Genomic DNA, 355743 nt, shown 5'->3' on the forward strand with positions numbered 1-355743 from the left:
GGCGGCCGTTTCGGGCGTGAGAATCCAAGCTACGCCGGGCCGGCTGGCCAGGCGGCGCAGGCTCTCGGGAAAATGGCGCGTACCGGTGAGCTGCCGCCGCCATGCTGCCTGCGAGGGATGCAGCGTCAGCCAGCCAGCCACGGGCATATAGCGGGCTTCTGGCCGGGAGGTGCCGGAATAGTGGCCCGGCAGCAGCGGCCCTACTGCAAAAGGCGACTCCGATTTGCCGGTGGCCTCGAAAGCGTCGGACACGATTAGCTGCGAGGCGGCGCTGCCGCGCTGCCGCGTAAGCCAGCCCAGCTGCTGCCGGGCCAGCTGGTTGTGCTGCCGCTCCTGCCCCAGCACAGCCGCGCGGTGCGCGGTTTTGTAGGCGTAGGGCCCGGCCACCAGCGCCAGCGCCCCCAGCAGCACCCAGGGCGCCCGCCGTCCGGCCACCGGCAGCACCGCCGCCAGGTTGCCCAGCAGCCAGATATCGAGCAGCGGCAACGCGAGGCGGGGCGGCAGCTTGAGCACCGCGGCCAGCGCCAGCACCAACCCGGCAAACAGAGCCTGCACCAGCCAAAAACCACGGGGCCGCCCCGTTGCGGCAGCCAGCAGCCAGCCGCTGGCCGCCAGCAGCAGTAGCAGCGGGAAATAGTCGCGCAGGAGCTGCGGCAGCGCCAGCCGGAGCTTGGCTGGCGCTAGGGTGCGCAGGAAATAGGCCGGCGTGGGCAGGGGCGCGGCACGGTCGAAAAGTCGCTCGTTTACGAGCGTGGAATCGGCCAGCAGCCAGTGCCGGGCGGCGGCCAGCCCGAGGCTGTCGGCGGGCGAGAGGCCGATGGTGGGTTGGTAGAGCTGAAAGTCCAGCAGGTTGGACTTGCGCACATCGAGGCGGCGGAAAGTGGCCGTGGCGGGGCTCCAGGTCAGGTTCAGCCAGAGGGCCCCAGCTATGGCCACCACAGCCGCCCCACCCAGCATCGGCAGAGCCCGGCGGCCGCCCAGCCACCACGCTCCCGGCGCGGCCGCCAGCAGCCCCAGTACGGCTGCGCTGGGCCGAATCAGCCAGCCCAACCCGAAGGCCAGCAGCCCCAGTGCCAGCGCGACGCGGCTGGCGGGGCGCTGCGCGGCCGTGAGCACGCCCACGCCCGCCAGCAGCAGCGGCACCCGCACGTAGCTGAACCAGAAGCCGTGCTCCAGCCAGGCCACCAGGAAAAACAACGTCAGCAGCCCCGCAATCCAGGGGCCCGGCAGCCGGCCCAGCAGCAGCCGGTCAAGGAAGGTGAAGGCGCCGACGGTGGCGGCATAGAGCAGGCCGTAGAGCAGCAGCGCGTACCAGGGCACGGCAGGCGCCACCTGGTAGAGCCAGCTCAACGCGGCGCCCAGGCCGTGGAAATACAGGTGCAGGTCGGTGACGGGAGTTGCCGCGCTGGTGCCGCGCAGCAACTGCATGATGGCTACGTCGTCGTTGGTTTCACAGTACGCCCCCAGCCCCCACCCCACGACCAGCAGCAGCAGCGCCGGCAGCAGCACCCGTCGGATTAGTTTAGCTGGCATTTTTCTGGGTGACAGGTGATGGATTGACAGGTGACAGGTGACAAGAGAAGAACGTCATTCCGAGCGGAGCAAGGAATCTCGCGTGCTGACGCTGTGCTATAGCTGTGCTGTAAATGTACGCAGCAAAAAGGCTGTCGAACGACTGCGGGCAAGCGGCTGCCCTTGCCCCTCCACTCCTTGCCTAGACGCTACAAAATTGCCCCTGAATAACCGCAAGCCTTCCAATCCAGCGCAGAAACGTCAGCACGCGAGATTCCTCGCTCCGCTCGGAATGACGTTCTCGCATTACCCCTTATTCCTTGTCACCTGTCACGTGCCCCCTATCACCTCATAACTTCATCACCAAAAACCACCTCACCACTTAATCACCATCTTTGCCGGTGTGAATCACCGCCTGCTTTTCCGCTTTCCTACGCTGGCCCTGGTGCTGGTGCTGGTCGTGACCGTGGCCTTTTTTGGGCTGGCCCACGAGGGCCTCTACGACCTCGACGACTACCTCTACGCCCGCTACGCGCAGGCCCTGGCCAGCGGCACCTACCGCCCCCTCCCCGACCCGCAGCACCTGCTTCACGACCCGCTGCAGGAGCGCCTGCTGATTTTCGGGCCCGTGGCGGCGCTCTACCGGCTGCTGGGCGTGAACATTATCAGCACCACGCTTTGGCCGTTGCTGTGTACACTGGGCTGCGCCGGCATCATCTGGCAGCTGTACCGGCGGCGCGAGCCGCTGGTGGCAGCCGGCGCTGTGCTGCTGCTGGGGCTGCACTACTTCACCCTCAACCTGAGCATCTATCTCTACCCCGACAACGTGCTGATGTTCTGGTGCCTGGCCGGGGCGGCGGCGCTGCTGGCGGGGCGGCGTGCAGGGCAGCTTCGACCGGTGGCCTGGGGCGCGGGCTTCGCTGTGTTGAGCTTCGCGGGGCTGCTTAGTAAGGAAACCATCGTGTTTTACCTGCCCTTTTACCTGGGCCTGCTGGCGCTGGATACCTGGCGGAAGCAGCACGGCCGGTTGTGGCGCACGGCGCTGCTGACGAGCGCGGGTTTGCTGGCCGCCTACTTGCTCTACTACCAGCTGCTCACCGGCGACGTGCTCTACCGTTACCACATCATCGAGCAAACCAACGCCTACATGCGCGACGGCAACTACGTGCAGGGCCACGCCGAGGCTCTGCTGGGCCGCGTAACGTGGCAGCCGCTCGACTTTTTTGTGGCGTTGGGTATGGGCGTGATGCTAGTACTGGCCGTAGCCGCCGGCTTCGGCCGCCGCCGCCCGGGTGGCCCAGCAGATGCGGCCACGTCTGACGATGAGGCCGGGTTCTGGGTGGCGCTGGCGGCCAGCACGCTGGCGTTCTACTGGTGGGGCAGCACCTCCCTGCACGAGTACAACCCGATTTCGCTGCAGGCCCGCATGGTGACGCCGCTGCTGCCGCCGCTGGCGCTGGCGGCCGGGTTTGGGCTGCGCAACCTCTGGCAAACCGGGCGCGGAAGCTGGCTGATCGGGCTGGTGCTGCTGGGCTTTGCGGGCTGGCTGCACAACGGCGTATCGGTGCTGTACGGTGGGCTGGGCCTGCTACTACTGGCTGTAGCCGGACTGCGCTACGTACGCAGGCTGCCCGGCTGGCTCACGCCGGGCACCTCGGGTTTTGGGGCGCTGCTGCTGGGCACGCTGGCGCTACTGCTGCTGGTGCGGCCGGTGTACTACATGCGCAAGCCCAGCGTATCGGCTCACTTTGCGCAGGCGCGGCTGCTGAAAACCCACCTGCCCGCCAGCCGCCGCGGGGTGGTGTTCACCGATGATATGCTGCTGCGGCACGCCGATTTCTACTACGGCTTCCGCCCCACCCCCGGCCTGCACTACGAGCGGTTCGCACGGCGCGACTCCATAGCCCGCCGCCCCGGCGACAAATCGTGGCTGCTGCTCAACCGCGCCACCCTGCAGAACGACGAGCTCACCCGCAAGCTCATCCAATACTCCGCCGACTCCATGCTGACCTGGTTCCCCCGCCGCCAGTTAGTTGCACAGGATGGACCGGTGGAGTTGTATGAGGTGATGAGGTGACAAAATAAGAACGTCATTTCGAGCAGAGCGAGGAATCTCGCTTGCGGGCTAATTCCCTAAAACTGTATCACCTGAAAATATTCGTCTGGCTCCCCCTCTCTGCAGGAGAGGGGGCCGGGGGGTGAGGCCCACGCGAGATGCTTCGGCTGCGCCTCTGCATGACGTTCTCACCTCATCACCCCCTCACCTTCAGATACGCTCCTATTCCGTGCTCAATCAGCCCGGCGCCGCCCAGCTCGCGCAGTAGGGCGTACAGGTCGCGGGCTTCGGGGAGGTTGCCCCAGCGGGCGGCCTGGCGCAGCTCCCAGCGTACCCGCTCGGCCAGCGCTTCGCGCTCTGCGGCGGTGCGGCAGAGCGCGGCGGCTTTGTGGCAGATGCGGATGGTGGAGGCCACCAGCGGGTCGCCGGGCCGGTAGCCCTGCGCCGACATGGAGCGCGGATGCAGGCGTTTTTCGGTCAGGATTTCGTCCTGGTAGCTGAACTGCCAGTTGCGGGAGGCCCGCACCCAGAAATCGAAGTCCTCGTAGGCCAGCGTTTCGTCGTAGCCGTTGAGCTGCTCCAGCGTGGCGCGCCGCATCATCATGGACGGCGCGCTGATGAAAAACCGGCGTAGCACGTCCTCAAATACCCAGCCCGACGCGGGAGCCGGCTGCAGCGCACCCGTAGGACCGGGCGCGTGGAACAGCCGCTGAAACTCCCCGGCCTCGGTGTGCAGAGCCACGTTGCCGTAGAGCATGCCGTAGCTGGCATCCAGCTCCTGAAACCGCGCCACCTGCCGCGCCACCCGCTCGGGCAGCAGGATATCGTCGGTGGCGAAGTCGATAAGAAACTCACCTTGGCTCTGGAAGAAAGCCCGGTTGAATGCCGCACAATTGCCGATGTTTTGGGGCAGAAAAACCGTTTTCCACTCCGGATGCGCGGCAGCGTACTCGCGCAGCACCGCTATGCTGTCGTCGGTGCTGCCATCATCCACCAGAAACACCTCCAGCCGCGGGTACGTCTGGGCCAGAATGGAATCCAGCGCGGGCCGCAGGAAGCGGGCGTGGTTGTAGCAAAGCGCCACAATGGTAACCAGAGGCGTCATTTCTTCTGTGGTGATGAGGTGATGGGGTGACAGGTGACAGGTGACAGGTGACAGGTGATGGGGTGATGGGGTGACAAAGTAAGCACGTCATTCCGAGCGGAGCGAGGAATCTCGCCCGTGTAGTGAAGGATTCTACTGCGCTGGCAAGATTCCTCGCTTCGCTCGGAATGACGTTCTGTTTGCTTCTTCTTACCTACCCCATCATCACCTCATCACCCCATCACTTCATCACCTCCCCAACCCAAAACCGCCGAAAATACCAGCCGCACCAGAGCAGCAGCAGACCGTGGCGCAGCGCCGAGGCCCACACCGCTCCCACCAAACCCAGCCGCGGCAGCAGCAGCGCCAGGGCCGCGGCGTACAGCACCGCCGAGGCTGCCTGCAACGCTACGTAGCGCCCTACGCGGGCCTGGGCCGTGAGCACCATCACCAAAGGCCACGCTACAAACCGCAGCCAGTCGCCTAGCAGCTGGGGGCCCAGCAGGCTGGCGGCCGCCCCGAAACGGGCCTCAAATAGCACCGGCAGCAGCCAGTGGCGCAGCGCGTAGAGCAAACCCAGGCCGGCGGCCAGCAGCGGCACCAGCATCCGCAGCACCGTGCGTACCCAAGCCCGCTGCGCGGCTGGCTGAGGCGCCAGCGCCGCCAGCCGCGGGTAATACACGCTGCTCATCACGGCCGTCATCACCATGGTGTAGTTGTCGGAGAGCTTGGCTACGGCCTGCCAGAGGTCGGTTTCGGCGAGGCTGAACTGCCGGATCAGCAGCTCCCGCACCGCAAAGTCCACAGCCTTTCCGAACAGCAGCAGCCCCACGGCCATCAGCAGGAAGCGGCCCAGGCCCCGCAGCGCGGCTTTGCTCAGGCGGCCCGGCCACAGCGCCGGCAGCAGCCCGGCCCGGTGCGTCAGCCAAAGGGCGGGCAGCAGCGTGGCACCCTGAGCCAGCAGATACGCCAGCAGCGCCGTGGTTGCCGCGCCGCCGCCGGCCAGCACCATCGCCACCGCCGCCGGCCCCAGCAAGCTCAGCGCTACCGTCAGGCCAACGTAGGCGCGCAGCTGCCCGGCAGCCAGCAACACGGCGCCCAGCAGCGCATAGGCCGTGAGCAGCGCAATGCCCAGCCCAAACAGCGCCACCCAGCCCACCGAGGGCTGAAACACTCCCACCAGCGGCCCCGGAAACAGCAGCAGCGCCAGCAGCCCCAGGGCCAGCGCGGCCCCGTTCAGCAGCAGCGCGGCCCCCAGCCACGCCCGGTAGCGGCCGGCGCGGGCCGGCAGCGGCGCCAGATATTTCACCAGGCCCACGTGCGTGCCGTCGTTGGGCAGCGTCGTGAACAAGGCCATCAGGTTCTGGAAGTGCGCCAGCAGCGTGAGGCCGCCGGGGCCGCCGTACACGGCCAGCAGCTTGTTGAGCAGCAGTGCCCCTGCCGCACGCGCCACCACGGCCACGCCCGAGCCTACCGAGCCGCGCACAAACTGCCGGGCGGCGGGTGGCGCGGCGGGCGGCGTGGCGGCGGATGGGCGGGCAACTGACATGGGCCCCAAAAGTACGCCGGCCAACTTTCTCCCCGCCTTCCGCCGTACATTGGCCTCAATCCGCCTCCCTTCTATGGAACCCGCTTCTCCCACAGCCGCCGCCCCGCTGCTGCCGCCCCCCGATGCCTCCACCGAGCCCACGCCCGAGCGCCGGCATTCCGTGGCCGACCGCGCCGACACCCGCTTGGCCCGCGAGGCCCACGTGGGCCAGCGCCCGGGCACACTCACCATCCGCGAAGGCTCGCTCACGCCCCGGCTGTTTTTGATTTCCTACGACGAAAATTCCTGCCAGGAGCGCGAATACGACGACTATCAGGAGCTGCTGGCCTACTTCCACGGCCACCCCGAGCTGCGCCACTGGATTGATGTGCGCGGCTACAACGACCTGGAGCTGATGCAGCAGATTATGGCCGACTTCGAGCTGCACCCGCTGCAAATGGAAGACGTGCTGGGCGACTATCAGCGGGCCAAAGTGGACGTGTTCGGCGACAATCGCCTGTTTCTTGTGTCGCGCATGACGGAGTTCACGCAGCTGCTCGAAATCGACGACGACCAGCTCTCCATCTTCACCGGCCCCAACTACGTGCTCACGTTTCAGGACGACTACGTGGACTGCCTCGACACCGTGCGGCAGCGCATCCGGTCGGGTTTCAGCCAGATCAAGCGCAAGCCGCCGCTATACCTGGCCTACGCCCTCACCGACGTGGTGCTCGACCAGTACTACCCCACGATGGCCGCCATCGGCGACTATATTGAGAAGCTGGAAGACCGGATTCTGCAGGACCGCCCCGACCGGCGCGTGCTGGGCCGCATTCTGCGCATGAAAAAGGACATCATCCGGTTCCGGCGCTTCGTGTACCCGGAGCGCGAGAAAGTGGCCGAAATCCTGCGCATGCCCGACGAGATAGTGCCTGAAGAAATGAAGGTCTACTTCCGCGACTGCTACGACCACGCCATCCAGGCCCTGGACTTGGCCGAGAGCTACCGCGAATCGGTGACGAGCCTGGTGGAGCTATTCATGAGCAACCAGAGCAACCGCATGAACGAGGTGATGAAGGTGCTGACCATCATCAGCTCCATCTTCATCCCGCTGAGCTTCGTGGTGGGCCTCTACGGCATGAACTTCCAGCGCGAAAACCCCGACGGCAGCATCAACCACCTCAACATGCCCGAGCTCTACGAGCCCTGGGGCTACCCGGTGCTGCTGGTGGTGCTGGTGAGCATTGTGGCGTTCCAGCTGGTGTATTTCTACCGCAAAGGCTGGCTCACGAATAGGTGAGATACTACAGGTCCTGTCATCCTGAGCTTGCGAAGGACCTTATTTCAGCTGAACGATAATCGTAACAACGACTTGTTCAAGCGTGATAAGATCCTTCGCAAGCTCAGGATGACGATAAATCCACCAACCCACTACCGCACAAACCCACCACCTACCCCCACTTGCGCGGGTCGGTGGTGAGGGCGGAGGCCAGCACGTTCTGCGGCTCGCCGAGCACGGCGTAGACCTGCTGCAGGCGCTCCTCCACGGAGCCCGTGAGCAGCGTGTAGGGGATTTGCAGCATGTCGAGCTGCATGGCCACCATGCCGTGGTGGAAGTCGCGCAGGGCTTCCGGGTCGCGCCAGCCGTCATCTTCGTACGGAATGTCGGGGGCGCAGAGGAAGGTGTGGAAGTAACGCTGCCGGCATTCGGCGGCCAGCGCCATCAGTTCGGGCGCGCAGCGGGCATAGTAGAAGTAGGAGAACTGCGCCGTGGTGGCCGCGTTGGTGTCCACGAACAGGAAGTGGCGGGCGTGCGGCACGGCCTCGTCTTCCAGCTCGCGGTGGCGGTGCGCAATGTAGAGCAGGTCGTCGAAGTCGGTGGCGCCGTTCTTTTCCTCGTGCAGCGTGCGGCCGTACTCGTGCACCCACACGGTGCCGTAGGCCGCGGCCAGCGCCTTGCTGAGCGTGGATTTGCCAGTGCTTTCGGCCCCCATCAGCACAATCTTGCGGATAAACTGGGGCGAGTGAAAGTGCGCCTGCACCACCGGATGCAGGAAGGCATTGTGCCCGTACAGGTCTTCGCGAATCCGGGTGCCGGAAATAGGCACCGTTGTGCGGGCCGGATCTACCCCCACGTACTCAGCGCCGATGTGCGCTGCGAAGCCGGGGCCGTAGTCTTCGGAGGCAAATACCACATCGGGCCGCAGGGGCTGCTGCCGCAGCCAGCGCCGCACAAACTCGCGGTGCGAGTGGTCGTCGGCCTCGTTGGGCGGCACGGGCAGCTGGCCCACCGGCAGGGCCACCACGTGCAGCACCGTGCTACCGATGCGCGGCGGCGTGCCCGGCTCGGACCCAGCCGGCGTGTAAATCTGCCGGATCCAGCTGGCGCGGGTTTCGGCGTCCATCGTGGCCGGATCGGGGTTGGAGTACACCAGCACGTAGAGGTCCTGCACGCGGGCCGCCGCCTGCTCCAGCAGCAGCTGGTGCCCGGCATGAAACGGCAGAAATTTGCCCACCACCAGCCCGATAGGCCAGGATGCAGCGGAAGTAGAAGTTGGGTTCAAGCGCAGTGAAGTTGAGGCCGGCCTGAAAAAGCGGCTGGCTGAACAGGCAATATATTCAGTTTTGCATGGAAGCCGGCCTTGCGGCGCTTGCATGAGCGCGCCCCAACCTCTCCCAGACGGCTATTTCAGCTCCAGGCCCGTACGGCGCAGCTCCGGGCCGGCGGTGCGGTAGAGGTGGTAGGTGTTGGTGCCGGCTTCATATTCCAGCCCGATTTCCGGGGCGCTGCTCTCGAAAGGCTGCCCGCCCAGCAGGCGGCCCTGGCTGTCGTAGAGGTAGGCCTTGCCGGGGCCCGGCTCCGTGATGGCATACACGCGGCGGCCACTGCCAAAGTCGAAGAACTGCACCGGCTTGGCGCCGGAAGTGAGGAAGCGCTGGCCCAGCAGGCGCCGCCCGCCGGCTTCAAACAGATCCAGCTGGCCGCCGGCTTCGCGCACCACCACGAAAGAGCGCCGCTGCTGGTCGGGGATGAGCCGGAACACCGAGCTGCGGCTCCAGGTAGCCACCCGGCGGCGGCTCACGATGTCGCCGGCCAGCGTGAAGGTCACCTGCTCGCCGTGCTGATTGACCACGGTAAGGCGGGTGCGGCTGAGCGTGGGGCCGGCCGCTTCCACCAGCGCCTCGCTCTGCAGCCTCGCACCCATGCTGATGGGGAAGCCCGGGTAGGTGGCGCCCTGCTGATCGAAGGCGTAGACGTAGCCGTTTTCCAGCAGCACCACCAGCACGTCGCGCCCGCCTACGGTTAGGTACAGCGGCTGAGCGGCCAGGTTGAAGTCCAGGCGTTTGGGCTGCCAGTTGGGGTAGGCGTTGCCGTTGGTGTCGTACAGAAACAGGTTTCCGCCCCCCCGGCCACCAGCAGCCGCGGGGCCGCCCCCGCCCCTTCCGGCGACACACTCAGGCCCGTAGCCCGCACCGAGTCGGGCAGGTTGAGCGGAAACTGCGGCGCCGGGCGCCCCTGCTGATCCAGGAAATGCAGCTGCCCGGCCGTGGCCAGCAGGTAGCCGGCGCGGCCGGCCACCGTGCGGCGCTGCAGCCGCCCCACCAGCGGCCCCGGCAGCGAGTCAGACCAGGCCACCACGTTTTCGGGCGTCACGTAGTGCAGCACCTGGGCGGCATCCTGCACCAACACGCCGGGCCGGGTGGCGCCGGCCACCGGCACCAGCAGCGGCGCTCCGGCCAGCGGCGTTTTGAAGGCCAGTACGCTGCCCGTGCCAGTGCTGCCCTGCGGCCGCGCCACGGCCGGACCCACCAACGGATGGCGCAGCAGCAGCTGGCTGAAATACTGAGCGCCTTCTTCCTGCTCATTGGCGGCGGGCACCAGCTGCAGCGCCACCTGCGGAAACCGCTTAAACAACGACTCGTTGCGCAGCAGCCCGGCCCGGCGCTCTTCCACCAGCCCGCGCAGCAGCAGGTTCCAGGCGTTGCGGGTATCCAGCACCACGCTCAGGCGGGCCAGCGGCTGGGTTTCCTGCAGAAAAGCCACCTGCGTGGGCGAGCGGGACCATACGTTTTCGGCGGCCACGTCCTGCAGCCAGGCCCGCAGCGCAGCGGCATCGTCGCCGAACACCAGGTAGCTGCCCACCACGGCCACCACCGGCGCCCGGAAGCCGGCAAACAGCGGCCCCACCAGCCGGGCCGGCAGTTCCGGCACCCCGGTCTGGTGAATCTGGTAGGGCCCTACCCGCTCAAACGACGGGCTGGCGCCCACTACCCGGCGCAGCTGGCCCAGCAGCAGCGCCTGCTGCGCGGGCCGGGCACACCACATCAACGCCAGGCGGCCGGGCTTCACGCGGGCCGTGGGCGGGGCCAGATAGGCCAGCGCCACTTCCTGACTCAGGCCCGCCGTGAGGCTGTCGAGCAGCGGCAGCACGGCCGGGTTGAGGGTATCGGGGCGGGGTGTAGCCGGGCGCGGGCCGCGCAGAACGCCGGCCGGGCCCAGGCCCAAGTGCACCAGCAAGGCCGTGCGCAAGCTCAGCACTTCGGCCATGCGCAGGCGCTGGGCGGGCTGGCCACGCAGCCGCTCGTGCAGGCTGCCGGCCGTGGTTTCGGGGTTGACGAAGCCGTTGAACACCACTTTGTTGCCGGCCAGCTTCATTTCCAGCTGACCGTTGCGGCCCAGGCTGGTCAGGGCCCCGATGCTCGGCCCTACGTCGGCTCGAAAAAACACACCCAGCAGTTGCGGCAGCCGGCGGTAGTTGATCAGCAGCGTGGCGTCCACGTCGCGCAGGCGGAAGAAGTCGGTGCCCTGGAAGTCAGCGGCAACAGTGGGCTGCGCGGGGCCAGCCAGGCGGCGCACCACGGCTTCCACCAGCAGCGGATTAGGACTAAATATCAGGTGGTTGCGGTGGTTGAGAAACGTGAGGCCGCGTCCGGTGCCGGGCTCATTGATTTCGGTGAGCAGCGTGCCCTCGTAGTCGCGGGTGCGCACCCGAAACTGCGGGTCGCGGGCCAGGGCATCCACCAGGCTGCGCACCTGCCGGTACTCGCGCACGCTGCCGATGGGCACCTGCAGCAGCACATCGAAGCGGCCGGGCCCGGTGACGTGTACCGACGTCAGCACGTGCTTGCGGCCCAGAAAGCGCAGCACCACGTTGCGGCTGCCAGTGAGGCTGTCAATCAGCGCCACCGTGTTTTCGAGGTTCTGGAAATACCGCACGGTGGTGAGGTTGTCCCAGACCTGGGTTTCCTTGAGGTGGCGCACCAGCGTGGGCTGGTCGCGGGTGGCGGTTACCAGCACGGCATCGTCGGGCACCAGCGCCCAGGGGTCGAGGGGAACGGCGGCTACCGTGCGCCGGTAGTACACGTACGACGCCAGCGCCGCCAGCAGAAACAGACCGGTAAGAAAGACTAGTAGCTTTTTTGACATTGGAACTCCGGGAGCGGGCGGCAAAAATAGGTATTCAGCCGTAGCCAACCGCTTCGCTGCCCCTCATACGGCGCCGGCCGGCGCGAAGCCGGACCACGCGCCCCCGGCCTAGCGGTTTGGCTTCGCGCCGACGGCCATAGGATGCCGCTAGGTTGGCGCGCAGCCGGTCCGTAAATCTGCTTATCTTCAACCCATGACTTTCTGTGGCAGATTTTTCGGGGTTGGGGCCGCAGGGCTTTCGTTCAAAGCCGGGTTGCTGGCAGCACCGCTGGTGCTGCTTTCGGGCTGCTTTCAGCTGCGCGAGCCCGAGCCCGCCGGCGCGGCCAGCGACTGGCTACCGCCCACCCAGATTGATATTCTGCTGGCTAATTTCACCACGGCCGTGCAGACCCTGAACGTGGTGAACTACGAGCGCACATTTGTGGGGCCGCAGTACCGCTTCCTGCCCGACCCCACGGCGGCCGGCACCGCCACCACGCTGTTTACCAACTGGAGCGTGAACGAGGAGCGCGACTACCTCAACGGCCTGCGCCGCCGCTCCGCCGCCGGCACCGCCCAGAACCAGCTCACGTTCAGTGGCCGCCGCGACCAGTTTTTCACCGCCGACTCGGCCGAGGTTTCGGCCCTCTACCAGCTGAAAATCGTGCAGTCGGACACGGCGTTTCGCTCCACGATGCTGGAAGGCAACATCCGGTTGCTGGTGCGGCGTCGTAATAATGAATGGAAGATAGCCAGCTGGCGCGACCAGCGCACATCCAGCGCCCTGAGCTGGACCGACCTGAAAAAGTATTTTATCCGCAACTGAAGAGTAGCTGAGCAGTTGAGTAGCTGAGTACTTTAGTTTACCTGCCGCTGCCGCATATCCGCCTATGCCCCAACTTACTCAGCTACTCCGTTACTCGGTTACTTTCTGCGCCGTGGGAGCCGCAGGCTGCAACCCGTTTGCTCCTGGCCTCGACGACCAGCCCACCGACCCCAACCAGCTGCTGGGCAACCCCGTGACGGTGCGCGGCTTTTTCGAGCGGTTCCGCAGCGCCTATCAGCTGCGCGACTCCACGCTCTACGGCCAGCTGCTCGACCGGCGCTTCACGTTCACGTACCGCGACTTCGCGGCCAACGTGGACCGCACCTGGAACCGCGACGTGGAAATTGCCACCACCTACCGCCTGTTCCGGGCCTCGCGCACCGCCAACCTGCAATGGACCCAGTACCTGCCTACCACCGACACGCTGTTTTCCGACACGCTCGTGTACGTGGAGCGGGCTTTCCAGCTCAGCATCGAGCAGCGCGACAACCAGCAGTTCAGCGGGGCCGGCTCGGCGCGGCTGGTGCTGGTGCGCCGCCAGAAAGGCGACCCATGGCGCATGCGCAGCTGGTACGACCGGAGCGAGTTTTAGGGCTTCTACCCAATCTTCACGCTACGACGCCCACAGCGCATACATCCTGCCCCCCAAAACCAACGGGGCGGCCGCCAGAGATTTCCAGCGGCCGCCCCGTTCGGCAAGCAATACTACTTATTGGATGTTGGTCAGCTCCACGTCGAAGCGCAGGGGCGCGTCGGGCGGGATAACGCCGTTGGCGCCGGCTGGCCCATAGGCCAGCTCCGACGGCATCAGCAGAATGGCCTTTTCGCCTTTGCGCATCTGCGCGATGCCCAGCTCCCAGCCCGTAATGACCTGGCCGCCGCCCACGCGGTACACAAACGGCACCGGCTGGCCGTCGGCCCCAATACGCGACTTATCGAACACTTGATTGTTGCTGATCAGGCTCCCCTTGTACACCACCGAAGCCTGCTGGCCGGCGGTAGGCAAGTTGCCGGTACCGGGCGTTTTGGTGATGATGTAGAGGCCTGAAGGCTGCCGACGGGCCGTGGTGAAGCTGCTGTCGGCAATGTATTTGGTAATGGCCAGCGAATCGGCTGTGCGCACCTGCTTCTGGCGCAGCAATGCCTGAGCGTTCAGAGCGTCAATGTCGATACCGGAGTCGTTGCAGGCCGTGAGAAGCGCACCCGACGACAGCAGCAGGCTGCCAGCCAGCAAGTATCGAGCGGAAGAAACAGTGCGAAGAAAAGAAGGGAGCATAGGGAGAAAAGAGAAAAAGTCTGATCAGGAACAAGAGTACAGCTGGGGCCTATAGGTTGCAGGCCGCTGAGCGTCCACCAAAAGTAAGCACATTACCCAGCCGGCCCCTGCTTGCTGCTTAGTACAGCGCCCGTGGCCCCAATGGTTCCGGGTTGCCGGTTTCTGGAGCTGCCACGGCCCCGTATGGTATTCGATGCTCAGAATACTTCTATCTTCCCGGCCCAAATCCTGTTTTCGCTCTTTTTTATGTCTGAGAAACAAGGCCATTTTCAGCGGGCCATTACGCTGTTCGACGCCATCATGATTGTCACCGGCAGCATGATTGGCTCCGGTATTTTTATTGTCTCGGCCGGCATTGCGCGGCAGGTTGGCTCGGCGGGCTGGCTGCTGGTGGTGTGGCTGATTACGGGCTTTATCACGCTGGCCGGCGCCGTGAGCTACGGCGAGCTGGCGGCCATGTTCCCGAAGGTGGGCGGGCAGTACGTGTACCTGCGCGAGGCCTACAACAAGCTGGTGGCCTTCCTCTACGGCTGGTCGCTGTTCCTTGTGATTCAGACTGGCGTAATTGCGGCCGTGGCCGTGGCGTTTGCGCGGTTTGTGGGCGTGCTGGTGCCGTGGTTCAGCGAGCAGAACGTGCTGTTTGAGCTGGGCCCGCTGAAGTTTTCCACCGTGATGCTGCTGGCCATCTTCATGCTGGTGGGCCTCACCTGGGTGAACTCGCGCGGGGTGCGCGGCGGCAAACTCATCTCCAACATCTTCGGCAGCACCAAGCTGGTGGCGCTGGCGTTGCTCATCCTGTTCGGGCTGGCCCTGGGCATCAGCGACCAGGCCGTGAGCCTCAACTTCCACAACATGTGGGAGGCCGTGAGCTACGACGCCGCCGGCCAGGGCACGCCGCTTACCACCTGGGGCCTGGTAGGCGCCATCGGCCTGGCCATGACCGGCTCCCTGTTCAGCTCCGACGCCTGGAACAACATCGGCTTCTCCGGCGACGAAATCGTGCGGCCCGAGCGCACCATCGTACTCAGCATGGCCATCGGCACCGGCATCGTGACGGGGCTGTACCTGCTCATCAACCTGGTGTATCTGTTGGTGCTGCCGCTGCACGGCGACCCGGCCGCCGCCGCCTCCGACCTCATGAGCCGCGGCATCATGTATGCCGCCGACGAGCGGGTAGGGACGGCCGTGGCCGGCAGCATTCTGGGCAAAGTGGGCGCCGGCTTCATGGCCGTGCTCATCATGATCAGCACGTTTGGGGCCAACAACAGCATCATCCTGAGCGGCGCCCGCGCCTACTACGCCATGGCCAAAGACGGCCTGTTCTTCCCTGGCATGGCCCGCCTCAACAAGGCCGGCGTGCCCGGCGTGGCGCTGTGGGCGCAATGCATTTGGGCCTGCGGGCTGTGTTTGTCGGGTTCCTACGGGCAGTTGCTCAACTACGTGATGTTCTCGGTGATTCTGTTCTACGTCATCACCATCATCGGCATCTTCGTGTTGCGCCGCACCCGTCCCGAGGCGCCCCGCCCCTATCGCGCACTCGGCTACCCGGTGATTCCGCTGCTGTACGTGGTGCTGGCGTCGGCCTTCTGCGTCATCCTGCTGGTGTCGCCCACCACGGCCCGCGACGCGGGCCTGGGGCTGCTGCTGGTAGCGCTGGGCGTGCCGGTGTACTACCTGTTCGGCAAGCGCTTCGGCGGACAATAACGGCCCCGGCGCTCCGCCGCGGCTACTTTCAACAAGAAGGCCTCCCCGGATATCCGGGGAGGCCTTCTTATTGTTGCGGTCAGTGAGCAGGGAGTAGTTGGTAGTGAGTAGTTAGAGCGAGAAAGTCGTGTGGACGTTGAAACTCAGCTCAGCCCTCCGCTCAACGCTTATTACCAAATACTCAATACTGATTACTTGCGGCGGCGCTTGGTTCCTTCCGAGGGCAGCAGCGTCACGTTGACGGGCTGGGAGCCGCGGGTGCGGATTTCCTGGTCTTGGTAGCCGCCGTAGCCGTACACGAGGGAATTTTCGCCGGCGGGTACTTCCAGCGTGTAGTTGCCGTTGGCATCAGTGCCGGTGCCTTTGCGCGAGCCTTTCAGCAGCACCGTGGCGCCGGCCATCGGGCGGCCATCCTCGTCCAGAATGCGGCCCGAAAGCGTAACGGTGGCAGGGGCCGCGGGTGCGGCCGGAGCAGCTTCAGCAGCCGGAACGGCTTCCTCTGCCGGCGCTGCTACCGGTGCCACCGACTCTGCGGTGCGAGCGGCCAGGCCAGCCTCGGCGGCTGGGCGCACTACGGTGGGCTTCTTGGCATCGGTGGCGGCCAGCTTAGCGGCATCGGCAGCCGCTTTTTCTTCGGCGTCCGTTGCATCGGCGGTGGCAGCAGGAGCAGCTTCCCGTGCGCCCGTTACGCTGGCTTCACCCAGCATCACCGACGGAATGATGGTGGTAACCACGCGGCGGCCGCTGGAACCCGGCAAAAACATGTAGCCGATGACGGCCAGCAGCAGAATGGCACCCACAATCAGGGCCAGCCGGCCGTTGCCGGAGGAATAATCCTCTTCTTCACTTAGTAGTGCGCTGTCGTCGGTTTCAGGCTCAGGAACAGTAAATTTAGTGGGCATAGGGATGGATTGGGGAGTTGGAAAAAATCAGAGCAAAACCGGTGCGAACCTGGCTGCCAGCGCTGAAAAAACAGCGGCTGAAAAAGGGGTTCACCACGGGTTCCTAAAGATATAGGAACTGTTACATTCTATCCTAATTATTGCAACTATCCGGCCCTGGGGACGCTGCTTTTTTCATTTTAGCAATAAGACAGGCCCCATGAGTAGCGCGCACAAAAAATCCCCGCTCCTTTCGAAGCGGGGATTCTGTTGCTCGCAGCCGAAGCCGATGGCGTTAGTCGTGGGCGGGTTTGGCCGGGCCGCTGGGCTCCTTATCGCCAAAATCCTGGTCGCGCGACCGGACAGCGTTGCCCATGTCGTAGCTTCCTTCGGCCTCGAAACCAGGGCCCTGGGCCTGCTCGCCGGCGTTCTGGTGGTCGTTGCCGCCCTGGGGCTCGGTTTCGCTGCCGCCAATGTGCAGGTTTTCGAGCTGGTTTTTCTGGTCGCTGCGCTGGGTGTAGCCGTTGGCGCCGGTGTTGCGTTGCGCCGAGGGGTCGTTGGCTTCCTTGCCGTTGCTGAGCAGCGACTTAAAGTCTTTTTCCTTTTCCAGCTGCTCGTTCTGAGCCGTGTTGCTGTTGTCGGTGATGTTCTTATTTTCCTGGTCGTTTTTGTTGACATCGTCGCCGCTGCCAAACAGACTATCTAGTGCCATGTTGGGGGAATGTAATGGGTGAGGAATTATATGAGCAGGTACGCGCCTTACCCCGTGAAGTTGTGTGCAGGCCACGTCCCGGCAGTAGGCTCTCTGTAAACCCGGCAGCAGCATGTCAGGTTTTGGCATCGGCACCGTCAATCGTATCAGTAGCGGCCCGCCCACGCCAAACCGCGGCCCGGCTCCGGCCCGTATACCGGGCTGGCTCACGCAGCCAACTCCGGCCGGGTTTGCCCGACATTGACGATGTTTGCCGCCGGGCTTTTTTCATTTCCCCCCTCCCCTTCGCGCTATGCACCTGGTTATCATCGGCAACGGCATTACGGGCGTGAGCTGCGCCCTGGCAGTGCGGCGGCTCTCGCCCGAGGCCCGCATTACGCTGGTGTCGGAGGAGACGCCACACCACTTTTCCCGCACGGCCCTCATGTACGTGTACATGGGCCATATGCGCGCCCAGGACATCAAGCCCTACGAAGACTGGTTCTGGCTGGAAAACCGCCTGGAGCTGGTCCACGACACCGCCACCGCCCTCGATGCCGGCCGCAAAACCGTGCACCTGAGTTCCGGTCCGCCCCTCACCTACGACAAGCTGCTGCTGGCCACCGGCTCGGTGAGCCGGCTGGCGGGCTGGCCCGGCCAGCACCTGCCGGGCGTACAGGGCCTGTACTCGCTGCCCGACCTAGAGCAGATGCACCGCGACACGCACGGCATCCGGCAGGCCGTGGTGGTGGGCGGCGGCCTGATCGGGATTGAGCTGGCTGAGATGCTGCACTCCCGCGGCATTGCCGTGACCATGCTCGTGCGCGACAGCCGCTACTGGGGCTCGGTGCTGCCCCCCGAAGAAGCCGCCCTGATTGAGCTGCAGCTGCGCGCGCACCACATTACGGTGCATTACGGCACTGAGCTGGCCGAAATCCTGCCCGACGACACTGGCCGGGTGCGCGCCGTGCGCACCACCCAGGGCACCGAGCTGTCCTGCCAGTGGGTAGGCTTGGCTACCGGCGTGGCCCCCAACCTGGCGTTGGCCCGCACCTGCCCCAGCCTGGAAACCGACCGCGGCATCCTGGTGGACGCGCACCTGCAAACCAGCCTGCCCGACGTGTACGCCGCCGGCGACTGCGCCCAGCACCGCCAGCCCGGCGCCGCCGAGGTGCCCATCGAGCAGCTCTGGTACACCGGCCGCATGCAGGGCGAAACCGTGGCCTACACCCTCTGCGGGCAGCCGACGCCCTACCAGCGCGGGCCGTGGTTCAACTCGGCCAAGTTCTTTCAGCTCGAGTACCAGACCTACGGCCGGGTGCCGGCGGAGGCTATGGCCGACGAGCACACCTGCTACTGGCAGCACCCCAATGGCCGCCACGCCCTGCGCATCAACTACCGGCCCGGCCAGGGCAACGCCGTAACGGGCGTCAACGCCCTGGGCATCCGGCAGCGCCACGACGTGTGGGAAACATGGCTGCGGGCCGGCACGCCGGTGCAGGAAGTGCTGGCCCAGCTGCGACGCGCCAACTTCGACCCCGAATTTTTCCGCCGCCACGAGCCCGCCATCCTGCGTACGTTCAACCAGCAGCTTCTTTCAAGGAGTACCTGAGAACGTCATGCAGAGGCGCAGCCAAAGCATCTCGCGTGCTGACGTTGTGGTGCTGCTGATTACTACACGAGCGAGATGCTTCGGCTGAGCCTCTGCATGACGTTCTCACCTTACTCCGTTACTCAACCACTCAGCTACTCTTTTCCCGTGGATTTCTCCAAGCTCTACCGTCCCAGCGCCCTCAACAGCTTCCAGTTCATTGCCGTTACGGGCCTGATTATGAGCGGCGGCGCGCACCTGATTCTGCATTTCTTCGCGCACCACTCACTGCCCGGCTACAACTGGCTATATGTGTGCTGGGCGGCGCTATACGTGGTAGGCTCGCTGCTGAACCTGTTCGGCAAACCCAGCGAAGACCACCATCACCACCACTAGGCGCGGCCTGTTGCCAGCTTTCATTTCCCGCATGTTTTCCGCTGTCTGTCATGGCTTTTGACTCTAACCTGACCCTGCCCCGCCCACCGGTACCCGACACCACGGCCACCGAGAAAACCCTGCTCACGGTGGTTGGCCTGGGGCTCCTGGCGCTGCTCACCGTGGCCTTCGATGCCGATGCAGGCCGGGCGCGCCTCAGCTTCTGGGCGGGCGTGCTGCTGCTGAGCGCGGGCACGCTGGGCTGGGCCTGGTACACGTTTGGGCGCCAGCCGGCCGGGGTGCTCCAGGACAACCTCTGGCTGCGGGCCAGCAGCAGCCGCGGCGCCGTGGCCTGGCTTACGGCCGTGGTCCTGACCGGCTTCTACGTGGTACTCTACTGGTTCAGCAACGACGACGGCCAGGGCAACTTCGGGCCGCTCAATCAGCTCATTCACGCCCTCGACCCGTTCAGCCAGTGGCTGCGCCACAAGCCCAGCGACCAGTGGTTTTTATACGGCACCTTCTACACGCTGGCCGTGCTGCTGATGGGTGGCCGGGCGCTGTGGAAGTACCGCCACTCGCCCTACCAACGCATCCGAACGGCCTCGGTGATGTTCTTTCAGCTGGGGTTTGCGTTTCTGCTGCCGGGGCTGCTGCTAGCGTTTCAGCGGCCCGAGTATTACTTCTCCTACTTCTGGCCCCTGAAATACGACTATCTGTTTCCAAGCACGGTGAGTTATCTGCTCAAAGACGGCGGCCCGGCGCTGGGCGTGTTCATGGTGTTCTGGGGCGTGGTGATGTCCTTGGTGGGCACGCCCATTCTCACGTATTTCTTTGGCAAGCGCTGGTACTGCTCGTGGGTGTGCGGCTGCGGCGGGCTGGCCGAAACCGCCGGCGACCCCTACCGCCACCTCTCCGACAAAAGCCGCGCCGCCTGGCGCTGGGAAGTCCGCATCATCTACACCGTGCTGGTGCTGATTGTGGCCCTCACGGCCCTGCTGTGGCTGGGCGCCTCGGGCGCGGTGCCGGCCCTGCAAGCCGTTACGGAGCCACTGTCCAAGGCCTACGGCTTTGCCATCGGCTCGGTATTTTCGGGTGTGATTGGGGTGGGCTTCTACCCGCTGATGGGGGCGCGGGTGTGGTGCCGGTTCGGGTGCCCGATGGCAGCCTATCTGGGGCTGCTGCAAAAGCACTTTTCGCGCTTCCGCATCACCACCAACGGCGCACAGTGCATTTCGTGCGGCAACTGCTCCAACGTCTGCGAAATGGGTATCGACGTGAAGCAGTACGCCCAGCGGGGCGAGCCTATCATTCGGGCCTCGTGTGTGGGCTGCGGCATGTGCTCCACGGCCTGCCCGCGTGGCGTGCTCAACCTCGAAAACGGCCCTACCGAAGGCCGCTACCAGGGCAGCCAGCTCATCCACGCCGACTCGCTGCGGATTCTGAGCTAAGCCACTTATTGACTGCCACAACAGAAAGCGGCGGCACTTCCTGATAGGAACGTGCCGCCGCTTTTTTCTATGCTTGTTGGCCTGGGTCTGCGTTTGCGGGCTCCCGTAACCTAGCGCTTGAACTCCAGCGGCCCTTTCGGCTTCAGCCAGGCTTTGAGGTCGGCGTAAGGAAACAGGTAGTCGGTTTCGGGCTGCAGGGCCTGAATGACGTGCGGAAAGCCGAAATCGTAGTAGAGCGTGAGGCCGAAGGGCGTGAGGGCGAAGTCGTAAAACCGCGGGTCGTTGGCTTCGAGGGTGGCGGTGCGGGTGCTGTCGTTCCAGTATAGGCGTTGCCGCACGTCAGCCAGCATGGCGGTATCCAGCTCCGGGTAGCTGGTGGGCAAAGCAGCCAGGTGCGCCCCAATGCGGCGGTTGATGGACTGCTGCCAGCGCTGGCGGAGCGCCAGCGTGTCGGCCAGCAGGTCGCGCACCTGCAGCAGGCGGCCCGTGCGCAAGTCGAAGGTGGCGTGCCGAACCGACGACGACGGGTATGCGCCCATATACTCCGCCGTGAGGGCCATCGACAGCAGGTAGTCATCATTGTAGAGCACCTCGTAGCTGGTGCCCACAAAGCCGCTCTGGCCATTGATTTCGTACTCGGCCAGCGCCTGCCGGAGGCCGCTGGCGGCTGTCAGGGGCTCGGGTAGCATCTCCAGGTCTTCGCCCAACGCCGCGTCTACCAGGTATTGGTTGATGCGGCCGGCTGCCGCCGCCACGGGCAGCTGCACCTGCGGCACGACGAAGGCGCTTTTCCCGGTGTCACCGACGCTCACGACTAGGGCGCGGGGGCTGGCTGCCACTACCGCCGGGGCTTTGGCCGGCCGGCCGGCCGTAGCACTTTTTTTCTTGGGTTGAGCTGGGGTTGTCCGCTGGGCCAGCGTGGGCACCGTAGTCAGCAGCAGCGCCGGCAGCAGCCAACGCAAATAGGTCTGGGGCATAAACAGGCAGGATTCGGCTGCAACTTACAGTTGAATCCACACATCTGCCCGGAGCAGCCGGCCGGCGTCAGCGGCAAACGCCCTACGGCTTTACAAAAGCCAGCAGCGCCGCCAGAAACTGCGGGGTGGCCTCCAGATGCGGAATGTGGCCCACGCCCGCCAGCGGCACTAATTTGGCTCCTTTGATCTGGCCAGCCACGCGCTTACCCAGCACCGGATACTGGCCCATGGCGGCCAGCACCTGCGGATTGTTGATGAGGCCCTTCCCTACCACCGTGCGGTCATCCTGCCCGATGATGAGCAGCGTGGGCACCCGCACCTGGCCGAACTCGTAGCAGACCGGCTGCTGGTAGATCATGTCGAAGGTGAGGGCGTTAGCGCGGGCCACCTGCCCGAAATCCGGGCTTTTGGTTTGGGCCGCCAGCGGCAGCAGCCACTGGTCGTGGGCGGCGGGGTAGCCGTGCGGGTAGTAGGTGGCGTGGTATTTCCGGATGCTGGCCTCGGTGCTTTTGCGCTCGGTAGCCTCGGCCTGATCGACGGATTGGAACGGTACGCCCACGCGGTAGTCCTCCAGCCCGATGGGATTTTCCAGGACCAGCTTCTCAGTGGTTTCGGGGTAGAGCAAAGCGAAGCGCGTGGCCAGCATACCGCCCATGCTGTGCCCCACCACCACCGCCTTTTTCACGCCCAGCGTATCGAGCAGCTGCCGGGTGTTGCGGGCCAGTTGGTGAAAGGAATAATGAATATCGGGCTTATCGGACTTGCCGAAGCCCAGCTGATCGGGCACCACCACCCGGAAGCCGGCGGCCGTCAGCGCCCGGATGGTTTCCACCCAGTACGCGCCAAAGAAGTTTTTGCCGTGCAGCAGCACCACTGTGTGGCCGTTGGGGCGGGCAGTGGGCGGCACGTCCATGTAGGCCATGCGCAGCGGCTGCCCTTCCAGCTTCAAAGGCAGCATACCCACCGCAAACGGGTAGTCGTAGCCGGAGAGGGTAGCATCGAGCACGGCAGGCACAGGCTGGGCCGCTACGGCGCGGGCCAGCAGCAACATCAGCACCAGAAGAGAGGAACGCAGCATCAGCAAAGCAGCATAGGTGAGCTGCTGCTTACGCAGAACCGGCAGGCCGGGCTGCCGATGCTTCATGGCGCAACGCTGCCATGTGCGTTAGGGCCGCCACCATATCGGGCCATTGCCGCAAGGAGAAATAATGGTCTATTTCTTCTCCGTTGTAGGTAATGCTGATATACTGTTCGTCGGTTTCAAAGTCTTCCGCCACTTCCAGCTGCAGCACTGCAACTGGCTGATCAGCCTTCCGGCTCCCACCATCCAACAACCAGCGGCCATTGAGCATCACGGCTTCCAGCGGCGCCCGGTAGCGGTGCGGGCGCAACCAGCCCCCGGTAACCAGGCGCACTTCAGTGGGAGAAACGCTGAACCGGCCAAACAGCAGCCAGACACTGTAGAGGCTGCCGGCCAGCAGCCACGCCAGCCACACCACGGCGGATTCCCCCAAAAGCAGGTGGCCGAAATACACCACTACCAGCAGCAGGCAACTCCCTATACCGTTCAGCCCGGGCCAGCTATACAGCCGGATGCGGGGCGCGCGCACTTCGGAAAACACCGGCATCGTGCTTCTGCTTCTTGCGCTGCTAGCTGCCGGCGGCCTGGTCGCGCTGGCGCAGCAGCAGCTCGATGGTGCGCGTGTCCTCGTCGCTCCAGATTACGCTGCGCACGTCGTCGAGGCCGAGCACGGTGTGGCCGTCGGGCTCGCCGTACTGGGTGTACACTTCCAGCAGCAACTCCTCTTCCGTGAGCCGCACCACGTAGCCGTAGTAGTCGTGGTCGTTCTGGGTTTCGAGCAGCAGCAGCTGGTGCGTGTCGAGGGCGTGCTGAAGCAGCGCGGGCACGGTGTGGTAGGTGGTATCGAGGCCGTCGGGGGCGGCGGCCTGGCCGTAGGCTACTTCGGGGTTGTTTTCCTTGAACTCAATCAGGCGCACATACCGGTCATCGAAATGCACTTCCGACACCGTTTCCAGGCCGAGCGTACGCACGCCCGTGAGCAGGCCCTGCCGCGTGATGGTGCGCAGCACCAGCAGCTCGGGGTTGATGCTGAGCACGTAGCCCAGAAACAGCGTGCCACCGGTCTGCACCGACACAATGCGGCGGCTGCGCTGGGCCCGCTGCAGCATATCAATCAATAAAGCTCCCATCGTAGTAAACAGCTAAAGGCCGTAAATATAGGCCGTCGGTTGCTGCTATCGAAAGTAAGCTGCTTTTGCGGGCTGAGCGAAGAACGCTAGGCCAGCGTTTGCATGAGGTAGCGGTCGAGGAGACGGTGCAGCGCCTGCAGCCGCTGCCCTACTGCCTGCCGGTCGGCCTCGCTGGCCGACACGGTGCCGGTGCGGCTGGTGAGGTAGCGGGCCAGCGCCGAGTTGTCGTGCAGCAGTTCCTGCAGCTCGGTTTGTGCCTGCTCCCACCGCTCCGGCAGGCCGCAGTCCAGGAGCTGGCGCCGCAGCTGTATGGTGCGGCTCACTAAGTCGGCTAGCATGGTAAGCAGGGTTTCTTCGCCGGACGTAATGGCGCGGGGTTCGCGCCCAATCACGCACATCGACCCGATGTTGTCGCCGTTGGGCATGCGCAGGGCCGCGCCGGCGTAGAACCGCAGCCCGGCCGACTGCGCCGTGTACGGATTGATCAGGCGGCAGCTATTGGCCGACAAATCCTCAAACGACAGCACCTTATCCTGCAACACCGCCGCCGAACACAGGCTATCGGCCCGATCTACCCGCTCCAGCCCGGGCAGGCCGGTATTAGCCTTGAAAAACACCTGCTCCTCATCCACCAACGAAATCAGCGAGATGGGCAGGTTAAACAGTTGGGCCGCCAGCGCCACATACTCATCAAATACGGGCTCGGGCGTGGTGTTCAGAATCCGGTACTGGTGTAGGGTGCGCAAACGGTGCGCATCATGAGCTGGAATCAACTGGTCAGGCAAGGCATCCATGGCGGCAAAAATACCAGTCCCGAAGCAGAATGGCTAATATATTTTATTTAATATATTAAGCTTGATTCAGCTCGGCCAGCACTTTTTTGGCCGTTTCTACGTGGTCGGTGGCCCGGTTCATGGAGTTGAAAATGTAGCGAATCATGCCTTCCTTGTCGATGACGAACGTGACGCGGCCGGGCAGCAAACCCAGCAGGGCGCGGGGCACCTCATAGAGCTTGCGCACCTGCCCGCCGACATCGGCCAGCAGCGGGAAGGGCAGCCGGTGCTTCTGGGTGAATTTCTGGTGCGAGGCCTCCGAATCGGAGCTGACGCCCACCACTTCGGCCCCAAGGTCCTGGAAATCCTGGTACTGGTCGCGGAACGAGCAGGCTTCGGCGGTGCAGCCGGGCGTATCGTCTTTGGGGTAGAAGTACAGCACGATGGCCCGCTGCCCGCGCTGCTCGCTCAGGCGGAACGAGTCGCCGGTGGTGGTTTTGAGAGTGAAGTCGGGGGCCTGGTCGCCTATCTGAAGCATATATGAGGCGCGCAATGTGCGCGGGCTGAGGGTGTGAGAAAGCCGGCAGCTACCTATAAGGCGGGCAGCCGGCGCGCAAAAGTAGATGGAAACCCGCTGCCAGCACCGAATGTTGCGCCCGCCGCGGGGCGGCGTGGGGGGCAACCGGGTCCAAGTCTGCATCTTTGTGGTCTGTAACTTTCTCTGCCCTCCAAAAGCGGGCGGCTATGTGCTGCCCCTGCCATGCTGATTGACGTCATTATTCCTGCTTTCAACGAAGAGCAGTCCATTGCGCAGGTGCTGCGCGAGATTCCGGCCGGTCTTGTGCGGGAAGTCATTGTAGTCGACAACAACTCCTCCGACCGCACCGGCGAGGTGGCCCGCGCGGCTGGCGCCACGGTGCTGCGCGAAACCCGCCCCGGCTACGGCCACGCCTGCCTGGCCGGCATGGCCCACGCCTTCGCCCGCCCCCTGCCCGAGCAGGCCGACATCATCGTGTTTCTGGACGGCGACCATTCCGACTACCCCGAGGAAATGCCGCTGCTGGTGGCCCCCATCCTGCGTGGTGAGGCCGACATGGTCATCGGCTCGCGGGCGCTGGGCGAGCGGGAAGCCGGCTCCATGATGCCGCAGCAGATTTTCGGCAACTGGCTGGCCACTAACCTGCTCCGCCGCCTCTACGGGGCCCACTTCACCGACCTGGGCCCGTTCCGGGCAATCCGGCGGGAGGCGCTGCAACGTATTGGCATGGCCGACACCACCTACGGCTGGACGGTGGAAATGCAGCTCAAAGCCGCCAAGCTGCGCCTGCGCAACACCGAAGTGCCGGTGCGCTACCGCCGCCGCATCGGCACCAGCAAAGTATCGGGCACGGTGCGCGGCACACTGGGCGCCGGCTACAAAATCCTCTGGACCATTTTCCGGTATCTGTAAACGGCCTGATCTTGTGCAAGTAAGAACGTCATGCAGAGGCGCAGCCGAAGCATCTCGCTTGCTTACTCAGGATTAGTAACTCAACCTCAGCAAGCGAGATGCTTCGGCTCCGCCTCTGCATGACGTTCTCTTTAGTCATCTTTTGAAATGCTTTTCCTCGAAATCACGCTGCTGGTCGTTTATGGGCTGTGTCTGCTGTTTGTGTTGGGCTTCAGCCTCACGCAGTTTCAGCTGACGCGGCTGGCCCGGCGTGCCTACCGGCAGGGCCTGCTGCCGGAGCCGGCCGCGCCGGCCGTGTGGCCCCGCGTGACGGTGCAGCTGCCGCTCTACAACGAGGTGTTTGTGGCCGAGCGCCTTATTGACGCCTGCGCCGCCCTCGACTACCCCACCGACCGCCTCCACATCCAGGTCCTCGACGACTCCACCGACGAAACTGTGGCCCTGGTGGCGGCGCGCGTGGCCTACCACCAGGCCCGCGGCCTGCACATCGAGCAGGTGCGCCGGCCCGACCGCCAGGGCTACAAGGCCGGCGCCCTAGCCTACGGCCTGACCCATTCCGAAGCCGAGCTGGTGGCCATCTTCGACGCCGACTTTGTGCCGCAGCCTGATTTCCTGCGCCGCACGGTGCCGTACTTTCAGCAGGAGCCGCGCCTGGGCGTGGTCCAGACGCGCTGGGGCCACCTCAACGAGGAGTATTCGCTGCTAACCGAGCTACAGGCGTTCGGGCTGAACGCGCACTTCCATGTGGAGCAGCTGGGCCGCAACGCCGGCGGGCACTTCATCAATTTCAACGGCACAGGCGGCGTGTGGCGCCGCAGCTGCATCGAGGATGCCGGCGGCTGGCACGCCGATACGCTCACCGAAGACCTGGACCTGAGCTACCGCGCCCAGCTGCGGGGCTGGCGCTTCCACTACCTGCCCCACGTGGTGGCCCCGGCCGAGCTGCCCGCCACCCTCGACGCGCTGAAGTCGCAGCAGTTCCGCTGGACCAAGGGCGCCGCCGAAACCGCCCGCAAGCACCTGCGCAACGTGCTCCGCTCCGGGCAGCCGCTGTCCACCAAGCTGCACGCCACGTTTCATCTGCTCAACAGCTCGGTGTTTGTGGCCATTCTGGTGATGGCGCTGGTGAGTGTGCCGCTGGTGTTCGTGCGGGCCGATTTGCCGGAACTGAAGCCGGTGCTGCGGGTGGCCTCGGTGTTTCTGCTGGCCTTCGTGCCACTGGTGTACTACTATTACACGGCCTGGCGCCTCGATAAGCCCACCGCCCCGCGCTGGCGCTTCGCGGCCGACTTCCTGCTGTTTTTGTCGGTGTCGATGGGGCTGACGCTGCACAACGCGCGGGCGGTGCTGCTGGGCTACCAGGGCCGGCAGTCGGCGTTTATCCGCACGCCCAAGCTGGGGCTGGTGAAGCGCACCGGCGGCTGGCGCGGCCGCCGCTACCGCACCGGCGACCTGCTCGACGGCCTCACGTTCACGGAAGGACTGCTGACGCTGTACTTCGCCTTCGGAGTGGGCGCCGGGCTGTATTTCGGCGACTGGGGCCTATTGCCGTTCCACCTGATGCTCACGGCCGGCTACGGCATTATCTTCCTGTATTCCGTCCGGCACCGGGCCTGATACCGGTTGTCAGCTACTTCATCCAACAGATCAGCTACCCGGCATGAACAAGCTGACGGACAACAATTCACCCAAACCGCTTGCTAACGATTCGCGGCCGATAACCGGCCGGCAAGCGCTGGCATTGCTGGTTTCGGGCGGGGCGTACGCGGGGCTGGCTTACGCCACTCCGCGGGCAGAATTCGGGCTGCTGCTGGGGCTGCTGGCGGTGGCATTTGGGGCGTACGCGTGGCTGCTACACTCGCGGCTGCCGCTATGGGCGGGCCTGCTGGCGGCGCTGCTGCTACGGCTGCTGTGGCTGCCGGCCCTCCCCGCCCTCTCCGACGACTACCACCGCTTCCGCTGGGACGGCCTGCTGGTGGCCGCTGGCCTCAACCCGTACCAGTACCGCCCGGATGAACTCGTGGCTGATGATTCTGCGGCTGGGGTCCAGGCCAACCCGACCTCGCCCCAGCCGGCAACCACGCTGCTTCAGCCCGCCGCTGAGGAACTCCAGACGCTCTATCCGAGGCTGAACTCGCCGCACTACTACTCCGTGTATCCGCCGGTGTGCCAGGCGGTGTTCGGGGTAGCGTCGGGCATCTTTCCGGCCCATGAGCGGGGCGCGGTCCTGCTGATGCGGCTGGTGCTGCTGCTGGCCGAAGCCGCCACGGCCGGGCTGCTGCTGGCGCTGCTGCGGCAGCTGGGGCTGCCCCGGCAACGGGCGCTGTGGTACCTGCTCAACCCGTTGGTGCTGGTGGAGCTGACCGGCAACCTGCACTTCGAGGCCCTGGTGGTAGCACTACTGCTGCTGGCGCTGTGGCTGCTGGCGCGGGGGCACTGGGCGGTTTCGGCGGGGGCGCTGGGGCTGGCGGTGGGCACCAAGCTGCTGCCGCTGCTGCTGCTGCCACTGCTGTTGCGCCGGCTGGGCTGGTGGCGCACGGCAGCCTACGGCGCCCTCACGCTGCTGACGGTGGCGCTGCTATTCGCGCCGTTCGTGTCGGCAGAGCTGGCCCGCAACATCGGCCGCAGCCTCAACCTGTATTTCCGCAGCTTCGAGTTCAATGCCAGCGTGTATTACCTGCTGCGCGCCGGCGGCTACTACCTCACCGGCTACAACCAGATTGCCCGCATCGGGCCGGCGCTGGCCCTGGGCAGCGTGGCTTGGATTCTGCTGCTGACCTTCGGCGAAAAGCGCCCGACCTGGGCCACCCTACCGGCCACCCTGCTGCTGCTGCTCACGGGCTACTACCTGCTGGCTACCATCGTGCACCCGTGGTACCTGACGCCGCTGCTGGCCCTGAGCGTGTTTACGCGCTACCGCTACGCCTTCGTGTGGTCGGGACTGATAGTGCTGTCGTACGCGGCTTACCAAACCACGGCCTATACCGAGAATCCGTGGCTACTGGCGCTGGAATATGGCGTTCTGCTGGGCGCTATGGTTTGGGATTATCGCCAGCAGCGGCTGGTGCGGCTGGCTGCTTAAGCTGCTGGTCGGCACCTTACCCCCAGCTTCTACTCGCCGGAGGTGTCGCGCCAAGCGGCCAGGTCGGCGGCATCGTCTACGTCGCGCAGCGTGGGCAGCTGCGCGACGGTCAGGCCCATACGGTCAGCGTCGGCCAAGGTGTGGGCCAGCACGGAGTCAGTACTCCAGCTTTTTCCCAGGAAAACATCTTCGTACAACTCTTTCATTCCCAACAGATAATACCCGCCATCCTCAGCCGGCCCTACAACCAGGTCATGCGTAGCCAGCGCAGCGTATGCCTGCTCCAAAATAGCCGTGGACAAACCCGGGCAATCCGTCCCGACGATGAGGACGGCGCGGGCGCCCTGGTTGAAGGCGTGGGCAAATGCCGTCAGCATGCGCGCCCCCAGGTCGCCGGGAAACTGCAGCTGCTGCTCGTAGTCCGGCCAGGCGTCGGCGCTGGCGGGGGGGGTTGTTGGGGCTTCGGCCAGCCACACGGTTTTGTGGGCGGGCAGTGCCTGCGCCACGGCCCGGGTATGGGCCAGCAGCTCCCGGTACACGGCCAGCGCCGCTTCGTTGCCGATGCCGGCGGCCAGTCGGGTTTTCACCTTACCCAGTTCGGGGTGGCGGGCGAAAACGAGCAGGTGCTGGTGAGCAGGATTGGTACTGGTGGCAGACATAAGCGGAAGAGAATTCAAAAGCAATGATTGTGAAGCTGACGTGACGCCGCTGTGTAGCGCGAACTTTGTAGTTCGCGCCCCCGCGCCGCCCGGACGATTTCGTTTCAACGGCGCGGAGACGCGAACTACAAAGTTCGCGCTACACAGCGTCAGGACCGACGAGCCTACTCATATACCTTACGGCCTTTTTTCAGCCACGGGCTCCACAGCACCGAGTATGGGTGCACCTCGTCGGTGCGGCCCTGGGCGTTGAACACCGGGTAGCCGTCGTTCACCCACTGAAAAATGCCGCCGTAGAGGTTGCGCACGTCGCGGAAGCCGAGGGCGCGCAGCCGCTCCCCTACCCGCTCGCTCCGGTAACCTACCGAGCAGTACACCACTACCGGCCGGTCGCGGGGCACGTCGCGGAACTCAGCCTTCTCGAAGGTGCCGAAGTCCACAAACCGGGCGCCCTGCAGGTGGCTGATGCGGTACTCTTCGGGTGTGCGGGTGTCCAGCAGCACCACGCCGCCGGGCTTGGCCTGCAGGGTGGCGGCCAGCTGCGCCGGCTGCATCAGCGGCACCGTGTTGCGGTACAGCGTTTTCAGCAATTGGTCGTAGGCGGTGTTGTTGCGCGCCGGCTCGCCCTGCCGCTCCCGCCCGCAGGCCCCCAGCGCCAGCAGCCACAGCCCCGACGACACCAAACTCGTGCGGCGCAGCCAGGCCAGCTTATGTACAAGGCGATTCAGCATATTTAGTGGTGCGGTTTATGGCAGTTGCGCTGGCCGAAGTGGCTACGTGGTAGCGCCGCCGCAGCTGGAGCCCGCACCAGCCGTACAGCCGAAGCAATGCTGGTTTACCACGATGGCCCGGGCGTTCAGCGCCGCTTCGTCGAAGTCGCGGATGTGTTGGGGGGCGGTGGCGGCCACGGGCAGCTCCAGCATCTGGTTGAAGTCGCAGTCGTAAAGCAGCCCGTCCCAGCTCACGCTGAGCGTGCTGCGGCACATCACGTTTTCGGCCGCCGTGGGGTTGTAGGCGGCCACCAGCTTCTCCATGTAGCTTTCGTAGTTGCCGCTTTCCAGCAGATACTCCAGAAAACGGCTCACGGGCAGGTTGGTGATGGCCAGCAGGTTGTTGAACACGATGCCATGCTCGCGCAGCAGCCGCTGCTTAAACTCGCGTTCCAGCGACGCCTGGTTGCCGGGCAGAAACGCCCCCGACGGGTTGAACACCAGATCCAGCTGCAAACCCGAGCCTTCCACGCCGTAGCCTACCTGGTTCAGCATCTGCAAGGCCCGGATGGAACGCCCGAACACGCCTTCGCCACGCTGGGCATCGGTGCGGGCCGCCGAGAAGTGCGGCAACGACGACACCACCTGCACCCGGTGCTTGGCAAAGAACTCCGGCAAATCGTGGTACTTTTTGTTGGCCACGATGATGGTGAGGTTGCAGCGCACGATGGTCTGCCGGCCCAGGGCCGAAATCTGCTCCACCAGCCAGCGGAAGTCCGGGTTCATCTCCGGCGCTCCGCCCGTTAGGTCCACCACCTGGATGTCCGACTGCGCCAGCGCCGCTAGGCACTGCTGCATCGTTTCGCGGGTCATGATTTCGGTGCGGTCGGGCCCGGCGTCCACGTGGCAGTGCTTGCACACCTGGTTGCACATCTTACCCACGTTGATCTGCATCACGCGCAGGCTGGTCGGGCGCAGCGGCAGCAGGCCGGTTTCGCGCAGCTTGTGCGCAAAGGCCGGCAGGTGCGCCCCGGCGGCATCAGCCTGCGAAAGAACCGTCAGCTGGTAGCCAGTATCGGCCAATAGCGCGTGGCGCGCCTGGAGAGACTTCATAAATCGCTGATTTACGCTGATTGAATTGATTTCACTGATTACTGGTCACCAGAAACTGCTACTGAAAGGGCATAATATCTGACTGAAAAAATCAGCGAAATCACCTCAATCAGCGCAAATCAGCGATTCACATGGACAGCTCTTTGGCCTTGTTCATCATCTGCACGCCGTGCACCAGGGCGGCTCCGCCCTTGATGGCGGCGGCCACGTGCACTGCTTCCATCATCTGGGCTTCGTCGGCGCCTTTCTGCAGCGAGTCCGACGTGTAGGCGTCGATGCAGTACGGGCATTGCACGGCGTGGGCTACGGCCAGCGCAATCAGCGACTTTTCCCGCTCCGACAGGGCGCCGTCCTTGAACACCTCGGCATAGTAGGCAAAAAACTTGTTGCCCATCTCGGGCTGCCACTCGGTGATGTTGCCAAATTTGGCCAGGTCGGCTGGGTTGTAATAGGTTGACTTTTCCATGGAAAGAAGAAGAAACAGAGGGTGGTAGAAAGTGAATAGATGCGAGCAGGCCGTTGTCAGGCCGTTACTACGCGGCGGACCCGAATGCGAACCTGCTCGCCGTCCTCGCTGGTTTCGGGCTCCACCACGATGCGGTCGGCCTCGTCGTAGTAGGCGGCAATGCCGCGCACGATGCCCACGGCCAGCGCCCCCATCCGGCGTTTCGACACGTAGTTGATTTCCAGCTCGTCGGGCGAGAGGCGCGTGACCTGCAGCACGGGCGGGGCATTTTCGGCGTGTTCCTGCCGGACCTGCCGGTGCATGGTATTTTCGGTGTGCTCCAGCATATCCAGCGTGGTCCACTGGGGTTGCAGCAGCTTCTGGTACATGTACATCAGATCAGGCACCAGATACTCCCCGAATTTCTCGTGCAGCTCCTGCGCCGAGAGGCCGGTCATTTCGGCGGCTTGCCCGACCAATGCATACATATGCTCGTCGGGGTACACGTTCTTATGATCGAAATTGGTAGCGCTCAGGCCTGCCGCTTCCATCAGCCGCACCCACGTGCTGTGGTCGTACTGCGTTTGTACGTAGCGCTTCAGAAGCGTGAAAATGGTACCGTGCACTGCTGTAAAGTCTGGTGAAAAAAGATTTTCCAGTCTAAATAACACCAATCTGGCCAGAAACTATCTGGCAAAAAGAAGGCGTGAAGAAGTTTTCTTCCTCACGCCCTCTTATATCGTGCTGCGCAGCTTAGAGCATTTTGCCCAGCACCGTCATCGTAGAAAGGGTAGGCGAAACGCTACCACCAGCGTCTTCCACCGTCATGGCGAAGGCCTGGGCGCTGGCAATGTCCTTCATCTGCTGCAGGCTGTCGCCGGCGGCGGTGGTGGCAGCCAGCACACCGGCATCCACGGGCTTGCCGTTGTCGAGGGCCCAGAGCTGGTACTGCTTGCCAGCGGGCGGCGTGGGCAGGCTGCGCACATTCACGTACACGGCTTTAGTCGTGGGGTTGTAGAGCACCCGCGCTTTAGCGGAAGGCGCGGCCGGGGTGCCGGCCAGAATCACGCTCTGGTACTGCTCGTCGCGGAGCACGGCCAGCTCACGGTCCTGGGTGAGCAGGCGCTTTTCAGAGGCCTGCTGGGTGGCCGCGAAACGGGCCTGGTCGTTCTGGGCCGCAAACAGAGCCGTTTCCGTATTCTGCCAGCGGTTATAGAGCACGTAGTTGCCGGCCAAACTCAGGAGCAGGGCCACCGAGGCGGCCATCAGCCAGCCAAAGCCAGCGCGCGGCGCCGCCTCATACACCGGCTCGGGCGCACTCCCAATGGGCCGTACGACGGGCTCGTCCTTTCTTACAGGATCGGGCACGATGGGAGCCGTAGGCACACCCAGCGGAGCAGCCTCAGAAGTGGGAGCCGCAGCTACGGTGGGTGCGAAAGGCACCACTGGAGTTTCGTCGACAGAAGTGCTACGGATAGCTTGTTGCCAGCCTGCCAGCACCCGCTCCCGCATGGCGGGTGGCGGCGTAATGGCGTGGGCTTGCGCATACGCATCCAGGCCGCCAATAACGGCCTGCAACTCGTGTTGCACTGTCGGATGGGTGGCAGCCATCTGCTCTACCTGGGCCGCCTCGGCGGCAGAGAGTACGCCTAGCGCGTATTCTTCCAGAATGCCTGATTCGATATATTGCTGAATGTCCACGGCTATCGGATCAGTTTAGAGAGTACCTTGATAGCAGCGCGGGCGCGGGTTTTCACCGTGCCTAGCGGCAGATTCAGCTCGTCGGCTACTTCACTCTGGGTGTAGCCTCCGAAGTACAGCATATCAACGACCTGCTGTTGGTCAGGGGAGAGTTTTTTGGTCATTTCCTGCAAACCGATGTGCTCGGGCCGGAACGTGGGCGAAGCGGGCTCACGTACTGCGGCGCTGTCTTCAAGCGGCTGGGTACGAGTACCTACGCGGTACTGTCGGGAGCGGATTTTGTCGATGGCTAAATTCCGGCTCACGTTCATTACCCACGTAAACAGCCGGCCTTTGCTAGCATCGTAGGAGGAAAAAGAGTTCCAGATCTTGACCATGCTTTCCTGTAGCACGTCTTCGGCTTCTTCTTCCTTTTTAACGACGCGCATAATAACGCCGTAGAGGGCAGCCGAGTATCGGTCGTAGAATAGCGTCATGGCCGCCTCGTCCCGGTCGCGCAGACGCTGCACCAGCAGGTCTTCGCCATCGGCTATCGGGGGCATGGCTTCGGGGGGAATGACATTCACGGGCAATGGGATATAAGACGAGTGAGCAATGAAGCAAAGCTTACCGACAAGCGAAAGTACACTTCCCGGGCAATTGTTCGCGCTGGGCCGCCGGTAAATTTGCTATAGCTCCCGGCGGCGGCATGGCAACCTGCGTGCTACGGCTGCGTTTGCCTATAAGTTGTTCTGTGGCCGAGCCTTTCCGCCCGGCCGATTCTTTCTCTACCCACCTTTGTCATGCCCATTGAATCCCGTAACCCCTACACCGGCCGCGTAGAGCGCCGGTTTCGGGCGTTTTCCTGGTCGAAGACCGAGCGTATTCTCACCCAGAGCCACCGCGCCGCCGCCACGTGGCGCACTACGCCGTTTGCCGAACGCACCCGCCTCATGCACCGCGCCGCCGAACTGCTGCGCGAGCGGCAGGACGAGCTGGCCCGCCTCATGGCCGTGGAGATGGGCAAGCCGCTGGCCGACGGCCGTGCCGAAGCCCTGAAATGTGCCCTCTGCTGCGACTATTACGCCGAGCACGCCGAGCAGTTCCTGGCCGACGACATCATCAAGACCGAAGCGCAGCGCAGCTTCATCAGCCACGAGCCCATTGGGGTGGTGCTGGCCATTATGCCCTGGAACTTCCCGTTCTGGCAGGTGGTGCGTTTCGCGGCCCCGGCCCTGATGGCCGGCAACGTGGGCCTGCTCAAGCACGCCTCCAACGTGCCGCAGTGTGCGCTGGCGCTGGAAGAGATTTTCCACGATGCCGGCTTCCCGCCTGCCACGTTCCGCACGCTGCTCATCGGCTCCGACCTGATTGAGCCGCTCATTGCCGATGACCGGGTGCGGGCCGTAACGCTCACCGGCTCGGAAGCCGCCGGCGCCCAGGTGGCCGCCACGGCCGGGCGCTACATCAAAAAAACCGTGCTGGAGCTGGGCGGCTCCGACGCCTTCATTGTGCTGGCCGATGCCGACCTGGAGGTGGCCGCCAAAACAGCCGCGCAGGCCCGCATGATCAATGCCGGCCAGAGTTGCATTGCGGCCAAGCGCTTTATCGTGGAGAAGCCGGTATTGAAGGAGTTCATCTCGAAGATGAAGACCCACCTGCTGGCCTTCCGCCCCGGCGACCCGCTCTCCGAAGGCACCCAGTACGGCCCATTGGCCCGCCCCGACCTGGCCGACGAGCTGACCGAGCAGGTGAACGACTCGATTAAGCAGGGCGCCAAAGTGGAGCTGTACGGCGGCCAGAGTGAGCCCGGCACCGCCCTGTTCCGCCCCATGATTCTGAGCAACATCCGGGCCGGCCAGCGCGCCTACGACGAGGAGCTGTTTGGGCCGGTGGCGCTAGTGCTGGAAGCCAAAGACGCCGACGACGCCGTGCGCCTCGCCAACGACTCGCGCTTCGGCCTCGGCGGCTCCGTCTGGACGGCTGACGTGGCGCGCGGCGAGGCGCTGGCCCGGCGCGTGGAAGCCGGGGCCGTGTTCGTCAATAGCCTCGTGAAGTCGGCCCCGGAAATGCCGTTTGGTGGCGTGAAGAAGTCAGGCTACGGCCGTGAGCTGTCGTATCTGGGCATCCGGGAGTTCGTGAACCAGAAGTCCATCTGGATAGCCAAGGAAGAAAAGCCGGCGGCTGGTAAGAAGAAGGTGGAGTAGAAGCACGTCATGCAGAGGCGCAGCCGAAGCATCTCGCCAGTGTGGCAGAATTACTATACTGGCGAGATGCTTCGGCTGCGCCTCTGCATGACGTGCTATTCCCTCCTGCTACCTCACGCGTAGCCCAGCACCTTATACACCACGTACCCGCTGATTTCGTGCAGCAGCAGGCTCCAGCGGCTCAGAGCCTGCGGGTCGGGCATGAGCCAGTAGTCGGGGGTGGCGGCGCGGTCGGTGCTGAAGTAGCCGGCCGGGAAGGGCTGCGGGTGCAGGCCCACCTGCGCGAAGCAGCCCAGCGCCCGCCGTTGATGAAACGCCGACGTCACCAGAATGAGCGTGTCCAGCTCGGGGCGCGCCTGCGTGATGCGGCGCGTGAACAGGGCGTTTTCGCGGGTGTTGCGGCTCTGGTCTTCTTTGATAATGACCGAATCGGGCACGCCGGCCAGGTGCAGCAGCGTGATGAGGTCGGCGGCTTCGGTGTGGGCCTTGCGCAGCATGGCGCCCGAGCCGCCCGACACCAGAATGTGGCGCACACGCCCGGCCCGCCACAGCCACAGCGCGTTGGTGAGGCGGTCTGCGCCTTCGTGCAGGTACACCCGGTCGTGCGGCGACTTGTTGACGCTGGTGATGCCCGTGAGCAGCACGGCCGCGTCGGCGCGGGGCGGCAGCTGGCGCAGGCGCACCGGGGGCAGCTCCCAGGCCAGCAGCGCCTCATTGATCAGGCCGGGGTTGGTGAGCAGCAGCAGCAGCGCCAGCGTGGCCAGTAGCAGCTGGCGGCGACGGGCCGGCTGCCGCACCAGCACTGCCGCCAGCAGCAGCACTACCAGCCACACGGCCGGCGACAACAGAAAATCGAGGAGCTTGGAGAGAACGAAGAACACTGCGAAAAGCTAAAACCCGGCGCCGGAAGCTGGCCGCCAGTCCAAGCAAAGGTAGCCGCAATGCCGGAGGCACGTGTCAGTGGGCGGCACGCTCCCACTCAGCCTTCAGCACCGACATGATGATTTTGTCGTGAAACAGGCCGTTTCTCTTGCAGGCCTGGCGCATCCGGCCTTCTTCCACAAAGCCGGCTTTGGCGTAGGCTTTCCAGCCGCCGATGTTGGTTTCCGAAACCGTGAGCATGATCCGGTTTAGCTGCCGAACTGAAAAGCCCACGGCCAGCACCTGCCGAGTTACGGCAGTGCCGATGCCCCGCCCCCAGTGGTCTTTCTGCCCAATGAGGATGAAATACTCGGCCGACTGGTTGATGGCGGAGATGCCGGACAGCCCGGCATAGCCGATCAGCTCGTTGGTGTCGGGGAGGAAGATGCCCAGGTTGAGGCTTTTCTGATCCTGCAGCGTAGCCGCATACCACTCGTTGATCTGTTCGTCGGTATGCATGCGCTGGAAAGCCGACAGCGAGTACTTAATTACTTCCGGGTCGCGAATCCAGCGGTAGAAGCTGGCCACGTGTTCCTGCTGGAGGGGAGCTACTGTTATCATGCACTGCCTGCTGAGTGGGAGCCGTCGGGGCTCCGGGGGCCGCAAGTTCACAAAAAAGCCCGTTGTGCTCAGGCTAGCTGAGCACAACGGGCTTTTATTTATCTGCCGCTACGGCTACCGAAATAGCAGCAGCATGAGCAGCAGCGAAACGACCAAGGCTACAAGCGCCCACACGTCTTTGTGCAAGCGCAGCCCACTCATGAAGTCTGGGGCATGAATTCCTGCAGGCGCTGCAACATGCTCAGCACGTCAACTTCGGTGGTCAGCATGTCGCACTCCAGCAGGCGTCCCTGGCAGTACGAGACGAAGAACGGCGCTACTTTCTCCTGCATAATCTTTTTGGCGACCGGGTTTTCATCGGAATTCAGCCGCACAAACAAGATAGTCTTAAATTCCTCGTCATCCGAGAATTTTGCGAAAGGCGGAGCCAGCAGTTCACATGTATCACAGTTTTCCGATGTGAACTTGGCAAACACCTTCAGGTGTTCGTGCGTGAGCTGGCGCAGCTGCTCATCGTTTACATCATGCACCCGCTGTCGTTCAGCAACTTTCATACGGCAAAAAAGTGTGCGCTGCTCTCAGGCAGCACCAAGAATAGAAACAAGCAACTTCGAAGATACACCGCCCTGACAACATTACTGCCAACGCATACGAAAAAGCCGTCCCGGAAATTCCATTTCGAGACGGCTTTTTCATAATGAAACAGGCTGATAGTTGCTTAGGATTTCTTCAGCATCATGGCCCGGATGTAGCGCACCGGGGCGCTGCCGAAACTCAGGAATTGCTCGTGGAAGGACTTCAGGTCGAAGCCTTGGCCCTGCTCCTTCTTCAGCTCTTGGCGCAGGTCGTAGATTTCGGTGTAGCCGGTGAAGTACGAGCTGAGCTGCACCTGGCTGAGGGTGGCGCGGCGCCACTTGTTGCGGGCCTCGGCTTCTTCCTGGAACCCGTCGCGGCGGAGCATGGCCACGGTGGCGGCCTCGGAGGCGTTTTTCACGTGCACTTCGTGGTCGAGGATGGCGTTGAGCGTCACGCGCATATTCCACTTGTCCCACATCAGCCACATTTCATCGGTGTTGCCACCGTAGCCGCTTTCCAGCATCATGCGCTCGGCGTACACGGCCCACCCTTCAATCATGGCGCCATTGCCGAAGATGGACTTGATGAGCGAGGGGCTGCGGTTGGCGTACACGAGCTGCGTATAGTGGCCCGGAATGGCCTCGTGGATGTTGAGGATCTGCAGCGTGTAGGTGTTGTATTCGCGCAGGTAGCTCTGGGCCTGGGCGTCGGGCTGGCCGGTGAGAGGCTCCACGTTGTAGTAGGTGTTGGCGGCCTTGTCGTAGGGGCCGGGGGCCGAAATGCTGGCGCCCGCGCCGCTGCCGCGCATGTAGAGCGGCGTTTCGCGCACTACCAGCGGCTTGGTGGGGTCCTGGGTGAGCAGCTTGTGGTCATCTACCCACTTCACCAGCGTGGGCATCTGGTCTTTCACGGCCTGCACGAAACCGGCCGGCGTGGCGTGTTTTTCCGAAAGCTTGCCGATGACCTGCTGCACGGTAGCCAGCGAGTCGGTGGGTAGCGGCTGGCCCGGGAAGTATTTGGGGTAGAGGCGGGTGGCGCGCGTCTTCATGTCGCGCAGCAGCTCCTGCTTGTGCGTGAGGGCCTTTTCGTAGACCTGCCCGGCCGAGTAGGTGCTCTGGATGTCGTAGCTGAACTTGCGGGCGAACAGGTCCTGGCCCAGCCGGAAGCTGCGGAATTTGCCGGCCGGCAGCACCTCCGTTTTCAGAAACCGGAGGTAGTCCTCGATGCTCAGGCGCGTAGTAGCCAGCCGGTTGGCAAAGTCCTCCTTTTCGCGTGCCGACAGCCCCGAGCGGGCCACGGAATCTTCCAGGGCCTTGCCGAACACCTCCAGCCCTCCCTGGTTCTGCAGAATGGCCAGCTCGGTGTGCTCTTTGGTGGGCGTGCTGATGTTTTGCTCGGCAGCAGCGTAGTAGTCGGCGGCACGCGAGATTTTCAGGCTGATGGCCCGCAGCCGCCGATCCAGCGGCCAGTAGCGGCCGTTGAGGATTTCGCCCACCGAGGCCCCCAGGTTGTAGTTGGCCGGGTTCCACTGCCAGTCGCGCAGCGTGTCGGCGTAGAAGCCGCTGCTGCGCACGTAGTTCTGCATCAGGCGCCAGTCGGTCTGGTTGTTGACGCTCAGCTCCTCGGGCTTGAACGTGGCCAACTCGGTGGCGCGGCGCCGCAGGGCCTTGGCCTCGGTGCGGCGGCGGCCTTCGTTGGGCACCACCAGCAGCGAGTCGTAGCGGTGGTAGCCGGCGCCGCTGGCCCACTCGGGGTTGTAGTACCAGAGCGAGTCAATGAAGCGTGACTTGTAGCGCTCAAACGCCGCATCGGGCTGAGCATCGGCCTCGGCCGTTTTGCGCCCCGGCGAGTCGGAGCAGGCGGCCAGGGAAGCAGCGGCCGCCAACGTGGCAGCCAGGAGTAGCGGGTGTTTCATGTGGCAAAGAGGTTGAAGCGGCAAGGTAGCGGGCAAGGACGGGGTTTGGTGCGGGGCGTTGCGCCACCTGCCAATGTACCAGATTGCGCCCCGTGTCCTACACGCCGCGTTTCCACCCGTGCAGCTTACGCTTCCACCTGTGCGGATCGTATTTCCACCCGTGCGGATTACGTTTCTACCTATGCGGATTTCATTTCCATCCATGCAGCTTACGTTTCCACCCGTACGGACCACGTTTCCACCTACACGCAGCCTGATTTCACCCGTACTGGCAGAAGGGCACTTATACTGCCCGCTTCTGGCCCTACGTTTGCACCCGGCGGCCGGCTTCCTTTCTTATCCTTCGGTTTTCTGCTTTCCCATGCGTTTCTTCTATCTGCTGCTCCTGCCGCTGCTGCTCGCTCTCCCGGCCCGCGCCCAGTCCGTTGCCCGCCTCGATGTCGCCAACGGCTTCCGGGGGCTCACCTTTGGCTCGCCGCTCACCGAAGCGCTTCACCTGAACCTGGTGCAGGATAAAGGCGACGAGAAAATATACGAGCGGCTGGACGAGCAGCTGCGCGTGGGCAGCTTCACGGCGGCGCGCATTCACTACAAGTTTTTCCGGGGGCAGTTTGCGGCCGTCACCATCATCGTGAAGGGCGCCGCCGATGCCCAGAAGGTGCGCCCCACGTTCGAGGCCCTCTACGGGCCCGGCCGCCTGCAGGGCTTCAGCTGCAAGTGGCAGGGCGCACTGGTGGCCCTCTCCTGCGCCTCCCTCGCCGACGACCAGACCATTCTGGCCATGAGCAGCGTGCCCCTGGCCGCCCAGATGCAGCAGGCCAAAGTGCCCGTCGGCACCACCAAGCTCAAAACCAAGCAGAAGTAGAAGCCCGCCTGCCTGTGGCACGGACTTCAGTCCGTAGCCCGCACTCTACCCATGGACAGCAGGGGTCTACGGACTGAAGTCCGTGCCACGGCGAAGCTTCCTACTGCGGTGCGGCCGAGGTGGTGTAGCGGATAGTGCCGCCCAGCTGCTGCCCAATGGCTGCCAGTTCTTCCCATTCGGCATTGTCGCCGCCACGGCAGCGCGCTCGTTGGTTGATTTCAGGGTAGCCCTCGTTCTGATACACGGCATAGGCCCGCACCATCAGCGTCCGGCCTTCCACCATACCCGCTATCCGTATCCTTGAGCTGCGCACCTCCAGCGGATACGTGGCCAGCGTCAGCAGCTCCGGGCTGCTGTGCTCGATGGCGTAGCCGCGCACGGCCAGTACCTGCGCCAGCCGTCGCCAAATCACCATGGGAGCATCGGTCAGCTCTATCACCATGGTATCGTGCTCTTTGGTGGCCGTGGCTTCCAGCACGGACCCACGGGCAGGAGCAGGCACTTTCACCGGCGCAGGGCGGGTCTGGGCGTGGGCTAGTGGCGCGGCACCGGCCAGTAGCAGCAGGCAGCATAGTTTTTTCAGCATCGGAAAGGAAATAAAAGGATTCACGTAGTTTTCAGACCGATTCGCGGGACAATCGCCCTGCCCTCGTTCCCGGACCGGGCGGGTGTCAAACTTCGCGCCACTCCTCGTTTCTCTACCGCCCTATTCTGCTGCTATGCGCCTTTTTCCGCTGCTTCTGCTCCCACTATTGGCCTGCTCGCAGGCGCCCGTCGAGACGACCCGCCCGCCGCTGCCCGAGGGGCCGCCGGCCATTCCGGTGGAGTCGGGCGGCCGCTGCGTAGCCCAGGCGGGCACTGCCTTTCCCGAAACTTTCGAGGCCGGCAGCAAAGGCGCCTACACCGCCGCCACCGAGCCGCTGGGCACAGGGCTGTGGTATTTTGAAGACGCCCTGATCGGCTCGTCGGAACAGGACCACAAGCACGGCGAGCACGCCGCCCGCCTGCGCGGCAAGGGCCGGCTGCGCATGAACTTCGATGCGCCGGCCGGCGTGCGCACCATCCGGGTCAGCAGCGCGCTGTATGGGCAGGACGCCGCCGCCACCTGGGAGCTGTGGGGCAGCGTGGACGGCGGCCGCACGTTCCGGCGCATCGGGCAGCCAGTGCGCGTGCAAAGCCCGCGCCTGCTCAGCACCACCTTCCAGGCCGGCCCTACGCCCGCGCCGCTGCGCCTGGAAATCCGCAAAACCGACGGCGGCTCCGGCCGCCTCAACATCGACGACATTGCCCTGGAAGCCGCTGGCGGCGCGGCAGTGGCAGGCGGCAGCGTGGCCACCACTCCACAACCCACCACTCCGCAACCCACCAACCCAAACCAGGCCGTAGTGGTCGGCCGCGACGATAACATGGCCCTGGGCAACCCCAGCGGCGCCACCGCCGACGCCAGCAACCCCACCAATTACCTGCTCACCAAACCGCAGTTCACCATCGGCTACAACGCCCAGCGCGGCACGCCCACGTGGGTGAGCTGGCACCTCAACCGCGCCTGGATGGGCGCGGCCCCGCGCCAGGACGACTTCCGCCCCGACCCGGCTCTGCCGCGGCAGTTCTACGCCGTCACGCGCAATAGCTACTCCGGCTCCGGCTTCGACAAAGGCCACAACTGCCCCAGCGCCGACCGCACCACCGACCTCGACGACAACTCGGCCACCTTCCTGATGACCAATATGATTCCGCAGGCGGCCAACAACAACCAGCGCACCTGGGGCAACCTCGAGGAATGGACCCGCGCCCAGGTGCAGCGCGGGCAGGAAGTGTACGTGGTGATGGGCTGCTACGGCAAAGGCGGCACCGGCCTCAACGGCCTGAAAACCACCATCGACCAGGGCCGCGTGACGGTGCCGGCCCGCGTCTGGAAGCTGCTGGTGCTGCTGCCCGAAGGCACCAACGACCTGCAGCGCATTGCCGCCGGCCAGGCCCGCATCCTCGCCATCGACACCCCCAACGACCAGGCCGTAGACCCCGACTGGAGCCGCTACCGCGTGAGCGTGGACGCCCTGGAAGCCGCCACCGGCCTCGACCTGCTCAGCAAGCTCCCCCTGGAAGCCCAAACCCGCCTGCAGAAAACGGTGGATACGGGTCCGGTGCGGTAAAAAACTGTACTGCGAAAGTCCGTTTCGCGACGAGCGAAGCGAGTATCCGGCACCACGCCCTATGTGCTGGCGCGTAGGAACTCGCTTTGCTCGTCGCGAAACGGACTTTCGCGGTACGGGGCGCGCTACTGGCTCAGAAACCGCAGCACGGCCGCGGCATACAGGTCGCCGTAGTTGCCGGGTTTTGAAGTCAGGGCCATCAGGCCGCCGCCGTGGGCTCCCTCGAAGGTGAGTAGCTCGCGGCGCTGGCGGCGGCGAGCAGTCTGCACGATGCGGGTGGAGTCGGCCAGCGGCGTGTTTACGTCCTGGATGCCGGCTACCAGCAGCATCGGGCACTGTATGCGCGGCAGCAGCTGCGGATACTGCACCGCCTCGGCCGGCAAAGTCACGACTTTGTTCTTTGCCTGCTTAATGGCGGCCACCAGCTGAGTGGGGTCGGCCACGTAGCCTTCCCCGATCAGGAAATCCGGCTTGTCGGTGGCTGCCACATGGGTGGCCATGATGGTGCCCATCGAGAAGCCGAAGATGCCCGTGCGGGTGCCCGGGTACTGCTGGCGGGCGTAGCGGAATGCGGCGCGCAGGTCGGTGGCAAACTCGGCATAGTACAGCCGTTGCTGGTCGATAGCAAAGTCGGAGCTGTGGCCGAAGCCGCGGTAATCGAAGAGCAACACCCGGTAGCCCACATTGGCCAGCATCCGGGCGTGATAGAGCAGCTGGCCCATATTGCCGGCGTCGCCCTCGGCCACTACGATGGTTGTGTGCTGGTCGGTGCCGCCCTGGGGCTCGATGATCCAGCTGTTGAGTTGCGCGTGGTCGGGCGTTTCGATGCGTACCGTGCGGTACGGCAGCCTCAGCGAGTCGGGCGTGTAGGCATAGTCGCGGCTGGGGCGCAGGGCCCAGGCGGGCAAGATAGTCAGCAGGCAGAAGGCCAAGAATAGGTAGCGTTTCATAGGTAGCAGTGAGATTGATGAGATGAGTTGCAAGCTAAGGCCCGGACCGGGAACTAACAGCGCAAGAAAGTGCTTTTCAGCCATCCTCCTGCTGATAGGCGGAGGCGGGCAGCCAGCTGGCGGCACCCCGATACCGAAAGCTCGCGCAACTTCCTGATTGGGTGGTATCTTTGTGGCGGCGCCGCCCCGGCGCTGCTACTGCCCCTGCCCTGCCTCTCCCGCCCATCAACTCCTGTCCGCAGGGGTTAATGGGCTTTTTTGTGGCCGATGGGGCTGGTTTTCTTTTGATTTTTCTGCCTGTTTCTATGCTTACGCTTCGTTTGCCGCTTGCTGTTTCCCGCCCGCCCCGCCAGGTTTACCGGGTGGCCGTGGGGGTCCTGTTTTTCCTGATGGGCCTCACGTTTTCCACCTGGGCGTCGCGCATTCCCACCATTCAGCAGCAGCTGGGCATTTCGGAAGCCCGGCTGGGGCTGCTGCTGCTGGCGGCACCGGTAGGCTCCATGGCTTCGCTGCCGGTGGCGGGGTGGCTGGTGGCGCGGCTGGGCAGCCGTCGGGTGGTGCTGGGCGGCATTGTGGGCTACGCGCTGGGCTTGGTGGCGCTGGGGCTGGCGCAGTCGGTGCCGCTGCTGGTGGCGGGGCTGGTGCTGTTTGGCTTCGTGTCCAACCTGTCTAATATTGCCGTCAACACCCAGGCGGTCGGCGTAGAGCAGTTGCACCGCAAGTCCATCATGGCCTCGTTTCACGGGCTCTGGAGTTTGGCCGGTTTTGCTGGGGCGGCGCTGGGGGCTCTCATGATTGGCCAGCAGGTGGCCCCGCTGCCGCACTTCGTGCTGGTGGCTGTGCTGGTGGTGGCGGGCGTAGCAGTTTGCAGCACCTCCATCCGCCCCCGCGACGCCAGCCTCGGCGCCGACGTGAAGGTGCCCCTGTTCGCGCTGCCCGACAAGTCGCTGCTGTTGCTGGGGGTGCTGGCGTTCTGCTCCATGATTTGCGAGGGCGCCATGTTCGACTGGAGCGGGGTGTATTTCCGCAAGGTGGTGCACGCCGAGGCCGCCTGGGTGGGCGCCGGCTACACGGCCTTCATGTGCACCATGGCCGGTGGCCGCTTCATTGCCGACGGCTTCGCGCACCGCTACGGGCTGCGTCGCACGCTGCAGCTAAGCGGTTTGCTCACGGCTACCGGCCTGCTGCTGTCGGTGGCGCTGCCGGCCCTGCCCACGGCTATTCTGGGCTTTCTGCTGGTGGGGTTTGGGGTGTCGTCGGTGGTGCCGCTGGTGTATGGCGCGGCGGGCCGCTCCACCACCATGCCGGCCAGCGTGGCGCTGGCGGCCGTGTCCACGGTCGGGTTCCTGGGGTTTCTGTTCGGGCCGCCGCTGATTGGTATTGTGGCCGGCTTCACCAGCCTGCGGGTGTCGTTTTCCATCATTGCCGGCCTGGGCCTTTGCGTGGCGGCGCTGGCTAGTCGGGTGAAGGGGTGATGAAGTGATGAGGTGAACCGTGACAAGTAACAAGTGACAGGTAAACGGTGATACGTGTAGGGCGGTACACTGGGCGCGGCCGGCAGCGGACGGTCATTGGAAGGCAACGGCCTCTCAATGACCGTTTTTTTATGGTATACTGTCCTGTTCACCGCCCATTCCTGCCGCCATGTCGCACTCCATCTACACTCCCCGGCAGCAATACGTGCTGCTGATTGTCTGCCTGCTGGTGCTGGCGGGGCTGGTGCTGTTTGGGCTGGGCAGCTACATCACCGGGCTGTTCGGGGCGGGCATCCTGTACGTGGTGCTGCGGCCGTGGTGGGCGGCGCTGGTGCACCGCCGCCACTGGAACCGGCAGCTGGCCAGCGCCACGCTGCTGACGTTTGCGCTGGTAGTCATCATCCTGCCCTTCACGGCCCTGACCCTGATGCTCGTCAACCGGCTGCAGTTCTACGCCGTGCACACCGATACCACCCAGCTCATGGCCGTGCTGCACGCCTTCGAGCGCCGCATCGGCGTCAGTTTCACGGCCGACCAGAACGTGCAGACGCTGATCCGGCAGGGCCTGGGCTGGTTCAGCCAGCGGCTGCCTTCGCTGGCCAGCGGGCTGCTGCACTTCGCCATCGTCATCGGCCTGATGCTGTTCACGCTCTACTTCATGTTTGTGCAGGAAGAAGGGTTTCTGCACGGCCTGCGCCGCTACCTGCCCTTCCGCGACACAACGCTGCGCGAGCTGGGCGAGGCCCTGCGCAACAACGTGCACGCCAACGTGCTCGGCCAGGCCCTGATTTCGCTGGTGCAGGCCATCCTGACGGGTCTGCTGCTCTGGGTGTTTAAGGTGCCCGACGCCCTGTTTTGGGGCATGGTATCGTTTTTTATGGCCTTCATCCCGGTGCTGGGCACCCCGCTGGTGTGGGTGCCGGCGGCGCTGGTCAAGCTGGCGCAGGGCCACACCGGGCAGGGCGTGGGCATTCTGCTGCTGGGTCTGGTGGTGGTGATGAACATCGACAACCTGCTGCGCATCGTGCTGGCCCGCCGCATCGGCGACATCCACCCGCTCGTCACGCTGGTAGGCGTGATTCTGGGGGTGGAAATTTTCGGCATCCTCGGCCTGGTTATCGGGCCGCTGCTGCTCTCCTACTTCATGGTGCTGATGCGCGTGTTTGAGCGCGAAAACCGCCACCGGCCCGCTCCCGCCGACGCTGCGGCCCAGCCGTAGCCACTACTTCGCAAACCGCTCCCCAAAGAAATTGCCGGGGCTCCAGGTGGGCCGCTGCGGGTTGTTGGCCACCAGATAGCCCACCAGAAAATTCAGCTGGGCGTAGGTTTTGCCCGCCTCGAAGTCGAACTGACCGTTGATGTCGTCCTGGGGCTTGTGGTACGTAACGGCGCGCCACTTCTGCACTTGCTCGCTGAGGTTGTTGCGGCCATCGGCCGTTTTGTTGCCGTACTTGATGTGCAGCGCCGGAATACCCTGCGTCACGAAACTGTACTGGTCGGAGCGGATGAAGCGGTTCTGGGCTGGCTCGGGGTCGGCTTCCACCGTGAGGCCCAGCGCCCGCGCCGCCTCCGCCACCGGCGCGGCCAGCGTGGAGTTTTCGGCCCCCAGCGCCACCACCGACAGCAGCGGCGCAATGATGGTCGGCATGTCGGTATTGACGTTGGCCACCAGCTTTTCGCGGGGCACGGTGGGGTTGCGGGCAAAGTACGCCGAGCCCAGCAGGCCCATCTCCTCCCCCGTCACCACCGTCAGCAGCACCGAGCGTTTCGGCCGCTGCTTGGGCTTCAGCTGCTGATACACGCCGGCAATTTCCAGTAGCGTCGTTACGCCGGTAGCATTATCGTGGGCGCCGTTGTAAATGGAGTCGCCGGCCACGGGGGCACCCACGCCGAGGTGGTCGAGGTGGGCGGTGTGCACCACGTACTCCTGCCGCAGCTGCGGGTCGGCGCCTTCAATTTTACCGACGACATTGTAGCTGGTCACGTCCTGGTAGCGGCTGCGCTGGGTGGCGACCAGGCGCGGCAGCAGCGCCACAGAAGCAGATTTGCCGGCCCGCAACGCCGCCATGGCTTGCGTGGTATCGACAGCGGCTCCCGCAAACAGCCGCTGCAGCGTGGCCGCGCTGATGGAGCCCGCCACCTGAATCTGCGGCTGGAAGCTGCGCGACACTGCCACTTTTCCGTCGGCCCCCAGCACGCTCACGAGGCCTTTGGGCGGGTCGGGCAGCTTCGTGGTGGCTTTGGGCGCGGCCAGCAGCACGCCTACGGCCCCGTGGCGGGCGGCGGTTTGCAGCACGGTCAGCAGGTCGGTGTTGTAAAGGCGCACGGCGTCGGGGAAATGCGTGGGCTCCAGCCGCGTCACTACTACCACCTTGCCCCGGGCATCGAGGCCGGCGTAGTCGTCATACCCTAGCTCAGGCGCGCTGATGCCGAAGCCGGCGAAAACCAGCCCGGCTTCCACGGCCGTTTCCGGCTGCTCGGGGTTGGGATATAGCGTGAAGTCAGTGCCATAGGCCAGCGCGCTGGCCGGGCCGGCCGGTGTCAGTCGCAACGTGGCCCCGGCTTCCGTGATGGCGCGCCGCAGCTGCACGGTTTGCAGGAAGGTGCCGTTTTCGCCGGCTGGCTGCACGCCGCGCTGCTGCAACTGCGCTACCACGTAGTCAACGGCCATTTTGTAGCCCGGTGTGCCCGGTTGCCGTCCGCGCAGCTGGTCGTCGGCGAGGTACTGCACGTGGGCCTTGAACCCGGCCGGACTGATGCTGCTTAGGGGCTTGCGGAGGGGCTTGGGTGGTTGCTGGGCGAAAGCCGAAAAACCTGGCAGCAACATGCCAACTCCTAGTAAGATGTTCCGAGATTTCATGTCAATTGCCCTTTCTGTAACGGGGCGAAACCCACCCTTCCGGCACCCGGCGCGAGCCTTTGCTGTCAAATGATGTGAAGCTTTTGCCTTGTAGCTCCACCTTGTTTTTGATGAAGTAATGATAAACACAGGCCGTGTCCTGCGGCTGACTCAAGGTAAATTCAATGGTCCTCCCCTCCATCACCGAATCTCCATCCAGCACCGTTGGCACTTGATAATTGATGCAATCCAGCCAGCCGTTAGGAAAGTACTCGATGATATAAGGAAACCGGCGGCCCTTGGTGTAGTAGGCATCTGATTGCAGCTCACCAGCCTTAGTGAGGCGCCGCCAATGGCCGTACGGAATGTACGTATGTGTCTTGCCAGGTCCGGGTTCCACACGCAGCGGCCCTTCATCGTAGTTGGTGCGCCAAACAGTACAATAGGCCTTATGGATTTTGTCCACTGTGTCACCTTTGGCCAGCGTGGCTTTCTCCTGTTTAGTCAGGTGGCGGCGGTATCCGCCGTCCTGCCAATTCTCCGGCAATTTGATGTGCTGGAGCGTAAGGATGGTAAACGCTACTATAACGGTGGTTATAATTCCGATTTTCAGTTCTTCCATATCAACTAGTTGTGAAATACAGCTAAGTCAATTTAGCTCCTCAGAACGGCAGGCCGTAACGCGCATTGGATAGTTCGCGCTACGGCCCGACAATTCTTGAGGCAAACCGCTGCTCAACAGCAGTCAACTGCTCTAATCAATCTATTACGTTTCCGTCAGCACGGTTTTGAAGCCGGCCAGCTTGCCGCTGGCGGTGCGGCCGAGGGCATAGGCCTGCACCTGCGGGCCGGTGCCCACGCGGTACACCTTCACGTCCTGCAGCTCCTGCTTCAGGTACATCTGCAGGGCCTTGAAGCGGTTAGCCTGGGCCGGGTCGCCGAGCACGCCGTCGTCGGCGGTGTGGTTACGCAGGAACAGGGTCAGCTCTTGGGCTTCCACTTTGGTGCCAGCTTCGGCCCCTACAGCTTGCAGCAGCGCCGCATCGGTCAGCGGGCCGGCCGGCGCGTCGTAGCTCACCGGCTCCAGCGCCGCATCCGACTCACTTAGGAACAGCAGCCCTTTCGTGAGCTGCTGCAGCTGCGCCGTAGTGCCATCGGCCGGGGCGGCGTCGGTGGCGGAAGCTGCTGGCTCGTTAGCTGCGGCGGTTTCGCGGCCACCTTTGGTGTCCAAGGCATCTACGGTACGGCTACCAGCGGCGGTAGGTACCTGCGCGGCAATGGCGGCGGCCAGCTCCTGCATCCGGTCTTCGGCCACCTTGATTTTGGGGTTGGCGAAGTTCATGTCCGCCACCTTGTTCATCGGAATCAGGTGAATGTGGGCGTGCGGCACCTCCAGCCCGATAACGGCCACCCCAATCCGACGGCACGGCACGGCCGCCTGCACGCCCTTGGCCACGCGCTGCGCAAACAGGTGCAGGGCCGCCAGCTCCTCGGCCGGCATATCGAAGATGTAGTCGATTTCGCGCTTCGGAATCACCAGCGTGTGGCCTTCCACCAGCGGCGTGATGTCGAGAAACGCCAGATGCTGGTCGTCCTCGGCTACTTTATACGCGGGCAGCTCGCCCGATACAATACGCGAGAAAATGGAAGCCATTGGTGATTTTGGTGATGGGGTGATGGGGTGATGAGGTGAACCGTGACAGGTTACAAGTAACAAGGGCCTTTTGTCAGTCAGGCCAAAGTAAGGCAAAAAGCCAGACGGCGAAGCAAGATGCTTCGCCGTCTGGCTTTCTACGAGTTGATGGCGGGGCGGTTCACTTGTAACCTGTGACCTGTAACCTGTCACAGTTCACCTCATCACCCCATTACTTCATCACCTGATTACCGACTGATTTCCAGAATCTCGAACTGCAGCTTGCCGGCGGGCACGGTAATCTCAGCCTTGTCGCCGGCCGACTTGCCCAGCAGGCCTTTGCCGATGGGCGACTTCACGGAGATTTTGCCGGCGGCCAGGTTGGCTTCTTCCTCGGCCACCAGGGTGTAGTCGAGCACCGCGTTATTTTTCAGGTTCTTGAGCTTCACCTTGCTCATGATGAGCACTTTAGTGAGGTCGAGGCCGGCTTCGTCGAGGATGCGGGCGTTGCCGACCACTTCTTCGAGCTTCGAGATTTTCAGTTCCAGCAGACCCTGGGCTTCCTTGGCGGCGTCATACTCCGCGTTTTCGCTCAGGTCGCCTTTGTCGCGAGCTTCGCGCAGCGCTTCGGCAGCCTCAGAGCGGCCACGGATTTTGAGGTCCTGCAGTTCGTCCTTGAGTTTCTGAAGGCCTTCGGCGGTATAATAGTTGATGGTGGCCATGGGAGGGTGATGGTAAGCTAAAAAACAAGGAGAACGGCCGGCACTGCCGACCGTTCTCCAACACGGGTTCATGGCAAATATACGAATCTGCGGGAAAAGAAGCCACCCCTCAATGATGAGGTCGCGCCTACTGGCCGTCCGGGCCGGCGCGTCAGCGGTTGGGCCAGAGCCCGCTAGCCAGCCAGCCTAGCGACCTAAAAAGGCCGCAATTTTGCCCGCCAGCACCTCGTTGATGCGCTGGTAGCTCTGGTAGCTCCAGCCGCCCACGTGCGGCGAAAGCACGACGTTGGGCGCCGCCGCCAGGTACGCAAACCGGGCCTGCTGCCCGGCGTTCAGGGTCGTGAGCTTCTCGTTTTCCAGCACGTCGAGGCCGGCGCCGCGCACCTGGCCGGTTTGCAGGCGCTGCACCAGCGCCGCGTGGTCGAGCACCTCACCACGGGCCGTGTTGAGCAGCCAGATGGCGTTGCGGAAACCCGCCAGCAGCTCCTCGTTCACAAAGTGGTGGTTGGCCGCCGAGTACGGAATGTGCAAGCTCAGCACCTCGGCCCGGTCCTGCAGCTCGGCTAAGCTCACCAGTGTGGCGTGGGCGTCAGGCAGCACGGCCGGGTCGTGGTCGTGGGCCAGCACCGTGCAGCCAAACGCCTGCAGGCGGCGCGCAAAGGCCCGGCCCATGTGACCGTAGCCGAGCAGGCCAATGGTCTTGCCCCCAATTTCCTCGCCCCGGTTGGCCTCGCGGCGCCACTGCCCGGCCCGCACCTCGTGGTCGGCGCGGGCAATGTTGCGAAACAGCGCCAGCAGCAGCCCTACGGCATATTCGCCCACCGCGTCGCGGTTGCCTTCGGGCGCGTTGAGCAGCGTAACGCCCGTCGCCGTCAGCGCCGCCTCGTCGATGTTATCGACGCCGGCGCCGGCGCGGGCCACGTAGCGCAGCTGCGGGCCGTGGCCGAGCAGCTCGGCCGTTACGCGCAGCTTGGAGCGCACCATCATGCCCTCGTAGGGATGGGCGGCCAACGCGGCGGGCACTTCGGCCACGCTCAGGTCGGGCCGGTAGTGCAGCGTCACCCCGATTTCCTGCATCAGGTCGGGCAGGCTGGGGTGCATTTCGTCGATGACGAGGCAGAGGGACATAGTTGTAAATTCCTATCGAGCCGGCGCCGACTCTTCAAACTCACCGGCTGCCAACGACATTGCCTCCACAGATGTGGCTTCACACGTCATCGTGTACCCTTCTGTACGGCCAGCAAACACGAATTTCAGTGGCAAAGCACCGTTGCTGGCTTTCAGATACGTGTACCAGTTACCCATCTGGTGTTTGGCGTAATGTTCTGGGTCTACACGCAGTTTCGGCGAAAAGTAATAGACGATGGAATTCCCATCGGAGTCTACCTGCAACGTCTGGCACTCATATCCAGCAATTACAGCCGTTTCCTTTAGATGTTTAACTACAACATCAGAGCCGCCTTTATCTGCATTTGTTATTGTGCCCTTGCCATTTAGAAAAAAAGTAGACAGGTTGGTATCGCCTTTATACAACTGTAGCAACTGCTTTTTATCGGTATACGACTTGTAGTTATTGCCACTGATATAATACAGGTTTTCGTAACCAAGCACCGGGCCTAGCTTGTCGGTAATGTCCTGGCCTGCCAGCGTAGCAAACGAGTTGCGATACACTATTTTACCAGAAAACCAGGGCCCGATGGCCGCCATTGTAAGTATGCATAGCAAGAATGCGCCAGCTAGAAGTAGTTTTTTCATTGGAGAGCAGGGTAGATAAAAAAGGTGGTAAATGACTGAAACCAGCCGGCTGCCTCAAGCCTGTCTGACGCCGGCAAGGTATCCTTGGCTACGCCTGCCGCTCGCGCTCCACCAGCTGCGTCAGACCCACGAAATCGGCGACGCTGAGCTGCTCGGCGCGCTTGTCGAAGATGGGGTCGGTGGTGGCTTCGGCGGGCATGCCGAAGGGCTTGAGGGCGTTGCGGAGCGTTTTGCGGCGCGTAGAAAAAGCCTGTTTCACCACTTTAAAGAACAGCACCTCGTCGCAGTCCAGCTTCTCGGTGGCGTTGCGCGTGAGCCGGATAACGGCCGACTGCACCTTGGGTGGCGGGTTGAACACGTGCGGCGGCACCGTGAACAGGTACTCGATGGTGTAGAACGCCTGCAGCAGTACGCTCAGGATACCGTAGGTCTTCGAGCCCGGCCCTTCGGCCAGGCGGTCGGCCACTTCTTTCTGAATCATGCCCACGCTCTCACGCACCTGCTGGCGGTGGGCCAGAATCTGGAAGTAAATCTGGCTGCTGATGTTGTAAGGAAAGTTGCCGATGATGCTGATCGGCTGGCCCGGATAGAGCGTGGCCAGGTTCATCTTCAGGAAATCCTGGCTGTGGATGCGGCCTTCCAGCGCCGGAAAGTGCTTGCCCAGATATGCCACCGACTCCCGGTCGATTTCCACCACCGATGTGCGGTACTCCGCATGCTGCAGCAGCGTGCCGGTCAGCACGCCCATTCCCGGCCCGATTTCCAGCACTTCCTGCACGCCGTCGGGCAGGCGCAGCGCCTCCACAATCTTGCGGGCAATGTTGGCATCGGCCAGAAAGTGCTGACCCAGGTGTTTTTTGGCTTTAACGGAATCCATGCAGTCGGGAGGAATGAGGTGACAGGTGACGGAGCAATACGGTCGTGGGCAAATAGAGCGAGGAATACAGCAAAGGCCCGGGAAGCTGGCGGAATCAAAACGCCGCCGGCTGCCTGCAGCTTGTCACCGCCTCACTTCATTATCTCACTTCTACAAAAGGCCTACCTTCACGGCCGCAAAGGTACGGTCCCGCTTGCTGAATCCGGCGCTGACGTGCTTTTCTGGTTTGTTCCGCTCTAAATTCCCTGTTTCTATGTCGCTGCTCCTTCGTTACGCTGCCGATTTCTCCGCCTCGGCCGATACCGCGTTTATCCTGCCGGCCGGCACCACCGAGCTGCCCGTAGCCGCCGCTGCCGACCTCTCCGAGCCGGCCCGCCAGTACGTGGCCGACCAGCTGGCCGCCGACAACAAGCTGATCCGCATCAACCACTACGCCCACCACCACTACTACGTGGTGGCCGCCGACAAAAGGACGCCGGCCTTGGCCGCCGAAGCCCTGCGCAAAAGCGGCCACCAGCTGCACGCCCAGCTCAAGGCCGACAAAGTGCGCAACCTGTTCATTCAGGACCTGACCGACGGCGGCACGCTGCCGCTGGCCGAGGGTCTGGCCCTCACGGCCTATCAGTTTGAAGGCTACAAGACCGACGAGAAATCCCGCCAGGCGGCCCCGCTGGAAAGCGTAACGCTGGTGGGCCCAAACCTCAGCGCCGAGCGGGTGCAGGAGCTGCAGCACGTGCTGGAAGGCGTATTCCTGGCCCGCGACCTGGTAAACGCGCCCCTCAACAAGCTCAACGCCCTGCAGTTTGCCGAGCGCATGGCTGCGGCTGGCGAAGAGGCTGGCTTCCACACCGAAATCCTGGATCTGGTGCGGATTGAGGCCCTGCGCATGGGTGGCCTGCTGGCCGTCAACCAGGGCAGCCCCGAGCCGCCCACGTTCACCATCATGGAGTACAAGCCGGAAGGCGCTACTAATAAGAAGCCCTACGTGCTGGTGGGCAAAGGCGTGGTGTTCGATACCGGCGGCCTGAGCCTCAAGCCTACGCCCGCCAGCATGGACATGATGAAGTGCGACATGGCCGGCGGTGCCGCCGTGGTGGGCACGCTCTATGCCTTGGCCAAAAACCAGGTGCCGCTGCACGTTATCGGCCTCGTGCCGGCCACCGACAACCGCCCTGGCGGCCTCGCCTTCGCCCCCGGCGACGTCATCACCATGTACAGCGGCCTCACGGTGGAGGTGATGAACACCGACGCCGAAGGCCGTCTGCTGCTCGGCGACGCCCTGGCCTTCGCCAAAAAGTACGACCCCGAGCTGGTGCTCGACTTTGCCACGCTCACCGGTTCGGCCGCCCGCGCCATCGGCAAGGAAGGCATCGTGTGCATGGGCACCGCCGACGAAGACACGCTCAGCGCCCTGAAAAAGGCCGGCCACGCCACCCACGAGCGGCTGGTGGAGTTTCCGCTCTGGGATGAGTACGCCGACCACATCAAGTCCGACATTGCCGACATCAACAACATCGGCAAGGCCGAAGCCGGCGCCATTTCCGCCGGCAAGTTCCTGGAGCGCTTCACCGACGGCTACCCTTGGGTGCACTTCGACATTGCCGCCCCCGCCTTCCTCACTGCCCCCGACTCCTACCGCGGCAAAGGCGGCACCGGCACCGCCGTGCGCCTCACGTATGAGTTCCTGAAAGGCAAGGCCTAAGAACGTCCTGTAAAAGGCCGTCATGCAGAGCGGACCCGAAGGCGTAGCGAAGCATCTCGCTAGTATGGTAAGCACTACACTAGCGAGATGCTTCGGCTGCGCCTCTGCATGACGTTCAAAGCCCCCTCAATCCCCAAGCCCTAAAATCATGCTTCCACGCATTGGTATTTCCGTTGGCGACCTTGCCGGTATCGGCCCGGAAATCATCTATAAAACCTTCCTCGACCAGCGCCTGCTCAAGTTCTGCACGCCGGTCGTGTACGGCACCGCCACGGTGCTCTTCGACGACTTTCCGGTGCCCGCCGATGGCGAGCCCCTCACGTTCCGGCAGGTGCGCGAAGCCGCCGACATTGCGCCTGGCAAGCACAACGCCGTAACGTGCTGGGAAGACGACTTCCACCTCACGCCCGGCCAGCCCAGCACCGCCAGCGGCACCGCCGCCCGCCAGAGTCTGCTCGCCGCCGCCCGCGACCTGAAAGCCGGCCTGCTCGACGCCCTCGTTACGGCGCCCATCAGCAAGGAAAACACCCAGGCCGACGACTTCCGCTACCCCGGACACACCGAGTTCCTGACGGCTTTCTTCGACACCAAAGAGAGCCTGATGCTGCTGGCCGCCGACGAGCTGCGCGTGGCCACCGCCACCGGCCACATCCCGCTCAAGGACGTGCCTGGCCGCGTCACCAAGGAGCTGCTCAATACCAAACTGCGCATTCTGCTCAAGTCGCTGAAGCAGGATTTCGGCATTGAGAAGCCGCGCGTGGCCGTGCTGGGCCTCAACCCCCACGCCGGCGAAAACGGCCTGCTCGGCACCGAGGAGCGCGATGTCGTGACGCCCGTGGTGCAGCAGCTGCTCCACGACGGCCACCTCGTGTATGGCCCCTACCCTGCTGATGGCTACTTCGGCACCGGCCAGTACCGCCAGTTCGACGCCACCCTTTCCCTGTACCACGACCAGGGCCTGATTCCGTTCAAAACCCTGGCCTTCGAGCGGGGTGTAAACTTCACGGCCGGCCTGCCCGTCATCCGCACCTCTCCCGACCACGGCACCGCCTACGGCCTGGCCGGGCAGTTCAAGGCCGACGAAACGTCGTTCCGGGAGGCGCTGTACATGGCCTGCGAGCTGGTGCGCCAGCGCCAGCTGCTGGCCGGTATCAAGCCGCTGGTGCCCGGTCCGCCCCTGCGCGGCGGCCGCCACGAGTAGGCAGCTTCCTGGTTTATACCAAGTCGTTTAAAGAAGAATCAGCTTTATCATCTGGCTCTCTCCTTTCCGGAGAGGGGGCCGGAGGTGAGGCGAACCGCATAACGACATCCAAAAAGCCGCCCTGGCCCTCATTGGCCGGGCGGCTTTTTCGTTTCCTTATTGAAACATTCTTTTCAAAATCGAAATTTTGTTTGGCCTTTCGAAACACGCGCCGTAGCTTTGCAGCATCATTACCCAGATTCCGGTTCCCGTACTACTTCCTGATGCTGCTTCTCACTCCGCCTGATTACCGTACCGCCCTGCGTCGCCTCGACGCCTTGGTGGCCGCCGGCGTGGAAGGCAACGCGGCCCTGGAAGCCGAGCTACGGGAGCTGATTGCGGCCCTCGATGCCTACGAAGGCAAGCTGGGCCTGCTGCCGATTCCGAACCTGCCCACCTCGCTGGCTGAAATGATTGAGCTGAAGCGCCAGCAGATGCGGCTCAAGCAGAAGGACTTGGCGCAGCTGCTGGAAGTGCCCGCCGGGCGCCTCTCCCAGATTCTCAGCGGCAAGCGGCGCGTCACGCTCGACCTGGCCAAGCGCCTCTATGAGCGGCTCGGTATCCCGCCCGATTTCATCCTGAAATACGCCTGACCGCCCGCCAAACAGCACTATCTGCTTTTACAAAACGGGGAAAACTTGTTACTTTTGCCCCCTGCTACCTACTAAACCGTGAAGAAGGACTCGCAATACGACTTGAATATTGCCAAGCTGGCCGACAAAACGCACCATTTTGCGTTTGAGCTCGACCGTGCCTTTTTCGAGCAGTTCGACCAGCAGCTCATTCCCGACGGGACCGTGCACGCCGAAGTGACGCTGCACAAAACCGACCGCCTGCTGACCCTCGATTTCGACATCAAGGGCACCGTGCGCCAGGTCTGCGACCGGAGCCTCGACGACTACGACCAGGAAATCGACACGCAGGAGCAGCTGCTCGTGCGCTACGGCGACCGGGAAGTGGAGCTCGACGACAACGTGCTGCAGATTACGGCCGACACCCAGACGCTGCCCCTGGCCCAGCACCTGTTCGACTACATCGGGCTGGCGCTGCCCATGAAGAAGCTGCACCCGCGCTTCCAGAACGAGCCCGACGAAGACCCCGACTCTGCCACCAAACTCATCTTCACCACCCGCCAGGACGGCGACTCGGATGGGGATGACGACGGCGACGACGATATTGACCCGCGCTGGAATGCCCTGCGCAACCTCAACTAAGCCCCGGCTTAGCCCTTTTTCCTGATTTCAACTTTTCTTTTTTAACTGTACCATGGCTCATCCTAAACGCCGGACCTCCTCCGCCACCCGCGACAAGCGTCGCTCGCACGACAAACTGACCCCGAAAGCTGTAAGCCTCTGCGCCACCACCGGCGAGTTGCACCTGCGCCACAAGGCCTATGTAGTGGACGGCGACCTGTACCTGCACGGCAAAGTTGCCATCAAGGACTACGCTCCCGTAGCTGCTCCGGCTGCCGCCTCCGACAACGACGAAGAATAGTCGCGTCGCCGCTTTTCCTGCGGCTACTCCCCTATTAGTGGCCCCGCTCTGCGCTTTTTAGGCGCAGGGCGGGGCCCGGGAGTTAGCTGCGGGTTTCTCTCCCAGACTCCTCTTTGATACCCCGTACATGAAGATAGCCCTGGACGCTATGGGGGGCGATTTTGCGCCCCAGGCAGCTGTTGACGGTGCTGTGCTGGCTGCTCAACAGCTGGCTGGCAAAGCCCGGATTGTGCTAATCGGCCAGGAAGATGCTGTTCGTCCGCTGCTGGAAAAGCATGGCGCGGCAGCTGCTGAACTGGAGTTGGTGCCGGCCTCGCAGATTATTGAAATGGGCGAGCATCCGGCCAAAGCCTACCAGCAGAAGCAGGATTCCAGCATTGCCGTCGGCTACCGTATGCTGCACGAGGGCCAGATTGAGGCCTTCTGCTCGGCTGGCAACACGGGCGCTATGCTTGTGGGGGCCATGTTCAGCGTGAAGCCGGTTCCGGGCGTCATGCGCCCGGCCATTGCCAACTTCGTACCCAAGCTGCACGGCGGCCTGGGTATTCTGCTGGATGTGGGCGCCAACGCTGAGTGCAAACCCGAAATGCTGGAGCAATTCGGCGAACTGGGCTCCCTCTACGCGCAATACGTGCTGGGCATCGACAAGCCCAAGGTTGGGCTGATGAACCTGGGTGAAGAAGAAGGCAAAGGCACTTCTATCACGCAGGCCGCTCATCAGCTGCTGAAAGTGAACCCTCATATTCACTTCATCGGCAATATCGAAGGCCGCGACCTGTTCAACGATAAGGCCGACGTCATCGTCTGCGACGGCTACACCGGCAATGTGATGCTGAAGATGGCCGAGTCCATCTACGACATCATGGCCGACAAAAAGATGCAGGATCCGTTCTTCGACAAGTTCAACTACGAAGCCGTCGGTGGCTCCCCTATTTTGGGCATCAACGACAATGCCATCATCGGGCACGGGGTTAGCACGCCGCTGGCTATCTGCAACATGCTGCTGCAAGGCTACCAGATGGCACATTCCGGCATCTCCGACCAGATAAAAAACACTTTCAAGTCCTAGCGACTAAGTCCGGCCCCGGCCGGATTTTTTCTTGCCGCGCCCCCGACCTTTCTTCAATGAAAATAACCGCTGCAATTACCGGAGTGGGCTCTTACGTGCCCGATTACGTGCTTACCAACCACGAACTCGAGAAGCTGGTAGATACAACCGACGAGTGGATTACCACCCGGACGGGCATTAAGGAGCGTCGCATCCTGAAAGGCGAAAACCAGGGCACTTCGGTGATGGCCATCAAGGCAGTGCAGCAACTGCTGGAGAAAACGGGCACCAAAGCCGAGGACATTGATCTGCTGATCTGCTCGACCACCACCCCGGACCTGGTGTTTCCGGCCACGGCCAACATTATTTCGGCTGCCGTGGGTACCACCAAGGCGTTCAGCTTTGATATGCAGGCCGCCTGCTCGGGCTTCCTGTTTGCGCTGGCCACCGGCGCCCAGTACATCCAGACCGGCACCTACCAGAAGGTAGTGGTGGTGGGCGCCGACAAGATGTCGTCCATCATCGACTACACCGACCGCGCCAACTGCATCATCTTTGGGGATGGCGCCGGTGCCGTGCTGCTTGAACCCAACACCGAGGGCTTCGGCGTACTCGACCAGGTGCTTCGCTCCGACGGCAACGGCGAGCAGTACCTGCACCAGAAAGCCGGTGGCAGCCGCCGCCCGCCTTCTTCCGAAACCGTGGCCAACCGCGAGCATTTCGTGTATCAGGAAGGCGCTACGGTGTTCAAGTTCGCCGTAACGAACATGGCCAACGTAGCGGCTCAGGTGATGGAGCGCAACCACCTCACCAACGAGGAGGTGGCGTGGCTGGTACCGCACCAGGCCAACAAGCGTATCATCGATGCCACCGCCAACCGCATGGGCGTGGGGCCGGAGAAGGTGATGCTCAACATCCACCGCTACGGCAACACCACCAACGGCACGATTCCGCTGTGCCTGGCCGACTATGAGCAGCAGCTGCGCCGCGGCGACAACCTCGTGCTGGCCGCTTTCGGCGGGGGCTTCACGTGGGGCTCCATCTACCTGAAGTGGGCCTACGACCCCAAACCCGATCCAAACGCCGCCCAGGCATAGCGGCGCGAAAACGGAAAACCTCTATACTTGCACTCCCGTCGTGCCGCCCCGCCACCACTGCCGGGACGGCACTTCTTTTTTCAATTAAGACTTTAGAAGTAAAAATTAACCAGTGGCTCGTTGCTTTCAGACAGATTGCCAGCCAAAGGATAGTGCTTACTTCTTGATGCTTGATTCCTAATTCTTAATTCCCACCCATGGCAACCACTGCAGACTTTCGCAACGGGCTCGTTCTGAACTACAACGGCGAATTGCACGTCATCACCGAATTTCAGCACGTGAAGCCCGGCAAAGGCCCGGCCTTCGTGCGCACCAAGCTCCGCAACATCAAAACCGGCCGCGTCATCGACAACACGTTCAATGCTGGCGTGAAAGTGGAAACGGCCCGCGTAGAGCAGCGCCCGCACCAGTACCTCTACAAAGACGACTACGGCTACACGTTCATGGACAACGAGTCGTTTGAGCAAGTAGTGCTGCCCGAGGCCATGGTGCCCTTCGCCGACATCATGAAGGAAGGCCAGGTGGCCACCATCCTGTTCCACGCCGAAACCGAGCAGCCCCTCACGGCCGAGCTGCCGACCACCGTGGAGCTGGTAGTGACCTACACCGAGCCCGGCCTGAAAGGCGACACCGCTACCAACACGCTCAAGCCGGCCATCGTGGAAACCGGCGCCCGCATTCAGGTGCCGCTGTTCATTGATACTGACACCAAAATCCGCATCAAGACCAGCGACTACTCCTATGTCGAAAGAGTCAAGTAAGCAGCCACTCAAGCCTTCCTCCATGAAAGCCAAAGAACTCCAGGACCTCATCGACTTCATCGCCAAGTCGGGACTGAATAAAGTCAACATCGAAACCGAGGAATTTAAAATCTCGGTTCAGCGCGAGCCCAACACCCGCCAGGTGATGAGCGTAGCAGCCCCAGCGCCCCAGGCAGCTCCGGCCGCCGTAGCGGCTCCGACCCCAGCAGCCCCGGTTGCGGCGGCAGCAGCAGCTCCGGCCCCGGCCGCCGCGGCTCCGGCCGAAGCCGCCAACATGGTACCGCTGAAATCCCCGATGATTGGCACGTTCTACCGCAGCAGCAGCCCCGAGACGCCAGCCTTTATTCAGGTTGGTGACTTAGTGGAGAAAGGTCAGGTGATTTGCATCATTGAGGCCATGAAGCTCTTCAACGAAATTGAAGCCGAGCAGAGCGGCCGCGTGGTAAAAGCTCTGGTGGAAAACGCCTCGCCAGTGGAATATGACCAGCCGCTGTTCCTGATTGAGCCGATGTAATTTTTGGTATGGAGTAGTGAGTACTAAGTAGTGAGACTGGGTACCTCCAGAAATCATGAAGTGGCTATTGCTCATTACTCACTACTTAATACTCACCACTCAATACTGAACTCGTGTTCAAAAAAATACTGATTGCCAACCGGGGCGAAATTGCCTTGCGCATTATCCGCACCTGCAAGGAGATGGGCATCAAGACGGTGGCCGTGTACTCTACCGCCGACAAGGAAAGCCTGCATGTGCGCTTTGCCGATGAGGCCGTGTGCATTGGCCCACCGGCTTCGTCGCAGAGCTACCTGAGCATCCCGACGCTGATTGCCGCCGCCGAAATCACCAACGCCGACGCCATTCACCCGGGTTATGGCTTCCTGAGCGAAAACGCCGAATTCTCGCGCGTGTGCCACGAAAACGGCATCAAGTTCATCGGGGCCTCGCCCGAGATGATCAACCAGATGGGCGACAAGGCTTCGGCCAAAGCCACCATGATCAAGGCCGGCGTACCCTGCATTCCGGGTTCGGTGGGCTTGCTCGACTCGGTGGAGCAGGGCAAGAAGATTGCCGCCAAGATCAAGTATCCCGTCATTCTGAAGGCGACGGCCGGTGGCGGTGGGCGCGGCATGCGCATCATCAACTCCGAGGACGAGTTCGAGAAAGCCTGGAACGACGCCCGCACCGAGTCCAAGGCCGCCTTCGGCAACGACGGCATGTATCTGGAGAAGTTTGTGGTGGAGCCCCGCCACATCGAAATCCAGATCTGCGGCGACCAGTTCGGCCACGTGTGCCACCTGTCGGAGCGCGACTGCAGCATTCAGCGCCGCCACCAGAAGCTGGTAGAAGAAGCACCTTCACCGTTCATGACCGACGATCTGCGCGAGCGGATGGGCGCAGCCGCCATTGCCGGCGCTGCCGCTATCGGCTATGAAGGTGTGGGCACCATCGAGTTCCTGGTCGATAAGGACCGTAACTTCTACTTCATGGAGATGAACACCCGCATTCAGGTGGAGCATCCCGTGACGGAAGAGGTTATCAACTACGACCTGATCAAGGAGCAGATCAAGGTGGCGGCGGGCATCCCGATTTCGGGCAACAACTACGCCCCCAAGATGCACGCCATGGAGTGCCGCATCAACGCCGAGGACCCAAGCAAGGATTTCCGGCCGTCGCCGGGCAAAATCACGACCCTGCACATCCCCGGCGGCCACGGCGTGCGCGTAGACACGCACGTGTATGCCGGCTACCAGATTCCGTCCAACTACGACTCGATGATTGCCAAGCTCATCACCGTGGCCCAGACCCGGGAGGAGTGCATCGTAAAGATGAAGCGCGCTCTTAGCGAGTTTGTGGTGGAAGGCGTGAAAACGACGATTCCGTTCCACCTCAAGCTGATGGACAACGCCGATTTCAAGGCCGGCAACTTCACCACAAAGTTTCTGGAAACCTCTTTCGACTTCACGGAGCTGTAACCTCAACCAGCTTACGGTTTTCGTTTCAACGCCCGGTTTGCTTTGCAAGCCGGGCGTTTTCGTGTGCGGCCCATCCGAAACGGAGCAACACAGCACCAGCTTTGGTCAATATAGTATTATTACAAGCAAGCCACTCAGCGTGCATCATTTACAAAAGTGCCATCAGCGTCTAAAAACAGCATATTCAATATTTTAGCCCAAATTCTACACGCAAAATCAATGTTCCTCAATTGAATAATTCTCATAAATCAGGTAGTATTGCTTCGTTCTTTCTTGCCACAACCAACTCCCACTTTTATGAGAAAAATGAACGCGCTGGCCCTCTGGGGGCTGGCTGCCGCAGGACTGCTTGCGCAAGCCTGCAACAAAGACGCGGTGCAGCCCATGGCAGCCCCAAGCGCCGCCCCGGCCACGCAGAGTGCCGTGGTGACCAATGGCGTGATGATGCAGGCCTTCTACTAGGATGTGCCGATCAGCAGCACGCAGGGCACTTGGTGGCAGGTGCTGGGCTCCCGGGCCGCCGAGCTGAAGGCTGCCGGCATTACTGCCCTTTGGCTCCCGCCGGCCTACAAAGGCGGCAGCCAGAGCGACGTCGGCTACGGCGTGTATGACCGCTACGACCTGGGCGAGTTCAACCAGAAAGGCACCGTGGCCACGCGCTATGGCACCCTCGGGCAGCTGCAGACCGCTATTGGGGCCATGAAGGGCCAGGGCCTGCAGGTGTACGAGGACATGGTGATGAACCACATGACCTGGGCCGACGCCCAGGAAAACGTGAACGGCAACCTGGTGTACACCAAGTTCAACTTCCCCGGCCGCGGCAACACCTACAGCAGCTACAAGTGGACCTTCAACAACTTCACCGGCACGCAGCAGGCGCCTAACAACGGCTGGTACCAGTGGAAAAGCTGGGACTTCCAGCCCTACGCCAACAACGACGCCTACGACAACCTGCTGGGCTCGGAAATCCAGTACAACAACAACGCGGCCAACCAGACCGAGACCATCAACTGGGGCAACTGGATTACCACCAAGATGAGCCTCGACGGCTACCGCCTCGATGCCACCAAGCACATCTACACGCCCTACGTGAACCAGTGGCTGGACGCGGTGAAAACCAACGGCCGCTTTGCCGTTTCGGAGGCCTGGTTCCGCAACCTGCAGGACCTGAAGAACTACGCCGCCGCCACCGGGGGCCGCACCAGCCTCTTCGACGTGCCGCTGCACTACACCTTCCAGGATATGAGCAACGGCAACGGCGCCTGGGACATGCGTGGGCTGCAGTTCGCCGGTTTCACCGAGAGCAACCCCACGCTGTCGGTGAGCTTCGTGGATAACCACGATACCGACCACCCCGGCGCCCTGTACTCGCCCGTGACCAACCTGAAGATGCTGGCCTACGCCTACATCCTGACCCGCGCCAACGGCTACCCCTGCGTGTTCTACAAGGACTACTACAACTACGGCCTCGGCAACCAGATCAAGACCCTGAACGGTATCCGCCAAGCCAACGCCTACGGGGCCGCCGCCGAGTACACCAGCATCAACGACGCCGACGTGTACGTGTACTCCCGCGCCGGCGACGCCACGCACAAAGGCCTGCTGATGCTGCTCAACGACGGCAGCACGGCCCGCACCAAAACGGTGACCACGCCTTTCAAAAACGCTACCCTCACCGACAAGACCGGCAACCGCACCGGCACCGTAACCACCGATGCCAACGGCACCGGCAACTTCCCGGTGAATGCCCGCAGCTACTCGGTGTGGGTGCCCGGCGGCACCGTCACGACGCCTCCCTCCACCACTACCACGGCCGTATCGTTTAACGTGACGTACAGCGGTACCGTATCGGGGCAGGACGTGTACGTGCTGGGCAGCACCGCCCAGCTCGGCGCCTGGAACACGGCCAACGCCATCAAACTCAGCGGCGCTACCTACCCCGTGTGGAAAGGCACCATCAACCTGACCAGCGGCACCAGCGTGCAGTACAAGTACATCCGCAAGGATGCCGCCGGCAACGTGCTCTATGAAGGCGGCGCCAACCGCACCTTCACGCCCACCGGCACCAGCCAGACGCGCACCGAAACGTGGCAGTAAGCTGGTTTTAGTAACCTGAAAAGCATGTAAAAGAAAAGGCCGGCTGTATAGCCGGCCTTTTTTGCTTATTCGGCAGGGTTGCCGTGCTCGATTTCGTGCACCAGCTCGCCGTACCAGTCCTCGCCGTACTTGCGGATCAGGGGCTCTTTCAGGAACTGGTAGACGCGCACGCCCAGGTTGGCGCCGAAGCTGCAGGCAGGCGAGCAGATGCTCCATCGGTCGTAGTTGAGGGCCTCAAAGCCGTCGTACTTGGTGATGCGGATGGGATACAGGTGGCAGCTGATGGGCTTTTTGAAGCTGGTGGCGCCAGCCAGGTAGGCCTGCTCGATGCCGCACTTTAGGATGCCCCGCTCGTCGTAGAGGGCGTAGGCGCACTCCCGGTCGTTGATGGTGGTGGTGCTGTAGTCGCCTTCCCAGTCTTTGATGTAGAGGCCCTGGGCCTCGATGGCCTGCTGGCCGGCCTCGGTGAGGAAGGGCTTGATGGCGGCGTATTCCTGCTCCAGGATGGCCAGCTCGGCGTCTTCGAGCGGCGCGCCCAGGTCGCCTTCCACGCAGCAGGCACCCTTACAGGCTTCGAGGTTGCAGACGAAGAAATTGTCCCGAACGTCGTCGGAAATCAGGGTGTTCTGGATCTGAATCATGGTAGTAGGGTTCCGCAGCGCATGCCGACGGTTTTGCAGTGGGCCGGAGAACAGTCGGCGGCAAAACCGCCGGGGCCCACGGCAGGAAATCGGAAACACAAAGATAACCCTGTTTCGTGGCCCGGCTGCAATGCCGTACCTTTGCTAACAAGCCAATATGCTTAGCCAACACCGCATGGGACTCGATTATCATTCCTTACTGAACCCCTCGCAGGCCGCCGCCGTCATGCAGATTGAAGGCCCCTGCATGATTATAGCCGGCGCGGGCTCGGGCAAAACCCGGGTGCTGACCTACCGCATTGCCAACCTGCTGGAGCAGGGCGTCAATCCGTTCAACGTGCTGGCCCTCACCTTCACCAACAAGGCCGCCAAGGAAATGCGTGCCCGGATCGAGAAGGTGGTGGGCCCCGAGGCCAAAAACCTGTGGATGGGCACCTTCCACAGCATTTTCGCGCGTATTCTGCGCTCCGAGGCCGACAAGATGGGCTATCCCCGCTCCTTCACCATCTACGACACGCAGGACAGCAAAACCCTCATCGGCCAGATCCTGAAGGAAATGGAGCTCGACGACAAGCTCTACAAGCCGAACATGGTGCTGAGCCGCATTTCGTCGGCCAAGAACAAGCTGATTTCGGTGCAGCAATACGTCAACGACCCCGTGATCCGGCAGGACGACGAGGCAGCGCTGCGGCCCAAGCTGGGCGCCATCTACCAGCAATACGCCGCCCGCTGCTTCAAGGCCGGGGCCATGGACTTCGACGATCTGCTTTACCAGACCAACGTGTTGTTCAAGGACCACCCCGACGTGCTGAACAAGTACCAGAACATGTTCCGGTACGTGATGGTGGACGAGTACCAGGACACCAACTACTCCCAGTACCTGATTGCGCGCAAGCTGGCCGCCAAGGAGCGCAACATCTGCGTGGTCGGCGACGACGCGCAGAGCATCTACGCCTTCCGGGGCGCCGATATTCAGAACATTCTGAATTTCGAGAAGGATTACCCGGAGCTACAGGTATTCAAGCTGGAGCAGAACTACCGCTCCACCAAGAACATCGTGTGGGCGGCCAACTCGGTTATCAAGAACAACCAGGCCCAGCTGCGCAAGGACGTGTTTTCCGACAACGAGGAAGGCCCGCTGATTGAGGTGCTGAAGGCCGCATCCGACAACGAGGAAGGCAAGCTGGTGGCCCAGAGCATCTACGAGGACAAGATGAACCAGCACTTGTCGTACGACGACTTTGCCATCCTGTACCGCACCAACGCCCAGAGCCGGGCCATGGAGGAATCGTTGCGCAAGCTCAACATCAAGTACAAGATTGTCGGCGGCCTGAGCTTCTACCAGCGCAAGGAAATCAAGGACTTGGTGGCCTACCTGCGCCTCACGGTGAACCCCAACGACGAGCAGGCGTTGCGCCGCGTCATCAACTACCCCAAGCGCGGTATCGGCGACACCACCATTGCCAAACTCCTGAGCGCAGCCGAAGAAAGCAACCACACCATCTGGGAAGTGGTGGCCAACGCCGACCAGTTTCTGCCGGCCCGCGCCGCCAACCCGATTGTGGACTTCGCCGAGAAAATCAAAGCCTACACGGCCATTGCGGCCAAGGATGATGCCTTCGAGGCGGCCAAGTTCATTGCCAAGAACTCGGGCATGATTGAGGAGCTCTACGCCGACAAGAGCATCGAGGGCCTGAGCCGCTACGAGAACATCCAGGAACTATTGAACGGCGTGAAGGCTTTCGTGGAAGACCCCGAACGCGAGGAAAAAACGCTGGGCGCCTTCCTGCAGGACATTGCCCTGGTAACCGACGCCGACACCAAGGACGCCCAGGCCGAGGGCGAGCAGGTGACCATGATGACCATTCACTCGGCTAAGGGCCTGGAGTTCCGCAACGTCTACATCGTGGGCATGGAGGAAAACCTGTTTCCGAGCCAGATGATGATTACCTCCAAGGCCGATCTGGAGGAGGAGCGCCGCCTGTTCTACGTGGCCATCACCCGGGCCGAGAAGAAGCTGACCCTGAGCTACGCCACCTCCCGCTACCAGTGGGGCAACCTGCGCAGCTGCGAGAAAAGCCGCTTCCTCGACGAAATCGACCCGAAGTTTGTCGACTTCAAGTATTCGGCCGGCCCCGGGCCCGACCGCGCCGGTCCGGGCGAGTCGCCGTTCGGGCACGTGTTTGAGCGCCGCTCGAACCTGATTCCGCCCGCGCCGCGTAAGACAGCCGCCACCAAGTACGTGGCACCGGCCGATTTCGTACCTTCCGACACCAGCAACCTGCAAACCGGCCAGCGCGTCGAGCATCCCAAGTTCGGCTTTGGCCAGGTAACCAAGCTGGAAACCGTGCAGGGCTCCACCAAAGCCATTATCAACTTCGACGAGGTTGGCGAGAAGACGTTATTGCTGAGTTTTGCGAAATTGCGCGTGCTAGGCTAACCGTTGTTCCGGGCCGCACGCCGCCGCCAGGCGTGCCTGCCCACCGGCTAACGCTGCTTTGCTGGTACAATCCGGAACAACAGCCTCCTATTTTTGCACTGCCGCCGGCCTGCGCCGGCGCTTATTTTCTTAGAATGCCCCTTCCCATCTTACATAAACACGAGCTGCTCCAGCGTGAGTACGGCCAAACCACTTTCCAGCTCATCCAGGGCCTGCGCGAAGTGGAAGACAAGACCGAGCGTACGCGCCGCGCCACGCAGATCGTGCAGCTGATTTTCCGGCTGCAGCCCAGCCTGCGCGACCAGCCCAACTCCCAGGAGAAAGTCTGGAACCACCTCTACGAGATGGCCGACGAAGACCTGGACATTGACGCGCCCTTCCAGCTGAAAGGCCTGAAAGAGCTGCACCAGCAGCCCAAGCCCCTCGCCTACCCCGAGAAAAACCTCAAGCTGCGCGCCTACGGCCGCGGCGTGGAGCTGATGGTAGAGAAGGCCCTGACGCTGGAAGACCCCACAGAACGCGAGCAGGCCACCATCACCATCGGCCGCACGATGAAGTTTCTGTACCGCTCGCACAACAAGGAAAACGCCAAGGACGTCACGATCCTGAAGCACCTCAAGGACCTGTCCGGCGGCCAGCTCACCCTGGACCCGGCCACCGTGGAAGCGCAGAGCCTGTTTGAAATGGCGGCTGCACCGGCAGTAGCCGGCGGCCGGCCGGCTCCGTTCATTGTGCCCCAGCCTCGCCAGGAGCGCGAAGGCCGCCGCGGCGGCAACGGTGGTGGCAATGGCGGCAACCGCCGCGACAAGCAGCGCCGGGGCGGCAAAAAAGGCCGCCAAGAACCGCAGCAGCCTCCGCAGTAAGCACACCTCTGCCGCAAGCTACCCGCTTGTTTCTCTTTATTCCAACCATTTCAATCAGCTTGCGGCCTGTAGCTTACGGCTGGTAGCTCAATAACACATGGCTTCATTTGAAGTAATTGGCGGGCATCCGCTGAAGGGTGAAATCGTGCCGCAGGGCGCAAAAAACGAGGCCCTGCAAATCCTCTGCGCCGTGCTGCTCACGCCAGAGCCCGTCACGATTTCCAACATCCCCGACATCCGCGACGTCAACAAGCTGATTGAACTGCTACGCGACATGGGCGTGAAAGTGGGCAAGCTGGCCTCCGACACCTACCGTTTCCAGGCCGACGCCGTCAACCTCGACTACCTCGATACGCCCGAGTTCATTGCCCAGGCTGGCGCGCTGCGCGGCTCGGTGATGATTTTGGGCCCGATGCTGGCCCGCTTCGGCAAGTGCCAGCTGCCCAAGCCCGGCGGCGACAAAATCGGCCGGCGTCCCATGGATACGCACTTTTTGGGCCTGGAGAAACTGGGCGGCAAGCTCACGCTGGAAGGCACCGACTTCTACCGCATCAAGGCCGAAAACGGCCTGACCGGCGCCTACATGATGCTGGACGAGGCCTCCGTAACCGGCACCGCCAACATCCTGATGGCCGCCGCGCTGGCCCAGGGCACCACTACCATCTACAACGCCGCCTGCGAGCCGTATCTGCAGCAACTGTGCAAGATGCTGGTGCGCATGGGCGCGAAAATCAACGGCATCGGCTCCAACCTGCTCACCATTGAGGGCGTGCAAAGCCTCGGCGGCACCGAGCACCGCATGCTGCCCGACATGATTGAAATCGGCTCCTTCATTGGTCTGGCGGCCATGACGGGCTCGGAAATCACCATCAAGGACTGCCAGATTCCGGAGCTGGGCATCATCCCCGACACGTTCCGCAAGCTGGGCATCAAGCTGGAGTTCCGCGGCGACGACATCCACATTCCGGCCCAGGACCACTACGAAATTGCCACCTACCTCGACGGCTCCATCCTGACGGTTTCCGACCACACCTGGCCCGGCTTCACGCCCGATTTGCTCAGCATTGTGCTGGTGGTGGCCACCCAGGCCAAAGGCACGGTGCTTATTCACCAGAAGATGTTCGAGTCGCGCCTGTTCTTCGTCGACAAGCTCATCGACATGGGCGCGCAGGTGATTCTCTGCGACCCGCACCGCGCCACCGTTATCGGCCTCGACCAGCGCCAGAAGCTACGCGGCATCAGCATGACCTCCCCCGACATCCGGGCCGGCGTGGCCCTGCTGATTGCGGCCCTCTCCGCCGAAGGTCGCAGCGTGATTGAGAACGTGGAGCAGATTGACCGCGGCTACCAGTACATCGACCAGCGCCTCACGGCCCTCGGCGCCAAGATTCGCCGCCTATAGGCTGTTTGATTTTCCTGCATACAAATGCCCGGTTGCCGCTTTGGCAGCCGGGCATTTTGCGTTTCAGCTGGCTTGCTCAGGTGTATTTGAAAGCGGCTATACTGTTTCAGTTAGCGGCAGCGTTTGGCGGATGAAGGGTCGGGAGTGGCGGCGGGCAGGTTGATTGTTTCACTTATTCCATTCCGTGCTATGCGTATCAGGCCACTCGTCCAGCTGCTGTTTGTATTGCTTGCAACCTCTTGCGCCGACCACCCCGCCGAACCGGCTGGAGAAGTGGAAGCCGCCGGCGAAGCGCGGCCCGCCGTGATGATGTCTCCTTCCTCTGCTGAGTACGAGGAGTCGGTGGATAAGCTGGAAATAGCGCCCGAAGCATCCGTTCCACCACCGCCCGGCCTGGGCACCCCCGCCACCAATGAGGCCAAGCCTGCCGCTACCCGCAAGCTGGTATACCATGGCGAAGTCCAGATCAAAGTAGCCGACCTGCCAGCAGCCAACCAACAGGTGGACAGCCTTATCCGCGCGTTTGGGGCCTACGCAGAGGAAATATCAGAAACCCGCGAAGACGAACAGTGGCGGCACCACGTGAAGCTTCGGGTGGCGCTGGCCCGCTTCGAGGCCCTGCTCGGCGGCCTCAACCGCCTGGGCACCCTCCGCCACAAAGAGCTCAGCACCGACGACGTAACCACCCAGCACGCCGACATATCGGCGCGGTTGCGCTCCAAGCGGGCACTCGAGCAGCGCTACCTGGCCCTGCTGGGCCAGGCGCGCAAAGTGGCGGACATTCTGGAAATCGAGGAAAACATGGGCGAAATCCGGGAGAGCATTGAAGCCACCGAAAGCCGCCTGCGCACCCTCGACAACGAGGTGGCCTACTCCACCATCACGCTGAACTACTACCAGGAACTGGCGCGCCCCACTCCCGACCAGCCGGTACTGTCGTTTGGAAGCCGGCTGCTGGAATCCTTTTACAGCGGCTGGCAGCTGCTCACCAACTTGGTGCTGGGCGTGGTAGCCAACTGGCCGCTGGTTGCGCTGCTGGGGCTGGCCGTGGCAATGCTGCGCGTATGGCGGCAACGCCGCCGCCGGGCAGCCTGACCGTTGGGCTACCCGGCGGCGGCCCTCAGCTCGTCGTCACGGTCTGCATATAGGTCTTGATGGGCACCACCAGCAGCGGCAGGATGCTCTCAATGGCGGCGCGCTCGTCGGCAGTCCAGGGGCGGGGCTGCCCGAACAGGCAGGGCTGCAGGATGCCCCACAGTTGGCCGTGCTCGGTGATGTGGGCGTGAATGAGGGCCCGGTGGCCGAAGGTTTTGTGCTCGAAGGCGCGGTTGAGCACCGTGGGCGGCGCGGTTTCCACGTCTTCCACGAACACCGAGGCCTTGGCCGCCAGTGCCGCCCGAAACAGCGGGTCTTCCTGCGGCAGGTCGGTGGTGTCGTTCTGCCAGTCGTGGATGGGGTTGGGAATGGCGTCGTGGCGGCGCCAGCAGAGCGCAATGCGGCCGCGGCCTGCTGCCGGGTTGCGAACGTACAGAAAGCAGCGGTCGGCGGCCAGCGCCTGCCCAACGAGTTCCAGTACCTGCGTGAGGGCAGCGGCCGGCGCAGTTTCTGCTGCCAGCGTCCGGCGCACGTCGGTAAGTAAGGTAGTGGTCATGCAAATCAAGGTTATGCGTGAGGATGAGGCATAAAAAACCCCGGCTGCACAGGCAGCCGGGGTTGTCTACGCTAACAGGCGCCGGACATTAGTCTACCACCATGTCCACGATGGACGTCACGACGGACAGCACGACGCTGAAGAGTAGCGCGTACAGGAAATTATCCACCGAGAAGCCCGAGAGCATGGCGTCGGCAATCATGACGATGGCCGCGTTGATGACCAGCAGGAACAGGCCCAGCGTGAGCACCGTAATCGGGAAGCCGAGCAGCTTGAGAATAGGCTTGAGCACGGCGTTGAGCACAGCCAGCACAATCACTAGCAGAATGGCGTCGCCGAAGCCAGCAATGTGCGCACCGGGCAGGAAGTTGGCCAGCACATACGTGATAACGGCCGTGAGCAGGAATTTGAGAATGAAACCTACCATGGAAAAGTGTGGAGTTAGGGAAGTGAAGGAGAGAAAATCTGGTCGGTGTACGCACCGTCGCCAAAAAGGATAAGCCCGGCGCTATACTTCCCTTCCCTCCCACGCTCCGGCCGGCGCCGCGGCTACTTGTCGGCGCCCCGGTCCTGCAGGCGGCCCTGCGACACGCCCATCCAGTTGGCCATGCTGTAGAGCAGGCGGGCGCCCACAATAGCGTTCCACTCGGTGTCGCCAGGAGCCACCTCGTTCAGGTCGCAGCCGATGATGGTGCGGCCCGAGCGCACCACCGCCCGAATCAGGTACAGGGCTTCCTCAAACTCCAGGCCGCCGGGCACGGGCGTGCCGGTGCCGGGGCACAACTTGGGGTCGAGGCCGTCGATGTCGAAGCTCAGGTACACTTTCTGGGGCAGCTGCGCGATAATCTTGCCGCACACCTTCTTCCACGACTTCTTGGCGAACCGCTCGTCGCTCAGAAACCGGTTGTGGAACATGGTGATGCGGCCTTTGCTCTGCTCCACCATCTCGGCTTCCTGCTGGCACAGGTCGCGGATGCCTACCTGCACCAGCTTCTTCACCTGCGGCAGTTTCAGGGCATTGTACATGATGGAAGCGTGCGAAAACTCAAACCCTTCGTAGGCGGGGCGCAGGTCGCAATGCGCGTCAATCTGCAGAATGCCGAACTCCTCGTGGCGCTCGGCCAGCGCGTGCATGTAGCCCAGCGGCGTGCTGTGGTCGCCGCCGAGCAGCACCACGCCTTTGCCGGCGTCGAGGTAGGCCCCGGTTTTCTGCTTGAGATATTGCAGCAGCGCCTCGCCGCGCTGGTTGATGTGGGCCGGGGCTGTCGAGTATTTGGCGTGGTCGGCTTCGGGCTCGCCTTCCTCCAGCCAGCCGATGTAGGCTTCGGCACGGGGGCGCAGCTCCTGGCTTTCGGCCGCTACCTTCCCGTCGTTATCTTCCATGGCCAAGCCCATGCGCCAGGCCTCGGGCAGGTCCGGGTCGTAGAGGTCTACCTGCAGCGAAGCGTCACGGATAGCCTCCGGCCCCTCGGCCGTGCCGGCCCGGTATGACACGGTTACTTCCCACGGCACGGGCACTATCACCACCTGGGCTTCGTCTACGGTGAAGGGCAGGCCATACACCCCGCCCTGCGCGTCGCCGAGGGCGTTAGGGTCGAAGGCGGCAAGTTTTTTCTCTAGACTTGTTGGAGTCGGCTGGGCCATACTATCGGGGAAACAGGGAAAAGATGGGCGAAAATAAATAACCACTCCGTAAGAGCCGCGGCACGGCGCTCTACAGAGTGGTTACAAAGCGGCAGAAAAGTCGTCAGCTAAGCCGGCGTACCGCCCAGAAAATCGTAGGTGCGGATGATTTCCAAGATCTTTTCGAACGTAGGCCGGTCAAAGAATAGCATCAGTGGCAGCTCCACCGAGTTTTCCTTGTCGGAGAACTGGGTGATGACTGAGAAGATCATAGGCTGAACCAGCGGCTGCGACTCCAGTAGGTTGTGCAGGCTTTCGGCCATATCGCCACGCGGGGCCGATGGTGGCGCGCCATAGATCTGCGCCTTCAAGATGTTAGCCAGCTGCGTAACCAGCGCTCCGGTGATGATATTGCTGATTTCCAGAAGCAACGACTCCTGCATCTCGTCAATCTGGGTCGAAGCCGGGGTGTTCATCCGCAGGCACACCTTGGACAAACGCTGCACATGCTGTCCAGAGAAGAACATCAGCGTGGTGCCATTGAAGTCGCCGCGAATGTCAGACAGAATGGGCACGTTGGTTTTCTGAATCTCCCGCACCATATCCAGGATGCCGTTACCGGGCATCAGATCGAGGCTGGGAACTTCCAACAATACCTTTTCCTGAGCTATTACCGCAAACGAGTCGGCAGCGCGGGCCAGTCCTATGTTCAGAATCTCACGGACGACGTCGCGCTCCATTTCTGTCATGTGCAAGTCCATATGGTTCAATCAGTTGGCCAAAGTTTACCGCGGAGCGGCTGCTTCGGAATCAGCATTACGTATTTTCAGACTCGTCGGGCTAGAAACAGACGAGTTAAAGCCGGAACGTCCAGCACCAGACACACCTGCCCGCTTCCGAGCAGGGTGACGCCGCCAAACAATTCGATGGTATCCAAGGGTTTGCTCATGGGCTTGATGACGATATTCTGCTGACGCAGAAACCGGTCAACGATCAGGCCCAGTTTGCGGTTGTTGTAGGCAATGATGATGATGTCCTGGCGGCCTTCCAGCTCAGCGCGGTTGGCTGGCGGCAGCGGGCCGTCGCCGTTGTGCAACAGGCGGCGCAGGCTTACTACCGGCACGTTTTCGCCCTGAACCTGCGCCATCAGCACGCCGCCTACCACGTGCAGCACATCCGGCATCAATGATACCACGGAGTCGGTGTGCATAAGCGGAATGGCATAGTTGCGGCCATCCAGCTCAAAGAGCAGTGCGCCTTTCACGGCAATGGAAGTGGGCAGCACGAGCGTAAACGTAGTGCCCTGTCCTAGCACAGAATCCACGCGCAATTGTCCGCCCAGCGAGTCAATGGCCAATTTCACTACATCAAGGCCAACGCCCCGACCAGAAATTTCCGTGACTTCTTTGGCCATTGAAAAGCCGGGCTCGAAAAGGAAGGCTCGTACGGCGCCATCGTCAAGGTGGCGGGCCGCTTCTTTGCTCACCAAGCCACGCTCTACAGCCTTGCGGCGTACGCTCTCCACGTCAATTCCGCGGCCATCGTCGGCCACCTGAATCAGCACGTCGTCGCGCTCCGTCTGGGCCGAAAGCACCAGGTTGCCCTGCGCCGGCTTGCCGGCTTTCTCCCGGTCGGCGGGGGTTTCCAGGCCGTGCCCGATGGCATTGCGCACCAAGTGCAACAGTGCATCGGTGATGATCTGCAGAATGTTGCGGTCAATCTGGATATCCTGGCCGCTAAGCGTGAGTTCCACCTGCTTTTTCTCAGCCGTGGCCACGTCGCGCACCACCCGCGGAAATTTGTTCAGCAGCGAGCCTACATTAACGAGGCGGGCATCCATCACGGAATACTGCAGCTCGTCGGTGATGCGGAACAGGTGCGCGGCCGTGGTCTGCAACGCCGGATGCCCGATTTCCTGGCTCAAAGTCAGAATTCGGTCCCGGTCAATTATCAGCTCTCCCACCAGATTGAGCAGATGGTCCAGCTTCTTGATCTGGATATAAACCAGGTCAGAGAGTTCCAGCTTGCGGTTGGCGTCCTCATCGTCCTGCTCTTCTTCTTCCAGGATGGGCTCTTCGCCATTCACCAGCCGATCCAGGTTGTCCAGCAACGCTGCGCTGTCGGGCATGGTCGACTCGTCTTCCACGGCCCGGATCATGGCGCCCAGCACGTCTACGCCCATGAACAGCACCGTTGCCAGGCTACCACTGAATTCCCGGTCTTTGCTGCGAATAAGACCGAAGATGGTTTCCATGTTGTGGGCCACCTCTCCAATCTGCACAAACCCCATAGCCCGCGAGTTGGACTTGAGGTTGTGCATGAGCCGAAACAGTTCGTTCAGCGCCTGCTGGTCCTGCGGGTTACGTTCCAGCTCACTGATGTGCCGGCTCATTCCGTCGTAGGCTTCCAGCGCCTCGGCCATGTAGATTTCCCGATATTCCTGCTCGCGTGATTTCATAGCTAGAAGGCGCGGGCAGGAGTAAGACGGGGTTGCCGCGCCTGCGCGGAAACCTGCTGAAACAGGGCAACGTGCCGCCCAATGGCCTTGGGCAACTCGTGGAGGGGCAATACGGCATTGGCCCACCCCGCCTGAATCACGGATTTGGGCATGGAGAATACGGCCGAGGAAGCTTCATCCTGCACCAGCACGGTACCGCCATGCTGCCGGATGGCCTGCGCCCCCAGCGTACCGTCGCGCCCCAATCCGGTCAGGACTACACCCAGTACGTTGCGGCCTACCGTACGGGCGGCCGAACGCATCAGCACGTCCAAGGAGGGTTCGTCGCCGGAGGGGCTAGGCTCGGCCGTGAATTCCGTTTGCCAAGCCTGCCACGGACTGTTCGTAGCGGCACTAACCAGCGAGTTGCGGCCGCCAGGTGCCACTACAATCTGCCCGGGCTGCAGCACTACCCCTGCGCCTCCCGGCACTACGGGCAGAGCCGTAGCCCGCCGCAAACGGTCGACAAAGGAAGATAAAAAGGAGGCCGGCAAATGCACGGCTACCAACACCGCACAAGCTAGTGTAGTAGGCAGGGCCCGCACCAGCTGCTCAACAGCCAGCGTGCCGCCCGTAGAGCCGCCCACTATCACCAGCCCGGTAGCAATACCAGGTACGGCAGTAGCTGCCGTAGGCTGGGCCAACGGGCGTACGGGCGCCGGCATGGCCTGCCGCACCTTACGCAGTAGCTCGGCGGCCCAGAGCGGCTGCCCGGAGTCAGGCTGAAAATACCCGTAGACGCCCCAAGCAGCTACTTCGCGCAGCATTCCCGGCAGCGCCGGCGTTTCCCCAAAAAGCAGCACGGGGATACTGGCCGAACGACGCAGCTGCTCGATGTCGCGCAACTGGTCCTGCCCCACGATGATCAGGCCTGGCCGCAGCCGCCGGGCTGTTGCCAGCAGCTCTGCCCCCGTTTCGCTGCTTACCACCTGCCAGTCTGGCTGGCTCTGGAACAGGCGCACCAGCCGTAGCCGCAAAGCGGTGGGCAGGTTACCCAGCAAAATGGTAAAAGAAAGGGGACGTTCGAACACGGAGAAATAACTAAGCAGGCTGGCAGCTGGCGACGACTAACGGTTGCCAGAAACCCACCAGAAAAGGCAATGCGGTAATCAGGTTATTCGGCAGGCTGCAGGGCAGTGCTTACGATTTCCAGGACTTTCTCCTCAGAGAAAGGCTTCACGATATAGGCTGAAGCGCCGCTTTCCAGCGCTTCCGTCACGATAACCTCCTGCCCTACGGCGCTGCACATCACCACTTTCACGTCCGGGTCGTTCAGGCGGATGCCTTTGAGTACGTCCAGCCCGGTGTTGTCGGGCAGAATTACGTCCAGGGTAATCAAATCGGGTTTAGTGGCGGCCGCCATTTCAAGTGCCTGCTGGCCGTTGGCGGCTTCTCCTACTACCTCGTAGCCGGCATCGGTAAGCATGTTCTTGAGCATCGTGCGCATGTAGAAAGAGTCGTCGACGATGAGAATGCGGTTTTTCATAAGAAACAATTCAAAAAACGGGAAGAATGAGGGCCAAAAGGGGAAGCCGAGCTTTGTACGGCTAAGCGCCGGCAAAGATGTTAGCGCGTCTGAAGCTGCATAATCTCGGCGGGCGTTAGCAGCTTCATCATGTCAAGCACGATGATAATGCGGCTATCCACCTTCACGATTCCCTCAATGTATTTGTCGTTGATGTTGATGTCCTGAATGAACTCAGGGGCTTTTTCGATGCTGGAAGCCGGAATCGACAGCGGCGTGGGCACTTCGCGGACTACAATCCCGATGGTGTAGTCCTTGGCCTCAATGGCCAGCGTGTACGACAGCGCGGGCAGTTCCTCCTCGAAGCTCCGCAAGCCGAAGCGCTGCTCCAGGTCGATGATGGCAATAATGTCGCCGCGCAGGTTGGCAATGCCTTTCACGAAAGGCGGCGTTTTGGGCATGCGCGCGATTTCAGGCGTCAGCGTCACTTCCTTCACCTGCTCGATGCGCAGGCCATACTCCTCGCTTCCGAGCCGGAAAACGATGAGTTGGATGATGGGGTCGGGCTTCGACGTCTTTTTGTCGCTGGATTGTTCAGCTTCGGCCATATGGCAAAGATATTCCTGGCTGGGGCTGACTTTCAACAGGAAAATCAGCCCCTCCGGGAGTTAACAGTTCAAGTGGCTACTTCGCTTCTTTACGGCTGCGGACTCGGGCGGGCTTGGTGGCCGGCGCTTCGGCGCTGGCCTTGCCATTCGGGGCGGGCTCAGCGGGTGCGGTATCCGTTTTGCGGCGAGTGGCTTTGCGAGTACGCTGGGCCTCGGCCTGCTCAGCATTGGTTTGCTTGCGAACCGGGGCCGGAGCTGCTGCGGTGGCGCGAGCGTCGCCGCGGCGCGTGGTCGTGAGCGGGCGGTTGGCTACCACCTGGGCGTGGGCCGCGTCGGTGGCGGCGTCGGCGCGGCGGGCCGTGGCCCGGTCGCGCTCCGGCGTGGCCGAGGCCGGCTGGTGCGCCACGCGGCGGGCACGGTGCCGGATGGGCTCCGGCTCGGGCTCCGGCTCGATTTCTTCCAGCAGCTGGAAGTTGGAGAGGCCCAGCTGCAGGTCGTCGGCAATGTCGGTGAGGCGCTGGCTGGAAACGGTCAGCTCGTGCATGCTCGAGGAGAGCTGCTTGGCCGTTCCGGCTACCTGCTGCGTGCCCGAAGCCGTCTGCTCGGCAATGGCTACCACTTCTTCCACGTACTTCACCACGTCGCCGATAGACGTTTTCTGAATCTCGGTGGCCGTGAGGATGTCGCGGGAGGTGCGCAGGGTTTCGCCGGAGCTGGTGGCAATGTTCTTAAAAGCCGAGCTGGCCTCGAAGGTGGCATTCTTGCCTTTTAGTACCCGGCCTTCCATGGTGCTGATAGCCGTAGCCGCCGAGGTAGTATCCTTCTTCACATCGTCCACAAGAGTGCCGATTTCCGAAGCCGAGCGGCGGGAGCCTTCGGCCAGCTTGCGGATTTCTTCGGCTACTACCGCAAAGCCGCGGCCGGCTTCCCCGGCCCGGGCCGCCTCGATGGCGGCGTTCAGGGCCAGCAGGTTGGTTTGCGAGGCAATGTCGGTGATAACGCCCAGCGACTTGCTGATGTCCTGCGAGCGGGCCGAAAGTACTTCGATGGTTTTGGCCGTCTGGGCCGCTGCCGCCGAAATTTCTTCCATGTTCTTCACCACTTCGGCCACCGTTTTGAGGCCGAGCTGGGAGGTCTGCTCACCCAAGATAGCCGCCTTAATGCCCACATCGGCTTTCCCAGCGGTTTCCTTGGTAGCCTGCATGATTTCCTCGATCAGCTTGAAGGCCTGGTCGGTCTTGAGGGCCTGGTTCTGGGCGCCTTCGGCCATCTGCTGCATGGCCAGGGCCACGTCGACGGTCACCCGGCTCATCTCCTGCCCTTTCGCCGCCATTTCCTCCGACGACGTTCCTACTACCTGCGACGACTCGTTGATTTCAGCCAGCAGGTCATTGAGGTTGTCTACGGCAAGGTTCAGCGCGTCGGCCATTGACTTGATGTCGCCGGCGGTCTGGATTTCCACTTGCTGGGTCAGGTCACCTTCGGAAATAGCCCGCACCACGCGGCTCACTTCCAGTACTGGCGAGGCAATGGATTCGAGCAGGTCGTTGAGCGTGTCCACGATTTCCTTCCACGAGCCGCTCACGCCGCCTACCGTGGCGCGTTCGGTCAGCTTGCCTTCCACCCCGGCCACTTTGGCCACGCGGCTTACTTCCAGCGCCAGGCGGTTCAGGTCGTCCACCATGCGGTTGATGGTGTCGGCCAGCTCGGCCACTTCGCCTTTGGCTTCCAGGGTCAGCTTCTGGGTCAGGTCGCCCTGCGATACGCCGGTTACTACCTTACCGATACCCCGCACCTGCGTGGTAAGGTTGGTAGCCATGGTGTTTACGTTGTCGGTGAGGTCTTTCCACACACCGCTCACGTTCGGTACGTCGGCTTGGCCGCCGAGCTTGCCTTCGGTGCCCACTTCCTGCGCCACGCGGGTTACTTCGCCGGCAAAGATGTTGAGCGAGTCCACCATCCGGTTGATGTTGTCCTTGAGGTCGAGCAGCTCGCCTTTCACGTCTACCGACACCTTCTGGCTGAGGTCGCCGCGGGCTACGGCGGTGGTTACGTTGGCAATATCGCGCACCTGGCTGGTGAGCGAGGCGGCCATGAAGTTTACGTTATCGGTGAGGTCTTTCCAGGTACCACGCACGTTCGGCACATCGGCCTGACCGCCGAGCTTGCCCTCGGTGCCTACTTCGCGGGCCACGCGGGTTACTTCGTCGCCGAAGGTGTTGAGCGAGTCCACCATCTGGTTGAGGTTTTCCTTCAGCTGCAACAGCTCGCCGCGCACGTTTACCGTCACTTTCTGGCTCAGGTCGCCTTTGGCTACGGCCGTAGCCACATTGGCAATGTCCCGTACCTGAGAGGTCAGGTTGGAAGCCATCGTGTTTACGTTGTCGGTCAGGTCTTTCCAGGTGCCGCTCACGTTCGGCACCGACGCTTGGCCGCCCAGGATACCCTCGGTGCCTACTTCGCGGGCCACGCGGGTTACTTCGCCGGCGAAGATGTTGAGCGAGTCCACCATCTGGTTGAGGATGTTTTTTAGGTCGAGAATCTCGCCTTTCACATCCACCGTCATCTTCTGAGTCAGGTCGCCTTTAGCTACGGCGCTGGCTACGTTGGCAATGTCCCGCACCTGACTCGTCAGGTTCGAGGCCATGTAGTTCACGTTGTCGGTCAGGTCTTTCCAGGTACCTGACACGCGCGGCACGCTGGCTTGGCCGCCGAGCTTGCCCTCGGTGCCCACTTCGCGGGCCACGCGGGTTACTTCGTCGCCGAAGATGTTTAGCGAGTCCACCATCTGGTTGAGGATGTTCTTCAGCTCCAGGATTTCCCCCTTCACATCCACGGCCATTTTCTGGCTGAGGTCACCACGGGCTACAGCCGTAGCCACGTTGGCAATGTCTCGTACCTGCAGCGTCAGGTTCGAGGCCATGTAGTTTACATTGTCGGTCAGCTCCTTCCACACGCCGGCCACGTTCGGCACCAGCGCCTGGCCACCAAGCTTACCTTCGGTACCCACTTCCAGCGCCACGCGGGTTACTTCGCCGGCAAACAAGTTGAGCGAGTCCACCATCTGGTTCAGGTTCTGCTTCAATTGCAGCAGCTCGCCTTTCACATCAACCGTGATTTTCTGCGACAGGTCGCCTTTGGCTACCGCCGTGGCTACGTTGGCAATGTCCCGTACCTGCAGCGTCAGGTTCGAGGCCATGTTGTTTACGTTGTCGGTCAGCTCTTTCCAGACGCCGGCCACGTTCGGCACGTCGGCTTGGCCGCCAAGCTTGCCTTCGGTACCCACTTCCAGCGCCACACGCGTTACTTCGCCGGCAAACAGGTTGAGCGAGTCCACCATCTGGTTCAGGTTCTGCTTGAGCTGCAGCAGCTCGCCTTTCACGTCCACGGTGATTTTCTGCGACAAGTCGCCTTTGGCTACGGCTGTGGCTACGTTGGCAATGTCTCGCACCTGAAGCGTCAGGTTCGAGGCCATGTTGTTTACGTTGTCGGTGAGATCCTTCCACACGCCGCTCACGTTGGGCACCAGCGCCTGGCCGCCGAGCTTGCCCTCGGTACCTACTTCCTGCGCCACGCGGGTTACTTCGCCGGCGAACAGGTTGAGCGAGTCCACCATCTGGTTCAAGTTCTGCTTCAATTGCAGCAGCTCGCCCTTCACGTCTACCGTGATTTTCTGGGTTAGGTCGCCCTTTGCTACGGCAGTGGCTACGTTGGCAATGTCGCGCACCTGACTCGTCAGGTTGGAGGCCATGTAGTTCACGTTGTCGGTCAGGTCTTTCCAGATGCCACCCACGTTGGGTACCGACGCCTGGCCGCCGAGCTTGCCTTCAGTGCCCACTTCCTGCGCCACGCGGGTTACTTCGCCGGCAAACAGGTTGAGGTTGTCGATGGTCTTGTTGATGGTTTCGGCCATCACCTTAAAGTCGCCGGAAACCGGAATCTGGAAGGTTTCGTCGAGGTTGCCCTTGCTGATGTTTTTGAGCACCTTGCCCACCTCCAGCACCGGCACCGCAATGCTGTCGACGAGGCCGTTGATGTTGTTGATCATGTCGCGCCAGAAACCGGCGGCATTCTCGGCCGACGCGCGGGCTTTCAGGTTGCCTTCCACCCCGGCCACCTTAGAGATGCGCGACACCTCGCCCCCTACCCCGCCAATCATCTCCACCATGGAGTTGTAGGCCTCGGCTATTTCGGCGAAGATGTCGTCGTTCTGCTTGGTCAGGCGCACCGAAACGTCGCCTTTCTTGAAGGCGTCGAGGGCGTAGAGTACCCGGTTGAGCTGCTCGTTGACGTAGTCGGTGTTTTCCAGGGTCGCCGTTCCGCGCAGGTTGGACCCTTTGGCACTTCCACTGCGGCGCGCGGCGTCGCCGACGGCGGGCGCCTTGCCGTTGGCGGCCTTGGCAGGCACCTCGGTGATAACGGCCGGAGCCGGAGTGCTGTCGGCCGGGGCGGAGGCGGCAGAACGGCGGGCGGGAGAAGTAGTCTTACCTGATGCCATATAGCAAGGAGTATCGGGGGCTGCGGAAGGCGGTGAAGCAGGGCGCAATGCGCACCTTGCTGCTTTTGCCTATGTCGGCAAAGGTAGCGAATACGCCTGTTTCGCCCAGAAGGATTCTGCACCTATTCCTGCTGTTTCAGAACTTACTTCTGGTGAACCAGTTGAACTGTCCTGACTGTTGCCTGCATACGACTTCGGGTCCGCCCGCCTGGGCCTCATTCTACGGGGCAGCAACGGCGGGCCGGATTATTCCAGCATCTTTGCGGCAAAATTCAACTTCTTGCCCGCTGCCCCGTTTTCTATAGGAAAGCGCGCTAGCTTGCCTCCTTCCGTCTCCACCTTCCCCCCATGGTTAAAAATCTAGTCATCGTCGAATCCCCCGCGAAAGCCAAAACCATTGAAGGCTATCTGGGCAAGGATTTCGTCGTCAAATCGTCTTTCGGGCACGTCCGTGACCTGCCGAAGGATAACAATGCCATTGACGTAGCCAACAACTTCAAGCCCACCTACGTGGTGTCGGCCGACAAGCGGGAGATTATCAGCCAGCTCAAGAAGCTGGCTAAGGAGGCCGAAACCGTCTGGCTGGCGAGTGACGATGACCGGGAGGGCGAGGCTATTTCATGGCATCTGGCCGAAACCCTGAACCTGACCGGCAGCTCCAAGACGCGCCGCATCGTGTTCCGTGAAATCACCAAGAACGCCATCCTGCACGCCATCGACAACCCCCGGGAAATCGACCTGAACCTGGTGAATGCCCAGCAGGCCCGCCGTGTCCTCGACCGGCTGGTGGGCTTCGAGCTGAGCCCGGTGCTCTGGAAGAAAGTGAAAACGGGCCTTTCGGCCGGCCGCGTACAGAGCGTGGCGGTGCGGCTGGTAGTGGAGCGCGAGCGGGAAATCAACCAGTTCAAAGTGTCGTCGGCGTACCGGATTACGGCGCGCCTGGACGCCGGAAAAGGCGCCGTGCTGGAAGCCGACTTGCCCACGCGCTACAAAACCCGCGAAGAGGCCGAGGCTTTCCTGGCCCGCTGCGCCGGCGCCGAGTACCGCATCGAGAACCTGGAGAAAAAGCCCGGCAAGCGCAGCCCCGCGCCGCCCTTCACCACGTCTACGCTGCAGCAGGAAGCTTCGCGCAAGCTCGGCTTCTCGGTGGCCCAGACGATGAGCGTGGCCCAGAAGCTGTACGAAGCCGGTAAAATTTCCTATATGCGGACTGACTCGGTGAACCTCTCGCAGGACGCCCTGACGGCCGCGCAGGTGGAAATCAGCCGCGCATACGGGGCCGAATATGCCCAGACCCGCCTCTACAAAACCAAGTCGGCCTCGGCGCAGGAAGCTCACGAAGCCATCCGCCCCACCGACTTCGCCCTGATGAAAGCCGGCTCCGACTCGCAGGAGCAGCGCCTTTACGACCTAATCCGGAAGCGGGCCATGGCCTCGCAGATGGCCGATGCCCAGATTGAGCGCACGGTGGCCACCATCGGCATCAGCACCCAGCCCGGCGTTACGCTCACGGCTACGGGAGAGGTCATCACCTTCGAGGGTTTCCTGAAAGCCTACAGCGAAAGCAAAGACGAAGAAGAGCAGGATGAAGCCACCACGGAATCGTCGTTTTCACGGGGCCTGCCGCCCCTGACCGTGGGCCAGCTGATGCCGCTGCTGCAGCTGCGCGGCGTGGAGCGCTACGCTGCCCCGGCCGCCCGCTACACGGAAGCCTCGCTGGTGAAAAAGCTGGAGGAAATGGGCATTGGCCGGCCTTCCACCTACGCGCCTACCATCAGCACCATTCAGAAGCGCGGCTACGTGGAAAAAGACACCCGCGAAGGCAAGGAACGCAAGTTCCACGTGCTGACGCTGGAAGGCAGCGAGGTGAAAACCGAAGTCAAAACCGAAACCTACGGGGCCGACAAAGCCAAGATGTTCCCCACCGACACCGCCATGGTGGTGAACGACTTCCTGGTGGAGCACTTCCCGGTGATTGTGGACTTCCAGTTCACGGCCAAGGTGGAAGGCGAGTTTGACCGGATTGCCGACGGCGAAGAGCAGTGGACCGACATGCTGGCCGGCTTCTATGGCACTTTCCACGAAACAGTGGAGCGCGGTAAGGACATCGAGCGCAACACGCTGGGCAGCAACCGCGAAATAGGGCTGCATCCCGAAACCGGCCAGAAGCTCACCGCCCGCCTCGGCCGCTTCGGCCCCTACGTGCAGATTGAGCCCAAGGAAGGCGCGCCCGAAGACGAAAAGGCCGTGTACGCCAGCCTGCGCAAAGGGCAGTTCATTGAGAACATCACGCTGGAAGAGGCGCTGGAGCTGTTCAAGCTGCCCCGCGTGGTCGGCGAGTTTGAGGAGAAGTCGATGACGGCTGCCCTGGGCCGTTTCGGCCCCTACATCCGCCACGACAGCAAGTTCTACTCGCTCACCAAGGAGCAGGACCCGCACACCATCACGGCGCCCGAGGCCATTGAGCTGATTGAGAACAAGCGTAAGACCGACGCCGAGCGCCTCATCAAGACCTTCGAGGGCCGCGACGACGTGCAGGTGCTGAACGGTCGTTTCGGGCCGTACATCGTGGTAGGCAAGAAGAACGTGAAGATTCCGAAAGGCGAAGAGCCAGCCGACCTCACGCTGGAGCGCTGCCTGGAGCTGGGCGAGCTGACGCCCGACAAGCCCGCCAAAGGTGGCCGCTTCGCCAAGAAGGCCCCCGCCGCCGACAAGGCCGACGCCGCCGACAAGCCTGCGAAAAAACCCGCCGCCAAGAAGCCGGCTGCCAAAAAGCCCGCCGCGAAAAAGGCAGCTGGCACCACCGCCAAAAAACCGGCGGCCAAAGCCAAGTAGCTTAATCAGCTGCTGTTTATTGAAAACCCCGGCCCATTCTGGCCGGGGTTTTTTTTGTATTGTTGGGCTTGAAATACCGTTCGGCTTATATCGTTATGCGGCTATTCTATCTGGTGTTATCTGTTGCCTGACATGCTGCCTCTCCCCTTTTCAGTTCTGCTGCTTAGCTATGCCGCTTCCATAGGCGCGGCTCCCCATCCTGACAACCCGCCCACTCCTCCATCGACTTCTGCCGTTGCCGCGCCGACGGCGGCCAGCCCCTATGCGTGGCTGCCGGCCGGCGCTTACGATGCCCGCCGGAGCGTGGCCAGCCGGTTTGCGCCGCCGCGCGGCTGCGTGCGGGTGGCGGTGGCGCCGGGCTCGTTCGGGCAGTGGCTGCGCGGCCTGCCGCTGCTGCCCGCCGGCACGCCCGTGAAGCTCTATAACGGCCAGCTGAAAGACCCGCAGGACGTGCACGCCGCCGTGGTCAACATCGACGTGGGCACGCAGGATTTGCAGCAGTGCGCCGATGCCGTTATCCGGCTGCGGGCCGAGTACCTGTTTGCGCAGAACCCGGACCAGGTGCATTTCCACCTCACCAGCGGCCACGATATCCGGTTTGCCGATTGGTACGGCGGCAAGGGCTTCCGGGTGAGCGGCAACGACGTGCTGCCGGCCGCCCGACCCGTAGAAGCGCCCAGCCACGCCACCTTCCGCCGCTACCTCGACCAGATTTTCACCTACGCCGGCACCCTTTCCCTGGACCGGGAGCTGAAGCCCGTGCCGCTGGCCGCGGTGCAGCCCGGCGACGTGCTCATTCGGGGCGGCTCGCCGGGCCACGCCGTGCTGGTGCTGGACGTGGCCGAGCAGGCCGGCAGCGGCCGCCGCTACGTGCTGCTGGCCCAGAGCTACATGCCGGCCCAGCAGATTCATGTGCTGCGCAACGCCTGGGGCGACCCGGCGCTGGGCGCCTGGTTTGCCGTCGACCCCAGCCAGGCCCGGTTCAGCACCCCGGAATGGACATTTCGGCGCGAGGAGCTGAAGCGGTTCTGAAGTGAGTTTGAAGCGGCAAGTTTGGGGCTGCAAGCTTTGAACTGCAAGCCGCAAGCAGCAGGCTAGCCGTGAGTTGCAAGCTGTATCGATATGGCTATATCCTATGAGCTGTAGCTTGCCCCTTGCAGCTTGAAGCTTATAGCTTGCAGCTCTGAACCGTTGCAGCTTCTGTCATGGCACAGGCTGAAGCCTATGCTACATTTAATACTATGAAAAAGAAGAAGATTGTTGCCCTGACCGGCGCGGGCATCAGCGCGGAAAGCGGCCTGGCTACCTTCCGCGGCTCCGACGGGCTGTGGGAAGGCCACCGCATCGAGGACGTAGCCACGCCGGAGGGCTGGGCTGCCAACCCGGAGCTGGTGCTGGAGTTTTACAACCAGCGCCGGGCCGCCGCCCGGGCCGCCCAGCCCAATGCGGGCCACCTGGCGCTGGCGGCGCTGGAGCGGGAGTTTGAGGTGGTGGTCGTCACCCAGAACGTTGACGACCTGCATGAGCGGGCCGGCTCCAGCCACATTATCCATCTGCACGGCAAGCTGCTGGAGGCGCGCAGCTCCCGCTTCGAGCACCTGGTGTACCCGATGGATACTGACCGGATTGAGCTGGGCGAGCGGTGCGCCAAGGGCCACCAGCTGCGGCCCAACATCGTGTGGTTTGGCGAGGCCGTGCCGCTGATGGAGCAGGCCATGGAGGAAACCGCCACGGCCGATATTTTCCTGGTAGTAGGCACTTCATTGCAGGTGTATCCGGCGGCCGGGCTGGTCGGCTACGCCCCGGCCAGCTGCCCGGTGTACATCATCGACCCCAGCCGACCCCCCGGTTTCAGCGCGGCGCAACCTGCATTTCATCACCGAGCCAGCCAGCACCGGCGTACCCCGGCTGGCCGCCGAGCTGCTGGCCCAGCAGTAGCGCGAACTTTGCAGTTCGCGCCCCCGCGCCGCTGAAACGGAATCGTCCGAACGGCGCGGGGAAGTGAACTACAAAGTCCGCGCTACTGCGCCCGGTTTCACCTGATTCATCCTCACCAATGGCTTCCATATTCGGGCATTGCGCGTTGGGCGCCACGCTGGGCAAGCTGCTGCTGCCGGAGCGCCGGCATTGGCGCTACTGGCTGCTGGCCGCCGCCTGCGCCTTCCTGCCCGATGCCGACGTTATCGGCTTCAAGTTTCATGTGCCCTACGCCAGCCTCTGGGGGCACCGCGGGCTTACGCACTCCATTCTGGCGGCTGCGGTGATGGCCTCAGCGCTGACCGGGCTGGCGCAGGCCCGCCGCGCGCCCGGCACGCCACCGGCCGGGCGGCTGTGGCTGCTGCTGTTTCTGGCTACGGCCTCCCACGGCGTCCTCGATGCCCTGACTATCGGCGGCGAAGGCGTGGCGTTTTTCAGCCCGTTCGAGCAGCAGCGCTACTTTTTCCCGTGGCGGCCGTTGGCGGTTTCGCCGATTGGAGTGAAGAAATTTGTGGGTGAATGGGCGGCCCGGGTGCTGAAAAGCGAGCTGCTGTGGGTGGGGCTGCCCTGCCTGCTGATCTTGGCTATGCGCAAGATGTTAACTTCATCTCCGAAGACATCAGGAACCTAGGGTAGTCGCTACAATCAGAAATTAAATTTCGATTAAATCGACTTGCCGGTTTTTCCGTATGGTGGTGTCTAGCACTCTTTCTATGCACTCACTCTACCGTCGTCTGCTGCTGGCCTCTCTGGGTTTGGCTATGGCGCAGCCCCTGCTGGGCCAGACTGTCTCCTCCCCTGCCCACACAGTCTACCTGCTCGGCAACACCGCCACTGCCGACCTTCCTACGGCTCGTCTGCAGGCCCTGCGTCGCACGCTGGAGCAGCAACGCGGCGCCTTCACCGTAGTCCACCTCGGCGACATTGTGGGCCACGATGGCCTCGGCACCAAAACCGACTCCAGCCGGGCCGGCGAAACCGCCCGCGCTGATGCCCTGATTGCGCTGGTGCAGGGTTTGCCCAACGGCAAAATCTACTTCGTGCCCGGCGACCGGGACTGGGCCAACTCCGGCCCCGACGGCCTGAAGCGGGTGCGCCGCCTCGAAGACTACATTGAGAAGCGCCTGCCCGGCCAGAACGCCTTTGCGCCCACCGGCGGCTGCCCCGGCCCCGAGGTCATCGACGTGGCGCCCAACGTGCGCGTGGTGGCCATCAACTCGCCCTGGTTTACGCATCCCTTCGACCGGCCCGAAGCGCCCGACACCGACTGCAAAACCCTCACCCAGCAGGAATTTCGGGAGCAGCTGCAGGATCTGCTGGACGATACCAAAGGCAAAAATATGCTGCTGGTGGGTCACCAGCCCGTCATCAGCAACGGCGTGTACGGCGGCAAGCAGCCGCTGAGCCGCCACCTGCTGCCGCCCGTGCTGGGCTCGGTGTACGCGGCCTACCGCCAGAACGTGGGCACCCCGCGTGACTTGGCCAATCCGCAGTATCAAGGCTTCCGCAAGGAGCTGCTGGGCACGCTCAAGGACCACCCAGGCGCCGTGTACGCGGCCTCCCACGACTACAGCCTGCAGCTCACCCGCTTCGAAGACAACTACCACCTAATTTCGGGCTCCTTCGCCGAGAAGGAGCACGTTGGGGCCGCTGGCAACGCGCAGTTCAACCGTTCTGAAGAGGGCTTTTCCAAGCTGGAATATTTCGCCGACGGCACCGTGAAGGCCTATTTCTATGCCTTTGGCCTGGCGGATGCGGCGGTCAGTGAAACCTACAATGCCGTGCTGTTTCAGTCGGCGTGCCAAGAGCCGCGCCTGCCCAACGTGCCCGTAAACAGCTTCATTCCGCAGTGCCCGTCGGCGCCGAAAGGTGTGGCCGAGATGAAGCCGGACGCGCCGTTTCAGGCCACCCAGACGCTGGCGGCCGGCAAGCAGTACGCCGGCTCGGGTGCGTCGAAGTTTTTCCTGGGCGAAGGTTACCGCACGTCTTGGACCCAGCCGGTACAGGTCCGCACCCTCGACTTGGCTTCCGAGAAAGGCGGCCTGCGCGTGTTTGGGCGCGGCGGTGGGCGTCAGACCACCTCGCTCAAGCTGAGTGCGGCCGACTCGTCGGAGTACGTATTCCGGTCTGTGGACAAGGACGTCACCAAGATTCTGCCGCCGGAGCTGCGCAACTCGGTTGCGGCCGATGTGCTGCGGGGCATCACGCCCACGGCCCACCCCTACTCAGCGCTAGTCATTACCTCGCTGCTCGATAAGACCGACATCCTGCACGCCCGGCCGCGGCTGTTCGTGCTGCCCGACAACAACCAGCTGGGGCCCTACCGCCAGGAGTACGCCGGCCTGCTGGGTACCCTGGAAGACCGCCCCGGCGACCCCAAGCCCAACCTGCCCGGCTTCGGCGGCGCCGACGACGTGCGCCGCTCGTTCAGCTTTTTCCGCCAGCTCTACAAAGACCACGACAACCGCATCGATGCCCAGGCTTTTGCCCAGGCCCGCGCCTTCGATATGCTGGTGGCCGACTTCGGCAAGCACGAAGACAACTGGAAGTGGGCCGGCTTCAAACAAGGCAAAACCACCGTCTACAAGCCTATTCCGCGCGACCGGGACCAGTCGTTTACGCTCTGGAACGGCCTGCTGACTTACCTGGCCAACCGCGAATGGGCTGTAGGCAGCATCGAGGATTTCCAGGGCGAATTCCACGACCTTAAGAGCCTGAACTGGCCGGCGCGGGACCTTGACCGGTTTCTGCTGCAGAGCCTCACGCGCCAGCAGTGGCAGCAGGTGGGCCAGTACATGCAGGCCAGCATCACGCCGGCAGCCATTGACGAAGCCACGGCCCAGCTACCGCAGGAGCTGATGCCCCTCTCCGGCAACGATCTGAACCGCAAGCTCAAACAGCGCATCCAGGAGCTGCCCCAGGTGCTCGACGACTATTACCTGATGCTGGCCAAGCGCGTGGACGTGGTAGGCTCCAACAAGGCCGAAGTATTCCAGGTGGAGCGCCAGGCCGACGGCAACCTGCGCGTGCGCATGTTCGACAAAGGCAAGGACGGCGACGTGCCCGACGGTGAGCCGCTGTTTGACCGCACTTTTTCGCCCAAAGAAACCCAGGAAGTCAGCCTCTACGGCCTCGACGGCAAGGACGTATTCACGGTGACCGGCACGGCCAAAAACAGCGTGCTGCTGCGCATCATTGGCGGCGACGGCAAAGACCGGATTGCCGACGACTCGCGCGTGAGTGGCCTGCGCGCCCTCACCAAAGTCTACGACGTGCCCGATACCGACCTGAAGCTGGGCCCCGAGTCCGATAACCGCACCTCCACCGCGCCCGACGTGAATCTGTACGAGCGGGAGTCGTTCCAGTACAACGGCTACAAGCCGAGCGCCACGCTCATCTACAACAGCTCCGACGGGTTCGGGGCCGGCGTGGGCATCGACTTCCTACGGCAGGGCTTCCGCAAGCCGGGCTACAAAAACCTCTACAGCTTCGACATTCAGGGCACCGCCAACGGCAACTTCCAGGCGAGCCTGGCTTCGCGCCACCGCCACGCCATCGGCCTCTGGGATATTGGTGTGCGCACCGAGTACGGCAACTTCTTTCAGTTCTACAACTTCTTTGGCCTCGGCAACAATACCACCAAAGATGACGGCCTCTACGACAACAACTTTTACAAGGCGCGCTACAAAGGCTACACGGCCGGCCTCTTTACGGAGCGGGTGTTCTTCCAGCGCAGCCTCATCCGGCTGGGCGGCGGCTACGAGCAGTACAGCACCAACTTTGCCGGCACCAGCTACCTGGGCCGCCTGGAACAGGACCCCACCGCCGGGGATATCCGCCCCAACACCGGCTTCCAGCGGCTGGCCGCGCTGAACGCGCTGTTTGATTTGGATTTGCGCGACCGGCCGCGCTTTGCGCGCCGCGGCGTGCGGCTGCGTGCCCAGCACGACACCTACTTTCAGCTCAACCGTGACAAAAGCAACTTCGGCCTCTCGCAGGGCTTTGCTGAGTACTACGGCACCACGCGTCTGCTCATTCCCGTAACGCTGGTGCTGAAAGGCGGCGGCGCCAAAACATACGGCCCCGACGACGAAATTCCGTTCTACAAGTTTGCCAACCTGGGCCAGCGCGAAAACCTGCGCGGCTACGTGCGCAACCGCTTCACCGGCGACGCCAGCCTCTACCTCAACACCGAGCTGCGGCTAGCGCTGGGCCAGGTCAAAAACAACTTTCTGCCCTTCTCCTACGGCGCGTTCGGGTTCTTCGACCGGGGCCGGGTGTACTACAAAGGCAGCTCGCCCGGGGGCTGGCACGACGGCTACGGCGCCGGCTTCTACCTGGCCCCCGTCACCGACCAGCTAGCCCTGTCGGTTTCCTACCAGATTTCGCCCGAAGAAAGCGGCCTAATCCAGTTCGGCCTCGGCTTCCGGATCGACCAATAAACCACGGCTCCAAATGCCACTCGTCTGCCCTGCTACTTGGTTGTAGCGGGGCAGTTTTGTGTGGTGAGGCCAGCAGCTGCCGCAATGCCGCCACGTGCGAAAACAGCACCAGCGGCACAATGAAGGTGGGTAGCCACACAAAAGGCCAATGCAGCACCGCCACATTGGGCTGCGAAAATCCCAGCTGCTGCCAGGGCGTGGGCACGCTCCCGGCCGCCAGCACCACTACGTTCAGCAGCAACACCAGGCTGCCCGCGTGCCAGAGCAGCAGCAGCCGCGGCCCCATCAGCCGGCCCCGAAACCAGTAGGCGGCCAGCGGCGCCGTGAGGCCGGCGGCCAGGTCGAGGTTGCGGTCAGCAAACGTTATCAGGTCGGGCACCAGATGGTGCAGCGCCAGCCCATACAGGCACAGCTCCACCGGAATCCGCACCACGCTCAGGCGCGTGAGGCCCACCAGGTCGAAGCGGGCGAGCAGGCTGCGGCCGGATCGGGTGAGCAGCAGCCCGACCATGGCCACCAATGGCGGCCCCACGCCCAGCACCAGCAGGCGCGGCGGCACCGCGTACAGATTCCGGTAAAACCCCATGTACACCAGAATTCCCTGCAGCAGCAGCCACCACCCCAGCAGCAGCGCCGGCGGCAGCAGCCAGATATCGGCGCGGTAGCACAGGTGCAGCAGTAGCGCCACGGCCAGTAGTACGGTGCCCAGGAACACCGCCACCAGCCATAACGGCGCCGGGGCGTCCAGATAAGTCAGGTTGGAGAGCATGATGAGGGGCGTTGATGTACTATAAGTTACTATATAGTAAGCAAATGCCATGAATCTCCGCCTACCCCAGCCATTAGAAAAGGGCCTGTTTTGCCCAAACGGCTATCTTTGCCCTCACTCCTCTCGCCAACCCCACTGCCCGTGCAATATCCTCTGCTGAAGCTTGCCGCCATTGATATCGGTTCCAACGCTGTTCGCTGTCAGATTTCAGCAGTTCTGCACTACGGCGACCGGTACCGGCTCAAGCGGGTGGAGTACGTGCGCTATCCGCTGCGCCTCGGCGAAGACGTGTTTGCCACCGGCACCATTTCGGAGAAGAAGCAGGAGAAGTTCATCAAGTTTCTGCACGCGCTGAAGCTGCTGATGGAAGTGCACGACGTGGCCCCCAACCACTACCTGATCTGCGCCACCTCGGCCATGCGCACGGCCACCAACGGCGCCGAAGTAGCCGCCCGCATTCAGCAGGAGCTGGGCATGTCGGTGCAGGTGATTGACGGCCAAGCCGAGGCCGCCTACATCAACCGCGTAATCGAGCACCTGCTCGAAGACAAAAAGCACTACCTGCACATCGATGTGGGCGGCGGCAGCACCGAGTTCAACATCTACCACGACCGCCGCAAGGTGGCGTCGCAGTCGTTTGAGATTGGCTCGATCCGGCGCATGCAACAGGAAGAAAGCGGCCTCGCCAACACCGATGCCCAGGCCGGCCTGTGGCAGCGCATGGAAGAATGGGTGACGGAAAATGCCCGTCGCTACCACGTCACCCGAGCCATTGGCACGGGTGGCAACATCAACAAGCTCTACAGCCTGGCTCAACCTCAGCTCGACAAGCCTGTCACGCGCCGCCGCATCGGCACCATCCTCGACCACCTGACCAGCCTGAGCATGGACGAGCGCGTCAACGTGGCCATGCTCAACCCCGACCGCGCCGACGTCATCGTGCCGGCCGGCCACATCTACCTGTCGGCTATGGAATGGGCCAACATCAGCCAGATGATCGTGCCCGACATCGGCCTGAAAGACGGCATGCTTCAGACCCTGTTCGAGGAGCATTTCGACGAAATCCGGGCCCGCGACGACCACTCCAACCGCACGCCCATTCCAACAGTGCAAAGCCGCCCCACCGAGGTAGAGTAAACGGCCAACCAGTAGCGCGAGGCCTGTGCTTCGCGCCTGAGCCACCAGTTGTGATAGGCGTCGAAAGCGCGAAGCAAAGGCTTCGCGCTACTGCCCGCCATCAACAAAGAAAGCCCTCCGGCAGTAGTGTAGTACACTAACGCCGGAGGGCTTTCTGCTTAGGTTAGCTTAGAACACGGACAGGAAGGATTGACGCCGCTTGCTACGCGGAATGTCCTTCGTCCTCGCAATGACACGCTGCTTTTACGCGTTGGTGCGGTCGGCTTCTTCTTTTTCTTCGGCTTCGGCAGCTACCACGTACTCCACGGTTTCCGCTTCCGGCTCGTCGGCCGATGCTTCCTCTTCGGGGCTGCAGGCTTCCACGGGCGCTTCGGCGGCAGCCAGGGCGGCGGCCTCTTCCACAGCTTTAGCTGCCGTCAGCAAGGCCAGCATGCTGTCGGGCGTGGCGTTAGCCAGGCGCTCTTCATCGCGGCGGTAGAAGTCTTTGTGCACGTTCACAATCACCTCGTCGGGCTGCGGCTGGCGCCGGATGTAGGCGCCGTCCTCGCGCATGACGTAGCTGTTCTGGTTGTCGAGCAGGTTGAGCATCAGGATGCCGATGGCCTCGCGCTTGAGCTGCGGATTCACAATCAGGAACAGCGCCTCGATGCGCCGGTCGAAGGAGCGCACCATAACGTCGGCCGAGCCGGCGTAGAGGCGCGGCTGCCCGGCCTGGTGGAAATAGAACAGGCGCGAGTGCTCCAGCAAATCGCCGACCACGCTACGCACTTCAATGTTTTCGCTCAGGCTGGGGCGGCCCGGCCGCAGGCAGCAGATGCCGCGCACAATCAGGCGGATGGGCACGCCGGCCTTCGACGCCTTATACAGCTCGTCAATCACCTCCTTGTCTTCCAGGGAGTTGATTTTGATAACAATGCCGCTGGGCAGGCCTTTTTTGGCGTTGCGGGCTTCTTCCCGGATCAGGTGCACCAGCTGCTGGCGCATATCTTTGGGCGCCGTAATCAGGTACTCGTAGTCGTCGGGCTGCGAGTGGCCGGTGATGACGTTGAAGAATTCCGACACGTCGTGGCCGTACACGTCGTTGGTCGTGAGCAAACTCACGTCGGTGTAGAGCTTGCTGGTTTGCTCGTTGTAGTTGCCTGAGCCGATGTGCACGTAGCGCGTCACCTTCTCGCCTTCCTTCCGGATGACCATCAGCATCTTGGTGTGCGTCTTGTACTTGCTCACGCCGTAAATCACGAAGCAGCCGGCCTTTTCCAGCCGCGCGCCCTCCCGGATGTTGCGCTCCTCATCGAATCGGGCCTTGATTTCAAACAGCACCGACACGTGCTTGCCGTTTTCAGCCGCCTTCAGCAGCGCCGCCGTCACGCGCGAGTCGTCGGCGAGGCGGTAGATGGTTTGCTTGATGCCCAGCACCTGCGGGTCTTCGGCGGCCTGCTCCAGCAGCCGCACCATCGGCTCGATGCTGTTGTAGGGGTGGTGCAGCAGCACATCGTGGTGCTTGAGGTACTCGAACAGGTTCTCGTCGGCACCCTCGGGCAAACTCAGCGGCGCAATAGGGGCGGGCTGGCGCGAGGTTTTGCCGCGGAAGTTGGGATGCTTGAGAATCTGCAGCAGCCCCTTCAGGTCAATCAGCGAGTTGATAACGAACACGTTGCCGTTATCGATTTTCCAGCGCTCCTTGAGCACGGTCATCAGCAGCGCCGAGGCGTTGGGCTCCACTTCCAGGCGCACCACGCGGCCGCGCTTGCGCGTCTTGAGGCCCTGCTGCAGCTCCTTGATGAAATCGGTATCGATGTCCTCGGATTCTTCCAGCGTGAAGTCGCCGTTGCGGGTGATGCGGAACAGGTCGGCCGACTCGATTTCCACGTTGCGGAACAGCTTGGGCAAGTTGGCCCGCACGATTTCCTCAATCGGCACAAACAGCACCTTCTCCTTGCGCGTGAGCTCGAAGAAGCGCGTCAGGTTCTGCGGAATCTGCACGAACGTGAGGCGCTCCTGCCCTTTCTCGGTTTCCAGGTCGCCGGTACCGGTGCGCGTCACCACGCCCAGAATGAGCATCTGGTTCATCATCAGCGGAAAGCCGTGGTACGAGTCGTACACCATCGGCGTGAGCAGCGGGAAGATGGTGTTCTTGAAGTAGCCGTCGGCCTTCTTCAGTTCCAGCTCCGTCAACTCGTCCATGCGCAGGATGTTGAAGCCGTTCTTCTCGAACTGCGGCTTCAGCTCGTTCAGGTACGTCATCGACTGGTCGTTGACGAAGCGGTGGGCGAAGTCGAGCAGCTTGCGCCGGAAGGGCAGCTCGCGCAGCCCCGAGTAGTCGACCCGCTCCTTGCCGTAATCGAGGTAGTTGTAAAGCGAGCCGACGCGAATCATGAAGAACTCATCCAGATTCGACGACGTGATGGCCAGAAACCGCAGCCGGTCGAACAGCGGCCGGCCGGCGTCCTTGGCCTGGTCGAGCACGCGATAGTTGAAGCGCAGCCAGCTCAGGTCGCGGCTGATGTATTTGCTTTTGCGGATAAGGTCGGCAGACTTGAAGAGTTTCATAACGAAGGAAGGGCATCCAGAAGGCAGTACGGCAAGATACACGCTGGTACCGGACCTTCTGTTGCGCTTTTAATAAATGTAGCTGCTTCTACGGGGTTTGTTGGTTGGCAGGCATCAATAAAAAAGCCCGCTCACGGAGCGGGCTTTTTTTAGTATCAGCGCGTTACACGTCCAGCTTGGCGTACTTGGCGTTTTTCTCGATGAAGTCGCGGCGGGGGGCCACTTCGTCGCCCATCAGCATGGAGAAGAGGTGGTCGGCTTCCACGCCCGAGTCCACGTCTACACGCTTCAGGGAGCGGGTGTCGGGCTGCATGGTGGTGGTCCAGAGCTGCTCGGCGTTCATTTCGCCGAGGCCTTTGTAGCGCTGCACGTTCACCGTTTCGGGCTTGCCGCGGCCCATTTCTTCCTGGGCAGCCATGCGCTCCTCTTCGGTCCAGCAGTAGCGCTCTTCCTTGCCGCGCTTCACCAGATACAGCGGCGGCAGCGCGATGTAGATGTAGCCTTTCTCGATCAGCTCCGGCATGTAGCGGAAGAAGAACGTCAGGATCAGGGTCCGGATGTGCGAGCCGTCGATGTCAGCATCGGTCATGATGATGACCTTGTGGTAGCGCAGCTTGTCGAGGTTCAGCGAGCGGCTGGTGCTGCCGTCGTCTTCGTCGGTCTTCTTTTCGAAGCTCACGCCGAGGGCCGTAATCATGTTCCGGATTTCCTCGTTTTCGTAGATGCGGTGCTCCTGGGCCTTCTCTACGTTCAGGATCTTACCCCGCAGCGGCAGAATGGCCTGGAAGGCGCGGTTGCGGCCCTGCTTGGCGGTGCCGCCAGCCGAGTCACCTTCCACCAGGTACAGCTCGCAGATGGCGGGGTCTGACTCCGAGCAGTCGGCGAGCTTGCCGGGCAGCGAGTTGGAGCCCAGCACGGTTTTGCGCTGCACCATTTCGCGGGCCTTCTTGGCGGCTACGCGGGCTTTGGCAGCCAGAATCACCTTCTCGACGATGACGCGGGCTTCCTTGGGGTTTTCCTCCAGATACTGATTGAGGATTTCGCCTACTACCTGGTTCACGGCGCCGCTCACTTCGGAGTTGCCCAGCTTGCCTTTGGTCTGGCCCTCAAACTTGGGCTCGGCCACCTTCACCGAAATAACGGCGGTGAGGCCTTCGCGGAAGTCGTCGCCCTGAATTTCAATTTTGGCCTTGGCCACCTCGCCCGATTTCTCGGCGTAGGCTTTCAGCACCCGCGTAATGGCCGAGCGGAAGCCTGCCACGTGCGTGCCGCCCTCGTGGGTGTTGATGTTGTTGACGTAGGAGAAGATGTGCTCCTGGTACGAGTCGTTGTACTGGAACGCCACTTCCACCGGAATGCCGCGCTCCGTAGCCACGTACACGGGCTTGGTCATGAGCACTGTGCGGCTGCTGTCGAGGTACTGCACGTACTCGGCCACACCGCCTTCCGAGTAGAACTCGGTGCGCAGCGGCTGGCCTTCGGCATCGGCGGCCTGCTCGCGCAGGTCAGTGAGGATGATGCGGATGCCGCGGTTGAGGTAGGCCAGCTCGCGCAGGCGGGTGGCAATCCGCTCGTAGGAGTACTCCAGCGTTTCGTCGAAGATGGTGCCATCAGGTTGGAACCACACGTAGGTGCCGCGGCCGTCAGCAGGCCCGATTTCGCGCACGTCGTACTGGGGCACGCCAATGGTGTATTCCTGCTCGTACATGCGGCCTTCGCGCTGCACCTTCACGTGGGTGTGGGTGCTGAGGGCATTCACGCAGGACACGCCCACGCCGTGCAGGCCGCCGGAGGTCTTGTAGCTGTTCTTGTCGAACTTGCCGCCGGCGTGCAGCACGGTCAGGGCAATTTCGAGGGCTGATTTGCCGAACTTCTGGTTGATGCCGACGGGAATCCCGCGGCCGTTGTCTTGTACAGAAATGGAGTTGCCGGGGTGAATGCTCACCTCGATTCGGTCGCACTGGCCGGCCAGGGCTTCGTCAATGGAGTTATCCACTACCTCCCACACCAGGTGGTGAAGGCCTTTCGCGCCAGTGTCGCCGATGTACATGGAAGGACGCTTGCGTACCGCTTCGAGCCCTTCGAGTACCTGAATGCTATCCGCGGAGTAGTCCGAGGCACCGATTATCTCTTGTGTTTCGCTCATGTTTCGGGCGTAAGTTCAGCTAGGATGCTATCCTACAAAAGTACCGAAAATATCCCGTTTTTGCTAGCGCCAGCCCCGAATAAGCCCGCCTAACAGTGGCAAGAAAGGCCGCCGGAGCATAGGCAAAAAAAGGCCTGCTCCGGGCAGGGAACAGGCCTTCGAATAATCCGATATTCCTGACGCTTCGGCCGCTTAGCGCACCACCAGCTTCTGGCGCACGAGCCCTTCGGGGGTGCTCAACTCCAGCACATACACGCCCACCGGCTGCTGGCTCAGGTCCAGCGAAAGCGGGGCCAGCGCGGGCGAGGTCCAGGTTTCGGTCCGCACGGTGCGGCCCAGGCCATCGAGCACGCGCGCCGGGGTGGCGGCTTTCAGGCCACTGGCCCGCACCACAAAGCGGCCATCGGGCGCTGGGTTGGGGAAGGCACTGATGCCCAGGCGCGAAGCCAGGGCGGCATTGGTTGCCAGCGTAATACCGGTGTACTTGTTCATGCCGTTGCCGCCCGCTACCTCGCCATCGGCATCCACCAGCAGGCCTGCCGACCAGCCCACGCTGGGGCTGACGAAGTCCACCAACGCGTGGTTGATGGTCGATTCGAGGGTTACCCAGGTCTGGCCGTCGTCGGTGGAATACGACGAGCCGGGACCGTAGGCGCCAAACCCCGTCGACACGTAGGTGCGGGTGCCGGGCACATTGTCGAGGCCGATGCGGCGCACAGAACCGGTGGGGTTGAGGGCCGCCCAGGTGGCCCCACCGTCGGTGGTGCGCACGTAGCTGCCGTCTTCATCCAGGGCCAAGCCGTTAAGGGCGTCGCGGAAGGCCATGTTTGCTGGGTACGTCAGCCCGGTGGAGGATACAGCCCAGGTCAGGCCTCGGTCGGTGGAGCGCAGCATTCGGCCCTCGTCGGTGGCCACCCAGATGCTGTTGCCGGCTTGGGCCACCACCGGCACGCCGGTCACCAGGTCTTCCAGCCCCTGAGGCTGGGGCGCGTTGGCGGCCGGAATGGCCGTCCAGGTTTCGCCGGCATTGCTGGTAGTGTAGATTTCAAAGCGCCCATTGTTAGGGTTGCCCAGAGCCACGCCGTTCACCGCATCGAAAAAGCGTACCACGGTCGGGAAGCTGTTGTTGCCGGCAAACTGGTTGGCCGTGGTCTGGGTGACCCAGCTGGCCCCGCCGTCGGTGGTGCGCAGGATGCGGCCGGGCCCTACGAAATCGGCGGCCACCGTCACCCAGGCAGTGGTGGCGTTCCGGGCGTAGATACTGGTCACGAGGTCGTTGGGCGTTAGGCCCGGAATGGCTAGCGTGGTCCAGGTAGTGCCGCCATTGGTGGTGCGGCTGAACAGCTGGGTGAAGAAATCCTCACTGCCCACCACGGTGGTCCAGGCCACGTTGGCATCTACGGCAGAGATGAGCAGGTTGAACTGGTCAGGCGTAGGGTTGTTCACGGGCTGGTTGACCCATTGGGCCTGAACTTGGGCCGAACCAAACGCCAGCAGAAAGCCCAGCATGCATAATTGTTTGCGCATAGTAGATGGAAAAGATGGAAGTTGACAGGTAGAGTACACGAAGCCAAAAACGGTTGGCTGACGGTGGCCAAATAGTAAAAAAAGCCCCCATTCTTTTCGAACGGAGGCTTTTTCGCCAGTCGGCGTATGGAGCAGCAGCCTATTTCACCACTAGCTTCTGGTGGGCGGTGCCGGCAGCCGAACTAATTTCGAGCGTGTACACTCCGGCCTGATACTGGCTCAGGTCGAGCGTGACAGGAGCGGTGCCGTTGCCCGTCAACGGACGGCGAGCTACCTCCCGGCCCAGCGCGTCGGATACGCGCAGCATCGCGCCGGTGCGGGGTTCCTTGGCGCGTACTTCAAAGCGGCCATCGGCGCTTGGGTTAGGATACACGCTATAGCCGAGCTGTTCGGTAGTGGCCTGCTTGGCACCCAGCACGGAACTGGTGAAACGGCGCATTCCCTGGCCAGCCCCAGTCATGATGTTCAGGCCGCCCGTCCAGCCCGCGGTTGGGCTGACAAAGTCTACGTACAGGTTATTGTTGGTGCTTTCTATTGTCACCCAGCTCTGGCCGTTGTCGCGGGTGTAGGCCGTGCCCTTGATGCCGTCGCCCAGATCGAGGCCGGTGCTCACGTACTGGTTGGTACCGGGCACGTTGTCGAGGCCGAAACCGGGCATGGTGCCAGTGTAGTTTACCCGGGCCCAGGTGAGCCCGCCGTCGGTGGTGCGAGACAGTTGCCGCTCGCCGGTGTCCTCATCCAGGAATATAGCCAGGCCGTTCTGAGCATCCCGGAACGCGATATTCCGCACGGCATCCAATCCACTGGGAACCGGCGCCGTCCAGGTCAGCCCCTTGTCTGTGCTGCGCAGGATGCGTCCCTGGAAAGTGCCGCACCAGATGGTGTTGCCCACCATGGCATAGGCGTCGTCGTACGTGTCTTCGCGGGAGTCAGAAACTGGTGGAGTTGCCACGGCTGTCCAGGTAGCCCCGCCATTAGATGTGGTGTACATCTCAAAAGGGCCGCCATCCGTGGTCGGGTCCCCTATCACTACGCCATCGTTGGCATTGAAGAAGTGGATAATGGATGGGTAGCTGTTGATGCTGCCAAACTGCGCCGCCGTGGTCTGGCGCACCCAGGTCTGGCCGCCGTCGGTGGTTTTCATTACCCGGCCATCGGCCCGGTTGCCAACAACCGTCACCCACGCAGTGGTATTGCTAATAGCAGCCAGCGACGACACGAATTCTGAGGTATTATCCACGCCCGTCACCGTCGAGGTCGACCAGGAAACCCCACCGTTGGTGCTTACCGCCACGAGGTTGGAGTCTTCGTCTGTGAAATCATAGCCAATCGTCCAGACTACGGTAGGGCTGACGGCCTCAATCAGGGCCGGCGAGGCGGCCGGATTGGCAAAGCTGATCGGCTGGGTTGCCCACTGGGCCTGCGCGGTGGCACCCATGGCAAGAAATGCGGATACGAATAGTAGTGGTTTGTACATGAGGAAAGGATGAATGGAAGGAAAGATGGATGTTTTAGAGAAGTTGACAGTAAGAGCACCAGCAAATAAAAATGTTTGGCTGACAACGGCCAAATAGCAAAAAAGCCCCCATTCGGGAGGAATGGGGGCTTCAGAATGCATATACTACTGATGGCTACTATTCAACCACCAGCTTCTGCTGAGCTACCCCAGCGTCGGTGCGCAGCTCCAGCGTGTAGATACCGGCCTTTTCGCTGCTCAGGTCTACGGTGGTAGACTTGGCTGCTACAGCCGTGGCGTTCAGCGTCTGGGCAGCTACCTGGCGGCCTACTACGTCGAACACACGCACCGTGGCACCCGTTTTCAGGCCCGAAGCCAGTTGCACCGTGAATACACCGGTTGTGCTGGGGTTAGGGTAAACAGCCAGAGCTTTCTGTAGCTCAGCATTGCGGTTGGACAGGATGTTGGTGCCCGTGTACTTGCCGATGCCACCGCCGCCGGCAGGGGCCGAGAACCCACCGGCCCAGCCTACTGTGCCTGAAGCAAAGCTAACCGACAAATACTGCGCCCGGTTGTCGATAGTAGTCCAGGTGGCACCATTGTCGCGGCTGATGGAAGTTCCGATATCGGCGGCCGAAGGCGTGGCCACGCGAGCATCAAGACCAACCGCTACGTACGTGTTGCTGCCGGGAATGGCTTTCACATCCGAATCACGGAAGGGCGTGCTGTAGGTCTGGGTCGTCCAGGACGTACCACCGTTGGTGGTCACGCTCAGGTTCTCATTATTCCAGATCAGGCCGTTGTTGGCGGTGGCAAAAGTTACGCCCGATACGCGGTTGGAAATGTTGCTATTTACCGAAGTCCAGTTCAAGCCGCGGTCAGTGGACTTGAAAACACGCGAGGGCGACGTGATGGAGGTCGGGTCGTAGAGCGACGTAAACCAGATAGTGTTGCCCACCACGGTGTACTGGTTCACTACGCCGTATTCGCTGGTGTTGCTGGCCAAGCCGTTGGCGCGGGGCGTGCGCACCCAGGTGGTACCACCGTTGGTGGTGGTATAGATTTCAAAAAACTTAATGCTCGAGGTACCCTGGCGGTTGGGGTCGCCCATGCATACACCGTTGTTGGCATCGAAGAAATACACGAAGTTACCGAAGCCATCCGGAGCAGCGAACTGGCCGGCGGCAGGGTTGGTCTGGGCAACCCAAGTGGCTCCCCCATCAGATGTTTTGGCAATCAGGCCACCGCCGTTCGTCCCATCGAACATAGCAGCCCAGGCAGTGGTGCTGTTCACGGCGTAGAGGTTACCGGCGGTGTAGCCGGTGAAACCCGCCGGGGCAATCAGACCACCCTGCCAGGCAGTGCCGCCGTTGGTGGTGCGCAAATAGGTGTTGGCATCAATGCTGGTACCCGCCGGATTGAGCGTACCGGCCAGCCCCCAGGCGGTGTTGGCATCAATAGCCTGAATCCCGACAATACGGAAATCGGCTGGCAGGTTGGAGTTCTGTGCAGTGAATGAAGTGATAGCCGGAGTACCTTGGCTGTAGCCTTGTAGGCCGAGCCCTAAAAGGAAAGTAATACCGAGTAGAGTTTTTTTCATGATGCAAATGGTGATGAAGGGTGAGAAACAGGCAAAAAACTGAAATTTTCGCAGTTCAATGTATGGGTTTCCAACAAAAAAGCCAAATCAAGCCCGACTTGCTGCTATGCAGGAGCCACTGGCAGATACCTTGCACAACAGCTCAGTGAGCGAGAGCAGTAAGTAGCTGAGCGCACCGTAACCTGTGGTGTGAGCTTTTGCCCCGCGCCCCTCGGTAGTTAGACCTAAGTAGCAATCAATCAGATGCCAGTTTAGCAATCATCTGATTTATAGAAATTTGAAGATTATCTAACTATTCAATAACTCTATCCTAATTACTTCAACAGATTCATACCATGCATAAAGTTGTCACGCTTTGTTGCTTTAACAACTGGACGTGGTTCTTCTAGCATCCCACAATCAGGGTGGATTTCATAGGTGCAGGCGAGTGGCAGGAAATAAATGTCGAATAAAAAAGCCACCCAGCAATCAAGCTAAGTGGCTCATTTTTAACGTGGCCCCGATTGGATTCGAACCAATGACCGGCTGCTTAGAAGGCAGCTGCTCTATCCAGCTGAGCTACGGGGTCAAAAACAAATAGCCGCCCGCCCCAGAGGTGGGCTGACGGCTATTCGATGGTCGGGGTGGCAGGATTCGAACCTGCGGCCTCCTGCTCCCAAAGCAGGCGCGATACCGGGCTACGCTACACCCCGAAAAAAGAATGAGGAACTGAGAGTCTGAGTTACTACGCTCAGGAGCAATTGGCATTGCCGATTCTCAATTCCTCATCTTAAAGAATTGTGGAGAGGGGGGGATTCGAACCCCCGGTAACCTTTAGAGCTACGGCAGTTTAGCAAACTACTGGTTTAAGCCACTCACCCACCTCTCCGTTGGTGGTCCCTTCCGGCTGAAGAGTGTGCAAATATACTAGGAGAACCGATAAACACCCCTTTTTCAAAAAAAATATCTTGAACTTGGCTGTACCCTGGGCTGCTGCACGGGCTGCGCCAGCACCTATCTTTGCCTCGCCGCTCCCTACTTCCCGCGCTGCTTTTCACATGATTTTCATTTTGTTGCCTGCTCTTTCGCCATGCTGAACTGGGCCTATTCCGTGTCGTGGAAAGAGGTGGCGGCACTCAGCATTTTTTTTGCGCTCTACCTCGGATTTTTTTTCCGGACCCGCCGTTTGGCGGCTCCGCTCAACCAAAAAGGCTGGCGGCTGGGCTGGAAACTGACGCTGCGGTTCCTGTATATGGGGTTGCTGGGCATGGCTCTGCTGGGCCCGGCATATGGCCTCACCCGGCAGCCGGTGCGCACCACCGGCAAAGACGTGTGGCTGCTGGTGGACCTGTCGCGCTCCATGGATGCCCCGGATATTGCGCCCACCCGCCTGCAAAAGGCCAAGGCCGAGTTGGCTCAGCTGGCCTCCCGCTTTCAGGCCGACCGGATTGGACTGATTGTATTTGCGGCGGAAGCCTACGTGCAATGCCCCCTCACCTATGACCAAAGCGCCCTGCAGCTGTTTTTGAGCACGCTGCAAACCAACCTGGTGCCAGCGGGCACCACCGACCTGACGCCGCCGCTGGAGCTGGTGCTGGCACGCCTCAACAAGCTGCCGGCCACGTCGCCGCGCGCGACGGCGCTGGTGCTGGTCAGCGACGGGGAGGATTTTGGGGAAAACCTGGAGCCAACGCTGCGGCTGCTGGCGCGCTCGGGTGCCCGCCTGTTTGCGCTGGGCGTAGGCACGCTGGATGGCTCCCGCCTGCCACGCGAAAAAGGCGGCTTCGTGCGCGACGCCCGCGGCCGCGACGCGGTGAGCCGCCTCTCTCCTACTCCATTGCAGCGGCTGGCCGAACAAACCGGGGGCCGGTATTTCGAGCTGTCTGACCGCCGCGACGAGTTTCCGTTGCTGGTAAATGCACTCAACCGGCTGGAAGGCCAGACCGAGCAGGTGCGCACCGTATCCGTGGCCGACAACCGCTACCGGTATCCGCTGGCGCTGGCACTAGCGCTGATGGCGCTGGACATATTGCTCACGGTTCGCGTAATCAAGCTATGAAGCACGCAGGTATTATGTTGCTGACGCTGCTGGGGGGCCTGGGTGGGTTGCGCACTATCCACGACCGGAACGAGGCGGTGCAGCAGGCCCAGGCAGCCTACCGCCGCGCAGATTTTGTGCGGGCTACGCAACTATATAATAAGGCGGTGCAGGAGCTCGGCGCTACGGATGAGGCCATCCTGCTCAACCTGGGCCATGCCAGCACCCGGGCCGGCCAGACTGCCCTGGCCCGCAACGCCTACGGCCGGCTGTTGACCAGTCGCTCGGCGGTGGTGCGCAGCACTGCCCAGCAGCAGCTGGCCGTGCTGGCCACCCGCAAAGGCGACTACGCCCAGGCGCTGGGGCTGCTTCGGCAGGCGCTGCAAACCAATCCGGCCAATGCGCTGGCCCGCTACAACTACGAGGTAGTGAGCGAATACCTCACGCGGCGCCAGCAGGACCCGACCATTCCGCTCCCCACTCCGGCTGAGGCTCCGCCCGGCACCGATGGCCAGCCGGATAAGTCGGCGGGGCCGAGCCCGGCGCCGCAGTCCCGTGCCGGCCAGGACCGGCCGGGCCAGCTCGACGACCCCAACAGCCCGCAGGACAAGCAAAACCCGGCGCAGCCCCAGGCCAACCCAAACGGCCAGCGCGACCCCAACCAGCCAAGCAACCAACTCGGCAACAGCGCCAGCGGCAACTTTCAGCCGGGCCAGGGTGAGCAGCGCCGCGTGGCCCAGGGCAGCCAGCCCGGCAACACCCGCGGCTTCAGCAACTCGCCCGATGGCCCGGAGGGCCGCGGCGGCACCAGCAGCCAGCCCGGCACCGAAACCGCCGCCCCCGATGAGGCTCAGCTGCAAACCCAGCGGGCCCGCCTGCAGCAAATGAACCTGAGCAGCGGCCAGGCCCGGCAGATTCTGGAGGCCCTCAGCGCGGCCGAGCAGCAATACCTGCAGCAGCTGCCCCGCCCGGCTACCGCCAAGCCCGACCCCAACAAACCCGCCTGGTAAGGCAGCGGCAGCAAGCGTCCGAAACCGGGCTGCCAGCCGCCTACAGCCCATTCCCCAATCACTCGTACCTTTACCCACAGATTCCAACCACTTCCCCACCCCCTGTTTTATGCAAATCAAAGAAGTAGTAATTGTATCGGCCGTTCGCACGCCCATCGGCTCGTTTGGCGGCAGCCTAGCCTCGCTGTCGGCTACGGAGCTGGGTGCCATTGCCCTGAAGGGCGCGCTGGAAAAGGCCGGCGTTGATGCCTCCGAAGTTCAGCAGGTGATAATGGGCAACGTAATTTCGGCCAACCTGGGCCAAGCGCCTGCCCGCCAGGCCGCCAAGAAAGCCGGCCTGCCCGATACGGTGGAGTGCACCACGGTAAATAAAGTGTGTGCTTCAGGCTCGAAAGCCATTATGTACGCCGCGCAGGCCATCATGCTGGGCCAAGCCGATGTGGTGCTGGCGGGCGGCATGGAAAGCATGTCGAACGTACCGTATTACCTCGATAAAGCCCGTTTCGGCGCCAAGTACGGTCACGGCCAGATGATTGACGGCCTGATGAAGGACGGCCTCTGGGACCCGTACCACGACTTCGCCATGGGCGTAGCCGCCGACCGCACCGCCACCCACTATGGCATCACGCGCGAAGACCAGGACGCCTTTGCCCAGCAGAGCTACGAGCGGAGCGCCGCCGCCGCCCAGGCTGGCAAGAAGAAAGATGAAATCGTGCCCGTGACCATCACGGTGCGCGGCAAGGAAACCGTTATCAGCGACGACGAGGAGTACACCAAGGCTGATTTCAGCAAGTTCGCGGCCCTCAAGCCCGCGTTCGGCAAGGAAGGCTCCGTGACGGCCGCCAACGCCTCTACCCTCAACGACGGTGCTGCTGCCGTGCTACTGATGAGCCGCGAGAAAGCCGAGGCCCTGGGCGTGAAGCCGCTGGCCATCGTGCGCGGCTTTGCCGATGCCGAGCAGGCTCCGGAGTGGTTCACGACCACCCCGTCGCTGGCTATTCCGAAGGCGCTGAAGCACGCCGGTCTGGAGGCTTCGGAAGTGGATTTCTACGAAATCAACGAGGCTTTCTCGGTGGTGTCGCTGGCCAACAACAAGCTGCTGAACCTGGAAGGCAAAAACGTGAACGTGTACGGCGGTGCTGTAAGCCTGGGCCACCCGCTCGGCGCCTCCGGTGCCCGCATCGTGACGACGCTGCTGAACGTGCTGCAGAACGAAGGCGGCAAAATCGGCGTGACCGGCATCTGCAACGGTGGCGGCGGAGCCAGCAGCATCGTGCTGGAGAAGCTCTAATCACGGATTTAACCGGATTATTCGGATTTCACGGATTTTGTAGTCGATTTCTGAAATTAGATAAAGCCCTGCCGCAACGTTGCGGCAGGGCTTTTGTTTGCTGATCCATCTGGGGCCGGGGCTGCCTGCCTTCTTGCCTGCCTGCCACAAGGATCTGGCAGTTCGCAAGGTGCTTACCCTGCTACAAGCGCTGGCAGTGGCCGCGGCCTTGCCATGCGCTTCGGCGGAGCTGGCAAAGCCGGCGGTGCTACCTTTGATTTATCTGCTTTGCACCAGTAGCGGGCGCAACAGCGTTGTAGCTCACAGCCGCGAATCGTCCACAAAATCCGTGAAATCCGCTGAAATCCGTGCTAATCCGTGATCCTATGAAACGAACTGCCTTTGCCCTGCTCCTGCTCACGGCCGCTACCTCGGCCCAAGCCCAGAAGATGCGACGCTTCACCACCTACTTCGACTCGACCAACACCCGCAAGCGTGAAATCTACTCGGCCGTGGTGGCCAGCGATACGGTGATGGAAGGGCCTTACAAGCGCTTTTACCGCTCCGGCAAGCTGGAGGCCCAGACCCGCTACGCCGGCGGCAAGCGCGACTCCAGCTACGTAGAGTTTCACCCCAACGGCCAGCGCCGGCTGGAGGTAACGTACCAACAGGGCGTGCGCCAGGGGCCGTTTAAGACCTACTACGAAACCGGCAAGCCCGCCCAGGAAGGCTCCTACGACAACGACCAGCCCACCGGCACGCTGCGCTACTACCACCCCAACGGCGAGGTAAAGCTGGAAACCACGCTGGCCGCCGGCCAGCCCGCCGGGGCCGTGCGCGAGCTGTACCCTTCGGGCAAGCCCAAGGTGGAAATCACCTACCAGAATGGGCAGGCCAACGGCCCGGTGAAAACCTACTACCCCAACGGCCAGCTCCAGAGCGAAGCCACATACAGCCGCGGCCTGCTGGCCGGTCCCTACAAAACCTACTACGACAACGGCCAGACCGAAACCGAAGTGCTGGCCGATAAGTCGGGCAAGGGCAGCTACCGCAGCTACTACCGCTCCGGCAAGCTCCAGACCGAGGGCAGCTACGTGGCCAGCACCTTCGCGGGCCGCGCCGTGAAAAACCCGCTCGGCGACGACCTGACCAAGCAGGCCCGCAGCCTGGCCGGCGGCACCTCCAACCTCGAAGGCCCGGCCAAAGCCTACTACGAAAGCGGCGCCCTCAAAAGCAAGATGACCTACCGCCAGGGCGTGCTGACGGGCACGCAGGAAGATTTCTACGAGTCGGGCAAGCCGGAGCAGAAGATTGAGCACGCCAACCAGGGCCGCGACCGGAAAGTGACGGCCTATTTCGAGGACGGCACCGTGAAGGCCGAGCAGCAGTTCAAGGCCGGGCAGCCGGCCGGGCAGTGGCGCACCTTCCACCCCGGCGGCAAGCAGCCCGCCACCCAGGAAACGTATGTGAATGGGCGCCTGGCCGGCGAGAAGCTGAGCTACTCGCCCACCGGCACCGTCCTCAGCAAGCTGGTTTATGAGAACGGCAAGCCCACCGGCCTCGGCCAGGAGTTTTATGAGTCGGGCAAGCTGAAGGCGGAAACCACTTACGTGAAGGGCCTCAAGACGGGCACTTTCCGCCAGCTGCGCGAAGACGGCACCCCGGAAACCACCGGCTTCTACCGCAACGGCAAGCAGTCGGGCGTCTGGACCACCTTCGGCCCCGACGGCAAGACCGTGCAGGAAAAGGCCACTTACCGCAACGGGCAGGTAGTAGCTGATGGCCCGCCGGTCCCCACACCAAAAGTCCCAGCCACAAAGGGCCCGGTGAAGAAAAAATAGCCTTAACCGCCCCCGCCAGTAACCGCACGCGGCGCTGGCCGGAGCAGCTTACCGATAGGTAGCGCTGCTCCGGCCGGCGCCGCGTGACGCTTTGGAGCGGGTCGATTGCCGGCTACAGCCAGATGGTAAACGCCGTGCGGCCGTTGGGCTGGGGTTCGAGGCTGAAGCGGCAGTGGTGCTGCAGCAGAATGTCGCGGGTGAGGGTAAGGCCGATGCCCTGGCCGTCGCGCTTGGTGCTGAAGAAGGGCGTAAACAGGCGGCGCTGCACCTCGGGGGCCAAGCCGGGGCCGTCGTTTTCGATGATGAGCTGCGCGGGCTCCTGATGGGTGCGCACCCAGATGTTACCGTCTTCCCCGATGGCCTCCTGGGCGTTTTTGCAGATGTTGAGCAGGGCCTGTTCCAGCTGCACCGGGTCTACCTCGGCCACCAGCAGCGCGGGCGCCAACTCCCAGTGCCAGCGGATGCGGCGGCGCTCGGCCTGCACCTGCAGCAGCCGCGCCGTGGTCCGCAACAGCTCATGCACGTCGGTGGATTGGAGCCGGGGCGGCGGCAGGCGCACCAGGGTAGCAAAGTTGGCCATGAAGTTAGCCAGGTGGGTGTTGCGGCTGATGGACACATCGAGGGCTTCGGTAAAATCGGGCTGGTCCTGGGGCTGCAGCTGGGGGGCATAGTGGTGGAAACTTTGGAGGATGGAGTTGATGGCCCCGATGGAGTTGTTGATTTCGTGGGCCATCATCCGGATCAGCTTCTCATAGGCCTGCTTTTCCTGCCGGATCAAATCTTGGGTCAGCTCTTCCAGCACGATAAACCGCCGCGTGAAGCCCCGGTCGATAAACCGCGAGCTGTGCGCCCGGTAGGTCTGCAGACCCGAAAGCTGCACCACCTGCGGCTGCGTCTCGCTCAGGGCCGCCAGGGCCGGGCCCCAGTCGCCGGGCAGGTGGGCGGGCTGCTGGCCCAGCAGCTGGGCAGCGGTCTGCGCCAGCATACGCTCGGCGGCGGGGTTTACGCCTTCAATATGGCCCTCGAAGGACAGCAGCAGCACCCCGGCCGGTGACGCCCGAATCAGGCTTTCCAGCAAATGGCTTTTCTCGTGCTGCGTTACCCGCTCCTGCCGCAGCGCGTCGAGCATGTGGTTGTACACAGCAATGAGCTGGTCCATGTCGCGCTGGCCTACGGGCACGAACTTCAGGGAGAAGTCCTGGGCCCGGATGGCCTCGGTACCGGCCGCAATCAACTGAAATGGCCGCACAAACCCCCGGTACAGCCGCCACGTCAGCACCAGGCTCAGCAGCAGCAGTGCTTCCAGCCCCACAAACAACGGCGCATTCGTGGTTCGCACCTGCGCCGCCAGCACAATAAGCACGCCGTGGATGATGACGACGACGAAGATGAATTGCAGGCGCAGAGACATAGCGGGATTCGTGTGCGGAAGGGACAAAGAACGTCATGCTCCGCTCAGCATGACGTTCTTACTTGCTACTCCGCATCAAACGGAATAGCGTATTTCTCCAGCCTGCGGTAGAGCGCGCCGCGGCTCAGGCCCAGGGCTTTGGCCACGCGGCTAATGTTGCCGCCGTAGTGCTCCAGGGTGCGGCGAATCATCTGAGCTTCCAGCTCGTCGAGGGTGATGGTGCCGGGCTCGGGCAACTCGCCAGCGGCGGGCACCCGCGCGGTGGGCTGAAACTGGGCCTCAAAGTCTTCGGGGCCCAGTTCGTCCTTGCCCGAAACCAGCACGGCCCGCTCCACCAGGTTTTTCAGCTCCCGGATGTTGCCCGGTAGTGGCTGTTCCTGCAGCCAGTGGCGGGCGCGGGTGCCCACCTTTAGGGCCGGGCGGTGGTAGGTGGCGCGCAGCCCGTCCACGAAGTGCTGCACCAGCAGCGGAATATCTTCGGGCCGCTCGCGCAGGGCGGGCAGGCGCACCGTAATCAGGTTGATGCGGTAAAACAGATCTTCACGAAAGTGGCCCTGCTGCACCATGTCGGCCAGGTTACGGTTGGTGGCGCAAATCACGCGGATATCGAGGCGGCGAGGCTTGCTGTCGCCGAGCACCTCGTAGGTGCGGTCCTGGAGCACGCGCAGCAGCTTCACCTGGCTGCTCAAATCCAGCTCCCCGATTTCATCCAGGAAGATGGTGCCACCGTTGGCCAGCTCGAAGCGGCCCTGGCGGTCGGTTTTGGCATCGGTGAAGGCCCCACGCCGGTGCCCGAACATCTCACTCTCAAACAGCGAAGCCGAAATACCGCCTAGGTTCACCTTCACGAAGGGCTGCTTTTTCCGCTGGCTGTTCTGGTGCACGGCTTCGGCAATCAGCTCCTTGCCAGTGCCGCTTTCGCCCTCAATGAGCACCGACGCATCGGTGGCTGCTACCTGGCCCACGCTGCGCAGCACGTGCAGCAGGCGCGCATCCTGCCCCACAATGGCCCGGAAATCATACAGTTGATCCAGCTGGCGCCGGCTGAAACCTGCGGGGTCGGTTTCGGCATCGGGCTCGTGCAGGCGCAGGATGGTACGGATGGTTTGCAGCAGGGCGTCGTTGTTCCAGGGCTTGGTGACAAATTCGGCGGCGCCGGCCTTCATGCCTTCCACGGCCAGCGTGATGCTCCCCCAACCCGTTATCAGCACCACGGGCAGCGTGGGGTACAGGCGCTTCAGCTGGGTTAGCAGCGCCAAGCCGTCGTGGCCGCTGGTGTCGAGGGAGAAGTTCATGTCCAGGAGCAGCAGGCGGGGCAGTTCCTCCCGCACGGCGGCCAGCACCGCCTCCGGCGTGGCCACGGCGCGCGCCGTGTAGCCAGCCTGCTTCAGCAGCAGCCCCAGCGAAGTGCGCACGGCCAGGTCGTCGTCGGCAATCAGTATCATAAGGTAAGGGCGAAGGACGGAAAGTGCCGGCACTTAATCGAGGGTCGGACCCACCTAATCGGGGGTCCGACCCTCGATTAAGTGGGTCCGACCCTCTAAATCAAACTAAGTTGGCTTGATTTAGAGGGTCAGAGGGTCGATTTAGGGCCAAACTGGCTCGATTAGGTGGGTCGGGCCTACTTAAATTGAGCCAACTTAGCCCAATTAGGAGCCAATCTGGACCGATTAGGTGGGTCCGGGACCCGATATAGAGCCACTTTGGGTCGATTTAGGTCCACTTCAGACCGATTACGATGAATGAACACACGAAATCAATCTAAAGCGGGCCGATTTTGGGCTTCCGGGTACCGGTTTTCGGGTGGTAGTTGGTTGGCCTCAGCGGCTGATGCTACCTGGTTTGCCTGCGTGGCCAACTGGTTCATCTTTTCACCGAACCAGTTTCTCATTTCAACCAACCAGTTTTCCAGCAAACCGAACCAGTTCATCTTTGCAGCCAACCAGTTCGGGGCGGCACCCAACCGGTAGGCTTTTTTTGGTGAACCAGTTCGGGTCGGACCCGAACTGGTTCTTCATTTCAGCCACTCAGTTTGGGTCCGACCTGAACCGATTAACCATTTTGGCAAACCAGTTTGGGTCGGACCCGAACTGGTTCAGCTTTTTAGCTAGCTGATTCGGTACTCAGGCCTCCTACTCTTCCCGCAGCGCCACGGCCGGATGGATGCCGGCCGCCAACCGGCTGGGGTAAAACGCGCACAGCGCCGTAATGACGTACACGGCCACGCCCGCCACCGCAATACCGGCCAGGTAAAACTTCGGTTCCAGCTCAAACGCCCCCAGCAGCGGAAACTGCACTGCCAGCAAACAGCCCAGCACCACGCCCAGCGTGCTGACGACCAGCATTTCGCCAAGAAACTGCCGGCTGATAGCCGAGCCGGTAGCCCCCATGGCCCGGCGCAGCCCTATTTCGGCCCGGCGCTGGCTGATGTTGTACCAGAGCACGCCAAACAGGCCCAGGGCCACGTTCACAATCAGAAACAAGCTGATCAGGGCCAGCCCTGCCACCGGCACAATGGTGTAGCGGCGCTTGTGCAGGCGGTCCTCGTCCATCACGCGCACCATGGTGGTCCACTGGCGCGTGACGCCGGCCACAGTGCGGGCTATTTTCTCCTGCAGCTCCCCGCCCGCGCCGGGGGCCACCCGCACTACCACGTTGGCCGTTTCCCAACGCGTCGAGTCAAACGGCAGCAGGCGTTTCCACATGGAGGGCACGGGCGGCCCGAAGTCGTTTTCCATCCGCACGTTTTCCACTACGCCCATCACCTGAAACTCGTCTTCGGGCTTGATGTCGGGGCCAGGCTCGGCCCAGGAGAAGATTTTGCCCAGGGCCGGCTCGTTGCCAAACAAGGATTCGCGCAAATCCTGGCTGATGACCACCGGCCGGTGGTGGCTGCCGTCATCGGCCTTGGCAAACCAGCGGCCTTCGCGCAGCTTCGGCCTCATCACCTGGGCATACTGGTCATCGGCGTCGTACACGTTGGCCTGCCCCGACTTCCGGCCTTTGTAGCTGAACGCGGACGTATTGGTGGAGAAAATAAAGGGCATGTTGCCGCTGGTGAGGGCCACCTGCCGGACACCGGGCAGGGCCTGCACCTGGCGCAGCACCTCGTTCAGCTCGGTGCGGGGCATGGTTTCGCTCTGGCCGGCCCTGATTTCGAGCCGCCACACTTGCTGATAGTCGAAGCCGTGGGGGGCCAGAAAGTTGGTACCGAAAGTGATGAGCATGGTGCCCACGGCAAACAGCACAACGAACGAGAAGAAAATTTCCGACACCAGCAGCAAATTGTTGCGCTTGCGGTTCCAGATAAGTTTGAACAGATGACGAAGCATGAGGCCAGGTGGTGATAGGATGAACTGGTGGATTAGTGGGTGAGCTGGCGGTTGGCGCAGCTTATGCTGCAAGCGGCGTCAATTGCCCGGTACCCCAGTGTTTCGCTGCTTATTTCTGCTCGCCGCTGCCGCGCAGAGCCACTACTGGGTTGAGGCGCGACATTTTCCAGGCGGGATACACGCCGCTCATCAGCCCAAACAGCAGGGCCAGCCCCAGACCCCAGCCGAACACCCGCCAGCTCAGGCTGAACTGGGCATAGGCTACGATATGGGCGTCGTTGAGTAGCGCCAGCGCGCCGGCAGCCAGGCCCAGGCCCAGCAGGCCGCCCACCACGGCCAGCACCACGTTTTCCACCAAAAACTGCCCCACCAGGTTGCGGCCCGTAGCCCCAAAGGCCTTCCGAACGCCAATCTCGCTGGAGCGCTCCAGAATGCGCGTCACGTTCAGGTTCACCAGGTTCAGGGCTGGCAGCAGCATAAACAGTAGCCCCATGAGGGCACAAATCAGGTAGAAGGCCCCCACGTTGTCGTTGTCCAGGGTCTGGGAGTTGCCGGAGCCCACGGACCGGGTGATGTGGAGGGCGCGGGTGAAGGTGGCCAGCATGGGGTCGGCGTAGGAATAGATGGCCTTCACTTCCTTGGGATTTGGGATTTCCACGCGCTGCACCATCTGGCGGTATTCCTCACGCATGGCTGGGGCCGCCGCTGCCGTGGGTGCCAGCAGCACCACCAGAAACTCCCCCCCTATGCTACTATCACGCACCAATGACGGGCTCAGCGTGTAGGGCACCCACACATCGGCATAGGAGGCAATGTGCACGGCCGACACGTTGTGCACCACCCCAGCCACGCGGTAGCGTTTCAGGTCTATCTCGATGGTGCGCCCCACCACGTCGGCGGTGCCGAAGTAGCTGCGGGCCGTGGCTTCGTTGAGCACGCAAACGCGCTGGGCCTGCGCCACTTCGGCCCTGCTGAACGCCCGCCCGCCCACAAACTCGAAGTCCATGATCTGCCAGAAGTCCCCATCGGTGTAGCGGATATCCAGCGGGAGCAGGCCGTTGTTGGTGAAGGCCGTGGCATTGTAAATATTCGATGTCAAGGCTACTTTCTCCGGCGTCTTCATCCGGCGGATGTAGGTATCCACGAAATGCACGCTGGCGGGCCGGTTCATCCAACCGTGGCCGTCCACCATCTCCTGCCTGATGGTATTCACGAACAGCATCCTGTCAATGCGCTTTTCTGGCATATTGGGCCCCACTACGTGGTCTACCAGGGCCATCACCACTAGCAGAATCATCAGTGTAAAGCTCACGCCGAACAGGTTGATAAACGTGAAAAACCGGCGGCGCAGCAAGACTTTCCAGGCAAGCTTGAGGTAGCTGAGAAGCATATAGTTTCAGTTAAAAAGGAAGGAGCCGTCATGCTGAGCGAAGGCGCAGCCGCAGTTGAAGCATCTCTACCGCTTCGTTTTCACGATTGAGTTAGTCAGAGATAGAGATGCTTCGACAAGCGGACGCCAGATCAAGCATGACGGTCAAACAGCGACGTTCTATGAGACTTGGCTGCCGTCGAAGAAGCGGATGAGGCGCTGGGTTTTCAGGGCCTGCTGCTCGTCGTGGGTGACCATCACGATGGTGGTGCCTTCCTGGCGGTTGAGGTGCAGCAGCAGGTCCATAATCTCCTCCCCCATCACCGAGTCGAGGTTGCCGGTGGGCTCGTCGGCGAGGATGATTTCGGGGCGGCCGGCCAGGGCCCGTGCAATAGCCACGCGCTGGCGCTGCCCCCCGGAAAGCTGACTGGGGAAGTGGCTGGTGCGCGGACTCAGGCCCACTTTATCGAGGGCGGCGTAGGCCCGCTCCCGGCGTTCTTTGCCCCCCACGCCGGGCCGGTACAGCAGCGGCAGCTCCACGTTATCGAGCACCGAGAGGTCGTTGATGAGGTGGTAGCTCTGGAACACGAACCCAATTTTGTGGTTGCGCAGCGCGGCCAGTTCCCGGTCGGAGTATGATTGCACGGGGCGGCCATCCAGCTCGATTTCGCCGCTGGTGGGCTCGTCTAGCAGCCCCATAATGCTGAGCAGCGTGGATTTGCCACAGCCGCTGGGCCCCATAATCGACACGAATTCCCCCTGCCCGATGGTCAGGTTCACTTGGTGCAAAGCCACCGTTTCGATGGTTTTGGTCTGGTAGACCTTCTCGATGTTGCGCAGCTGCAGCACGGGTGGGCGGGTAGAGAGCTGAGCCGCCGAAGCAGCGGGGTGGGCATTAGCCGAAGCGAGGATATTTTCCATGGAAGCAGTCAGGAGAGGTTGCGAATGGTGTCCGGTTGCGGGCAGTCGGCGGGCCGGATTGCGGTACCTTAGCCAAGCCGAATGCCAATTGTTCAAAAATCTATTTATCAGTTATTTACAATCAATTTCACAATGCCACCCGGCGCAAAATATGTCCGATTCCGGACACGGTGTTCGGTTGCAGCCGTTTCGTGAGTCCGGTCCGGCAGGCCGGTTTAAGCAAGCTGATGTTGTTGCGCCGTCGTTCGGGCGTCAGCACGCGGCAACCGGCCCGACGGCTTGCAGCCGCCGGACCGGGACGCGGCTACTGCGCGGCCAGGGGCTGCTGCCGCTCGAAGTCGTAGAGGGTGAGGGCGCGGAGGCGGTAGTGCGCCACCCAGGCGGCGCGCAGAGCCAGAATATAGGTGCGGCGGGCCTGGTCCTTTTCGGCGGAGGCAATGGTGAGGTCGGTGAGGCTGATGCGGCCGACTTTGTAGGTGGCCTGGGCAATGGCGTAGCGCTGCCGGGCCAGCGAATCGGACCGGGCCGTGAGGGTTAGCTGCTCAGCCAGGGTGCCGAGCTGGGCGGCCTGCACCTCCACGCTGAGCGCGAAGCTGGCTTCTTCCTGAGCCACATCGGTCTGCACCTGGCGGCGGGTAAGCTCGGCGGTTTTGACGATGGATTTCTGCCGGCCCCAGTCCACGAGCGGCAGCGCGAAGGTGAGGCGCACCTGCTGCTGGTTTTGCAAAGCGGCGTAGGTGTCCCAGAGGTTACCGGCCTGGTTTACGTAGCCCAGATTGGCGGCCAGTGTGGCCTGAAAACCAGTGCTGCCCCGGGCCAGGGCCACGGCCCGCTCGGCCTCCAACAGCCGCCGTCGGAACGCCAGCCCCACGCTGCGGTACTGCTGCGCCTCGGCCAGCGCCCGGCCGGCCGGCACCACCAGCCGCGGGACGGCGGCCGGCACCGCGAGGCGCAGATGCTCGGCCGACAGGCCGGTATAGATCTGGAGCTCCACGGCCGCATTCTGAGCATCGAGCTGGCCCTGGGCTACGGCCTGGCGGGCATTCAGCAGGTTCAGCTCCAGCCGCAGTACGTCGCTCTGGGAGAGGCGACCCAGCCGGTACCGCTCCTGCCCGATGCGCAGCAGTTCCTCGTTGGCCTGCACGTTCTGGCCCGCTACCTCGGCGTTTACCTGTTGCTGCAGCACATCAAAATACAGCTCCGTGATGCGCTGGGCAATGGTTTCGCGCTCCTCCACGTACAGCCGCTGGCTTTCCTGGTAGCGCAGCGTCTCCACGCGGCGGGCCCATTTCAGGTTGTTGAACATACCCAGCGGCTGGGTGAGGCCGATGGCTACGGGCTGGTTGTTATAGCGCTTCAGGCCGCCATTGAAGTCGTCGAAGCGCTGCAGTTCGGAGGCCACGAACACCTGCCCGCCGGTGCGGCCGATGTTCTGAGTGAGCGTCAGGGCCAGGTTGGAATTGTTGATGCGCACGGCCCGGAAGTCGGTGGTGCCATCGGGCTGCACCACGGGCGTCACAGCGCGACTGAAACCGGGCAACGTGCCCTGCAGCCCCAACTGCGGCCGGTAGTTGGCCTGGTAACCGCGCCACTGCCAGTAGCTTTGGTCGCGGCTGGTGGCGGCCTGCTTGGCCACCGCCGACTGGCTGAGCGCCTGCTCAATCACCTGCTGCAGAGACACGGCCGGCGGCTGGTTCTGGGCCAGCGCGGGCATTGTCAGCAAGAGCAGCAACCCGGTGTAGAGAGGCGACACTTCGCGTCTTGGTGCGTGCTGAGGTCGTTTTGGTGAGGTAATTCTGGCAGGAGTATCACTGGCCGTTCTGACGGGAGACGCAAAATATTGCGTCTCTACAACCCAATCGGCTAAGGCGGAGAAAAGCTGTTGCATGGCCGTTAGTCGTGGAGGGTGAGTTCGGGCGTGTCGGCGTAGTCCTTCGTGTCGGACACTACTACTTCCTCGCCGGGCCGCAGGCCGCCGGTTATCTGCACGTAGTCGAAGTTGCTGTCGCCGAACTGCACGATGCGGCGCACAGCTTTGCCGTCCTGCACCACAAATACCGGCTGCTCCTTGCCGCCCTGGTAGAACGGCCCGTTTTTGAGGCGCACCACGTTGTGGTGGGCTTTCGTCACCACGAATACATCGGCCCGCAGGTTGGCACGCAAGGCCGGGTGGTGGTCCTGGGCCAGGGTGGCGTAGAAGGAAACCACGCCTTTCTCCACGGCCGGACTGATGGTGCTGATGGTGCCGCGCAAATCGGTGCCGTTGATGCGGATAACCACCGCATCCTGCAGGTGCAGGGCATCGGCGTAGGCGTCGGAAATGGTGGCGCGTACCCGGAAGCGGCTCAGGTCGGCCACGCGGGCCAGCGGGTCGCCGGCCTGCACGGTGGTGCCCAGGTCCTCGTTCACCCAGGTCAGCACGCCGGGCTGCTGGCTGCTGATGTTGGCCTGCTGCAGCTTGCCGGCCAGCTCGGTAATGCTGCGTTCCTGGATCTGGAGGGTGAAACCCAGTTCGCGCACATCGGCGGCGTTGGCGGCGCGCTGGTTGCGGATTTGCTCCGCGAGGCGCTGCTGCTCCAGCCGGGCCACGCGCAGGCTCAGCTCGGCCTGGCGCACGCTCTCGGCGGTGCCGCCCCCAATCTGCAGCAGGTATTGCTCGTCGCGCAGCGCCGACTGCAGGCTGCGCACCTTCACCTGCTGCACCTGCTCCTGGGAACGAAGGTCGTTGAGGGCTTTTTCGAGGCTGAGCTGGAGCTGGCTGTTCTTGTTGCGGTGTTGCTGCTGCTCGTCCTGGAGCTTAGCCAGGGCCGTGCTGGTCAGTTCCCGGTCCAGCTCCAGAATCGTCTGGCCCGGCTGCACCCGGCTGCCCACCGCCACCGCCACCCGCCGGATGGTGCTCTGAATGGGACTGGTAATCACCGCCTCGTGGGCCGGAATGATGACGCCGGCCGCCGTGAGAGAGGCTTCCACGTCGCCTGTTTCGGCGCGGGCCGTGAGGATGCTGGCACGGCTGAGGCCGGGCCGGAGCACCGTGCGGAAGGCCAGCAGGCCCACCGCCAGCAGCAGCAGCAGCCCCGCGCCCAGCAGCCAGCGGCGGCGCAAACGACGGTTTTGGGTGGTCTGAGGAATGGCTCTGTCCATTTTCGTACAGGTAGCAGGAAGGTACTACCTGACATAGCCAACGGCCGTGCCATTTATTCAAATCATTGCAATACAGCTTATTACATCAATTATTATCTATACTGCATTCATCAATTGTGTCCGAAACCGGACACGGTGTTCACTACCAGCCGTCTGCTGCAATGCGGCTGGGCTAGCCTACATTACTACCAGCCCCTAGCAATGAGCAAATAGCTGGCGCAGTATGAGCCTTTTCGTTAGCTAACCCAACTACTAGCAGCTTGGAAATTTTGGCCAGCTAGTCACCAACTCAGCTGACGAAATACCAAAAGGGCTGCGGTTCGAAAATAAAATATCGAGTTCAGGCTACCCTTTGGCGCTATGGCGCATCTAATAACCCAGATGCCCGTCAATATGGCTTAATAGGCTTATTTAGAGGTTTTTGGGGATATTTTCAGCCAGTATCCAGTACCCTAAGCCCCATATTCTACAACCCGATAACCGCGTAACACAAAATTAATTTCACCAGTACCTTGCGTCACATAGTACCTTTACTTACCTTTGGATCATTAAGTAGCAAATCTCTCAGCCGCTTGTGCTGCTCCTGAACCGGAGCCCACCCGCGGCCACCGCCAGACACCTCCGCGCCAATCGGGCCGGCAGTAGGCAGCTCGCTCGAAAACTTTGTTTCCGGCCGCTGTTCGCGTGTTTTGGCTTCTCTGGCACCTCAGGTATGGCCTGAGCGTCGCCCCTCCTTTTCGTGCCTTTGTCACGGGCAAACAGCCTCCCAGCGGAACCGCGGCCGCCTGGAACGGTACCCCTTTGCCTGGTTTGTTTTTCAACTCACCACTCCCCATGACTTCCTCTACGTCTTTCAGCCAGGCCCTCAAAGGCCTGGGGTTCCTCGCTATGCTCGCTCCGCTGACCGCAGCAGCCCAACAGCCAACCGGCGCGGTTTCCGGCACCCTTCTCGACCAAGCCAGCGGGCAGCCGCTGCCTTTCGCCAACGTGGTGGTGCTCCGGGCCCAGGATTCCACGTTTGTGAGCGGCGCCCAAACCGGCGAAAACGGCACCTTTGAGCTGGCTTCGCTGGGGCTGGGCTCCTATCTGCTGAAGGCTTCGGCCATTGGCTACCAGGGATTTCGCCGGAAGGTGGCGCTGAGCAGCACAGCGCCTAGCGTCCGGCTGGGGACTCTGAAACTGATTCCGACCGCCACCCAGCTCAAGGGCGTGACGGTGACCGGCGAGCGGGCCACCATCGAGAATGAGCCCGGCAAGCGGGTTATCAACGTGGAAAAAGACCTGGCCAGCGTGGGCGGCATGGCTACCGATGTGCTGCGCAATGTACCTTCAGTGGCCGTGGATGCCAACGGCGCAGTGAGCCTGCGCGGCTCGGCCAACCTGACCATCCTTATAGACGGTAAGCCCTCGGGCGGCAGCAACGGCGGTACGGGCCTGCGCCTCGACCAGATTCCGGCCTCCCGCATTTCGCGCATCGAGGTAATTACCAACCCCTCGGCCAAGTACGATGCCCAGGGCACGGCCGTGCTGAACGTGATTCTGAAAAAACAGACCAAAAACGGCGTAAACGGCCAGGCCAGCCTGCTGGGCGGCACTGGCGACAAGTACAACGCCAGCCTGAGCCTGAACCGGCACCAGGGCAAAAGCAACCTGAGCGCGAGCTACGACCGCCAGGATGAGCACTACCGCAACCGCACCGACAACCGCCAGACTTCCGGCGACGTGACCACCCGCCAGGACGGCACTGGCCGGGAGCGGAATGACTCCCACTCCCTGCGCCTGGGCCTGGACTACGAGCTGACGCCCGAGCAAAGCCTGAATCTGAGCGTGTCGCCCACCTGGCAGCACGAGCAGGACCTGGGCTTCCAGCGCCTCAGCACCGAGCGGGCCGGCCAGCCCACCACCACCCAGCTGGGCCAGCAGGAGCTGAACGTGGATGTGCGGATACTGGAAAACGTGGGCAGCTACCGCCGCACCTGGGAAGCCCACAAAGGCCGCGAGCTGACGGCCGTAGGCGGTGCGGTGCTGGTAGACGCCAAGGTGCCCGTGACCCAGACGCTGGAAGCCGGCGCCCTCAGCGGCTGGCGGCAGCAGATGGATGTGCAGGCCCGCATCTACTTTGCCCAGCTCGACTACACCCACCCGCTGGCCGGCAACAAAGGCAAGCTGGAAACCGGCCTGAAGGTGCAGCAGCAGCGCAGCAACGGCATTGCCGACCTGTTTGCCCTCCAGCCCGACGCCCCCGGCCAGTACGTCCGCGACCCGGCCCGCTCCCTGGCCTACAACTTCCGCGAAACCGTGCCGGCCGCCTACGCCAACTTCCAGCGCGGCTGGAACGGCTGGAACGCCCAGGCTGGCCTGCGCACCGAGTACACCAACACCAACGGGGACGTGAACGGCGGCCAGGGCAGGTTTAAGCTCGATTACCTGGGCCTGTTCCCCACCGCCAGCATCAGCCGGGGCATGGGCCGGGCCGATTCCACCAAAGGCGGGGCGCAGCCGCAGCAGCTTTCCTTCAGCTACGCCCGCCGCCTCAACCGGCCGAATTTCATGCAGCAGCTGGCCGTGCCGCTGTACCAGGACCCGCGCTTCTACCGCCTTGGCAACCCGTCGTTGCGCGCTGAGTTCAGCCACAACCTGGAAGTGAGCCACCAGCTGAGCCTGCCCGGCGGGGCCGAAATTACCACCACGCTGTTCGGCCGCTTCACCAGCAACGCCATCCAGCGCCTGCGCAACGTGGATACGCTGGCCACCAACCTCAACCCGGCCGCCGGGCTGGTGCTGGTGGAAACCTACCGCAACGCCGGCACCACCGCCAACGTGGGTCTGGAGATGACCTGGGCCCAGCCCCTCACGGCCTGGTGGCGCGTGCAGGCCAGCGGCTCGCTGTACCGCACCCAGTTCCAGACCAACGCCGAAAACACCGTAGACCGCCGTGCTTTGGCCGGCAACGTGCGCCTCAACCAAAACTTCACGCCCACGCCTACCCTGGATGTGCAGCTGACCGGCCAGTACAACTCGGCCATCCTCACGGCCCAGGGCCGCCGCCTGGCCTACGGGGGCATTGATGTGGCCCTGCGCCAGCGCCTGTGGCAGAACCGCGCCGCCCTCACCCTGCGCGTGTCCGACGTGCTGAACACCCAGGTGCGCAGCTCCGTGGTCGACTCGCCCGACCTCACGGCCAACCTCTACACCAAGCCCGAAACGCGGGTGGGCTGGCTGGGCTTCACCTGGTACTTAGGCGCTTCCAAAGCCAAAGCCGGCCGCATCGAAGGCGCACCCAAAGGCGGTGGCGGTGGCTTCGGCGGCTAGCATTCACTTCCCCGCTGATTTGGGTCGGCGCGCTGCTCTAGCAAATGCCTGAAAATTTCCTTCGCCGTTCAGGCATCCTTTCCCAGGCACCTGCCATCTATCACCCAGAAGGTCAGCTGCTTCGAATACAACTAACACCTACTCCCGGCCGGCTCCCTTTTTCGTTTCCTGCCGCTGTTGTCCCGCCGATTTGGGTGGCGGGGTCTGGTCCTGGCCTGCGCCTATAGCGCGCCGGGTGTTCCACCTGCTTTTCTCACTTGCTCCCGGTTTTCGCCGGCCCGTCGGGGCCGACTGACGGGCAGCGCCTTGCCTTCTCATTCCAACCTTTCTGAGCATCATGAAAACGTCCTTTTTGAATCGCACCCTCCTTGGTTTCATTTCTTCGCTGGCTGTGCTGCAGCTTTCGGCTCAGGTGCTAGGCCACGGCACCGTCAGCGGCAGCCTCCGCGACGGCGACACCCAGGAGCCCATTCCCTACACCAGCGTGGTGGTGCTGCGCGCCGACAACCACCAGCTGGCCGCCGCCGGCACCACCGATGCCAACGGCAACTTCAAGTTCCGCTACCTGCCGCTGGGCCGCTACATCGTGCAGTCGACGGCGCTTGGCTACCAGCCCCTGCAGCCTACGGTAGCGTTCCGGCCCTTGCACAACCGCCAGCAGCTGGGCACGCTCACGCTGCAGTCGTTGCCGGGGCGGCCGGTGGTAGTGGGTGCCCGCAAGGCCGTGGCCCAGCGCAGCAGCAACCAGCCTACCAATGTGCTGGCGCAACGCCTGGGCTCCTAGCTGGTAAAAAACAGCTATACTAGGCTGTGTCTGAAAAGGGGTGTTATGTATCTTAGGGTATGGCAGCACGGTATGAGTTAACAGATGCCCAATGGGCCGCGGTGGAAAGCGAATTGCCCCCACAACGTCTGGGGCGCCCCCGGCGCGATGACCGCCAGCAATGGAATGCCTTACTCTGGATCCTATGCACCGGAGCGCCCTGGCGGGATTTACCAGCACGCTACGGCCCCTGGCAAACGGCGTACGAACGATTTCGCCGGTGGGCCGCTGATGGCACCTTCGAGCGGGTGTTGCACCGCTTACGCCTGCGCCTGGATGCGGCCGGCTTGTTAGACCTGGACACGTGGCTGGTGGATTCGACCACGGTGCGGGCCACCAAAAGTGCGGCGGGCGGCACGAAAAAAAAGCCCAGTGCCTCGGGCGCAGCCGCGGCGGGCTGACCAGCAAGCTGCATGTAGTCTGTGATGGCGCGGGTACGCCGCTGGCCCTGCATCTGTCGGCCGGCCAGCGGCATGATGGGCCCCAGTTTGAACCGCTTTGTGAACAGGTGCGGGTGCGTCGACGCCCACGTCAACTCCTGGCCGACCGCGGCTACGACGCGGTCCACATTCGCCACTGGCTCCGTCGTCGTCGCATCCGGGCCGTCATTCCACGTCGGCAACCAGCCGCAGGCCGTCGCTGTCGGCGGCGAGGACGGCCACCCCGAATCGAGCCAACTCGCTATGCGCGGCGCAATGTGGTGGAACGCTTCTTTGGCTCGCTCAAAGAACATCGCCGCGTGGCCACGCGCTATGAGAAACACGACGCCCATTTCCTCAGCATGGCCTCGCTGGCCTGTATCCGCCGTATTTTGCAGCATCACTTTTCAGACACAGCCTAGTCCACGGAGACAATAATTTACGGTAATTAGCTATAGCTATAGTACCTTTTGACACGTGGCACCACGGCTTACGGAGCAGTGGTGCCACTGGTATGATGCGACGCTGGCCAGGATGGATGGCCGGTGCGTGCAGGAAGACGCTGTAAATCCCGGGCCACCGCCGAACTTGCGGGCTATGTCGGCCGCCTTTACCGCTTTTATCCTGTTGCTGATGACCGGCGCACTGCTGCCCGTCAACCGCCGGTTCCGGCAGACGCCCGACGGCGTGCCCGTGTTTGTGGTATCCAACGGCACCCACACCGACGTGGTGCTGCCGCTACGGGAGCCGCGCACCGGCATCAGCTGGCTGCCCCACCTGCCCGATTCCACGCTGCGGGCCCGGTTCGGCAGCTACCCCTACGCCGCGTTTGGTTGGGGCAGCGAAGGCTTCTATCTGGCCTCCTACGGCCGCCAGCTGCCGGGCCCCGGCGTGGTGCTGCGGGCCGTGGTACCGGGCCCCACGCTCATGCACGTGCGGTTTCTGCGCCAGGCCCCGGTGGCTGGCCCCCGCGTGGTACCGTTGCGCATTTCGGTGGCGCAATACCAAGCGCTGGCCGCTCAGGTGGCCGCCTCGTTTCAGACCGACAGCCTGCAGCACTACCAGCTGCGCAACGCCGCCGGCTACACGCCTACAGACTTTTTCTTCCGGGCCACCGGCCGCTACCACGCCCTGCGCACCTGCAACGACTGGACCGTGCGCACCCTGCGCCGGGCCGGGCTGCGGGTGCCGCTGAAGTCGCCGCTGGCGGCGCCGGTGCTGGTGCAGGCGCGGCGGGCGCGCTAAGCGGGCGCGCGTTTGCTTACCTTCGCGCCATCAATCCGCACAGTTCCTGATGAGCGTTCAAAAACCCAGCATCCCGCGCGGCACCCGCGACTTTGGCCCGGCCGTGGTGGCCCGCCGCAACTATATTTTCGGCGTTATTCGCCGCGTGTTCGAGAAGTTCGGCTACGCCCCGCTCGAAACCCCGACCCTGGAGAATCTGTCGGTGCTGACCGGCAAGTACGGCGACGAAGGCGACCAGCTGCTGTTTAAAGTCCTGAACTCCGGCGACTTCGCCAAGGACGTGACGGCCGACGACCTCGCTGCCGACAACCGCAGCAAGCGCCTGCTCCCCAAAGTGGCCGAAAAAGGCCTGCGCTACGACCTCACGGTGCCTTTCGCGCGCTACGTGGTGATGAACCGCGGCACACTCACGTTCCCGTTCAAGCGCTACCAAATTCAACCCGTATGGCGCGCCGACCGGCCCCAGCGCGGGCGCTACCGCGAGTTTTACCAGTGCGACGCCGACGTAGTGGGCACCGATTCGCTGCTCTGCGAAGCCGAAATCGTGCTGATGATGAGCGAGGTGCTGACCACGCTGGGCCTCACCGACCACACCATCAAAATCAACCACCGCCGCGTGCTGGGTGCCTTCTACCAGGCGTTGGGCGGTGAGGGCACCGAAACCGACCTGTTCGTGGCCATCGACAAACTCGACAAGATCGGGCGCGAAGGCGTGGAAAAGGAGCTGGCCGAGCGTGGCTTCTCGGCGGCGGCTATTGAGCGGCTGTTCGATTTGCTGGGCGTGGAAGGCCACTTCGAGGAGAAGCTTGAGCGCCTGCTGGCTGGCTTCGTGACGGCCGGCGTGGCCCCCGACAACGCCACCGCCGACGGCTACAAAGGCCTGCAGGACCTGAAGCGCGTGCTGGACTACCTGCGCGGCTTCGGCTTCGAGAAGTGGGACAACCTGGAGTTCGACGTGACGCTGGCCCGCGGCCTGAGCTACTACACGGGCTGCATCTTCGAAATCAAGATCAACAACGTGAACATGGGCAGCGTGAGCGGCGGCGGCCGCTACGACAACCTTACCGGGGCCTTCGGGCTGCCGGGCGTGTCGGGCGTGGGCTTCTCGTTCGGCGTCGACCGCCTCTACGACTGCCTGGAGGAGCTGCAGCTGTTTCCGGCGGCCGTAGCCACCACCACCCGCTGCCTGCTCACCAACTTCGACGCCGATAGCGAAACGGCCGTACTGCCGGTGCTGCGCGCCCTGCGCGAGGCCGGCGTGGCTTCGGAGTTGTTTCCGGAGGCCGGCAAGCTGGGCAAGCAGTTCAAGTACGCCGATGCCAAGGGCATCCCCTACGTGCTCATCCAGGGCCCCGAGGAGCGTGCCGCCGGCCTGTTCAAGCTCAAAACCCTGGCCAGCGGCGAAGAGCGCACCGTTTCGCTGGCCGACGTGCTGGCCGAGCTGGCGCGGTAGCCGGGGCGGCAGTAGCACCGTCCAACCAAGAGCCCGTCATGCCCCGCCCGGCATGGCGGGCTTTTTTGTTGCGCGGGAAAACCTCACTTTTACTTTCCACCCCAGCCCACCCGCTGCTTTTCGCCACCCATCATGCCCGAAGATTACGTTCTTTCGCCCGCCACCCACCTCGACCTCGCCACCCTCGACCAGCTGCTGTGCACCAAGGCGCGCGTTGTTTTAGGCGACGACGCCCGCCAGCGCATTGCCACCTGCCACCAGTACCTCCACGACCGGCTGGAGCGCTCCGACGCGCCGGTGTACGGCATCAATACCGGCTTCGGGGCACTCTGCAACCAAACCATTGCGGCAGGGCAGCGCCAGCAGCTGCAGCAGAACCTGATGATGTCGCACGCCTGCGGCACGGGCGAGGAGGTGCCGGCCGAGTTGGTGCGCCTGATGCTGCTGCTGAAGGTGCAGAGCCTGAGCTACGGCCACAGCGGCGTGCAGGTGGCCACTGCCCAGCGCCTGCTCGATTTCTACAACCGCGGCATGCTGCCGGTGGTGTATCAGCAGGGCTCGTTGGGTGCCAGCGGCGACCTAGCCCCGCTGGCGCACCTGTGCTTGCCGCTGCTGGGGCTGGGTGAAGTCAACTACGAAGGCTACCGCCTGGCCGCGGCTGACGCCATGAGCCTATTCAGTTGGGCACCGCTCACGCTGGAAGCCAAAGAGGGCCTAGCGCTGCTCAACGGCACCCAGTTTATGCTGGCCTACGCCGTGCACGGGCTGCTGCGGGTGCAGCGTCTGCTGGCCGCCGCCGACGTCATCGGGGCTTTGTCGCTGGAGGCGTTTGATGGGCTGGCCGAGCCATTTGATGCGCGCCTGCACCAGCTGCGGCCCCACGCCGGGCAGGTGGCGGTGGCGGGCCGCGTGCGGGCGTTGCTGGCCGGCTCCGAGCTGCAAAGCCGGCCGAAAACTGCCGTGCAGGACCCCTACTCGTTCCGGTGCATGCCCCAGGTGCACGGCGCCTCCCGCGACGCCGTGGCCTACGTACAGCAAACCGTGGAAACCGAGTGCAACGCCGTCACCGACAACCCCAACATCTTCCCCGCCGACGACGCCATCCTGAGCGGCGGCAACTTCCACGGCCAGCCGCTGGCCCTGGCCCTCGACATGCTGGCCATTGCCACCGCCGAAATCGGCAGTATCTCGCAGCAGCGCACCACCCAGCTCATTGGCGGGCAGCGGGGGCTGCCGCCGTTTCTGGTGGCCGAGCCCGGCCTGAACTCGGGCCTGATGATTCCGCAGTACACAGCCGCCGGCATCGTGAGCCAGAACAAGCAGCTCTGCACCCCGGCCTCGGTGGACAGCGTGGTGAGCAGCAACGGCCAGGAAGACCACGTGAGCATGGGCGCTAACGCCGCCACCAAGGCCTTGCGCGTGGTGCAGAACGTGGAGCAGCTGCTGGGCATCGAGCTGCTGAATGCCACCCAGGCGCTGGAATTCCGCCGACCCGCTCGCACCTCGGAGGCGCTGGAGCAGGTGGTGGCCGCGTTCCGCGAGAAAGTGTCCTTTGTGAGCCACGACCGGGTACTTTACCCCGACCTGCACGCCGCCGCCGACTTCGTGCGCAGCTACCCGTGGCAGTAGGCAGTTGCGCACTGTGCCGCAACCACTGGGCCTCGGCATGAAGCCTGGCCGCGGCGGCGTATGCCGATTGTGGGTATCTTGGCGTTACTGTCCGGCCGGGGTTTGCTCCGTTTCATCTGCTGCTATTTTATGCGTTCCGTGAAGTTTCTCTACCTCTGGTTGTTGCTGGGAATGCTGCTGTCCCCTGCTGAGCCGGCCCTGGCCCAAGCCTGCACTTCCTCGCCGAATCCGCCGGCGTGCACCTTTGTGGCGGTGGATGTGCAAACCAACCAGATAGTAGAAAAGCTGTGCGTGGGCCGTGCCGTCCGCTTTGATTTGTGTTCGGGCCGGCCGCCGCTGGTGTATTTCTACCAGGTTCTGTCCGGCACCAACGCCTACCCCAACCCCTGCGGCCCCGGCCTGCGCCCCTCTCCTTTCGTTTACACGCCCACGGCCGCCGGCCCCGTTACGGTCACCGAGAACGGCCAGGCGCAGGCGGGCGGCGGCGTTTCCACCATCTATTTCCGGGTGTTCGAGGTCTACGACAATCCCGTGCCGGCCTTCACGGTGGCGGCCTGCTCGCCGGGATTTGTGCAGGTGACGCTGCCCGGAGCGCCTTATAACAGTTACACCGTCCAGATTGGCAGCAGCACGTTTGCGGCCCAGCCCGGGCAGGTGCGCACGTTTCCGGTGCCGCCCGGCGCCACGTCCATCACGGTGGCCGGCATTTACTCCGACAGCGACCTGTGCACCCGTTCGGCCACGCAGCCGCTACCGCAACTGGCCGCGCCGGGGCCACTGGTTATCCAGCGCCTGAGTGTGCAGAGCAGTTCGGTGGTGCTGGAAACCGCGCCGCTGGTAGCCGGCTACTCCTACACGGTCGAGCAGGCCGATTTCGCTACGCCGACCACCTTCCAGGCGGTACCCGGGGCCGTGGCCAACGGCCTGAGCGGCTTCACGGTGCCGGCCGCGCGGCCCGGCTACTACCGCCTGCGCCGCACCGACATCTGCCAGCAGGCCCAGGCTATTTCTGAGCCGGTGAGCACACTCACGCTGACGGCCCAGCCTGCTGAGCGCCGCAACGAGCTGGTGTGGCAGCTTGGTCCCAACCCTGCCACCTACGAGCTGACACGCAACGGCACGCCCCTGCCCGCCCCGCCGCCCGCCGCCCGCTCCTACTCCGATACGGCTGTGGCCTGCGGCCTCCGCTACACCTACCGCCTCACGGCGCGGTATGCAGGCGGCGTTTCGTCAGTTTCAGAGGCCGTTTCGGTGCTGGCTACGGCCACCCAGGCGCCAGCCACGCCCCGGCTGCTGGCGACCTTCGATGAGCGCAACCGGGTGGTGCTGACGGCCAGCGTGGCCCGCTTCCCCAGCACCGGCCAGCTCACTTACCTGCGCGACAACACTGTGCTGGGCACCACGGCGGCCCGTACTCTTCGCGACTCACTAGCCAGCTACAGCCCGGAAACAGCGCCGTGCTACCAGGTACGGTTCGAGGACGACTGCGCCAACCGCTCGGCGGTCAGTGCGGCCTTCTGCCCGGTGGTGCTGGCCGCCGAGCTGGCCGGCACCCGCAACTCAGCCGTGCGGCTGCGATGGTCGGGACTGCGCGGTGCCCCCGCCGCCGCCACCGCTGACTCGCTGCGTTACCGCCTGTTGGTGCTCAACCCCGACAACACGGTGCGCAACAGTTACGCTGTCAGTTCCCGCGGCACCTACCTCGACCAGCTGCTCCCCACCGACCTGCAAGCCGTGCGCTACCGCCTGGAAGTGACGGGCGCGGGCCTGCCGGCTGCCAGCTACTCCAACATTGCCAGCGCAGTGCGTCCCCTCGAAGCCTACGTTCCGACGGCCTTCACCCCCAACGGCGACGGCCTCAACGATGTGCTGGAAGTGAAGGGCCGGTTTTTGCGCACCTACACCTTCACGGTAGTGGACCGCAACGGCCAGGAAGTGTTTCGGGGCACTGACCGCACCCAGGCCTGGGACGGCCGTATCCGGGGCCAGCAGCCGGTGCTGGGGGCTTACGTCTGGCGGTTTGAAGCCGTGGATGCCGCCGGCAAAACTGTGGTGCAGCACGGCACCGTCACGATAGTAAAGTAATTTTGTCTGTAGGCTGCTAGCGGCCTTTTACGGCCGGCAACCTTTGGGCCAGCATACCAGCCATCGGCCGGCTGGAAGCAGGCCGGGCATTGCTGCTCCCAACAAAGAATGTAGCTCAGCTGCTTGTTTTTGCGTAGGCAGCATTCTGTTGTACTTGTTTTCTGCCTATGCTGCTCGACGTCAAGCTTCCTGTCTACTACATCTTCAAGCGCATCCTGCCCGACATTTTGCGGGTGCTGCTTATCTCCGTCATTTTCCAACTGCTGAAATATTTCTTCGGCCGCTATCTGCCCGAAATTCCGCTGCAGCTGGCCACCATTCTGGGCAGCGCTATTTCGCTGCTGCTGGCCTTCAACGTGAGCCAGTCGTACGACCGGTGGTGGGAAGGCCGCAAGATTTGGGGGGCCGTCGTGAACGACTCCCGGACGCTGGTGCTGCAGGTGCGCAGCTTCCTACAGCCCGACGCCTTGCCCCCGCAAGAGGCGGCCGACCATCTGACCACCGTCGCCTACCGCCAGATTGCCTGGTGCTATAGCCTGGGCGAATCGTTGCGTAGCCAGGATCCGCTGCCTTCACTGGGCCGCTTCCTGTCGGAGCCTGACCTGGCCTACGCCAAAGCTCAGAACAACCGCCCCTTGGCCCTGCTAGCGCTGCACAGCATGCAGATCAGAGAGCTGTTCCAGCAGCAGGCTATTAACACGTTCCAGCAGGTGCAGCTCGATTCCACGCTGGTGCGACTATGCGAAACGATGGGCCAGGCCGAGCGCATCAAGAGCACCGTGTTTCCGGCCAACTATCGGCTGCTTGTGCATTTTCTGATTTATCTGTTCTTAGGCACGTTGTCGCTGAGCTTGGTGGAGTCGATGGGCTTTTGGGAAGTACCGGTGCTGCTGCTCATTGCCACCACCTTCTTCCTCATCGAGCGCACAGCCCGCTTCCTGCAGGATCCGTTCAACAACTCCCCGACTGATACGCCCGTCACGGCCATTGCGCGCAACGTGGAAATCAACCTCAAGCAGTTGCTGCAGGAGCCCAACGTGCCGGCTCCGCTCACTTCCGATACCTTCTATCTGATGTAAGGTTTGCAGCCGCTGATAGCCCGGAAGTTCCGGCCAATGGCGGCGGCGCTGTACCTTGCATTTGGTTTCAGCGGCCCGCTCCGGCCCGCCCAGGCCTCTTCTTTCTCTGTTTCCCCGAAGAAAATAACCACCCGAGAGCTATGTTTGACATGATGGGCATGATGGGCAAAATGAAAGAGCTGCAGGAGAAAATGCAGCAGGCCCAGCAGGAAATGCAGTTTGTGACGGCCACTGGCGAAGCCGGCGGCGGCCTGGTCCGCGCTACGGCCAACGGCCAGCGCCGGGTGATTAAGCTCGAAATCGACGACTCGCTGCTCTCCGACCGCGAAATGCTGGCCGACCTGGTGGTAGCCGCTGTGAACAAGGCCCTCGATGAAGCCGGCGACAAGGCCAAGGAAGAGCTGAAGCGCAAAACCAGCGGCCTCATCCCCAATATTCCCGGCCTCGACCTCGGCGGCTTTGGCCTCTGATACTACATCGGCGCCCTGCGCCGATGTGGCCGTAGTAATCCTGAACTGGAACGGGCGCGACTTCCTGCGCCGGTTTCTGCCGTCGGTGCTGGCGCACTCCGAAGGGGCCGCAGTTTTTGTCGCCGACAACGCCTCCACCGACGATTCGGTGGAGGTCGTGCGGCAGGAGTTTCTAGGAGTTCAGGTTGTGCAGCTTCCCGACAATCTGGGCTTCTGCCAGGGCTACAACGCGGCGCTGGACGAAGTACGCCGGTTGGGTATGCAGGCGAGCACACTAACCCCGCTTCATCCGACGCCTGAAGTCAGCCCTAGCCAGCCGAACTCGTTGGGCTTCCGATACTACGTGCTGCTCAATTCCGATGTGGAGGTAACGGCGGGCTGGCTCTCGCCCCAACGGGCGCTGCTGGAAAGCCGGCCGCAGGCCGCGGCGTGCCAGCCGAAAATCCGGCAGTACAGCCCCGACCCAGCCCAACGTGCGCTTCTGGAGTACGCCGGGGCCGGCGGCGGTTACCTCGACCGGTTCGGCTACCCCTTCTGCCGCGGCCGCCTCTTCGACACCCTCGAAACCGACCACGGCCAGTACGACGACCCACGCCCGGTGGCCTGGGCTACCGGCGCCTGCATGCTGGTACGGGCCTCGGCCTGGCACGCGCTAGGCGGGCTGGAGTCCACGTTTTTTGCCCACATGGAGGAAATCGACCTGTGCTGGCGCCTCTGGAATGCCGGCCACGAGGTGTGGTACCACGGCGGCAGCACGGTGTTTCATGTAGGCGGCGGCACGCTGCACAAGTCTAACCCACGCAAAACCTACCTCAACTTCCGCAACGGCCTGGCCCTGGTCTACAAGAACACGCACGCCGACGAGCTGACCACCACGCTGGCCGTGCGGCTACTACTCGACTGGGTGGCGGCCCTGCGCTTCCTGCTACAAGGCGCCCTCCCCGACGCCCGCGCCATCCTACGTGCCCAGCGCGACTTCTACCGCCGCCGCGCCTATTGGCAGCAGCAGCGGCAGCAGTTTCCGCCGCGCCTCACGCTGGCCGAGCGCCCCGGCGTGTTTCGGGGAAGCCTTGTGTGGGCTTACTTCGGGCAGGGCAAACGGAAGTTTTCGGAGCTGGATGCAGATCTACTGAATTGAGCAGCAGGCATACAGCATAGGCTGCTTGCGAGAACTATCGGCCAAGAAATCTGTAAAATTCCCTTATTCAATCTGCAGAATCTGCGAATAAGAAAGCCTGCCCTTTTGCAGGAGCAGGCTTTGAAATCAACTGTACGGCAGTAATTAAACCTACAAATCCCAGACGGTGCTGCGCTGCCGGCGCATGGCGCGGCGCACGTTCATCCAGAAGGCCAGCGCGAAGTACAGCACGATGGGCGAGCCGAAGGTGAAGAACGACGCGTAGACAAAGGACAGCCGGACGCTTCCCGTGGAAAAACCCAACCGGTTGCCCAGGGCGTTGCAGACACCGAAGCTCTGCTTTTCGATGTAGTCGGTGAGTCGTTTCATGACGGATGGTGGTAAGTGATGCACACTGCTAACCCTGTACAAGGTAGCACGATACGATAGCACAAGCAAGCCGAAGCAGGGTATTTTCCTTCGAAGATACGTCTCCCTTCCGCGGTTTTGCGTTTGTTGTTGGAAATTCCGCCCCGAACCTGCCTGTATGAGAAGCCCGTTGCCCCGTAATCTTTCTATTCTGCTGCTGGCGGTGGCCGGCACGCTCCCTGCTTGTACGCTGCCCCGGATGCTGAAGGTTGCGCAAAGCGGCCAGCAAGTGAGCGTGCAGCCGGCGGTGCTGGAAAGCAACGGCGAAAACGTGCTGTTTGAAGTAACGGCCCGCGTGCCGGCCAGCCACCTGAAAAAAGGCGCCGCCTACGGCCTCAACCTGCGCTACGTCTACGACAACGGCCTGCGCGAAGACACGCTGGGCCGCCTCAGCTTTCAGTCGGGCGAGTATGTCTACGATGAGGAAAAGAAAGATCAGCTGGTCATCAAAAAGCAGCTTTCCTTTCCATACGCGCCCAACAAAAACCCCGGCCAGCTGCTGGCCCTGGCCGAAGTGCGGGAGCTGAAGCCCAACGGCAAGCGCCTGAAGGGCAAGGAAACCCGGCTGGCGCGGGGCGTGGCCAGCACCGGCCGCCTGGTAGTGCGCCAGGATACGGCCATTGCCCTGCTACCCGAACTGGCCGACAACAACATGAGCGGCACCCGGGTGCTGCCGTTCTTCTTTGACGCCGGCCGCTCGGAAATCCGCAACTTCCTGGGTACTAACGTGGCGGCGCTGGAAGACTTCATCGAGGCCAACCAGCGCACTGAGAAGGTGATGATTGTGGCCGGTCACTCGCCCGACTCGCTCGATGCCCACGACCTGCGCCTGGCCGACAAGCGTGTGCAGGCCCTGCAGCGCTACTACAAAAACCGCGTCGACACCGACTCCTACCTCAACCGGGTGCGCGACATCGACTTCGAAACCGAGGCCTACCACCGCCGCTGGGACTTGTTCCTGAACAAGGTGCAGGAGTCGGCGCTGAAACCGGCGCAGGTGGATTCGGTACTGCTGCTCATCAACGATACGCCCGGCACCTACGCCCAGAAGGAGAAAAGCCTGCACAGCCTGTCGTTCTTCGACTACCTGGAGCAGTACATCTATCCGGTGATGCGCTTCGGCACGGTGGCCGTGCAGTACACCGCGCCCAAGCGCTACGACTCGGAAATCTACCTGCTGTCCAAGAAGATTGTCGACAAGCAGCTGGAAGTGGATGCCCTCACGCCGGAGGAGCTGCGTTATTCGGCCACGCTCACGCCGCTGCTGGCCGAAAAGCAGCGCATCTACGAAACCTCGGCAGCTACCACGGGCCGCTGGGAAGCCTACCACAACCTGGCCGTGGTGCTGCTGCAGCGCTCTGAAAAGGAAGTCAGCGACAAGGTGCGCAAGGCCTACTTGCGCCGCGCGGCCGTCAATTTCACGCTGGCGGCGCACCGCAACCCCACGGCCACCATGTTCTACCGCGTGGCCACCGCCTACCACCGCGCCGGCGACAAGCTGGAGGCCCTGCAGAACTACGACTACGCTATCAAGCTCGGCGGCGCCCGCCCGGTGCTCGACAAAGTATTTGCCGACAAAGCCGCGCTGGAAATCGAAATCGGGCAGCTAGATGATGCGCTGGGCAGCCTCAGCTACAGCGCCAAAAGCTACCAAAACACCATGAACCGCGCCCTGATCTACCTGCTCAAGGGCAACTACGACGGGGCCGCCGGCATCTACCAGGAGGCCCTCACGCTGCAGCCCAACGACCCGCTGGCCTACTACTGCCTGGCCGTAGTGGCCGCCCGCCAGAAGGACGAGGCCAAGCTGGGTGAGAACCTGCGCCGCGCCGTGCAGCTGGACCGCAAATACGCCAACCGCGCCGTCGAGGACCTGGAGTTCATGGACTACGCCAGCGGCAAGGTGTTTCTGGAGACGCTGCGGTAGAATGGCGTTTGCAGTGCTGTGAAGTGCTTATTCATCGACCCACTTTACTGAGTAGATTATCTTTCGAAATAGCTCACGCTTCTTTTGATTGTCTTTTGTCAATCCTCGTTGTGCCATACATACTATCGATACAAGGTTTCCTTTCCTGTGATAGCATCCATAAGTACACACTTGACTAAGATTCTGAGAAAAAACTCTATTATCATAGTCGATAAACACAAGTTCCCTATTTGCGAAAACGGAATCCTGAAAGGAAAGCATCTTCACTTGGTTCTTTCCTTCTACCTCCATGTTTTCTACAAAGTGCTTCTGATAGCTCTGTAAGTCGGGGTCACCTTCTATCTTCTTAATGATTACCATCACTGCATCACCGAGTAGGCTATCCTGCCGTTGAGCAGGATTTGTAAAAACGTGTGGCTCCGCCGTATCCTCGGAAGCAGGGTCACAATCCCTCTTCCGCCATGAAAAAGGAACATCGATAGTGACAGGACCAAGAGTGTAAGGATATAAATTCTCTTCTCGTGTAATGACACGCTGGTTCTCCTGGGCACCCTGATTCTCCTGGGTACAATTGCTGCATAAGAGACCCAGAACAAAGATCACAGGATAAGCTTTTTTAGGGGATGAGTTCATTGGGCAATGATAGCTCCTTCTATGCATACACAATTCCGTAAAACGGCGATTTAAACAGTCTTTTTCCAAGAGGCATATAAGTCTAGCCAGACAAATAACATCTTCATTTAGGTCGACAGGTAATGTCGGTTTGCCCGTCCCGGCTACTCGTCGTAGCTTTACGCGCCGGCTGAGGCCGGCATTTTCATTCTGACTTTCGAACTGCCACAGACTATGCGGACCATCCAATTCCGGGAAGCCCTGCGTGAAGCCCTGTCCGAAGAAATGCGCCGCGACCCGCGCGTGTTCCTGATGGGCGAAGAAGTAGCCGAATACAACGGCGCCTACAAAGTAAGCCAGGGCATGCTGGACGAGTTTGGCCCGGAGCGCGTGATTGATACGCCGATTGCCGAGCTGGGCTTTGCCGGCATCGGCGTGGGCGCGGCCATCAACGGCCTGATTCCGGTCATCGAGTTCATGACCTTCAACTTCTCGCTGGTGGCCATCGACCAGGTGATTAACTCGGCCGCCAAAATCTATTCGATGTCGGGCGGACAGTACTCCTGCCCCATCGTGTTCCGCGGGCCTACGGGCAGTGCCGGCATGCTCAGCAGCCAGCACTCGCAGAACTTCGAAAACTGGTACGCCAACACGCCTGGCCTGAAAGTGGTGGTTCCTTCCAATCCCTACGATGCCAAAGGCCTGCTGAAAGCCGCCATCCGCGACCCGGATCCAGTGATTTTCATGGAGTCGGAGCAGATGTACGGCGACAAAGGCGAGGTGCCGGAGGAAGAGTATATCCTCGAAATCGGTAAGGCCAACGTGGTACGCGAAGGCAAATCGGTGACGCTGGTGAGCTTCGGCAAGATGATGAAGATTGCCCTGGCCGCCGCCGACGAGCTGGCCAAAGAAGGCATCGAAGCCGAAGTAATCGACCTGCGCTCCGTACGTCCGATTGACTACGACACGCTGGTGAACTCGGTGAAGAAAACCAACCGCATGGTGGTGGTAGAGGAAGCCTGGCCGCTGGCCAGCATCAGCTCGGAGCTGGCCTACACCGTGCAGCGCCGCGCTTTCGACTACCTCGATGCCCCGGTAGTGCGCGTAACCTGCATGGACGTGCCCCTGCCCTACGCCCCTACCCTCATCGAAGCCTCGTTGCCCAACGTGGGCCGCACCGTGAATGCCGTGCGTGAGGTGATGTACGTGAAGAAATAAGGAAGCTCCGGCTTCCACGAAAAAGCCCCGCAACCAAGTTGGTTGCGGGGCTTTTTCGTGGCCGGTAGGTTTCACCACAGCGTCCGTGGCCCCAGTTCCAGGGTGGCTTGCGCCGTGGCTGAGGCCCAGAAACAGAGCGCCACAAACGCCACAAACGACACGCCTACGGCCACCAGCTGCCGGCGTGGCAGCCGGGCCGGGTGCCACGCCCGAGGCCAGCCGAAACACAGCACGGCGTATAGCAATAGGTGCAGCGGCAGCAGAAAGCGGCATTCCATACTCATAGGCAGCATAGGCACGCACGGTACCAGCAGCACGGCCAGCACCAGCCCCTGCGGCAGCGTGAGGTGGCGCAGGCGGGCGCGCAGCAGCACCAGCGCGGCCCCAAACCATACCGTATAGTTCAGCCACGCGAGGCCCCAGGTGGGCACGTACACCTGCTTGATGTATGGCGTCGGGTACTGAATATCTAGGCCGTTGAATAGGCGCCACGCGTACATGCGGGCAAAAACTGCGGGGTGGCGCAGCACCAGCTGCAGGTAGCTGCCGTAGGAATCGAACCAGCCGATGCGCTCCTGCCGCACGAGGGCTTCGCCGGCATAGTCCCGGAAGATCATCACCCGGTCGGGGTAGTCGGTACCGATGCGAGTTTCATATTTCTGGTGCAGCAGGCCCCACTTCAGCTTTTCGCGATAGAGGTTGTCGGTTTCCAGGTTTTCGTCCTGGGCCAGCACCAGCGGCGTGTTCTGGTGGAAGTGGCGCTGGTTGATGAGCAGCTGCGGCCCCAGCACCAGCGCTGCCCCGGCCACCAGTGCCAACCCACGCGCCAGCCGCCCCCACTTCCGCGCCGGGCCCGGCAGCACCAGCGCCAGCGCTACGAAAAATGGCACCGCAATCAGATAGGACGGCCGGATATTACAGGCGGCCGCCAGACACGCCCCGGCCAGTACCGTCCACCACAGGCCACGCCGGTGGAGCAGCAGCAAGCCCAGCAGCAGTGCCCCCAAGCTTGGAAAGTCGGTGAGCGGGAAGTTGAAATAGTCGCGCCAGAGCGCAAAACCCAGTGCCGCAAATGCAGCCCGGCGCGGCCAGCTTAGCGGCCCGGTTTGCGCAACCGTTTGCCAGAGGCGCGGCCCCAGCCAGCCAAAGCCCACCGCCGCCAGCACCGCCCCAAACAGGCGCGCAAACAGGATGGCCGGCAGCCCGCTGTAGAACTGCACGATACGCATGGGTAGCAGCAGCAGCGGCAGTAGATAGCCCCGGAAACTGTCGTGGAAGTTGAGCAACGACAGGTGACCGTCTTTGTGGAAGAAGATGGAGATGAACCAGTAGTTCAGCGCATCATTGTAGAGCATGGCGTAGCCCGACAGCGGCAGGTACACCAGGTATACCACCAGAATCAGCAGGGTAAGGCGCCAGTAGGGTATCCGGGCAGGGCTACCAGGCAACAGGGAGGCTGGTTTCAACGGGAGAATTCTATAAAATACGCAACTCAATCATCTACTAGCGACTTGCCATGGTCGGGCTGCAGATTGCGGAAAGTAGCGGCCGAAACCCAGAAGCAGCCGCCCAACCAAAGGCCGGCGGCCAGCACCAGGACCAGCGCCCGGCCCGGCTGGCCGCGCAGCTGCTGCCAGCGCCCTGGTGAAAACCCCAGCGCCGCCACCGCCAGCAGCAGCAAGTGCAGCGGCAGCAGAAAGCGGCACTCGATGGCCGTCGGGATGCCGGCGGCGCAGGGCAGCAGCAGCGCCAGCAGCAGCAGGGCCCGGGGCCACGTCAGCCAACGGGCCGGCCGCCACAGTAGCGTGAGGAGTCCGGCTCCCAGCGCGGTGTAGTTGAGCAGCTGCACCCACGGCCGCTCCGGCCCATACGCGCGGATCAGGTACGGAGCCGGCTGCTGCACATCGAGGCCGTTGAAAAGGTGCCGCAGGTAGCGCACCGTATAGTCGAGCGGGTGTTGGAGTGCGATGCGCAGGAACTGGCCGTAGGAACTGTACTCGCGGATGCCTTCGGCCCGCAGCACCGCCAGCCCGGCCGGATCGGCATAAATCAGGCGCTGCCGCAGGTCGGTGTCGTAGCGCAGCACGCGGGTGCCCCAGGTAAGCTGTTTGAGGTAGAGCGGGGCCGTATCGGTGGGGTTTACGCGGGCCAGCACCAACGGCGTGCTCTGCCCAAAATGCCGCTGGTTGATGCGCCACTGCGGCAACAGCACCAGTCCCACGCCGAGCAGCAGCAACGCCCAACGCCCCACTCCGTTCTGCCGGCCGGGCTGCATGCTCCACCAAGTCGCCAGCCCCAGCGCTGCCGGCACTGCCGCCAGGTAGGCCGGCCGGCTGTTGCAGGCCGCCGCCAGACTCAAACCAGCTAGCAGCCACCAGCCTAACCCAGCCCGGCTAAGAGCCCAGAGCGCCAGCAGCAGCAACGACAGCGCCGGCATATCGGCCATCGTAAAGCTGAAATGGTCGCGCCAGAAGGCGAAGCCCAACAGCAGCAGCAGTAGCCAGCGCCCCCCGGCCACGCGCCCCAGCCCCATGCTGCGCCACAGCGCCGGCAGCAGCCACGCATACAGCAGCGCGGCCCAACCCAGGCCGGTGGTTTTAGCCGCCACCGGCATCGAGCAGTGGGTGATAAAGCGCACGATGAGCGCCGGAAACTGCAGCAAGGCCGCGCAGTAGCCGTGGGTGGGGTCGTGGAAGTTGAGCAGCGAAAATCCCGTAGTCGGACTCTTCAGGTCGACGGCTGTTTCCCAGTAGTAGCCGGCATCGTAGGGCATTCGCTCACCCGTGAGGCCACCGCCCAGCAGGAAATAGCTGCCGTAGAGCGCCAGCACTATCAGTACCCGCACCAGCAGCGGCCATTCGCGGCGCAGCAGCGCCGGCGTGGGCACATGCGTCGGCGGAGGCGGAGAACCGGAAAACGAGGCAGGCGAAACAGGCATAGAACCGGGCGGGAGAAGCCGCGTAGAAGCCAGCGGCAAGGATTTGCGTACCTTTTGCCCAAAGCTACGTCCTAACCGCCCACTCCGCTGCTATTCCATGAACCATCGTCTGCATTTACGCTTCGAGCAACTCGAACTCGCCACCACCCATCTGCTGCAAGCGGCGGAAGCGCTCGGCAGCAGCGCCCACCAGTCGCCGGGGCCGGGGCAATGGTCGGCGGCGCAGGTGGTGCAGCACCTGCTGGTGTCGGAGGCCGGCATCGAGCAGTATCTTGAAAAAAAGCTGCAGCAGACCGAGGAAATGGAGAAGGCCGGCGTGCTGCACACGCTGAAGTCGCTGCTGCTGCGGGGGCTGCTGCGGTTGCCGTTCACGCGCTTTAAGGCCCCCCGGCGGCTGGCTGAGCTGACGCCCGAGCAGGTAGCGCCGCTGCCGGAGCTGCAGGCCGAGTGGCAGTCGATCCGACGGCGGCTGGAGCAGCTGCTCAACGAATATCCCGGCCGCCTTCTCGACCGGGCCATCTTCAAGCATCCCCGCTCCGGCATGCTCACCATCTATCAAACCCTGGATTTCATGCTCGACCACGTGCTGCACCACCAGCGCCAGGTAGAGCGCATTACCAAGGCGCTTAAGAAGGCCTAGAGGCAAGATTTCACCGTCCCGATTCACCAAAAAAGCCCGTCGCACGAGGTTGTGCGACGGGCTTTTTGTGCGTTTAGATGACAGCAGCCGTTAGGCGTCCGGTTTCTTTTCGCGCACGATATCGGCGTAGGTGGCGTGGCGGGTGATGCCGGAGAAGGCGGCGACCAGCTCGGGCGGGGGCAGCGTGAGCTTGCGCAGGCGCAGATCCATCCAGGCGCCGTCCACCGTAACGGTGGCGGCTTCGCGGCCATCGGCTTTGTAGAGGGTGTGGATGATGCGCCAGCGGGAGCCGTCGGCGCTGATGCCGCCGAGCTCGGCCGATACGCGGATGGTTTCGCTCATGTGGATTTCCTTGAGAAACCGGGTGTCCTCGCGAAACAGGATGGGGCCGATTTTCAGCTCGGCGAAGTGCTGCATCGTGAAGCCCTGGTCGGCCAGAAACTCCAGGCGCACCTGGGCGGCGTAGTCGGTGTAGGCGGAGTGGCGCATGTGCACGTTGGGGTCCATATCGGCCCAGCGCACGGTGTAGGTTTTGCTATAGCTCATGGTAGCAGCGTACTTGATGAAGCAACGAAAGGTTGAGGCGGCCCGGCAGCAGGCCTGAGCGCCAGCCGGCTAACCGTTGGCCACGGTGAGGCATGCTAGGTACTGCTGCTGCTCGTCTTCGCCCAGAAACTCTACCTCGTAACCGGCTTCCTGCGCGTAGTCCTGCAGAATGCTGGCATCGGCAAACAGCCAATGGAAGGCGGCGCCCTGCTCGGCCCCATACTGCATGGTGTAGGTTACTTCGCCGTGGTAAGGGCCGTTGAGGTCGAATACCAGCGCGCCGTCCTCGTCCTCGTAGAGGTAGCTGATGTCGGAAGACGTGGCCAGAATCTGGCCGCCGGGCGCCAGCAGCTGGCGCGCATGACGCAGAAAGGCGGCCAGTCCATCGAGCGTGCCCACCAGACCCAGGCCGTTCATGAGCATGAGGATGGTATCGTATTTTTCGTGGGTGAGGGCGGCGTCGCGCAGGTCGTGGTGCGCTACCTGGCGCACGCCGCGGGCCTGCATCACCTGCACGGCCCCGGCCGAAGCATCAATGGCTTTCACCTCGAAGCCCCGGCTCTGCAGCTCCAGCGCGTGGCAACCGGCCCCGGCGCCCAGGTCGAGCACGCGGCCCTGGCACTGCTCCAGGGCCTGCCGCTCCAGCTCGGGCATCTCCCAGAGGCTCCGGAAAAAGTAGGACGCCGGCAGGGGCTCCTCCTCGGCTACGTCGCTGAACACGGTAAGCGTGGCATCCAGGCGGCCATGCAGATAGTCGAGCAGGGCGTGGCCCAATGGATCGGCAGAAACGGGAGTGGCAACGGGGGGCATAGGCATCAGGAATAAAGGAAGAGCCGGCCAGGCTCCGGCGCTGCAAGGTACGGCATCGGGCGGGGCCGCAGTAGTGAGGGCAGTTCAATAAAGTTTCGCATATTTCCGGGGCCGCACCCGGCTGGCTCGCTATCAATTTCTTATCCCTTGTATGATTGCAGTGCCTTTCGTAGAAGGGTAGCCAGAAAAGGAAACGAGGTCACCAACTATCCCTAAATGCGGGGCTTCGGCCCTGACATTGCGCGTTAGAGACTGTGCCTCGTTTCCCGTTTTTGCCTGAAGACTGAACAGTATGGAGGGAGCCCGGCGTTGGCATCCCGCATTTGTGCAAGGAGAGTTGCGGTAAAAACCGGACTGGCTAGTTCTTCCCCTTTTTTCATTTCCTTATGCCTACCGCCCATCCCTGCACCAGCCCACTCAAATTTGTCGTGGGCATCGACATTGCGAAAGATACTTTCGTCGCCTGTTTTGGGCAAATTGATGCCCGCCAGCACCTGCGCTTCGGCAAACAGACATCATTCGACAACACGCTGACTGGCTTTGCTGCTTTGCTTAGTTGGACTGAAAAACAAGCGGTGCTGCCGGCTCCCATTTGGTTTGTAGTAGAGGCCACAGGCGTCTACTACGAAGAACTGGCCTATTTTCTAAGTGATAAGGCGCAAGCACTCAGCGTGCTCCTCCCCAACAAGGCGAAGCATTTTGCACAGAGCACCGAGCAAAAGAGCAAAACGGACCAACTTGATGCGCGCTTACTCTGCCGGCTCGGGTTGGAGCGTGCCTTGCCTGCCTGGCAACCGCCCTCACCAGCCTTACGGCAATTACGGGCGCTGGCCCGCGAGCGGCAAAGCTTAACCGGACATGGGGCACGCCTCAAGGTGAAAATCCATGCCTATCAGCACAGCTATCAACCCGATGCCCGTTCCCTGTCCCGCTTGGCCACCCAACAAACACTTATTCAGTAGCAGTTGCTCGCCGTTGACCAGGACCTCGCCGCCTTGCTGGAAGCGGAACCCGAACTTGGTCGCAAGTTGAGACAGCTGACGAGTGTGCCTGGCATCGGTTTGACCACCGCTATCGTGGTCGTCGCCGAAACCAGCGGCTTCGTGCTCGTGGATAACGAGCGGCAACTGGCTTCCTACGCCGGGTTGGATGTAGTGCAACGCCAAAGTGGGCTGTTTGCCGGAGCCACGCGCATCTCGCGCCGAGGGAACGTACGCTTGCGTACGGCCCTTTATCTACCGGCTATCAGCAGCTTGCGTTACAACCCGCAGCAGATGGCCTTCTATACCCGACTGCGGGCGAGACACCCCAACGGCAAGCCTGGTGTGATTGCGGTCATGCGCAAACTCCTCCTGCTTTGCTACTCTCTGTGGAAAAATGACCGGATGTACGACCCGCAGTACCACCCCGCAGTTAACGAATTAGCAGCAGCGCTCGAATCCGTTCACCCCGAAACCAACGAGAAAGCACCAGTTTAGCCGCAGCAACTTCCTGAACCTTGTTCCTGAATGGGCGGACAGGGCACCGAGCCATAAGAGCAGTACACGCAGCAATCACCGGCCAGCGGTTTCAGAACCGTGTGGCAACTCGTGCATTCGTAGAAATATTGACAAGCGTCGGTCGGCATTTGCTCCGCTTGCGCGTGGCCGCATACCGGGCACGTTAGGACGGAAGTAAGCAACGGGGCCTTTGGTTCGAGCGTAAGCATGGAGCAGGGGGAGGTTAGTTCGTGGCCAGCACTTTGTAGCCAGTGCCGTTAATAGCTTGGGCGACCTGCGCGGCGGGGCTTTTGGCCGCATCAAAGCGGACTTGCGCTGTGCCCTGGTCGTAGGAAACGGTCACGGCCTGCACGCCCGGCAGCTGCTGCACCGCGTGCTCGACGTGTTTCGCGCAGGCGTCGCAGGTCATGCCCCCGATGCGGTAGTTCGCCGTTTGCCAGACCGGTCCGGCTGCACTTGCGGCCACTGGAACGGGTGCGACTGGGGTGGGGTACAACTTTGCCCCGTAGTAAGGGAAGGCCAGCAGCAGCGCCGCCAGTACCGTTACCACACCTAGGAAGACCTTGGACTGCATAAAGGTGGGTTTTGTGTCCACTGTGCAGCCGCAGGCATCGGCGGCCGGCGCTGGTTTGAGTTGCTGATACCAGGCAAAGCCCAGTGCACCCACGGTAAGGGCTACTGAGTAGGGCCGCAGGGGTTCGAGCCAGGCAAAGGCCGAGGCCACGCCGCCCAGGCCCCCCAGGACCGCCAGCAGCGGCGTGATGCAGCACAGCGACGCGGCCAGCGCCGCCACCAAGCCGGCCCCGAGCAGGGGTTTGTTGGAAGAAGGGGAAGTATTCATAAGGCCGATTGAAGCGAAGGAGTGGCCGCTAAGCCCGCCAATAGCGGTTGCAGAATGGGTAAATGCGGTTGGCTGAGGGCATAAAACACGGTCTGGCCGACCTTATGGGCGTGCAGCACGCCCCCATCTTTGAGCTTGCGTAAGTGCTGGGACACGGCCGAGACGGTCATTTGCAGCACGTCGGCGATGTCGCACACGCACAACTGCTGTTCGTCGGCCAGTAGCAGCAGAATTTTTAGGCGCACCTCGTTGCCGGCCAGGGCTAGGACCGAGGCCAGGGACTGAAGGGCCGGCTCAACGTGCGCCAATCGCGCCTGGCACTGCTCGATACGGGCCGTATCAGCGAATACCCGGATGCAGGCAGTAGCTTTTTTAGTCATGGTTATGCAAAGGTACTACTTGCGAATTTAAGCAATTGCTAAAATAAAAAGTTTCTTCTTTTTAAGCTAAAGCGCAGTCTTTGCTTGCATTTCATCACAGTATCTCATGCGTTAGCCAACTGCTGCAGGCGCCGTTCTATCTCATACTTGCGCTCGTATCCCGAGCCAGCCGCCAAGGTCCACTCTACGGCTTCTAAAAAATCGGGGAGCGCGAGCAGTTCCACTAACCGTAGTTGGATATCGCGGCGCACGTCGGCGGGCGCGGCCGCCAACTCAACTGCCAGCCCTTTACGATTGTCCACTACGTGCACTATGTCTTCCAAGTCCTGACTCAGGCTTGACATCCTCTCCCGCCTAAAGGCAGGGAGATTCCCTTTGGCGCTGGATGTCCCCAGCGGAACGCAGGATATTTGCCGCCGCATTCTGGTCCCGGTTGTGTTCCGTTCCACAGGTGCTACAGCCCCACGTTCTTACCCCCAACGCGCTTAGTCCACTCGGACCCGTCCTTTCGGAACAGACCGAGCAAGTCACGGTGGAGAACGATTCGTTGACTTCGAGGTACGTGATGCCGAGTCGTAGGCTCTTGTAGGAAAGCATCGTTTTGAAGTCTGCCCAACCGGCGTCTGACACCGATTTAGCCATTGTTGTCTTTTTGAGTTTGGAACTACTCACATTGCCCACCACCAATACGTCGTACTCATTGGTCAGCCGCGTGGTTTGCTTGTGGTTCCAGTCTTTGCGCTTGTTCTTAATCTTGGCGTGAATCCGCGTTACCTGCTTTTTCTTGCGGGCACGTTGCGCCGTGGCAAGCTGCACTTCAAAGGTGCGCGTCAGGCTTTCGCGTGTGAGTTCTACACCGTCTGAGAGCGTTGCCAGCGTTTTCAACCCGAGGTCGATACCGGCTTGCTTGCCCGTTGGCGCACGTTCGGGCGTGAGGTCTTCACAGACGAAGTTCACGTACCAGCGCCCTTGCGCATCTTCGGCAAACGAGCCGAAGCGCACCTTGCCGGGCAATGGACGCGAAGACCAGAAGCGGAACGTATGCCCGTTGTACGTTACGCTATCGGCGCTCACCTTCACGCCCACGGCTTTGAACGGTATCCAACCGAGGCTACGCTTGCGGCTACGCCAGTTGAGTTTCGGGCGCTTGAACTGCTTGCCACACTTGGCGTATTCATCCACTACGGCTTGCACCGTTTGGCTATGCAAGCCCAGCTCTTTACCAACGCCAGCGGTCAACTTATGCAGGTCGAAGGCAGAAAGCAGCTTGCGGCGAAACGACCACTGATAGGCATTGCGCTCGTTGCAGTAGTTCCAGATATCGTTACACGCCCAGCCCAGCTTGCGCAGGCGAACCCGGCAAGCTGAATCTTTGAGGCGGAAACGATACGTGGTGAGTTTCATTTGATAAACATACGAAACAACATACTATATTTGCAACATGAGCAAGCAAAAACCACCCTATCAAGTGCGTATGTCAGATGAACTTTATGCGCTTGCGCAAGCCAAAGCGAAAGCCCTTGGCATCTCATTTGCCGCCTACGTGCGCCTGTTAATCGCCAAAGACAGCAACGATTCAGTTCACGTTTCCCATCCCCTGCCTAAAGGCCAGGGGCTTTCAACTTAGCGTAAGTCCGCCCAGCCCCGGTCGCGTAGCGCCACGAGTTTGGTGGCTACAAAATATACGACACTCAGGATGCGAATCTCCAGGCCATTTGGCAGGCGGTATATCGTGGCGTGGGCAAATCCGGCGGGATACCAAGGATTACTAAAGCCCAAAATTTCCGGCTCGGTAGGCATGACGTCCACGGTCATCCCCTGATACGTCCCCCGGCATAATACGCCCGATGCAATGTCGTTTATAAGCCCCAGCGCCCGTAGCTCCTCCTCTAGGACGTGGTACGCCGCGCGTGGGGCTATTTCTACGATACAATCAACGTCATACGTCACGCGGGGGCTCGGGTGGTGGCAAAGCACTCGTGCTGTATAGATTTACCGTGGCGCCGCCGACGAAAACAATTCGCTCCCGCAGCTTCCCAAGGGCGAAGGCGACTGCCATTAGCTGGGGCAGATTGCGCGATTCAGTTGCCATTCGCTGCGCTGACGTGCTGGGTGATGGCGGCCTCTACAAGTTGGGCCGCTACTCGCCGTTCGCGGGGACGGCCTAGCCGCAGAGCATCTACCAGCGCCAGTAGCTCATAAAGACGGGCATCTTTCTGCGCGGCGGCGGCTACACCTGGGTAAAGCGGCTCAATGGCAGCTCCCCACGCCTCACCCGCAGCATTGGGCCAGACGTAAGTCGGTTCTGTCCCAAAGGTTTTATTGAGTGGAGCGGCACTGGAGGCAGTCTGTATGCCGCGTGCCTGTGCGCCGGCATGGGCGGCGAATACGTAGGGCAAGCCATACAGCAAAAATTCTATCAAGGCCCTTGCCTGCACCTGATGAGAACCCGGATCGGGAGCCAGCAGACGACTGTAACGACACCGGGCCAGCGCTTCCGACACCTCGGAAGCACTCAATGATAGCTCATTAGCTAACTCCTTACCCAACCACACCCTTGCCTTCGAACTGGCTACCAGCTTCAGCAATAAGACAATATCCTGAGGTCGCAACCCGTTAAATTTACGCATGATTCTTGATTTGCGAATTGCGAATATAATACCAGAGTGGATAAATAGTTACTGGACTGGCCGTATTTTCAATTAGCGCTTGATCATCTGGCTCATCTCCACCCAATACTCTTCAATAACCGCTCATAAATCTAACCATCACTTGTAGGCCTCCTCATCTTGTGAGCAATGGAAAGCACCAGGGCCCTGATCCAAGCCCTACCCTACCCAACGACCATCAGATCCTCCAGCCGGGTAGTAAACGCTTGGCTTTTGTGTTGGGCCTTGCCCTGCCAGGGCGCGGGCTAACCAGTAGCAGTCATCGTCGGTATGGATTTCGGTGCCCCGCATGCTCTCGCCCGACACCCGGATCAGGTACGTGGCCTCGGTGTGGCGGAACAGGATGCGGTTGAGGTCGAAGAACTCCTTGAGCTGGTCGGAGGAGCTGCTACTGGCGAACCACCACGTACACGAATGCGAGGATACCGGACAACCAGCCATCTGGCTGGCCAATATGATAACTGCCTCGGGCGAGTGCCAGCGAACCACCTCTTCGCTCACCGATTAATCGGCCGGCCACGTCCTGTAGCAAACAGCTCTGGCAGGTTCGCCGAGTCCGTAAAGTGGCCCGTGCCCAGCAACACCAACTTTTCGCATCAGAACTGGAAAGCATCGTGGTCATCACGCTGCACTCCACCACCCAAACGCTGACCGTGGCCGTTGAGCGACCCGATGAGACGCAAGTCGTCGACACGCTCCGCGAGGCTCTGTGTTACCGCCGTCAGGCCCTGAAAACTGAAGCCCGCCAGCTGCGCCAGGACTATTAAGAAACCGAGTCGCTGCGGGCTCGGAAGAACCAGTCTAACTCTGGCTAGCACTTAGCCAGCGACTCCTAAAGCCTTAAGCGCTCATCGGCTCCGCCTTCAGCAAGCCATGGTAATTCAATAACGGTAGACGCTTAACGTCCCGCAATAGCATGGGGGGACCAACACCTAGTGCTACCTGGCCGGGCCAGATATCACGAAGGCAGTGAGGACCTGAATTACCGGAAGCACGTGTCCCCATTGGCAAGCGTTCTGGTTAAGTCGTGCCAGCAACGACTTCGTTAATCGCCGTCAGCCGCGCGACGGCCCGTTCCAGGCTGGTGGCGGTGCCATCCAACTCCACCGACACTAGCAACGGGTGCTTGGCGGGTTTCGCAAGGGCTTCTCCTTCCCGCCGGCCCCCGGTCTGCACCCGGCCCGGCTCTAGCGCAGGCCCCGGTGACTGGCTCAGGTCTTGGCTGCGTAGCGCGTCGAGGCTGACGTGAAAGACCTGGCTCAGTTTGGTGAGTGCTTCGAGTTTGGGGGTTGATTTGCCGTTTTCATAGCGGCTAATCGTGTTGTAGTCGGTGGCGAGTTGGTCGGCCAGCTCAGACTGTGACAGTTCGGCTCGACGCCGTAAAAAGCGCAGGTTTTTAGCAAAATACATAGCCGTGCGTGTAAAGCACACAAAACTAGCCAGCTGAAAATGTGTATTTTACTGCATTATTAGTGAATAATAAGCTATTATAGTATATATCATTCGGCTAACATGCTGCATATTGCATTAGTCTCGCGTTGCTTAGTGATTCGCTTGTTTGCCTTGCCACCGCACTGCCAAACCCGGCAAACTCCTTTTCAGCGGGGGCTGATGGTTTGCTACGCCTGCTACTGTATTGCTTCCTCTCTCCGCCGATATGCTCCTGCACAGCCTAAGGCATTCATAATCCTCCTTTCCCTACGTCCCTATCCCATGGCCCAGGCTTGACAGCCCGTAAACCGCCTGCTTAGGGTCAGTGACCTTGCTGCTTTTACCCCTTTCTTAATTCTTGTTCTATATATGCTCGCTCTTCACTCCTTTCTCACGCCTGCCACCCTGCTGCTGCTTGCTGGCGGGTGGATACTCGCCGGCTGCTCGTCCCCGAGTTCGACCGCCCCACCCACTGCCGACGCCGCGCAAACCTCCACTACCCCACCCCCCGCGTTTCCATTCGGCGGCAAAGTGGATTCGCTCAACGGCATCGCTGGCCACGCCTTTGGCGAGCCCCTGAGTGCCTTCACCGATTTGCGACTACTGCCCCCCACCCCGGGCGTGCCAGTCGGCCCGACGCAGACCTACACCTACGAGGGGACCAAAGGCTGGTTTGGCAAGCACCGGACACAGGTACCCAGCCAGCTCTATACCTTTCTCGACGGCAAGTTCTATGCCTTCATGGCCATCGGCGATCCGACCGTACTGCGGCCGGAAGCTACTTACCTGCTAGGCCCCGGCCAAGCGCAGGGCGCCTACCAACTCTTCTGGGAGGGGGCCAAAGCCCGGGCCGTGTACGCCGAAAAAGCCGTTGGCTTCGGCCGGGAAGGGCGCCTGGACGTGCTGAGCAAAACAATGGAAGCCGCCCTGGCGGCCAAGCAACAAGCGCAACTCAAAGCTGACAACGCCCAATAGAGCGCTAGTAAACAGCCCCATTCCTCTCCCTTCTCATGAAGTTCTCATGCAACCCACCACTATTACTCACGCGTGCCCCGAGAGCCACACCATCCCCTACCGCTGGGCTACGCCCGGCCAACACGCTCAGGCCGTGCTCTGGGTCGCTGAGCATCTCCACGCCCACTTTCCTACCTTGTCCGTGACCGACTTCGCGCAGGCCTTCCACGCGTTTCAGCCCGATTTGTGGGAAGACGGCAACGACCTCTGGCTCGACTACGCTGACTTGGTCCGCCTAACCCAGCGGCTGGCCCACTCGCCGCTCGTGCCGGAACTGAACCCGCCCGTTTACTGCGCCGATGTGCGCTACCTGGCCGGCGTCCTGCACTACTTTCACCTCGTGGCCGTTGAGTTACGGGCCGAAATGCAGGCCGGCGCACCATTGCATACCTTGCATCTGGAGTCTCTAATTGACCGACTGGCAATTGGCAACAGCGTCGTTGAGCGCGTGCGGCGGGAAACCCGGTCTCAAGCAGTGGCCCATGACCCGCAGGCAGCAGCCGACTTTGGGGATTGATTCGGCCGGTGGTACCAATAAATCAGAATATACCAATGCGACTAGTAACTACCCAAACAGGTGTGGCACGTTAGCATGAGGAAGCTTAATTAGACCCTTGTTCGGACCGAACGTATCGCTGAAGTAACTGCTGTAACTATATGCAGCCTACCTGCTAATCTCTTGGTTTTTGCTCTGTGCTGGTGCGCTTTTCTGTGGTTGCTTCGCCTCATGGGCTAATCCCCGGTCTTTGGATTCGACGTACTGACCATAGAAATTCGTCGTTACTTCTTCAGATCGATAGGTCTGCCCGCTGGCCTTGTGTCGGAACGCCACCTTGCCTGCATCAAGCTCCGTCTCAATCCCTGAGTAATCCACGCGGGACTTGAACTCGTTCCATTGCGTGAACCCGGCGGCCAGGACCGTCTTCACGACCGCCCGCACCTGGTCGAGGCCAGGCTGTTGCAATTGCACAAACTGTTCCCGGGTGAGGTTGGACGGCTCCGGTTTTAGAAAGCGCTTTTCGCCAACGTTAATGGGAAGCATGAGTGGCGTCCTTGAATCGATATCAAGCAAGCTGGTGCGCGCAGCCATCGCCCCCAACGTAAGCCCAAAGCCTTTTTTAGCTGCTTCTTCCAGCCGCTTCCGCTCACTGGCCATCCTACCAATTTCGTTTTCCCGGTCTTGCTGACGGGTCAGTTCAACCTGTAGATTCTCGAGTAAGACGTCTTTGTGCATCAACGGCGTACCGGGTGTTTTAACCAGCGTGATGGCGCCCCTTACCCCCGCCGCGTTCGGGCTATCCTCAAGCAGCCAGCTCACTTGAAGCAAGGCGCTGTTGTGCGCGATCACAGTTGCCCGCTCCTGCATGTACTGCTGGTAGCGGGACTCCCAATCCACAATGGGTGGGCGCGCGGCCGCTTCCGCCGCCTGCGCCGCTTTGGTGTGCACTGTCTCCAGAAAGGGCCGACCGGCCAGCCATAGGTCTTCCGCAGGAAACATTTCGCCGGATGACTGATGAACCACCCGGATGGGTTCCTCTCCCTGGGCCGGGAGCAAGGCTAGCCCTTGCGCCTGCATCAGGACTTCAAACGCTGGCAGATTATGGTAGGTGGCTTGGTCCGCGGCCCCTATTTTCTGGATTACTTCTGCCCGCAAGTCGTAGTATCGATCCTCGTATGCTTCCCACTGAGCCTGCTCCGCTTGCTGTTTCTCCCAAGCCGCGAGCTTCCGGTCCAACTCCTTTTCTTCGGCGGGGGTCAGGTAGCGTAGCACGACTTCCGTTTCTGTTCCCGCGGTGACTGCCGCGCTTCCTGCGGTTGCCGTTTCTACCGGTGGCACGTCGTCCATTTTCGCGGGCATCGCTGCATTTGGGTCCGCTGGCCGGTCCAAGGGCGTGACCAGTTCCAGCAGGAGTTCACCGCCTGCTGCGGCTTCCACTAGCGACAAATCCTTTGGTAAAGGCGAGGCCGCACTCTCGGGTGGTACTGGGGCTGAATGCTCTGGTGCTTGGACACTTGCACCGATAGCCGTTGCTTCGATAAGTGATGGCAATGGTGCTGCCACTGAATTGCATGCTTCGGGTCGTTGCGGCACGTCCAGTCTTGCAGCGGTGGGTACCGGCGCGATTGACGCCGGGAATTCTTCCTGTGCCGGCCCCGTTGGCCGGTTATTCAGCACTTCCTTGACCGCGGATTGGAGCAGCGCGCTAAAACCGCCGATTGCTTCCTCACGTGCTGGTTGCACTGTCGGTGGACAAACCGACACGACAGGCGCTGCCCGCGTCTCCTCAGCAACCACCGTCGCTGCGGCCGGCGCGGGCAGCGTTGTGGACTCAGTCCGCTGGCTGGCCGTTTTCAGTGCTTGTTGCTGATTAGCCGCCAACCGCCGGTCTATCCCCGTTGAACTATATTCTGGACCCAAAGCGCTGCCCTTGCAGGCATAACCACCCATTTTAAAGCTGATGCCCCTGACGTTTCCGCTATTGTCGCGGAACTCCTGATGCGCGATTCCTCTCTCAGCCAACGCCGCTAACAAGGCCGGTCGCTGCGTGTGCTTGTCCGGCACCAGTTCCTGATCCAGGGCGGTGCGCAGCTTAAACCGGTTCAGATCCCGACCACGCAACCGCTCAGGATGCTGTAAATCCGGCCGCCTTTCTGTGGCAGGAGAGAGCCTGTGCCGGACAACTAGCTTGTCAACTGCCCTCTTCGAAGCCAAATAGTTATTGCCCTCCGGGATGGTATGTCCATCGTTGGCTACCCGGGTAGCCATGATGTGCAGGTGCTTGTGCGGACGGTCCCGGTGGCGGACCATTAAGTACTGCGTTCCTGTCATGCCCATTTCCTCCATGTACTCTTCCGCAATCTGACGCATTTTATGGTCTGTCATGCGCGCGGCATCGTCTGGATTAAAGCTCAGTGAGACGTGCAGCAAAGACCGTCCCAGCTCTGGATGCAGCTGCGCACCCAACTCAAAATCGGTGACCAAATGCGCCAGCGTGTCGGTTCGCACCCCTGCAGAACCGAGCACAGCCGCCTGCTTGTCGACTTTTTTACTCTTGTATCCCAGCAGGTAGCGGGCCAGTCCTTCCGGGTCCCCCCCGTCGTGAAGTTAGGAATCATGCGATGCAGGTATCCAGGTAGCGGCTCACCTTCCGTGCTGCTTCAAGGGCCTCAGCTCCCAGAGAGGTTAGGCCCTCTTGGTTGGCCTGCCTGGCTAACGCCTCCATAGCACTGCTCAGTGTTGCCAATTCGCGACACAGCCGAAACTGCTCCGCAGTCCAGGGCTTTTTAAGCTGCACGAGGTCTTGGAACTGGGACCGAACCATAACTGCCAGTTGGCGACCACTCTTGCTTGCGTTATGCTTTAACTCCGCATATTCTTCTTCCGTGAAGCGGAGAACAATTCGCTTGACTCGTCTCTCCTCGATCGGAATCTCTTTTCGTCCGCCCCTGGCAGAGCCGACACGCTTACGCTTTTCAGGGGTTGGCGTTTGGAGAGGAGTATCCATTGGATAGGTCTGGTTGGGCAGTCGTGAGCAAAACAGGCCAGTTAATAGTGCCTTTTAACATTACTTGCTAGGCAAGAATTTTCCGAATGTAAGCAGGTTATCTGATTTCTTATCATTTCAACTTAATGAAAAGTCATTGCAGGCATTCACTGTAATACTGGCATCGACTTTATACAATGAGAGGTATTATTCTGCCGTTATGACCATGTCTTCAATCTACCGATTCGAGTGACACGATTGCATACCAACTAATCCATTAGGTATACCTCAACAGCCTGAAGCATCACTCTTGCTGATCTGAATGATTAGACTGATTACCGTAAAACAAACCTCTATAAATCACTTACTCACTATTCTCGCTTTTTGCCGGTAACGTCACTTTACGCATTTATCATTTTTAATCAACTGATACGACATCTACTTTGAGACAAACTCAATTCTTAAAAGTCACATACTATACATACATTACTTTGTCATAGCGCAATAGCACTGGCTAGTTATGAAGCAACACCTTTCCCACATCTATACAATCCTATTGAACCTATTTTGATCAAAAAAGCATAGTTTTTACATTCATACAATCTATATTGGCCGCCACTGAGGTTTTTCAGTAATTTTCCAAGTACTAACATTTCACTTTTTCTCGTTTACACAAATGACGGACGCAACTCAACACTCTGAGCAGTATAATGCACATCCATTACCTACTTCATCATCTGGAAAGGCTCAAAGCAGCAAAAAAGCTAAGCCAGTAAAAAGTGCCTATGTAAAAACCTCTGTTCGCCTGCTCGTTGACCATGATCATGCATTGCGATTAGCTTCTGTACTACTGGAACGACTCGGAGAGCCTGTTCATACAATGCAGGCAATGGTGGATGAAGCAATATCACGTTATACTGACTTCTTACAAATCAGGAAGGGTATCGATTTTCAAGGAATAGTTCCTAAGAAAACGACAGCCACGAAATAACGCCTTGAATGCCACTTTACGCAGCTAGCTCGTTTGGCATATCAAGTATTCCGAGCTTCGACGCCAATCACAACCTGTGATTTTGTTGAATAGCTGCTTCAGCCATTACCCGTTCAGCACTGGCTAGCTGGTCCACCAACATGCTCCATAAGCACCTGATGCCAATGAAGCATGTTGGTGGACCAGCAGCTTTCAGAGATAGCTTCAATTGCTCCGTTACTGAATGACCTTGCTGCATCATCAAGAGGTTCATTACCAGTCGTGCAAATGGCAGCGTCGTATTTTTGAGAGACAACGCACGTTTTGAGATCCTGCTAGCCAGCATTCCGTCATGATTTCCGGCGCTTGCCCGCTCTCATCCTCCTTCACCTAATCGTGCTCAACTGATCCTGTGCTGCTACTTGCTTTCGTTTAGCTTGAGTTTTCACTGCATCCAATAGCAGGGTGAATCGATGCTTAGCATCAACCCCCGGTTACCGAAAAGAAGTAAGCAATCAATGAGTGGTCGAGTAGTAGTGATGCAAGGTACTGGGCAGCCGTTTGACAGCTTCCAAAAGTGTGGGGCAAGTGAGTTAGGTGGCTACTTACACAGTTTCCGATGGGATTTGATAGACAGCCGAGATGCTCCTGCAGATGACTAGTCGGCCCAACTGCTCCACACGTTTTGATGCTTCCTCTGTGTTTCTGGCCTGTTAGCTTAAAGTAAGCTTGGTCCAGCCCCTGCCTTGTTATGAGCACTTCTCGCACGGGAGCCTGTCCGACGCCCTAGGGAAAATAAACCTTACAAGACCATAACCTGACGAGCATCAAAAGCTGACCAGTTGGGTGGAGCCGCTATGGCCATAGGCGAGGTATAACCATCATCGGCCTGCGTGATATGGCCCGCCTCCTCTCTGATTGTGCTCTGAGTGGAGTCAGAACCACGCTCCTTCTCGTTGCCCCCCCACTTAGGCCATGCTGGACCCCTGGCCGCCAGAGGCCCACAATTTTGAGTTGGCCTTCCTGCTCCGACGCCATCACCCCTACGCATCGTTCGCTAAGCAAGATGCTAGTACAAGGCCACTACCATAAGCTCTTCATAACAAGTGCCAAACCATTAAAGGGTCGCACGAGCCTGAGTTAAAGGCATACGTGGCGCACAAGCGTAGTATTCTGGGCCTGACCTGAACACCTTCACTCAGACTTGGAGAAAGGCCGGCCCGTAGCTATCTACTGCCCAATGCTGGTAGAGCATACCACCGACAAGGCAGTGCTGGCCAGCCTGCTCAACAACTACCGCCTGGTCGTGCATCCCCTGCCCCTGAGTTCAGCGCGTGACTACGTACTCACCTTCAAGTCTGGCAAGCAGTTTACCACCAGCCAGGTCGAGGACTACCAGTATTGGACAATTAGGTTGGCCAACGCCGCACATGACGCGCTGGCCGTCGAAATTCTACGCCTGCTATGCCTGCAGGCACTAATGCACTTGGCAGGGGGCCGCTACATGGCGTCCTTGGCTCGCCAATTCGTTGAGAAAGCACTTCTCTTCACCTATGACCAGTAATCTGTGTAAAATGTGCGGCGCATCGACGTAGCGCCGGTGCTCATTGCTGGCTTGCGCTCGTGGCGGAAACCAGTCACGGCAGGATGCCAAAAAATTCATCCGCCCATTGCCTGGATGGGTTAACTATCTGGAAAGATGGCCAGCAGCGCAGACAAGGCATTCATAGACAGGCTATTACCGAAAAGCCCTTGCTACTTGTTAGCAGCAAGGGCTTTTCAACATACGCTTGACCCGAGACTAGGGGTTCACGTGCTTGAGCTTGTTGCGACGACGCTCTTGCGCCTTCTTTACGCGGCGGTGGATGATCTCAAGAGCGGTTAGCGGCTGCTGAGCAGCGGCGGGAGTGTTTTCGGTTTTGGTGGTCTTCTTCGACATAAAAGAGAAAGTTATGGACTGCCCAAATATACCCTTCACCGGCAAATTGGGTTCTACACTGCTCTCAAAAAAATGCGCTGAGTCTGAAAAGTAGCGCTGCAAAATGCGTTGAATGCGCGCTACCTGAACGAGGTCACCAGTCAGGTGTCCAAGCCCCGCACCTTGTCGCGGCCTAGACGCAAAGCGGCTAACACCCACTCAAACGTACCGTCAGCCGATCAGCGTCGAAACCACTCGTAAACCGTTTGGTGTACGCCCTCGTGCGCTGGCTGGTCTTGCCGCATTCATGCACAGAATTCAGAGCAACGAGTTCCACAATACACGATCGGTTCGCCGCTACCTTACTATGCCCACGCTGGACAGGCCACACCAGCCTTCTGGCGGGATGCATTATTATTGGGAGCCATCTACCACATCCTGCCCGTGGCGCGGTCTTCTCCATCACCCTCCGTTTGCTATGCCATTTGCTTACCGCGAGCAGTACACTGGGCCTTCACTGAGCACCTGGGTTCGAAAGTTCTGGGTGCTGGATAACGCCCGGAACGATCAGCCGGTTCACAACAAGAACGTGCTGCCCAACAGCTGTTTTAACCTGGCGTACGTGACCGGGCAGGGACTGCTTATTCGCAACCGGCGGGGGAGCTGACCATGCCGGCCACCACGTACTTCTGCGGACAGGCCCGCGCCAGCGTCGACGTGGTTATTCAGCCGCGTACCCTCGTGACCATGGTGCAGCTGCATCCCTGGGCGCTGACCAGCCTGACGGAGCAGTCGCTGTCGGATTCGGCGGATGGAATCATCCCGTTGGCTGAATTTCTGCCGGAGCTGTCTCCCTTGCTGCTGCCCTCCTACCAGCTGGCATCGGGTCCGGCTGGAGAAGCGGCCGTGGTGGAGCATATCAGCTCGGTATTGCCCACTTTGGTCCGGCCAACGGCGCCTGCGCCGCTGCTGCAGCGGGCCTGTCAACGCCTGCAGCAGGTGCAGGGCTGCCTGGCAATAGCCGAGCTGGCCAAGGAACTGCAGTGCTCATCCCGCACCCTGGAAAAACACTTCCGGCAGGGACTGGGACTGACACCCAAAGAGTTTACGACGGTGCTGCGGGTGCGGGGTGTAGTGGATACCCTGCAGGCACCCGGTCCGCCCCTGCCGCTGGCGCAGGTGGCCCTGGCCCACGGCTTCTACGATCAGGCGCATTTCATCCACGCGTTTCGCCGCATGGTACAGCTTTCGCCCGGCAGGTTCAATGTGGAAGCCTACCTGCTGCCGCTCACGGGCACCGGCTATTGAGGATTCGCTTTTTTACAAGCCCCGTGGCTAGGCACGGCGGTAGGTTTGCGGCCACTCCTTTGCCGCCAGCCGGCTACCGGGCCCACCCGGCGGGAGTGAAAGCCACCCTCAATACACACACTTCCTGCATGCACCGATTTCTACTGACGGGTCTGCTGACCTGCACCAGCCTCTGGGTTAGCGGCCAGACTACCCGCCCGGCCCGGCCGACCAATTCGGCCCCGGCCGCCGTGACCAAACCCGCTCTGGCGGATAGCCTGCGGGCCCAGATTGCCCGGCTCGATGCCCAGGCATTTGCCGCCTTCAATGCCCACGACGCGGACCGGCTGATGTCGTTTTTCTCGCCCGATGTGGAATTTTACCACGACCTGGGAGGCCTGAGCAACTTTGCCCAGACCCGGCAGGGCTTCGCCGGTATGTTTGCGCGTACGCCCGACATCCGCCGGGAGCTGGTGGCAGGTAGCCTGGAGGTGTACCCTATCAAAGGCTACGGGGCTATTCAGGTGGGGGCACACCGTTTCTGCCACCAGGAAAACGGCCAGCCAGACTGCGGCGTGTTTCGGTTTATGATGGTTTGGCAGCAGCAGCCCACGGGCTGGAAAATCACCCGCGTGGTTAGCTATGGTCACTAAATCCCCCCTACGAAGCAAAGTCCTTGCAGCACTGCTGCTCACCTGTGGTGGGTGCCTGCTGAGTGCGCAGCCCGTAGCGGCCCAATCTGCCCGCAGCTTTCGGCTGCCCCCGCCAGACAGCCTGCACCGGTGGATGCAGGGTAGCCACGTATCCACGGTGGGAATCGGCCTTGTCAAGCGGGGCCGGGTGCGAACCGTGCGCGTGTAGGGCGAACTGGCCCCCGGTAAGCCGGCGCCCCGCGCGACGCTATTTCCCGTGGCGTCGCTGACCAAGCCCGTTGTGTCGCTGACGGTGCTGCAGCTGGTGCGGCAGGGCCAGTGGAACCTGGATGAGCCACTGGTGCACTACTGGACCGACCCGGATCTGGCCGCCGACCCACGACTGTCCCAACTTACCACGCGCCTGGTGCTCAGCCACCGGTCCGGCTTGCCGAACTGGCGCTACCAGCTGCCCGGAGGCAAACTGGCCTTCCTGCACGCGCCCGGCTCGGCTTACGGCTATTCCGGAGAAGGCTTCGAATACCTTCGCCGCGCCCTGGAGCGCAAATTCGGCTGCTCTTTGCAGCAGCTCTCCGACTCCGTGTTGCTGCGGCCGCTGCGGCTGCGGGATACCCGCTACAGCTGGGCCGATGACCGGCTGCTGGACTCCACCCGCCTGGCCGTCGGGCACGACGCGCGCGGGGCGGTGCTGCGCACCCCCAAGCCCGCGGCCCCCAACGCCGCCGATGGCCTGGTTACCACGGTGCAGGACTACACCCGGTTCGGCGCGTGGGTTATCCGGCAGACCAGCAAACCCGACAGCGTGTGGCAGGCGATGGTGGCCCCCCTCACTCCTACCGGGCAGCCCAATCAGGCCATGGGCTTAGGATGGGAAGTCCGCACCATCACCAGCCAGCCTGATCAGGGGTATCTGCTGTTGCACTCCGGCCGGGACGAGGGGCTGTTCACCCTGATTGTACTGCATCCGCGGACCCGCCGGGGCCTCGTGCTGTTCACCAACGCCGACCGGGGCGCCGAACTCATCATCAAGGTGCTGCGGGCTACCTTGAACCTGCCGGAGCTGGAATCCTGAACGGGTAGCCGGGTACAAGTATAGGTGCCGTGGTTGATCAGCCTCCGGGAGGCACCTCGCACTGCCTGTATCTGATCGGCGTTCTGCACTTTGCCACGCAAAAGTGCCCCGTAGTCGGCCGCTGCCCGCTGGATAAGCTAGGCATTGGACGATTACGGGGCACTTTCGTCAAGGGCAGGTGCCTACTGGGCGGCCTGCTCCTCAGCGCTCGTCAGATCAGCCAGCGTCAGCTCTTGGGCGAATTCCTCCATCGGGGTGCGCACCTTCTTCATGTTCACCAACCAGTCTTCCGACTCCTGCCGGTAGCCAAGCGGCAGCAGCACCGCACTGCGGTAGCCACTGCCTTTCAGCTGCAGCAGGGTATCCAACTGCTCGGCGTTGAAGCCTTCAATGGGCGTAGCGTCCACGCGCTGTTCCGCCGCCGCCGCAATGGCCATGGCAAAGGCAATGTAGCTCTGCTTGGCCGCGTGCTGCGCGTGCCACTCCTGGCCCAGGGGCTCGTACATGGACCACAGATTCTGCTTGTAGTCGGCCATGGTCTGGTGCGGCAGGCCGCGCTGATCCATGGTGTAGTTGAAGACGCGCGTGATGCGCTCCTCGCTGTAGCCATCCCAGGCCACAAACACCAGCAGGTGCGAGCAGTCCGTCACCTGGCTCTGGTTGAAAGACACCTCCCGGATCTTGGCCAGCAGCGCCGGGTCCGAGATAACCAGGATTTTGTAGGGCTGCAGTCCCGACGAGGACGGGGCCAGGCGCGCCGCTTCCAGGATATAATTCAGCTTATCGGCGGGGATACGCTCGCCGTTCATTTTTTTGGTGGCGTAGCGCCACGTCAGGTCTTCGAGTAATGACATGTTGAAAGGTGTTTTTCCTGGAATAGATCCGGGGCAAAGGTAAATGCTCTTGCTGACAAGCCGTACCTTTGGGACAAAAGGTAACCGGGACATCCGCGGCCCTCTGGTGACAACCAGGTAACTACTCCTTCCCATGCAGCAAGACCCGGCCGATCATTGCTTCACGGGCGCCTGTGCCCATCGCATGCGCGCCATCGACGATACGCTCGATATCCTGAGCGGCAAGTGGAAGCTCGCCATCATTGCCCGCCTCTGCCACCAGCCGATGCGCTACTCGGCTCTGCTGCGCGAGGTGACGGGCATCTCCGGCAAAGTACTGAGCCGGGAGCTGCAGGACCTGGAAACCAACGGGCTCATTGTGCGGCACGTGGCCACGAGCAAACCCCTGACGGTTACCTACAGCCTTTCCGAAACCGGCCGCTCGCTGACCGCCCTAACCGACAGCCTGGCGGAATGGGGCCTGGCCCACCGCGCCCGCATGATGCAGGCAGGCAACTAAACCTGCGCGCAGTTTGATCGAAGCCGCCGGCATTCGCCCGTGCACACCCCTTGATGCGCGACTCTCAATGATCAGATAGCTGCCACTGTATCAAGGAAGCTCCGTGCTCCTTCAGCTCAAGCAGGCTGCGCCGCTATACCGTTAGAATAACGGTACGCTCGTTGATGCTGACGTTTAGGCTGTGTCTGAAAAGGCGTGTTGCGTATCTTATGGTATGGCAGCACGGTATGAGTTAACGGATGCTTGATGAGCCGCGGTGGAAAGCGACTTACCCCCACAACGTCTGGGGCGTTCCCGGCGCGATGACCGCCAGCAAAACAACTTGTAGAGCAATGTCGTGGACGGCGGCCGCGTATTCGGCTTCCTCGCCCGTGTAGCCCTGGTCGGCACAGGCCACTTCGACGCGCTGACCCGTGACCTGCTGCACCCACTCACACAGCGTGGCGACTTGCCCGCGGTCCGGTTCACTGGCTGGCGTGACGATGGCAGCCAGGCAAGTGGCCCAGCGTATCCACGGCCACATGCACCTTGCTACCCTTGCGCCGTTTGGCCCCAACGTAGCCCGCATGGGCTCCGCTCTCGGGCGTGCTTTGCAGCGTACGCGAGTCCAGAATCACGGCCGTAGGTTCGGCTTGGCGACTGGCCAACAGACACGCCAGTTCGCGTAAATTAGCCAGCAGATGCTCAAAACAGCGGTTGCCCAAGCCAGCGCGCCCACTGCTGATACATGGCCGGCCAAGGCGGCAAATCGTGCGGGCGGTAGCGCTAGCCGCAGCCGGATTTGATCAGGCAGCGGACCGCGTTGAACAAGTCCCGCAACGAATGCTGCCGCTGCGGCGCCACAAACGCTCATTCTGCATCCGTTACATCACTGGGGTAACCAACTTGCCGGGCCATACTCCCAATTTAACGTATCAGTCCATAACAGGCTCTAGACAAAGCAAAGCAGTCACAGCCGTCGTGGGGGCATTGAAAAAACACGTGTAACTGCGCGTCTGGAGAGCATAGATTCTGTGTAGCGAACTCATGCCCGACCAGGGGATTGATAACAGACGGGCTACCGCCTTCCTCCTGTGTCAACCAAGGATAATTGAAACTGGAGTGTTAACTTCATCTGCCTCTCTCATGCCTACCTGTATCAGGCAATAAGCGCTTGGCTGCTAGTAGTTGCGGCACTGTACGCTGGCATGATTGAGACTTCTTTTGCAGCTTCTTATCACCTGAATTCATTTCCTCATGAGCAAGCAACGACATAGTGAAGACGATGAGCCAGAAGATGCAGGTCTTATTCAATCTGAGCCACTTACGGAAGAAGGTCTGCGGGAAATATCCCGGTTTATCGCAGAAAGCAAAAAACGCTGGTCGAGCCAGATGGGACAGCATCCGTACCCACCGGGACAAGATCAGCCACCTCAAGAGGGAAACCTATAATAACAGGTTCTTTTAGTACTCTCTTAAGGTTATTCAGCATATATACTGACTGAAACAGCGGTACATGAACGACTTGCTGAACCAGCATACCCACTTCAGTCCTACATGCTGATTGGAGCTGGCCATCTCAGCAATCCTGATTTGGGATTAGGTTCGGCTTCCTGAAGCTTGGAGTCTGGGGGGCCGAGCATAATCAGGGAATTCATAGCTAGGAACTTCAATACAAGTGCCAATGCTCCACTTCAGCAAGGATAGTATGGTACTCGGGGCTGAGCGGGCGGGCATGCATGCTACAGTAGGCTTGCAAGCCCTTAGTGTGGTGGTTTCGTGTGGCTTACTGAGGGCAATGCAGTACATATTGCCATAGCGAACGCGGTAGTAGCGGATGGTATTCATGTACTAAGATGTTTCGGCTTCCCGATGCCCAGCCTATCAGTGATGCGGCGAGTGGCCTGCTGATGGTCGCAGTTAATCTGCTCTTGACCGGCTTTAGGGAGCTAGCGGTTAGGCTGGAAATGGTGCTTGACGGCCGGTGCACCTCCTAGTGATAGTAAGTGATCTGCTTGGAGACGAGCAGCTACTGCGGCTCGGCGGGTATCTGCTCAGTATCATACGGGATATCAGTACCAGTTCCCGGATTCGCCAGCGAAGCCCTGATGAGTTGCTCCACCCGTGCCAGCTTAGTCCGCTCCCTGGCCTGGGGGTGCTCAAGCACCTGCAGCATTGCGCGCAGCTGTTTGCGCAGACGATACGCTTTCTGCTGGTGCTCTTTCGGTAGCTGGCGGGCCGAGGCTAACTGCTCGGCGAGCTGACGGTTTGCCGCTCGCTGCTGCTGCAGCTGGCTGCTGAGACTTTCCATTTCATCCTGCAGCTGGTTGCGTTCCCGCCGCAGCGAATCGGTCTGGCTGACCTGGGGCGTCTGGTGATAGAACTCGTTAGCCAGGGCCAGGGCCTGCAGGCCCGTCTCCAGGGGAATGCCTGCAGCGTCCAGCGCCAGTTGGGCTTGTCGCAGGTGCGGAGGCATGCCGAAGGGACCGGAACTCATCTGATTCATATAATGGATCGAAAACAGCAGGACACTGAACGCCGGGCAGGCTCCCGGCACCTGCGGGCCCTGGTGCTGCCACCTGGTCCGTTACGGTAGCCAAATGCCGCGTGCCGGCGCCTAGTAGTGCTACGCAAACTCAGACACTTGTGCTGCGGGGCGGCTTCCTTGCTGCTGATTTCGGCTGGCAAGTACCGAGTGCTGAGCATCGACACAAGACCACTGAAGTACTGGGTAGCGGATCTGACCACTCAATATGCAGGAGGCGGATCACCTTTTGGTATCACATGCCGGTCGCCTACTGGTAGCCCTTGCCGCCGAGCCAGCGCCTGGACAGGGCCACAATTTCAGTGAGCGGAATGCGCATCTCCAGTAACTCGCTTTTGCTAAGTGCCATGCATGCAAGCATGGTCATGAACAGGCGCGTTTCCACCATAGACAAATCAAAGCGTGCGTTTAACAGCGCGCTGTGATGCACAATGAGCTTGCTGACAGGCTTTTCGAGTGCGGGAATCAGATAAGGTGACTTGCACAACGAATTTCCGCGTGGTTTCTGTAATAGATGAGGCGTTCTACCAGCTAAAAATCAAATAGTCAGCTACCCTGGAAACATATAAAGCAGGGAAACAATCAGGTTTGAACAGGTCGTATCTTTCAAGAAAAGGCTGTTAAAGAAGGGCCGCCGCTGTCGTGGTTTTTGTAATAGATGGATGACGCCGAATAATCAGTCAGACCTTCTAGCCCACTTCAAATATCACGACTTAGAAGCCTTTATATCATCTAGTTATTTCAATTGAAATACATTGAAAATGATGTCTTGCACTGGTGCTTCACGATCTATCGTATGCCGGACACCTATTACCAGAACCACGCAGACTCCTTCCGGCCCGCCCCCATAATGAGCGGGCATCTATTACCAAAACCACGCAGAGGCACTGCTTCGCGTTTACCCAAGCAGGTGTAGGTGGCTGAGTGCTCATCGGAAGCAAAATCTTCTACGGACTAAGCGGAAGATCCTGATTCCTGTCGTGGTTTTTGTAATAGATGAGACTGTCCCTCCCCGGTTAGTGGCGCTGAACGCATTCCCGCTGGTAAGCCACTACGCAGGCTTTATTCCTGACGCCCACCCCCTTGCCAAACCCTGCTTCCAGTACGAATTGAATGGTACTCAACTCAGATTCCCGCCTGAAAGGTTGCGCCTGCCATCAGCTCAGGACAAACCAGAATGGATTGCGCATCACGCGCGCTTTCAACGCGTCGAGCAAGACCCCGTCCTGACGCGAGTCGAACTTGCGGGCTCAGCGGCGGCAGTGGCCCGAAGATCGGCCTGGAACACGGCCAGCAACAATTCGAGCTGGCCGGGCCCCCACCTCTGTGTCATTGCCAAGAGCCGGTACTCGCCCCACGCCAAGTGCACGCCTAGGTTGCTGTCGCCGGCGAAGCCAAGCTTGCGGGGGCGTGCGCAGCGGCCGGATTTCAGGAAACATATTGGCCAGCGGCTGCGGGCTCTGGGTGGACAAAACGTTGTTAACAACGATAATTTGAGGTGTTCTGGCTGATCCGGATACAACTGGGAGGGTGTTTTTCACCCTGTGCCCGGATTGCGCAAACGCCCCGCGCTATACTGTTTACCGGGTTGCCAGACGGAAGCAAAACGTGACTTCCCACCCCTTTTCTGTAGTTATATAACCCCTTTTTTGTAGTTGTATAGATACAGCTCCCGGCGCTCCGGGAATTACCCACAACTCATTAACATAAAGAACTTTACAGTATATTACTACAAAAAGAGGGTCTGCCCTGCGGCATCTCCCTGCCGTTTACGGCTCTTACATCCCGCAAATCAGCTGATCCGGATGGCTGCGGAACATATGACTACAAAAAAGGGGTCAGCCCTAACCCCTCGTTTCCAGCTTAACGGCTACTGGGAGGCTGCTACTGCATGATCTTTTGAAAACTCACTTTCAAAAAGACTACTCAAGAAACTAGTAGTTTTCTTCATTTAAGAAGTTTACTAGTTTACGGGTGCCATAAGACACTGACATTCAAAATTATACAGAGGCATAATGCTACAAAAAAGGGGTCATACAACTACAAAAAAGGGGTGAGTTGCTACAAAAAAGGGGTCATATGACTACAAAAAAGGGCCCGCCAGCCCATGATATGACTACAAAAAAGGGGTTAAACAGCTACATTTTTTTAGACATGTAGCATAATAGGGTCCGGCTGCGTATTTTAGGTCTATGAAACAGCCTGACTCGATGAACGCAGCCCGCCCGGTACACCCGCTGATTGTGCAGCACAACGCACTGATCAATGCCCGGTTCGTGCTCAATACCACGGAGTCACGGCTGTTTCTGGCGCTGCTCAGCCGCATCGGCCGGGATGACACGCAGTTTCAGGTGTGCCGGATCCCGGTGCGCGAGCTCATGGCCCACAGCACGAGCAACTCTACCTACGAGCTGGTTCGCAAAACACTCCGGCACTTTGCTTCCCGCACCTTGCTGATCGAGAAGCTGGATGCCACCGCTCGCCGCCAGACCCAGCCCGACTTCTCCATTCTGCCGCTGCTGGCATTTGCCGAGTACAAGCATCAGGAAGGCGTGGTTGAGGCGCGCTTCAACGATCTGCTGATGCCCTACCTGCTGCAGCTCCGCGAAAACTTCACCAAAGCCCAGCTCACGGAGCTGCTGAAGCTTAAAAGCAGCAATGCCTACCGGGTCTACCTGCTGCTGCGCGAATATGCCGCCTTCGGCAAACGCGTGATGGCGGTGGCGGAGTTGAAAACCATCCTGGGGGTGGAAGAGGAATACGACCGGTTCACCAACTTCAGAGCCCGCATCCTGGACCCGGCGCAAAGCGAACTGGCCCAGACCGATATGGCCTTCACGTATGTGCTGGAAAAGCAGGGCCGTACAATCACGCATATCTGCTTTCTGTTTAAGCCTACCGGCGCCGCGCTGGTGCCGGCACCGGCACCGGAAACCAGCTGGGAAGCTACGCTGCTGGAAGCGGGCGTTGCCGCCAAAAGCCTAGCCGGCATCAAAACACAGCTGGAAAACGGCTACTACGACGAAGGCTACATCTATTTTGTGGTCGCGCATGTTCGCCGCCAGGCGGCAGCCGGGAAGGTGAAGAAGCTGGCAGGAGCAGTGTACAAGGCTTTGCTGGAAGGCTACCTGCTGGAAGACTACCGACGACAGCTGCGCCACGGCGAGGCGGGAGAGCCGGGGCGAAACCCTGCCAAACCGGTCGTCGCGCAGCAGGAGCGGCACACGCTTGACGACGTGCACGCTATGTACGAAACCATGCGCCAGCGCAGGCTCATTCCCGATGAGAGCTTCGAGCAGAACCTGGCCCGGGTATGGCTCTCCGCCGGCTTTCGCCAGGAAACGGACGCGCAGGGCATCCAATGGCTGATCAAACCCTGAGCTAGCCGCAGACGCACCATACCGCTATCAAGGGCAATGCGTTCCTACGCGTGGCAGCAGCACCAAACCGGCCGTTGAGGCCGGCACCACTGTTTTCGACGAAGGCGCGAGCTGGCCTGCCACGAGGGGTGTTACCGAATCTACCGTGACAGCTGGAAAACGCTTGATCTGCCTTTTCCGACGCGCGCCGAAACGCCATAGCTTTCAGCCATGATGACGCAATTTGCGCAGTTCTACCCCTCGGGCCTGATCCGCTACACTCAGACCACCTACCTGGAGCTTGTCACCGATACCGAAGTCCACCGCATCGATATCGTGGGCAAGCTCAGCGCCCGGCTGCAGCGCGGCACCCACGGCCCCGTCTCCTTCCACCACGACCACCCGCTGCTCAATGGCGTCAACCGGCCCCAGACCTACCTCATGGCCCGGGCTACCAGCCATTACGTCCCCGACGCGCCGGCCCTGCTGGCGGCCATTCGCCAGGAGCTACGCAAGCAGGCCGGCGCGTGGTACAGCTTCGCGCCCGCCACCTGGGCCATGTGGTGGCACCGGTTGGCGGCAAACAACGTGCGCCCCGACCTCACTCGCACCGGGGGCATTATCCTGGAAAGCGTACCCGTTCCTGTAGCTCAGGCAGTGGCCGCCATCTGCGCTGAGCATGGGGTGGAAACCTACTGGCAAACCGCCGGGGAACACTACGTTTCCCCAACCACCACGCCGCAGTACCAGCTGTTGCTCATCGGCCGAAGCTACGTTATTGCCCGCACGTTTTTCGTCAGCACGCTGCTGGGAAACCCAATGGCAAGGACTGCGCCCTGCTTTCCTGGAAGGCCCGGCTAATCCCCACACTTTCAGCACGTCGAGCCTGCGTGGACGAGCGGCCGCCGCCCAGACCGGTGCCGTTGGCCATCAGCTAGTTGTTGCGGTTCCAGCCCTGCACCCCGCTTCTGTAAAACAGCGGCTGGCCGTGCTCTCGGCCAGCTGCATGGCGCTGCCGATGATGAGCTTGGTGCCGCCGCCGAGGTTGAAGCGCAGGGCGGCGTAGTTGCCGATATACCACATGTCGTAGGCGCGCTGGGCGCGGGCGGACAGGCCCACCGCCAGCAGCAGACTCAGTAACAGCTTATGCATACACCCCGACGGAAATAACGATAGGCTGGCCCCGGCCCAGTGGGCTCGCGGACGCAAACCTATAGCTATTTTCGGGCAGCTTCCACCGCCATCCTCCCGGCCGAGGCGGGCTGGAAGGCAGGGGATGAAGCACAATAAAACTTGTTTAAAGCAAATATTTGCCTTTTATTATACCATTTGCATGCATCACACGGTGATGTGATGCCAGCTCCTGCTGGCGGACTCGCCGCCCCTACCCGCATTCTTGCCAGCTATTTTAGCTGGGTAACGCACGCCGTCATGCCGGCCCACGTAAGGGCATAGGTGGGTAAAAACAGGTTTTTAATCCGATGTTACCAAGTAACACCCGGGCTTATGACCGGACGCCAAGCCGGCTTATCAAACAATTTACTAATTATATTAGTATACTTGCCGTGTTCGCGCTATATTCCGCTCCGTATGACCACCATCGAACTCTTTGACGTCGGCGAGCCGACTACCACGCTGTGGCTGCCCGTGTTTGCCTCCCTGGTGCCCGCCGGCTTCCCCTCACCGGCCTCCGACGAGCTGGAAGAGCTCTTTGACCTGAACCGCATCCTGTTCCGCCACCCCGAGGCCACGTACCTGATCCGGGTGTCGGGCGAGAGCATGCAAGGAGCGGAAATCCACGCCGGCGACCTGCTGGCCGTCGACAAGCACCTCGAAGCCGACCACAACCACATCGTGGTGGCCGTGGTGGAGGGCGAGTGCACCGTCAAGCGCCTGGTGCGGCGCGGCACCAGCTGGTGGCTGCAGGCCGAAAACCCGGCCTACGCCGACTACGAAATCACCGAGCCCGACAACCTGCGCATCTGGGGCGTGGTCACCCACGTCGTGCACGAGCTCATCCCCGGCAAGCTCACCGCCCTGCTCCGCAGCCGCGACTGAATACCCTCATACAGCACGTCCTGCCTGATCTGGCGTCCGCCTGTTGGAGCATCTCTACTGCTTCGTTGCGCCTAAGCACCAAGCACTAACAACTATCCACTACCAACTACCCATGTACGGCCTTGTCGACGGCAACAACTTCTACGTCAGCTGCGAGCGGGTCTTCCAGCCCCGCCTCGACGGCCGCCCCGTGGTGGTCTTATCAAACAACGACGGCAACGTGGTAAGCCGCTCGGCTGAGGCCAAGCAGCTGGGCATTGCCATGGGCGCCCCGTTCTTCGAGGTGCGCGAGCTGCTGCGCCGTTACCAGGGCCAGGCCCTGAGCTCCAACTACGCCCTCTATGGCGACATGAGCCGCCGCGTCATGGCCCGCCTCGCCGACCAGGTGCCGGCCGTGGAGGTCTACAGCATCGACGAAGCCTTCCTGGACCTGCACGGCCTTACAGCCTTCTGCGGCACGCTCGACGCCCGCGCCCAGCGCCTGCGCCAGGACGTGCTGCGCTGCACCGGCATTCCCACCTGCGTGGGCATGGGCCCCACCAAGACCCTGGCCAAGGTCGCCAACCGCCTGGCCAAGAAGTACCCCGAGCTGCAGGGCGTCCTGCGCCTCGACACCGAGAGCCGCCGCGAGCGGGCGTTGCGGGCCCTGCCCGTGGAGGACGTCTGGGGCATCGGGCGCCAGTACGCCGGCAAGCTGCACGCCCACGGCCTGCGCACGGCCTGGGACCTGAGCCAGGTGTCCGAGGCCTGGGCCCGCGGGCAGCTGGGCGGGGTGGTGGGCTGGCGGCTGGTGCAGGAGCTGCGCGGCCAGTCCTGCCAGGACCTGAACCCATCGGAGGACGGCACGCTGGCCCGCCAGAGCCTGAGCTGCTCCCGCAGCTTCGGCCAGCGCCTCACTGCCTTCGACGACCTGTGGGGCGCGGTGAGCACCTACCTGAGCCGCGCCGCCGAGAAGCTGCGCGCCCAGGGTGATCAGGCCCACATCCTCACCGTGTACCTCAGTCAGGACCGCTACGACAGCCGCGTGCCGCCGCCCTACACCCGCTCGGCCACGCTCACGCTGCCCGGCAGCCCCACCTCCGACACGCTCCAGCTGCTGGCATACGGCCGCCGCCTGCTGGAGCGGGTCTACGAGCCCGGCCGCCTCTATGTGAAGGCCGGGGTGGTACTCGACGGCCTGGAGCCCCCCGGCCGCGGCCGGCAGCTCGACCTGTTCGCGCCCGCTGCCGCCGCTCTGGCCCCCGACGCGGGCCGCGCGCAGCAGCTTATGCGCACCCTGGACGCCCTGAACCGGCAGTTCGGCCGCGGCACGGTGCGGCCGGCGGCCACCATCACGCCCGCCGGCCAGCCCGCGCCCTGGCAGGGAAATGCCCGGCACCGCAGCCCGGCTTACACCACCCGGTTTGAGGACATGCTGGTGGTGGGCTGAGCCACGCCGGGCAAGGGGGTTATCATGGCGGCAGTATATTTCAGCTGCAAAACCCTTTCTTACCTATTTCCCCCTTTATGTTCAAAGCGTTACTCCTGGCCGGCTCCCTGTTCCTGACCAGCGCGTCCCTGCCCGCCCGGCTTTCCGCTCCGACCACCCACCGCACCACCACTGCAGCGGTCTACGTGTGCATGAGCAAGGGCTCCGTGGCGTACCATTCCACCAACGAGTGCGCCGGCCTGAACCGGTGCAACCACGAGGTGCAGAGCATGTCCACCACCGCGGCGGAGGAGCTCGGCAAGCGCGCCTGTCTGAAGTGCTTTTAACCGGTCCTGCGGCGGCATAGCCTCTCCTACCACGCTGCCCGGCAGCTGCAACGGCTACCCATTGGGTAGCCGTTTGCTTTTCCGGTGGCAAGGCCGGGCGGCTCCCGGCTATGTGTCCTTTCTGTTACGAATGCGGTGGCAGTGCCGGCAGTGCCAGGCGGCAGGGGTAGCTTTGTAGGATTTTTCGTGCCCACCCCGCCCGCTTTCCCTGCACACCTACTTTTACTTTTTCGTTTAATGCCCGTTCACTTAACTGGCCGGCGCCCCCGCACGGGGCTGCTGCTGACCCTGCTGTGCCTGCTGGCCCCCGCCGCCTGGGCCCAGACCACCACGGAGTCCTTTGACTCCGGCACCAAGCCCACCTACCCGGCCGCGCCCGTGCCCCTTGCCACCGGCTCCTGGATCTTTGACGACGCCCTGCTCGGCACCGACGCCCAGGACCACCGCGCCGGCGCCCAGGCTGCCCGCCTGCAGCAGGCCGGCACGCTGACCATGGACTTCTTCCTGCCCGATGGCGCCAGCACCGTCAGCGTGCAGCACGCCGCCTACGGCACCGACGCCACCAGCGCCTTCGAGCTCTGGTACCAGACCCAGGGCTGCGACACCTGGGTGCGGGCCGGACAGCCGGTGGTGGCCACCACCTACAGCCTGCAGACGGCCTCCTTCCCGGTCAACGTGCCCGGCGGCCTGCGCTTCCAGCTGCGCAAGGTCACCGGCGGCAGCGCCCGCCTCAACCTCGACAACTTCACCGTCACGGCATTCACCACCACGGCCCCGCCGCCCCCGGTGGCCGGCGACAACCAGCACCTGACCATGGGCAACCCCAGCGGGGCCGTGGCCGACCTGGGCATGCCCACCAACTACCTGCTGGAAAAGACGCAGTACGCGCTGTCCTACCACCGCGACCGGGGCACGCCTAACTGGGTGAGCTGGTACCTGGCCCCCGTGTGGATCGGCTCGGCCTCCCGCCAGAACGACTTCCGTGCCGACCCCACGCTGCCCGCCGGCTGGTACCAAGTGGGCAGCGGCAGCTACTCGGGCTCGGGCTTCGACCGGGGCCACAACTGCCCCTCGGCCGACCGCACCAGCACCGTGGCCGACAACTCGGCCACGTTCCTGATGACCAACATGATTCCCCAGGCCCCCAACAACAACCAGCAGAGCTGGGCCGACCTGGAGAACTACGGCCGCACGCTGGTGGATGCCGGCAACGAGCTCTACATCATCATGGGCGCCTACGGCAAGGGCGGCACCGGCTCGGCCGGCTACGCCGAAACCCTCGACCAGGGCCGCGTGCAGGTACCCCGCCGCGTGTGGAAGGTCATCGTGGTGCTGCCCCGTGGCACCAACGACGTGAGCCGCGTCTCGGCCGCCACCCGCATTATCGCCATCGACACGCCCAACGACAACGGCATGGTCCGGGGCTGGGGCCAGTACCGCACCAGCGTCGACGCCATTGAGGCCGCCACCGGCCTCGACCTGCTCTCGGCCCTGCCCACCAGCGTGCAGCAGGTGGTGGAGGCCCAGGTCGACAGCGGCCCCACCAACTAGGCGGCTGCGGCCCGGCCCCCGGCTCACTTGCCCGGGGCGCATTTCGGTTTTTCCCCTTTCCCTGACTTTCCCTGCCTTATGGCTCGTTCCTATACCTCGTTCTCCCGCCTGCTCACGGCCCTGCTGCTGCTGCTGAGTCTGGGCGCCCGCGCCCAGTTGCAGCTCACCGGCCCGGCCGCCGTCACCCAGGACTTCAGCGCCCTGGCCACCAGCGGCACGGCCACGCTGCCCGCCGGCTTCCAGCTGGCCGGCGGCACCAGCCCCGTTTACGGCAACACGTCCAACACCAGCGCCACCACCCAGGCCGGCGGCACCTCCGGCACCGGGGCGCTGAGCGGCTCCTCCTCCGGCGGGGCTTACAACTTCGCGCCCGGCGTCACGTCCTCCGCCACCGACCGGGCCCTGGGCTTTCTGTCCTCCGGCAGCTACAGCTCCCCGCGCAGCATCCTGCTGGCCGTGCGCAACAGCACGGGCCAGACCCTGACCGACCTGGGCGTGGCCTTCGACATCGAGAAGTACCGCACCGGCACCCGCGCCTTCGACTGGCAGTTCTACACCAGCCCCGACGGCAGCACCTGGTCGCTGGTAACTGACGGCTCGCAGAGCTACGCGGCCGACGCGGCCGTTGCTGTGCTCAACCCGCCCGCCAGCCTCAGCAAGGCCGCGACGCTGAGCGCCCTGAACCTGGCCGACGGCGGCACGCTCTACCTGCGCTGGTCGTACGTGGGCAGCGGCGGCAGCACCAACGCCCAGGCCCTGGGCCTGGACAACCTGGTGCTCACGCCCACGCTCTCGGGCACCCCGGCCCCGGCCGCCATCACCACCGGCCCCATCACCGGCAGCCCGTTCTGCGCCGCCGGCAGCGGCGCGGCCGTCGCCGTGCCCTTCACGCTCACCGGGGGCCTGACCGGCACCTTCGCCGCCCAGCTTTCCGACGCCGCCGGCGCGTTTTCGGCGGACCTGACCCGGAACCTGATCGGCACCGGCACCAGCTCCCCGCTGGCTGCCACCATTCCGGCCGGCACGGCCGCCGGCACCGGCTACCGTATCCGCGTGGTGCAGGCCTCATCCGCCACCATCGGCAGCCCCAACGGCGCCAACCTGACCGTCGCCACTGCGCCCGCCACCAACGGCGTTACGCTCGCGCCCGCCACGGACCAAAGCCTGACCACCACCGGCACGGGCGCGGCCATCACGGCCACGCCGTCCATGCCGTCGTCCTTTACCTGGCTGTATTCAACCAGCAGCGACGGCCCGTTCACCACCGTTATTAGTGGGGCCACCGCCGCCAGCTACACGCCCCGCGGGGCCGACTTCGGCGGTGCCGGCACCTATTACCTCGTGGCCCGGGCCACCAGCACCTGCGGCAGCGTCGCGGGCACCAGCGCCCCGGTGACGCTCACCGTGAAAACGCCCACGCCCAGTGTAACGGCCACCCCTAGCCCCGTGCCCGACTTCGGCAGTGTGCCGGTGGGCACGCCCTCGGCCGCCCGCCCGGTGACGCTCAGCGGCCGCAATTTGGGCGGTGATGTGACGCTCACGCCCCCTGCGGGCTTCCAGCTGCGCACCGGCACCACGGCCTTCTCCTGCGCGGCGCTGACGCTGCCCGTCAGCGGCGGCTCGCTCACGACAACCGTCGAGGTGCGCTTCGTGCCGGCAGCGGCGCAGGCCTACAGCGGCGTGATTACGCTCACCAGCCCCGACGCGGCCCTGCTCGACGGCATTGCCGTGTCGGGCACCGGCGTGGCCCCGGCCTACCCGCCCAGCCTGAGCACGGCCGCCGTATCAGCCGTTACCAGCACCACGGCCACGGCCGGCGGCACCGTCCTCGACGAGGGCGGCCGCCCCGTCACGGCGCGCGGAGTGGTCTACGCCCCCACCGAGGCCCCCACCACCCAGGATGACTTCACCCAGGACGGCACCGGCACTGGCTCGTTCGGCAGCGCCCTCACCGGCCTGACGCCCGGCACCACCTACTACGTGCGCGCTTACGCCACCAACGCCCAGGGCACCAGCTACGGGGAGCAACGCAGCTTCACCACCGCGGCCGTATCGCTGGCCGCCGAGCCCACCCAGGGCTCGACTCTCACGGCCACCGCCGTGGCGCCCACCAGCGTCACGCTCGCCATCAGCGGGGGCGACGGAGCTAAAAAGCTGCTGCTCGTCACGCCCGGTCCGGCCCTGAGCTTCCAGCCTGCCGACGCCACCACCTACCTGGCCAACACCGTCTTCGGCCAGGGCGACCAGCCCGCCCCCAGCGTCTACGTAGTGGCAGCTGCCGCCACGGCCAGCGTCACCGTCACCGGCCTCTCGGCCAGCACCGAGTACACTTACATGGTGTTCGACTATAACGACGACAACACCAGCGGGGCCGAGAACTACCTGCTCACGCCCGCCGGCGAGCTGACCCTGTCCACGCCCGCCCCGCCGGCCGGGCTGCTGCTGGCCGATAACTTCGACTACTCGGCCGGCGACCGGCTCACCGCCCACGGCTGGATGGCCCACAGCGCGCCCGGCACCAACGCCATTCTGGTCAGCACTTCCGGCCTGAGCTACGGCGGCTACGACGCCGATGCAGCCGGCCGGCCCGCCGCCGCGAATGCCGCGGCATCGCTCGCCGCCTCGGGGGAGGACGTTAGCCGCCCCTTCCCCAGCCAGGGTGCTGGCACGGCCGTGTACGCCTCGCTGCTGGTGAGCGTGAATGCGGTAACCACGGCCGACTACTTCTTCCACCTCGGGCCCGACCCTCTCAGCACCACCTTCCGCGGCCGCCTCTACGTCCGGCCCGCCGCCACCGCCGGCAAGATCCAGTTCGGCGTGGCGGGCAGCGGCACCATCCAGTACGCCGCTGCCGAGTACGACCTGAAGCAGACGTACCTGCTGACGGTGCGCTACGTGTTTGGCCCATCGGGCACGGAAACCCGCCTCTACGTGAATCCAGGTCAAGCGGAGCCCGCCACGGCCGACGCCACCAGCACGGAGGCCGCCAGCTCGGCTCCCGCCAACCTCGGCTCGGTGGTCCTGCGCCAGAGTTCCAACACCACCCAGCTGCTGGTCGACGGCCTGCGCGTGGCCACCAGCTACAACGCCGCCCGGGCCTTCTCGGCCGCCCCGCTGCCCGTAACGCTCACCGCCTTCAGCGCCAGGCGCACCGGTGCCGGGGTGCAGCTGCAGTGGGCCACGGCCCAGGAGCTGAACGCCCGCACCTACCACGTGGAGCGCAGCACAGATGGGCGCACGTTCACCCGCGTAGCGGCGCAGCCCACCGCCGGCACCACCACCCAGGCCCGGCGCTACGCGGCGCTGGATGCCAGCGCCCCGGCCCGCCAGCTCTACTATCGCCTCGCCCAGGAAGACACCGACGGCACGCTGCACTACAGCAGCGTGGTGAGCGTGGCCGCCGGCCTGGGCACGCCCGCCGCGGCCCTCACCGTGGCCCCGAACCCCGCCGACCCGGCGCGACCCGTCACGCTGCTGCTCACCGGCCGCGCCGGCCAGGCCCTGACGCTGCAGCTGCTCGACAACGCCGGGCGCCTGCACCACACCCAGGCCCTGCGCCCGCTGACCGATGCCGAGCAGTTCCCGCTGACGCTGCCCGCTAATCTGCCCGCAGGCACGTATGTGCTGCGCGTCACCGGTGCCGGCAGCCAGCCCCTGCACACCCGTCTCGTGCTGGTGCGCTAGAACAGGCGACGCACACACATGCCCCAAACAGAAACGGCCACCCATTGGGTGGCCGTTTCTGTTTGAGGCCGCTACTACACCGGATAACTCCCTTGTGAAAAGGACAGAGGCTGCTGTCTTCAGGAAAAGCATCCGGCAGTGTGGACAAGGCAGGTCAACAGCACGGCTGCCTGAGTTATAGCGGAAGGCTACTCAATTACTACCTGCCTGGAGATAATGCCGGTGGCGTGGCGCCAGCAATGTGTAGCGTACAGGGATAATACACTATCCCTAAATCAATCCTAGTCTTCGTGCTTCGTCCTTGATGAGCAAGCGCACTAAAGCAGAAAAACCAAGTCCTCGCTCTTTGGCAACCCGTTCAGCAAGCTCCTTTTCCTCAACTGTGACCTCTAGACCTACCTGCTTTTTACCTGTTCGCTCGGACTTATCTTTTTTCATGAAGTAAATATAAAGGCGCTGATACCCTTGTATCAATATAATTATGGTATTCTATGAAAGACACTCTTGTTATACCATAAAAATATTGGTACTTTTATGGTACTCATAATGAGTAACCCAACCGATAGTAGGCAAAAGAGGCCAGCCGCTGAAACGACTGGCCTCCGATATAGCACCTGTTAGCGCAGGCACTACGGTAGGGTTCTTACAAACCTTATCGCAAAAGTACATGAAAACTCATGTAACCAGGCAGCCTGTGCCTGGAGAGCTTCGGCACGCCCTGTCGGCCGCATTTTTCGGCAACCCGCTCTTTTCTCCGCTGGAGCAGCTGCTGGCCAACCACCGCATCCACGAATGTGAGGATACCGGGCAGCTCACCTACTGGCTGGCCGAGCTGCCCGCTGTGCTGGCCCGCCGCCAGGCAGCCACCTTCTCCACTCCTACTGCCTCGGCCAGCCATGTGGTATAGCAAGCAACTTCGCCAAATCCGCCGGGCCCGCAAGGCGGTCCGGGCCTGGCAGCACCAGATGCTGGCCCTGGAGCTGGAAGGCATCACGGCCCTGACGCTGTACTCAGCAACCAGCTCCCTGATCATCCCAATCGAACGGGAAGCGGGCGCGCAGGTGGTCGGCACGCTCTTGGAAGCCCTTAATGAGCGCCGCAAGACTCTGCAGGCCGAAGCCCGGCAGCTGCGCCAGGACTGGCACGAGCACGAATTGCTGCACGGCAGCCAAACCCGCCCCCACCCGCCCCGCGGACGGGCCGACTGACGCCGCCCCTTCCCGACTTACTCCCTCATCAAAGGCTTACTCCATCGTTACCTATATGTCAACCGAAACCGGACTTCCCGCCGCCGACACGCCCACCCGCATTCCGTTCCGGCAGGCCTCAGCCCCGCTGATTGCCAGGGCCATGAGCTTCACCCTGCAGTGGCTCACCCAGTACTTTCCCGACCCGAGCTGGCCCACCTGGGAGCAAGCCTTCCTGCGCCAGCAACCCGATCTGCTGGTGAAAGGCGAGCAGGTCTTCCTGCACTGGCACGACCTGCACCGGCTGGCCAGGCACCTAGAGGAGCTGCCAGGGCCGGACGGTGCCCGCCCTGCCCGGCCAGCTACCGATGTGGCCGCCGACGTACCGGCCGACAATGCGAAGGCAACCGCAGGTCTGACACCCCGGCCCCGGGCGGCCGGCAAGCGCACGCTCAGCAGCATCATCCACCACCACCCGCGCCCCGATGGCAAGGCCGGCTTCACCGTGCGTGAGCTGTGCCGGACGATGCGCATCGGGGCCGAGTCGCTGACCGATGCCCAGCAAAACCCGGGGCGGCTGTCGCTAAGCGCCATCGAGGCCCTGGCCGGGAAGATGCAGGAAAGCCCCCGTGCAGCTGGTTGTTGATCTGCTGGCTGAGATGGAGGCCCGCCGCAAGCCACGCCGCAAAGCCCGCGTCCGCGTCACCGCGCGGTAATATCCGTCGCAGCACCTTGCCCGGCCCCGTGCGGCCGCCTGTCCGGCGGCCACACGGGGCCGGACTTGCTTTTATGCGGCCCGCGCGACCGGGCCGCAGGCGGCGGCAGAAAAAAACCGGCGGCGGCCGTGTGCAAACGGCATCGGCGCGGCATCAGACTGGCAGGCCCGCCGGGCGCGGCTTCCCGGAAGAAGCCGGCCCGGCGGGGTGTACTCAGTCCGCCTGCTGCCATGAAAACCTCTCTCCCGCTGCTGCTGCTTCTACTGCTGCTACTTGTGTTCCGGGGCGCCGCCGCCCAGTCCACCACCGTCTCGGGCATTGTGCGCGACAAAGCCAGCCGGGTGGCCCTGCCCGGAGTCACGGTGCTGCAAAAGGGCACCACCAACGGCGCGTCCACCGACGCGCAGGGCCGCTTCACGCTCGTTGTCTCGGGCCACGCCCCGCGCCTTTTCGTGTCCTCGATTGGCTATATTTTCCAGGAAATCAGCCTCGCCGGCCGGCCCGATTCGGTAACGGTGTGGCTGGAAGCTGACGCGAAGGCCCTGTCCGAAGTGGTGGTGACGGGGCATGCTCCCTCCGGAACCAGCCACATCAGCGCTGCCGTAAGCACGGTGAAGGGGGCGGCGCCCGGGATACGGATCCGGGGAATGAGCACTCTGGCCGCCCCGGCCCGCGCCGAGCTGAGCACCCGGGCCAAGCGTGAAACCGGGTCTTCGGGCCCGAAAGCCAGCGCGGGCGTGCTGACGGCCGGGGAAGTCAACGACTTCGGCAAGTGGCACCTGTGGCCCGACATTGCCCGGCAGGAGCTGAGCCGCTGGGGCGAGCAGTGGCGCATCCGGCCTCTGGAGCGCTACACTGCCCAGCTGCTGACCGAGGACGGCTACCCCGTGGTAGGGGTGGCCGTGCAGCTCAAAGACCAGCGCGACTCGCTGCTCTGGCAGGCCCGCACCGACAACACCGGCCGGTGTGAGCTCTGGAGCAACCTGTTCACGGCCGGGCCGGCCGCGGGCCCCGGGCAGGTGGCCAGCCTGCAGGCACTGGTGGACGGGCAGACCTACACCGTGCGCCAGCCCACGCGCTTTCAGCAGGGCCTCAATACCATCCGGGTGCCGCGGCCCTGCCGCACGCCGGCCGTGGTGGACGTGGCCTTCGTGGTGGACGCCACCGGCTCGATGGGCGATGAGATCCGCTACCTGCAGGCCGAGCTGGAGGACGTTATCGGCCAGGTGCGCGACTCACTGGCCGGCGTCACGCTCAACGTGGGCAGCGTGTTCTACCGCGACGCCGGCGACGAGTACCTGACCCGCCACACCAACCTGAGCGCCAACCTGGGCCAGACCCTGGACTTCCTGCGCGCCCAGCAGGCCGGCGGCGGGGGCGACTTTCCCGAGGCCGTCGACCAGGCCCTGGACGTGGCCGTCAACGAGCTGGCCTGGGCCCCCGAGGCCCGGGCGCGGCTGCTGTTTCTGATTCTTGACGCCCCGCCCCACGAAAACCCGCAGGTGCTGGCCTCGCTGCAGCGCTCGGTGCGCAAGGCCGCCGCCCAGGGCATCCGCCTGATTCCCGTGGCGGCCAGCGGCATCGACAAAAGCACCGAGTACCTGCTGCGCGCTCTGGCCCTGGCTACCAACGGCACCTACGTGTTTCTCACCGACGACAGCGGCGTAGGCAATCCCCACCTCAAGCCCACCACCGACCGGTTCGAGGTGGAGCAGCTAAATGCTTTGCTGGTGAAGATCATCGGCCGCTACGCCGCCACCACCGACTGCCAGGTGCCGGCCGCAACGGCCGGCCGCCGGCCCGGCACGCTCTCCGGCCGCTACACCGCTGCCCGCGACACGGCCGCCCGCGACAGCACGGCGGCCCCCGCCACCCGGCCCGGCCGGCGCTGCACCTGGTCGTGCTATCCCAACCCCACCGCCGACGTGCTGCACGTGGAGCTGGAAGGCGACGTGCAGGAGCTGTTCGTCACCGACGCGGCGGGCAAGGTGCTGCTGCGCTCGGCCCCGGTGCGCCACCAGGCCACGCTGCGGGTAGACTATCTGCCCACCGGCGTCTACTTCCTGACCTTCTTCACGGGCCTGGGCTGGGAGAAGACCCGGTTCTTGGTGCGCCGGTAAACGACGGGCCGGCCGGACAGGCTGCCGCCCTGCCGGCCGGCAGCCCTTTCCCCGCGGCGCGAAAGCGCGGCCCTGGCCGTCAGGCCGCGCCCGCTACCGGATTGAAAGCATTCCCTTTTCCTATATTTCCGCCTGCTTATTCTGTATCACTTATTGCTTTCACGCTGTGCGCGTCCTTTACCTATTCCCCCTGGCAGCGGGGTTATTGCTGCTTTGCCCGGCCTGCGACAAGGTCTGCGACACCGACAACCTGCCCCAGTACCCGCTGACGCCCGGCCTGCGCGCCTGGGTTGATCCGTACGCCAAGGGAATGGTGCTACGGTTCCGCAACGCCGGCACGGGCTACGTGCGCAGCTACCGCGTGACCGAGGCCGAAGGAAAGATGGACGGCAGCGGCTCAGGGGTTGACCCGTGCCCCGTGTACTACCGCGAGTACGCCACGCGCACGCTGGAGCGAACCGATTCCACTGGCAAGGGGGTAGAACACGTCATCCGGTTCTATCTGGCGGCGCAAAACTCCTCCCGGACGGAGGCGCAGCTGTCCGTGGGCTTCAGCAGCGTGGAGCCGCCGCTGCAGCAGATTGAGAACGGCACCCAGGCGCTGGCGCCCGCCACCTTCGCGGGCCGCACCTACCCGGCGGTGTGGAGCGACAGCCCCTCCTTTCCCGGTTCGGGGTCGCGGGTGATAGTACGTCTGTACCTGACCAAGGCCGATGGACTGATCCGGTTCGAGGAGCGCAACGGCACGGCCTGGGACCGGCTCTAAGGCCTGGCACCCAGCCGCGCCGGCTGCACGCGTTGGGATGTCCGCTGTCCGGCCTGGGGATAGATGGTTCCGGGCTGCAGCGGCATGCGGCAGAAGAAGCGGCGGCCAGATCGCCCGCTAGCGGATTGCCAAGACGAGTGGCAGCCCGGCCGGTGGCGTTCCGGGCGCACGTTATCTGCCAGCCTGGCCTGATTGCTCTGGCCTGATTTCTGAGGAAACCCGCACCATACCGTCGGGCCGGCCCTGCCTTCCCGGTACGGGCCGGCCTTTCTGCGTCCCGGTTCCGGCCCGCGGCACGGCTACGCCCAGCCCTATGCTTAAGCGCTTTCACTCTCTTATCCTGCTACTGTGAGAAAAACCCTACTCCTGCTTGTGCTGCTGTGCATGGCCCTGGCCGCCCATGCTCAAGAGAAATTATCCTATCTGCTGCAGACGGTCGACGTGGCCGCTTATCCGAACGCCACGTTCGAGGTGCGCGGCCAGGTGCTGATTGAGGACAAGGCGCGCCATGGCGGCGCCATTACCTGCGCCGTCGCCTTGTTGGACAAGAAGACCATCAAGACCTACTTCGATAGGTACGGCATGGAAGCCTACAGGCCCGGCGCCTGGACTGCGCTGTCGGTTTCCGGGCGGATTGACCGGCAGGCCAACAAGCTGTCGGTGGGCATGTTCTTTTCCGGCCGGGGCCGGTATTATTTCGATGATTTCGAGCTGCTCATCACCAGCAAGGGTAAAACGATCAGCGTGCCGCTGGGCAACGCGGGCTTTGAGGCCGACACGCTCCGGCCCTGGTATGTGGGGGAGTACAAGGAGATGGTCAACGTGCGGCTGACCACCGACAAGGCCCGCTCCGGCCGGCAGTCGCTGCTGATTGACAACTCCCGGGCGGAATCAGAGGAGTACGGCGACAACACGCGGCGGGGCCGGTATGCCACCGTGAACGGCGTGCGGCTCTATTACGAGCTGTACGGCGCCGGCGAGCCGCTGCTGCTGCTGCACGGCAACAATATGTCCATCAACTCCTTCAGCCAGCAGATTCCGGCGCTGGCCAAAAGCTACCAGGTGATTGCGCTCGACAGCCGGGGCCAGGGCAACTCGCAGGCCGACACCACCCGGCTCACCTACGAGCTGTTTGCCGACGATGCGGCCGCGTTGCTGCAGGTGCTGGGCGTGGACAGCGCCCGCGTGCTGGGCTGGAGCGACGGCGGCAACATCGGCCTGCTGCTGGCCATGCGGCACCCGGGCAAGGTGCGGCAGCTGGCCTCGATGGCGGCAGTGCTCTACAACAACGACCAGTCAATATCGCCGAAGCTGAACGCGCAGCTGCGCCGGCAGCTGACGGAGATGAAAGGCCGCGGCGTGACGGAGGCGGATATGGAGTACCGGTTGAAAAACCTGCTGCTCACCGAGCCGCACATCGCGCCGGATGCGTTGGCCCAGATCAACGTGCCGGTGCTGGTGATGGCGGGCGAGAACGACATCGTCAGGCGGGAGCACACGGACCTGATAGCCGCCAGGCTGCCCCGCGCCACGCTGAAGATCTTCCGCAAAGCCGGCCACGATGCGCCCACGGAAGTTCCCGCGGAGTTCAACCAGGCCGTGCTGGAGTTCTTCGCCCGCCGCCGCTAGCCCCGGACTGGCGGAGTGATGGGCACGCACGGCGGGGCACCGGCAGGGCGCACTTCTGCTGCCTGCCGGTGCCCCGCCGCCTGCCAGCGGAGGCCTCACCAGGCCAGCTTGCCGCCTATCAGACCCAATTCAGGCGGCGCATGAAGCGCGCCATCCGCCTGCGGGCCAAAGCCGACCGGAAAGCCCGGCGCTACACCAAGCTGCTGGCCGATGCCATCGGGGCGGCCGGGGACGCGTCCTCGCAGATGAACGCGCTCAACCAACTCTACAACGCGGCCGCGCATACAGACGCTGCTGGTGCACGACCTGCAGCAGCCGGTGACGCGCGGGCAGCTGACCGATACGCTGGCCCGGAGTACGCCGGGCGAAGAGCTGGTCCTCTGCAACCAGATTCCGGACGGCAACGGCGGGCAGGTGCTGCCGGCTAATCCGCTGTTCGGGGAAGTGGTAACGGGCCCGCTCACTGTAGCGCCGGCGCCGGTTGCTATTGTGGTGAAGCCGGAACCGGACGCCGCGCCGATGGCAGCGCGGGAAGCGGAAACGCTGAATTAGCAGCCACCCAGCGACAACCGGCAAGGCCGGCTCCTACTCCGTAGGGGCCGGCCTTTCGCATTAGGTTTAGAGACGACGATATGAACTTTCTAATCCTAAGTCATAAGCACAGCGGACTTTCAACTCTTGTCATCGTGGCCCCTATTTGCCCTCCACATACGGAAACGGTAGGCTCATCCGGATTTCGTGGTCCTGGCCGCTGGCGTTGGTGAAGCAGGCGGCGCGCATCACGCGTAGCGCTTCTTCGTCACAGCCGGCCCCGAGGCCTTGCACGACTGTCACGTTCTGGGGCACGCCCTGGGGGTCGATGGTCAGCTGCACCGTGACGTGGCCGCTCAGGCTCTGCTGACGGGCAGCGGCGGGGTATTGCAAGCGGGCGTAAAGGACTTCGTAGCCGCCAATGAGCTCCACCGTTGACCTCTCCTCCTCCTGCGTTGCCAGGCGGGGTTGGGTGTAGAGTTCAGGCGGATTGGGGTTGTGGGTCGCCGTGGGCACCTGGTAGGCAATGTTCCACTTTTTCAGATAGTCCTCCAGCGGCGGCAGACCCACCTTGGCCCGGCGTACGTTTACCTTGGGCTCGTCTTCAATGGGGTGAAGTGTATAACGGCCATTCACGGCCGGCCCCAATTGGGAGCCGTAGAGTTGCTTTTCCCCCTTCATTCCCCGGATTCGATCCACGAACAGCGCTACCGCCGACCAGTTCACCTCGCCCTTATCGGCGGCGGCAGTAAGCAGGGGCAGGTACTTTTCGTCGGGGTTGTGCTGGATGACGAGAAAGGCCGTTGATTGCTGGTACTCGCCTACCTTCGACCTGCCGGGGTAGCCATGGATGGCCAGCAGGCTGTCCACCCGGCGGATGAGTTGGGGGTCCAGTTTATCCTGTTTGGCCATGGCCGCCCGCATCTGCGGCGCATCTACGCCGTATTGCCGTTCTGCTTCTACTGCTACCACGCGGTACTGCTGATCCTGAAACCTGATTTTCCTCATCAGCGCCAGCAAGCCGGGGTCGAAGGCGGACTCGTGCTGCCGCTGACGGGCGCGGGCAGAGTCGAGCAGCCGCTCCCAGCCGGGCAGCTTCCGCAGGGAGGCAAAATCAGTTTCCTGCTCCAGGGTTTCGGCCGCAATAAACCCCTTCGCCACGGCCTGATTCAACTGGCGCAGCGCAGTTTTGGCGTCCTGCTTCAGCGCTGCCTGACGGGCCTCCGCGTACAACTCGCCCACCGTCGCGGGCAGGCGCCGGGCCGGCGGTTCGGCAAGGCGGGGAGTTTGAGCAGTGAGCGGGGCGGTGACCATCAGGGCCACGGTCAGGGACAAGACGATCCGCAGATCAGCTATAGACATAGGGAAATAGTATAGACCCGCAGGCCGGCGAAATACGATTGAGCTAATATAGCAGCGTCGGATTTACCTACGCACCGAAGTAGACTGCCGGAAGGCGGCACTTGTTGCGGGTGGTTTGGATTCCTGTCACAATCGGGCGTTCCTTGCACGGCCGCCGCGACGTTGCGCGCTCAATTACGCTATCCTTACTGTATTGGAAACGGGCCATTACGAAACGCTGGTTACGCAACAGCTGCGGAGCCAGCTTGCTGCATTAGAAACCACTACCTACGCTATTGCGGAAAAGAATCTGGGGGCCGATGATGCGGCGGTGTTTATTACGCGGCACCTGACGCAGCTGCTGGGCAAAGTGCTGGGGCAGCTGGCCAAGAACGAAGAGGTAAGTGAGCAGCTGACTCTGGCCAACGAAGTCATTGCCTACCTGCAGGAAAAGTCGGACGTGCTGGCCGAGGGCAGCGGCCTGGCGCCGGAAGGGCAGCTGCTGCGGGCGGTGCTGCCGCGGCTGCAGGTGCCGCTGGCCGCGCAAAACGACTTGGGCAAGCACCTGGATAGCCTGGAGCCGGCGCTGCGGTTTTCGCAGAGCGACCTGTTCAGCGGGGGCAATACGGAGCTGTCGATGGAGGCCGAGCTGAAGAAGGAAATTGCGACGGCCGACCGGATTGACTTTATCGTGAGCTTCGTGAAGTGGAGCGGGCTACGGTTGCTGCTGCCCGCACTCCAGGCGTTTGCCGAGCAGGGCAAGCCGCTGAGGCTGCTCACGACCACCTACATGGGCGCCACCGACCAGAAAGCGGTGGATGCGCTGGCCGCGCTGCCGGGAGCCGAGTTGCGCATCAGCTACAACACGGCCCACGAGCGGCTGCACGCCAAGGCCTACCTGTTCAGCCGCAACTCGGGGTTTGATACGGCCTACATCGGGTCGAGCAACATGAGCCGCTCGGCGCTGACCAGCGGGCTGGAGTGGAACGTGAAGGTGACGGCCCAGGACAATGCGGCCATTTTGAACAAGTTTCGGGGCACGTTTGAGACCTACTGGAACTCGCCGGAATTTGAGGACTACCGCAGCCTGCCGGAACAACGCTTGAAGCTGGCCCAGGCTTTGCGCCAGGCCGATAGTGGAGCGGCGGAGGCTGATGCGTTGCCCAACTTCCGCATCCGGCCGTTTCCCTACCAACAGGAAATCCTGGACCGGCTGGCCGTGGAAAGGAGCCTGCGGGGGCACTTCCGCAACCTGGTGGTGGCGGCCACGGGCACGGGCAAAACGGTGGTGTCGGCGTTTGACTACGCCCGGTTTGCCCGGCAGCTGACGGGGTTGCCGCGGCTGCTGTTTGTGGCCCACCGGGAAGAGATTCTGCGGCAGGCCCGGGCCACGTTCCGGCACATTCTGGGGGAGGCCAACTTCGGGGAGTTGTGGGTGGGCGCCGAGCAGCCGGTGCAGTTTGAGCACCTGTTCGTGTCGGTGCAGACCTTCGCCTCGCGGCTGGATTTCTTTCAGCAGACCATCCCGCGCGACTACTATCAGTACCTGGTGATTGACGAAGTGCACCACTTGGCGGCAGCTTCGTACCGGCCCATCCTGGCGTGGTTTGAGCCGACTATTCTGCTGGGGCTGACAGCCACGCCGGAGCGGGCTGATGGGGAGAGTATTCTGCCGGACTTCGATAACACCATTGCGGCGGAAATCCGGCTGCCCGAAGCCATTGCGCGGGGGCTGCTGGTGCCGTTTCAGTACTTCTGCATCACCGACCCCGTGGACTACCGTAACGTGCGCTGGACCAACGGGCGCTACGCCGCCGAGGACCTGACCAACGTGTACACCGGCAACGACGTGCGGGTGAGTGCCATTTTGGGCGCCCTGCAGCGCTATTTGCTGGCGCCCCAGCAGGCGCGGGCCCTGGGGTTCTGCGTGACGCGGGAGCACGCGCGGCTTATGGCGGCCAGGTTCCAGGCGGCCGGCCTGCGGGCCAGCTACCTGGCCAGCGGCGACACCACGCCGGAGCAGCGGCGGGCGGCGGTGGCGCAGCTGCGGCGCGGGGAGCTCAACTACCTGTTCGTGGTGGATATCTTTAACGAGGGCGTGGACATTCCCGAGGTGGACACGCTGCTGTTTTTGCGGCCCACGGAAAGCCTGACGGTGTTTTTGCAGCAGCTGGGCCGGGGGCTGCGCCTGCACGAGAGCAAGGAGTGCCTCACGGTGCTGGACTTCGTGGGGCAGGCCCGGCAGGAGTACAGCTACGAGCAGAAGTTCCGGGCGCTGCTGGGCCGCACCGGCGGCTCGGTGCTGAGCGAAGCGGAGGCGGGCTTCCCGCGGCTACCGGTGGGCTGCAGCATCCAGATGGAGCGCGAGGCCATGCGGTTCATTCTCGACAACATCAAAGCCGCCACCGGCGAGAACGTGCGGGTGCTGGAACGGCGCATCCGCGGCTTCGCCCTGGAAAGTGCGCTGCCGCTCACGCTGGCCAATTTTCTGACGCACACCCACTTTGCGCTGGTGGATATTTACCGCTCCCGCGGCGACCGGGGCTGGACGGCGCTGAAAGTGCGGGCGGGGGTGTTGGTGCCGCAGGCGCTGGCGGCCACGGAAAGACAGCTGGTGGGCAGCGTGTGGCGGTTGGCCCAAGTGAACGGGCCCGCTTTCCTGGCCTTTGTGCGGCGGGTATTTGCGGGAGTGGAAGAGCTGACGGAGCTGTTGGCCATGCCGCTGGGCCCGGAAATGGGGCTGATGCTGCACTACCTGCTTTACCAGAAGCCGGGGCCCAGGCTGGGCCTGGTTTCGTTGCCGGACAGCCTAGCCACGCTGCGGGCCATGCTGACCCTGACGGCGGAGGTGCGGGAGGTAGTGGACGTGTGCGAAGCGCAAATCAGCAGTCCGCCCGTGGCCCTGGACCTACCCTACCCCTGCGCCCTGCAGCTGCACAGCCGCTATGGCCGCGACGAAATCCTGTGCGCGTTCGGGGTGTGGACGTTTGAGCGGAATCCGTCGGTGCGCGAGGGGGTGTGCTACGTAGCGGCGCTGAACACGGAGCTACTGTTTGTGACGCTTGAAAAGTCCAGCCGCAACTACTCCCCTACCACGCTCTACCACGACTATGCCATTAGTGACACGCTGTTTCACTGGGAGTCGCAGAACAGCACGGCCGAGGACACGCCCAAGGGCATCAGCTACATTCAGCACCAGGCGCAGGGCAAGCAGATTCTGCTGTTCGTGCGCGAGCGGAACCAGGATGCGGCGGGGCTGACCATGCCCTACGTGTTTCTGGGGCCGGTACGGTACCTGAGCCACCAGGGCAACCGGCCCATGGCCATTACCTGGGAGCTGGCCACGCCGCTGCCGGGGTTCCTGTGGCATGATGCCGGGAAGATGGCCGTGGGCTAGGTATTGACCGCCCTGAGGCGGGGCAAGGGCCACTGGTAATTTTGCGTGAGCGGTCTTCGTTTCGTTTGCGCCTGTTTTATCTTCGCTGCCTATGTCTGGTCTCTCGTTACCATCTGATTATCCGCAGTTCCTGACCGAGCTAAAGGCCCACATCCGCGAAACGCAGGTGCGGGCGGCGTTGGCGGTGAATTCAGAGTTGGTGTAGCTGTACTGGCGCATTGGCCGCAGCATCTTACTGCAAGAGCAACAGCAGGGTTGGGGAGCCAAAGTAGTTGCCCGACTGGCAACGGACCTGCGCACTGAGTTTCCAGCTATTACCGGCTTTTCTGCGCGTAACCTGCGGTATATGAAGGCGTTTGCAGAACAGTGGGCAGACGAAGCAATTTTGCAGCAGCTTGCTGCAAAATTGCCTTGGTTCCACAACTGCATCCTACTGGACAAGGTGAAAGACCCGGTCGAGCGGGCATGGTACGTGCAGCAGACCATTGAAAACGGCTGGAGCCGCAACGTGCTGGCCGCGCAGGTGGAAAGCGGCCTCTACCACCGGCAGGGCCGGGCGGTGAGCAACTTTAGCCGCACACTGCCCGCCCCGCAGTCGGAGTTGGCGCAGCAGATTCTGAAAGACCCGTACACCTTCGATTTCCTCTCCCTGGGGCCGGAGGCGCAGGAACGGGATTTGGAGCGGGGCCTGCTCGAACATGTGCGCTCCTTCCTGCTGGAGCTGGGCAAGGGCTTTGCGCTGGTGGGCAGCCAATACCACCTGGAAGTCGGCGGGCAGGACTACTACCTAGATCTGGTGTTCTATCACCTTAAGCTGCGGTGCTTCGTCGTCATCGACCTGAAGATGGGCGAGTTCAAGCCCGAGGACAGCGGCAAGATGAACTTCTACCTGGCAGCGGCCGACGACCTGCTGCGCCACCCGACCGACCAGCCCACCATCGGGCTGATTTTGTGCAAAAGTCAGAACCGGGTGGTAGCGGAATACGCATTGCGCGGCCTGAGCCAGCCGATTGGCGTGGCCGAGTGGCAGCTTACCACTACCCTGCCCGCGGAGCTGCGCCGCAGCCTGCCGACGTCGGAAGAGCTGGATGCCGTGCTCGGGAAGCCGGCGGCGGCGGTGGCGGCGCCGGGTCAGGGACCTGCCGGGCATAGTGCTGCAGCAGCGCCGAATTCTTCTGCTGGCCCCACTCAATAAGGTCAGGCGTGGCTGTATGAGTGGTTACGGATGCGCGGTCAGTTGGTGTATTTCTTTTTTATCGCCACCAATTTCTCGTCTAGCTCCTTCTTGGAAAACCACCGGCCGCGCACCATTACTCCACTGATCATGGTAGTATTTGCAATGTCCAGCAGTGGATTCGCGTCGAGTAACACGATATCGGCAGGTTGGTCCGCTTCAATTCTGCCCCGCTTGTCCTCTCCGAAATAGTGGGCAGCGTTGGACGTGCACGCTTGCAGAATGTGGGCGTTACTGATGCCGCACTGGGCGAACAGCTTCATTTCTTCAAAGTAGCTGTACCCCGGGATTACAAACACGCCGTCGCCGGGGCTCACCAGTAGATTGACGCCCTGTTTGTCTTTGCGCGGCAACAGTTTTTTGTACGTGTTTACCCGCAGGGCATAGGCGTCGTATTTGCGCTTGAGGGTGGTGCTATCGATGCCGTACAGCTCTTTTTCCCAGCGGGCTACCATCTCTTTCGGAACGTACTCAATACCGGGGGAGGCCAGCAGCTTCGGCTTCGGAATCTGATACCCGTAGATCAGGTACCAGTACAGGTCGGGACACGACCAGAGCTTCTTCTCCACGAACCTGGTCATGGCGGCGGCATAGCGCGTGCTGTCGTACAAATAGAGGCCGATGAAGGGTTCGATGTGCTCCACCGACGACTGACCGGCGTTGACGGCGGCCTCCAGGCCCATGGGTGGCCCATGGCCGGCGACCTTAATGCCGATTTGCTGCGCGATGTAATTGATGGAGTCGTACACCCCCTGGTTGTTGCCGCCGAGGTATTTGATGAAATCGTAGCCCTGCCGCTGGTAGCCTGCCAGGAGCGGGCGCAAAGCTTGCTGCTGCAACTTTTCGTCGACCACCAGGGCGGGAGAACCCACGAATAGAGAGGGCCCGATTACCTCTTCGTTCTGGATCTTTTGTTTCCACTCCAACACGACCGGCGCGCCCCGCATGATCCGGAGAGAGGTGATGCCCCGCGACAGGTTGAGCAACAGGTAGTCGTCCACAGGAAAGGGTTCGCCATCGACGTTGGGAAAATGGGCATGCATGTCGTACATGCCGGGCATGATGAATTTGCCTTTTGCATCCAGTACTACCGTGCCCTTGGGGAGCTTTGGCTTGCTGCGCCCAACGGCCACGATCTTCCCATTGCTGACTAGGACATTAGTGTTGGAGACGATTGAGCCCGACGCTACATCCACCACATTTACTCCCCGGAAGACATAGCTTCTGTCCGCCTTTTGCGGGGATTGGCTGTTGCACACAAGGGAGAAAAGGCAGAGCAGCAGCAAATAGCAAAACTTCATTGATAGAACGTATTCGGAAAGTAGAGTTCAGGTTAATTGAAAAGGCGTCAGGGAGTTGTAGTTTCTAGGCTGCAGTATGGCCCTCCCTGACTCGCAGTGGCAAAATATCAAGTTATTCGGCGGCGGCTGGCTGTGCAACGGCGTCGGCGGTTGTAGTTGGCGCCACGTCTTCCATGGCTTGCTGCTCGATCCGGAGTTTTTGAGCTGGCACCGGACGAAGTGGGTAGCAGCAGCCCGGAACTGAGCCCAGCGGCCATCACCCAGCCGATGGAGTCCTGATGCGTTGGGAATCTACGCCGACAACTCAGTCGACCAGCAACTGGGTGACGGCCGCCGTGTTCCGGGCCCAGGTGGTGGAGTAGACTTCATCGGCCTCGGTGGTTTCCACTACCTGCAGGTTCTGGGCCCGGGCCTTGACGGCCAGCAGCTGGCCGATGCTCAATTTGCTCTCCAACTTTCGCAGCAATGTCTGCACCCCGCCCACGTTGAGATTCTGCACCAGCTGGCCCTGGAACGACATTTCCAGCCACACAATCTCGCGTTGAGCTACATCCAGCACCCCAAACACCAGCCCCTTGGTCAGGGTCTTGGTTACCCGTACCTGTTGCTGCACGCAGGAGGGGTCATAGGCCACCCCGCTGCTGGAGATGCGCATGGGGTGCTGGCTGCTCATCCAGCCCACCACCAGGTTGGGCGAGAGGGCGCCGTGGGTGTAGGCGTTGGAAGTGAAGGTGACATATTGGGCCTGCGCCTGCTGCAGGACCGGCAGGTTCAACTCGATGTATTCGGCCGTGCCTACCTGGTCGGGAATGGACTGAATGTCGCCGCTGTGCTTGCAGCCGGTGGCCACCAACTGCGAGAACGAGCAGCTTTCCGTGCCACCCGCGTAGGATACGGTGCAGCTCAAATCCATGTCGAGGTGCTGGGCGGGCAGGCCTGTGCCCCACTGCATGAACAGGCGCACAGAATCCCCCTCGACGGGGAAGCGGGTGCCCATCAGGGCACCGGGCAGGTCCTGCACGGTTTCGCTGCGGTCGCCAATGGCAACCGGAATCTTGTAGAGGGCCGGGTCGATGTAGATGGTGCGGTGCGGGGTGGGCTGGGCCGCAAACCGGCGCTCCATGGCCAGCAGACACAGGCTGGCCACGGCCGTTTGCATGGCTTCCAGCTCGGGCTCGTCGTACATGTCGAGCAGGTGATTGGTGGGAATCTGCTTGCTGGCGCCGCCCAGCGGTTTGACGGCCCGCTTGCCACCCTTGATAAAGTAGGTGTCGGCGTACATGTTGAGGGTGAACACCAGCCGGGCCGGCACCTTATCAATCATGGCGGCAAAGGCGGCAATGGTGGGCTCGGCCCCAAACCAGAGCATGTTGGCAAACAGGGACCGGGCGAACAGGCCGGGCCGCTGCTGAAGCAGGGCGAAGGTCTGGGGCGCATCCACCCGCAGCCGGAAGTGGTTGACGCGGCCCTGCCACACGGGGTAGGTCTGGTGGTAGAATACGTCCAGGGTTTCGCGCAGCTTGTCTCGTCCGCCCTTCTGGCTGTACTCGGCCAGGCGGAGGGCCCGGATGAAGCGCACCCACATGCCCCGCTTGGGGTGCATGATTTCGCAGAGCTGGGCCGGGCTCTGGGGCAAGGCATTGAGCCAGTCGGCCACCATGGCAGCTTCCCGGCGGCTGTACTTGAGCTTGAGGTCGGCGGTGGCCTGCACCCGGGCCTGGGCGCTGCGGTCAAGCGGAGCGGCGAGGTGGGCGGCGTTGCGCTGCTGCTTGCGGAGGATGGTTTTCGGCTCGACGAGCTGCAGGAAGCCGGTTTTCCTGAACCACAGATACCGCAGGATGTCGGTGGGCGAGGTGAAGAAGGCCTGGGCCTGTTGGGGCTGCCCCAGGGTCACGTACGCATCGATGACGGCCATGCGGGTTTCCTTCATGGCAATGACCACGTCGGCGGGCAGGGGCAGCACGGCCAGCAAGCGTTGCAGGCTATCCTGCTGGGTGGCATCGAGGGCCGTCTTCGACGCCAGCAGGTCGCGCAGGTAGGCGGTCACCTCCGCATCGGTCCACAAGGTCAGTTCTTTGAGCTTGCTGCCCTGGCCGGTGTACTCGAGGGAAGCCAGCTCGAACGGTGTTCCGCAAAAGGGGCAGCCGTTGTAGCGCTCCAGCGGAAAGGTATCTGGGGGGATAAGGTGGCCGCAGGGCAGGCGGGTGCCCTTGTGCTGGAATACGTTGGCTAGCCAGGTAACCAGGTGGTCGAGGGGGCCTTCGCCCGTGAGCTGGTCCCAGCCCTTGACCAGGGGCGTCCAGTTCTTGTCCGTGCCGGTTACCTCGCGCAGCACGGCCAGTAGCTGGTCCTGGAACGCGGACGTGGTGCCCACCAGCGCCTGCCGCAAAGGTTCCGCCGTGGCATACCCCAGCTTGGCTAGGTTGGCTATAAGCAGAGCCGTATCGGCCGACGGAGCAGCCGTAGTGGTGACTTGCGCTGCTGCCGGGACATACATTGCTTGCTGCCGCAGGCTAACCTTGGCGATGGAATCGTTCATGGGGCCGGGAAGATGGGGTGGCTAAAGGCCGGTAAACAAGCTGATTGATCATATCATCCCGCCGTCGAGGTGGGGAGTGAAGCAGGTTGGATTCGAACCAACGACCCTAAAATCCTGGAAGTAAGCACTGGTTGACCCGAGGAGGTAATTCCACTGCTGTTTCATGCTCTACCACTGAGCTACTGCTTCGAAAGGGCCTTATTCAGATTAAAAGGAACACCGGAAAAAACCAGGTAATTGAGCTGCTGATTCGGGACAGGAAGAGAAGTAAGCAACTCTTGACCTGGCTTTTTCTAGGCGGTGGCCGCTTTGCTGTAATTAGGCCGGTAAGATAGGAGGGTTTTGCAGCATATTCCACCGCTGGAACGGTTGCGCCACAAAATGCCTGAAGCCTGCGGCAGCGGTTTCTGCCGGACCCGGAGCTTTTGAGTTGGCACCGCAGCAAGTGGCGGGATGTGGTATAGTACCCAACAGAAAGCCCGGCCCGGCTCTATGCGAACAGGGCCGGGCCGGAAATCAGGCTGTTATATGGGTAGAAGACTAGGCCTTACCGCGTTGATTGAGCGTGCGCTCATAGTCCTCGAAGCGAATTTTGACAATTGAGGAGCGGTCGGCAGTGCGTAGAATAGCCCCTTCCGCCCGGCCGGGGATGGCCTGACCAGACAGGGCGGCCTGCGTTTGCGGAATATGCTCCCGCAGCCACGCCAGCACCGTTTCGTGGGTAGATTCGGCGGCGGGCACCGCATAGGTGGGCAGTTGGGGGACGTCTGGCAGGCCTACCTGGGTGAGGTAGGCCGTCAGCTCCTTTCCGGACAGGAACGGTTGGCCATAACGCATACCAGCCGGGGTTTCCGACTCGCGCCAGGTGGACAGCTCCCGAATATCGGTCTGCAACTGAGTGGCCAGGGCGGCGGCATCTGTAAACACGGCCACGTCGAAGACCCGAAACCCGACCTGTTCGGGTGGACCATACTGCTTGGAGTTGCCCGTGACTTTGCCACCGTAGAACTCTCCAAACAAAACGGTTAGTGGAGCCGGCTGGCCGGTGCCGGCGCCGTAGGGTAGCCGGGGTAAGTGCCCCTGTTCATCGGCGTAATGCGGGAAAATCAGGCGGCGCAGTCCTTCCACAATGCCCACAGCCGGGTCAAAAAGCAGGTCGCCGCTAACGGTGAGCAGGTTTTCGCGGGAGCCTACCACATACGAACCATCGGCGAAGACCAGCAGGCGGGCACTGGTACCGTCTATCTTCTCGGTGGCCGTGAGAGGTTGGCTGAACAGCGCCGGGGTGGTGAAGTCGGTAGTGAGGCGGCCCCGGTCGCCGAGGGCATGCAGCGTAAGGATGGACGGGTATTTGGTCAGCGTGTTGAGTTGGGCCAGGGAATGAGCCACCGCAGTGCGCGCTTGGCTTTTAGCAGGGAGTAGCATAAGACAACGGATTAATGGGGTGAAGCTACTGAAAAAAGATACCGGTCCACCGGTGAGGCGGGCCGGCGGCTAAGCGGCCTGCCCGAGGTGGGGCGTAGCCAGTGACTGCCCAATCTGGCGGGCGTGGTGACGTAGCAGGGCGGTGTACTTCTTGCGGCCGTGCTCCATGAGGATGGTGTTGACACTTATTTCCACCGTCCAGAGTGCATGGGGGGCTTTCTTCTGCCCCCCCGATGATGAGGAAGCAGTCAGCCTGCAGCACGTCAAGATAGAGGGTGGCCTAGCGGTCGTAGTCGTACTTCTCGATGGTAATCAGGAAGTGTGCCAGGTCGGGGCTGCTGGTGGTTTTGAAGTCGATGAGCGTGAGCTGGCGGCCGGCGCGGCTGCGCACCAACAGGTCCGGGCGGAGCTTCCCCCCTACTCCGGTGGCCGCGTGGATGGCAATGTAGGACTGTTCGGCGTGGCCGCGGTAGAGCAGGTCGCGGCAGTAGCGCTGGCGGCGCACTTGGCGGACCAGCGTTTCCAGGTCGGCCCACTTGATGCCGCGCTCGTCGGTGCGGGCATAGGTGGCGGGTTCGAGGGTGGAGGTATGGAGGTGGATGCCGTAGGCCAGCGCTACGGGGTTGGGGATGACGGGTGAGGCTCAGCAACTCGTTTTTGAGGCTGCTCAGGTCGGTGTTGCTGACCTGGGGCAGGGCGCGGTGCTGGGTTTGGACCCGCAGATTACAGCGAATAATTTATACCCGATGAGGTATAACCTACTCTGTATTCACCATCTTTATACCCGATAGGGTACGATACATCTGGTTCAGCTACTTATTACACCCGAACGGGTATATATTATGCCACATACATTGGCCGAATTTGTAAAGCAGCGCCGCCGTTTGCTGCAGCTTTCGCAGCCCGACCTGGCAGCCAAGGCGGGCGTGGGGCTGCGCTTCGTGCGCGAGCTGGAACAGGGCAAAGCAACCCTGCGCCTAGATAAGGTCAACGCCGTGCTGCAGCTGTTCGGGCACGAGGTGGGGCCAGTACCGGTAAGTCGCTCACCAGAACCGGAATAAGTCATGCGCCGGGCGGAAGTACGGATGCGCAGCGAAGTGGTGGGACACCTGACCCAGGATGAGCAGGGCTATACCTTCGCCTACACGCCGGCCTACCGGCTGCGGGCCGGCGCGGAGCCGGTCAGTCTCACGCTCCCCCTGTGGGAGCATCCCTGGCTGGCATTAATAGACGCGTTAATTAAGGTTAGCCGGCTTGGCTGGCCTCAAATCCAGCTCAGCATCAACCCGACATTAAAATAACCGGTATTTGACGTTAGATAATCTACTTGACCTCGAAAGTGACCCGTTGTTACCTGCAGGTTGCCGCGCTCCATTGAGTGCAGCGCCCAGGCCCACTTCGACAACCACGTGCACTTCAAGTGCACGGCCTGCCAGCACATCTTCTGCCTCAACCAGGTGGTCATTCCGGCCGTGACGCTGCCAGCCAAATTCGAGGCCCAGGCCCGCGACTATCTGCTGTCCGGCACCTACCGCGAGTGCCAGCCTTCCTGAGCCGCCAGGACGCCGGCCCGGGCTACACGGTTTGCAGGTAGAGGGTTTCCAGCTCGCTGACCGTGAGGCTGTGGGTGGGCAGGGTTTCCACCAGCTGGCCTTCGCGCATGATGCCGATACGAGTGCCCACTTCCTTGGCCCGGAAAATGTCGTGGGTGGCCATCAGGATGGCCGTGCCCGCCTGGCTCAGAGCCAGCAGCAGCTCGGAAAACTCGTTGCTGGCTTTGGGGTCAAGGCCGGAGGTGGGCTCGTCGAGCAGCAGGGCCTGGGCTTGCTTGGCTAGGGCAATGGCAATGCCCACTTTCTGGCGCATGCACTTAGAATAGGCCCCCACCCGCCGGGCGTGGGCCTCGGCGGGCAGCCCGGAACGCAGTAGCAGGTCATGCCGCTCCAAGGCGGAGTAGCGGAAGCCGGCCAGGGAGGCGAAGAAATTGAGGTTTTCCAGGCCCGTGAGGTTGGGTTAGAGCATCACCGTTTCGGGCAGGTAGGCCAGCCGCCGCCGGGTTTCGAGCGGGTGCTCGTCTACACTCAGCCCGCCCACCAGGGCCTGGCCGGCCGTGGGCTGCAGAAACCCAAGAAACAGATTGATGGTGGTGGTTTTGCCGGCCCCGTTCTGGCCCAGCAAACAGAATTTTCGCCCGGCGCGATGGTTAGATTAAGGTTGTTCAGGGCCGGGCGGTCGGCGGCGCCGGCCGCCGCCAACCCGCTCTTCACTACCCGGCGCATCTGCGTGCTAAACCACTGGCCCACCCCCGGCAATCCGCCTCATCCCATCTTCCACAAATCATCTCCTCCATGAATTTTGACACCATTATCGTAGGGGCCGGCAACGCCGGCCTGAGCGCGGCCCTCACCCTGGGCCGCTCGCGCCGCCGCGGGCTGGTGCTCGACGGCGGCCCGCCCCGCAATGTCCCGGCCGCCCACGCCCACAACTTCTTCACCCGCGACGGCATCCCGCCCGCCGAGCTGCTGCGCCTGGGCCGCGAGCAGCTACAGCCCTACGACGGGGTGGAAATCCGGGCGGCCCTGGCCCAAACCGCCCGCGCTGTGCCGGGCGGCTTCGCCCTGGAGCTGGTCGACGGCACGGCAGTAACGGCCCGCACGCTGCTGCTGGCCCCCGGCGTGGTGGACGTGCTGCTCGCCATTCCCGGCTTCCGGGAGCTCTGGGGCCGGGGCGTGTACCACAGTCCCTACTGCCACGGCCGGGAAGTTCGCGACCAGCCGCTGGCCCTCTACGGGCGGGGCGCGCTGGGCTTCCACCTGGCTGTGCTGCTGCATCACTGGGCCCCCGGTCCGGTACTCTGCACCGACGGTCCCGCCGAACTCGACGCCGCCCAGCTCGCCACGCTCGGGCAGCTGGGCATCCGGGTGCTGGAAACGCCGGTGGCGGCCCTTGAGCCCGCGCCGGCCGGTGGGCTAACGGTGGCCTTTGCCGACGAGTCCCGGCTCGCGGTGGCGGCCGTGTTTGCCCGCGTGCCGCAGCAGCAGCGCACCGACCTGGCCGCCCAGCTCGGCTGCGCCTTTACCGACGACGGCATCTATATACAAACCACATGGTATGGGCCTAACCAGCGTGCCCGGCGTGTACGCCGACGGCGACCTGACCAGCCCGTTCCAGCAGGTGGTAGCCGCGGCCGCGGCCGGCATGGGCGCGGCGGCCCTGCTCAATAACACGTTGATCTTCCAGGACTACGCGCCCGCCAGCTGACGTGGCCCGGGCCTCCGCCTTTCGATGGGCTCCGCTCTGCCTGCCTCCCGCCGGGTGGTGCCGCACTCCCGGTGTCGCGCCGTTGTCACCTAGTGAAAAAATGTCCTGTCCCCATTTACCATCACTGCGAGTCCTCACTGCTCCAGCCTGACTGCGCGTAGCGGCTTCATGCATTATAGCCTCCTGCTGCCGAACTGCGTGCTCGCGGCGGCCGGATGAGCAGACGCGGGCAGGCTGCGCAACCGCTGAAATGCGCCGTGCATGCCGGAAAGGCAGCCTATTATCCGGCATCGACCGGCGGGGTGAGCGGCGCCGCGTCGAGCTCCTGCGGGTGGTCATCGAGGCCCGTTTCCCGATGCGCCGCGAAGTACTGCGCCAGGGCCTTTTCGCCCACCAGCCAGAACACCACCGGCGTTACGATAATATCGAGGAACGTGGACGAAAGCAGGCCGCCAAGGATGACGGTGGCCACCGGATACAGGATTTCCTTGCCCGGCGCGTCCTTGGCAAGCGTGAGCGGCACCAGGGCCAGGGCGGCCACTAAGGCTGTCATCAGCACCGGCACCAGCCGCTCCAGCGAGCCGCGGATAATCATGGGGAGGCCGAACTTCTCGCCTTCGTGCTCGACGAGGTGGATGTAGTGCGAAATCATCATGATGCCGTTGCGCGAGGCAATGCCGGTGAGCGTGATGAAGCCCACCAGTGAGGCAATGCTGAACGTGCCGCCCGTGAGCAGCACCGCCACCACCGAGCCGATGAGCGCCAGCGGGATGTTGAGCATAATCTGACCCACCATCAAGGAGGATTTAAAGTGCGAAAACAGCACCAAAAAGATGCCGGCCAGCGAAAACAAGCTCAGCCACAGTATCTTCTGCGAGGCCGACTGCTGGCTCTCGAACTGCCCGCCGTAGGTGAGGTAGTAGCCCGGCGGCAGCTTGACCTGCTGGCTGACTTTGGCTTGGATTTCCTTCACCGTGGAGCCCAGATCCCGCTCGGCCACATTCAGCGAGATGGTGATGCGGCGCTGGGTGTTTTCGTGGTTGACGGTATTGGGCCCTGGCTCGTATACCACGTCAGCCACTTCGCTCACCGGAATCATAGCGCCGCTGGGCGTTTCGATGCGGGTCTGACTGATGGCCGCAATGTCGTTGCGCTGGGCTTCGGGCAGCTTCACCACCAGGTCGAAGCGCTTCTGCCCGTCGAGCATCTGCGACACCACGGCACCCTGGAACAGCGTTTCCAGGTCGCGCACCACCTCGCCCCGGGCCATGCCGTAGGCGCGGAGCGTTTCGTCGCGCGGGCGGATCAGGAGCTGCGGAATCTGAACCTGCTTTTCGACCTGCAAATCGACCACGCCGGGCACCGTGCCGGCGGCGGCGCGCACCTCGTTGGCGTAGCGGCGCAGCTCCAGCAAGTCGTTGCCGAATACCTTGATGGCCACCTGGGCCCGCACGCCCGACAGCAGGTGGTCGAGGCGGTGGGAAATGGGCTGACCGATGTTGACATTCACGCCCGTAATCAAGCTGAGCTTCTGGCGCATGTCGGCCAGGATTTCGTCGCGGCTGCGCATGGCCTTGCCCTCTGTTGCAAGTTCAGCTTCGGTCTTGAAAGCCACCTCAATTTCTGAGTTGTTCACCGACTCAGCGTGCTCGTCGAGCTCAGCGCGGCCGGTGCGGCGGGCGGTGTAGGCCACTTCCGGAATCTTAAGCATCTGCTGCTCGCCCAGCGTACCCAGGCGGTTGCTTTCGGTGAGCGAGGTGCCCGCCGGGGCCGAGAAGTTGACCGTGAGGGAGCCTTCGTTGAACGGCGGCAGGAACTCGGTACCGAAAAAGGGCACCATGGCCGCGGCCATTACAAACAATAAAGCTGTGGAGGTCAGCACCAGTTTGGGCCGCTGCAGGCCCCAGGTAAGCAGGCGCTTATCCTTCTTTTTCAGCCAGCGCACCAACCCGCCGTCGGTCTCGGGGTGGTCCATCTGCTTCATGCGCGGCAGCAGGTAGTAGCACAGCACCGGCGTCACGGTCAGCGACACGAACAGCGAGGCCACGATGCTGGTGATGTAGGCAATGCCCAGCGGCGCGAAAATGCGGCCTTCCATACCTTCCAGCGCAAACAGCGGCAAAAACACCAGCACCACGATAATGGTGGCGTACACGATGGAGTTGCGCACCTCCGACGAAGCCGCGTAGATGACGCGCAGCACCGGCTGCGGGTCGGGCCGCTGCTTGTTTTCGCGCAGGCGCCGGTACACATTTTCCACGTCCACGATGGCGTCATCCACCAGCTCGCCGATGGCAATGGCCAGCCCACCGAGTGTCATGGTGTTGATGCTGATGCCCGCCACGCGGAACACCAGCGCCGTCACCAGCAACGAAAGCGGAATAGCTACCAGCGAGATAAATGTGGTGCGCACGTTCAGCAAAAAGGCAAACAGCACGATGACCACCAGAATGGCCCCATCGCGCAGCGCTTCCTCCACGTTGCTGATCGACGACTCAATAAACTCCGACTGCTTGAACAGCCGCGTATTCACCCGCACATCTTTCGACAGCGAAGGCTGTAGCTCCACCAGGGCTTTTTCCACGGCTTCGGTGAGGCCTACGGTGGCGGCGCCGGGCTGCTTCTCGATGCTCAGAATTACGGCCGGCTGGCCGTTCACGCTGCCGTCGCCGCGCTTGAAGCGGGCCCCGAACTCCACCCGGGCCACGTCGGCCACGCGGATGGGCGACTGCTCCCGGTAGCCCACAATGATGTTCTCGATGTCGGCCACCGAGCGCAGCCGACCCAGGTTGCGGATGAGTACTTCCGAGCCGTTGCGGTCAAAGAAGTTGCCGGTGGTGTTCAGGTTGGACTGCCGCAGGGCTTCTTCTACCTGATTCACGGTCAAGCCGGTGGCGTTCAGGCGGGGCATATCCAGCAGCACCTGATACTGCAGGTTGTCGCCGCCGATGGGAATCACCTGGGCCACGCCGGGGATACTGAGCAGGCGCTGGCGCACGGTGTAGTTGGCCAGGGTGCGCAGGTCGGCGGGGTTGGTTTCCTTACCGCCCGACAGCCCTACCAGCATAATCTGGCCCATGACCGACGAAATGGGGCCCAGCACCGGCGTAATACCTTCGGGCAGCTGCTCGCCGGTGGTTTGCAGCTTCTCGCTCACAATCTGGCGGGCCGTGAAGATGTCGGTGCCGTAGTCGAACTCCACGAACACCATGCCCAGGCCGATGGCCGAATTGGAGCGCACCGCCGATACGCCGGTGGCCCCGTTCAGGGCTGTTTCCACGGGCAACGTCACCAGGGCTTCCACTTCCTCAGGGGCCATGCCGGGCGCTTCCAGAAACACGGTCACGCGGGGCCGGTCCAGGTCGGGCAGCACGTCTACCGGCAGCTGGCTGGCGGTGTAGGTGCCGGCAATCAGCAGCCCCACGGCAAAGGCCAGCATGAGCAGCCGGTTCTGCAGGGCAAAGCGAATTATTTGGTCAAGCATCCTGGGTAGGAATTGGTGGGATGGTGGATTAGTGGCTGTCATGCTGAGCGCAGCCGGAGGCGAAGTCGAAGCATCTCTACTTCTGGCCAACCACTACTATTGCAACGAAGCAGTAGAGATGCATCGGCCAGCTCAGCATGACGTTCTACTACTTCACTTACTGGTTGAGATAGATGGACTTGAGCTGATAGGTGCCGGCCGTTACTACCCGGTCGTTTTCGTTCACCTGGCCCTGCAGGAGAACCGTTTGCTGGCCGCTGACGGCGCCGGGCTGCACGAAGCGAATCTTGAACCGCTCGGGCTCAGTGTGTACAAACACCACCGGCTTGCCGTTGAGGTCGGTGATGGCCGCGGTAGGCACCACCAGTTGGGGCTTGCCGCCGCCGGTCTGGCCCACTACCTGCACGTTCACGGCTTGGCCGGCGCGGTAGGCGCTGCCTTCGGTGGCATCGAGTTCCAGCACCAGCTGCCGGGCCTGGTTCACGGGGTTCACTACGTTGCTGAACACCACCAGCCGGGCCGGTACGCCCGCCTGGCCCTGCAGGCCTTCCACCCGAAACTGCGCGCCGGGTGTGACTTTAGCTAAGTCCTGGGCAAACACCTGGGCCTCCACGCGCAGCTTGCCGGGGTTGATGACCCGGAACAGCTCGTCGCCCTGATTGACCTGCTGGCCCACGGCCAAACTGAACACGTCCACGGTGCCGCTCACGGGCGAGGTGATACTGACACGCCGCTGGCTGGCCTGCCCGTTGTAAATGGCCGCGTTCTGGCGGGCCTGGCGCAGGCGCAGCTCGGCGGCCACCACGTCTTTGCGGGCGGCAATGTCGGCAATGGTTTGCAGGCGGGCGTAGTCCTGCTGGGCGGCGCGCAGCTCGGCCTGGGCGTTGGCGCGCTCGGTGCTGAGGCCGATTTGCTGGGTAGCATCCAGGGTTTGCTCGATGACGGCCAGTGTCTGCCCGGCCCGCACGGTTTTGCCCACCTGCGCGGCCAAACTCACGATGCGCCCGGTCTGGGGCACCACCACGCGGCCCTCGCCCCCGGCCGCGGCCGATACCGTGCCGTAGAGCGTGGCCCGGCTGTAGGTGGTGGAGTAGGCGGCCAGCTGGGTGCGCACCTCGAACAAAAACTGGCTTTCCTTGGGCAGCAGCACCTCGTCGGTGAGGGCCACGCCGGTGCTGGCTTTGGCGGTGCCGCCGTGGTCTTCGCCGCCGTGCGCCTGCACCAGGCGGGGTGGGGGCAGTAGTACGGTCAGCACCAGTCCGGCAGCGGCGGTGGCGGCCAGAAATTTATGCGTGGTTTTCATGAGCAGCGGAAACAGGGGTGGAAACGGGCGTAACCGGGCGGCGGCGGCGCAACAGCAAAACCGTCAGGCCAATGCCCAGCCCGAAGGCCCCGAGCAGGGCGGCAATGGTTTGCCAGGACGAAAAGAGCCCGGCAGCAGCAGCAGACGGTGCCTCGGCCACGGGAAGCTTCTCACCGACCTTAATGCCTTCGAGCAGCACCAGATCGGCCCGCTCCCCGGCCACGACGTTGAGGGCGAAGCTGTAGGCTTTATTGGCCGGAAACTCCCCTTCGACCAGATAGATGCCGGGTTCCTGCTCGGTCACCGCCCATTTAAGCGCGGCATCTTCGGGGTTGGTGAGCGTGAGCTTGGCACCCTTGATGGGGGCGTTGGTGGCGTAGTCCGAGAGGAACAAACGCAGGTCGGCGGGCTGGCCACCTTCCAGGGGCTCGTAGCGCAGCAGCACCTCGAACTGTTCGGAGAGGGCCGCCACGGAAAACGAGGTGGCCCCGGCCGGCGTAGCGGCCGATGCCGTGCCGCTGTGGTCTTCGCCGCCGTGGGCGTGGGCCGCGCCGGTCAGCAGCAAACCCAGGAGCAAAAAAAGTAGCTGTTTCATGTTATTCGCCCTGCAAGTAGTTGAGTTCAATGAGGGCCTGGCGGTACTCGCGGATGGTCGTCAGGTAGGTGTTCTGGATGGCAAAGGCCTGGTTCAGACTCAGGATAAGTTGCAGGTAGCTCACTTCCCCGGCCCGAAACAGGCGCTGCGACTGGCTGATGATGGCCCTCGACTGGGGCAGGCCGGTTTGCTCATAATAGGCCAGCGACACCGCGAACTTGCGCGTGTCGGCTACGGCTTGCTGGTACTGGGTGCTGAGCTCCAGGCGCTGGGTTTGCAGCTGGTAGCCGGCCGCCTGGGAGCGGGCCGTGGCCGCCTGCAGCTGCGAGCGGTAGGTCCAGAACCACACGGGCACCGATACGCCAAACTGAAAGCGGTACCGGAGCGCCGAGTTTTCAAACGCCTGGTTCTGATAGCCCACCGTGAGGGCCGGCGTGCGCCGGGCCCGCACCAGGCTAATGCCCGACTGGCTCAACGCCACGTTCTGGGTGGCGGCGGCCAGCGTGGGGCTGCGCACTAGGGCCGTGCTGTCGTCGGTGGGCAGGCCGCCGAGCAGCGCCGTGCCGGTTTGGGCCAGCTCCTGGCCGGTGCGGCTCAGGTCGGTGCTGGTGGCCAGGGCTTCGGCGGGGCGGCCCAGCAGCAGCCCCAGCCGGCGCTGGGCGGCCTGTTGGTCGGCGGTGGCCTGCTGCAGCAGCACGGTTACCTGCCGGGCTTCGGCGTCGGTGCTGATGCGCTGCAATGAGGTTACTTCGCCGGCCGTGAACAGGCGCTCGGTGGCCAGACGCAGCACCCGAAACAGGCTGTCCTGGTAAGTGAGCTGGCCTACCTGAGCCTCGGCAAACTGCAGGCTCAGGTAGGCCAGGCGGGTGTCGCGCAGCACGCTGGCCCGGCTCACGTCGCGGTTGCGCTCGGCCAGGCTGATGCCGGCATCGGCCACCTGCCGCTGCCGCCGGTACACGTTGGGCAAATCGATGGTTTGCACCACGCCCGGCGCCCACATTTCGCCGGTGGGCGCCGAGAACAGGAAGTCCGGGTTGGCCGGCGCGAAGGAGCCCCGCTTCAGGGCGCGCTGCTCCTCAATTTCCCGGTCTGACTGCCGCAGACGGGGGTGGCGGCGCAGGGTCTGGGCCTCGGCGCTGTCCAGGCTGATGGTGGTTTGGGCCCGCACCGCGCTGGAGCAAAGCGCCAGCAGCACCAACGTCAGCAGCCAGCAGCTCCCGCTTTTTATGTTTAAGAACTTCATACAATCAGTTTAAAACCAGCCGGTGAGTTGCCCGCGGTTGCTGCAGGCAGCGGCCCAAACGGCGCCCGCCTACGACTTTTTCACGAGGGCCATGCCGCACTTGGGGCAGTTGCCGGGCTTAATGCTGGCACTGCCTTCGCAGTTCATGGGGCAGGCGTAAGCAGCAGCGGCAACTTTACCGGCTTTCGCTTCTGAATCGAGCTTTTCGAACCGGGCGCTGAGCGAGCTGCCGTTGGCTTTGAGGCTGACGATGGCCGTGCGCAAGGTGAGGCCGGCGGGGACGGCAGCTACCAAATGGTTGCCGGTGGGCAGCAGCTTAACTGAGCTGGTTTTGCCCGCCGCGCTCAGCAGCATGGCCGTGCCGGTGGCGCGGGTTACGGGCAGCGTCTTCTCGTTGTCATCGAGCAGATACACCTGCAGCTGGCCGGCCTGCTGCACCAGCTCCAGGTGGTACTTGCCGGCCGTGCGCACCGTGCCGCCGTGGGGCGAAGTGTGGGCGTGGGTTTCGCCGGCGGCTTTGTGGCCGTGGGTGGCCGTGGGCGGCCGTGCCGGGCGTGTGGCTATGCTGGGCAACGACGGTGAGGGGAGCGGCCAGCAGCAGGGCCGAGGCGAGAATGGGCAACATCTTCATAAAAAAACCGGGTACGAGGGTTGGGTGAATGAGGCGGCCGGCCCCGCGCCAGCGGCGGGGCCGGCCGGGGGCTTACATCTTGTCGGCGTTCTGGTTGTGCCAAGCTTTGAAGTCGGCTATTTCCTTTTCCTGGGCAGTAATCATCTGCTGAGCCATCTGCTTGAGCTTGGTGTCTTTGCCGTGGGCCAGCTCGGCCTTGGCCATGTCCACGGCGCTCTGATGGTGCACCGTCATCAGCATGTTGAAGTTCATGTCGGGGTCGGCCACTGTCTTGGGCATATTCTGCATCATGCCGTCCATAGAGGCCTTCATTTTGCTGGTGAAGGGGTCGGCGGGGTCGTTGGGCTGGTAGTTGGTGGGGGCGCTGTCGAGGCGGGTGGCGGCGGCTTCCAGCTCAGCAATTTCCCGTTGCTGGTCGGCCTTGATCTGCTCGGCCATGCGGCGCATGGTGGCGTCTTTGCCGTCGCGTAGCTGAAGGTCGGCCATTACTACCGCGCCTTTGTGATGCTCAAGCATGTGGTGGGCAAAGTCGTGGTCGGTGTTGCCTTTGGGCTTGGTGGCGTGCATCTTCTGCATCATCTCGTTCATGGCCACCAGCTGCGGCGAGCTGCCGGCCGGGGCCGCGCTGCCGTGGTCCATACCCGCGTGGTCCATGCCGGCCATGTCGTGCGCCCCGTCGGCGGCGGTAGTGGTTTCGGTGGTCGTCGCCGTGGTGTCGGCGGCTTTATCGTTGTTGCAGCTGGTCGTCAGCAGGGAGCCGGCGCAGAGGGCGGCGAGGAAAAAAGCAGACTTTTTCATGGGTTTGGTTGAAGTAGCGGGTTGTCAGTTGTTAGTCAGTTTTTTAATAAAAAACTGACTAACAACTGACAACGAGCAGCTGACAATTCAAGTGAAAAATGGGTGCTAGGCCTTCACGTTGATGGTGAAGTCGCCGGTGTGGATTTTGCCCGCGTGGTTGAACTGCAGAAACACGCGGTAGAGGCCGGGCTTCTCGAAGTTGGTGTTGAAGCCGATGTTGGGGCCTTTGTCGGCTTGGTCGTTGGGGTGTACGTGCAGGTAGTTCTCGGTGTCTTCGCTGATAACCACCACGTGGCCCAGCGCCCCGAGGTAGTTGGCCAAGTCCGTTACCGGCTGCCCATCTTTGCTGATGTTGATTTTCATGCCCAGCAGCTGACCCACTTTCAGGTCCTTATCGAAGGAAAGCGTGGCCTGGTAGCCATCCTTTTCCCACTGCATATCGTCGTTTTTAAACTTGACGGGAGCGTAGGCCAGCCCCTTCACTGTGAGCGGCTGGCGGCCCAGCTGGTGGCCCGAGCCGGTGGGTGTATAATCCTGAAACAGCACGTAGTCGCCGCCCTTCGGGAAGGTGTACTGCACTTTGTAGTCGCCGGCCGCCGTGTACTCAGGGTGCTCGTGGTAGAACTGGCCCAGGTCCTTGCTGACGATGATGAGGTGAATCTTCTTCTCGTGCACCACGGCCAGGGGCACGGGCGCCGATTCGTTGCCGGTTTCGCGGGGCGTGAAAGCCAGGGTGGCGGGCTGGCCGGCCGTCACCTGCATGGGCGTGGGCACCAGCTTCATTTCGTAGGTTTTGCCGTTGGAAACGGCGTCGTTGTGCTCCAGCTTCATGCCGCATTTAGGGCACTTCTCGCCGTCCTTGGTGCTGGTCACCTCGGGGTGCATGGGGCAGGCGTAAGTGTGGCTGCCGGCGTGGTCGGCAGTGCCTGCGGCCGGGCCGTTGGTGGGCGTCGTGACGGTATCGGTGGCGCTGCTGGAGGCCGAATCGGAGGAGCAGCTGGCAGCGGTGAGCAGGCCGGCCACGGCCAGCAGGGAAAGTGGGAAGCGGGACATACAGAAAGGTTGGGGTTGAACATCCGGCCATTAGCAAAGCAGCTAACCGGGAATCTGAACTCGGGGCCACTGCCGTTGCCGGCCGGTCCGCAAAGCAGGCGGCAAGCCGCTTTATGGCAGCGGGCGAAGAACCGGCTGGCGGTTCGTGGCGCTACGGACCGAGCACCTGAATCAGCAGGAAAAGGGCAAGTAGGCGCGCATTAGCGGCCAGCGGATACGCACACGCAAAGGCTCGCCACCGGACATAGCAGTGCTATACCGGGGCGAGCCTGGAGTGCGTCAACCAATCAGATCGTCAGGGACTTAATGAAGATCCGGATGTCGGGGATTTTGGGCGGCAGGTGCCCGGCCGGCACCAGGACCACCGCGCGCGTGCGGTCCCAGGCGCCGGCGGCCGGCCGGAAAAAGAAGTCGTGGCTGACGGGCAGCAGGGCCGGCGCGGGCGTGAGCAGAGGCTTTTCGCCGGGCGCGGCCAACGACTTGAGCAGCGTAGCGGACTTATCCTTGCAGCAGTCGTGCTTGCCGGCCGGATGGGAGCCGGCCTGGCCGTGGCAGGCTTTCGCCTGCTTCTGCCGGGCGGTAGCCGTGGCGTGGCCGTGGCAGCCGCGGTGGGTGGGCCTGGCCGCTGCCGGCGTTGTTACGTTGGCAGCCACGGGTGCCGCCTTCAGGCTCGCGCAGTAGCACTGCCCCACGAACACGTTGACGAAGACGAGCAGGAAGCTCGTCGCCAGCAAACGGCGCAAAGGGAACAGACTACGGAACATAACAGGCGCTAAGCAACTGCAAAACTAGACATCTGCACGAAAAGTGCGGCGTGGCTGCTTACTATCATTCCACCCCAAGGGTTTTACTATGGTCAGCCGGTGCCGCCGATCCGTTTGCAAAAAGCTGGCGTGCGTTGCCCGGCGGGGATTTCCGGCAAGTGCCACCAGCCGCCGCCGGACCATCAGCCGGCGAAATTACGCATAAGTTCAGCCGGATTCTGTAAACCCGGCCTGCCGGGCTCAAGTGCAAATTATGCATGTTTCCGGATGGATTCCGTACCAGCTACGGGTCCGGAGCGCCGTTCCTTTGCAGAGTGTTTACGGGGGCTGGCGGATTCCGCCGGCCGGCACCGTTGCCCCACCTACTGACTTTTATGGAACCAACCACCAAAACGGAAACCCTCGACATCGAAGGCATGACCTGCGCCTCCTGCGCGTCGTTTGTCGAGAAGTCCCTGACCCGCACGCCGGGCGTGCAGCGGGCCGTGGTCAACTTCGCCACCGAAAAGGCCACCATCGACTACCTGCCCACGCAAGCCAGCCCGGCCACGCTGAAAGAAGCGGTAGTGAATGCCGGCTACGGCGTAACCGAGCGCGCCCCCGACACCTCGGCCGCCGACCGGCAGGCGGAAATTGATCAGCAGAAAGCCGTGGCTTACGGCAAGCTCAAGCGCCGCTTCTGGGTGGCGGCGGGCCTGGCCGTCCTCATCATGCCGCTGAGTATGCTCATGCTCTGGCCCGCGCTGATGCAGCAGATGAACATGCAGATCCTGAACTACGGCCTGCTCGTACTCACGCTGCCGGTGCTGTTGTACAGCGGGCGGGAGTTCTACGTTTCGGCCTGGAACGGCTTCCGGCACCGGGCCGCCAACATGGACACGCTCATTGCCGTGGGCACCGGCGCCGCGTTCCTCTACAGTCTGGCCGCGACGGTGGTGCCGGACTGGTTTACGCGCCAGGGCATCATGCCCGAGGTGTATTACGATACTACCGCCACCATCATTGCCCTGATTCTGCTGGGCAAGCTACTGGAGCTGCGGGCCAAAACCCAGACCTCGGCCGCCATTAAGGCCCTGATGGGTTTGCAGGCCAAAACCGCCCGCGTAGTGCGCTCCGGCGGCCAGGAAGTGGACGTGCCCATCGAGCAGGTGCAACTGAACGACATCATCCTGGTGCGGCCGGGCGAGAAGGTCGCCACCGACGGCCTGATCGAGGAAGGCCACTCGGCTGTGGACGAGGCCATGCTCACCGGCGAAAGCCTGCCGGTAGAGAAGAAAGCCGGCGACCCGGTGTTCGGGGCCACGCTGAACAAAACAGGCTCTTTCCGCTTCCGCGTAACCAAAATAGGCGCCGACACCATGCTTTCCCAGATTGTGAAGCTGGTGGAAGATGCCCAGGGCAGCCGCGCACTCATCCAGCGGCTGGCCGATAAGGTCAGTGCCGTCTTCGTGCCCACGGTCGTCGTCATAGCCATTCTCACGTTCGTGCTCTGGTTTGATCTGGCCCCGGTGGAAAGCCGCCTGCCGCTGGCGCTGGTCAACTTTGTGGCCGTGCTCATCATTGCCTGCCCCTGCGCGCTGGGCTTGGCCACGCCCACGGCCATCATGGTCAGCACCGGCAAAGGCGCCGAGCACGGCGTGCTGATTCGTAACGCCGAGGCGCTGGAAAAAGCCCATCAAGTAGATACCGTCCTACTCGACAAAACCGGCACCATCACCCGCGGCGAGCCTGCCGTCACGGACTTCGTGCCCGCGCCTGGGCAAGACGCGGATCAACTGCTGCAAGTGGTAGCGGCAGTAGAGCGGCAGAGCGAGCATCCGCTGGCCGCAGCCGTGGTGCGCTACGCCGAGGCCCAGGGAGCCAGCGTTATTGCAGCCGCGGGTTTTCAGGCCATTGAAGGCAAAGGCGCGCAGGCGGTGGTAAACAGCCAGCCCGTGCTCATCGGCAACTTCCGCCTGCTCGAAGAAGCCGGCATCTCCCTGCCTCCCGCCGTGCGCCAGCAGGCCGACGAGTTGCTAGCTCAGGCCAAAACGGTGCTCTACGTGGCAGTAGCGGGCCAGGCGGCCGGCGTGATTGGCGTAGCCGATACCGTGCGCGAAACCTCGGCCACCGCCATCAAACACCTGCAGGCCATGGGCCTGGAAGTGGTGATGATGACCGGCGACAACCCCCAGACCGCGGCCCAGGTCGCCCAGCAGGTGGGCATCACGCGCTACTTCGCCGAGGTGCTTCCTGCCGATAAGGCCGGCAAGGTGAAGGAGCTCCAGGCCGAGGGCCGGACGGTGGCCATGGTCGGCGACGGCATCAACGACGCGCCGGCCCTCGCGCAAGCCGATATCGGTCTGGCCATGGGTGGCGGCACCGACGTGGCCATGGAGGCGGCCGGCATCACCCTGATGCGCTCCGACCTGCAAGGTGTGGTGACGGCCATCGAACTGTCGCGCCAGACGATTCGCACCATCAAGCAGAACCTGTTTTTCGCCTTCATCTACAACACGATGGGCATTCCCATTGCCGCCGGGCTGCTGTATCCTTTCTTTGGCATTCTCCTTTCACCCATGCTGGCGGCCGGGGCCATGGCCCTGAGCTCGGTATCGGTACTTACCAACTCGCTGCGCCTGCGCGGCTTCTCCCCTCTCCCGTCCTAACCACCCATGGATACTACCGAAATCATCGTGACCCTGGTGGGGCTGGCCCTGGCCGGCTTCGTGGTCTGGTACTTCTTTCTCTCCGCCCGCCCGACGACCAGCGCCGTATCGTCCTCCGGCGGCGTGCAGCAGGTGGATATTACCGTGAAAGGGGGCTACTCCCCCGATGTGATTGAGGTGGAGCGCGGCAAGCCCGTGCAGCTAAGCTTCTACCGCGACGAGGAAAACAGCTGTTCCGAGGAGCTGCTGCTCCCCGACTTTAGCATCCGCCGCGACCTGCCGGCCTTCAAAACCACTTTGGTAGAACTGCTGCCCCAGCAGGCGGGCACGTTTGTGTTCACCTGCGGCATGGGCATGCTGCGCGGCCGCCTCGTGGTGAAGTGAGTGCCGGCCCCGCTGCTCTGCCGGCCGGCGGCGGTACTCAGGCGCGGGCGGGCCGCCACAGCGGGCCCACGGCCAGCAGCAGCACCAGCACGTTGAAGCCCGCGTTGGATGGGTTGCCCGAGGCCACCGAGCCGGCGCTGTCCAGCACAAACCAGGTGAGCACGCCCCCGAGCACGGCTTTGCGCACGTCTTCGGGGGCTTGGTCGTAGACGCGCCCGGCCAGCAGCCAGATCATCACGCCCCAGCCGGCCAGAAAGCCGCCCGTCAGGGCCGACAGAAAGCGGGTGTCGGGGGCCGCAAAGGTGCTGCTGCCATCCAGCGGCCAGCTCAGCAGGTCCAGCGTGAAGCGGGCGGGCCCGGCCGTGGCCGCCCGCGTGCCCAGCGTGAATACCGGCCCGAACGAGCCGACTACCAGCGCGGTAACTTTAAGCCAGAACCGGTGAAATCTGTGTGAGCTGAAAGAATGCGGCATAAGGGGGCTGAATTGGTGAATCAGCCGCATAGGTAAGACCCCGCCGGCGCGGATTTTAGCCGCTACCGTCCAATGCCGGCGCCCCGCCCGTGCTGAGCGTGCGCACCAGCTGCGTAAGCTGACGGAAGTAAGCCGAGAGCCACTCGCGGGTCAGCGTGGCGTCGGTCAGCTGCAGGTAGAAGTTTTCCAGGGCCAGCTGAAACACGCCGCCCAACAGGTGGGGCGTCAGGTGCGAAGGCAGTTCCCGCGCCCAGAGGGCCAGAAACGCCTCGGCCGCCGGCCCCGAGGCCTCGGCCAGGCACTCGGCGTAGGGGCCGTGCCGGCGGTGCACCCGCAGCTGCCGCTGAAACAGCAGGTCCGTGCGATGCTCCAGCAGCACCGTAATCAGGCCGGGGTCAAGGCTCTCACACGCCGCCTCGCGCCGGGCCAGCAGCCGCGCCTGCCCGACGTGGTAGCGCAGCAGCTGCCGGGTGAACACTTCCAAATCAGCGAAATGGTGGTAAAACGAGGACTTGCTGATGCCCACCTTGCGGGCCAGCACCTCCACTTTCAGGCCGTCGGGGCCGGTGGCAGCAAACAGGGCGTAGCCCGTCTGCAGCCAGATGGCCGTGGGGTCTTCTTTCATGTGCCGAACATAGGAAATTCCTGCCGCCATGCTGGCTATGGGTGGCGCCTTGCCCGCTGACGGGTGCCGGTCAGTCAGGGCAAGCGCATTGTACCGGAGCCGGTTCAGAGCTTGGCGAACAGCCCGGCAAATTCCGTCTTAAGGTGGTTGACGGTTGTGCCGCCGATGTTGTCGAACACCTTGGATTTGGTTTCGTGGCTAACCAGCAGCTGATGCGTGGATTTAAGCAGCTTCGTGAAATGCGCCTCGTCGTCGCCCAGGTGCTCCAGCACGGTTCTGATCTGCGAATCGGAAACCTGTAGCTTCTGCAGTCGGGCGATGACGCGCTGGTGCAGCGTCGGCATCTCCGCACTGATGCCCAGGGGCAGCTGATCCGATGGTTTCTGCTTCTGCCGGCTTTGGGGTGTGATGTCAATGCTAGCCGGCTCCTGACCGTTGCCGGCGATAACATGCCTGGGAATAGTGAACCGAATCCTGCTGACCTTGCGGCCGGCTTTCAGCGGCTCCCAGCCAATCATCCAGCCGATATCCTGCAATTCCTTGATGGCGGGCTCCAGGACATAGCGCTTGAAATCGTAGAAAATGGCGTAGGACGTGTCTTCCGTACCTATCATCTGCTCCCGCAGCTTTTCAATCTCCACCTCCCAACTGCCCACGTCATCCCAGCTAGTGAGCACCCAGTACAGCCGGTGTGCATGAGCGCTCTTTAGGGTGAGAATGGTTTCAATCTCTACGGTTGTGTACTCACTGGCGAGCTCCAGCAGAAACGGCTTTATCTCGGGCGCAAAGTTCCCTGTCACGTACCCCGTACCCTCATCAATTTCCATGAAGCTGATGATGCCGTAGTTTTTGATGTTCATCTTACCCCGGGAGCTGGTACGGGCAATGCTGACCACCTTACCCATGAGCGTTTTACAGGCCGCATCGATTTGCTCATATACTGGGCCTGATTTCGCCTTCGGAATAATCCGCTTCATGGGAATCCGAATCTGCGGCAACTCCAGTGACTTGGAATGGATGCAGCCCAACGCCAGGGCAATGATGCGCGCCTCAATGTGATTAAGCTTCAGGGGCGACCTTACAAGAATATTGGCCTGCCGGGCCTGGGGATAAAGGGATGGTTCCATAAGGAAGGTAACGTAGGACCAGCCTAAACTACGGAAAATAAAAATATCCTTCCGTAGAGCCGAGTCGGTGGCCCGGTGTAGTTTCTTCCGTAGTTACGCCGGATGAGTGTAGTTTCTTCCGTAGATGGTGTAATTTCTTCCGTAGTACGGTGTAGTTTCTTCCGTAGGTGGGTGTAGTTTCTTCCGTAGTACGGTGTAATTCCTTCCGTAGGCGGGTGTAGTTCCTTCCGTATTTAAACTATATATTCTATTTATAATCAGACAGTTACAGTGCTTAGAAGAGAGAGGAAATTGAAGAATAGAAAAACTGAAAGGCCTCTGTTTTTTGGTTGTGTGGCGTTTATTTTTCTGGCTTCAGTTGGTGCCAAATTGGCTCCGGCCCAGGTTAAGCGCTGCCCGCAACTTTCCGGGCAACTACGGAAGAAATTACACCGGCGGCTCGCGCCATGTCATAAACAGCTGTGGTGTTGCCGTATTGCCGTATTGCTGTGTTGCCGGCTCTGCTATGGACAATCACAGCCAGCGGGCCACGCCAGTCCCCTGAGGTCGTTCAGGCAAACCTGACAGAAGAAGGACGTGTCGTTGCGCTGCTGTAGCAGCATACCCAAACGGGGAGGCATGATGCAGCGCGGCAGCTGCCGTAGCAGCGCCCAGCCAGACAGGCCAGCCCCTCCCCACCGGTCGGCGCCAGGTCGCGGGCCTAGCGGCCCCGCCCCTTGCGGATCTGCTGGCGCCGCACTTCCTCTTTCTGCCGGATCTGCAGCGGGCGCTCCTCAATCTCGGCGTTGGCGAATAGCAGGTCTAGTGCCTCGTGCAGGGCCTGCTTCTGGGTGAAGTCGTACTGGCCGCCCATGCGCTGGGTGTGCACAAAGTTTTTCAGCTTCTCCAGGTACTGCCGGCTCAACACGAAGGTCTGCCGCACGTCGCTGTCGGGCGCGTCGTCCGCCCCGGTCGCCGCCGGATCAACTGCTGCATCGGCAACTGCTGCCTCGGCAACTGCTGCAACATCCGTAACATGATTCTGCTCGGCTACCGGCGCTGGACGGGCCGGCGTGCCCGCCTTTGGTCGGCCGGGGGCCTTGCGGGCAGGCGCGGCAGCTTCCGGAACAGCTGGAGCGGCGGCCGGACGACGGCCGGCTTTGGCCGGGGCGGTGCTACCGGAGCTATCCGTAACAGGCGCGGCGGCAGGTGCTGCGGCCACGGCGGCCGGCTCCGGGGCCGGCGGCGTGCTCAGGCGGTCCTGCTCCAGGAAATCTAGCAGGTCTATTTCCGAGGTGCGTTTAGTGGGCTGGGCGGTGCCGGAGGACAGCTGCTTGAAGGACTTGGCCATGCGGAAGGAAGGTTAGCGGGTGAGGATTTCGGCAATGAGCTGCTGGTAGTCGGTAGCGCCGGAGCTGTTGGGGGCGTAGGAGAAGATGTCCTGGCCCAGGTGGGGAGCCTCCCCCAGCCCGATGGTTTCGCGAATGACGTTGCGCAGCACCAGCTCGGGGTATTTCTCGCGGATGGCTTCGGCCGTTTCGCGCCGCAGAATCTTGCGGCCGTCGAAGCGGGTGAAAAAGATGCCGTCAATCTTCAGGGTCGGGTTGAGGCGGCGCTGTACCCGCGAGACCAGCTCCAGCACCTTTTCCAGGCCGTCGGTGGCGTAGAGCTGCGCCTCCAGCGGAATCAGCAGCGAGTCGGCGCAGGCGTAGGCGTTGAGCGTAATCAGCCCCAGGGCCGGCGGGCAGTCCAGCAGAATGAAGTCGCACTTGTCGAGGATGGGCGTGAGCAGGTCCTTGAGCAGATACTCGCGGTCCAGCTCGTCGCCCTTCACCTTGTCGAAGCTCGACAGCGCCGGGGCCCCGGGCACCACGGCCAGGTTGGGCTGCAGCGGCTGGGCCCGGAACGCGTATTCGCCCAGCAGCGCGCCGTAGATGTTGTTTTCGGAGTGGTCGAGGCGCAGGCCGCGCGTCAGGTTGATCTGCGGGTCAAGGTCAATCAGCACCACCTTATGGCCGGCACGGGCCAGGCCGGCGCCGATGTTCACGGTGGAAGTGGTTTTACCAACGCCCCCTTTCTGGTTGCTCAGTGCAATGATTTTAGCCATGGGCCAATATTACGAAGGTTATCGAAGTTATCCATGAATATAGTGTTACTCATGCGCATCGGGTTATCCATATTATCTGTGTTACTAATGTTACTCAGTATCATTTCAACGATTTTGTACTTCCGGTAATCCGGCAAAACCGCGAGCAGGCATTGACAATACTGAGGGCACAGGCCCGCTTGGTGAAGGTCAGGTGTGGGTCGTCCGGGCATTCGTAGCGCCCAGCGCAGACGGCGGCAGAGGTTGGCGGCAGCAAACGGCAAAAGCCTACCTTGTGCCGTCTCGCGCTGCGGGCCATGCCGGCGAAGTTTCGGGTGGAGCAGCGTTTCACCTTGTTGTTCTGAAACCCATGCCTGCCCCCCTGGTTGCCCCGTTGCCCGCCGATGCCAACCCCGAAGTGGCCGCGCTGGCCACCTTCTTCAACGAAACACTGGGCTTTTGCCCCAACAGCGTGCTCACCATGCAGCACCGCCCGGCCCTCGCTACGGCGTTCATTGAGCTCAACAAGGCCGTGATGGCAAACCAGGGCCGCGTGAGCAGCGCCCTCAAGCGGCTGATTGGCTATATCAGCTCGCACGCTACCGGCTGCCAGTACTGCCAGGCCCACACCATGCTGGCCGCCGGCCGCTACGGGGCCGAACAGGAGCAGCTGGACCATATCTGGGCGTACGCCACCCACCCGGCCTTCAGCCCGGCCGAGCGGGCGGCGCTGGAGTTTGCTGTGGCTGCTTCCTCGGTGCCCAACGCCGTGAACGAAGCCATCGGTGCCAACCTGTGCCGTCACTGGGACGAGGGCGAAATCGTGGAAATTCTGGGCGTGGTGAGTCTGTTTGGCTTTCTTAACCGCTGGAACGATTCCATGGGCACCACCCTGGAGCCCGGTGCCGCGGCCCTGGGCGAGCGGCAGCTGGCGCCCAAAGGCTGGTCGGCGGGCAAGCACGCCTGAGCCGCGCGGCGTCACCGCAAAACCGGCGTTCGGGCCAGCCCTGCAAAGGCGGCATCCACCGGGGTTGCCGCCAGCTGGTTAATGCGGATGCTGATGAGCTTCTGTGACAGACCTAGGATAACCACCTGTTGGCCGGGGATGGAACGGAATTGAAAAAGACAGGGTGGCGTGATTCTTTTGTGATAGTTCGGGAGCTGCTTTGTGCACTGTCACTTAAGCCCCTGTTATCATGGAAAAGCTGTTTCGTCCCGTGCTGGCCCTGAGCCTGCTGGCGGCCCTGCCCGCCGTCGTTGCCTGCAGCAACGACGATGACCCTGCGCCCCAGGTAATATCCACGCCCGACCCGGTGGGGACCATAACCTCGCTGAAGATGGGCACCATCACGCCCCAGAACGGCACGCCCACCCGCGGCACGCTGGCCGTGATTCGCGACGGGCAGAACACCGAGTTCGTGCAGCTCAACGCGGACTTCACCTCCGACTTTCACACCGGCACCGTGACGGTGTACCTGGCCAAGGACCTGACCAACATTGGGGTGCAGCGCCGGGCGGCGGCTACCAACGTGAAGGCCGTGGGCTTCGTGAACCGCAACGGCCGCCAGTTCATGCGCATTGATGGAGCCTCGGCCGGATTTACGCACATCGTGTTCTACTGCGAAACCGCCGAAATCAACTTCGGCGCTTCCCCGCTGCAATAATGCGTGGGCCGTCGGCAAAGTGGGTGGGGGCGGTGCTGATGCTGGCCGGCTGCCTGGTGAGCGGGCCGCTGCGGGCCGGGGGAGGCTGGATTCGGGAGCCGGGCCAGGGCTACGTGAAGCTCGGCCTGACGGCCGTCGGCACCACCCGCTACCACACCGTGCTGGGCCAGGCCGTCACCACGGCCCGCTTCCGCCAGCAGGTGTACAGCCTCTACGGCGAGATGGGCCTGCTGCCCCGCCTGGAAGCCACCCTGAATTTTCCGGTGTTCCGGCGGGCCGAATTCCGCGCGGCCACGCCCGGCCGGGGGGTGGGCGACCCGGAAATCGGGCTGCGCTACGGGGTGCTGACCGGCCAGTGGCCCCTGGCCGTGGGGGTGGCCGTGGAGGCCCCCGTGGGGAACCCCAACGAGCGGGGCTTCAACCGCCAGGACCCGCGCATCTTCATTGCCCTGCCCACCGGCGACGGGGAGTGGAACGTGTGGACCCGCGCTTCGCTCTCGCACCGCCTGCGCAAGCAGCCGGCGTATTTCACCCTGAACGCCGGCTACAACAAGCGCACCGAGGGCTTCACCGACCAGTACACCTACGGGGCCCAGGTGGGCTACCAGGTGAAAGGCAAAGCCTGGCTTACGGCCAACCTGCTGACGCTGGCCAATACCCGCGCCCCCAACCCGGACAAGCCGGGCAGCATCGGGCTGGGCGAGGGCGTGGCCTACTCCACGGCCGGCCTGGGTGTCAGCTACGCCCTCGGCAAACACTGGTGGGCCACCGCCGACTGGGCCACCGGCTTCGGTACGCTGCGCAACGTGTACTCCGGCAGCCAGTTCACGGCAGGCGTGGCCGTGCAGTGGTAAGACGTTGCTGCCTACTCTCTTGTTTATTACTATGCTGCCGGTAAAACCACGGCGGCGGCGGCGAAGACGAGCGGCGCCATATTGCGTTGCGGCTGCTTACATTCGGTGCAAATCAGCGGGCGGCTTCCCGCTGCTATTCCCCATGACGACAACTTCCAAGCGTGCCCTCATCGTGGAAGACGATGCCGACATTGCCCACCTGCTGCAGGTGAATCTGCGCGCCATCGACTGCCGGGCCGACATTGCCGTGACCGGGCCGGAAGGACTGCGCCAGGCCACGGAGGAGCCGTTCGACGTCATCATTCTCGACGTGATGCTGCCCGGCCTCAGCGGCCTGGAGGTGTGCCGCCGCCTCCGCCAGCAGCACATCACCACGCCCATTCTCATGCTCACCAGCAAGGTGGAGGAGATGGACAAGGTGCGGGCCCTGGATCTGGGGGCCGACGACTACCTGACCAAGCCCTTCAGCGTGCGGGAGCTGCTGGCCCGCGTGAAGGCCCGCCTGCGCCGCTCGGCCCCCGACAAGGAGCCCGGCTTCGCGGGCGGGGCCGGGGCGGTGCTGCGCCGCGGCGACCTGGCCCTGAACCTGGAGCAGCACCGCCTGACGGTGGCCGCCCGCCCGGTGGAGCTGACGGCCAAGGAGTTTGACCTGCTGGCCTTGCTCATGCGCCACCCCGGCCGGGCCTACTCGCGCACCGAGCTGCTGGATCTGGTGTGGGGCCACTCCTACGCCGGCTACGAGCATACGGTCAACTCCCACATCAACCGCCTGCGCCTCAAGATCGAGCAAAGCCCGGCCAACCCCCGCTACGTGCTCACGGTGTGGGGCGTGGGCTACAAGCTCAGCGACGAGCTGCCGGCGCTGCCGGAAGCGGGCCCATGATGCGGCGGTGGTTAAGGAGCCTGCGTGGCCGCCTGTCGGTGCTGTTTGCCGTGGTGCTGCTGGGCAGCACCGGGGCCTACGTGCTGCTGCTGTCGGAGGCGTCGGCCAAGTACGTGGCCGAGGTGATGCAACAGCGCAACCGGCCCCTGGCCGCCTCCGTGGCCCAGGTGCTGCGCATCGACGCGGCCACCAACGAAATTTCGCCCGAGGCCATCCGCGCGACGTTTGCCTCCGCCATGGTCATCAACCCCAACATCAAGCTCTATCTGCTGGGGCTGGATGGGCGCATCATGAACGCCTCGGCCGCGCCCAACGAGGTGAAGCTCACGCGGGTGCCCATGGCCCCGGTGCGGGCGTTTCTGGGCGGGCGGGCGCCTTTCCCGATTTTCGGGGCCGACCCGCGCCACCCCGGGCAGCCGCGGCCGTTTTCGGTGGCCCCGCTGCGCAGCAGCACCGGCGGCATCCACTGCTACCTGTACGTGACGCTGGGTGAGGGACTGGCCCTGCCGGAGGCGGCGTCCATGCGCGAAAGCTACATCATGGGCCTGCTGCTGCGGGCGCTGGGCCTGGCCGTGGCGGCGGCCCTGCTCGTGGGGCTGGTGCTGATTTCGCTGCTCACCAAAGACCTGCGCCAGCTGCTGGCCGCCGTGCGCCGCCTGCAGGCCGGCGACTACGCCGCCCGCGTGCCGGCCCCGCGCGGGGGCGACGAGCTGGCCGAGCTGGCCGGGGCGTTCAACGACATGGCCGCCCGCACCCAGGCGGCCGTGGCCTCGCTCCGGCAAACCGATGAGCTGCGGCGCGAGCTGGTGGCCAACATTTCCCACGACCTGCGCACGCCCCTGACCAGCATCGAAGGCTACGCCGAAACCATTCTGCTCCGGCAGCACCTGCTCAGCGCGCAGGAGCAGCAGTCGTACATCCAGACCATCTTTAAGAACACCCAGAGTCTGAAGCGGCTGGTGTCGGAGCTGTTTGAGTTGAGCAAGCTCGAAGCCCGCCAGACGGTGCCGCAGCCCGAGCCGTTTTCGGTGCCCGAGCTGGTGCAGGACGTGGTGCTCAAGCTGCAGCCCGAAGCCCGGGCCCGCGGCATCACCCTGGGCCTAGCCTGCGCCCGCGCCGTGCCCTTCGCCTACGCCGACATCGGCCTGATGGAGCGGGTGCTGCAAAACCTGCTCGAAAACGCCCTGCGCTACACGCCGGCCGGGGGGAAGGTGCAGGTGGCCGTGGCCGCGCCGCCCGCGGGCACTGCCCGCATTCCGCTGCACATCCGCGACACCGGCCGCGGCATTTCCGCCGCCGACCTGCCCCACGTCTTCAACCGCTTCTACCGCTCCGACCAGGTGCGGGCCAAGAGCAAGGACGGCCTGGGTTTGGGGCTGGCCATTGCCCGCAAAATCGTGGAGCTGCACGAGGGCGACCTGGTGGTGAGCAGCCAGGAGGGCACCGGCACGTGCTTTTCGTTTTCGTTGCCGACGTGCCGGTAGGCGGGCCGCCGGTGCGACGCCGGCCCGGCCCCACGCCACCGCCTGAATGCGCCCGGGCCAGACAGTAAATAACCACCCGTTCCTTTTGCGCATAACCCGGCTCCGCTTGCGCATTCCCTGCTGGGCTGGCTTGATTAACCTGAACCTCTTGTACCCGAAAAAGCATGCGTAGCACACCCAATATCCGGCCCGGCGCGGCCTTCTGCCTGTGGATAGCGTTCGGCGGCGCGGCGGCGCTGCCACCCCAGGCAGCCCAGGCCCAACGTACGCCGCCCCCTGCCCGGCACGCCACGGTGATGGACCTGACGGGGGCCGTGGGCCCGACCCTGACCTACGCCTCGGCGGCGGCCTGGCGGCTGTGGGGCCTGGACCCGGGCGGGCGGTTTCAGGTAGGCGCGGGCCTGCGGGCCTCCCACTACTTCACGGATAGCTATGAGCTGGTCCGGCAGGCGGGTCCGGGGGAGGCTAGCCTTGGCGTGCTGGCCCCGCGCCTCTACTCGCTCAACGCGGCTTTCCACCTGCGGGCGCGGGTGGCGGGGCCCGTGCGCCTGGGCTTCAACCTCGACGCGGCGGGCCTGAGCTTCGGCCCCGATCGTAGCCCCACCGCGCCGGGCGGGCAGCTGCAGCCTACCCGGGGCAACCTGCTGCTGGGCGGCAGCCGCGACCGGGGCTCGCTCAACTCGGAGTTTTACCTGGCCGTGTCCCTGCCGCGGGGGCTGCAGCTGCGGGCGGGCTGGAGCCACATCGTTACAGGCCATGAGCGCGACGCCACCACCTACCACCGCTTCCACGACCTGGCCGCCCTGGGGCTGAGCTACACATTGCCCTGAAGCTCCCCTGCCGCCCTCCCCCCTCCCCTTCTGCAGCGGGTGGGGCCGGCAGGTGCCACGCCGAACAGACGGCCAGTACTCAGGTTATCCCGGTGCTCGTTTTCCAGTCAGTGGGTTTCCAGTCACTCGATTTTCCGCACGGGCTACCCGACCGGCTGCTGCCTTTCTGGCACTAGGGTTTTTCAATCTCTACCTCTCTTTATCTGGTTTCTCCTTATTTCTTCGCCCATGTTTCTTCTCCGTCCCGTGGTGGCCAAAGCCGCGCTGCTGCTCGCCCCCGTTGCCGGGCTGCTGGTCAGCAGCTGGAACCTCGACCCCAACTACACCATCAGGTTTGCGGGTAGCCGGGCTGAAGGCACCTTCACGGGCCTGACGGCCGCCATCACCTACAACCCGGCTGATTTGAGCAGCGCCTTCATGCGCGTGACGGTGGACGCAGCCACCATCAAAACGGGGAACTCTCTGAAAGACAAGCATGCCCGTGGGGAAGACTGGTTCGACGTGGCGACCTATCCAAAAATCTATTTTCAGTCGACGGAGTTTAGCCGCGTCGGCAGCGGCTATGCCGTGCGCGGCGACCTGACCCTGCACGGCGTAAAGAAGTCGGTGACCATTCCGTTTCAGTTCAGCCAGCAAGGCGATAAAGGCGTGTTCACCGGCCAGTTCAAGGTAAACCGCAAAGACTTCGGCATCAACGGCAACACGCTGGGCTTCACTGTGGGCGAGGAACTCGACGTCACGCTGCGGGTCCCGGTGAGGCGCTAGGGTAGCGCCTCACCGGGTATTTTCAGGCCCAGCCGGGCGAAATCGTTCCCAGGCCGCTCCGGGAAAAGCCGGCGACAAACCAGCTGCACCACTCAGCATCTGGTAGCCCCAAACTAACAGGCCACAAAACAAGCTGCTTCCCACGTTGCGCAGCTTGCCGCCAACATTCGTTTAGCCGGTTTCCGGTCTGTGCTATCCTCTGCCCGCCCCGCCCCGCCTACTGACGCCGTGGCGGGCGCTCCGGTGTTATTGATGTTACCAGGTAACATTATCGTTCGCTTACTAGCTTAAGCATCTGCTTTTCAGCTATATATTTTTGAGAAACAATGCTGGCAGTTACCCGGCATTGTTTGCCTTGCCACCTGGCATCCTGGGTTATGGCCTACCCCGGCGCCGCGACGGTGACGTGCATATGCTCGCGAAGCCGCCCCACACAGGTCATCTTCCAAACTTCCGATTGGCGCCCCATCATGCTGCCAAAGTGGCCTGCTGAAACTGATAGGCAGGCTTCTCCAAAAATACCGGCATGGTCTACCTGGGCCTTGGGCGGCGAGTGCTGGTGTTATTCGTGTGAACGATATTACAGGTGTTACCAAGTAGGTATTTCGCCTGACCTGCTTTGACACGCATAACATACATAATATCAATAACACTGGTAACACGCATAATATAAGCAATACTGGTAATACAAAAAGCAAGTATAAGAATCGTATTATCTGTATTATCTGTATTATCTGTATTATCTGTATTATCTGTATTATCTGTATTATCTGTATTATCTGTATTATCTGTATTATCTGTATTATCTGTATTATCTGTATTATCTGTATTATCTGTATTATCTGTATTATCTGTATTATCTGTATTATCTGTATTACTGATGTACCTTATGTTACTGTAGTTATTGGTATTTCCAATGTTACTTGTGTTATTACAATCGACGTATTACCAAGGTTATCAGAGCTTATTAGCACGTGGTATTACTGGTGTTACTCATACACATCCTGTATCTTAGTCAATACGAGTAATACGAGTAACATGATGACACTATCCGACCATACTCCCCGATGCTAGAGGCGGCGACGCAACAACCGTGGCCTCTTTTTTCCGGGTGGCTCCCGGGAGTAAGCGTTGGGAGTATTCCCTGGAAGCCCACAGGCAGAACCTGCCTCCGGAAGCGGTACTCTCAATCTGCACCGGCGGCTTCGGCCGGCTGGCGGCCCGGCCCAGGTTATGGGGCCGGCCGCCAACTTCGGGCCTCTACGGCGCGCCTGTCTGGCCGCCGTAGAGGCCCCGCGTCCCCGCCGATCTGGCCGCGGTAGGGTAGGAGTGAGACCCGGGTCGGCCCGACCGGCACTCAGCGCCAACCGGGGTGGCGTCCCAGGCGGCGGGGGCAGTTGCAGCCACGTGTTCCTGGAACTGCCTCCGGCCACCCAGGCGGCCATGCTGAGTTAGCCGCGCACCATACGCCGGAGCTGGTGCTCTGAGCCCGGGAAGCCGGCCATGCCGCAGCAGAACAGCAGCTTGGTGCCGGTCGGGTAGGGGAGGAGCCCACCTGGGGCAGGATAGGAGTGCCATTTTTCACGTAGATGAATGGCCGCCCGCCTTGGGCCTGCATCAGACACCCCGGAAAGGGGAGTGCCATTTTTCACGTAGATGCCCGGAGAGATCATACAATCAGCGCCGTACGCGCCGCCGGCTCCCTCCCGAGGTGCGAAGCACCCCCTTAAAAGCCTTGCTACACGCCCCGTTTGCGGGTTTTTTGCTGAGCCACCGACAAGGCTTTTTTTCAAAAAAAATCAGAGCCCTCTTCTGTCTTCTAAGCTATTCTAATACTATTCTATATTCAGGGAGGCGTAACTTATTGATAGACAATTATTTGCAGCGGTTATCTACGTGAAAAATGGCACTCTGCTGCGTGAAAAATGGCACCATCTACGTGAAAAACGGCACCATCTACGTGAAAAACGGCACTCTGCTGCGTGAAAAATGGCACCATCTACGTGAAAAATGGCACTCCGCCCCAAACCCACCCCGTTCCGGCCGGTGAGGCGGCGCATCTACGTGAAAAATGGCACCCTGCCGGCAGGCCACCCGCCCGGAGGCATCTGCGTGAAAAATGGCACTCCGGATTCTTTGCGTGAACTATGTCGGATTTTCACGTAGATCCGGCTATATTGGTCACGTATTCCGTCTATCGTTCGTGTTGCCTATGCAGCCTGCCCTACCCGTTCCGCCCCAGTACCCGCGCGCCTACCAGGCCAACGCTTTGGTGCGGGCCCCGCTCAAGCTCACGCACATCGAGGCCCGCATCTTTGCGCTGGCCCTGGGCTGCATTCACCAGGACCAGACCGAGCTGCCCGGCATCGCTATTCCGCTGAGCCGGGTGATGACCCAGAAAAAGGGCGGCAGCGTGTACGAAACCATCCGCGACGCCTGCCGCAGCCTGATGTCCAAGGTGGTCAGCATTGAGACGCAGACTGGCAACAAGAAGCGGTTTACGGCCTACTCCATCATCAGCTACATCGACCTGAACGAGGGCACGGGCTTTCTGACCGGCAACTTCGCCCCCGAAATCAAGCCCTTCCTGCTGCAGCTGGCTGAGCAGTACACGCACGTGGAAATCGAGAGCCTGCTGACGCTCAAGTCGGCCCACGCGCACCGCCTGTTCTGGCTGCTCAAGTCCTGGGACGACGTGGGGCTATGGGAGGTGGAGTTCGATGTGCTGCGCAAGCAGGTGCTCGGCGACGACAACGACGTCACCTACACGCTCTTCTACGACTTCAAGCGCTACGTACTCGAGCCGGCCCTGCGCGAGCTGCACTCGCTGGGCTGGAGCGTGGTGTACGAGCCCATCAAAGAGGGCAAGAAGGTGCAGGCTATCCGCTTCACGATTCCGCAGGCGCTGGCCAAACTCGGTGACGACGGGATGGTGGTGCCGGCCAAACCCACCTCTGTAGCGCGTTCTAAGGCCCCTCAGGAGCAGATGAGCCTCATGCTGGATGCGGAGCTGCCTACGCTGCAGCAGCGCATCGTCACGCGCCTGCAAAAGCTTAAGCTCACGGCCCCGCAGATCCAGCACGTGCTGGGCTTCATCGGCGACGACGAAACGCTGATGGCAAAGCTCATGAAAGCCACCCACCCGTTGCTGCGCGACTTCGAGGCCGGCAACAAGGTGTTCGACAACCTGGGGGGCGCCACCGTGAACCTGCTCAAATCAGAGTTTACGGGCCTCTACGCCAGCCTGAAGTAGCAGCCCCAGGCTGCTTTTAGGGCCGTTTATGCCCACTCCACGCCCGGCCGCAGCCAGGCCTGGGGGGCGGCCTCGGGGCTGCCGGGCACGGGCTGGTAGTGGTAGGGCTACTCACATTGGGGCAGAAGGCTCATCAGAATACTCTCGGTGCGGCCGCCGGTTTCCAGCGCCGCCGTCGGCGGCTTCGACGGTGGCCCGGGCAGTGGTGGCGTCCGGAGCCGCGGCAAGCGAAGTAGTCATTGGAAAGAAATCAGCCGGCCGTGGGGCCGGAAGCCCGTTTTAAAAAGAGAGCATGATGGGTTCGGCGGCGGCCTGCAGCAGGCCGCATTGGGCGCAGCGGGCGGCCGAGGGCTGCCGGCTCAGCGGCAGCAGCAGCACCGGCACGCGCTGATGGTAGGCGGCAGTGAGGCGGTAGTGGGGGCTGAAGTAGCGGCGGGTCAGGCAGCCGTCGGTGGTGCCCAGCACCAGCAGCTGGGCCTGCCGCTGCTCACCAAACTCGCTGAAGTCTTCCAGCAGGTCTTCTTCCGGCAGCAGGTGGGGCGTGGCGTCGGGCAGCAGGCTGGCGGCCAGTTGCAGGGCCCGCTGGGCGGCGGGCCAGTCGCGACGGTCGGGGGCGTAGAACTGCACCAGATCGAAGTGCGCGCCGGCGGCCCGGGTGAGGGCAGCCACGCGGGGCAGCCACTGGGTGGCGTCGAGGCGGTCGAAGTCAGCCCCGAAGACCACCCGGCCGGCCAGCTCGTGATGGCCGGGCGGCACGAGCAGCACCGGGCAGCTCACCAGCTCGGGCAGCTGGGCCAGGGGCTGGTGGGCGGCCCTGGCGGCGGCGCAGTCGCTGAGGGTGAGGCCGGCCACCACCAGGTCGGCCTGGTAGCCGTTCACCAGCACCTGCAGGCCCTCGGGCAGCGGCTCGGAGCAGAGGTGGTAGTGGTAGCTGATGCGGCGGCCGTTCTGGCGGGTGAGCTGCTGGTAGCGCAGGCGCTCGGCCAGGGCCATGAGGCGCTGCAGGGCGTTTGCCTGGCGCTCGGGGTGCAAGTGGACTTCGGTGGTGGCCTGCACCAGCACAATGTCGGCCCCCAGGCGCAGGGCCAGCTTGTTGGCGTAGCGCAGGGCGTTTTCGGAGGCGGGCGTGAAATCGATGGGAACCAGTAGCGTAGGCATGGTTGGAGAAAGGCTAGCAGTGAAAATCAGACGTCAGGGGTACCCGGGCAGCTCAGGGCTGCTTCACCTGGCCGCCGCAGTAGTGCACCGAAGTCGGCTGGCCGGCGCGGGGCGGCCGCCGGGCTGTCAGCACCGGGCTCAGCCGGGGGCTCAGGTACGGGATGCCCAGCCCCAGCCCGCGCAGAATAAACAGCCCCGCCATGCCCAGCGCCAGCACCGGCACGGCCCGGCGCAGGCGGCCCCGCCACGGCCAGGGCACCAGCTGCCCGCTCAGCGACAAAGCCAGCATGAGCGGCAGCGTACCAAGCCCGAACAGGGCCATGTAGGCCGCGCCGGCCGCCGCGCCCGGCACGCTCAGGGCGCCGGCCAGGGCCAGGTACACCAGGCCGCAGGGCAGCAGCCCGTTCAGCACCCCGGTGGCAAAAAGCGCCCCCAGCGCCGGCTGCTGGTAGTAGTAGGCGAGCCGGCGCTTCACTGCGCTCAGCACGGCGGCCAGGCCCAGGGCGGCCGCCGCCCGTGCCTGCCACTGCTCGGGCACGGCCACCAGCAGCAGCAGCAGCCCCCCCGACAGCAGCGAGAGGCCTTGCTGCCAGCCTGCCAGCTGCAGGCCCTGGCCCAGCGCCCCCACGGCCGCGCCCAGCAGGGCGTAGGTGCTCAGGCGGCCCAGGTGGTAGAGCAGCCGCCCGGCCACGTAGCGGCCCCGCGGCCCGCCCGCGCCCGGCAGCGCCAGGGCAATGGCCCCGCACATGCCCACGCAGTGAAAGCTGCCCAGCAATCCAAACAAGAAACCGGCCCAGAGCATGCGGTGAGGTGAGAAATGGTGAGGGGGAATTGGTGAGGTATGGTTTCGGGGCGCGTCGCGCCTACTCTACCGTCAGCTCTTTTTCCAGGAAGTAGGCCTGGCCGGCGGCGGTGAAGTCGAGGCGCAGGCGCCAGAGGCCGGGGCGCAGGGCGCGGGTGCTCAGGGTTTGCTGCGGGGGCTGGCCGGCGGGCGCAAAGGGCAGGCGCAAGTCCAGGCGCTGGTCGGAAGGGCGGAAGAACTGCAGGGTGCCCTGCACCGGCTGGCCGGCCAGGGCCGGGGGCAGCGTGAGCTGCAGGCGGCGGGCGGCGGCCTCGAAGTGAATCCGGACCGGGGCGGGCAGGGCGGCCGTGCGGGCCACGGCGTCCAGGCGCTGCTGGAAGCGCAGCTCCTGCTGGTAGTAGTCGGGGCTTACCAGGTCCACGCTGGTGCGCAGGGCCTGCTGCACCATGGTGCCGATGTAGGCGGCAAACAGCACGAACGTGGCCACGATGGCGTGGGGCCAGAGGTTGCGCCGGGGGGAGGTGGGAGGTGCCATGAGGGGTGCGAAAAAGAGAGCCTTACAAACCCGGCCGCTACTGCACCGGCCCGAGAAACTTGGTGCGGGCCTCGGTTATCAGCCGGCCCCCGCTGAACACCCCGATGCGCAGCGGCTGGTTGGTCTGGTGCAGCGCGGTGCGGGGCAGCTCGGCAAAAAATACGCCCTCCACAATGCCCTGGGCGGGCAGCTGCAGCCCGTCGGTGCCTACCAGGGATACCGTGCCCCCGGCGGGCTCCAGCACCCGCAGCGTGAGGGGGAAGGCGTGGTTGGTTTTGTTGATGACTGAGATGTTGTAGAGGTTGGTGATGCTGCCGTGGCTGGTTTTCTGGTACAGCTGGCCGGGCGTGCGCAGCACCCGGGCCTCCACGTTGGTGCGCGCCACGAGCAGCAGCGTGAGCCCCGCCAGCACCAGCACCAGGGCCCCGCTCAGGGCCTTCATGCGCCCGGTGAGGCGGAAGGGCGTGCCCTGGGCAATGTCGGCCACCGAAGCGTGCCGGATCAGGCCCGGCGGCTTGTCGATGAGGGCCATGATGGAGTTGCAGGCATCGATGCAGGCCGTGCAGTTGGTGCATTCCAGCTGGGTGGCGCCGTTGCGGATATCGATGCCGGTGGGGCACACCTGCACGCACTGCTGGCAGTCGATGCAGTCGCCGGCGGTGCGCGCCTGGTTTTTGCGCAGCTTCTCACGGGGCTCGCCGCGCAGGTAGTCGTAGGCCACCACTAGGCTGCGCTGGTCGAGCAGCACGCCCTGCAGGCGGCCGTAGGGGCAGGCAATGGTGCACACCTGCTCCCGGAACTGGGCAAACACGGCGTAGAACACGCCCGTGAACAGGGCCATGGCCGCCAGCCCCCCCAGGTGGGCCGTGGGCGGGTCGGTCACAAGCTTCACCAGCTCCCCGGTGCCGATGATGTAAGCCAGGAAGGTGTTGGCAATCAGAAACGAGACCAGCCCGAACAGCGCGTGCTTGGTGGTTTTGCGCCAGAGCTTGTCCCAGTCCAGGGCGCGCCGGTCGAGGGCCCGCTGCTGGGGCGCGTCGCCTTCCAGCCAGTACTCGATGCGGCGGAACACCATCTCCAGGAAGATGGTCTGGGGGCACACCCAGCCGCAGAACACCCGCCCGTAGACGATGGTGAACAGGATGATGAACAGCACGAAGGCCAGCGCCCCCACCAGCAGAATGAAGAAGTCCTGGGGCCAGAAAATCTGCCCGAAGATGATAAACTTCCGCGCCGGCAGGTTGAGCATCAGCACCGGTAGCTCGTGGATGCGCAGCCAGGGGCCGGCAAAGAGCAGGGCCAGCAGCCCGTAGCTCAGCCACTTGCGGGCCCGGTAGAGCCGGCCCGCGGGCTTTTTCGGGTACAGCCACACGCGCTTGCCGGCCGCATCAATCGTCGGGAGATGGGTGCGGAAATCTTCGTCGGGCTCGTACAGGGTGGCGGACATGGCAAAGGGGAAATGAAAGAGGGGGCGGCCGTTGGCCGTGCTCGGCGCAGCGCAGCGCTACCGCCGGGCCACGGCGGGGGCTTCCTTCTCGCCCTGGGGCTCTTTGGCGTTGGCGGGGTTCGAGCCCTGCAGCGACTGGATGTAGGACGCCACCTGCAGAATCTGCTTGCCGGCCAGCTTACCCTTCCAGGCGACCATGCCCTTGCTCGCCACGCCGTACTTGATGGTCTTGTAGACGTGGTTGATTTCGCCGCCGTGCAGCCAGTACGGGTCGGTTAGGTTGGGGCCGACCTTGCCCTCGGCGCTGGTTCCGTGGCAGGGGGCGCAGTTGGTGGCGAACAGCGCCTTGCCCGCCGCCAGGTCGGCCGGGGCCGTGAGGGCGGCATAGGTGGTGAGCTGGCTGGGGTCGTCGGGGGTGGCGGCCAGCAGCAGCGAGGCCTGGCGCATCTCGGTTTTGTACTCGGCCGTCTGCAGCTGGCCGGTTCCGGCCACGTGGTAGTAGCCCAGGTAGCCGATGGCAAACAGGATGGTGCAGTAGAAGCCGTACTTCCACCAAGGCGGCAGGTCGTTGTCGTATTCGGTGATGCCGTCGTAGTCGTGGTCGAGCTGCACGTCGCGGTCCTGGCCGGTTACCAGGCGGGGGTCGCCCACGAGCAGGCCCAGCACCTGCCCGCTCCAGGAGTCGTGCACCGTGGGCAGGGCGTAGAGCCGGCGCAGTTGGGGCCGCAGCGCCACCACCAGGGCCACAATCAGCAGCACGAACACCAGCAGCACCAGCCCCAGCGTGCTCAGCAGCAGCCAGAACAGCCCCATACGCGTATCGGGGCCGGCGGCCGCCGCGGACCCCGCGGCGGCCAGGGCCGGTACGGGGGCCAGCAACCCGGCCCCGGCCGCGCCCAGCAAGTGTCGGAAGGTGCGCATGGAGTTAGACGGAGGCGTATTCAACCAGGGCCGCGGGCCGGATCCGGGCCACTGCTTCTTCGGCTACCGGGGCGTCGGCCGCCACTTGTCTGGCCGCGGAGGCTTCCGCTGCGGCTGGGGCTTGCGCTGCGGCAGGGGCGGCGACGGGCGTGGCCGGCTCGGCGCCATACCGCCGGGCGGCCGAAACCACCGATGAGCCCGTGACAACGGCCATCAGCAGCACCAGGCCGGCCAGCCACCACACGGTCCAGGAAAGCACATCGGTGCCCTGGGGGCCGGCGGGCGCGGCGGACGTCTGGGCGGCGGCGGCGCAGCTCAGCAGCAGGGCCGGGAAAAGCAGGAAAGCGGTGCGACGGGTTAGCATAGCGGTTCGGGGGTGAGGGAAGTGGAGAATGGTTCGGAGTCGGGGCGCAGGGGCAGCTCGCTCATGGCCCCCAGGTGGCGGCGGTCGGCGCGCAGCACGTAGACCAGCAGCCCCAGGAAAAACAGAAAGAAGATGGCCAGCGAGATGAGCGGGTATATCTCGACGCCGGCAATGGACTGCAGCACGTTCTTATCCATGGGGTAGGGAAAGCAAAAAAGTAAATGCCTACTGCGCGGCGGCCGGGGCGGTCTTTGCCTTGATGTCGGTGCCCAGGCGCTGCAGGTAGGCAATCAAAGCCACGATTTCCTGGTCGGATTTCACCTCGATGTCCTCGTTTTTCAGCTCCTGCACAATGCCCCGGGCCTGCTGGCGGGCGTCGGCCACGGCCCGCTGGTCGAAGCCGGCCGGGTAGGGCGTGCCCAGCCCCTGCAGCACCCGGATTTTCTTCGGCAGCGAGCTGTAGTCGATGGCGTTGTCGAACAGCCACGGGTAGGGCGGCATGATGGAGCCGGGCGACATGCTGGTGGGGTCCAGCATGTGGTTGTAGTGCCAGGAGCTGGGGTACTTGCGGCCCACCCGCTGCAGATCGGGGCCGGTGCGCTTGCTGCCCCACAGGAAGGGCCGGTCGTACACGTATTCGCCGGCTTTGCTGTACTCGCCGTAGCGCTCGGTTTCCGAGCGGAACGGGCGCACCATCTGGGTGTGGCAGTTCTGGCAGCCTTCGCGGATGTAGAGGTCGCGGCCCTGCAGCTCCAGCGGCCGGTAGGGCTTCACCGAGGCAATGGTGGGCACGTTGCTTTTCACCAGGAAGGTGGGAATCATCTCCACCAGCCCGCCGATGAGGATGGCCACCGTGGCGCCCACGGCCAGCTGGAAGGGGCGGCGCTCCAGCCAGCGGTGCCAGTGGCCGGGCTGCACGTGCGGGTCCTCGGCTTCGGGCAGCAGCGCCGGGGCCTGGGCTTTTTCGCGGGCCTGCAGCGTGCCGGCTTTGGCCGTGCGGAAGAGGTTGAAGGTCATCAGCAGCGCCCCGCTCAGGTAGAGCACCCCGCCGATGCCGCGCAGGTAGTACATGGGCACGAGGGTGAGCACCGTCTCCAGGAAGTTGGGGTACTGCAGCATGCCCTCGGCGTTGAACTGCTTCCACATCAGGCCCTGCGTAAAGCCGGCCCAGTACATGGGCAGGGCGTAGAGCAGGATGCCGAAGGTGCCCAGCAGGAAGTGCACGTTGGCCAGGCGTTTGGAGTACAGCCCGGTGCGGTAGAGGCGCGGCCACAGCCAGTAGAGCATGGCGAAGGTCAGGAAGCCGTTCCAGCCCAGGGCCCCCACGTGCACGTGGGCCACAATCCAGTCGGTGAAGTGGGCAATGGCATTCACGTTCTTGAGGCTCAGCATCGGGCCCTCGAAGGTGGCCATGCCGTAGGCCGTCACGGCCACCACCATGAACTTGAGCACCGGCTCCTCGCGCACCTTGTCCCAGGCGCCGCGCAGCGTCAGCAGGCCGTTGATCATGCCGCCCCACGAGGGCGCAATCAGCATCACGGAGAAGGCCACGCCCAGGCTCTGGGCCCAGTCGGGCAGGGCCGTGTAGAGCAGGTGGTGCGGCCCGGCCCAGATGTAGATGAAAATCAGCGACCAGAAGTGAATGATGCTCAGGCGGTAGCTGTACACCGGCCGGCCGGCGGCCTTGGGCAGGAAGTAGTACATCAGCCCCAGGTAGGGCGTGGTCAGGAAGAAGGCCACCGCGTTGTGCCCGTACCACCACTGCACCAGCGCGTCCTGCACCCCGGCGTAGGCCGAGTAGCTTTTCATAAAGCTCACCGGCACCTCCATGGAGTTGACGATGTGCAGCACGGCCACCGTCAGAAACGTGGCAATGTAGAACCAGATGCCCACGTACAGGTGCCGCTCCCGGCGCCGCACAATGGTGCCGAACATGTTCCAGCCGAACACCACCCACACCAGCGTAATGGCAATGTCGATGGGCCACTCCAGCTCGGCGTACTCCTTGCTGGTGGTGTAGCCCATGGGCAGCGAAATCAGGGCCGCGAGGATGATGAGCTGCCAGCCCCAGAAGTGCAGCCGGCTGAGCGTGCGCGAAAACATGGGCGCCTTGCACAGGCGCTGCAGCGAGTAGTACACGCCCATGAAGATGCCGTTGCCCACGAAGGCGAAAATCACGGCGTTGGTGTGCAGCGGCCGGATGCGCCCGAAAGTGGTAAACGAGGTGTGCAGGTTGGCCTCGGGCAGGGCCAGCTGGAAGGCGGCCAGAATGCCCACCAGCATGCCCGCCACGCCCCAGAACACGGTGGCCAGGCCGAAGTCACGGACAATCCGGTTGTCGTAAAAGAAGGTTTCGAGCGCCTGGTGCACCCGGTCCGGCACCAGGGGCGCGGCGGCAGCGGGGGAAGGCGGGGGAGTGGCGTGCATTGCGCAAATAGGCTTGGTGGAGTAGTGGCTCAAAGGTCCTGCGCGGCAGTTGCGGCGGGCATGACCATGGTTATGCCCCGGTATGATTCTCCTCACCCCGGGGCCGGGGCGGGGCGAGGGCAGCGGGCTCGTCGTCGAAGAGCATGCGCACCGAGGGCGTGTAGGCGTCGTCGTACTGCCCGGTGCGCACGGCCCACACGAACGCGCCCAGAAACGTGAGGGCAACCAGCAGGCTGATGCCGATGAGCAGGTAGATAATGGTCATGGCGAAGGGGCGTTAGAGCTGATGCCGGCGCGCCGCCCGGCGCACGAGCAGGGTGGCAGCCACCATCACGCTCAGCGAGCTGATGGGCATGAGAATGGCCGAGACGATGGGCGTGAACCGGCCCTGCACGGCCAGGGCCAGCCCCAGGCCGTTGTAGCAGAACGACAGCCCGAACGTGACCAGCACCACCCGCAGGGCGGCCCGCGCAAACGCCAGGAATGTGGCCAGCTGCCCCAGCGCGGCCGCATCGAGGATGGCGTCGCAGGCGGGCGAGAAGTTGGTGAGCGTGTCAGTGAGGGCCAGGCCGGCATCGGCCGCGCGCAGGGCCCCGGCGTCGTTGAGGCCGTCGCCCACCATCACCACCGTGTGCCCCAGGGCGCGCTCGGCCGCAATGTAGGCCAGCTTGTCGGCCGGCGACTGCCGGAAGCGCAGCTCGGCTTCCGCGCCCAGCAAGGCCCGCAGGCGGGGCCGCTCGGCCTCGCTGTCGCCCGAGAGCAGGGCCAGGCGGTAGCGGCCCGCCAGACCGGCCAGCACTGCCGGCACCGCCGGCCGGTACACGTTGTGAAAGCTGAAGTAGCCGGCCGGCTGGTCGTGCAGGGCCACGTACACCCGCGTATCCGGGGCTTCGGGTCCGGCGGGCGGTGTCGCCGCGGGCGCGGGCACTACCGGGGCGGCGGCCACTCCGCAGAAGGCGGCCGCGCCCAGGCGCACGGTGGCGCCGGTATCGGCGGTGGCCGTCAGGCCCTGGCCGGGCACCTCCTGGCAGGCCCGCAGCAGCGTGGCGGGGCCGGCCGCCTCGCCAGCCAGGCGCTGGCTGAGCGGGTGCGTGGACTGGGCCGCGGCCGCCGCCACCAGGGCCCTTTCGGCGGCCGAGAGCGGGCGCCCGTGGTAGTGCACCTCGGCCTGGCTGGGGTCGGTGAGGGTGCCGGTCTTGTCGAACACGATGGTATCGGCGCGGGCCAGGGTTTCAATGACGGCCGCGTTTTTCAGGTACAGCTTGTGCCGGCCCAGCACCCGCAGGGCGGCCCCCAGCGCAAACGGCGAAGCCAGCGACAGGGCGCAGGGGCAAGCAATGACCAGCACCGAGGTGAAGGCCCGCCACATCATCGCCTGGTCGCGCGGGCCCCAGTAGAGCAGCGTGCCCAGGGCCAGCAGCAGCGTCACGCCCACGAAGTAGCGGCCCACGCGGTTGGCGTAGGTTTCGAGGGTGGCGCCGGCCTCGGGTTTGGCGAAGGCGGGGTTGTTCCAGAGCTGGGTGAGGTAGCCCTGGCTGACTTCGCGCACCACTTCCAGCTCGATGGCCGCCCCCAGCTGCCGGCCGCCGGCGTATACCAGCTCGCCCGAGCTGCGGGCCACCGGCGTGCTCTCGCCCGACACGAAGGCGTAGTCAATCTGGCCCGCCCCGCGCAGCAGCACGGCATCGGCGGGCACCACCTCCTGGTGGCGCACCCGGATGCGGTGCCCCGCCCGCAGCTCCTTCACCGACACCGACTGCTCCCGGCCATCGGGCAGCAGGCGCGTCACGGCCACCGGGAAGTAGGACGTGAAGTCGCGGTCGAAGCGCAGGGCGTCGTAGGTGCGCTGCTGCACCCATTTGCCAATCAGCATGAAGAAGACAAGCCCCGTAAACGAGTCGAAGTAGCCCGGCCCCCGGCCGCTGAGCACCTGCCAGGTGCTCACCCCGAACAGCGAGAACAACCCCAGCGAGATGGGAAAATCGAGGTTGATGTAGCGCCGGCGCACGCCCAGCCAGGCCGAGTGCCAGAAGGGCCGGGCGCTTAGCAGCAGCACCGGCCCCGCCAGCGCCAAACTCAGCGCCCCGAAAAATTGCCCGAACCCGGCCTGCAGCTCCTCCACGAACGAGAAGTACTCGGGCAGGGCCAGCAGCATCACGTTGCCGAAGGCGAAGGCCGCCAGCCCCAGCTGGTAGTAGAGCGTGCGGCTGGCCTGGTGGGGCTGGGCGCCCAGCTCGGCCAGCGTTATCTGCGGCTCGTACCCCACCGAGGCCAGCAGCTGCACCACGGCCTTCAGGCTGGTGACGTCGGGCCGGTAGCTGAGCGTGATTTCCTTGCGCAGAAACTGCACCCGCGCCTCCATGATGCCCTCATTGAGGCGGGGCAGCTGCTCAAGCAGCCAGATGCAGGAAGTGCAGTGCAGCTGCGGAATGGTGAGCGTGAGGCGGGCCCGCCCGGGCGAGCGGAAGCTCAGCAGCTGGGCTTGCACGCCTTCCTCGTCGAGGTAGTCGAAGCGGCCGGGCAGCTCCACGTCCTTCACCTTGAGGCCGGGACGCTCGTCAAGAGTGTAGTAGGTGCACAGCTGGTGGGCGGCCAGCAGTTCGTACACGGTGCGGCAGCCGGCGCAGCAGAAGGGCTGCCCTTCCAGCAGCAGCGGCCCGGGCGGGCAGTCGTCGCCGCAGTGGGTGCAGGCCAGGCGGGTAGCCGGGCGTTCAAGAACGGGAGCAGACACGGAAAAGCAGCCGGTTGGTACAGCGGCAAAGCTCCTGGCTGCCCGGCCCCGGCCCCATGAGCACTATCACGGCCGGGGGTGATTGTTGTCAGGCGGCAGCCCGGCGCCGGGGGGCACCTTTGCGGCCGGGGGCCGGCCTTCACGGCAATTCCTCCAGCGTAATGCGCCTAGCGCAAAGCCTCCAGCAGGGTGCCGAGTGTGCCCGCGTCATCGGGCAGGCCCTGGTGGCGCCACAGCTCCACGCCCTGGCGCAGCAGCACGCAGGCCGGCAGCGCGGGCGTGCCAAAGCTGCGCACCACCGCCGGGTGCGTGGCCTCGTCGATGCGCAGCACCCGGATCTGGGCGCCCAGCCGGCCCTGCAGCTGCCGCAGCGTGGTGGTAAGCGCCGCCGGGCTGGCGGGCGGCAGCAGTACCAGCAGCACGGCCGGTTCGGGCGCGAGTACAGGCGGAGGAGAGGAAACAGCCATGGGCGGATACATAGAATGGATACCCGCAAAATTACCGGCCCCTCGTCTGCGGCATCCATGAGCATCCTCACCTTCGGCCGTGACCTTTGTCATGCTTTCAGCAGGGGGGTGTTTTGCACCTTGCACCGGTTCTTCCCGTAGCCCGTCCGCCCCTTCTGCCATGCCCACTGCCGCATTCTCCCAGGCTCTCACCGAGGCCGCCACCACCCGCGCCCCCGGCTTTGTGGGGGTGCTTGACGTGCGGGCCGGGCGCTTCGTGCAGGTGAACCCGGCCGGCGTGCAGCTGCTGGGCTACGCTTCCGAGCAGCAGCTACTGGCCGAGGCCCGCCCTCTGCTGCGCACCCCCGGCCTGGGGCCGGCCGCCTGGGCCGCCCTGCTGGCCGAGGCCCGCCGCCTGGGCTACCAGGAAACCGACGCCGAAATACGCCGCCTCGACGGCAGCCTGTTTCCGGCCCGCCTGGCTCTGACGCCTTTCACAGCCGACGGCCACGACTACCTGCTGGTGCGCCTGAGCGGGCAGCACCGCCTGCACCAGGCCGAGCAGCAGCTGGCCCAGAGCGTACGCCGCTTCGAGGCCGTAGTGGCCAACGCCACCATCGGCATCATTGTCTGCAACCGGGCCGGCTGCATCGTATCAGCCAACCAGATGGCCCACCAGCAGTTTGGGTACGATTCCGGCGAGCTGCCGGGCCAGAGCCTCGACCGACTGGTGCCCGCGGCCCCCGGCCGCCACCACGAGCAGTTGCGCCAGGGCTTCAATGCCCAGCCTTCGGTGCGGGCCATGCGCGCCCACCGCGGCGAGCTGGAAGGCCTGCGCCAGGACGGCACGGTGTTCCCGGTGGAAGTCAGCCTGAGCTATTTTTACCTGGATGAGGAGCTGTTCGCAGTGTCCTACATCCTCGACATCACCGGGCAGCGCCAGGCCGACCAGGCCCTGGTGGCTGAGCGCCGGCGCGTGGAGCGCCTCAACGCCGAGCTGGAGCAGAAGGTGGCCGACCGCACCCTGGCCCTGACCCACACGCTGGGGCAGCTGGAGCAGCGCCAGCAGGAGCTGGCCCAGGCCCTGCAGGCCGAGCAGGAGCTGGGCGAGCTAAAGTCGCGCTTCGTGAGCATGGCCTCGCACGAGTTCCGCACCCCGCTCACGGTGGTGCTCACGTCGGTGTCACTGCTCGAAAAGTACACCCCGGCCGAGCTGGAGGCGCGCCGTCCGCGCCAGCTGGCCCGCATCCGTCAGTCCGTCAATCACCTCAACAGCATCCTGGAGGAATTTCTGTCGGTGGGCCGCATCGAGGAGGGCAAGGTGCTGGCCCGCCCGGCCCGGCTGCACCTGCCGGCCCTGCTGGCCGACACCGTGGCCGACGTGCAGCCCCTGGCCCAGCCAAACCAGCGCATCGAGGTGGACGCGCGTGGCGACGAGGCCCTGTGGCTGGACGCCTCGCTGCTGCGCAAGGTGCTGGTCAACCTGCTCTCCAACGCCCTGAAGTACTCCGGCCCGGGGGCCGTAGTGCAGCTGCGCGCCCGGGCCCGGGCCGGGCAGCTGACCATCAGCGTGCAGGACCAGGGCATCGGCATCTCCGAGGAAGACCAGCAGCACCTGTTCGAGCGGTTTTTCCGGGCCCGCAACGCCACCAACCTGCCCGGCACCGGCCTGGGCCTCTACATCGTGGCCCGCTACCTCGAGCTGCTGGGCGGCACCATTGACCTGCGCAGCGAGCTGGGCGCGGGCACCACCATCACCTTCACGCTTCCCTATGACCAAGAAGACCATTCTGCTGATTGAGGACAACAACGACATCCGCGAGAACACGGCCGAAATCCTGGAGATGACCGGCTACGCGGTGCTCACGGCCGAAAACGGCAAGGTGGGCGTGGAGAAAGCCCTCGAAACCCGCCCCGACCTGGTGGTGTGCGACATCATGATGCCCGTGCTCGACGGCTACGGCGTGCTGCACATCTTCAACCAGAACCCCCGGCTGGCGGGCGTGCCCTTCATCTTCCTGACCGCCAAAACCGAGCGCGCCGACCTGCGCCGGGGCATGGAGCTGGGCGCCGACGACTACCTCACCAAGCCCTTCGATGAGAGCGAGCTGCTCTCGGCCGTGGCTGGCCGCCTGGCCCGCTTCCAGCACCTGCGCCCCGACTATCCCGCCACCCCCGCCGGCGTGCACGACTTTCTGGCCGATGCCCGTCAGGCCGGCGGCCTTGAGGGCCTACTGGCCGAGCGCCGCCACCACGTCCTGCCCCGCCGCCACATCCTCTACGCCGAAGGCGACGAGGCCACCCGCCTATACTTTGTGCAGAGTGGCCGCGTGAAGGTCAGCAAAACCACCGCCGGCGGCAAGGAGCTGATTACGGCCCTGCACGGCCCCGGCGAGTTTCTGGGCTACCAGGTCCTGCTGGCCGGCACCTGCCACCATGATTCGGCCGTGACGCTGGACGAAGCCGAAATCCTGTACATCCCGGCCGCCGACTTTCACCAGCTGCTGCTGGGCAACCCCGAAGTGAGCCGCCGCTTCGTGCGCCTGCTGGTGGGCCAGGTGCAGCAGCAGGACGAGCAGCGCCTCGACCTGGCTTATAGCTCGCTGCGCCGCCGCGTGGCCGACACGCTGCTGTACCTGCACGCCCGGCAGCAGCAGCTCAGCCCCGCCGACCCGCGCATCCCCCTGGGCCGCGACGACATGGCCGCCCTTATCGGCACCGCGCCCGAGTCGTTGAGCCGCACCCTGAGCGAGTTCCGGCAGGATGGCATCGTGGAGCTGGCCCCCGGCTCCGTGCACCTGCTGCACCCCGAGAAGCTGCACGGCAGCAGCTGGTAAGGCTGCCGCCGGCGCGCTCCTGGCCCTGACAACAATCAGGCGGACGGGTAACAGCAGTCATGGGCCGGCGCCGGCAGTTACCCCACCTTTGGGTGTCAACTAATCCTGGATCTGCCATGCTTATTCGTCGAAACATGGGCACCGCCGACCGCGCCCTGCGGGTAGTAGCCGCCCTCACTGTCCTTGTCCTGTACCTGACCGGCTCGCTGAGCGGGCCGGTAGCCACCGGATTGCTCGTAGTGGCCGGTATCTTTGTGCTGACCAGCTTCGTGGGCTTCTGCCCGCTCTACAAGCCGTTCGGCATCAGCACCTGTTCCAGGTAAGTCTGACGCCTCAATCAGCGCTAGCCTCTCGTACAAGCAGGCCCGCAGCACCGGCAAACGGTTGGCAAAGTAGCGCCCCGACTCCTGCCGCACCTGCTTCACCAGACCCGTAAAAGGGGGCTAAATCAGTAACAGCAGAATGGCGGAAGACAGCAGGCGGTACGCAGGGATTTAAGCGGGAAAAACGATGCATAATGAACACCCACCGACTGCACCACGGTCGGCCTGATGATCATAGTCCTGGCAGCCCAGGTGGGGGTAGCTAAAAGTCGTAGTTGAGAATTGCGTTCAACAGGTGCATGTGCACTTTGTTGACCTCGTAGCGGGCCTCGCCGTAGGTGCGGCCCAGCCGGCCTTTGTGCACGTACAGCAGCTGCCCGCGCAGGCCCCGGGCCCAGCTCCCGAAGGGGTAGCTCAGTGAAGCGTTCAACTGGGTGTAGGACGGCATGCCGTACTTGTTGAGGCGGGCGTTGCGTACGTCGGGTAGGTAGTAGTGGCCGTAACCTGCCTCGGCTTTCAGGCCTGGCACCCGCCCCGGCGAATAGCCGGCCAGCAGGGCCCCGGCGTCCAGGCCGCCCACGCCCTCGTTCCGCTCGCGGGGCAGAACCGTGTAGAACGGCTCCCGGCCCCATTCGCGCGGAAACTGGAAGCGCCCAGTGCGGGTGACGCGGGTGTAGTTGGCGCTCAGGCTCCAGGGGCCCTGCTCATAGCCCAGGCGGGCGCTCAGGGCGTGAGCCTGCCGGCCGGGGGCGCTATAAGCCAGGCACGGATCGGGGTTGCCGCCCTGGCCCGCCGTGCACTGGTAGTGGTACTGCGCCCCGGCGCTCAGCTGGCCGGCCCCGGCCGGGCGGGCGCTGGTCAGCTCCGCGAAGCTGGCGGTGAACAGGTTGTGGGCGTAGTAGTGCCAGGCCTGGGCGGTGGTGCGCGGCCCCCAGCGGTGGCGCAAACCCACCACGCCCAGGCCCCGGCTGCGCAGCCGGCCCGCGTAGGCGGCCCGCGGTCCGGCCTCGGTGACGCCCATCGGGTACAACCCCACCGAGCCGGCAACCGAGGCCCAGTCCGTAGTGGAGCGCACACCCATTGCCGTGAGCCAGCCGGCCGTAAGGGTGGTGGCGGGCAGCTCGCGCACTTCCAGCCACATGCCCTGGGCGTAGCTCGGGCTCAGGCGGCCGTCCTGGGGGTTGAGCAGGGGCGTGGTCAGCAGCTGCCGGCCCAGCGTCAGGGTGGACTGCCGCCGGCGGTAGCGCACAAACAGCTCCTCGGGCCGGCCCGTGAGGCGGCGGCGGCCGGGGTTGGCCACGTCAAAGAGCCCCACCTCGTAGCGGCTCACGGCCTGAGTGCGGGCATCCGGGGTGGTCAGGTCATTGGAAGCCAGGTTGGCCCAGAAAAAGCCGCCGGCTCCCAGCTGCAGGCCATGCAGCGGGGCCGTCTCAAACCGCGCCCCCGCTCCCAGACCGTTGGCATAGTAATCGGGGTAGTCGCCCCGGTTTAGGGTGGCCATGAAGTAGTTGCGCGCCCGGCCGTGCCAGCGACCCTTACCGAAGGCTTCGGCCAGGGTGCGGGCGCGCCCGGTATCGGCCGCCGGGGGCGGCGGCGCGTACGGCCGGGTCCGGTCGCCGCCGGTGGTCGGCAGGGTAGGGGCGGGGCGGGCCTGCTGGGCCCGGCCGGCTAATGGCAGCAGCAGGCCCAGCCCAATCAGGGCCCGGGCCACCAGCCGCCGGCCGGCCGGAGTAAGTGCGGGGCTGGTCTGCATCACGGTACGCCGCCGTTGCCGGGAGCTACAGGGGCAGCCGCTCGCGCAGGGCGCTGTAGGTCCAGGTGCCGGCCAGGGCGGCCAGAATCAGCACGGCGGCCGAGGCCACGCCGCTGCCCAGCTGCGCGAACAGCGGGCCCGGGCAGGCGCCGGTCAGGGCCCAGCCCAGCCCGAAGATGGTGCCCCCGATCCAGGTGCCGTGGTTGAATTTCTTGTCGGCAATGCGAATGGGCTCGCCGTCCAGGCTTTTGAGGTGGTTGCGCTTGATGAGCTGAATGGACAGCATGCCCACCACAATGGCCGAGCCGATGACCCCGTACATGTGGAAGGCCTGGAAGCGGAACATCTCCTGGATGCGGAACCAGCTGATGACTTCGCTCTTGGTGAGGATGATGCCGAACAACACGCCCAGCACCAGGTATTTCAGATTTTTCATGTGAAGTAGCAGAAGAAAAGAAGTTAAGGGCGGGTCGCCAGCAGGCGCACAACCCGGGCCGGGCCGGCGTGAAAGGCGCCCTCGTGCAGCACCACGGCCGCTTCCTGGTTGTACAGCACGCGCAGCGCGGCAAAGTCACTGGCCAGATCAGCCAGTTCGTAGAGCAGCTCGGCGGCCTTGGGCCCGCCCGAAGACAAGCCCAGTTGGCGGGGGCTAAAGGCCTCCAGCATCAGGTGGCCGCCCGGGGCCAGGCTGGCGGCCGCCGCCGCGTGCACGGCCCAGCGGGCCATGGGCGGCAGGTGCGCGTAGATCAGCCCGATGGCATCGTAGGCGCCGGGCTGCTGCCAGCTCAGGGCCATCAGGTCGGTTACCTGGTAGTCCAGGTGCACGCCCTGCGCCACAGCCAGGCGCTGGGCTTTGGCCCGGGCCTCGTGGCTGAAGTCCATGGCCGTGACCTGCCAGCCCTGGCGGGCGGCGTATACGGCGTTGCGGCCCTCACCCTCGGCCAGCAGCAGCAGGCGGCCAGGCGGCAATCTGTTCAGCTGCTGACGGAAGTAGGCGTTGGGCTCGGTGCCATAGGCGTACTGCTCGCTTTCGTAGCGGGCATCCCAGAACTCGACGGGCAGCGAAGAGGCGCTCATGGCAAGGGGAATTAGAACATCATCGGGTAGAACACCCACGTCATGAGCAGGCCGCCCGCGAAAAAGCCGATGACGGCTACCAAGGACACCCACTGCAGGTTGGAGAGGCCCGAAATGGCGTGGCCCGAGGTGCAGCCCCCGGCGTAGCGCGTGCCGAATCCCACCAGAAAGCCGCCCAGCACCAGAAACACCCAGCCTTTCCAGTTTGCCAGGTTTTCCAGGGCAAACAGCTCCCTGGGCAGCAAACCCGAGAAGTCGGTCAGACCCATCTGGGCCTTCAGGTCGCGCACGGTTTCGGCCGAAATGGCAATGGTGTCGGGGTGGCCCAGCAGCTGGTAGCCTACGTAGCCGCCCAGGCCGATGCCGAGCACAAACCACAGGTTCCAGATTTCGGCGCGCCAGTTGTAATTCAGAAACGGAATGCCCGCGGGCACGCAGGCCGCGCACACGTGGCGCAGCGAGGAGCTGATGCCCAGGGCCTTGTTGCCCACCAGCAGCAGGGCCGGTACCGTCAGGCCAATCAGCGGGCCGGCCACGTACCAGGGCCAGGGCTGACGAAGTAATTCCAGCATAAAAAGCGGATCAGAAGAAAAGTGGGGAAACGAAAGCCCGGCCGGCAGCAGGGCCGCCGGCCGGGCAGCTTAACAGGTAGTAGGCCGGGCCAGCAGCCTAGCGCACCAGCGCGTGGGGCCAGTCGAGCACGCCGCCCAGCAGGTTGGCCACGTCGGAGAAGCCGGCTTTGGTAAGCTGGCCGGCGGCGCTGGCCGAACGGGCTCCGCTGCGGCAGTACACGCAGACGGGCAGGGTTTTGTCCAGCATGGCCACGCGGCGGGCGAAGTCGGGCGCCGTCACGTCGATGTTCAGGGCCCCGGGCAGGTGGCCGCCGGCAAACTCGTCGGGGCGGCGTACGTCCAGCAGCAGGGCGCCGGGCTGGCGCAGGCTCTCGGCAAATTGCGCGGGCGTCAGGTTGCGGTAGGCGGGAGTGGAGAATTTCAAAAAGTCAAACATGGTAGTTGCAGCGTAGAAACAGGAGGGAAGGGGCGCGCAGCGCGGGCCCTAGTGGGCGGCCGCTGCGGATTGAAACGACTTCACGGCCTCGCCCAGGTCGTACACCGTAGCCTCCTCGGGCAGCGCGTCGGCCACGATGCTGGAGCCCGCCGCCGAGCGGTAGCCGCCGGCGCAGTGCACCACCACGGGCTTGCCGGAGGGGATTTCAGAAGCCCGCTCCCGCAGCTCGGGCAGCGGAATGCTCAGGGCCCCGGCAAAAATGGGCTCGTCGCGGTGCTCGGTGGCAGCGCGGATGTCCACGATGGTGTACTGCCCGGGGTGTTGGCGGAAAGCGTCCACATCCAGCTGAGGGATCGTGGCCTCGGTCGCCGGAGTACCCACCAGCGCGCCTTTAATCAGGGCTTCGTACCCGATTTTAGCCGTTTTCTGAATCAGGTCCTCGAGCGTGGCCTCGTCGGCGGCAATCAGGTAGAACCGCTCCTCGGGGCCTACAATCGAGCCCAGCCAGGTTTCAAACTTGCCGCCCTGCTGGATGTTGATGGCGCCTTCCACGTGTCCGCGCTTGAACTCGGTTTCTGGGCGCGAGTCGATAACGACCACGCCGGCCTCCAGCTCGGTGCCGGCCGCCAGGCGGGGCACCTGCTGCACGCTGGGGGCGTAGGCGGGCGCGCCGGCTTTGTTGAGGGCCACGTCGTAGCCGAAGTATTTGGGAATGAAGGGCTGGTCCTGGAGCAGCTCGCGCACGAACTCCTCCTCGCTCATGTCCCGCAGCATGGGGTTGCCGAACTTCTCGTCGGCGATGGTGCTGCTGTTGGCCCCGCTCAGGGCTTTACCGCAGAGGCTGCCCGCGCCGTGGGCCGGGTACACCAGCACGGTGCCGGCCAGGGGCATCAGCTTGTCGCGCAGCGAGTAGTACATCTGCCGGGCCAGCTCCTCGCGCTTGGCGGTCATGTTGCCGGCCTTCTCGCGCAGGTCGGGCCGCCCCACGTCGCCGATAAAGAGCGTATCGCCGGTGAACACGGCCTCGTCCTTCCCCTCGCGGCTCACCACGATGCTGATGGAGTCGGGCGAGTGGCCGGGCGTGTTCAGGGCCCGGAACGTGAGCTTACCCACCGTGAACTCCTGGCCCTCGTCGAAGGCCTCGTGGGCGTAATCGGCCCCCAGCAGCCGGCTCACGCGGATGACGGCGCCGGTGGCCTGGGCAATTTCCAGGTGGCTGCTCACGAAGTCGGCGTGGGGGTGAGTTTCGATGACGCTCACAATCCTGGCGTCGTGGGCTTTGGCGTAGTTGTAGTATTGCTGCGGGTCGCGGGCGGGGTCGATGAGCACGATTTCGCGGGCGCACTCGCTCAGGATGGCGTAGGAAAAGTGGGCCAGGCCCTTGTCTTCAAACTGTTCGATTTTCATGACGGCAAACGGTTGAAAAAGCGGTGAAGGAGAAAGCAGAGAAAAGCAGGAATTCAGCTATGCCGAAAGCAGCGAGAACCTACCCGTGGCGGAACACCAGTTCGCGCAGCAGAATAAACGTGCCCATGGCCAGCGTGAACCAGCCAAAGGCCGGCTTAAGCTTGGCGCCCGGAATGAAGCGGGCCAGGTAGGTGCCCAGCACGATGCCCACCAGGGCAAAGGCCAGAAAGCCCAGCAGGAACGACCAGGCAATGGGCGTGCCGGCGCTCAAGTCGCCGGTAAAGCCGATGAGCGAGTTCAGGGCAATGATGGCCAAAGAGGTGCCCACGGCCAGCTTCATGGGCAGGCGCGCGCCCAGCACCAGGGCCGGAATAATCAGAAAGCCGCCGCCCGCGCCCACAAAGCCCGTGAGCGTGCCCACCACCAGCCCGATACCCAGAACAAGCGGGTAGTTCAGCGGAGCCCGGTGGCCCAGCTCGTGGTCGAGCACCTCTTCGGCCTGCTTGCTGCGGATCATGGACGTGGCGGCCACTACCATCAGCACGGCAAAGGCCACCAGCACCAGCAGGTCCTTGGTGACCGTGAGGCCGCCCACCGTGAACAGCTCGTGCGGAATGGCCGGCATCAGCAGCTTGCGCACTGCAAACACGGCCGCCAGCGAAGGCAGCAGAAACACCAGCGCCGTGGGAATGGACACCAGCCCCTTGCGGAAGTAACCCGTAGCCCCCACCACCGAGGTGGAGCCCACTACGAATAGCGAGTAGGCCGTGCTCAGCACCGGGCTCACGCCCATCAGGTACACCAGCACCGGCACCGTGAGGATGGAGCCGCCACCGCCCATAATGCCCAGAGAAAGCCCGATGAAGATGGCCGCGAAGTAACCGAGAGTAGGAAGCATGCAGGAACAGGTGAACGTATGTAATTATGAAGGGTTGTTCATGTATTGCGGTAAAAAAAAGGCTGCCTTCCTACAGGAAGGTGCAGCCGGCCAGGCACTGAATCACGTCCACCACTTCGCGCATTTTCAGCGAGTAGAAGATGTTTTTGCCTTCGCGGTGGGAGCTGAGAATTCCCTTGAGCTTCATGCCCGTGAGGTGGTGCGAGGTAAGACTTTGCTCGGAGCCCAGTTGCTCGCAGATGTCCGTTACCGAGAGGCTTTGCTGGTTGGCCAGCAGCTGCACAATGGCAATGCGCGTCGGATGAGCCGTGGTCTTCAGAATAAAAGCCACCTTCTCCATCTTCTCAGTGGTCAGGTTCAGGTCGGTGGCGGCGGTCGTCGGGCTCATATCGTAGGCAAATGTATGATCATTTGTTCATGTATACAAGCAGGCCTGTAGAATTGTTCCCGTTTGGCGCTCACGCGGGGCATAGCTGCGGGGGCGGGGCGGGGTAGCCGCCGGGCCGCCGGGGCGGGTCAGCCGCCGCGCCGCTGGTTTGTGTTAGATATATGAACAAATTTTCATTTGATTGCGGTTACAGTTCCACACTCCCTGCCCCATGACCCGTTCCACCTTCACCCAGTGGCTGCCGCTGGCTTTGTTTGCCCTCATTCTGTTCACGCCGCTACGCAAGCCGGTGCTCGGCACGCTGCAGCGCGGCTTGCTGGCCACGGGCCTGTGGCGCGCCGACGTGCCGGTGGCCCCGGCCGTTACGCCCGGGGTGCTTACGGGCGGGGCCGCCTACCCGCACAACCTTGCGCTGACCACGCCCGACGGCAAGGCCGTCAACCTGCGCGAGCTGCAGGGCAAGGTGGTATTCGTGAACCTGTGGGCCAGCTGGTGTCCGCCCTGCGTGGCCGAGATGCCCGGCATTCACGCCCTCTATAAGAAGATGGACCCCAGGAAGGTGGCTTTCGTGATGATTTCACTCGACGAAAACCCCGCCAAGGCCCAGGCCATGCTCAAGCGCCAGGGCTACACCTTTCCGGTGTACTTCCCCGCCGGCCCGCTAGCCCCACCCTTTGATTCCAATTCCATTCCGTCCACGGTGATTCTGGACCCGGACGGGCAGGTAGCGGCCCGCCACGACGGCATGGCCGAGTACGACACGCCCGAATTCAAGGCGGCCCTGGACGATCTGGCCAAGCGGGTGAAAATGTAGCTGTTTGCCGCGCGCGACCTGCCCCAAACCTGGCAGCTTCCTGTGGGAGGCTACCCGGTTTGCGATAGCAGATGCGGGCCGGGCGTTGAAAGTGGGTACTTTATCCCAGAATTTCCTTTCCCGTTAAGGACAGCTCGCGCATCCCCTGGGTATTTACCTGCCAATGACTACTCCGCTACTCATCATTCTCATCGGCTTCCTGATCTTTCTGGGCCATTACCTGGCCCAGCTCTTCCAGCGCACCAAAGTACCCGACGTCGTGGGGCTGCTGCTGGTAGGCATGCTGCTGGGGCCGGTGTTTCATTTGATTGATCCCAGCGCGTTTGGCCGGGCGGGCCGGGTGTTCACCAATCTGGTGCTGGTGTTTATCCTGTTTGAGAGCGGACTGGAAGTGCGCTTCGAGCAGCTGCGCTCGGCGCTGCGGGGCACGGTGCTGCTGACGACCCTCAACTTTGTGGTCACGGCGCTGGTGGTGTCGGCGCTGGCCCAATGGCTGACCGACCTGGACTTTCTGAGCTGCCTGATTCTGGGCACCATCCTGGGCGGCACGTCCTCGGCCGTGGTGACGACGCTGGCCCGGCAGGTCACTATTTTGCCCCAGACGGCTACCACGCTGGTCATGGAATCGGCGTTTAGTGACGTGTACACGCTGGGCATTCCCATTGCCCTGATCAGCTTCTATACCAGTTCCTCTTTCAATGTAGTTACGCTGGCCGGCCAGCTGGTGCTGGCGCTGGTGGGCGCGCTGCTGGCCGGGGCCGGCGGCGGCTACCTCTGGCTGGCGCTGCTACACCGGGTGCCTACGCTGCTGAAAACCCGGTTTTCCACCCCGGCTTTTGCCTTCATCCTGTACGGCGTGGTGGAGCTGCTGCAATTCAGCGGGCCGATTGCGGTGCTGTTTTTTGGTATTGCGGTGGGCAATCTGCCGTTGCTGCGGCGCGGCTGGCTGCGGGCGGTCCTGCCCGCGCGCACGGTGGAGCTGACAACCGTGGAAAAGGACTTTTTCGCGGAAATCGTGTTTCTGCTGCGCACGTTCTTTTTCGTCTACGTGGGGCTATCCATTGTGCTCGATGACCCGTGGCTGATTGCGCTGGGGGTAGCGATGGCTCTGGTGCTGTTCCTGGTCCGGATTCCGGTGGTGCTGGCCGCCGCTGACCGCCAGACGCCTCAGTTCGATATGGCCCTGATGAGCATCATGATTCCCAAGGGGCTGGGGGCAGCCGTGCTGGCCACGCTGCCGGCTCAGCGCGGGCTGCCAGGCGGGGCCGTCATCCAGACCATCACCTTTGCCGTCATCGTGGCTACCACAGTGGGCTGCACGGCCCTGTTTTTCCTGCTCGACAAAGGACGCATCCTGGGCTTCTATCAGTTGTTTTTCAGGCCGCCCCGCCCTGTAGATGCGACAGCGCCTGGTGGCAAGTCGGATGCTGGCGCGTAACAGTCTGCAGCGGAGCGTCGGGCTCTGCCCCGGAAGCGAAGGAAAACGACCCGGACGCTTAGTGTTTGCGTAGTCGGGGTAGCAGCATGGGAACCCGCGTCTGGTAGTGGGTGTAGGCCTGGCCAAAGTGGTGGCGCAGCTTCCGCTCTTCCAGCCGGACCCCGACCAGCACGTAAAGCGCCGAACAGGCCACGCTTATCAGGTGGGGCAGGGTAGGCGCTACCAGCAGGTACCCGGCCAGGGCCAGCAGCAGCCCCGTGTAAAGCGGGTGCCGCATCCGGGCGTTGAGCCCTGATGTGTTCAGGTCGGTGCTGACAGGTAAGTTCCCCGGCCGCAGGTAGCCCCAGCCGCCAAATTCGGCTAGGTTATAGCCCCGTAAGGCCAGCAGGCCGAGTCCCGTCCCGCCCAGTAGCAGCGCATAGCCAGTAATCAGCAGACCGGACCGTTGCTCCCAGAGGGCAGTGGAGGGCCGCTGTTGCTGATAGAAGAGCAGGCCGGCAAGCAGTACAGCGGCTAGCACGTTATAGGCCAGGCGATAGTAGTGGGTGACCCGGGGCCAGCGGGCGGCCACGGCTGCTTTGACGCTGGTGGCTGCCAGCACGCTGTGCAAGGTGTAGTAGGCCAGCCAGCCGAGCAGCAGCAGCAGCATTATAGTTTGAGAAAGAGAGCAGTAAGGTAACAGAGGCTTAAGCAGCGACAGGTAGCGTTACAAAGCGCCTAATCCAAGAGGAAGTCCTAAGATAATACCCGGCCGCGAAGAGCTGTTGATTGGAGCTGGCTTTCAGCCACCGCCAGCAGGTAAACTAAATTGGCCCAGCGTTCAGATCACGCCAATGTATCAGCAATGGAGAGCATCAAAAAGTGTGGGTCAATCGGCTTAAGCGCTTACCGGCACGACAACCGGCCTTGGTTAAAAGTTTGGTGCAAAAGTCAATCGGTGGCCGTGCCAGCGGCTGCCTTTCGGCGGGCATGGATGACCACTTTGCGGTGGCGTAGGTATTTGTAGAGGGTTACATCGGAGATATGCAGGTGCTGGGCAATCTCGTTTACGCCGATTTGCTGCTCGCGGAAGAGCGTCTCGGCGATGATGGCCATGCATTCGGCCTGCTCCGAGAGGCCCCACTGGCGGCCGCCCACCCGGCCCCGGGCGCGGGCCGCGGCCAGCCCGGCGTGGGTGCGTTCGCGAATCAGTTCGCGCTCGAACTCGGCCAGCGAAGCGAACAGGTTAAATACGAGCCGTTCCTAGGCGGAGGTGGTGTTGATAGCATCGGTGAGGGACACCAGGCCCACGCCCAGTTGCTGCAAGTCGCCCACCACCTGCAGCAGGTGTTTGAGCGAGCGTCCCAGGCGGTCGAGCTTGTAGATATAGATCGTGTCGCCGGTGCGCAGCTACGTCAGCAGCCGCTTGAGTTCCGGGCGGTTGGCGCTGGCCCCGGACACCTTTTCCTGGTAGATGGTTTCGCAGCCGGCTTTGGTCAGGGCATCGAGTTGCAGTTCCAGGTTCTGGTCGCGGGTCGAGACGCGGGCGTAGCCGATTTTCATGGGGCAAAGTACAGGTTGTCCGTAACGAAAGTACCCTTAACTGTACTTTGATTGCTGAACAAGTTTTCAGTACCAAATCGGCTTCTTTTGGCTTGGCTTTACCCCAACGGGCGCCGCCTGCTTACTTGTACAGAAATACGTTCGTTTCACTGTACAAGCTAGCTGATTTGTCTTGTCCTGAAATAAGTTGACCGTTTAGTGGTAGTCCGGGTCTGCGTTGACCGTTTCGGTGGTAGTCCTAAAATTACTGACTTTTGGTTCGTCTCCTCCGGGTGGTTTGTAGTAGTTTTTCCTTCGTCGCTCCAGCGGCCCCCAGCTGCGGTGTGCTTCGTCGGGGCTTTGGTAGTTGCAGCTCAGATGGGGGCGTTTGTAGTTGTAGAGAAACACCGCCCGTTCGAGGTGTTGCTGTGCTTCGTCTAGGGAACGTACGGGCTGGTGACTCAAATACTCCTGCTTGAGGATGCCGTTGATGCGTTCGGCCACGGGGTTCTCCAGCGGGTCGGAGTTCTCGGTCATGCTCACCTGCACATGCCACGCTGCCAACGGGGCCAGGTACTCCTGGCTGCAATACTGAATGCCGCGGTCGCTGTGATGAATCAGGTGGCGGCCGGCCCGCTTGCTGATTTGGCGCAGGGCCATTTCCAGCGCACATCGGCAGTGGACCGTGGCCAGCGTTTCGGCCACGGCGAAGCCCATGATGCGGTGCGAGTAGGCGTCGGTGAGCAACGAGATATACAGGCAGCCGGCTTCGGTAAACCAGTACGTGATGTCCGCCACCCAAACCTGATTGGGCCGTAAGGGTGTCAGGTTCTTAATCAGGTTCGTATACTTGCGGAATTTATGCCGGGAAAAGGTGGTGATGGCCTTGCGCTTGCGCCGCCGGATGAGCAGGTTGTTGGCGGCCAGCAAGTCGAAGAGGGCATCCCGGCCCAGCTTGATGCCTTGGGTCATAAACTGCTCTTGCAGCAGATAGTACAGCTTTTTGCCGCCCATGCGCGGGTGGTCCTCCCGCACTTTGGCGACCAGGTCCAGCACGTACTGTTCGCGCTGCTCGCTGGTGAATTGTCGGTTTTGGTGCTGGTAGTAAGCCTGGCGGCTGAAGCCAAGTACCCCGCTGACCCGCCGCAGGCAAAAGTGCGGGCAGCTTACTCGCAGGAGCTGGACTACTTGGTAACGGACTTTTTTTCGATGCTTAGGCCCAGCTCCTGCTCGGCCACCCGAATTACATGCTTGTAATAGAGCACCTGCAACTCGGCTTGTTCGAGCTGTTTTTGCAACTGCTTGACCTGCCCGGTCAGCGCATCGGCGTGCTGCACCACTTGCTCGACGAGCGTCGTGGGTGGCTTTTTCGCGGTGTTTTCCATGGCTTGGGTACGGGCCAGCTCTTCTTGCCGGACACGTTCCACCCACTTGGTAACGGTCGAGCGGGTGAGCACCTGGTACTTGCTCATCGCCGACTCAATGGTGTGGCGGCCAAAGGTGATTTCTTCGACCATCTGGCGCATTTTCAACTCATGCGCCTGCTTGCGTAACAGAAATAAGTGTTCCATCTGCGGGGATTGATGGTCAACTCATTTTAGGACAAGACAGCTACTTTTAGGATTCACTTCCTGCTCATGGCCCGCCACTTGTCTTTACTCGATGCGACCCAGCGTCACGCCTTCGACTAGCCCCCTGTTTTTAATCCCTCCTAGCGGCAGCTCCTCTTCGCCTTGCCCAACTGGGCCACCCGGTTCCTAGCCACGTTGCTGGCCCCGCACAGCCGGGGCGGCTTCGTGCTGCAGGGCGGCTACTTCGAGGCGACCGGCCGCTTCTTTCCCGTGGACCGGACCGGTTTCTGGCGGCTGACCAAGCGTACGTGCAGCAGCGCTGGCCTTGGTTAAAAGTTTAGTACAAATGTTACATAAGCAGCAGCGGGGATTCCGCTGCGGTTCATTTCCCCGCAATACCTGACCGGTATTACCCCAGCAGCGGGCGCAGGGCTTCGGCGTGCGAGCGGCTCACGCGCAGGATCTGACTGTCGTCAAGGGTGAGGTAGTAGCCGCCGTTGCCGTCGCGCTCCAGTTCCCGCACGGCATTTAGGGCCACCAAGTAGGAGCGGTGAACGCGCAGGAAGCGGGCCGGGTCGAGGCGCTCCTGCAGCTGGCTGATGCCCAGGTTGCTGAGGTGGCGGCCGGTGCCGGTGTGCAGGGTGCAGTAGTCGCCGGCGGCCTCGGCATAGCGGATGCTGTCCACGGGCACGGCCACCAGGCGCGGCCCCTGCGGCACAAACAGCCGTGGCGGATAGGCGGCCGGGGCCGCCGCGGGCGCGAGAGGAATGGCCGTTTGCAACTGCAGCAGCAAGCGCTGCAAGGCCTCGTCAGGGCCGGCGGACAGTTGCTGCAGGGCCCGGTCCACCGCCTGCCGGAACCGGGCCCGGTCGTAGGGCTTGAGCAGGTAGTCCACAGCGCCGGCCTCAAAGGCATTAACAGCGTAGTAGTTGTAGGCCGTGGAGAAGATGACGCGCGGCACCACTTCCAGGCGGGCCAGCACTTCGAAGCCGCTCAGGCCGGGCATCTGCACATCGAGAAAGATGAGTTCAGGCCGCAGCCGCCCGATGGTTTCCACCGCGTCCGGCCCGTTGGCGCATTCCCCGATAATCTGCACCTGCGGGAAGTCAGCCAGATACTGGCGGATGATGAGACGCGCCGGTTCTTCGTCGTCGACAAGCAAGGTGGTTAGGGCGGACATAGCGTAAAACAGAGTGGGTTACAGCAGACAGTACAATCAGTAAGGGGCGCCGGCCGCCACCCCGGGCACCGGTTGGGTACTAGCAACGGAGGCACGGGAACCAAGAGCAGTCGGCGCCTCACCGGGGGATAGTGGCAGGGTGAAGGCCACGCGCAGGCCCTGGGGCGGCAGCGGCGTCAGCTCCAGGCCGGCGCTGCCCAGGGCCAGCAGGCGGGCGTGGGTGTTGCGCAGGCCCACACCGGTAGCCTCGGCCAGCACCTGCGCGCCGCTGCGGCCCGGCGGCAGGCCCCGGCCGGTATCTTCCACTTCGACCCGAAGCCCGGCCCCGGCTGCTTGCACGCGCACGCGCACCGTGCCGCCGGCCACCTGCGGACCAATGCCGTGCAGCACGGCGTTTTCCACCAGGGGCTGCAGCAGCATGGGCGGCAGGGGCACCGGCAGCAGCACCTCTTCCACGGCAAATTCCACCCGCAGCCGCGCCCCGAAACGGGCTTGTTCCAGCTCCAGGTAGCTGCGCAGAAACGCCAGCTCGGCGCGCAGGGGAAGCACGGGATGGCGCGAGGCATCCAGCACGAAGCGGAAGGTGTGAGCCAGGCGGGCAATCAGCTCGCGGGTGTGCTCCAACTCGGGCGGCACCGAGGCACTGATGGAGTTGAGCGTGTTGAACAGAAAGTGCGGATTAAGCTGGGCCTTCAGGGCGGCCAGCTCACTTTCGCGGGCGCGCTGCTGCAGCTGCAGGCTTTGCTGCTGACGGTGGCGCAGCTGCTCCTCGTAGCGCAGCAGCTGCAGCAGCCCCAACTGCAAGCCCCCGAACAAGGCGGGAATATATACATCCCAGCGCCGTACGAAGGGGTTAATCTGCTCGGGCAGCAGCCAGCCCAGCACGGCGTAGTAGCTCCAGTACCAGCCCAGCAGCCAGCCGCCGAGCAGCAGCAGCAGCACCGGCAGCCGCAGCGGGCCGCTCAGGTGCTCCAGCCGGGTCCGAAACAGCAGCAGCCACAGGGGCACCGTCCAGAGGGCCTTGAGCGGATAATCCAGCAGCAGCACCCGCAGGGCGTAGGTGCGGAACAGCTGCAAATCGAGCTGCTCCTGTCCCCAGGCCAGAATCAGCACGTAAAACAGCCCGAACAGCAGATAGAAAATGGCCAGCAGCCCCAGGCTCCGGCCGGTGAGGCGGGCGCGGGGCGCGGGGACGGCCGCAGACAACAGTTCCATGAGCAGTTGGCCTAAGTAAGCGAACGAGCGGCCGATTGTCGGCAGCGCACAAGTATACCGCCCCCCCCGCACAACTGCTACGGCAAGGGGCTCAGTAGCGGCTGGCGGCGCCCAACGGCGGCCAGCAGCGCCGGGTGACGGGAAAGCACGTGGGCCAGAGCCAGACCGGGCCGTTCGGCGCCGGGCGCTGCCGGCCACCATTCGGCGGCGCCGGCCGCTACCGGCCGGAAAAGGCTGGCAACCGGGTCGGCGTTGGGCTAGGTTCGTTTCGTCATCAACCCAACCGCCTCACTACCATGCGCTACCTGCCTTTCCTGCTGCTGCTGGGCTCTGCCCCGGTGCTTGCCCAAACACCCGCTGCAACGCCCGCCCCGGCCGTTACTGCCCTGGCCACCGGCACGGCCCGCCTTACCGGGCAGGTCCTCGATTCGCTCACCGCCCAGCCCGTGCCCTTTGCCACGGTGGCCGTGTTGCCGGTCACCGGCACCGTACCGCTGGCCGGCGCCGTGGCCGACGAGCAGGGTCGCTTTCAGCTGCGCGGGCTGCCGGCTGGCCCGGCCCGCTTGCGACTGTCGTTTCTGGGCTACCGGGCCCGGGAGCTGGCCGTGGCGCCCGCCGCCCGCACCGCCACCGAGCTGGGTGCGCTGCCCCTGGCCCCGCTGGTGCGCCAGCTGGCCGAAGTGACCGTGACCGGCGAGCGGGACCTGGTGGAAAACCGCCCCGACCGCACCGTGTACAACGCTGAGAAAGACCCCGCCAACCGCGGCGGCTCGGCTGCCGATGTGCTGCGCCGGGTGCCCCAGCTCAGCGTGGACCCCAACGGCAACGTGCAGCTGCGGGGCTCGGGCAACGTGCAGGTGCTCATCAACGGGCGCCCTTCGGGCCTGGTGGCGGCGGGCGTGGCCGACGCCATTCGCCAGCTGCCGGCCGGGCAAATCAAGGCCGTGGAGGTCATCACCAGTCCTTCGGCCCGCTACGACGCCGAAGGGTCGGCGGGCATCATTAACTTGGTGCTGCGCAAGGAAACTGCCCCGGGCCTCAACGGTACGCTGGGCGCCTCGGCCGGCAACCGCAGCTCCTCGCTCAACGGCACCATCGGCTACCGCCGCGGCAACATAGGGCTGAGCGGGGCCCTGGGCAGCTTCGGCAGCTACGGCCCCAGCGCAGCCGATACCCGCCGCCTTGACTTCGGCCCCGGCGGCGAGCTGCGCCAGCAGCTGCGCTCCGACTACGTGCGGGGCTCGGCCAACGCCCGCCTGGGCCTCGACTACGCTTTTTCGGAGCGCAGCGCCCTGGCCCTGAATGCCACCGGCACGGGCTTTCTGTTCGACCTCGACAGCGACCTGGCCTATTCCTACGCCGCCCCCACCCGCCCCGACCTGGCCCAGCAGTACCAGCGGGACCTCACGCGCCGCACCCGCACCCCCGCCGCCGACTTCTCGGCCACCTACACCCGCTCCTTCGCCCAGCCCCGCCGCGAGTGGAGCCTGCTGGCCCTGCACACCCTCAACCGCAGCCGCAACACCTACGATTTCGACGAGCTGCCGCTGACCGGCGTTCCGGCCACCCTGCGCGAGGCCGGCCGCAACCTGGCCCGCAACCTCGAAACCACCCTGCAAACCGATTACGCCCATCCCCTAGGCACCAAGGTGCTCTTGGAAACCGGCGGAAAATCCATCCGGCGCCGGGTACTGAGCGACTTCACCGTGGCGCGCCAGGCGCTGCCCTCGGGCCAGGCGCTGCCCACCCCGCCCGGCACCTCGGGCGCGTTCGACTACCGCCAGCTGGTGTGGGCTGGTTACAGCTCGGCTACCGTGCAGCTGCACAAGCAGCTCAGTTCCCAGGCCGGCCTGCGCCTGGAGCACACCGACCTGCGCGGCCTTGTGGCCGGCGAGGCGGCCGCCTTTGCGGCCACCTTCACCAACCTGCTGCCCAGCCTGAGCCTGAGTTACGCGCCCGCTACCAGCCGCAGCCTGCGGGCCAGCTACACCCGCCGCATCCAGCGCCCCACGCTCAGCTTCCTCAATCCCTACCCCAACCTGAGCGCGCCGGGCCTGGTGTTTCAGGGCAACCCCACGCTGGTACCCGAGCTGACCGACAACTACGAGCTGGCGGCCAGCACCTACTCGGCCAAGGGCACCTCACTCAGCGGCAGCCTCTTCTGGCGCCGGACGGGCAACGCCATTGAGCAGGTGCGCACGGCCGTGGCCGACGACCTAGTGCGGGTGAGCTACGCCAACGCCGCCCGCAACGCCAGCGTGGGCCTGAGCTTGTACGTCTCGGCCAAGCCCACTTCCCGCTGGAGCCTGAGCGGGGGCAGCACCGCGTACTACCAGCGCCTGCGCAGCGCCGCCCTGCCCGCCCGGCAACAAGGCCTGGTGTACTCGCTGAACCTGAACACCAGCTACCAGCTGCCCCGCGAGTGGAGCACTCAGCTCACGGGCTTCTACAGTTCGCCGCGCCTGCGTTTGCAGGGCGAGGAGCGCGCCTTTTACTTCTACTCCCTGAGCCTGCAAAAGCAGCTGTGGGCCCGCCGCGCCACGCTCTCCGTCATTACCGACAACCCGCTGGGCGCCACCGTGAACCTGGCCAATAGCTTCCGCACCCCCGAGTTTGCGCAGCAGGAAGACGTGCTGGTATACGTGCGTGGCCTGCGCCTAAGCCTGGATTACCGCTTTGGCAAGGCGGCCGGCCAGGGCGCGCGCGCCAAGCGCGCCATCCGCAACGACGACGCCAAGCCCGCCGAAGCGGCCAACTAAGCGTCCTGCCCGCCGGGGCGCATCGGCTCGTCCCGGTGGCCGCACGGCCTGCCCGCCGGGGGCTTCGCTTTGCATAAAAGAAGCAGGCGGTCTGCCCGTCCGTCTATTACTTGGGCCCCTGCGCCAGCCTGCCGGCGCGCTGTCCTCTCGTCACTGCCTTAGCTGCTCTGCCATGTCCGCCACCGACGACCTGCTGCCACCCTTGTACGATGCTCTGCAAACCGCCGGGGTGGTGGAGGCCCAGTCCATGTTCCGGGGAACCACGCTCATGCTGAACGGAAAGATGTGCGTGAGCATCGGGCCGGAAGACGTGATGTTTCGCTTCGACCCGCAGCAGCACGAGCAGGCCATGCAACGGCCCGGCGCCCGCCCTATGCAGCAGCGTGGCCGCGAGTACCGCGGGTATGCGTTCGTGGAAGCTGCCACGCTGCGGCTACCTCAGGAACTGGCCTACTGGCTTGGGCTGGCGCTTGCGTTCAACCCCCAGGCCCGGCCCGCGCGCCGGCGAACCTGAATCAGTGACGTGCCTGATGCTCTGGTGGCTTGGTCTGGTGGACTGGCTGCCGCTCAACGAAAGCACTGCTCCCGGGCCGCCCGCGACTCCGGGTGCCACCGCCCTGAGGCCCCTGACGAAAGCGGCCGGGGCCGGGGGCCATCGCCACGTACTCAGCAGCGGCGAGACGCTCCGTCTGCGGCGGCGGGCAGATACGCTCTACCTCAGCGTGCAGGCTGCCGCCCCTGGCTGGGCGCACGTGTACCTGGCCAATGCCGACTCGGTGTGGGTGCTGCACGCCTCGGCTGCGCTGGGGCAGCAGCTGTACGTGCGCGGGCCCCGGGGTTGGACGCGCCGCAGCACGTTTCAGTGGGAGCTGCGCGCCACCGGCCGCCCCTCAACGGAGCCAGCTGCCCGGGACTACTTCCGCCGGCACGGCTGGAGCGCTACTACCCATCCGCCCGGCGCCCCCGGCTCCCGTGAGTTTCGGGTGCGGCTGCCGGCCTTGCGGGGTAGCAACTGGCTGAGCGTGGTGTACGCCACCGCGGCCGGAAGCCTGTCTGTTTTTCCGCGCCCCCTCACCGATGACACCCGCCAGCCAGCCCTAGTGCGCGGCGGGCAGCCCGACACCCTGCAGTTTCAACCGCACACCTGGCATCAGCTGCCCCCACGGCTACTACGTCTGCCAACCACCTGCTCCACTGATAATTTTGGGTACCGATGCCGCCCTGGTGCAACTCTACACCGAGCGAGACGAAATGTTTCGTCTGCAATAATGTGGCAGCTTCTGGGGAAGAAAGCGTCATCATGTTGTAAAACCCTATTAACAACTCAGAAGCCGTGATGACGTTGCAACCGCTGACCACCAGACAATCCGTGCTGTTATTTAGCATATCAGCGGGAATCTTTCGGCTTTCTGTTTACCATCTGATGCCTTATCTGCATCGAAATGGACTGTCTGAATTCTGGTCTTTTATCTTTAGCTATAGCCTGCCGCTTGCCCTTATGCTAACTGCCGCAGTTGTGGGCGTGGCGGCTGAAAATAACCTGGCGTGCTGGCGGCACCGACTCCGGCTGCACACGCTTACCTGGCGAACGGTGGGGATATCCACCGGTTTATTCGCGGTGAGTTTTTTGGCCTCGGGCCTGTTGCTGCCTTCGGCGGCCCTGCTTGCTTCTTACGGGCCCTTTGCGCCGCCGGCATTCCTTCCGGCCGTGCTCAACCCGCTTCGGGCCCCTCCCTTTGGTGAGCTACTCACCTTCATGGGCGTTTCCTTGCGTGGCGCCTATTGGGTGCTTCCCGTCTATTTCACCTTCCTGACGGTTTTCAACATTATGGGGGAGGAAGTGTGGTTTAGAGGCTACATGCTGCCACGCCAGGAACTTGCGTGGGGAAAGTTAACCTGGCTGTACCATGGCCTTTTCTGGTGCTTGTTTCATTTTCCCCTGTACCCCTGGATGATAGTGTACTTGCTGCCTACCACCTTGGCCGTGAGTTATGCAGCGTACTCGCTAAAAACTACGTGGGGTGGATTTATCGTCCATTATTTGGGCAATGGGCTACTGGTATTCCTGCCGATTGCCCTGGCAGTTGTCAAGTAGAAAGCGGGTGCTTGGGGTACCCAGTCCCGTGGTACACCGCAGCCCGTCCGGAATCCTGCAAAGCCCCACCTCACAGTCCTCCTGAGTGAGCTGAAATGCACTTCCTGCCTCTCAAAGGAGTAACCCTTGGAGAATCGGCCGGCTTTGTCGGACAACTCAGCAAAAGTGTCTTCAACACCTGGCGCTTCTCTCTGCTACGCTTGCTCATACAACACAGCAGGCATCTAACGATGCGCCTGCTTGTGCGGAAGAGTGAGCCCTGCGGAAAGCGCCCGCCGGCCACACTTCCCACCTTTTTCCCACCTATATTCCTTCATCTATGAGACTACATCTGCATTCGTTTGCGCTGCCGCTGGTGCTTGCCTCCCTGCCCACCTACGCTCAGCGCCCCGCCACCCCCACGCCCGAGCAGCTGCGCCGTCAGATGCGGCCCTTGCAGTTTTTGGCCGGCACCTGGCAGGGCGACGGCTGGTCGCTGGCCCCTGATGGGCAGAAGTACCCGTTTCAGCAAACCGAGCAGGTGCAGGTGCGCCTCGACAGCGTGGCCCTGCTGGTGCAGGGCCTGGGCCGCACCCCGGCGGGCCAGCCCGTGCACCAGGCCCTGGCCACGCTCAGCTACGACGCGGCCACCGCCACCTACCGCATGCGCTCCATGACGCACCAGGGCCAGTTCATCGACGCCCAGGCCACGCCGCTGCCGGGCGGCCGGGCTATGCAGTGGGGCTTTGCCTACCCCAGTGGGGGGCAGGTGCGCTTCACCATCCGACTCACCCCCGAGGGCCACTGGCACGAAGTGGGCGAGTTCTCACGCGATGGGCAGAAGTGGCAGCAAACGCTGGAAATGACCCTGCGCCGCACCGGCTCCTGAGGATAGGTAATCGGCTCCGGTTTCGCTGGTCAGGGCCGAGGGTTGCCGGCGGCCGGTACCGGCAGGCCTGCGCCCGACCGGGCGGCGGCTGGCAGCAGGGGGAGCAGGCGGCGCACCAGCTCCACGTGGTCGGCGTGGGCTTGGTTGAGCGTGCCGCAGAGGTACAGGTCCAGCTCGGGAAAGTACGCCACGAAGGCTTTGTAGAACCCGGCGTGGCCCACCAGCGGCGGCAGGCCGGGCGGCTGCGCCCGGGCCAGGCCGGCCCCGTAGCCGCCCGCCGGCGTGGCTACCCAGTCGAAGAGCAGCAGCCGGGTAGCCGGTTGCCGGAACAGGCGGCCCGCCAGCAGGGCCCGCCAGAAGGTGTGCAGGTCACGGGTGGTCATGGCCAGGCCGCCGCCGCCCCAGTCGAAGCCCGTAGGCAGGCGGCCCACATCGGTGCGGCCCCAGTACGGGTGGGCCGCCGCCCGCCGGGTGGGCGCGGGCTCGTGGTATTCAAGATAGGCGCTGCGCAGGCCCAGGGGCCGGAAAATGCGTTGGCGGTACACGGCCGCCAGGGGCTGCCCGCACACCCACTCGATGAGCGTACCCAGCAGCAGGTAATTCGTGTCGCTGTAGGCGTGCACTGAGTCGTTGGGCCAGAACAGGGGGCGCAGATGCAGGCCGCGCGCGAAGTACGACTGCCAGAGCCGGCGCGGGGTCCAGGGGCGGGCGGGGGGCGTGTGCACCCCGGCCAGCAGCGAGGGCTCGGCCAGGATGTAGTCGGCCAGGCCGGTGGTGTGGCGCAGCAGCCGGCGCACCGTGAGCTGGCGCCCGGCCGGGCCGCCGGGGCCCGCGTGCAGGCTGTCGACAAAGCCTGCGGGCAGGTACGCGGTAAGAGGTACATCCAGGGCCAGGCGGCCTTCTTCCACCAGCTGCAGCACTACGGCGGCCGTGAAGGTTTTCGTGACGCTGGCCAGCCGCACCGGTGTGCGCGCGTCCACGCGGGCGCCGCCGTTGCGTACCCACCCCGCCTGCCCGGCCCAGTGCCAGCGCCCCCTCGGCGACGAGGCCACCAGCAGCACGCTGGGCACCGGTGCCGGCCCGGTGGTATCGACGCTGGCGCGCAGCAGCTGGCGCAGGGCCCGCCCCGGCACCTGAGCCGAGGCCGGGTCACGTAAGACCCCGGCCAGCAGCAAAGCCAACACTAGTCGGAGCCAGCTCATTGCCCGCCGCCGTACAGCGCCCACTGCACCACGGCCGACCAGCCCAGGTTGATGAGCAGGTGAAACAGGATGACCACGTACAGGCTTTTGCGCCAGTGCATGAGCAGCGGAAAGATGAGCGTGGGCACCACCAGCGGCCAGGTCTGCGGAATCTGGAAGAAGTGGTACACGGCGAACAGCACCCCGTTGACGGGCACGTTCCAGCGGCCCAGAAAAGCCGACTTTTTCTGCAGGTAGCCCCGGAAGTACACTTCCTCGCCCACGAAATTGCCAATCAGCAGCAGCGCCAGCCAGACCGGCGGGAAGCCGTACAGGGCCTCGGCGCTTTTGAAGATGCTGTAGGCAGGAATGCGGAAGGCGGGCACCTGGTCGAGCCACTGGTACAGGGGCTGCTGCACGTAGCGCATATAGGGCAGCGTGAGCAGCGTAAAGACCACGAACACCAGCAGTAGCAGCCAAGTGCAGCCCGCCCAGTCGGGCCGGCGCAAGCCCAGAAAGTCCGGAATGTCGCGCCAGGGCAGGCCGTCGGCGTAGCGCAGCACCAGCACCGGCAGCAGCAGGTGCCAGCCGTAGGTGATGCCAATCAGCCAAGCATACTGGTACACCGGTCCCGCCAAACCCGTCAGGCGCAGCCCCGCCGCGTACACCGGGGCCACGTTGATGGCCGCGTACACCAGCAGGCCCGGCAGCAGGTAAAAGGCCAGGTACCAGGCCCGGGCGGCCGGCGTGCGGGCCTGGTACTGGGCGGCGTAGTAGTCGTAGCGGGCATCGGAGCGCCGCAGCAGGCGCCGCAGCGAGGGAGCGAAGGTGAGCATGAGGGACAACAAAGTGGTTGAGCGGCAAAGCTGCCCCAGCCGCTTCGTGGTCGCGCTTCGGCCTATCGGCTGCGCCTTGTTTGGACTGCCAGTTGGTCGTGCTTCGGCGCTGACACCGGTTGCTCAAGGCTAGCTACCCGCTGCCCGGCCAAATAGGCTGTGGGGGTGAGTCCGGTGGTTTTGTGGAAGGCCCGGTTGAAGGAAGCTTTGGAGTTAAAGCCGCATTCCAGGGCCACGCCCAGCAGCGTTAGCCGGTGATGGGCGCCGGCGCGCAGCCGCTCCCGCACGGCAGCCACCCGGTAGCCGTTCACAAAATCGTAGAAATGCTGCCCGCCCCACTCGTTGATGACCCGCGACACGTGGTGAACCGATACGCCCAGCTGCTGGCTTAACTGAGGCAAGCTCAGTTCGGGCCAGAGATAGGGCCGCTCAGCGGCCATGTGCTCCCGCAGCCGCTGCCACAGGGCCTCCAAGTCGGGGGGCGACTGGCCGGAGCGCCGGTACTTAACCGCAACCGAGTCGATGGCAGGCGACGCGCCATCGGAAGCGGGCATGACCGGGAGCGGCTTCTGAAGCAGCGCTGCTACGCTCGATGTGGTTTCGGCTGACGAAGTTTCTTCCTTTCCGGCGGCCTCCTCCTCTACTCCGGCAACCGGCTGCGCCGCCAGCAGGACCGCATCGGCCGCCACGGCGTCAACACCGACATACCGCCGCACGCTGCCGTAGCCCATGACGATAACCACGCCGCAGAACAACAGATTCGCGTACCAGTTGCCGAACTGGGCTACGGCCAGCAGGCCACTGGCCCGCACCAGCTGGCTGCTGCCAAACACCAGCACCAGCCCCAGCAGGCTGCCGGCCGCCAAGCGCAGCCACCCCAGCCGCCCGGCCAAGCTGGGCCGTCTGGCCGCCCGCCGCACCACCCGCAGGGTGGCTGCTGCATAACATGCTACGCTGAGCAGGCCTCCTCCGGCGGTAACCGCCAGCAGCGGCTGCACACCATGCCCAGGACCCACCAAGCCCATCCAGCCCACCGTTAGCAGCGCCAGCACCACCGGCAGCAGGTGCGGCAGGTGAGCCCGTAGCTGAAATTGGGGTTCGGTGAGGGCCCGGGCGTACAGCCACAGCTGCGCGCCCGTCAGCAGCGTCAGCGCCTGACTCAGGGGCAGCACGCTCCACCACCGCCCCGGCTGGCCAAACGCCACCACCCACACGGCAGCCAAGTGCACGCACAACAATCCGAACCAGCCGGCCAGTAGCCAGTCAGCTGCGGAGCGCGCCGGTTTGTCCAGGATCAAACTGCCCAGAAACAAGCCTACTGCCAGGCTGCTCACCGCGAAATATTCCATGGCTCAAGGAAATGCCCGCCCTGCTGGCGGCCGGAATGATGATGAGGTGCCGTCAGCCGCCTAGCACGTAGAGCTGAAACAGGACGTAGTTCAAAGCCAGCCCGATGGCCGAGGCCAGTAGCGTAACCAGCAAGGCCCGGCCCAGGGCCCCGCCCCAACCCAGCCCCAGCGCCCCCCGCCCGATGGCCGTTAGGTAGACCAAGTACACGGCCGCCTGCAGCGGGGCCAGCGAAAAGGCGGGCAACTTTCCTCCGGTGGCGCCCAGCCAGCCCAGCAGCACGCCGCCCAGCCACAGTTGGTAGGCGCTGCCCACTACCACGACCACCAGAAACGACTCGGCGTAGTTGAGGCCCCGGCGGCGGTACGCGCCCCAGGCCACCAGCGCAAACAGCGGCAGCAGCCCCAGGCTCCACACGTTTACGAAACGCCCCAGGGTCTGGAAGTAGGTGCCCGCCCGCGCCAGCAGCGCGGCCGGCGCCCCTTGGGCGGCCATCCGGGCCTGCACGCCGGTGCCCAACTGCTCATAAAAATGAAACGAGGTGGTCAGCAGCGTGGTGAGCCCCACGGCCAGCAGCAGAAACTGAAACGGGTTGAAGTGGCGGCGCCGCCGCCCGGCCAGGTAGTCTGTCACCGGCCGGGCCGGGCGCGCCAGCACCCGCCCGGCGTAGGCGAAGATGCTTTTGTCGGCGTGGGTGAACACGTGTAGAAGCTCATGCAGCACATGGCTCGTCGTAAGCCGATGGTGGCGGGGCTGCCCGCAGCCGGGGCAAAACTGGCCCGGTGGCAGGGCACTGCCGCAGTTGGGGCACTGGGCAGCCGAGGGCGGCTTCTCAGGCAGGGGGGTACGTGGTAGGCTACGCATAGAATAAGGAAAATAAGAAGCCCGGCGCAGTGGTTGTCAGCGGGCAGGCAACAGTATCGAGCCCACCCGGGCCGGCGCGGGAGCCACGCCCGGCAGCGGCCGCCCTTGCTCGTCGAACTCCGCCCAGCCGCTGCGGCCAATGTAGTAGAAGCGGCCGGCGGCCACGGTGCCCAGCGTCAGGTCGGGCAGTGGCCCGGTGGACAGCGGAGTAGCGGCGCGTACGGCCCCGGCCACGGTGTCGAGGGTGACCCGCAACAGGCGGTTGGGCGCAGTGCCGTTGCGGGTGGCCAGCAGGGTGGTGGGGCCGATGTGGCACAGGCCATCAAGGCCGCGCAGCTTGTCGGTAGGCGGTGGCGTCAAGGCCCGTACCCGGCCGGTGGCCAGTTCCACCGCCAGCACGCCCCGGTGGTAGTCGGCCAGCAGCAGGGTACGGGCGCCGGGCAGCAGGGCCAAGCCCTGCAGGGAGTAGAATAGGGAGTCGTTCAGCCAGGGCTCGGGGTGGAGTTGGCCGGGGCGCAGGCGGTAGAGCACGGGCGTGCGGCTGTCGGTGGCGTATACGGTGCCGTCGGGAGCGGGCAGTACGTCGCCCAGCAGGTGGGGGCGGCCGTCGGCGGGGACTGGGAAGCGGCGGGGCGGGCCGCCGGCTAGCGGATAGCGCACCAGCGCCACCCCCGGCGCGGCGGCCCCCGGCCGGGCCAGGTGGGGCACTGGCCCGGTAGCGGCCCAGAGGTAGCCGCGCACCGTATCTATGGCCAGCCCGAACACGCCGCTGAGCGAATCGGCGGGGCGGCTGAAGCGCCGGAGCGTCCCGTTGGCTGGCAGCCGGTAAATCGTCTGTCCGCGCACCGTGCTGACATACAGCGCGTGGCCGGCCGGGTCGTAGGCCAGTCCCTCGGCAATCAGGCCCGGCGCGGGCAGGCTAAACGCCGCGGGCAGCGCCGGCCGGGAAACCTTTCTCCCAGTAGCGGCGTCGTCGGGGGCCGCGCCACCGGAGCAGGCGGCCAGCAGCCCGGCACCAAGCACGAGCAGCGGCCGGACCCGAATAAATAATAGTGGAAGGCGCATCCGGTAAACATATGGCCTGGGTCGGACCGGTCCCGTAATGGAATCAGCCCGCTACCCCTGCCGGGCGAAAAAGGCGTTGGCGTTGTCGCGGTAGAGGCGGGTCCATTTGAGGGTAGCCCCGGGGGGCTGCAGGCTCACGATGTACTCGCCGTTGAAGTAGGTTTCCAGGCTGGCCACGTAGTCCAGGTTCAGCACGCAGCCCCGGCTGATGCGCACGAAGGTGGCCGGGTCCAGCTGCTTTTCCAGGCGCGTAAGGCTTTCGTAGAGCAGGTGGCGGCGCCCGTCCTGGGTGTGCAGCACTAAGTAATTGCCATCGGCCTCCACGTACATCACCTCGGCCAGCTTCACAAAAAAGAAGCGGCGGCCTTCCTTGATGAGCAGGCGGCGCAGCGGGGCCACCGGGGGCCCGGCCACCAGCTCGCCCAGCCCCGGCGGGCGGGCCTGGGCCGTCAGGCGCAGCTGCTCGCGGGCGCGGGCCAGCGCCTGCTGAAAGCGGGTGGGCGTAAACGGCTTGAGCAGGTAGTCGAGGGCGTGCGCCTCAAACGCCTGCAGGGCATACCGGTCGTAGGCCGTGGTGAAAATGACCACTGGCTGGTGGTGCGGCCACACGGCTCGCAGCACCTCAAACCCGTCGCCTTCGGGCATCTGCACGTCTAGGAACACCAGCTCGGGCCGCAGCTCCAGCAGCTGGCGGGCTGTATCGTCGCCGGTCGCCGTTTCGGCCACTATTTCCACGTCGGCGGCGGCGCCCAGGTAGGAGCGCACCACCTGGCGGCACAGGTCTTCGTCGTCGGCAATCAGGGCACGGCAGCTCATGGCAGGGCGGGTTCGGGGCGGCTAGTAGTGGCGGCGGCAGCAGTTGGGGCGGGCTCGTAGGGGAGCGTTACTTCCACCAGGGTGCCCTGCCCGGGTGCCTGCACCAGGCGCAGGGCGGCGCCCGCGCCGTACTGCTGCTGCAGGCGGGCGCGGGTGTTGCGCAGGCCCACCCCGCCGCTGCCGGCCGGTGCCCGGCGCGGCGTCGCACCGGCCCCCAGGCCGTTGTCGTGCAGGGAAATGTGCAACTGGCCGTCGCTCACGCGGGCCTCCAGGGTAAGGCAAGCAGGTCCGCGCAGGCCCTCCAGGCCGTGTACCACGGCATTTTCCACCAGCGGCTGCAGCAGAAACGAGGGTAGCAGCGCCTCGCGGGCCTCGGGGGGCAGCCCTACGTGCACGCGCAACTTGTGGCGAAAGCGAATCTGCTGAATGGCCAGGTACTTTTCTACCACGGCTACTTCCTCGTGCAGGGGCACCAGCGGGCGAGGCTCTTCCGTGAGAACGGCCCGTAGCAACTCGCTTAGGGCCGCCAGCATCTCAATGGCCCCCGGTCCGTCGCCCTGCAGAATCAGGCCCACGATGGCTTGGTGGGTGTTGAACAGGAAGTGCGGGTTCAGCTGCATGCGCAGCGCCAGCAGGCGGGCTTCGCTGAGTTGGCTCTGCAGGGCCGCGTTGTGCAACAGGGCCGCCGTGTGGGCCTGCTCCAGGCGGCGGGTGCGCCGGCTCTGGGCCAGCAGGCCGTAGCCCACCACCACCAGCAGATACAACGCCAGAAAGGTATCGTAGCTGGTAAATACCCAGTTCAGGGCGTGGCGCCAGCCGAAGTGCAGGCCCGCCTCCCACCGAAACAGCGGGGCCGTAGCCGCAAACACCAGCAGCAGCGTCACCGCCGTCAGGCCCAGGCTGCCCAGCAGATGCGCCCCCAGCGTGCGGGCCCAGCCCCCGGCTCCGCGGGCGGCCAGCAGCGGAAAGCGCCGGGCTAGGGCCACGATGAACGGGGTGCAGGCCAGCCACAGCGACCAGCGCAGGGCCCAGTAGGCCGAGCCGCTCCACAGCATGGCCTCGCCCAGCACCCACTGCCCCAGCGACACGACTACGTATGACACCCCGGCAAAACCGCCCCACAGCGCCAGCGCCGGCCGCCACAGCCCGCGCGCGGACAGCGCGGAATCGGCTTGGGCCGGGCCGCCGGAATCAGACGAAGCCCCTGGCTGCTTTTGTAACATACAGGAAGAGAAAAGCACGCGTGACCAAAAGCTGATAAAGGGCCGACAAATCAACCCCAAGATACATCACCCGCCGCACGCACGAAACCGGCCCCAGCGCCGGGCGGCGGTCCCTGCCTAGCAGCTGCAGGATTCGCCTTTTGCCTAGCACCGGGTCCGGCCGGCCGCTTCTTGTTGTGCACTCACTCACTCACCACCCGAAGCAGTTTTCAATACCTGGCTTAATCCTCCGTGCCGTCGTCCCACCACACCCCGTCTTGCGGACCCACGGTGGGCACGTTCTCGCGGTTCGAGTCGAAGGACGGCTGGGCGTACGGAAAGCGGCGCGGGGCCGGGCCGGCGGGGTTGTTGAGCGCCGGGAAGCCGGTGCGCCGGTAGTCGTTATAGGCTTCTATGGGCTGGTACACGTAGAAGCTCAGGTATTTCTGCACTATGATGTCGCGCAGGGTCAGGTTCGCCGCGCCCATGAATACCGCGGGCTGGGCCGTGTAAGTGGCCGCGTCGGCGGCCGACACAAACTGCTGGCTCAGGGCCGTCTGCACGGCCGTCTGGTAAGCGGCGTAGGCGGCCGGACGGTTGCCCAGGCGCAGGTGCGCCTCCGCCTCAATGAACTTTTGCTCGGCAAACGTCATCAGCGGCATGGGGGCGGTGGCGTTGATGAGCTGGGCCGAGGCCTTGGAGTAGCGCGTACCGGCCTGGTCGTTCTGGGCCGTCCCATTGGGGGCGGGCACCCGCTGCCCGCCCACGGTGCCCACCAGCGAGAAGCGGCGCGGGTCGTTGAGGGAAGAAAGCAAGCCGTACAACGTGCTGCTCACGGCGAAGTGGCGCCGGTCGTTCAGCTCCTGGTACCAGGGGTTTTCGGCGGTGGCAGACGCGGAGAAGCTGCGGAACGTGAGGTCGTCCTGCGGGCCTTGCAGGCCCTGGGCCAGCGCGGCCAGGGCCCGCGTGGCCGAGCCCTGGGGGTCGCGCTTGCTCAGGCGGTTGGCATAGCGGGCCTTCAGGGCGTAGGCCGCCCGCTTCCACTTGGTCGCGTCGCCGCCGTAAAACAGGTCGGCCGGGCCGGGGTTCTGATTGCTGGGCTTGTCCAGGTCCAGCAGGGCTTCGTCCAGCAGGCGTTGCATGTCCTGGTACACCGACTCCTGGGTATCAAAGCGGGGCTTCAGATTGGCAGCGCCCTGCAGGGCTTCCGAATTGGGAATGCGCCCAAATAAATCGGTGGCGACGCCCAAGGTGCGGGCCCGCAGAATTTTGCCGATGCCCACGTAGCGCCAGGCCCCGGCCTCGCGGCCGGTGCTGGCCTGCTCCAGCAGCACCTGCAGGTCCTTGAGTTGGGCGTTGTAGAGGTTGCCCCAGAGGTTGGCTGTGATGTTAGGATTGAAGTAGCCGGGGGCGCGCTTGTCCGATTGCTCGAACTGCGCATGCACGCCGGTAGAGTGCTCCACGAAGATGGAGGCGTACCAGGCTAAGTCGGTGCCCGAAATGGCGAAGGCGTCGTTTACTTCCACCTGGGGCAGCAATAGGCGCGCGGTGGCGGTTTCGGGGTTGTCGGGGTTGGTGCCGATGCGGTCCAGCACGTCATCGGAGCAGCCGGCAACCACCAGCAGGGCGGCCGCCAGAGCGGCGGAAAACAGCGAAGCTTTCATAAACGGGAAAGAAGCAGAGAAGAGGAAAATAACTGCCTAGAACGTGGCCCGCAAGCCCACGCCGAAGCTGCGCGTCTGCGGCAGCGACACGTACTCCAGGCCCTGGAAATTACCGGCCCCGCCCACGCTGGTTTCCGGGTCGAAGTTGGGGTACTTGGTCCACAAGGCCAGGTTGCGGCCCGTCAATGACACGGTTAGGGCGCTGACTACTTTGGTGCGGGCCAGCAGGCTCTGGGGCAAAGAGTAGCTCAGCGCCAGCTCGCGCAGGCGCACGAAGTCGGTCCGGTACACGTGCGACTCCTCGATGGGGTCGAGCAACTGGCTCCAGTACACCTGGTCGCGCTTAATCACAATGTCGTTGGGCACGTAGCCGGTCACGTTGCCGCCGGCGTCGCGCACGGCCTTCACGCCCGGAAACACGAAGTCCGACTCCCGGTCCTCGGTCTGGCGGTCCATGCCGTAGAGCTTGGCCAGGCGGGTGTTGCCGGCGTAGGCCTGCCCGCCGCGGCGCACGTCCACCTGCAGGTCCAGCCCCAGGCCGTGGTAGGTCATGTTACTGGTCAGGCCCAGCTCAAAGTCGGGCTGCACGTTGCCGATGGGGCCGTTCTCGTCGGCCGCCGTGGGGTAGCCGTCGTCGTCCACGATGACGTCGCCGGCCTCGGTGCGGGCGTAGCGGCTGCCGAACAGGATGGGGTACACCTGGCCCGCCTGAGCCCGCACGTTGGGCGTCACGAAACCGCCCAGGAAGATGTTGTCCACGCCCGGGGCCAGCTCCTGCACCTGGTTGCGGTAGGAGGTGAAGTTGGCGCCCAGCCGCCAGGTGTCTTGCTCTTTCTGCGTCACCAGGGCACTCAGGCTCACCTCGTGGCCGCGGGTGCGCAGGGCGCCGGCGTTAATCAAGCGTGAGGAGTAGCCGGTTTCGGGGGCCATGGGCACGGCAAAAATCTGCCGGTCGGAGCGCTGCACGTAGTAGGTGTAGTCCAGCGTGATGCGGTTGCGCCAGAAGCGCAGGTCGGCGCCCACCTCCACGGTGCGTGTATTCTGGGGGCGCAGGTCGGGGCTGCGCAGCTGGTCGCTGAGCGAGAAGGCCCCCAGGCCGTTGAAGGGAAAAGCGAAGTTGTCGGTCAGAAAGCCCGTGCCCGAGCCACCCACCACGTACACGTTGCGGGTGGGGTATTCTTCCTCAGGCTGCTGGCCCACCTCGGCGTAGGAGGCCCGCAGCTTGGCAAAGCTCAGGCCCTGCTCGGGCAGCTTGGCCAGCTGCGTGAGCACCACGCCCAGGCCCACCGATGGATAGAGAAAGGCCCGGTTGCCGCGGGCCAGGTTCGACACGTAGTCCTGGCGCAGCGAGGCGTTGAGGTACAGCAGTTCCTTCCAGCTGGCCCCGGCCCGGCCGTAGAAGCCCACCACCCGGCGGTTGCGGTTGGTTTCGAAGGTCTGTTGGGTCACGGTAAAGTCAATCTGGCGCAGCCCGCCCTGGGTCACGCCGTTGCCCACCATGTTGCGGTACACGTTGCGGATGTCGTAGAGTTCAGTGCCCAGCAGCAGATTCACGTTCAGGCTTTCGGTCAGGTCTTTGTCCAGGCCCAGGCTGGCGTTGGAATTCACCTGCCGCTGCGTGATGGTGTAGTCGCGCACCTGGCCGCCCGAGGGAATGGCCGTGCGCCCGCCGGTGTAGCCCGAGCCCAGGTCGTAAAACTCCTTGCCCGTGGTGGCGAAGTAGTCGGCCCCGGCCAAGTAGTTGAGCGTGAGCCAGGGCTGCAGCTGGTAGCGCAGCGTGGTGCTGCCGAAGGTGCGGCTGGTTTGTTCCCGGAAAGAGTTGTGCTTCAAGGCCCAGCGGGGGTTGTCGATGGCCGCGCGGTAGTGCACCTGCAGGTTGGGATTCGCCGGGTCCTCGAACGGAATACCCCACAAATCGTAGCTGCGCGGGGCGTAGTAGGTGGTAAACAGGGGGTTCGACAGGTTGGAGCCGCTCGGAATCTTGTCGATTACCACGTCGGAAAAGTTGGCTGAGGCGCCCAGCTGCAGCTTGGGGCTCAGGTTGAACGTGGCCGCCGCCTTGGCGTTGTAGCGGTTCAGCCCGGTCGTCGGCACGATGCCCTGCTGGTTGGTATAGGCCAGGCCCACGGCGAAATTGCCCAGTTCATTGCCGCCGCTCAGGTTCAGGGCGTTGGTAGCGGTGCGGCCCGTCTGAAAAAACGGCTCCACGTTGTCGTAGGCCTTGCCCGGCACCAGCGGCCGGCCGCCCTTATCCAGCACGGTGGGGTCCAGGGCCGTCAGGCGCGGGCCCCACGAGAGGGAGGTATTCTGGTTGAACGCGCCGCCCGTGCCCTGGGCGTAAGTGCTTTGCAGCTCCGGCAGCACCGACACGCGGTCCACCTGGTAATCCGACGAAAACGACACCACCGGCTTGCGCGCCCCGCGGCCCTTTTTGGTGGTGATGACCACCACGCCGTTGGCTCCGCGCAACCCGTACAGGGCCGAGGACGCCCCGCCCTTCAGCACCGAGATGCTCTCGATGTCGTTGGGGTTCAGGTCCAGGGCTCGGCTGGAGGCATCGGTGCCGCTCACCAGCCCGGTGAAGTTGGGGTCGGCATTGCTTTCGATGGGGAGCCCGTCTACCACGTACAGGGGCTGGTTGTTGCCGGTAAAGGAGCGGCTGCCCCGAATGGTAATCTGCGAAGAGGCCCCCGGCATGCCGCTGCTCTGGCGTACCACCACGCCCGCTACCTTGCCTTGCAGGGCATTGGTGACGTTGGGCTGGCCCACGCGCTGCACCTCCGCGCCCTGCACTTCCTGCACGGCGTAGGTCAGCGACTTGGTCTCCCGCTCAATGCCGAAGGCCGTTACCACTACTTCGCCCAGCTGTTTGGTGTCGGGGGCCAGAGCCAGGTCCACCTGCGCCTCGGTGCCCAGGTCGCGCTCCACGGTGGTGTAGCCAATGGAGCTGAACACGAGCGTACCGCCCGCTGCCGGCACGGGTAGCGTAAACGAGCCGTCGGCATTGGTGCTCACGCCGGTGCTGGTGCCTTTCAGCAGCACCGTCACGCCGGGCAGGGCCTCGCCGGTGCTGCGGTCGGTCACGCGCCCGGCCACGCTACGGGTTTGGGCCAGCGCCGGCACGCTCAGCACCAGAGCCGGCCCGAGCAGACAGAGTAAGGGTTTGTTCATCGGAAACGTGCGAAAAAGGTGAGTGAAGCAGAGAAGCGAAGGAAGCTCTTCGCCCGGCCGGCCGGTAGTAGAATTATGCAGAGTGCCGTTTTGCTGGTGCCAGTGCCCCGCCCGCCCGGACGAACCGGGTCAGGGCCGGCGCCCGGTTGCAGCCGGCGGGGCAGGCAGCAGGGCGGGTACGGCGGCGGGCAGGGCCAGTTCCCGTCCCAGCCACTCCAGCCGGTCTACCCGGATGATGGGTGCGTCCATGCCGTGGCGGGCAGGGTAGGTGGCCAGGCGCTTGCGCGGGGCACCGCAGAGCTGGTAAAACTCCAGGAAGCTGGCCCGGGGTGTATAGAAGTCGTTCTCGCCTAGCTGGTAGAACACGGCCTGGGCGCGGGTGCCAGGCAGCACCGTAGGGGGCTCCAGCGGCAGCAGCTGGCGGCGGTAGGCCGCGGAGTCTGGGCCGTGGGGCACGCGGCGGCCCAGGCCCAGCACGTACCAGTCGGCAAAGCGGGCGGTACCGGCGATGTGCACGTGGGCGCGGGCACGACCATCCACGGCCGCCACCAGGGTGGCAAACAGGGCGCCGTAGTCGTGGCCCACTAGGCCGATGCGGGCCGCATCCACGCCGGGCTGGGCCAGCAGCACGTCCAAGCCCCGGCGCAGGTCGCGGGCCTGGTGCAAGGTGTTCTGGTAGTCATCCTGCCAGCGGCGGCGCTGGTAGCGGCTGGAGTCGGACCAGAACGTGGACACGAGCAGGGACACCGTGCCGCGCCGGGCCAGTTCCTGGGCTTCGTCCAGAAACTGGGTGCGGTTGGACGTGGGTCGAGAGGGCTCGTACCAGTGCACGAACAGCACCCCCGCCAGTTTGCCAGCCGGTACCGGCCCGGCCGGGCGCACCACGTAGGCCTGCACCGGCAGCTGCCCGGCCACGCTGGCAAACGTCACGTCCTGCACCTGCACCCCGTTGGCCAGCGTGGTGCTGAGCACGTTCAGCTGCACCGGCGCGGCCGGGTAGGCCAGCAGCTCGGTGAGCGGGGCGGCCCCGGCCGCCGGGGCGGAAGGAGTCACTGCGGCGGTAGCCTGAGCGCGGGCGGCCGCGCCGGTCAGCAGTAAAGTGACCAGCAGTAAGCCAGAACGAAGACAGCGGAACATCAGGGGCATGGGTACAGCAGCAGGAAATGACAAGGAGAAAGCATCTCTTAGATTTGGCGGCGCAAGCGCAGTTGCATGGTTAGCAATTCACCCTCGCCCTCGCCCCGCCGCACGATGAGCAGCAGACGACGGCCATCGGCAGCGTGTAGCAGGGTGCTGAGCTGCGTGAGCGAAAACGTGTGGGCCAGGCGCAGGTCCACGGCCACCAGTTCGTCTCCGGGGCAGAGGCCAGCGGCTTCGGCCGGGGAGCCGGCCTCTACCCGCGTAATGAGGTAGCGGCGCAGGTCGGGGCCGGTGGCCAGCAGCTCTACGCCCGCCATATCGTGCTCGAAGGGCTGCCGAAACAGGCGCCCCGGCCGCAGCAGCAGCCGGTTGTGCGGGTAGTCAATCACCGCGTCAAAGTGCTTGAGCAGTTCGGCCCCCAGGCTGCCGTGACGTTCTTCCGCCGTGCGGACGTGCACCGGTGCGTCATCCGGAAAGGAGGTGAGCACCTGCGGCAGCGGGTAAGGCCCCACTAGCAGCTCCGGCACCCGCCCCAGGCAGCCGTGCACGGGCCCGCTCAGGCCGTAGCCCAGCGGCGTGCGCAGGTGCCGGTCCGGTACCTGAATGCGCCGGTCGGCGGCGGTTTCCAGCGACAGGGCATGGCCCGCCCCCGTGTCCAGCAGCAGGCGCAGGGGCAGGCGCAGCGAGTCGCTCAGCTGCACGGGCAGCGTCAGGTAAGGGCGCTGGCCTTCGAGGTCCAGCGGAAGCTGCACCCAGCCGCGCCGGCGGGGCGGCCGGTAGCGGGCCGGGGCGTACAGCACCAGTTCCTCGCGCTCCGGGCACTGGCTTACCACGAAGCTGGCGAAGAAATCGTGGCCCAGGATGCCGTGTACCGGCATGCCCACGTAGGCCGTCAGGTCGAAACCGGCTTCGGCAAACAACAGGAAACGGCCAGCCGGCGCCACCACGCCCGGCAGCTTCACCTGCACGCTGTCGATGGCCCAGGCGCGGGTACCGGGGCCCTCCCCTGCGCCCCGCACCACGTAGCACGCTCCCCGGGGCCGGCCCAGCACGGCCTCCAGCGCGGGGTCGGTAATGAGGGAGGTGCCCACCCCGGTGTCGAGCAAAAAGTTGTAGGGCCCGGTCCCATTCAGGTGCACCGGCACCACCAGCAGGTTGCGCTGGCTCAGGTACGGGAGCCGGCCGGTGCGGGCCCGGGGCCGCTCGAACCGAAAACCCTGCGGAACCGGTTGGGCCCCGGCTTTCAGCCCCCACGCCCTGGTGAGCAGGCAGAGCAGCAGTAGCAACCGGATACGCATGAGCGGAGAGAAAACAATACCACAATTAATGCCCGCGGCACCCCGCCCAGGCAACGGCCGAAAGTGCGGGTAAACTTTTTCCGCTCCTGCCCGAATTATGCAGCCCGTGCCGGATTCCGGATGAGCCGATGGTGTTGCCTTACGAAGCGCTGCTCTGACGCTCTATTAGCTGGTTGTTCGGGTACTTGAGGCTGGGGGACTATGCTGGCAGACCGCTACAGCTACTGTGGTGTTGGTATATTGGCTCATGTTCATCGGGGCGGCAAGCTCACTCCGCCGTGCCGTTGGCCGGCCGGTATGCATCCTCCGCGGCTCCGGAGCAGCCGGATAGATCTATCTCACTCACTTTTACACACTCTGGTTCTGATGAAGCTGCTCTGCATTGTTTTGTGCCTGGTAGGGTACTTGCCAGCGGCTGGTCAGACCATGCCCGTTCCGGTAGACACCACGCTACGCCGCACGTTGTCGGCCATCTACCGCGCCGACCAGGACATCCGGCGGCAGTACATGCAGATCCTGGACCAGTCCGGGCGCCACAGCCGCCCCGCCGACAGCCTGGGCCGCCTGATGCAGCGCACTGACAGCCTGAATCTGCAGCAGGTGCGCCAGATTCTGGATGCCCATGGCTGGGTGAGCTACCAGCGCATCGGCTCTGAAGCTAACCAAGCATTGTTTCTGGTCATTCAGCATGCCGACTTGCCTACACAGCAGCGTTACCTGCCCTGGTTGCGCCGGGCCGTGCACCGGCACGAGGCCCAGCCCAGCGCCCTGGCCCTGCTGCAAGACCGTGTTGCCCTGGACCGGGGCCGCCGCCAATCTTTTGGCAGCCAGATTGGTTTCGATGAAGCTACCAACACGGCTTACGTGCTACCACTCAGGTGTCCGGCCCGGGTGGACGCCCGGCGACGGCGCATGGGGCTGGGCCCGCTGGCCGAGTATGTGCGCCAATATAACATCACCTGGAATGCAGCGGCCCATCGACGAGCATGCCGCTCCAAAGGTTCGACTTTATGGTCCAGTCATTAAGCCTGAACAGGCAATCCAACTCCAGCGTGACTATGGCTAGAACCAGCCTCTGGATTATACTCTCTTCGCGAAAGTGAGGTGGTCTAGGCAAGGCGGACAGAAGAAGGACGTATATTTCTTCTGTTATGGCAGCAAGAACCAGCGGGTCGTCGCCCGACAAACGGCGTAAATACGACGAGGCATTCAAGGCCGAGGCCCTGCGCCTGGCGTCTGAGAGCCGTAGTACGCAAGCCGCGGCCCGTGAACTGGTATCAGCCCCAAGCTGTTTTACCGTTGGCAGCAGGCGCAGGTGGTGGCCGAGGTCGGCAGCATCGAAGTAGCCCGCGACCCGGAGGTGCGCGCCCTGCGCGCGGCCAACAAGCGGCTGGCGCAGGAACTGGATATTTTAAAAAAAGATTTGGTCATCTTCGGCCAGCCGACCTCGTGAGCACGTACTGCTACATCGCCCAGCGCCAGGTGCGGGTGCCCGTGCGCCAGCTCTGCCGCGTGTTGCAGGTCGCCCCCAGCGCGTATTACGCCTAGTGCCAGCGGCAGAACCAACCCGTGCCCGAGCCGGCCTGGCAAGTAGCCGTGCGCCAAGCGTTTGCACACCATAGCCAGCGCTACGGCACGCATCGGCTGCGGGCAGAGGTGCAGGCTCAGGACCATCGGGGGAGCCGCTGGCGCATTTGCCCCGTGCTGAAAGCCCACGGCCTGCGGGCACAACAGCCCTGCTCATTTGTGCCCCGCACCACCGAGACGGACCCGGCCGTGCGCGCCGCGCCCAACCGCTTGCTGGGCCAACCAGCCCCCACCGCCCCAAACCGGGTGTGGGTGGGTGATATCACGTACTTACCCCGCCAGGGCGGCGGCTGGCTCTACCTGGCCGTCTGGCTGGCCCGTTGCTTGCGCAAAATCGTGGGCTGGCACGTGCGCGAAACCATGCCTGAGGACCTGGTGAGTGAGGCGCTGCGTCGCGCCCTGGTGGTGCGCCGGCCGGCAGCCGGGCTCATCGTGCACTCCGATCAGGGCCGCCAGTACACGGCTACCCGCTTCAAAGACTTGGTCAGCCGCTATGGGGCCGTGCAAAGCATGAGCCGGCGCGACAATTGCTACGACAACGCCCACGCCGAATCCTTTTGGAGCCGCTTCAAAGCCGAGCTACTCGACGGTGGCAGCTTCCCTGGGCTGGCCGAAGCCCGGCTCGAAATCAGCCACCACATCGCCTACTACAACACAACACAACACGGAACGCCGCCATTTAGCGCTCAGCTATGACTCGCCCAACCACTTCGAAACCCATCTTCGAGCAACGTCCCAACTCTGTCCGGCTTAGCTAGACCACCTCATTGCTGCTATTCAGTAGCATAGGCATATGCAATTAGTAGTTATCGGTGTTTCAATAGCCGATCGACAGCAGCTTAATATGGTTGCGTCTTGATGAGCAACCTCTGTACCGGGCTTGCCGCCTGGGCCGGAACCGGCCACGTGGCCTCCCCCCATACTCCTGCAATCCGGTCAGCGCTAGGACTTGCCACTGCACTCGCACATCATTGCTTGACTAGGCGGGCTGCAGCAGCTGCCGGACCGCGCGGCGGCCGGCTTCCACGGCCCCGTCGAGGCGGCCCCACTCGCTGGCGGAGGTTTCGGCCCCGGCCCAGAGCAGCGTGCCGTGCCAGCAGGCCTGGCGCAGCAGCGGCGGCCCCTGCAGGGGCACCTGGGTGGGGGCGTCGGCGTCGGCGGGCACGCTGGTGAGCGGCTCTTGGGTCCAGTCCAGCTCGTGATAGGCCAGGGGCCGGCCCGCGTCCGGCCCGAACAGCTGGCTGAGCTGCTGCACCACGGCGGCCTGCCGCTGCGCGGCCAGGGCGGCGCGCAGCGGGTGCGGGGTGGCAAAAAAGCCGAACAGCGCCCCCACGGCGCCGGAGGTGGGCGAGGCGTCGTGGATTTCCACCAGCGGCCCCACCTGGCTCACGGCAAACCCCGACTGGGCGGCCCGGCGCCAGAACGGCTCGGCGTACACGGCCAGCACTTTCATGGAGTGCGCCATCCAGGTTGGCACGGCCTGCATGGTGCGCTGTAAGTCGGGTGGCAGCGGCGGGCTGAACTGTAGGCTGTGGGCAGCCAGGCGTGGGGGCAAGGCCACCACCACGGCCGCCGCCTGGTAGGTGTGTTGCGTGCCGTGCCGGGTGGCCGTCACTTCCACGGCCCGGGTGCGGCCGTCGGGGCCGGGCAGCGCGCGCAGGCCAGTGACCTGGGTGCCGAGCTGCAGGCTGGCCTCGGGCAGTGCGCGGGCCAGCGCCCGGCACAAGGCCGCCGCGCCGCCGGGCAGGCGCAGGTAGCCCGCCGAGCCCGACCGCTGGGGCAGACGGTGCACGACGTCGGGGGCAGTCTGGTAGGTGGTAGCGCCGGCGCTGGGCTGCTCGAAAAACGACATACCCAGCTCGGCAGCCAGCGCCAGCAGGTAGGGATGGTGGGCCCAGCCCCAGGTGGCGCCCAGATCCAGCCAGTCAACCTCGGGGTGGCCCGGCAGGGCGGGCACGGCCAGCGTGCTGCCGCCCACCCGCTCGCGGGCCTCCAGTACCAGCACCGGGCGGCCGGCGGCGTGCAGCTCGCGGGCGGCGGTGAGGCCCGACACGCCCGCCCCGATAATCAGGATGGGCAGCGGGGAAGGCGGAAAAGCAGCGGAACCAGGCATGGCGGCAGGAAAGAGCAGAGGTTGCATAAAAGGGGGCGGAAGGCCCTGGCAGGGCAGGTAACTGTCCGGGCCGGGCGGAAGTTTAAGCCGGGGCCGTTCAGCCAGGTGGCAGCATCCGGCAAGTGCCCGGCCGGGTACCGGCGAGCGGCGCCAGACCCTTGCCTGGCAGCACAAAACTACGCCGCTTGCCGGCCGGGTGCGTATACCCTGCTGACGGGCGCTTATTCCGGGCGCCGTGCTCAGGCAGTGTAAAGCATGAAAATACTACTGGTGGAAGACGAGCCCAAGCTGGCCTCGTTCGTAAAAAAGGGGTTCGAGAGTGAGGGCTACGAGGTGGACGTGGCCTACGACGGACGCATGGGCAAGTCGCTGCTGCAGCAGAACCCCTACGCCGTTGCCATCCTCGACGTGAACCTGCCGTATCATAACGGGTTCGAGCTGTGCCGCCTGATCCGTGCCACGCACCCCCACCAGCCGGTGCTGCTGCTCACCGCCCTGGACAGCCTGCAGGACAAGGTGGAGGGCTTCGGGGCCGGCGCCGACGACTACCTGGCCAAGCCCTTCGCCTTTCAGGAGCTGCTGCTGCGCGTGCGCGCCCTCACGCGCCGCCTCTCTTCGCCCGGCGCGGGCCGGCGGGTGCTCGGCGCCGCCGACCTGGAGCTGGACCTGGACACCAAGCGCATAACGCGCGCCGGCCAGCGCATCGAGCTGACCACCAAGGAATACAGCCTGCTGGAATACCTGCTGCGCAACCGCGGCCGCGTGATTTCGCGGGTGGACATTGCCGAGAAGGTCTGGGACCTGCACTTCGACACCAACACCAACATTATTGACGTGTACGTGAGCTTTCTGCGCAAGAAGCTCGACAAAGGCTACGCCACCAAGCTCATTCACACGGTGGTGGGCATGGGCTACGTGCTGCGTGAAGGCTAACCCAGAGACCCTGCCGGATGCTGATTCGCAACAAACTGATTTTACGCTTCACCCTGCTGGTAGTCGGCATTCAGCTGATTCTGTCGGGGTTTATCTACTACTTCCAGGCCTCGGCCCGCGAGCAGCGCTTTGCCAGCCGCCTGCTGGGCAAGGCCACCATGACCACCCGTCTGCTGGTGCGCCAGCAGGCGCTGGAAGCCAGCGAGCCGCGGCCGCAGCCAGTGTTCCGGCGCCGCGACCTGCTCACGATTCCCGGCGAACAGGTCAGCATCTACGACGCCGGGCAGCACCTGCTTTACACCAGCGCCGACGGCCTCAGCCAAAAGGAAAACTCCCGGCAGCTGAGCCGCATCCGGCCGGGCCGGCCGCTGCGCTTCACGGCCGAAGGCCAGGAAACCGTGGGCAGCACTTTCCGCTACCGCGGCCAGCTCTACTACGTGTTTGCCGCCGGCCAGGACCCGGCCGGCCAGCAGCAGCTCCGACAGCTGCGCCTGTTGCTGCTGGCCGGCAACGTGGGGGCGCTGGTGCTCATCATTCTGGCGGGCTGGTATTTTGCCGAGCAGGCGCTGCGGCCCATTTCGGGGGTGGTGCGGCAGGTGGAGCAGATCACGGCGGCCCGCCTGAGCACTCGCGTGGCGGAGGGCAACGGCACCGACGAAATTGCCCAGTTGGCCCGCACCTTCAACCAGATGCTGGGCGGGGTGGAGCAGGCGTTTGAGTCGCAGAAAAGCTTTGTCAGCCACGCGTCCCATGAGCTGCGCACGCCCCTGACCACGCTGCTGGGCACGCTGGAAACCTCGCTGGCCTATGACCCCGACCTGCCCCAGACCCAGGCCAGCATCCGCTCGGCCGTGGAGGAGATCCGCAAGCTCATTGATCTGAGCAACAGCCTGCTGGCGCTGGCCCAAGCCGACGATGCCTCGTTTCAGCGCGAGCCGGTATCCTTCGACGACTGCCTCACCCAGGCTCTGAGCTACTGTCAGGGCAAGTACCCCGGCCGCGTCATCCGCCTGCATTTCGGCGAGCTGCCGGCCCCGCTGCCGGACGCCCTGTTTGTGGTGCCCGGCAACGCCCGCCTGCTGACTACGGCCATCTTCAACCTGCTCGACAACGCCTGCAAGTACTCCGCCGGCCCGGTGGAGGCCACCCTCCGCTACGGCGCGCCCACCCGCCTGCGCCTGGAGGTGGCCGACCAGGGCATCGGCATTGCGCCCGCCGAGCTGGCGCAGGTGCTCGCCCCACTCTACCGTGCCGAAAATGCCCGCTCGCGCCCCGGCTACGGCGTGGGGCTGTCCATCACGCAGAAGATTGTGCGCCTGCACGGCGGCGACGTGCAGCTGACCTCGGCCCCGGGCCAGGGTACCACCGTGGTGCTGGAGCTGCCCGCTGCCTGAGCCGGCTACCGGAGTCAGGCAGCGGGGCAGCTTTTTTCAAGACCGGCTGCCGCCGGTAAAAGGCCTGTGCGGGCCCTCCCTGACTGGGAGGGCCCGGTTTTTTTTGGGGCGTAATAGGCCGGCAGTGGGAGGGAGGGGTCGGCGGGGTTTTTAATGTTTTTTAATCCCGCGCTCATGTTGCTTTAACCTCGCCGGGGGTGGTTTGCAGCATCATCTGATGCCGCCTGCCCATGCCCATTGCCATTCGCTACCGCCTGCTCATCGGTCTGCTGCTGGGGACGCTGCTACTGTCGGTGGCCCTGAACTTCTACTGCCTGCAGCAGCTGGAGGCTGCCCCGGACTACGCCGCCGACGCTGAGCTGACGGTGGCCGAGGCCGAGCTGGAGCTGGCCCACACCCGGGCCCGGCTGGCGGTCTGCGAGCAGGCCACGCGGTACGCCAGTGGCGCCCCCGACTCGCTGGCCCGGCCCTGACCGGGGCCGGATTTCTCTGATTCTTCTCAAGCCTGACTATATGCTTTCTCGATTTCCTTTCCGCTGGCTGCTGCTGTTACCGTTAACCGCTGCCACCCTAGCTGGCTGCGGCGCCGACAGCGCGGCCGAATCTACCACCGCCACGGAAGCGCCGCTTTCCCTGCCCGTAGTGCAGCTTTCGGCCCGCGACACGGTGCTCAGCCGCGAGTACGTGGCCGATGTGCAGGCCACCCGCAATGTGGAGCTGCGGGCGCGGGTGCGGGGCTTTCTGGAGAAGATTTACGTGGATGAGGGCCAGAAAGTCCGCCAGGGCCAGGCCCTGTTCCACCTCAACGACGCCGAGTACAAAACCCGGCTGGCGCGCACCCAGGCCACGCTCAACAACGCCCTGGCCCAGGCCCGGGTGGCCAGCCTGGAGCTGGACCGGGTGCGGATGCTGACCCAGAAGAACATCATCTCCAAAACCGAGCTGGACGTGGCCCAGGCTAAGCTCACGGCCGCCCGCTCCACGGTGGAGGAAGCCCGTTCGGCGGCCTCCAACGCCGCCCTCATGCTCAGCTACACCACCATCCGCGCCCCGTTTGACGGCGTGGTGAACCGGGAGCTGCTGAAGGTAGGCAGCCTCATCGACGACGGCACGCTGCTGACCACCGTGTCGGACACGCGGGCCGTGTTTGCCTACTTCAACGTGTCGGAGGCGGAGTATCTGGAGTACATGAAAACGCGCCGGCAGGACTCGGCCCGCCGTACCAACCAGGTGCGGCTGGTGCTGGCCGACGGCACGCTCTACGCCCCCACCGGCCAGATCGAGACGGTGGAAAGCCAGTTTCAGGCCGGCACCGGGGCCATTGCCTTCCGGGCCCGCTTCGCCAACCCCGAGCGGCTGCTCAAGCACGGGGCCACCGGCAAGGTGCGCCTGGCCAACACCGTGACCGACGCGCTGCTCGTGCCCCAGAAGGCCGTGTTCGAGCAGCAGGACAAGAACTACGTGTACGTGGTGGATGCCCAGGGTCAGGTGCGCCAGCGCAACTTCGTGCCCCAGAGCCGCCTCGACGCCTTTTACGTGGTGGATAGCGGCCTGAAAGCCGGGGAGCGGATTGTGTGCGAAGGCGTGCAGGATCTGCGCGACGGCTCCCGTATCACGCCCCGCCCGGTGACCCTCGCCAGCCTGACCACCGCTTTGTAGCCGGTCAGTTCATTGGCACGTCATGACTACTAGCCCGTCATGCTGAGCGAAGGCGCAGCCGCAGTCGAAGCATCTCTACCGCTTCGTTGAATTACGGTAGAGATGCTTCGGCAAGCTCAGCATGACGGCCTACCCCAACCAGCGGCACACCACCTCCTCACTACACACCTTCTCTATGTTTTCTATCTTCATCAGACGGCCGGTTTTGTCGCTGGTTATTTCGCTGTTTATCACCCTGCTGGGCGTGGGCGCGCTGTTTACGCTGCCCGTCACGCAGTTCCCCGACATCGTGCCGCCTTCCGTGACGGTGCGGGCCAAATACAACGGGGCCAACGCCGAGGTATCGGCCAAGGCCGTGGCCACGCCGCTGGAGCGGGCTATCAACGGGGTGCCGGGCATGACCTACATGAACACCGTGACCACCAACAACGGCACCACCCTGGTGGAGGTGTTCTTCGAGGTGGGCACCGACCCCGACCTGGCCGCCGTGGCCGTGCAGAACCGCGTCACCACCATTCTCGACGAGCTGCCCCAGGAGGTGATTAAGGCCGGGGTGGTGACCGAGAAGGAAGTGAACAGCATGCTGCTGTACCTGAACATCGTCAGCGACGACCCCACGGCCGACGAGCAGTTCATCTACAACTTCGCCGACATCAACATTCTGCAGGAGCTCAAGCGCATCAAGGGCGTGGGCCTGGCCGAAATCCAGGGCAGCCGCGAGTACGCTATGCGCGTGTGGCTCAAGCCCGACCGGATGCTGGCCTACCGCGTGGGCGCCGACGAGATTGTGGAGGCCATCCAGACCCAGAGCGTGGAAGCGGCCCCCGGCCGCACCGGCGAAAGCTCGGGCCGCTCGGCCCAGGTGCTGCAATACGTGCTGCGCTACACGGGTAAGCTGTTCGAGCCCGAGCAGTACCGCAACATCGTCATCCGGGCCGAAGCCGACGGCTCGGTGCTGCGCCTCAAGGACGTGGCCGACGTGGAGTTTGGGGTGCAGACCTACCGGATGCTGTCCAAGAGCAACGGCAAGCCCTCGGCCGCCATCCTGCTCAAGCAGCTGCCCGGCTCCAACGCCTCCGACGTCATTGCGCAGGTAAAAGCCCGCATGGCCGAGCTGAAAGCCACCAGCTTCCCGCCCGGCATGACCTACAACATTAGCTACGACGTGTCGCGCTTCCTCGACGCGAGTATTCACGAGGTGGTACGCACCTTGTTCGAGGCGTTTTTGCTGGTGTTCGTAATTGTGTACCTGTTTTTGCAGGACTGGCGCTCCACGCTGATTCCGGCGCTGGCCGTGCCGGTGGCCCTCATCGGCACCCTGTTTTTCATGCAGCTGCTGGGCTTCAGTATCAACCTGCTCACGCTGTTTGCGCTGGTGCTGGCCATCGGCATTGTGGTCGATAACGCCATTGTGGTGGTGGAAGCCGTGCACGCCAAAATGCACGAAAAGCACCTTTCGGCCATGGACGCTACGCTGGAAGCCATGGGCAAAATCAGCGGGGCCATTGTGGCCATCACGCTGGTGATGTCGGCGGTGTTTATTCCGGTGTCGTTTATGAGCGGGCCGGTGGGCGTATTCTACCGCCAGTTTTCGCTCACGCTGGCCATTTCCATCGTCATTTCGGGCTTGAACGCCCTCACGCTCACGCCGGCGCTGTGCGCGCTGCTGCTCAAGGAGCCCACCCCCGACGCCGAGCGCACCGGCCTGCTGGGCCGTTTCTTCGCCGGCTTCAATAGCCGCTACGAGCGGTTTGCCGACGGCTACCAGCGTTTGGTGCGCGTGGTGGCCAGCCGCCGGCTGGTGACGGTGGCGCTGCTGCTGTTCTTCTTCGCGGCCACCTGGGGCGTTAATTCGGTGCTGCCCACCGGCTTTATTCCGAGCGAAGACCAGGGCATGGTGTACATCAACGTGACCTCGCCGCCCGGCGCCACCATGGAGCGCACCCAGCAGGTATTGCAGGAAGTGCAGCGCGTGGCCCAGACCCTGAAGCCCGTGGAATCGGTATCGACGCTGGCCGGCTACTCGCTGATGAACGACGTGTCGGGGGCCAGCTACGGCATGGGCATGATCAACCTGAAAAGCTGGGACGAGCGTAAGGAATCCGTGACCGAGCTGATGGCCCAGCTGCGGACCAAAACCAGGCACATCACCGGGGCGCAGGTGCAGTTTTTTACCCCGCCCACGGTGCCCGGTTTCGGCAACGCCGGCGGCTTCGATTTGCGGGTGCTGGACCGCACCGGCCGCGGCGACCTGCGCCGCACCGACGAGGTGACGGACCGCTTCATCAAGGCCCTCAACAACACGCCGGCCATCGAAAACACCTTTTCCGGCTTCGACCCCACCTTCCCGCAGTACCTCATTCACCTGGATGCCGACCTGGCCGCCAAGAAGGGCGTGACCGTGGCCAGCGCCATGGGCACGCTGCAAACCCTGATGGGCGCCAACTACGCCGCCAGCTTTATCCGCTTCGGGCAGATGTATAAGGTGATGGTGCAGGCCCTGCCCGGCTACCGCACCAAGCCCGAGGACTTGCTGAAGCTCTACGTGAAAAACAACCGGGGCGAGATGGTGCCCTACTCCACGTTCGTGCGCCTGGAGCGGGTGTACGGCCCCGAGCAGTTCACGCGCTACAACATGTACACCTCGGCCACCCTCAACGGCGACACCGCCCCCGGCTACTCGTCCGGCGACGCCATCAAAACCATTGAGTCCGTGGCGGCCAAAGAGCTGCCGCGCGGCTACACCTTCGAGTGGAGCGGCATGACCCGGGAGCAGATCATCTCCGGCAACCAGGCGCTCTACGTGTTCGGCATCGTGCTGGTGTTCGTGTATCTGCTGCTGGCGGCCCAGTACGAGAGTTTCCTGCTGCCGCTGCCGGTGCTGCTGAGCTTGCCCACCGGCATCTTCGGCGCGTTTCTGGCGCTCAAGCTGCTGGGGCTGGAAAACAACATCTACGCCCAGGTTTCCCTGGTGATGCTGATTGGTTTGCTGGGAAAAAACGCAATTCTCATCATTGAATTCGCGGTGCAGCGGCAGCAGGAAGGCCTGTCGGTGCTGGACGCGGCCGTGGAGGGCGCCCGCTCCCGCCTGCGCCCCATCCTGATGACCTCCTTCGCCTTCGTGGCCGGCCTGATTCCGCTGTGCATTGCCACGGGCGCGGGCGCCATGGGCAACCGCAGCATCGGCACGGCGGCGGCGGGCGGCATGCTCATCGGCACTTTGTTCGGAGTGGTGCTGATTCCGGGCCTGTACGTGCTGTTTGCCCGCGACAAAAAGCCCGCCCAGCCCGTTGCCGAGCCCACGGCTCATCCCGTTCCCGCCGCCCACCCCGAGCCCGCCCACGCGGCCGCCTAATCCTGCGCTATGACTCTGTTCCGCCCTTCACTTGCCGGCCTGTTCTCTAAAGGAGAGGAGACATCAGCACAAGCCAACCGGCCTTTCAAACGCTTATTCGGACTGCTCACGCTGGCGGCCCTGGGCAGTTGCCAGACCATACAGCCGGTGCTCACGCCCCGCGCCACGGCCGTGCCGGCCACCTTCGGCGCGGCAGGCGCTTCCCCCGCCACCGATTCCGCGTCCATTGCCGCCCAGCCCTGGCAGCAGTTCTTTGCGGACCCCAACCTGATTGGGCTGCTTGATACGGCCCTGCGCGCCAACCCCGATTTGCTGATTGCCGTGCAGCGGGTGGAAGTGGCCCGCGCCAGTGTACAGGCGGCCCGGGGCGCGCTGCTGCCGGCCGTCAACGGCGTGGCCGCCGCCAGCGCCGACCGGTTTGCCACCCTCAGCGGCACCGGCTACAACGCCACCAACGACGGCCGCCAGCTGCCCACCGTCGCCCCCGACTACTTCCTGGGGCTGCGCAGTACCTGGGAAATTGATTTGTGGGGCAAGCTGCGCAGCCGCCGCCGGGCCGCCTTGGCCCGGATGCTGGCCACGGAGCAGGGCCGCCGGCTGGTGCAAACTGCGCTGGTAGCCCAGGTGGCCCGCCTCTACTACGAGCTGCTGACGCTGGACAGCCAGCTGGACGTGCTGGGCAAAAACGAGCGGCTGCAGAATCGGGCCCTCGAAATCGTGAAGCTGCAGAAGCTGGGCGGCCGGGCCACCGAGCTGGCCGTGCAGCAGTTCACGGCCCAGCTGCTGCGCACCCGCAGCGGCGAGGTGGAAGTGCAGCAGCGCATCCTGGCCACCGAAAACCAGCTCAACCGCCTGTTGGGCCGCTATCCGCAGCCCATTACCCGGGGCCTGCCCATCCAGCAGCAGCCATTGCCCGCGGCCCTTTCGGCGGGGCTGCCGGCCGAGCTGCTGCTGCGCCGCCCCGACGTGCAGCAGGCCGAGCTGGCGCTGTTGGCCACCAAGGCCGACGTGGCCGCCGCCCGGGCCGCCTTCCTGCCCTCGTTCACCTTGTCGCCGTACGTGGGGCTGAACGCCTATAAAGCCTCCCTGCTGCTGAGCACGCCCGGCTCGCTGGCCTACGGGCTGCTGGCCGGCGTATCGGCCCCGCTCTTCAACCGCAACGTGCTGCGGGCCGAGTACACCCAGTCGGCCGCGCGGCAGCGCATTGCCTACTTCGAGTACCAGCGCAGCATCCAGACCGGGTTTGAGGAAGTGACCACCAGCCTGCGGGGCCTGCATAACTACCAGCGCGTGTACGCCCTGCAGCAGCAGGAAGTGGCCGCCCTGACCAAGGCCGTGGACATTTCCAACGACCTCTATACGGCCAGCTACGCCACCTACCTGGAAGTCATCACCGCCCAGCGCAGCGCCCTGGAAGCCGAGCTGAACCTGACCACCACCCGCCGCGAGCAGTTCCTGCAGCTCATCGACCTGTACCGCGCCCTGGGCGGCGGGGCCCCGGTGACCACCACGAACCCGGCGGCTGTGCGCTGATGTTAGCCCGGCCGCAGGCGCCTGTCAATGCCTGCCGCCAGGCGGACGGGTGCCTTATTTCGTTGCGCCCGTGGCCGGCCTGAGTCGCGGTGCCGGGCATCGGCAAACCATTCCCACCAGCAGCCACCACTCGTCACGCAGGCCCTGCCGCGGCGGCAAAAAGGTAACCGGAAGCCCGACAATTTATGCGGCGGCTGCGTATGAGCCGGCAATAGCAACCCCCGCCCTATGGATTTCTCGCTTGCCTGGCAGAAGCTCAACCAGATTGGCCGCGACCTGATGCTGGCCCTGCCCAACATCGTCTTTGGCCTGGTCACGTTTGTGGTGTTTATGCTGCTGGCCCGCGGCGCGCGCGCGCTGGTGCAGCGCGTGACCAGTAGCCGCAGCAGCAGCCAGAGTCTGGTGCGCCTGCTCAGCCGCCTCTCCTACGTGGGCATGCTCATTCTGGGCGTGCTCGTGACCGTGACCATCATTCTGCCCGGCTTCACGCCCGCCAGCCTGGTCAGCGCGCTGGGGGTGGGCGGCATTGCCATCGGCTTCGCCTTCAAGGACATCTTCCAGAACTTTCTGGCCGGCGTGCTGCTGCTGCTCACCGAGCCGTTCAAGATCGGTGACCAGATCAAGTACAAGGAATTTGAGGGCACCGTGGAGGACATCCAGACCCGGGCCACGGCCATCAAAACCTACGACGGGCGCCGCGTTATCATCCCCAACGCCGAGCTGTTCACCAACGCCGTGACCGTGAACACGGCCTACGACAAGCGCCGCCTGCAGTACGACGTGGGCATCGGCTACGGCGACGACATTGCCCAGGCCCGGGCCCTGATGCTGGAGGCCATGCGCGAGGTGGAAGGCGTCATGACCGACCCCGCACCCGAAGCGCTGGTGATGGATTTGGCCGGCAGCTCGGTGAACATCCGGGCGCGCTGGTGGGTGGACCCGCCCCGCCAGGCCGACGTGCTCGACGCCCAGGACCGGGTGCTGGAAGCCATCAAAAACAAGCTCACCGCCCACGGCATCGACCTGCCCTTCCCCACCCAGCAGATTCTGCTGCACGACCAGACCGAAGCCACCGACGGCAACCGCCGGCTGCAGCGCGAGGGCTGGCCCGCCGGCCCGGGCGACGTGCCGTCGGCCCGCGCTGACCTGCCCGCCGCCCACCCGGAGCCGGCCACCGACGAGCAGCAGCCCGCCAAGGAGTAAGGCCGGGCCTATTGCCTGAAGCCAGCCGATCAAAGCGGCCTTGGCGCCGCCTTACTGCGGCTGGTGCGGCCCCGGCACGCTGCGCAGCACCGACTGCGGGCCCGGCGCGGTTTGCCTGAGCACCGTAAGCTCGCCGCTGTTTTCCAGCACCACGGCGGCGGCATCTGCCACCGAGGTCACTCCCTGCGCCCGCAGCCCGGCCAGCACCTCGTCTTCGGTAAGGCGCTCGGCCCGCAGGGCTGCCCCCAGAAACTGCCCCTGATACACCAGCAACGTCGGCTCGGACTTCACCAGCCGACTAACCGTTTTGGAGCGCACCGACAGCCAGGTGATACTGTACTGCAGCAGAATTAGCAACCCAAAGGCGGTCAGGCCGTCGGCCAGCGCCACGCTTTTGGTGAGCAGCACCGTGGCCAGGGTGGAGCCCAGCGCCACGGTCACCACCAGGTCGAAGGCGTTCATCTTGGTAAGGGTGCGCTTGCCGGAGATGCGCAGCAGCACCATCAGCCCGGCGTAGGCGGCCAGCCCCACCACCAGCGTGCGGGCAATGCTGGTCCAGGATGTGAAGAAAACCTGATCCATTCGGGTGCAGTGAAAAGGTGAGGGGCAGGAAAAAGGCCACCGGAATTTGCCCCCGCGGCGGGCGTTAGCCCAGCAACAGGTCGGCGCGCCGCTCGCGCACCTGCTGGCGCTCGTAGTCAGTGCTGAGGGTGCGCTCGGCCGCCGCCATTACCAGGTCGGCCTGCTGGCGCAGCGCGGCGCGGCGCTCCGGGTGGTCGGTGCGCTGAGCCACGGTGGCCAGGGCCGTCAGCAGCCGCAGGTACACGCCCAGGTTGGCCTCGGCGCTGATGCGGATCTGGTCGAGGGCCGTGGCTACCATCTTCTCAAACGAGGGCCGCACCGCCACCACGCGCACCTGGCGGTCGGCCACGCGCAGCGGCTCGGGCAGCTGCCGGTCGGCCAGCAGCGCCAGCAGCGCCCCCAGGTGGTCGACGCAGATGATGGCCGTGGTGGTATCGTTGATGCCCGGCGACAGGGCCTTGAGGGCAATGTCCACGATCTGGCGCAGGCCAAAGCTGGCGTCCTGCTCGATGGTGCGCTGATTGCCCAGGCTGAATAGCTGGTTGATTTGCCCGGTCAACTCGTCGGGCAGCGGGGCGGGGTGGGCGCCGTAGCGGGCCACCGACACCAGCGCCGCGCCCCGGGCCACGAAGCCGCCGATGCCGTGCTCGAGCCGCACCACGCCCTGCAGCTCCCGGGCCAGCGCCAGCAGGCTGTCCTCGCTGATGCTCTGCACGTAGCCGGTGGCGCGCGCCGGCACGGGCTGCCAGCGCAGCTCGCCGGCCTGCTCCAGCAGCTGCCTGGCCTCGGCGGCGCTGGCCTGCCCGCCCAGCGCCTCCGGAAACAGGCGCGTGATGGCCGCCTCGGTTTCCTGGCTGGCGTTGCGGATGATGTTGGCGGCCTGAATGGAGGAGGCCATGTGGTGGATAAAGAAAATCAGCACCCCGATGCTCAGCAGCGCCAGCACCAGTCCCGCGCCCACCGCCAGCGACGGGATGAACCGGCCCTCGTCGCCGCCCCGGATGGTGCGCAGCACTATCAGGCAGTAGGCGAAGATGCTGACGAAGAAGCCCAGAATCAGCTGGTTGGTCCGGTCACGCATGAAGTTGCGCAGCACCCGCGAGGTATACTGGCTCGATACCTGGGCCAGCGTGCTCAGCGTGAGCGAGAAGATCAGGCCGGCCACGGTAATCATGGAGCCGGCAATGGCCGTGAGCATGCCGCGGGCGCCGTCGGCCCCGGCCCCGAACAGCAAAGGATACTTGGCCAGCTGGTCGTGGTCGAGAAACGGCTCGGCCAGCACCAGCCCGAAGGCCAGCACCAGGCTGCCGGCCACCATCAGCGTGGGCACAAACCACAGGCTGGCATTCAGATTCTGCCACAGGGCGCGTAGTCGGTTCATGGGGCGCGGGAGTTAGTGGCCGGACTGGTCGTCGGGGGGCGGGCCGGTGCTCAACCCCATCTTCTTGACCAGCGGCCCGATGCTGAGGCCCTGCACGATGATGCTGAAAATCACCACCACGTACGTGACGCCCACCAGCAGGTCGCGGGGCATGGACTCGGGCAAGGACAGAGCCAGGGCCACCGAAATGCCGCCCCGCAGCCCGCCCCAGGTGAGCACCCGCAGCGTCCGGCGGTCGAAGGGGTAGAAGCGCTGCAGCAGCGCCAGCGGCACGCCCACCGATACCCAGCGCGCCAGCAGCACTAGCCCAATCGACACCACCCCGACCAGCAGCGTGGTGCGGCTTATATCAAGAATGAGCATTTCCAGGCCGATGAGCACGAACAGCACGGCGTTGAGAATCTCGTCGAGAATTTCCCAGAACTTGTCGAGGTACTCGCGGGTGATATCCGACATACCCAGGCGGCGGCCTTCACTGCCCACAATCAGGCCCGCCACCACAATGGCCAGCGGCCCGGAGGTGTGCAGGGCCTTGGCCAGGGCCGTGCCGCCCATCACCAAGGCCAGCGTAATCATCACCTCCACCTGGTAGTTGTCGATGGTGCGCAGGGCCCAGTAGGCGGCGTAGCCCAGCACCGCGCCCAGCACGATGCCGCCCACGGCCTCCACCAGAAACAGCTCTCCGATAACGGCCGCCGTGGCGCGCTCGGGCCCGAACTGGGCAATCTGAAACAAACTCAGAAACACCACCACGGCAATGCCGTCGTTGAACAGCGACTCGCCCACGATGCGGATTTCCAGCGACTTGTCGATGCGCGCTTCCTTGAGGATGCCCAGCACAGCAATGGGGTCGGTGGGGGAGATGAGCACCCCGAACAGCAGGCAGTAGATGTAGTCGATGGGCTGCCCGAACAGCGGCAGCAGGTAGTAGAAAGCCGTGCCGATCAGGAACGTGGAGAGCAGAATACCCACCGTGGCCATGGTGCCGATGGCTACGCCCTGCCGGCCCAGCGCGCCCACATCGACGTGCAGGGCCCCGGCAAAGAGCAGAAAGCTGAGCATCACGTCCATGAGGATGGTATTGAAGTCGAGGCCGCGCACCAGCTCGCCGGCCTGCAGCACCCAGCCCACGCCCAGCTTGCCCAGTCCGATGGCGGCCAGCGAGGAAACCAGGGCCAGCACCATCAGGCCGATGACGCCCGGCAGCTTCACGAACCGGTAGTTTAGGTAGCCGAAGACGGCGGCCACTACAATGAGCAGCGACAGGGTGTTGTAGAGTTCCATACGGAAGGCAGGGGAGCAGATGAGCTACCCTAGACGTACCCGCCGGCCGCAGGGTTGGCTTTCGTGCCCCGGTTGCCTGCTCACTGCATCCTTAATCCCGCATCCCTGACAATCCCTACAATATGCCCCGGGTGGCGCGGGCCAGCAGCTCGGCCTTGTTAGATACGCGGAGCTTGTTGTAGAGGCGCACGACGTAGGTGCGCACCGTGGCCGCGCCGATGCCCAGCTGCTCGGCCACCTGCTTCTCGGTGCGGCCGGCCACCAGCCCTTCGAGTACCTGCCGCTCCCGGTCCGAGAGCAGGTACTCCTGCTGCGAGGGCACGGGCGTGAAGTGAGTGAGCATCTTACGGGCCACCGAGGGGCTCATCACGGCCCCGCCGGCGGCCACGTCGAGCAGGGCCTGGCGGTAGGCCGGCAGCGGGGTGGCGCTTTTCACCACGAAGCCGCGCGCGCCCAGCCGCAGGGCCTGGTAGATGGTGTCGGCCGCGTCGTTGGTGGTCTGCACCAGCACCTGCAGTTCCGGAAAGCGGGCCAGCAGCGACGGCAGCGCCTGCAGGCCGCTCTGGCCGGGCAAACTCAAATCCAGCAGCAGCAGCTGGGGAGGCAAACTCAGGGCCAGCTCGCGCCAGAGCTGCTCGATGCTGTCGGCGATGATGACGCAGTGGAACTCGGGGCAGGCGCTCAGGTAGCGGTGCAGCAGCTCACGGATGGTGGCATCATCCTCGACGAGGGCCAGGCGCAGCGGGCTGGCGGGGGCCGCCGGCAGAGCCGCGCCCAGGGGCGAGGCGGGGGCGGGGAAATCGGAAAAGGACATGGCGAAGGGAGGACAGCGGCAGGCAGAAAATGACGGCGGCCGCAGCGGCGCACGGCAGGCCTACCGGCGCAAAAGTGAGCGGCCCGAACCGGGCCCGCACCATCGGCCGTGTCCCCATTTTTGGGGACAAAACGCAGATTATTTAAAAGATACATAATATTATTCGATTAATCATGTGATTTGTCCCCATGAATAGGGACACGCCGGGTTTGCAGGCGGGTGGGAGGCGGTCGGAACTTTGTGCATTCTCCGGCCGGGCGCGTGCCCGGCGGCTGAGTGCTTTTTCCATCTTCTTCACTTTCACCTTATGCGAAACGCATATTCTCTTAGGAGCGGCCGCCCGCCGGGCGGCCCGCTCCAACACTACACCCAGCGGCCGGCGCAGGCCGGCCTGTGCCGGCTGGCTTTACTACTGCTAGCTATTATAGCCCTGCTACCTGGCCACACCCGCGCCCAGGCCCCGGCCTGGCAATCCGTGCTGCCCGTAAGCGGCACCGGCACCTCTTCAGCAAGGGCCACGACCGTGGGGCCAACGGGCGACGTATTCGTGACGGGCTCTTTCATGAATAGCGCCAGCTTTGGCAACATCACGCTCACCAGCGTGGGTGGCACCGACGTGTTTGTGGCCTGCTACCGCCCATCCACCAGCTCTTGGCTCTGGGCTAAAAGAGCCGGGGGCACTAGCACGGATAACGGCAACAGCATTGCCACCGACGGCACCCGCGTGTTCGTGACGGGCTCCTTCAACAGCAGCTCCGCCTCCTTTGCCGGCACATCGCTGACCAGCGTAGGCGGCAACGACATGTTTGTGGCCGCCTACACCGTGGCCGGGGACGATCAATGGGCTAAAAGAGCCGGGGGCACTAGCACGGATAACGGCAATAGCATTGCCACCGACGGCACCCGCGTGTTCGTGACGGGCTCCTTCAACAGCAGCTCCGCCTCCTTTGCCGGCACATCGCTGACCAGCGTAGGCGGCAACGACATGTTTGTGGCCGCCTACACCGTGGCCGGGGACGACCAATGGGCTAAAAGAGCCGGGGGCACTAGCACGGATAACGGCAATAGCATTGCCACCGACGGCACCCGCGTGTTCGTGACGGGCCCTTTCGCCAGCAGCTCTGCCTCCTTTGCCGGCACATCGCTGACCAGCGTAGGCGGCAGCGACATGTTTGTGGCCGCCTACACCGTGGCCGGGGACGATCAATGGGCTAAAAGAGCCGGGGGCACTAGCACGGACGAGGGCAAGGGCATTGCCACCGACGGCACCCGCGTGTTCGTGATGGGCTTTTTCGCCAGCAGCTCTGCCTCCTTTGCCGGCACATCGCTGACCAGCGCGGGCGGCTTTGACACATTTGTGGCCGCCTACACCGTAACAGGGGACGACCAATGGGCCAAGAAGCGCCGGCGGCACTGGTAGTGATTACGGCAACAGCATTGCCACTGACGGCACCAGCGTGTACACGACGGGCACCTTCGACAGCAGCTCCGCCTCCTTTGCTGGCACATCGCTGACTTCCGCAGGGGGCTTAGACGCATTCTTGGCCACCTACACCGTAACAGGGGCCAACCAATGGGCCAAAAGAGCTGGTGGCAGCAGCGGCACGGACGAGGGCTTCGGCATTGCCGTACGAGCCGGTCAGCTGGCCGTGGGAGGCTTTGTGAACCCACCAGCTACCTTCGACGCCATCACGCTGAGCGGTAGCGGACAGGCTGGTTATCTGGGCCTTATTTCGCTAATTCCAACCGTAACGACATCCACCCCTACCGCCATCACTAGCAACAGCGCCACGCTGGGCGGCAACGTGACGGCCGCCGGCGCCGCGACCGTAACCGAGCGCGGTGTGGTGTACCTGCAAGGCACGGGCACGCCTACTACAAGCAACACCAAGGCGCTGGTCGCCACCAGCGGCATCGTCATCGGCACAGCCTTTTCGGGCACCGTATTGGGCCTGACGGCCGGCACCCAGTATACGGTGCGCGCCTACGCCATCAACTCGGCCGGCACCAGCTACGGCACCAGCCAAACGTTTACTACCCTGGTGGCCCCGACGCTGACGAGCCTCAGCCCCAACACTGGGGCAGTGGGCACGCCCGTGACCTTGACGGGCACGGGCTTCACGGCGGGCAGCACGGTGCGCTTCAATACCACTGAGGCCACGAGCGTGACGGTGAACTCGGCCACGAGCATCACGGCCACCGTGCCGGCCGGGGCCACCACCGGCAACGTAATCGTGACCACGCCCAACGGCACGAGCAACGGCATCAGCTTTACAGTGTGCACGGCGACCCCGCGCGCGGGCTATACTTTCGTGGGTAACGCCAACGGGCGGGCTTACTACCGCAGCAACGACAGCCAGACCGGCAGCCAGGCCTACGCCCGGGCCCGGGCCGCCGGCGCCTACCTGGTTACGATTAACGACGCGGCCGAAAACGCCTACGTGCAGGGCCTGGCGTCCGGTACCGACCTGTGGCTGGGCCTGAACGACTTTGCCGTGGAGGGCACCTTCAGGTGGCAGGACGGCAGCACGGCCAGCTACCGCAACTGGGCCGGTGGCGAACCCAACAACTTCGGCGGCAACGAGGATTATGTAGTTACCAAGCCTGATGGTACCTGGAACGACACGAGGGATGACCACTACCGTGTGGCGGCTTACGGGCTGCTGGAACTGCCCGTGTGCACTGCACCACCCAGCATTTCGGGCCTGAGCCCGGCCAGCGGGCCGGTCGGCCGCACAGTGACCATAACGGGCACCGACTTCACGGGCGTGAGCAGCGTGGCCCTGAACGGCACCGTTCTCAGCACCTTCACCCTGGTCAACAGCACCACCATCACCTTCGTGGTGCCGGCCGGCGCGACCAGCGGCCCGGTGTTGGTGACGGCCCCCGACGGCAGCGCTCAGAGCGTGGACAGCTTCACGGTGCTGGTGCCCCCGACGCTGACGAGCATCAGCCCCAACACTGGGGCAGTAGGCACGTCCGTAACCCTGACGGGCAGCAACCTGACCGGGGCCACGGCCGTGACCTTTAGCGGCACGAGCAACAACACCGTGACCACCGGCCTGACGGTAAGCGGCACTGGCAGCAGCCAGACCCTCACGGTGAACGTGCCGGCCGGGGCCACCACGGGCCTCGTGACCGTGACTACGCCCAACGGCACGAGCAGCGGGGTGAACTTTACCGTGACGGCATCGGCCCCGACGCTGACGGCCCTGGGAGGCCAGAGCAGACTCGGCGGCCAGGTAGGTTTCAGCTTTCAGATCACAGGCACCGGCTTTGTAAACGGAGCTACTACAGTGCGCTTCAACAGTACAGCAGCTACCGCTGTCAACGTCACCTCATCCACCGCCCTTTTTGTAACCGTACCGGCTGGGGCTACTACCGGCCCCGTCACCGTCACCACGAGCGCCGGGACATCCAATAGCTTGATGTTTACGGTAGCCCCCACTATAGCCACGGCCACGCCTGCCGCCGTCACGGCCACCAGCGCTACGCTGGGTGGCACCGTGCTCAGCGACAACGGCAGTGCCGTTATCGAGCGCGGCATAGTTTACCAAAGCGCGACTAGCGGAATCATTACCCGGTTGCCACTGGGCACAGGCACCGGAACCTTCAGCCAAACGGTAACAGGCCTGACACCCAGCACGCTGTATGCGGTTCAGGCCTACGCCCGAAATGCCGACGGCAACGAGGTCTATGAGGATGAGGGCACTATGCTCACCTTTACTACGTTGAACCCCACCGCTACGCTCTCGGCCAGCATCAGCAGCCAGACCAACGTGCGCTGCTTTAGCAACAGCGACGGCTCGGCTACGGTGCAGGCCAGCGGTGGCACCGCGCCCTACACCTACCAGTGGAGCAACGGCGGCAACACAGCCACCATCACGGGCCTGTCGGCCGGCACCTACAACGTGACCGTGAAGGACGCCAACGGCGCGGAGGCCACGGCCTCGGCTACTATCACCCAGCCCACTGCCCTAAGCCTGGTGATGAGCAAGACGGACGCCACCACCAACGGCGCGGCCAACGGCACGGCCACGGTGCAGGTGAGCGGTGGCACGCCCGGCTACAGTTACGTGTGGAGCAACGGGGCCACCACGGCCACCATTACGGGCCTAACGGCCGGCACCTACACCGTGTTCGTGACCGATGCCAACAACTGCGAAGCCAACAACTCGGTGACGGTAGGCCAGCCGGCTCCGGCGCCGCAGGACCTGGTTATCAGCACCGGCACCACGGCTGCTCCGGTAGCCATTGCCGCCGGCACCTACACCAACGTGACCATCACGGGCACGGGCGTGGCCACGCTCGGCGGGGCCGTGACCGTGAACGGCACCTTCTTGGTGCAGGGCACGCTCAACACCAACTGCCAAGCCCTGACCGGCAGCGGCAGCTTCACGCTGGCCGCCGGCGCCACGCTCAGCATCTGCGACGGGGCCGGCCTCACGGCCACGGGCAGCACCGGCGCCGTACGCCTGACGGGCCCCCGCTCGTTCTCGCCGGACGCCAGTTACGTGTACAATGGCACGCAGGCGCAGGCTACCGGCACCGGCCTGCCCGCCCAGGTGCTGAACCTGACCTCGGTTAACCCCGCTACGCTGACGCTGTCGCAGCCCGTGGCCATCCGTCAGGTGCTCACGCTCAACGCCGGTAGCCTGAACCCCAACGGCCAGGCCCTGACCCTGCTCTCCGACGCCAGCGGCACGGCCCTGATTGCCAACCTGGGCGCGGGCGCCGTGCAGGGCAGCGTGACCGTGCAGCGCTACATCGATGGCAGCCTGAACCCCGGCCTGGGCTACCGCCACCTGGCCGCCCCGGTCATTGGGGCCACGGTGGCCGGCTTCGGCTCGGGCGGCACCACGCCGGTGGTCAACAGCGCCTACAACGCGTCGGCCACGCCGGGTTCGGTTACGCCCTTCCCCACGGTGTACTTCTACAACCAGGCCCGCCTGGCCACCTCGCCGGCCACCTCGCTGTCGGCCTTCGATAAGGGCTGGCAGTCGCCCGCGGCCCTGACCGACCCGGCCCAGCTGGCGTTCCAAGGCTTCACCGTGCAGCTGCCCGGGGCCAGCACCCTGAGCTTCACCGGGCAGGTGGGCAACAACAGCGGCATCATCGGGCTCAGCCGCGCCAGCGGGGCCACGGCCGCCGATGCGGGCTGGAACCTGATTGGCAACCCCTACCCCGCGCCGCTGGATTTGAGCACCATTCCGGCCGGCCAGCGCACGAGAATGGATGCCGCTTTCTACACCTACGAGAGCACCTCGCAGTACGGGGGCAATTACCGCAGCTTCGTCAACGGCATCGGCGAGCCGCTCATCGGTAGCAGCCAGGCGTTCTTCGTGCGCGTGAGTGAGGGCCAGACCAGCGGCAGCCTCGCGCTTACCAACGCCAACCGCGTGACCACCTACGCCCAGCAGGCCCCCGTGCGCCGCGGCGCGGCCGATACCCGTCCCCAGCTCCAGCTGCAGCTCAGCGGCCAGGGCCTCAATGACGCGCTGACCGTGTACGCCCAGGCCGGCGCCACCGCCGGCTTTGACCGCGAGTTTGACGCGGCCAAGCTCTGGAACCCCAACGGGCTGAGCGTGGCCACGCTGGCCGCCTCAGGTGAAGCGCTGGCCATCGACGGCCGCCCCGCCTTCCCGCTGGGCCAGCCCGTGCCGCTGACCGTGCAGGCCCCGCAGGCCGGCTCCTACTCGCTCACGGCCTCGGACCTGGCCAACCTGCCCGCCGGCACGGCCGTGACGCTGGTGGACCTGAGCACCGGCACGCGCACGCCGCTGCTCTCCGGCACCCGCTACAGCCTCACGCTGCCCGCCGGCACCACCGCCGGCCGCCTGCAGCTGGAAGTGGCCGGCCGCGCCCTGAGCACGGCCAGCCAGTTGGCGCAGCAGCTGAGCCTCTACCCCAACCCCACGGATGGCCAGGTGCAGCTCGTGCGCCCCGCCGCCTGGGGCGGCCTGCAGGTACAGGTGCTCAACAGCATCGGCCAGCCTGTGCTCAGCACCCGCCTTGCGGCCGGCGAGCAGACGCTCAGCGTGCAGCAGCTGCCCGTGGGCGTGTACACGCTGCGCCTGACCACGCAGCAGGGCCAGACGCTCACCAAGCGCCTCGTGCGCCAGTAAGCGCCGGCTCCCCGGCCGCCTGAGCCGGCCCGCCCGCCGGCGGCTTCCCGCACTGCGCAGTGGGAGCCGCCGGTTGGGCGGGCCCCCAGGCCGGCTGGTTTTTTTCTCTCACTTCTGACACTTGCCTTTTTATGAAACTCTCTCTGTTTTCCCTGACGCTGGCCTTGGCCCTGGTGGGCGGCGCGGCGCGGGCCCAGGGCCCCGGCTCGGGTGGCCCGGTTCCCGGTCCGGCCCCTGAGCCGACGGCCGTGCCCATTGATGGCGGGGCCAGCCTGCTGGCCGCCGGGGCCGTGGCCTACGGCCTCAAGCACCTGCGCCGCCGCCGCGCCTAGCGCTGCCACTGCCGGCCACTGAAAAAGCCGCCGCTGCTTCCTTCGGGAAGTGGCGGCGGCTTTGTTTTTACCGGCGGGACAGTGCGGGGAGTGGCAGCGCGCAGCCGTGGCCCCGGCCTCTGAAGGGGCGGGCGTCGGGCGCTACGGGCAGGTTGCACCCGGACACGGGAGCCTCGCGGGCAGTTCCGGCGTGTCCGGCTACTGGCCGTGGCCGATGCTGCCGCCGGTCCGCGCCCCCGTCTGCAGTGTCCGGGGCCCGGCAATGAAGCGCAAGCCGCCGCCACAAGCCGTTCGGCGGTTCGTCGCACCTCCCCCGGCCGGCCTCAGACCACCTGCAGTTGGCGCACCCGCTCGGCTTCGGCCTCGTTGACGTGGGTGATGGGCGTGGCGTAGATGCGGAAGTCGTTGCCGGGAAACTCGGCCTGCAGCCGCTGCTCGATGCGGCGGCAGAGCAGGGCCTTGGTCAGAAATAGCACCCGGTAGAGCGGCTGGGTGCCCATGGTGCCGTCGGGCAGCAGGCAGTGGTTGTCGATGGCCTCGTCGACGAACACGTCGGTGGCCAGGTGCTCGGTCAGCACCAGCCGGGTGGCCTGGCGGGCGTGGTCGGCGCTCAGCGTGAGCAGGTTGAACAGAATCATGGGGCGGTCGGAATGGAAAGGCAGCGGAAATGGGAAAGAAACGGCGGGCCGAACGGTGGCCCGGCGGCTTTTAGCGGGCGGCGGCCCGGCGGGCTTTGTAGGGGCTCAAGCTGTGCAGGATGTGGTGCAGCAGCGGCTCGTGGTTGCGGAAGGCATCGGGCGTGCCCGAGGCGCAGATCAGCAGCACGTGGCCCTGGTGGCGGGCCGCCAGCGCGTCGTAGCGCAGCAGCTGGCCGTCGCGGGTGCCCGTGCCGGTGGTTTCCAGAAACTGAATGCCGTTGTAAGTGGTGGAGAACTGCTTGTTGACTGGCACGCCGAACTGCTCGGCCAGGTGGTAGAGCGCCTGGTCGGGCGTCATGTGGGCGGCCGCCCCGCGCAGCTGCCCGATGTAGAGCATCAGGTTGCGGTCGGGGCTCACGTGCAGCAGGGCCACGGTGGTGTCGTTGGTCTGGCGCACCTGGTCCCAGCCGGCCGGCACCTGGTACTGCAGCTGGTACTGGGGGCTGCGCACGGTTTCGTAGTGGATTTCAGGCTCCGACTGGGCTTGCACGCCCAGCGGCAGCAGCAGCGTCAGCAAGGCAAACAGGGAGTTCAGCAGGGATTTTACCAGGGGTTTCATGGTGGTGGGAAAAGGCAGTGGGTAAAGCAAAACCAAGAGGCAGGGGTGGGGCCGTTAGCGGCCCCGCAGCGGCGCGAGGCCGTCGAGCACGTGGTGCAGCAGGGGAGCCTGGGTGCCGAACGCGGCCGGCGTAGCGTAGAGATGCACCAGCAGCACCTGGCCCGGATGGCGGCTTACGCGGGCATCGTAGCGCACCTCACGGCCCCGCAGGTGGTAGGTGCCGCTGCTTTCCAGGGCATCGGGCGAGTGCACGGCGGCGTGATGCTGCTCGTGGCGGGTGGCGCCCAGGTGGCGCAGCACCCGCTGCAGGGCCCGGGCCGGCGGCAGCGTGGCGTGCCGGCCCCGCAGCTGGCCCACCCACAGGCGGGCGTCGTCGGCGGGGTTGTGGTAGCCGAGCACGTCCACCGAGTCGGTGCGCTGGTGGCGCACGGCCCAGTGCGGCGGCACGGCGTACCGGAGCTGGTAGGAGCGGTTCAGCACCGGCTCCGTGGGCTGGGCCGCGGCGCGCGGGCCGGTCAGCAAGGTGGCAACGAGCAGCCCAAGGGGCATCAACAGGCGGTACATGGCAAAGACAGGAAAAGAGAAATGGAAAAGCAGTGCGGGCACTGCCGCCGCGTTTAGTGGTCGTCGCTGGCCGGATCGGCGTCGTAGCCGAGCAGGTTCAGCTCGAAGACTACCCCGGCCCGGTTGCCGCTGCCGGGGTTGGGCAGCAGCGCGCCCAGGCACAGCTGCAGCCGCTGGGTGGCCAGGTAGTTAAGGCCCAGTACCGACACGCTGGTGGCGTTGCGGCCCGAGATGAAGTCGCCCATCAGCAGCACTTTCTTCGACACCGGATACTCGGCCCCCAGCAGCAGTCCGGCCCGATTGCCGGCCCCGAGCGTGCCCCGGTCAGAGAGGTAGGGGCCGGCCACCACCTTCACGTGGTGGCGCGGGCTCCACACCCACGTGTTGTAGCTGAAGTGCGTGAGCCGGCGGCGGGCCCCGCCGAAGCGCAGCGGGTTGGTGCCCACCTGCGTGCCCAGGCTGGTGCTGAGCGTGGGGCTGAGCGTGAAGAACTTCTGGCCCGTGAGCTGCACCAGCGGCTTGAGCGGGCGGCCGCGGTCGTGGCGGTTCACCCCGAACACGTCGCCGCGGCGCCGGAAGTCCATCTTGATGTTGACCACGTTCAGGCCGGCTTCCCAGCCGCGGCCCAGCCCGTACACCAGGTGGTTTTTCGATTCCAGGTCGCGCGGGCCGTACACGTTGGTCTGGTGCTGGTAGAAGAATTTGCCTTGGGGCGTCAGGTCGCCGGCCGGGATGTTGAACAGGTTCTGCTGGGCCTGCGCCGCCGGGGTGGTGAGCAGCAGCAGGAGCAACGACAGCAGGAGCAGAAGCAGGAGCCAGGCCAGGCCGGTGCGCCGGGCAAAGACGCGCCGCGCCAGAAGGGAACGTGTCAAAGCTTACTGGGTGAGGGTGTTGAGGATGGGCGTGCCGCTGCCGCCCCCGGTGATGATGGTTTTCGAGTTCGGCGACTTCGACAGCTCCCGGAAGGCCTCGATGGACTTGTACTTGAGCACGGCCGGCGTCAGGTCGCGGTTGAGGAGCTGGTTGGTCAGGCGCACGGCCTCGGCCTCGATGCGCATGGCCTCGGCCTTGCCCCGGGCCTGGATGATGTTGGCTTCCTGCTCGCCCTGGGCCCGCACCACGGCAATGCGCTTCTGGCCCTCGGCCTCAATCACGCGGCGCTCAGCGTCGCGGGTTTCGCGCTGCTTGAGAAACTCCATACGCAGGGCCTCCTGCTCTGACTCGAGCTTGTCCTCGATGGCCTTGGCCAGGCCCGCGGGCAGGGCAATGTTCTTGAGCAGCACGTTCTCAATCTCAAAGCCGCGGGCCGTGAGCACCTCGTTCATCTGCGCCAGAATGGCTTTCTCAATCACGGCCCGCTCGGCGCTGTGCATGTCCTTGGCAAAGTAGCGGGCGCACACGTCGGCGGCGGCCGAGCGGAAAACGGGCAGAATCAGGATGTTCTCGTAGCCCAGGCCGGTAGTTTGCAGGATGCCCGGCACCTGGTCGGCCTTCACCCGGTAGAGAATGGAGATATCCGAGGCCACCGACAGGCCCTCCCGCGACGGCAGACTGGAGCGAATCTCCAGGTTCTGGGTGGTCACCGGCACCTTGATGATGGTGCTCAGGAAGGGATTGAAGGCCTTGGGGCCCGAGAGCACCACCCGCTCATCGAGCCGGCCCAGCGTGCGCTTGACGCCTACCTCGCCCTGGCGCACGGTGGTGCAGCTGCCGAGGGCGGCGGCCCCGGCCAGCAGCAGCACCGTTAGCGGGCGGCGCAGCAGCAGCAGCGAGCGGTGCAGGCTGTAGGAAGCGAAGGTTTCCAGCAGCACACGCACGTTGGCGGCGCCCAGCACCTTGTGGGCCGCCAGCGTGGGGCGGGGCAGCGTCGGCGAGAGGGTGGCAACCCGGAACCGGCGCAGACGGGGTCGAAAAACCGGCAGCTGTGTCATGGCAAACAGATTTTTAGTTAAGCTACTATTATTGATAGTCTTACTATCATATACAACAGGTTATATAGGATGGTTGCACTATTGATCTGATTTTTTAGAAAAACTTCTATAAGTGATAGTATACCTATATATTCAAGTGGTATAGCTATTATGTGGAGTGTCGTATGCCTCCGACCAACGACTAGGATTTGGGCGCACGGTCTTGCTGCCACCAGCGGGTAGTGGCACCGTGGCTGGCCAGCTGGCTTTTTTTCCGGCGGCTACGCCAGGCCATGTTAAACTGCGCGCAGATCAGTTTTTCAAGGAATTTTCTCCCTCACTCGCTCCAGTACCCCCTGTATGCACCCCACACTTCGAATTGAGCTCAACGAAAACCTGTACCTGCGCGACCCCCAGGCCACGGACCTGGGGCGCCGGCTAATAGCGGACAGCATCCTGCTCATCGACGAAATCGGCTTTGAACAGTTCACGTTCAAGAAACTGGCCCAGCGCATCGAGTCCACCGAGGCCTCGCTCTACCGCTACTTCGAAAACAAGCATAAGCTGCTGGTGTACCTGGTGAGCTGGCACTGGGCCTGGCTGCGCTACCAGATCCGCTTCCACACCCACAACGTGCCCGACGCCCGCGAGCGGCTGCGCCTGACGCTGGGCATCCTCACCCGCGCCCACCAGGACGACCCGGCCACCCAAGAACTGGACGAGGCCGCCCTCTACCGCATCGTGGTCAATGAGGCGTCCAAATCGTACCTGACCAAGGACGTAGATGAGGACAACCAGGCGGGCCTGTTTCAGGAGTACAAGCGGCTGGCCGCCGGCATCGTGGAAGTGGTGCAGGAAATAAACCCCACCTACGCCTATCCGCACGCGCTGGTCAGCACCCTGCTGGAGTCGGCCCGCAAACAGCTGTTCTTTGCCCGGCACCTGCCCTCGCTCACCGACGTGCCCCCGGCCGACAGCGAAAGCGCCATCTACGCCTTTCTGCTCCACATGGCCTTCGCCGTGCTGGGGTAGGGCAGGTCGGCGTCCGGCCGATGCTGCCGTCTGCTACCGCACCGGCTGAGCGTCCCCCGCCCCCAAAAAACAACCGCCACACCTGGTGCCCGTGTGGGGCCTAGGCGTGGCGGCGCGGGTTTACAGAAACGTCAAGCCCTCCTCCCGGCGCAGGCGCTTGAGGCTACAGGCAATGATGCCGGCGGCCGGCAGCAACCGGGGCATTGATAGGCCAGCCCGTGGAGAGTAGGGGGGCACCCAGGGCCCGTACACGGCGGTGGCATGGTCGAGCCTGGGCAGGCTACCGGGCTCCCGATAGCGGCCTTTCAGCAGGTTGAGAAAGAGGGCGACAGCGCGACTACCTCGGGCGTAAAGGCCTTCGCCTGGTGCTGCAGGCTGCGAAACTGCACTTGGGCCGAAATGACTGTTGGCACAAGACCAAGAGAATAGACGCCATGACGGCAGGCCAGTGCCGCCCGGGAAGCGGTAAGGTGGAAGATAAGCCGGTTTAGCTGCTCGCCCTAATACATGTCCCGCTGGTTGAATCTTTGTGCCATGCTTTTCACAGTGCCAGAAAGAGTAAATGAAATAACTGGTTGGAGTAGGTGAAGGGGTGTATTTTTATACCAAGTACATAGTATAAAGCAAGGAAACTGAGGGAAGTTGAAGAGGGTATATTTAAGTATAAATTTCAATATGCAATTGTGCTAAAATATACTATATCTATGGTATTCAGTTAGTTATCGGTAAATACTTCCTTGTTGGAACAGAACTACAGCACTGCTTTTCAGCTTTCATCAGGGTTTACTCCGCGAGCTTTTACAAGCACATCAGCCCGTTGAGTAAGTATACTTTCTCTAGCTAAGTCCACTTGCCCAACGGGCTGATGTGCTTGTCGCCGATAAATCAGAGAATTACTGCACGCCGTCTCCCACGAACGCCTCCATAATCCAACTGGGGTTCCAGTATTCGCGGTAGCGGGCAATCTGCTCCCCGCGCATGGTCAGCCGACCAACGTAGATCTGGTGGTAGGTTTTGCCGGTGGCCGGTACGAAGGCGCCCCCCGTGAATTCAACTAAAACCGTATCCGGATCGGGCGTGGCCGTCACCTGCAGATCCGTGAAGTGCCAGTTGGTGCCGCGCTGCGTTACGTCGGCAATGTAGGTCGTGATGGCGGCGCGTCCCTCCAGCCGGCTGGCAAACGGGGCCGGAGCGTAGGGGTACTCGTGCACGGCATCTTCCGTCAGCAAGCTGGCGTAGGCTTCACGAGTCATGGTGGGGTCAGTGAAAAGGGACAGGTGCTGGCGGAATGCGCGCTCCGCGCGGGCCAGGCTGGCGTCGGCAGTTGAAAAAGCCATGGAAATTGAAGTGAAGATGAGGAAATTGGTTTTCCGCCGCGGGCCGCGAAAGGGTGCTGGCGGGCTCTGACAAAGGTCCGCCGGCACATCCGGCCTGTGATAGTCCCAGGAACGGACATCCTGGTTCCGAATACGCCAGTTGCGGCCGCTATTGCCGGTAGCACAGCTTCAGGCTGCCCCACTCTCGTTGCTTGTGCACTGCTGTTTCTTCAGTGCCTGCCAGTGCCCCGTTTTACCAGCTCCCGCCAACCCTTCGTTACTTGAAGGGGTTTAGCCCTGACAGAGGCAGCCCCCTTGCTTGTTATGCCCAACCAGATTCCCCAGATACCCCTGACCGAGCTGCTGGAGCGGCGGACGCTGCTCTCCCGCCACGCCACCGCGTACAACCTTTCGGTCAGTCCGCCCGGCCGGCCCTTACCAATGGAGCCCTACCGGGCCTCGTTCTACGCCGTGGGCCTGTGCCTGGCGGGCACCGTGGAGCTGCGAACCGACCAGGCCGACTACCACGTGGCTCCCGGCTCGCTGGTGCTGCTGGGCCCGCAGGCGCTTCGTCAGTGGCACCAACAATCAGCCGACTATTACAACGAAGCCCTGTTTTTCACGGAAGAATTCTTTTCCCAGCCCTTTGCGGACCCTACCCAACTCCAGCAGTTTGCATTCTTTGACGCGCACGCAACCCGGGTACTGCCCCTGGCGACCGAAGAGGCAACCCAGGTAAGCCGCCTACTGCAGGAAGTGCGTTACGTGCTGGGCCGGCCCAGTCCGTACCAGGCTGACCTGGTGCGTAGCTACGCTGCGGCCCTGCTTTACCTGGCGGCCGACTCCTACAGCCGGCGCTTCACCGCACCCACCCACCGGCCGCGCCGGTTCGAGCTGGTGGCTCAGTTTCAGCAGCTGGTAGCCGCCGACACTCCGTCGCTGCGCCCGGTAGCCGCGTATGCCAGCCAGCTTTGCGTGACAAGTAAACACCTGAGTGAAACGGTGAAAGCCGCTACGGGCAAAACGGCCGGGGAGTGGATTGCCGGCCAACTGCTGCGCGAAGCCCGCCGGCTGCTGTGGCAGACAGACCGGAGCGTAAGCCAGGTTGCCGACATGCTGGGCTTCAGCGACGCCTCGGCTTTCGGCAAGTTCTTTCGCCGCCATACCGGCCAGACGCCCGCCGCCTACCAGCAACAATGTCCCCTGTAACCGGGAAAAGGCATACCATTGCTGTTGGGGTGGGAGTCAACCGCAGACAATGCTCCAGCCGCCATCCAGCCAGGTAATCGGTGTCTTATCGTGCGCCAGCGGGAACTGCCGCACGATAAGACACCGAATCCCAATAGGCCCGGCTGCGCAGGCCCGCAACCGTAGTGTCCTGACGTATGGCGCTGTCTAACCGGTATAGGGGGGAATGACCTGCGTAAGCTCCGTCGTAAGCTTGCCTGCGTGCCAGCATGAAGCCTTCAGCGCACCGGCAGGGCCAGCGGCAGGCACCACACAGCCGTATCTTCAAAGCACTGCAGCGCCAGCGTGGCCGGCATCTGGGTGAGTATTCCGTCCCCGAGCAGCTCATTCGCCACGCTTTTTTCCTGTCGGTGTGGTGCCTGGAGCAGTGCCACGATATGACGTGCTACCACCGCAAGGTGACCACCTTGAGCCAGATTCCCGAAGGAACGGTTGTGCACGCGCTGGGGCATGCTTGCTGGCCCGGGAGTTAACGTTGGTGCCTGGCTTTGAAAGCCACGACTTGAAACACGTGGTGCTGGCCTACGAATTAGAGGCGGTAGGCGAAATTAGGATGCAAGCCTTTATGCTGGGCAACGGCAACTGGACGCTGCCCAGCATGCTGATTTTTCTTTTTGGGCTGCTGCTCTTGCCGCAGCATTGGCGCTTGTTTCGACAAGACTACTACGCCGGACGACGCTGTTTGCCGCTCGCTGCCCTGACCATTGAGGACTGTCAGCACAGCTCCCTGCAGCAGCTGCGCAGCCACTTGTTTAGTCGGTACCAAGAAATGAAACTCACCCGCCAACCCAACCTGCACCTGCGCCTGAGCTGGCTGGGCAGCTACGGGGTAATGGCCGTGGGCATCGCGGCGATGTTCTTCTGTTACCCCTTCCTGTGGTCCGCCAACCTAGCCGACTTAGTTGGAGCCGGCTTCCTGTTTGTCGCCGGAGCTATTTTGGTGGTAGGCGGTTTACTTAACTTAAGCCTGCAAGCCCATTTTAAAGCCAAAGAAGCGAGAGCTTGAATGGGGATTAAAAGGCCGCCTGTTTTTGCACGGATCGTGTTTAGGTCAGTACCGTTTCGCTGAACGATACTCCGCCTGTCTATTGCGGCTTATTCTTTTGGCCCGGCCGCTGCTCCACCAAAGCCCAGTGGGGGTCCACCAGGTACAGGGCGCGGGCAGTAGGGTCATAGTACTTGAAGCGAAAGGGCGGGGTCGGAGGCACGCCGGCGTGGGCCGTCAAGGGCTGCCAGGTGTAAGCCGCCGTGTGCATGTCGTGGAACTCGTCTTCGACCGTAACCTGCGCGCCGGCTGGGCCCGGGACCAGCGCCACGTACACGTCTGCTTCAGGGCTGCCGGTGGCCACGGTGTAGCCGGTCACGAGCTGGGGCCGCGGCCCCGCGTTCCGCGTTGGCCGGAACATGGGCGCGTACTCGCGGTCGTTGTAGTTGAAGTGCAGCAGCTTGCGCTGCACCCCGCCCGTGACGAGCCCCACGATCTTGCCCAGCGGGTACTCCACCCGGTAATCGGCGAAGTCTACCACCAGCGGGGTCTGCGCGGGCACGACGACGTAATGGCCTGGCGACATCAGGGCCCCGTCCGCGTCGAACACCCGCAGGTGGTGCACGTTCGAGGCCCCGTCCACGGGTCCGTCGTAGGCCACCCACCCGTAGAGCATAAAATGGTCCTGGTTGCTTTCCCACAGGTGCGCGTGCGCCGGCAGGTGCGGCGGCTTGTGGGCCAAGAGGTCGGCTTTCGCCCGCTGCGCCGGAACGACAGTTCGGGTCACGACGTAGTGCCGCTCGTCGACTCGGGCAACAGCTACCCCCGGGGGTTGAGCCGCCTGGCAACCGGTCAGGAAGGCCAGGAGCACGGCACAGCGAGTCACAACAGGTAGGAACACGGTCGGAAGGGGACAGGGGTAAAAGAAAAGAGCCGTCATGGCAGCGGACTCGACTGCCTGCGTGGTCCGCGTAAAAGTAGCTTTAGCAAACCCTCCTAATTTTGAACGGGCTGCGTTTAGCTTGCCACCGTTGCCCCGTGTTGCGTCACTTCCAGCCGGTCCTCAAACGCGGCGATGGTCGTGTGGCGGTTGCGCAGGTAATACTCTGCGTGCATATAAAGCCCGGGGCCATAGTAAGGAGCCATGCCCAACAGGATAAAGCCGACGGGAATGGTATAGAGCCCCGTCAGGGCCAGCCCTATCCCCACCGCCACGAGCCCATAGAAGAAGTGCCGCAGGCCGTACAGGTGTGTGGCCGGCGTAATCGTAAAGAGGCTCATCCAGTAGAAGTAAAGGGAAATGAGGAGACGGGTTCCGCACAAAGATGGGCTTAGAACCAGAAGGCGAAACGCTCGTTTTGATCGAATCACCCTTTAAGTGAACAATAGCCAGGGGCAACTTTTCGCTTGATAATCCGCTTTTTTGTAGACGCCGGCCTTGCGGCCGACTCACTGGACAAGCGTAACTTGGTCCCGATGGAAGAACGCACGCTTTCGCTGCTGGCGGAACAGATTGGGCAGCTGCACGCGCAAACGCAGCGGGCGGCTGCCCAACAGGTAAACTATTGGTTGACGGTGCGCAACTGGCTTATCGGCTGGCACATTGCCGAGTACGAACAAGGCGGCAGCGACCGGGCCGAGTACGGTGAGCGGCTGTGTCGGAGCTGGCGCGGCAGTTGCACGGCGTCAAAGGGCTCGCAGAACGGCGACTTTACCAGTGCCGCGAGTTTTACCGGGCCTACCCGCTGATTTTGCAGACCGTGTCTGCAGAATTGCAACAAGCTGGTCTATTGGATGTATCCAAGCCTTTCCCAACAGCCGCGTCGGCCCTGTTCAGCGGCCCGCACGCCCTGCCGGGTCTGGCACCGGAGTTGCTGCTGAACCGGCTGAGCTTCTCGCACTTTCTGGAGTTGCTGGCCCTGGACCGGCCGGTGCAGCGGGCGTTTTACGAGGTGCAGGCGGTGAAAAACAGCTGGTCGGTGCGGGAGCTGAAGCGCGCCATTGAGTCGGCGCTGTACGAGCGCACGGGGCTCTCGACCGATAAGGCGGCGGTGCTGGCCGGCCACGCCGGCACGCAGCCGCTGTCGGTGGCCGATGTGGTGAAAAACCCCTACGTGTTGGAATTTTTAGGGCTGGAGGAACGGGCCAGCTACAGCGAGAGCGACTTGGAGGCGGCGATTATTGCGCACTTGCAGACGTTTCTAGTGGAGCTGGGGCGGGGCTTCTGTTTTGAGGCCCGTCAAAAGCGCATCACCTTCGACAACGCGCACTACTTCATTGACCTGGTCTTTTACCACCGCATTCTGAAGTGCCACGTGCTGGTGGACTTGAAGATCGGGGCATTCAGCCATGCCGATGCGGGGCAGATGAACGTGTACCTGAACTATTACCGGGAGCAGGAGATGACCGAAGGCGACAATCCGCCGGTGGGACTCATTCTGTGCGCCCAGAAGAACGACACGCTCGTGCGCTATGCGACCACGGGCATGGCCGAGCAACTGTTTGTGAGCAAATACCAGATGAACCTGCCGTCGGAAGAAGCGTTGCAGCAGTTGGTACGAGAGGAGCAAGAACGTTTAGGCAACAGCTGATAGTAGCTGTTCGGAAGTCCAAACGGGTGCAATTACGCTTCCAATTCATCCGTTCTTTCGCTCCTGAGGTTCGGATCTATTACGTAAATCAGCAACAGCCTCATCACGGCCCGTTCGTGGCCCGGGCATCCTAAGTAATGGCAACGTCAACCAGAAAGCGTCTTCCGGCCGGTAGCCTTGAAAAGGGGCTGGTCGCCAGCGCGGGTTTTCTCCCACCGTTTCAACACGCCATATTCGCTTCGGAAGCCGAATGCGACCAATCCGTTGCCAGCGTCATGGCCCGCATCCGAAGCGAGCAAGTGAAGGCTCGCCCCCCGATGCGTATCGGTTCGGCCCCACGTCACCCCCGTCCCCCGTGGCCCGTTCCACACGCGGAGCGCATTCAGCATTCTACCGTTTTCCTGAACAGGGAGTCATGTAGATGAAGCAGAGCTAGCTGTGTATCTTACGGCTTATGCGCGCCTACTTGTCTTTACTTGCCGCCCTCGGGGCATGTACCGCCCCGCGCATATCCGCCCCAGCCTCGTCCACGTGCCGCATGTTGCAGGTACAGGAGCCGGCCACCTACGCTGCGGCCGATACCACTGCGGCCTATACTGCGGTGCAGGACTTTGCCCGGCACGTGGGCGCCCCCTATACGTTGCTCTACCTGAGCGCGACCGGCGGCCACCCCGATAACGCCCGTTGCCTGCGTGTGGTGCAGCGAGGAGCGGACCAGTTCACAGCCTACGCCTACCGGCGGTCGGGAAAGGTGGATAGCAGCACGTTTGTCAGCCGGTCGCTGGCCCAACGCTTAGCCGCGCCGGTCGGGCACTTCACCACCCTGTGCCCGGATTTTACGTCCGAAGTCCACTACGAGAAGCTCTGGGTTAAGCAGGGCTCCACCACAGGATTCAGCCTGGTCGGCGAACTGCTCAACCTGCAGGGGCCACTGTCTCCGGACCCGACCTTAGAGCCTCTGGCTCAGAGGATGGAACAGGAGGGCACGGGTATGCGCTTCTTACAACCAGCCGACAGCGCCGTGCTGCAACCGGCCTTAGACTTATTGCAGGAGGTACGACACCTGAAGTAGTGGCGGCATCCTTGTTTCTTTGTTCGGACCGTCTTATTGAACTCTCCCAGCCTGCTTGGTTCTTTGTCTGGGGTACCGGCCAGCGCTACTCATGGGTTCGAGGCTTCCACGATTAGGCTCAACATGTCGACCGAAATCGGGCTACAGCACCCTGCTTAACCAACCGTATCCCTGTGGCTTATTTCCGCTTGAAGGCTCTTTAGGTTTTGGGAGTTTTTGTGAGCAATCCACCAAGCAAAAAGCAGCAGCAGAAACGTGGCCCCCCCTTTATGATGGGTCGCCGACCAAAGAGCGAGGCCAACCATCCCCCCAATGACCAGCGCCGTGATGATTTTTTGCGCGTTCATTTTTTTCTCTTCTACCCTTAATTCTTCCCGTGTCATTTTAGCGTAGTCTTTGCTGGAGGACTTAGCCGCCTGTGTGGCACTGACTAGCTCCTCAGCCCGTAGTTGAGGCTTAAATCGGTTGGAAAATCCCATAATCGTACCTGTTAAGCGTTGACTGAGTGGTCGGGTGGAGTAGCAAACTTAGCTTGTTTCTCCCTTTTGTCGAGCGGCACGCGCCGGACGTGGGAGCGGTGCACAAAGCCCAGCCGCAACTCGCAGCGGGTGCGCACGATTATTCGGTCTGCTCGGCGGCCCACTCCCCGTACAGCCAGTTGTTGCCGACGTCGTAGGCGATGAAGTCGTCGGTGTACAGGGCGTGCAGGGCTCCAAGTTACCTCCGCCAGCAGCTGGTGGTGGGAGGCTGGTTGAATTTTAGGTAACGGCATCAGTTACCCGGCCACGGCAACCAGCTTCTGGGGACAAGGTTCCGGGACTCGGGGTCTCCATCCAACGCTCCTTCCCCCAAACGAAGCGCATTTACGGCACGACAATTAAATGCAACGTTCGTATTACCGCGCTGGCCGCAGCCTTTCTAAACAAAGCCTGCGTGCGGCGGATGTTGCGGACGGCTAAGGAGCCATGGCCGAGCGGAACGATTTAAGGCCGCGGTGGCGCCGCCGGCGCGGCGTGTGGCTGCTGGGCCCGCCGCTCTTTTAACTCTTTCTCACCGGCCGCCTTGAAACTGCCCCAGTTCAGCGCGAACGCGAGGACCAGGCATCCGAGCATCACCAGCCCGTACGCGGCCACCGCCGTGAGCAGCCCCCGCCACCAGCGACCCCAACGGCCTAGGGAGGTGTGCAGCAGCAACTGCCCGTAGGCCCAGCCCTGGTAGGCCAGCAGCGGCAGCGACGAACCCGTCGTCACCCAGAAGTAGAAGGTGGCCGAATCAATACCGTAATACAACGGCGTCAGCAACAGCGTGAGCAGGTTGCTGGCGGCCGTGAGGTAGCACACGGCCACCAGGGCTTCGGCTAGGTTCAAGCGCGCCCGGCGCAGCGTCCGGCGCGCCACCCAGGCAATGAGCGGCGACACGGCCACGTAAATCCAGCTCATGTAAAGAAACATGGACTCGAGGCCCTGCGCCTGGGCGGCGCGCAGCGCGGCCGAAGCGTCGCCGTTCAGGGTGCTCGCCTGTTGGCTCATCCCCGTTTTCACGGCCACGAAACTGGTCACGCCCGTCACGAGCAACAGCAGCGAAACCGGCGCGAAGTACCGCGCCCGCTGCCCCCCCAAATACCCCAGCACGGTGGCCCCCGGCCGTAGCAGCAGCGCGTGCAGGGTGAACACAATGCCTTTGTCGACGTGCCAGACGGCGTGCGGTATCTCGTGCAGCAAATGCCCCATCGTGAGGCGGTGCGTGGCGGCGGGCTGCCCGCAGTCCGCGCAAAACTTACCGGTGAGGGGCGTGTCGCAGTTCAGGCACGCCGCGGGGCGGGCGTGGCCAGGCAGCAGGGCGGGCGGAACGGCATCGGTGGCCGCACCGGCACCCCGGGTGGCGCCGCCGGAGGCGGGGGCAATTTCCATACAAGCAGCAAACAGGGCAGTGAGGGGGGCAAAGTAAGGGATAAAGGCCACCGGCACAAGGAGCAGCGGACCTTCGTGGCGGGCGCTCCCATGGGAGCAGCCGTTTCTCAACCGGGAAGGAGGGTGGCGAAAGGGCCATCTTGAGGCACCACTTGGGTCGATTTCTTGCTTCCCGCTTTCCGCCCTCACGGGTGGAGACGTAGGCGAGAGGAGATGGGCTTTGCAACCGCTCCTACTTCTGAACGGCTATTCAAACGCCCTGCGTGTTGGCTAGGCCCCGTACTTAATGGCGAAGCCCACTAGCAGGGTGACAGAGAAGAGAACCACGGCCAGACGGTTCGCCCGCCGGTGGTACTGCCGCGAACGGGGACGCTTGTCTTCGAAGAGGGGTAACGCGAAAAGAATCATGGTGTGGGGGAAGAAAGAGGAACGATGATTCCTGTATCGCCTTTGCTTACGATGCATTACAGCGAGCCCACTAACCAATAATAGCTGAACCCATCATGTTCCTCTTACCACCGTGGCTGTTGCAGAACCCCGTTCTTGTCGTGCAGGCGCATTTTCAACGAGCCATCCTCACTGAAAAAAACGCCCAAACGGGCTTTCTTGGGCGCGGTGAGCAACGAACTGCCGCTGTTTTGCTGATGCCTATGGGGTTCTGCAACCACCACCACCGTTTTCCTAAACAAGTGCCACTGCTCAAAACTGCCGGCCTTACAAGCTCAGCAGCTCCTTAAATCGTACGGCCTGCCGGGTTGAGACATCGATGCGCCGGCCGCCGCGCACTTCCAGCAGCAGGCCGCCTTTGTAGTAGGCATGGACTCGCTCAATGATGGTCAGGTTGAGGATTTGCTGGCGGTTGACGCGGAAAAACAGATTGGGCGGAAGCTTGTCTTCCAGCTGCTGCAACGACTTGTGGTGTAGCGGCGACTGCGACCCGAAGTACACCCGCACGTAGTTGCCTACGGCTTCGAACATATCAATATCGGCCAGCCGCACAAAATGGCAGGCTTCGCCATCTTTGATGAACACCTGACTCTGGGGCGTGAGCGGCGGCGCGGGTGGCGCGGGCGCGCCAGCGGCAGTATTGTCTTCTATCGGATGAACAGCAGCGGCAGGCGGCAAAACGGGCGGCAGCAGGGTCTGCCGCACCCGGCGCAGGGCCTGGGCCAGCCGCTCCGGGTGCACGGGCTTGAGCACGTAGTCCAGGGCCGACACCTGAAAGGCACGGGTGGCATACTGGTCATAGGCGGTTACGAACACCACGTGTGGCACCTCGTCAAGACTTTCCAGCAACTCAAAGCCGGTTTCGCCGGGCAGGGAAATATCGAGCAGCAGCAAGTCGGGCCGTAGCTCCCGGATGAGGCGACGCGCGGTGTCGGCATCGGCCGCCTCGCCGATGATGGCCACGTCGGGGTGGGCTTCTTTGAGCAAGTAGCGCATTTCCTGACGAGCCAGGTATTCGTCTTCGACGAGAAGGGCGCGGATGAGGGGAGAAGAGGTGGACATGGGAGTATAAAATTTTAGCGGTCTTGATCGTCGCCCTGCGCGTGCTGCCCCGCCCCCGACCACAGAGAAGAGGAGGGGCAGCACGCGCAGGGCGACTTCAACTACCTCACTATTATAGCTATGAGTTTTAACCCAGCACCGCTGCCGGCACGTCCAGCCGGGCCACCACCGTGCCCACCGGCTGCTCCCGTAGCGTGAGGCGGGCGCCGTCACCATAGAGGGCCAGCAGGCGCTGACGGGTATTCATCAACCCCAGGCCGCCGGTTTGGCCGGACAGGCGGGCAGGCAGCACGGCCGCTGGGTCAGGCAGGTGGCCGGGCTGACTGACTTCCAGGTGCAGGCACTCGGTGGCGGGGGCGTTGTTGTTCGGCTCGGCGGGCGCGGCCTGCGCCAAGAGGCGCAGCAAGCCGCCGCCCGGCGTGGCGCTGATGCCGTGCTTAACGGCGTTTTCGATGAGCGTAAGCAGGGCGGCAGGCGGCACGGGCCAGGCCAACAGGGCCTCCGGCACTTGCAGGTCGAGGCGCAGGCGTTCGGGGCCGAAGCGGGTTTGCTCCAGGGCCAGGTAGTCCTGCACGGCGGCCAGCTCCTCGCCCAGCGGGATGAGTTGGCGCTGCTCATAGTTCAGGGTGTAGCGCAGCAAATCGGCGAGCTGCGTGACGGCGGTGCGGGCGCGGTGGGGGTCACTCAGGGTCAGGGCGCGCACCGAGTTCAGGGCATTGAACAGAAAGTGGGGGTTGATTTGAGACCGCAGCAAATCCAACTCGGCCTGGCGGCGTGCGGCAGCAGCGTGCAGCTCCTGGGCCTGGGCCTGCGCCAGCCACTCGCCCGCTACGAAAAAATGGTAGGCCAGCACCCACACAATCAGGTAGCGCCCGATGTCTATCACCCCAAACACGAAGCCTGCTACGCCGCTCGTGTAAGGCCACTGCCATTTGCCGGCCAGCAGCGTGAAAGCAGCAGGCAGCAGCAGTTGCATACTCAGTGAGAGGCCCAGCAGGCCCAGCATCGCCACCACCGCCTGCCAAACCAGCGGCAGGCGCAGCACCCCGAAGCGCAGCAGCAGCGCCCGGTAGCCATGGGTGAGCAGCAGCCCAAACAAGACCGTCATGTTGAGCCAATTCAGCGTACCTGGCTGGTACTTTTTCAGCATGAAGGCCACATGCACCTGCGTACCCCAGAACGCCTCCCAGCCCAGCAGTTGAAAAAACCAGTAATAGGGCTTGGCGCGGAAATAGTGTTGCATAAAAAAGGAGGAAAGCCGATGAGCAGGACGCTGCGAATACTGCCCCTGAAAAAGGCGCAGCCCCAAAGTAAGCAGTCAAAACTAGTCCAATAGCCCTGGCCCCGGACCACGTTTTTCCATGAGCGCGGAAAAACGTGGTCCGGCGTGGCAGCAGCAAAACCACCGCCCTGGTGCTGAGCCCCGCCGGCGCCCTGCTGCCGCCTCGCCCGGTGCCCGTTTCGCCGCACCCGTGTAACTAGCCTCGCACCCGAAGGTAGGCAACCCGATACGGTGCTACGGCTGTGGTAGCTGGCAGCGCAGATGGTACAGTCCCCAACTTGTGCCGATTGGCGGCGGCTGTTTGCTCGCGAACCCCACATCAGCGTGGCTGCGACGGCGGCCAACGGGTGTTTTGCCGCACTCGTGTAAAAGTGTGCGGCGCGGCCTCCGGACGAGTGGCAGCTTTGTGGGGCCAAGCAGGGAGCCGCTTCCTTGCCGGCTTAGGTTCCGCTTGGTGCTTTATCGCTGTTCTTTAAAACCATTTTTGAATTGAAACACCTGCTCCTTCTCTGCTGCCCCTGCTGGCTCGGCTCCGTTTTCGCCTCGCTCGAAGTAGCCCGCCTGGAAGTAGCCCATTGCCTCGATACGTGCTTCAACCTCGACCGCCGCCACTCCGCCCTCGGCTACCGCTCGCCTCATCAATTTGAACAGGAATTGAAATCCAACCTACCTTAGCTTACTGTCCATTTTTTTACTGGACCATCCCAATTCAACTGCCCGATTTGCCAGAAGTAACCCACGGCCTCGGCACCTTTTTTCTTCCACGATACCATCAACTGCGAATCCCCATGAAAACCCCGTCCCTCTTCTTCTTCTTTGCTACCTTGAGCATACTCATGGCCTTGTCCGGAGCCCTTATGATGGGCTACTATTCTGGCAGCAACGACCCCTTGGCGAGGTTGGGGTCGCCGCTGTGCATTGGGGGCGCGGCCTTGCTCATAGCCTCTGCTGCTGTGTTCAAAAAACAAAAGAGCAACCCAGATAATCCGCGCTAAGGAGATAGATACGTGTTGCCCTTGGGGGGCTGATCGACCTGGACATGACCAGTCTTAACATGCTGCTTGACTGGTCGCCGGATGGTCTGCTCCGACTTGCTAACCTGTTGGGCTGCTTGCTTTATGCCAAAAAAACGCCGGTGTTTTCCATTGAGGTCGTGACTAGTCAGAAACCACGCTAACGCCTCTTTAACTACTGCCGCACTAGTCATTGACTCATCACTGACTGGTCAGTGATGAGTCAATGACTAGTGCGGCATGGCGTCGGCTATGAGCAGTAACGCGGGCCCTTGTTCCTCGGGCCGGTCAATGAGCTGCGCGGTGCGGGTCGCCCCTGTCACGTCGCCCAAGCGGAGCTACGCCTTCACGAGGTCGGACAGGTAGTAGGACCGTGGCTGTTGCAGAACCCAAGTCGGCCGCGCCAAGTGAAGGCTCGATAAGCCTGCCAGTGCTGCAAAAAGGCGCAAACGGGTCTTTTACCCGCGCATCATTGCTTGCCTACCTTGTTTCGAAACCAATTAGGGCGTTCTGCAACGGCCACGGTCGTGGCTGTTGCAGAACTCGATTCGTAGAGAGAAGATGCAAGGCAAAAAGCTGTTTCTCGACAAAGAGGTTGTTCGCTTTCGGCTCAGTGAGCGGGTGCGACCCCACAATCTGTACCGGCGCCTGGCCGAGCTGATCGACTGGTCATTTCTCTACGAAGAGACCCGGGCGGTCTACAGCCACACGGGCCAGCCCTCGCTCGACCCGGTCGTGTTCTTCAAGCTCGTGCTCGTAGGTCGGTTGGAAAACCTGGTCAGCGACCGCCGCCTGGTCGAGCATTGCGCCCTGCGGCTCGATATTCTCTTGTTTTTAGGCTACGAGGTGGACGAAGAGCTGCCCTGGCACTCGACCATCAGCCGGACCCGCCAGCTGTTTCCAGCCGCGGTGTTTGAGCGTCTGTTTGACCACGTCTTTGCCCAGTGCGTGGCCCGGGGATTGGTCGCCGGTGACACCCAGGCTGTCGACTCGGCTCCTGTTAAGGCGAATGCGTCGCTCGAAGCCGTCTTGGAGAAACAGGCCGCCGGGCCGAGCGGCCCCCACCTGGGCGGCCGCGAGCAGACGCCCGCCGCGGGCTCGGTGCTGTCGGCTCCGGCGCATCAGCTGCGCCAGCTGGCCACAGGCCAGCGCCGGCGGCAGGGCGCGCAGACTGGGGCGCTGGGCGCGCGGCACGAACAGGCGCGCCTGCTGAGCAACAAGACGCACTACTCGCCCACCGACCCCGATGCGCGCATCTCCGTCAAACCCGGCAAGGCCCGGGCCTTAAACTACCTCTGCAGCCTTGCCGTCGACACCGCCTATGGCGTCATCAGCCACGTGCAAGCCGACTTGGCTGACCAGCGCGACAGCCTGCACTTGCCGCGCCTGCTCACGGGCCTGCAGCAGCGCTTGCGCGCCAACGAGCTACCTCTGCACGACTTGCTGGCCGATGCTGGCTACGCGAACGGACCGAATTATGCCCGGCTCGAAGCCGACCACATCACCGCCTGGATCCCCGTCTTCGGCCAGTACAAGCCGGCCCTCGAGGGCTTTACCTACGACCCGACAACCGACGCTTTTACTTGCGCCGAAGGCAAGACGCTGCCGTTTCAGAAATACGACACAAATCAGGACGGGGCCTGGCACAAAATCTACTGGGCTGTATGCCGCGACTGCCAGCAGTGCCTGCGCAAGCCCCTCTGCGCCCCGCGGGCTAAGCGCAAGCAAATCAACCGCACGATCTATGATGCGGCCTACCGCCGGGCGTGGCAGCGGCAGCAAACTCCACGCGGCCAGCGCATGCGGCGCGTGCGCCAGGGCACCGTCGAGCCTGTCTTCGGCAACCTGCTACCCCACTACGGCCTGCGGCGAATGAACGTGCGCGGCCTGGCAGGGGCCCACAAAACCATGCTGGTTACGGCCGTGGCCTACAACCTCAAAAAGCTGCTTAAACATCGACCCCAGCAGCAACTGAGCCTAGCCGTAGCCCTGCCTCAGCCACGACGAGCGGCTACTAAGCGCGCTGTGCGGCTAAGTCGGAGCACCGGAGCGCAGACCCTGGTAATCGCCCAGCCGCGAAGCAGAAACGGAATCGCTTAAACCGAGTTCTGCAACAGCCACGACCCTTTCGCTGAACGGTAAAAAAGAGTCAGTTTCTTGCGACATGAAACAAGCCGTCCTGTTTTTACTGGTGGTGCTGGGGTGCGCCCGCTGCGCGTCGCCGGACCCTGCAGCGTCGGAAGCACCGGCCGGAGCACTACCGCCTGCGCCCAGTCCATCCACCACCTACTGGCCTGTTGACCCCGAGATAGACCAACGCGATACCCTCTTGCCCGGCCCTGACCGCTACCGCGTGCGTGTGGTTACCACCTGTTTGAACGACAGTGCGGTGTTGCTCAGCCCCGTCGAGGGCGATACCTCGCCCGAGCGGCTCTTCGCGCACAATTACCACAGCCAGCTGGTCATTACCCGAGCCGGCCAGCCGTATGCCAACGCCACGCTCTCTAAAGCCCTCTTTCGGAACCACCCGGTGATTCAAGGCTTTGTCCCCCTGCCCGAATTAGCTCTCTCTCGCACGGCCTATCTGCGCCGCCAGCGCGGGGAATTTGTGTTTTACACGCGCTTGGGCGTGCCGGATTCAGACATCTTCGTGGAGGTGGAAGTGGCCTTGGACCCTGCCAAAGGAGTGCGCGTGCTTCAGGTACTGGAACAAGTGAATGAGCCAGACGAGGAGGAATAACGCACCTTAAACTGAACCGCTAAACTAACCGCCCTGCAAGTTGCACCAAAGCTTGGAACGGCCATTTGATGCCTATGCCGAGTTTAAGAAACTCGTCTGCCAATCAAAGTTTACGAAACTGCGTTAGCTGATAAGTTTCGTAAACTCCCCTGTATGAAGATTGGCTACGCCCGCGTCTCCACCCGCGACCAGAATTTAGAATTGCAGCTCGACGCCCTGACCCAGGCCGGCTGCGAGCTTATCTACCAGGAAAAAGCCTCCGGCGCCTTGGCCGCCCGGGTCGAACTCGATAAGCTCTTGCTGCAAGTGCGCCCGGGCGATACGGTCTACATCTACAAGCTCGACCGGCTGGGTCGCTCGCTTAAGCACCTGCTCGACCTGGTCGCGGACCTGCAGCGCCGCGACATCGGCTTGATTTCCCTGACCGACGCCATTAACACGTCGTCAGCCCAAGGCCGGCTCGTACTCAACCTGTTTGCCTCGCTCGCCGAGTTTGAGCGCGAGCTGATTCGCGAGCGCACCCTTGCCGGGCTGGCTGCGGCCCGTGCCCGGGGTCGAGTCGGCGGGCGCAAGCCGGGCCTTTCGGTAGAAGCCCAGCGCACGGCCCGCGCGGCCGAACTGCTCTACAAAGCCCGGGAGCTAAGCATCGACGACATGGCCCGCAGCCTGCGCATCTGCAAGGCCACCTTCTATAAGTACTTGCACCACCGCGGCGTGGCCCTGCACGCCCAGCCCTTGCCCAGTCCCGTGACCACCGACGCCGCGTGAACAAGGCGCAGGGACAGGGACATGCGGAGAATAGTGGGTATATTCACCGCAGATTATGCGGAGAATAGCGCCTTATATTCATCAACGTCCGGACTGGCCGGCCTTTACGTGGGACCCGGCGGTCCTGGAGGCGCTGCTAGGCACCGTACGTCACCAGCAGGGGCGGCTGCTGGGGCGGCTCGAGGCCTTGGGTGTGGGCCTACGGGCCGAAGCCACGCTGCGTACGCTCACGCTCGACGTGCTCAAGTCGAGCGAAATCGAGGGCGAACTGCTGCCCCCGGCCTCGGTGCGTTCCTCCATCGCCTGGCGCCTGGGGCTCGAACAGGCCGCGCTGCCCCCCGCCGACCGGCGGGTGGAGGGCGTGGTGGCCATGCTGCTCGACGCCACCCAGCAGGCCGCCGCGCCGCTGACCGCGAACCGCCTGTTCGGCTGGCACGCGGCCTTGTTTCCCACAGGCTACAGCGGGCTGTACCCGCTGCAGGTGGGCGCGTGGCGCACCGGGCCCATGCAGGTCGTGTCCGGGCCGCTGGGCCGCGAACGGGTGCATTACGACGCGCCCGCCGCCGCAGAGCTCGACGCGCAGATGCAGCAGTTCCTGGCCTGGTTCAACGCCGACCAGGGCCTGGACCCCGTACTCAAAGCAGGGCTGGCCCATTTCTGGTTTGTGACGATTCACCCCTTCGACGACGGCAACGGCCGCATCGCGCGGGCCATCGCCGATTTGCAGCTGGCCCGCGCCGACGGCACGGGCCAGCGCTGCTACAGCATGTCGGCGCAAATCCAGGCCGAGCGCCAAGCGTATTACGACCTGCTCGAAACCAGCCAGCGCGGGCCCTTGGACGTGACGCCCTGGCTGGACTGGTTCTTAGGCTGCCTGGGCCGGGCCCTGCAAGCCGCCGAGCAAACGCTGGGGCAAGTGCTGGCCAAGGCCCGCTTCTGGGAGCAGCACCGGGACGCGGCGTTCACGGCCCGGCAACGGCAGCTGCTCACGCGGCTGCTCGACGGCTTCGAGGGCAAGTTCACCACGGCCAAATGGGCGCGCATGGCCCACTGCTCCCAAGACACGGCCGGCCGCGACATCGCCGACCTGGTGGCCCAGGGCGTGCTGGTGCACGAAGGCGCCGGTGGGCGCAGCACCAGCTACCGCTTGGCGCCCGAACCCGATGCCCGATAAGTCACCTGCCGACGGGGCAAGCGCGAAAGGGCTCACGAGGGGCTCACAGCACCGATACACCGAGCCTTAAACCGCGCTCCCTGGCTTCTAAATACACATTTCGCGGTAAAGCAATGGGTTCACGGCATTGCGAAATCACTTATCCAGAAAGTCCGTTTGGTGAAACGAGCCTTATTGCAGACACAAACCTGACAGACTCTTGGCTTGATACAGGTCCAAGATAGAGTCGCCCTCCATCTTGATCAGCAGACCCTTGCCGTCCCAGTCAATACCGACCGAATGAAGGTACCCCACCGTGGCCATAGGGACGGGGTATTGCGCAAGTTCTTCCTTTATTGAGGCCGAAACAACCAGCTGAGCCCGCGTAAACACCCGGGCCTTATATTGCAGTGCACATTAACGTTATATCTACGTTCTTTTTTATCCTGCTCATGGTACGTTTTACCTCCTTATCCCAGGCCGGTTCCCCCGGTCTTCTCCACCAACTCCTGATGTGGATCTGCCTGCTGGGCATAAACCTGGGCACGGCCCACGGCCAGCGTTTGGCGGCCGGGGGAGAGTATTCAGTTTCCATTCGCCCCGACGGCACGCTGTGGGCCTCTGGCAGCAACTTCGTGGGCCAGCTCGGTGATGGCACCCGCGTGAACCAACCGATTCCGGTGCAAATCGGCACGGCCAACACCTGGGAGCGGGTAGCAGCCAGCCAAACCGGCCACACGGCGGCTATCCGGACGGATGGCACACTCTGGACCTGGGGGTACAACTCGGCCGGCGAGCTCGGCCACGGCCCCGGTAACAACCGCCTTACGCCGACCCGAGTCGGCACAGATACCTGGCGGCGGGTGGCCGTTGGGGTCAGGCATACGGTAGCTGTGCGCTCCGACGGTACGCTCTGGGCCTGGGGAGAGAACTCCCGGGGCCAGCTTGGCGACGGCACGGTCACCGACCGGGCATTGCCTCAGCAAATTGGAACGGCCACCACGTGGAGCAATGTGGCCGCAGGCGCCTTTTTCTCGGTGGGCCTGCGCACCGACGGCACCCTGTGGGCCTGGGGTGACAACTTCCAGGGCCAGCTCGGCTCCGGCACCCAGACTTCCCGGAATACCCCGGTCCAGGTGGGCACGGCTACAAACTGGCAAAGCGTCGCAGTAGGGGGCTTTCATACCGTGGCCGTGCGCACCGACGGTACGCTCTGGGCCTGGGGCAGCAATTTCCGGGGTCAGCTCGGCGACGGTACCCCCACCAACCAGAATACCCCTACTCAAATTGGTACGGCTACGAACTGGCAACGCGTGGCCGCCGGTACCAACCACACACTTGCGGTGCGTACCGACGGCACCCTGTGGGCCTGGGGCGATAACGCCAACGGCCAGCTCGGCGACGGCACCACGAGCAACCGGCTGACGCCGGTGCAGGTGGGCACCCTGGCCACCTGGCGGGAGATTGCCGGGGGCAGCACCCACACCGTCGCTACCCGTACCGACGAGTCGCTTTGGGCCTGGGGCAGCAACGGCAGCGGCCAGGTGGGCAGCCTGACTCTGGCCACGGCCCGGGTGCGGCAGCCCGAACAGCTCGGCACGGACACGAACTGGCAGCAGGCAGCCGTGGGCAACACCCACACGGTGGCGGTGCGCACCAACGGCACGCTGTGGGCCTGGGGTGAAAATGCGTTCGGCCAGCTCGGCGACGGCACCACCACCGCGCGCAATGTGCCGATCCAGATTGGCACGGCCACGGACTGGCGCAGCGTGGCGGCCGGCTTCAACCATACCCTCGCGGTGCGTGCCGACGGCACGCTGTGGGCCTGGGGCGACAACGCCGGCAGCCAGCTCGGCGACGGCACCACCACCACCCGCCTGGCTCCAGTGCAAATTGGCACGGCCACGAACTGGCAGCGCGTGGTTACGGCCAACTCCTGGACGCTTGCGGTGCGTACCGACGGCACGCTCTGGGCCTGGGGCTCGGGCGTTACTGGCTTTGGCACATTGTCCGGCTCGTATCGTCCCATCCCGACTCAGATCGGCACCGACACGAACTGGCGATGGATAGCCATGGACGGCGGGCGCGCGGCGGGCGTGCGCACCGACGGCACGCTCTGGGTGTGGGGCAAGGAACTTCGGTGGCTGGCTCGGCGACGGCACGACCACCGACCAGCTTGCGCCGGTGCAGCTTGGTACGGCTACAACCTGGCAGGAAGTTGTTTTCGGTGAGCGGCACGGTTCTGCTGTGCGCACCGACGGCACGCTATGGGGCTGGGGTGACAGCTCTTTCGGCCAGGTGGGCGATGGCAACACCACTTCCCGCCCGACGCCAATACAGGTAGGCCCGGCCGCCGGGTGGCGCAGCGTGACTGCCGCTGCACTTCACACGCTGGCCCTGCGCACCGACGGCACCCTCTGGGGCTGGGGTGCCAACTCCGGCAACCAGCTCGGCGACGGGACCTCCGACAGCCGCTATGCCCCCGTGCAAATCGGCACGGCCACGAGCTGGCAGCAGGTTAGCACCGGTACGACCCACACCGTGGGCATCCGCACCAACGGCACGCTCTGGGTGTGGGGCGATAATGAGCAGGGCCAGCTCGGCAATGGCCAGCCCTACAGCACCTCCGTGCCCGTGGTGGTCACAAGTGGTTCCGGTCCGCTGTCGGCGCGTGGGGCCCGCGGAGCTGCCGGCTCGTTGGTTCTGGTCCCCAACCCGGCCCGCGACATGGTTGCCCTCCCCGGGCTGGGACCCAATACCCTGCTGCGCCTGCTCGATGCCCAAGGCCGGCTGGTGCGCACCGGCGGCGGCGCGCGCTTGTCGCTGGCAGGCCTGACGCCCGGTCTGTATTTGCTGCAAGCCACCGTGCCCGGCCAGCCAGCTCGAACGGCCCGCCTTCTGGTCGAGTAAGTCCTCGTCTGGCGACGTCTGGCTGCCGCTCGTGAAACAGGTGCTTCTGTTACTCTAAGCAACTATATATTCCCCGATGGCAATCCCTGTTCATTACAGAATCAGCCGCTCCCTCAGGTACGGCCTGGCGTTCCTTATCCTGTGCTGTTGGCTGCTGATGGGACATCGCGCCGCAGCGCAGAGCTGGGAGCTGCTGGCTCGTACGCGGGGAGTGCAGCACACGGGTATCATTGCCTCGGCTGTCACCGCCAACCAGGATATGGTTGTAATCGGCAGCTACATCAGCTCGATGCAGTTACAGCCGGCAGCCTCCTGGACATCGGCCACCACCTACAACAATGGCTTCGTGGCCCGGCTGGCAGCTGACGGCCGCAGCTGGCGCTGGGTGGCCGACATTACCAGTACGCTTGGGGCAGGTGCCACCATGGTAACCATACTGCCCGATGGGGATGTGCTGATAGCGGGCACGCTGGCAGGAGGGGCCCAGTTCGGACCGTTCAGCTCGGGCGTCGTCAATGCGGCGTATGAAGGCTTTGTGGCACGCCTCGATGGCGCTACCGGCCAATGGCGCTGGTTGGCCCGCCTCACCACTCCCTATGCAGGCTACAGCCTGGTGCGGCCCGGCGGCCTGACCTTGCGTGCCACCGGCGAAGCCGTGGTGGTCGGCACCTTTAGCGGAACGATGCAACTTGGCAGCCTGTCACCCCTTAGCTCGTTGCCCCCTGGCTCGCTGGTGCAAAACTGGAATTTGTTCGTAGCCCGTCTGGACTTAACGACCGGGCAGTGGCTGCAGGCCTTCAGCGCGGGTGGGGCCGGCTCCGACGCCGCCTCGGGCGTGGTGGCGCTGCCGGACGGCGACATTGCGCTGGCCGGCGCTCTGCAGGCACCCTATACGCTCAGTGGTCTGCCGCCGCAGACGGGTACGACCGGGCGGCAGGCGTTCGTAGGTCGCCTCAACCCTGAAAGTGGCACGTGGCGCTGGATGCAGGCGATACAGCAAGCCAGTTGGGCCGAAGCCCAGCATCTCATTGCGCTGCCCAACGGCAATCTGGCCGTGAGCGGGCGCTACCAGGGAACCGCTCAGGTGGGAGCCATAGCTTTACCCGACGGCCCTGGCTCAACCAGCACGTTTGTGGCGTGCCTCACGGCCGGCCAAGGACAGTGGCTGTGGGCTGCCGCCGGGGCCGGCACCAGCCGCCCGACGGGTCCCGGCGGGCTGTGCGCTACCCCCGCTGGCAACGTCGTCGTCTCAGCCAGCTACTCGGGGCCGGGCCGGTTCGGCACTTTGCCCCCCGTTCCCAGCGTGAGCCAGGAAGGACCGGATATTTTTGTGGGCGAGTTGGCTGGCACAACGGGCCGCTGGAACTGGGTCACCCTGGCCGGGGGCGACGGCGGCACGGTGCGCAACACGTACCCCTTCGCGGGGGATGACTTTGCCGGGTCGGTGCAGGCATTGTCCAATCAGCAGCTGCTCGTCAGCGGCACACTCAGCAACCAGGCCCGCCTGGGAAACGACCCGACGACTCTGACATCGGCCCTAAGCGACGGCTTCGTAGCCCGCCTGACCGTGCCAGCGCCCTGCACCAATGGGGCGCCCCCGGCAGAGCTGCGCGTGGTAGCCAGCCCGGCTGCCTGTTGGGACGGCCGGCTGTTACGGGTCGCCGGCGTACCCCGCGGCAGTACCCTGACCTGGAGCACAGGCTCGACGGCCGACAGCCTGCTCATCACTGCCCCGGGCACCTACTCGCTCACGGTCAGGACGCTGACCGGCTGCGACTACCAGTTGGCCAGCACTGTCACAGCAAATGAGCTACGCCCCAGTATCCCGCCGAATATCATCACTCCCAACGGTGACCAGCTCAACGACGAGTGGGTGATTCCGAATTTGGCCGACAACACCCATGCCTCGTTTTACAATCGATGGGGCCGGCTGGTATATGAAACGCCCGCCTACAACAACCGATGGGCCGCTGACGGCCTGGCGGCGGGCGTTTACTACTACGTGTTGCGCCGGCCAGGCAAGTGCCCGGCTGCCTCGCTCAATGGCTGGATAGAAGTCGTGCGCTAGCCGGCGGCAGGGGCAGCGCAGGGGCAAGCCCGCTGCCCCTGCCGCCGGTGCAGGACCCGCTAGAAAGCGTCAGCGCAGGGTGTTGCCGGGCCTCCTCCCGCGAGCGGGCGGGCTACCGTCTCAGGTGTGTCTGCCTGAGGATGCCGTTGAGGCGCCCGGCCCCGGGGTGTTCGGGCCGGAGTTTCTGGTCGTGCTCACCTGCACGCGCGGCGCCTAAAACGGCGCCAGGCACTGCTGGCTTAGGCCCGGAGCATGAGCGTATGGTAGCGCTCTGCTCCGGGCCGAAGCCGTTTTTACACACCCGCTTACTGCGCCAGCTGCTCGTCAAGCAGCCGGAAGGGGCTCAGGCGGTCGAGGCGCAACACAAAACGGATGCGGTCGGTGAAGTCCTTGCGGCTGCTGGGCAGGAAGTTCTCGTACTGCGTACCGGCCACGGGCAGGTAGATTTGCAGCACGTCTTTGAGCATCGGCACCGCAAATTCAAGCAGCGGTACCGCCAGGCCGGCGTCGTAGTAGGTGTTGCGGCTTCGGCCGCCCACCACGAAGGGTTCCCGCGTCGCGCCAAAGTCGGCGAATACGGCCAGCGGCACCACCGGCACGTCAACCTGGAGGTTGACCGTAGTCAGCCAGTTGTTCGTGAATACGGGCATAAAGGCCTTGAAAGCACCGTCGCGGTCGTCGGTCTGGTGGTACTGGGCCGCGAGTGTGCGCGAAATCTGCGGGCGGTCCAGAAATACGGTTTGCCGGCGATAGTCGGGGCTGCCGCTTAAACCCAGGAAAAAGTCGCGGTTTTCATGGGTTTGCAAAAAGCTGCCGCCAAATAAGCGCACCTGCACTCGTTTGGTAGGCGAGTAGAACTGCTGAAGCGAAACCGCTCCGCGCAGCAGGAAGGCCGGGGCGTCGTTTCCCGTTTCGTTGCTGCGGGCACGCATGCGGTTGAGGTCCACCTGCCAGTTCCATTCCCGTAGCGCGTTGCGGATGCGGCCGCGGTAATCGGCCGTCACGATGTTCAGATTGCGGAGTCTGTCCTGGGTGTTGACGGCCGTGCCCGACAGCGTGAGCCGGTGCTGGGGCCCGTTGAAGGCCGAGTGGGGCAGCACCACGCTCACGCTGGGCTCCAGCTTCAGGTAGCGCTCGAAGCGCTGCACGGTGGCGCCCACCGTCACCGTCCGCGCCTTGCTGGCAGGCAGCAGATTCAGCTGCAGCGAGGCGATGCCGTTCACTTCTTTGCGGGCGAAACTGTACAGGGGCATGGCCAGGTATTGGAGCCGCTTGGGTGCCAGCAGGCTGTTGTAGAACGCCGCCCCCAGCATGAGCTTATCGGACGTGTTGGCGCCCAGCGCGGGCAGCCAGTTGATGGCGGCCTGGTCCCAGCGCTCGACGCTGGCCAGGGGCCGCAGGCGCAGGGGCTCGAGGCGGGGCGCCGGGCTGTTTAGCTGCAGCCGGTCGTCGCGGCGGTTGAGCTGCGGAGTGAGGTAGCCGGCGTCCACCACCAGCGACGCCACGCCCGCGCGCCGGAAACTGAGCGGCGACGCGGCTTCCGTCCCGGCGCGGCCGAAGGGCGGCGTCCAACGCGTTTCCAGCACCTTACCGTTGGCGTCGAGTGACGACACCGGCACGGCCCACGGCACCGGCGAGTCGGTGCGCACCTGCACCTGCACCCTGTCTTCCACCGCTAGCGGGGCGCTCAGGTAGGCGTTGTAGCGGTGCGTGCCGGTGAGCAGGTCGTTGAAAAACCAGCCCAGCGGCTGCCCGGTGCTTTCCTCAAACGAGGCCTGCATGTCCTCGGGGTAGGGGTGGCGAAACTTCCAGCGCTCGTAGTAGGCCTGCAGGGCGCGGTCAAACCGCTCCTGGCCCAGATAGCCCGCCAGGTAGTGGAGCAGCGAAGCCGTTTTATGATACGTCATCAGCCCGTAGTTCCGCTTACCAAACGCTGCCGAGGTGAGCCCCTGTACGGGCTGGTCGAGGCCACGGCTGGCCAGGACTTGGTAAGCCACCTGTTTTAGCGCTGTCGGGGGCAGGCCTTCCACCTGGCTGCGGATGGCGCGGTCCGTGATGGACGAGCCGCCGAAAGGGGTGGCTTTGATGCTATCGAGGGCGGCCAAGCGCTTTTCGAAGTAGGTATTCACGCCTTCGTCCATCCAGGCAAAGTCCCGCTCGTTGCTGCCCAGGATGCCGTAAAACCAGTTGTGCCCCACCTCGTGCACCAGGGCCTCGGGGATGCACACCGTTACCATGGGGTATTCCATACTCCCGGGCCCCACGCCCGCCTGGACCGCCGTGGCGGAAGAGTACGGGTATTCTCCCACCCAGTGGGAGTAGCGCATCAGCGCTTCGTTCACGTCTTGCAGGCCTTTTATCCAGCGCGTAGCCTCCCGGTTGGTGAACAGCACCCACGAGGTAACGGCGCGGCCCGAAGGCAGCGTCACGGCGCTTTTCAGCACATTAAACCGCTTGTCAGCAAACCAGGCGAAATCGTGCACCCGGTCCTGCTTGTAGCGCAGGGTTTTGGTGGCGGTGGCCGACGCCGGAAAGGTCAGGTCGTCGCCGAAGTCAGCCTGGGTGGTTTTCTTCGCTGTTTCGGCCGCTAGGCCTTCCAGGCGGGCTATTTCGTCGGGGTTCTGCAGCTCGCCGGTAGCGCCCACCGTGTAGTTGGCCGGCAGCGTAATCCGCACGTCGAACGAGCCGAACTCCGAGTAGAACTCACCCTGGTCGAGGTAGGGCATCGGATGCCAGCCGCGACGGTCGAGCACGGCGGGCTTGGGGTACCACTGCGTTATCTGGTAGTTCTGGCCCACGTGCCGCATGCGCGAAAACGGGCCGGGCAGCTTCACCCGAAACGGCGTGCTGATGGCCGCCGTGGCGCCGGCCGCCAGCGGCCTGGGCAGCAGAAGCTTGGCCACGTCGGGGTTGTTGGGGTCGAATTCCAGCGTGGCTGCCTGCCCGTCCACGGTGAAAGCAAGGCCGTCGATAAAGCCGCGCTGCGCGGCCGGGGCAAACGCAAACGCGCGGTTGCCGTTGCGCAGCTCCTGGCGGGCAAAGGCCGTGCGGTTGTCGCGGTAGGCATTGGGCCACAGGTGAAACCAGATGAAGGTCAGCGCCTGGAGCGAGTTATTGGTGTACTGCACCTGCTCGTGGCCCGTCAGCTCGTGCTTCCGGTCGTCGAGGGCCACGTCAATGGTGTAGTTCACTTCCTGCTGGAAGTAGGGCGCCGGCGTGGCGCGCTGGGCAAAAGCCGCCGCCGGCAGCAACGCCAGGCAGCAAATGGCAAGCAGGTGTCTCATTGAGCTAAGTATTCTTTCCATAACCGTTTCACGTTTTTCAAGCCGCAGCCCCCGCCGGCAGCGCCGCCTTAAGCCCAGCTCAGGCACCTGTTTTGCGGCCGGATGGTGCCAGGATCATGATTCTTAGGCTGATTGGCTGAGCCCTTACCTGGCTTGCGTAGTGGCCGCGCTTTGGGCCGTAGCCAGAGATGCAGCGGTAGAAGCGGTAGCAACGGGGCCGGCGACGAGCAGGGGGCGGAGCGCGTGTTTCATGGTATCGGGCAGGTGCAGGTTTGGGGGAAGGCCAGCCGCTGATCGACTGGGAACGACACAAAGCAACGGCTCCTTTTGCCCCCTGAAAAGCTTTATTCGACCAGCCCAGGGCCGAAAACGACCAATGGTGTCCGGCCGTTTTTTGTCGAAAAAAAAGCCCCCTTGGTCGAAACCCAAGCCCGGATTCCGGCCAAAAAAGGCCTTTTTGCCCGCACGTTCAACGCCCCCGTCGCCGCATCCGCCGCCTGCCCCAGGCCGCTTTCCGCTTGCCTTCGAACTCCTGCTTTGCGCCCTGTCTATAGGCGTGTGTGTGCCGTCGCTGAGGTGGCCCAGCAATGGCCTTAGAGTACCTGAAAAATCTGGCTCCGTATGCCCCGAGGCATGGCAAAGCAACTGGTTTTAGATGCTTTATGAGCCGTGGTAGCGTCTACCGCCTGAGCCAATTGTGAGCCCATTCAGTTGGTTCAAAAAAACCATTGACAACGTGTGTGCAGCACATTTGTCGTTGGCGCTTGCTTTTGCTGAGCCTATTGTGAGCCCATTACCCAGCGTTCCACCAGGGGGCACTTATTGCTGGTCAAACGCAACCAGCCGCGCCGCAATACCCCGCATGGTATGCATTACTTCTTCAAAGTCTGGGGCCGGCCGATATAACAGTTCCGGCAACTCGCGCTCATAGGCACGGCGGGCGAGTTGCAGGTTCGTGGCCCCCCCCTGGTAGGCCCAGCACTAGCTCAGGGGCCGGCCTTTCCACTCCTGGGTCGGGCCCTTCACACCGGCGGTGACATCGGCGGCCTGCACGGCGCGTAGTAGCACAAACATGTCTTCGCCCGGCAACAGTGCCTGTACCTCCTCGTGACCGGCCAGCTTGTGCAGGTCGTAGAGATGCCGCACCTTACTGCTCACGTCCAGGGCTGGGTCGGGTTCGTAAGACGCCCGCACCAGCGCCATGATTTTCTCCGCAAAGGTGCGCCTCAAGCTGAGTACGTTAAAGTCGAAGGCACGCAGCCCGAACTCGTCCAGCTCCGCCTCCAGTCCCCGCGCTGCAAACACATCAGCGATATAGGAGCTCAGTGGTAGCCGCACCACGGGGTGAGGCTCCCCGAAAGCGGTTATCTCCAGCAGAATGTTCTCGCCCGCCACGGTTGACGTGTGCGGGAACGTTCTGGGGTAGCGGTGGTAGACGCGCCGAATCTGCCCCATCTTATTATTACCTGGTACTTCCGGCAACTCTTCAGCAGTACCTGTCCCCACGGCCGCGTGGTGCACCTGCCGAATGAGTGCTTTTACGGTAGCGCCGGTGCGCCCACCCAGCAGCACGGCCAGGTCCACATCTTCCGAGAATCTGTCAATGAGCCGGTACGCTTTTGAAAGAGAGGTGCCGCCCTTGAACACGACCTCCCGGGCCACGGGCGACTCGGCCAAGTTACGCAGCACCCACGTCACCCAGTAGTCTTTTTCAATCAGGGCCTGGCTCAGCCCTGTTTCAGTTGCGGTAAGCAAAATGGCCTCTCCGAACACGTCGGGCAGGTGGTGCAAAGTCATTGGATTCGCCACTGGTCGCGATTAGGTAAGTCAACCGCGGACAAGCCGAGGCGGTAAATGGTTAAGGGATTAAGGCTTTGGCGCAGCGGCGGCGTGAGGGTCTGCTCGCCTATTTGTTCCAGCACTGCGCCCAGCAGTGCGCGGGTGGCGGGGTTATAAGTCAGTGCCAGGGACACTAGGCGGCACTTGTCGGCAGCCGGTAACTTCCGCACCTTTTCCCGTAACTGAATAATCAATTTGGCCGGGCGGGCGTCGGGTACGCGCTTGATGCGGCGTAGCGCGTCGAGCAGCTGCCGCAATTCCACCTCTTCTGGGCGGACCGCGCCGGCGTTGCGCACGTAGCGCACGCGCACCGTACCGATTTGTTTGGCGGGTTTAGGCCGGGGCGTGGCAATTTCAATTTCCCGAGGCACCTGGGTGGTCAAACCGAGCCGATTGAAGATGGCCGTGCCGGTGGGGTACTCCAGGCGCCCGGTGGCCGGCGCCTGGAGCAGGGATTCCAGCACCTGTTGCTCGCTGGGTGGCACCGCCCCAAAGCGGCCGTTCGGAGCTACCCGGTAGCGGCCCTTGGCTACGCGCTGCACCTGCCCCGTGCGGGTTAGCCGGTTCAGCGCCGAGGCCACGGCCGGTGCGCTCAGGCCCAGTGCCTCGAAGTCCGTGAAGCGCACAATCTGCCCCGGCGTGAGCTGCAGCAAACGCTGCAGCAGGCGCTGCTGGGTGGGCGAGGTACGGGAACGGGCCATGGCTAGTAAACGAAAAGTGAAGATACATCATCACCCTAAACGCTAAAGTTTTTTGATCAAAAACTTTGCGTTTAAATCATCAGAAACTTGACTTATAGCGCACTATTCCTAAGCGTCTGCTTGAACTTGGGCCATGACGAAGCGGACGGGAAATCGGTCACGCTGCGTTGCGCGTCGGCCAGGTAGGCAAAAACAGGCCGCTCGCGGACCTCAAGGACCTCCGTTTTAAGGCGTGACCACAACCTTCGGTCTGCGCATTGTCGTAGCAGTCGCCGCGGCGGCTCTGCCAGCGCAACGCCTCATGGTCGTGGAGCAACTGCCGATAGGCGTTGCCGCAGTATTGCCCGCCGCGGTCGGAGTGGACGAGCAGGCCCGGCGCGGACGGCTGGGGCCAACACGCCCGTTGCAAGGCACTGGTCACCAGGCCTTCGGACATCGTTGTCCCGACCTGCCAGCCCATGACCCGCTTGCTGGCCATGTCCTGAAAAACGTACAGGTAGACCCAGTTACCGTTCCTAGGTACCGTTGGCCAGCGGCAGATACTTGATGTCGGATACCCACACGCGGTTGGCCTGGGTGGGCTTGGGCTGGTCGTGCAGCCGGAGAAAGATAAGACCCTAGTCTATCCATATTTACCCGACCACCTCACTTTCGGGTGCGCCTGAGACGGTGGCAGCAACGGTGCTACCATAGCCCATAACTCATCTGAAACCAGTTGCTTTCCCATACCTCTAGCATACGAAAGCTGGTTTTGTCAGGTACTCAAAGCAAAGGATTGATCCTGAGTTGTCTTTTTGGTGTTCAATACAAATATCAATTGCCATTATTGACTGGTAAATCATGCACAAAATCCGACATGAAAGTTTAGCGCATGATTTATCAGTAACCATTGGGTATAACCATGAATTAATACATGTTGCATGATATCCCATTCAAAATGGGCATTTTTTAGGCATTTATGACTGATACATCATACAATAGGTGGGCAGCGATGAGCGATGATGCTTTGGCAGCGCACATTGGCGCCTTTGTGCGGCACCACCGACTGGCCCGCAACAAATCGCAAGGAGCCATTGCCCATGCTGCCGGCGTCAGCCGGTCAACTCTGAGTTTATTGGAAAGGGGACAAACAGTAACAGTTGCCACCCTAATTCAGGTGCTGCGGGTGCTCGATTTGCTCTACACCATGGATGTGTTCACGATCCCCACACTAATCAGCCCGCTAGCCATTGCCAAGCCAGAACAGAAAAAGCGAATCAGAGCAAGGCCAACCGGCGAAGGCAACAAAGCGCCACAGGGTAAGAGACGAAATACCGATTGTTGACATCCTCTCCCGCCTAAAGGCAGGGAGATTCCCTTCGGCGCACAATGTCCTGTGCGGAACGGAGGATGTTGGTAGCGGCATTCCGGTCACGGTCATGACTTGTTCCGCAGCTACTACAGCCCCAAGTTCTTACCCCCAACGCACTTAGTCCACTCGGTCCACTTCGAGTGAAGCAGACCGAGCAAGTCACGGTAGAGAAAGATTCATTGACTTCGAGGTACGTGATGCCAAGCCTGATGGCTTTGTAGGAAAGCATCGTTTTGAAGTCCGCCCAGCCTGCATCAGATACAGACTTAGCCATTGATGTCTTTTTGAGCTTGGAACTACTCACGTTCCCCACCACCAATACATCGTACTCGTTGGTCAGCAACGTGGTTTGCTTGTGGTTCCAGTCCTTACGTTTGTTCTTGATTTTCGCGTGGATGCGCGTTACTTGTTTCTTTTTGCGGGCGCGTTGGGCTACCGCCAGCTTGACCTCGAACTTTCGGGTCAGGTTCTCGCGGCTCAGTTGTATACCATCGGAGAGGGTAGCAATGGTTTTCAACCCCATATCTACGCCCACTTCTTTGCCGGTCGGCTGGCGTTCGGGCGTGAGGTCTTCGCACACGAAGTTCACGTACCACCTGCCTTGTGCGTCTTCGGCAAAGGAGCCGAAACGCACCTTGCCGGGTAGTGGGCGCGAGTTCCAGAAGCGGAACGTCTGCCCGTTGTAGGTTACGGAATCGGCGCTAACCTTCACACCCACAGCTTTGAACGGCACCCATCCCAACGAGCGTTTGCGGCTGCGCCAGTTGAGTTTCGGGCGCTTGAATTGCTTACCGCACTTGCAATATTCATCTACTACGGCTTGCACCGTTTGGCTATGCAAGCCAAACTCTTTACCAACGCCAGCGGTCAACTTATGTAGGTCGAAGGCAGAAAGCAGCTTGCGGCGAAACGACCACTGATAGGCATTGCGCTCGTTGGCATAGTTCCAAATATCATTTACGCCGAAGCCCAGCTTACGCAGGCGAACCCGGCAAGCTGAATCTTTGAGGCGGAAACGATAGGTAGTGAGTTTCATCTACGCAAATATACGAAACAACATACTATATTTGCAACATGAGCAAGCAAAAACCACCCTATCAAGTACGTATGTCGGATGAATTGTATGCGTTGGCACAAGCAAGCGCGAAACGGCTGGGTATTTCCTTCGCCGCCTATGTTCGGATGCTGATAGCGAAAGACCAGACGAAACCCTAACGCGAGATGGCCGCTGCGCGTCAGTTTCGATTCATCCCCTGCCTAAAGGCGAGGGGCTTTCTCTCAACAAAAATCGTAACGATGAAAGCCGCTAGAGCCCATATTTGGGGAGAGTTAGTGGGGGCCGTCATCTGGGACGAAGCAACTGGTCTCGCCACCTTTGAGTACGACCCAACCTTTAAGACAAGGGGTGGATTTGGCGCCGCTTAAGATGCCTATTACCTCGTCGTAGACCATCTTCTCCTTCCCCGAACTGCGCCAAAAACCCGACAGCGGACTTGATGCATTCAAGGGCCTACCCGGGTTGCTCGCCGATGTGTTGCCCGACCGCTATAGCAATGAACTCATCAATCTGTGGCTAGCGCAGCAGGGCCGCCCAGCGGATAGCATGAATCCGGTGGAGATGCTCTGCTTTATCGGCCAACGGGGCATGGGTGCACTGGAATTTGAGCCTGCCTCGCTATAGGAAAACGAGAATACGTTTTCCGTTGAAATCGACAGCTTGTTAGCAGTGGCGCAAAAGATGCTTTCCGCCAAACAGGAGTTTATGGCCCACATGAATCAGGGTGAGGAAAAGGCCCTGGTGGAAATCCTGAAAATAGGTACTTCCGCCGGGGGCGCTGTGCCCAAAACAGTGATTGCTTACAACGAAAAAACGGGCAAGGTAAAGTCCGGGCAAACCAAAGCGCCCCAGAGCTTTGAACACTGGCTGCTCAAACTCGACGGCGTGAGTGATGTTCAGCTGGGAGCTACCCACGGCTACGGGCGGGTGGAAACGGCCTACTACACTATGAACCTCGCTTGTGGCATCGAGATGATGCCCTCCCGCCTGCTGGAAGAGAATGGCCGGGCGCATTTTATGACCAAACGGTTCAACCGGGAAGGCGGTAGCACCAAACACCACGTGCAGACGCTGTGCGCCACCAAGCACTTCGACTACAATGCCGTGACCAGCTATAGCTACGAACGTTTCAAACGATGCGGGAGCTTAGGCTTACCTATCCCGAAGCGGAGCAGATGTTCCGGCGGATGGTGTTTAACATGATGGCGCGCAACTGCGACGATCACACGAAGAACTTCGCGTTTCGGCTGAAACAAGGTCACGAGTAGGAATTAGCTCCTGCCTACGACGTGTGCCACTCGTATCGCCCCTGAAGCCCCTGGGTAAGCTAGCACGCGTTGAGCGTTAACGGCAAGCGACAGAGTATTTCCTGGGATGACTTGCTCACCATCGGACGCTCCATCCGGTCGAGAAGCGCAGGTGATAAAGCCCAAAGTATCATCACAGAAATCAGGGATACCCTTAGCCAGTGGCCCGCCTTTACAACCATGAACGCAGGAAGCTTACATCACGACCTATATAAAAGAAGGGTAGGCTTCCTTTCTATAGGCACTGTCACCGCTTTCTCTAGCGGACGACGACCATTAATGCTAAAGTAAAATTATAAGGACTGATAAGGTTTACTTATCGTTCCTTACATTCGTGGAGCGAAAATCACTAATTTTCGCTTCGCTACTCCTTTATAATATGGCTACCGAAAATCAGCTGCCCGCCGTCACGTCTCCGCCCGCCGCCCAAGTGCCCGCGCACCTGGTCGATTCCACCCGGCGCTACGTCGAGTCCGGCCTGCGCGGAGCGGCCAACACAGTGCGCGCCTACGCCGGCGACTGGAAACGCTTCTCGGTTTGGTGCGCGCTGCACCAGCTCGAGTCATTGCCGGCGCCAGTTGAAGCTTTGGTCGGATTTCTGACGGAGCTGGCCGACGCTGGGAAAAAGTATGCGACCATCGAGCGGCACGCCGCGGCCATTGCCAAAGCGCATGAGTTGGCTGGCGTGGAGTCGCCCACAGCCGACAAGAAACTCAAGGTGCTGTTAAAGGGTATTGCCCGCGAAATTAAGACGCGGCAAAAGCAGGCACCAGCGTTTTCACTGGGCAGCTTCAAGCGTACCATCCGCAGCATCGACGTCAGCGTGCCCGCCGGCCTGCGCAACCGGGCCCTGCTGCTTATGGGCTTTACCGGGGCATTTCGCCGCTCAGAACTCGAGGCCCTGAACATCGAGGACTTAGCCTTCGACGACGACGGGCTGGTGGTGACGCTGCCGCAAAGCAAAACCAATCAGCTAGGTCAGGCGGAGGAGAAAGCAATTTTTTACTCTCCCGATTCTGCGTTATGTCCTATACGTTGCCTGCAGGCTTGGCTGAGAATATTAGGACGAAACGAAGGCCCGGTGTTTGTGTCGCTGCGCAAGAATAACCAGGTGACTGCTAGACGTATGACTACCAAGTATACTAACCTGATTGTCCAGCAGTATATGGGCAGTCAGTTCACGGCTCACTCCTTGCGGGCTTCGTTTGTTACTGTCTCCAAGCTTAATGGGGCCGATGACAGCAAGGTCATGAACCAGACCAAGCATAAGACGTCGGCCATGATCCGCCGTTATACCCGCCTCGACAACGTGCGCCAACATAACTCTGCGAAAGAACTGGGACTATAGCTTCTATTCGTTGATTACAGTTCAGAATGCTGCTCCAATAATAGGGATGGGAGATTTGCATCTTTGTTAGATTTGTTAAATAGACGTTTTTTGCATAATGATACGCAACATGATTACCCTGGACTTAGCTACTACTTTTCTGGAATCAGGTTTCTTTCGTAAGCTATCAATCACTATCTGAGAGTGGCTCAATCCTGTAATTGTTCGTGACTGTTGATGAGTGCAACTCATTAGGCTTGAATACCTGGATATGTACTTATTAGATGGTCACGGTATCTCCCCTCAATAGCTAGCTAGGGAGCAAATAAAATAAATAGACCATTTTACTACGCCGTGAACTATGAATTTTATGATTTGCTGACAGACCAGACTAAGTATCCTTGTGATAAGTGAAGCACGTATGTGTAATTGTAAAGGCCACAATTCACAAGCTAGCCCACAGAGCCGACGTTGTCCGCAGATCTGGCCATTATGAGCATTATACATATTGCATCTAAACCTTCCATAAGTTTATTATCAATTCTTTTAAATGTTTTTCCCTGTTTATAAAAAAGTTTTTAAATTAGACAAATCTAATTTTGAATTTGCTTGTTGTTCCAACAAATAGCCCAATTGAATTATTTTTGGAATTCTTTGAATTAAACTCAATGAATCAAGATTATTTACAATTGAGCGAGGAACAAGAGTATAGCAGCATAAGCAATGAATTAACCGGTCCTTTAGGCCCTTAGGCAACCCGTACTTATCACTTTCAAAGTCTTCGGCCTTTAATATTTGATATAAAACAAAGGATTCTTTTCTTCTTTGAAAATATAGAGTCTCGAATTCAATACCTGGTTGTTTATTCTTAAACAGACGCGCTAGAATATATCTAGAATTATGATCAAAAACCGTATAATCTTCTTGAAGAAATCTTTTCTTATAGGTATTAATGTCTGATGACAACGATAATTGAAGTTCCTCAACGCTGAAATTTCTAATATCCTTTGCTTTTGAATACATAGTATTGCGAATTGTACTATGCGTAATGGGCTCGCCTAAAAGCATTCTGTAAACAGCAAATGAGTCAAGATAATTTGTTGACAACTTCAGTTTTATATGTATAATCTCTTCATCGTCAACTTTACGTATGGGTGAAAGAATTAATGGATACGCTAATGAATGAGAAACACCTTTGTACGTAAGTAATTTAAAACGAGGCTCAGGTAAAGCATCTGAATGCTCGTAACCTTTAAGCTTAAGATATAAATTACTATAGAAATCAAAGTCTGATTTCACAAAATAGTAAAATGAATTACTGTCTTTGGTATCTAATAACAAAAGAGAATCCGTGCCATCTCGGTATTTTGTATTCTCCTGTGTCCAGCTACTAAATCTTGTGCCTATTTTCTCAAAATCCTTATTCTCAGATGATTTCTCGTTTGCACGAATTGTAACAGCATATTTTGCTCTTAGCCAAGCCTTGAAAAAATCCTGATCGTCATCAACTGCATTTAACATGCTAATTTTATTTTTCCAAATAGCATCAAGTTCTTTGATCTTAATTTCATCTTTTACATTAGATAGCAAAAAACTCTTTAAGAGTTCTGTTTGAGTTAGATTTAACCCACGATCATTCATTGTTTCAAATATTGTATAGGCGCTTTCGCTTGTTTGTGTCATAATTTCAATAAACACTAATTTCTCAGTTAGCCATGTTGTAAACAAGGGAAATATTTCAGGCCTAAGCAAGCCCTCTGGAAACAATTCCATTATGTCGCCGTATCGCTCAAGGATTGTTTTGCAAGATTCGTTTTGCAAAACAGTTTCATCGATTATATCGTTTTTGTATATAGCATCAAGGACCTTTTCACGTTCAGCAATATTCATATTATATGCACTTATGCCATAATATTCCGAATATATATATCCCTGATATTTGTTCTGTATGTCAAGTATTTCCCTATATTTATAATTAAGATAAATCATTAATAAGACAAAAGAAGTCAATCGTTGTTGTCCGTCTACAACACTATACACAGACTGCTCCATGTAAAGAACGACAGGACCCATATAGTATCTAGCATAATTTGCAACGTCTTGTTGCGTATGTGTTTCATGCCAATTGGAATTGAAGCTTCGTTCTAAATCGATCAACAAATCTTCAATGTGAGTTCGTTGCCATTTGTATTCCCTTTGAAAGTATCCAACTTTATAGTGTCTTTCAAATAGCATGCTCTTAAGAGACTTACTTTGGGCGTCAATATTATTTGCTGCGTTGTTCATTTATTTAAGTTTATTAACAGTCATTTGCAAAATATAAAAAGCATTCTCATATATTCTTCTATTAGCCTCATTTGGAGATATCTCTCCATGAAACAACATGCAGCGCAGAGAATACAAAACTCTAATACATCCTTTTGCTACCGTTTCCATGTCATTTATAATCTTACAAGGATTCAGAGATTGAATTCTCACACTTGCACCAGATGAATTAGAGCTACTTATAATGCTTATGGGTTTTAGTGGATCAATTTCTTTAAATAGCTTACATATAATCTTTTTTGTACTTTTATCTAATTTTATATAATTAATATCCATTAGCAAGTCATCAGCCTTGTATTTAGGCATTTTTACATCTAATATTACTTTGCCTCCTTTTGCTTCGATATAAGCTTGTGAAAATGAAGCTGTTCTCTCTACCTTATAAACAAAGCCATTTGCATCCACATGACTTGAATGTTTCACAGGATTTTCAGTTAACGCAAGAGTCAGAAAGGAGAGGCGTGAACCATTGTGGAACACTGGATTTTTCTCTAATTGGAAGTGCAATTCAGCAAAGAAGCTCTTAAATCGAAGTGATTCATGATTAGCATTATTGCTTAGCAAATTGTGAATTATTCTTCTGGGACGACTATCTGCGTTGTCTTGTAATGCTTTAATGATTTCAGTATCTCTTTTTTTTAGATCAGGATACTCAGCCACATACCAAGCATTAAATGGAATCCAGGCCTTTAAAAAGAACAAGTAATAGTCCGGCTCAGATTGATCCATCCAAAGCCTTATGTTTTCAGTTGACGTATTCACTCAAATTACTTTGAATCATGAAAAATATGAGGTTTCTACAAAAGGCTTAATAAATGGATTCAAGCAAGTTCTCTTACAATGCTTATTTAGCCAATTGGTGACATTTAAGAATATTTATTATTCTTAAAAAAATTACACCCTATGATTTATACAAATTTTTTCTCTATACCGCTGCCATAATTACCCGTAATAATACCCAGAAAAACGTCGCACTCTTCCACTGCAGCTATGCAGTTGGCGAAATTACCAACTTTGGAATTGACAAACACAGTGCCCTCGTTCTACATCCACACTTTGTAGTTCACACTTAGTGTAGCATAAATGTGGAGTATCAAGTTCTGGTTTCCATAACCCGATGAACTCATCATTATATTTAGTCGCGCTGTCTTTCCCATGAAGTGTAAAACTAACCAGTTTGAGTGAATTAAGCACTTATGGAAGTCCTTAAAACAGCATATTTTAAGCGAAGTTGGGTGCTCGGGCACGGCCAGCGGCTGCTTGACACGTTCGGGTACGCTGCGCTTCTTGCTCTGCCGGTTCAGCTGCAGGTCGTGGGCGTGATACAGGCACCACAGCCGCTTATGATTCACCAATAGCCCGTCTTTGCGCAGCCGGTGGTGGTATTTTTAAAAGCCCCACCCGGGTTGGCGCTTGACCACCGCTAGTAGCGCGGCCACTACCGCCTCGCTCGCCGAGCCGTTGTACTGGTCGCCCCGGCCGGGCGGCGTGGCGTAGCTGGCCCGGGCCAGGCCCACCAAGGCACAGGCCCAGCGTCGGCTCAGTCCACGGCCCGCCGCTCGGCCGGGGCCGCTACTTTTTTCGCAGCACCTCCTTGACCACTTGGTTTTCCAGGCTCAGGTCGGCCAACAGTTGCTTGAGCCGACGGTTTTCCTCTTCCAGGTGCTTGAGACGCTGCAATCCAGTAACCTCCAGACAACCATACTTTCTCTTCCACTGGTAAAACGTGGGCTCGCCGATACCGTGCTCGCGGCAAATGTGGGCCACGGTCTAGCCCTGGCCCTGCTGGCACATGATGCCGATGATTTGCGCTTCACTAGAGCGACTCTCTTTCATGAGGCGGTAAGGAAAGGATGGGAAAATATACCACCTTCCTCTACTTTTCACTGACCTACCGTATGGGGAAGCATACAGATTGACCGATACTTGTGCCTGGACGATGCAGTAAGCTTTAACACGGCGCAGAACCTAGGCTTATAAATACCATAAAAATGGGCTCGAGCATTGCTCGCATTCTTAGCAAAGCCCACACAACATTCGAGTACATTTGCTCTTTGCTATTGCTGGAAGCCGCTTTGAAAACATACTTTGTCAACCTCCGGGCCGCAAAGCAACAACAGAAACAAGCACTTTATTTAAGGTGCTTTTAAACAGACTGATGAAGATTGAAAAAATAAAGCTTTCCCAACTGGAGAGCTTTCTGATGAAGGCGGCCGACATCCTGCGCGGCAAGATGGACGCCTCGGAATACAAGGAGTTTATCTTCGGGATGCTGTTCCTGAAGCGAATGAGCGACGTGTTTGACCAGAAGCGAGAGCAACTGCGCCGGCGCGACTATAAGCACTTGGACGCGGACTTTCTGCTGACGATTCTAGAACGCCCTGATACCTACGGCGAAACGTTTTTTGTGCCTAAGCGGGCCCGCTGGAACGAAGGTTTTACCGACGAAAACGGCAACCAGCAGCCGCCCATCAAGCACCTACAGGCCAACATCGGGCAGATGCTGAACAAGGCACTTGATGCCATTGAGGACGCCAACACCGATACACTGTCGGGCATCTTCAAGGGGCGCATCAACTTCAACAAAGAGGTCGACGGCAAGCAAATCGTCAAGAACGTCGATTTGAAGAAGATGATTGACCACTTCAACGAGTTTCCGGCGCTGGTCAACGACAACTTCGAGTTTCCGGACCTGCTGGGTGCGGCGTATGAATACCTGCTCAAGCACTTTGCCGACGAGGGTGGCAAGAAGGGCGGGCAGTTCTACACCCCCAACCAAGTGGTGCGCCTGCTGGTGCAGCTCATCAAGCCCAAGGCGGGCATGTCCATTTATGACCCCACAGCGGGGTCGGGTGGGATGCTGATTCAGAGCCAGCAGTACGTGCAGGAGCAGGGCCAGGACGCGGCTGACCTGGAGCTGTTCGGGCAGGAAAACGACCCTACGGTGGTGGCCATCTGCAAGATGAACATCATCCTGCACAACATCACGCGCTACAACATCGAGTACGGCGACACGCTGGAGGAGCCGCTGAATGAGCGCGACGGGCGGCTGATTCAGTTCGACCGGGTGATTGCCAACCCGCCGTTTTCGCAGAACTACAACCGGGCCACGATGAAGCACCCGGAGCGGTTTCAGTACGGCTTCACGCCCGAAACGGGCAAGAAGGCCGACCTGATGTTTGTACAGCACATGCTGGCCAGCTGCAAGCGTACGGGCAAGGTGGTGGTGGTGATGCCACACGGGGTGCTGTTCCGGGGCGGTAAGGAAAAGGAAATCCGGGAGGGTATGCTGCGGGCCGACGTGCTGGAAGGCATCATCAGCCTGCCGCCACAGCTGTTTTACGGCACCGGCATTCCGGCCTGCGTGATGGTGTTCGACAAGAGCAAGCCAGACCACCTCAAGAACAAGGTTTTCATCATCAACGCCGATAAGGACTACTCCGAGGGCAAAAAGCAGAACATGCTACGCCCCGAGGACATCGAGAAAATCGACTACGTTTTTGAGCATAAGCTGGAAGAAGCCGGCTACTCGCGGCTGGTGGATTTCGATACCATCGAGGCCAACGACTTCACGCTCAACATTCGGCGCTACGTGGACAACACGCCGCCGCCCGAGCCCGAAGACGTGACGGCCCATCTGGTGGGCGGTGTGCCGGTGGCTGAGATTGAGCAGGTGCAGACCACGCTGGCCCCGAAGTTCGGCTTCGACGGCTACCAGCTGTTTGCCGACCACAACGACCGGTACAAAGCGTTTACGGTGGCCGAGAAGGCCGCCATCAAGCCGCTGGTGGAGGACGACGCGCGGGTAGTAGAAACGCTCACCGAGCTGGGCCTGCATCTGGCCGAGTGGTGGCAGCTGGCTAAAGAAGACTTTTCTACCCTGGCACCCAAGAAAGTGCCCGACAATGCCGTAGAGGAGTCGATGGCTAGCTACGTGGCGCTGAGCGGCGACAAGTTCCCGAAGGTGCGGCAGGAGCTGCTGGCCACCATCAAGGAGAAGTTTGTGCCGGTGGGTGTACTCGACACCTACCAGGTGGCGGGCGTGTTCGTGAACTGGTGGGATAACATAAAGTACGACCTCAAAACCATCATGCAGAACGGATGGGAGGCTAGCCTGATACCGGACGCTTACCTGATTGCGGCCTTCTTCCAAGCGGAGCAGGCGGCGCTGGAGCAACTGGAACTAACCCAGGCCACGCTGGAAACCAGCCTGGAAGAAGCCGTGGAGGAGGCCCTGAACCTGCTGGACTACGAGGCCGATGAGGAAGAAGGCGAAGTAAAGCTGACGCCTGCCCTGGCCAAGAGCGAGCTGAAAGCCCAGATTGACTACTTGCTGGATGAAAAGCACGCCCCCGCCGAAGCCGAACCGCTGGAAGCCGCCGATGCCCGCATCCGGGAGCTGGAAGCGCAGCTGAAGGACGGCAAAGCCCAGCTGAAAAAGCTGCAAGGCGAGCTGGAGCTGAAACTTATTCTGAAGCGCTACGGGGCCGATGATGAGAAGGCCGAGAGCCAGGCCCTGCTGCGCACTGCGCAGGCCGAGCTGGCCAGGCTCGACGCCGACGTGGACGACCTGATTGCCGGCTTCCGCAAGGAGCTGAAGGGCACCAAGGACTTTGCGGCCATCCGCAAATCGGTGGGGGTGCTGGAAAAGGAACTTAAAGCCGATAAGTCCGAGCCCTACCAGCTGCAGGACGTGCTGGATGCCCAAAAGACCTTGAAGGAAATAGCCAAGCCCTACAACGCCCGCCAGAAAGACCAGGAAATCCTGCAAGCTAAGCTCGATAGCCTCGACCGGCTGCTGGCCGATACGGGCGGTATCATCACGGAGGAAGAAAGCCAGCGGCTGATTCTGCAGAAGCACTTCGACATCATCAACAACCAGCTGCAACGCTACCTCGGCACCGAAAAGCGGGCGCTGGTGGCCGCCTACGAAAACCTGTTCGACAAGTACTTTACCTCGGCCCGGCACCTGGAAGCCCAGCGCCACGAGACGATGGCCGAACTCCACGATTTTCTGACCCAGCTAAACTACCTGAACTAATGGCGGAGATGGAAATGAACGTGCCCGAAGGGTGGGAGTCGAACAAGCTCGGGGCTATTTGCAAAATCAAGAAAGGCATTCAATTCAATCGAATTGAGCTATCTGACGCAGGAATGTACCCGTGCATCAACGGTGGCATTACACCTTCCGGCTATTCTGATTTATGGAATACGGAAGCCGAAACCATTACAATTAGTGAAGGCGGCAACTCTTGTGGCTTCGTCAATTATTTGACTTCAAAGTTTTGGAGTGGCGGGCATTGCTATTCGCTGCTGGACTTGAAAAAGGGCATTGACAAAGGCTTCTTATACCAAGCATTGAAGGGCCGGGAAAGCCTGATAATGGATTTGCGGGTTGGCTCGGGCTTGCCGAATATTCAGCAAAAGGCCATCAAGGAATTCGGGCTCTTAGTTCCTAAATCTGCTGCCGAGCAGCGCCAGATTGCCCGCATCCTGTCCAAAGTAGATGAAGCCATCAGCCAAACCGAACAGCTGATTGCCAAATACCGCCGCCTCAAAACGGGCCTGATGCAAGACCTGCTCACCAAAGGCATTGACGCGCACGGCAACATCCGCAGCGAAGAAACCCATGCCTTTAAAGACAGCCCGCTCGGGCGTATTCCGGCGGAGTGGGAGGTATCTGGATTCGGGAATTTTATCCTTGGAATCGAAGGCGGCAAAAGTTTGGAATGCCCAAATATTCAAGCAGGCGCCAACCAGTTCGGGATTATTAAGGTCAGTGCGATAAACAGAAAAGGATTTAAGGCAGAGGAGAACAAAGTTCTCTTAAATGAGCACCTAGCAAATGAGAAGTACCTTATAAATGATGGCGACTTCTTGATTTCCAGAGCTAATACCTTGAACCTAGTCGGTGAGGTCTGTATTGTTGAAGGCAAGTACCGCAAGCTTTTGCTATCTGATAAATCTTTGCGGATGACGTTAAATGAAAGTAAGATGCTAAAGTATTTTGCTTTTCATGTTTTGACTCAACCGTACCTAAGAGTACAGATAGAAACCGCCGCTACTGGAAGCAGCGCTTCCATGAAAAACATAAGTCAGGCATCAATTGAAAAATTGCAGATAAAATACCCGACCGATGTTTCAGAGCAAGGCAGAATTGTTGAAATCATCGACAAGAATCAGCGCTTTCTTGAAACGCTCACGTCTGGCTTAGCCAAGCTCCACGCCCAAAAAGCTGGCTTGATGCAAGACCTATTGAGCGGGAAGGTGCGGGTCGGGCAGCTCATCCGCGAAACGGCCGACGTATGAATCTGAGCCCGGATTTAGTAGCGACGGTGCAGCGCCTCATTGCCCAGGCGCGGGAGCGGGCCGTGCGCGCCGTCGATGCCGAGCGGGTACAGCTGTACTGGCACATCGGGCAGGCCATCGTGGAAGAAGAGCAGCACGGCGCCGACCGGGCCGCATATGGCACCTTCCTGGTGCAAGGGCTGGCCGATGCCTTACAGCCGCAGTTTGGCAGCGGGTTTTCGCGGCGGCAGCTGTATTGGTACGTGCAGTTTTACCGGGCCTTCCCCATTGTGTCCGCACTGCGGACACAATTCAGCTGGACGCACTACAAAACGCTCATCAGTCTCGACAACCCCGATAAACGCGAATTTTACATTGCCGAGGCCGCCAAAAACAACTGGTCGGCCCGGCAGCTGGAGCGGCAGGTACACAGCCAGCTCTTCGAGCGCCTGCTGCTGAGCAACGACGTGGCCGCCGTGCTGGCCGTAGCCCGGCAGGAAAAGCCCCCCACGGAACCCCGCGCCATCATCAAAGACCCCATGGTGCTGGAGTTTCTGGGCCTCAAGCGCGAAGCGGCCTACTACGAGCGTGACCTGGAAACGGCACTCATAACGCACCTGCAAGAGTTTATGCTGGAGCTGGGTAACGGCTTCAGCTTCGTGGCCCGGCAGCAGCGCTTGCACCTCGACGGCGACGACTTCTTCGTGGACTTGGTATTCTACAACCGGCTGCTGCAGTGCTTCGTGCTCATCGAAATCAAGACCGATAAGCTCACCCACCAGGACCTGGGCCAGCTCCAGATGTACGTCAACTACTACGACCGCCTCGAAAAGCTGCCCCACGAAAATCCCACCATCGGCATCCTACTCTGCGCCGACAAAAACGACGCGGTGGTGAAAATCAGCCTCCCGGCCGATAACCAGACCATCGTGGCCAGCAAGTACCAGCTCTACCTCCCCACCGAGCAGCAGCTCCTGGCCGAGGTGCAGCAAGAAATCGACAAGCTGGACCAAGCAGATAGCTGACAGGCTGTAGTGCTGGCCGTTCAATACCCATTCAATACCTTCCGCTGATAATACGTCTACTTTCCTCCCCACTATGCAGCTCAGCAACGATACCACCTACAAAGGCAGCCTAGGCCAGTCGCTCAAGCTCGATGAGCACAGCCACGTAGAGCAGCCATTCATGGTGCAGCTGCGTGGGCTGGGCTGGCATAAGGGCACGGGCGACGACCGCCACGAAGTACTGGAGCTGCCCATGCAGCAAACCCCGGCCCAGAGCTTCCGCACCTCGTTTTCGGAGGTAATTCTGCCGCCCAAGCTGCGCACAGCCCTGCGAAAAATCAACCCGTTCCTGACCGACGGGCAGGTGGAAGAAGTAGTGCGCCGCATCAGCACCTTCGACAAAAACAGCCTGATTGAGAACAACCAGCAGGTGCTGCGCTATTTGTTGGAAAACACCACCGTAGCCACCAACGAGCACACCGGGGAGCTGAGCCCCACCGTACGCTACATCGATTTCGAGAACCTAGGGAACAACGTTTTCACGGCTATTTCGCAGTTCAAAGTCAATATTCCGGGCACCGACCACCACATCATTCCCGACATCGTGCTGTTCGTGAACGGCCTGCCGGTGGTGGTAGTCGAGGCCAAGTCGAGCAAGGTGAAGGAGCCCATTCCCGAAGCCATCGACCAGCTGCAGCGCTACATGGAACAGCGCGGCGTGACCGGCGAGGGCAATAAGGAGCTGTTCTATTACAACCAGTTCATCGTCACGACCTGCCGCACCGAGGCCAAGTTCGGCACCATCACTACGGGCATCGAAAAGCTGTTTTACCGCTGGACCGACCCCTACCCGCTCACAGTGAACGACCTGGCGCACGGCAAGTCGGCCCCCAACGACCAGCAGCGCCTGGTGGCCGGGATGCTGGCCCCGCGCAATCTGCTCGACATCATCCGGGTGTTCACGGTGTTTGCCAGCAACGACAAGGGGCACAAGATAAAAGTGGTGGGCCGCTACCAGCAATTCCGGGCCGTGAAGGTGGCCACCCAGCGCCTGATTGAGGGCAAAAATCCCTTGGAGCGCGGCGGCATCATCTGGCACACGCAGGGCTCGGGCAAGTCGCTAACCATGATGTTTATGGTGCGCGAAATGAAGCTGCGCCCCGCCCTTATGGGCTGGAAAATCATTTTCGTGACCGACCGCACCCAGTTGGAAGAGCAACTGGCAGAAACCGGGCAGAGCATCGGCTTCACCATCAAGCCCGCCAACTTCATCAACCCCAAAGCCACGCCCGACGGCAAGAGCCTGAAGGAGTTGCTCAGCAACGACAACTCCGACCTGGTGATGGCCATGATTCACAAGTTTCAGGAGAACGGCGAGCTGAACGGGCTGGAGCTTTTCCCGGAGCTGAACAAGAGCGCCCAGGTGTTGGTGATGACCGACGAGGCCCACCGCTCGCAGTACTCGCTGCTGGCCGCCAACCTCGACCGCGCCCTGCCCAACGCCACCTCCATCGGCTTTACGGGCACGCCCACCGCCAAAACGGAGAAGAAGTACAAGGACTACATCGACAAGTACACCATGCGCCAGGCCATTGACGATGGCGTGACGCTGGAAATCGTGTACGAGGGCTTTACCCACAATGCCGAGGTGGAAGATAAGAAGGGCATGGACGCAAAGTTTGCCGACGTCTTCAGCGACTACAACCTCACCGAACGGCTGCAAATACTGGGTTTTGGCTCCCGCGATGCGTACCTGGACAACGTACAGACCATCCGCGAAAAGGCCCGCAGCATGGTGAACCACTACGTGGAGCACATTTTCTCGGGTGGCTTCAAGGCGCAGGTGGTAGCCAACTCGCGTAGCGCCGCCGTGCGCTACAAAGCCGCCCTCGACGAAGCCTTGCAAGCCAAGCTGGCCGAACTGCAGGTAGCCAACCCCATGCTGGTGAACCTGGCCCAACTAGAGGCGCTAACTACCGCCGTGGTCATCTCAGGCAGCCACAACGACGAGCTGGAAATTAAGGCCTATACCAACGCCGATTACCACAAAAAGAGCATTAAGCGTTTCAAACTGCCCTTCGGCAAGACAGACGAGGAGGACAAAACCCTCAACGGCAACGTGGGCATTATTGTGGTGAACAACATGCTGCTCACCGGCTTCGACGCGCCCATCGAACAGGTGCTCTACCTCGACCGGGTCATCATCGCCCATAACCTGCTGCAAACCATTGCCCGCGTGAATCGGGTAGGGCCGGCCGGCAAGGAGCGCGGCTTTGTGGTGGACTACGTGGGCGTGGGCCAGCACCTGAAGCGGGCGCTGGACGTGTACGCTGAAAAGGAGCTGCAGGAAATCGTGGATTGCCTCTCCGACGACGAGGCCGAGCTCAACGCCCTCATCAAGTCCCACCAGGACATCTGGAAATTCCTGGAAGGCCACGGCCTGACCGATTTGAGCGATTCTGATGCTTTCTTCGATGTGTTTTATGATGAGGACATTCGCTTCGACTACATCAAGCACTACAACGCACTCACCAGCTGTTTCAACAACGTGCTTCCCCGCAAGGAGGCGCTGGAGTATTTCACCGACTGGAAAGCCTTTACAGAGATAAATGCACTAGCCAACAAACACTTTCTGGATGGCCGTTTCAGCATGAAAGGCATTCCGCCCAAGCTGCGCGCCATTGCTGATGAGTTTCTAGTGTCTAAAGGAATCGAGCAGACCATCGCGCCCATCTCCATTATCGCCGACGACTTTCAGCAGCACGTAAAGGGCAAGGCGCGGGAGAAGACCAAGGCTGCGGCTGTGGAGCATGCTATCCGGCACTACATCAACATCAATATTGATGAAGACCCGGAGCTGTTCGCGTCCTTTTCGGAAGCACTAGAAGAGATTCTCAAAAATTTCAAAGGAAACTGGAAGGTCATCTATGAAGAGCTAGAAAAGCTGCGGGAGAAAATCAAGAATCAGGAAAAAGAGCAAACCTTCGGCCTGGACCGGAAGAAGCAGATGCCCTTCTTCCGTATTTTCAAAGCGGAACTGTTCGATAACCGCACCTTGACCGAGGACGAAATCGCGCAGAACGTAAACCTGACGCAGCACGTCTTCCATCAGGTGTCTACCGAAATCAAGCTCACTGGCTTCTGGGACAGCGCTCCGGCGCAGGCCAAGCTCCGTGGTGAGCTGCAGAAGCTGCTGCTCTCGCCGGAGTTCATTAAAACCCCGAACATCACGTTGAAATACAAAGAGCTCGTCTCCCGAATCATGGAGCTGGCCAAAACCAATCATTTCAAAATCGTCCGCGACTGATGCAGCTGGAGTACGAGGTAAAATTCAGTGCGCGCAAAACGCTCAACATCACCGTAGAGCGCGACCGGAAGATTATCGTCCGTGCCCCAAACCACTTGTCACTGGAGCGCATTGAAGCCATTGTGCAATCCAAACGACAGTGGCTGAAAGAGAAGCTCAACCATGCTCAGAAGTATCCGGCCGTGCCGGAAACGAAGGAATTCATTTCGGGCGAGCACCTGATGTACCTGGGCCGGAACTACCAGCTATTGATTGTAGATGAAGAGATAGAGGGGGTTGAATTCAACCAGCGCTTTCGTATCTCCCGTACTAACCAGTCTAATGCCAACGCTCTATTCAAGCAATGGTATCTGAAGCAGGCATTGCTGAAGATTGAGCCCCTGGCCCAGGAATACGCGCAGCGCCTGGGTGTGCAGTACAACGAGTGCAAAACGTCAGAGATGAAGTACCGCTGGGGCTCCTGCACGCCCAGCAATAACATCATCTTCAACTGGCGCATCATCAAAGCACCATTGTATGTGGTGGGCTACCTAGTGGCGCACGAGTTGGTGCACTTGATGGAAGGCAACCATACTCCCAGATTCTGGAACATCCTGTCGATACAAATTCCAAACTATCAGAAAGCCAAAGACTGGCTAAAGAAAAACGGGGATTTGCTAGAGGTGGACTTCTAAAAATTCACCCCCATTTATTGAAACTGGGAAGGCTATAGCCAAAGCACTATCTTTGATATACAAAAATTAGCCACTGTATCGGCTCTACCGGTGCTGTATGGCTAACACTGTAAAAATCTTCGGTCACAAGTTTCGGCTTGCTGTTTGGCCGGAAACCCGCCCCGCAGAGGGTGGGTCTTTTTTTGCCTTCCACTACAGATATCCTACGTCACTTTAACATCGAATAGCACGGTGATGGCGTGTGGGTTTTTGATTCTGGTGAGCACATATAACAGGCCCTTGGGCGGGGGCAGTAGGGAGGAAGTTGATGGATGCTCCTTCGAGCACCGGCAGAAACCAGTGTGAGCTTTTTACTGAGGTAAGTGGATAGATTGGCTCACCAAGTGCGGGCAAATGATGCATCTTGCCGACGCGTTTCGCAGCAGCCTACTTATTTATCTCTATGTCTCTAAATTCGGCCGCTCCGGCTTCCAAAAAGCGCACCTATTGGACGGCGCAAGTAGATGCCAACCCGGAAGTATGGGCGCTGTACCGCCAGCAGGGCGTGGTACGGCCACTATTTAATCAGTTGCTGGTTGGTCCTGCCACCTCGGGCAACGGCAACGGTGACGGCTCGCAGCTGCTGGGCCAAGTCCAGCCCGGCGACGTGGTAATGGTGACACGGGGGCCTCGTCAGGTGCTGGGTATCGGCCAAGCCACTGGGCACTTCGCCCAAGACACCGGCCAGCCATCCCACTACTGCCCCGTTGAATGGCTGGTAACCACACCCGTAGAGTTGACCGGCACGCCCTTCAACACGGGCAGCATGGTCTGGAATCGTACCAGTCAGTGGGCGGCTATCCGGGAAGCCTATGCGCAGCAAAGCCCGCCCCCACCAGGCCTAGCGCAACTGGAGCCGTCTGGCTTCGCTGGGGCTGCTGAGCCGGAAGCTACCGGTACTCCGCTCATGCCGGAGCCGGGCATTAGCCCCAACTACTGGGCCATTGGGGCAGGTGAGGGCGGCACATTTTGGAAAGCCTGGCAGGCCGAGGGCCACATGTCCATCGGTTGGGAAGCCCTGGGCGACCTGCGCCAGTACCCTGGCGACGAGGAATTGCGGCAGGCATTGAAACAGCACTACGGCGGCGACACTACGCACAATAACAACATGCTGGCTTGCTGGCAGTTTTGCCACGAAATCCGGCCCGGCGACTACGTGGTAGTCAAGATTGGCCGCCGCAAGATTCTAGGCATCGGCCAAGTAACGGGGGAATATGCTTTTGACATCGCCCGGACGGTGCACAACAACATACGCCCGGTAAACTGGCTGCTGGAGGGATGGATGGAGGACAAAGCCGGTCCTGGGGTGCCTACTAAAACGCTCACCAGTATAACCAGCTACCACACCTTCCTAAAACCCATTCTGGCTGAGCTGGCTGAGGCAAAACAGCTTAAGAAAATTGGCCAGCCGCAGCCCCTGCCGCCGGTAGAAAAGCCGGTAGTCCCGCCCCATCCCCATCCCCTGCCCTATACCCTGGCCGAAGCCGAGCAGGACTTGTTTCTTACCACCCCTCAGATTCAGCACATGCGGGCGGCGCTCAAGCGCAAGAAAAACCTCATTGTGCAGGGCCCGCCGGGTGTGGGCAAAACCTACGTAGCGCGCCGCCTGGCCTGGCTGCAAATGGGCGTGCAGGACAACCGCCGGGTGCAGCTCGTGCAGTTTCACCAGAGCTACAGCTACGAGGATTTTATCCGGGGCTGGCGGCCCACCGCATCCGCCGGCTTTGAGTTGGCCGACGGCGTATTCGTGGACTTCGTGCAGCGCGCCCACGCCGACCCCAAGCAGGAGTATTTCTTTCTGATAGATGAAATCAACCGAGGCAACCTGAGCAAGATTTTCGGCGAGCTGCTCCTGTTACTGGAAGCCGACAAGCGCAGTTCCACCTACGCCCTGCCCCTCACCTACCGCAAGCCTCAAGAAGCACCGTTCTTCATTCCGCCGAATCTGTACGTCATCGGCACCATGAATACCGCCGACCGGTCGTTGGCCTTGGTGGATTACGCCCTGCGGCGGCGCTTCACTTTCGTGGACTTAGTACCCATGCTGGGCGACAAGCTCCGCCAGCAGCTCATCGAGAGTAAGATTCCCGAGGAAATGGCGGCCGACATTCTAACGCGGGTGGCCGCCCTGAACCTGACAATCAAGGAGGACAAAAACCTGGGCGCTGGCTTTCTTATCGGGCACAGCTACTTCTGCACGCCACTGGGCGACGAAACCCCGGTCGACTGGTGGGACGCCATTGTGACCCACGACTTGGCCCCGCTGCTGCGCGAATATTGGTTCGATAGCGAAACCAAGGCCAGCAATGCCATTGCGGCCCTGCACGGCCCGGCATGAGCATTCCGGTCCAGAACCTCTACCACCTGCTCACCTACGCCTGGGACCAGCTCGACGAGGCCGAAGAAGTAGCTGTGACAGCCGAGCCCGCTGACTCGATGCTCGACCTGCTGGCGCGGGTGCTGGTGCAAGGCACCACGCATGTGCTCAAGCGCGGCTTGGCCCGTGACTACGTGCCCGAAGTAGAGCTGACCGGCCGGCTGCGCGGCAAGCTGCTGCTTAGCGAGTCTATTCGCCAGCAAACCCTGATCACGGCCCGCAGCTGGTGCGCCTTCGATGAGCTAAGTCAAGACGTACCCGTGAACCGGCTGCTAAAATCGGCCCTGCATCACCTGCTTACGGCTCCAGAGCTGGATACGTCCTTACGCCGAGAAATCCGGGGGCTGTATGTGCGCTTAGCCGACGTGGCCCTGATAACTGTGCCCGATATCCGGGTGTACGACCAAGTGGTGCTGCACCGGCACACGGCACATTACCGCCTGCTGCTCAACGTTTGTCAGCTGGTGCACGAGGAGGTATTGCTTACGCAGCAAGCCGGCCAGCGGCTATTTCGCAATTTCACGGGCACCGACAAGCGCATGGCCGCCCTGTTCGAGCGGTTCGTGCGCAACTTCTACCGGCGGCGTCAAAAGACCTATAAAGTGGGGTCAGAAACGCTGAAATGGGCGGTTAAACCGGCTACTGATGAAGCCAAGGCATTGCTGCCCATCATGCAAACGGATGTGTCGCTCACCAGCCCGACGCGCAAGCTTATCCTGGATTGCAAGTATTACCGCAAGGCCCTCAAGCAGAACTACAATCAGGAAAAGATTATATCAGCCCACCTCTATCAGCTCTTTGCATATGTACAGCACGCCCAGCGTCAGGAGCCTACCCGCCCAGTGGACGGGCTGCTACTCTACCCCGTGGTAGATGGGAAGCTACGGCACTCCTACCAACTCCTTGACACTGCCCATCGGCTCCGGGTGGCCACCGTGAACTTGAACCAGGGCTGGCAAGCGGTAGAAGCCGAATTGCAGGGCCTGCTGGAGTGGTGAGTATTCATGAGTGCTTTTAGCCGTTGCAACATCATTAAGGAGTTACTTTACTAGTTTAACTTGCTGCATGCCTACTAAAAAAACCGCGCCTTCTAAGAAATCTGCTGTTCCTGCTGCGACCAAGAAAGCAGCTCCGGTGAAGCGTGCACCTAAAAATGCAGCGTTGGCCCGCACCGATATCTTTATCAGCTACAGCCAGCGTGACAAAGCCTGGATGGAACGGCTGAAAATGCACCTGAAACCGCTGGAGCGTGACTTTAAAATCAATGTTTGGGTAGATACCAAACTGCGGTCGGGGGACAAGTGGCGGGTAGAAATTGAAAGTGCACTTGCTAAAACACGGGTAGCTATTCTGCTCATCAGTTCCAATTTTCTGGCTTCGGACTTTATCAACTCTGATGAGCTGCCCCCGCTGCTGAAAGCTGCTGCCAAGGAAGGCACTATTATTCTGCCCTTGCTCTTGAGCACCAGCGCCTTTTCGCTGACGCCTCTCAGTGAATTTCAGGCCGTAAATGGCCCTGACCAGCCGCTGGACTTGCTCTCAGAGGGGCAAGTCAACCAGACGCTGTTTCAAGTAGCGAAGCGTGTACATGAGATTTTTATGGCTCCAGCCAAGAAGGCTGTGGCAAGGCCGGTGGTTACGTCCACGGCCGTTGCAAAAAAGGCAACCACAAAGCCATCGGCAGCCTTCGTCGAAACGAGTAAAAAGACGACAACTCGTGGACTCCCAAAAGCAGATTTAGCAACGGCTGCACCCAAACGGGCAGCCGCTAGTGCATCCGGCACCCAGCAGGCCTTGCTGGTGAAACGCAGTGGGGAGTGGGAAGTCATACCCGTTCATCACGCCAAAATTGGAAAGCAGCTGGAAATGGCCTTGCGCCCCGCAACGCCTTCCCAAGTAGCGTTTCTGACCGGCCTGCGTCAGTCCGGCGACGGCTTAGCTAGCGTGGTTTTCAGGTGGCACTCCTACCGCTGCACGCAACAAGACTTGCACACCGTGACGGAAAACAACCGCGAGACGTGGCACCTCGCCGCCGACACGCAGGAGCTCATCGCCCGCACGGAGGTAACCTATAGCAACCTCACGCCCGATATGCAGGCCCAAGCAAGAGCCGAGCTGCTCCTGCTGAACACGCAGCCCCCAGAACAAAGCCCGATGCGATGGCTTTCTAGTGGTAGATTCAACGATTTGGCTGCCTCACCATTACCCGCGCTTTTCCGGCAGGTTGGTAATTCTCCCACTCGCTTCAAACAGGTGGCTCCGTTGGTCCTAACCTGGTTTCTTCACTTCACCAACACAGTTCAGCACATTCTCCGTCTCAGCTTAACGCTAAAGGGCCAGAGTGTTACCATTGATTTTGAAGGCCAACGGGAAGCCAGCCACCGTGACGCACCTACCACTGTGCGGGTAAATTGTGTCTGCTTACTTGCAGGAGCAACAGATACGGCCGTTCTACTTGGGCCGATTCGTTCCTACTAATTCATTAATCTTGGGACCCCATTCAATACTCGTTTCATTGATTCTTAGTACCGATAATTGAGTGTTATCGCCACTAATTCAGGGGCCTAACCAGACGCCAATCCCTTGTATGATTGCAGTGCCTTTCGTAGAAGGGTAGCCAGAAAAGGAAACGAGGTCACCAACTATCCCTAAATGCGGGGCTTCGGCCCTGACATTGCGCGTTAGAGACTGTGCCTCGTTTCCCGTTTTTGCCTGAAGACTGAACAGTATGGAGGGAGCCCGGCGTTGGCATCCCGCATTTGTGCAAGGAGAGTTGCGGTAAAAACCGGACTGGCTAGTTCTTCCCCTTTTTTCATTTCCTTATGCCTACCGCCCATCCCTGCACCAGCCCACTCAAATTTGTCGTGGGCATCGACATTGCGAAAGATACTTTCGTCGCCTGTTTTGGGCAAATTGATGCCCGCCAGCACCTGCGCTTCGGCAAACAGACATCATTCGACAACACGCTGACTGGCTTTGCTGCTTTGCTTAGTTGGACTGAAAAACAAGCGGTGCTGCCGGCTCCCATTTGGTTTGTAGTAGAGGCCACAGGCGTCTACTACGAAGAACTGGCCTATTTTCTAAGTGATAAGGCGCAAGCACTCAGCGTGCTCCTCCCCAACAAGGCGAAGCATTTTGCACAGAGCACCGAGCAAAAGAGCAAAACGGACCAACTTGATGCGCGCTTACTCTGCCGGCTCGGGTTGGAGCGTGCCTTGCCTGCCTGGCAACCGCCCTCACCAGCCTTACGGCAATTACGGGCGCTGGCCCGCGAGCGGCAAAGCTTAACCGGACATGGGGCACGCCTCAAGGTGAAAATCCATGCCTATCAGCACAGCTATCAACCCGATGCCCGTTCCCTGTCCCGCTTGGCCACCCAACAAACACTTATTCAGTAGCAGTTGCTCGCCGTTGACCAGGACCTCGCCGCCTTGCTGGAAGCGGAACCCGAACTTGGTCGCAAGTTGAGACAGCTGACGAGTGTGCCTGGCATCGGTTTGACCACCGCTATCGTGGTCGTCGCCGAAACCAGCGGCTTCGTGCTCGTGGATAACGAGCGGCAACTGGCTTCCTACGCCGGGTTGGATGTAGTGCAACGCCAAAGTGGGCTGTTTGCCGGAGCCACGCGCATCTCGCGCCGAGGGAACGTACGCTTGCGTACGGCCCTTTATCTACCGGCTATCAGCAGCTTGCGTTACAACCCGCAGCAGATGGCCTTCTATACCCGACTGCGGGCGAGACACCCCAACGGCAAGCCTGGTGTGATTGCGGTCATGCGCAAACTCCTCCTGCTTTGCTACTCTCTGTGGAAAAATGACCGGATGTACGACCCGCAGTACCACCCCGCAGTTAACGAATTAGCAGCAGCGCTCGAATCCGTTCACCCCGAAACCAACGAGAAAGCACCAGTTTAGCCGCAGCAACTTCCTGAACCTTGTTCCTGAATGGGCGGACAGGGCACCGAGCCATAAGAGCAGTACACGCAGCAATCACCGGCCAGCGGTTTCAGAACCGTGTGGCAACTCGTGCATTCGTAGAAATATTGACAAGCGTCGGTCGGCATTTGCTCCGCTTGCGCGTGGCCGCATACCGGGCACGTTAGGACGGAAGTAAGCAACGGGGCCTTTGGTTCGAGCGTAAGCATGGAGCAGGGGGAGGTTAGTTCGTGGCCAGCACTTTGTAGCCAGTGCCGTTAATAGCTTGGGCGACCTGCGCGGCGGGGCTTTTGGCCGCATCAAAGCGGACTTGCGCTGTGCCCTGGTCGTAGGAAACGGTCACGGCCTGCACGCCCGGCAGCTGCTGCACCGCGTGCTCGACGTGTTTCGCGCAGGCGTCGCAGGTCATGCCCCCGATGCGGTAGTTCGCCGTTTGCCAGACCGGTCCGGCTGCACTTGCGGCCACTGGAACGGGTGCGACTGGGGTGGGGTACAACTTTGCCCCGTAGTAAGGGAAGGCCAGCAGCAGCGCCGCCAGTACCGTTACCACACCTAGGAAGACCTTGGACTGCATAAAGGTGGGTTTTGTGTCCACTGTGCAGCCGCAGGCATCGGCGGCCGGCGCTGGTTTGAGTTGCTGATACCAGGCAAAGCCCAGTGCACCCACGGTAAGGGCTACTGAGTAGGGCCGCAGGGGTTCGAGCCAGGCAAAGGCCGAGGCCACGCCGCCCAGGCCCCCCAGGACCGCCAGCAGCGGCGTGATGCAGCACAGCGACGCGGCCAGCGCCGCCACCAAGCCGGCCCCGAGCAGGGGTTTGTTGGAAGAAGGGGAAGTATTCATAAGGCCGATTGAAGCGAAGGAGTGGCCGCTAAGCCCGCCAATAGCGGTTGCAGAATGGGTAAATGCGGTTGGCTGAGGGCATAAAACACGGTCTGGCCGACCTTATGGGCGTGCAGCACGCCCCCATCTTTGAGCTTGCGTAAGTGCTGGGACACGGCCGAGACGGTCATTTGCAGCACGTCGGCGATGTCGCACACGCACAACTGCTGTTCGTCGGCCAGTAGCAGCAGAATTTTTAGGCGCACCTCGTTGCCGGCCAGGGCTAGGACCGAGGCCAGGGACTGAAGGGCCGGCTCAACGTGCGCCAATCGCGCCTGGCACTGCTCGATACGGGCCGTATCAGCGAATACCCGGATGCAGGCAGTAGCTTTTTTAGTCATGGTTATGCAAAGGTACTACTTGCGAATTTAAGCAATTGCTAAAATAAAAAGTTTCTTCTTTTTAAGCTAAAGCGCAGTCTTTGCTTGCATTTCATCACAGTATCTCA

General features: G+C 62.7%; 311 protein-coding genes, 4 tRNA genes and 6 pseudogenes (1 of these 321 cut by a window edge). 152 read left to right on the plus strand and 169 right to left on the minus strand.

From position 1 onward, the window contains the following. Window positions 1–1533, minus strand: the 5' portion of a protein-coding gene (locus N008_RS18955; protein WP_156109412.1) for a hypothetical protein. 159 nt of this gene lie to the left of the window's left edge; 1533 of the gene's 1692 nt are visible here — the first part of the coding sequence; the start codon lies at window positions 1531–1533; its stop codon lies off the left edge, out of view. Window positions 1534–1915: 382 nt separating this feature from the next. On the opposite strand from N008_RS18955, the gene N008_RS18960 reads away from it, so the two are divergent. Beyond that, complete coding sequence (locus tag N008_RS18960; protein WP_044017878.1) at window positions 1916–3589, plus strand: hypothetical protein; 1674 nt, start codon at window positions 1916–1918, stop codon at window positions 3587–3589. Between the two features lie 175 nt (window positions 3590–3764). Here N008_RS18960 and N008_RS18965 read toward each other — a convergent pair whose 3' ends face one another. Further along, window positions 3765–4673, minus strand: coding sequence for a glycosyltransferase family 2 protein (locus N008_RS18965; RefSeq protein ID WP_052381747.1), 909 nt, complete (start codon window positions 4671–4673; stop codon window positions 3765–3767). 220 nt (window positions 4674–4893) lie between these two features. Next, entirely contained in the window at window positions 4894–6201 is a 1308-nt protein-coding gene (locus tag N008_RS18970) for a hypothetical protein (protein WP_044017879.1), read from the minus strand. A 73-nt stretch (window positions 6202–6274) separates the two neighbouring features. Here N008_RS18970 and corA point away from each other — a divergent pair, with 73 nt between their 5' ends. Next, window positions 6275–7480, plus strand: coding sequence for a magnesium/cobalt transporter CorA (gene corA / locus N008_RS18975; protein WP_156109413.1), 1206 nt, complete (start codon window positions 6275–6277; stop codon window positions 7478–7480). Window positions 7481–7631: 151 nt separating this feature from the next. Here the strand turns inward: corA and N008_RS18980 are convergent, their stop codons facing one another. The 3 genes from N008_RS18980 to N008_RS18990 form a co-directional block, all read right to left on the minus strand. Beyond that, complete coding sequence (locus N008_RS18980; RefSeq protein WP_197062904.1) at window positions 7632–8744, minus strand: AAA family ATPase; 1113 nt, start codon at window positions 8742–8744, stop codon at window positions 7632–7634. Window positions 8745–8864: 120 nt separating this feature from the next. Continuing rightward, window positions 8865–9467 (minus strand): hypothetical protein, encoded by a 603-nt coding sequence (locus N008_RS18985; RefSeq protein ID WP_044017880.1) that lies wholly within the window; start codon window positions 9465–9467, stop codon window positions 8865–8867. A 17-nt stretch (window positions 9468–9484) separates the two neighbouring features. After that, on the minus strand, window positions 9485–11608 hold the full coding sequence (locus tag N008_RS18990) for a hypothetical protein (RefSeq protein WP_044017881.1): 2124 nt from the start codon (window positions 11606–11608) through the stop codon (window positions 9485–9487). Between the two features lie 193 nt (window positions 11609–11801). On the opposite strand from N008_RS18990, the gene N008_RS18995 reads away from it, so the two are divergent. After that, complete coding sequence (locus N008_RS18995; RefSeq protein ID WP_156109414.1) at window positions 11802–12413, plus strand: hypothetical protein; 612 nt, start codon at window positions 11802–11804, stop codon at window positions 12411–12413. Between the two features lie 64 nt (window positions 12414–12477). Further along, window positions 12478–13005 (plus strand): hypothetical protein, encoded by a 528-nt coding sequence (locus tag N008_RS19000; protein ID WP_071884572.1) that lies wholly within the window; start codon window positions 12478–12480, stop codon window positions 13003–13005. Between the two features lie 117 nt (window positions 13006–13122). On the opposite strand, the gene N008_RS19005 is transcribed toward N008_RS19000, so the two are convergent. Beyond that, a complete protein-coding gene (locus N008_RS19005; RefSeq protein WP_081910892.1) occupies window positions 13123–13689 on the minus strand; it encodes an FKBP-type peptidyl-prolyl cis-trans isomerase in 567 nt (188 codons plus the stop codon). Window positions 13690–13935: 246 nt separating this feature from the next. On the opposite strand from N008_RS19005, the gene N008_RS19010 reads away from it, so the two are divergent. Then, window positions 13936–15393, plus strand: a complete 1458-nt coding sequence (locus N008_RS19010; RefSeq protein ID WP_044019114.1) for an APC family permease — start codon at window positions 13936–13938, stop codon at window positions 15391–15393. 191 nt (window positions 15394–15584) lie between these two features. Here the strand turns inward: N008_RS19010 and N008_RS19015 are convergent, their stop codons facing one another. Continuing rightward, window positions 15585–16295 carry a carboxypeptidase-like regulatory domain-containing protein gene (locus N008_RS19015; protein WP_044017884.1) on the minus strand — a complete coding sequence of 237 codons (711 nt, stop codon included), beginning with the start codon at window positions 16293–16295 and terminating at the stop codon, window positions 15585–15587. Between the two features lie 274 nt (window positions 16296–16569). After that, window positions 16570–16986 (minus strand): hypothetical protein, encoded by a 417-nt coding sequence (locus N008_RS21960; protein WP_052381751.1) that lies wholly within the window; start codon window positions 16984–16986, stop codon window positions 16570–16572. 292 nt (window positions 16987–17278) lie between these two features. On the opposite strand from N008_RS21960, the gene N008_RS19025 reads away from it, so the two are divergent. From N008_RS19025 to N008_RS19035, 3 genes are all read left to right on the plus strand, one after another. After that, window positions 17279–18577 carry an NAD(P)/FAD-dependent oxidoreductase gene (locus tag N008_RS19025; protein WP_052381752.1) on the plus strand — a complete coding sequence of 433 codons (1299 nt, stop codon included), beginning with the start codon at window positions 17279–17281 and terminating at the stop codon, window positions 18575–18577. Between the two features lie 147 nt (window positions 18578–18724). Then, window positions 18725–18952 (plus strand): hypothetical protein, encoded by a 228-nt coding sequence (locus N008_RS19030; protein ID WP_044017885.1) that lies wholly within the window; start codon window positions 18725–18727, stop codon window positions 18950–18952. A gap of 50 nt (window positions 18953–19002) precedes the next feature. Continuing rightward, window positions 19003–20382, plus strand: coding sequence for a 4Fe-4S binding protein (locus N008_RS19035; protein WP_052381753.1), 1380 nt, complete (start codon window positions 19003–19005; stop codon window positions 20380–20382). Window positions 20383–20492: 110 nt separating this feature from the next. On the opposite strand, the gene N008_RS19040 is transcribed toward N008_RS19035, so the two are convergent. The 6 genes from N008_RS19040 to N008_RS19065 form a co-directional block, all read right to left on the minus strand. Then, on the minus strand, window positions 20493–21359 hold the full coding sequence (locus tag N008_RS19040) for a hypothetical protein (protein WP_044017886.1): 867 nt from the start codon (window positions 21357–21359) through the stop codon (window positions 20493–20495). 82 nt (window positions 21360–21441) lie between these two features. Further along, a complete protein-coding gene (locus tag N008_RS19045; protein WP_231569747.1) occupies window positions 21442–22503 on the minus strand; it encodes an alpha/beta fold hydrolase in 1062 nt (353 codons plus the stop codon). Further along, a complete protein-coding gene (locus N008_RS19050) occupies window positions 22466–22894 on the minus strand; it encodes a hypothetical protein (RefSeq protein WP_156109415.1) in 429 nt (142 codons plus the stop codon). The genes N008_RS19045 and N008_RS19050 overlap by 38 nt, the downstream gene beginning before the upstream one ends. Window positions 22895–23009: 115 nt before the next feature. Further along, window positions 23010–23570 carry a hypothetical protein gene (locus tag N008_RS19055; protein WP_156109416.1) on the minus strand — a complete coding sequence of 187 codons (561 nt, stop codon included), beginning with the start codon at window positions 23568–23570 and terminating at the stop codon, window positions 23010–23012. Window positions 23571–23656: 86 nt separating this feature from the next. Then, entirely contained in the window at window positions 23657–24364 is a 708-nt protein-coding gene (locus N008_RS19060; RefSeq protein WP_052381754.1) for a GAF domain-containing protein, read from the minus strand. A 55-nt stretch (window positions 24365–24419) separates the two neighbouring features. Then, window positions 24420–24881, minus strand: a complete 462-nt coding sequence (locus tag N008_RS19065; RefSeq protein WP_044017889.1) for a peroxiredoxin — start codon at window positions 24879–24881, stop codon at window positions 24420–24422. 222 nt (window positions 24882–25103) lie between these two features. Between N008_RS19065 and N008_RS19070 the strand changes: the two genes are divergently transcribed. The 3 genes from N008_RS19070 (at window position 25104) to N008_RS19080 (ending at window position 28875) form a co-directional block, all read left to right on the plus strand. Next, window positions 25104–25793 (plus strand): glycosyltransferase family 2 protein, encoded by a 690-nt coding sequence (locus tag N008_RS19070; protein WP_044017890.1) that lies wholly within the window; start codon window positions 25104–25106, stop codon window positions 25791–25793. Window positions 25794–25940: 147 nt separating this feature from the next. Then, a complete protein-coding gene (locus N008_RS19075; protein ID WP_044017891.1) occupies window positions 25941–27410 on the plus strand; it encodes a cellulose synthase family protein in 1470 nt (489 codons plus the stop codon). A gap of 43 nt (window positions 27411–27453) precedes the next feature. Continuing rightward, window positions 27454–28875, plus strand: coding sequence for a glycosyltransferase 87 family protein (locus N008_RS19080; RefSeq protein ID WP_052381755.1), 1422 nt, complete (start codon window positions 27454–27456; stop codon window positions 28873–28875). Between the two features lie 29 nt (window positions 28876–28904). Here N008_RS19080 and N008_RS19085 read toward each other — a convergent pair whose 3' ends face one another. The 7 genes from N008_RS19085 to N008_RS19115 form a co-directional block, all read right to left on the minus strand. Beyond that, window positions 28905–29534, minus strand: coding sequence for a TIGR04282 family arsenosugar biosynthesis glycosyltransferase (locus tag N008_RS19085; protein ID WP_052381756.1), 630 nt, complete (start codon window positions 29532–29534; stop codon window positions 28905–28907). Window positions 29535–29698: 164 nt separating this feature from the next. Next, window positions 29699–30265 carry a rhodanese-like domain-containing protein gene (locus N008_RS19090; RefSeq protein WP_052381757.1) on the minus strand — a complete coding sequence of 189 codons (567 nt, stop codon included), beginning with the start codon at window positions 30263–30265 and terminating at the stop codon, window positions 29699–29701. A gap of 42 nt (window positions 30266–30307) precedes the next feature. Then, window positions 30308–31357 carry an arsenosugar biosynthesis radical SAM (seleno)protein ArsS gene (arsS, locus tag N008_RS19095; protein ID WP_044017892.1) on the minus strand — a complete coding sequence of 350 codons (1050 nt, stop codon included), beginning with the start codon at window positions 31355–31357 and terminating at the stop codon, window positions 30308–30310. A gap of 127 nt (window positions 31358–31484) precedes the next feature. Further along, window positions 31485–31823 (minus strand): arsenosugar biosynthesis-associated peroxidase-like protein, encoded by a 339-nt coding sequence (locus tag N008_RS19100; protein ID WP_044017893.1) that lies wholly within the window; start codon window positions 31821–31823, stop codon window positions 31485–31487. A 56-nt stretch (window positions 31824–31879) separates the two neighbouring features. Continuing rightward, a complete protein-coding gene (locus N008_RS19105) occupies window positions 31880–32428 on the minus strand; it encodes a heme NO-binding domain-containing protein (protein WP_044017894.1) in 549 nt (182 codons plus the stop codon). Window positions 32429–32555: 127 nt separating this feature from the next. Next, the gene (locus N008_RS21965) at window positions 32556–33503 is read right to left on the minus strand and encodes an anti-sigma factor domain-containing protein (protein ID WP_052381758.1); all 948 of its coding nucleotides are present in this window, start codon (window positions 33501–33503) and stop codon (window positions 32556–32558) included. A gap of 2 nt (window positions 33504–33505) precedes the next feature. Continuing rightward, entirely contained in the window at window positions 33506–34069 is a 564-nt protein-coding gene (locus N008_RS19115; protein WP_231569748.1) for an RNA polymerase sigma factor, read from the minus strand. Window positions 34070–34285: 216 nt separating this feature from the next. On the opposite strand from N008_RS19115, the gene N008_RS19120 reads away from it, so the two are divergent. Continuing rightward, window positions 34286–35689: an NAD-dependent succinate-semialdehyde dehydrogenase gene (locus N008_RS19120; protein ID WP_052381759.1), complete on the plus strand. Its 1404-nt coding sequence runs from the start codon at window positions 34286–34288 to the stop codon at window positions 35687–35689. Window positions 35690–35802: 113 nt separating this feature from the next. On the opposite strand, the gene N008_RS19125 is transcribed toward N008_RS19120, so the two are convergent. The 4 genes from N008_RS19125 to N008_RS19140 all read right to left on the minus strand — a co-directional run bounded on the left by N008_RS19125 (window position 35803) and on the right by N008_RS19140 (window position 39662). After that, window positions 35803–36570 carry a YdcF family protein gene (locus tag N008_RS19125; protein ID WP_044017895.1) on the minus strand — a complete coding sequence of 256 codons (768 nt, stop codon included), beginning with the start codon at window positions 36568–36570 and terminating at the stop codon, window positions 35803–35805. Window positions 36571–36646: 76 nt separating this feature from the next. Then, window positions 36647–37171: a GNAT family N-acetyltransferase gene (locus tag N008_RS19130; protein ID WP_044017896.1), complete on the minus strand. Its 525-nt coding sequence runs from the start codon at window positions 37169–37171 to the stop codon at window positions 36647–36649. A gap of 197 nt (window positions 37172–37368) precedes the next feature. Next, window positions 37369–37725: a thioredoxin family protein gene (locus N008_RS19135; RefSeq protein WP_044017897.1), complete on the minus strand. Its 357-nt coding sequence runs from the start codon at window positions 37723–37725 to the stop codon at window positions 37369–37371. Between the two features lie 164 nt (window positions 37726–37889). Then, window positions 37890–39662, minus strand: a complete 1773-nt coding sequence (locus N008_RS19140; protein WP_044017898.1) for a DUF885 domain-containing protein — start codon at window positions 39660–39662, stop codon at window positions 37890–37892. 361 nt (window positions 39663–40023) lie between these two features. Here N008_RS19140 and N008_RS19145 point away from each other — a divergent pair, with 361 nt between their 5' ends. Then, a complete protein-coding gene (locus tag N008_RS19145; protein WP_044017899.1) occupies window positions 40024–40527 on the plus strand; it encodes a hypothetical protein in 504 nt (167 codons plus the stop codon). A gap of 100 nt (window positions 40528–40627) precedes the next feature. On the opposite strand, the gene N008_RS19150 is transcribed toward N008_RS19145, so the two are convergent. After that, complete coding sequence (locus tag N008_RS19150; protein WP_044017900.1) at window positions 40628–41113, minus strand: hypothetical protein; 486 nt, start codon at window positions 41111–41113, stop codon at window positions 40628–40630. 133 nt (window positions 41114–41246) lie between these two features. Here N008_RS19150 and N008_RS23895 point away from each other — a divergent pair, with 133 nt between their 5' ends. Continuing rightward, window positions 41247–42680 (plus strand): DNA/RNA non-specific endonuclease, encoded by a 1434-nt coding sequence (locus N008_RS23895; RefSeq protein WP_052381760.1) that lies wholly within the window; start codon window positions 41247–41249, stop codon window positions 42678–42680. A gap of 125 nt (window positions 42681–42805) precedes the next feature. On the opposite strand, the gene N008_RS19160 is transcribed toward N008_RS23895, so the two are convergent. Continuing rightward, entirely contained in the window at window positions 42806–43630 is an 825-nt protein-coding gene (locus N008_RS19160) for an alpha/beta hydrolase (protein ID WP_044017901.1), read from the minus strand. 305 nt (window positions 43631–43935) lie between these two features. Here N008_RS19160 and N008_RS19165 point away from each other — a divergent pair, with 305 nt between their 5' ends. Both N008_RS19165 and N008_RS19170 read left to right on the plus strand, forming a co-directional pair. Beyond that, window positions 43936–45105 carry an MFS transporter gene (locus N008_RS19165; protein WP_052381761.1) on the plus strand — a complete coding sequence of 390 codons (1170 nt, stop codon included), beginning with the start codon at window positions 43936–43938 and terminating at the stop codon, window positions 45103–45105. 169 nt (window positions 45106–45274) lie between these two features. Continuing rightward, a complete protein-coding gene (locus N008_RS19170) occupies window positions 45275–46324 on the plus strand; it encodes an AI-2E family transporter (protein WP_044017903.1) in 1050 nt (349 codons plus the stop codon). A 3-nt stretch (window positions 46325–46327) separates the two neighbouring features. Here N008_RS19170 and N008_RS19175 read toward each other — a convergent pair whose 3' ends face one another. From N008_RS19175 to rsmA, 7 genes are all read right to left on the minus strand, one after another. Continuing rightward, on the minus strand, window positions 46328–47932 hold the full coding sequence (locus tag N008_RS19175; RefSeq protein WP_231569749.1) for a M28 family peptidase: 1605 nt from the start codon (window positions 47930–47932) through the stop codon (window positions 46328–46330). A gap of 34 nt (window positions 47933–47966) precedes the next feature. Next, a complete protein-coding gene (locus tag N008_RS19180; protein ID WP_044017905.1) occupies window positions 47967–48566 on the minus strand; it encodes a hypothetical protein in 600 nt (199 codons plus the stop codon). A 144-nt stretch (window positions 48567–48710) separates the two neighbouring features. Further along, on the minus strand, window positions 48711–49598 hold the full coding sequence (locus N008_RS24190; protein ID WP_071884574.1) for a nuclease A inhibitor family protein: 888 nt from the start codon (window positions 49596–49598) through the stop codon (window positions 48711–48713). A gap of 227 nt (window positions 49599–49825) precedes the next feature. After that, window positions 49826–50299, minus strand: a complete 474-nt coding sequence (gene greA, locus N008_RS19190) for a transcription elongation factor GreA (protein WP_044017906.1) — start codon at window positions 50297–50299, stop codon at window positions 49826–49828. Between the two features lie 186 nt (window positions 50300–50485). Next, window positions 50486–51427: an NAD(P)-dependent oxidoreductase gene (locus tag N008_RS19195; protein ID WP_044017907.1), complete on the minus strand. Its 942-nt coding sequence runs from the start codon at window positions 51425–51427 to the stop codon at window positions 50486–50488. Between the two features lie 12 nt (window positions 51428–51439). Continuing rightward, complete coding sequence (locus tag N008_RS19200; protein WP_044017908.1) at window positions 51440–52054, minus strand: hypothetical protein; 615 nt, start codon at window positions 52052–52054, stop codon at window positions 51440–51442. A gap of 88 nt (window positions 52055–52142) precedes the next feature. Further along, entirely contained in the window at window positions 52143–52931 is a 789-nt protein-coding gene (gene rsmA, locus N008_RS19205; RefSeq protein ID WP_044017909.1) for a 16S rRNA (adenine(1518)-N(6)/adenine(1519)-N(6))-dimethyltransferase RsmA, read from the minus strand. A 253-nt stretch (window positions 52932–53184) separates the two neighbouring features. Here rsmA and N008_RS19210 point away from each other — a divergent pair, with 253 nt between their 5' ends. The 12 genes from N008_RS19210 to N008_RS19260 all read left to right on the plus strand — a co-directional run bounded on the left by N008_RS19210 (window position 53185) and on the right by N008_RS19260 (window position 64344). Next, window positions 53185–54633: a leucyl aminopeptidase family protein gene (locus N008_RS19210; RefSeq protein WP_044017910.1), complete on the plus strand. Its 1449-nt coding sequence runs from the start codon at window positions 53185–53187 to the stop codon at window positions 54631–54633. Window positions 54634–54781: 148 nt separating this feature from the next. Continuing rightward, window positions 54782–55834 (plus strand): 4-hydroxythreonine-4-phosphate dehydrogenase PdxA, encoded by a 1053-nt coding sequence (pdxA, locus tag N008_RS19215; protein WP_044017911.1) that lies wholly within the window; start codon window positions 54782–54784, stop codon window positions 55832–55834. A gap of 263 nt (window positions 55835–56097) precedes the next feature. Next, entirely contained in the window at window positions 56098–56466 is a 369-nt protein-coding gene (locus tag N008_RS19220; protein ID WP_044017912.1) for a helix-turn-helix domain-containing protein, read from the plus strand. Between the two features lie 78 nt (window positions 56467–56544). Further along, the gene (locus N008_RS19225; RefSeq protein WP_044017913.1) at window positions 56545–57087 is read left to right on the plus strand and encodes a YceD family protein; all 543 of its coding nucleotides are present in this window, start codon (window positions 56545–56547) and stop codon (window positions 57085–57087) included. A gap of 52 nt (window positions 57088–57139) precedes the next feature. Continuing rightward, window positions 57140–57367 carry a 50S ribosomal protein L32 gene (gene rpmF / locus N008_RS19230; protein WP_044017914.1) on the plus strand — a complete coding sequence of 76 codons (228 nt, stop codon included), beginning with the start codon at window positions 57140–57142 and terminating at the stop codon, window positions 57365–57367. Window positions 57368–57494: 127 nt separating this feature from the next. Next, a complete protein-coding gene (gene plsX / locus N008_RS19235) occupies window positions 57495–58436 on the plus strand; it encodes a phosphate acyltransferase PlsX (RefSeq protein ID WP_044017915.1) in 942 nt (313 codons plus the stop codon). A gap of 56 nt (window positions 58437–58492) precedes the next feature. Further along, window positions 58493–59512 carry a beta-ketoacyl-ACP synthase III gene (locus N008_RS19240; RefSeq protein ID WP_044017916.1) on the plus strand — a complete coding sequence of 340 codons (1020 nt, stop codon included), beginning with the start codon at window positions 58493–58495 and terminating at the stop codon, window positions 59510–59512. A 197-nt stretch (window positions 59513–59709) separates the two neighbouring features. Beyond that, a complete protein-coding gene (gene efp, locus N008_RS19245; protein WP_044017917.1) occupies window positions 59710–60273 on the plus strand; it encodes an elongation factor P in 564 nt (187 codons plus the stop codon). Window positions 60274–60295: 22 nt separating this feature from the next. Next, window positions 60296–60787 (plus strand): acetyl-CoA carboxylase biotin carboxyl carrier protein, encoded by a 492-nt coding sequence (gene accB / locus N008_RS19250; RefSeq protein WP_044017918.1) that lies wholly within the window; start codon window positions 60296–60298, stop codon window positions 60785–60787. A 113-nt stretch (window positions 60788–60900) separates the two neighbouring features. Further along, window positions 60901–62247, plus strand: coding sequence for an acetyl-CoA carboxylase biotin carboxylase subunit (gene accC, locus N008_RS19255; RefSeq protein WP_044017919.1), 1347 nt, complete (start codon window positions 60901–60903; stop codon window positions 62245–62247). 297 nt (window positions 62248–62544) lie between these two features. Beyond that, window positions 62545–62709 (plus strand): hypothetical protein, encoded by a 165-nt coding sequence (locus N008_RS23910; protein WP_231569750.1) that lies wholly within the window; start codon window positions 62545–62547, stop codon window positions 62707–62709. 3 nt (window positions 62710–62712) lie between these two features. Continuing rightward, window positions 62713–64344, plus strand: coding sequence for an alpha-amylase domain-containing protein (locus tag N008_RS19260; RefSeq protein WP_052381762.1), 1632 nt, complete (start codon window positions 62713–62715; stop codon window positions 64342–64344). Window positions 64345–64409: 65 nt separating this feature from the next. On the opposite strand, the gene N008_RS19265 is transcribed toward N008_RS19260, so the two are convergent. Continuing rightward, a complete protein-coding gene (locus N008_RS19265) occupies window positions 64410–64985 on the minus strand; it encodes a DUF3109 family protein (RefSeq protein WP_044017920.1) in 576 nt (191 codons plus the stop codon). 157 nt (window positions 64986–65142) lie between these two features. On the opposite strand from N008_RS19265, the gene N008_RS19270 reads away from it, so the two are divergent. From N008_RS19270 to N008_RS19285, 4 genes are all read left to right on the plus strand, one after another. Beyond that, a complete protein-coding gene (locus N008_RS19270) occupies window positions 65143–67425 on the plus strand; it encodes an ATP-dependent helicase (protein ID WP_410471193.1) in 2283 nt (760 codons plus the stop codon). Window positions 67426–67559: 134 nt separating this feature from the next. Continuing rightward, window positions 67560–68288, plus strand: a complete 729-nt coding sequence (locus N008_RS19275) for a DUF4290 domain-containing protein (RefSeq protein ID WP_052381763.1) — start codon at window positions 67560–67562, stop codon at window positions 68286–68288. A gap of 97 nt (window positions 68289–68385) precedes the next feature. Then, window positions 68386–69690, plus strand: a complete 1305-nt coding sequence (gene murA, locus N008_RS19280; RefSeq protein WP_044017922.1) for a UDP-N-acetylglucosamine 1-carboxyvinyltransferase — start codon at window positions 68386–68388, stop codon at window positions 69688–69690. 225 nt (window positions 69691–69915) lie between these two features. After that, the gene (locus N008_RS19285) at window positions 69916–70785 is read left to right on the plus strand and encodes a DUF4349 domain-containing protein (RefSeq protein WP_197062905.1); all 870 of its coding nucleotides are present in this window, start codon (window positions 69916–69918) and stop codon (window positions 70783–70785) included. 25 nt (window positions 70786–70810) lie between these two features. On the opposite strand, the gene N008_RS19290 is transcribed toward N008_RS19285, so the two are convergent. From N008_RS19290 to N008_RS19330, 9 genes are all read right to left on the minus strand, one after another. Continuing rightward, a complete protein-coding gene (locus tag N008_RS19290; protein WP_044017924.1) occupies window positions 70811–71341 on the minus strand; it encodes a GAF domain-containing protein in 531 nt (176 codons plus the stop codon). An 88-nt stretch (window positions 71342–71429) separates the two neighbouring features. Then, window positions 71430–71768: a phage holin family protein gene (locus N008_RS19295; RefSeq protein ID WP_044017925.1), complete on the minus strand. Its 339-nt coding sequence runs from the start codon at window positions 71766–71768 to the stop codon at window positions 71430–71432. Between the two features lie 122 nt (window positions 71769–71890). Continuing rightward, entirely contained in the window at window positions 71891–72985 is a 1095-nt protein-coding gene (locus N008_RS19300; RefSeq protein WP_044017926.1) for an agmatinase family protein, read from the minus strand. A 107-nt stretch (window positions 72986–73092) separates the two neighbouring features. Further along, the gene (locus N008_RS19305; RefSeq protein ID WP_044017927.1) at window positions 73093–73713 is read right to left on the minus strand and encodes a chemotaxis protein CheC; all 621 of its coding nucleotides are present in this window, start codon (window positions 73711–73713) and stop codon (window positions 73093–73095) included. Between the two features lie 77 nt (window positions 73714–73790). Continuing rightward, complete coding sequence (locus N008_RS19310) at window positions 73791–75422, minus strand: chemotaxis protein CheA (RefSeq protein WP_044017928.1); 1632 nt, start codon at window positions 75420–75422, stop codon at window positions 73791–73793. A 2-nt stretch (window positions 75423–75424) separates the two neighbouring features. Continuing rightward, a complete protein-coding gene (locus tag N008_RS21970) occupies window positions 75425–76492 on the minus strand; it encodes a chemotaxis protein CheB (protein WP_197062906.1) in 1068 nt (355 codons plus the stop codon). An 83-nt stretch (window positions 76493–76575) separates the two neighbouring features. Next, window positions 76576–76947 carry a response regulator gene (locus tag N008_RS19320; RefSeq protein ID WP_044017929.1) on the minus strand — a complete coding sequence of 124 codons (372 nt, stop codon included), beginning with the start codon at window positions 76945–76947 and terminating at the stop codon, window positions 76576–76578. 80 nt (window positions 76948–77027) lie between these two features. Beyond that, a complete protein-coding gene (locus tag N008_RS19325) occupies window positions 77028–77534 on the minus strand; it encodes a chemotaxis protein CheW (protein WP_052381765.1) in 507 nt (168 codons plus the stop codon). A 76-nt stretch (window positions 77535–77610) separates the two neighbouring features. Beyond that, window positions 77611–82032 (minus strand): HAMP domain-containing protein, encoded by a 4422-nt coding sequence (locus tag N008_RS19330; protein WP_081910895.1) that lies wholly within the window; start codon window positions 82030–82032, stop codon window positions 77611–77613. A 348-nt stretch (window positions 82033–82380) separates the two neighbouring features. Here N008_RS19330 and topA point away from each other — a divergent pair, with 348 nt between their 5' ends. From topA to N008_RS19355, 5 genes are all read left to right on the plus strand, one after another. Further along, on the plus strand, window positions 82381–84867 hold the full coding sequence (gene topA, locus N008_RS19335) for a type I DNA topoisomerase (RefSeq protein WP_044017930.1): 2487 nt from the start codon (window positions 82381–82383) through the stop codon (window positions 84865–84867). 132 nt (window positions 84868–84999) lie between these two features. Beyond that, a complete protein-coding gene (locus N008_RS19340) occupies window positions 85000–85899 on the plus strand; it encodes a DUF4846 domain-containing protein (protein WP_081910896.1) in 900 nt (299 codons plus the stop codon). Between the two features lie 209 nt (window positions 85900–86108). Further along, the gene (locus N008_RS19345) at window positions 86109–86840 is read left to right on the plus strand and encodes an NAD-dependent deacylase (protein WP_316963297.1); all 732 of its coding nucleotides are present in this window, start codon (window positions 86109–86111) and stop codon (window positions 86838–86840) included. Between the two features lie 83 nt (window positions 86841–86923). After that, the gene (locus N008_RS19350) at window positions 86924–87475 is read left to right on the plus strand and encodes a metal-dependent hydrolase (protein WP_044017931.1); all 552 of its coding nucleotides are present in this window, start codon (window positions 86924–86926) and stop codon (window positions 87473–87475) included. 82 nt (window positions 87476–87557) lie between these two features. Continuing rightward, the gene (locus N008_RS19355) at window positions 87558–91286 is read left to right on the plus strand and encodes a hypothetical protein (protein ID WP_156109417.1); all 3729 of its coding nucleotides are present in this window, start codon (window positions 87558–87560) and stop codon (window positions 91284–91286) included. Here the strand turns inward: N008_RS19355 and N008_RS19360 are convergent. Then, window positions 91192–92055 carry a hypothetical protein gene (locus N008_RS19360; RefSeq protein WP_052381767.1) on the minus strand — a complete coding sequence of 288 codons (864 nt, stop codon included), beginning with the start codon at window positions 92053–92055 and terminating at the stop codon, window positions 91192–91194. The genes N008_RS19355 and N008_RS19360 overlap by 95 nt on opposite strands. 141 nt (window positions 92056–92196) lie before the next feature. Here N008_RS19360 and N008_RS19365 point away from each other — a divergent pair, with 141 nt between their 5' ends. Then, window positions 92197–93192, plus strand: coding sequence for a Ppx/GppA phosphatase family protein (locus N008_RS19365; protein ID WP_052381768.1), 996 nt, complete (start codon window positions 92197–92199; stop codon window positions 93190–93192). 243 nt (window positions 93193–93435) lie between these two features. On the opposite strand, the gene ppk1 is transcribed toward N008_RS19365, so the two are convergent. From ppk1 to N008_RS19405, 8 genes are all read right to left on the minus strand, one after another. Then, a complete protein-coding gene (gene ppk1 / locus N008_RS19370; protein WP_081910897.1) occupies window positions 93436–95742 on the minus strand; it encodes a polyphosphate kinase 1 in 2307 nt (768 codons plus the stop codon). A gap of 163 nt (window positions 95743–95905) precedes the next feature. After that, window positions 95906–97888 (minus strand): DNA topoisomerase (ATP-hydrolyzing) subunit B, encoded by a 1983-nt coding sequence (gene gyrB, locus N008_RS19375; RefSeq protein WP_044017933.1) that lies wholly within the window; start codon window positions 97886–97888, stop codon window positions 95906–95908. 192 nt (window positions 97889–98080) lie between these two features. Beyond that, window positions 98081–99415: a T9SS type A sorting domain-containing protein gene (locus N008_RS19380; RefSeq protein WP_081910898.1), complete on the minus strand. Its 1335-nt coding sequence runs from the start codon at window positions 99413–99415 to the stop codon at window positions 98081–98083. Window positions 99416–99554: 139 nt separating this feature from the next. Then, window positions 99555–100853, minus strand: coding sequence for a T9SS type A sorting domain-containing protein (locus tag N008_RS19385; RefSeq protein WP_044017935.1), 1299 nt, complete (start codon window positions 100851–100853; stop codon window positions 99555–99557). A gap of 196 nt (window positions 100854–101049) precedes the next feature. After that, complete coding sequence (locus N008_RS19390) at window positions 101050–102471, minus strand: T9SS type A sorting domain-containing protein (RefSeq protein ID WP_044017936.1); 1422 nt, start codon at window positions 102469–102471, stop codon at window positions 101050–101052. Window positions 102472–102965: 494 nt separating this feature from the next. Beyond that, window positions 102966–103039, minus strand: a tRNA-Arg gene (locus N008_RS19395). 47 nt (window positions 103040–103086) lie between these two features. Next, window positions 103087–103163: transfer RNA gene (locus N008_RS19400), tRNA-Pro, on the minus strand. A gap of 88 nt (window positions 103164–103251) precedes the next feature. Then, window positions 103252–103339, minus strand: a tRNA-Ser gene (locus N008_RS19405). Between the two features lie 201 nt (window positions 103340–103540). Between N008_RS19405 and N008_RS19410 the strand changes: the two genes are divergently transcribed. The 5 genes from N008_RS19410 (at window position 103541) to N008_RS19425 (ending at window position 108609) form a co-directional block, all read left to right on the plus strand. After that, on the plus strand, window positions 103541–104509 hold the full coding sequence (locus tag N008_RS19410) for a VWA domain-containing protein (RefSeq protein WP_052381769.1): 969 nt from the start codon (window positions 103541–103543) through the stop codon (window positions 104507–104509). After that, window positions 104506–105498, plus strand: coding sequence for a hypothetical protein (locus N008_RS21975; RefSeq protein ID WP_052381770.1), 993 nt, complete (start codon window positions 104506–104508; stop codon window positions 105496–105498). The genes N008_RS19410 and N008_RS21975 overlap by 4 nt, the downstream gene beginning before the upstream one ends. Before the next feature lie 109 nt (window positions 105499–105607). Next, window positions 105608–106789, plus strand: a complete 1182-nt coding sequence (locus tag N008_RS19420) for an acetyl-CoA C-acyltransferase (protein WP_270128329.1) — start codon at window positions 105608–105610, stop codon at window positions 106787–106789. A 97-nt stretch (window positions 106790–106886) separates the two neighbouring features. Further along, entirely contained in the window at window positions 106887–107150 is a 264-nt protein-coding gene (locus tag N008_RS23355; RefSeq protein ID WP_156109418.1) for a hypothetical protein, read from the plus strand. A gap of 4 nt (window positions 107151–107154) precedes the next feature. Next, entirely contained in the window at window positions 107155–108609 is a 1455-nt protein-coding gene (locus N008_RS19425) for a toxin-antitoxin system YwqK family antitoxin (protein WP_052381771.1), read from the plus strand. A 112-nt stretch (window positions 108610–108721) separates the two neighbouring features. Here N008_RS19425 and N008_RS19430 read toward each other — a convergent pair whose 3' ends face one another. The 7 genes from N008_RS19430 to N008_RS19460 all read right to left on the minus strand — a co-directional run bounded on the left by N008_RS19430 (window position 108722) and on the right by N008_RS19460 (window position 118783). Continuing rightward, the gene (locus tag N008_RS19430) at window positions 108722–110020 is read right to left on the minus strand and encodes a sensor histidine kinase (RefSeq protein WP_044017937.1); all 1299 of its coding nucleotides are present in this window, start codon (window positions 110018–110020) and stop codon (window positions 108722–108724) included. Window positions 110021–110085: 65 nt separating this feature from the next. Continuing rightward, complete coding sequence (locus N008_RS19435; protein ID WP_044017938.1) at window positions 110086–111465, minus strand: sigma-54-dependent transcriptional regulator; 1380 nt, start codon at window positions 111463–111465, stop codon at window positions 110086–110088. A gap of 687 nt (window positions 111466–112152) precedes the next feature. Beyond that, on the minus strand, window positions 112153–113352 hold the full coding sequence (locus N008_RS19440; protein WP_044017939.1) for an ABC transporter permease: 1200 nt from the start codon (window positions 113350–113352) through the stop codon (window positions 112153–112155). A 109-nt stretch (window positions 113353–113461) separates the two neighbouring features. After that, the gene (locus N008_RS19445; RefSeq protein ID WP_044017940.1) at window positions 113462–114742 is read right to left on the minus strand and encodes an ABC transporter permease; all 1281 of its coding nucleotides are present in this window, start codon (window positions 114740–114742) and stop codon (window positions 113462–113464) included. A 159-nt stretch (window positions 114743–114901) separates the two neighbouring features. Then, window positions 114902–115570, minus strand: a complete 669-nt coding sequence (locus tag N008_RS19450; RefSeq protein WP_044019141.1) for an ABC transporter ATP-binding protein — start codon at window positions 115568–115570, stop codon at window positions 114902–114904. A gap of 376 nt (window positions 115571–115946) precedes the next feature. After that, window positions 115947–117356 (minus strand): TolC family protein, encoded by a 1410-nt coding sequence (locus N008_RS19455; protein WP_071884576.1) that lies wholly within the window; start codon window positions 117354–117356, stop codon window positions 115947–115949. A gap of 179 nt (window positions 117357–117535) precedes the next feature. Continuing rightward, a complete protein-coding gene (locus N008_RS19460) occupies window positions 117536–118783 on the minus strand; it encodes an efflux RND transporter periplasmic adaptor subunit (RefSeq protein WP_044017942.1) in 1248 nt (415 codons plus the stop codon). 834 nt (window positions 118784–119617) lie between these two features. On the opposite strand from N008_RS19460, the gene N008_RS19465 reads away from it, so the two are divergent. The 10 genes and pseudogenes from N008_RS19465 (at window position 119618) to N008_RS19510 (ending at window position 132436) form a co-directional block, all read left to right on the plus strand. Then, entirely contained in the window at window positions 119618–122095 is a 2478-nt protein-coding gene (locus N008_RS19465) for an outer membrane beta-barrel protein (RefSeq protein ID WP_044017943.1), read from the plus strand. Window positions 122096–122432: 337 nt separating this feature from the next. Continuing rightward, entirely contained in the window at window positions 122433–122879 is a 447-nt protein-coding gene (locus N008_RS19470; protein ID WP_044017944.1) for a carboxypeptidase regulatory-like domain-containing protein, read from the plus strand. A gap of 128 nt (window positions 122880–123007) precedes the next feature. Next, window positions 123008–123759, plus strand: a pseudogene (locus N008_RS22495) (IS5 family transposase). 175 nt (window positions 123760–123934) lie between these two features. Beyond that, window positions 123935–124582, plus strand: coding sequence for a DUF2459 domain-containing protein (locus tag N008_RS19480; protein WP_044017945.1), 648 nt, complete (start codon window positions 123935–123937; stop codon window positions 124580–124582). A 49-nt stretch (window positions 124583–124631) separates the two neighbouring features. Continuing rightward, a complete protein-coding gene (hisS, locus tag N008_RS19485; RefSeq protein WP_044017946.1) occupies window positions 124632–126035 on the plus strand; it encodes a histidine--tRNA ligase in 1404 nt (467 codons plus the stop codon). A gap of 132 nt (window positions 126036–126167) precedes the next feature. Continuing rightward, entirely contained in the window at window positions 126168–127664 is a 1497-nt protein-coding gene (hutH, locus tag N008_RS19490; RefSeq protein ID WP_044017947.1) for a histidine ammonia-lyase, read from the plus strand. Between the two features lie 129 nt (window positions 127665–127793). After that, window positions 127794–129749, plus strand: coding sequence for a T9SS C-terminal target domain-containing protein (locus tag N008_RS19495; protein ID WP_044017948.1), 1956 nt, complete (start codon window positions 127794–127796; stop codon window positions 129747–129749). Between the two features lie 167 nt (window positions 129750–129916). Beyond that, window positions 129917–130828 (plus strand): bestrophin family protein, encoded by a 912-nt coding sequence (locus N008_RS19500; protein ID WP_044017949.1) that lies wholly within the window; start codon window positions 129917–129919, stop codon window positions 130826–130828. Window positions 130829–130968: 140 nt separating this feature from the next. Then, complete coding sequence (locus tag N008_RS19505) at window positions 130969–131298, plus strand: YbaB/EbfC family nucleoid-associated protein (RefSeq protein WP_044017950.1); 330 nt, start codon at window positions 130969–130971, stop codon at window positions 131296–131298. Beyond that, entirely contained in the window at window positions 131288–132436 is a 1149-nt protein-coding gene (locus N008_RS19510) for a glycosyltransferase family 2 protein (RefSeq protein WP_231569751.1), read from the plus strand. The genes N008_RS19505 and N008_RS19510 overlap by 11 nt, the downstream gene beginning before the upstream one ends. 150 nt (window positions 132437–132586) lie before the next feature. Here N008_RS19510 and N008_RS19515 read toward each other — a convergent pair whose 3' ends face one another. Further along, window positions 132587–132805, minus strand: a complete 219-nt coding sequence (locus N008_RS19515) for a PspC domain-containing protein (RefSeq protein WP_044017951.1) — start codon at window positions 132803–132805, stop codon at window positions 132587–132589. 169 nt (window positions 132806–132974) lie between these two features. Here N008_RS19515 and N008_RS19520 point away from each other — a divergent pair, with 169 nt between their 5' ends. Further along, a complete protein-coding gene (locus N008_RS19520) occupies window positions 132975–134771 on the plus strand; it encodes a tetratricopeptide repeat protein (protein WP_197062908.1) in 1797 nt (598 codons plus the stop codon). A 27-nt stretch (window positions 134772–134798) separates the two neighbouring features. Here the strand turns inward: N008_RS19520 and N008_RS23360 are convergent, their stop codons facing one another. Continuing rightward, window positions 134799–135404 carry a hypothetical protein gene (locus N008_RS23360; RefSeq protein ID WP_156109421.1) on the minus strand — a complete coding sequence of 202 codons (606 nt, stop codon included), beginning with the start codon at window positions 135402–135404 and terminating at the stop codon, window positions 134799–134801. Between the two features lie 213 nt (window positions 135405–135617). Between N008_RS23360 and N008_RS19535 the strand changes: the two genes are divergently transcribed. Next, window positions 135618–136601: a pyruvate dehydrogenase complex E1 component subunit beta gene (locus N008_RS19535; protein WP_044017955.1), complete on the plus strand. Its 984-nt coding sequence runs from the start codon at window positions 135618–135620 to the stop codon at window positions 136599–136601. Between the two features lie 71 nt (window positions 136602–136672). Here the strand turns inward: N008_RS19535 and N008_RS19540 are convergent, their stop codons facing one another. Further along, window positions 136673–138067, minus strand: coding sequence for a hypothetical protein (locus tag N008_RS19540; protein WP_156109422.1), 1395 nt, complete (start codon window positions 138065–138067; stop codon window positions 136673–136675). A gap of 26 nt (window positions 138068–138093) precedes the next feature. Next, entirely contained in the window at window positions 138094–139539 is a 1446-nt protein-coding gene (locus N008_RS23365) for a hypothetical protein (RefSeq protein WP_156109423.1), read from the minus strand. 97 nt (window positions 139540–139636) lie between these two features. On the opposite strand from N008_RS23365, the gene N008_RS19550 reads away from it, so the two are divergent. Further along, window positions 139637–140179, plus strand: a complete 543-nt coding sequence (locus N008_RS19550; protein ID WP_044017958.1) for a DinB family protein — start codon at window positions 139637–139639, stop codon at window positions 140177–140179. 90 nt (window positions 140180–140269) lie between these two features. On the opposite strand, the gene N008_RS19555 is transcribed toward N008_RS19550, so the two are convergent. Further along, window positions 140270–140725 (minus strand): thioesterase family protein, encoded by a 456-nt coding sequence (locus tag N008_RS19555; RefSeq protein ID WP_044017959.1) that lies wholly within the window; start codon window positions 140723–140725, stop codon window positions 140270–140272. Window positions 140726–140794: 69 nt separating this feature from the next. After that, window positions 140795–141535: a class I SAM-dependent methyltransferase gene (locus N008_RS19560; protein ID WP_044017960.1), complete on the minus strand. Its 741-nt coding sequence runs from the start codon at window positions 141533–141535 to the stop codon at window positions 140795–140797. A gap of 386 nt (window positions 141536–141921) precedes the next feature. Between N008_RS19560 and N008_RS19565 the strand changes: the two genes are divergently transcribed. Together N008_RS19565 and N008_RS19570 are read left to right on the plus strand one after the other, a co-directional pair. Beyond that, entirely contained in the window at window positions 141922–142497 is a 576-nt protein-coding gene (locus N008_RS19565; RefSeq protein WP_044017961.1) for an IS110 family transposase, read from the plus strand. 3 nt (window positions 142498–142500) lie between these two features. After that, window positions 142501–143013, plus strand: a complete 513-nt coding sequence (locus N008_RS19570; protein WP_044017962.1) for an IS110 family transposase — start codon at window positions 142501–142503, stop codon at window positions 143011–143013. Here N008_RS19570 and N008_RS23915 read toward each other — a convergent pair. The 4 genes from N008_RS23915 to N008_RS19590 form a co-directional block, all read right to left on the minus strand. Beyond that, window positions 143010–143243 (minus strand): GDCCVxC domain-containing (seleno)protein, encoded by a 234-nt coding sequence (locus tag N008_RS23915; RefSeq protein ID WP_071884577.1) that lies wholly within the window; start codon window positions 143241–143243, stop codon window positions 143010–143012. The genes N008_RS19570 and N008_RS23915 overlap by 4 nt on opposite strands. Before the next feature lie 14 nt (window positions 143244–143257). Further along, a complete protein-coding gene (gene merTP, locus N008_RS19575) occupies window positions 143258–143875 on the minus strand; it encodes a mercuric transport protein MerTP (RefSeq protein ID WP_044017963.1) in 618 nt (205 codons plus the stop codon). Further along, the gene (locus tag N008_RS19580; protein ID WP_044017964.1) at window positions 143872–144255 is read right to left on the minus strand and encodes an ArsR/SmtB family transcription factor; all 384 of its coding nucleotides are present in this window, start codon (window positions 144253–144255) and stop codon (window positions 143872–143874) included. Before N008_RS19580 ends, merTP (N008_RS19575) begins: the two co-directional genes overlap by 4 nt. A gap of 354 nt (window positions 144256–144609) precedes the next feature. Then, window positions 144610–145659: an RNA-guided endonuclease InsQ/TnpB family protein gene (locus tag N008_RS19590; protein WP_044017966.1), complete on the minus strand. Its 1050-nt coding sequence runs from the start codon at window positions 145657–145659 to the stop codon at window positions 144610–144612. Between the two features lie 37 nt (window positions 145660–145696). Here N008_RS19590 and N008_RS23370 point away from each other — a divergent pair, with 37 nt between their 5' ends. Then, the gene (locus N008_RS23370; RefSeq protein ID WP_156109424.1) at window positions 145697–145882 is read left to right on the plus strand and encodes a hypothetical protein; all 186 of its coding nucleotides are present in this window, start codon (window positions 145697–145699) and stop codon (window positions 145880–145882) included. 454 nt (window positions 145883–146336) lie between these two features. On the opposite strand, the gene N008_RS19600 is transcribed toward N008_RS23370, so the two are convergent. Then, window positions 146337–146885, minus strand: a complete 549-nt coding sequence (locus N008_RS19600) for a hypothetical protein (RefSeq protein ID WP_044017967.1) — start codon at window positions 146883–146885, stop codon at window positions 146337–146339. Window positions 146886–147088: 203 nt separating this feature from the next. After that, window positions 147089–147133 (minus strand): annotated as a pseudogene (locus N008_RS24305) (hypothetical protein); the annotation flags it as partial. Window positions 147134–147487: 354 nt separating this feature from the next. On the opposite strand from N008_RS24305, the gene N008_RS23380 reads away from it, so the two are divergent. After that, window positions 147488–147691, plus strand: coding sequence for a hypothetical protein (locus N008_RS23380; protein ID WP_156109425.1), 204 nt, complete (start codon window positions 147488–147490; stop codon window positions 147689–147691). Window positions 147692–147944: 253 nt separating this feature from the next. Here the strand turns inward: N008_RS23380 and N008_RS21980 are convergent, their stop codons facing one another. Next, on the minus strand, window positions 147945–148334 hold the full coding sequence (locus N008_RS21980; protein ID WP_052381774.1) for a helix-turn-helix domain-containing protein: 390 nt from the start codon (window positions 148332–148334) through the stop codon (window positions 147945–147947). Between the two features lie 390 nt (window positions 148335–148724). On the opposite strand from N008_RS21980, the gene N008_RS19615 reads away from it, so the two are divergent. Together N008_RS19615 and N008_RS19620 are read left to right on the plus strand one after the other, a co-directional pair. Beyond that, a complete protein-coding gene (locus N008_RS19615) occupies window positions 148725–149330 on the plus strand; it encodes a hypothetical protein (RefSeq protein ID WP_156109426.1) in 606 nt (201 codons plus the stop codon). A gap of 175 nt (window positions 149331–149505) precedes the next feature. Beyond that, the gene (locus tag N008_RS19620; protein ID WP_197062909.1) at window positions 149506–149886 is read left to right on the plus strand and encodes a hypothetical protein; all 381 of its coding nucleotides are present in this window, start codon (window positions 149506–149508) and stop codon (window positions 149884–149886) included. Between the two features lie 147 nt (window positions 149887–150033). On the opposite strand, the gene N008_RS19625 is transcribed toward N008_RS19620, so the two are convergent. Next, on the minus strand, window positions 150034–152448 hold the full coding sequence (locus N008_RS19625) for a relaxase/mobilization nuclease domain-containing protein (protein WP_081910902.1): 2415 nt from the start codon (window positions 152446–152448) through the stop codon (window positions 150034–150036). Window positions 152449–153530: 1082 nt separating this feature from the next. Between N008_RS19625 and N008_RS23385 the strand changes: the two genes are divergently transcribed. Continuing rightward, window positions 153531–153845, plus strand: coding sequence for a hypothetical protein (locus N008_RS23385; protein WP_156109428.1), 315 nt, complete (start codon window positions 153531–153533; stop codon window positions 153843–153845). Between the two features lie 1219 nt (window positions 153846–155064). After that, window positions 155065–155388, plus strand: coding sequence for a hypothetical protein (locus N008_RS19635; protein WP_044017973.1), 324 nt, complete (start codon window positions 155065–155067; stop codon window positions 155386–155388). Between the two features lie 237 nt (window positions 155389–155625). On the opposite strand, the gene N008_RS23390 is transcribed toward N008_RS19635, so the two are convergent. Further along, window positions 155626–155763: a hypothetical protein gene (locus N008_RS23390; RefSeq protein ID WP_156109429.1), complete on the minus strand. Its 138-nt coding sequence runs from the start codon at window positions 155761–155763 to the stop codon at window positions 155626–155628. Window positions 155764–156411: 648 nt separating this feature from the next. Between N008_RS23390 and N008_RS19645 the strand changes: the two genes are divergently transcribed. From N008_RS19645 to N008_RS19655, 3 genes are all read left to right on the plus strand, one after another. Beyond that, window positions 156412–157050 carry a helix-turn-helix domain-containing protein gene (locus N008_RS19645; protein ID WP_044017975.1) on the plus strand — a complete coding sequence of 213 codons (639 nt, stop codon included), beginning with the start codon at window positions 156412–156414 and terminating at the stop codon, window positions 157048–157050. Window positions 157051–157178: 128 nt separating this feature from the next. After that, window positions 157179–157682, plus strand: a complete 504-nt coding sequence (locus N008_RS19650; RefSeq protein WP_052381775.1) for a nuclear transport factor 2 family protein — start codon at window positions 157179–157181, stop codon at window positions 157680–157682. 214 nt (window positions 157683–157896) lie between these two features. Beyond that, window positions 157897–158754 carry a serine hydrolase domain-containing protein gene (locus N008_RS19655; protein ID WP_081910903.1) on the plus strand — a complete coding sequence of 286 codons (858 nt, stop codon included), beginning with the start codon at window positions 157897–157899 and terminating at the stop codon, window positions 158752–158754. A 182-nt stretch (window positions 158755–158936) separates the two neighbouring features. On the opposite strand, the gene N008_RS19660 is transcribed toward N008_RS19655, so the two are convergent. Next, the gene (locus N008_RS19660; RefSeq protein WP_044017976.1) at window positions 158937–159608 is read right to left on the minus strand and encodes a nitroreductase family protein; all 672 of its coding nucleotides are present in this window, start codon (window positions 159606–159608) and stop codon (window positions 158937–158939) included. A gap of 133 nt (window positions 159609–159741) precedes the next feature. Here N008_RS19660 and N008_RS19665 point away from each other — a divergent pair, with 133 nt between their 5' ends. Next, complete coding sequence (locus N008_RS19665; RefSeq protein WP_044017977.1) at window positions 159742–160107, plus strand: winged helix-turn-helix transcriptional regulator; 366 nt, start codon at window positions 159742–159744, stop codon at window positions 160105–160107. 268 nt (window positions 160108–160375) lie between these two features. On the opposite strand, the gene N008_RS21985 is transcribed toward N008_RS19665, so the two are convergent. Together N008_RS21985 and N008_RS19680 are read right to left on the minus strand one after the other, a co-directional pair. After that, window positions 160376–160630: a hypothetical protein gene (locus N008_RS21985; protein ID WP_052381777.1), complete on the minus strand. Its 255-nt coding sequence runs from the start codon at window positions 160628–160630 to the stop codon at window positions 160376–160378. A 1485-nt stretch (window positions 160631–162115) separates the two neighbouring features. After that, the gene (locus N008_RS19680; protein WP_044017980.1) at window positions 162116–162592 is read right to left on the minus strand and encodes a hypothetical protein; all 477 of its coding nucleotides are present in this window, start codon (window positions 162590–162592) and stop codon (window positions 162116–162118) included. A gap of 2231 nt (window positions 162593–164823) precedes the next feature. Here N008_RS19680 and N008_RS19685 point away from each other — a divergent pair. After that, a complete protein-coding gene (locus N008_RS19685) occupies window positions 164824–166011 on the plus strand; it encodes a replication initiation protein (protein ID WP_081910904.1) in 1188 nt (395 codons plus the stop codon). A 210-nt stretch (window positions 166012–166221) separates the two neighbouring features. Further along, the gene (locus tag N008_RS19690; RefSeq protein ID WP_044017982.1) at window positions 166222–166851 is read left to right on the plus strand and encodes a hypothetical protein; all 630 of its coding nucleotides are present in this window, start codon (window positions 166222–166224) and stop codon (window positions 166849–166851) included. 69 nt (window positions 166852–166920) lie between these two features. Here the strand turns inward: N008_RS19690 and N008_RS19695 are convergent, their stop codons facing one another. Continuing rightward, window positions 166921–167142: a hypothetical protein gene (locus tag N008_RS19695; RefSeq protein WP_044017983.1), complete on the minus strand. Its 222-nt coding sequence runs from the start codon at window positions 167140–167142 to the stop codon at window positions 166921–166923. Between the two features lie 438 nt (window positions 167143–167580). Between N008_RS19695 and N008_RS19700 the strand changes: the two genes are divergently transcribed. The 5 genes from N008_RS19700 (at window position 167581) to N008_RS21995 (ending at window position 175038) form a co-directional block, all read left to right on the plus strand. After that, window positions 167581–168048 carry a LexA family protein gene (locus tag N008_RS19700; RefSeq protein ID WP_044017984.1) on the plus strand — a complete coding sequence of 156 codons (468 nt, stop codon included), beginning with the start codon at window positions 167581–167583 and terminating at the stop codon, window positions 168046–168048. Between the two features lie 112 nt (window positions 168049–168160). Continuing rightward, complete coding sequence (locus tag N008_RS19705; RefSeq protein ID WP_044017985.1) at window positions 168161–169477, plus strand: Y-family DNA polymerase; 1317 nt, start codon at window positions 168161–168163, stop codon at window positions 169475–169477. A 77-nt stretch (window positions 169478–169554) separates the two neighbouring features. Continuing rightward, window positions 169555–169803, plus strand: a complete 249-nt coding sequence (locus N008_RS19710; RefSeq protein WP_044017986.1) for a hypothetical protein — start codon at window positions 169555–169557, stop codon at window positions 169801–169803. Between the two features lie 237 nt (window positions 169804–170040). Further along, a complete protein-coding gene (locus N008_RS23925; RefSeq protein WP_044017987.1) occupies window positions 170041–171354 on the plus strand; it encodes a DNA/RNA non-specific endonuclease in 1314 nt (437 codons plus the stop codon). Window positions 171355–171432: 78 nt separating this feature from the next. Next, on the plus strand, window positions 171433–175038 hold the full coding sequence (locus N008_RS21995; RefSeq protein ID WP_052381778.1) for a hypothetical protein: 3606 nt from the start codon (window positions 171433–171435) through the stop codon (window positions 175036–175038). A 270-nt stretch (window positions 175039–175308) separates the two neighbouring features. On the opposite strand, the gene N008_RS23400 is transcribed toward N008_RS21995, so the two are convergent. After that, window positions 175309–175476 (minus strand): hypothetical protein, encoded by a 168-nt coding sequence (locus tag N008_RS23400; RefSeq protein WP_156109430.1) that lies wholly within the window; start codon window positions 175474–175476, stop codon window positions 175309–175311. Between the two features lie 256 nt (window positions 175477–175732). On the opposite strand from N008_RS23400, the gene N008_RS19725 reads away from it, so the two are divergent. The 7 genes from N008_RS19725 to N008_RS23930 all read left to right on the plus strand — a co-directional run bounded on the left by N008_RS19725 (window position 175733) and on the right by N008_RS23930 (window position 182008). Next, window positions 175733–175945 carry a hypothetical protein gene (locus tag N008_RS19725; protein ID WP_044017988.1) on the plus strand — a complete coding sequence of 71 codons (213 nt, stop codon included), beginning with the start codon at window positions 175733–175735 and terminating at the stop codon, window positions 175943–175945. Then, complete coding sequence (locus N008_RS19730) at window positions 175935–176246, plus strand: hypothetical protein (RefSeq protein ID WP_044017991.1); 312 nt, start codon at window positions 175935–175937, stop codon at window positions 176244–176246. Before N008_RS19725 ends, N008_RS19730 begins: the two co-directional genes overlap by 11 nt. Before the next feature lie 55 nt (window positions 176247–176301). Further along, window positions 176302–176871, plus strand: a complete 570-nt coding sequence (locus tag N008_RS19735; protein ID WP_044017992.1) for a hypothetical protein — start codon at window positions 176302–176304, stop codon at window positions 176869–176871. A 300-nt stretch (window positions 176872–177171) separates the two neighbouring features. Continuing rightward, complete coding sequence (locus N008_RS22000; RefSeq protein ID WP_052381779.1) at window positions 177172–179061, plus strand: carboxypeptidase-like regulatory domain-containing protein; 1890 nt, start codon at window positions 177172–177174, stop codon at window positions 179059–179061. Window positions 179062–179227: 166 nt separating this feature from the next. Next, window positions 179228–179827, plus strand: a complete 600-nt coding sequence (locus N008_RS19745) for a hypothetical protein (protein ID WP_156109431.1) — start codon at window positions 179228–179230, stop codon at window positions 179825–179827. A gap of 348 nt (window positions 179828–180175) precedes the next feature. Then, complete coding sequence (locus tag N008_RS22780; RefSeq protein WP_156109432.1) at window positions 180176–181456, plus strand: alpha/beta fold hydrolase; 1281 nt, start codon at window positions 180176–180178, stop codon at window positions 181454–181456. 297 nt (window positions 181457–181753) lie between these two features. Continuing rightward, window positions 181754–182008 (plus strand): hypothetical protein, encoded by a 255-nt coding sequence (locus N008_RS23930; protein WP_044017994.1) that lies wholly within the window; start codon window positions 181754–181756, stop codon window positions 182006–182008. 141 nt (window positions 182009–182149) lie between these two features. On the opposite strand, the gene N008_RS19760 is transcribed toward N008_RS23930, so the two are convergent. Next, window positions 182150–183349, minus strand: coding sequence for an energy transducer TonB (locus N008_RS19760; RefSeq protein WP_081910905.1), 1200 nt, complete (start codon window positions 183347–183349; stop codon window positions 182150–182152). Window positions 183350–183542: 193 nt separating this feature from the next. Here N008_RS19760 and N008_RS19765 point away from each other — a divergent pair, with 193 nt between their 5' ends. Together N008_RS19765 and N008_RS19770 are read left to right on the plus strand one after the other, a co-directional pair. Further along, the gene (locus tag N008_RS19765; protein WP_052381781.1) at window positions 183543–186725 is read left to right on the plus strand and encodes a DUF3427 domain-containing protein; all 3183 of its coding nucleotides are present in this window, start codon (window positions 183543–183545) and stop codon (window positions 186723–186725) included. Between the two features lie 217 nt (window positions 186726–186942). Next, window positions 186943–187920 carry a YhcG family protein gene (locus N008_RS19770; protein WP_262489726.1) on the plus strand — a complete coding sequence of 326 codons (978 nt, stop codon included), beginning with the start codon at window positions 186943–186945 and terminating at the stop codon, window positions 187918–187920. Window positions 187921–187958: 38 nt separating this feature from the next. On the opposite strand, the gene N008_RS19775 is transcribed toward N008_RS19770, so the two are convergent. The 6 genes from N008_RS19775 to N008_RS23935 form a co-directional block, all read right to left on the minus strand. Beyond that, a complete protein-coding gene (locus N008_RS19775) occupies window positions 187959–189245 on the minus strand; it encodes an amidohydrolase family protein (protein ID WP_197062910.1) in 1287 nt (428 codons plus the stop codon). A 319-nt stretch (window positions 189246–189564) separates the two neighbouring features. Further along, the gene (locus N008_RS19780) at window positions 189565–191799 is read right to left on the minus strand and encodes a prokaryotic RING finger family 4 (RefSeq protein ID WP_044017997.1); all 2235 of its coding nucleotides are present in this window, start codon (window positions 191797–191799) and stop codon (window positions 189565–189567) included. 77 nt (window positions 191800–191876) lie between these two features. Further along, window positions 191877–191988 (minus strand) — tRNA-OTHER (locus N008_RS23405). A gap of 351 nt (window positions 191989–192339) precedes the next feature. Then, window positions 192340–193224 carry an RNA ligase family protein gene (locus tag N008_RS19785; RefSeq protein ID WP_052381782.1) on the minus strand — a complete coding sequence of 295 codons (885 nt, stop codon included), beginning with the start codon at window positions 193222–193224 and terminating at the stop codon, window positions 192340–192342. Window positions 193225–193293: 69 nt separating this feature from the next. Then, window positions 193294–193419, minus strand: coding sequence for a hypothetical protein (locus N008_RS24090; protein ID WP_262489699.1), 126 nt, complete (start codon window positions 193417–193419; stop codon window positions 193294–193296). 85 nt (window positions 193420–193504) lie between these two features. Continuing rightward, window positions 193505–193729 carry a hypothetical protein gene (locus N008_RS23935; RefSeq protein ID WP_044017998.1) on the minus strand — a complete coding sequence of 75 codons (225 nt, stop codon included), beginning with the start codon at window positions 193727–193729 and terminating at the stop codon, window positions 193505–193507. Between the two features lie 337 nt (window positions 193730–194066). On the opposite strand from N008_RS23935, the gene N008_RS19795 reads away from it, so the two are divergent. The 3 genes from N008_RS19795 to N008_RS19805 are packed head-to-tail and all read left to right on the plus strand — an operon-like array spanning window position 194067 to window position 194777. Next, window positions 194067–194285 (plus strand): helix-turn-helix transcriptional regulator, encoded by a 219-nt coding sequence (locus tag N008_RS19795; RefSeq protein WP_044017999.1) that lies wholly within the window; start codon window positions 194067–194069, stop codon window positions 194283–194285. 3 nt (window positions 194286–194288) lie between these two features. After that, complete coding sequence (locus N008_RS22010; RefSeq protein ID WP_052381783.1) at window positions 194289–194525, plus strand: HipA N-terminal domain-containing protein; 237 nt, start codon at window positions 194289–194291, stop codon at window positions 194523–194525. 60 nt (window positions 194526–194585) lie between these two features. After that, window positions 194586–194777, plus strand: coding sequence for a hypothetical protein (locus N008_RS19805; RefSeq protein ID WP_044018000.1), 192 nt, complete (start codon window positions 194586–194588; stop codon window positions 194775–194777). Window positions 194778–194799: 22 nt separating this feature from the next. On the opposite strand, the gene N008_RS24195 is transcribed toward N008_RS19805, so the two are convergent. Both N008_RS24195 and N008_RS24200 read right to left on the minus strand, forming a co-directional pair. Beyond that, window positions 194800–195090 carry an AAA family ATPase gene (locus N008_RS24195; RefSeq protein WP_316963315.1) on the minus strand — a complete coding sequence of 97 codons (291 nt, stop codon included), beginning with the start codon at window positions 195088–195090 and terminating at the stop codon, window positions 194800–194802. Beyond that, a pseudogene (locus N008_RS24200) lies at window positions 195076–195402 on the minus strand (ATP-binding cassette domain-containing protein); the annotation flags it as partial. The gene N008_RS24195 and the pseudogene N008_RS24200, both read right to left, overlap by 15 nt. A 170-nt stretch (window positions 195403–195572) precedes the next feature. Between N008_RS24200 and N008_RS19815 the strand changes: the two are divergent. Beyond that, window positions 195573–196448 carry an NAD(P)/FAD-dependent oxidoreductase gene (locus tag N008_RS19815; RefSeq protein WP_052381784.1) on the plus strand — a complete coding sequence of 292 codons (876 nt, stop codon included), beginning with the start codon at window positions 195573–195575 and terminating at the stop codon, window positions 196446–196448. A 317-nt stretch (window positions 196449–196765) separates the two neighbouring features. Here N008_RS19815 and N008_RS19820 read toward each other — a convergent pair whose 3' ends face one another. The 8 genes from N008_RS19820 to N008_RS19855 all read right to left on the minus strand — a co-directional run bounded on the left by N008_RS19820 (window position 196766) and on the right by N008_RS19855 (window position 206356). After that, complete coding sequence (locus tag N008_RS19820; protein ID WP_044018001.1) at window positions 196766–199969, minus strand: efflux RND transporter permease subunit; 3204 nt, start codon at window positions 199967–199969, stop codon at window positions 196766–196768. Window positions 199970–200126: 157 nt separating this feature from the next. After that, complete coding sequence (locus N008_RS19825) at window positions 200127–201272, minus strand: efflux RND transporter periplasmic adaptor subunit (RefSeq protein WP_044018002.1); 1146 nt, start codon at window positions 201270–201272, stop codon at window positions 200127–200129. Further along, complete coding sequence (locus N008_RS19830; RefSeq protein WP_044018003.1) at window positions 201256–201867, minus strand: hypothetical protein; 612 nt, start codon at window positions 201865–201867, stop codon at window positions 201256–201258. The genes N008_RS19825 and N008_RS19830 overlap by 17 nt, the downstream gene beginning before the upstream one ends. 1 nt (window position 201868) lies before the next feature. Beyond that, the gene (locus tag N008_RS19835; RefSeq protein ID WP_044018004.1) at window positions 201869–203110 is read right to left on the minus strand and encodes a TolC family protein; all 1242 of its coding nucleotides are present in this window, start codon (window positions 203108–203110) and stop codon (window positions 201869–201871) included. A 69-nt stretch (window positions 203111–203179) separates the two neighbouring features. After that, window positions 203180–203683, minus strand: a complete 504-nt coding sequence (locus tag N008_RS22015) for a heavy metal-binding domain-containing protein (RefSeq protein ID WP_052381785.1) — start codon at window positions 203681–203683, stop codon at window positions 203180–203182. A gap of 130 nt (window positions 203684–203813) precedes the next feature. Beyond that, on the minus strand, window positions 203814–204539 hold the full coding sequence (locus N008_RS22020) for a DUF305 domain-containing protein (RefSeq protein ID WP_052381786.1): 726 nt from the start codon (window positions 204537–204539) through the stop codon (window positions 203814–203816). Window positions 204540–204644: 105 nt separating this feature from the next. Further along, window positions 204645–205592 carry a heavy metal-binding domain-containing protein gene (locus tag N008_RS22025; protein WP_052381787.1) on the minus strand — a complete coding sequence of 316 codons (948 nt, stop codon included), beginning with the start codon at window positions 205590–205592 and terminating at the stop codon, window positions 204645–204647. Between the two features lie 287 nt (window positions 205593–205879). Further along, window positions 205880–206356 (minus strand): hypothetical protein, encoded by a 477-nt coding sequence (locus tag N008_RS19855; RefSeq protein ID WP_156109433.1) that lies wholly within the window; start codon window positions 206354–206356, stop codon window positions 205880–205882. 374 nt (window positions 206357–206730) lie between these two features. Here N008_RS19855 and N008_RS19860 point away from each other — a divergent pair, with 374 nt between their 5' ends. Both N008_RS19860 and N008_RS19865 read left to right on the plus strand, forming a co-directional pair. Then, a complete protein-coding gene (locus N008_RS19860) occupies window positions 206731–209004 on the plus strand; it encodes a heavy metal translocating P-type ATPase (RefSeq protein ID WP_044018006.1) in 2274 nt (757 codons plus the stop codon). 6 nt (window positions 209005–209010) lie between these two features. Beyond that, complete coding sequence (locus N008_RS19865) at window positions 209011–209388, plus strand: cupredoxin domain-containing protein (protein WP_044018007.1); 378 nt, start codon at window positions 209011–209013, stop codon at window positions 209386–209388. A 37-nt stretch (window positions 209389–209425) separates the two neighbouring features. Here the strand turns inward: N008_RS19865 and N008_RS19870 are convergent, their stop codons facing one another. From N008_RS19870 to N008_RS19890, 5 genes are all read right to left on the minus strand, one after another. Next, window positions 209426–209860, minus strand: a complete 435-nt coding sequence (locus N008_RS19870) for a hypothetical protein (protein WP_044019156.1) — start codon at window positions 209858–209860, stop codon at window positions 209426–209428. A gap of 55 nt (window positions 209861–209915) precedes the next feature. Beyond that, complete coding sequence (locus N008_RS19875; RefSeq protein WP_052381788.1) at window positions 209916–210485, minus strand: TetR/AcrR family transcriptional regulator; 570 nt, start codon at window positions 210483–210485, stop codon at window positions 209916–209918. Between the two features lie 104 nt (window positions 210486–210589). Continuing rightward, window positions 210590–211612 (minus strand): replication initiation protein, encoded by a 1023-nt coding sequence (locus tag N008_RS19880; protein ID WP_044018008.1) that lies wholly within the window; start codon window positions 211610–211612, stop codon window positions 210590–210592. A gap of 700 nt (window positions 211613–212312) precedes the next feature. Further along, window positions 212313–212942 carry a hypothetical protein gene (locus tag N008_RS19885; RefSeq protein ID WP_044018009.1) on the minus strand — a complete coding sequence of 210 codons (630 nt, stop codon included), beginning with the start codon at window positions 212940–212942 and terminating at the stop codon, window positions 212313–212315. Between the two features lie 12 nt (window positions 212943–212954). After that, the gene (locus N008_RS19890; protein ID WP_044018010.1) at window positions 212955–213698 is read right to left on the minus strand and encodes a ParA family protein; all 744 of its coding nucleotides are present in this window, start codon (window positions 213696–213698) and stop codon (window positions 212955–212957) included. A gap of 349 nt (window positions 213699–214047) precedes the next feature. Here N008_RS19890 and N008_RS19895 point away from each other — a divergent pair, with 349 nt between their 5' ends. From N008_RS19895 to N008_RS19930, 8 genes are all read left to right on the plus strand, one after another. Next, complete coding sequence (locus N008_RS19895; protein WP_044018011.1) at window positions 214048–214644, plus strand: carboxymuconolactone decarboxylase family protein; 597 nt, start codon at window positions 214048–214050, stop codon at window positions 214642–214644. A gap of 229 nt (window positions 214645–214873) precedes the next feature. Beyond that, on the plus strand, window positions 214874–215341 hold the full coding sequence (locus N008_RS19900; RefSeq protein ID WP_044018012.1) for a hypothetical protein: 468 nt from the start codon (window positions 214874–214876) through the stop codon (window positions 215339–215341). After that, complete coding sequence (locus N008_RS19905) at window positions 215341–216195, plus strand: hypothetical protein (RefSeq protein ID WP_044018013.1); 855 nt, start codon at window positions 215341–215343, stop codon at window positions 216193–216195. Before N008_RS19900 ends, N008_RS19905 begins: the two co-directional genes overlap by 1 nt. Window positions 216196–216337: 142 nt before the next feature. Further along, window positions 216338–217078, plus strand: coding sequence for a response regulator transcription factor (locus N008_RS19910; protein WP_044018014.1), 741 nt, complete (start codon window positions 216338–216340; stop codon window positions 217076–217078). After that, window positions 217075–218562 (plus strand): sensor histidine kinase, encoded by a 1488-nt coding sequence (locus tag N008_RS19915; protein WP_081910907.1) that lies wholly within the window; start codon window positions 217075–217077, stop codon window positions 218560–218562. The genes N008_RS19910 and N008_RS19915 overlap by 4 nt, the downstream gene beginning before the upstream one ends. Before the next feature lie 164 nt (window positions 218563–218726). Next, window positions 218727–219392, plus strand: a complete 666-nt coding sequence (locus tag N008_RS19920; RefSeq protein WP_156109434.1) for a hypothetical protein — start codon at window positions 218727–218729, stop codon at window positions 219390–219392. 228 nt (window positions 219393–219620) lie between these two features. Further along, complete coding sequence (locus tag N008_RS19925) at window positions 219621–220157, plus strand: YceI family protein (protein ID WP_052381789.1); 537 nt, start codon at window positions 219621–219623, stop codon at window positions 220155–220157. A 2212-nt stretch (window positions 220158–222369) separates the two neighbouring features. Next, on the plus strand, window positions 222370–223410 hold the full coding sequence (locus N008_RS19930) for a replication initiation protein (protein WP_044018017.1): 1041 nt from the start codon (window positions 222370–222372) through the stop codon (window positions 223408–223410). A gap of 279 nt (window positions 223411–223689) precedes the next feature. Here the strand turns inward: N008_RS19930 and N008_RS19935 are convergent, their stop codons facing one another. From N008_RS19935 to N008_RS19985, 11 genes are all read right to left on the minus strand, one after another. After that, entirely contained in the window at window positions 223690–224568 is an 879-nt protein-coding gene (locus N008_RS19935; RefSeq protein WP_044018018.1) for a universal stress protein, read from the minus strand. A gap of 52 nt (window positions 224569–224620) precedes the next feature. Continuing rightward, entirely contained in the window at window positions 224621–225370 is a 750-nt protein-coding gene (locus N008_RS19940) for a sulfite exporter TauE/SafE family protein (RefSeq protein ID WP_081910909.1), read from the minus strand. 61 nt (window positions 225371–225431) lie between these two features. Further along, entirely contained in the window at window positions 225432–225905 is a 474-nt protein-coding gene (locus N008_RS19945; RefSeq protein ID WP_052381790.1) for a FixH family protein, read from the minus strand. A 37-nt stretch (window positions 225906–225942) separates the two neighbouring features. Continuing rightward, window positions 225943–227352 carry a cytochrome c oxidase accessory protein CcoG gene (gene ccoG, locus N008_RS19950; RefSeq protein WP_044018019.1) on the minus strand — a complete coding sequence of 470 codons (1410 nt, stop codon included), beginning with the start codon at window positions 227350–227352 and terminating at the stop codon, window positions 225943–225945. Between the two features lie 57 nt (window positions 227353–227409). Continuing rightward, a complete protein-coding gene (locus tag N008_RS19955) occupies window positions 227410–228273 on the minus strand; it encodes a cbb3-type cytochrome c oxidase N-terminal domain-containing protein (RefSeq protein WP_081910910.1) in 864 nt (287 codons plus the stop codon). Between the two features lie 4 nt (window positions 228274–228277). Further along, on the minus strand, window positions 228278–228637 hold the full coding sequence (locus N008_RS19960) for a hypothetical protein (RefSeq protein WP_044018020.1): 360 nt from the start codon (window positions 228635–228637) through the stop codon (window positions 228278–228280). Further along, entirely contained in the window at window positions 228631–228834 is a 204-nt protein-coding gene (locus N008_RS19965) for a hypothetical protein (RefSeq protein WP_044018021.1), read from the minus strand. The genes N008_RS19960 and N008_RS19965 overlap by 7 nt, the downstream gene beginning before the upstream one ends. 28 nt (window positions 228835–228862) lie before the next feature. After that, entirely contained in the window at window positions 228863–231064 is a 2202-nt protein-coding gene (ccoN, locus tag N008_RS19970) for a cytochrome-c oxidase, cbb3-type subunit I (RefSeq protein WP_081910911.1), read from the minus strand. Between the two features lie 70 nt (window positions 231065–231134). Continuing rightward, the gene (gene ccoS, locus N008_RS19975; protein WP_044018022.1) at window positions 231135–231329 is read right to left on the minus strand and encodes a cbb3-type cytochrome oxidase assembly protein CcoS; all 195 of its coding nucleotides are present in this window, start codon (window positions 231327–231329) and stop codon (window positions 231135–231137) included. A 12-nt stretch (window positions 231330–231341) separates the two neighbouring features. After that, on the minus strand, window positions 231342–233795 hold the full coding sequence (locus N008_RS19980; protein ID WP_044018023.1) for a heavy metal translocating P-type ATPase: 2454 nt from the start codon (window positions 233793–233795) through the stop codon (window positions 231342–231344). A gap of 167 nt (window positions 233796–233962) precedes the next feature. Next, a complete protein-coding gene (locus N008_RS19985; protein WP_044019163.1) occupies window positions 233963–234262 on the minus strand; it encodes a hypothetical protein in 300 nt (99 codons plus the stop codon). Window positions 234263–234422: 160 nt separating this feature from the next. Between N008_RS19985 and N008_RS19990 the strand changes: the two genes are divergently transcribed. From N008_RS19990 to N008_RS20000, 3 genes are all read left to right on the plus strand, one after another. After that, window positions 234423–236042 (plus strand): sensor histidine kinase, encoded by a 1620-nt coding sequence (locus tag N008_RS19990; protein ID WP_044018024.1) that lies wholly within the window; start codon window positions 234423–234425, stop codon window positions 236040–236042. Next, window positions 236014–237078, plus strand: coding sequence for a response regulator (locus N008_RS19995; RefSeq protein ID WP_044018025.1), 1065 nt, complete (start codon window positions 236014–236016; stop codon window positions 237076–237078). The genes N008_RS19990 and N008_RS19995 overlap by 29 nt, the downstream gene beginning before the upstream one ends. 116 nt (window positions 237079–237194) lie before the next feature. Continuing rightward, window positions 237195–237401, plus strand: coding sequence for a DUF2892 domain-containing protein (locus N008_RS20000; protein ID WP_316963298.1), 207 nt, complete (start codon window positions 237195–237197; stop codon window positions 237399–237401). A 262-nt stretch (window positions 237402–237663) separates the two neighbouring features. Here N008_RS20000 and N008_RS20005 read toward each other — a convergent pair whose 3' ends face one another. The 8 genes from N008_RS20005 to N008_RS20040 form a co-directional block, all read right to left on the minus strand. After that, on the minus strand, window positions 237664–239154 hold the full coding sequence (locus tag N008_RS20005) for an OprD family outer membrane porin (protein WP_052381793.1): 1491 nt from the start codon (window positions 239152–239154) through the stop codon (window positions 237664–237666). Window positions 239155–239179: 25 nt separating this feature from the next. Continuing rightward, complete coding sequence (locus tag N008_RS20010; RefSeq protein ID WP_044018026.1) at window positions 239180–239590, minus strand: DUF6691 family protein; 411 nt, start codon at window positions 239588–239590, stop codon at window positions 239180–239182. A 23-nt stretch (window positions 239591–239613) separates the two neighbouring features. After that, window positions 239614–240231: a class I SAM-dependent methyltransferase gene (locus N008_RS20015; RefSeq protein WP_044018027.1), complete on the minus strand. Its 618-nt coding sequence runs from the start codon at window positions 240229–240231 to the stop codon at window positions 239614–239616. Between the two features lie 11 nt (window positions 240232–240242). Then, a complete protein-coding gene (locus N008_RS20020) occupies window positions 240243–240803 on the minus strand; it encodes a YeeE/YedE family protein (protein ID WP_044018028.1) in 561 nt (186 codons plus the stop codon). A gap of 97 nt (window positions 240804–240900) precedes the next feature. Further along, window positions 240901–241227 (minus strand): rhodanese-like domain-containing protein, encoded by a 327-nt coding sequence (locus N008_RS20025; RefSeq protein WP_197062911.1) that lies wholly within the window; start codon window positions 241225–241227, stop codon window positions 240901–240903. A gap of 60 nt (window positions 241228–241287) precedes the next feature. Next, entirely contained in the window at window positions 241288–242646 is a 1359-nt protein-coding gene (locus tag N008_RS20030) for an MBL fold metallo-hydrolase (RefSeq protein ID WP_044018030.1), read from the minus strand. Window positions 242647–242725: 79 nt separating this feature from the next. Next, window positions 242726–243544: a sulfite exporter TauE/SafE family protein gene (locus N008_RS20035; RefSeq protein WP_044018031.1), complete on the minus strand. Its 819-nt coding sequence runs from the start codon at window positions 243542–243544 to the stop codon at window positions 242726–242728. Between the two features lie 70 nt (window positions 243545–243614). After that, entirely contained in the window at window positions 243615–243932 is a 318-nt protein-coding gene (locus N008_RS20040) for an ArsR/SmtB family transcription factor (protein WP_071884580.1), read from the minus strand. Window positions 243933–244143: 211 nt separating this feature from the next. On the opposite strand from N008_RS20040, the gene N008_RS20045 reads away from it, so the two are divergent. Both N008_RS20045 and N008_RS20050 read left to right on the plus strand, forming a co-directional pair. Further along, window positions 244144–244746, plus strand: a complete 603-nt coding sequence (locus tag N008_RS20045) for a TlpA family protein disulfide reductase (RefSeq protein ID WP_044018032.1) — start codon at window positions 244144–244146, stop codon at window positions 244744–244746. A gap of 163 nt (window positions 244747–244909) precedes the next feature. Beyond that, entirely contained in the window at window positions 244910–246184 is a 1275-nt protein-coding gene (locus N008_RS20050; protein WP_044018033.1) for a cation:proton antiporter, read from the plus strand. Window positions 246185–246242: 58 nt separating this feature from the next. On the opposite strand, the gene N008_RS20055 is transcribed toward N008_RS20050, so the two are convergent. The 4 genes and pseudogenes from N008_RS20055 to N008_RS23940 form a co-directional block, all read right to left on the minus strand. Continuing rightward, window positions 246243–246833, minus strand: coding sequence for a methyltransferase family protein (locus N008_RS20055; protein ID WP_044018034.1), 591 nt, complete (start codon window positions 246831–246833; stop codon window positions 246243–246245). Window positions 246834–247135: 302 nt separating this feature from the next. Further along, window positions 247136–247726, minus strand: a pseudogene (locus tag N008_RS24210) (recombinase family protein); the annotation flags it as partial. A gap of 195 nt (window positions 247727–247921) precedes the next feature. Beyond that, window positions 247922–248923, minus strand: a pseudogene (locus tag N008_RS20065) (IS3 family transposase); the annotation flags it as partial. After that, complete coding sequence (locus tag N008_RS23940) at window positions 248890–249276, minus strand: hypothetical protein (RefSeq protein ID WP_231569753.1); 387 nt, start codon at window positions 249274–249276, stop codon at window positions 248890–248892. The gene N008_RS23940 and the pseudogene N008_RS20065, both read right to left, overlap by 34 nt. Window positions 249277–249438: 162 nt before the next feature. Between N008_RS23940 and N008_RS23410 the strand changes: the two genes are divergently transcribed. Beyond that, complete coding sequence (locus N008_RS23410) at window positions 249439–249609, plus strand: hypothetical protein (RefSeq protein WP_156109437.1); 171 nt, start codon at window positions 249439–249441, stop codon at window positions 249607–249609. Window positions 249610–249685: 76 nt separating this feature from the next. Here the strand turns inward: N008_RS23410 and N008_RS20075 are convergent, their stop codons facing one another. Both N008_RS20075 and N008_RS20080 read right to left on the minus strand, forming a co-directional pair. After that, window positions 249686–250456, minus strand: a complete 771-nt coding sequence (locus N008_RS20075; RefSeq protein WP_044018037.1) for a LytR/AlgR family response regulator transcription factor — start codon at window positions 250454–250456, stop codon at window positions 249686–249688. 36 nt (window positions 250457–250492) lie between these two features. Beyond that, window positions 250493–251671, minus strand: a complete 1179-nt coding sequence (locus N008_RS20080) for a sensor histidine kinase (protein ID WP_052381794.1) — start codon at window positions 251669–251671, stop codon at window positions 250493–250495. Between the two features lie 296 nt (window positions 251672–251967). Between N008_RS20080 and N008_RS20085 the strand changes: the two genes are divergently transcribed. From N008_RS20085 to N008_RS20100, 5 genes are all read left to right on the plus strand, one after another. After that, complete coding sequence (locus N008_RS20085) at window positions 251968–254430, plus strand: TonB-dependent receptor domain-containing protein (protein WP_044018038.1); 2463 nt, start codon at window positions 251968–251970, stop codon at window positions 254428–254430. A gap of 172 nt (window positions 254431–254602) precedes the next feature. Next, window positions 254603–254944 (plus strand): TfoX/Sxy family protein, encoded by a 342-nt coding sequence (locus N008_RS20090; RefSeq protein WP_044018039.1) that lies wholly within the window; start codon window positions 254603–254605, stop codon window positions 254942–254944. A 16-nt stretch (window positions 254945–254960) separates the two neighbouring features. Continuing rightward, window positions 254961–255767, plus strand: a complete 807-nt coding sequence (locus N008_RS23415) for a hypothetical protein (RefSeq protein ID WP_156109438.1) — start codon at window positions 254961–254963, stop codon at window positions 255765–255767. Next, complete coding sequence (locus N008_RS20095; protein WP_410471206.1) at window positions 255767–256525, plus strand: CPBP family intramembrane glutamic endopeptidase; 759 nt, start codon at window positions 255767–255769, stop codon at window positions 256523–256525. The genes N008_RS23415 and N008_RS20095 overlap by 1 nt, the downstream gene beginning before the upstream one ends. 319 nt (window positions 256526–256844) lie before the next feature. Then, on the plus strand, window positions 256845–257393 hold the full coding sequence (locus N008_RS20100) for a hypothetical protein (RefSeq protein WP_044018041.1): 549 nt from the start codon (window positions 256845–256847) through the stop codon (window positions 257391–257393). Between the two features lie 29 nt (window positions 257394–257422). On the opposite strand, the gene N008_RS20105 is transcribed toward N008_RS20100, so the two are convergent. From N008_RS20105 to N008_RS20155, 11 genes are all read right to left on the minus strand, one after another. Further along, window positions 257423–258595: a serine hydrolase domain-containing protein gene (locus N008_RS20105; protein ID WP_081910914.1), complete on the minus strand. Its 1173-nt coding sequence runs from the start codon at window positions 258593–258595 to the stop codon at window positions 257423–257425. Next, window positions 258592–259410 carry a CPBP family intramembrane glutamic endopeptidase gene (locus N008_RS20110; RefSeq protein WP_044018043.1) on the minus strand — a complete coding sequence of 273 codons (819 nt, stop codon included), beginning with the start codon at window positions 259408–259410 and terminating at the stop codon, window positions 258592–258594. The genes N008_RS20105 and N008_RS20110 overlap by 4 nt, the downstream gene beginning before the upstream one ends. A gap of 62 nt (window positions 259411–259472) precedes the next feature. Continuing rightward, a complete protein-coding gene (locus N008_RS22030) occupies window positions 259473–260759 on the minus strand; it encodes a helix-turn-helix domain-containing protein (RefSeq protein ID WP_052381795.1) in 1287 nt (428 codons plus the stop codon). A gap of 52 nt (window positions 260760–260811) precedes the next feature. Next, window positions 260812–261621 (minus strand): DUF3667 domain-containing protein, encoded by an 810-nt coding sequence (locus tag N008_RS20120; RefSeq protein ID WP_081910915.1) that lies wholly within the window; start codon window positions 261619–261621, stop codon window positions 260812–260814. 36 nt (window positions 261622–261657) lie between these two features. Beyond that, a complete protein-coding gene (locus N008_RS20125) occupies window positions 261658–262686 on the minus strand; it encodes an SMP-30/gluconolactonase/LRE family protein (protein WP_156109440.1) in 1029 nt (342 codons plus the stop codon). 51 nt (window positions 262687–262737) lie between these two features. Then, on the minus strand, window positions 262738–263502 hold the full coding sequence (locus N008_RS20130) for a LytR/AlgR family response regulator transcription factor (protein ID WP_044018046.1): 765 nt from the start codon (window positions 263500–263502) through the stop codon (window positions 262738–262740). Then, a complete protein-coding gene (locus N008_RS22035) occupies window positions 263499–264725 on the minus strand; it encodes a sensor histidine kinase (RefSeq protein WP_052381796.1) in 1227 nt (408 codons plus the stop codon). The genes N008_RS20130 and N008_RS22035 overlap by 4 nt, the downstream gene beginning before the upstream one ends. A gap of 221 nt (window positions 264726–264946) precedes the next feature. After that, window positions 264947–266368 (minus strand): SusD/RagB family nutrient-binding outer membrane lipoprotein, encoded by a 1422-nt coding sequence (locus N008_RS20140; RefSeq protein ID WP_044018047.1) that lies wholly within the window; start codon window positions 266366–266368, stop codon window positions 264947–264949. Between the two features lie 36 nt (window positions 266369–266404). Continuing rightward, entirely contained in the window at window positions 266405–269539 is a 3135-nt protein-coding gene (locus tag N008_RS20145; protein ID WP_052381797.1) for a SusC/RagA family TonB-linked outer membrane protein, read from the minus strand. Between the two features lie 129 nt (window positions 269540–269668). Continuing rightward, window positions 269669–270685: a dienelactone hydrolase family protein gene (locus tag N008_RS20150; RefSeq protein ID WP_044018048.1), complete on the minus strand. Its 1017-nt coding sequence runs from the start codon at window positions 270683–270685 to the stop codon at window positions 269669–269671. Window positions 270686–270723: 38 nt separating this feature from the next. Continuing rightward, on the minus strand, window positions 270724–271977 hold the full coding sequence (locus N008_RS20155) for an aspartyl protease family protein (protein WP_044018049.1): 1254 nt from the start codon (window positions 271975–271977) through the stop codon (window positions 270724–270726). 426 nt (window positions 271978–272403) lie between these two features. Between N008_RS20155 and N008_RS20160 the strand changes: the two genes are divergently transcribed. From N008_RS20160 to N008_RS20165, 3 genes are all read left to right on the plus strand, one after another. Continuing rightward, window positions 272404–273003, plus strand: a complete 600-nt coding sequence (locus tag N008_RS20160) for a DUF6624 domain-containing protein (RefSeq protein ID WP_156109441.1) — start codon at window positions 272404–272406, stop codon at window positions 273001–273003. Window positions 273004–273295: 292 nt separating this feature from the next. Then, on the plus strand, window positions 273296–273430 hold the full coding sequence (locus tag N008_RS24095) for a hypothetical protein (protein ID WP_262489700.1): 135 nt from the start codon (window positions 273296–273298) through the stop codon (window positions 273428–273430). 116 nt (window positions 273431–273546) lie between these two features. Then, window positions 273547–274260: an IS3 family transposase gene (locus tag N008_RS20165; RefSeq protein WP_156109442.1), complete on the plus strand. Its 714-nt coding sequence runs from the start codon at window positions 273547–273549 to the stop codon at window positions 274258–274260. A 283-nt stretch (window positions 274261–274543) separates the two neighbouring features. Here the strand turns inward: N008_RS20165 and N008_RS20170 are convergent, their stop codons facing one another. Continuing rightward, on the minus strand, window positions 274544–275677 hold the full coding sequence (locus N008_RS20170; RefSeq protein WP_052381800.1) for a flavin monoamine oxidase family protein: 1134 nt from the start codon (window positions 275675–275677) through the stop codon (window positions 274544–274546). Window positions 275678–275932: 255 nt separating this feature from the next. Between N008_RS20170 and N008_RS20175 the strand changes: the two genes are divergently transcribed. The 7 genes from N008_RS20175 (at window position 275933) to N008_RS20205 (ending at window position 285754) form a co-directional block, all read left to right on the plus strand. Continuing rightward, on the plus strand, window positions 275933–276610 hold the full coding sequence (locus N008_RS20175) for a response regulator transcription factor (RefSeq protein ID WP_044018050.1): 678 nt from the start codon (window positions 275933–275935) through the stop codon (window positions 276608–276610). Window positions 276611–276627: 17 nt separating this feature from the next. Continuing rightward, window positions 276628–278004 carry a sensor histidine kinase gene (locus N008_RS20180; RefSeq protein WP_044018051.1) on the plus strand — a complete coding sequence of 459 codons (1377 nt, stop codon included), beginning with the start codon at window positions 276628–276630 and terminating at the stop codon, window positions 278002–278004. A 230-nt stretch (window positions 278005–278234) separates the two neighbouring features. Beyond that, window positions 278235–278477: a hypothetical protein gene (locus N008_RS20185; RefSeq protein WP_044018052.1), complete on the plus strand. Its 243-nt coding sequence runs from the start codon at window positions 278235–278237 to the stop codon at window positions 278475–278477. 40 nt (window positions 278478–278517) lie between these two features. Next, window positions 278518–279663 (plus strand): efflux RND transporter periplasmic adaptor subunit, encoded by a 1146-nt coding sequence (locus N008_RS20190; RefSeq protein ID WP_044018053.1) that lies wholly within the window; start codon window positions 278518–278520, stop codon window positions 279661–279663. A gap of 175 nt (window positions 279664–279838) precedes the next feature. Beyond that, complete coding sequence (locus tag N008_RS20195) at window positions 279839–283018, plus strand: efflux RND transporter permease subunit (protein ID WP_081910966.1); 3180 nt, start codon at window positions 279839–279841, stop codon at window positions 283016–283018. A gap of 9 nt (window positions 283019–283027) precedes the next feature. After that, window positions 283028–284551, plus strand: coding sequence for a TolC family protein (locus N008_RS20200; RefSeq protein ID WP_081910917.1), 1524 nt, complete (start codon window positions 283028–283030; stop codon window positions 284549–284551). 228 nt (window positions 284552–284779) lie between these two features. Beyond that, a complete protein-coding gene (locus N008_RS20205; RefSeq protein ID WP_044018054.1) occupies window positions 284780–285754 on the plus strand; it encodes a mechanosensitive ion channel family protein in 975 nt (324 codons plus the stop codon). Window positions 285755–285805: 51 nt separating this feature from the next. Here N008_RS20205 and N008_RS20210 read toward each other — a convergent pair whose 3' ends face one another. From N008_RS20210 to N008_RS20225, 4 genes are all read right to left on the minus strand, one after another. Then, window positions 285806–286336, minus strand: a complete 531-nt coding sequence (locus N008_RS20210) for a DUF421 domain-containing protein (protein ID WP_044018055.1) — start codon at window positions 286334–286336, stop codon at window positions 285806–285808. Between the two features lie 64 nt (window positions 286337–286400). Next, complete coding sequence (locus N008_RS20215; protein ID WP_044018056.1) at window positions 286401–287717, minus strand: DUF2254 domain-containing protein; 1317 nt, start codon at window positions 287715–287717, stop codon at window positions 286401–286403. A 12-nt stretch (window positions 287718–287729) separates the two neighbouring features. Next, window positions 287730–289001 carry a cation:proton antiporter gene (locus tag N008_RS20220; RefSeq protein ID WP_044018057.1) on the minus strand — a complete coding sequence of 424 codons (1272 nt, stop codon included), beginning with the start codon at window positions 288999–289001 and terminating at the stop codon, window positions 287730–287732. 115 nt (window positions 289002–289116) lie between these two features. Next, a complete protein-coding gene (locus N008_RS20225; protein ID WP_044018058.1) occupies window positions 289117–289815 on the minus strand; it encodes a response regulator transcription factor in 699 nt (232 codons plus the stop codon). 307 nt (window positions 289816–290122) lie between these two features. On the opposite strand from N008_RS20225, the gene N008_RS20230 reads away from it, so the two are divergent. From N008_RS20230 to N008_RS20240, 3 genes are all read left to right on the plus strand, one after another. Continuing rightward, entirely contained in the window at window positions 290123–291235 is a 1113-nt protein-coding gene (locus N008_RS20230; RefSeq protein WP_156109443.1) for a hypothetical protein, read from the plus strand. 121 nt (window positions 291236–291356) lie between these two features. Further along, a complete protein-coding gene (locus N008_RS20235) occupies window positions 291357–295940 on the plus strand; it encodes an IPT/TIG domain-containing protein (RefSeq protein ID WP_044018060.1) in 4584 nt (1527 codons plus the stop codon). Between the two features lie 131 nt (window positions 295941–296071). Further along, window positions 296072–296272 carry a PID-CTERM protein-sorting domain-containing protein gene (locus N008_RS20240; RefSeq protein ID WP_044018061.1) on the plus strand — a complete coding sequence of 67 codons (201 nt, stop codon included), beginning with the start codon at window positions 296072–296074 and terminating at the stop codon, window positions 296270–296272. 323 nt (window positions 296273–296595) lie between these two features. Here the strand turns inward: N008_RS20240 and N008_RS20245 are convergent, their stop codons facing one another. The 5 genes from N008_RS20245 to N008_RS20265 form a co-directional block, all read right to left on the minus strand. Further along, the gene (locus tag N008_RS20245; RefSeq protein ID WP_044018062.1) at window positions 296596–296910 is read right to left on the minus strand and encodes a hypothetical protein; all 315 of its coding nucleotides are present in this window, start codon (window positions 296908–296910) and stop codon (window positions 296596–296598) included. A 70-nt stretch (window positions 296911–296980) separates the two neighbouring features. Next, window positions 296981–297529, minus strand: coding sequence for a hypothetical protein (locus N008_RS20250; RefSeq protein ID WP_044018063.1), 549 nt, complete (start codon window positions 297527–297529; stop codon window positions 296981–296983). Window positions 297530–297583: 54 nt separating this feature from the next. Continuing rightward, window positions 297584–298093 (minus strand): hypothetical protein, encoded by a 510-nt coding sequence (locus tag N008_RS20255; protein WP_044018064.1) that lies wholly within the window; start codon window positions 298091–298093, stop codon window positions 297584–297586. Window positions 298094–298146: 53 nt separating this feature from the next. After that, window positions 298147–298965 carry a hypothetical protein gene (locus N008_RS20260; RefSeq protein ID WP_052381801.1) on the minus strand — a complete coding sequence of 273 codons (819 nt, stop codon included), beginning with the start codon at window positions 298963–298965 and terminating at the stop codon, window positions 298147–298149. 3 nt (window positions 298966–298968) lie between these two features. Further along, complete coding sequence (locus N008_RS20265; RefSeq protein WP_081910919.1) at window positions 298969–300024, minus strand: prohibitin family protein; 1056 nt, start codon at window positions 300022–300024, stop codon at window positions 298969–298971. Between the two features lie 339 nt (window positions 300025–300363). Between N008_RS20265 and N008_RS20270 the strand changes: the two genes are divergently transcribed. Beyond that, complete coding sequence (locus N008_RS20270; RefSeq protein ID WP_044018065.1) at window positions 300364–301035, plus strand: TetR/AcrR family transcriptional regulator; 672 nt, start codon at window positions 300364–300366, stop codon at window positions 301033–301035. A gap of 893 nt (window positions 301036–301928) precedes the next feature. On the opposite strand, the gene N008_RS20275 is transcribed toward N008_RS20270, so the two are convergent. Beyond that, window positions 301929–302372: a nuclear transport factor 2 family protein gene (locus N008_RS20275; RefSeq protein WP_044018066.1), complete on the minus strand. Its 444-nt coding sequence runs from the start codon at window positions 302370–302372 to the stop codon at window positions 301929–301931. Between the two features lie 303 nt (window positions 302373–302675). On the opposite strand from N008_RS20275, the gene N008_RS22040 reads away from it, so the two are divergent. Then, entirely contained in the window at window positions 302676–303560 is an 885-nt protein-coding gene (locus N008_RS22040) for a helix-turn-helix domain-containing protein (RefSeq protein WP_052381802.1), read from the plus strand. A gap of 257 nt (window positions 303561–303817) precedes the next feature. Here the strand turns inward: N008_RS22040 and N008_RS20285 are convergent, their stop codons facing one another. Further along, complete coding sequence (locus N008_RS20285) at window positions 303818–304039, minus strand: hypothetical protein (protein WP_156109444.1); 222 nt, start codon at window positions 304037–304039, stop codon at window positions 303818–303820. Window positions 304040–304101: 62 nt separating this feature from the next. Here N008_RS20285 and N008_RS20290 point away from each other — a divergent pair, with 62 nt between their 5' ends. Then, the gene (locus N008_RS20290) at window positions 304102–304605 is read left to right on the plus strand and encodes a hypothetical protein (protein ID WP_156109445.1); all 504 of its coding nucleotides are present in this window, start codon (window positions 304102–304104) and stop codon (window positions 304603–304605) included. 79 nt (window positions 304606–304684) lie between these two features. Here N008_RS20290 and N008_RS20295 read toward each other — a convergent pair whose 3' ends face one another. Further along, complete coding sequence (locus N008_RS20295) at window positions 304685–305470, minus strand: hypothetical protein (RefSeq protein ID WP_156109446.1); 786 nt, start codon at window positions 305468–305470, stop codon at window positions 304685–304687. Between the two features lie 131 nt (window positions 305471–305601). Next, window positions 305602–305865: a hypothetical protein gene (locus tag N008_RS20300; protein WP_044018070.1), complete on the minus strand. Its 264-nt coding sequence runs from the start codon at window positions 305863–305865 to the stop codon at window positions 305602–305604. 195 nt (window positions 305866–306060) lie between these two features. On the opposite strand from N008_RS20300, the gene N008_RS23945 reads away from it, so the two are divergent. From N008_RS23945 to N008_RS20315, 3 genes are all read left to right on the plus strand, one after another. Next, window positions 306061–306333 carry a hypothetical protein gene (locus tag N008_RS23945; RefSeq protein WP_231569833.1) on the plus strand — a complete coding sequence of 91 codons (273 nt, stop codon included), beginning with the start codon at window positions 306061–306063 and terminating at the stop codon, window positions 306331–306333. Then, window positions 306240–307175 carry a YhcG family protein gene (locus N008_RS20305; RefSeq protein WP_231569754.1) on the plus strand — a complete coding sequence of 312 codons (936 nt, stop codon included), beginning with the start codon at window positions 306240–306242 and terminating at the stop codon, window positions 307173–307175. Before N008_RS23945 ends, N008_RS20305 begins: the two co-directional genes overlap by 94 nt. 538 nt (window positions 307176–307713) lie before the next feature. Further along, a complete protein-coding gene (locus N008_RS20315) occupies window positions 307714–308247 on the plus strand; it encodes a hypothetical protein (protein WP_044018072.1) in 534 nt (177 codons plus the stop codon). A gap of 155 nt (window positions 308248–308402) precedes the next feature. On the opposite strand, the gene N008_RS20320 is transcribed toward N008_RS20315, so the two are convergent. Next, on the minus strand, window positions 308403–308726 hold the full coding sequence (locus N008_RS20320) for a hypothetical protein (RefSeq protein ID WP_231569755.1): 324 nt from the start codon (window positions 308724–308726) through the stop codon (window positions 308403–308405). Between the two features lie 504 nt (window positions 308727–309230). Beyond that, complete coding sequence (locus N008_RS22045; protein ID WP_052381803.1) at window positions 309231–310157, minus strand: DUF3667 domain-containing protein; 927 nt, start codon at window positions 310155–310157, stop codon at window positions 309231–309233. A gap of 503 nt (window positions 310158–310660) precedes the next feature. Between N008_RS22045 and N008_RS23420 the strand changes: the two genes are divergently transcribed. Beyond that, on the plus strand, window positions 310661–310894 hold the full coding sequence (locus tag N008_RS23420; RefSeq protein ID WP_156109447.1) for a hypothetical protein: 234 nt from the start codon (window positions 310661–310663) through the stop codon (window positions 310892–310894). Here the strand turns inward: N008_RS23420 and N008_RS20330 are convergent. Next, window positions 310872–311666 (minus strand): LytR/AlgR family response regulator transcription factor, encoded by a 795-nt coding sequence (locus N008_RS20330; RefSeq protein WP_231569756.1) that lies wholly within the window; start codon window positions 311664–311666, stop codon window positions 310872–310874. The two genes, N008_RS23420 and N008_RS20330, sit on opposite strands and share 23 nt — an antisense overlap. Before the next feature lie 127 nt (window positions 311667–311793). After that, entirely contained in the window at window positions 311794–312909 is a 1116-nt protein-coding gene (locus tag N008_RS20335; RefSeq protein ID WP_044018073.1) for a sensor histidine kinase, read from the minus strand. 528 nt (window positions 312910–313437) lie between these two features. On the opposite strand from N008_RS20335, the gene N008_RS23425 reads away from it, so the two are divergent. The 9 genes from N008_RS23425 to N008_RS20385 all read left to right on the plus strand — a co-directional run bounded on the left by N008_RS23425 (window position 313438) and on the right by N008_RS20385 (window position 323600). Beyond that, on the plus strand, window positions 313438–313623 hold the full coding sequence (locus N008_RS23425; RefSeq protein WP_156109448.1) for an IS3 family transposase: 186 nt from the start codon (window positions 313438–313440) through the stop codon (window positions 313621–313623). Window positions 313624–313736: 113 nt separating this feature from the next. Next, the gene (locus tag N008_RS20345; protein WP_044018075.1) at window positions 313737–313943 is read left to right on the plus strand and encodes a hypothetical protein; all 207 of its coding nucleotides are present in this window, start codon (window positions 313737–313739) and stop codon (window positions 313941–313943) included. Between the two features lie 579 nt (window positions 313944–314522). Continuing rightward, entirely contained in the window at window positions 314523–316061 is a 1539-nt protein-coding gene (locus N008_RS20350; protein ID WP_052381804.1) for an IS1182 family transposase, read from the plus strand. Between the two features lie 64 nt (window positions 316062–316125). Further along, window positions 316126–316701: a hypothetical protein gene (locus N008_RS23430; RefSeq protein ID WP_156109449.1), complete on the plus strand. Its 576-nt coding sequence runs from the start codon at window positions 316126–316128 to the stop codon at window positions 316699–316701. A gap of 153 nt (window positions 316702–316854) precedes the next feature. Next, window positions 316855–317469 carry a recombinase family protein gene (locus N008_RS20360; RefSeq protein ID WP_052381805.1) on the plus strand — a complete coding sequence of 205 codons (615 nt, stop codon included), beginning with the start codon at window positions 316855–316857 and terminating at the stop codon, window positions 317467–317469. 55 nt (window positions 317470–317524) lie between these two features. Beyond that, window positions 317525–318643 (plus strand): Fic family protein, encoded by a 1119-nt coding sequence (locus N008_RS20365; protein WP_044018077.1) that lies wholly within the window; start codon window positions 317525–317527, stop codon window positions 318641–318643. A gap of 491 nt (window positions 318644–319134) precedes the next feature. Continuing rightward, window positions 319135–320853 carry an RCC1 domain-containing protein gene (locus N008_RS20375; RefSeq protein WP_044018079.1) on the plus strand — a complete coding sequence of 573 codons (1719 nt, stop codon included), beginning with the start codon at window positions 319135–319137 and terminating at the stop codon, window positions 320851–320853. A gap of 16 nt (window positions 320854–320869) precedes the next feature. Beyond that, window positions 320870–321532 carry a hypothetical protein gene (locus N008_RS20380; protein WP_052381806.1) on the plus strand — a complete coding sequence of 221 codons (663 nt, stop codon included), beginning with the start codon at window positions 320870–320872 and terminating at the stop codon, window positions 321530–321532. 157 nt (window positions 321533–321689) lie between these two features. Then, window positions 321690–323600, plus strand: a complete 1911-nt coding sequence (locus N008_RS20385) for a gliding motility-associated C-terminal domain-containing protein (protein WP_197062912.1) — start codon at window positions 321690–321692, stop codon at window positions 323598–323600. Window positions 323601–323905: 305 nt separating this feature from the next. Here the strand turns inward: N008_RS20385 and N008_RS22050 are convergent, their stop codons facing one another. From N008_RS22050 to N008_RS24310, 4 genes are all read right to left on the minus strand, one after another. Continuing rightward, complete coding sequence (locus tag N008_RS22050; RefSeq protein WP_156109450.1) at window positions 323906–326884, minus strand: M1 family metallopeptidase; 2979 nt, start codon at window positions 326882–326884, stop codon at window positions 323906–323908. 981 nt (window positions 326885–327865) lie between these two features. Beyond that, window positions 327866–328681 carry a nucleotidyl transferase AbiEii/AbiGii toxin family protein gene (locus N008_RS20395; protein WP_052381809.1) on the minus strand — a complete coding sequence of 272 codons (816 nt, stop codon included), beginning with the start codon at window positions 328679–328681 and terminating at the stop codon, window positions 327866–327868. Next, on the minus strand, window positions 328678–329424 hold the full coding sequence (locus N008_RS20400) for a DUF6088 family protein (RefSeq protein WP_044018081.1): 747 nt from the start codon (window positions 329422–329424) through the stop codon (window positions 328678–328680). The genes N008_RS20395 and N008_RS20400 overlap by 4 nt, the downstream gene beginning before the upstream one ends. Window positions 329425–329581: 157 nt before the next feature. Then, entirely contained in the window at window positions 329582–329965 is a 384-nt protein-coding gene (locus N008_RS24310) for a DDE-type integrase/transposase/recombinase (RefSeq protein WP_410471207.1), read from the minus strand. A 417-nt stretch (window positions 329966–330382) separates the two neighbouring features. Here N008_RS24310 and N008_RS22530 point away from each other — a divergent pair, with 417 nt between their 5' ends. Further along, window positions 330383–330748 carry a helix-turn-helix domain-containing protein gene (locus N008_RS22530; protein ID WP_071884581.1) on the plus strand — a complete coding sequence of 122 codons (366 nt, stop codon included), beginning with the start codon at window positions 330383–330385 and terminating at the stop codon, window positions 330746–330748. Between the two features lie 13 nt (window positions 330749–330761). Here N008_RS22530 and N008_RS20410 read toward each other — a convergent pair whose 3' ends face one another. Further along, on the minus strand, window positions 330762–331811 hold the full coding sequence (locus N008_RS20410; RefSeq protein ID WP_052381810.1) for an RNA-guided endonuclease InsQ/TnpB family protein: 1050 nt from the start codon (window positions 331809–331811) through the stop codon (window positions 330762–330764). A 495-nt stretch (window positions 331812–332306) separates the two neighbouring features. On the opposite strand from N008_RS20410, the gene N008_RS24315 reads away from it, so the two are divergent. The 3 genes and pseudogenes from N008_RS24315 (at window position 332307) to N008_RS20420 (ending at window position 334487) form a co-directional block, all read left to right on the plus strand. Further along, on the plus strand, window positions 332307–332456 hold the full coding sequence (locus N008_RS24315; protein WP_410471194.1) for a HipA N-terminal domain-containing protein: 150 nt from the start codon (window positions 332307–332309) through the stop codon (window positions 332454–332456). A gap of 90 nt (window positions 332457–332546) precedes the next feature. Then, window positions 332547–333100, plus strand: a pseudogene (locus tag N008_RS23655) (type II toxin-antitoxin system HipA family toxin). Window positions 333101–333518: 418 nt separating this feature from the next. Then, window positions 333519–334487 carry a tyrosine-type recombinase/integrase gene (locus tag N008_RS20420; protein WP_044018083.1) on the plus strand — a complete coding sequence of 323 codons (969 nt, stop codon included), beginning with the start codon at window positions 333519–333521 and terminating at the stop codon, window positions 334485–334487. A 543-nt stretch (window positions 334488–335030) separates the two neighbouring features. Here the strand turns inward: N008_RS20420 and N008_RS22555 are convergent. From N008_RS22555 to N008_RS24100, 4 genes are all read right to left on the minus strand, one after another. After that, window positions 335031–336752, minus strand: coding sequence for a DUF262 domain-containing protein (locus N008_RS22555; protein WP_071884584.1), 1722 nt, complete (start codon window positions 336750–336752; stop codon window positions 335031–335033). Next, window positions 336753–337553, minus strand: coding sequence for a hypothetical protein (locus N008_RS23445; protein WP_156109451.1), 801 nt, complete (start codon window positions 337551–337553; stop codon window positions 336753–336755). 146 nt (window positions 337554–337699) lie between these two features. Then, a complete protein-coding gene (locus N008_RS24320) occupies window positions 337700–337822 on the minus strand; it encodes a DUF4062 domain-containing protein (protein WP_197062914.1) in 123 nt (40 codons plus the stop codon). A 541-nt stretch (window positions 337823–338363) separates the two neighbouring features. Next, on the minus strand, window positions 338364–338558 hold the full coding sequence (locus N008_RS24100) for a transposase (RefSeq protein WP_081910923.1): 195 nt from the start codon (window positions 338556–338558) through the stop codon (window positions 338364–338366). Window positions 338559–338949: 391 nt separating this feature from the next. Here N008_RS24100 and N008_RS20430 point away from each other — a divergent pair, with 391 nt between their 5' ends. From N008_RS20430 to N008_RS20475, 10 genes are all read left to right on the plus strand, one after another. Then, complete coding sequence (locus tag N008_RS20430) at window positions 338950–341832, plus strand: class I SAM-dependent DNA methyltransferase (protein WP_044018084.1); 2883 nt, start codon at window positions 338950–338952, stop codon at window positions 341830–341832. Further along, a complete protein-coding gene (locus tag N008_RS22060; protein ID WP_052381811.1) occupies window positions 341832–343100 on the plus strand; it encodes a restriction endonuclease subunit S in 1269 nt (422 codons plus the stop codon). Before N008_RS20430 ends, N008_RS22060 begins: the two co-directional genes overlap by 1 nt. Further along, entirely contained in the window at window positions 343097–344104 is a 1008-nt protein-coding gene (locus tag N008_RS20440) for a YhcG family protein (protein WP_044018085.1), read from the plus strand. The genes N008_RS22060 and N008_RS20440 overlap by 4 nt, the downstream gene beginning before the upstream one ends. A gap of 73 nt (window positions 344105–344177) precedes the next feature. After that, window positions 344178–347390, plus strand: a complete 3213-nt coding sequence (locus tag N008_RS20445; protein ID WP_044018086.1) for a type I restriction endonuclease subunit R — start codon at window positions 344178–344180, stop codon at window positions 347388–347390. Next, complete coding sequence (locus N008_RS20450) at window positions 347390–348064, plus strand: M48 family metallopeptidase (RefSeq protein WP_044018087.1); 675 nt, start codon at window positions 347390–347392, stop codon at window positions 348062–348064. Before N008_RS20445 ends, N008_RS20450 begins: the two co-directional genes overlap by 1 nt. A gap of 442 nt (window positions 348065–348506) precedes the next feature. Beyond that, the gene (locus N008_RS20455) at window positions 348507–350441 is read left to right on the plus strand and encodes an AAA family ATPase (RefSeq protein WP_052381812.1); all 1935 of its coding nucleotides are present in this window, start codon (window positions 348507–348509) and stop codon (window positions 350439–350441) included. Then, window positions 350438–351478 (plus strand): 5-methylcytosine restriction system specificity protein McrC, encoded by a 1041-nt coding sequence (locus tag N008_RS20460; protein WP_044018088.1) that lies wholly within the window; start codon window positions 350438–350440, stop codon window positions 351476–351478. Before N008_RS20455 ends, N008_RS20460 begins: the two co-directional genes overlap by 4 nt. A 67-nt stretch (window positions 351479–351545) precedes the next feature. Beyond that, window positions 351546–352958, plus strand: a complete 1413-nt coding sequence (locus tag N008_RS22065) for a toll/interleukin-1 receptor domain-containing protein (RefSeq protein WP_081910924.1) — start codon at window positions 351546–351548, stop codon at window positions 352956–352958. Between the two features lie 344 nt (window positions 352959–353302). Further along, window positions 353303–353878 carry an IS110 family transposase gene (locus tag N008_RS20470; protein WP_044017961.1) on the plus strand — a complete coding sequence of 192 codons (576 nt, stop codon included), beginning with the start codon at window positions 353303–353305 and terminating at the stop codon, window positions 353876–353878. A 3-nt stretch (window positions 353879–353881) separates the two neighbouring features. Further along, entirely contained in the window at window positions 353882–354394 is a 513-nt protein-coding gene (locus N008_RS20475) for an IS110 family transposase (RefSeq protein ID WP_044017962.1), read from the plus strand. Here N008_RS20475 and N008_RS23950 read toward each other — a convergent pair. The 3 genes from N008_RS23950 to N008_RS20485 are packed head-to-tail and all read right to left on the minus strand — an operon-like array spanning window position 354391 to window position 355636. Beyond that, window positions 354391–354624: a GDCCVxC domain-containing (seleno)protein gene (locus tag N008_RS23950; protein ID WP_071884577.1), complete on the minus strand. Its 234-nt coding sequence runs from the start codon at window positions 354622–354624 to the stop codon at window positions 354391–354393. The genes N008_RS20475 and N008_RS23950 overlap by 4 nt on opposite strands. Before the next feature lie 14 nt (window positions 354625–354638). Next, a complete protein-coding gene (merTP, locus tag N008_RS20480; RefSeq protein ID WP_044017963.1) occupies window positions 354639–355256 on the minus strand; it encodes a mercuric transport protein MerTP in 618 nt (205 codons plus the stop codon). Beyond that, complete coding sequence (locus tag N008_RS20485) at window positions 355253–355636, minus strand: ArsR/SmtB family transcription factor (RefSeq protein WP_044017964.1); 384 nt, start codon at window positions 355634–355636, stop codon at window positions 355253–355255. The genes merTP (N008_RS20480) and N008_RS20485 overlap by 4 nt, the downstream gene beginning before the upstream one ends. Window positions 355637–355743 lie beyond the last annotated feature (107 nt).

The organism is Hymenobacter sp. APR13 (assembly GCF_000737515.1).
Lineage (GTDB): Bacteria > Bacteroidota > Bacteroidia > Cytophagales > Hymenobacteraceae > Hymenobacter.

What these genes read in the sequence shown, in the direction of transcription:
- N008_RS18965 (WP_052381747.1), bottom strand. Translation starts at nt 4,673, where the DNA reads ATGACGCCTCTGGTTACCATTGTGGCGCTTTGCTACAACCACGCCCGC.
- N008_RS18970 (WP_044017879.1), bottom strand. Translation starts at nt 6,201, where the DNA reads ATGTCAGTTGCCCGCCCATCCGCCGCCACGCCGCCCGCCGCGCCACCC.
- corA (WP_156109413.1), top strand. Translation starts at nt 6,275, where the DNA reads ATGGAACCCGCTTCTCCCACAGCCGCCGCCCCGCTGCTGCCGCCCCCC.
- N008_RS18990 (WP_044017881.1), bottom strand. Translation starts at nt 11,608, where the DNA reads ATGTCAAAAAAGCTACTAGTCTTTCTTACCGGTCTGTTTCTGCTGGCG.
- N008_RS18995 (WP_156109414.1), top strand. Translation starts at nt 11,802, where the DNA reads ATGACTTTCTGTGGCAGATTTTTCGGGGTTGGGGCCGCAGGGCTTTCG.
- N008_RS19000 (WP_071884572.1), top strand. Translation starts at nt 12,478, where the DNA reads ATGCCCCAACTTACTCAGCTACTCCGTTACTCGGTTACTTTCTGCGCC.
- N008_RS19005 (WP_081910892.1), bottom strand. Translation starts at nt 13,689, where the DNA reads ATGCTCCCTTCTTTTCTTCGCACTGTTTCTTCCGCTCGATACTTGCTG.
- N008_RS19010 (WP_044019114.1), top strand. Translation starts at nt 13,936, where the DNA reads ATGTCTGAGAAACAAGGCCATTTTCAGCGGGCCATTACGCTGTTCGAC.
- N008_RS19015 (WP_044017884.1), bottom strand. Translation starts at nt 16,295, where the DNA reads ATGCCCACTAAATTTACTGTTCCTGAGCCTGAAACCGACGACAGCGCA.
- N008_RS21960 (WP_052381751.1), bottom strand. Translation starts at nt 16,986, where the DNA reads ATGGCACTAGATAGTCTGTTTGGCAGCGGCGACGATGTCAACAAAAAC.
- N008_RS19025 (WP_052381752.1), top strand. Translation starts at nt 17,279, where the DNA reads ATGCACCTGGTTATCATCGGCAACGGCATTACGGGCGTGAGCTGCGCC.
- N008_RS19035 (WP_052381753.1), top strand. Translation starts at nt 19,003, where the DNA reads ATGGCTTTTGACTCTAACCTGACCCTGCCCCGCCCACCGGTACCCGAC.
- N008_RS19040 (WP_044017886.1), bottom strand. Translation starts at nt 21,359, where the DNA reads ATGCCCCAGACCTATTTGCGTTGGCTGCTGCCGGCGCTGCTGCTGACT.
- N008_RS19045 (WP_231569747.1), bottom strand. Translation starts at nt 22,503, where the DNA reads ATGAAGCATCGGCAGCCCGGCCTGCCGGTTCTGCGTAAGCAGCAGCTC.
- N008_RS19055 (WP_156109416.1), bottom strand. Translation starts at nt 23,570, where the DNA reads ATGGGAGCTTTATTGATTGATATGCTGCAGCGGGCCCAGCGCAGCCGC.
- N008_RS19060 (WP_052381754.1), bottom strand. Translation starts at nt 24,364, where the DNA reads ATGGATGCCTTGCCTGACCAGTTGATTCCAGCTCATGATGCGCACCGT.
- N008_RS19065 (WP_044017889.1), bottom strand. Translation starts at nt 24,881, where the DNA reads ATGCTTCAGATAGGCGACCAGGCCCCCGACTTCACTCTCAAAACCACC.
- N008_RS19070 (WP_044017890.1), top strand. Translation starts at nt 25,104, where the DNA reads ATGCTGATTGACGTCATTATTCCTGCTTTCAACGAAGAGCAGTCCATT.
- N008_RS19075 (WP_044017891.1), top strand. Translation starts at nt 25,941, where the DNA reads ATGCTTTTCCTCGAAATCACGCTGCTGGTCGTTTATGGGCTGTGTCTG.
- N008_RS19080 (WP_052381755.1), top strand. Translation starts at nt 27,454, where the DNA reads ATGAACAAGCTGACGGACAACAATTCACCCAAACCGCTTGCTAACGAT.
- N008_RS19085 (WP_052381756.1), bottom strand. Translation starts at nt 29,534, where the DNA reads ATGTCTGCCACCAGTACCAATCCTGCTCACCAGCACCTGCTCGTTTTC.
- N008_RS19090 (WP_052381757.1), bottom strand. Translation starts at nt 30,265, where the DNA reads ATGCTGAATCGCCTTGTACATAAGCTGGCCTGGCTGCGCCGCACGAGT.
- arsS (WP_044017892.1), bottom strand. Translation starts at nt 31,357, where the DNA reads ATGAAGTCTCTCCAGGCGCGCCACGCGCTATTGGCCGATACTGGCTAC.
- N008_RS19100 (WP_044017893.1), bottom strand. Translation starts at nt 31,823, where the DNA reads ATGGAAAAGTCAACCTATTACAACCCAGCCGACCTGGCCAAATTTGGC.
- N008_RS19120 (WP_052381759.1), top strand. Translation starts at nt 34,286, where the DNA reads ATGCCCATTGAATCCCGTAACCCCTACACCGGCCGCGTAGAGCGCCGG.
- N008_RS19130 (WP_044017896.1), bottom strand. Translation starts at nt 37,171, where the DNA reads ATGATAACAGTAGCTCCCCTCCAGCAGGAACACGTGGCCAGCTTCTAC.
- N008_RS19135 (WP_044017897.1), bottom strand. Translation starts at nt 37,725, where the DNA reads ATGAAAGTTGCTGAACGACAGCGGGTGCATGATGTAAACGATGAGCAG.
- N008_RS19140 (WP_044017898.1), bottom strand. Translation starts at nt 39,662, where the DNA reads ATGAAACACCCGCTACTCCTGGCTGCCACGTTGGCGGCCGCTGCTTCC.
- N008_RS19145 (WP_044017899.1), top strand. Translation starts at nt 40,024, where the DNA reads ATGCGTTTCTTCTATCTGCTGCTCCTGCCGCTGCTGCTCGCTCTCCCG.
- N008_RS19150 (WP_044017900.1), bottom strand. Translation starts at nt 41,113, where the DNA reads ATGCTGAAAAAACTATGCTGCCTGCTGCTACTGGCCGGTGCCGCGCCA.
- N008_RS23895 (WP_052381760.1), top strand. Translation starts at nt 41,247, where the DNA reads ATGCGCCTTTTTCCGCTGCTTCTGCTCCCACTATTGGCCTGCTCGCAG.
- N008_RS19160 (WP_044017901.1), bottom strand. Translation starts at nt 43,630, where the DNA reads ATGAAACGCTACCTATTCTTGGCCTTCTGCCTGCTGACTATCTTGCCC.
- N008_RS19165 (WP_052381761.1), top strand. Translation starts at nt 43,936, where the DNA reads ATGCTTACGCTTCGTTTGCCGCTTGCTGTTTCCCGCCCGCCCCGCCAG.
- N008_RS19170 (WP_044017903.1), top strand. Translation starts at nt 45,275, where the DNA reads ATGTCGCACTCCATCTACACTCCCCGGCAGCAATACGTGCTGCTGATT.
- N008_RS19175 (WP_231569749.1), bottom strand. Translation starts at nt 47,932, where the DNA reads ATGTTGCTGCCAGGTTTTTCGGCTTTCGCCCAGCAACCACCCAAGCCC.
- N008_RS19180 (WP_044017905.1), bottom strand. Translation starts at nt 48,566, where the DNA reads ATGGAAGAACTGAAAATCGGAATTATAACCACCGTTATAGTAGCGTTT.
- N008_RS24190 (WP_071884574.1), bottom strand. Translation starts at nt 49,598, where the DNA reads ATGGCTTCCATTTTCTCGCGTATTGTATCGGGCGAGCTGCCCGCGTAT.
- greA (WP_044017906.1), bottom strand. Translation starts at nt 50,299, where the DNA reads ATGGCCACCATCAACTATTATACCGCCGAAGGCCTTCAGAAACTCAAG.
- N008_RS19195 (WP_044017907.1), bottom strand. Translation starts at nt 51,427, where the DNA reads ATGTCCCTCTGCCTCGTCATCGACGAAATGCACCCCAGCCTGCCCGAC.
- N008_RS19200 (WP_044017908.1), bottom strand. Translation starts at nt 52,054, where the DNA reads ATGAAAAAACTACTTCTAGCTGGCGCATTCTTGCTATGCATACTTACA.
- rsmA (WP_044017909.1), bottom strand. Translation starts at nt 52,931, where the DNA reads ATGGATTCCGTTAAAGCCAAAAAACACCTGGGTCAGCACTTTCTGGCC.
- N008_RS19210 (WP_044017910.1), top strand. Translation starts at nt 53,185, where the DNA reads ATGTCGCTGCTCCTTCGTTACGCTGCCGATTTCTCCGCCTCGGCCGAT.
- pdxA (WP_044017911.1), top strand. Translation starts at nt 54,782, where the DNA reads ATGCTTCCACGCATTGGTATTTCCGTTGGCGACCTTGCCGGTATCGGC.
- N008_RS19220 (WP_044017912.1), top strand. Translation starts at nt 56,098, where the DNA reads ATGCTGCTTCTCACTCCGCCTGATTACCGTACCGCCCTGCGTCGCCTC.
- rpmF (WP_044017914.1), top strand. Translation starts at nt 57,140, where the DNA reads ATGGCTCATCCTAAACGCCGGACCTCCTCCGCCACCCGCGACAAGCGT.
- plsX (WP_044017915.1), top strand. Translation starts at nt 57,495, where the DNA reads ATGAAGATAGCCCTGGACGCTATGGGGGGCGATTTTGCGCCCCAGGCA.
- N008_RS19240 (WP_044017916.1), top strand. Translation starts at nt 58,493, where the DNA reads ATGAAAATAACCGCTGCAATTACCGGAGTGGGCTCTTACGTGCCCGAT.
- efp (WP_044017917.1), top strand. Translation starts at nt 59,710, where the DNA reads ATGGCAACCACTGCAGACTTTCGCAACGGGCTCGTTCTGAACTACAAC.
- accB (WP_044017918.1), top strand. Translation starts at nt 60,296, where the DNA reads ATGAAAGCCAAAGAACTCCAGGACCTCATCGACTTCATCGCCAAGTCG.
- N008_RS23910 (WP_231569750.1), top strand. Translation starts at nt 62,545, where the DNA reads ATGAGAAAAATGAACGCGCTGGCCCTCTGGGGGCTGGCTGCCGCAGGA.
- N008_RS19265 (WP_044017920.1), bottom strand. Translation starts at nt 64,985, where the DNA reads ATGATTCAGATCCAGAACACCCTGATTTCCGACGACGTTCGGGACAAT.
- N008_RS19270 (WP_410471193.1), top strand. Translation starts at nt 65,143, where the DNA reads ATGCTTAGCCAACACCGCATGGGACTCGATTATCATTCCTTACTGAAC.
- N008_RS19275 (WP_052381763.1), top strand. Translation starts at nt 67,560, where the DNA reads ATGCCCCTTCCCATCTTACATAAACACGAGCTGCTCCAGCGTGAGTAC.
- murA (WP_044017922.1), top strand. Translation starts at nt 68,386, where the DNA reads ATGGCTTCATTTGAAGTAATTGGCGGGCATCCGCTGAAGGGTGAAATC.
- N008_RS19290 (WP_044017924.1), bottom strand. Translation starts at nt 71,341, where the DNA reads ATGACCACTACCTTACTTACCGACGTGCGCCGGACGCTGGCAGCAGAA.
- N008_RS19295 (WP_044017925.1), bottom strand. Translation starts at nt 71,768, where the DNA reads ATGGTAGGTTTCATTCTCAAATTCCTGCTCACGGCCGTTATCACGTAT.
- N008_RS19300 (WP_044017926.1), bottom strand. Translation starts at nt 72,985, where the DNA reads ATGGCCCAGCCGACTCCAACAAGTCTAGAGAAAAAACTTGCCGCCTTC.
- N008_RS19305 (WP_044017927.1), bottom strand. Translation starts at nt 73,713, where the DNA reads ATGACAGAAATGGAGCGCGACGTCGTCCGTGAGATTCTGAACATAGGA.
- N008_RS19310 (WP_044017928.1), bottom strand. Translation starts at nt 75,422, where the DNA reads ATGAAATCACGCGAGCAGGAATATCGGGAAATCTACATGGCCGAGGCG.
- N008_RS19320 (WP_044017929.1), bottom strand. Translation starts at nt 76,947, where the DNA reads ATGAAAAACCGCATTCTCATCGTCGACGACTCTTTCTACATGCGCACG.
- N008_RS19325 (WP_052381765.1), bottom strand. Translation starts at nt 77,534, where the DNA reads ATGGCCGAAGCTGAACAATCCAGCGACAAAAAGACGTCGAAGCCCGAC.
- N008_RS19330 (WP_081910895.1), bottom strand. Translation starts at nt 82,032, where the DNA reads ATGGCATCAGGTAAGACTACTTCTCCCGCCCGCCGTTCTGCCGCCTCC.
- topA (WP_044017930.1), top strand. Translation starts at nt 82,381, where the DNA reads ATGGTTAAAAATCTAGTCATCGTCGAATCCCCCGCGAAAGCCAAAACC.
- N008_RS19340 (WP_081910896.1), top strand. Translation starts at nt 85,000, where the DNA reads ATGCTGCCTCTCCCCTTTTCAGTTCTGCTGCTTAGCTATGCCGCTTCC.
- N008_RS19345 (WP_316963297.1), top strand. Translation starts at nt 86,109, where the DNA reads ATGAAAAAGAAGAAGATTGTTGCCCTGACCGGCGCGGGCATCAGCGCG.
- N008_RS19350 (WP_044017931.1), top strand. Translation starts at nt 86,924, where the DNA reads ATGGCTTCCATATTCGGGCATTGCGCGTTGGGCGCCACGCTGGGCAAG.
- N008_RS19355 (WP_156109417.1), top strand. Translation starts at nt 87,558, where the DNA reads ATGCACTCACTCTACCGTCGTCTGCTGCTGGCCTCTCTGGGTTTGGCT.
- N008_RS19360 (WP_052381767.1), bottom strand. Translation starts at nt 92,055, where the DNA reads ATGCTCTCCAACCTGACTTATCTGGACGCCCCGGCGCCGTTATGGCTG.
- ppk1 (WP_081910897.1), bottom strand. Translation starts at nt 95,742, where the DNA reads ATGAAACTCTTCAAGTCTGCCGACCTTATCCGCAAAAGCAAATACATC.
- gyrB (WP_044017933.1), bottom strand. Translation starts at nt 97,888, where the DNA reads ATGAGCGAAACACAAGAGATAATCGGTGCCTCGGACTACTCCGCGGAT.
- N008_RS19380 (WP_081910898.1), bottom strand. Translation starts at nt 99,415, where the DNA reads ATGCGCAAACAATTATGCATGCTGGGCTTTCTGCTGGCGTTTGGTTCG.
- N008_RS19385 (WP_044017935.1), bottom strand. Translation starts at nt 100,853, where the DNA reads ATGGGTGCCACCGCGCAGGCCCAGTGGGCAACCCAGCCGATCAGCTTT.
- N008_RS19390 (WP_044017936.1), bottom strand. Translation starts at nt 102,471, where the DNA reads ATGAAAAAAACTCTACTCGGTATTACTTTCCTTTTAGGGCTCGGCCTA.
- N008_RS19410 (WP_052381769.1), top strand. Translation starts at nt 103,541, where the DNA reads ATGCTGAACTGGGCCTATTCCGTGTCGTGGAAAGAGGTGGCGGCACTC.
- N008_RS21975 (WP_052381770.1), top strand. Translation starts at nt 104,506, where the DNA reads ATGAAGCACGCAGGTATTATGTTGCTGACGCTGCTGGGGGGCCTGGGT.
- N008_RS19420 (WP_270128329.1), top strand. Translation starts at nt 105,608, where the DNA reads ATGCAAATCAAAGAAGTAGTAATTGTATCGGCCGTTCGCACGCCCATC.
- N008_RS19425 (WP_052381771.1), top strand. Translation starts at nt 107,155, where the DNA reads ATGAAACGAACTGCCTTTGCCCTGCTCCTGCTCACGGCCGCTACCTCG.
- N008_RS19430 (WP_044017937.1), bottom strand. Translation starts at nt 110,020, where the DNA reads ATGTCTCTGCGCCTGCAATTCATCTTCGTCGTCGTCATCATCCACGGC.
- N008_RS19435 (WP_044017938.1), bottom strand. Translation starts at nt 111,465, where the DNA reads ATGATACTGATTGCCGACGACGACCTGGCCGTGCGCACTTCGCTGGGG.
- N008_RS19440 (WP_044017939.1), bottom strand. Translation starts at nt 113,352, where the DNA reads ATGCTTCGTCATCTGTTCAAACTTATCTGGAACCGCAAGCGCAACAAT.
- N008_RS19445 (WP_044017940.1), bottom strand. Translation starts at nt 114,742, where the DNA reads ATGCTTCTCAGCTACCTCAAGCTTGCCTGGAAAGTCTTGCTGCGCCGC.
- N008_RS19455 (WP_071884576.1), bottom strand. Translation starts at nt 117,356, where the DNA reads ATGCCCGCGCTGGCCCAGAACCAGCCGCCGGCCGTGTCTCTGCAGCAG.
- N008_RS19460 (WP_044017942.1), bottom strand. Translation starts at nt 118,783, where the DNA reads ATGGACAGAGCCATTCCTCAGACCACCCAAAACCGTCGTTTGCGCCGC.
- N008_RS19465 (WP_044017943.1), top strand. Translation starts at nt 119,618, where the DNA reads ATGACTTCCTCTACGTCTTTCAGCCAGGCCCTCAAAGGCCTGGGGTTC.
- N008_RS19470 (WP_044017944.1), top strand. Translation starts at nt 122,433, where the DNA reads ATGAAAACGTCCTTTTTGAATCGCACCCTCCTTGGTTTCATTTCTTCG.
- N008_RS19480 (WP_044017945.1), top strand. Translation starts at nt 123,935, where the DNA reads ATGTCGGCCGCCTTTACCGCTTTTATCCTGTTGCTGATGACCGGCGCA.
- hisS (WP_044017946.1), top strand. Translation starts at nt 124,632, where the DNA reads ATGAGCGTTCAAAAACCCAGCATCCCGCGCGGCACCCGCGACTTTGGC.
- hutH (WP_044017947.1), top strand. Translation starts at nt 126,168, where the DNA reads ATGCCCGAAGATTACGTTCTTTCGCCCGCCACCCACCTCGACCTCGCC.
- N008_RS19495 (WP_044017948.1), top strand. Translation starts at nt 127,794, where the DNA reads ATGCGTTCCGTGAAGTTTCTCTACCTCTGGTTGTTGCTGGGAATGCTG.
- N008_RS19500 (WP_044017949.1), top strand. Translation starts at nt 129,917, where the DNA reads ATGCTGCTCGACGTCAAGCTTCCTGTCTACTACATCTTCAAGCGCATC.
- N008_RS19505 (WP_044017950.1), top strand. Translation starts at nt 130,969, where the DNA reads ATGTTTGACATGATGGGCATGATGGGCAAAATGAAAGAGCTGCAGGAG.
- N008_RS19515 (WP_044017951.1), bottom strand. Translation starts at nt 132,805, where the DNA reads ATGAAACGACTCACCGACTACATCGAAAAGCAGAGCTTCGGTGTCTGC.
- N008_RS23360 (WP_156109421.1), bottom strand. Translation starts at nt 135,404, where the DNA reads ATGAACTCATCCCCTAAAAAAGCTTATCCTGTGATCTTTGTTCTGGGT.
- N008_RS19535 (WP_044017955.1), top strand. Translation starts at nt 135,618, where the DNA reads ATGCGGACCATCCAATTCCGGGAAGCCCTGCGTGAAGCCCTGTCCGAA.
- N008_RS23365 (WP_156109423.1), bottom strand. Translation starts at nt 139,539, where the DNA reads ATGCCTGTTTCGCCTGCCTCGTTTTCCGGTTCTCCGCCTCCGCCGACG.
- N008_RS19550 (WP_044017958.1), top strand. Translation starts at nt 139,637, where the DNA reads ATGAACCATCGTCTGCATTTACGCTTCGAGCAACTCGAACTCGCCACC.
- N008_RS19555 (WP_044017959.1), bottom strand. Translation starts at nt 140,725, where the DNA reads ATGAGCTATAGCAAAACCTACACCGTGCGCTGGGCCGATATGGACCCC.
- N008_RS19560 (WP_044017960.1), bottom strand. Translation starts at nt 141,535, where the DNA reads ATGCCCCCCGTTGCCACTCCCGTTTCTGCCGATCCATTGGGCCACGCC.
- N008_RS19565 (WP_044017961.1), top strand. Translation starts at nt 141,922, where the DNA reads ATGCCTACCGCCCATCCCTGCACCAGCCCACTCAAATTTGTCGTGGGC.
- N008_RS23915 (WP_071884577.1), bottom strand. Translation starts at nt 143,243, where the DNA reads ATGCTTACGCTCGAACCAAAGGCCCCGTTGCTTACTTCCGTCCTAACG.
- merTP (WP_044017963.1), bottom strand. Translation starts at nt 143,875, where the DNA reads ATGAATACTTCCCCTTCTTCCAACAAACCCCTGCTCGGGGCCGGCTTG.
- N008_RS19580 (WP_044017964.1), bottom strand. Translation starts at nt 144,255, where the DNA reads ATGACTAAAAAAGCTACTGCCTGCATCCGGGTATTCGCTGATACGGCC.
- N008_RS19590 (WP_044017966.1), bottom strand. Translation starts at nt 145,659, where the DNA reads ATGAAACTCACCACGTATCGTTTCCGCCTCAAAGATTCAGCTTGCCGG.
- N008_RS23370 (WP_156109424.1), top strand. Translation starts at nt 145,697, where the DNA reads ATGAGCAAGCAAAAACCACCCTATCAAGTGCGTATGTCAGATGAACTT.
- N008_RS19600 (WP_044017967.1), bottom strand. Translation starts at nt 146,885, where the DNA reads ATGCGTAAATTTAACGGGTTGCGACCTCAGGATATTGTCTTATTGCTG.
- N008_RS21980 (WP_052381774.1), bottom strand. Translation starts at nt 148,334, where the DNA reads ATGTATTTTGCTAAAAACCTGCGCTTTTTACGGCGTCGAGCCGAACTG.
- N008_RS19615 (WP_156109426.1), top strand. Translation starts at nt 148,725, where the DNA reads ATGCTCGCTCTTCACTCCTTTCTCACGCCTGCCACCCTGCTGCTGCTT.
- N008_RS23385 (WP_156109428.1), top strand. Translation starts at nt 153,531, where the DNA reads ATGACGGACGCAACTCAACACTCTGAGCAGTATAATGCACATCCATTA.
- N008_RS19635 (WP_044017973.1), top strand. Translation starts at nt 155,065, where the DNA reads ATGCTGGTAGAGCATACCACCGACAAGGCAGTGCTGGCCAGCCTGCTC.
- N008_RS23390 (WP_156109429.1), bottom strand. Translation starts at nt 155,763, where the DNA reads ATGTCGAAGAAGACCACCAAAACCGAAAACACTCCCGCCGCTGCTCAG.
- N008_RS19645 (WP_044017975.1), top strand. Translation starts at nt 156,412, where the DNA reads ATGCCGGCCACCACGTACTTCTGCGGACAGGCCCGCGCCAGCGTCGAC.
- N008_RS19650 (WP_052381775.1), top strand. Translation starts at nt 157,179, where the DNA reads ATGCACCGATTTCTACTGACGGGTCTGCTGACCTGCACCAGCCTCTGG.
- N008_RS19660 (WP_044017976.1), bottom strand. Translation starts at nt 159,608, where the DNA reads ATGTCATTACTCGAAGACCTGACGTGGCGCTACGCCACCAAAAAAATG.
- N008_RS19665 (WP_044017977.1), top strand. Translation starts at nt 159,742, where the DNA reads ATGCAGCAAGACCCGGCCGATCATTGCTTCACGGGCGCCTGTGCCCAT.
- N008_RS21985 (WP_052381777.1), bottom strand. Translation starts at nt 160,630, where the DNA reads ATGTGGCCGTGGATACGCTGGGCCACTTGCCTGGCTGCCATCGTCACG.
- N008_RS19680 (WP_044017980.1), bottom strand. Translation starts at nt 162,592, where the DNA reads ATGAATCAGATGAGTTCCGGTCCCTTCGGCATGCCTCCGCACCTGCGA.
- N008_RS19685 (WP_081910904.1), top strand. Translation starts at nt 164,824, where the DNA reads ATGAAACAGCCTGACTCGATGAACGCAGCCCGCCCGGTACACCCGCTG.
- N008_RS19690 (WP_044017982.1), top strand. Translation starts at nt 166,222, where the DNA reads ATGATGACGCAATTTGCGCAGTTCTACCCCTCGGGCCTGATCCGCTAC.
- N008_RS19695 (WP_044017983.1), bottom strand. Translation starts at nt 167,142, where the DNA reads ATGCATAAGCTGTTACTGAGTCTGCTGCTGGCGGTGGGCCTGTCCGCC.
- N008_RS19700 (WP_044017984.1), top strand. Translation starts at nt 167,581, where the DNA reads ATGACCACCATCGAACTCTTTGACGTCGGCGAGCCGACTACCACGCTG.
- N008_RS19705 (WP_044017985.1), top strand. Translation starts at nt 168,161, where the DNA reads ATGTACGGCCTTGTCGACGGCAACAACTTCTACGTCAGCTGCGAGCGG.
- N008_RS19710 (WP_044017986.1), top strand. Translation starts at nt 169,555, where the DNA reads ATGTTCAAAGCGTTACTCCTGGCCGGCTCCCTGTTCCTGACCAGCGCG.
- N008_RS23925 (WP_044017987.1), top strand. Translation starts at nt 170,041, where the DNA reads ATGCCCGTTCACTTAACTGGCCGGCGCCCCCGCACGGGGCTGCTGCTG.
- N008_RS21995 (WP_052381778.1), top strand. Translation starts at nt 171,433, where the DNA reads ATGGCTCGTTCCTATACCTCGTTCTCCCGCCTGCTCACGGCCCTGCTG.
- N008_RS23400 (WP_156109430.1), bottom strand. Translation starts at nt 175,476, where the DNA reads ATGAAAAAAGATAAGTCCGAGCGAACAGGTAAAAAGCAGGTAGGTCTA.
- N008_RS19730 (WP_044017991.1), top strand. Translation starts at nt 175,935, where the DNA reads ATGTGGTATAGCAAGCAACTTCGCCAAATCCGCCGGGCCCGCAAGGCG.
- N008_RS19735 (WP_044017992.1), top strand. Translation starts at nt 176,302, where the DNA reads ATGTCAACCGAAACCGGACTTCCCGCCGCCGACACGCCCACCCGCATT.
- N008_RS22000 (WP_052381779.1), top strand. Translation starts at nt 177,172, where the DNA reads ATGAAAACCTCTCTCCCGCTGCTGCTGCTTCTACTGCTGCTACTTGTG.
- N008_RS19760 (WP_081910905.1), bottom strand. Translation starts at nt 183,349, where the DNA reads ATGTCTATAGCTGATCTGCGGATCGTCTTGTCCCTGACCGTGGCCCTG.
- N008_RS19780 (WP_044017997.1), bottom strand. Translation starts at nt 191,799, where the DNA reads ATGAACGATTCCATCGCCAAGGTTAGCCTGCGGCAGCAAGCAATGTAT.
- N008_RS19785 (WP_052381782.1), bottom strand. Translation starts at nt 193,224, where the DNA reads ATGCTACTCCCTGCTAAAAGCCAAGCGCGCACTGCGGTGGCTCATTCC.
- N008_RS19795 (WP_044017999.1), top strand. Translation starts at nt 194,067, where the DNA reads ATGCCACATACATTGGCCGAATTTGTAAAGCAGCGCCGCCGTTTGCTG.
- N008_RS22010 (WP_052381783.1), top strand. Translation starts at nt 194,289, where the DNA reads ATGCGCCGGGCGGAAGTACGGATGCGCAGCGAAGTGGTGGGACACCTG.
- N008_RS24195 (WP_316963315.1), bottom strand. Translation starts at nt 195,090, where the DNA reads ATGCGCCAGAAAGTGGGCATTGCCATTGCCCTAGCCAAGCAAGCCCAG.
- N008_RS19815 (WP_052381784.1), top strand. Translation starts at nt 195,573, where the DNA reads ATGAATTTTGACACCATTATCGTAGGGGCCGGCAACGCCGGCCTGAGC.
- N008_RS19820 (WP_044018001.1), bottom strand. Translation starts at nt 199,969, where the DNA reads ATGCTTGACCAAATAATTCGCTTTGCCCTGCAGAACCGGCTGCTCATG.
- N008_RS19825 (WP_044018002.1), bottom strand. Translation starts at nt 201,272, where the DNA reads ATGAAAACCACGCATAAATTTCTGGCCGCCACCGCCGCTGCCGGACTG.
- N008_RS19830 (WP_044018003.1), bottom strand. Translation starts at nt 201,867, where the DNA reads ATGAAACAGCTACTTTTTTTGCTCCTGGGTTTGCTGCTGACCGGCGCG.
- N008_RS19835 (WP_044018004.1), bottom strand. Translation starts at nt 203,110, where the DNA reads ATGAAGTTCTTAAACATAAAAAGCGGGAGCTGCTGGCTGCTGACGTTG.
- N008_RS22020 (WP_052381786.1), bottom strand. Translation starts at nt 204,539, where the DNA reads ATGAAAAAGTCTGCTTTTTTCCTCGCCGCCCTCTGCGCCGGCTCCCTG.
- N008_RS22025 (WP_052381787.1), bottom strand. Translation starts at nt 205,592, where the DNA reads ATGTCCCGCTTCCCACTTTCCCTGCTGGCCGTGGCCGGCCTGCTCACC.
- N008_RS19855 (WP_156109433.1), bottom strand. Translation starts at nt 206,356, where the DNA reads ATGTTCCGTAGTCTGTTCCCTTTGCGCCGTTTGCTGGCGACGAGCTTC.
- N008_RS19860 (WP_044018006.1), top strand. Translation starts at nt 206,731, where the DNA reads ATGGAACCAACCACCAAAACGGAAACCCTCGACATCGAAGGCATGACC.
- N008_RS19865 (WP_044018007.1), top strand. Translation starts at nt 209,011, where the DNA reads ATGGATACTACCGAAATCATCGTGACCCTGGTGGGGCTGGCCCTGGCC.
- N008_RS19870 (WP_044019156.1), bottom strand. Translation starts at nt 209,860, where the DNA reads ATGCCGCATTCTTTCAGCTCACACAGATTTCACCGGTTCTGGCTTAAA.
- N008_RS19875 (WP_052381788.1), bottom strand. Translation starts at nt 210,485, where the DNA reads ATGAAAGAAGACCCCACGGCCATCTGGCTGCAGACGGGCTACGCCCTG.
- N008_RS19880 (WP_044018008.1), bottom strand. Translation starts at nt 211,612, where the DNA reads ATGGAACCATCCCTTTATCCCCAGGCCCGGCAGGCCAATATTCTTGTA.
- N008_RS19885 (WP_044018009.1), bottom strand. Translation starts at nt 212,942, where the DNA reads ATGGCCAAGTCCTTCAAGCAGCTGTCCTCCGGCACCGCCCAGCCCACT.
- N008_RS19890 (WP_044018010.1), bottom strand. Translation starts at nt 213,698, where the DNA reads ATGGCTAAAATCATTGCACTGAGCAACCAGAAAGGGGGCGTTGGTAAA.
- N008_RS19895 (WP_044018011.1), top strand. Translation starts at nt 214,048, where the DNA reads ATGCCTGCCCCCCTGGTTGCCCCGTTGCCCGCCGATGCCAACCCCGAA.
- N008_RS19900 (WP_044018012.1), top strand. Translation starts at nt 214,874, where the DNA reads ATGGAAAAGCTGTTTCGTCCCGTGCTGGCCCTGAGCCTGCTGGCGGCC.
- N008_RS19905 (WP_044018013.1), top strand. Translation starts at nt 215,341, where the DNA reads ATGCGTGGGCCGTCGGCAAAGTGGGTGGGGGCGGTGCTGATGCTGGCC.
- N008_RS19910 (WP_044018014.1), top strand. Translation starts at nt 216,338, where the DNA reads ATGACGACAACTTCCAAGCGTGCCCTCATCGTGGAAGACGATGCCGAC.
- N008_RS19915 (WP_081910907.1), top strand. Translation starts at nt 217,075, where the DNA reads ATGATGCGGCGGTGGTTAAGGAGCCTGCGTGGCCGCCTGTCGGTGCTG.
- N008_RS19920 (WP_156109434.1), top strand. Translation starts at nt 218,727, where the DNA reads ATGCGTAGCACACCCAATATCCGGCCCGGCGCGGCCTTCTGCCTGTGG.
- N008_RS19925 (WP_052381789.1), top strand. Translation starts at nt 219,621, where the DNA reads ATGTTTCTTCTCCGTCCCGTGGTGGCCAAAGCCGCGCTGCTGCTCGCC.
- N008_RS19930 (WP_044018017.1), top strand. Translation starts at nt 222,370, where the DNA reads ATGCAGCCTGCCCTACCCGTTCCGCCCCAGTACCCGCGCGCCTACCAG.
- N008_RS19935 (WP_044018018.1), bottom strand. Translation starts at nt 224,568, where the DNA reads ATGCCTACGCTACTGGTTCCCATCGATTTCACGCCCGCCTCCGAAAAC.
- N008_RS19940 (WP_081910909.1), bottom strand. Translation starts at nt 225,370, where the DNA reads ATGCTCTGGGCCGGTTTCTTGTTTGGATTGCTGGGCAGCTTTCACTGC.
- N008_RS19945 (WP_052381790.1), bottom strand. Translation starts at nt 225,905, where the DNA reads ATGGCACCTCCCACCTCCCCCCGGCGCAACCTCTGGCCCCACGCCATC.
- ccoG (WP_044018019.1), bottom strand. Translation starts at nt 227,352, where the DNA reads ATGTCCGCCACCCTGTACGAGCCCGACGAAGATTTCCGCACCCATCTC.
- N008_RS19955 (WP_081910910.1), bottom strand. Translation starts at nt 228,273, where the DNA reads ATGCGCACCTTCCGACACTTGCTGGGCGCGGCCGGGGCCGGGTTGCTG.
- N008_RS19960 (WP_044018020.1), bottom strand. Translation starts at nt 228,637, where the DNA reads ATGCTAACCCGTCGCACCGCTTTCCTGCTTTTCCCGGCCCTGCTGCTG.
- N008_RS19965 (WP_044018021.1), bottom strand. Translation starts at nt 228,834, where the DNA reads ATGGATAAGAACGTGCTGCAGTCCATTGCCGGCGTCGAGATATACCCG.
- ccoN (WP_081910911.1), bottom strand. Translation starts at nt 231,064, where the DNA reads ATGCACGCCACTCCCCCGCCTTCCCCCGCTGCCGCCGCGCCCCTGGTG.
- ccoS (WP_044018022.1), bottom strand. Translation starts at nt 231,329, where the DNA reads ATGACCATTATCTACCTGCTCATCGGCATCAGCCTGCTGGTTGCCCTC.
- N008_RS19985 (WP_044019163.1), bottom strand. Translation starts at nt 234,262, where the DNA reads ATGGCTGTTTCCTCTCCTCCGCCTGTACTCGCGCCCGAACCGGCCGTG.
- N008_RS19990 (WP_044018024.1), top strand. Translation starts at nt 234,423, where the DNA reads ATGCCCACTGCCGCATTCTCCCAGGCTCTCACCGAGGCCGCCACCACC.
- N008_RS19995 (WP_044018025.1), top strand. Translation starts at nt 236,014, where the DNA reads ATGACCAAGAAGACCATTCTGCTGATTGAGGACAACAACGACATCCGC.
- N008_RS20000 (WP_316963298.1), top strand. Translation starts at nt 237,195, where the DNA reads ATGCTTATTCGTCGAAACATGGGCACCGCCGACCGCGCCCTGCGGGTA.
- N008_RS20005 (WP_052381793.1), bottom strand. Translation starts at nt 239,154, where the DNA reads ATGCAGACCAGCCCCGCACTTACTCCGGCCGGCCGGCGGCTGGTGGCC.
- N008_RS20010 (WP_044018026.1), bottom strand. Translation starts at nt 239,590, where the DNA reads ATGAAAAATCTGAAATACCTGGTGCTGGGCGTGTTGTTCGGCATCATC.
- N008_RS20015 (WP_044018027.1), bottom strand. Translation starts at nt 240,231, where the DNA reads ATGAGCGCCTCTTCGCTGCCCGTCGAGTTCTGGGATGCCCGCTACGAA.
- N008_RS20020 (WP_044018028.1), bottom strand. Translation starts at nt 240,803, where the DNA reads ATGCTGGAATTACTTCGTCAGCCCTGGCCCTGGTACGTGGCCGGCCCG.
- N008_RS20030 (WP_044018030.1), bottom strand. Translation starts at nt 242,646, where the DNA reads ATGAAAATCGAACAGTTTGAAGACAAGGGCCTGGCCCACTTTTCCTAC.
- N008_RS20035 (WP_044018031.1), bottom strand. Translation starts at nt 243,544, where the DNA reads ATGCTTCCTACTCTCGGTTACTTCGCGGCCATCTTCATCGGGCTTTCT.
- N008_RS20040 (WP_071884580.1), bottom strand. Translation starts at nt 243,932, where the DNA reads ATGAGCCCGACGACCGCCGCCACCGACCTGAACCTGACCACTGAGAAG.
- N008_RS20045 (WP_044018032.1), top strand. Translation starts at nt 244,144, where the DNA reads ATGACCCGTTCCACCTTCACCCAGTGGCTGCCGCTGGCTTTGTTTGCC.
- N008_RS20050 (WP_044018033.1), top strand. Translation starts at nt 244,910, where the DNA reads ATGACTACTCCGCTACTCATCATTCTCATCGGCTTCCTGATCTTTCTG.
- N008_RS20055 (WP_044018034.1), bottom strand. Translation starts at nt 246,833, where the DNA reads ATGCTGCTGCTGCTGCTCGGCTGGCTGGCCTACTACACCTTGCACAGC.
- N008_RS23940 (WP_231569753.1), bottom strand. Translation starts at nt 249,276, where the DNA reads ATGGAACACTTATTTCTGTTACGCAAGCAGGCGCATGAGTTGAAAATG.
- N008_RS20075 (WP_044018037.1), bottom strand. Translation starts at nt 250,456, where the DNA reads ATGTCCGCCCTAACCACCTTGCTTGTCGACGACGAAGAACCGGCGCGT.
- N008_RS20080 (WP_052381794.1), bottom strand. Translation starts at nt 251,671, where the DNA reads ATGGAACTGTTGTCTGCGGCCGTCCCCGCGCCCCGCGCCCGCCTCACC.
- N008_RS20085 (WP_044018038.1), top strand. Translation starts at nt 251,968, where the DNA reads ATGCGCTACCTGCCTTTCCTGCTGCTGCTGGGCTCTGCCCCGGTGCTT.
- N008_RS20090 (WP_044018039.1), top strand. Translation starts at nt 254,603, where the DNA reads ATGTCCGCCACCGACGACCTGCTGCCACCCTTGTACGATGCTCTGCAA.
- N008_RS23415 (WP_156109438.1), top strand. Translation starts at nt 254,961, where the DNA reads ATGCTCTGGTGGCTTGGTCTGGTGGACTGGCTGCCGCTCAACGAAAGC.
- N008_RS20095 (WP_410471206.1), top strand. Translation starts at nt 255,767, where the DNA reads ATGACGTTGCAACCGCTGACCACCAGACAATCCGTGCTGTTATTTAGC.
- N008_RS20100 (WP_044018041.1), top strand. Translation starts at nt 256,845, where the DNA reads ATGAGACTACATCTGCATTCGTTTGCGCTGCCGCTGGTGCTTGCCTCC.
- N008_RS20105 (WP_081910914.1), bottom strand. Translation starts at nt 258,595, where the DNA reads ATGAGCTGGCTCCGACTAGTGTTGGCTTTGCTGCTGGCCGGGGTCTTA.
- N008_RS20110 (WP_044018043.1), bottom strand. Translation starts at nt 259,410, where the DNA reads ATGCTCACCTTCGCTCCCTCGCTGCGGCGCCTGCTGCGGCGCTCCGAT.
- N008_RS22030 (WP_052381795.1), bottom strand. Translation starts at nt 260,759, where the DNA reads ATGGAATATTTCGCGGTGAGCAGCCTGGCAGTAGGCTTGTTTCTGGGC.
- N008_RS20120 (WP_081910915.1), bottom strand. Translation starts at nt 261,621, where the DNA reads ATGCGTAGCCTACCACGTACCCCCCTGCCTGAGAAGCCGCCCTCGGCT.
- N008_RS20125 (WP_156109440.1), bottom strand. Translation starts at nt 262,686, where the DNA reads ATGCGCCTTCCACTATTATTTATTCGGGTCCGGCCGCTGCTCGTGCTT.
- N008_RS20130 (WP_044018046.1), bottom strand. Translation starts at nt 263,502, where the DNA reads ATGAGCTGCCGTGCCCTGATTGCCGACGACGAAGACCTGTGCCGCCAG.
- N008_RS22035 (WP_052381796.1), bottom strand. Translation starts at nt 264,725, where the DNA reads ATGTTACAAAAGCAGCCAGGGGCTTCGTCTGATTCCGGCGGCCCGGCC.
- N008_RS20140 (WP_044018047.1), bottom strand. Translation starts at nt 266,368, where the DNA reads ATGAAAGCTTCGCTGTTTTCCGCCGCTCTGGCGGCCGCCCTGCTGGTG.
- N008_RS20145 (WP_052381797.1), bottom strand. Translation starts at nt 269,539, where the DNA reads ATGAACAAACCCTTACTCTGTCTGCTCGGGCCGGCTCTGGTGCTGAGC.
- N008_RS20150 (WP_044018048.1), bottom strand. Translation starts at nt 270,685, where the DNA reads ATGCCCCTGATGTTCCGCTGTCTTCGTTCTGGCTTACTGCTGGTCACT.
- N008_RS20155 (WP_044018049.1), bottom strand. Translation starts at nt 271,977, where the DNA reads ATGCGTATCCGGTTGCTACTGCTGCTCTGCCTGCTCACCAGGGCGTGG.
- N008_RS20160 (WP_156109441.1), top strand. Translation starts at nt 272,404, where the DNA reads ATGCCCGTTCCGGTAGACACCACGCTACGCCGCACGTTGTCGGCCATC.
- N008_RS20170 (WP_052381800.1), bottom strand. Translation starts at nt 275,677, where the DNA reads ATGCCTGGTTCCGCTGCTTTTCCGCCTTCCCCGCTGCCCATCCTGATT.
- N008_RS20175 (WP_044018050.1), top strand. Translation starts at nt 275,933, where the DNA reads ATGAAAATACTACTGGTGGAAGACGAGCCCAAGCTGGCCTCGTTCGTA.
- N008_RS20180 (WP_044018051.1), top strand. Translation starts at nt 276,628, where the DNA reads ATGCTGATTCGCAACAAACTGATTTTACGCTTCACCCTGCTGGTAGTC.
- N008_RS20185 (WP_044018052.1), top strand. Translation starts at nt 278,235, where the DNA reads ATGCCCATTGCCATTCGCTACCGCCTGCTCATCGGTCTGCTGCTGGGG.
- N008_RS20190 (WP_044018053.1), top strand. Translation starts at nt 278,518, where the DNA reads ATGCTTTCTCGATTTCCTTTCCGCTGGCTGCTGCTGTTACCGTTAACC.
- N008_RS20195 (WP_081910966.1), top strand. Translation starts at nt 279,839, where the DNA reads ATGTTTTCTATCTTCATCAGACGGCCGGTTTTGTCGCTGGTTATTTCG.
- N008_RS20200 (WP_081910917.1), top strand. Translation starts at nt 283,028, where the DNA reads ATGACTCTGTTCCGCCCTTCACTTGCCGGCCTGTTCTCTAAAGGAGAG.
- N008_RS20205 (WP_044018054.1), top strand. Translation starts at nt 284,780, where the DNA reads ATGGATTTCTCGCTTGCCTGGCAGAAGCTCAACCAGATTGGCCGCGAC.
- N008_RS20210 (WP_044018055.1), bottom strand. Translation starts at nt 286,336, where the DNA reads ATGGATCAGGTTTTCTTCACATCCTGGACCAGCATTGCCCGCACGCTG.
- N008_RS20215 (WP_044018056.1), bottom strand. Translation starts at nt 287,717, where the DNA reads ATGAACCGACTACGCGCCCTGTGGCAGAATCTGAATGCCAGCCTGTGG.
- N008_RS20220 (WP_044018057.1), bottom strand. Translation starts at nt 289,001, where the DNA reads ATGGAACTCTACAACACCCTGTCGCTGCTCATTGTAGTGGCCGCCGTC.
- N008_RS20225 (WP_044018058.1), bottom strand. Translation starts at nt 289,815, where the DNA reads ATGTCCTTTTCCGATTTCCCCGCCCCCGCCTCGCCCCTGGGCGCGGCT.
- N008_RS20230 (WP_156109443.1), top strand. Translation starts at nt 290,123, where the DNA reads ATGCGAAACGCATATTCTCTTAGGAGCGGCCGCCCGCCGGGCGGCCCG.
- N008_RS20240 (WP_044018061.1), top strand. Translation starts at nt 296,072, where the DNA reads ATGAAACTCTCTCTGTTTTCCCTGACGCTGGCCTTGGCCCTGGTGGGC.
- N008_RS20245 (WP_044018062.1), bottom strand. Translation starts at nt 296,910, where the DNA reads ATGATTCTGTTCAACCTGCTCACGCTGAGCGCCGACCACGCCCGCCAG.
- N008_RS20250 (WP_044018063.1), bottom strand. Translation starts at nt 297,529, where the DNA reads ATGAAACCCCTGGTAAAATCCCTGCTGAACTCCCTGTTTGCCTTGCTG.
- N008_RS20255 (WP_044018064.1), bottom strand. Translation starts at nt 298,093, where the DNA reads ATGTACCGCCTGTTGATGCCCCTTGGGCTGCTCGTTGCCACCTTGCTG.
- N008_RS20265 (WP_081910919.1), bottom strand. Translation starts at nt 300,024, where the DNA reads ATGACACAGCTGCCGGTTTTTCGACCCCGTCTGCGCCGGTTCCGGGTT.
- N008_RS20270 (WP_044018065.1), top strand. Translation starts at nt 300,364, where the DNA reads ATGCACCCCACACTTCGAATTGAGCTCAACGAAAACCTGTACCTGCGC.
- N008_RS20275 (WP_044018066.1), bottom strand. Translation starts at nt 302,372, where the DNA reads ATGGCTTTTTCAACTGCCGACGCCAGCCTGGCCCGCGCGGAGCGCGCA.
- N008_RS22040 (WP_052381802.1), top strand. Translation starts at nt 302,676, where the DNA reads ATGCCCAACCAGATTCCCCAGATACCCCTGACCGAGCTGCTGGAGCGG.
- N008_RS20300 (WP_044018070.1), bottom strand. Translation starts at nt 305,865, where the DNA reads ATGAGCCTCTTTACGATTACGCCGGCCACACACCTGTACGGCCTGCGG.
- N008_RS23945 (WP_231569833.1), top strand. Translation starts at nt 306,061, where the DNA reads ATGGAAGAACGCACGCTTTCGCTGCTGGCGGAACAGATTGGGCAGCTG.
- N008_RS20315 (WP_044018072.1), top strand. Translation starts at nt 307,714, where the DNA reads ATGTTGCAGGTACAGGAGCCGGCCACCTACGCTGCGGCCGATACCACT.
- N008_RS20320 (WP_231569755.1), bottom strand. Translation starts at nt 308,726, where the DNA reads ATGGGATTTTCCAACCGATTTAAGCCTCAACTACGGGCTGAGGAGCTA.
- N008_RS22045 (WP_052381803.1), bottom strand. Translation starts at nt 310,157, where the DNA reads ATGGAAATTGCCCCCGCCTCCGGCGGCGCCACCCGGGGTGCCGGTGCG.
- N008_RS23420 (WP_156109447.1), top strand. Translation starts at nt 310,661, where the DNA reads ATGTTCCTCTTACCACCGTGGCTGTTGCAGAACCCCGTTCTTGTCGTG.
- N008_RS20330 (WP_231569756.1), bottom strand. Translation starts at nt 311,666, where the DNA reads ATGTCCACCTCTTCTCCCCTCATCCGCGCCCTTCTCGTCGAAGACGAA.
- N008_RS20335 (WP_044018073.1), bottom strand. Translation starts at nt 312,909, where the DNA reads ATGCAACACTATTTCCGCGCCAAGCCCTATTACTGGTTTTTTCAACTG.
- N008_RS20345 (WP_044018075.1), top strand. Translation starts at nt 313,737, where the DNA reads ATGAAAACCCCGTCCCTCTTCTTCTTCTTTGCTACCTTGAGCATACTC.
- N008_RS20350 (WP_052381804.1), top strand. Translation starts at nt 314,523, where the DNA reads ATGCAAGGCAAAAAGCTGTTTCTCGACAAAGAGGTTGTTCGCTTTCGG.
- N008_RS23430 (WP_156109449.1), top strand. Translation starts at nt 316,126, where the DNA reads ATGAAACAAGCCGTCCTGTTTTTACTGGTGGTGCTGGGGTGCGCCCGC.
- N008_RS20360 (WP_052381805.1), top strand. Translation starts at nt 316,855, where the DNA reads ATGAAGATTGGCTACGCCCGCGTCTCCACCCGCGACCAGAATTTAGAA.
- N008_RS20365 (WP_044018077.1), top strand. Translation starts at nt 317,525, where the DNA reads ATGCGGAGAATAGCGCCTTATATTCATCAACGTCCGGACTGGCCGGCC.
- N008_RS20375 (WP_044018079.1), top strand. Translation starts at nt 319,135, where the DNA reads ATGTGGATCTGCCTGCTGGGCATAAACCTGGGCACGGCCCACGGCCAG.
- N008_RS20385 (WP_197062912.1), top strand. Translation starts at nt 321,690, where the DNA reads ATGGGACATCGCGCCGCAGCGCAGAGCTGGGAGCTGCTGGCTCGTACG.
- N008_RS22050 (WP_156109450.1), bottom strand. Translation starts at nt 326,884, where the DNA reads ATGAGACACCTGCTTGCCATTTGCTGCCTGGCGTTGCTGCCGGCGGCG.
- N008_RS20395 (WP_052381809.1), bottom strand. Translation starts at nt 328,681, where the DNA reads ATGACTTTGCACCACCTGCCCGACGTGTTCGGAGAGGCCATTTTGCTT.
- N008_RS20400 (WP_044018081.1), bottom strand. Translation starts at nt 329,424, where the DNA reads ATGGCCCGTTCCCGTACCTCGCCCACCCAGCAGCGCCTGCTGCAGCGT.
- N008_RS22530 (WP_071884581.1), top strand. Translation starts at nt 330,383, where the DNA reads ATGACTGATACATCATACAATAGGTGGGCAGCGATGAGCGATGATGCT.
- N008_RS20410 (WP_052381810.1), bottom strand. Translation starts at nt 331,811, where the DNA reads ATGAAACTCACTACCTATCGTTTCCGCCTCAAAGATTCAGCTTGCCGG.
- N008_RS20420 (WP_044018083.1), top strand. Translation starts at nt 333,519, where the DNA reads ATGGCTACCGAAAATCAGCTGCCCGCCGTCACGTCTCCGCCCGCCGCC.
- N008_RS22555 (WP_071884584.1), bottom strand. Translation starts at nt 336,752, where the DNA reads ATGAACAACGCAGCAAATAATATTGACGCCCAAAGTAAGTCTCTTAAG.
- N008_RS20430 (WP_044018084.1), top strand. Translation starts at nt 338,950, where the DNA reads ATGAAGATTGAAAAAATAAAGCTTTCCCAACTGGAGAGCTTTCTGATG.
- N008_RS22060 (WP_052381811.1), top strand. Translation starts at nt 341,832, where the DNA reads ATGGCGGAGATGGAAATGAACGTGCCCGAAGGGTGGGAGTCGAACAAG.
- N008_RS20440 (WP_044018085.1), top strand. Translation starts at nt 343,097, where the DNA reads ATGAATCTGAGCCCGGATTTAGTAGCGACGGTGCAGCGCCTCATTGCC.
- N008_RS20445 (WP_044018086.1), top strand. Translation starts at nt 344,178, where the DNA reads ATGCAGCTCAGCAACGATACCACCTACAAAGGCAGCCTAGGCCAGTCG.
- N008_RS20450 (WP_044018087.1), top strand. Translation starts at nt 347,390, where the DNA reads ATGCAGCTGGAGTACGAGGTAAAATTCAGTGCGCGCAAAACGCTCAAC.
- N008_RS20455 (WP_052381812.1), top strand. Translation starts at nt 348,507, where the DNA reads ATGTCTCTAAATTCGGCCGCTCCGGCTTCCAAAAAGCGCACCTATTGG.
- N008_RS20460 (WP_044018088.1), top strand. Translation starts at nt 350,438, where the DNA reads ATGAGCATTCCGGTCCAGAACCTCTACCACCTGCTCACCTACGCCTGG.
- N008_RS22065 (WP_081910924.1), top strand. Translation starts at nt 351,546, where the DNA reads ATGCCTACTAAAAAAACCGCGCCTTCTAAGAAATCTGCTGTTCCTGCT.
- N008_RS20470 (WP_044017961.1), top strand. Translation starts at nt 353,303, where the DNA reads ATGCCTACCGCCCATCCCTGCACCAGCCCACTCAAATTTGTCGTGGGC.
- N008_RS23950 (WP_071884577.1), bottom strand. Translation starts at nt 354,624, where the DNA reads ATGCTTACGCTCGAACCAAAGGCCCCGTTGCTTACTTCCGTCCTAACG.
- merTP (WP_044017963.1), bottom strand. Translation starts at nt 355,256, where the DNA reads ATGAATACTTCCCCTTCTTCCAACAAACCCCTGCTCGGGGCCGGCTTG.
- N008_RS20485 (WP_044017964.1), bottom strand. Translation starts at nt 355,636, where the DNA reads ATGACTAAAAAAGCTACTGCCTGCATCCGGGTATTCGCTGATACGGCC.